At 58.9% G+C, this 364687-nt stretch carries 296 protein-coding genes, 1 tRNA gene, 4 pseudogenes and 3 riboswitches (1 of these 304 running past the window's edge); of the genes and pseudogenes, 147 read left to right on the forward strand and 154 right to left on the reverse strand.

Features of this window, described 5'->3' with window-relative positions:
- Positions 1-272, reverse strand: the beginning of a protein-coding gene (locus AACY07_RS08745; protein ID WP_133077435.1) for an enoyl-CoA hydratase-related protein. The gene continues 514 nt to the left of window position 1, outside the view; the window shows 272 of its 786 coding nt (coding positions 1-272); its start codon is at positions 270-272; its stop codon lies off the left edge, out of view.
- A 143-nt stretch (positions 273-415) separates the two neighbouring features.
- Between AACY07_RS08745 and AACY07_RS08750 the strand changes: the two genes are divergently transcribed.
- The 10 genes from AACY07_RS08750 (at position 416) to AACY07_RS08795 (ending at position 11854) form a co-directional block, all read left to right on the forward strand.
- Positions 416-1189 (forward strand): SDR family oxidoreductase, encoded by a 774-nt coding sequence (locus AACY07_RS08750; protein ID WP_133077436.1) that lies wholly within the window; start codon positions 416-418, stop codon positions 1187-1189.
- 53 nt (positions 1190-1242) lie between these two features.
- Positions 1243-2220, forward strand: coding sequence for an OB-fold domain-containing protein (locus AACY07_RS08755; protein ID WP_133077437.1), 978 nt, complete (start codon positions 1243-1245; stop codon positions 2218-2220).
- Positions 2221-2232: 12 nt separating this feature from the next.
- Positions 2233-3366 carry an acyl-CoA dehydrogenase family protein gene (locus tag AACY07_RS08760; RefSeq protein WP_339474430.1) on the forward strand — a complete coding sequence of 378 codons (1134 nt, stop codon included), beginning with the start codon at positions 2233-2235 and terminating at the stop codon, positions 3364-3366.
- Positions 3338-3757: a MaoC family dehydratase gene (locus tag AACY07_RS08765; protein WP_133077439.1), complete on the forward strand. Its 420-nt coding sequence runs from the start codon at positions 3338-3340 to the stop codon at positions 3755-3757. The genes AACY07_RS08760 and AACY07_RS08765 overlap by 29 nt, the downstream gene beginning before the upstream one ends.
- Positions 3758-3775: 18 nt before the next feature.
- Positions 3776-4954: a lipid-transfer protein gene (locus tag AACY07_RS08770; RefSeq protein WP_048351818.1), complete on the forward strand. Its 1179-nt coding sequence runs from the start codon at positions 3776-3778 to the stop codon at positions 4952-4954.
- A complete protein-coding gene (locus tag AACY07_RS08775) occupies positions 4955-6124 on the forward strand; it encodes an acyl-CoA dehydrogenase family protein (RefSeq protein ID WP_339474432.1) in 1170 nt (389 codons plus the stop codon). It begins immediately after the preceding gene.
- A gap of 185 nt (positions 6125-6309) precedes the next feature.
- Entirely contained in the window at positions 6310-7500 is a 1191-nt protein-coding gene (locus tag AACY07_RS08780) for an acyl-CoA dehydrogenase family protein (RefSeq protein WP_339474433.1), read from the forward strand.
- An 11-nt stretch (positions 7501-7511) separates the two neighbouring features.
- Positions 7512-8657 (forward strand): acyl-CoA dehydrogenase family protein, encoded by a 1146-nt coding sequence (locus AACY07_RS08785; protein WP_339474435.1) that lies wholly within the window; start codon positions 7512-7514, stop codon positions 8655-8657.
- 37 nt (positions 8658-8694) lie between these two features.
- Positions 8695-10383: a class I adenylate-forming enzyme family protein gene (locus AACY07_RS08790; protein WP_339474437.1), complete on the forward strand. Its 1689-nt coding sequence runs from the start codon at positions 8695-8697 to the stop codon at positions 10381-10383.
- 88 nt (positions 10384-10471) lie between these two features.
- Positions 10472-11854 carry a DUF1329 domain-containing protein gene (locus AACY07_RS08795; RefSeq protein ID WP_338647106.1) on the forward strand — a complete coding sequence of 461 codons (1383 nt, stop codon included), beginning with the start codon at positions 10472-10474 and terminating at the stop codon, positions 11852-11854.
- Positions 11855-11926: 72 nt separating this feature from the next.
- On the opposite strand, the gene AACY07_RS08800 is transcribed toward AACY07_RS08795, so the two are convergent.
- Positions 11927-12283: a VOC family protein gene (locus AACY07_RS08800; protein ID WP_339474438.1), complete on the reverse strand. Its 357-nt coding sequence runs from the start codon at positions 12281-12283 to the stop codon at positions 11927-11929.
- Between the two features lie 228 nt (positions 12284-12511).
- Between AACY07_RS08800 and AACY07_RS08805 the strand changes: the two genes are divergently transcribed.
- The 5 genes from AACY07_RS08805 to AACY07_RS08825 are packed head-to-tail and all read left to right on the forward strand — an operon-like array spanning position 12512 to position 18106.
- Positions 12512-14176, forward strand: coding sequence for an AMP-binding protein (locus AACY07_RS08805; RefSeq protein WP_339474440.1), 1665 nt, complete (start codon positions 12512-12514; stop codon positions 14174-14176).
- Positions 14177-14208: 32 nt separating this feature from the next.
- A complete protein-coding gene (locus AACY07_RS08810) occupies positions 14209-14976 on the forward strand; it encodes an SDR family NAD(P)-dependent oxidoreductase (protein ID WP_219261453.1) in 768 nt (255 codons plus the stop codon).
- A gap of 10 nt (positions 14977-14986) precedes the next feature.
- The gene (locus AACY07_RS08815) at positions 14987-16180 is read left to right on the forward strand and encodes an acetyl-CoA C-acyltransferase (protein ID WP_133077447.1); all 1194 of its coding nucleotides are present in this window, start codon (positions 14987-14989) and stop codon (positions 16178-16180) included.
- A gap of 8 nt (positions 16181-16188) precedes the next feature.
- Positions 16189-17316 carry an acyl-CoA dehydrogenase gene (locus AACY07_RS08820; protein WP_326397984.1) on the forward strand — a complete coding sequence of 376 codons (1128 nt, stop codon included), beginning with the start codon at positions 16189-16191 and terminating at the stop codon, positions 17314-17316.
- A gap of 16 nt (positions 17317-17332) precedes the next feature.
- Positions 17333-18106, forward strand: coding sequence for an enoyl-CoA hydratase (locus tag AACY07_RS08825; protein ID WP_133077449.1), 774 nt, complete (start codon positions 17333-17335; stop codon positions 18104-18106).
- A gap of 202 nt (positions 18107-18308) precedes the next feature.
- Here the strand turns inward: AACY07_RS08825 and AACY07_RS08830 are convergent, their stop codons facing one another.
- The 3 genes from AACY07_RS08830 to AACY07_RS08840 all read right to left on the reverse strand — a co-directional run bounded on the left by AACY07_RS08830 (position 18309) and on the right by AACY07_RS08840 (position 23668).
- Complete coding sequence (locus AACY07_RS08830; RefSeq protein WP_339474443.1) at positions 18309-19238, reverse strand: hypothetical protein; 930 nt, start codon at positions 19236-19238, stop codon at positions 18309-18311.
- 90 nt (positions 19239-19328) lie between these two features.
- Entirely contained in the window at positions 19329-20399 is a 1071-nt protein-coding gene (locus AACY07_RS08835) for a hypothetical protein (RefSeq protein WP_445261364.1), read from the reverse strand.
- Positions 20396-23668: a toxin VasX gene (locus AACY07_RS08840; RefSeq protein WP_339474444.1), complete on the reverse strand. Its 3273-nt coding sequence runs from the start codon at positions 23666-23668 to the stop codon at positions 20396-20398. Before AACY07_RS08840 ends, AACY07_RS08835 begins: the two co-directional genes overlap by 4 nt.
- A gap of 505 nt (positions 23669-24173) precedes the next feature.
- Between AACY07_RS08840 and AACY07_RS08845 the strand changes: the two are divergent.
- Positions 24174-24323: pseudogene (locus AACY07_RS08845) on the forward strand (enoyl-CoA hydratase-related protein); the annotation flags it as partial.
- 141 nt (positions 24324-24464) lie between these two features.
- Here AACY07_RS08845 and AACY07_RS08850 read toward each other — a convergent pair.
- The 7 genes from AACY07_RS08850 to AACY07_RS08880 all read right to left on the reverse strand — a co-directional run bounded on the left by AACY07_RS08850 (position 24465) and on the right by AACY07_RS08880 (position 31204).
- Entirely contained in the window at positions 24465-25616 is a 1152-nt protein-coding gene (locus tag AACY07_RS08850) for an acyl-CoA dehydrogenase family protein (RefSeq protein WP_133077454.1), read from the reverse strand.
- Positions 25617-25619: 3 nt separating this feature from the next.
- Positions 25620-26726, reverse strand: coding sequence for an enoyl-CoA hydratase/isomerase family protein (locus AACY07_RS08855; RefSeq protein ID WP_339474445.1), 1107 nt, complete (start codon positions 26724-26726; stop codon positions 25620-25622).
- A 148-nt stretch (positions 26727-26874) separates the two neighbouring features.
- The gene (locus AACY07_RS08860; protein WP_219263137.1) at positions 26875-27645 is read right to left on the reverse strand and encodes a 3-hydroxybutyrate dehydrogenase; all 771 of its coding nucleotides are present in this window, start codon (positions 27643-27645) and stop codon (positions 26875-26877) included.
- A 116-nt stretch (positions 27646-27761) separates the two neighbouring features.
- Positions 27762-28043, reverse strand: coding sequence for a peptidylprolyl isomerase (locus tag AACY07_RS08865; protein ID WP_016781241.1), 282 nt, complete (start codon positions 28041-28043; stop codon positions 27762-27764).
- Between the two features lie 128 nt (positions 28044-28171).
- A complete protein-coding gene (locus AACY07_RS08870) occupies positions 28172-29053 on the reverse strand; it encodes a triacylglycerol lipase (RefSeq protein WP_339474446.1) in 882 nt (293 codons plus the stop codon).
- Positions 29054-29163: 110 nt separating this feature from the next.
- Positions 29164-30252 carry a 3-deoxy-7-phosphoheptulonate synthase gene (locus AACY07_RS08875; protein ID WP_339474447.1) on the reverse strand — a complete coding sequence of 363 codons (1089 nt, stop codon included), beginning with the start codon at positions 30250-30252 and terminating at the stop codon, positions 29164-29166.
- Between the two features lie 709 nt (positions 30253-30961).
- Complete coding sequence (locus AACY07_RS08880) at positions 30962-31204, reverse strand: DNA-binding protein (RefSeq protein WP_133077459.1); 243 nt, start codon at positions 31202-31204, stop codon at positions 30962-30964.
- An 81-nt stretch (positions 31205-31285) separates the two neighbouring features.
- Here AACY07_RS08880 and AACY07_RS08885 point away from each other — a divergent pair, with 81 nt between their 5' ends.
- The 5 genes from AACY07_RS08885 (at position 31286) to AACY07_RS08905 (ending at position 34979) form a co-directional block, all read left to right on the forward strand.
- Entirely contained in the window at positions 31286-31666 is a 381-nt protein-coding gene (locus AACY07_RS08885) for a helix-turn-helix domain-containing protein (RefSeq protein WP_339474454.1), read from the forward strand.
- 116 nt (positions 31667-31782) lie between these two features.
- Positions 31783-32421 carry a response regulator transcription factor GacA gene (gene gacA, locus AACY07_RS08890; RefSeq protein WP_019826343.1) on the forward strand — a complete coding sequence of 213 codons (639 nt, stop codon included), beginning with the start codon at positions 31783-31785 and terminating at the stop codon, positions 32419-32421.
- 2 nt (positions 32422-32423) lie between these two features.
- On the forward strand, positions 32424-34247 hold the full coding sequence (uvrC, locus tag AACY07_RS08895) for an excinuclease ABC subunit UvrC (RefSeq protein ID WP_339474455.1): 1824 nt from the start codon (positions 32424-32426) through the stop codon (positions 34245-34247).
- A 32-nt stretch (positions 34248-34279) separates the two neighbouring features.
- Positions 34280-34837, forward strand: coding sequence for a CDP-diacylglycerol--glycerol-3-phosphate 3-phosphatidyltransferase (gene pgsA, locus AACY07_RS08900; protein ID WP_048361487.1), 558 nt, complete (start codon positions 34280-34282; stop codon positions 34835-34837).
- 66 nt (positions 34838-34903) lie between these two features.
- Positions 34904-34979 (forward strand) — tRNA-Gly (locus tag AACY07_RS08905).
- A 314-nt stretch (positions 34980-35293) separates the two neighbouring features.
- On the opposite strand, the gene AACY07_RS08910 is transcribed toward AACY07_RS08905, so the two are convergent.
- Entirely contained in the window at positions 35294-36709 is a 1416-nt protein-coding gene (locus AACY07_RS08910; protein WP_133076931.1) for a cytosine permease, read from the reverse strand.
- Between the two features lie 249 nt (positions 36710-36958).
- On the opposite strand from AACY07_RS08910, the gene AACY07_RS08915 reads away from it, so the two are divergent.
- Entirely contained in the window at positions 36959-37870 is a 912-nt protein-coding gene (locus AACY07_RS08915) for a LysR substrate-binding domain-containing protein (RefSeq protein ID WP_019826348.1), read from the forward strand.
- A gap of 56 nt (positions 37871-37926) precedes the next feature.
- Here AACY07_RS08915 and argE read toward each other — a convergent pair whose 3' ends face one another.
- Genes argE through AACY07_RS08935 form a run of 4 tightly spaced genes read right to left on the reverse strand, consistent with a single transcriptional unit; the run spans position 37927 to position 41523 of the window.
- Positions 37927-39072, reverse strand: a complete 1146-nt coding sequence (argE, locus tag AACY07_RS08920) for an acetylornithine deacetylase (protein WP_339474457.1) — start codon at positions 39070-39072, stop codon at positions 37927-37929.
- Positions 39069-39746 (reverse strand): DUF1028 domain-containing protein, encoded by a 678-nt coding sequence (locus tag AACY07_RS08925; RefSeq protein ID WP_019826351.1) that lies wholly within the window; start codon positions 39744-39746, stop codon positions 39069-39071. The genes argE and AACY07_RS08925 overlap by 4 nt, the downstream gene beginning before the upstream one ends.
- A gap of 11 nt (positions 39747-39757) precedes the next feature.
- Positions 39758-40168, reverse strand: coding sequence for a RidA family protein (locus AACY07_RS08930; protein WP_133076929.1), 411 nt, complete (start codon positions 40166-40168; stop codon positions 39758-39760).
- A gap of 23 nt (positions 40169-40191) precedes the next feature.
- Positions 40192-41523, reverse strand: coding sequence for a flavin-containing monooxygenase (locus AACY07_RS08935; protein ID WP_219263126.1), 1332 nt, complete (start codon positions 41521-41523; stop codon positions 40192-40194).
- Positions 41524-41882: 359 nt separating this feature from the next.
- Between AACY07_RS08935 and AACY07_RS08940 the strand changes: the two genes are divergently transcribed.
- The 4 genes from AACY07_RS08940 (at position 41883) to AACY07_RS08955 (ending at position 47161) form a co-directional block, all read left to right on the forward strand.
- A complete protein-coding gene (locus AACY07_RS08940) occupies positions 41883-42680 on the forward strand; it encodes a helix-turn-helix domain-containing protein (RefSeq protein WP_339474458.1) in 798 nt (265 codons plus the stop codon).
- 45 nt (positions 42681-42725) lie between these two features.
- Positions 42726-44108, forward strand: a complete 1383-nt coding sequence (locus AACY07_RS08945) for an aspartate aminotransferase family protein (protein WP_339474459.1) — start codon at positions 42726-42728, stop codon at positions 44106-44108.
- 152 nt (positions 44109-44260) lie between these two features.
- A complete protein-coding gene (locus AACY07_RS08950; RefSeq protein ID WP_339474460.1) occupies positions 44261-45640 on the forward strand; it encodes an APC family permease in 1380 nt (459 codons plus the stop codon).
- A 30-nt stretch (positions 45641-45670) separates the two neighbouring features.
- Complete coding sequence (locus AACY07_RS08955; protein WP_339474461.1) at positions 45671-47161, forward strand: aldehyde dehydrogenase; 1491 nt, start codon at positions 45671-45673, stop codon at positions 47159-47161.
- On the opposite strand, the gene AACY07_RS08960 is transcribed toward AACY07_RS08955, so the two are convergent.
- Positions 47158-48099 (reverse strand): LysR family transcriptional regulator, encoded by a 942-nt coding sequence (locus tag AACY07_RS08960; protein WP_219263118.1) that lies wholly within the window; start codon positions 48097-48099, stop codon positions 47158-47160. The genes AACY07_RS08955 and AACY07_RS08960 overlap by 4 nt on opposite strands.
- Positions 48100-48242: 143 nt before the next feature.
- Here AACY07_RS08960 and AACY07_RS08965 point away from each other — a divergent pair, with 143 nt between their 5' ends.
- The 10 genes from AACY07_RS08965 (at position 48243) to AACY07_RS09010 (ending at position 59025) form a co-directional block, all read left to right on the forward strand.
- Entirely contained in the window at positions 48243-49070 is an 828-nt protein-coding gene (locus tag AACY07_RS08965; protein ID WP_339474463.1) for an FAS1-like dehydratase domain-containing protein, read from the forward strand.
- 22 nt (positions 49071-49092) lie between these two features.
- Positions 49093-50256 carry an acyl-CoA dehydrogenase family protein gene (locus AACY07_RS08970; RefSeq protein ID WP_133076921.1) on the forward strand — a complete coding sequence of 388 codons (1164 nt, stop codon included), beginning with the start codon at positions 49093-49095 and terminating at the stop codon, positions 50254-50256.
- 44 nt (positions 50257-50300) lie between these two features.
- Positions 50301-50693, forward strand: a complete 393-nt coding sequence (locus tag AACY07_RS08975) for a VOC family protein (RefSeq protein ID WP_339474464.1) — start codon at positions 50301-50303, stop codon at positions 50691-50693.
- Complete coding sequence (locus AACY07_RS08980) at positions 50690-52072, forward strand: MmgE/PrpD family protein (RefSeq protein WP_339474465.1); 1383 nt, start codon at positions 50690-50692, stop codon at positions 52070-52072. Before AACY07_RS08975 ends, AACY07_RS08980 begins: the two co-directional genes overlap by 4 nt.
- Positions 52069-53274: a CaiB/BaiF CoA transferase family protein gene (locus AACY07_RS08985; RefSeq protein ID WP_339474466.1), complete on the forward strand. Its 1206-nt coding sequence runs from the start codon at positions 52069-52071 to the stop codon at positions 53272-53274. The genes AACY07_RS08980 and AACY07_RS08985 overlap by 4 nt, the downstream gene beginning before the upstream one ends.
- A gap of 50 nt (positions 53275-53324) precedes the next feature.
- Positions 53325-54152: an HpcH/HpaI aldolase/citrate lyase family protein gene (locus AACY07_RS08990; RefSeq protein WP_339474678.1), complete on the forward strand. Its 828-nt coding sequence runs from the start codon at positions 53325-53327 to the stop codon at positions 54150-54152.
- A 63-nt stretch (positions 54153-54215) separates the two neighbouring features.
- Positions 54216-55208, forward strand: coding sequence for a TRAP transporter substrate-binding protein (locus tag AACY07_RS08995; protein ID WP_133076916.1), 993 nt, complete (start codon positions 54216-54218; stop codon positions 55206-55208).
- 96 nt (positions 55209-55304) lie between these two features.
- Positions 55305-55943 carry a TRAP transporter small permease subunit gene (locus tag AACY07_RS09000; protein WP_133076915.1) on the forward strand — a complete coding sequence of 213 codons (639 nt, stop codon included), beginning with the start codon at positions 55305-55307 and terminating at the stop codon, positions 55941-55943.
- Positions 55940-57220 carry a C4-dicarboxylate TRAP transporter large permease protein DctM gene (gene dctM, locus AACY07_RS09005; RefSeq protein WP_219263110.1) on the forward strand — a complete coding sequence of 427 codons (1281 nt, stop codon included), beginning with the start codon at positions 55940-55942 and terminating at the stop codon, positions 57218-57220. Before AACY07_RS09000 ends, dctM begins: the two co-directional genes overlap by 4 nt.
- Positions 57221-57813: 593 nt before the next feature.
- Positions 57814-59025 carry a YeeE/YedE family protein gene (locus AACY07_RS09010; RefSeq protein WP_339474468.1) on the forward strand — a complete coding sequence of 404 codons (1212 nt, stop codon included), beginning with the start codon at positions 57814-57816 and terminating at the stop codon, positions 59023-59025.
- Between the two features lie 96 nt (positions 59026-59121).
- Here the strand turns inward: AACY07_RS09010 and AACY07_RS09015 are convergent, their stop codons facing one another.
- Together AACY07_RS09015 and AACY07_RS09020 are read right to left on the reverse strand one after the other, a co-directional pair.
- Positions 59122-60636 carry a nucleobase:cation symporter-2 family protein gene (locus tag AACY07_RS09015; RefSeq protein WP_339474470.1) on the reverse strand — a complete coding sequence of 505 codons (1515 nt, stop codon included), beginning with the start codon at positions 60634-60636 and terminating at the stop codon, positions 59122-59124.
- A gap of 126 nt (positions 60637-60762) precedes the next feature.
- A complete protein-coding gene (locus tag AACY07_RS09020) occupies positions 60763-62121 on the reverse strand; it encodes an 8-oxoguanine deaminase (RefSeq protein ID WP_339474472.1) in 1359 nt (452 codons plus the stop codon).
- A gap of 332 nt (positions 62122-62453) precedes the next feature.
- Here AACY07_RS09020 and AACY07_RS09025 point away from each other — a divergent pair, with 332 nt between their 5' ends.
- Both AACY07_RS09025 and AACY07_RS09030 read left to right on the forward strand, forming a co-directional pair.
- The gene (locus tag AACY07_RS09025; protein WP_133076910.1) at positions 62454-63317 is read left to right on the forward strand and encodes a diguanylate cyclase domain-containing protein; all 864 of its coding nucleotides are present in this window, start codon (positions 62454-62456) and stop codon (positions 63315-63317) included.
- A gap of 359 nt (positions 63318-63676) precedes the next feature.
- Entirely contained in the window at positions 63677-64969 is a 1293-nt protein-coding gene (locus AACY07_RS09030) for an MFS transporter (protein WP_339474474.1), read from the forward strand.
- A gap of 47 nt (positions 64970-65016) precedes the next feature.
- On the opposite strand, the gene AACY07_RS09035 is transcribed toward AACY07_RS09030, so the two are convergent.
- On the reverse strand, positions 65017-65556 hold the full coding sequence (locus tag AACY07_RS09035; RefSeq protein ID WP_133076908.1) for a DUF1523 family protein: 540 nt from the start codon (positions 65554-65556) through the stop codon (positions 65017-65019).
- 370 nt (positions 65557-65926) lie between these two features.
- Here AACY07_RS09035 and AACY07_RS09040 point away from each other — a divergent pair, with 370 nt between their 5' ends.
- Positions 65927-66952 carry a GlxA family transcriptional regulator gene (locus tag AACY07_RS09040; protein WP_219263101.1) on the forward strand — a complete coding sequence of 342 codons (1026 nt, stop codon included), beginning with the start codon at positions 65927-65929 and terminating at the stop codon, positions 66950-66952.
- 109 nt (positions 66953-67061) lie between these two features.
- Entirely contained in the window at positions 67062-67718 is a 657-nt protein-coding gene (locus tag AACY07_RS09045) for an MgtC/SapB family protein (protein ID WP_326426582.1), read from the forward strand.
- 16 nt (positions 67719-67734) lie between these two features.
- Here the strand turns inward: AACY07_RS09045 and AACY07_RS09050 are convergent, their stop codons facing one another.
- Complete coding sequence (locus AACY07_RS09050) at positions 67735-68985, reverse strand: MFS transporter (RefSeq protein ID WP_339474476.1); 1251 nt, start codon at positions 68983-68985, stop codon at positions 67735-67737.
- 122 nt (positions 68986-69107) lie between these two features.
- Between AACY07_RS09050 and AACY07_RS09055 the strand changes: the two genes are divergently transcribed.
- Positions 69108-69557 (forward strand): winged helix-turn-helix transcriptional regulator, encoded by a 450-nt coding sequence (locus AACY07_RS09055; protein WP_133076904.1) that lies wholly within the window; start codon positions 69108-69110, stop codon positions 69555-69557.
- 165 nt (positions 69558-69722) lie between these two features.
- Here AACY07_RS09055 and AACY07_RS09060 read toward each other — a convergent pair whose 3' ends face one another.
- Both AACY07_RS09060 and AACY07_RS09065 read right to left on the reverse strand, forming a co-directional pair.
- Positions 69723-70382, reverse strand: coding sequence for a CoA transferase subunit B (locus tag AACY07_RS09060; RefSeq protein ID WP_133076903.1), 660 nt, complete (start codon positions 70380-70382; stop codon positions 69723-69725).
- Between the two features lie 39 nt (positions 70383-70421).
- Positions 70422-71120 carry a CoA transferase subunit A gene (locus AACY07_RS09065; protein ID WP_133076902.1) on the reverse strand — a complete coding sequence of 233 codons (699 nt, stop codon included), beginning with the start codon at positions 71118-71120 and terminating at the stop codon, positions 70422-70424.
- Positions 71121-71253: 133 nt separating this feature from the next.
- Between AACY07_RS09065 and AACY07_RS09070 the strand changes: the two genes are divergently transcribed.
- Complete coding sequence (locus tag AACY07_RS09070) at positions 71254-72195, forward strand: LysR family transcriptional regulator (protein ID WP_339474479.1); 942 nt, start codon at positions 71254-71256, stop codon at positions 72193-72195.
- A 41-nt stretch (positions 72196-72236) separates the two neighbouring features.
- Here AACY07_RS09070 and AACY07_RS09075 read toward each other — a convergent pair whose 3' ends face one another.
- The 3 genes from AACY07_RS09075 to AACY07_RS09085 form a co-directional block, all read right to left on the reverse strand.
- The gene (locus AACY07_RS09075) at positions 72237-74366 is read right to left on the reverse strand and encodes an oxidoreductase (RefSeq protein ID WP_339474480.1); all 2130 of its coding nucleotides are present in this window, start codon (positions 74364-74366) and stop codon (positions 72237-72239) included.
- Positions 74367-74452: 86 nt separating this feature from the next.
- Entirely contained in the window at positions 74453-75280 is an 828-nt protein-coding gene (locus AACY07_RS09080; protein ID WP_339474481.1) for an alpha/beta fold hydrolase, read from the reverse strand.
- Between the two features lie 17 nt (positions 75281-75297).
- On the reverse strand, positions 75298-76629 hold the full coding sequence (locus AACY07_RS09085) for an MFS transporter (protein WP_133076898.1): 1332 nt from the start codon (positions 76627-76629) through the stop codon (positions 75298-75300).
- A gap of 1528 nt (positions 76630-78157) precedes the next feature.
- On the opposite strand from AACY07_RS09085, the gene AACY07_RS09090 reads away from it, so the two are divergent.
- From AACY07_RS09090 to AACY07_RS09155, 14 genes are all read left to right on the forward strand, one after another.
- Positions 78158-78892 carry an SDR family NAD(P)-dependent oxidoreductase gene (locus AACY07_RS09090; RefSeq protein WP_133076897.1) on the forward strand — a complete coding sequence of 245 codons (735 nt, stop codon included), beginning with the start codon at positions 78158-78160 and terminating at the stop codon, positions 78890-78892.
- 30 nt (positions 78893-78922) lie between these two features.
- Positions 78923-79696 (forward strand): SDR family NAD(P)-dependent oxidoreductase, encoded by a 774-nt coding sequence (locus tag AACY07_RS09095; protein ID WP_133076896.1) that lies wholly within the window; start codon positions 78923-78925, stop codon positions 79694-79696.
- 10 nt (positions 79697-79706) lie between these two features.
- Positions 79707-80336, forward strand: a complete 630-nt coding sequence (locus AACY07_RS09100; protein WP_019826411.1) for a nuclear transport factor 2 family protein — start codon at positions 79707-79709, stop codon at positions 80334-80336.
- 9 nt (positions 80337-80345) lie between these two features.
- Positions 80346-81419 carry an alkene reductase gene (locus tag AACY07_RS09105; RefSeq protein ID WP_133076895.1) on the forward strand — a complete coding sequence of 358 codons (1074 nt, stop codon included), beginning with the start codon at positions 80346-80348 and terminating at the stop codon, positions 81417-81419.
- Positions 81416-83275 (forward strand): long-chain-acyl-CoA synthetase, encoded by a 1860-nt coding sequence (locus AACY07_RS09110; RefSeq protein WP_339474483.1) that lies wholly within the window; start codon positions 81416-81418, stop codon positions 83273-83275. The genes AACY07_RS09105 and AACY07_RS09110 overlap by 4 nt, the downstream gene beginning before the upstream one ends.
- Positions 83268-84353 carry an MBL fold metallo-hydrolase gene (locus tag AACY07_RS09115; RefSeq protein ID WP_133076893.1) on the forward strand — a complete coding sequence of 362 codons (1086 nt, stop codon included), beginning with the start codon at positions 83268-83270 and terminating at the stop codon, positions 84351-84353. Before AACY07_RS09110 ends, AACY07_RS09115 begins: the two co-directional genes overlap by 8 nt.
- 64 nt (positions 84354-84417) lie before the next feature.
- The gene (locus tag AACY07_RS09120) at positions 84418-86085 is read left to right on the forward strand and encodes a DUF1302 domain-containing protein (protein ID WP_133076892.1); all 1668 of its coding nucleotides are present in this window, start codon (positions 84418-84420) and stop codon (positions 86083-86085) included.
- Positions 86086-86220: 135 nt separating this feature from the next.
- Positions 86221-87432, forward strand: coding sequence for a thiolase family protein (locus AACY07_RS09125; RefSeq protein ID WP_133076891.1), 1212 nt, complete (start codon positions 86221-86223; stop codon positions 87430-87432).
- Between the two features lie 5 nt (positions 87433-87437).
- The gene (locus AACY07_RS09130; RefSeq protein ID WP_339474485.1) at positions 87438-88376 is read left to right on the forward strand and encodes a bifunctional OB-fold nucleic acid binding domain-containing protein/MaoC family dehydratase; all 939 of its coding nucleotides are present in this window, start codon (positions 87438-87440) and stop codon (positions 88374-88376) included.
- Positions 88377-89340: 964 nt separating this feature from the next.
- Positions 89341-90234 (forward strand): VOC family protein, encoded by an 894-nt coding sequence (locus AACY07_RS09135; RefSeq protein ID WP_339474486.1) that lies wholly within the window; start codon positions 89341-89343, stop codon positions 90232-90234.
- Positions 90235-90244: 10 nt separating this feature from the next.
- Entirely contained in the window at positions 90245-91120 is an 876-nt protein-coding gene (locus AACY07_RS09140; protein ID WP_219263091.1) for a CoA transferase subunit A, read from the forward strand.
- Between the two features lie 11 nt (positions 91121-91131).
- On the forward strand, positions 91132-91929 hold the full coding sequence (locus tag AACY07_RS09145) for a CoA-transferase subunit beta (RefSeq protein ID WP_133076886.1): 798 nt from the start codon (positions 91132-91134) through the stop codon (positions 91927-91929).
- Positions 91930-91944: 15 nt separating this feature from the next.
- Positions 91945-92850 (forward strand): enoyl-CoA hydratase, encoded by a 906-nt coding sequence (locus tag AACY07_RS09150; RefSeq protein WP_219263090.1) that lies wholly within the window; start codon positions 91945-91947, stop codon positions 92848-92850.
- Complete coding sequence (locus tag AACY07_RS09155) at positions 92847-93941, forward strand: NAD(P)H-dependent flavin oxidoreductase (RefSeq protein ID WP_339474488.1); 1095 nt, start codon at positions 92847-92849, stop codon at positions 93939-93941. Before AACY07_RS09150 ends, AACY07_RS09155 begins: the two co-directional genes overlap by 4 nt.
- A gap of 102 nt (positions 93942-94043) precedes the next feature.
- On the opposite strand, the gene AACY07_RS09160 is transcribed toward AACY07_RS09155, so the two are convergent.
- From AACY07_RS09160 to AACY07_RS09175, 4 genes are all read right to left on the reverse strand, one after another.
- Entirely contained in the window at positions 94044-94811 is a 768-nt protein-coding gene (locus AACY07_RS09160; RefSeq protein ID WP_339474490.1) for an SDR family oxidoreductase, read from the reverse strand.
- Positions 94812-94834: 23 nt separating this feature from the next.
- Entirely contained in the window at positions 94835-95902 is a 1068-nt protein-coding gene (locus AACY07_RS09165; RefSeq protein WP_339474491.1) for a phosphotransferase family protein, read from the reverse strand.
- Positions 95903-96092: 190 nt separating this feature from the next.
- Positions 96093-96407 (reverse strand): SCP2 sterol-binding domain-containing protein, encoded by a 315-nt coding sequence (locus tag AACY07_RS09170; RefSeq protein ID WP_095000408.1) that lies wholly within the window; start codon positions 96405-96407, stop codon positions 96093-96095.
- A gap of 57 nt (positions 96408-96464) precedes the next feature.
- Positions 96465-97175 carry a histidine phosphatase family protein gene (locus AACY07_RS09175; protein ID WP_339474492.1) on the reverse strand — a complete coding sequence of 237 codons (711 nt, stop codon included), beginning with the start codon at positions 97173-97175 and terminating at the stop codon, positions 96465-96467.
- A 205-nt stretch (positions 97176-97380) separates the two neighbouring features.
- Between AACY07_RS09175 and sohB the strand changes: the two genes are divergently transcribed.
- Positions 97381-98400, forward strand: a complete 1020-nt coding sequence (sohB, locus tag AACY07_RS09180; protein WP_133076881.1) for a protease SohB — start codon at positions 97381-97383, stop codon at positions 98398-98400.
- Positions 98401-98593: 193 nt separating this feature from the next.
- Complete coding sequence (locus tag AACY07_RS09185; protein ID WP_339474494.1) at positions 98594-103675, forward strand: NEL-type E3 ubiquitin ligase domain-containing protein; 5082 nt, start codon at positions 98594-98596, stop codon at positions 103673-103675.
- 69 nt (positions 103676-103744) lie between these two features.
- Here AACY07_RS09185 and AACY07_RS09190 read toward each other — a convergent pair whose 3' ends face one another.
- From AACY07_RS09190 to AACY07_RS09200, 3 genes are all read right to left on the reverse strand, one after another.
- Positions 103745-104239 (reverse strand): DUF934 domain-containing protein, encoded by a 495-nt coding sequence (locus AACY07_RS09190; RefSeq protein ID WP_133076879.1) that lies wholly within the window; start codon positions 104237-104239, stop codon positions 103745-103747.
- Positions 104223-105881 (reverse strand): nitrite/sulfite reductase, encoded by a 1659-nt coding sequence (locus AACY07_RS09195; RefSeq protein WP_133076878.1) that lies wholly within the window; start codon positions 105879-105881, stop codon positions 104223-104225. The genes AACY07_RS09190 and AACY07_RS09195 overlap by 17 nt, the downstream gene beginning before the upstream one ends.
- A gap of 921 nt (positions 105882-106802) precedes the next feature.
- The gene (locus tag AACY07_RS09200; protein ID WP_133076877.1) at positions 106803-107021 is read right to left on the reverse strand and encodes a DUF2970 domain-containing protein; all 219 of its coding nucleotides are present in this window, start codon (positions 107019-107021) and stop codon (positions 106803-106805) included.
- A 158-nt stretch (positions 107022-107179) separates the two neighbouring features.
- Here AACY07_RS09200 and AACY07_RS09205 point away from each other — a divergent pair, with 158 nt between their 5' ends.
- On the forward strand, positions 107180-113599 hold the full coding sequence (locus tag AACY07_RS09205) for an NEL-type E3 ubiquitin ligase domain-containing protein (RefSeq protein ID WP_339474495.1): 6420 nt from the start codon (positions 107180-107182) through the stop codon (positions 113597-113599).
- Positions 113600-113637: 38 nt separating this feature from the next.
- Here the strand turns inward: AACY07_RS09205 and metH are convergent, their stop codons facing one another.
- A complete protein-coding gene (metH, locus tag AACY07_RS09210; RefSeq protein ID WP_339474496.1) occupies positions 113638-117348 on the reverse strand; it encodes a methionine synthase in 3711 nt (1236 codons plus the stop codon).
- Between the two features lie 154 nt (positions 117349-117502).
- Here metH and AACY07_RS09215 point away from each other — a divergent pair, with 154 nt between their 5' ends.
- Both AACY07_RS09215 and nfuA read left to right on the forward strand, forming a co-directional pair.
- On the forward strand, positions 117503-119800 hold the full coding sequence (locus tag AACY07_RS09215) for a fatty acid cis/trans isomerase (protein ID WP_339474497.1): 2298 nt from the start codon (positions 117503-117505) through the stop codon (positions 119798-119800).
- 111 nt (positions 119801-119911) lie between these two features.
- Entirely contained in the window at positions 119912-120496 is a 585-nt protein-coding gene (nfuA, locus tag AACY07_RS09220; RefSeq protein ID WP_019827280.1) for a Fe-S biogenesis protein NfuA, read from the forward strand.
- A gap of 167 nt (positions 120497-120663) precedes the next feature.
- On the opposite strand, the gene cobM is transcribed toward nfuA, so the two are convergent.
- From cobM to AACY07_RS09245, 5 genes are all read right to left on the reverse strand, one after another.
- Positions 120664-121410 (reverse strand): precorrin-4 C(11)-methyltransferase, encoded by a 747-nt coding sequence (gene cobM, locus AACY07_RS09225; RefSeq protein ID WP_133076873.1) that lies wholly within the window; start codon positions 121408-121410, stop codon positions 120664-120666.
- Positions 121411-121474: 64 nt separating this feature from the next.
- The gene (locus AACY07_RS09230) at positions 121475-121900 is read right to left on the reverse strand and encodes a cobalamin biosynthesis protein (RefSeq protein ID WP_339474499.1); all 426 of its coding nucleotides are present in this window, start codon (positions 121898-121900) and stop codon (positions 121475-121477) included.
- Positions 121897-122598, reverse strand: coding sequence for a CbtA family protein (locus AACY07_RS09235; RefSeq protein WP_133076871.1), 702 nt, complete (start codon positions 122596-122598; stop codon positions 121897-121899). Before AACY07_RS09235 ends, AACY07_RS09230 begins: the two co-directional genes overlap by 4 nt.
- Before the next feature lie 11 nt (positions 122599-122609).
- The gene (locus tag AACY07_RS09240) at positions 122610-122798 is read right to left on the reverse strand and encodes a CbtB domain-containing protein (protein ID WP_019827274.1); all 189 of its coding nucleotides are present in this window, start codon (positions 122796-122798) and stop codon (positions 122610-122612) included.
- A gap of 96 nt (positions 122799-122894) precedes the next feature.
- Positions 122895-123105, reverse strand: a riboswitch (cobalamin riboswitch).
- Positions 123106-123239: 134 nt separating this feature from the next.
- On the reverse strand, positions 123240-123602 hold the full coding sequence (locus AACY07_RS09245; protein WP_133076870.1) for a response regulator: 363 nt from the start codon (positions 123600-123602) through the stop codon (positions 123240-123242).
- A 175-nt stretch (positions 123603-123777) separates the two neighbouring features.
- Here AACY07_RS09245 and AACY07_RS09250 point away from each other — a divergent pair, with 175 nt between their 5' ends.
- The 5 genes from AACY07_RS09250 (at position 123778) to AACY07_RS09270 (ending at position 130306) form a co-directional block, all read left to right on the forward strand.
- A complete protein-coding gene (locus AACY07_RS09250; protein WP_339474500.1) occupies positions 123778-127254 on the forward strand; it encodes a response regulator in 3477 nt (1158 codons plus the stop codon).
- The gene (locus tag AACY07_RS09255; protein ID WP_133076868.1) at positions 127255-128070 is read left to right on the forward strand and encodes a CheR family methyltransferase; all 816 of its coding nucleotides are present in this window, start codon (positions 127255-127257) and stop codon (positions 128068-128070) included.
- A complete protein-coding gene (locus AACY07_RS09260; RefSeq protein WP_133076867.1) occupies positions 128067-128675 on the forward strand; it encodes a chemotaxis protein CheB in 609 nt (202 codons plus the stop codon). The genes AACY07_RS09255 and AACY07_RS09260 overlap by 4 nt, the downstream gene beginning before the upstream one ends.
- Complete coding sequence (locus AACY07_RS09265; RefSeq protein ID WP_133076866.1) at positions 128666-129862, forward strand: ATP-binding protein; 1197 nt, start codon at positions 128666-128668, stop codon at positions 129860-129862. Before AACY07_RS09260 ends, AACY07_RS09265 begins: the two co-directional genes overlap by 10 nt.
- A 66-nt stretch (positions 129863-129928) precedes the next feature.
- The gene (locus tag AACY07_RS09270) at positions 129929-130306 is read left to right on the forward strand and encodes a response regulator (protein ID WP_003445176.1); all 378 of its coding nucleotides are present in this window, start codon (positions 129929-129931) and stop codon (positions 130304-130306) included.
- Between the two features lie 110 nt (positions 130307-130416).
- Here the strand turns inward: AACY07_RS09270 and AACY07_RS09275 are convergent, their stop codons facing one another.
- From AACY07_RS09275 to AACY07_RS09295, 5 genes are all read right to left on the reverse strand, one after another.
- Positions 130417-131472, reverse strand: a complete 1056-nt coding sequence (locus tag AACY07_RS09275) for a tetratricopeptide repeat protein (protein ID WP_133076864.1) — start codon at positions 131470-131472, stop codon at positions 130417-130419.
- Positions 131473-131757: 285 nt separating this feature from the next.
- Positions 131758-133167: a TolC family protein gene (locus tag AACY07_RS09280; RefSeq protein WP_339474502.1), complete on the reverse strand. Its 1410-nt coding sequence runs from the start codon at positions 133165-133167 to the stop codon at positions 131758-131760.
- Positions 133164-136343: an efflux RND transporter permease subunit gene (locus AACY07_RS09285; RefSeq protein ID WP_133076862.1), complete on the reverse strand. Its 3180-nt coding sequence runs from the start codon at positions 136341-136343 to the stop codon at positions 133164-133166. Before AACY07_RS09285 ends, AACY07_RS09280 begins: the two co-directional genes overlap by 4 nt.
- A 15-nt stretch (positions 136344-136358) precedes the next feature.
- Positions 136359-137603, reverse strand: a complete 1245-nt coding sequence (gene mexE / locus AACY07_RS09290; RefSeq protein WP_339474504.1) for a multidrug efflux RND transporter periplasmic adaptor subunit MexE — start codon at positions 137601-137603, stop codon at positions 136359-136361.
- A 374-nt stretch (positions 137604-137977) separates the two neighbouring features.
- On the reverse strand, positions 137978-140167 hold the full coding sequence (locus AACY07_RS09295) for a TonB-dependent siderophore receptor (RefSeq protein WP_339474506.1): 2190 nt from the start codon (positions 140165-140167) through the stop codon (positions 137978-137980).
- A gap of 222 nt (positions 140168-140389) precedes the next feature.
- Here AACY07_RS09295 and AACY07_RS09300 point away from each other — a divergent pair, with 222 nt between their 5' ends.
- The 4 genes from AACY07_RS09300 to AACY07_RS09315 all read left to right on the forward strand — a co-directional run bounded on the left by AACY07_RS09300 (position 140390) and on the right by AACY07_RS09315 (position 145927).
- Positions 140390-141670 carry a hypothetical protein gene (locus tag AACY07_RS09300; protein ID WP_339474507.1) on the forward strand — a complete coding sequence of 427 codons (1281 nt, stop codon included), beginning with the start codon at positions 140390-140392 and terminating at the stop codon, positions 141668-141670.
- Between the two features lie 500 nt (positions 141671-142170).
- Positions 142171-144291, forward strand: a complete 2121-nt coding sequence (mtlD, locus tag AACY07_RS09305) for a bifunctional mannitol-1-phosphate dehydrogenase/phosphatase (RefSeq protein ID WP_339474508.1) — start codon at positions 142171-142173, stop codon at positions 144289-144291.
- 80 nt (positions 144292-144371) lie between these two features.
- Positions 144372-144791: a hypothetical protein gene (locus tag AACY07_RS09310; protein ID WP_133076858.1), complete on the forward strand. Its 420-nt coding sequence runs from the start codon at positions 144372-144374 to the stop codon at positions 144789-144791.
- 128 nt (positions 144792-144919) lie between these two features.
- The gene (locus AACY07_RS09315) at positions 144920-145927 is read left to right on the forward strand and encodes an Ldh family oxidoreductase (RefSeq protein WP_339474509.1); all 1008 of its coding nucleotides are present in this window, start codon (positions 144920-144922) and stop codon (positions 145925-145927) included.
- 227 nt (positions 145928-146154) lie between these two features.
- On the opposite strand, the gene AACY07_RS09320 is transcribed toward AACY07_RS09315, so the two are convergent.
- The 8 genes from AACY07_RS09320 to AACY07_RS09355 all read right to left on the reverse strand — a co-directional run bounded on the left by AACY07_RS09320 (position 146155) and on the right by AACY07_RS09355 (position 154102).
- Positions 146155-147072, reverse strand: coding sequence for a dihydrodipicolinate synthase family protein (locus tag AACY07_RS09320; protein ID WP_339474510.1), 918 nt, complete (start codon positions 147070-147072; stop codon positions 146155-146157).
- An 84-nt stretch (positions 147073-147156) separates the two neighbouring features.
- Positions 147157-148185 carry a trans-3-hydroxy-L-proline dehydratase gene (locus AACY07_RS09325; protein ID WP_133076856.1) on the reverse strand — a complete coding sequence of 343 codons (1029 nt, stop codon included), beginning with the start codon at positions 148183-148185 and terminating at the stop codon, positions 147157-147159.
- 66 nt (positions 148186-148251) lie between these two features.
- Positions 148252-148974, reverse strand: a complete 723-nt coding sequence (locus AACY07_RS09330) for an amino acid ABC transporter ATP-binding protein (protein ID WP_133076855.1) — start codon at positions 148972-148974, stop codon at positions 148252-148254.
- Positions 148967-149617: an amino acid ABC transporter permease gene (locus AACY07_RS09335; protein ID WP_133076854.1), complete on the reverse strand. Its 651-nt coding sequence runs from the start codon at positions 149615-149617 to the stop codon at positions 148967-148969. Before AACY07_RS09335 ends, AACY07_RS09330 begins: the two co-directional genes overlap by 8 nt.
- A gap of 10 nt (positions 149618-149627) precedes the next feature.
- On the reverse strand, positions 149628-150293 hold the full coding sequence (locus AACY07_RS09340; RefSeq protein WP_339474512.1) for an amino acid ABC transporter permease: 666 nt from the start codon (positions 150291-150293) through the stop codon (positions 149628-149630).
- The gene (gene lhpI / locus AACY07_RS09345; RefSeq protein ID WP_339474513.1) at positions 150286-152058 is read right to left on the reverse strand and encodes a cis-3-hydroxy-L-proline dehydratase; all 1773 of its coding nucleotides are present in this window, start codon (positions 152056-152058) and stop codon (positions 150286-150288) included. Before lhpI ends, AACY07_RS09340 begins: the two co-directional genes overlap by 8 nt.
- Before the next feature lie 10 nt (positions 152059-152068).
- Complete coding sequence (locus tag AACY07_RS09350) at positions 152069-152887, reverse strand: ABC transporter substrate-binding protein (RefSeq protein ID WP_133076851.1); 819 nt, start codon at positions 152885-152887, stop codon at positions 152069-152071.
- 282 nt (positions 152888-153169) lie between these two features.
- Positions 153170-154102 (reverse strand): AraC family transcriptional regulator, encoded by a 933-nt coding sequence (locus tag AACY07_RS09355; RefSeq protein ID WP_339474515.1) that lies wholly within the window; start codon positions 154100-154102, stop codon positions 153170-153172.
- 146 nt (positions 154103-154248) lie between these two features.
- Here AACY07_RS09355 and AACY07_RS09360 point away from each other — a divergent pair, with 146 nt between their 5' ends.
- Both AACY07_RS09360 and AACY07_RS09365 read left to right on the forward strand, forming a co-directional pair.
- Positions 154249-155574: an alpha-glucosidase/alpha-galactosidase gene (locus AACY07_RS09360; RefSeq protein WP_133076849.1), complete on the forward strand. Its 1326-nt coding sequence runs from the start codon at positions 154249-154251 to the stop codon at positions 155572-155574.
- Positions 155575-155750: 176 nt separating this feature from the next.
- Entirely contained in the window at positions 155751-157064 is a 1314-nt protein-coding gene (locus tag AACY07_RS09365) for an oligosaccharide MFS transporter (protein ID WP_326426645.1), read from the forward strand.
- A 344-nt stretch (positions 157065-157408) separates the two neighbouring features.
- Here AACY07_RS09365 and AACY07_RS09370 read toward each other — a convergent pair whose 3' ends face one another.
- The 6 genes from AACY07_RS09370 to AACY07_RS09395 all read right to left on the reverse strand — a co-directional run bounded on the left by AACY07_RS09370 (position 157409) and on the right by AACY07_RS09395 (position 162146).
- A complete protein-coding gene (locus AACY07_RS09370; protein ID WP_339474518.1) occupies positions 157409-157666 on the reverse strand; it encodes a bacteriocin immunity protein in 258 nt (85 codons plus the stop codon).
- Positions 157667-157674: 8 nt separating this feature from the next.
- Positions 157675-158064, reverse strand: a complete 390-nt coding sequence (locus AACY07_RS09375; RefSeq protein WP_339474520.1) for an HNH endonuclease signature motif containing protein — start codon at positions 158062-158064, stop codon at positions 157675-157677.
- 414 nt (positions 158065-158478) lie between these two features.
- On the reverse strand, positions 158479-159150 hold the full coding sequence (locus AACY07_RS09380; protein ID WP_326426652.1) for a GntR family transcriptional regulator: 672 nt from the start codon (positions 159148-159150) through the stop codon (positions 158479-158481).
- A gap of 95 nt (positions 159151-159245) precedes the next feature.
- The gene (locus AACY07_RS09385) at positions 159246-159947 is read right to left on the reverse strand and encodes a cyclase family protein (protein WP_339474522.1); all 702 of its coding nucleotides are present in this window, start codon (positions 159945-159947) and stop codon (positions 159246-159248) included.
- A gap of 106 nt (positions 159948-160053) precedes the next feature.
- A complete protein-coding gene (locus AACY07_RS09390) occupies positions 160054-161439 on the reverse strand; it encodes an ATP-binding protein (RefSeq protein ID WP_339474524.1) in 1386 nt (461 codons plus the stop codon).
- Positions 161436-162146: a response regulator gene (locus AACY07_RS09395; protein ID WP_133076845.1), complete on the reverse strand. Its 711-nt coding sequence runs from the start codon at positions 162144-162146 to the stop codon at positions 161436-161438. The genes AACY07_RS09390 and AACY07_RS09395 overlap by 4 nt, the downstream gene beginning before the upstream one ends.
- Positions 162147-162357: 211 nt before the next feature.
- Between AACY07_RS09395 and AACY07_RS09400 the strand changes: the two genes are divergently transcribed.
- The 10 genes and pseudogenes from AACY07_RS09400 (at position 162358) to AACY07_RS09445 (ending at position 174784) form a co-directional block, all read left to right on the forward strand.
- Positions 162358-164736, forward strand: a complete 2379-nt coding sequence (locus AACY07_RS09400; RefSeq protein WP_133076844.1) for a TonB-dependent receptor — start codon at positions 162358-162360, stop codon at positions 164734-164736.
- Between the two features lie 24 nt (positions 164737-164760).
- Entirely contained in the window at positions 164761-165441 is a 681-nt protein-coding gene (locus AACY07_RS09405) for a Fe2+-dependent dioxygenase (protein WP_133076843.1), read from the forward strand.
- A 71-nt stretch (positions 165442-165512) separates the two neighbouring features.
- A pseudogene (locus AACY07_RS09410) lies at positions 165513-166586 on the forward strand (ABC transporter substrate-binding protein).
- Positions 166583-167644 carry a FecCD family ABC transporter permease gene (locus AACY07_RS09415; protein WP_339474526.1) on the forward strand — a complete coding sequence of 354 codons (1062 nt, stop codon included), beginning with the start codon at positions 166583-166585 and terminating at the stop codon, positions 167642-167644. Before AACY07_RS09410 ends, AACY07_RS09415 begins: the two are co-directional and overlap by 4 nt.
- Positions 167641-168438, forward strand: a complete 798-nt coding sequence (locus AACY07_RS09420; RefSeq protein WP_339474528.1) for an ABC transporter ATP-binding protein — start codon at positions 167641-167643, stop codon at positions 168436-168438. The genes AACY07_RS09415 and AACY07_RS09420 overlap by 4 nt, the downstream gene beginning before the upstream one ends.
- A gap of 250 nt (positions 168439-168688) precedes the next feature.
- On the forward strand, positions 168689-169699 hold the full coding sequence (locus tag AACY07_RS09425; protein ID WP_219263031.1) for a zinc-binding alcohol dehydrogenase family protein: 1011 nt from the start codon (positions 168689-168691) through the stop codon (positions 169697-169699).
- A gap of 10 nt (positions 169700-169709) precedes the next feature.
- Positions 169710-170849: a mannitol dehydrogenase family protein gene (locus tag AACY07_RS09430; protein ID WP_339474530.1), complete on the forward strand. Its 1140-nt coding sequence runs from the start codon at positions 169710-169712 to the stop codon at positions 170847-170849.
- Positions 170850-170879: 30 nt separating this feature from the next.
- Positions 170880-172409 (forward strand): UxaA family hydrolase, encoded by a 1530-nt coding sequence (locus AACY07_RS09435; RefSeq protein ID WP_339474531.1) that lies wholly within the window; start codon positions 170880-170882, stop codon positions 172407-172409.
- Between the two features lies 1 nt (position 172410).
- Positions 172411-173370 (forward strand): sugar kinase, encoded by a 960-nt coding sequence (locus AACY07_RS09440; protein WP_339474533.1) that lies wholly within the window; start codon positions 172411-172413, stop codon positions 173368-173370.
- Positions 173371-173440: 70 nt separating this feature from the next.
- Positions 173441-174784 carry an MFS transporter gene (locus AACY07_RS09445; protein ID WP_133076836.1) on the forward strand — a complete coding sequence of 448 codons (1344 nt, stop codon included), beginning with the start codon at positions 173441-173443 and terminating at the stop codon, positions 174782-174784.
- Here the strand turns inward: AACY07_RS09445 and AACY07_RS09450 are convergent.
- A complete protein-coding gene (locus AACY07_RS09450; RefSeq protein WP_339474534.1) occupies positions 174771-175727 on the reverse strand; it encodes a LysR family transcriptional regulator in 957 nt (318 codons plus the stop codon). The genes AACY07_RS09445 and AACY07_RS09450 overlap by 14 nt on opposite strands.
- Before the next feature lie 152 nt (positions 175728-175879).
- Between AACY07_RS09450 and AACY07_RS09455 the strand changes: the two genes are divergently transcribed.
- From AACY07_RS09455 to AACY07_RS09465, 3 genes are all read left to right on the forward strand, one after another.
- Positions 175880-177199, forward strand: coding sequence for an L-fuconate dehydratase (locus AACY07_RS09455; RefSeq protein WP_133076834.1), 1320 nt, complete (start codon positions 175880-175882; stop codon positions 177197-177199).
- Positions 177200-177296: 97 nt separating this feature from the next.
- Positions 177297-177998 (forward strand): FadR/GntR family transcriptional regulator, encoded by a 702-nt coding sequence (locus tag AACY07_RS09460; protein WP_339474536.1) that lies wholly within the window; start codon positions 177297-177299, stop codon positions 177996-177998.
- A gap of 173 nt (positions 177999-178171) precedes the next feature.
- The gene (locus tag AACY07_RS09465) at positions 178172-180328 is read left to right on the forward strand and encodes a methyl-accepting chemotaxis protein (RefSeq protein WP_339474538.1); all 2157 of its coding nucleotides are present in this window, start codon (positions 178172-178174) and stop codon (positions 180326-180328) included.
- Positions 180329-181999: 1671 nt separating this feature from the next.
- Here the strand turns inward: AACY07_RS09465 and AACY07_RS09470 are convergent.
- From AACY07_RS09470 to AACY07_RS09530, 13 genes are all read right to left on the reverse strand, one after another.
- The gene (locus AACY07_RS09470; RefSeq protein ID WP_339474539.1) at positions 182000-182971 is read right to left on the reverse strand and encodes an ABC transporter ATP-binding protein; all 972 of its coding nucleotides are present in this window, start codon (positions 182969-182971) and stop codon (positions 182000-182002) included.
- Positions 182971-183960: an ABC transporter ATP-binding protein gene (locus AACY07_RS09475; protein WP_339474540.1), complete on the reverse strand. Its 990-nt coding sequence runs from the start codon at positions 183958-183960 to the stop codon at positions 182971-182973. The genes AACY07_RS09470 and AACY07_RS09475 overlap by 1 nt, the downstream gene beginning before the upstream one ends.
- Positions 183961-183962: 2 nt before the next feature.
- Positions 183963-184844, reverse strand: a complete 882-nt coding sequence (gene ddpC / locus AACY07_RS09480) for a D,D-dipeptide ABC transporter permease (RefSeq protein WP_339474541.1) — start codon at positions 184842-184844, stop codon at positions 183963-183965.
- A gap of 1 nt (position 184845) precedes the next feature.
- Entirely contained in the window at positions 184846-185862 is a 1017-nt protein-coding gene (locus tag AACY07_RS09485; RefSeq protein ID WP_133076828.1) for an ABC transporter permease, read from the reverse strand.
- A gap of 75 nt (positions 185863-185937) precedes the next feature.
- Complete coding sequence (locus AACY07_RS09490) at positions 185938-187518, reverse strand: ABC transporter substrate-binding protein (protein ID WP_339474542.1); 1581 nt, start codon at positions 187516-187518, stop codon at positions 185938-185940.
- A 150-nt stretch (positions 187519-187668) separates the two neighbouring features.
- The gene (gene ddpX, locus AACY07_RS09495) at positions 187669-188220 is read right to left on the reverse strand and encodes a D-alanyl-D-alanine dipeptidase (protein WP_339474543.1); all 552 of its coding nucleotides are present in this window, start codon (positions 188218-188220) and stop codon (positions 187669-187671) included.
- Positions 188221-188258: 38 nt separating this feature from the next.
- Positions 188259-189119 carry a MurR/RpiR family transcriptional regulator gene (locus tag AACY07_RS09500; RefSeq protein WP_133076825.1) on the reverse strand — a complete coding sequence of 287 codons (861 nt, stop codon included), beginning with the start codon at positions 189117-189119 and terminating at the stop codon, positions 188259-188261.
- Between the two features lie 162 nt (positions 189120-189281).
- The gene (locus tag AACY07_RS09505; RefSeq protein WP_133076824.1) at positions 189282-189779 is read right to left on the reverse strand and encodes a GNAT family N-acetyltransferase; all 498 of its coding nucleotides are present in this window, start codon (positions 189777-189779) and stop codon (positions 189282-189284) included.
- Positions 189780-189847: 68 nt separating this feature from the next.
- Positions 189848-190882, reverse strand: a complete 1035-nt coding sequence (locus AACY07_RS09510; RefSeq protein ID WP_339474545.1) for a fimbrial protein — start codon at positions 190880-190882, stop codon at positions 189848-189850.
- 40 nt (positions 190883-190922) lie between these two features.
- On the reverse strand, positions 190923-191750 hold the full coding sequence (locus AACY07_RS09515) for a fimbrial protein (protein ID WP_339474547.1): 828 nt from the start codon (positions 191748-191750) through the stop codon (positions 190923-190925).
- 227 nt (positions 191751-191977) lie between these two features.
- The gene (locus AACY07_RS09520) at positions 191978-194425 is read right to left on the reverse strand and encodes a fimbria/pilus outer membrane usher protein (RefSeq protein ID WP_339474549.1); all 2448 of its coding nucleotides are present in this window, start codon (positions 194423-194425) and stop codon (positions 191978-191980) included.
- A 215-nt stretch (positions 194426-194640) separates the two neighbouring features.
- Positions 194641-195396: a fimbrial biogenesis chaperone gene (locus AACY07_RS09525; RefSeq protein WP_339474551.1), complete on the reverse strand. Its 756-nt coding sequence runs from the start codon at positions 195394-195396 to the stop codon at positions 194641-194643.
- A gap of 66 nt (positions 195397-195462) precedes the next feature.
- Complete coding sequence (locus AACY07_RS09530) at positions 195463-196053, reverse strand: fimbrial protein (RefSeq protein ID WP_339474552.1); 591 nt, start codon at positions 196051-196053, stop codon at positions 195463-195465.
- 358 nt (positions 196054-196411) lie between these two features.
- Between AACY07_RS09530 and AACY07_RS09535 the strand changes: the two genes are divergently transcribed.
- From AACY07_RS09535 to AACY07_RS09550, 4 genes are all read left to right on the forward strand, one after another.
- A complete protein-coding gene (locus AACY07_RS09535; protein ID WP_339474554.1) occupies positions 196412-197068 on the forward strand; it encodes a response regulator transcription factor in 657 nt (218 codons plus the stop codon).
- A gap of 8 nt (positions 197069-197076) precedes the next feature.
- Positions 197077-198315, forward strand: a complete 1239-nt coding sequence (locus AACY07_RS09540; protein WP_339474555.1) for an EAL domain-containing response regulator — start codon at positions 197077-197079, stop codon at positions 198313-198315.
- A gap of 122 nt (positions 198316-198437) precedes the next feature.
- On the forward strand, positions 198438-199136 hold the full coding sequence (locus AACY07_RS09545; protein ID WP_339474556.1) for a response regulator transcription factor: 699 nt from the start codon (positions 198438-198440) through the stop codon (positions 199134-199136).
- A 173-nt stretch (positions 199137-199309) separates the two neighbouring features.
- On the forward strand, positions 199310-202831 hold the full coding sequence (locus tag AACY07_RS09550; protein ID WP_339474557.1) for a transporter substrate-binding domain-containing protein: 3522 nt from the start codon (positions 199310-199312) through the stop codon (positions 202829-202831).
- Here the strand turns inward: AACY07_RS09550 and AACY07_RS09555 are convergent, their stop codons facing one another.
- From AACY07_RS09555 to AACY07_RS09600, 10 genes are all read right to left on the reverse strand, one after another.
- Positions 202832-206041 (reverse strand): transporter substrate-binding domain-containing protein, encoded by a 3210-nt coding sequence (locus AACY07_RS09555; protein WP_339474558.1) that lies wholly within the window; start codon positions 206039-206041, stop codon positions 202832-202834.
- Positions 206042-206246: 205 nt separating this feature from the next.
- On the reverse strand, positions 206247-207443 hold the full coding sequence (locus AACY07_RS09560) for a hypothetical protein (RefSeq protein WP_339474559.1): 1197 nt from the start codon (positions 207441-207443) through the stop codon (positions 206247-206249).
- Between the two features lie 13 nt (positions 207444-207456).
- Positions 207457-208350, reverse strand: coding sequence for a nitrilase family protein (locus AACY07_RS09565; protein ID WP_339474560.1), 894 nt, complete (start codon positions 208348-208350; stop codon positions 207457-207459).
- 379 nt (positions 208351-208729) lie between these two features.
- The gene (locus tag AACY07_RS09570) at positions 208730-210940 is read right to left on the reverse strand and encodes a lipase family protein (protein WP_339474561.1); all 2211 of its coding nucleotides are present in this window, start codon (positions 210938-210940) and stop codon (positions 208730-208732) included.
- 12 nt (positions 210941-210952) lie between these two features.
- Complete coding sequence (locus AACY07_RS09575) at positions 210953-211702, reverse strand: hypothetical protein (RefSeq protein WP_339474563.1); 750 nt, start codon at positions 211700-211702, stop codon at positions 210953-210955.
- A gap of 5 nt (positions 211703-211707) precedes the next feature.
- Positions 211708-212034 carry a hypothetical protein gene (locus AACY07_RS09580; RefSeq protein WP_339474565.1) on the reverse strand — a complete coding sequence of 109 codons (327 nt, stop codon included), beginning with the start codon at positions 212032-212034 and terminating at the stop codon, positions 211708-211710.
- A 12-nt stretch (positions 212035-212046) separates the two neighbouring features.
- Complete coding sequence (locus tag AACY07_RS09585) at positions 212047-212823, reverse strand: hypothetical protein (protein ID WP_339474566.1); 777 nt, start codon at positions 212821-212823, stop codon at positions 212047-212049.
- Positions 212820-213665 carry a DUF4123 domain-containing protein gene (locus AACY07_RS09590; protein ID WP_339474568.1) on the reverse strand — a complete coding sequence of 282 codons (846 nt, stop codon included), beginning with the start codon at positions 213663-213665 and terminating at the stop codon, positions 212820-212822. The genes AACY07_RS09585 and AACY07_RS09590 overlap by 4 nt, the downstream gene beginning before the upstream one ends.
- Positions 213662-215737, reverse strand: coding sequence for a type VI secretion system Vgr family protein (locus AACY07_RS09595; RefSeq protein ID WP_339474569.1), 2076 nt, complete (start codon positions 215735-215737; stop codon positions 213662-213664). Before AACY07_RS09595 ends, AACY07_RS09590 begins: the two co-directional genes overlap by 4 nt.
- A 229-nt stretch (positions 215738-215966) precedes the next feature.
- The gene (locus tag AACY07_RS09600; RefSeq protein WP_133076813.1) at positions 215967-216995 is read right to left on the reverse strand and encodes a substrate-binding domain-containing protein; all 1029 of its coding nucleotides are present in this window, start codon (positions 216993-216995) and stop codon (positions 215967-215969) included.
- Between the two features lie 280 nt (positions 216996-217275).
- Here AACY07_RS09600 and AACY07_RS09605 point away from each other — a divergent pair, with 280 nt between their 5' ends.
- The 3 genes from AACY07_RS09605 (at position 217276) to AACY07_RS09615 (ending at position 221411) form a co-directional block, all read left to right on the forward strand.
- Entirely contained in the window at positions 217276-218607 is a 1332-nt protein-coding gene (locus AACY07_RS09605) for an MFS transporter (protein ID WP_339474571.1), read from the forward strand.
- 13 nt (positions 218608-218620) lie between these two features.
- Positions 218621-219976 carry an amidase gene (locus AACY07_RS09610; protein WP_339474573.1) on the forward strand — a complete coding sequence of 452 codons (1356 nt, stop codon included), beginning with the start codon at positions 218621-218623 and terminating at the stop codon, positions 219974-219976.
- A 220-nt stretch (positions 219977-220196) separates the two neighbouring features.
- Positions 220197-221411: an aldose 1-epimerase family protein gene (locus AACY07_RS09615; RefSeq protein WP_339474574.1), complete on the forward strand. Its 1215-nt coding sequence runs from the start codon at positions 220197-220199 to the stop codon at positions 221409-221411.
- An 81-nt stretch (positions 221412-221492) separates the two neighbouring features.
- On the opposite strand, the gene dctA is transcribed toward AACY07_RS09615, so the two are convergent.
- On the reverse strand, positions 221493-222800 hold the full coding sequence (dctA, locus tag AACY07_RS09620) for a C4-dicarboxylate transporter DctA (protein ID WP_133076809.1): 1308 nt from the start codon (positions 222798-222800) through the stop codon (positions 221493-221495).
- 103 nt (positions 222801-222903) lie between these two features.
- Positions 222904-224073 (reverse strand): enolase C-terminal domain-like protein, encoded by a 1170-nt coding sequence (locus tag AACY07_RS09625; protein ID WP_133076808.1) that lies wholly within the window; start codon positions 224071-224073, stop codon positions 222904-222906.
- A gap of 100 nt (positions 224074-224173) precedes the next feature.
- Between AACY07_RS09625 and AACY07_RS09630 the strand changes: the two genes are divergently transcribed.
- The 12 genes from AACY07_RS09630 (at position 224174) to AACY07_RS09685 (ending at position 237053) form a co-directional block, all read left to right on the forward strand.
- On the forward strand, positions 224174-225061 hold the full coding sequence (locus AACY07_RS09630) for a LysR family transcriptional regulator (protein ID WP_338647286.1): 888 nt from the start codon (positions 224174-224176) through the stop codon (positions 225059-225061).
- 155 nt (positions 225062-225216) lie between these two features.
- On the forward strand, positions 225217-226167 hold the full coding sequence (locus tag AACY07_RS09635; RefSeq protein ID WP_133076806.1) for a LysR family transcriptional regulator: 951 nt from the start codon (positions 225217-225219) through the stop codon (positions 226165-226167).
- A 374-nt stretch (positions 226168-226541) separates the two neighbouring features.
- Positions 226542-226967 carry a hypothetical protein gene (locus tag AACY07_RS09640; RefSeq protein ID WP_339474576.1) on the forward strand — a complete coding sequence of 142 codons (426 nt, stop codon included), beginning with the start codon at positions 226542-226544 and terminating at the stop codon, positions 226965-226967.
- A 716-nt stretch (positions 226968-227683) separates the two neighbouring features.
- Positions 227684-229144: an NAD(P)/FAD-dependent oxidoreductase gene (locus AACY07_RS09645; RefSeq protein ID WP_339474578.1), complete on the forward strand. Its 1461-nt coding sequence runs from the start codon at positions 227684-227686 to the stop codon at positions 229142-229144.
- The gene (locus AACY07_RS09650) at positions 229141-230115 is read left to right on the forward strand and encodes an ABC transporter permease (protein WP_338647292.1); all 975 of its coding nucleotides are present in this window, start codon (positions 229141-229143) and stop codon (positions 230113-230115) included. Before AACY07_RS09645 ends, AACY07_RS09650 begins: the two co-directional genes overlap by 4 nt.
- The gene (locus AACY07_RS09655) at positions 230112-231032 is read left to right on the forward strand and encodes an ABC transporter permease (RefSeq protein WP_339474579.1); all 921 of its coding nucleotides are present in this window, start codon (positions 230112-230114) and stop codon (positions 231030-231032) included. Before AACY07_RS09650 ends, AACY07_RS09655 begins: the two co-directional genes overlap by 4 nt.
- On the forward strand, positions 231029-232042 hold the full coding sequence (locus tag AACY07_RS09660) for an oligopeptide/dipeptide ABC transporter ATP-binding protein (protein WP_133076802.1): 1014 nt from the start codon (positions 231029-231031) through the stop codon (positions 232040-232042). The genes AACY07_RS09655 and AACY07_RS09660 overlap by 4 nt, the downstream gene beginning before the upstream one ends.
- A complete protein-coding gene (locus tag AACY07_RS09665; RefSeq protein WP_339474580.1) occupies positions 232032-233045 on the forward strand; it encodes an ABC transporter ATP-binding protein in 1014 nt (337 codons plus the stop codon). The genes AACY07_RS09660 and AACY07_RS09665 overlap by 11 nt, the downstream gene beginning before the upstream one ends.
- A 54-nt stretch (positions 233046-233099) precedes the next feature.
- A complete protein-coding gene (locus AACY07_RS09670) occupies positions 233100-234665 on the forward strand; it encodes an ABC transporter substrate-binding protein (protein ID WP_339474582.1) in 1566 nt (521 codons plus the stop codon).
- A 68-nt stretch (positions 234666-234733) separates the two neighbouring features.
- Positions 234734-235258 (forward strand): CMD domain-containing protein, encoded by a 525-nt coding sequence (locus tag AACY07_RS09675; RefSeq protein WP_339474583.1) that lies wholly within the window; start codon positions 234734-234736, stop codon positions 235256-235258.
- On the forward strand, positions 235255-235842 hold the full coding sequence (locus AACY07_RS09680; RefSeq protein WP_339474584.1) for a peroxidase-related enzyme: 588 nt from the start codon (positions 235255-235257) through the stop codon (positions 235840-235842). Before AACY07_RS09675 ends, AACY07_RS09680 begins: the two co-directional genes overlap by 4 nt.
- Before the next feature lie 329 nt (positions 235843-236171).
- Entirely contained in the window at positions 236172-237053 is an 882-nt protein-coding gene (locus AACY07_RS09685) for a LysR family transcriptional regulator (protein ID WP_339474586.1), read from the forward strand.
- 31 nt (positions 237054-237084) lie between these two features.
- Here the strand turns inward: AACY07_RS09685 and AACY07_RS09690 are convergent, their stop codons facing one another.
- Positions 237085-237705 (reverse strand): LysE family translocator, encoded by a 621-nt coding sequence (locus AACY07_RS09690; protein ID WP_219262334.1) that lies wholly within the window; start codon positions 237703-237705, stop codon positions 237085-237087.
- Between the two features lie 255 nt (positions 237706-237960).
- On the opposite strand from AACY07_RS09690, the gene AACY07_RS09695 reads away from it, so the two are divergent.
- Positions 237961-238140 (forward strand): CsbD family protein, encoded by a 180-nt coding sequence (locus AACY07_RS09695; RefSeq protein WP_133076795.1) that lies wholly within the window; start codon positions 237961-237963, stop codon positions 238138-238140.
- 172 nt (positions 238141-238312) lie between these two features.
- Here AACY07_RS09695 and AACY07_RS09700 read toward each other — a convergent pair whose 3' ends face one another.
- Positions 238313-239227 carry a LysR substrate-binding domain-containing protein gene (locus AACY07_RS09700; protein ID WP_133076794.1) on the reverse strand — a complete coding sequence of 305 codons (915 nt, stop codon included), beginning with the start codon at positions 239225-239227 and terminating at the stop codon, positions 238313-238315.
- A 277-nt stretch (positions 239228-239504) separates the two neighbouring features.
- Between AACY07_RS09700 and AACY07_RS09705 the strand changes: the two genes are divergently transcribed.
- From AACY07_RS09705 to AACY07_RS09730, 6 genes are all read left to right on the forward strand, one after another.
- Positions 239505-240527, forward strand: coding sequence for a zinc-dependent alcohol dehydrogenase family protein (locus AACY07_RS09705; protein ID WP_133076793.1), 1023 nt, complete (start codon positions 239505-239507; stop codon positions 240525-240527).
- A gap of 298 nt (positions 240528-240825) precedes the next feature.
- Positions 240826-242286 (forward strand): hypothetical protein, encoded by a 1461-nt coding sequence (locus tag AACY07_RS09710; protein ID WP_339474589.1) that lies wholly within the window; start codon positions 240826-240828, stop codon positions 242284-242286.
- Positions 242287-242437: 151 nt separating this feature from the next.
- Positions 242438-244087 (forward strand): VRR-NUC domain-containing protein, encoded by a 1650-nt coding sequence (locus AACY07_RS09715; RefSeq protein WP_339474590.1) that lies wholly within the window; start codon positions 242438-242440, stop codon positions 244085-244087.
- A complete protein-coding gene (locus AACY07_RS09720; protein ID WP_339474591.1) occupies positions 244084-246336 on the forward strand; it encodes an ATP-dependent DNA helicase in 2253 nt (750 codons plus the stop codon). The genes AACY07_RS09715 and AACY07_RS09720 overlap by 4 nt, the downstream gene beginning before the upstream one ends.
- 73 nt (positions 246337-246409) lie before the next feature.
- Positions 246410-246799: a RidA family protein gene (locus tag AACY07_RS09725; protein WP_133076790.1), complete on the forward strand. Its 390-nt coding sequence runs from the start codon at positions 246410-246412 to the stop codon at positions 246797-246799.
- A 17-nt stretch (positions 246800-246816) separates the two neighbouring features.
- Positions 246817-248034: an amino acid deaminase gene (locus AACY07_RS09730; RefSeq protein WP_339474593.1), complete on the forward strand. Its 1218-nt coding sequence runs from the start codon at positions 246817-246819 to the stop codon at positions 248032-248034.
- A gap of 689 nt (positions 248035-248723) precedes the next feature.
- On the opposite strand, the gene AACY07_RS09735 is transcribed toward AACY07_RS09730, so the two are convergent.
- Together AACY07_RS09735 and AACY07_RS09740 are read right to left on the reverse strand one after the other, a co-directional pair.
- Positions 248724-248999, reverse strand: coding sequence for a peptidylprolyl isomerase (locus AACY07_RS09735; RefSeq protein WP_003445327.1), 276 nt, complete (start codon positions 248997-248999; stop codon positions 248724-248726).
- Between the two features lie 72 nt (positions 249000-249071).
- Positions 249072-249923 (reverse strand): annotated as a pseudogene (locus AACY07_RS09740) (sensor histidine kinase); the annotation flags it as partial.
- A gap of 280 nt (positions 249924-250203) precedes the next feature.
- On the opposite strand from AACY07_RS09740, the gene AACY07_RS09745 reads away from it, so the two are divergent.
- The gene (locus AACY07_RS09745; protein WP_339474595.1) at positions 250204-251505 is read left to right on the forward strand and encodes an OprD family porin; all 1302 of its coding nucleotides are present in this window, start codon (positions 250204-250206) and stop codon (positions 251503-251505) included.
- Between the two features lie 69 nt (positions 251506-251574).
- Here the strand turns inward: AACY07_RS09745 and AACY07_RS09750 are convergent, their stop codons facing one another.
- The 8 genes from AACY07_RS09750 to AACY07_RS09785 form a co-directional block, all read right to left on the reverse strand.
- Complete coding sequence (locus AACY07_RS09750; RefSeq protein ID WP_326426706.1) at positions 251575-252513, reverse strand: carbohydrate kinase family protein; 939 nt, start codon at positions 252511-252513, stop codon at positions 251575-251577.
- 5 nt (positions 252514-252518) lie between these two features.
- Entirely contained in the window at positions 252519-254012 is a 1494-nt protein-coding gene (gene xylB / locus AACY07_RS09755; RefSeq protein ID WP_339474597.1) for a xylulokinase, read from the reverse strand.
- Between the two features lie 71 nt (positions 254013-254083).
- Positions 254084-255559: a mannitol dehydrogenase family protein gene (locus AACY07_RS09760; protein WP_339474599.1), complete on the reverse strand. Its 1476-nt coding sequence runs from the start codon at positions 255557-255559 to the stop codon at positions 254084-254086.
- Positions 255560-255587: 28 nt separating this feature from the next.
- Positions 255588-256691: an ABC transporter ATP-binding protein gene (locus AACY07_RS09765; RefSeq protein ID WP_326397934.1), complete on the reverse strand. Its 1104-nt coding sequence runs from the start codon at positions 256689-256691 to the stop codon at positions 255588-255590.
- Between the two features lie 22 nt (positions 256692-256713).
- A complete protein-coding gene (locus AACY07_RS09770) occupies positions 256714-257547 on the reverse strand; it encodes an ABC transporter permease subunit (RefSeq protein WP_133079578.1) in 834 nt (277 codons plus the stop codon).
- A gap of 7 nt (positions 257548-257554) precedes the next feature.
- A complete protein-coding gene (locus AACY07_RS09775) occupies positions 257555-258481 on the reverse strand; it encodes a carbohydrate ABC transporter permease (RefSeq protein ID WP_339474602.1) in 927 nt (308 codons plus the stop codon).
- A 142-nt stretch (positions 258482-258623) separates the two neighbouring features.
- Entirely contained in the window at positions 258624-259895 is a 1272-nt protein-coding gene (locus AACY07_RS09780) for an ABC transporter substrate-binding protein (protein ID WP_445261368.1), read from the reverse strand.
- Positions 259896-260074: 179 nt separating this feature from the next.
- Positions 260075-261010: a helix-turn-helix domain-containing protein gene (locus AACY07_RS09785; RefSeq protein ID WP_133079581.1), complete on the reverse strand. Its 936-nt coding sequence runs from the start codon at positions 261008-261010 to the stop codon at positions 260075-260077.
- A gap of 91 nt (positions 261011-261101) precedes the next feature.
- Between AACY07_RS09785 and cobF the strand changes: the two genes are divergently transcribed.
- Entirely contained in the window at positions 261102-261854 is a 753-nt protein-coding gene (gene cobF, locus AACY07_RS09790; protein ID WP_339474604.1) for a precorrin-6A synthase (deacetylating), read from the forward strand.
- Between the two features lie 127 nt (positions 261855-261981).
- Positions 261982-264315 carry a glycoside hydrolase gene (locus AACY07_RS09795; RefSeq protein ID WP_339474605.1) on the forward strand — a complete coding sequence of 778 codons (2334 nt, stop codon included), beginning with the start codon at positions 261982-261984 and terminating at the stop codon, positions 264313-264315.
- Here AACY07_RS09795 and AACY07_RS09800 read toward each other — a convergent pair whose 3' ends face one another.
- Positions 264316-265608 carry a glycosyltransferase gene (locus AACY07_RS09800; RefSeq protein WP_339474607.1) on the reverse strand — a complete coding sequence of 431 codons (1293 nt, stop codon included), beginning with the start codon at positions 265606-265608 and terminating at the stop codon, positions 264316-264318. It lies immediately after the preceding gene.
- Between the two features lie 191 nt (positions 265609-265799).
- Positions 265800-265980, forward strand: a riboswitch (cobalamin riboswitch).
- A gap of 94 nt (positions 265981-266074) precedes the next feature.
- On the opposite strand from AACY07_RS09800, the gene cobW reads away from it, so the two are divergent.
- The 4 genes from cobW to AACY07_RS09820 all read left to right on the forward strand — a co-directional run bounded on the left by cobW (position 266075) and on the right by AACY07_RS09820 (position 272628).
- On the forward strand, positions 266075-267145 hold the full coding sequence (cobW, locus tag AACY07_RS09805) for a cobalamin biosynthesis protein CobW (protein ID WP_019827174.1): 1071 nt from the start codon (positions 266075-266077) through the stop codon (positions 267143-267145).
- A 3-nt stretch (positions 267146-267148) separates the two neighbouring features.
- Positions 267149-270919 carry a cobaltochelatase subunit CobN gene (gene cobN / locus AACY07_RS09810; RefSeq protein ID WP_339474609.1) on the forward strand — a complete coding sequence of 1257 codons (3771 nt, stop codon included), beginning with the start codon at positions 267149-267151 and terminating at the stop codon, positions 270917-270919.
- Positions 270920-270967: 48 nt separating this feature from the next.
- Positions 270968-271975, forward strand: a complete 1008-nt coding sequence (locus tag AACY07_RS09815) for an ATP-binding protein (protein WP_339474611.1) — start codon at positions 270968-270970, stop codon at positions 271973-271975.
- A 98-nt stretch (positions 271976-272073) separates the two neighbouring features.
- Positions 272074-272628, forward strand: a complete 555-nt coding sequence (locus AACY07_RS09820) for a vWA domain-containing protein (protein WP_339474612.1) — start codon at positions 272074-272076, stop codon at positions 272626-272628.
- A 59-nt stretch (positions 272629-272687) separates the two neighbouring features.
- On the opposite strand, the gene AACY07_RS09825 is transcribed toward AACY07_RS09820, so the two are convergent.
- The gene (locus AACY07_RS09825) at positions 272688-272954 is read right to left on the reverse strand and encodes a hypothetical protein (RefSeq protein WP_095000290.1); all 267 of its coding nucleotides are present in this window, start codon (positions 272952-272954) and stop codon (positions 272688-272690) included.
- A 331-nt stretch (positions 272955-273285) separates the two neighbouring features.
- On the opposite strand from AACY07_RS09825, the gene AACY07_RS09830 reads away from it, so the two are divergent.
- On the forward strand, positions 273286-274611 hold the full coding sequence (locus AACY07_RS09830; RefSeq protein WP_133079588.1) for a sigma 54-interacting transcriptional regulator: 1326 nt from the start codon (positions 273286-273288) through the stop codon (positions 274609-274611).
- A gap of 49 nt (positions 274612-274660) precedes the next feature.
- On the opposite strand, the gene AACY07_RS09835 is transcribed toward AACY07_RS09830, so the two are convergent.
- The 24 genes from AACY07_RS09835 to AACY07_RS09950 all read right to left on the reverse strand — a co-directional run bounded on the left by AACY07_RS09835 (position 274661) and on the right by AACY07_RS09950 (position 298703).
- Complete coding sequence (locus AACY07_RS09835; protein WP_133079589.1) at positions 274661-275956, reverse strand: transporter; 1296 nt, start codon at positions 275954-275956, stop codon at positions 274661-274663.
- A gap of 46 nt (positions 275957-276002) precedes the next feature.
- Positions 276003-276743, reverse strand: coding sequence for a hypothetical protein (locus AACY07_RS09840; protein WP_339474613.1), 741 nt, complete (start codon positions 276741-276743; stop codon positions 276003-276005).
- A 45-nt stretch (positions 276744-276788) separates the two neighbouring features.
- On the reverse strand, positions 276789-277478 hold the full coding sequence (locus tag AACY07_RS09845; RefSeq protein ID WP_339474614.1) for a C39 family peptidase: 690 nt from the start codon (positions 277476-277478) through the stop codon (positions 276789-276791).
- Positions 277479-277541: 63 nt separating this feature from the next.
- Positions 277542-278330 (reverse strand): heme utilization protein, encoded by a 789-nt coding sequence (locus AACY07_RS09850; RefSeq protein WP_339474615.1) that lies wholly within the window; start codon positions 278328-278330, stop codon positions 277542-277544.
- 69 nt (positions 278331-278399) lie between these two features.
- Positions 278400-278975, reverse strand: coding sequence for an adhesin (locus tag AACY07_RS09855; protein ID WP_339474616.1), 576 nt, complete (start codon positions 278973-278975; stop codon positions 278400-278402).
- A gap of 1 nt (position 278976) precedes the next feature.
- Positions 278977-279417: a hypothetical protein gene (locus AACY07_RS09860; protein WP_219262240.1), complete on the reverse strand. Its 441-nt coding sequence runs from the start codon at positions 279415-279417 to the stop codon at positions 278977-278979.
- 73 nt (positions 279418-279490) lie between these two features.
- Entirely contained in the window at positions 279491-279634 is a 144-nt protein-coding gene (locus tag AACY07_RS09865) for a hypothetical protein (protein WP_339474618.1), read from the reverse strand.
- Positions 279635-279779: 145 nt separating this feature from the next.
- Complete coding sequence (locus AACY07_RS09870) at positions 279780-280334, reverse strand: AAA family ATPase (protein ID WP_133079595.1); 555 nt, start codon at positions 280332-280334, stop codon at positions 279780-279782.
- Positions 280331-280894 (reverse strand): nicotinamide riboside transporter PnuC, encoded by a 564-nt coding sequence (gene pnuC / locus AACY07_RS09875; protein ID WP_133079596.1) that lies wholly within the window; start codon positions 280892-280894, stop codon positions 280331-280333. Before pnuC ends, AACY07_RS09870 begins: the two co-directional genes overlap by 4 nt.
- A gap of 917 nt (positions 280895-281811) precedes the next feature.
- Entirely contained in the window at positions 281812-282117 is a 306-nt protein-coding gene (locus tag AACY07_RS09880) for a hypothetical protein (RefSeq protein WP_339474620.1), read from the reverse strand.
- Positions 282118-282705: 588 nt separating this feature from the next.
- Entirely contained in the window at positions 282706-283218 is a 513-nt protein-coding gene (locus tag AACY07_RS09885; protein WP_339474622.1) for an Hcp family type VI secretion system effector, read from the reverse strand.
- A 187-nt stretch (positions 283219-283405) separates the two neighbouring features.
- Positions 283406-285013: an ArnT family glycosyltransferase gene (locus AACY07_RS09890; RefSeq protein ID WP_339474623.1), complete on the reverse strand. Its 1608-nt coding sequence runs from the start codon at positions 285011-285013 to the stop codon at positions 283406-283408.
- Between the two features lie 75 nt (positions 285014-285088).
- Positions 285089-286453 (reverse strand): UDP-glucose dehydrogenase family protein, encoded by a 1365-nt coding sequence (locus AACY07_RS09895; protein WP_133079225.1) that lies wholly within the window; start codon positions 286451-286453, stop codon positions 285089-285091.
- Positions 286450-286848, reverse strand: a complete 399-nt coding sequence (gene arnF, locus AACY07_RS09900; protein ID WP_133079224.1) for a 4-amino-4-deoxy-L-arabinose-phosphoundecaprenol flippase subunit ArnF — start codon at positions 286846-286848, stop codon at positions 286450-286452. Before arnF ends, AACY07_RS09895 begins: the two co-directional genes overlap by 4 nt.
- Entirely contained in the window at positions 286845-287189 is a 345-nt protein-coding gene (gene arnE, locus AACY07_RS09905; protein ID WP_133079223.1) for a 4-amino-4-deoxy-L-arabinose-phosphoundecaprenol flippase subunit ArnE, read from the reverse strand. Before arnE ends, arnF begins: the two co-directional genes overlap by 4 nt.
- Positions 287186-288835 (reverse strand): lipid IV(A) 4-amino-4-deoxy-L-arabinosyltransferase, encoded by a 1650-nt coding sequence (arnT, locus tag AACY07_RS09910; protein ID WP_339474625.1) that lies wholly within the window; start codon positions 288833-288835, stop codon positions 287186-287188. Before arnT (AACY07_RS09910) ends, arnE begins: the two co-directional genes overlap by 4 nt.
- Complete coding sequence (arnD, locus tag AACY07_RS09915; protein ID WP_339474626.1) at positions 288832-289716, reverse strand: 4-deoxy-4-formamido-L-arabinose-phosphoundecaprenol deformylase; 885 nt, start codon at positions 289714-289716, stop codon at positions 288832-288834. Before arnD ends, arnT (AACY07_RS09910) begins: the two co-directional genes overlap by 4 nt.
- Entirely contained in the window at positions 289716-291707 is a 1992-nt protein-coding gene (gene arnA / locus AACY07_RS09920) for a bifunctional UDP-4-amino-4-deoxy-L-arabinose formyltransferase/UDP-glucuronic acid oxidase ArnA (protein ID WP_339474628.1), read from the reverse strand. The genes arnD and arnA overlap by 1 nt, the downstream gene beginning before the upstream one ends.
- A complete protein-coding gene (gene arnC / locus AACY07_RS09925; RefSeq protein ID WP_133079219.1) occupies positions 291704-292717 on the reverse strand; it encodes an undecaprenyl-phosphate 4-deoxy-4-formamido-L-arabinose transferase in 1014 nt (337 codons plus the stop codon). Before arnC ends, arnA begins: the two co-directional genes overlap by 4 nt.
- 476 nt (positions 292718-293193) lie before the next feature.
- Complete coding sequence (efeO, locus tag AACY07_RS09930; RefSeq protein ID WP_339474629.1) at positions 293194-294018, reverse strand: iron uptake system protein EfeO; 825 nt, start codon at positions 294016-294018, stop codon at positions 293194-293196.
- Positions 294019-294043: 25 nt separating this feature from the next.
- Positions 294044-295363, reverse strand: coding sequence for an iron uptake transporter deferrochelatase/peroxidase subunit (gene efeB / locus AACY07_RS09935; protein ID WP_339474630.1), 1320 nt, complete (start codon positions 295361-295363; stop codon positions 294044-294046).
- The gene (gene efeO / locus AACY07_RS09940; RefSeq protein WP_339474631.1) at positions 295360-296574 is read right to left on the reverse strand and encodes an iron uptake system protein EfeO; all 1215 of its coding nucleotides are present in this window, start codon (positions 296572-296574) and stop codon (positions 295360-295362) included. The genes efeB and efeO (AACY07_RS09940) overlap by 4 nt, the downstream gene beginning before the upstream one ends.
- Before the next feature lie 8 nt (positions 296575-296582).
- Positions 296583-297425 (reverse strand): iron uptake transporter permease EfeU, encoded by an 843-nt coding sequence (gene efeU, locus AACY07_RS09945; protein ID WP_339474632.1) that lies wholly within the window; start codon positions 297423-297425, stop codon positions 296583-296585.
- A gap of 267 nt (positions 297426-297692) precedes the next feature.
- On the reverse strand, positions 297693-298703 hold the full coding sequence (locus AACY07_RS09950; protein ID WP_339474633.1) for a DNA-binding protein: 1011 nt from the start codon (positions 298701-298703) through the stop codon (positions 297693-297695).
- Between the two features lie 178 nt (positions 298704-298881).
- Between AACY07_RS09950 and AACY07_RS09955 the strand changes: the two genes are divergently transcribed.
- The 3 genes from AACY07_RS09955 to ahpF all read left to right on the forward strand — a co-directional run bounded on the left by AACY07_RS09955 (position 298882) and on the right by ahpF (position 302265).
- Complete coding sequence (locus AACY07_RS09955) at positions 298882-299820, forward strand: site-specific integrase (protein WP_133079212.1); 939 nt, start codon at positions 298882-298884, stop codon at positions 299818-299820.
- A 192-nt stretch (positions 299821-300012) separates the two neighbouring features.
- Positions 300013-300576, forward strand: coding sequence for an alkyl hydroperoxide reductase subunit C (gene ahpC / locus AACY07_RS09960; RefSeq protein ID WP_016780891.1), 564 nt, complete (start codon positions 300013-300015; stop codon positions 300574-300576).
- A gap of 126 nt (positions 300577-300702) precedes the next feature.
- Entirely contained in the window at positions 300703-302265 is a 1563-nt protein-coding gene (gene ahpF, locus AACY07_RS09965; protein WP_338647370.1) for an alkyl hydroperoxide reductase subunit F, read from the forward strand.
- Positions 302266-302320: 55 nt separating this feature from the next.
- Here ahpF and gloA read toward each other — a convergent pair whose 3' ends face one another.
- The 4 genes from gloA to AACY07_RS09985 all read right to left on the reverse strand — a co-directional run bounded on the left by gloA (position 302321) and on the right by AACY07_RS09985 (position 306196).
- On the reverse strand, positions 302321-302842 hold the full coding sequence (gloA, locus tag AACY07_RS09970) for a lactoylglutathione lyase (protein WP_326397924.1): 522 nt from the start codon (positions 302840-302842) through the stop codon (positions 302321-302323).
- 135 nt (positions 302843-302977) lie between these two features.
- Complete coding sequence (locus tag AACY07_RS09975) at positions 302978-303544, reverse strand: isochorismatase family protein (protein ID WP_338647373.1); 567 nt, start codon at positions 303542-303544, stop codon at positions 302978-302980.
- 509 nt (positions 303545-304053) lie between these two features.
- Positions 304054-304413 (reverse strand): histone-like nucleoid-structuring protein, MvaT/MvaU family, encoded by a 360-nt coding sequence (locus tag AACY07_RS09980; RefSeq protein WP_339474635.1) that lies wholly within the window; start codon positions 304411-304413, stop codon positions 304054-304056.
- Between the two features lie 235 nt (positions 304414-304648).
- Entirely contained in the window at positions 304649-306196 is a 1548-nt protein-coding gene (locus AACY07_RS09985; protein WP_339474636.1) for an EAL domain-containing protein, read from the reverse strand.
- A gap of 336 nt (positions 306197-306532) precedes the next feature.
- Here AACY07_RS09985 and hppD point away from each other — a divergent pair, with 336 nt between their 5' ends.
- Positions 306533-307609 carry a 4-hydroxyphenylpyruvate dioxygenase gene (gene hppD / locus AACY07_RS09990; RefSeq protein ID WP_133079207.1) on the forward strand — a complete coding sequence of 359 codons (1077 nt, stop codon included), beginning with the start codon at positions 306533-306535 and terminating at the stop codon, positions 307607-307609.
- A gap of 95 nt (positions 307610-307704) precedes the next feature.
- On the opposite strand, the gene AACY07_RS09995 is transcribed toward hppD, so the two are convergent.
- The 3 genes from AACY07_RS09995 to AACY07_RS10005 are packed head-to-tail and all read right to left on the reverse strand — an operon-like array spanning position 307705 to position 312651.
- Positions 307705-308340, reverse strand: a complete 636-nt coding sequence (locus AACY07_RS09995; protein ID WP_338647381.1) for a DUF1345 domain-containing protein — start codon at positions 308338-308340, stop codon at positions 307705-307707.
- A gap of 52 nt (positions 308341-308392) precedes the next feature.
- Positions 308393-311494 (reverse strand): multidrug efflux RND transporter permease subunit, encoded by a 3102-nt coding sequence (locus AACY07_RS10000; RefSeq protein ID WP_133079205.1) that lies wholly within the window; start codon positions 311492-311494, stop codon positions 308393-308395.
- Positions 311495-311496: 2 nt separating this feature from the next.
- The gene (locus tag AACY07_RS10005) at positions 311497-312651 is read right to left on the reverse strand and encodes an efflux RND transporter periplasmic adaptor subunit (protein ID WP_339474638.1); all 1155 of its coding nucleotides are present in this window, start codon (positions 312649-312651) and stop codon (positions 311497-311499) included.
- A 169-nt stretch (positions 312652-312820) separates the two neighbouring features.
- Between AACY07_RS10005 and AACY07_RS10010 the strand changes: the two genes are divergently transcribed.
- Complete coding sequence (locus AACY07_RS10010) at positions 312821-313522, forward strand: response regulator (RefSeq protein WP_133079203.1); 702 nt, start codon at positions 312821-312823, stop codon at positions 313520-313522.
- Positions 313523-313526: 4 nt separating this feature from the next.
- Positions 313527-314822, forward strand: coding sequence for an ATP-binding protein (locus AACY07_RS10015; protein ID WP_339474639.1), 1296 nt, complete (start codon positions 313527-313529; stop codon positions 314820-314822).
- Between the two features lie 16 nt (positions 314823-314838).
- On the opposite strand, the gene rarD (AACY07_RS10020) is transcribed toward AACY07_RS10015, so the two are convergent.
- The 3 genes from rarD (AACY07_RS10020) to AACY07_RS10030 form a co-directional block, all read right to left on the reverse strand.
- Complete coding sequence (gene rarD, locus AACY07_RS10020; protein ID WP_338647388.1) at positions 314839-315720, reverse strand: EamA family transporter RarD; 882 nt, start codon at positions 315718-315720, stop codon at positions 314839-314841.
- Positions 315721-316041: 321 nt separating this feature from the next.
- Positions 316042-316926 carry an EamA family transporter RarD gene (gene rarD / locus AACY07_RS10025; RefSeq protein ID WP_133079200.1) on the reverse strand — a complete coding sequence of 295 codons (885 nt, stop codon included), beginning with the start codon at positions 316924-316926 and terminating at the stop codon, positions 316042-316044.
- Between the two features lie 277 nt (positions 316927-317203).
- Positions 317204-318520, reverse strand: a complete 1317-nt coding sequence (locus AACY07_RS10030; RefSeq protein ID WP_133079199.1) for an MFS transporter — start codon at positions 318518-318520, stop codon at positions 317204-317206.
- Between the two features lie 158 nt (positions 318521-318678).
- Between AACY07_RS10030 and AACY07_RS10035 the strand changes: the two genes are divergently transcribed.
- The 3 genes from AACY07_RS10035 to pssA all read left to right on the forward strand — a co-directional run bounded on the left by AACY07_RS10035 (position 318679) and on the right by pssA (position 322574).
- Positions 318679-319776, forward strand: a complete 1098-nt coding sequence (locus AACY07_RS10035; protein WP_133079198.1) for a sugar diacid recognition domain-containing protein — start codon at positions 318679-318681, stop codon at positions 319774-319776.
- A 150-nt stretch (positions 319777-319926) separates the two neighbouring features.
- Complete coding sequence (locus AACY07_RS10040; RefSeq protein WP_339474641.1) at positions 319927-321066, forward strand: glycerate kinase; 1140 nt, start codon at positions 319927-319929, stop codon at positions 321064-321066.
- Positions 321067-321230: 164 nt separating this feature from the next.
- Positions 321231-322574 (forward strand): CDP-diacylglycerol--serine O-phosphatidyltransferase, encoded by a 1344-nt coding sequence (gene pssA, locus AACY07_RS10045; RefSeq protein WP_133079196.1) that lies wholly within the window; start codon positions 321231-321233, stop codon positions 322572-322574.
- Positions 322575-322675: 101 nt separating this feature from the next.
- Here the strand turns inward: pssA and AACY07_RS10050 are convergent, their stop codons facing one another.
- Positions 322676-324193 (reverse strand): ArnT family glycosyltransferase, encoded by a 1518-nt coding sequence (locus tag AACY07_RS10050; RefSeq protein ID WP_339474643.1) that lies wholly within the window; start codon positions 324191-324193, stop codon positions 322676-322678.
- Entirely contained in the window at positions 324194-325882 is a 1689-nt protein-coding gene (gene arnT, locus AACY07_RS10055) for a lipid IV(A) 4-amino-4-deoxy-L-arabinosyltransferase (RefSeq protein ID WP_339474644.1), read from the reverse strand.
- A gap of 433 nt (positions 325883-326315) precedes the next feature.
- Here arnT (AACY07_RS10055) and AACY07_RS10060 point away from each other — a divergent pair, with 433 nt between their 5' ends.
- Entirely contained in the window at positions 326316-326921 is a 606-nt protein-coding gene (locus AACY07_RS10060) for an SCO family protein (protein ID WP_019827121.1), read from the forward strand.
- Between the two features lie 29 nt (positions 326922-326950).
- Positions 326951-327415, forward strand: a complete 465-nt coding sequence (locus AACY07_RS10065; protein ID WP_339474645.1) for a copper chaperone PCu(A)C — start codon at positions 326951-326953, stop codon at positions 327413-327415.
- Positions 327416-327683: 268 nt separating this feature from the next.
- Here the strand turns inward: AACY07_RS10065 and AACY07_RS10070 are convergent, their stop codons facing one another.
- From AACY07_RS10070 to AACY07_RS10105, 8 genes are all read right to left on the reverse strand, one after another.
- Entirely contained in the window at positions 327684-329027 is a 1344-nt protein-coding gene (locus AACY07_RS10070) for an OprD family porin (RefSeq protein WP_133079192.1), read from the reverse strand.
- On the reverse strand, positions 329024-329464 hold the full coding sequence (locus tag AACY07_RS10075) for a pseudoazurin (RefSeq protein ID WP_339474646.1): 441 nt from the start codon (positions 329462-329464) through the stop codon (positions 329024-329026). The genes AACY07_RS10070 and AACY07_RS10075 overlap by 4 nt, the downstream gene beginning before the upstream one ends.
- Before the next feature lie 22 nt (positions 329465-329486).
- Positions 329487-330263, reverse strand: a complete 777-nt coding sequence (locus AACY07_RS10080; RefSeq protein ID WP_445261366.1) for an ABC transporter ATP-binding protein — start codon at positions 330261-330263, stop codon at positions 329487-329489.
- On the reverse strand, positions 330260-331264 hold the full coding sequence (locus tag AACY07_RS10085) for a FecCD family ABC transporter permease (protein WP_445261369.1): 1005 nt from the start codon (positions 331262-331264) through the stop codon (positions 330260-330262). The genes AACY07_RS10080 and AACY07_RS10085 overlap by 4 nt, the downstream gene beginning before the upstream one ends.
- An 8-nt stretch (positions 331265-331272) precedes the next feature.
- Positions 331273-332286, reverse strand: a complete 1014-nt coding sequence (locus AACY07_RS10090; RefSeq protein WP_339474648.1) for an ABC transporter substrate-binding protein — start codon at positions 332284-332286, stop codon at positions 331273-331275.
- Between the two features lie 119 nt (positions 332287-332405).
- A riboswitch (cobalamin riboswitch) is annotated at positions 332406-332604 on the reverse strand.
- Between the two features lie 33 nt (positions 332605-332637).
- Entirely contained in the window at positions 332638-333801 is a 1164-nt protein-coding gene (locus AACY07_RS10095; RefSeq protein ID WP_339474649.1) for a DUF1624 domain-containing protein, read from the reverse strand.
- Positions 333802-333905: 104 nt separating this feature from the next.
- On the reverse strand, positions 333906-335204 hold the full coding sequence (locus AACY07_RS10100; protein WP_339474650.1) for an MFS transporter: 1299 nt from the start codon (positions 335202-335204) through the stop codon (positions 333906-333908).
- Between the two features lie 35 nt (positions 335205-335239).
- Positions 335240-336013 (reverse strand): SDR family NAD(P)-dependent oxidoreductase, encoded by a 774-nt coding sequence (locus AACY07_RS10105; protein WP_338647412.1) that lies wholly within the window; start codon positions 336011-336013, stop codon positions 335240-335242.
- 270 nt (positions 336014-336283) lie between these two features.
- Between AACY07_RS10105 and AACY07_RS10110 the strand changes: the two genes are divergently transcribed.
- Complete coding sequence (locus AACY07_RS10110) at positions 336284-336619, forward strand: RcnB family protein (RefSeq protein WP_338647414.1); 336 nt, start codon at positions 336284-336286, stop codon at positions 336617-336619.
- Between the two features lie 56 nt (positions 336620-336675).
- On the opposite strand, the gene AACY07_RS10115 is transcribed toward AACY07_RS10110, so the two are convergent.
- Positions 336676-337185, reverse strand: coding sequence for a PaaI family thioesterase (locus AACY07_RS10115; protein ID WP_339474652.1), 510 nt, complete (start codon positions 337183-337185; stop codon positions 336676-336678).
- 307 nt (positions 337186-337492) lie between these two features.
- On the opposite strand from AACY07_RS10115, the gene AACY07_RS10120 reads away from it, so the two are divergent.
- The 4 genes from AACY07_RS10120 (at position 337493) to AACY07_RS10135 (ending at position 341204) form a co-directional block, all read left to right on the forward strand.
- On the forward strand, positions 337493-337879 hold the full coding sequence (locus AACY07_RS10120) for a hypothetical protein (protein WP_339474653.1): 387 nt from the start codon (positions 337493-337495) through the stop codon (positions 337877-337879).
- 284 nt (positions 337880-338163) lie between these two features.
- Positions 338164-338589 carry a VOC family protein gene (locus AACY07_RS10125; protein ID WP_338647420.1) on the forward strand — a complete coding sequence of 142 codons (426 nt, stop codon included), beginning with the start codon at positions 338164-338166 and terminating at the stop codon, positions 338587-338589.
- Positions 338590-338698: 109 nt separating this feature from the next.
- Entirely contained in the window at positions 338699-339961 is a 1263-nt protein-coding gene (locus tag AACY07_RS10130) for a cation:dicarboxylate symporter family transporter (RefSeq protein WP_339474680.1), read from the forward strand.
- 373 nt (positions 339962-340334) lie between these two features.
- Positions 340335-341204, forward strand: coding sequence for an isocitrate lyase/PEP mutase family protein (locus tag AACY07_RS10135; RefSeq protein WP_133079179.1), 870 nt, complete (start codon positions 340335-340337; stop codon positions 341202-341204).
- Positions 341205-341249: 45 nt separating this feature from the next.
- On the opposite strand, the gene AACY07_RS10140 is transcribed toward AACY07_RS10135, so the two are convergent.
- The gene (locus AACY07_RS10140) at positions 341250-342125 is read right to left on the reverse strand and encodes a LysR family transcriptional regulator (RefSeq protein ID WP_326426774.1); all 876 of its coding nucleotides are present in this window, start codon (positions 342123-342125) and stop codon (positions 341250-341252) included.
- 201 nt (positions 342126-342326) lie between these two features.
- Between AACY07_RS10140 and AACY07_RS10145 the strand changes: the two genes are divergently transcribed.
- The gene (locus AACY07_RS10145) at positions 342327-342908 is read left to right on the forward strand and encodes a TetR/AcrR family transcriptional regulator (protein ID WP_339474654.1); all 582 of its coding nucleotides are present in this window, start codon (positions 342327-342329) and stop codon (positions 342906-342908) included.
- Positions 342909-342935: 27 nt separating this feature from the next.
- Here the strand turns inward: AACY07_RS10145 and AACY07_RS10150 are convergent, their stop codons facing one another.
- On the reverse strand, positions 342936-343568 hold the full coding sequence (locus AACY07_RS10150; protein WP_339474655.1) for a TetR/AcrR family transcriptional regulator: 633 nt from the start codon (positions 343566-343568) through the stop codon (positions 342936-342938).
- A gap of 354 nt (positions 343569-343922) precedes the next feature.
- Here AACY07_RS10150 and AACY07_RS10155 point away from each other — a divergent pair, with 354 nt between their 5' ends.
- The gene (locus AACY07_RS10155) at positions 343923-345026 is read left to right on the forward strand and encodes an alkene reductase (RefSeq protein ID WP_339474656.1); all 1104 of its coding nucleotides are present in this window, start codon (positions 343923-343925) and stop codon (positions 345024-345026) included.
- A gap of 39 nt (positions 345027-345065) precedes the next feature.
- Here AACY07_RS10155 and AACY07_RS10160 read toward each other — a convergent pair whose 3' ends face one another.
- From AACY07_RS10160 to AACY07_RS10180, 5 genes are all read right to left on the reverse strand, one after another.
- Positions 345066-345653, reverse strand: coding sequence for a flavin reductase family protein (locus tag AACY07_RS10160; protein WP_339474658.1), 588 nt, complete (start codon positions 345651-345653; stop codon positions 345066-345068).
- A 234-nt stretch (positions 345654-345887) separates the two neighbouring features.
- Complete coding sequence (locus tag AACY07_RS10165; RefSeq protein ID WP_339474660.1) at positions 345888-346271, reverse strand: nuclear transport factor 2 family protein; 384 nt, start codon at positions 346269-346271, stop codon at positions 345888-345890.
- A 319-nt stretch (positions 346272-346590) separates the two neighbouring features.
- The gene (locus AACY07_RS10170; RefSeq protein WP_339474661.1) at positions 346591-347589 is read right to left on the reverse strand and encodes a LacI family DNA-binding transcriptional regulator; all 999 of its coding nucleotides are present in this window, start codon (positions 347587-347589) and stop codon (positions 346591-346593) included.
- A 120-nt stretch (positions 347590-347709) separates the two neighbouring features.
- Complete coding sequence (locus AACY07_RS10175) at positions 347710-348903, reverse strand: carbohydrate porin (RefSeq protein WP_339474662.1); 1194 nt, start codon at positions 348901-348903, stop codon at positions 347710-347712.
- A 147-nt stretch (positions 348904-349050) separates the two neighbouring features.
- Positions 349051-350328, reverse strand: a complete 1278-nt coding sequence (locus AACY07_RS10180) for an MFS transporter (RefSeq protein ID WP_339474663.1) — start codon at positions 350326-350328, stop codon at positions 349051-349053.
- A gap of 205 nt (positions 350329-350533) precedes the next feature.
- On the opposite strand from AACY07_RS10180, the gene AACY07_RS10185 reads away from it, so the two are divergent.
- The gene (locus AACY07_RS10185; protein ID WP_339474664.1) at positions 350534-352009 is read left to right on the forward strand and encodes a glycoside hydrolase family 32 protein; all 1476 of its coding nucleotides are present in this window, start codon (positions 350534-350536) and stop codon (positions 352007-352009) included.
- Between the two features lie 42 nt (positions 352010-352051).
- Here the strand turns inward: AACY07_RS10185 and AACY07_RS10190 are convergent, their stop codons facing one another.
- Together AACY07_RS10190 and AACY07_RS10195 are read right to left on the reverse strand one after the other, a co-directional pair.
- The gene (locus AACY07_RS10190; protein ID WP_019827081.1) at positions 352052-352186 is read right to left on the reverse strand and encodes a DUF2256 domain-containing protein; all 135 of its coding nucleotides are present in this window, start codon (positions 352184-352186) and stop codon (positions 352052-352054) included.
- Positions 352183-353721 carry a cryptochrome/photolyase family protein gene (locus tag AACY07_RS10195; protein WP_339474666.1) on the reverse strand — a complete coding sequence of 513 codons (1539 nt, stop codon included), beginning with the start codon at positions 353719-353721 and terminating at the stop codon, positions 352183-352185. Before AACY07_RS10195 ends, AACY07_RS10190 begins: the two co-directional genes overlap by 4 nt.
- 261 nt (positions 353722-353982) lie before the next feature.
- On the opposite strand from AACY07_RS10195, the gene AACY07_RS10200 reads away from it, so the two are divergent.
- From AACY07_RS10200 to AACY07_RS10215, 4 genes are all read left to right on the forward strand, one after another.
- The gene (locus AACY07_RS10200; RefSeq protein WP_133079168.1) at positions 353983-354774 is read left to right on the forward strand and encodes a bestrophin-like domain; all 792 of its coding nucleotides are present in this window, start codon (positions 353983-353985) and stop codon (positions 354772-354774) included.
- A 114-nt stretch (positions 354775-354888) separates the two neighbouring features.
- On the forward strand, positions 354889-355767 hold the full coding sequence (locus AACY07_RS10205) for a LysR substrate-binding domain-containing protein (RefSeq protein WP_133079167.1): 879 nt from the start codon (positions 354889-354891) through the stop codon (positions 355765-355767).
- 386 nt (positions 355768-356153) lie between these two features.
- Positions 356154-357317: an MFS transporter gene (locus tag AACY07_RS10210; protein ID WP_339474669.1), complete on the forward strand. Its 1164-nt coding sequence runs from the start codon at positions 356154-356156 to the stop codon at positions 357315-357317.
- Positions 357310-358530 carry a cyanate transporter gene (locus AACY07_RS10215; protein WP_339474671.1) on the forward strand — a complete coding sequence of 407 codons (1221 nt, stop codon included), beginning with the start codon at positions 357310-357312 and terminating at the stop codon, positions 358528-358530. The genes AACY07_RS10210 and AACY07_RS10215 overlap by 8 nt, the downstream gene beginning before the upstream one ends.
- A 76-nt stretch (positions 358531-358606) precedes the next feature.
- Here AACY07_RS10215 and AACY07_RS10220 read toward each other — a convergent pair whose 3' ends face one another.
- Positions 358607-359497 (reverse strand): LysR family transcriptional regulator, encoded by an 891-nt coding sequence (locus tag AACY07_RS10220; protein WP_133079164.1) that lies wholly within the window; start codon positions 359495-359497, stop codon positions 358607-358609.
- Between the two features lie 166 nt (positions 359498-359663).
- Between AACY07_RS10220 and AACY07_RS10225 the strand changes: the two genes are divergently transcribed.
- From AACY07_RS10225 to AACY07_RS10245, 5 genes and pseudogenes are all read left to right on the forward strand, one after another.
- Entirely contained in the window at positions 359664-360746 is a 1083-nt protein-coding gene (locus tag AACY07_RS10225) for a 4-oxalomesaconate tautomerase (RefSeq protein ID WP_339474673.1), read from the forward strand.
- A gap of 130 nt (positions 360747-360876) precedes the next feature.
- Positions 360877-362181 carry a CitMHS family transporter gene (locus AACY07_RS10230; RefSeq protein ID WP_339474674.1) on the forward strand — a complete coding sequence of 435 codons (1305 nt, stop codon included), beginning with the start codon at positions 360877-360879 and terminating at the stop codon, positions 362179-362181.
- Between the two features lie 91 nt (positions 362182-362272).
- Positions 362273-363526 (forward strand): OprD family porin, encoded by a 1254-nt coding sequence (locus AACY07_RS10235; RefSeq protein WP_339474676.1) that lies wholly within the window; start codon positions 362273-362275, stop codon positions 363524-363526.
- Between the two features lie 144 nt (positions 363527-363670).
- Positions 363671-364492 carry an ABC transporter substrate-binding protein gene (locus AACY07_RS10240; protein WP_445261367.1) on the forward strand — a complete coding sequence of 274 codons (822 nt, stop codon included), beginning with the start codon at positions 363671-363673 and terminating at the stop codon, positions 364490-364492.
- Positions 364489-364687, forward strand: a pseudogene (locus AACY07_RS10245) (amino acid ABC transporter permease); the annotation flags it as partial. The gene AACY07_RS10240 and the pseudogene AACY07_RS10245, both read left to right, overlap by 4 nt.

Below are 364687 nucleotides of genomic sequence, written 5' to 3' on the forward strand. Positions count from 1 at the left end.
CAGACCCGCTCGGTATGGCGCTGGTAAATATCAATAGGGCCGACCCCGGCCATGCTGTTGATGTCGCCGCCAGCGGCAAACACTTTGTCACCGCCAGTCAGCAGGATGCAGCGCACGTCAGGGTTGTGCGCCAGTTCCGTGAAATAGCGTGACAACAACCCTTGCAACTCAAGGCTCAGGGCGTTGGTGGCCTGGGGGCGATTAAGGCGCAGCAAGGCCACGCCCGGGGTCGGGAATTCAAGCAATACCGGCGCGGCAGATGGGTCTGACATGGGGTTCCTCGTTAACAGGGGCTGTCACCACAGCGTGCGCTGGATTGTTGCGTTCACCCGGTTGCGCTTCATCGTCCGTTCAGACGACGAGCAGCCCCCGGATTGCCCCTAGAGTGGCTCCATCAGTAGAAAAGGAGCATGTCATGGGCCAACTCTCAGGGCTGGACTACAGCGGTAAAGTGGTGCTGGTCACCGGCGGTACAAAAGGCATCGGCGCCGGTATCGCCCGCAGCTTTCTGCAAGCCGGGGCACAGGTGATTGTGTGTGGCAGGACAACACCTGAAATGTTGCCCGGGGCAGGCTCGACGCAGGCGATTTTCATGGCGTGCGATGTGCGCGACCAGGAATCGCTCAAGGCATTGTTCGAGGGCATTCGCGCTGACTTCGGTCGTCTCGATGTGGTGATCAACAATGCCGGCGGCAGCCCGCCAGCAGAGGCTGGCAGCGCTTCGCCACGTTTCCACGAAGGCATTATTCGCCTCAATCTCATCGCCCCCTTGAATGTTGCGCAACAGGCCAACGCCTTGATGCAGCAACAGGCCGAAGGCGGCTGCATCGTGTTTATCGGCAGCATCAGCGCCTTGCGCGCATCCCCTGGCACCGCGGCCTATGGCGCGGCCAAGGCCGGGGTATTGGCGCTGGTGCAATCCCTTGCCGTGGAGTGGGCGCCCAAGGTGCGGGTGGTCGCGGTCAGTCCGGGGCTGGTACGCACCGAACAGGCGCATCTGCATTACGGCGACGAACAAGGCATCGCAGCCGTCAGTGCCGGTATTCCGGCCGGGCGCATGGCGTTACCGGAAGACATCGGCAACGCCTGCCTGTTTATCGCCTCGCCCATGGCCGGCTATGCCAGCGGCTGCAATCTGTTGTTGCACGGCGGCGGCGAACGGCCGGCATTTCTGAGCGCTGCGCATTGACGACCTTCAGCGGCGACCACCGGGTTGCTGCACTTGACACGCAGGAGACGAACTTGGCTGATTCTCAATTGCTAACCGACGTGCGCGCCCTGGTGGGGCGTGAGTATGGTCGCGTCTACGCCTGGGACGAAGTCAACGCCCCGATGATCCGCCAATGGTGCGAGATCATGGGCGTGGACAACCCGCTTTACACCGATCCGGCCTTTGCCGCCATCAGCGCTCAGGACGGGCTGGTGGCGCCGCCTGCGATGCTGCAGGTGTGGTGCATGGAAGGCTTTCACCTGAACAACTACGCACCGGGCTCGACCACCGAAAACCCCTATGAAGTGCTCAAGCTGATTGAGTCTTATGGCTATGCATCGGTGGTCGCGGTGAACTCCGAGCTGACCTTCGAACGCAATCTGCGTCCGGGGGAGAAACTCTACTACACCACCCGGCTGGACTCGGTAGGCGACGAGAAAACCACCGGCCTGGGCACAGGTTTTTTCGTCACCCTGGTGATGAACTACTTCGTTGAACACAAAAGTGGCGACGAAGCGGTGGGGCAGTTGCTGTTTCGCGTATTCAAGTTCCGTCCGGCCAACAACCACGCGGCCAAAGAAGCACCGGCCAAGGTCGAGGCAGCCCCGGCCGTCAAGCGTCCCAAGCCGGGCATGAGTGATGACACCCGTTTCTTCTGGGAAGGCTGTGATGCGGGCAAGTTGCTGATCCAGCGCTGCACCCAGTGCCAGACTCTGCGCCATCCTCCTGCTCCCGTGTGCATCGAATGCCACTCGTTCGATTGGGACAGCGTGCAGGCCAGCGGCCGTGCCAGCCTCTATTCGTTTGTGATCATGCATTACCCCGAAGTGGCGCCGTTCGACCATCCCAACCCGATCGGCCTGATCGAGCTGGAAGAGGGCGTGCGTCTGGTGGCCGGGCTTACAGGCGTCAAGCGCGAAGAGCTGAGTATTGGCCAGCCCTTGCAGCTTGAATTCCAGACCTTCGACGGCGAGCTGACCTTGCCCATGTTCCGGCCTGTGGTCGAGTAAGGGGAGGGCAGCATGGATTTCGAATTCACCGAAGACCAAGGTGCCATCGCAGAAATGGCCGGCAGTGTGTTTGCCGACTATTGCACCGATGACCGCTTGCGTCAGTTCGACACCCGCGAGCAGGCCTACATGGAGCCGCTGTGGCAGCTGTGTGTAGAGACCGGCCTGCAAGCCCTGGCCATCCCTGAAGCGCAGGGTGGCAGCGGACTGGGCATGACCGAGTTGATGCTCGTACTGCAGGCCCAGGGTCAGGCGTTGGGGCAAGTGCCGTTGTGGCGTCATCAACTGGCGGCCGCCACGCTGGCGCAATTTGCCGACCCTTCCTTGCAGTCGTGGGCGGTTGACGCTGCAGCGGGCAAGGCGCTGCTGACCCTGGACTTGAGTGGTTTGTACAACGCCCGGGGCATTGTGTTGCACGCTCAATCTGTGGACGGCGGATGGTGCTTGAGCGGTCATGTCGGTGCGCTGGCGCTGGCGGAGCAGTCGCAAGCGGCCCTGCTGCTGGTGACGGTCGAAGGGCAAGCCCGGCTGGCGTTGGTCGAACTGGCAAACAAAACCGTCAAGCCTGTACCCGGTCGCATGACTCACGGTGAGGCGGTTGCCGATTTACACATCGACGGGCTGCTGATCAGCACCGGGCAATTGCTCCCCGCAGCCGCACTCGGCTGGCTGGAGCCACGGGCCATCGCCTCGCTGGCTGCGCTGCAACTGGGGGTCAGCGCCGAACAGATCCGCCGCACCGTGGAGTACGTCACCGAGCGTCGTCAGTTTGAACGCAGCATCGGCAGCTTTCAGGCCGTGCAAATGAGCATGGCCAACGCCCATATCGCCCTCGAAGCCCTGCGCAGCTGCCTGTGGCAATTGTGCTACCGCCTGGATGCCGGTCTGCCTGCGCCGAGCGAAGCACTGGCCACCGCCTGGCAGGCCTGTGAAGCGGGGCATGTGATTGGGCACAACGCCCAGCACGTACACGGCGGTATCGGCGTCGACCTGACGTACCCGATGCATCGCTTTCTCTACTGGAGCCGCGCTTTGGGCTGTGCCCTGGGAGGATCGCCAGCCTGCCTGGAACGCCTCGGCGACTGGCTGAGCCATAACGACAAGCTGGGATGGAAATATGACCTTGCAGAACACCAAGCGCTTTGACGACGTGCGCCCCGGCGAAACCCTGCCGGAACTGGCGATCCCGATCACCGTGGGCCTGGTCACCGGCGGCGCTATCGCCACCCGCGACTACTTCCCCGGCCACCATGACCTGAACGCCGCTCAGGCCCTGGGCTCACCGCACATCTTCATGAACATCCTCACCACCAATGGGCTGGTGCAGCGGTATGTCGAAGGTTGGGCTGGCCCTGAGGCACGTTTTGCCTCGCTGAAAATCAAGCTCGGCGCGCCGAACTACCCCGGCGACAGCATGACGTTCAATGGCGCGGTTACCGGCCTGGACGCCGCCACCCGCACGGTGGAAATCACCCTCAGCGGCAAAAATTCCATGGGCAACCACGTGACCGGAACGGTCGCGCTGGTTCTGCCCTGATCGCGGGAGACAGCACACATGACGCAATCGACACTTTCCGGCAGCGCTGCCATCGTTGGCCTGGGCGCGACCGAATTTTCGAAAAACTCCGGGCGCACCGAATTGCGCCTGGCGCTTGAAGCCACGTTGGCTGCGTTGAAAGACGCGGGTATCGACCCGTCCGAGGTTGAGGGTTTCAGCTCGTACTCGGTGGACAAAGTCCCGGAATACGAGATCGCCCGCTTGCTGGGTTGCAAGGACGTCAAATTCTTCTCCCAGGTACCCCACGGTGGTGGTGCGGCCTGCGCGCCGATCATGCACGCGGCCATGGCCGTCGCCACAGGTGTGGCCAAAGTGGTGGTGGTCTACCGCGCCATGAACGAGCGCTCGTGGTATCGCTTCGGCAGCGGCAGCTACGGCTTTGCTTCCACGCCGATCTTCGAAAACGTCAACTACGGCTGGTACATGCCACACGGCCTGCACACCCCGGCTTCATGGGTCGGCATGTTTGCCCAGCGCTACATGCACACCTACGGCGCCACCTCTGAAGACTTCGGTCGCGTGGCGGTGGCGGTGCGTGATTTTGCTGCCACCAACCCGGCGGCGTTCTTTTACGGCAAGCCGATCACCCTGGAAGAACACCAGGCCTCGCGCTGGATCTGCGAGCCGTTGCATTTGCTCGATTGCTGCCAGGAATCCGATGGTGCGGTGGCGATGGTGATTACCTCGGCCGAGCGTGCCAAGGACCTGCGCCAGAAGCCGGTGATGATCAAGGCCGGCTCCCAGGGGATCACGTCGGGCCAGCAGATCATGACCTCCTTCTACCGCGACGACATTACCGGATTACCGGAAATGGGCGTGGTCGCCAAGGAGCTGTATCGCCAGTCGGGCCTGGGCCCGGAGGCGCTGCAAACCGCGGTCATCTACGACCACTTCACCCCGTTTGTACTGCCGCAGCTCGAAGAGTTCGGCCTGTGCGAGCGTGGCGAGGCCAAGGAATTCATCCGCGCCGGGCACCATGCCCGTGGCGGCAAGTTCCCGATCAATACCCACGGCGGGCAACTGGGTGAGGCCTATATCCACGGTATGAACGGCGTGGCAGAAGCGGTGCGCCAGGTGCGCGGCAGTGCGGTCAACCAGGTCGACAATGTGGAAAACGTGCTGGTGACTGCTGGCACGGGTGTTCCTACCAGCGGCCTGATTCTGGGAGCAGCCTGAATGTTCGTCGACCTCACGCCTGAACAACACGCCCTGCGCCTGAAGGTGCGGGACTACTTCCAAAACCTGATGACCCCGCAGTTGCGTGAGCAATTGCGCGGCAAAGAGGGCGGCGAACTGTACCGCGACACCATCCGCCAGATGGGGCGCGACGGCTGGCTGGCCGTGGGCTGGCCCAAGGAGCACGGCGGGCAGGGCTACGGCCCCACCGAGCAGTTCATCTTCTTTGAAGAAGCGAACATTGCCGGGGCTCCGCTGCCGTTTGTGACCATCAGCACTGTTGGGCCTGCGCTGATGGCTCACGGCACCGAATTGCAAAAGGCCAAATTCTTGCCGGGCATCGCTGCGGGCGAAATCATCTTTGCCATCGGCTACTCCGAACAGGATGCGGGCAGCGACCTGGCCGTGCTCAAAACCACGGCCCGCCTTGAAGGCGACAGTTTTGTGGTCAATGGCAACAAGCTCTGGACCTCGGGTGCCGAGTCGGCGGATTACATCTGGCTGGCGGCGCGTACCGATCCAGAACGACCACGGCACAAGGGCGTGTCGATCCTGATTCTCGACACCCAGGCGCAAGGCTTCTCGACCACGGTGATCCCGACCACGAGCAACCCGACTGCGGCCACCTACTACGACAACGTCCGGGTGCCCAAAGACATGCTGGTGGGCGAGCTGAACGGTGGCTGGAAGCTGATCACCGCCCAACTGAACCACGAGCGGCTGGGCCTGGGTGCCTGGTCGGACAAGGTTGTCGGGCTGTTTCGCCGGGTGCTGATGTGGGCCAGGGAAACAGATGAAAACGGCGTGCGTGCCACCGATAAAGCCTGGGTGCGCGCAGGTCTGGCGCAGTGTTACGCAAGGCTGGAAGCCATGCGTCTGATCAACCTGCGCATTGCCGCTGATCTTGAGCGTGAGCGCATGGACGTGGCGCTGGCCTCGACCACCAAGGTCTACGGCTCCGAATCGGCGATCGAGATTCTGCGCCTGTTGAGCAACATCGTGGGTGCCAATGGTCTGGTGCGCGGCGGTTCGGCGGCGTCGTTGTTGCAGGGCGACCTGGAGTACGAAGTACGTGCCAGCGTGACCCTGACGTTTGGTGGCGGCACCAATGAAATCCAGCGCGAGCTGATAGCCCAATTCGGCCTGGGCATGCCCCGTACCCAGCGTTAATAGAGGTCTTGTAGCAGCGGACGAGTAGAACGAGGCCGCGTCCGGCTGCGAAGCGGCCGCAAAACCATTCAACACGGTGTTTCAGATACATCGAGTGTGCAGGGTTGACGAGGACTTCGTCCCCGGACGCAGCCTCGCGCAGCTCTGCAGCTGCTACGGGGATCTTTATTTACAGGTGAAATAACATGAACACCATTGACCAGTTCAGAGAGCAAACCCGCAGCTGGCTTGAGGCCAACTGTCCACCCTCCCAGCGCAAGGCGATTCCTGAAGGCGAGTTGGTGTGGGGTGCAAGGGATGTCGAGTTCCCCAATGCCGATGCCCAGCTGTGGTTTGAGCGCATGCGCGACAAGGGCTGGTTCTGCCCGGACTGGCCTGCCGAATATGGCGGTGCAGGGCTGAGCGCGGAATATAACGCCGTGCTCGAAAGTGAGCTGCGCCGCCTGAAGTGCCGCCCGCCACAAATCAATCTGGGCATCTGGATGCTTGGCCCGGTGCTGCTGGAGTTCGGCAGCGAAGCGCAAAAGAAAGACCTGCTCACCCCGATGACTCGCGGTGAAGTGCGCTGGTGCCAGGGCTTCTCCGAGCCCAATGCCGGCTCTGACCTGGCGAGCCTGAAAACCGCCGCCCGGGATGCTGGCGATCATTTTGTAGTTGATGGCAGCAAAATCTGGACCTCGTACGGAGACAAGTCGGACTGGATGTATGCGTTGGTCCGCACCGATCCCGCCGCCAGCAAGCACGCGGGCATCAGCCTGATCGTGCTCGACATGAAAAGCCCCGGGGTGAGCGTTGCGCCGATTGATTTGATCAGCGGCAAATCTGCGTTCTGCCAGGTGTTCTTCGATGCGGTCAAAGTCCCGAAAAGCCAGCTGATTGGCCCGTTGCACGGCGGCTGGAACCTGGCCAAGCGCCTGTTGCAGCACGAACGCAAAGCCATGTCCAAATTCGGCGAGTTCAGCCTGCCGACGCACTTTCACTTGTTGTCGTTGGTCGGCCAGTACTTGCCCGAACCTGCGGGGCAAAGCGAATCGGCGCTGGTGGCGCGGGCTGTGGCCTGTGCCATGGACGAGCACAGCTACAACCTGACCGTACAGCGCATGGGTGAAGAAGCCCGCGCCGGGCAAGACGTCAGCGGGCTGATGTCGATCATGAAACTGGTCCACACCGAACAGGAACGGGACAAGTTCGAAGTGTTGCTGGATGTCATGGGTTATCACGCATTGGGCTGGGACAAGGAGGCGTTCAGCCCCCAGGAGCAGGCCATCACCCGTGGCTGGCTCAACAGCTTCGCCCTGACCATTTCTGGCGGTGCCTCAGAAATCCAGCTCAACGTGATTGCCAAGCGGGTCCTCGGCCTGCCTGACGTGAAGTAAGGAAACCCACCATGAACCTGCTTTATAACGATGATCAACGGATGTTGGCCGACAGCGCCCGCGAGTTCCTGGCGGCGCGCAGCCCGGTGTCCCGCCAGCGCGCCTTGCGCGATGAGCCCCAGCCCGACGGTTTTGACTCGCGACTGTGGCAAGACGCAGTGGCGTTGGGCTGGAGCGCTATACCGTTCCCCGAAAACCTCGGCGGGCTGGACTTCGGTTGCATGGGCCTGGGCCCTGTCTTTGAATCCATCGGTTGCACGCTCAGCGCCTCGCCGCTGCTCTCCAGCGTAGTGCTCAGCGGTTCCTTGCTGCACCTGCAGGGCAATGCCGAGCAACAGGATTGCTGGCTGTCGACGACCATCAGCGGTGAGCGGCGCTTGGCGCTGGCGCTGGACGAACACGCGCGTCACAACCCGCAAAAGGTCTCGTTGCAAGCCGTGCCCAATGGCGATGGCTACAGCCTGACCGGGGATAAATATTGTGTGATCGACGGGCTCGGTGCCGACGGTTATCTGGTGGCAGTACGCACGGGCACCCAGGGTATCAGCCTGTTTCTGATACCGGCCGACGCTGCGGGCCTCACTGTGGTTGCGTTACCGCTGATTGACTCGCGCAACCATGCACGGTTGCAGCTGGATCAGGTACAGGTCGGGCCGCAAGCCCTGCTCGGCGAGGCCGGATCTGCCATGCCTGCGTTGATTATTGCGCTGGATCGCGGTCGAGTGTGCCTGGCTGCCGAGATGCTCGGCATGTCTGAAAAACTCTTCGCGATGACCCTCGATTACCTCAAGACCCGCGTCCAGTTTGATGTGGCCATTGGCTCTTTCCAGACCCTGCAACACCGTGCAGCGCAGCTGTATGTCGACCTGGCACTGGCGCGCAGCGCGGTGATGGCCGGGCTGGCGGCGCTGGACGATACACGCCTGAGCGAGGTCGAGCGTCAGCGCCTGGCCAGTCTGGCGAAGTGGAAGGCCGGGCAGACGGCGATCAAGGTCGCGAATGAAGCGGTGCAGATGCACGGCGGCATTGGCGTCACCGATGAGCTGGATGTGGGCTTGTACCTCAAGCGTATCCGGGTGGCTCAGGCAACCCTGGGCGATGCCGATTTTCACTGCGAGCGCTATGGCGCCCTGGAACTGGCGCACGCGCACGCTTGAGCCTGTTGTGAACGGTTCGAGTCAGGAGAATAACAAGATGAAACTTGAGCAATGGCAGAGCGCCTGGCAGCAGTTGGTGGGGGTGGGCTCGCCTTTTGAAGTCGTCACGCCGCCAGAAGGCGGGCCGAAGTATTTTCGACACACAGCAGCCAGCGTCTGGGCCGCCATCGACAGTGGCCGGGTGCATGCTGACCGCGAGTTTCTGGTGTGGGAGCAGCAGCGCCTGACGTTCAGTCAGTTTTTCGATCAGGTGGATCGACTGGCCGGGCAGTTGGTGCAGCGCTTTGGTCTGCACAAAGGCGATCGCGTCGCGATTGCCATGCGTAATCAGCCCTCCTGGCTGGTCGCGTTTGCAGCCATCCAGCGATGCGGTGCGGTGTGTGTGCCGCTCAACAGCTGGGGGCTGCGTGACGAGCTGTTTCATGGCCTGCAGGACAGCGGTGCGTGTTTGTTGCTGTGCGACGAGCCTCGCTTGCAATTGCTTGCCGCTGACCTGCGTGATCAAGGGCTGGCAACCATTGTGGTTGGCCTGCGTGAAGCCGCGCCGCTGGAGGAACACTGCCAGCGTCTGGAAGACCTGCTGGCTGCACCCGCGTTGAGTACGCCCGTACAACCCGTCAGTGCCAGCGACCCGGCCATGATTCTCTACACCTCGGGCACGACCAGTCTGGCCAAGGGCGTGCTGTCGACCCACGGCGCAGTCTGCCAGGCGCTGGTGGCGCTGGAGTTCCAGGGTGCGTTTTGCGCGCTCAGTTCACCGCAGCGTATCAGTGTGGTGATCAACAGCGGTTATGCGCCCACCACCTTGATGGCAGTTCCGCTGTTCCATGTCAGTGGCTTGCATGCGCAGTTTTTGCTGGCCTTGCGCAGCGGTCGACGGCTGCTGCTGATGTACAAGTGGGACGTGGAAAAAGCCTTCGATCTGATCCGCGATGAGCACTGCACCCAGTTCAACGGCGCACCGGTGATGATGCAGCAACTGCTGACGTCGCCACGCTTTGGCAGCCCTGACACGGCCAGCCTGTTTGGTCTGGGGCTGGGGGGTGCGGCACCGTCCAGCAGCCTGCTGGAACACCTGACCCAGCGCAAACCCGAGGCAATCGGCGGCAGTGGTTATGGGCTGACCGAAAGCAACGGCATCTGCGCAGCCATTGGCGGTGATCAGTTTGTCTACAAACCGGCGTCGGCAGGCTGGCCCTTGCCAATTGTCGAGGTGCGCATCGGCGACAGTCCGGATCGACCACTGCCCGGCGGTGTCAGTGGATTGATCTGGGTGCGCTCGCCAACGCTGATGAGCGCGTACTGGAACCTGCCCGAGGCCAGCGCACAGACCCTGCGCGATGGCTGGCTCGACACCGGCGATATCGGGCTGCTGGATGATGAAGGTTTCCTCTACATCACGGATCGCGCGAAGGATTTGATCAATCGCGGCGGCGAGAAAATTTCCGCTGCCGAGGTCGAGTCCTGCGCCTGTGAGATGCCCGGTGTGATTGAAGCCGCAGCCTTTGCCGTCCCTGACGATGTGCTGGGCGAAGTGGTGTTTTTGGTGGTGCGTGGCGACCCGGCCTCAACCCCGGACCGGGATACGGTGCGGAGGTTTATCGCCCAGCGTCTGGCGAGCTTCAAGGTCCCTGCGCAGATCCATATCCAGCACACGCCGTTTGCCCGTAATGCGTCGGGCAAGATGCTTAAAAGCTTGCTCAAAGAGCTGTTGGTAACGGCCTGAATAGTCTTTGTGGACGATGTACTCGCCTGTGAATGGCGAAGAATGGACGCATACCCCTCAGCAAGCTTATTCGCGTAGGAGGCAATACATGAAAATAACAAGAACAGGCGTAATGCTCGCAGCCGCCATAGCCGTCAATGTGGCGGCCATCGGCACGGCATCCGCCCAGGTATCTCCCGCAGAAGCGGCCAAACTGGGTAAAGAGCTGACCTGTGTAGGTGCAGAACAGGCAGGTAACGCCGCGGGCACTATCCCGCCCTACACCGGCAAGTACCTGGGCGAAGTTCCGGGCTGGAACCATGTGAAGTTCTCGGGCGACCAACCGGTTGATCCCTATGCTGCAGAGAAGCCGATCCTGGTGATCACTGCGCAAAACATGGCGCAGTACGAAGACAAGCTGACCGAGGGCCAGAAAGCGCTGCTCAAGCGTTATCCGACCACTTACAAGATGAACATCTACACCGGTCATCGTGATTTCCGCTACCCGGACTACGTGTGCCGCCGCGTCATGAGCAACGCCTTGAATGCCAAGCTGGTGAACGATGGCATGGGCATCGAGGGGTTGGGCCAGGTGCCGTTCCCGATCCCTAAAAGCGGCATGGAAGTGCTGTGGAACCACCAGCTCCCGGCGCGCGCCTGGACCGAAGAGAAAACCAGTGACCTGGCGTCCGTACTGCCCAATGGCAGCATTGGGTGGGGCCGTGCCTATGCGCGAGGCCTGTCACAGGCCAACTCCCCGACGGTGGAGCCAAAAACTGAAGACAAGATTCAGGCAATGGGCAACAACACGACGCTCAAACCTGCCCGTGACAACGGCGTGATCAGCATTTCCCACGAACCCTACGACTTTCAGACCAACCCGCGTCAGGCCTGGAGCTACAGCCCGTCCACCCGTCGCGTTCGCTTGCTGCCTGGCTACGGCTATGACCAGCCGATGATTGGCACCAACGGCACCATGACCGTCGACGAAGACCGTTTGTTCAACGGTTCGCCAGAGCGCTTCGACTGGAAATTGATCGGCAAGCGTGAGGTTTACATCCCGGCCAACGCCTACAAGCCCAACGCAGGCACGGTGAAGTACGCAGACATGCTCACGCCCAACCATCCCAACCCTGACCTGATGCGTTATGAACTGCGTCGTGTGTGGGTGCTGGAAGGGGACCTGAAAGAAGGCTATCGCCACGTGTACGGCAAGCGTGTGCTGTTTATCGATGAGGACACCTGGAACTCGGTGATGGCAGACAACTACGATGCCCGTGGGCAGCTGTGGAAACACGCCATGATCAACTACTACTACCATCCGGACATGAGCGCCTGGCAGGCGGGTTCGCAGTTCTTCATGGACTTGAACTCGGGGCAGTACACCGGCTACGGCATGACCAACGAAGCCAAGAAAGGCCCGATCCTCAACGAAGGCAAGTTCACGCCTGACCAGTACACCGCGGATGCGGCACGGGCGATGGGACGGTAAACGCCAGGCTGCACGTTTTGAGCAACAAGCAAAAGCCCCGTCGGTGTTGCGCCGACGGGGCTTTTTTCGAGTTTATGTGGCTGCCGACCAGACCGCCAGTTCGTAGCCGTCCAGGTCGGTGAAGTGAAAACGGCTGCCCCCCGGGAACTTGAATTCGGGCCGGGTGATTTTGCCTCCGGCGTCAACGATTGCCTGTTGTGCACGGGGCAGGTCGTCGGCATACACAATGATCAGCGGGCCACCCGGGCGCACGTCCTCGCCAGTGGTGAAACCGCCGCTCAGGCGGCCATCGCTGAACTCGGTGTAGGTGGGGCCATAGTCAGTGAAAGTCCAGCCAAATACGGCGCCATAAAACCCTTTGCTGCGCGCGATGTCGTGGACGTTGAATTCGATGTTGTTGATGGTGTTGTGGTGGTTTTGTGTGGTCACGGGCATCTCCTTATGTGCGTGAAATATAGATAGCAGCAGGGATAAACGCCACCTGGCTGCCGGTTGCGATCCTTGGGACTGAGGCGCGTTCGGGCAAGATCGCGCATTGGCCAAAGCAGTCATTCAGCTTGAGCGGTTTGACCATTGTTGCAGAGCCTTCCCAGGGCGATTATCAACAGGATTGTTCACGGTTCCCATCCTAAAAATAAAGACCGAGGGATTCTGCTGATGCGCGACTATCTGACCACGATGACTGATTTCGACTACCAACGCACGGTAACGGGCGCCCTGGACGGCCACCTGGAGGCAGTCAATGCCTGTGTCGAGTGCTGTGACCGGCATGCCTTGCCGGGCCGCATTGCGTTGTTCTGGGAAGGGCGCGATGCCAGCAGCGCAACGTATACCTTCACCCAGTTACAGGATCAGGCTGCACGCTTTGCCAACTTTCTGTTGGCCCAGGGCGTAAAACGTGGTGACAAGGTGGCCGGTTTGCTGCCGCGCAATGTCGAATTGTTGATTGTGGCGTTTGCCACCTGGCGCATTGGTGCCATCTACCAACCACTGTTTACCGCATTCGGCCCCAAGGCCATCGAACACCGGCTCAACAGTTCCGGCGCCGCGCTGGTGGTCACTGATGGGGTGAACCGGGTCAAACTCAATGAAGTCAACGACTGCCCGGCGATTGTCACCGTGGCCGGCCCCAAAGGGCAGGGCCTGGTACGCGGCGACTTCAGCTTCTGGGCCGAACTGGACAACTACACGGCGGACTGTGAGCCGGTCATGCTCACCGGCGAAGACCCGTTTTTGCTGATGTTTACTTCGGGCACCACAGGCCCGGCCAAACCGCTGCTGGTGCCGCTCAAGGCGATTGTCGCGTTCCAGAGCTATACCCGTGATGCGGTGGGGCTGCGCCCTGAAGATTCGTTCTGGAACCTGGCTGATCCGGGCTGGGCTTACGGGATCTATTTCGGGATCACCGGGCCTTTGTCCATGGGCCACCCGATCACGTTGTACGATGGCCCGTTTACGGTTGAAAGCACCTGTCGGGTGATCAAGAAATACGGCATCACCAACCTTACTGGTTCACCTACCGCGTATCGCATGCTGATTGCTGCCGGGGCTGCCTTCTCCAGCAAGATCAAGGGCCAGCTGCGAGTCGTCAGCAGCGCCGGTGAACCCCTCAATCCCGAGGTGATTCGCTGGTTTGCCGATGAGTTGAACGTCACCATCCATGACCACTACGGCCAGACCGAAGTCGGCATGGTGCTGTGCAACCATCACGGGCTCGACCACCCGGTGCATATGGGCGCTGCCGGTTTCGCCTCTCCGGGTCACCGGATCGTGGTGCTCGATGACAACCATCAGGAATTGCCGGTGGGCCAGCCTGGGATTCTGGCCGTTGACCGCAGCCAGTCGCCCATGTGCTGGTTTGGCGGCTATCAAGGTTTCAACACCAAGGCTTTCGTTGGCAACTACTACCTCAGCGGCGACACCGTGGAGCTGAACCCCGATGGCAGCATCAGTTTCGTCGGGCGCAGCGATGACGTGATCACGACCTCCGGTTATCGCGTGGGGCCTTTTGATGTGGAAAGCGCCCTGATCGAGCACCCGGCAGTCGTCGAAGCCGCCGTGGTGGGCAAGCCCGACCCCGAGCGCACCGAGCTGGTCAAAGCGTTCGTGGTGTTGAACCCCCAGTATCTGGGTGATGCGCAACTGGCCGAAACCCTGCGTTTGCACGTCCGCCAGCGTCTGGCCGCCCACGCTTACCCCCGTGAAATCGAATTTGTCAGCGAGCTGCCGAAAACCCCGAGCGGCAAGCTGCAGCGCTTCATTTTGCGCAACCAGGAAATTGCCAAGGCCGAACTGGCGTCAAGCGCCAAAGCCACGGCCTGATTTTTCACCCCCATTTTTGGTCAGGAACAACCATGCAAATCGAAAACAAGGTTTTTATCGTCACCGGTGGTGCATCGGGACTGGGTGCCGCCACAGCCGACATGTTGGTCAAGGCCGGTGCCCGGGTGATGCTGGTGGACATGAACGCCGATGCCGTGGCCGCACAAGCGAACAAACTGGGCAGTTCGGCCCGCAGCGCCGTGGCTGACATCAGCCAGGCAGACGCCGCACAGGCAGCTGTTGCGGCCACGGTGGCAGCCTTTGGCGGGGTCAACGGGCTGGTCAACTGCGCGGGCATTGTGCGCGGCGAAAAAATCCTCGGCAAAAATGGCCCCCACGGGCTGGAGAATTTCAGCCAGGTCATCAACGTCAACCTGATTGGCAGTTTCAACATGCTGCGCCTGGCCGCAGCGGCCATTGCCGAGACCACCGCCGATGCCGATGGCGAGCGCGGGGTCATCATCAATACCGCTTCGGTGGCGGCGTTCGACGGCCAGATCGGCCAGGCGGCCTATGCGGCTTCCAAGGGCGCCATCGCCAGCCTGACCTTGCCTGCGGCCCGTGAACTGGCCCGCTTCGGGATTCGCGTCATGACCATCGCACCGGGCATTTTTGAAACCCCGATGATGGCTGGCATGACCCCTGAAGTGCGTGAATCTCTGGCCGCCGGTGTGCCGTTTCCACCGCGCCTGGGCAAGCCTGACGAGTACGCGTCGCTGGTGCGCCATATCATTGAAAACAGCATGCTCAACGGCGAGGTGATCCGTCTCGACGGTGCCTTGCGCATGGCCGCCAAATAAGAGGTGTGAAATGACAATTGCCAATGATCCGGTCGTGATTGTGAGTGTTGCACGCACGCCCATGGGTGGCTTTCAAGGTGACTTCAAGGGCCTGACCGCGCCGCAACTGGGTGCTGCGGCGATCCGCGCAGCGGTAGAGCGGGCCGGTGTGGCGCCCGATGGCGTAGAAGAGGTGCTGTTCGGATGCGTGCTGTCGGCAGGCCTGGGCCAGGCACCTGCCCGCCAGGCCGCCCTGGGTGCCGGACTGGACAAGGGCACACGCTGCACCACGCTGAACAAGATGTGCGGCTCGGGCATGGAAGCCACCATCCTGGCCCATGACCGCCTGCTGGCCGGGAGCGTCGATGTGGTGGTGGCAGGGGGCATGGAAAGCATGTCCAACGCGCCGTATTTGCTGGATCGCGCACGCAGTGGCTACCGCATGGGTCATGGCCGGGTGCTGGATCACATGTTCCTCGACGGCCTGGAAGACGCCTATGACCGTGGCCGCCTGATGGGTACTTTCGCGGAAGATTGCGCCCAGCTCCACGGCTTCAGTCGTGAGGCCCAGGATGCATTTGCCGTGGCGTCACTGACCCGTGCGCAGCAGGCGATCAAGGACGGCAGCTTCAGCGCCGAGATCGTTCCGGTGCAGGTCACCGTGGGCAAGGAGCAGCGCCTGATCAGTGATGATGAGCAGCCGCCCAAGGCCAATCTGGCAAAGATCCCCACGCTGAAACCGGCGTTCCGGGAGGGTGGGACAGTCACTGCGGCCAACTCCAGTTCGATTTCCGATGGTGCGGCGGCGCTGGTGTTGATGCGCCGTAGCGAGGCGCACAAACGCGGCCTGGAACCCCTGGCGGTGATCCACGGGCATGCGGCGTTCGCCGATGAGCCCGGTCTGTTCCCGACCGCCCCGGTGGGGGCGATCAAGCGGCTGATGAGCAAGACCGGCTGGGATCTGAACGAAGTTGATCTGTTCGAGATCAACGAAGCGTTTGCAGTGGTCAGCCTGGTCACGATGGCCGAACTGGATATCCCCCACGCCAAGGTCAATATCTACGGCGGCGCCTGTGCGCTGGGCCATCCGATCGGTGCTTCGGGAGCGCGCATTCTGGTGACCCTGCTTTCGGCACTGCGTCAGCAAAAGGCCAAACTCGGCGTTGCAGCGATCTGCATCGGCGGCGGTGAAGCCACGGCGATTGCCGTGGAATGTCTGTATTAAGGATTTCTATGCTGCCCACATCCGAACAATTACAAATTCGCGAAGCAGCCCAACAGTTTGCCCAGGAGCGCTTGAAGCCCTTTGCCGCTGAATGGGACAAGCAGCACCGCTTCCCCCGGGAGGCCATTGACGAGATGGCGCAGCTGGGTTTTTTCGGCATGCTGGTGCCTGAAGAGTGGGGCGGTTGCGATACCGGTTATCAGGCCTACGCGATGGCCCTCGAAGAAATCGCCGCGGGCGACGGGTCGTGTTCCACGATCATGAGCGTGCACAACTCAGTGGGTTGCGTGCCGATTCTCAAGTACGGCACCGAGTATCAAAAACAAACGTTTCTGGTCCCGTTGGCCAGTGGTGCGATGCTTGGGGCGTTTGCCCTGACCGAGCCCCAGGCGGGCTCCGACGCCAGTGACCTGAAAACCCGTGCCCGCCGGGAAGGCGATTTCTATGTGCTCAATGGCTGCAAGCAGTTCATCACGTCGGGGCAAAACGCCGGGGTAGTGATTGTGTTTGCGGTGACGGATCCGGCGGCGGGCAAGCGCGGTATTACCGCCTTTATTGTGCCCACGGACTCACCGGGTTACAGCGTGGCCCGAGTCGAAGACAAGCTGGGGCAGCACGCGTCAGACACCTGCCAGATCCTCTTTAACGACCTCAAGGTGCCGGTGGCCAATCGTCTGGGTGAAGAAGGGCAGGGCTACAAAATTGCCCTCGGCAACCTGGAAGGCGGGCGCATTGGCATCGCTTCGCAAGCAGTGGGCATGGCCCGCGCGGCCTTCGAAGCTGCACGGGACTATGCCCGTGAGCGCGTGACCTTTGGCCAGCCATTGGTTGAGCATCAGGCCGTGGCATTCCGCCTGGCCGACATGTCGACTGAAATCGCGGTTGCCCGGCAGATGGTTCGTTACGCCGCGGCCTTGCGTGACAGCGGTCAATCGGCGTTGGTCGAGGCCTCGCAAGCCAAGCTGTTTGCTTCGGAAATGGCCGAGCGTGTGTGCTCCAAGGCGTTGCAAACCCTGGGCGGTTATGGCTACTTGAGCGACTTTCCACTGGAACGGATCTACCGCGATGTGCGGGTGTGCCAGATCTATGAAGGCACCAGTGATATTCAGCGCATGGTCATTTCGCGCAATCTTTGAATCGAGGACATTAGTGATGAGCTACGAAACCATTCTGCTGGACATTCATGGGCATGTAGGCCTGATTACACTGAACCGGCCCCAGGCGCTCAATGCCCTGAATGCGCAGTTGGTCAGCGAAGTGAACCAGGCGCTGGACACGCTGGAAGCTGATAACGGGATTGGCTGCATCGTCATTACCGGTTCGAAAAAAGCCTTTGCCGCCGGTGCGGACATCAAGGAAATGGCCGACCTGAACTACCCGCAAATCTACCTCGATGACCTGTTTTCTGACAGTGATCGCGTGGCGACCCGACGCAAGCCGATCATTGCGGCGGTAGCGGGTTTTGCGTTGGGGGGCGGCTGTGAACTGGCGATGATGTGCGATTTCATTCTGGCCGGTGACAACGCCAAATTCGGCCAGCCGGAAATCAACCTGGGTGTGTTGCCGGGCATGGGTGGTACGCAGCGTCTGACCCGCGCAGTGGGCAAGGCCAAGGCGATGGAAATGTGCCTGAGCGGGCGCTTGATCGGGGCCGAAGAGGCTGAGCGTTCGGGGCTGGTTGCACGCGTGGTACCGGTCGATGAGTTGCTGGATGAAGCGTTGAAAGTCGCAGCGCTGATCGCCAGTAAATCCTTGCCGGTGCTGATGCTGACCAAGGAATGCGTGAATCGGGCATTCGAGATCAGCCTGTCTGAAGGTGTGCGTTTCGAGCGTCGGGTGTTCCACGCCATGTTCGCGACACATGACCAGAAAGAAGGGATGGCGGCGTTTGTCGAAAAGCGTGCTGCCGAGTTTGAAAACCGCTAACTGGAAAGATTAAACACCCGTCTGGTCATGCCTCTGCGCAGAGTGAGGCGACTAGAGGGTGTTTATTTGGCGTTGGTGTTGGTGTTGGTGTTTACCGGTTTTTGTAGCCGCTGACGAGCTCTGCGAGGCTGCGTTAGGGTGTGTGCGCCACTGCGATTCTGCCGCCGACAACCTATGGCACGTTGAGTTTGGCTTTGCTGGTTCATGCTGTTTCTTGCACCGCCAGCGCGGCGAGTTCGGCCTCGCGTTTGGCGATGGCGTGTTCAAGCTCGGGGGAGCGTTTGGCCCATTGTTCCGGCGGGAGGGGTTTTGACCATTCGATGATGTCGGGGTGGGTGAGATCGGGTGGTGGGTTCAGTTTCCAGCGTTCAAGCACATCAATCAGTAGTGTGTTGAAGATGAAAATCCCGCAAAAGCCTTCCCACAAGATTGTGACTGGCCAGCCTCTCAACTTCGCACCTTTTATGAGATCGTCCAGATAGGTCGTCCATATGCCTTTGGATCTATCGAAGCGTGCTGTTTGATCTTCAACAGCATCAGGCCCAATTTCCATATAACTGCGCATGCACTCCCACAGCGCCATCGCCGTGGTACCGCCGCCGCAGTTAAAGGCGAAATAAAAGTGTTTATTACCTTCCTTGGTCAAGGGGTCCGGGTTTTCGAAACCAACGATCAATAACCCCATCGTGTTTCTACCCGCCTGGCTTGTCGATGAGTGTTGAGTGGCGGCGGCGGTGACACTTTCCCACGGCACAATCCAATAGTCGCCGTCTTCCATCGGTACGCAGACTTCTCGGCGTTGACGATTGAATCGTACTGGAAGAGGGACTTCGCGGAAGAGGCCTTGGATGACAAAGCAAATAGGTATAACTGTAATACACGCTCCTAATATCAATGCGCCATAGTCATTGAAAATATAGGCCATAGAAAGAAACAGCATTACCAACGGCCAAATCGTCATCACTGCCGACCCAATGCTGTAGTTTCCAATATCAATAAACACATCGTTCTTGCGCCAAATGGTATTGAGCACATCTGAAGGTTTTCTGCCTGTTGGAATCGGCAATGGTGCCAAATAATCATCACGCGAAAAAATCCGTTTTTTGGTTGTTCCAGCCGGTGGCGTGCTCATAGCTTGTCCTTGGGTTGCAGGTAAATGGCGCCGGGATGGCCCTTGCCAAGGGCGTAGGTTGGCACTCGATCCAGTTCGGGTGTCGGGTCATTACGCAGGGCTATCACCCCGTCGTTGTTGGTGAGGGTAAAAGCAACACCCCGTTCGCCACCGACAAAGTTGTGAGCGCCCAGCATGGCAATCAAGGGTGTGCGATAGCGCAAACGAAGTGAAACAGTGGCCAGGAACGTGCTGGTTTGCTGTTTCTTGCACCGCCAGCGCGGCGAGTTCGGCTTCGCGTTTGGCAATGGCGTGTTCAAGCTCGGGGGAGCGTTTGGCCCATTGTTCTGGTGGGAGGGGTTTTGACCATTCGATGATATCGGGGTGACTCAATTGCGGTGGTGGATACAACTTCTTTCTTTGGAGATAGGTAGCCAAAGGGGCATTGAAAACTAATATTCCGACCAGGCCATCCCATAAAAAAGTTATAAGCCAGCCATATTTATCGGCTCTGCCTTTAAGGTAGTCGATGTAATAGCGCCAACTTCCTCCGGAGTTTAGTACGGCTGCTTCTGGTGCAGCATCAGGTCCAATTTCCATATAACTGCGCATGCACTCCCACAGCGCCATCGCCGTAGTGCCGCCACCGCAATTGAAGGCCAAATAAAAGTGTTTATTACCTTCCTTGGCCAAGGGGTCCGGGTTTTCGAAACCCACGATCAATAAACCCATCGTGTTTTTACCCGCCTGGCTTGTCGATGAGTGTTGAGTGGCGGCGGCAGTGACACTTTCCCATGGCACAATCCAATAGTCGCCGTGTTCCATCGGTACGCAGACTTCTCGGCGTTGACGATTGAAACGTACGGGAAGGGGGACTTCGCGTAGGAGGCCTTGGATTATAAAAATTGTAGGTATACCTATGATGATGAGTGCTGCAATCCATATCATTGCAGGGTTAGGGCTGATATACGCCATCAGTACAAACACAACGAACATTGGCCAGATCGTCATCACTACCGATCCAATGCTGTAATTCCCGATATCAATAAACACATCGTTCTTGCGCCAAATGGTGTTGAGCACATCTGAAGGTTTTCTGCCTGTTGGAATCGGCAATGGCGCCAAGTAGTCATCACGCGAAAAAAACCGTTTTTTGGTGGCTCCAGCCGGTGGCGTGCTCATGGCTTGTCCTTGGGTTGCAGGTAAATGGCGCCGGGATATCCCTTACTAAGGGAGTAGCTTGGCACTCGATCCAGTTCGGGTGTCGGGTCGTTACGCAGGGCTATCACCCCGTCGTTGTTGGTGAGGGTAAAAGCAACGCCCCGTTCGCCACCGACAAAGTTGTGAGCGCCCAGCATGGCAATCAAGGGGGTGCGATAGCGCAAGCGAAGCGAAACCGTGGCCGGGGACGTGCTTAATACGTTCGACAGGGTTTTAAACGGGCCGCTGAGGCGCAAGCCTTGGCCTTCCTGGAACGGTATCCACTGACAAACGCTGCTGGACAGCCAATGAGGTGCCATGTCACGCCATGGGCGAGGGGGTTTGTAGTTATTGTGAGGGCTGTTTTTAATCAGGTAACGGTAGGCTTGGGAGTCCACGGGATCGCCGATCATGTTCAGTTCAAGGTAGGCGGTACCCGGTTCTGCTCCCGGCAAGTCGATGGTCAGAGCATTGATGGAGCTGACGAAGGACAGCCCAGATGGACCATTGGAACCGCCTGTCTCGGAACTGCTTTGCATGCTGACGCGGGGGCTGTACAAGATGCCGTATAGCCAGTTCAGTTCTTCTTGCTGGTCTTTGGCGGGGATCGGGTCTAAGTTTCTTGCCCGTGCTTTGGACCAGCAGCAGAAATTGAGGAAGTTTTGCACCGGGGTTTGCTGAAAGAACCAACTGATCAGGTACAACACGCCCAGTGCGGCAATAATCCAGTTCAACGGCCCCATATACAGGGTGTAACGCATGATGGCGACTTCGACTTCTATTAAACCTGCCAGAGCTCTACTTGTTTGAAACACCCCTATAAGAGCCTGTGCCCCATAAGCGACTACTTGTCCTCCTACTACCGTTTGGCGCATCTCAAGCCATGGATCGATGTGTGTCTGCGCGCTCTCTATCTGTATTTTTAAAGAGCTAAATTCGTGCATTGCAGCGCCTAAGGAGAGCAGGCCAATCACCCCCCCAAACAGAGTAAGAGTCGGCCCTGCTGAACCATAGAAATGGAACCTATCCCTACCCAGCCCCTTCCTAACCTGACTATCAGCCACCGCCACCAACGCCGCCGAGGCATACAGCGAAGCCGACACCGTGTCGTTGACCCGCTGGTCATCCATCCCTTCCAGCGCTGCGGCCTGGCTCAGGTAGTTGTTCGCATTGAGCGTATTGAGCAGCAACGCCGCCAATGGCACCACGCCGCCGCTGTTGCTGATCAGCGGGGAGTTGGTCACGCGTTCCATGCGCCCGGCGCCGATGGCGTGTCCCGTGGCCTTGACCCAGTGGTTGAGGCCCTCGGCTTTTTCTCCCAGCAGGGTCCACATCTGCCTGCCCGCGTGGGTCACGGCCTGCAAGCGCGCATCGCTGCCCAGGCGTGCGGCGACGAAGATACCGACCCAGGCGCTGCTCAAGGTGGTGTCGCCCTTGAGGACCAGCAGCGCCGCCGCCAACCGGTTGACCAGTACGCTCCAGCGCCCCTGGGCGTCGCGGGCCATGGCGGCGATGTCGTTGGCAATCACGGCGCTCAGGGGGGCAAACAGCTGACGGGTTGCCTCGCGGTTTTCAGAACCCAAAGCCGCCAGTATTTCCCCCAGGCGACCGGTGCCGACAATGCCCGCATCGATCGAGGGCGTCCAGGCGTGGAACAGGTGTTTGAGTGCGCCTTCGTCGGGGGCGCGCACGTAGTCGGCATATTGCTCTGCACCCTTGGCCCGGGTGCATTCGGCGCTCAGGCAGCCGGTGGCCAGTTCGGTGAGCCACTGGCGGCTTTCAACGTCGTAGTAATCGACGAACCAGGTGCCGCTGTGTGAGCGTGTGAGGTATTGGCCTCGGTCGGCAAACAAGGCGTTGTGGCGCTGTTCGACGTGTTGGTAATGGGCGGGTGCGGTGGTGTCGAGCCAGGTGTTCATGGCCGGCAAGTCAATGTACTCGCTGACCTTGGCGCTGAAGTGGTCGTTGTCGAGGTTGGACTGTTTTTCGGCGCGGTATTGATGCACCAACGCCTGCACGTCGGTGTACAGGTCGGGCGGAATGAAGGCCCGTACGGGCTCTACGATACGTTCGATACGGGCATTACGGGCGGTCACTTCGGCTCTGCTAGGCAGGCCACCATACTGGCGGTCCCGGGTTTCGATCTTGAGTGCTTCGTCCAGTTGCTGCTGGGCGTCTAGCATGACCGTGCCCTGCTCGGGCGTGAGGCGGATGTCCCGATCCTTGTACCGGTAGCTCAGGGTGCTCGCCACCTCAGCACCCTCTTCGGTGATCAGGCTGCGAATAAAGCCACCGATGTTCAAGCGCAGGTTGTTGTCGCCCACCCACTGTTCGTGGCTCGATTCAACCCGTTCCTGCTCATGGTTGATGTCGCGCAGCACCCCCAGGTCGTCGTCCAGGCACACGAATACCGGGTACAGCGCCCTGGCCTCAGCCGTGGCGGCCTCCAGCCAGGTCTGGGTGCCCTGGCCGTCCCACGGTTGGGCACTCCACTCGCCGGGTGCCTGGTCAGGGGTGTCGGGGTATTGGGCGATGATTTTTTCGCGCTCCCGGGCGCGGTACATGGCATCGGTGTAAGCCTGGATGTTGGCCTTGGTGGGGTCTTTCATCACGGTTGCGCCCAACGCCTGGGTGTCATCGCCGCCGGCTTTTTGATCGGCCTTCATCGATTGGGCGTAGGTGTCGGGGATGAGTTCAGCCATCACCTCGGCGGCGTTTTCCAGGGGCGGACAGTGTTCGGCTTGCAGCTCGTTGGCCACGGTGCGCAAGGCCACATGGCGCATGTGCGCACTGCGTTTGGCGGGGTTCTCGCTGAGCAAGGCGCAGTGTTGCGGGTTGAGTGGGAACTCGCTGTAGAGCATCCAGGCGTCATGGATTTTGTTCAGCATCAGCCCTGTGAGGCTGCCTTTAAGCAAGAGGGTGGAGTCGTCCTCAAGCGCCTGCGCCTGAAGCCTGCCGTCGGTCGACACGGCATAGCGCTGGAGCGGGCCTTTTTCCTGCCAGATATACAAAAAACCGGTCCGCAGACGTCGGGCGGCCATGGGGTGGCTTTGGGTGGTCACGCCGGGGGAACAGCAGGGGTGAGTGGCCTGTTCCTGCGCCAGGGCGTAGCGCACGGGCACCACGAACACTTCGGGCTGGTGACCCGGGCATGGCGTCAGGGGGCTTTTGACATCGACGTGAGGCTGGGCCCTGGCGGCGCGTTCGGCCTGCGCGGCGTTATCGATCATGGCCAGTTTTTGAGCGCTCATGCACAGGGTTCCTTGTTGGTGATCTGGAGATATGTCAGTTCGGTGTTCAGGGTCGCAAACGAAGGCGGTTTGCGTGCATTGAAGTGAGTGCAGGTCAGGCAGGAATGGACGCAAGCACACATCGGACTGGGTACCACTGAAGTTACTGGAATAGATCTCGTGAATCGGTATACGGACTTCTAATCGTTGAAGTGCTCAATGACGAGTCAATATTCTTTGGATTCATATATTTATCAGGTAGATACGGGTATCAGGATTGCTTTTGAATCGACGGTTTTATTGAACTTGTCAATAAAGTGCGCAACAAGTTGCGCACTTTCCTGCAGGCTAATAAGAGGTAGAACATATTTTAAGGGCGCAATTCTAATGGGCTCTGGAGCAGGGAGTCCACAGTGAGCGGGAAACTTTTGTTTTGGTACTTAACTTTATGGGCTCTAGCAATAACGCCAAAAACATTCCCCCTATTTAAGTGCGCAAGAAGTTGCGCACTTAAATAGGGTGCAATGAATACGTGAGTCGGGCATTCGAGATCAGCCTGTCTGAAGGTGTGCGTTTCGAGCGTCGGGTGTTCCACGCCATGTTCGCGACACATGACCCGAAAGAAGGGATGGCGGCGTTTCTCGAAAAGCGTGCTGCCGAGTTTGAGAGCCGCTAAAAGTCACTGGCTGTGGATGTGGGAGCGGCTTGCTCGCGATTAAGGCAACCGGGTATGTCAGTCATGCCGGGGCGCTGCCATCGCGAGCAAGCCCGCTCCCACAGGCTCTCTGTTTTTTGGTGGGAGCCTGCCTGCAGGTGTCTAGATCAGATAATTCTTCAATTCCCGCGCAATAACCATTCGCTGAATTTCGCTCGATCCCTCATAGATCTGGGTGATGCGCGCATCTCGGTAGTAACGCTCCACCGGGTAGTCTTCAAGGTAGCCATAGCCGCCATGGATCTGGATGGCTTTGGAGCACACATACTCGGCCATTTCCGAAGCAAACAGTTTGGCCTGGGAGGCTTCTGACAGGCAGGGCTTGCCCGCGCTGCGCAGGCGCGCCGCATGCAGGATCAGCAGTCGCGCTGCATTGATCCGGGTTTGCATGTCAGCCAGCATGTTGGCGATGCTTTGGTGTTCGATGATCGCCTTGTCAAATTGCACCCGGTCACGGGAATAGCCCAGTGCCGCTTCGAAGGCGGCACGGGCGATGCCCAGTGCCTGGGCGCCAATACCGATGCGTCCGCCTTCGAGGTTGGACAGGGCGATGGCCAGCCCCTTGCCGCGTTCGCCGAGCATGTTGGCTTCAGGCACGGTGCAATTGTTCAGGGTAACGGCGCAGGTATCCGAGGCGCGAATGCCCATTTTGTGTTCGGTACGGTCGACGATGAAACCCGGGGTCGCGGTAGGCACCAAAAACGCCGAAATGCCTTTTTTGCCAAGGTTTGGATCGGTAACGGCAAACACGATGGCCAGCTTGGCGCGCTTGCCATTGCTGACAAACTGTTTGGCGCCGTTGATCACCCACTGGCCGTCGCGCAGTTCCGCTCGTGTGCGCAGGTTGTGGGCTTCAGAGCCCGCCTGTGGCTCGGTCAGGCAGAAGCAGGCGATGGTCTGGCCACTGGCAAGCTCCGCCAGCCAGGTTTGTTTTTGCGCCTCGCTGCCGTATTTGAGGATGGGCCCGCAGCCGACCGAGTTATGGATACTCATCAGCGCGCCGGTTGCGCCATCACCGGCCGATATTTCTTCCACGGCCAGGGCGTAGGCAACGTAGTCGACATAGGTGCCGCCCCATTCTTCCGGAACCACCATGCCCAACAGGCCCAGTTCGCCGAGCTTGGCCACCAGTGCATCGTCGATCCATCCGGCCTTTTCCCAGGCCTGGGCATGGGGGGCGATTTCACGGCGGGCAAAGTCGCGGGCCATGTCGCGGATCATCACTTGTTCTTCGCTCAGTTCGATATCTTGCATGGCTCAGGCTCCCGTTGCGTCGAATGAGGTGAAAAAGCTGGCGACATGCACAGGGTCCAGTGCGTCCAGGGCAGGCGGGTTCCAGCGCGGGCTTTTGTCCTTGTCGATGATCAGTGCGCGCACGCCCTCCATCAGGTCGCCGCGATCGAACCATTGACGGTCAAGGTGCAGTTCCAGGGCAAAACACTGTTCCAGAGTCAGTTCACGGCCACGGCGCAGCATTTCGAGGGTGACGGCCATTGCCAACGGGGAGCGGGTTTGCAGAAGGTCGGCGGTTTCATTGGCCCAGTCGCGGGTTTCCGGCGCCGTGACAGCGCGCAGATGAGCGACGATTCGCGGTATGTCGGCCTGGGCGAAAACGCTGTCTATCAGGGGACGAAGCCTGGCCAGCGGCGGTTCGGGCAACACGGTCACTGCGAACGTTCCGATCAGTGCTGTCAGATCATCAATGGGGGTGCCTCGCCATTCGAGGGTATCGAGGCTTCTATCCAGATCAGGCAATTTGCTGCTCTCCAGATAGCCGTCAGCCAGCCCGCAGTACAGTGCGTCACTGGCGCGGATTTGCACGCCGCTGACCCCCAGGTAAGTACCAAGCTGGCCCGGTGTGCGGGTCAGAAAGTAGCTGCCGCCAACGTCAGGGAAATAACCGATTGCCACTTCAGGCATCGCCAGCTTGCTGCGCTCGGTGACCAGGCGCAGATCCGCGCCCTGCACCAGTCCCATGCCGCCGCCGAGGACAAAACCGTCCATCAAGGCAATCACGGGTTTGGGGTAGTGGTGCAGGGTCAGGTCGAGGGCGTATTCCTCTTCGAAAAACACCGTGTGCAGGGTGTCGTTGTTTTGATAGCTGTCGTAGAGCGAGCGGATATCCCCGCCAGCGCAAAAGGCTTTTTCGCCGGCGCCACGCAGCACAATGGCTTTTACCTGAGGGTCTGCGGCCCAGGCATCGAGATGCTGTTGAATGCTGCGCACCATCTCCAGGTTGATGGCATTGAGACCGCTGGGGCGGTTGAGGGTCAGGTGACCAATGTGGTTGCGGACCTCGGCCAGAATCGTGTCGTCTATTGGAGCGATTTCCGGTGTCGGTGAGGAGGAAACCTGAGCAGTCATCACTAACTCCCTGCTTTATATTATTTTTAGTCGGTGTTCACGGGCGAACGATAACGGATGCTAACAGTGCAAATTTGCCCATTACAACCCTGATAAGTGCAGGGTAGGTGTGCATTTTTGCATGTCAGACAGGCAGCGATCCGCCTACTTATTGCGCCAGCCAACCGCCGTCCACATTCCAGGCGGCACCCCGCACCTGGCTGCCAGCCTCGCTGCATAAAAACAGCACCAGTTCGCCCAGTTGGGGCGGGGTCACGAACTCCAGGGAGGGTTGTTTCTCGGCCAGCAGATCGTGCTGCGCCTGATAGGGGTCAATGCCCTGGCTGATCCGCTGATCAATCTGTTTTTGCACCAGTGGCGTGAGCACCCAGCCCGGGCAGATGGCATTGCAGGTGATATTGCTGGTGGCGGTTTCAAGGCCAACGACTTTAGTCAGGCCGATCACGCCATGTTTGGCGGCCACATAGGCGGCTTTGCCGACCGACCCCACCAGGCCATGAACCGAGGCGATATTGACGATGCGCCCCCAGCCGCGCTTGCGCATGCCGGGCAAGGTCAGGCGAGTGCTGTGAAACACACTGGACAGGTTGATCGCGATGATTGAATCCCAGCGCTCTACCGGGAACTCCTCGACGCTGGCCACATGCTGGATGCCTGCGTTGTTGACCAGAATGTCGATACCCCCGAACTCGCGTTCGGCATAACTGATCATGTCGGCGATCTGCGCCGGGTCGCTGACATCTGCAGGATGGTGGCCCACTTTGACGCCCAGTTGCTGGATGTCTGCAATGACTTTGCTGGCATCGCCAAAGCCGTTGAGTATCAGGTCGGCTCCAGCCTTGGCCAGGCTCAGTGCGATGCCAAGGCCGATGCCGCTGGTGGAACCGGTAACCAGTGCAGTTTTACCCTTAAGGCTCATGATCAATTCCTCAGAACGACGGGTTCGTGAATGAGGAAACGTAGCACGTGGTTTGCAGTTGCGGATACGAAACGGCCCACCAATAGGTGGGCCGTTTTCACGCAGCGCGGGGAGGATTAGTCCTGGCGGCTGGTGACTTCCAGCAGGTGGTAGCCGAACTGGGTCTTGACCGGGCCTTGCACCACGTTGATTGGCGCGCTGAAGACGACGGTGTCGAATTCTTTAACCATCTGGCCTGGACCGAAAGAACCCAGGTCGCCGCCCTGACGGCTGGACGGGCAAGAAGAGTTGGCTTTCGCCACTTCGGCGAAATCAGCGCCGCCTTCGATTTGGGCTTTCAGTTCGTTGCACTTGTCTTCGGTGGCAACAAGGATGTGACGGGCAGTGGCTTTAGCCATGAGGGAGTACTCCTTTCAAGAAAGTGCCGAGCCTACCGGATTCAGTGGGGTTTTTCTCGGCAAAAGTTCTGTTTTGCGTTTTTGCTGACTGGCGGATCAATGCTTGGCGTACAGCGACTGGACTATTTTTATAACCCTTTGTTTTTCAAAAGCTTGGCGTGTTCGACATAAAGCGTGAGCGGGTTGACGGTTTTTTTGCTCATGGGGGCCAGATGATTAATGGTGTCGAGGTGATCAAGGGGGTAGTCCGAGCGGATCACATGGCCCAGATGGGAGCTGAATCGTCCGACCATTCCGTCATTTTCCTTGGTCTCACGGGTAAAAAAACTGCCGAACACACGGCAGGCGTTGTGCAAGGGGTCGAGCAGGTTCAACGATTCCGACAATCGTGAGCCTTTGATAATGCCGCTCCAGGAGTAATAGAACACACCGTTTACGTGCTCGACCCCCATGTCGTCCCAGGTTTCAGGCAGGCCTTGGGGGTATTTAAGGTTAAAGGCAGTAACGCCCTCGGTGGTCAGGGCGTTGAGCGCCTCAAGTGCATGTTGCGGCAGTTGCGAGTGGCCGGTTATCGCTGACAGGAATGTGGAGAACGCTGTGGTCAGGGCGCCGGCGATGGTTTCGGGCAGTGTGCCCGGCACCAAGGCCTGACGCATGCGGTCTGCTGCTTCCGAGCCATGATTCGGGCCGCTGACCGAGGTCACGGAGGCGACAAGATGTGGCGCGGTGGCAGCTGCATAGCGGGCGGTCAGGGCGCCCTGGCTGTGGCCGATCAGGTTGACCCGCTGTGCGCCGGTCTGGGTGCACACCCTGCGTATATGCTCAAGCAGTTGTTCGCCCCGTGTTTCGTTGTTGTTGGCGGCCGAAATGATCGGCACGAAAACCCTGGCGCCTGATTCAGCGAGGGCGTCCTTGATGCCTTTAAAGTAGTTGAAGGGGCCTATCCGGCCGAAACCAAACAGTCCGTGTACCAGCAGAATCGGGTAGTGGGTATTGGCTGAGTCATCCATGGGGTGTTTTCCTTGGTGTTGTTAACCGTAAAAAACACCTTAGTCGATATCGACTTCGCGCAGCCGTGGGCATATTCCCGGGCTGCGCAGAGGTTTGCCGAGCAGGCTTGTCAGGCGATGACCCTGGCGACGCGGCGCTGTGTTTGCAGCTGTTGGGCGGCGTTGCGCAGCAAGTGCTCGGTGGCATCCCAGCCCAGGCAGCCATCGGTCACGGAAACCCCGTAGCGCATGTTCGCACTCAGGGGCTGGCAGCCTTCGAACAGATGGCTTTCGAGCATCATGCCAATCAGGGAGTGATCACCTGCCAGGCGCTGTTCGAGCACATCATTGAACACATCCGGCTGGCGCAACGGGTCTTTGCCGCTGTTGGCGTGGCTGCAGTCGATCATCATGCGGGCCGGGATGGCGCTTTTTTCCAGTCCGGCGCGAGCCTTGGCCACACTGGCGCGGTCGTAGTTCGGGCCGCTGTGGCCACCGCGCAGTACCAGATGGGTGTCGGGGTTGCCGGGCGTCTCGACGATTGCCGGATGGCCCTGGCTATCGACCCCGAAATGACGGTGACTGTGCGCGGCAGAGCGCATGGCATCGCAGGCGATTGCCACACCGCCGTCAGTGCCGTTTTTGAAGCCTACCGGCAGATCAAGGCCACTGGCCATTTCGCGGTGAATTTGCGATTCGGTGGTGCGGGCGCCAATGGCCACCCAGCCCAGCAGGTCGTCGAAGTAGCCTGCAGCGATGGGCTGCAACAGTTCGGTGGCGACCGGAAGGCCCATGCGCAGGATTTCGAGCATCAGTTCCCGTGACAGGGTCAGGCCGTGAGCCATGTCATCGCTGCCATCCAGGTGCGGATCGTAGGCCAGGCCTTTCCAGCCCACAGTGGTGCGCGGTTTTTCGATGTAGGCACGCATGACCAGTAGCATGTCGTCGCTCACTTCATGGGCCAAGGCTACGAGATTGCTGGCGTATTCGAGTGCGGCGAGGGGGTCGTGGATGGAGCAGGGGCCGACAACCACCAGTAAACGGGAGTCTTCACCGTTGAGGATGGCGCGAATGGCCTGGCGCTGGCTGCTGATCTGCTCGCGAAGCTTGATGCTCAGGGGCAGTTGCTGTTTGAGTTGCGCTGCGCTGGGCAGGCGACGGGTCGAAATCTGGGTAGTTGCAGTGTGTACGGCTGGCAGAGCGGATACGGATGCGTTCATGGTGTGTGCTTCCTGGGCAGGCGGCGGGTTCTCCCGCGCGCTCAGCCCTACTGGGGTGTTCGACAATTGGCCAGACTGGCTATGAGTGCTTGCGTGCCACCAATGTGGGTCCGTTCGGAGGCGGCAGGCTGTCCCGAACGGCGGCTGATAAATCGCCATGCAGTGCAAAGGTCGAAGCGGTAATAAGTGGCGTAGTTCATGGGGTAAATCCTCAATTCAATAAAATGCCAGGGGCCAGAAAAACAAAACCCCCGGTCGGGAAGCCGACCGGGGGTGAGAATTCTCTGGTAGGCGACCCCTAAGTAGTGGGCGCCGTGTGGGTATCAGGCGCGCCAGTGGCTAAACCAATACCCAAAATAAAATCGTGCGGTGGAGTGCATGTTGTTCGCGCACACAGATTCAGCCAGACGCTCGTCGCGTGCGGTCTTACAAATGTCTGTGGGGGCGTGATGCAACATGGGTGGTCTCCGATTGATGGTTTGCAGCTTACTTGAGGCGAACAGGCGTATTCAATCAAAAAATACTATGTGGATTAACAATTCAGGCTATTGCCATCAGAGTCAGGGGCAGGCGAGATGTTTATTCGAGCCGGTCACGAACACGAGAGGGCCCTGTTTGCGGGCTTTTCGCCGCCGGTCGCCCAACATACTGTTGAGGTAAGGGCGTGCCTGAATACTAAATCGGGAGCTACGCCCGATTAGGCGCATACTCAAGCGAACTCATCACCTTCTGCCTCAACTGAATGTGTGGCTTGAGAGGCAATGATGCCGTCTTTCATGCCCAGAAGAACCGCTACCTTGTGGGCTTCACCACGCTTCCCCTTTTTGCGCCCGGCGAGCACTTGATAAGTGGTGGCCGGGTCGACGCCATGTTCCCGAGCGAACTCTTGAACGGATTTCCCCTGGTATTCCAGCCATGCCTTGGCTTGTGCGGCAGTACGAATTCCGGTCATAGTTCAAAACCGTTCAATTTTGTTTAATATTTATGGATTATACCATCCTTGCGGGTGTTTAAAATGGGATCCTACATCCAAATGAGTGGAATTGGTTTGCGCTTGCGCCAAGAGAGAGAGCGACTGGGTTTGTCGCAGAAAGCTTTTGGCGAAATTGGTGGTGTCGAGGCGAATGCCCAAGGCAAATATGAGAGTGGTGATCGCGCGCCCAAGGCGGACTACTTGTCGCGGGTCGCAGGGCGTGGGGTGGATGTGCTGTTTGTCTTGACCGGCAGCCCAACCCCGACATTAGTCGACAACCTCAGTCATATAGAAGAAAAAGTCCTGACCAGCTACCGGGTCTTGCAAAAGGAAGATCAGGACGCCATCCGCCGCTTGACCACAACCTTGGCCGAGCTGTCTGTCGCTCACCCGGCAAAGGAACTTCGTGATCCTGAAGATATTGAGGCCGTCAAGTGCTGAATATTTACAAGGATTTAACGCTTTGGCGTGGATAGTTGACGCAAGTCGGTAGGTTGGTGGATTAGTTTTTGCTAAGGTGTCCACAATCAACCAAGACCAATTTGCGAGGTATCGACTTGATTCGGGTTCTAGTGGTCGATGACCACGATCTTGTGCGTACAGGGATCACACGAATGCTGGCCGATATCGAAGGCTTGCAAGTGGTCGGTCAGGCCGAGTCCGGTGAGGAATCCCTTCTCAAGGCCCGCGAGCTGAAGCCTGATGTGGTTTTGATGGATGTCAAAATGCCCGGCATTGGTGGTCTGGAAGCTACCCGCAAGATGATGCGCAGCCACCCCGACATCAAGGTTGTCGCCGTGACGGTGTGCGAAGAAGACCCTTTTCCGACGCGTTTGCTGCAGGCAGGCGCCGCAGGCTACATGACCAAGGGCGCGGGTCTGGCCGAGATGGTCCAGGCAATCAGGCTGGTATTCGCCGGTCAGCGCTACATCAGCCCGCAAGTCGCACAGCAATTGGCACTCAAATCCTTTCAGCCTGCAAGTGACTCTCCGTTTGATGCCCTGTCCGAGCGCGAAATTCAGATCGCGCTGATGATTGTGGGCTGTCAGAAGGTCCAGGTCATTTCAGACAAACTTTGCCTGTCGCCCAAGACGGTCAATACCTACCGCTACCGCATTTACGAGAAGCTCTCGGTCAAAAGCGATGTTGAACTGGCCTTGCTGGCTGTTCGTCACGGCATGGTCGATGCTGGTTAACGATGACTGACGTGTTTGACGCAAGTGCGTTTCTTTCGACCTGCAGCGGTCGTCCTGGCGTGTATCGCATGTTTGACGGCGATGCACGGCTGCTTTACGTGGGTAAGGCCAAGAACCTGAAAAAGCGTCTGGCCAGCTACTTTCGCAAAACCGGCCTGGCGCCTAAAACAGCTGCCCTCGTGGCACGTATCGCGCAAATAGAAACCACCATTACCGCCAATGAAACCGAGGCGTTGCTGCTTGAGCAGACGCTTATCAAGGAATGGCGCCCGCCGTACAACATTCTGTTGCGCGACGATAAGTCCTATCCCTATGTGTTTCTGTCGGATGGTGAATTCCCGCGCCTGAGCATTCATCGCGGTGCCAAGAAGCTAAAAGGCAAGTACTTCGGGCCTTACCCCAGTGCGGGCGCTATTCGCGAGAGCCTGAGCATCTTGCAAAAGACCTTTCTGGTGCGTCAGTGCGATGACAGCTACTTCAAAAACAGAACGCGGCCTTGTTTGCAGTATCAGATCAAGCGCTGCAAAGCGCCTTGTGTCGGGTTGGTTGAGCCGCAGGAGTATGCCGAGGATGTTCGCCACTCGATCATGTTCCTGGAGGGGCGCAGCAGCGCGCTGACCGACGAGCTCAACAGTGCAATGGAGCAAGCCGCCAGCACCCTTGATTTTGAGCGTGCGGCTGAGGTGCGTGACCAGATTTCGCTCTTGCGCAGGGTTCAGGACCAGCAAAGCATGGAGGGTGGCACCGGCGATGTGGATGTGATTGCCGCTTTCGTAAACCCCGGCGGCGCCTGTGTGCATTTGATCAATGTGCGCGGCGGGCGGGTATTGGGCAGCAAGAACTTCTTTCCTCAGGTCGGTATCGAGGAGGAGGTGGCCGAAGTCATGGCGGCCTTTCTCGGTCAGTACTACATCAGCAGCCCTGACCGCGACTTGCCGAGCGAGCTGATTGTAAACGTAGAGCACGAGAGCTTCGGCGCAATCATCGACGCCATCGAAGAGCTGCGGGGCCGAGAGCTGGCCATCAGCTACAGGGTGCGTGGCACGCGGGCGCGATGGCAGCAACTGGCGGTCACCAATGCCGAGCAGGCGCTGGTTGCCCGCCTGACAAACCGTCTGCATGTTGCGGCACGCTTTGAGGCTCTGGCCAAAGTATTGAAACTCGACGAAATCCCACAGCGGCTGGAGTGCTATGACATCAGTCACTCCAGCGGTGAAGCGACCGTTGCATCCTGCGTGGTGTTCGGCCCCGAAGGTCCGATCAAGTCGGATTACCGGCGCTTCAACATTGAAGGCGTCACCCCGGGCGATGACTATGCTGCCATGCACCAGGCGCTGATGCGCCGTTTCAGCCGGCTTAAAGAGGGGGAGGGCAAGTTGCCCGACATCCTGCTGGTCGATGGTGGCAAGGGTCAGCTCTCAATGGCCCGTGATGTGCTCAATGAACTGGCCGTGCCAGACTTGATCCTGCTTGGCGTGGCCAAGGGGGCAACACGCAAGGCGGGCTTCGAAACCCTCTATCTGAACGATGCTGCCCATGAGTTCACGTTAAAGGGTGACTCGCCGGCCTTGCATTTGATCCAGCAAATCCGTGACGAGGCCCACCGTTTTGCCATTACCGGACATCGGGCGCGACGGGGTAAAACCCGTCGAACCTCAACCCTGGAAGGCATTGCAGGGGTAGGGCCGACTCGCCGCCGAGATTTATTGAAACATTTTGGTGGCTTACAGGAGCTATCTCGTGCCAGCATCGAGGAGATCGCCAAAGCACCCGGGATCAGTAAAAAGCTCGCTGAGTTGATTTATGCAAACCTGCACAGCGAGTAGAATGCCCCCTCACCTCGTAGCCAGTTGTGCCGATGAATATCCCTAATTTGATCACCGTACTACGCGTTCTACTCATTCCTTTCTTCATTCTGTTGTTTTACATGCCGTACAGCTGGAGTTATGTAGCCGCCAGCTCAGTCTTCGCGTTTGCGGCGGCGACGGATTGGCTCGACGGCTATTTGGCCCGTCGACTGGAGCAAAGCACGCCTTTTGGCGCCTTTCTGGATCCGGTAGCCGACAAGTTGATGGTTGCTGTGGCGTTGGTCCTGTTGGTGCAAGAGCACCACAACGTGTGGCTGACCCTGCCTGCGGCCGTAATTATTGGCCGTGAAATTGTCATTTCCGCGTTGCGCGAGTGGATGGCAGAGTTGGGAGCACGGGCTCAGGTTGCCGTATCGAACATGGGCAAATGGAAAACAGCGGCGCAAATGCTGGCCCTGATCATCTTGCTGGCCAATCCATCGGACTTCAGCTTCTGGGTGTTGGTGGGTTACGGGTTGCTGCTGGTGGCGGCCGGGTTGACCTTGTGGTCGATGCTTCAGTATTTGCGGGCCGCCTGGCCGCATCTGAAGACGACCTCGGTAAAGTAAATAAAACTTTTTGAATCAATGGGTTGACGCATTCTTTTATTGCTATAGAATGCCCAGCACCAAGACGCGGGAATAGCTCAGTTGGTAGAGCACGACCTTGCCAAGGTCGGGGTCGCGAGTTCGAGTCTCGTTTCCCGCTCCAAACATGGCTTTACGAATTCATTGCAGTTCGATAGAGCAGAACAAAGGACCTTCGGGTCCTTTTTTCGTTTCTGGCTTTTCATCAGGGAGCTTGTCCAGGCGCCCAACGATGATTTCTTTGCGGCATCTCTCTCAAGTCACCACCCAGGATGCTCCGGATTTTCAGGGGTTTGAAGGCGAGGGTGGCTGGGTATTGCCAAATGCGCAACGCCAGACCCGCAAGTCGTCTTGTGACGAGACTTTCAGTATCTGGCGCTGCCTGTGGGGCGGGAGTTGCAGAGTCTTCAGTTCAAGATAAACAGCCTGGGTGGCCGATCAGACACCGGCGACCAATGCGCCCTCGTTCATCCTGCGTTTGTAGGCACTGTCACGATTCGCCAGCCAGAAATACAACGGCGAAGTCACCACCAGCCCGACGATCCAGGACAAGTCCGCTCCGTTGATGTGTTCTGAAATCGGACCCACATACAGCGGCGTGTTCATGAACGGTATCTGCACCACAATACCGACCGCATACGCCAGCAATGCCTGGGGGTTGTAGCGCCCGTAAATCCCGCCATCCACACGAAAGATCGACGCAATGTCGTACTTGCCCTTATGGATCGCGTAGAAGTCGATCAGGTTGATCGCTGTCCACGGCACCAATACCACCAGCAACACCAGCACCATATCGACGAAGTGCCCTATAAAGTCCTTGGAGGCGAACACGGCTGCAGTTGCACACGTGGCCAGTACGATGATGGAGATCACCGCACGGCTTTTGGCTGTTGGAATCCAGCGATACGCAAAGGTCTGCACCAGGGTGATGATCGACAGTACCGCGCCGTACAGGTTGAGGGCGTTGTGGCTGATCACGCTGAGCAAAAAGAGCACCAGCATCAGGGGGCCGATGGAGCCCGTGGCGAGTTTGACCGCTTCCATGGTGTCCATCCCTACCGGGGTGGCGAGGACGGCAACGGCGCCAAAGATGAAGGACAGACTGGAGCCCAGGACCGAACCCAGGTAAGTGGTCCAGAATGTGGACGCAACGGGGACGTCAGCCGGCAGGTAGCGGGAGTAGTCAGACACGTAGGGGGCAAATGCGATCTGCCACAGGGCAGCCAGGGAAATGGTCGCCAGCACGCCTGCAATGTTGAACCCGCCGCGGGTCAGAAAGTCGGTGGTCTGTATGTGGGTGAAGATGTAGCCGAAACCGAGAACGATCCCGGCGCCCAGTACCCAGGTGCCAATGCGGTTGAGCACGTGGATAAAGCGGTAGCCGATGATGCCGATAATTCCGGAACCGATGGCGCCGATCACGATGCCGACCGGCACGGGCACCGAATCGACCACGCCGTGCAGGGATTTGCCCGCCAGCACGATGTTGGAAGCAAAGAAACCGATGTACATGACACCCGCGATCACCACCACCAGCAACGCGCCGAGGGAGCCGAACTGGGCACGGCTCTGGATCATTTGCGGGATGCCCATCTGCGGGCCCTGGGCCGAGTGCAGCGCCATCAGCACACCGCCGACCAGGTGACCGATGAGGATGGCGACGATGCCCCACATCAGATTAAGGTTGAACAGTTGCACACCCAGTGCTCCGGTGACGATCGGCAGCGGCGCGATGTTGCCGCCGAACCACAGGGTGAACAGGTCTCTTACCTTTCCATGGCGATCTTCGGGGGGCACGTATCCAATCGTGTGTTTCTCGATGAGCGGGGCGTTGGCTGTTGCAGTGGTGACCATGACGAACTCCAAGGCAGGTGAGTACGTGGACGTACTTCGCAGTGCGCCGACAGGGCGGCGCTTTGTTGTTGGAGTGATCATCTGTAATGGGGGCAGGGAGGTAAATTAGTAAGTTTGTTGCTATAGACATTAAAAAAAGTATCTCCCGGGCTTTTTTGCTCCGGTATGTTGCATGCTCCGTGAACGCTGAATAAAACAGCTTTTTCTTGCACTGGTTTGGGGCGAAATCCCACGTTTCCCGAGGTTCCGATGGCTGCCTACAACCTGCGCCAACTCAGATATTTTGTGACCACGGCCGACTGCGGCAGCGTCGCCGAAGCGTCGCGCAAGCTTTACATCGCACAACCGTCCGTCTCGACCGCGATCAAGCAACTGGAAGACAGTTTTGGTGTGCAGCTGTTTATCCGTCATCACGCCCAGGGCGTGTCACTCACACCCAGTGGCGCACGGTTTTACCGCAAGGCGCTGGAGTTGTTGCGAGTGGCCCATGAGTTCGAACAAAACGCCCTGGCCGACAATGACGTAGTGGCGGGGCAGATCGATATCGGCTGCTTTGAAACCGTCGCACCGCTGTACTTGCCGCGTTTGATCGCCGGCTTCAAGGCGCGTTGGCCCGGGGTGGAGATCCGCATTCGCGACGGTGAGCAGCAGGAGCTGGTACAGGCGCTCACCGCAGGCACTATTGATGTGGCGATGCTGTTTGAACACGACCTGGGAACCGCCATCGAGACTGCGCCACTGATGCCGCCGCAGCAGCCATACGCCCTGTTACCGGCCGATCACCGCTTTGCACAGCAAGCCAGAGTGTCCCTGGCGGATCTGGTCCTGGAGCCCATGATTCTGCTGGATGTGCTGCCCAGCCGGACCTACTTCGTGAGCATATTCGAGGAGCGCGGGTTGACGCCGAATATCGTGTTCAGTTCGCCGTCGATCGAGATGGTTCGGGGGATGGTGGGCAGGGGGTTCGGCTTTTCGATACTCGTCACCAAACCGTTCACCGAGTACACCTATGACGGCCAGAAGGTCGTGTGTGTGCCGCTGGCTGAAACGGTCACCGGTTCAGGCTTGTCGGCTGTGTGGCTGCGTCGCGCACCATTGACCAAACCGGTGCAGCTGTTTGTCGACTACTGCCGTGAAGAACTGGCGCAGTTACTGGGCTAGAACTGTGGGAGCCGGGCTTGCCCGGCTCCCACAGTTGATGGGTATCGTTTGGGGTATCAGGTGCGGATCGAGTGCAGCATCCGCAGCAACATGGCATCACATCCCGCCAACTGAGCCACACTCACAAACTCATCCGGCTTGTGCCCCTGGTCCATGCTGCCGGGCCCGCAGACCACCGTGGGAATGCCCACGGCATCGAACAGCCCCCCTTCGGTACCAAACGCGACGGTGCCGAATTCCCGCGAGCCGCTGAACGCTGCAATCAACTCAGCCGCCTGGCTGCGCTCATCAGTCACCAGGTCCGGGTACGCGGACAACTCGGTAAAGCGGATCGCACTCTGCGCGCTGACGGCCTGCATGCGTGGCAACACCTGTTGCTCGGCGTACGCCTTCAACTGCGACGCCACCTCACTCGGGTCCAGGGACGGCAATGCGCGAATCTCGAAATCAAACCGGCAATCGGCAGGCACGATGTTCAGCGCTTTGCCCCCGGTAATCACCCCGGTTTGCACGGTGCTGAACGGCGGATCAAAACGGGGATCCTGTGTCTCCTGTAGTTGGTGTCCTATACGCCCCAACTCGCCAATCAACGCGGCGGCATGCTCGATGGCATTCACGCCATAGGGCGCATAGGCCGAATGACACGCCTCGCCCTGCACATCACAGCGCATGGCGAGCTTGCCTTTATGGCCGAGTACCGGCTTGAGCTGCGTCGGTTCGCCGATAATGCACAGCATCGGCTTCACCGGCCGCTGCTCCAGTACCTTGAGCAACGAGCGCACGCCCAGGCAGCCGACTTCTTCGTCGTACGACAGGGCGATATGCACCGGCATGCGCAACGGCGCCTGAATCAGCGCCGGGACCAACGCCAGCACACAAGCGATGTAACCCTTCATATCCGCCGTGCCCCGGCCAAACAGCTTGCCGTCGCGCTCAGTCAGCTCAAACGGTGGCACTGTCCATGGCTGGCCATCCACCGGCACCACGTCGGTGTGTCCCGACAGCACAATACCCGCCAGTCCTTGCGGGCCAATACTGGCGAACAGGTTGGCCTTGCTGCGCTCTTCGTTGTAGACCAACTCACTGGCCACACCAAACCCGGCCAGGTAATCGCGCACAAAGTCGATCAGTTGCAGGTTGGACTCGCGGCTGGTGGTGTCAAACCCCACCAGCTTGTGCAGCAGATCGCGGCTGCTACTCATCGATCATCTCCGGCCACGCCGTAGCCGGGGGAGCGGTCGGGAGCGATGGCGCGGTCGATGTAGTCCTGCACTTGCGGGCGATAAGCGTCCCAGAGTTTCTGCAGTTCAGTGATCGGGCGCTCATCGGCCCAGTCCACCCGCAGGTTGATGATCGGCCAGGTCAGTTCGCCCACCACCACCAGCGCGGCGGAATGCACCGGGCCGGCCTCGCCGCCAGCGTCGATGGCGGCATGCATGGCAGCCAGCAGCCGGTCCGCCAGTTGGCCTTCGCCTTGCTCGAACGCCAGGACCATGGCCTCGATCACTGCGCGGTCGGCCAGCATGTTGCCCGCCGCCACGCATTGTTCGCCCGCGACCCCATTGTGGGTACCCAGGGTCTCGCTGCCGCTGAAATGCACGGTGCGGCCCAGGTGATCAATCGCCGTCAATTGCCGGTACTGGCTGTAGCCATTGCTCGTAAGCGCCTTGTCCAGCGCTGCGGCCGGGGCGAGGCCCCGTTCCAGCAAGTCCAGCACGTCCGGGCCCAGGGCCGGCAGGGTGATGTTCTGGGTTGAAACCGCGCCAACACCGGGGCGCAACCAGGGGCAGCGGGCACCCACGGCAATACTCGATGAGCTGATGGCGATGCCCAACTGGCCGGTGTCCGCGCAACGGCCAACGATTGAAAACGTCATGGGTAGCCTCCTTACTCCGGGATAACCGCGATCACATCGATTTCCATCAGCCACTGGGGCTGCCCGAGGGCCGACACCACCAGTCCGGTAGAGATCGGAAACACCCCCTTGAGCCATTTGCCGACTTCCTGGTAAACCGGCTCGCGGTAGCGCGGGTCGATCAGGTAGGTGGTGGTCTTGACGATATGGCTCAGGTCGCTGCCCGCTTCTTCGAGCAGTTGCTTGACGTTGCGCATGGCTTGCTCGGTCTGGGCCCTTGGGTCTCCCAGGCCAACGAGCCTGCCTTCGAAATCGGTGCCCACCTGGCCACGCACATACACGGTGTTGCCAGCGCGCACAGCCTGGCAAAGGTCGTTGTCCAGGGTTTGGTTAGGGTAGGTTTCCTTGGTGTTGAACATGCGGATGCGAGTGTGAGTAGGCATCAAATAAACTCCGAAAAAAGTGATCAGGCGCTGACAGTCGGTTGGCGAGCCACGGCAGGGGCTTGGCGGTAGTCGAGGTATTTGCGCTGGGTGGCGATGTGGTCGGCCACGTGCTTGGCGTCGTGCCAGACGCCCCAGATAAACGATGAACCTCGACGCGACTGCCACGGCAAGCCAAGGAAGTAGATCCCGGACTCGCTCGATACGCCGCGCTGGTGCTGGGGCTTGCCGGTGGCGTCGAACGCATCGACCTTCAACCAGCTGTAGTCCACGGCAAACCCGGTGGCCCAGATGATCGACGTGATACCCGCCGTGGCCAGGTCCAGTTCCAGGATCGGGTTCTTGATGCACGGCGCATCAGCAAACACGCGACGGGCTTGCGGTTCCGCAGGCAAGTCCAGGCCGTTGCGCTCTACATAGGCATCGGCCGCATCCAGCAGGGCCAGGTAGTTCTCATCACCGCGGGCCAGGTTTTCCAGCAGGTTGGGCTGGAAACGGGCGACGCTGCCATTGAACGATTGGGTCAGGCCAACCAGCGTCATGCCTTGCTGGGCCAGCTCGCGAAAATCAATGGTTTTGCCACCCTGGGCGCCGCTTACCGCAATGGTCACGTGCTCGCGGCCAGGCTTCATCGCCGCCTGATCCCACTCGCCCAGCACACCCAGCCACCAGCAGAAATCGCGGTTGCGATAGGCGCGGGGCGGTCGGTCGTGGGCACCGACGGACAGGTACACCTGGCGACCGGAGCGTTGCAATTCATCGGCGATCTGCACGCCGGAAGAACCCGCGCCCACCACCAGAACGGCGCCAGCCGGCAGCTGCGAAGGGTTGCGATAGTCGGCGGAGTGAATCTGATGCAACGCGGTGTCTTGAGGTGCAATCGCCGGAATCACCGGTTTCTGGAATGGCCCGGTCGCCGCCACCACGCGGTTGGCTTCGATCACGCCTTCGCTGGTATGCACGGTAAAGCCCGGGCGTCCGATATTGCGGGTTACAGACAGAACGTCCACGCCGGTACGGATCGGCGCATTGAACTTGCGTGCATAGGCTTCAAAGTAATCCGCCACCCGCTCTTTTGGCGCAAAGCCATCGTCGGCGACGTCATCGAATGCCATGCCCGGAAACCGGTCATGCCAGGCAGGTCCGTTGGCCACCAGCGAATCCCAGCGCCCGGTGCGCCAGCGTTCGGCAATACGACTGCGCTCCAGAACCAGGTGCGGCACGCCTTGCTTGCTCAGGTGCTCACTCATGGCCACGCCAGCCTGACCGGCTCCCACCACCAGGGTGTCTATTTTTGTTATCGCTACCGTCATGTCTCTGTCCTTGCGTAATGCAGTTGGATTCAGTTCGTGCATGACTTCAAGGCTAGGGGGAGGGCAGTTTTAAATAAAATATTATTAAGCTGGGAAGTGAGCATAAAAATTGAATGCAGAAGTTCTCGCCCTGATTACTCAATATTGCCCCTGTATCTACGCGCGAAACGGCATGCACACGGTGCTCAGGACCCTTCTGCCAGACGGGCCGACGCCTTGAAAGTGGCCAGGCCGGGGTGGCCAGGCTCCTCACCCTAACGGGTGATTTCGATGATTTTCAGGGTGTGGGAGTATCACTCCACTCCTTGGCGCCAGTGACGTGGTGTCGTACTCAACCGTACTTTCGGCGAGTCTTTGAAGTGGAAAACGACCGGCTTTCATCTGCGCAATGGTTCGAACAGATGGCCAGAGTGACCGAGAGCATCGGGCAGTCGGGCTTCACCGCTACGTTGTTCGAAGCCCTGGGATGTATCTGGCCCATTCAGGCGACAACGTTGTACCTGTACCCCCACGGGGGCATGCCCAGTGCGTTGTTCGAACTGGAAGGCCCCTGGTTGCCACAAGGCAATGTGCGCCAGTACCTGTCCGGGTTCTATTTGCTGGACCCGTTCTACGGGGCCTGCATCGAAGGCGTCAGTTCAGGGTGTTACAACCTTGAGGATGTTGCCCCCGATCACTTCGAACTCGGCGAATACTTCCAGTCGTTTTACCGTCACTCACATCTGGAAGATGAGTTGAACTACATCCTGCAGTCCAGTGCCGGGCTGAGCCTGTCGGTGTCACTGGCGTTTACGCAAAAACTGGACGCAACCACCACCCAGCAGTTCAAGCGGATAGCGCCCTGGGTGCTGGCGGTGCTGGGCAAGCATTTCGTCGGTCTGGATGCCCGGGGATCGCGCTTCGAAAACCTGCTGGAACAGCGAATCCATTCGGCCCTGAACAACTTCGGTTCGTCGCTGCTGACCGAGCGCGAATGCCGGATTGCCCAGCTGATCTTGCGCGGCCACTCCACACGTTCTCTGGCCGAACGCCTTGGGGTCACGGAAGACACCATCAAGTCCCACCGCAAGAACATCTACAGCAAGCTGGATATCGGTACGCAATCGGAACTGTTTTCCCTGTTTATCGATTCCCTGGCAGAAGCCCAGGGGGTGCTCAGCAAAGACCCCCTTGAAAGCTACATGAGCAAGAACCGCTGAGCGGCGCGCTTGCCCTTGTGTGACTCCCAACAAAAAGAGAAAACCATGAATTTACCATTCGAGTTGAAGCGCCAGACTGAGGATTACCAGCAGGCTGACGCGGCCCACCACATCCACGCCTTTGTGGATCAAAAAGCCCTGAATGCCGAAGGCCCGCGAGTGATGGTGCGGGGCAAGGGCCTGTATCTATGGGACAGCGAAGGCAAGCGCTACCTGGACGGTATGTCGGGGCTGTGGTGCACCCAGCTCGGCTATGGTCGCAAGGACTTGACCGCCGCTGCCGCCGCGCAGATGGACCAGCTGTCGTACTACAACATGTTCTTTCACACCACCCATCCGGCGGTGATCGAACTGTCCGAGTTGCTGTTCAGCCTGCTACCGGGTCACTACAGTCACGTGATCTACACCAACTCCGGCTCCGAAGCCAACGAAGTGCTGATCCGTACCGTGCGCCGCTACTGGCAAGTTGTCGGCAAGCCGCAGAAAAAAATCATGATCGGCCGCTGGAATGGCTACCACGGTTCCACCCTCGCGGCTTCTGCGCTGGGCGGCATGAAGTTCATGCACGAAATGGGGGGCATGATTCCCGACGTCGCCCATATCGATGAGCCGTATTGGTACGCCCAGGGCGGCGAGTTGACTCCGACTGAGTTCGGTCGTCGCTGTGCCCTGCAACTGGAAGAAAAGATCCTCGAACTGGGCGCCGAAAACGTAGCGGGCTTTATCGCGGAACCGTTCCAGGGCGCGGGCGGGATGATTTTCCCTCCAGAAAGCTACTGGCCCGAGATTCAACGCATCTGCCGCCAGTACGATGTACTGCTCTGCGCCGATGAGGTGATTGGTGGCTTTGGTCGCACCGGCGAGTGGTTTGCTCATGAGTACTTCGGTTTTGAACCAGATACCCTGTCGATCGCCAAGGGCCTGACCTCCGGTTACATACCGATGGGCGGCCTGGTGCTGAGCAAGCGTATTGCCGATGCGCTGGTGGAGCAGGGCGGGGTCTTCGCCCACGGCCTGACCTACTCCGGGCACCCGGTCGCGGCAGCGGTGGCGCTGGCCAACCTCAAGGCGCTGCGTGATGAAGGCATCGTACGCACGGTGAAGGAAGACACCGGGCCATACCTGCAACAGATCCTGCGCGAAGTGTTCGCCCATCACCCGATGATCGGCGAGATCCAGGGCACGGGCTTGCTCGCGGCCTTGCAGTTCGCCGAGGACAAGAGCACGCGCAAACGCTTCGACAATGAAAACGACCTGGCCTGGCAGTGCCGCACCTTTGGTTTTGAAGAGGGCGTCATCATTCGCTCGACATTGGGCCGCATGATCATGGCGCCCGCCCTGGTAGCAACCCGAGGCGAACTGGACGAGCTGGTCGAGAAGACCCGCATTGCAGTAGACCGCACCGCACGGATCGCGGGAAAACTGTGAAGTGATCGGCCCACCACCCCGCATCCGGGGTGGTGGGCGACATCGTTACATCGCCCTGCGTGCACATCACCACTTTCAACGAATGATTCACTAACGGTATCGATTTCATCGAATGCCGCGGCGCCCTGCATTCCAATTTCCAGGAGTCAGCAATGAATACAATAACAAACGTGGCCGATACTCCCTCCCATCATTCCTCCTCCAGCGCAACGTCGGCCCGCAGGTTTCGACAACCGCTGGGCCTTGTCGGACTGGTTCTTTTCGGCCTGGCCTACATGGTCCCGCTGGCGGTGTTTACCACCTACGGCCTGGTCACCCAGATGACCAAGGGGCACCTGCCGACCGCCTACCTGTTGACGCTCGCGGCCATGCTGCTGACCGCCTACAGCTATGGACGCATGGTTCAGGCGCACCCTTATTCAGGATCGGTCTACACCTATACGCGCAAGGCTTTCGGTGCCTATTTCGGCTTTATTGCCGGCTGGACGTTATTGCTGGACTACATCTTCCTGCCGTTGCTCAGCTATTTGCTGATCGGCATCTACATGTCCGAGTACTTTCCCGCAGTTCCGACCGCGGTGTGGGTGCTCGGCTCCATTGCCCTGGTGACGGTACTCAACCTGGTGGGTATCGAGTCCATCACCCGGGTCAACTGGATACTGATCGTTGCCCAACTGGTCTTCATCGTGGTGTTCGTGGCGTTGTCAGTGAACACCCTGAGCGGGCATTCCGAACCGCTTTCGCTGCTCGAACCCTTCCACCATGAAGGCTTCAGCGTGCCGTTGATCATGACGGGGGCAGCCGTGCTGTGCCTGTCATTTCTGGGCTTCGATGCGGTGTCGACCATGGCCGAAGAAACCCCTGACCCCAAACGTACGATCCCGCTCGCCATCATGGTGGTGTCGTTGGTCGGAGGGCTGCTGTTTCTGGTGGTTTCGTATTGTGCCCAAATGGTTTTTCCGGAATGGAACAGCTTCGCCGACCCGGATTCGGCGTCGGTGGACGTGATGCGTCGCGTCGGTGGCGAACTGCTGGTGACTGCGTTTACCGCGACCTATGTGGCGGGCTGTTTCGCCTCGGCAATGGTGTCCCAGGCCAGTGTCTCCCGCGTGCTGTTTGCAATGGGACGGGACGGAGCATTGCCCCGCGTACTCGGCAAGCTGGTCTCGAAAAAACGGGTGCCTGCCAACGCGATCATCCTGGTCAGTCTGTTCTCTCTGATTGCCCTGTTTATCACCCTGGATACCGTCGCCAACATGATCAGCTTTGGCGCGCTGTTCGCGTTCTCGGCGGTGAATCTGGCAGTGATCAAGCATTACCTGATTGATCAGAAGCTGCGCGGACGCCGCAACTACCTGATGTACGCCGTGCTCCCGGGGCTGGGGTTCCTCAGCACCCTCTGGTTGTGGACGAGCCTTTCGAGCATGTCGTTCCTCATTGGTCTGTGCTGGATGGGCCTGGGGCTCCTGTGTCTGCTGGGCGTCACCCGGGGATTCCGGGTGGGCATGCCGGATTTGAAAATCGCGGAATAACTACAAAAACATCCACTTGGGAGTACTGACATGTTCAACCTTGACTACTGGCAGCAGCGTGTTGCCCGCCAAACCTTCATTGACACCGCCCTGATCGACGGCCAGCCAGTGAGTTCGATGTCCGGGGCGACCTTCGACGCCATCAACCCGGCGACCAATCAATTGCTGGCCCGTGTCGCCGCGTGCGGCGAACAAGAAGTCAACCTGGCAGTGCGCTCAGCACGGCGCGCCTTCAACACAGGCCCTTGGCGGCGCATGGCCCCGGGGGAGCGCAAGAAAATCCTGATCAGGTTGTCCGGGCTGCTGATGGCCCACCGCGAAGAGCTGGCGCTGCTGGATTCGCTGAACATGGGCAAGCCGGTGATGGATGCCTACAACGTGGATGTGCCCGGCGCCGCACACGTTTTTGCCTGGTACGGCGAAGCCCTCGACAAGGTCTATGATCAGGTCGCACCTACGGCTCACAACGCACTGGCCACCATCACCCGGGAAGCGCTGGGGGTTGTTGCCGCGGTGGTGCCGTGGAACTTTCCGCTGGACATGGCCGCCTGGAAACTGGCCCCCGCATTGGCTGCCGGCAACAGCGTGGTGCTGAAACCAGCGGAGCAATCGCCATTTTCTGCGTTGCGCCTGGCCCAGCTCGCCTTGGAGGCCGGTATCCCGGAAGGTGTGCTGAACGTGGTGCCCGGCCTGGGCGAGAGCGCCGGCAAGGCCCTCGGCTTGCATCCCGACGTTGATTGCCTGGTGTTCACCGGTTCCACCCAGGTCGGCAAGTACTTCATGCAGTACGCCGCGCAGTCCAACCTCAAGCAGGTCTGGCTGGAGTGCGGTGGCAAGAGCCCGAACCTGGTGTTCGAAGACTGCCAGGATCTGGACCTGGCTGCGGAAAAAGCCGCCTTCGGCATTTTCTTCAATCAGGGTGAAGTGTGCTCGGCCAACTCCCGGCTCTACGTGCAGCGCTCCATCCACGACGAATTCGTCGAGCGCCTGATCAGCAAGTCTCGCGCCTGGTTGCCCGGTGATCCCCTGAACCCGGGAAGCGCTGCGGGCGCCATCGTCGACAGCGAGCAAACAGCCCGCATCATGAAAGCCATCGGCCAGGCCACTGCGGGTGGTGCCACGTTGTTGAGCGGTGGTGAACAGCTGACCATCAATGGCTCTTCAAACTTTATCCAGCCGACGATATTCGCCAACGTGAACAGCGCCATGAGCATTTCCCGTGAAGAGGTGTTTGGTCCCGTCCTGGCCGTCAGCGCCTTTGATACTGAAGAGGAGGCCGTGGCGCAAGCCAATGACAGCATTTACGGGCTGGCAGCGTCGGTGTGGAGCGATGACCTGAATCGTGCCCACCGTGTGGCCCGTGCCCTGAATGCCGGTACGGTGTCGGTCAATACCGTCGACGCTCTGGATGTGGCGGTTCCCTTTGGCGGAGGCAAGCAGTCCGGTTTCGGGCGCGATCTGTCGCTGCACTCGTTTGACAAGTACACGCAGCTGAAAACTACCTGGTTTCAGTTTCGTTAAGCAGGGGTGGGAGCGGGGTGATCGGACGGATTCAGAGGCTGGGCAGAACCCTCGTTTTGCGCCAGCAACCTATCTATCAAGCTGCGGATGACCTTTGGCAGAGCCTCAAGATCACGGACCAGAATGCTTCGCTCCCGCACGCGCCAGGGCTCGTCGAGCTCGATGACTGACAGGCCCATGGTCTGTTGATGTCGACGGGCCGAAGACTCCGGCAGGATGGCCAGGCCCACGCCCGCTTCGACCATCCGGCACATCGCTTCAAAGCTGTAGACCTTGATCCGCATGTTCAGCGTATTGCCGTGCAGGGCCACCTGTTCGCTCAAGAAACGCAGCAGGGTGGTGCCTTCGTGCAAACCGATGTGCGCATAGGCCAGGGTCTCCGCCAGCTTGATGGTTGTGCGCCCGGCCAGGGGATGGTCGAGGGGCGTGACCAGTACCAACTGGTCAGTACTGAAGTGTATGACCTGCAAACTGTCGGCCTCGACCGGGCCGGCAATGATGCCCATGTCCGTCGAGCCCTCCAGCACGCCCCGAACAATGTCGCGGCTCAACCGCTCCTGCAGGTCAACCGTCACCCCCGGACGTTCGGCGAGAAAGCCTGCAAGGATTTCGGGCAAGAACTCCGTGGCCGCCGTGGTGTTGGCAAAGATCCTGATATGCCCCGAGGATTCGGTGCCGTACTCGGTGAACTCGCTTTTCAGGTAGTCCACCTGCCGCATGATCACGCGGGCATGGTGCAGGAACAGTTCCCCCGCAGGTGTGAGTTCAACGCCCCGACTGTCACGGTAGAGCAGGCGGCTGGCGAGGTTTTCTTCCAGGCTTTTGATCCGGGCGCTGGCGGCTGCCGGGGAGATGAATGCCTTGCGCGCACCCTGGGTCATGCTGGGGGATTCGGCGATATGGATAAACAGGCGCAGGTCGACGAGATCAAAGTGCATGGCAGATTTTCCCAGGGCATGAATGCTGCTGTGTGGCTGCGGCGTTAAGCAAAACCGAACGCCCCCTTACCGAAACGCAGATTCACAGATCGCTGTGCTTTTGGCAATCATGGTCAAAATAACAAGCCACGGGGCAATCACCGATGAGCGATAACGCACTGTCTGCCTGGATAGGTCGCACTGAAGAGTGCCATGACTGTCTGAGCCTTAACCTGGTCACCCGCATCGCCGCGACCTTCGGCGAGCAGGCGCCACTGGCCGGTGAGCCGCTGCCGCCATTGTGGCAGTGGTGTTTTTTCCAGAGCGCAGTGGCGCCGGGCGAGCTGGGTGGCGATGGCCATCCGGCACGCGGGGGCTTCCTGCCACCCGCCGATAACCGCAACCGCATGTGGGCGGGCGGGCGTATCGAATTCCACATCCCGCTGAAGGTGGGCGCTCAGGCGACGCGCCTCTCCACCATCACCGATGTCCAGGAAAAACACGGCAAGACCGGCGCTCTGCTGTTTGTCACGGTGCAGCATGACTACCTTCAAGACGGCCAGCTGGCGATCCGTGAAGAACAGGACATCGTCTACCGCGAGCCGACGCCTCCCAAGCTGGCGAGCGGCGACCCGATGCCCGAAGGCGCCTGGCAGGAGTCCGTCACGCCAACCCCCACCTTGTTGTTCCGTTATTCGGCCGTGACCTTCAATGGGCACCGCATCCACTACGACTGGCCCTATGCGACCGAGGTCGAGGGCTACCCGGGGCTGGTGGTTCACGGCCCGCTGATGGCCACGCTCAGTGTGCGCGCGTTCTGCCGGGCCAATCCCGATGCACGGCTGCGCCGCTTCGCTTATCGCGGCCTGCGCCCATTGATTGCGCCTCATCCCTTTAACGTGAGCGGTCGCATTGCCGCGGCGGGCAGGGCTGAGTTGTGGGTGGGCAATGCTGAAGGTATTGCCCAAAAGAGCGAAGTGACCTTCGACTGAATAATGGCAATAAGGATCTGCAATGAATCCGTATCTGAACGAAGACTACAACGCTATTCGCGAGGGTGTGCGCGCCCTGTGTGCCGAGTTTCCCGCGCAGTACTGGCGCAGGATTGACGAAGAAAAGGGCTTTCCTGAGGCGTTTGTGGCCGCCATGACCGAGGCCGGCTGGCTGTCGGCGATGATCCCTGAACAGTACGGCGGCTCGGGCCTGGGGCTGGCCGAAGCGTCGATCATTCTGGAAGAAGTGAACCACTGCGGCGGTAACTCCGGCACTGTGCATGGCCAGATGTACAACATGTTCACTTTGCTGCGCCACGGCAGTGAAGCGCAAAAAAGCTATTACCTGCCCAAGCTGGCCAGCGGTGAGCTGCGCCTGCAATCCATGGCCGTGACCGAGCCCACCACCGGCACCGACACCACCAAGATCAAGACCACGGCCGTGCGCCAGGGCGACTCCTACGTGATCAACGGCCAGAAGGTGTGGATTTCGCGGGTACAGCATTCCGACCTGATGATCCTGCTGGCCCGCACCACGCCGCTGGCCGACGTGCAGAAAAAAGTCGACGGCATGTCGATCTTCCTGGTGGATTTGCGCGAAGCCATCGGCAACGGCCTGACCGTGCAGCCGATTGCCAACATGGTCAATCACGAAACCAACGAGCTGTTCTTCGACAACCTGCACATCCCCGCCAGCAGCCTGATCGGCGAAGAGGGCAAGGGCTTTCGCTACATTCTCGACGGACTCAATGCCGAGCGCACCCTGATCGCTGCCGAGTGCATTGGCGATGGCCGCTGGTTCAATGAAAAGTCTGCGCAGTACGCCCGCGAGCGCGAGGTATTCGGCCGTCCGATCGGGCAGAACCAGGGCGTGCAGTTCCCGATTGCCGAGGCCTACATCGAGCTTGAGGCCGCGGACCTGATGCGCTGGCGTGCGTGCGAGGAGTACGACAGCGGGCGCAGTGCCGGGGCTGCGGCCAACATGGCCAAGTACCTCGCGGCCAAGGCCAGCTGGGAAGCAGCCAACACCTGCCTGCAGACCCACGGCGGTTTTGGTTTTGCCAATGAATACGACGTCGAGCGCAAGTTTCGCGAGACCCGTCTGTATCAGGTGGCGCCCATCTCCACCAACCTGATCCTGTCCTACGTGGCCGAGCACCTGCTTGAGTTGCCGCGTTCTTTCTAAGCATTGACCCGAATTTACATCTGGAGCCTTAACGGAGATTAAGCATGCAGATCAGCCATCTCGACCATCTGGTACTGACGGTACGTGATATTCCCAGGAGTCTGGATTTCTACAGCCGTGTGCTGGGTATGCAGCCGGTAGTGTTTGGCCAGGGGCGCCATGCCCTGTCGTTTGGTCAGCAGAAAATCAACCTGCACCAGGCCGGTGCCGAGTTCGAACCCAAGGCTACGCATCCACTGCCGGGGTCGGCCGACGTGTGCTTCATCGTCAATGACCGACTGGACGTCGTCATCGAGCAGTTGCACGCCCAGGGCGTGAAGATATTGGAAGGCCCGGTCATGCGTACAGGTGCCCGGGGACCGATCCGCTCGATTTACCTGCTTGATCCGGACCTCAACCTGATCGAACTTTCGAATGCCATGGAGCACGCTGAATGAGTCAGCACACACAAGCGCTCACCGGGTTTTTGGCCGGCCTGCGCTACGAGCAGTTGCCCGAAGCCGTGATCAGCCGTACCGAAGACCTGTTTCTCGACTGGCTGGGCTCGGCCCTGGCCAGCCAGGGCTCGCACCCCATCCCGTTATTCGAGCGCTATGGCGCAATGATGGGCCCGGCCAGCGGACCGGCCACAATCCTGGTCAGTGGCAAGACCAGCTCCGCGTATTTCGCCGCGCTGATCAATGGCGCCAGCTCACACCTGGTGGAGCAGGACGACCTGCACAACAGCTCCGTGCTGCACCCGGCGACGGTGGTGTTTGCGGCGGTGCTGGCCGCTGCCCAGGATCTGGGTAAAACGGGCCGCGACCTGATCGTGGCCGCCGTGGCCGGTTATGAAGCCGGCATTCGTATTGGTGAATTCCTCGGTCGTTCGCACTACCGCATCTTCCACACCACGGCCACGGTCGGCACCCTGGCGGCTGCAGTGGGGGTGGGCAAGTTGATGGACTTCAATCAGGAGCAGTTCACCCACCTGCTCGGCACTGCGGGCACCCAGGCGGCGGGCCTGTGGGAGTTTCTGCGCGATGCAGCAGACTCCAAACAGCTGCATACCGCCAAGGCAGCGGCCGACGGCCTGTTGGCGGCCTACCTCACCGCTGACGGGCTCAGTGGCGCTAAAAATATTCTCGAAGGCGAGCAGGGCATGGCCGCAGGAATGTCCAGCGACGCCAATCCAGCATGCCTGTCCGACAGCCTGGGCAGCCGTTGGGCCCTGATTGAAACCTCGTTCAAATTTCACGCCTCGTGCCGCCACACGCACCCGGCGGCGGATGCCCTGCTGGAGGTGATGCAGCGCGAGAATCTGCGGGCTGAAGACATTGCCAGCGTGATCACCCGAGTCCATCAGGGCGCCATCGACGTGTTGGGGCGCGTGCAGGTGCCACAGACCGTTCACCAGGCCAAATTCTCAATGGGCACGGTGCTGGGCCTGATCGCCGTTTACGGCAAGGCCGGATTGCCCGAATTTCATCAACACGCGTTGACCGATCCACGCATCGGGGCGTTTCGCGACAAGGTAAGCATGGTGCTGGACGAGCACGTCGACGGCGCCTACCCGCAGCGCTGGCTGGGCCGTGTGGAGGTGACGACGGTGCAGGGCCGGACGGTGTCCGGCAGCATCGATGAGCCCAAGGGCGATCCGGGCAACACCCTGAGCCGCACCGAGCTGGAGGACAAGTTTCGCCGCCTGCTGGCCTTCTCGGGAGCGTGCAGTGACGAGCAGGCGACGGGGCTTGTGGAGCTGGTCTGGCACCTGCGCCATCTGGACAACCTGGACGTGCTGACCCGCACTGCCGCACCTGCAGGGACTGCATTATGAACGACACGGCATTCAAACCCCGCCCGCTGGACGGCATCACTGTTGTGAGTCTGGAACACGCCATCGCGGCGCCGTTTTGCACTCGTCAGCTGGCTGACCTGGGCGCGCGGGTGATCAAGATCGAACGCCCCGGCTCCGGTGACTTTGCCCGTGACTATGACGAGCGGGTCAATGGCCTGGCCTCGCATTTCGTGTGGACCAACCGCTCCAAGGAAAGCCTGACCCTGAACGTCAAGCAGCCGGACGCGGGAGAGGTTCTTGACAAGCTGCTGGCCACGGCCGATGTGCTGGTGCAGAACCTGGCGCCGGGTGCCGCGCAGCGTATGGGGTTGTCGTTCGAAGCCCTGCATGAGCGTTTTCCCAGGTTGATCGTCTGCGATATCTCCGGCTACGGCGAGGGCGGGCCCTACGAGCAAAAAAAGGCTTACGACTTGCTGATCCAGAGCGAAGGCGGCTTTTTGTCCGTCACCGGCGGGCCGGGGGAAAACGACATGGCCAAAGCCGGTTGCTCCATTGCCGATATCGCGGCGGGCATGTACGCCTACACCGGCGTGCTCTCGGCCCTGCTGTTGCGGGACAAGACCGGGGAGGGCAGCCGCATCGATGTGTCGATGCTGGAAAGCCTGGTGGAGTGGATGAATTATCCGATGTATTACGCCTACGACGGCGCGGCACCGCCTCCGCGGGCCGGGGCCGCCCACGCCACAATCTACCCCTACGGACCGTTCCCAGCGGGGGACGGCGGTACGGTGATGCTCGGCCTGCAGAACGAGCGTGAATGGCAACAGTTCTGCGACAAGGTGTTGCTGCAGCCGGGGTTGGCGGCCGACGTACGCTTTAATGCCAACGCGCGGCGCTCGGACAATCGTGCCGAGTTGCGGGCCATCATCGTTGACGAATTTGCCCGCCTGAGCGCCGATGAAGTCATCGCACGGCTCGACGGGGCGTCGATTGCCAATGCCCATGTCAACGACATGGCCGGGGTGTGGGCCCATCCGCAGCTTCAGGCCCGTGACCGCTGGCGCGAGGTGGACAGTCCGGTCGGCAAGTTGCCCGCACTGCTGCCACCGGGACGCAACGTCGCTTTTGAACCGCGAATGGATGCTGTGCCGCGCCTGGGCGAGCACACCGACAGCCTGCTTGGCGAACTGGGCTATGGCGCCACGGACATCCAGCGACTCCACCAACAAGGAGCAGTGTGAGGCCCTCGCCTCACACTGCGGTACGGAGCATTGCCATGAATAAAATTGCCATGAATAAAACAGTCATTCGATCAGCGCTGTTTGTACCCGCCACTCGCCCCGAGCGTATTGCCAAGGCGCTGGCAAGCGGCGCCGATGCGGTCATCGTCGACCTTGAGGACGCCGTGGCGGAACACCTGAAGGTGCAGGCGCGGGCCAATCTGGAGGCGTTTCTGGAGGCCAATCCCGACGCTCGGGTGCTGGTTCGCATCAATGCGCCGCAGCATGAACAACAGGCGGCTGATCTGGACCTGTGCCGCCGCCAGCCCGGTGTGGTGGCGGTATTGCTGCCCAAGGCAGAGAGCGCCGTGCAGGTCGAATTGGCGGCGGCATGCGCCAAGCCCGTCTGGCCGATCATCGAAAGCGCCAGGGGCTTGCTTGAAATAAAAGCCATCGCCCGGGCAGCGGGGGTTGAACGATTGACGTTCGGTGCCCTGGACCTTGGCCTGGACTTGGGCTTGAGCAGCACGAGCGCCGCAGCGCAGCGCATGCTCGACCAGGCCCGCTATGCCATTTTGCTGCACAGCCGACTGGTGCAACTGGCGCCGCCGCTGGACAGCGTTTTTCCGGATATCAAAAACATCGAGGGCATGGCCCGAATGGCTGCCGATGCCCGGGACATGGGATTTGGCGGCCTGCTGTGCATCCATCCCAGTCAGGTTGCTTTGATTCACGACACCTACATGCCGGGGGCTGAAGAGCTGGACCGGGCCCGGCGGATTCTGGCTGCGGTTGAGTCCGCAGGCGGGGTGTTCGTGATTGACGGGCAGATGGTCGATGCGCCGGTGATCGAGCATTCACGACGAATCGTGCGGCGGGCAGGGGCTGCGCCTGTCTGACACAAACCGCACGAAGGCAACACCAGGCACTACCAAACTTATAACAACAAGAGGTATGTACCCATGTTCAAGCACACCCTTATGGCTTTGGCCTGCGCACTTCCACTATTGACCGGTCATGCGGGCGCGGCCGATCCCATCAGTATCAAGTTCGCCCACGTCGTCGCCGAACACACCCCCAAGGGGCAGGGCGCGCTGCTGTTCAAGAAGCTGGCCGAGGAGCGCCTGCCAGGGCAGGTCAAGGTCGAGGTCTACCCGAACTCCTCGCTGTTCGGTGACGGCAAGGAAATGGAAGCGCTGTTGCTGGGGGACGTGCAACTGCTGGCGCCGTCGCTGGCCAAGTTCGAGCACTACTCCAAGCCGATCCAGATCTTCGACCTGCCATTTCTCTTCGATGATATCCATGCGGTTGACCGCTTCCAGCAAAGCCCGCAAGGCCAGGCCCTGCTCACATCCATGGAAGGCAAGGGCATTACCGGCCTCGGTTACTGGCACAACGGCATGAAGCAGTTGTCCGCCAACAAGGCCCTGCAGGAACCCAAGGATGCCCGGGGTTTGAAGTTCCGCGTACAGGCTTCCGCCGTGCTCGATGAACAGTTCAAGGCCCTGCGCGCCGCGCCGCGCAAGATGAGCTTTGCCGAGGTCTACCAGGGCTTGCAGACCGGGGTGGTCAATGGCACCGAGAACACCTGGTCGAACTACGAGAGCCAGAAAGTGTATGAGGTGCAGAAGTTCTTCACCGAGTCCAATCATGGCGCGATCGACTACATGGTGATCACCAACACCAAGTTCTGGAACAGCCTGCCACCGGATGTGCGCAGCACCCTGGATGAGGTCATGGCCGAGGTCACGGTGGAGGTGAACAAGCAGGCAGAGGTGCTGAACCAGGCCTCACGGCAGAAAATCGTCGATTTTGGCAACAGCGAAATCATCAGCCTGACCCCGCAACAACGGGAGCAGTGGCGTGAAGCCATGCGCCCGGTGTGGAAGAAGTTCGAAAGCGCCATCGGCCCGGATGTGATCGAAGCCGCCGAAAAAGCCAACCAAAGCAGCTAAGGCCTTGTATGTCGTTGGCGACCCCGGGTGGGGTCGCCCGCGCTTGCATCGGTTCCATGTGTCGCTTTGCGACCGCTTTTTCAAGGGAGATAACCCATGCACGCAGTTGTTCGTGTCTGGAACCACGCGGAAGAAATGCTGGTGGCGTTCCTGCTTGCAGGAATGACCCTGGTCACATTTTCCTATGTGGTGTTCAACAACCTCTACGGCATTTTCTACTCGCTGGGGGATTCACTTCCATTTGGCAACGAAGCCATGCTCAGCATCGGCGACGGTATTTTGTACATCGCCCAGGAGATGACCTGGAGCGTGGCGCTGACCAAGGCCATGTTCGGCTGGCTGATTTTTGTCGGCCTGGCCTGGGGCGTGCGGATTGGCGCGCACATCGGTGTCGACTTGCTGGTGCGCCAGTTCAATCCTGCCAACCAGCGCCGCGTGGCCTTGCTCGCCGTGGCCATCTGCCTGGGTTACTGCGCCTTGATGGCCTACTCCAGCGAGCAGTGGGTTGCCACGTTGTATCAAGTGGGGACCAGTGCCGAAGACCTGGACCGATTCGGCATTGCCCAATGGCAAATCGTAATGATCGTACCCATCGGTTTTGCCCTGATGTTCGTTCGTTTCCTGCAGATTTTCATCCGTATCGCCCAAGGCAAGCAGCAGGGACTGGGCTTGCACAGTGAGCTGGATGACGCCGTCAAGCTGGCGGAAAACGACAAGCAGGGGACCGACCAATGACCATTACCTTCCTTTTTGTCGCCCTGTTCGTGCTGATGTTCATTGGCATTCCGGTGGCGATTTCCCTGGGTTTGTCCGGGGCCATGACCATCCTGTTCTTCAGCAACGACTCGGTGCGTTCCCTGGCGATCAAACTGTTTGAAACCAGCGAGCACTACACACTGCTGGCCATTCCGTTCTTTCTGCTGTCTGGCGCATTCATGACCAGCGGTGGCGTAGCCCGTCGCCTGATCGACTTCGCCAACGCTTGCGTCGGTCACATCAAGGGTGGCCTGGCCATCGCAGCGATCCTTGCTTGCATGTTGTTTGCCGCACTGAGCGGTTCGTCGCCGGCCACGGTGGCTGCGGTGGGTTCGATCGTCATCGCGGGTATGGTGCGTTCCGGCTACAAGCAAGACTTTGCCGCCGGTATTGTGTGCAACGCGGGCACCCTGGGCATTCTGATTCCACCGTCGATTGTCATGGTGGTGTACGCCACCGCGACCGAGACATCGGTGGGCAAGCTGTTCATGGCAGGCGTTGTGCCGGGGCTGTTGCTGGGCCTTGTATTGATGATCACCATCTACATCATGGCCCGCGTGAAAGACATGCCATCGCTGCCACGGGCCTCGTTCAAGGAAATCATGGTCGCGGGCCGAAGGGCCGGTTGGGGCCTGATGCTGATCGTGATCATTCTGGGCGGTATCTACTCGGGCATGTTCACACCGACCGAAGCGGCTGCCGTGGCCGCCGTCTATGCCGCGTTCGTGGCCATCTTCATCTACAAGGACATGACCGTACGCCAATGCCCGAAAGTGATTATCGAAGCGGGCAAGCTGAGTGTGGTGCTGATGTTCATCATCGCCAACGCCATGCTGTTCGCCCACGTACTGACTACCGAGCAGATCCCGCAGTCGATCACGGCCTGGGTGGTGGAGCAGGGTTTTACGCCGATTGAGTTCCTGCTGGTGGTCAACGTCGTGCTGCTGGTTGCGGGCACCTTTATGGAGCCGTCTGCGATCATCCTGATCCTTGCGCCGATTCTGTTTCCGATTGCGATGCAACTGGGCATCGACCCGATCCACCTGGGCATCATCATGGTGGTGAACATGGAAATCGGGCTGATTACACCGCCGACCGGGCTTAACCTGTTTGTCACCTCGGCGGTGACGGGCATGCCGCTGACCCGCGTGGTGCGAGCGGTATCGCCGTGGCTGCTGGTGATGCTGGCGTTCCTGGTGCTGGTGACGTATGTGCCGTTTGTTTCCTTGGCGTTGCCGAACTGGCTGGGGATGTAGGTGTAGCCGCTTCGCGCTCAATCGACACGCGGGATGGGTGACGAATCTGTAGTCGCTGACGAGCCGTGCGAGGCTGCGATCGGCTGCGCAGCAGTCGTAAAGTCAGCTTCCACGGTTAATCAGGGATACCGCGCGTGCCGGTTTTGCGACCGCTTCGTCGCAGTGGCGCACCATCTCGATCGCAGCCTTCGTTCCTCGTCAGCGACTACGCGCGGGATGGGTGACGAACGCTGTAGCCGCTGACGAGCCGTGCGAGGCTGCGTCCGGCTGCGAAGCAGTCGCAGGCACACCGTGCGCACCGGTTTTGCGACCGCTTCGTCGCAGTGGCGCACCATCTCGATCGTAGCCTCGTTCTACTCGTCAACTGCTACGCAGTGGCATGAGTTGCGACATTCGTAGCAGCTGACGAGCCATGCGAGGCTGCGTCCGGTTTGGTGCGCCACTGCGACGCAGCAGTCGTAAAACATCATGACGCCTATCGCAGCCTTCGTTCCTCGTCAGCGACTACACCGGCTACACAGCAATTGCCCGCCGCGCAGGTTTATACTCGGCACCTTCGCAATTCATCACTTCCCTGGGTATCGAGATTTCTCATGAGCCGTTCTCTTTCCATGTCTCCTGCGCGCAAGCCGGTCGCGCCACTGGTGGCTTTTGTCCTTTTGTTGTTTGGCGCAGCGTTCCTGCAAAACAGTGTCGGCTCGCGCCAGGTTCTGTTGCTGGTCGTCGGGGCCGCTCTGGGTTTGACGCTCTATCACGCGGCCTTCGGATTTACTTCGGCATGGCGGGTGTTTATCAATGATCGGCGCGGCGCAGGTTTGCGTGCGCAAATGGTGATGCTCGCTGTGGCGGTGGTGCTGTTTTTCCCCGCGCTGGGAGCTGGCACTTTGTTTGGCCAGCCGGTGGTCGGTCTGGTGGCGCCTATCGGGATTTCGGTGGTGTTCGGCGCATTCATTTTCGGGATCGGCATGCAACTGGGCGGCGGGTGTGCGTCCGGGACCCTGTTCACCGTCGGTGGCGGCAATGCGCGAATGCTGGTCACGCTGTTGTTCTTTATCTGCGGCTCCCTGATTGCCACTCACCATGTTGACTGGTGGTTTGCGCTGCCCTCGTTTGCACCCGTTTCCATCGTCAAGAGCTTTGGCGTGGTTCCGGCTTTGCTCTTGAGTCTGGCCGTGTTCGCAGTCATTGCTGCGGTGACGGTGCGCCTGGAAAAGGGCCGTCATGGCACGCTGGAAGAGGGCGTTAGCAGCGAACATCAGGGGCTGCGCCGCTTCTTGCGGGGGCCGTGGCCGTTGGTGTGGGGGGCGATCGGCCTGGCGTTGCTCAATTACGCCACGCTGGCCCTGGCCGGGCGGCCCTGGGGCATTACGTCGGCCTTTGCACTGTGGGGCGCCAAGGCCGCGAGCGGGTTGGGCGTCGATGTCGGCAGCTGGGCGTTCTGGCAGATGCCGGGCAATGCCAAAGCCCTGGCCGCGCCTGTCTGGGAAGACGTCACCAGCGTCATGAACATGGGCATTGTCCTGGGTGCGCTCTTGGCAGCAGGTCTGGCCGGGCGTTTCGCACCCAGCCTGAAAATCCCGGCCCGCTCGCTGGTGGCGGCGGTGATCGGCGGCTTGTTGCTCGGTTATGGTTCGCGTCTGGCCTACGGCTGCAACATCGGTGCGTATTTCAGTGGCATCGCGTCGGGCAGCCTGCATGGCTGGGTGTGGCTCGTGGCAGCGTTTATCGGCAATAGCGTGGGCGTGCGCCTGCGGCCATTGTTCTTTGAAGGCGAGCGTCGGCAGGTGGCGCTGAGCGGCTGCTGAGAAGGCGGGCGGTACGGGCGTGCTGATCCTTTCTCAGCAACGCCCGTATTAAAGCGACAGGAAATCTTTATGCCGATTTCCTGGGTTCAAGGTTGATCAGTGTTCTTGCTCGAAGTGCTTTTTACGGGGTGACGAGGCGTGCTCATGGTGCTCGTCGGTCTCCACAATCGGCACTTCCTTGCCGTTGCAGTCGAACAGCTTGCCATCGCGGAACACGTCACCGTCGTTGAGCCGGCTGATATCCCGTGAGTGCAGGATGCGATCGCTGGCGGCGACGAATACCGACTGTTGGTCGGAGTTACCGGCCCGCAGGTGGTTGAACAGCAGGTTGAGCAGGATGGCCATGATCGCTGCCGAGCTGATGCCGGAGTGGAAAATGGTCTCGAACCACGTCGGGAAGTGGTGATAGAAGTTGGGCGCCGCAATCGGGATCATGCCGAAGCCGATCGATGTCGCCACGATGATCAGGTTCATGTTGTTGCGGTAATCCACCTGGGCCAGGGTGCGGATGCCGCTGGCCGCGACGGTGCCGAACAGTACCAGGCCAGCACCACCGAGGACGGCAGTGGGTACGGCCGCCACCAGTCTGCCCATGACCGGCAGCAGGCCCAGCGTCACCAGGATCAATCCCGCCGTCGCCACTACGTAGCGGCTTTTCACGCCGGTGACGGCTACCAGGCCAACGTTTTGCGCAAAGGCACTCTGGGTGAAGGAGCCAAACAGTGGCGCCAGGGCGCTGGAGATCATGTCCGCCCGCAGGCCGTTGCCGAGGCGTTTCGAGTCGACCTTGGTTTCGATGATCTCTCCGACGGCGAGGATGTCCGCGGAGGTTTCGACCATGGTCACGATGATCACGATCAGCATCGACAGGATGGCGGCAAGCCTGAACTCAGGCATGCCGTAGTGCAGGACTTCGGGCAGTGCGACCAGCGAGCCTTCCAGTACATTGGAGAAGTCGGTCATGCCAAAGGCCCATGCGACCAGGGTGCCGATGACGATCGCCAGCAGAATCGACAGGCGAGAAATACTGGCGCTCCCCAGCTTGCTCAGCAGCAGTACGGTCACCAGCGTGAATGCCGCCAGGCCGATGTTGGCCGTGCTGCCAAAGTCTGCGGCCTGACTGTTGCCACCCATGGCCCAGCGGGCCGTGACAGGCATTAGGGTCAGGCCGATGGTGACGATGACGATACCCGTCACCAGCGGCGGAAAGTACTTGATGATGCTCGAAAACAACGGCGTGATCAGCAAGCCCACCAACGACGCCACAATCACCGCCCCGAACACCACAGGCAGCCCGCCAGCCCCGTCGCTGCCGATAATGGCCACCATGGTTGCGACACCGGCGAAGGACACCCCCTGAACCAGCGGCAGGCGACAGCCGAAGAAGGGAATGCCAAGGGTTTGCAGCAATGTGGCCAGGCCTCCTGCGAACAGCGATGCCGCGATCAGCAGGCCAACATCGGCTGAAGAAAGGCCGACAGCCTGACCGATGATCAGGGGGACAGCGATGATGCCTCCGTACATGGTCAGCACATGCTGAAGTCCGTAGGCCAGGTTGGCGCCAATACCGAGGTTTTCGTCCTCTGGACGAGATGAAGCGGAAGAAGTCATGGTGAGTAGCTCGCTTTTGTTATTTTAGATGCGTCTAACAGCACGTTCTCAGTCGCATTCGACGAGTGTTGGGCTCAGTAGCGGCCCGTCGTTGCCCTCAGTGCAGAGCGCAACGCTTTGAGCGGATCATTCGCCGCTGACCAACTGACGGGCCAACTGGTTGTGGCGCTCCAGCACCCGGGGCAGGTCGACGGTGGTGAGGTGGCCGTCCTTTACCACCACACGACCATTGATCACGCTGGTGTCGACGTGGGTCGGGGTGCAGAACACCAGGGCAGCCAGTGGATCGTGCAGGGCGCCGGCATAGGCCAGGTGGCCAAGGTCGAAGGCCACGAAGTCCGCCACCATGCCGGGGGCCAGGGCACCAATGTCATTGCGGTTGAGTACTTTGGCACCTCCCAGTGTTGCGATCTCCAGCGCCTCGCGGGCGGACATCGCGTCAGGGCCAAAACCGACACGCTGCAACAGCAGCGCCTGGCGTACTTCGCCGATCATGCTGGCTCCATCGTTGGAGGCCGAACCGTCGACACCCAGGCCCACCGATACGCCGTGGTCGCGCATCGTGCGGATCGGCGCGATCCCCGAACCCAGTCGCATGTTCGAGCACGGGCAGTGGGCGACCCCGGTACCGGTGCGGGCGAACAGTTCGATGCCGTGCTGGTCCAGTTGCACACAGTGGGCGTGCCACACGTCGGGGCCGACCCAGCCCAGGTCTTCGACGTATTGGGCAGGAGTCATGCCGAACTTCTCGCGGCTGTAGGCGATGTCGTTGATGTTCTCCGCAAGGTGCGTGTGCAGCGACACACCGTACTGGCGCGCAAGAACGGCTGATTCGCGCATCAGGTCGCGGCTCACTGAAAAAGGTGAGCAGGGCGCCACGACCATGCGCAGCATCGAGCCATGACGGGCGTCGTGGTAGTCCTCGATCAGGCGCTGGGAATCCTTGAGGATGTCGCTTTCTTTTTCCACCACCGAGTCGGGCGGCAAACCACCCAGGCTTTGGCCCACACTCATGCTGCCGCGGGCAGCGTGAAAGCGCATGCCAATCTCTGCCGCTGCATGGATGCTGTCGTCGAGCTTGCAGCCGTTGGGGTAGATGTAGAGATGGTCACTGGATGTGGTGCAGCCGGACAAAATCAGTTCGGCCATCGCGGTTTGGGTCGAAATGGCGATCATTTCAGGCGTCAGTCGCGCCCAGATTGGATACAAGTTTGTCAGCCAGTTGAACAATTCGCCGTCCTGCGCCGCCGGTACTACACGGGTCAGGCTCTGGTACATGTGGTGGTGGGTATTGACCAGCCCCGGGATCACCACTTTGCCGGCCATGTCCAGAATCACGTCGGCGTGTTGGGGCAGGGTGTCGGTTGGACCGACCTGCCTGATCAGGTTGCCTTCTATGAACAGGCCACCGCGCCTGATCTCCCGACGTTCACCATCCATTGTCACCAAAAGATCTGCGTTTTTGACCAGTAAAGTTTTGGGCATGGGTTTTCCTCTTCCGTGATGGCTCAAGCAAGCATCGGTGTGCGTGTTGAATGACATGTCTGGATGACGCTCGATGGGTTCGAGCCGCTGTGGAGGTTGCATGGTTATTAACCGTCGCAGTACGCACCGGCGACTGCCGGGGTCGTAGGCGTGGATTTATGTAACCAGAATTTAAATGGATTGTATACAAGTAAAGTGGGCGCTGATTTACCCGGTAACAATGGGTGCCCGATCCACCCGTCCAGTTCTTGGGTCAGGAAAAGGGAATGTTTTGCCATTACATTGCCATCACTCTATGATCCAAATGCGCTATTTACCGGACGCACAACCCTATGCCCGTTGACCTGGACGCTCTCTACCCCAAGCTGATTCATTTGATGCTGGACACGGTTTTTGTGGTCGACAGGGACAACCGGATTGCATTTGTCAGTAATGCCTGCGAGGCGCTGCTCGGCTACTTTGCCGAGGAACTGACCGGAACCGTTATTACGGACTACATGCATCCTGAGGATCTGACGACCACTCGGGCCTCTATTGCCCGGGTCATGAACGGCCAGGCTCACGTTGATTTTCGCAACCGCTACATCCGCAAGGATGGAAGCATCGTGCATATCCTCTGGGCTGCCTTTTGGTCCGAGGATGTGGGCGCGCGCATCGGCGTTGCGCGGGACGTGACGGCCCTCAGGGACGCCGAAGATGAATTGCGCTTCCTTGCCCATCATGATCCGCTGACAAAGCTGACCAACCGCTCGCTGTTCAATGATCGGCTGGACCTGGCCCTGCGGGCGGCGAACCGTCGCAAAAGCACTCTGGCCCTGCTGTTCGTGGACATGAATGACTTCAAGGGCATCAATGACATTTACGGGCATGCCATGGGCGATCGTGTGTTGTGCATGGCGGCTCGACGGCTGGAGAGCTGCGTGCGCGAGACGGACACCGTGGCACGGATGGGCGGCGATGAGTTCACGGTCCTGTTGACGGATATTGGCTCGCAGGACGTCGTGCTCGATAAAGTCGCACAGATCAACGCGGTCATGGCCCAGCCGCTGGGCGCCGAGTTTGGCGGGATGTATATGCCGTCCTGCAGTATCGGCGTGGCCTTTTATCCGGCAGACGGGGTGGATGCCGATACGCTACTCAGCCATGCCGATGGCGAGATGTACCGGGTCAAGCGAAGCCGTTCTCTGGCCGGGTGAAGGTCCGTGCGGTGGCTTCGCCTGCACCTTTTCGTGGCCGGATACGGCGCCGTTGGCGTTTTGCTCCCCGGGGAGGGCGTTTTTTGGCGCTATGGGTTGAAAAATCAGATCGCCGTCTCTTCAACTTGCACGTCTCAGCGGCTAACATGCGCGCCCTGGTTTTGCATGCCCGGTCAGTGCCAAGGTTTGCGCCCAGCCTGCCTTGAACCTTTCCTGTAACTCGCCAGCCACGGCTGTGGCGTCGAACGAAGCTCAATCACACATACCTGTTTTCTCCTCCCGCCCCGGTCTTTGCCCGTGCCGGGCTGCACCTGCCTGTCGCGGGTTTTTCCATTGATCAATGAGGTCGTGAGTTAATTATGTCTGTGCAACTGCTGGCGATGGCGCTGGCACCTTTACTTGGGCTGTTTATCATCAGCATCGGCAACGGCATGCTTGCGTCACTGACGACATTGCGACTCGATACCCTGGGCGAGTCAGCCACCATGGTCGGCATCGTCTCTTCGGCTTATTTCATCGGCCTGACCCTGGGCTCGATTTTCAATGACCGGTTGATCGTGCGGATCGGCCATATCCGCGCCTACAGCTGCTTCGCCGCCCTGATCGCCACCATGATTCTGTTCCAGGGGATGAGCTCAGATCCCTGGACCTGGTTCGTGTTGCGGCTGATCACAGGCTGGGCCAGTGTCGGTGTGTTTCTTGTGGTGGAAAGCTGGTTGCTGATGGCGGCCGACCCCAAGATCCGCGGGCGCCTGCTGGCGCTGTACATGATTGCCCTCTACGGCGCAGGCCTGCTGGGGCAAGTCAACCTGGGTGCCATCGCGCAAACCGGTGACACCATCCCCTTCATGATTGCGGCCATCCTGGCCTCGCTGTCCCTGTTGCCCATTGTCATGATTCCCCGTGCAACGCCCATCGTTGAACGCGCCGAACCGCTGATGCCGCTGCAGTTACTGCGCACAACGCCGACCGGGGTCATCGGCTGCTTTGGTTCGGGCATTGCCATTGCGGCGGTGTATGCACTGCTGCCGCTGTACCTGCAACGCATCGGCATGGACGTGACTGAAGTCGGACACATGATGGCCAGTGTCATCCTCGGCGCCATGCTGTTGCAGTACCCGGTCGGGCGCTGGTCGGATCATCAGGACAGGCATCTGGTGCTGATCGTGCTGGGGGCTGCCTGCGCGGTGTTGTCGCTGATCATCCTGTTCCTGCCGCCTGGGTCGCCCTTGCTGGTCGTGGCGTTTTTCCTGCTGGGGGGCGGCATTTTCGCGATTTACCCGGTGGCAGTCAGTCACGCGGCGGATCGGGCATCGTCGGGGGCGATCGTGCGCATGATCCAGGGTTTGTTGCTGATCAACTCCCTGGGTTCTGCCGTCAGCCCGCTGGTGATTTCACCGTTGATGACCAAAGTGGGTGAAGGCGGGCTGTTCTGGGCGCTGGCTGCGCTCAATGTGTGCCTGGTGCTGCTGTTTGTGTGGCGGCGCGGCAAGCGTTCGGAGCCTGTCACGGCCGCACCGTTCACTGCAGCGGCACAGATGTCGGCGGTGGGCGTGGAGATGCGCGTCACTGAAGACCTGGCCCAGGCCGTGCTCGATCACGAGCGCGATGCCGACGGTGAAGACGAGCACAGGGCGCAGCGTCAGGCCTAGGGGGCGCGCACGATGGAAAGGAATGCGCCCCGGCAGGGGCGCATTGATCAGCTCACCGGCATTTGCGGGCGGCGTTTGACGCGGCGTTTTACAAACACGGCAATAAACAGCACCACCAGTGCCATTACGCTGAAGAACACCGTGTTGAACCAGGGGAAGGGTTCATCGCGGGTCTTGGTGGCTTCGATCGCGGTGATGTTCGGGAACACCGAGAAGATCTTGATGCGCCATCCGTAATATCGAATCAGTGCCAGCTGCTCGGCATCGCGGGAGTATCCCTGGGCCTTGGCCTGGATGTCAGCGGAGTCGAACTTGAAATACCAGGGGAAGGACCAGCCGGTATCCTCGTTGCGATAAACCATGACTTCCTTGGTCACCGGGTCTTCGGTGTTGATGAAGTACACATCGCGGGTCGGGCCGTCAGCCGGATTTTCAGCGTTGATGACGCCATTGTGATCGACCCGTTTGACTTCAACCCCGGTGACCATCACCACATCGTGTTGAGGCAGAAAGTAAAACAGCCCCAGCGCTACAGCGCCGACTGCAAGCAGGATCGCGCCCAGAATGATGCCCTTGAGCCACTTCATGCAAAAACCCCGTACATATTGATAATTCCTGATTGCTGTTGATTGAACCACTGGCGGAGCTTATCGCAGCCTACGTAAAGGACTACAAGTTCCGAGTGAGTTGCCTACATGATTTGTAGCAGTTTAGTTGTTCCTCTACACCATAAGCCGCTGTTGGCGCGTGGGGGCACAAAACCTGTAGTCGCTGCCGCAGGCTGCGATAAGGTCCGAAGGACCTTCGGCTTTTGCACAGCGCGAGCCCTTCGGGCCCGATCGCAGCCTGCGGCAGCGACTACAGGTTTTGTGCACAAGTACGGCAGCTGTGCCCCATGGCAGGAGGAGCTTTTTAGCCTGCCGGGGGGTAGCATTGGGCCTTATCACTGCATAAGAAATGGATCGAACCTTGATCGAGCGACGTCAATTCAGCACTGGCATGAAGGGCAAGAACCTTCGCTATCTCAACGACAGCCCCGCCGAGGCTGGCCCGGTGGTCCGCACGGGTTTTGTGCTGCTTGAGCATTTTTCACTGCCCGCGTTTACCCAGGCGCTGGACACCCTCATCACCGCCAACCTGCTGCGAGCCGGTTTGTTTACATCGCGCACCTATGGCTTGAGCGACGGTGAGGTCATCAGCGATCTGGGCCTGGTGATCCGCCCCGATGCGCGCATTGATCCGGGGATGATCGATGAACTGGACCTGCTGGTCATTTGCGGTGGCTACAGAACCGAACTCCACATCAGCGACGAACTGGTCAGCCTGCTCAGGGCCGCTTCCAGCGCGGGCATTACTCTTGGCGGGTTATGGAACGGTGCCTGGTTTCTGGCCAGTGCCGGGCTGCTGGACGGTTACCGTTGCGCTATCCACCCTGAACACCGGCCCGCACTGGCCGAAGTGGCCAAGGCAGCCCAGGTCACCAGCGAGCCGTACGTCATTGACCGTGACCGCCTGACGGCCTCCAGCCCTGCGGGGGCGTTCCAGATGGCGCTGGGCTGGATCAAGGGCTTGCATGACAAGGCGCTGGTGGAGGGGATCGAGGATATCCTGGCGTTCGAAGAGTCCCGCTATCGGCGGATCAAGCCTGCGCAGAACATCTGCGTGAGCGCCCCACTGCGTGAAGTGGTCATGCTGATGGACGCCAACCTTGAGGAACCTCTGGAGCTGGAACAACTGGCGGTCTATGTCGGTCGTTCCCGTCGCCAGCTGGAGCGCCTGTTCAAGGAGCAGTTGGGCACCACGCCGCAGCGCTATTACCTCGAGCTGCGCATCACCGAAGCCCGTCGCCTGCTGCAACACACCGAGTTGTCACAGGTGGATGTGCTGGTGGCCTGCGGGTTCGTGTCGCCCAGCCATTTCAGCAAGTGTTACAGCGCCTATTTCGGCTACCGGCCATCCAGGGAAGTGCGCCTGGTCAAATAGCGTTGATGCATGGCGGCGCTGCACACGGCTGAACCTTGGCTATGCTGTTGGCTTGACTGCGCAGGCAGAAGCTCTGGCTTGAGGGACTTGAATGATTTCGGAATGGGAAATGATCGCGCGTCTGCTGTTGGCCTCGGTGTTGGGCAGCATGATTGGTTTGCAACGGGAGCATCAGTTTTGGACCGCAGGTTTGCGCACCCATATGCTGGTGGCGACCGGGGCGTGTCTATTTATGATCGTATCGGCCTTTGGTTTTCAACAGGCGCTGACCCAGCAGGGCACGCAACTCGATCCTTCGCGGATCGCCGCGCAGATCGTCACCGGCATCGGCTTTCTCGGTGCCGGCTCGATCATGATGCGCGGTGAAGTGATCAAGGGGCTAACAACAGCCGCAAGCCTGTGGGCGGTCGCGGCCATCGGTATGACCATCGGAGGCGGGCTGTATTTGCTGGGGGTGGCCGCGACCCTTCTGATTCTGCTTATCCTGATTACCATCGGGCCGATTGAGCACCGGTATCGCGATTACATAAAGGTGCATGTCATCAAGCTGGTAGCGCCGATCGGGGTGTTGAATCGCCAGAGCCTCGAGGACTTTCTCGGTGCCGATGCTGGCCGTCTCAAGCAGGTGGTGGTCGAGCAGGGGCCTGACATGGGCACCGAAAGCATCACGGTCGAGTTCAGGAAAACCAGTCGGGTGGAAACCGCAGAGCTGTTGAAAAAGATTCTGACGATCCCGGATGTCCGTGAGGAGCCACCTCCCCACTGACAGCCGTTCGGCGTAGTTATCCGGTGTGCCGGGTGACTGTTCTCGTGTGCTGAACAGTGCCCGGCATCTGGCTCAGTGTGACGGCCCAGAAAACGAGGGCCGTCAGGCTGACGCCGGCGCCGAGCAGGCACACGCCGGTCCAGCCCCATGCCGCGTAAAGGGCCGTGGACGCCAGTGCGCCAAACCCGCTGCCTATGGCATAAAACAGCATGTAGCAGCCCACGACACGACTGTGTGCATCGGGGCGTGTGTTGAAAATCATGCTCTGGTTGGTGACATGAATGGCCTGGGCGCCGAGGTCGAGGATCACGACGCCGACAACCAGCCAAACCATCGAGTAAGTCGTAAGCCAGAGTGCAATCCAGGCCAGTATCAGCAATCCCAGGGATATGCCGGTTGTCCATTGCCCCAGCCCTTTATCCGCCCAGACCCCGGCGCGGGTGGCCGCCAGTGCACCCACTACGCCCACCAGGCCAAATGTGCCGATGGTTGTGTGCGAAAACCCGTAGGGCGCGTGGGTCAGGAGAAACACCAGCGCACTCCAGAAAATCCCCAGCACCGCAAAAATGAACAAGGCGAGCATCCCGCGGATTTGCAGCACGGGATCTTCCCTGAGCAATGTAAACATCGAGAGCACCAGCCGCGCATATCCAGTGGGTGTGGCTGACGGTCGCTGTGACGGCAAGACTTTGTAGAGGATCAAGCCGAGCGCCATCATCACCAGTGCTGAACCCAGATAAACCCAGCGCCACCCGGCCAGGTCCGCAATCAGCCCGGCTGCCAGCCGTGACAGCAACAGGCCAATCACAACCCCGCCCTGGACCGTGCCCACCACCCGACCGCGTTCTTGCGGCAAGGACGCGGTGGCGGCGAAGGCGATCAGGCCCTGGGTCATGGCGGTTCCCAGCAGGCCTATCCCGAGCATGGCCAGCAGCATGATCAAGGGGGAGTGGGTCATGGCCACGCAAAAAAGCCCGGCGATCAGTGCGCCGATCTGGGCCAGCATCAAGGTCCGGCGATTTACCTGGTCGCCCAGGGGCACGATCAGCAGCAAGGCCAGCACACTGCCGACCTGAGTGGCGGTAATCACACCGCCGACCGCGCCAGGGCTGATGGCAAAATCTTCTGCCACCTGGTCAAGCAACGGCTGGGCGTAATAAACGTTCGCCACACTCAGCCCGCTGGCGCAGGCAAACACCCCGACCAGCCCTCGCGGTGTGCGCAGCGGGACCGATGCAGTAACGGGATAGAGTTGATTGTTGGGCACGGGTAAACCTCTCGGCAATCCAGTCTCGAAATAAGACTGGTTTCATTCTAGGTCAGCCAGTCTTAAAATGAAACTTGATGCGGGAAGTCACCCGGATTTCCAGGGCAAACAAAGGAGCGAGCATGGCAAGGCAGCATATGGATCCAGCCCCAACGTGTCCGGTGGCACGGACTGTGGACTTGATCGGCGATCGCTGGTCGTTATTGATCGTGCGCGACGCGTTCGATGGGGTCAGGCGATTTGGAGACTTCCAGAATGGTCTGGGGGTGGCGCGCAGCGTGCTGACCCAGCGTCTAAAGGGGCTGGTCGAGGCCGGTATTCTGCAGGTGCAGCCAGCCTCTGACGGGACCTCGTATCAGGAGTACGTCTTGACGGCGAAGGGTGAGGGGTTGTTCCCGGTGGTCGTGGCTTTGCGCCAATGGGCAGAGCAGCATGCGTTCGAGCCGCACGAGGCCCGCTCGCAACTCGTGGATACAGCCACAGGGCAGCCGTTGGGGTTGATGCAGCCCATCAGCGCCCAGGGACAGGTGATTGCCCCTGAGCAGACCCGGGTCATCAAAAAAACGCTGTGACTGGCAATGCTGTTCACTCAGGTTTTTTTTGGCTCTGTGGGAGCGGGCTTGCTCGCGATGGTCGTTAACGATGACGCGTCTTTACTGAGTTAATGCGGTGCTCTTAAGACCCTCGCGAGCAATCCCGCTCCCACACTTGAGCAGCGTTGCTCTTGAGTGAACGGTTCAGACGAATTGCATTTCCGGGACGTGGTCCGGGACGATCAGCTTGCCTGCGGTTTTGCGAACGATTTCGTCGACGCTGACGCCGGGTGCGCGTTCCTTGAGGATGAATGCACCGTTGTCTATTTCCAGATAGGCAAGGTCGGTCAAGACACGCTTGATGCAACCCGCGCCGGTCAAAGGCAGGCTGCAACGGGACAACAGCTTGGACTCTCCGTCCTTGGAGGCGTGGGTCATGGTGACGATGATGTTTTCCGCGCCGGCCACCAGGTCCATCGCGCCGCCCATGCCCTTGACCAGCTTGCCGGGGATCATCCAGGAGGCGATGTTGCCGTGTACGTCGACTTCAAAGGCACCGAGTACGGTGAGGTCGATATGGCCGCCGCGAATCATCGCGAACGACTCTGCCGAGGAGAAAATCGACGCCCCGGTGCGCGCGGTGACGGTTTGCTTGCCGGCGTTGATCATGTCGGCGTCCGCTTCACCGACGCGGGGGAATGCACCCATGCCCAGCAGGCCGTTTTCCGATTGCAGCATGACTTCCATGCCTTCGGGAATGTAGTTGGCGACCAGGGTCGGGATGCCGATGCCCAGGTTTACATAGAAGCCGTCCTGCATTTCGCGGGCGACGCGCTGAGCCATTTGTTCGCGGGAAAGAGCCATGGTTGTTCTCCGTGCTCGGGTTCAGGAGTTGGGCAGGGATCAGGAACGCTCGGTGAGCTGTTCGATGCGTTTTTCGAAGGTGCCGCAAATGATCCGGTCGACGTAGATGCCCGGGGTATGGATCTGGGTCGGGTCCAGCTCGCCGGGCTCGACGATTTCTTCGACTTCAACCACGGTAATCCTGCCGGCAGTGGCGGCCAGCGGATTGAAGTTCTGCGCGGTGTGGCGGTAGATCACATTGCCGAAGTGGTCGGCTTTCCAGCCTTTGACAATGGCGAAATCGCCCGTGATGGACTCTTCCATCAGGTAGGCGCGGCCCTTGAACTCGCGGGTTTCCTTGCCGTCGGCAACCGGAGTGCCGACGCCGGTTGCGGTAAAAAATGCCGGAATGCCGGCACCGCCAGCGCGCATTTTTTCGGCCAGGGTGCCTTGGGGCGTCAGTTCGACTTCGATTTCACCGCTCAGCAGCTGCTTCTCGAACAGGGCGTTTTCACCCACGTACGAGGCGATCACTTTGCTGATCTGGCGGTCTTCGAGCAGCACGCCCAGACCGAAACCGTCAACGCCACAGTTGTTCGAAACCACGGTCAGGTCGCGGATGCCCTGACGCTTGATCTCGTTGATCAGGTTTTCGGGGATGCCACACAGGCCAAAGCCGCCAGAGATAACGGTCATGCCGTCCTTGAGTCCGGCCAGAGCCTCCTCGTAGGAGCCCACACGCTTGTCGAAACCTGCCATACGCACCTCTCTTGTTTTTAGTGGGCTGTTGTTAGCCGTATGAAGCGAGTGTTACCGGATGTAATTGATTTGTTAAGTTGATTTTTAAGGTGGATTGATAGATAAAACAAATTAATACGCGTGAGGCAAAACCATGACCGTGAAACAGATCCGCGCCTTTCTTGCCGTGGCCCAGAGCCTGAGTTTTGCCGTGGCCTGTGAACGCCTGCATTTATCGCAGTCGGCCTTGAGCCTGACCATCAAGGCGCTGGAGGAGGGGCTGGGTGGTCGCCTGTTCAGCCGCACCACGCGCCATGTGGCACTGACACCCGAAGGCGAGTCGTTGTTGCCGTTGGCCCGACGCCTGATCGCTGACTGGGACAACGCCGAGGATGAACTGCGCCAGCGCTTCACCCTGCAACGTGGCCGTGTGACCCTGGCGGCGATCCCGTCGTTCTCGGGCAATCAGTTACCGTCGATCCTCAAGGGTTTTCGCGTGCGCTACCCCAAGGTCAACGTCACGGTGAACGACGTCATCAACGAGCAAGTGCTGGAGATGGTGCGCGATCGCCTGGTGGAACTGGGTGTGGCTTTCGAACCGGCACCCGGTTCGTCGCTGACGTTTACCCCGTTGTACCTCGACCGTTTTGTCGCGGTGGTGCCCCGTGATTCCGGGTTGGCCGGGCATTCGCTGATTGACTGGAAGACCCTGCTGCAAGAGCCCTTTATTACCCTGCAACGGCCATCTGCCGTGCGGGTGATGCTGGAGGAGCACCTGCAGGCGCGACAGATGAAATTACCGGTGGCATTCGAGAGTCATCAACTGGCCACGGTCGGGCGGATGGTCGCCAGCGGGCTGGGCGTCAGCGTGGTACCGGCGCTGTGCGCCGAGCAGATGCGTGAACTTGGCGCGTGCTGCATCACCTTGCATGAGCCCGTGGTGGAGCGTGCCATAGGCGTGTTGACCAAACCCGGCCATGAGTTGTCAGCGCCAGCCCAGGCCATGTTTGACTGCTTGCTTGAGAGCGGCGGGGCCTTTCAGGTAGGTCGAGGTGATGCCATCGCGAGCAAGCCCGCTCCCACAGTGAGGGTATGAGGGAGCTGGCTTGACTGCGATGCCGACGGTGCGGCCTGTCCCTAGGCCTCGCGCCCGGCCTTGTGTCCGGCACTGATGGCACCCTCGATGTAGCCAATGCTCCGGCAATCGCCAATGCTGGTGGCGCTCAAGCCCGCACGGGTCAATTCGTCAAGCAAGCCGGTGTTGGGCTGCGCGCCGATCGCCAGTACCACCGAATCGGCCTCGCTGCGGGCACTGCTGCCATCCGCCAGTTGATAAAGCACGGCATGGCCTTCAATGGCCGTTACGCAGGCTCCGGTAATCATCTCGCCGCCATGCACGCGAATTTCATGCAGCACCCGCCAGCGACGCACGATGGCCAGTTCGCGGCCCAGATGGGTGCCGCTTTCCAGCACGGTGACCTGACGCCCCCGAGCGATCAGGAACTCCGCCAGTTCCAGGCCCACCAGCCCGCCACCGATGATGGTCACGCGCTTGCCCAGCGGCATCCACACCCGTGACAGTTTTTCCATGGCTTCACGGCTGTCGGTCACCCCGGTCAGGCTGCCGGCTTTCATCAGCGCACGCTGGGTAAAGGACAGTTTGCGCCGGGCAATCTCGTCAGCCCGGTCGCCGGTCATCAGGCGGCGCAATTCGTCGCCACTCCAAACGTGGTCCTGATCGGCTCCGGGGATCGCCGGTGCCGCGCGTTCGGCGCCAACGGCCACCAGCACTTGATCCGCGCCCAGGTCGCGGAGCAGGGCAGGGCTGGCCTGGGTGTTCAGGCGCACATCGATGGATGATTGCTGTACCTGAACCTTGAGGTTGTCCAGCAAACGGGCGTTCTCGGCATAGGCCAGGCCCGCAAAAAACAGCGTACCGCCCAAGCGGTCGCTGCGTTCGAGCAGGGTCACGCGATGTCCGCGCAGGGCAGCGATGCGGGCGGCTTCCATCCCGGCAGGCCCGGCACCGACCACCACCAGATGCTTTGGCGTTGAGGCGGGACTGATGACGTATTCGAACTCATGGCCGGTCATGGGGTTGACCGCACACTTTACCCGCTCGTTGATGAAAATCTGGCTGACACACACGTAGCAGTAAATGCACGGGCGGATGCTGGTTTCCTGATCGTTGAGCAGTTTGTTCGGCAGTTCCGGATCGGCCAGCAGTTTGCGGGCCATGGCAATGAAGTCGCAGTCGCCCCGTTTCAGGGCAGCTTCACCGGCCTCAGGTTCGATCCGCCCTACGGCAATCACCGGCACTTGCACGCAGCGTTTGAGTGCGCCCGTCCACTCCATGAATCCGTTGGGCTTTTGTACCAGGGGCGCTTCGGTAAACACCACGCCGCTGGTGATGCGGGCACTGGCTGACACACTGACCGCATCGACTCCGGCGGCCTCGGCCATGCGCGCCACAGCCTTGGCGTCGTCCAGCGTGATGCCGCCGGGAGTGTGCAGCTCTTCTGCGTCCAGCCGCAGCCATACAGCAAACTCATTGCCCACTTTGGCACGTACTGCCGCGATGATTTCCAGCAGCAGCCGGGCACGGTTTTCCAGGGAGCCGCCGTACTGGTCTTCGCGCTGGTTGTAATAACCGGAAAGGAAACCGGCAATGATATAGCCGTGGGCCGCGTGCAGCTCCACACCGTCGAAACCGGCGCGTTTGGCCCGGTCGGCGGCCAAGGCAAACCAGTCGATCATGTGTGCGATATCAGCGCTGTCCATCACCCTGATCGGTGAGCCTTCGGCGCGCCGCTTCATGGAACTGACAAAGTTGGCCAGTTCTTCAGGTGTGAGTGCGGCCATCATGTCGCTTTGCAGCACAGGCGGCACCGAAGGCACCCACAGTTGCCGACCTTCAGCCATGTCGCGCACCGAGGTCTTGCCCGCGTGCTGAAGTTGCATGGCGATTTTTGCGCCGTGCTGGTGGACGCGCTCGGCGAGGCGGCTTAAACCGGGGATGAAGTCATCGCTGGACACGCCGACCTGGAACGGCTCGGCGGTCCCGGCCGGGAACGCCACCGAGCACACGCCCATGATCAGCAGTCCGGCGCCGCCTCGGGCGCGGGCTTCGTAATAGGCTTGAATCCGTTCGCCGCAATGACCATCGGCTTCGGCGAAGTTGGAGCCCATGGGCGCCATGATGATGCGGTTGCGCAGCTCAAGAGAGCCAATGCGACCGGGTGCCAGCAACTGAGGGTATTTTGTCATTATTCGTTCAGCCCGAGCGGGTGTTTGAAGAAGGGACGGCCGCCCGCAGGCAGCCGTCAGTCATGGGGTGTACACGATGATGGTGTTCAGCCGCGTAAAAATTCCAGGCAAGCCTTGTTGAAGAGTTCGCGATGTTCCACCTGCACCCAGTGGCCGCACTGGTTGAGCATGATAAAGCGCGCATTGGGCGCGTGTTTCAGCACTTTGAGCGCGCCACTGGCAGGGTTGAAGTTGTCATCGGTGCCCCAGAAACCCAGGATCGGTGCTTGCAGCTCTTCAAGGCGCTCGGTCATGTTCGGCACCATCATGGTGGTGAACAGATTGCGCGGCTGGTGCACGGCCACGGCCACACGTTCGGCCAAGAGGCTGTCTTCCAGCTGCGAGCTGTCGAACAGTTGCAGGCTCATGATCCGGCGCATTTGCTCGATGCCCAGAGGGCCTGCGTTGTACAGTTCGACCATGCGTTGAATGCCGACCATCTTGAAGTAGGTTTCGCGGTCTTCGACACCGCCGGGAGCCATCAGGACAAGTTTCTCGACGCGCTCGGGTTCTGCCAGCGCCAGGCCCAGGGCAATGGCCCCGCCCAGGGAGTTGCCGAGCAGGGTCGCCCGCTTGACCCCCACCGCCTTGAGAAACCCCGACAGGGCGCTGACGAAGAACTCCAGGTTGTACTGGGCGTCCTCAGGCTTGTCGGAGCGGCCGAACCCCGGCAAATCCAGCACCAGATTGCGAAAACCTGCGGCGACAAACTGCGGGTAGTTGCCTTTGAAATTGCTGTAGCCGCTGGCGCCCGGTCCGCTGCCATGCAGCCACACCACTACCGGGCCGCTGCCTTCATCGAGAAAGTGCAGGCGCAGGCCGCTGTCCAGTGTCACAAAGTGGCCGATGGGCAGGGGAAGGTCTTGTTCTGTCATCACTCAATCTCCAAAAGTCAGGCTGTGGCCGCGTCAGCCAGCGATGCTGGGGTCGGGGTCTTGTTCATCAGGTGGTTGCGATAGCGCGGCAAGGCCAGGGCCAGAAAACACGAAGCCAGCACCAGCAACGAGACACAGGAGGCCAGGGCATAGCGCAGGCCTTCGTTGCCCAGGCGATGGGCGAAGCCGTCACTGAGCATGCCGATCAGCAGCGGGCCGACGCCCACCCCGAGCAGGGTCATGGACATCACGAAAATCGCGGTGGCCTGGGCCAGTCGGGTAGCCGGGAACAGATGGGAAATGGCCCCCAGGCAGGGTGTCGCCCACCATGTGCCGAAAAAGCTGAACACGCTGTAGAAAATAAAGGCGGTCGGTACAGGCGTGCTGCCCACATAAAATGCGGTACCAACCGGCCACAGGAAGTAAGCCAGCGCGAACGGTATGCTGATCAGCGTGCCCAGCAGCGGCACCCCGATCTGCCAGCCTTTGTCCCGACGGGCCAGGCGGTCACACAAAATACCGCAGGTGAGGGTGCCAAAGGTGGCCCCGGCACCGCCCGCCACCCCGGCCAGCAGCCCGGCGTCCTGCAGGCTCAGACCGTGGGAGCGGATCAGAAAGCTGGGGCTCCAGGTGCCTATGGCATAACCGGCAATGGCCGCAGAGCCGCCGGTGAGCACAATCCAGAGGAAGGACGGGGTCTGGAACAGCTCGCGCACCGTGACGGCCCAATTGGCCTGCGCCACCTGACTGGGGTTGACCAGCATCGCGGGTTTTGGCGCCCGTACGGTGAGCAGCAACAGCAGCCCGAGAAAAATCCCCGGTGCGCCGATTACCACAAATGCAAAACGCCAGCCGTAATGCTGCGCGATCCAGCCCCCCAGCCCCAGCCCGAAAATGGCCCCCAGGCTTGAGCCCAGCATCAGTACCGACAAGGCGGTGGAGCGGCGTTCGGGCGGATACAGGTCCGAGACCATTGCCATTGATGGAGCGGTGCCACCGGCTTCACCGATCGCCACCCCGATCCGGGCCACCACTAGCATCGCAAAACTGGCTGCGAAGCCGCAGAAAATGGTCATGACGCTCCAGGCGATACAGCTGAAGGCGATGACTTTCTTGCGTCCGATACGGTCAGAGAGCCGCCCCAGAGGAAAGCCGAAGAGGGTGTAAAAGACCGCAAAGGTCACACCTGAAAGCAGGCCGATACCGGTGTCTGAAATACCGAATTCTGCTTTTACCGGTTCGATCAAAATGGCCATCAGCAGCCGGTCGATGTAGTTGAAGACATAGATGGCAGCCAAAACGCCTAATGCGTAATGAGTTCGCCAGGTGGGGCGCAAGGGTATGGACACGACGGGCTCTCCCGGTTTTTTGTTCTAGTGAATCCGTTATTCCATAAAGTGCCTGGCGGGTACATCGTCCATTCAGACCAGCCGGTCATCTTGTAGTCGCTGACGAGCGCCGCGAGGCTGCGTCCGGCTACGTAGCCGTCGTAAATCCGAATGTTGCGGTGAACCAGGAAAAGGCATGGGGTGGTTGATCTTGTTTTTGCACTGGTTTTTGATCTGCATGCCCTTCGGGAGGCCGAGAGGAGGTTCTGCGTAGTGGGTCGACCGGCATGGATGCCGGGAGAGCCGTGTTGGGCCAGGGATGGCCCGTCACGGCGTGCCCACGGAGCGGGACCGGAACGAGGGACACCTGAGCGAAGCGAGGGCCGTACGCTGGGGCAAGGCCTTTTTGGTTCCTTTTGTGGCTGTTTGACAAAAGGGACTCGCCGTAAGGGCGAAACCATCATTTCAGTTAGCCGCAAATGCCGGATATGTACCCCGTGTGCCAGTTGTTTTGCGATGCACCCGCACCTATGCCGAGTACATATCCATTCGATGTGTCACGACTTTCTACGGGTTCCGCCCTTACGGCGGGTCACTTTTTCCAAACGCCGAAAAAGTAACCAAAAAGGCTTGCCCTACCATACGGCCGCCTCGCCAAGGCTCCGCGGTGCCCTCACTCCGGCACTGTCATGGGGGCACGCCGCGACGGGCCATCCATGGCCCATCGCGGCTGGCGCGGCGTCCTGCCGCGCCACCCCCATAACAGCACCTGCGTTCGGCCTTCTGTGATGGGCATTCGCGTCGTCTGAACATGGGTGTGACTCCAGCAAAAGCAAAAATGCATTGCAGACGCCACAGAGCCTTGCGCAAAACGCTATAGCGCCAACATATAAGTCGCTGACGAGCGCCGCGAGGCTGCGTAGCCGTCGTAAATCCGGATGTTGAGGTGAATCAGGAAAAGCTTTGGGGCCAGGTTTTACGGTCGCTACGTCGCAGTGGCGCACCAAACCGGACGTAGCCTCGTTCTACTCGTCAACTGCTACACAGCATTCGTAGCAACTGACGAGCCGTGCGAGGCTGCGTCCGGCGGCGAAGCCGTCGTAAATCCGGATGTTGCGGTGCGTCAGGAAAAGCCGGGGGGCCAGGTTTTGCAGTCGCTACGTCGTAGTGGCGCACAAAACAGATCGCAGCCTCGTTCTACTCGTCAGCGACTACAAGGCGGGTAGGCGGGTAGGCGGTGAAATGTGTAGCCGCTGACGAGCCGTGCGAGGCTGCGTCCGGCGGCGAAGCCGTCGTAAATCCGGATGTTGCGGTGCGTCAGGAAAAGCCGTGGGGCCAAGTTTTGCGGTCGCTACGTCGCAGTGGCGCACCAAACCGATCGCAGCCTCGTTCTACTCGTCAGCGACTACAAGGCGGGTAATGCGCCAGCACGGTCTGAGTGCTGCTTAGTCCCATCGGACGATGTTCAGCTTTTTTCTCCAGTCAATGATTGCTCCCATACACCGCCCCGGCTTCAGGGCGGCCGGAATCGGGCAGGCGGGAGAACTCTATGAAATTGCTGAATAAAGTGGCGTTTGTAACGGGCGCTGGTCAAGGCATGGGACGGGCAATCGTTCGTCATTTTGCCGAGCAGGGCGCAAAGGTTGTCGCAGCTGACATCAATCTGGAAGCCGCGCGCCAAAGCATTGAAGGGCTGGGCGAAAACGCGCTTGCCGTCAGTTGCAACGTGGCCGATAGCGATTCGGTTGCCACCGCAATGGCCGCCGTTCACGCGCATTTCGGCAGCCTCGACGTGCTGGTCAATAACGCGGGCATCGGTTCGATTGACGCTTTCGCGCAAACACCGGACGAGAACTGGCAGCGTGTCATCGGCGTCAACCTTACCGGTACGTTTTTCTGCAGCCGTGAAGCGGTAAAACTGATGCTGCAGGCCGCCACCCCCGGCGTGGTGATCAATATCTCCAGCACCTCGGCCCTGACCGGTGAAGGTCCCAGCCATTACTGCGCGGCCAAGGCCGGTGTGATGGGGCTGACCCGCAGCATGGCCCGGGAACTGGCAGGCAATGGCATTCGCGTCAACACCATCGTTCCCGGTCCCACCAACACCCCGATGATGGCCGATATCCCGGAAGACTGGATGCAAAGCATGCTCAAGGCCATCCCTCTGGGCCGCATGGGTGAAACCGATGAAATCGCTCGCGTTGCGGCCTTCCTGGCCAGTGATGACGCGGCATTCATTACCGGCCAGAACCTCGCGGTCAACGGCGGCATGGCGTTTATCTAAACGCCGGGCGCAGCAATGGGAGAGCAGATCATGGGTACTCGTTTACACGACAAGATTGCATTTATCACCGGCGCCGGTTCCGGCATTGGTGCTGCTACCGCACTGCGGTTTGCCGAAGAGGGCGCCCTGGTGGTGCTCTGCGGGCGTCGCATCGAGCCGCTGCAAGCGGTCGCCGCACAGATCCGTGACAGCGGCGGTCGCGCCGAGTGCGCGGTGGCCGATGTCAGCAATGAAGCAGCCTATGTCGCAGCCATCAGTGAGGCGGCGCAGCGCCACGGTCGACTGGATATTCTGGTCAACAACGCGATGGCCTACAGCTGGGGCGCGATTGACAGCACTTCGACGGCTGACTGGCATTCCAACTTTGCAACCACCGTGGATGGCACCTTCTGGGGGACGCGCACGGCACTGGGTCTGATGCGCGCTCAGGGCAGCGGCTCGATCATCAATCTGGCCTCGATCTGCGGTCAGTTCGGTACGCCCTGGATGGCGGGCTATTCCGCCGCCAAGGCCGCCGTGATCAATTTCAGTCGCGCCGCCGCCAGTGAGGGCGCGAGCCACAACATTCGCTGCAACGTGGTCAGCCCGGGCGTGGTCGAGACACCCGCCACGGCCGGCATGCTCACCGACGACAAGACCCGCACCAATACCGAAAAACTGATCCCGCTCAAGCGCGTCGGCCAACCCGTAGAAGTGGCCAACGCCATTCTGTTTTTGGCCAGCGATGAAGCCTCGTATGTCACCGGCGCCTGTTTGCCGGTCGATGGCGGGCGCAGCAGCGAGCTGTACACGGTATTGGAATAAGGACCCTTTTATGGAACAGAACGCCTTGCTTGCCCGTCTTGATCGGCTGGAGTCGATTGAGGAAATTCGCCAGTTGGCCGGCAAATACTCGTTGTCGCTGGACATGCGCGACCTCGATGCCCACGTCAATCTATTTGCCGAAGACATCCGTGTCGGTCGCGAAAAAACCGGGCGTGCGCACCTCAAAGCCTGGGTCGATGACACCCTGCGTGACCAGTTTCATGGCACCTCCCATCACCTTGGTCAGCACCTCATCGAGTTCACCGACCCTGATCACGCCGTGGGCGTGGTGTATTCCAAGAACGAACACGAGACCGGCCCCGAGTGGGTCACCATGCAAATGCTGTATTGGGATGACTACGAGCGGATGCAGGGGCGCTGGTATTTCCGCCGTCGCCTGCCGTGCTACTGGTACGCCAGTGACCTCAACAAACCGCCGATCGGCACGCAAAAAATGCGTTGGCCGGGGCGCGAACCCTATGCCGGTACTTTCCACGACCTGTTCCCGTCCTGGACCGAGTTCTGGGCCCATCGTCCTGACAAGGACCAACTGCCCCAGGTAGCGACAGCAGCCCCGGTCGAACACTTTCTTGCCACCCTGCGCCGAGGGGCTGGCGCACCGAAAATTCGCGTGCGCTGAGGACTGACCATGAGCATTTTGTTTGAACCTGTGCGCCTCGGTGAGCTTGAACTGGCCAACCGTATCGTCATGGCACCGATGACCCGCAGCCGTGCTGACCAGCATGGCGTACCCACTGCCGAGATGGTCGAGTACTACCGCCAGCGTGCGTCTGCCGGGTTGATCGTCGCCGAAGGCACTGCGCCTTCAGCCAGCGGCCTGGGCTATTGCCGTACACCGGCGATTTATAACGCCGGGCAGATCGCTGCCTGGAAGGCCGTGACCGACGCGGTACATGCCGAAGGCGGTCTGATCGTGCTGCAACTGATGCACGTAGGCCGCGCTTCCAGCGCTCACAACAAACCGGCCGGGGCCGCGACGGTTGCGCCGTCGGCCTTGCGCGCACGCACCCAGTTGTTTACCGACACCGCCGGGATGGTCGATACCGACGAGCCCCAGGCCATGTCGCTGCAGGATATCGCCCTGGTAATCGAGGAATACCGCCAGGCTGCTTTGAATGCCCGCCAAGCCGGATTTGACGGGGTCGAGTTGCACTGCACCAGCGGTTATCTGCCGATGCAGTTCATGGCGTCGGGCAGCAACCTGCGTGAAGACGAGTACGGTGGCAGCGTCGAGAACCGTGTGCGCTTCCCGGCACAGGTGCTGGCGGCAATGGCTTCGGCCATTGGTGCCGGGCGTGTGGCGCTGCGCTTGTGCCCGGGCAATCCGTTCAATGACATCGATGACGCAGACCCGTTGGCCACCGCCGTGGCGCTGTGCAAGGCCGCCGAGCCTATGGGCCTGGCGTACGTGCATATCATGCGTTCGCCCCTGACTGAGCTGGATGCCTTTGCCCTGGCCCAGCGTCATTGCAGCAACGGCCTGATCCTCAATGACGGTTTTGACGGTGAGTCGGCCGAGGCTGCACTGCAGGCCGGGCAGGGGGATGCAGTGTCGTTTGCCCGTCACTTTATTGCCAATCCGGATCTGGTGGAGCGTCTGCGCAAGGGGCTGCCGCTGGCCCGTTTCGATCGCAAGACCTTGTACTCCCCAGGCCCTGAAGGCTACAGCGATTACCCGCGGGTCGAGGCGGTGGCGCCATGAACGACATGTCACGCATCAGCGCGCTCACAGCGTCCAGGCAACGGCCCGTGCCCCGGGAGCACACCCAGGCGCTACTGGATGTGCGTTCTGCGGCCAGTGCCCGGATCAAACCGGCAGACTTGTACACCCTGGCTGACCGCCTTGAGGCCCAGGCGCTGGCTATCCCTGAACAGGTGTTTTTGATCGACGGCGAGCAGCGCTTCAGTTACGCCACCGTGAATGCACAAGCCGATCGCATGGCGCACGTGTTTTATGCCAAGGGCCTGCGCCCCGGTGACGTGTGCGCCATTGCCATGGAGAACCGCCCGCAGTTTTTCTTCAGTTGGTTCGGGCTGGTCAAACTCGGTGTCGTGGTGGCGTTTATCAATACCCAGGTCAACGGCAAGCCGCTGGTGCACGCCTTGCAATCCACCGCTGCCAAGGCTGTCGTGGTCGGTGAAGAGTGCGTGGCCAACCTGCTGGGCACTGAAGGTTTGCCTGACGTGCCGCTGTGGTTGGTCGCAGACCCGTCAAATCCGTTTGACGGTGATTTGGGCTGTGTCGACCGCCAGTTTGGCGAGCAGATTGCCGCGGCTCCAGGCACTGCGTTTACGCGTGAAGTGCGTGCTGCGATCACGGCTGAAACCACCACGCTGCTGATTTTTACCTCAGGCACCACGGGGCTGCCCAAGGCCGCGCGTTACAGCCACATGCGCTGGATGTCCTCGGGTGACGTGATGGAAGTCACCCTGGGCGCCACCTGTGACGATGTGTTTTATTGCTGCCTGCCGCTGTACCACGGCGCGGCGGCCACTTCGGTGACGTCTACGGCGCTGTGCGCAGGTGCGAGCATCGTGGTGCGGCGCAAGTTCAGCGTGCGCGAGTTCTGGCCTGATGTACGCCGCAACGGGATCACCGTGTTCCAGTACATCGGCGAGATCTGCCGTTACCTGCTCAACCAGCCTGTGGTGGCCGGTGAACGTGAGCACAGTTTGCGTTACATGCTCGGTGCAGGCCTCACGCCTGAGTCGTGGCAGCGCTGGCTGGAGCGTTTCGGTCCCCTCCAGGTCTTCGAAGGCTGGGGCGCCACCGAGGCCAACGCCAACCTGATCAACGTCGACAACTACGTGGGCTCTTGCGGGCGCGTGCCGGACTGGAGCCGCACCAACTTGCGCCTGGTGCGCTACGACGTCGAAAGCGACAGCCATCCGCGGGACGAAAACGGTTTTTATCAGCTGTGCCAACCCGGAGAAATAGGTGAGGCAATGGGCTTTATCGTTGACCACCCGCAGATTGGCGGCGGGCGTTTCGAGGGGTATACCAGCGCAGCTGCCAGCGAGAGCAAGATCCGCCGCAATGTGTTTCAAACCGGGGACGCCTACTGGAGTTCGGGGGATCTGTTGCGCTATGACGACGACGGCTATTTCTATTTCGTCGACCGTATTGGCGACACGTTTCGCTGGAAAAGCGAAAACGTTTCGACCCTGGAAGTGGCGGACACGCTCAGTGACATGCCAGGTCTTGAGCTGATCAACGTGTACGGCGTGCAGGTACCCGAACACGAAGGTCGCGCCGGGATGGCAGCCATTTTGATGCAGCCCGGGCATGCCTTCGATCCTCAGGCTTTCTTCGAACTGACCCAAGCACGTTTGCCACGCTATGCGGCGCCGATGTTTGTGCGGGTTTCGGCGGCAGCAGACCTGACCAGTACCTTCAAGTTGCGCAAGGTCGATCTGCAGCGCCAGGGCTACGGACCGGGCTTGTTTGACGATCCGCTGTTTGTGCGTGATGACAGTGCCGGTACCTATCAGCCGTACTCGCTGCAAGCACTGGCTCGCGCGGGTTTGCTGCCTTTTGCAGGCAGCAGCCATGAGTGAATTCGACGCCCGGGGCCATGAATGGCGTGATGGTCTGCGTTACCCCTGGCCCCTGGCTCCAGCCAGCGGTCAGGTGCAGGAAGTTGCCGAGGGCGTGCTCTGGCTGCGCATGCCGCTGCCTTTCGGGCTCGATCACATCAACCTGTACTTGCTGCGCCACGGTGACGGCTGGGTGGCGGTTGATACTGGCCTCAACAGCGATCAGTGCCGCGCCGTCTGGGAACAGGTGTTCGTTGACGTGCTTGAGGGCTTGCCACTCAAGGCGGTGATCTGCACCCATTTTCACAGTGATCACACCGGCGTGGTTGGCTGGTTGGCCGAGCGTTTTCGCTGCCCGGTCTTGATGACTCAAGGTGAGTTCCAGGCGCTGCATCACGGCCCGCCCAAGGCCGCCGAGCCGGACTGGGCGTTTCTCGATTTCTATCAAAAGGCCGGGTTCAGTGCAGAGCGCACCACCTCGTTGCTGCCGCTGATCCAGGGCGAACACTTTCGTCCACAGCTGGTCGCGGGGTTTACCCGTTTGAGCCAGGGCAGCCAGCTCACCATCGGCGGGCGCCGCTGGGAAGTGGTGATGGGCAACGGGCACTCACCGGAGCATGCGTGCCTGTACGCCGCGGACGATGGTTTGCTGATTTCGGGCGACCAGGTGTTGCCCCGTATCACTTCGACCATTGCGGTGTATGTCCCCGAACCTGAAGCCAATCCATTGCGTGACTGGCTGGACTCGATCGAACGGCTGCGTGTGATCCCCGACAGCGTGCTGGTGCTGCCGGCCCATGAGCGGCCGTTTTTCAATCTGCATCTGCGACTGGATCAGTTGCGTGATCACCATCTCAGACATTTGCAGCAGTTGCTTGAGGCCTGCGCCCAACCGCGTACGGCGCTGGAGATGATGGCGGTGTTGTTTAAAAAGCTGTCAGGTCGTTTTGACGAGCTGATGGCGCTTGGAGAGACGTTGGCTCACGCCAATTACCTTATGGCCGAGGGGGCGCTCGTTCGTGAGGAGCAAGGAGGGCTGCATCGTTATCGACAGGCCCGGACAGGAGTCGTGAAGTTCGACCCGCTTGAGTTGCTTTGAGCACAACGCAATGACGCTTGAACCCATCGAGGCGGCCAACGAGTCGTCAACCAGGAGAGGCAGAGTGATCAATAAAAACAACAATAAATGTCAAGGGCTGCGCCCGCACCGCTATCAGGTCAGTGGCCTGGCCGTCGCCGTGGCACTGGTGTCCAGCCCCTTGTGGGCTGGGGAAACCATTGAGTTCGATGACGGCACCACGATTGACTGGACGGTGACCACCAGCTACGGCATCGGCATGCGCCTGGCTAATCCCAGCGACAGGCTGATGGGGAGTAACGTCGATGACCCGAACCGCAACTTCGAGCAGCACAGCCTCACCACCAACCGTGTGGGCGCGCTGGGCGAGATGATTCTGCGCAAGGACAACTACGGTGCGGTCGTGCGGGCCAGTACCTTTTATGACGATGTGTACCACCGTAAAAACGACAACGACTCACCGGCCACCGTCAACAAGTTCGGCAGCAATGACGAGTTCACCAGCGACACCCGTTACTACAGCGGCGGTCGCACTAAATTACTCGACGCCTACGTGTTCGGCGGCTGGCGTTTTGAGAACGACACCATGCTCGACGTCAAGGCCGGTCGGCACATTGAGTCGTGGGGCGAGAGCCTTTACTACCCGGGCGTGAACGGCGTGCAAAACCCGTCCGATGCGGTCAAGGCGGCGCAGCCGGGGGTTGAGGTCAAAGAGGTGTTGCTGCCGGTGGGGCAGTTCTCGGCGTCCTACCGGATCAACCCGCAATTTACCCTGGGCGGCTATGTGCAGTACGAGTGGAAGGGGACTGAATTGCCGCCGGTGGGCAGCTTCCTGTCGACCTCCGATGTGATTGGCCCGGGCCGCGAATTTTTGTTCATGGGTAACAACAAGGTGCTTTATCAGGGGACTGATGAGCCCCGTAACAGCGGTCAGTGGGGCGCACAGGTCCGTTACCGCCCGGTCACTGACCTTGAACTGTCACTGTTCCATGTGGTTTACCACGACAAAAACCCGGCCACCGCGCTGATTGGCTGGGACCCGACTCCAGTAGGTCCTGGTGCTCTGGCCTACAGGGCCAGCGGCTACCGGGTCAAATACTTTGAAGACATCAAGCTGACCGGTATCAGTGCCACCACCAAGCTGGGCGACGTGCAGCTGGGGGCGGAGTGGTCGTATCGGGACGGTGCGCCGGTGATGGTCAATACCGGGCTGGGGCCGGTGCCTGCCAAGGGCAAGGGGCAGCAATTCCAGTTGTCGGCGATGCGAATTCTGGGTGACCGTCCCTGGGCCAGCCAAACCACGTTGACCGGTGAAATCGTCACCGTGCGTGCTGACCACGCCGATGCGACCTCGGCCGCGCCGAACCTAGAAGGTGTGGGGCTGTTGCCGTCCCTGGTGCCGTCTGTTCAGCCGTCCAATGATTACACCTACAAGGCCGGTACTGCGTGGCGTACCCGCTCATCGAGCGCATACACCGTGGGCGCCTCGTTCAGTTATCCGGGGGTGTTCCAGGGCTGGGACCTTGAGGTTCCGTTTACCTACTCGGATGTATTCAGCGGTGCTGCACCGATGTCGGGGACTATTTCCGGGGTGGCCGGGGATCGTCGCCTGAGCGCGGGCACGACCTTCAAGTACCTGAGCAACCTGGAAGTGTCGCTCAAGTACATCGGCTACCTGGGCTCGCCCGACCCGATGTACCGCCCGCTGGCAGACCGTGACTACGCCACGTTCTCGATGAAATACACCTTCTAAAACACGCCCCTGTAGTCGCTGCCGCAGGCTGCGAAGGGTTGCCTTGCAACCCGTTTCCTTGAAGGCCCTTAGGTCCTCATCGCAGCCTTCGGCAGCGACTACAAAGTTGGATGAACTGACTAAAGAGAGATAACCATGGGTCTTAAAGGTCACGCGGCCATTGTGGGCAGCGCACAGTACAAACCTGAGAAATACGCCACGGCGCCGCGCATGTTCCACCTGGAGCAGGTTGCCGATCTGGCGGCCCAGGCGCTACGCGATGCCGGATTGCAGGCATCGGACCTCGACGGGCTGGTGATCAATGGCCCGCAATTTCATGAAGCTTCGGTATTTGTCCCGGCCATGGCCGCTGAATACCTGGGCTTGCGCCTCAACTTTGCCGAAGTTGTCGACCTTGGCGGCTGTACTTCGGTCGGCATGGTCTGGCGGGCAGCAGCAGCCATCGAACTGGGTCTGTGCCAGGCGGTGCTGTGTGTATTGCCTGCACGCATGGCGCCAATGGGCCCGGATGAAGACGCCAGCTGGATGGCCCGGGCCATGCGCTTTGGTGGCCACAGCACCGCGTTTGGTGCTCCCGAAGCCGAGTTCGATCTGCCTTACGGTCACATGGGCCAGAACACCGGTTACGCGATGATCGCTCAACGGTATGCCGCGCAATATGGCTATGACCCTCGGGCGATGGCCAAAATCGCGGTGGATCAGCGCACCAATGCGCAGTTCAACCCCCAGGCCATGTTTTACGGTCAGCCGCTGACCATCGAGCAAGTGCTGGCCAGCAAAAAGGTCGCCGACCCGTTGCACGTGCTGGAAATCGTCATGCCCGTGGCGGGTGGTGCGGCAATGATCATCGCTTCCAGGGAAGTGGCTGCCCGTGCCCGTAAACGGCCGTCCTGGATCACCGGCTTTGGCGAGCACCTGGCGTTCAAGTCCCCGTCCTATGCCCAGGACATGCTGCACACCCCGATCGGGCCGGCCTCGCGCCGGGCTTTCGACATGGCGGGGCTCAAGCCTGCGGATGTGGATGCGGCGCAAATTTACGATTGCTACACCATCACCGCCTTGCTGACCCTGGAAGACGCCGGTTTTTGCGCCAAGGGTGAAGGCATGAGTTTTGTGCGTGAGCACGACTTGACCTGGCGCGGTGATTTCCCGATGAACACCCACGGTGGTCAGCTCAGCTTTGGCCAGGCCGGTTCGGCGGGCGGCATGAGCCAGGTGATCGAGGCCGTGACGCAAATTGCGGGCGAGGCGGGTGAACGCCAGCTCGAACGATGCGACACGGTGTATGTCTCAGGCACCGGTGGGGTGATGAGTGAGCAGGGCGCATTGATACTTCAGGGAGCATGAACCCAATGTCGAACAACAAACCAATGCCGGTTCCGACCGAGATTTCTGCACCGTTCTGGGAAGGCCTTAAAGCTGAGCGCCTGTTGATTCAGCAATGCAACGAATGCAGTGACTGGGTGTTTTATCCGCGTCGGCATTGCCCGGCGTGTTTTGCCCACTCGCTGGCCTGGCGTGAAGTCAGTGGTGGGGCGACGCTGTACAGCTTCACCGTGACGCGTATCGCAACCTTGCCGGATTTTGCTGATGAGATGCCGCAAATGCTGGCGGTGGTCGAACTGGATCAGGGTGTGCGAATCAACACCAATCTGGTGGGGCTGGACGAATCCGAAGTGAAGATCGGCATGCGTCTGCAACCGGTGTATGCCGAGATAGACGGCAAGGGTAATCGGCTACTGCGCTTCACGGGTGTCGATAAGGATGCTGATGCCCTCAAGGCGTTGCGAGCGGTTGAGCAACCGGCGCAAGAGCCGGTCGCCACCGTGCGCCAGATTGCGCTGGATGACGAGGCGGCGCTGCAGGGGCTGGTTAGCGAGACGTTCAGCCCGTGGAGCAATCAGGTGGTGGTCGATCAGGCCTTGATTGACACGTTTGCCCAGTTGTCCGGGGATGACTACTGGATCCACACCGACCCTGAGCGTGCGCGCAAGCAAAGCCCGTTTGGCGGCACCATTGCCCACGGTGCGCTGGTGCAGATCCTGCAGTCGCGGATGAAACTGAATCTGGGATACGAGATCACCGGTTTCAGCAACATGATCAACTATGGATCTGACCGACTGCGTTTTCCGGCGCCGGTTCCGGCAGGCTCGACCATTCATGCCCGGGCGCGGGTCAAGCGGGTGGAGCGGGTCAAGAGCGGCACGCAACTGACCCTTGAGCTCAATACCCATGTCCTGGGCAGCGAGCGGCCGTCGGTGATCAATGAGCTGGTGATTTTGTACATGTAATGATTGCTGGCACCTGTAGCCGCTGAGGAGCGACGCGAGGCTGCGACCGACTGCGAAGCGGTCGCAGCCTTCGTTCCTCGTCAGCGGCCTGTATCTTGGCGCTAAAACGTTTTGTGCAAGGTCCTGTGGCGTCTGCGATGCATTTTGCTTTTGCTGGAGCCACACGTATGTCCAGACCACGCGAATGCCCATCACAGAAGGCCGAACGCAGGTGCTGTTATGGGGGTGGCGCGGCAGGACGCCGCGCCAGCCGCGATGGGCCATGGATGGCCCGTCGCGGCGTGCCTCCATGACAGTGCCGGAGTGAGGGAACCACCGAGCCGGGGCGAGGCGGCCGTATGGTAGGGCAAGCCTTTTTGGTTACTTTTTCGGCGTTTGGAAAAAGTGACCCGCCGTAAGGGCGGAACCCGTAGAGAACCGTGACACATCGAATGGATATGTACTCGGCATCGCTGCGGGCTCATCGCAAAACAACTGGCACACGGGGTACATATCCGGCATTCGCGGTTAACTGAAATATTGGTTTCGCTCTTACAGCGAGGCACTTTTGTCAAACAGCCACAAAAGTACCCAAAAAGGCCTTGCCCCAGCGTACGGCCCTCGCTTCGCTCAGGTGTCCCTCGTTCCGGTCCCGCTCCGTGGGCACGCCGTGACGGGCCATCCATGGCCCAACACGGCTCTCCCGGCATCCATGCCGGTCGACCCACTACGCAGAACCTCCTCTCGGCCTCCCGAGGGGCGGGTAGATCAAAAACCACTGCAAAAACAAGATCAACTTCCCGACGAGGCGGCCTACAGGCCGACCTTTTTAGCGAAGCTCATTTCTTTAAACAGGCCGGCTGGCAACAGAGTATCTACAGCATTTCGGTGGTGACACGCTTTAGTCTCAACGGACGATGAGCCCCGCCCCCTTCCTTCCCATACTGCCCTCAGCCAATAAATACAGGCATTGAGGAGCAGGCACATGATCGACATTCGTGGTTTGAGCTACTTCGTTGCAGAGTCTGCAGATCCCGTCCAATGGCAGCGATACGCCGAGGACGTGCTCGGGATGATGGTCAGCGAAGCCCCCGGCGGCGGCATGTACGTGAAAATGGATGAGCGTCCGTTTCGCATGCTGATCGTGCCTGGCGGCGAGTCGCGCTATCTGGCCTCCGGTTGGGAACTGGCCAGCGAAAAAGCATTCAATGCGGCCATCCAGGTGCTGGATCAGGCCGACGTGAGCTGGCGCCACGGTACGGTCGAGCAGTGTGATCAGCGTGGGGTGCAAGCGCTGCTGCACGTGACCGACCCTTCGGGCAATCGCCACGAATTGAGCTGGGGCCATCGCTCCGATTGCCAACCCTTTGTCTCGCCTCAAGGCGTGCCGGGTTTTATCACCGGCGACATGGGCCTGGGGCACACGGTGCTGCCCGCGCCGAATTTCGACGCCACCCTGGCGTTTGCCAAGGATGTGCTGGGCTTTGAGTTGTCGGATATTTTCAATTTTCGCCCCGACCCTTCGGCACCGCCGATTCGCATTCACTTTCTGCATTGCAAAAACAGCCGCCACCACAGCCTGGCCCTGGCCGAATACCCGGTGCCATCAGGCTGCGTGCATGTGATGGTCGAGGTCGAGTCCATGACCGAAGTGGGCCGCGCCCACGACCGGCATCTGGCCCACGACGTGCCGCTGTCGGCCACCCTTGGCCAGCATCTGAACGACCGCATGACGTCGTTTTACATGAAGACCCCTTCAGGTTTTGACCTGGAATACGGCTATGGCGGCTTGCTGGTGGATTGGCAGGAACACAGCGCTTTTGAATTCACCCGGGTCAGTCTGTGGGGCCATGACTTTTCCGTCGGCCAGCAGCAGTAAGGAGCACTAGATGAACAAGCAAATGACAGCGGCAGACGTGGTCGGCCAATTGCGTGACGGCATGACCATCGGCTTTGGCGGCTGGGGGCCACGACGCAAACCCATGGCAATTGTGCGCGAGATCCTGCGCTCGGACGTCAAGGACCTGACCGTGGTGGCCTATGGCGGCCCGGAAGTCGGCATGCTCTGCGCTGCCGGTAAGGTCAAGAAGCTGGTTTTCGGCTTTGCCACCCTCGATGCGATCCCCCTCGAAGCCTATTTTCGCAAGGCCCGCGAGGCCGGTGAGCTGGAGCTGATGGAGCTGGACGAGGGCATGCTGCAATGGGGCCTGCGCGCCGCCGGCATGCGCTTGCCGTTTTTGCCGACCCGATGCGGTCTGGCCACCGATGTCAGCCGCCTGAACCCCGAGATCAAACAGGTGCAGTCGCCGTATGACGATGGTGAGGTGCTGCTGGCGATGCCGGCGCTGAATCTGGACATCGCCTTCTTGCATGTCAACGTTGCCGACCGCCTGGGCAATACCCTGGTCACCGGTCCCGATCCGTATTTCGACCATCTGTTTGCCCGCGCCGCCAAGCAGTGCTTTGTGTCGTGCGAGCGGATTGAGCAGCGCTTGAGCCTGGATGCTGCCCAGGCCCGCTTCAATACCTTCGAACGCTATCTGGTCAGCGGTGTGGTGCATGCACCCTTTGGTGCGCACCCGACGTCGTGCCCGTCCGATTACGGCTGGGACATGAGCCATTTGAAACGCTACAGCGCCAGTGCCGCCGAGGAAGGTGGCTGGGAAGGCTATGTAGCCGAGTTTGTGACCCCGGGCGAAAGTGCCTATCAGGCCAGCAATGGCGGTGTCGATCGATTGAGCGCTTTGCCGCTGCCCGTGTTTTAAGGAGCTTGGACATGACTGCTACTAACGAATTTACCCTGGCTGAATTGTTGATCGTGGCTGCCTGTGAAGCCTGGCGTGGCAACGGTGAAGTGATTGCTTCGGGCCTGGGCGTGATTCCGCGCCTGGGGGCGAGCCTGGCCAAACTGACCCACAGCCCTGAACTGTTGATGACCGACAGCGAGGCATTCCTGGTGGAAGAGCCTATCCCGCTGGGGCCGCGTGGTGATTATGTACCGCGCTACTCGGGCTACCTGTCGTTTGAGCGGGTGTTCGAATGCGTATGGGGCGGACGCCGCCACGCCATGATCGGCCCGACCCAGATCGATCGCTGGGGCCAGACAAACCTGTCGTGCATTGGCGACTATCAGAAGCCCAAGGTGGCGATGCTGGGGGTGCGCGGCTTGCCGGGCAACAGCATCAACCATATCAACTCGTTTTTTGTTCCGGCCCATAACACCCGGGCATTTGTGTCGGGTGAAGTGGACATGGTCTCGGGTGTCGGCTTCAAGCCTGAACGCTGGGAAGAGGGCATGCGCCGCGACCTGATGGACATTCGCCTGATCGTGACCGATCTGTGCGTGATGGACTTCGGCGGGCCGGATCGCGCCGTACAGGTGCGCTCCCTGCACCCGGGTGTGAGCTTTGAAGAAGTGCAGGAAAAAACCGGTTTCCCGCTGCTCAAGGCCGCCGATATCAAGCAAACCGTGGCGCCTACGACAGAGCAACTGGCCCTGATCCGCCGCCTGGACCCCCATGACTATCGCGCAGCCGCGCTCAAGGGCAATCCGCCCGGCATTCGTCAGGCCTGAAGGCAAGGAACTCACATGAGCCGCGACAGCGAATTTGTACAGCGGGCTGATACCGCTGTGTATGAAACCGAAGAGCCGGTGCTGTATGGAGTGGCCGATGGTATTGCCACGCTGACCATGAACCGGCCCACCGTGAACAATGCGCAAAACTCGCAGATGACCTATGCCCTGGACGATGCCTTTCGCCGCGCCGTGAATGACGACGCAGTGAAGGTCATCGTGCTGCGCGGCAATGGCAAGCACTTCTCGGCGGGGCATGACATCGGCACCCCCGGGCGCGATATCAACAAACAGTTCGACCGCGCCAGCCTGTGGTGGGATCACACCAACAAGCCGGGTGGCGAGTACCTGTATGCCCGGGAGCAGGAGGTGTACCTGGGCATGTGTCGGCGCTGGCGCGAATTGCCCAAGCCGACCATCGCCATGGTGCAGGGTGCGTGCATTGCCGGTGGTTTGATGCTGGCGTGGGTCTGCGATTTGATCGTGGCCAGTGACGATGCCTTCTTTCAGGATCCGGTGGTGCGCATGGGCATTCCGGGGGTGGAGTATTTTGCCCATCCCTACGAACTCAATCCGCGTATAGCCAAGGAATTTCTGTTCACCGGGGATCGCATGAGCGCCGAGCGCGCCTATCAGATGGGCATGGTCAATCGCCTCTTTGCCCGCGAAGCACTGGAGGCGGGCACCTATGCGCTGGCAGCGGCGATTGCCAGGCAGCCGCGCATGGGACTGGCGCTGACCAAGCAGGCGATCAATCACGTTGAAGACTTGCAAGGCAAGCGCACGGCGATGGATGCGGTGTTTGCCTGGCATCACTTTGCCCATAGTCATAATGAGTTGCTGTCGGGTGACAAGCTTGGGGGCTACGACGCCAAGGCCATGATCGAAGCGAACAAGACGGCTGCGGGAGAGGGTCGATGAGCGAGTACCTGAAAACGGCGTTGACCGATGGGTTGGGCTGTCGCTACCCCATCGTGCAAACCGCGATGGGCTGGGTGGCAGACGCCAATCTGGTGATCGCCAGTACCCGGGCCGGAGCCTTCGGGTTTTTGGCGGGTGCGACCCTTGCTGCGGATCAGCTGGAGGCTGAAATCAAGCGGGTGATTGAGGCCACGGGGGGCAGTAACTTCGGTCTCAATTTCCATATGTTCCAGGAAAACGCCGCGCAGTGCGTGGACCTGGCCATTGAGTACCGTTTGCGCGCCGTCAGTTATGGACGTGGTCCGGACCGCCAGACCATCGACCGTTTCAAAAAGGCCGGGGTGCTGTGTATCCCGACCGTGGGCGCGCTCAAGCACGCGATCAAAGCCGTTGAACTGGGCGCGGACATGATCACCGTGCAGGGCGGCGAAGGCGGCGGGCATACCGGAGGCGTGCCGAGCACCATTTTGCTGCCGCAAGTGCTGGATGCGGTGCGGGTACCGGTGATTGCGGCGGGTGGCTACTCCACCGGGCGCGGACTGGCAGGCGCCCTGGCCAGCGGTGCGGCCGGGATTGCAATGGGCACGCGCTTCCTGATGACCCAGGAATCGCCCACGCCCCTTGCCACCCTGGAGCGCTATGTAAAAGTCGCCGATCCCCAACGTATCCGCGTCACCACCGCAGTGGACGGCATGCGCCACCGGATGATCGAGAACGCGTTCATCAATCGTCTGGAAAAGGCCAGCGCCTTTGGCCGTCTTCGAATTGCCCTGGGCAGTGCCTGGCACTGGAAGCAACAGACCGGCATGAGCCTGGGGCATATGCTTGGCGTGTTCGTCCAGTCGGTGAAGGAAGACCCCGGTGCCCTGTCGCAAACCGTGATGGCGGCCAACCAGCCGGTACTGCTGCAGCGTTCGATGGTGGATGGCGTACCGGATGAAGGGATTCTGCCGTGCGGGCAAGTGGCGGCGGCGATTGGCGATCTGAAAAGCTGCCAGGACCTGATCGAGGAGATGGTGCAAGAGGCAGAGCGCTGCCTGATGGCGGTAAACATGCGTCATCAGGGATTGGGCGACCGGTATCAGCGTTGAGTGACACAACCTGTGGGAGCTGGCTTGCCTGCGATGCGGGCGCTGCGTTCTGGCAGGCAAGCTGGGTGGATGCCATCGCGAGCAAGCCCGCTTCCACAGGGGTCAGGACAAAAACCCGCCATCCACATTCAGCGAAACCCCGGTGGTGTAGCTCGAGGCATCGCTGGCCAGGTACAGCACTGCACCGGCCATTTCACTGGGGGCGGCAACGCGTTTGAGCGGGATATGTTGCAGGACTGACTTGAGGATGGCGTCATTGCTGACCAGTGCCGAAGCAAATTTGGTGTCGGTCAGGCCCGGCAGCAGTGCGTTGCAGCGGATGCCGTAGGCGGCACATTCCTTGGCAAACACTTTGGTCATGTTGATCACCGCGGCCTTGGTCATCGAGTACACCCCCTGGAACTCACCCGGGGTGATGCCGTTGATCGAGGCCACGTTGATGATGCTGCCACCGCCGTGCTCGCGCATCAGCTTGCCGGCCTCAACCGACATGAAGAAATAACCCCGAATGTTCACGTCGACGGTTTTCTGGAAGGCCACCGGGTCGGTGTCCAGTACGTGGCAGAACTGCGGGTTGGTGGCGGCGTTGTTGACCAGGATATCGATGCGCCCAAAATCTTCGCGGATGCGCGCAAAGGTGCGGGTGATGTGTTCCATTTCGCCGATATGGCAGGCAATGGCTGTTGCCTTGCCGCCATCGGCGATGATTCCGTCGGCTACAGGCTGGCAGCCTTCGAGTTTGCGGCTGGAGACAATGACGTGGGCACCTTGCTGGGCCAGCAGCCGGGCAATGGCCTCGCCGATACCGCGGCTGGCACCGGAAACAAAAGCGATTTTTCCATCAAGGTCGAACAGTTGAGTCCTGGACATGCTGATTCCTTGTGATCTCGGGCTTAGAGGCTGGAGCGGCCAATGACGTTGAGGCTCATGTGCTCAAGCAGGGCGTTCATCTGTACGAACTGCGCGAAACGTTTGTCCCGGGTCTGGCCGTGGAAGTAGCGGTAGTAGATCTGCTGGACGATACCCGCCAGACGGAACAGGCCGTAGGTGTAGTAGAAATCGTAGTTGTCGATCTCGATTCCCGAGCGCTCAGCGTAGTAATCAACGAACTCGCGGCGGGTCAACATACCGGGGGCGTTGCTCGGCTGGCGCCGCATTCGTTGGATCGGGGCCGGGTCGTCGGCTTCAATCCAGTAGGCGAGGGTGTTGCCCAGGTCCATCAGCGGATCACCCAGGGTGGTCAGTTCCCAGTCCAGCACGCCGATGATCTGCATCGGGTCGGCGGGATCGAGGATCACGTTATCGAAGCGGTAGTCGTTGTGGATGATGCCTGGGGTCGGGTGATCGGCTGGCATGTTGGTCTGCAACCAGTCCTTGACCGCCTCCCAGCGCGGCGCATCGGGGGTCAGGGCTTTTTCGTAGCGCTCGCTCCAGCCGCTGATCTGACGTTGCACGTAGCCCTGGGGCTTACCCAGATCACCCAGGCCACAGGCGTTGTAATCAACGCGATGCAATTCGACCAGCGTGTCGATAAAACGCTTGCACAGTGTTCGGGTGGCGTCGGCATCCAATGCCAGTTCCTGGGGCAGATCAGAGCGCAGGATGATGCCCTTGACCCGCTCCATGACATAGAACTCGGAGCCGATCAGGTTTTCGTCGGTGCAATGGGCATAGGCCTTGGGGCAGTAGGGGAAGGCGTCCTTGAGCTGATTAAGGATGCGAAACTCGCGGCCCATGTCGTGGGCAGACTTGGCTTTGTGCCCAAAGGGCGGGCGGCGCAGCACCAGCTCTTTGCCCGGGTAGTCAATCAGGTAGGTCAGGTTGGAAGCACCGCCGGGGAACTGGCTGATCGTGGGTGTCCCCTCAAGGTCCGGGATCTGGCCCTTGAGGTAAGGATCAATGCGGTTGGCGTCGAGTTCTTCGCCAGGGCGGATGCGGGTGGACGAGTCGGTAAGCGCCATGTTTATCTCTTCTGCTTATATTTGTGGCCTGACAACATTCGTTAATTTAATGGGCAACCAGGGCAGGCGCAGCCTTAATAGGCAGGGGTGTTAATGGGGGATCAGCTCCCTTGATAACCATTGCCTGAGTGAAGCACAGGACAAAAAAAACCGAAGCGCGTGGGCTTCGGTTCTGGGTGTTGCCGGTGGCTTAGGCCGGGAACAGTTCGCTCAGCTTCATGGCCAGCATCATGTCGCCTTCAGCGCGCAGCTTGCCGCCCATGAAAGCTTGCATGCCGTCGGTTTCGCCGCTGACGATGCCTTCCAGGGTTTCGCCGTCCATGACCAGAGTGACCTGGGCGTCCGGGTTTTCGCCTTCCTTCAGTTCACAGGTGCTGTCTTTGACGATCAGCGAGAAGTGTTTGTCTTCATCAATGCGAAAACCAAATACCAGGTCCAGGCCTGCAGCAGCGGCTGGGTTGAATTTGGCTTTCATTGCTTGAACGGCATCAGCTACAGAAGTCATGGTTCGATCCTTATATAGGGTGGTTTACAGCGGCCCGAGGGCCGCGGTTGCCGACGCTCATCGATAGGTGATGAGTGACGGCGTCTTCAACAGTTGCAAATGCACATGACTGTTGAAGGAAGCCAGGGTTGCCTCGTTGCCATGGAACTTGAGCTGGCTGAGCGAGGTATTGACAATTTGCCAGCCGAGCTTGAAGGCATCGGTGGGCGCAATGCGGGTCAGGCTGTGGATCAGGGCGGTAATGGTGCCGGCAGACGTGAACACGACAATGTTCTGCTGGCTTTTGGCAAGTTCAAGAATGCGGTTGAGCCCCGCTTGAACCCGCTCGACAAACCCCATCCAGGTTTCCAGACCGGGGGTGTCCCAGCTACCGCTGAGCCAGCGGTCGATGATCCGTTCAAAGATGCGCTGGAACTCGGCCGGGTTGCACGCGGCATCGCTCATGATCGCCAGCGCCTCAGGCTCCTCTGGCAGCAAGCCGGGAAGCAGGGCTTCGAGTATGGCGAATGCATCGAATTCGTTGAATGAGGCGTCGGTTTCAAGGGCAGGGATGGGCAGCCCGGCGGCGTTGATCTGTGCCAGGGCATGGCGCGCGGTGTCTTGCTGGCGTGACAGGTCGCCTGACAGGCAACGGTCAAAGCGCAGGCCCAGGTCGGCCAGATGCCGACCGGCAATTTGTGCCTGCAGCACGCCCAGGGGTGACAGCACGTCGTAGTCGTCTGCACCGAAGGAGGCCTGGCCATGTCGTATCAAATAGATGCTGCCCACGTCCGCGTCATTCCGGTCCGCTGAAAGTCAGGCGAGGTTAGGAGGATGGCAAGTGGCTGTCAATGAAAAAACATACGCTTGTTTGAATTCCTCCTGAGACTGAATGCGAGGCGTTTCACGGCTGGCAGGCCCCGGTTGGCGCCGGTATGCTGGTTGCCATTGCGCAGCCCTGACCCGAGGGCTGCAGACGTTTTAAGGAGAGGCTGTGGAATTTCTTGCCGAGTACGCCAGTTTTCTGGCCAAGACCGTGACCCTGGTGGTTGCCATAGTGGTGGTCCTCGTGACCCTTGCGGCATTGCGTGGCAAGGGGCGCCGGGCCACCGGGCAATTACAGGTCATCAAGCTCAATGACTTTTACAAAGGCCTGCGTGAGCGTCTTGAACAGTCGTTGTTGTCCAAGAGCCAGCTCAAGGCACTGCACAAGCAGACCGGTAAAGCGGACAAAAAGCAGAAAAAACAGCCTGATGACAAACCTCGGGTCTTTGTTCTGGACTTTGTCGGTGACATCAAGGCTTCTGCCACTGAAAGCCTGCGTCACGAAATCACTGCGCTGCTGACCCTCGCAAAGCCGACTGATGAAGTGGTCGTGCGCCTGGAAAGCGGTGGCGGCATGGTGCACAGCTATGGCCTGGCATCGTCGCAACTGGCGCGTATTCGCCAGGCAGGCATCCCGCTGACTGTCTGCATCGATAAAGTCGCCGCCAGTGGCGGTTATATGATGGCGTGCATCGGGCAGAAAATTATCAGCGCACCGTTTGCGATTCTCGGCTCCATTGGCGTCGTTGCGCAGTTACCCAACGTCAATCGCCTGCTGAAAAAGCACGACATCGACTACGAAGTGCTAACCGCAGGCGAGTACAAGCGCACGCTGACGGTGTTTGGTGAAAACACCGAAAAAGGCCGCGAGAAGTTCCAGCAGGACCTGGACATTACCCATCAGTTGTTCAAGAACTTTGTGGCCAAGTATCGTCCGCAACTGGCAATCGATGAAGTGGCCACCGGTGAAGTCTGGTTGGGTGTTGCCGCGGTCGACATGCAACTGGTCGATGAGCTCAAGACCAGCGACGAGTACCTGTCCGAGCGGGCCAGGGATGCCCAGCTTTATCACTTGCACTATGCCCAGCGTAAAAGCTTGCAGGAGCGAGTGGGGCTGGCGGCCAGCACGTCGGCTGAAAAGGTGGTTGATTCACTCTGGGCACGTCTGACTCAACAGCGTTTCTGGTAATAACCCCCGGCACTGTTGCAGTTGCAGCAGTGCCGTTTGTTTGGAACTTGTTCTGGTTTTTAAGTGTGGTAATTATTAATTGTTTTAAACCTGTTTTTAACTGAGTTGCTAGCAGTGTGATCAAGTAATTAACGGACTTTATTAATGTGCGCTCTATAAGCTGGCGGTATCACACCTATGCCGAGCTTGAGCCATGACACACACTAGTGCATCACAGACAGAACACTCCGTTATTGAACGCGCCAGCCAACTGGCCAATTCGCGGGCCGACAATCAACATGGTGCTTATATAGCTGCCTTGTTGGCGCCCTGGTTTATTCAGGCAGACCCCGGCTTGCGTGAGGCATTGCGCAACAGCTTTATCCAGGGCCAGGAGACCCAGCGCGCGGTAGGCGCTGTCCTGGCCGGGTTGCAACCCATCGAACAGTTTGCTGAACCGTTGCTCAAGGCCGTGCTGGCGGGTCGCGGCTGGGGCCAGGTGAACCCCAGAGCCTACGGGATCAAGCATGTTCGTCTGTTGAGTAACCTGACGCTGTTCTTTGCCCGTCAGCAAGTCAAGCTGGTGGACACACTGATCAGGTTAACCTTGCCCGATATCCTGCACCCCGAGTCACTGGAGCTTGATCTGGTAGCCAGCACCACTGACCACAGTTTGTTGCAAGCGGCGTTGCAGAATTTTGAAGTTTCAGAAACCCGCAGTGACGGCTTTGATTCGGGTAGTTGTATTTATGAAGTTGTTGGCCGAAGGCAGGTTGAACACGCGACCCTGAAGCCGCAACACTTTGCACTTATATGCCGCGACTTGAACCTGGGTATGCAGTACCAGAGGCATTTGGCTGATGTGTTTGAACCGGTCGATGGCAACTTGGCGCCGGAGAATGTCAATTCCAGAGCGTCTAAATTAAATCGGTTGTTCAGCCGGAACATACGCTGCGAAGTCTTGTCGGCCCTGCACATGGCGCATATGAAGAGGGAGGTCATGACGGTGCATTACGCTTTTGTGCTCAATCTGTTGTCGGCCCCCGGGAATCGATTGGCGGGCATGCTGCCTGGCCATAGCACGTTGCAGATCATGGGCTTTGAAGTGCCGGGGGTGATGGTCTTTTGGCCAGAGCAACAGCCCGTGCAGCAAGTACAGGCGTGCGTACTTTATCTGCCGAACAGTCCTGATCGGGCTTTTCACGCATTTGAATCTTTTGAAATGCTCAAGGCGACATTGCGCGAGTGGTTGAAGGGCCAGGTGTTTGCTCGTTACTTCTTTGAACTGGTGCCGCTGCGTCACCGCGCCGAGTTCATGCGGCGTACGGACATGAAGCATGTGACCTGGGATTCGCTGTTGCTGCGCCGCCCGCCCATTATCAATGAGCCGGCCCTGATGTCCGAGAGCGTGCATCTGCCCCAGACAGAAGACCCCTGTGTCGTGGCCTGGCGTTTGCAGCTGGCGAAAATCAAGGACGATGCCAGATTGCTGGTCGTGCCCACTGAAGACGAAGATTCTAAGACCCGCCTGGAACGCCAGGCGACCTTTTTGAATACCGGGCTCAGCCTGCTGACATTGGCGCTGGGTTTTGTGCCTGTTCTGGGTGAGATTTTGCTGGTAACCAGTGTGATTCAGCTGGGTGTCGATGTGTATGAAGGGATCAAGGCCTGGCAACGCAATGACCGCGTCGCGGCCCTGGAGCACTTGTTCGATATCGCACAAAACGTTGCCCTGGCGGCCGGTTCTGCCGGGGCTGCATCCGCATTGCGTCCATTGCCCGTGGTGGATGCGCTGGTGCCTGTGCGCACGGTCACAGGCCAGTTGCGTTTGTGGCGCCCGGACCTTGAACCCTATGTATTCAAGGACGTCTCGTTGACCGGAGTCGTCCCCGATGCGCAAGGGCTGCACAGCGTGGGCGGCAGGCAATTTATCCAGCTTGAAGGTCGTGTGTTCCGGGTGATGCCGGTTGCCGGCGCGCGGCAGGGCTTTATCCAGCATCCCAAGGACGCCGGGGCCTATACGCCCCGGCTCGAACATAACGGTTGCGGGGCATGGGTGCATGAACTGGAGACCCCCATGCAATGGTCGCGTGCGCAGTTGTTCAGCCGCCTCGGTCCTGAGGTGAAAGGGGTGTCACAGGCAACGGCCGAGCTGATTTTGAAGGTGACCAATACCGGTGAGGGGCTGCTGCGCAAGCTGTACATGGATCACCTGCCGCCACCGGCCCTGTTGGCGGACAGTATCAAGCGCGTACGGTTAAGTGAAATGATCGAGAGTTTTATCGAGCAGATGAAACAGGGCATCAATCGCTCCGTAGACAATGCGTCGTTGCAACTGCAATTGCTGACCCGATTGCCGGGCTGGCCTGCGGATCGAGTGCTGCGCCTGGTCGACAGGGAGGGGGTGGTGCTGGAGGAATATGGCTTTGACCGGGTGGAAACCCATCCGCGACTGCAAATTGCTGAAAGCCAGGTCAGGAACGGCGATCTGTTGAAAGTGACCCTGGAATGCCTGTCATCCCGTCAAGTCGACAGATTGCTGGGGCAGCCTGTCAGAGGGCTTGAGGCGCAGGTTCAAGCCCTTTCGCGCATGTTGGGTGAGCTTGCCCAAGTGAGCAAAGCCGAGCTGCTCTCGCGGCTGTACAGCGGTGGCGAGGTTGTGCCAAGGCTGGCACACAGGCTTAGAAGGCAGTTTCCCGGCTTGCCGGTGCCCGTGCTGGAGGAGTTAATCAGCCACTTGTCCCCTGAAGAACTTGATGCCCTCGGCAGTGGCGAACGTCTGCAGTTGCATGTTCTGGAGGAGGCGCGCCATTACGCCCAGGTTGTGCGCTTGAATCGCTCGATAGAGGGTCTCTACTTTGAAGCCTTGCGCAACGCCGACAGCAACTCGCTGGCCTTGTTGGCCCTGGCGGATTTTCCGGGCTGGCCCGCGTATTTGCGCCTTGTGATTCGTGACAAGCGTACCGGTGAAGTGCTGCACTCCGTGGGCAATGCCACAGCCACGAAAACCCGGGAGTTTCTGAAGGGTGATGGCGAGTACGAGATTTCTGGAACTGTTCAGAGAAGGGCTTATCGCAGTGCCGATCTGTTGAACTGTGTGGCTTATACGCTGACGCCTGCGGAGCGCAGCGTACTGGGCCTTCCCGTGGTCGATGCCGGGGCAGTGCTTGGTCGCAAGATTGCCGACGCGGCGGCACGCAATCGGGCGCGCAGTGCCCAGTTGATGGGTATGCAACCCATTAAACCCTGGTTCAGATCTCCGTTGCGCCTGGCTGATGGCCGTGTGGGATACACCCTGGGCGGGCGCTCGGGACGCTTGCTGGAAGAGCAAAGCCCCAGGCAGCTCAAGGACCTGGCCAGAGAGCTGTTCCCGACCATGAGCGAGGCACAGGTGGGGCAGTTTTTGTACCGATTGAGGCTTAGTCCGCAATTGGCTGCCCAGGCCCTGACCCAGCTCAAGGCGCAGTTGCAGACACTGCGCAACGATCTTGACCATTGGGTGGGCAGCACGGTGTGGAGCCAGCCGACGGTGGGGCCGCGGGTGCAGGTATCGGCCCAGGTCAAGCGCGGGATCAGCCAGACCCTGATTCGCACCTGGCGCAGGCTGGGCGAGAGTGTGCATCTGGAAGGGCACAGCGGGTATGTCCTGGATCTCAATGCATGGCCGGTTGATTGCCTGCCGGATCTGTCGGCGGATTTCAGCCATGTCAGCTCATTGCGCTTGCACAACTCGCCAAACGGTCAATTCCCCGACAGGTTTCTGGAGCAGTTCCCTCATCTGCGAATAGTGTCCCTGGTCAACAGCCAGCTTGCCGAACTGCCTGCGGCGCTTTCCAGCATGCCTGAACTGCTCGAACTGAATCTGCGTGGCAATCAGATTGTGTTAAACGAGAGTGCAGCTACCCTGCTGTCGGGGCTGACCAGGCTCAAATCCCTTGATCTGGTGGGCAACCCTCTGGGCAGGCGCATCTCTGTTCAGCGCATGGTGGATCTTGAACAACTCAAGTTGCGCTATACCGGCCTGCAAACCTGGCCTGAGGGTGTGCTGTCACTCAGGCGCCTGCAAACCCTTGATCTGCGTGACAACAGCATTAGTCGCATACCACCAGAGGTGCTGACTGCCGGCAGGGCTGCGGTTAATCGAGTCACGTTCTTGCATGACAACCCGTTGAGTGCGGACTCTTTGCGCCGCCTGGAAAATTACCGGCGCGAGCACGGCATCACCTTTGGCATCAGGCCACGTCGTCAACATGTCGAACCCGTACGCGGGATTTTTCATTGGGCGCCAGAGCCCACGGCCGAACAACTTGGCGTCTGGAGTGATCTGAGAGGCATGGGTCGCTCGACTGATTTTTTCCGCGTCCTGGAGGACCTCAGCGCGTCATCCCAGTATTTGCGCGGGCGTGAAAATTTAACGACGCGCGTATGGAGCATGCTTGACGGGATGCACGGCAACAGTGAGTTGCGAGAACAGTTATTTGACGTATCGGCCAATCCGAATACCTGTGCCGATGGCATTCCGATGATCTTTGCGGACCTGGAACTTCGACACCAGATCATGACGGCTCAAGGCGCAGCCAATGCCGAAGAAAAACTCCTGCGACTGAGTTATGGGCTGTTTCGCATCGAGTTGCTGGACACCCATGTGCAAGGGGTCATTGAATCGCGAATTGCCCAGGTCCATACCGATCAGCGAAATTACGTCCAGCAGTTGCAGCGCCTGGTTGATGCTGCGGGTACGGTTGAGCTGGATCAGCCCTTGGCGGACATGACCCCGCAGGAGCAGCAAGGTATTGCTTATCGGCTGGCAACGCCGCAAGCCATGCAGTTGGCGCAGAGGCTCAGCCCTGTTGACTTGCAGCTTCGGCTCGAACGGATCGAACCGTTGGAAGTACAGATGTTTTATCAGGTCAGGTTAGCCGAGGAACTTGGTTTGCCCGCACGGCCCAGGAGCATGATCTTTGAACGGTTGGCCAACGTCACCCCGGAGGAACTGGAGGCTGCAAAATACTATGTGTTGAGTGAGGACACCCAGGCCAAGCGGATTGCCTTCATTGAAAAACAGGCGTTCTGGGAAGCGTTTCTGGAGAAGAAGTACCCTGCGGTGTTTCAGTCAGCGGATTCTCCGTTGCATGAGCGCATGCAGTCGCTATATGTCGGGCGCGAGAGCATGTCCAGTCAGGACTATGTTGAGCAAACAGGGGAGGTAGGGGAAAGTCGTCGCCAAGCGAGAGAGGTCATCATCAGCCGATTGACCCGGGAAGAAATAGCAGAACATCCGTTTATGCAGGTTTAGCCTGGCGCGGCGCCTGAATAAACCTTGAAGATGGGCTGGCCTTGGGTGAACCCAAGGCCAGCCACACACTTAACGACGGCGGAACAGCGGCATCGGCTCGTCGCTCGACGACTGGTAGGTCACCGAAAAATCCTTCAAGCCTTCCAGTGCTTCGTACGGGTCTTTATCGGCGCGAATGGCGAACGCGTCAAAACCGCAGCGATGCAGATAGAACAACTGGTCGCGCAGCACATCGCCAATGGCGCGCAATTCGCCTTTGTAACCATAACGGTCACGCAGCAAGCGGGCATTGGAGTAGCTGCGACCATCGGTGAAGGCCGGGAAGTTCAGGGCAATGACCTGAAAATGCGCTACGTCTTCGCCCAGTTCCTCGGCTTCTTCATCGCTGTCCAGCCACACACCCAGGCCGCCATCACGGGCCTTGAGTGCATGGCCGTGCTCGCGCCACATCACCAACGGGACGATGAGATCGTCGCAGTTGGAGATTTCGTCAAAGGTGGTTTCCTTGGGCAGCAAGTGCCAGGTTTCGTCGATGACCTGATTGTTCTTAATGATTCGCTGCATAGACGCGCTCCTTGAAAGGGTCAATGCCGATACGTTGATAGGTGTCGATGAAGCGCTCGTCTTCGGTACGTTTTTCAACGTAGACGTCGATCAGCTTTTCAATCACATCCGGCATGGCGTCTTGTGCGAACGAAGGACCGAGGATTTTGCCCAGACTTGCGTCACGGCTGGCGCTGCCACCCAGGGACACCTGATAGAACTCGGCGCCTTTCTTGTCGACACCCAGAATCCCGATGTGACCGACGTGGTGGTGACCACAGGCGTTCATGCAACCGGAGATGTTCAGGTCCAGCTCGCCGATGTCGAACAGGTAGTCCAGGTCTTCGAAACGACGCTGGATCGATTCGGCGATCGGGATCGACTTGGCGTTGGCCAGGGAGCAGAAATCGCCGCCCGGGCAGCAGATCATGTCGGTCAGCAAGCCAATGTTCGGCGTGGCAAAGCCATTTTCGCGCAACTCGCCCCACATGGTGAACAACTGGTTCTCTTCCACATCGGCAAGAATGATGTTCTGTTCGTGGGAGGTGCGCAACTGGCCAAAGCTGAAGCGGTCGGCCATGTCGGCAATTGCGTCCCACTGTTTGTCGGTCACATCGCCCGGCGCGACGCCGGTAGGCTTCAACGACAGGGTGACAGCGACATAACCCGGCTTTTTATGGGCCAGGGTATTGCGGGTACGCCAACGGGCGAAGCCCGGGTGCTGCTTGTCGAGTTCGGCCAGTTCAGCGCCGAAGTCAGGCAGGGCTTTGTAGTCCGGGTCCACGAAGTGCTTGGCGATACGCTGCACTTCAGCTTCGGTCAGGGTATTCGAGCCACCGCGCAGGTGAACCATTTCGGCTTCAACGCGCTCTGCAAACACTTCAGGCGTCAGGGCCTTGACCAGAATCTTGATCCGCGCCTTGTACTTGTTGTCACGACGGCCATAGCGGTTGTAAACCCGCAGGATGGCTTCGAGGTAGCTCAGCAGGTCTTGCCACGGCAAGAACTCGTTGATGAACGCGCCGATGACCGGCGTACGGCCCAGGCCGCCACCCACGAGTACGCGAAAGCCCAGATCGCCGGCTTCGTTGAATACGGGCTCAAGACCAATGTCATGGACTTCGATTGCAGCACGGTCGGATGTCGAGCCGTTGATTGCAATTTTGAATTTGCGTGGCAGGTAGGCGAATTCCGGGTGGAAGGTCGTCCACTGACGCACGATTTCGCACCAAGGGCGCGAATCGATCAGTTCATCGGCAGCGACACCGGCGAACTGGTCGGTGGTGACGTTGCGCAGGCAGTTGCCGCTGGTCTGAATGGCGTGCATCTGCACGGTTGCCAGCTCTTCCAGAATGTCCGGAATATCTTCCAGCGCGGGCCAGTTGAACTGCACGTTCTGGCGGGTACTGATGTGGGCATAGCCCTTGTCATAGTCGCGAGCGATTTTGGCCATCATTCGCGCCTGGCGCGAAGTCAGTTGACCATACGGCACCGCAACTCGCAGCATCGGGGCAAAACGTTGAACATAAAGGCCATTTTGCAGGCGCAGGGGGCGGAACTCTTCTTCGCTCAGCTCACCTGCCAGATAGCGTCGGGTCTGATCCCGGAACTGCTTTACGCGGTCCTCGATGATCCGCTGATCGTACTCGTCATATACGTACATATAGGTCCTGTTCTCAGGCTGCTAACAGCTTATCTGCGCGCACGGCCGCGCACTCCCCACGGAGCGGGGCACGATACCAGTTTGTAGTTATGCGCAAAAGTGATGTTTAAGCATATGCAAAGAACCAAAACGACTATAAGAGGTTGATTCTCAATCCCTTACTTGTGGTCGGGGCATTGCTGGACTTAACTGAGCAGAAGTCTTCAAGCAATCACCCATAAAACCGAAAAGAGGCGATGCGATGAGTACTCCCGTGAAAGCGCGCAAAAACGACAGCAAGGTTGATGCGTGGGCTATTTTTTTCCTGATCATTCTGGTGGTTGCCACGGCGGTGTTTTGGGTGAGTCATCAGTAGCCGCCCTGTAGTCGCTGACGAGCCGTGCGAGGCTGCGATCGGCGTGATGCGGCACCCCGACGTAGTCGTCGTAAATCAGCTTCCACGGTTAGCCAGGCAAACCGCGTGTACCGGTTTTGCGACCGCTTCGCGATCGATCGCAGCCTCGTTCCACTCGTCAGCGACTACACGCGGGATGGGTGGCGAAATCTGTAGTCGCTGACGAGCCGTGCGAGGCTGCGATCGGCGTGATGCGGCACCCCGACGTAGCCGTCGTAAATCAGCTTCCACGGTTAGCCAGGCAAACCGCGTGTACCGGTTTTGCGACCGCTTCGCGATTGATCGCAGCCTCGTTCCACTCGTCAGCGACTACACGCGGGATGGGTGATGAGATCTGTAGTCGCTGACGAGCCGTGCGAGGCTGCGTCCGGCGTGATGCGGCACCCCGACGCAGCCGTCGGAAATCAGCTTCCACGGTTAGCCAGGCAAACCGCGTGTACCGGTTTTGCGACCGCTTCGCGATCGATCGCAGCCTCGTTCTACTCGTCAGCGACTACACGCGGGATGGGTGATGAAGTCCGGGTTCGTTATACCCCCGCCAGATGCAGCACCAGCTTGACGATCCCGAACAGGATCAAGGCAAACACCGCGGTAAATAACAGGCCCAACAGCAAAAAATGGGCGGGTTTGCCGTGGGTGAAATCCCGGGTCCGGTTTTTTCCGCTCTGTACACCAAACGCAGCGGCCATCACGCTGTGCAGCATTTGCCAGAAGGTCGGTGGCTTGTTGTCCGCAGGATCGTCCATTTGCCTCTCCTCTGTTGTTCGCACCCGCTCGATACAGCGTAGCCAAGACCTGGCTCTGGGAGCGGGTATTTCCCGGTGCGCTAACGGACTACCACCCGCCGATTTGGAACTTTCGTAGTAGTGAGGCTCATTCAAACGAGTCTCTGGAAGTTCCCACTATGGACAATCTATACATACGCAATGGGCTGGGGCCGCACGCGGCTTTTATCAAACGCCAGCTGCCGGGCTGGATCAAACACAGCCATGTGGCCGATATCAAGCGTCTTGAACCGGGTTTGTGGAAGGGCCTGGTGTCTGCGGTCGAGCCACCGCCGTGGTTCACGAATGCACCGTCCTGGTTGCGCCAGGCGCTGATGGTCAGTCAGGCCCGCAGCCAACGGGCCTATGTCGAATTGGCCAAAACCCTCAAGGACCTGCAAGGCATCACCCAGTTTGCCGAGCCCAGGCTCAAGGAGGCGCTGCACAGTCACAGTGCCTCCAGCCAGGGCATGGATATCAACAGGAACCGGCTGTTTTATCTGCGACGCAATCAGCCGGTGCAACATCAAAGCCTGTTGCAAGCCGCGTTGATGAACTTTGAAGGCAATGAGGCGTTTTCCCTGGTGGTCAAAGGGCAGGTCAGTGCACTGGCCCCGGCAGGGGCTTTGCCCCTGGGCATGACGAATGCGGCGCAACCCCCGGACATCTATGCCACGGTCGCCGACGGGTTACTGCACGGTACCGGGCCTGTGGTCAGCCTGTTCGAGGAGACGCTGGACAATCTCAAGCCCGTGCCTGGCTTCAGCTACCGGGAAAAACTGGACATGTCCCCCCAGGTGTTCTCGCAGATCTGCCGGGCCCTGGATCTGGGGCAGCAGTATCAGGCGCATCTGGGCGCGGTGTTTGAGGCCCCTGGTCGGGCACCTTTGGTGCGGCGCCAGATGATCCACGCACAAAAAGAGCTGCTGGCTGTGCGCTTGCATACCGCTTTGATGCAAAAGCAGGTGTCAGCAACGGCCTATGACATGTTGCGCGGCGTGCTCGAAGACGACCCGCAGCCCAGGCTAAATGGCAAGCCGGTGGTCTTCAGTCAATTGCAGTTGTATGGATTGACCGTGGCCGAGGTGTTGCTGATCGGTCCCTGGCGCTCAACTCTACCGGTGACCGAGTGGCAGGACAGCGGCTTTGGGTTCCAGGTGCCGGTGATGAAAAAACCCGATATGGAACCCCTGGTGGTCTATATCCCCGGTGATCCGGTGGCGCCACTCAAGCAATACCCGTCCCTGGAAGCCTTCCAGTATGAGCTGGGCCTGAACCTGCGCACACCGCAGTATCAGCGGTTGTTTGCCAACCTGATGCCCCAGGGCGAGGCCCAGGCATTTCTCTCGCGGCTCAACCACCAGCTGTACAAGCGCGCGCCTGACCCCAAGGGGATTGAGCCTGCGGTCTATGTGGATGAAGTCGACCTCAAGCTTGGCCAGGTCTACCTGGATACGCCCCCCGGCCAGTTGTTCAACGGGCTGTACAGCCTGTACCTGGAACGGTTGAAAGCCAATGCGCGCAAGCTCGCGGTGCCAACCGCCGATGCCGACAGCAAGCTGCTGCAAGAGCGTCTGGATTACTGGCTGGGCCTGGGGATGGATGCAGTGAATGTGGCCGCGTTTTTTATCCCCGGCGCAGGCGAGGTGATGATGGCGGTCATGGCGTTGCAAATGGGCGCGCAGGTCTATCACGGCGTCGAAGCCTGGACGGCTGGCGATGTTGACGGTGCCTGGGCGAGCCTGCAGGCGGTGGCCATCAACGTGGCGCTGGCCGCGACCATGAGCGGCGGCGGTTATGCGTTCGGCAAGGTGGCAGACGGTAGTCTGGCGAAGTGGGTCGACCATCTCACGCAAATCGTCCTGCCCGGCGGTGAGGCCAGGCTGTGGAATCCGGACCTTGTGCCTTATCGATGTGATCCGTTGTTTCAGCCACACGTCAGGCCCAATGCGTTGGGCCAGTATCGGGTCGATGGCAAGACCTATGTGCAGATCGACCAGTGCTTCTATGAGCAGGTGTTCGACCCGGCGCTCAATGCCTGGCGGGTCAAGCACCCGACGGACGCTGCGGCCTATCAACCCCTGCTCGAACACAATCAGGCGGGTGCCTGGCGGCACAGTTACGAGCAGCCTCTGCAATGGTCGCGCGGGACATTGTTGCGTCGACTGGGACATTGCACGGACAGATTCGATGACCCGACCCTGGCCCGGATCGGCGATGTGTGCGCGATTACTGATGATGAACTGCGCAAGATCCACGTCGATGGCCTGCCTGTCCCGGCCATGTTGATGGACACCCTGGAGCAGTTTGCCGGCGGGGCCGAAATGGGCGGCCTGGGCAAACAGCCCAACCCGGATGTCGACTGGCTGCGCCGTCGCTATCCCATGCTTTCCGAGCGGGTGGCCCGGGAGCTGCTGGAACAGACCGGGTATCGCGAGTTGGCCCATATGGGCGAGCCCCGTCAGGTGCCACCGGCAATGGACGATCTGGCGCGCACCCTGGCTCAGCAGAGCCGTCTTAACCGGGCCTTGGCGGGCCTGTACTTACCGGCTCAGGCGACACGGGACACGGCCCGGCTGGCCCTGTATTGCCGGGAGCATTTGTCGGCCATACCCCTGGCGACTCAGGGCGCCGAGCTGCAACGAGCACTGAGGGACTATGGGACCGCGCACCGCGATGAAATGGCCCGCTGTCTGAATCTCCACGTCCCGAGGTCCAGGCCCCGACTGCAAAGAATCAACAGCCGGATCGGCTACCCCCTGTCGGGCAGGGCTCAAGCGGGGGAGGTGTCAGCGTCGCTGATTGCCCGCATGCGCGAGGTTTATCCGAACATGACCGATGAGGAGGTGATCAGCTATGTCAGTAACCGCCTGCGAGAAGGTCAGTCAGATCAGCAGGTATATCACTTTCTCATGACCCGGCAGCGCGAGCTGGACGGGTTGCGCCAGACACTGCAGCAATGGAAGGTTGCTGCCAGAGAGCCGCTCCATCAGGCCATGCGCCAGCACGTCAGCGACCGCCTGGTCGCGTGTTGGCGCGAGGGGCTGTACCGCAACGGTGAGCCTTCGTCTTACCTCAATCTGGAATTCGACCTGGACTGGATCACTGGCCTGCCGGCACTGCAAGCCGATTTCTCCCATGTCAGGACGCTGAAGCTGGATGCCGACTTGCTGATGAGTGAGCCCGGCATGGGCTTTGTGCGGCGTTTTCCCGGCGTGCAGCGCCTTGAGGTGAATGTTGAGCATGCAGAATTGTTGGCAGTGCCCCAAGGCTTGGCGCAACTGTCCTGGATCACGGATCTTTCCCTTGAGGCCCGATGGCAGGGTTTCTCCCGGGCCTTTATCGAACAACTGCGCGCTGTCACCCAGATCGAGCGCCTGTCCCTGGTGGGGGCGCTGGATACCCTGGACGTCAGTGGCTGGCCCGGGTTGAGGGCATTGCGGGTACACGGGAACCTCGGACACTGGCCCGGCGGCCTGCTCGACCTTGAGCATCTCGAAACCCTTGATCTGTCAGGCACCACCCTCAAGACCTTGCCTGAGCCTTTATTTTCCGGGCATTTGCGGCTCTGGCGGGGTATGCACCTGAACTGGTCGGGCATTGACCCGGCGACGGTGATGAGGGCCTACGAGTACGTGCGTGACAACCCGGCGCATCCGATGGATGCGCAGCAGTGGATAGCGGATTACTGCCGGGGATGTATCAAGCGTTTTGTACCCCAGGATGTGCATTTTCGCGACACGGTGCTGACTCAATACGCAGGCCGGTACCAGGCGTTGCCTGACCTGCTGGTGCGAGTGAATGCGCTGCATGCAGAGCAGGAGGCACTCACTGGGGCGATAGACCGGTGGATAGACAAGCAGCCACCCACTGCCGACATGTTTTTTCGCAGGCAAGTGGCCGACAGGCTTCAGCAGTGCTGGAGCCAGGGTGTTGCTGCCCGTCTGGAGGTACAAGAAGCCAGCCCGGGCCCCTCGTGGCGGCAGGCTTCAAGAAGCGGTTCTCTGGATCTGTCGGGAGGCGGGGTGCATGACTTGCCAGCACTGCCCGCGAACGGTTTTGGTCATGTGCATAGTCTGGACATGAGTAACCTGAGAGTTCCCCACGATGAGCTGGACCGCTTTCTGGGCGTGTTCACCCACGTCAAGACCTTGACCCTGAGCCGCAGCAATCTGACCTCATTGCCCGCGGCCCTCGGTGAACTGAGGCAGATCACTGACCTCAACCTGGCGTTTAACGAATTGACGCTCAGCCCCACGATGCAGGGCCTTCTGAATCGTTTGACCGAGTTGCAGAAACTGAACTTGCAGGGCAATCGCGTCATAGCCCTGGACGTCAGCACCCTGACCCGGCTCGAGTCACTTGACCTCAGTGACTCGGGGATCAGGTTGTGGCCCACGGGGGCGTTGCAGTTACCGCTGTTGCGCCAAATGAACCTGAACCGCAGCGCCATCAGCGAAGTCCCTCGAGCGGCATTGCAGGGGCATGACCAATTGATGCTCGGCACACACCTGCGCGGATGCCGGTTAACCCCTGCCAGCTGTGCCGATTTGCTGGCCTATGCACGCCGTACCGGGCGCGAGAGCGCCGGGGATATCAGCCCCTTTTTGCTGGCATCAGGCAAAACCGGTGGCACGCCCGAGTTTTTTCCCGAGGACGTATCCGACAACCCGGATCTGTTGCTCGTGGCCGCTCCGGCGCTCGACCCTGATCAGCCGCTGACCGATCCTGGTGCCTTGCTGCTCAGGATCCATCCTGACATGGGGCTCGCGGACGCCATCGCGTGCATCGAGCAATGGCGGACCCAAGGGCTGGGTGCGCTGGACATCGAGGCTCGGCTGGCACAGTGGAATCATCAGTACGATGGGCTGATCCAGCGTCTCAATACCTGGATTGATGTCCCTGGTCGTCGAGAGGGAGGGCGCTGGGTGAGTGCGATCGACCGCAGGCGGGCGGCTGACAGGGTGCTGCATGCGTGGCGTCATGTGCGGGGTGCTTCTGCCACGGATGACCTGGGCAATATCCATAGCCTGGATTTCTCGGATCTGTGCCTGGGGGATATCGCACCGTTGAATGCCTCGCTGGATCATGTCACCACCCTTGACCTCAGTGGCGTAAGGCTTGGTGCACACGGCAGTTCCGGATTTATCAGTGAGTTCCCGGCCTTGAATACCTTGCGGCTTAACAACAACAGGCTGACCCGCTTGCCCGAAGCACTGGGCTCACTGGACAACCTGACCCGCCTTGAGGCTTCCTACAACCTGCTTGAAAGCGGAGAGCACCTGCAGCGCCAATTGCAATCGCTGGCCCATTTGCAGTGGCTGGACCTGAGTTATAACGGCCTCGACAGTTTTGACCTTACCGGCCTGACCCAACTGCAAACCCTCAATTTGCGCGGCAATAACCTGGAGCGCTGGCCTGTGTGTGCGCTCACCAGCCCAGCCCTTGGCGCCCTGGACCTGAGCAATAACCACATTGACTACATCCCCTCGGAGCTGTTCGAAGGCAATAACGACGGGCTGATGGCCCACACCAACCTGTCCGATAACCTGCTGTCCAGCGTCAGTTACAGCACGCTGAGGGACTACATGGAGTTTTCGGGCAACAGCCTTGGTTTTACCCGTGAGGACATTGAGCTGGCGCTGGAGGACACGGACACAGCGGCCAGCTCCTCCGATGTGTCGGATGAGGATCTGGTGCACCCGGGCTCGGAGCCAGAGAATCTGCAAAAGGAACGCTGGTTTGACACTGTGCCCGAGCTTTCGCCAAAGCATGCCATCTGGGATGGCCTGCGTGCCCGGGAGGGCAGCGAAGGGTTGTTTCATTTGCTCGCGCAGTTGAAGTACACCCGCGACTTTATTCAGGACAAGGCTGATCTGACGCGACGGGTCTGGGATGTTTTACAGGCGGCCGATTCCGATCCGGCCCTGTGCCGCGACGTGTTTGTCATCGCCCATTCACCCATGACCTGCGGGGATGGACGCATTCTGCTGTTCAGCGATCTGGAAGTGAAAGTCCATGAGTTCAATGCGCTGCATGCCGTGCTGCCCGGCGAAGAAGGCACGGTGCTGCTGCGCCTGGCCACCAGCCTGTTCCGCTTGGGGCAAGTGGAAGAAATAGCCGCTGCGGCCATCAGCCTGCATCCTGATATTGATCCTGCGGAAATTCGCCTGGCCTATCGCATCAGCCTGGCCGGTCGCCTGGACCTGCCCAGCCAGCCCAGGGACATGCTGTACAGGAACGCGGCGCAGGTGACTGCAGACGATATCGAAACGGCGTTCACCAAGGTGCTTGCCGCCCAGGACAGTCCGGCCTATATGGACCAACTGATCGCCCAGGATTACTGGGTCAACTACCTGAAGCGCACCTACGAAGCGGACTTCTCGGCGCTGGAGCAGCGCTTTGAACTGGAGGCCGAAGCCCTGCAGGATCTTCACCCGGAATTGGGCGAAGCCTACAGTCGCGAAATCGAAGCCATGGGGCAGAAGAAGGCGAGCGAGCGACGGGCGTTACTGATGCGCCTGTCGCAGCGTGAACGCGGCGAGAGTGTGCCGATGTGACAGACAGCCCCGGCGGGAGCTGTCTGTCGCCGGGTGACTCAGTTGTCATAGCCCAGGTTGGGTGCCAGCCAGCGTTCGGTCACACTCAGGTCCTGGCCCTTGCGCGCCGTATAGCTGTCGATCTGGTCCTTGTCGACCTTGCCCACTGCAAAGTATTGCGCTTGCGGGTGAGCGAAGTACCAGCCACTGACCGCTGCCGCCGGGAACATGGCGTAGTGTTCGGTGAGGAACACCCCGCTTTTGCCTGCGCGCATTTCTTCGGCTTCGGGGTCGAGCAGCTGGAACAAGGTGCCTTTTTCGGTGTGATCCGGGCACGCCGGGTAGCCGGGGGCAGGGCGGATACCGCTGTATTGCTCCTTGATCAGCTCTTCATTGCCCAGTTTTTCATCCTTGGCGTAGCCCCAGTAGTTTGTCCGCACCTGCTGGTGCAGCCACTCGGCGCAGGCTTCGGCCAGACGGTCGGCCAGGGCCTTGACCATGATCGAGTTGTAATCGTCGCCCGCGTCCTGGTAAGCCTTGGCCACCTCTTCGGCGCCGATCCCGGCGGTGGTGATAAAGCCGCCCACGTAGTCGGTCACGCCGCTGTCTTTGGGTGCGACGAAGTCGGCCAGGGAGAAGTTCGGCTTGCCGTCGGTCTTGATGATCTGCTGGCGCAGGTGATGGAGTTTGGCCAATGGCTGGCCATCGTCGCCGTACAGCTCCAGGTCGTCATCGTTGACCTGGTTGGCCGGCCAGAAACCGAACACCGCACGGGCGCTGATCAGCTTTTCGTCGATCAGCTTGGCAAGCATTTCCTGGGCGTCGGCGTACAGTGCCGTTGCCGCTTCGCCGACCACTTCGTCGGTCAGAATGCGCGGGAACTTGCCTGCCAGGTCCCAGGAGATGAAGAACGGCGTCCAGTCGATGTACTCGGCCAAGACCTTGAGATCGATGTTGTCCAGCACCTTGGCACCGGTAAAGGTCGGTTTGACCGGCTGGTAGCCAGCCCAGTCGAACTGCGGTTTCTTGGCGATGGCGGCGGGGTAGCTCAAGCGCTCGGTGCGGGCGCTGCGGTTGGCGGTGCGCTCGCGCACTTCAACGTACTCTTCGCGGGTCTTCTGGACAAAGGCCGGTTTCAGCTCTTTGGACAGCAACTGCGTGGCCACGCCCACGGCGCGGGAGGCGTCAGTGACATAGATCACCGCATCGTTCTGATACTTGGGTTCGATCTTGACCGCGGTGTGTGCCTTGGACGTCGTGGCGCCGCCGATCATCAGGGGCAGATGGAAGTTCTGGCGCTGCATTTCACGGGCAACATGCACCATCTCGTCCAGTGACGGCGTGATCAGTCCGGAAAGACCGATGATGTCGCACTTCTGCTCCTTGGCCACCTGAAGGATTTTCTCCGCGGGCACCATCACGCCAAGGTCAACGATGTCGTAGCCGTTGCAACCCAGCACCACGCCGACGATGTTCTTGCCGATATCGTGTACGTCACCTTTCACAGTCGCCATCAGGATCTTGCCCTTGGCTTCCGGCTTGTCGCCTTTTTCCAGCTCGATAAACGGGATCAAATGCGCCACGGCCTGTTTCATCACGCGGGCAGATTTAACCACCTGGGGCAGGAACATCTTGCCCGCGCCAAACAGGTCGCCGACGATGTTCATGCCCGACATCAACGGCCCTTCGATCACTTCGATCGGGCGCTTGAAGGACTGGCGCGACTCTTCAGTGTCTTCAACGATATGGGTCGTGATGCCCTTGACCAGAGCGTGCTCCAGACGCTTGTTCACGTCCCAGCTGCGCCACTCTTCAGTTTCGGCTTCCTTGACGCTGCCATCGCCCTTGTACTTGTCGGCAATGGCCAGCAGGTTGTCGGTGGCATCGGGGGTGCGGTTGAGCACCACGTCTTCTACCGCGTCGCGCAGTTCGGTCGGGATCTGGTCGTAGATCTCCAGTTGGCCGGCGTTGACGATACCCATGGTCAGGCCATTGCGGATCGCGTACAGCAAAAATACCGAGTGGATCGCTTCACGTACCGGGTTGTTGCCACGGAACGAGAACGACACGTTGGACACGCCGCCCGACGTCAGTGCATAGGGCAGCTCGTCGCGGATATAGGCGCACGCGTTGATGAAGTCCACAGCGTAGTTGTTGTGTTCTTCAATGCCGGTAGCCACGGCGAAGATGTTCGGGTCGAAGATGATGTCTTCCGGCGGGAAGCCCACCTCATTGACCAGAATGTCGTAGGAGCGTTTGCAGATTTCCTTTTTACGGGCTTCGGTGTCGGCCTGGCCCGCTTCGTCGAAGGCCATCACCACCACGGCGGCGCCATAGCGCTTGCACAGTTTGGCGTGATGTTTGAACTGCTCGACGCCTTCTTTCATGCTGATCGAGTTGACGATGCCCTTGCCCTGGATGCACTTGAGGCCCGCCTCAATCACTTCCCACTTGGAAGAATCGATCATGATCGGTACGCGAGAGATATCCGGCTCGCCAGCGATCAGGTTGAGGAAGGTCACCATGGCCTTCTTCGAATCCAGCATGCCCTCGTCCATGTTGATGTCGATGATCTGCGCACCGGCCTCAACCTGTTGCAGCGCCACTTCCAGGGCTTCGGTGTAGTTGTCTTCGCGGATCAGGCGGGCGAAGCGGGCGGAACCTGTGATGTTGGTACGTTCACCGACGTTGACGAACAACGAGCTGCGGTCGATGGTGAACGGCTCCAGCCCGGAGAGGCGGCAGGCCTTGGGAATGTCCGGAATCTGGCGCGGGGCGTAACCGGCCACGGCATTGGCGATGGCCTGGATATGGCCCGGCGTGGTGCCGCAGCAACCGCCGACAATGTTCAGGAAGCCGCTTTGAGCGAACTCTTCAATGACCTTGGCTGTTTCGCTCGGCAGTTCGTCGTACTCGCCGAACTCGTTGGGCAGGCCCGCGTTCGGGTGAGCCGAGACGTAGGTGCTGGCCTTGTTCGACAGCTCTTCGAGATAAGGACGCAACTCGCTGGCGCCCAGGGCGCAGTTCAAACCGACCGAGATCGGTTTGGCATGGCTCACGGAGTTCCAGAACGCTTCGGTGGTCTGGCCTGACAGGGTACGGCCAGAGGCGTCGGTGATGGTGCCGGAAATCATGATCGGCAACTCGACTCCCAGCTCTTCGAACACGCCCTGTACGGCGAAAATCGCGGCTTTGGCATTGAGCGTGTCGAAAATGGTCTCGATCAGGATCAGGTCGCAGCCGCCTTCGATCAGGCCTCTGGTGGCCTCGGTGTAGTTCTCCACCAGTTCATCGAAGGTGACGTTGCGATAACCCGGGTTGTTGACATCCGGCGACAGCGAGCAGGTACGGCTGGTAGGGCCGAGCACGCCTGCAACAAAGCGTGGTTTGTCCGGGGTCTCCAGGGTCTTGGCGTCGGCCACCTTGCGCGCAAGGCGTGCGCCTTCTACGTTTAGTTCGTAGGCCAGCGCCTGCATGCCGTAGTCGGCCTGTGAAACCTGGGTGGCGTTGAACGTGTTGGTTTCGAGAATGTCGGCACCAGCGTCCAGATACGCCTTTTCAATGGCTCCGATCACATCGGGGCGGCTGAGGATCAAAAGGTCGTTGTTGCCTTTGACGTCGCTCGGCCAGTCGGCGAAGCGTGTGCCACGATAGTCGTGTTCCTCTAGGCGGTAGCTTTGGATCATAGTGCCCATGCCGCCATCGAGAATCAGAATGCGCTCTTTGAGGGCTTGCTGAAGTGCTTGGAGACGAGCGCTGCGGTCAGACATAGGACTACCTGTTAGAGCCATGCAAAAGATGGGAAATCATAACAAACCTGCGTGGGATTTGAGCGCCTGCTGATTTACATGAATTTCATTCATGTTGTGGCAGGGCGGCGACAGGTAGAATCGCGACATATTTTTGATATCAGGACACTGGCACATGTTTTTTCGCCTACTCGCCAGCGCCGTGACGCTGGTGGCGTGCAGTACAGCGTTGGCACAGGCCCCGTTGGTTAGTCCGGTCATTTCCTACACCAGGGATATTCAGCCGATCCTCACCGAAAAGTGCGTTGCCTGCCACGCGTGCAACGACGCAGCCTGCCAGTTGAACCTGGGCAGCGCGGAGGGTGCGACCCGCGGTGCCAGCAAGGTGCCGGTCTATAAAGGAGATCGTGTCGATGCCGTTGCCCCGACGCGGATTTTCTTCGATGCCGATGGCCCGCAGGAGTGGAGGCTTAAAGGGTTCTACCCGGTAGTCGATGCCCAGGGCGCGCAGGCGTCCTTGATGGCGCGCATGCTGGAGCTGGGCCACAGCACCCCGTTGACCCCAAATGCCAAATTGCCCGAGGAAATCGTCCTGGGCATCAACCGCGAAAACGTCTGTCCGGCGCCGGGGGAGTTCGACGCTTACGCCCAACGCCATCCAAAAGAAGGCATGCCGCTGGCCGTGACCGGATTGACCAACCAGCAATACCACACCGTACAAACCTGGCTGGCCCAGGGCGCGAAGGTTGACCAGCACGCAATCAAGCCGACTGCGGTCGAAGCGGCACAGATCAGCGAATGGGAAGAATTGCTCAACCGCCCGGGTTCAACCGAAGCCCTGGTGGCGCGCTGGTTGTACGAGCATTTGTTTCTGGCCCATACCTACTTCGACAACGGCGTGCCGGGGCACTTCTTCCAGTGGGTGCGTTCGCGCACCCCAAGCGGTCAGCCGGTTGACCTGATTGCTACCCGCCGCCCGAACGACGACCCCGGCACCACGTTTTACTATCGGTTGATACCCGTTCAGGGTGTGATCGTGCACAAAACCCATATCACCTATCCGATGGGCGAGCACAAGCTGGCGCGGGTCAAAGAGCTGTTCTACAGCGGTGACTGGCATGCTACCAGCTTGCCGGGCTACGGGCCTCGAGGTCGGGCCAACCCGTTCGAAGTCTTTGAAGCGATTCCGGCGGTGGCGCGTTACCAGTTCATGCTCGACAACGCCGAGTATTTCGTACGCACCTTTATTCGTGGGCCGGTGTGCCGTGGGCAGATTGCGACTGACGTGATTCGCGACAACTTCTGGACCGTGTTCCAGGAGCCTGCCCATGACCGCTATGTCACCGACGCCGCCTATCGTGGCGAAGCGACGCCGTTGCTGGCAATGCCCGGCCAGATCGACGACGTTGGCAGTGTTATTTCGTTGTGGCACCGCTATCGCAACAAGCGCAATGACTATGAGAAGTTGCGCCAGCAAGCCTATGCCGACATGCCGCCACCGAGCTGGTCGACCCTGTGGGCAGGCAACGACAACGCCTTGTTGACCGTTTTCCGTCACTTCGACAGCGCCAGTGTCAGCAAGGGCCTGGTCGGCGAAATCCCGCAAACACTGTGGCTGTTCGACTACCCGTTGCTGGAGCGCACCTACTACCAGTTGGCGGTCAACTTCGATGTGTTCGGCAACGTTTCCCATCAGGCCCAGACACGCTTGTACTTTGACTTGATCCGCAACGGCGCCGAGGTCAACTTCCTGCGCTTGATGCCGGCCGACGCCCGTTCGGGCATCTTGAGCAGCTGGTATCAGAACAGCGGCAAGCTGAAGATGTGGATGGACTACCAGAAGATCGACACCGGCACGCCGAGCGGCATGAAGCTCGATCCGGCCGACCCCAAGCGTGACTTTGCGCTCAAGCTGATTGAACGCGCCGGCACCCTGAATGCACGGCCAGACCCGATCAACCGTTGCGTCGGTGCTTACTGTTCACGCCCCGGCATCCCGCAAGAGTTCAAATACGCCGAGCAGGCACTGAGCCGTCTGACCTCGCGCCCTGCGGCGGGGCTGTCGGTCATCAGTCAATTGCCAGAAGCCAGCATGCTGCGGATCGAGGGAAGTGACGGCAAGCGCGAGATGTACAGCATGCTGCGCAATCGCGCGCACACCAACGTGGCCTTCATGCTGGGCGAGGAATACCGGCTGGAGCCTGGGCTGGACACCCTGGCCATCTACCCCGGGGTGCTCAGCAGCTACCCGAACTTCATGTTCAATATCCCGACGGGGCAGGTTGAGGCCTTTGTTGAAGCGATGGAGCAATGCAAGGATCAAGAGACCTTTGACACCATTGTCGAGCGCTGGGGGATTCGCCGTAGCCATCCGCAGTTCTGGGAGTACTTTCACGATATTGGCCAGTACATCAGCGAAACCGACCCGGTAGAGGCCGGTGTGCTGGATATGAACCGCTACGAAAACCTGTAATCAGCCACTAGAATTTGATACATGGGGTGTGGCTTTCCTGACAAAAACACTAGGACTTTGTCAGGCGCGCCGATTGGCGTAAACTGCGTCCCATGTCTGCGAGGAGATTCCATGAGCGCCATAACGATTACCGACGCTGCCCACGATTACCTGGCTGATCTGCTGTCAAAGCAGAACACCCCGGGTATCGGCATCCGCGTCTTTATCACCCAACCCGGTACCCAGTACGCCGAAACCTGCATTGCTTACTGCAAGCCGGCTGAAGTCAAATCTGAAGATACCGCCATCGGCCTTAAAAGCTTCACGGCCTGGATCGATTCGTTCAGCGAACCCTTCCTTGACGATGCCGTGGTGGACTACGCCACCGATCGCATGGGTGGTCAACTGACCATCAAGGCGCCAAACGCCAAAGTGCCGATGGTCAATGCCGACAGCCCGATCAACGAGCGCATCAACTACTACCTGCAAACCGAGATCAATCCCGGTTTGGCCAGCCACGGCGGTCAGGTCAGCCTGATTGAAGTGGTTGAAGACGGTATCGCGGTGCTCAAGTTCGGTGGCGGTTGCCAGGGCTGCGGCCAGGCGGACGTGACGTTGCGTGAAGGCATCGAGCGCACCCTGCTTGAGCGTGTGCCGGAGCTCAAGGGCGTACGTGACGTGACCGACCACTCGCAGAAAGAAAACGCCTACTACTAACAGGGCGTTCGCTGCGAAGCTGAAGAAAAAACGGTGCCCCGTGAGCACCGTTTTTTTATGGCTGCGCGATTCGGATTGTGCGGGCGCAGCAGAACCTAATGGGATCTACCTGACAGACCACGCCGTCCGTATCGCGAGCAAGCCCGCTCCCACAGGGGCGAGAGCGTTCAAGGCCGATACAGATGCGCATGCCCCGCACGGTACAGCGACGAGTCCCCAAAACTGTCACTGGCCAGCACCCGGCCCACCAGGATCAGCGCCGTACGCCTGAATCCCTTGGCCTGGACCTTGATCGCGATGTCTGCAAGCGTCCCTTGCACCCAGTCCTGGTCAGGCCAGCTGGCGCGATGAATCACGGCAATCGGGCAATCACTGCCGTAGTGCGGGATCAGTTCGGCAACGATGTTTTCAAGGTTCTTGACCCCCAGATGAATGGCCATGGTCGCCTTGTGCTGCGCCAGGCTGGCCAGTTCTTCTCCGGCTGGCATAACGGTTTTTTCGGCGTAACGGGTCAGAATCACGGTTTGCGAAATATCGGGCAACGTCAGTTCGGCCCCCAGGATGGCCGCACAGGCCGCGGTGGCAGTCACTCCCGGAATGATCTCAAAGGCAATGCCCAGCTCACGCAAGCAGCGGATCTGTTCGCCAATGGCCCCGTACAAGCTGGGGTCGCCGGAATGTACGCGGGCCACGTCCTGGCCTTTGGCGTCGGCGGCCTTGATCAGGGTGATGATCTGCTCAAGGTGCAGTTGCGCACTGTTGATCACCTGCTCAGCCTGATGGCCTTGCAGCACGGCCTCGGGGACCAGCGAACCCGCGTAAATGATCACCGGGCAACTGCGAATCAGGCGCTGGCCCTTGACGGTAATCAGCTCAGGATCGCCGGGTCCGGCGCCGATGAAATAAACAGTCATGGCAGTCTCTTGAAGGGGTTGAGATAGAGCTGTTCTTGAACAACGCTCATAGTGAGGCGGGGGATTATCGCGGGTTTTGCTCGAAACAGGCCAACGCAAAGGTGGCGCCGGGTGATTTTTGTCGCGTAATCAGCAAGGTAGCGGGTGCGCCGGCGAACCGCTCGGCCAGGGCCAGCGCAGCACTTTCGGCAATCCCGAAACACCCGGTTTTCTCGAACACAAGGTTCGACCGGTGACTCAGTTGAGGGGCGTACGGGGCAAGCTGTTGCGCACTGAAGACCTCAAGCTCCAGTTCCAGTCGAGCTGCCAGTTGCAGCAGTCCGGGTTCATGGCGCTTGAGATCGAGACTGGCCAGGGCCCGGACCGCATTCAGCGGGATCCCGGCCCGGGCCAGAGAGCGTTCGATCAGACTCAACAGCTCTGCAGCGGTGCAACCCTGGCGACAGCCCAGGCCAATCACCAGGATTGGCACTGTGCCGGTTGCCGTCATGCCGAGTACTGACCTTCAGACTTGCGGCGGAACAGCCAGGCGCTGATCACGCCCAGGGCCAGCCAAAAGGCGAAGTTGGTCAGTTGCGAAGCAATCTTGAACTGCGACTCCAGCTCGGCCGGGGCCAGGCTTGAATGCACCAGTGGCTGGGGTGCGCCAAAAATATGCGGAACCACCAGAATCGCCACGCCCAGCACTTTCAGCGCCCAGTGCTTGCCAAATACCATCAGTGCGATGGCCACTGCGGTCGAAGCTGCGGTGCTGACCCACCAGATTTGACGCTGCAGCAAGTCTGCCGCTGCAGTGCCCGGCAACTCGGGTGGCAGGCCCAGGGTCGGCGCCAGGCAGAACACCGCATAACCGGCAAGGCCCCAGAGCAGGCCCTGGGAAGTGCGCGTCGGGGCACGCAAGGTGTAAAGGCCGGCCAGCATCAAGGCAAAACCCACAGCAACCACCAGATTGCCGCCCGTGGTAGACAGCACGCGCTGCCAGCCATCTTCCGGCTCCCAGGCCTCGGCGTCGTGCTCATGGGCTGGCATGGCCATGTCGGCATGCTCGTGTACTTCAGTGGCAGCAGGTTTTTCGTAGGTTTCGGCCTGCAAAATCAGCGGCGACACCCACAGGCTTTGCAGCAGGGTCAGCAGCAGGGCGGCCAGCAAGCCGGTGAAGCCTGCGGTTTGGGCGATACGCTTAATCATGGCAGGCAGTCTCAATGGCACGGGAAGGCGGAGCTGTGACGGGTGTCATGGGCCGCATTGTGAACCGCATCGATATGGGAGAACCCGGCGAAGTAAACAAGAAAAGCCCCCAGTACCGCAGCACCGACAGCCGCCACAATGCGTTGGCTTTGGGTGGCAGTGGTCGCGGCGGAATGGGTACGGCTGGTGCTGATAGACATGGCGCTTGCCTCAGGTCGGACGACGGGCAGCAAAGCGCAAGAAAACCCCGCGAACGAAGCCCGCAGGGTTTAACAGCGCCCGCCCACCGCGGGTTTGTTATTCAAAATAACCAGGCCGGTCTCCGGGCTTGCGAGGGGCTCAAGGGTTGAGCCTGCAAACATCTCCTTCCCATGCACTCGGCACAGTGGATTTGATGTTTCTCTCGCTTACCGTTGCGGGGGCAGCGCCGGACTTGCCAGGACTAACGCCTGACGCACCGGTTTCCCGTTTCACCCTGTGAAGGGCACCTGATACAAGATGTGTAGGAAACCACAGCCCAGGAGAGTCGTCAATTTAAAGGGGGGGGTGTAGTCGCTGCCGCAGGCTGCGATAAGGTCCGCAGGACCTTCAAAAAGCGGGGCCGCTACGCAGCCCTCGCAGCCTGCGGCAGCGACTACACGTCAGGCGGTCAGCAGGCTTTTGACTTTGTCGCGCAACTGATCAATGGAGAAAGGTTTGCCAATCACCGCCATGCCTTCTGCGACCTCAAGGGTTTCGGCATAGCCGCTGGCAAACAGGATGGGCATTTTCTCGCGCAATTGGCGGGCCTTGGCTGCCAGCTCCCGGCCGTCCATGCCCGGCAACCCGACGTCGGTCATCAGCAGGTCAATGGGCTGGGCCGCATTCTCCAGCAGTTCCATGGCCTGCTCGCTGCCGTCTGCTTCAAGCACGCTGAAGTCCAGTTCTTGGAGCACGTCTACGATCAGCATCCGAACAATGGCGTCGTCTTCGACCACCAGGATGGTGGAGGGTGTAGCGGACATAATCATGATCTCGATAAAAAATGTAAGCGTGGGTCTCGCTGCAGCAAGGATAGCCTTGCCCAGCATTTGAATGTGCCTCTTTGTACGAAAATGTTCATTGCTGGGTAAGAAAATAGAACTATTGCTCGGTAATCCGGCAAACTCCAGTTTTTTAAGACTGCCCACAGGCCTGAAAATGAACTCACCTGTATCAATTGATGAGCGAAGCTTTCGCAAGCTTCTGAGTCGCAACGTTGGCTTGCCCCTGGCTGTCGGCGTGCTCAGTGCCGCGTTATTCGTGATCATGGTCAGCTATTTGTTATCAGTGATCAGGTGGGTGGAGCACAGCGACCGGGTTATCAGTAATACCAACGACGCCGTGCGGCTGACGGTGGATCTTGAAAGCGGCATGCGCGGGTTCCTGATTACGGGCGATGAGCATTTTCTGGACCCCTATGCCGTCGCCAAGCCGCAAATTGCGCTCCAGTTGAAGGAGTTGCAGGAGCTGGTCAGCGACAACCCGCAGCAGGTCGACCGGCTGAAACGCCTTGAGGCGCTGCAAAATGAGTGGAATGTCTACGCCCAGTCGATGGTCGATCTGCGCCGTCAGGACGGTGATTACCGTGCGGCCATACAGGCGGGACGTGGCAAGCGCCTGGCGGACGAAATTCGCAAGGAATATCAAGACTTCATTCAGATGGAGCAGCAGCTGCGAGTGGCTCGCAGCGAAGAGGTCAGTCGTACAACGATCATCAGTATTGGCCTGTACCTGATTTTCGTACTGGGTTTGAGCGGCTTTTTGGCCTATATCGGTCGTCGCGATTTGCTTGAACTTTCAAAGAGTTACAACAATGCCTTCGAGTCGCAGATCAAGACTGCCCAGCGTCTGGAACAACAGGCCTGGCTGCGCAACGGCCAGACCGAGCTGGCTGAACAGGTGCTGGGGCGCCTGACGCTCAACATGTTGGGCCACAACATCCTGCAGTTCTGTGCCCAGTACCTGGGATCCGTGGTGGCGGCCGTCTATGTGCGTGAAGATCACGGCGATCTCAAGCGTGTGGCCAGTTATGGGTTTTCCCGCGAGCAAGAGGCGCAGGGCCAACTGATTCGCAACGGCGAAGGGATTATCGGGCAGGCAGTCAAGCAGGATAAGTTGATTCGACTGGACAACGTACCCGCCGACTATTTCTCCAAGGTCAGCTCCGGGCTGGGCGAAGGCAGCCCGCGCAGTGTGCTGGTGGTGCCCACCAGTGATGATGATCGCGTCAACGGGGTCATTGAGCTGGGCTTCCTCAGGCCCCTGAGCGAGCGGGACGTAGAGCTGTTCGAATTGATCGCCGACAACATCGGCATGTCGATTGAAGCGGCGCGCTATCGCCAGCGCCTGCAAGAGGTGCTGGCCGAAACCCAGCAGCTCAATGAGCAACTGCAGGTGCAGCAGGAGGAACTCAAGACCGCCAACGAGGAACTCGAAGAGCAGTCGCGCATTCTCAAAGAGTCCCAGACCAGCCTCGAAACCCAGCAGGCCGAGCTGGAGCAGACCAACGAAGAGTTGGCCGGCCAGCGGGATGCAATGGACCGCAAGAACACCGAACTCAACCAGGCCCAGGTGCAACTTGAAGAGCGGGCTGAAGAGCTGCAACGCTCCAGCAAGTACAAGTCCGAATTCCTGGCCAACATGTCCCACGAGCTGCGCACGCCGCTGAACAGCTCCTTGATTCTGGCCAAGTTGCTGTCCGAAAACCCGCAGCAGAACCTCAGCGCAGAACAGGTCAAGTTTGCCGAGTCGATTTACTCGGCGGGCAATGACCTGCTTAACCTGATCAACGACATCCTGGACATTTCCAAGGTGGAAGCCGGCAAGCTCGAAGTGCGCCCCGAGCACACCAGCGTGGCACGGGTGGTCGAAGGGTTGCGCAACATGTTCCAGCCGCTGGCGGGCGACAAGTCCCTGGGCTTTGAGGTCCAGTTGCAGCCCGGCACGCCGCCCATGATCTACACCGACAGCCAGCGTCTGGAGCAGATCCTCAAGAATTTGCTGTCCAACGCGGTCAAGTTCACGGAGCAAGGCCAGGTCAGCCTGACGGTATCCTGCCAGCCGGGCGAAGGGATTGCCTTTACTGTGAGCGATTCCGGGATCGGTATTTCCGAGGAGCAACAAGACTCCATCTTCGAGGCCTTCCGTCAGGCCGACGGCACCACCAACCGCCGCTATGGCGGCACAGGGCTGGGCCTGTCGATCTCCCGTGATCTGGCGACATTGCTGGGCGGTTCGATCGATGTCAGCAGCGAGCCGGGCAAGGGCAGTATCTTTACCCTGATCCTGCCGCAGCAGTATGTGGAGCACGGCGAAGAACCCGTGCAACTGCCTGTCGGCCCCGCGCCACGGGTTGCAGTGCGGGTACCTGAGCCCCGGCCGCTGCTTGCCGTTGAGTCTGCGGCGGTGATTGAGCGCTTCATGGATGACCGCGAGCAGGCGCCATTTACCACGCGCTGTATTTTGGTGATTGAAGATGAGCCCAACTTTGCGCAGATCCTCTTCGATCTTGCACATGAATTGGGCTATCGCTGCCTGGTTGCCCATGGTGCGGACGAAGGTTTCAGCCTGGCGGTGCAGTTCATTCCCGATGCAATCCTGCTGGACATCCGCTTGCCGGACCATCCGGGGCTCACGGTGTTGCAGCGCCTGAAGGCTATGGCGTCGACGCGGCATATACCGGTTCACGTGATTTCCGCCGAGGACCGGGTTGAAGCCGCGATGCACATGGGGGCGGTGGGGTACGCCTTGAAGCCGACGACCCGTGAAGAGCTGAGAAATGTGTTCGCCCGCCTGGAGGCCAAGCTGACGCAGAAGGTCAAGCGGGTGCTGCTGGTCGAGGATGATGACTTGCAGCGCGACAGCATTGCCCGCCTGATCGGCGACGATGACATCGAGATCACCGCGGTCGGCTATGCCCAGGAGGCGCTCGACCTGCTGCGCACCACTGTTTACGACTGCATGATCATCGACCTCAAGTTGCCCGACATGCTGGGCAACGACCTGCTCAAGCGCATGTCGACCGAAGATATCTGCTCGTTCCCGCCGGTGATCGTCTACACCGGGCGCAATCTGACCCGGGATGAAGAAGCCGAGCTGCGCAAGTATTCGCGCTCCATCATCATCAAGGGCGCCCGCTCACCCGAGCGGTTGCTCGATGAAGTGACATTATTTCTGCACAAAGTCGAATCTCAGTTGTCCCATGATCGGCAAACGATGCTCAAGACCGCTCGCAGCCGCGACAAGGTGTTCGAGGGGCGCAAGATTTTGCTGGTGGATGACGATGTACGAAACATCTTTGCCCTGACCAGTGCGCTGGAGCAGAAGGGCGCCATTGTGGTCATCGGTCGCAATGGACGCGAAGCCATCGAGCGCCTGGACGAAGTGGAAGATATCGACCTGGTGTTGATGGACGTGATGATGCCCGAGATGGATGGCTACGAAGCGACCGTAGAAATCCGCAAAAACCCGCGCTGGCGCAAGCTGCCGATCATTGCGGTGACGGCCAAGGCAATGAAGGACGATCAGGAGCGCTGCCTGCAGGCAGGTTCCAATGACTACCTGGCCAAACCGATTGATCTGGATCGACTGTTTTCGTTGATCCGGGTCTGGCTACCGAAAATGGAACGACTCTAAGTGCAACGAAACACTGACATCGAGTTAAGGCTGCTGATCGAAGCGATCTATCTCAAATACAGTTATGACTTTCGCGATTACTCCGGCGCCTCGATCAAGCGCCGGGTCAATCATGCATTGCGTCAGTTTGACTGCAGCACCATTTCGGCCCTTCAGGAGCGCATCCTCCATGACCCGACGGCCTTTATGCAGTTGCTGCAGTTCCTGACCATTCCAGTGAGCGAGATGTTTCGCGACCCGGAGCATTTTCTGGCCATTCGCCAGGAGGTGGTGCCGATCCTCAAGACCTACCCGTCGCTCAAGATCTGGATTGCGGGGTGCAGCACCGGCGAGGAGGTGTATTCAATGGCCATCCTGTTGCGTGAAGAAGGCCTGCTGGATCGCACCATCATCTATGCGACCGATATCAATCCGCGCTCTCTAGAAAAGGCCAAGCAGGGGATTTTCTCCCTGGACAATATCCGGACCTATACCCACAACTATCAAAAGGCCGGTGGTCAGCGTTCGTTTGCCGATTACTACACCGCCGCCTATGACTACGCGATTTTTGACAAGACGCTGCGCGAGAACGTGACCTTCGCCGATCACAGCCTGGCGACGGATAGCGTGTTCTCAGAAACCAATTTAATTTCATGCCGTAACGTATTGATTTATTTCAATAAAAATCTTCAAAACAGAGCCTTTGGTCTGTTCGAGGAATCGTTGTGTCATCGCGGATTTCTGATGCTTGGGAGCAAGGAGACGCTGGATTTCTCGGACTACAGCAAACAGTTTTCCCCCGTGCTCAAGCAAGAACGGATCTACCGCAAGCTATGAAAAACCATGACCGTTACCTGACCGATCCCAGACCTGTCGAGGCGGTGGTGATCGGTGCGTCTGCGGGCGGGGTTGAAGCGTTGCTGACTATTTTTTCCGAGCTCAAGCCTGGCTTTCGGCTGCCGATTATCGTGGTGCTGCACTTGCCCGAAGAGCGACGCAGCCAGTTGGCCGAGGTGTTTGCCCGGCGCTTGCCATTGGCGGTCAGGGAGGTTCAGGACAAACAGCCGATTGTGCCGGGCACCCTGTACTTTGCAGGCCCCGGGTATCACGTTTCGATTGAGCAGGATCACAGTTTTTCCTTGAGCCAGGAGGAGCCGGTGCATTACTCGCGACCTGCCATTGACTACCTGTTCGAATCCGCGGCCGATGTGTATCAACAGCGTCTGGCTGCCATTTTACTGACGGGCGCCAATCGGGATGGTGCCCAGGGGCTGAGCGTGGTCCAGCAGTCGGGCGGTCTGACCATTGTGCAGGATCCTGACGAGGCACAGGTTGCGACCATGCCCCGTGCGGCACTGGACCTTTTTCAACCGGACTGCATTCTTCCATTGCGCGGCATTGGCCGTCTGCTTGTCGAGCTGGAACATAGCCAATGCTACTAAACGAAATTCAAGCCAAGCTGCTGATCGTCGATGACCTGCCGGAAAACCTGCTGGCGCTCGAAGCACTGATCAAGCGCGAAGATCGCATCGTGTACAAGGCCTTGTCTGCGGATGAGGCGCTGTCGTTGCTGTTGCAGCATGAGTTTGCGATGGCCATTCTTGACGTGCAAATGCCCGGCATGAACGGTTTTGAACTGGCCGAGCTGATGCGCGGCACGGCCAAGACCAAAAACATCCCCATCGTGTTTGTCAGTGCCGCAGGGCGCGAGATGAACTATGCCTTCAAGGGCTATGAAAGCGGTGCGGTGGACTTTCTGCACAAACCGCTGGATATCCACGCGGTCAAAAGCAAGGTCAATGTCTTCGTCGAGCTTTATCGCCAGAGCAAGGCCATGAAGCAGCAGGTCGAGGCCCTGGAGCAGAGCCGTCGCGAGCAGGAGACTTTGCTTGCGCAGTTGCAACTGACCCAGGTCGAGCTTGAGCGCGCGGTGCGCATGCGTGACGACTTTATGTCGATCGTCTCCCATGAAGTGCGCACGCCGCTCAACGGGTTGATCCTGGAAACCCAGTTGCGCAAGATGCACCTGGCCCGCGACAACGCGGCGGCGTTCACCCTGGAAAAGATGCACGCCATGGTTGATCGTGATGAGCGTCAGATCCAGAGCCTGATCCGCCTGATCGAAGACATGCTCGACGTGTCGCGTATCCGCACCGGCAAGCTGTCGATCAGGCCTGCCGAGTTTGATTTGGCCCGTACAGTCGGGCAATTGCTGGAGAATTTCACGGCCCAGATCAGCGCTGCGCAATCGAGTGTCAGCTTCACTGCACAAAAACCCGTAGTGGGGCAGTGGGACGAGTTCAGAATTGAGCAAGTGATTTCCAATCTGCTGACCAATGCCTTGCGTTACGGTGCTAAAAAGCCCATTGATGTGTCTGTTTACATAGACGGCGATCAAGCTGTGGTGGATGTGCGCGATCAGGGCATCGGCATCAGCCAGGAAAACCAGCAGCGGGTCTTCCAGCAATTTGAGCGGGTTTCAGCCAGCCAGGTGGCTGCCGGGCTTGGTTTGGGGTTGTTTATCTCGGAACAGATCGTCGCGGCACACAGCGGCACCATCAGCGTGCAGAGCGAACTGGGTGAGGGCGCCTTGTTCAGGGTTTGCCTGCCGCTTGCACAAAAGACTTAAACTCGGCGCAACCTATGACCGCGCTCGGGGTCATACTGGCAGCGACGGCATGAATTAAGGTTTCCCATGAGTGAAGATGCGCAAGATGTTGTTTTGATTGTCGAAGATGATCCCTCGATCCTGATGGTCCTCAGCGCCTACCTGTCCGGCGAAGGCTACCGGGTATTGCAGGCCGAAAACGGCGAACAGGCGTTCGAGATTCTGGCGAGCAAGCCGCATCTGGACCTTATGGTGACCGACTTCCGCCTGCCGGGCGGAATTTCCGGGGTGCAGATTGCCGAGCCTGCGTTGAAGCTGCGGCCTGACCTGAAAGTTATTTTTATCAGCGGCTACCCTGCCGAGATCCGTGATACGGGCAGCCCGATCACCCTGACGGCGCCGATCCTGGCCAAGCCGTTCGACCTCGATACCCTGCAAGAGCAGATCCAGAAACTATTGGCCTGAATGCCCAAATCTTGTGGGAGCGGGCTTGCTCGCGATGCAGGCGACTCGGTCATTCAGCCAGACCGACGTGATGCCATCGCGAGCAAGCCCGCTCCCACAGGGGATATGAATCACAAACCCTGCTGCAACGACGGGTCATCAGGGTTCATCTGCTCAAGCTGCGCCAGCAGCACCTGCACATTCTGCAATTGCCCGGCTTCTTTCCAGTAGCCGATCAGCAATACGCGCGCCTTGCGATTGGCCGGTTGGCGTTGCAGCAGCTCTTCGAGCTGGCGTTGCGCGGCTTCAAGCTGGTCCAGGTCATGGAGGGCGGTCGCCAGCTTGTACCGGTAATCACTGTTGTCCGGTTCCAGCTCAACGGCCTTGGCCAGGCCCAGCAGGGCGTATTCCGTCTGGCCATGGTTAAGCAGCCAGATCCCCAGGGCATGTTGCAGGTACGCGGAATCGGGATGGGCTTCAAGCTGCCTGGCCAGCATCTGTCGCGCCTGCTCGGCCTTGCCGCGTTTTTCCAGAAGCTCGACCTGCGCGACGACTGCCTTGAGGTTGTCCGGGTCCAGGCGGGTGACTTGCTCCAGTGCGGCCTGGGCTTCGTCCAGTTGACCTTCGTGCAAATACAGACGGGCGAGTTGACCCTGTGCCTGCGGGTCGTCGGGCCTGGTTTTGAGGTCGCGCTCGAATTCGTCGATCACTTGCTGCAACGGGCCGAAGTACAGCCCCTGTTCGTCCGGCGAAAGGCCGAGCAGGGCATTGGCGGCGGCAAAGCGCACGCTCTGTTCGGTGTCATCCAGCAGCGGGCCCAGCAGCAACGTGCGCTGGGCGTTGGGCACCAGGCCGACAATGCTCTGGATCGCGGCTATGCGTACCAGGGGCGAAGGGTTATGCAAATCAGCGTCTGCCAGTTTCAGTGCCAGCGGGCTTGGGTAATTGGGCAGCTCGGCATGCAGGCTGGCGCGCCGGGTATCCGACAAGTCCTTGCGGGCCAGTTGCTGATAGAGCACGCGGGCGGCGCCGGGCTTGCCGTTTTGGGCCATGTCCAGGGCGATGGAGAATCGTTGACTGACGGATTGCGTGGGAACGGCTGGATCAGGGCGCATCGAATACCAAAGACCGGCAGCGATGAGCGCTGACAGAAAGCTGATTGCGAGGTAGCGGCGAGGCTGGGTCATCCAATATCCAGAAGCATGCGTGCGTATGGGGTGCAAGAGTGGGTGAGTCGGGGGCTGGAGTCAAACGCAGACCCTGTAGCAGCTGCCGAAGGCTGCGTTCGGCGGCGTAGCCGTCGCAAAATCAGACACTTCGGTGTGTCAGTCAGCCCCGGTTGCCAGGGTTTACGACGACTGCGTCGCCGAACGCAGCCTTCGGCAGCTGCTACGGGTAAAAAAAAGCCCCGCGACCGAATGAGCGCGGGGCTAAAAATTGGTTGGTTGCGGCCAACCAAAGGAGCTCTTGAATCAGTGTGCGCTGGCGACGGTCTCGGCTTGCCAGCCACCACCCAGTGCTTTGTAAATCGCTACTACGCCGCGATACAGCTCAACCTCGGCCTGGGCCTGGCTGTCTTCTGCGGCCAGGCGCTCCCGTTGGGCGTCGAGCAGCACCAGAAAGTCCACCGTGCCTTCGCGATAGCGAATAGCAGCCAGATCCGCTGCGATCCGGCTGGATTCGCTTTGACGAATCAACGAGACCAGACGTTGCTGGCGCTTGCCGTAATCGCTGAATGCGTTTTCGGACTCTTCCAGCGCCAACAGCACCTGCTGCTCGTAACTGGCCAGTGCGCCATCAGCCTCTGCACCGGCACCGCGCAGACGCGCACGCACGCTGCCCAGGTCAAACGCCGGCCAGGTAATGCGCGGGCCCAGCGCCCAGGCATTGGCTGCAGCCGAGCCTATTTGCGAGCCGCGTCCGGCGGTAAAACCGAGAAAACCACTCAGGCTGACCCGAGGGAACAAATCGGCCTTGGCCACCCCGATCCGGGCAGTGGCGGCTGCCAGCTTGCGCTCGGCACTCAGGATGTCGGGCCGGCGCTGCAGCAAATCGCCGGGGTTGCCGATGTTCAGTGCCTTGGCAATGGCCGGCAACTGCGCCGGGCTCAAGTCAACGCTGAGCTGCTCAGGGCGCTGGCCCAGCAGAGTGGCGATGCGATTGCGCTCACGCACCTGCTCGGCCTGCAGTTGCGGCACGCTGGCCTCAACCGCGGCCAGGCGGGCGTCGGCACGCATGACGTCCAGTTGATCGCCAACACCTGCGTCACGCAGGCTTTCGGTAATCGCCTTGGAGTCCTGCTGGTTCTTCAAGTTGGCCAGGGCAATCCGCTCACGCAGTTGGGCGCCGCGCAATTCACCGTAGGCATCCACCAGTTCGGCAATCATGGTCACTTGCAGCTGGTAGAGATCCGCTGCAGCCACTTGCTCGTCGGCGTCGCTGGCCTCCAATTCACGCTGGATACGACCAAACAGGTCGACTTCCCAGGCCATGTCCAGGCCCAGGTCATAGCGTTCACTGTTGACCCGCTTTTCGGTCTGGCCCGGAATCTGGCCCTTGCCGACATCGCTGCTGGCACGGCTGGTGATGGTCGGCATGATGTCATTGCTGACGTCATCACGAATCGCCCGGGCTGCCCGCAGGCGGGCAAAGGCCACGCGCAACTCGCGGTTGCCGGCCAGTGACTGAGTCACCAGCTGGTTGAGGGTCGGGTCGTCGAACTGCTGCCACCAGATCCCTTCAAAATGCGCCCGGTCAAAGCCCTTCAGGTTATCGGCACTGATATGGGCAGGCTCTGTGGCCGGGGTCTTGTAGTCCGGGCCTACGGCGCAAGCGCTCAAGGCCAGCACCAACAGACTCGGCAGAAGAACTTTCACGCTCATTGTTGCGACTCCAGCTTGAGGTGCTTGGCCGCTTTGCGCGCTTCACTGCGCTCCACATAACGGCGGATCAAGACATAGAACACAGGCGTCAGCAGCAGGCCGAAGAAGGTCACCCCGAGCATCCCGGAGAACACCGCAACACCCATGGCGTGGCGCATTTCTGCACCTGCACCGCTGGACAGCACCAGAGGCACCACGCCCATGATGAAAGCGAAAGAGGTCATCAGGATCGGCCGCAGACGCAGGCGGCAGGCTTCAAGTACCGCATCCAGCGGGCTCATGCCTTCTTCCTGTTTGTCCTTGGCAAACTCCACAATCAAGATCGCGTTCTTGCACGCCAACCCCACCAGGACGATCAATCCGATCTGGGTGAAGATGTTGTTGTCACCCCCCGACAGAATCACACCGGTAATGGCTGACAGCAGGGTCATGGGCACAATCAGGATCACCGCCAGTGGCAGGCTCCAGCTTTCGTATTGGGCGGCCAGTACCAGGAACGCCAGCAGAACACAGAGCGGGAACACGAACAGCGCGGTATTGCCCGAGAGGATTTGCTGATACGTCAGCTCCGTCCACTCGAAGGTCATGCCGTTGGGCAGCTCTTCCTTCAGCAGTTTTTCCATCGCCGCTTCTGCCTGGCCCGAGCTGTAGCCCGGTGCCGCGCCGCCGTTGATTTCTGCGGTGACAAAGCCGTTGTAGTGCATCACGCGATCGGGCCCGGCGGTGTCGCTGACCTTGATGAAGGTCGCCAGCGGGATCATCTCGCCCTTGTTGTTACGCACTTTCAGCTGGCCGATCTGCTCGGGCTCCAGGCGGAACTGCTGCTCGGCTTGCACGTTGACCTGATAAGTACGACCGAAGCGGTTGAAATCGTTGGCATACAGCGAACCCAGATAGATTTGCAGGGTGTCGAAGATGTCGCTGATGGCCACGCCGTGGGTCTTGGCTTTTTCACGGTCGATGGCAGCATCGACTTGCGGTACGTTGACCTGATAGCTGGTGAACAACCCGGCCAGTTCCGGCACGCTGCGGCTCTTGGTGATCACGTTCTGCACTTCTTTGTACAGCTCGTCATAGCCCAGACCTGCGCGGTCCTCGACTTGCAGGCGGAAACCGCCAATGGTGCCCAGCCCCTGTACCGGAGGCGGCGGGAAGATGGCGATGTAGGCTTCCTGGATGTCGGCAAACTCTGCGTTCAACGTGGCGGCAATGGCAGCGGCAGACTGGCTCGGGTCTTTGCGTTGATCAAAGTCCTTGAGCGCAACAAACACGATGCCGCTGTTCGGGCTGTTGGTGAAGCCGTTGATCGACAGGCCAGGGAAGGCGATCGAGTTGGCAACGCCAGGCTGCTTGAGGGCCAGCTCCGACATGCGCTTGATCACTTCTTCACTGCGATCCAGGCTTGCAGCGTCCGGCAATTGCGCGAAGGCCACCAGGTATTGCTTGTCTTGCGGCGGTACAAAGCCGGTTGGCGTGTGGGCAAAACCTGCCCAGGTCAGCGCCATCAGGCCTGCATACACCAGCATGGCAATACCGCTGCCACGAATGATCCGGCGCACCGTGCCCACATAGCCGTTACTGGCCTTGACGAAGAAGCGGTTGAACGGACCAAACAGCCAGCTGCCGAACAGGCGATCCAGCACGCGGGTAAAGCGGTCTTTGGGCGCGTGATGACCTTTGAGCAATACCGCGGCCAGTGCCGGGGACAGGGTCAGCGAGTTAAAGGCCGAGATGACTGTGGAAATGGCAATGGTCAGGGCGAACTGCTTATAGAACTGGCCGGTCAGGCCCGAGATAAATGCAGCCGGAATAAACACCGCGCACAGCACCAGGGCAGTGGCGATGATCGGGCCGGTCACTTCGCGCATGGCCCGCTTGGTAGCGTCCACGGGGTTGAGCCCCAGCTCGATATTTCGCTCGACGTTTTCCACCACCACAATCGCATCGTCCACCACGATCCCGATGGCCAGTACCAGACCGAACAGCGACAACGCGTTGAGCGAAAAGCCAAACATGTGCATCACTGCGAACGTACCGATCAGCGATACAGGCACAGCGACCAGCGGGATAATCGAAGCGCGCCAGGTTTGCAGAAACAGGATAACAACCAGTACAACCAGGATCAGTGCTTCAAACAGGGTATGGACCACCGCCTCAATCGAACCACGAACGAAGATCGTCGGGTCGTAGACAATGTCGAAGTCCATGCCTTCGGGGAAGCCCTTCTTCAGCTCGGCCATCTTGGCGCGAACGTCATTGGAGATCTGGATCGCATTGGAGCCGGGACGCTGGAAGATCGGGATCGCCACCGCCGGCTGGTTGTTCAGCAGCGAGCGCAGCGCGTACTGGCTGGAGCCCAGTTCGATCCTGGCAATGTCTTTGAGGCGAGTGATCTGGCCATCATCGCCTGCGCGGATGATGATGTTTTCGAACTCTTCTTCAGTGACCAGACGGCCCTGGGTGTTGACCGACAGCTGGAAGCTGGACGCATTGGGGGCAGGCGGAGCACCCAGGGCACCGGCGGCGACCTGACGGTTCTGTTCGCGGATGGCCGTCACCACATCGGTGGCGGTCAGGTTGCGCGACGCGGTTTTGTTGGGATCAAGCCATACCCGCAGCGAGTAGTCACCCATGCCGAACATCTGCACATCGCCGATACCGTTGAGCCGCGCCAGTTCATCCTTGATGTTGAGGATGGCGTAGTTGGACAGGTACAGCATGTCGTAACGCTGGTCCGGTGAGGTCAAGTGCACAACCATGGTCAGGTCGGGCGATGCCTTGTCCACCGTAATACCGATGCGCGTCACTTCCTCGGGCAGCTTGGGCTGGGTGCGGGTCACCCGGTTTTGCACCTGCACCTGGGCGTTGTCCAGGTCAGTGCCCAGGGCAAAGGTGATGGTCAGGGTGATCTTGCCGTCAGCGGTGGACTGCGAAGACATGTACAACATGTTTTCAACACCGGTGATGGCCTGCTCCAGTGGCGCCGCGACGGTTTCGCCGATCACTTTGGGGTTGGCGCCGGGGAAGTTGGCGCGCACGACAACGGTAGGCGGGACCACTTCCGGGTATTCACTGATCGGCAGCTGGAACAGCGAAATGCCGCCCGCAATCAAAATCAGCAAGGAAAGCACAGCGGCGAAAATCGGCCGCTGAATGAAGAACTGGGAAAAATTCATCGGAGTTATCGTCCCTTAACCGCGAGGAGTCGCGACACTGGCCAACTTCGGCGCGCCAGGGGCGGGCTTGATTTGAGGCAGGTTGCTGGCTTCCAGGGCTTGTCGTTGTTGTGCCAGAGCGGCGAGGGTCTGCTCGTTGGCCATCGGGATCACTTCAGGGGCTACCGGCGAACCGGGGCGCACTTTCTGCAAGCCCTTGACGATGATCGTGTCGTCCTTGCTCAGGCCGCTGCGAACAATGCGCAGGCCTTCGATTTTCGGACCCAGATCCACGGCGCGGTAGACCGACTTGTTGTCGGCTCCCATCACCAGCACGAACTTTTTGCCCAGGTCGGTACCGACTGCTTCTTCATTGATCAGCACGGCGGAGTAGGTGCCGCTGCCCACCAGCTTGAGGCGTGCATACAGCCCTGGCGTGAAGTTGCCCTCGGCGTTGTCGAACACCGCGCGACCACGGATGGTGCCCGTCTGCGGGTTGACCTGGTTGTCGACGAAGTTCATCTGGCCCAGGTGCGGGTTGCCGTCTTCGTTGGACAGACCGAGGTAGACCGGGGTGCTCTGGCCGCGTTGACCCTGACGGGCAAGCTGGTTGTATTTGAGGAACACGCGCTCGTCGGCATCGAAGTAGGCGTACACCTTGTCGGTAGACACCACGCTGGTCAGTGGCGTGACATCAGCGGTGACGATGTTGCCTGCGGTGATGTCGGCACGGCTGACGCGGCCACTGATTGGCGAGGTTACGCGGGTAAAGCTCAGGTTGAGCTTTGCCAGGTCCAGTTGCGCCTGGATGGCAGCGACACCGGCACGTGCAGCCTGGGCTGCGGTGCTGCGTGAGTCGGCCAGTTCAGCGGAGATCGCATTGCTCTGGCGCAGGCGCTCACCGCGCTGGGCTTCGTTTTCGGTGCGGGTGGCGTTGGCGCGGGCTTGTTGCACTTCGGCTTCAAGGCGGCGGACTTCAGCCTGGAAGGGGCGAGGGTCGATCTGGAACAGCAGGTCGCCCTTTTTCACCAGGGCGCCCTCGTTAAAGGCGACCTGATCAATCTGGCCCGACACGCGTGGACGTATTTCGACTGTTTCCGGAGCTTCAAGGCGACCGGTGAACTCGTCCCATTCATTGACCGGCTGTTCAAGCACCTTGGCCACACTGACTTTTGCAGCGGGAGCAGGAGCAGTCGCGTCCGGGGTTTTGCCGCATGCACTCATCACCACGATGGCCAAAGCCGCGAGTGGGAAGCGCAAATGTTTAAGTGACTGTTCCATGAGGGGGAGTCCGCCAATCTATTGAGATGGGCGGATAATGCTGGCGCGCGTGCCGGGGAACGAATCGAACCCAGCGAAGATCAATATCATCCGGAATGATACAAAGCGTAACCAAGCCCTCTAGCCTGCGCTTTTTGTTAGGGGGCTATCAATTAAATTTTGCTTAATGTTGTTGCCAGGAGTTGCGGCTACGAATCTGTAGTCGCTGACGAGCCGTGCGAGGCTGCGTCCGGCTGCGAAGCAGTCGTGGTTGATCAGTCAAACCGCGTGTACCGGTTTTGCGACCTCTTAACGCTCGAACGTAGCCTCGCACGGCTCGTCAACGCCTACAAAAAGCCGGGCAGGGGCTAAGCCCGGGACTAACGAAGCCAACCCTAGAAATTGATCGAAGCACTCAGTCTTGCCGTCAACGGCGCCCCCTGGAACACATAGTTGTCGCCCATGTATTCCCCCACATCCCGCCAGTAGCGCTTGTCGAACAGGTTATCGACCGTCAGGCGAAAGACGGTGTCGTAACCGTCGATACGGGTGCTGTAGCGGCTGCCGATATTGAAAATGGCGTAACCATCAGCCTGGGTCTGACCCAATTGGCTGGCGTATTTCTTGCCGCTGTATTGAACGCCGCCGAGCAATGCCAGGCCATCGATCCAGGGCAGGGCGTAATCACCATGAAGGCTGGCGCGCAGGGTAGGGACGTTGATGGTTTGATGGCCCTCATAGTCCGGTGTCCCGCTGCCCGTGACCCTTGACCGGATCGCCGCCACACTCGCACCCACCTGCAGACGTTCGCTGGCCCAACCGTTAGCTGCCAGCTCCAGCCCGGTGTTCTTTTGTTGCCCCTGTTGCACGAAGATGAATGAGCCGTCGCTCTGGGGCTCGGAGTACTGGTATGCCTGGCGGATCTGAAACAGCGTGGCGCTCAGGCTGATGCGCTGCCAGTCATACTTGATCCCGGCTTCGATCTGCCGCGATACGGTGGGGGGCAGGATTTCAGGGTAGTTAGTCGCAAACCACGGCGCCGCGCCGCCCAGGGACAGGCCCTTGCTGTAGCGCGTATACAGCGTCATGTTTTGCACCGGTTTGTAGATCAGCGCGGCCTGGGGCAGGAACTCATAGCGCTGGGTGTGCCGGGTGGTGTCGCCATTGCTGTCGAAAGTCCTTTCGTCCAGACGCACTTCGCGCCCGCCGATCATGGTCTGCCACTGCTCGTTAAAGCTGATCAGGTCATTGAAAAACACTCCGTACTGGCGACTGTCCAGGCGGCGATAGCTGTCTTTGACGGGACCCTGGTAGCGCGCAAATTGCTCCGGTTCGCTATCAATATTGCCGGTGCCGATCATTTCGTTGATCAACTCGCGCTGATCGACCACGCGTCGAAAGGCACTGGTGCCCACTGTCAGCTCGTGGCCGATGCTGGCGGTATCAAACTTGCCGCTAAGTGCCGCCTGAACTTCATCGTTGCGCCGGGTATCGTCAGGACTTCGGAAGTCGTAGATGTCGTAATTGCCTTCAGGGCTGAAGTAATTGGGTACTGGCGCGCTGGAGCAACTGGCGGAGCCATAGCAGCCCCAGGCAAACGAACTGTAATCGTCAATCACCACCTTGCTGCGCGATGCACTGAGGCTACCCTTCCAGCTGTCACTGAAGCGGTACTCAAAGTTGCCGTTGATATTGAGCGAGTCAATGGTCACCGGCTTGGAGCCGCTCTGGTGTGCCAGCAGTTTTTTCGGGGAGGCGTGGTGTGGCAGCTCGGTGCCGCCGAGCAATTGATAGCCCGGAACCGAACGCTGCTCCTTGTTTTGATACTCCACGTCCAGTTGCAGCAGCGCATCGGGGCTGATGTTCCAGTCGAATGCCACGGATGCAAAATCACGCTGGCCATTGGCGTGTTCGACCCAGGAGTGAATATCTTCGTGGGCGACGTTGGCGCGCAGGCCGAACTGCTGTTCGCTGCCGAACCAGCCACCCACATCGGCGGCCAGATAACCGCTGCCGCGGTCGTCGGTCGAGACAGTGACCGAACGCACATCGGCTGCGCGCTTGGTCACGTAATTGACCACACCGCCGGGCTCCGAAACCCCGCTTTGCAAGCCCGAAAGCCCTTTGAGCAACTCCACCTGCTGCTTGTTTTCCAGCCCGACATTTTGCTCGCCGGTGATGGTGCGGCCATTGATCTTGTAGCTGCTGGCCGAATTGAGCGAGAAACCGCGCACCACGAAATTCTCGTAATAGCCGACCGGGGCATAACTCTCGCCCACGGAGGCATCATTTTTCAGCACATCACTGAGCAGGCGGGCTTGTTGATCTTCAATCAACGCATCGGTAAACACCGAGATCGCTGCGGGGGTATCGAGCAATGGCGCCGCCTCAAAACCACCCACCCAGGCGTTGTCTGCCCGGTAAGCCCCGTTATCCTCGGCGGTGACGGCAGTGGCAGGCAGTTCGGTTCGGGCTGCGTGTGCCGCAGGCATGGCGCTGCCCAGCAGCACGCCTAGGCTGAGCAAACCGAACCGCAACCGCGGATCGGCCCCAGTCTGGTTGAACGTGCGGTAAAGCCTTTTCATGCACAACTCCTGAACGATGGACAGGCGTGTCAGCGATGCCTGTTTAACAAACGCGCCATCATACAGATCCGCTGAGAAACGCACCGTTGTGATGCATTTGCCAGGCCCGAAGCGTGCAGTCGGATCTTTTTTGTTGACATGATTTGTGGTAAAATAAAATAGACATATAGTATATCTGCGAGTTGAATAACCGCCCCCTCGGCAAATTTTACGTCTTCTACCATGAAAACATGTAATAAAGCGCAGTCACCCGCTGGTGCATTGGCAAGTTTTTTATTGTGTGGGTTTCTGCTCTTTCTAACAGTGTTTTTTGCCCCCCAAGCTCAAGCATTAACGGCTGAGATCACTGCTGTTTTCAACCCCGATCCGGGCAACCCTCAGGTCAACCAGTTCAAAAACACCACGCCTAATTCCGGTATTTGCGCCATCTACCCCGGTACATGCAATCCAAGGGGTTTTTTCAGCATCGGTTTAACTGGGCTCGATGCAATTTCACAGAGACCGATTCTGGCTAACCACGCCAATGTCAGAGACGGTGCGATGTTCAAGGTCCCGGCCGAACCGAGGCCCGTTCAAGTGACCAGTTCCCGTGGGCAGGTGGCGCAGGTGCAGTTTTCCATTTCGGCCCTGGCTGGAACCAACTGGACCCGTGACGTCAGGCTGATGACTGGCATACCGACATCCAGTGCAACTACCGCTCAGAGCCATCTTTGGGGCGGGTTCCAGTGGGGTTGGAGTTCGCCAGCGGCTTGCCCGCGGGGGGCTGCGATGGGGCCTTCTTACACGGCCGGCAATTTCTTTTGGTTTACGCCGCAGCCCGTGCCCTGTGGCGTTTCTCCGGCGTATGAGATCGACAATCTGCGAATGTCCAATATCAGCGTATCGTACCTGATGACCGCACCTGATCCCCTGAGAATGGAAACGGGTACTTATCGTGGCTCGATCACCTATTCTGTGGGGCCGGGCGGGGACTTCGATTTCGGCGACAATCTGCTCCCCACCGACACCAGTGTCACCCTCAATTTCACCCTGGATGTTCAACACACCCTCAGGTTTCAGTTTCCGGCCAACAGCAGTCGTATTGAGCTGATACCTGGCGGCGGCTGGCAGCAATGGTTGAACCAGGGGCGTCGGCCGCAAAGGCTCTGGGCTGATCAGGGTTTCAACATCTCGTCGTCTACCCCGTTCAGCATGGCGCTGCAATGCGAATACCTGGTGGGCACCCTGTGCGGGATACGAAACCCAACGGGTCATACGGTGGTAGTCGAAACTCGATTGACACTGCCAAATGGCTTGCGCGACGCCTCGGATCAACCGGTGAACCGCCAACTGCTAAGCACTACGCCTGCCGTCTATTCCCCCAGCTACTACGTGGATAACGGTCAAGCGAAACTGCACTTTGAAGTGCCCCAGGATCAGATGCAAAGCATGCTCAATGATCATTCGGGCAGCACGTACAGAGGCACCATCACGGTTATTTCAGACAGCGAAATCAACTTTTAGTGAGGCAATCGTGGAGCAGGCGCAGAGGGGCTCGCAATGGCATCAGCCACCCTTGCGAGCTGACGCCAACCTTGATTTAGACGCGCTACATGGGTTATAGCTAAAAAGGTATCCAATCGCATTACAGGAAATTTCAACGCCCTTATGGATGGAATCACACGTATCAATCGCCGGTTCGGCTCACACTTCGCATCCCTGATTGCGAGTTGTGGGCCTCACGTCAAATGCTGCAGTCATGCAGTCACAGGGTTTGTTTCCCGCCTTCTTGCACACACCGCATTACCTCTGCTCAGGCCCTGCTTTGCGGGCAGCTGCGCCAACTGGCGCCATTGTTACGTCCCCCCACCTGATTATTGCTGACCACTCGCCGTTCCGGTGCGCTCACGCCCCGCTTTCAATGGTGCGTCCTGCTGCCCGGCATTTGTATTTGAAACCACTTTTTGATCCGAAGCGTTTCAGCGAGCTAACCCAAAAGCCTCGCCTTACAAGGAGCTGTGCTCATGATTTATTTTCAGGGTAAACGAATTTTCAGTGCCATCTTCGATATGGACGGCACCATGTTTGACACCGAGCGCTTGCGCTTTAAAACCCTCAAACAGGCAGCCCTCGAGATTCACGGCACGCCGCTCAGTGAAGAAACACTGATGGGGTCACTGGGCTTGAGCGCCAAAAAAGCCGAGGCGCTGGCCAAGGCCAATCACGGCGAAGACTTCCCGTATGCGCAAGTCCGCCAGCGTGCCGATGAGCTTGAACTGGCCCATGTGCGCAATCAGGGCGTGCCGATCAAGGACGGCCTGCTGGAAGTGCTGGAGCGTTTGCGCAAGTACGGTCTGACCATGGCTGTGGCCACGTCGAGTCGCCGGGCCATCGCCGAGGAATACCTGATCAATGCCAACGTGCTCAAGTATTTCGACGTCACGGTGTGTGGCGATGAAGTCAGCCAGGGCAAACCCCACCCCGAGATATTCCTCAAGGCGGCCAGTGCCCTGAATTGCCTGCCACAGCATTGCCTGATGCTGGAGGATTCGGAAAACGGCCTGCTGTCGGCGATCCGCGCCGACGGGCAGCCGATCCTGATCGAAGACATCAAGCCTCCGGCACCCGAGGTCAAGGCCGGAGCACTCATGGCGTACCAGACCATGCACGGTTTTCTGGGTGACCTGAATGAGTGCATGCCCGACCTGGGCACCCCGGCGCTGACCGAGAGCTTCCCGCCGACACTCAACCAGTTCAGTGCCGGGATTCATGGTTTTGGCGCGATGGGAGGTGGCTACCTGACGCAAATTTTCTCCCACTGGGATGGCTACACGCGCCCCTGCGAGATCATCGCCGCCACCCGCTCGCGGATGCTGCGCGAGACCATCCAGGCGTTTGGCCGCTTCAGCGTGCGCTACACCGCCACGTCCTTCGACCAGACCATCGACAACCTCAGCATGATCGACATGGATGACGCCGAAGCGGTGATCCGGATGTACGACGTGGCGGAAATTGTCGGGTTGAGCCTTCCGGAAACGGCAATCCGCAAGCAGGCGGGGGTGATTGCCAAGGGCCTGATCCGTCGCTACGAACGACGGGGCCGGGAGTTGACGATCCTGATCGTGCTGAACAAGGTCGGCGGAGCGGACTTTGTGCGCCGGCATGTGCAGGCGCAACTGGAACTGCTGGTTTCCCCCCAACTGTGCCAACAGATTCTGGACAACACCCATTTCGTCGAGACAGTGGTCAGTCGCATCGTCTCCAAATTGTCCAACGAAGCCCTGGTGCGCCAGTTGCGGATCAAGTCGAAGATATTCCAGAACAGCTTGAGTGACGAGGTCGATACCCCGAAGGCCGAAACCCGCACACCTGTGCCCGAATATGAGCGCCTGATCAGTCGCTTTCGACCTTTTGCCCAGTCCAGTAACGCCCTGAGCCAGTTGCACCTGATCCTGTTCAACAGCGAGCCGGACATGCCCCTGTATGCGCAGCGGTGCAGCAACCTGCTTGAGCGATTGCGCCAGGTGAAGACGGTGGACGACATCACCCAGACCCAGGTGATCAAGAACCTGCTGTGGAATGGTCCCCACGCGATCATTGCCTGGTACGCCAGCCTGCTCGGGTATTCGTGGTTGGGGCAGGGCATGGGCGATCCCCGTGTGAGTGCGTTGGCCCGGCGCTTGATCAGCGAGGCTGTCGGCCCGGCCCTGGTGGCCGAAAACCCCCATATGGCGGACGCCGTGGCTGGCTTTTCGGCTACCTTTCTGGAGCGTTGCAACACCTCCTTCAAGGATCCCTGTGCCCGTGTAGGGCGTGACCCGCTGCGTAAACTGCAACGCAACGAGCGGATTTTTCGCAGTATCGATCTGGCCAAAAAACACGGGATCGACAGCAGCGCCCTGGAGTACGGTACAGCGCTGGCGCTGCACTATGCCCTGGGCGCAATCGACAGCAAGGACCAGGAGTGCCAGCAGATGCGCCGGCTATATCAGGACAGCGCCAGCATCGAGGCGGTGCTGACCTGGACCGGCAACTACCACGGCCAACCCTATTCGGGGCTGGATCCGGTCACTGATGCTGCATTGATCGAGGCCATTGCCGGGCACTTTCACCAGATTGGGCAAGAGCTGCGGCTCAGTGCTTAGGGTGTAAGTCCAGGGGAGATTGGCGAGGGCGTTTGTATGCAGCAGTATGTCGGGATACTGATTCACAAGCGGATAGTCTTATGCCTGACGATGCTGAAAATACCGTGCACTACATCAATACCGACCTGCTACTGGCTGCGCCGATTGATTTGGGTTTGTTGGCCGCGGCGTTGATTGGGCAGTCTGAGGCCGATGGGTGCGTCAGTTGTTTGCATATCGGGCGTGACGAGTCCGGGTATCAGGCGCACTTTGAAGCCTTTGGCCCTGACGGGAGTTACTTCACCCCGCAGGAGAGCATCCAGGCCTTGCTGAATGCGATTGAACACCTCCCGCAATCGATGGAGCCCGCGTGGCAAGCCTGTTCAAAAAGGACCCTGGATATTGGTTACGAAAGCGGTGATGTACCACGTAGCGTAAGCCACCCGATTTCGATCGACATGCTGGCGCGTATGCAGATATTGGGGATTGATCTCTGTATCACGGTGTATGCCAGTAGTTGAGGAGGAACGAAGGCTGCGCCCGGCAGCAACCCTGAGCTGTGCTGAATTCGTCATGCAACCGGCTTGAACCGATCAAGCCGTGGAGCCTGTCATGGTCCAGTCTGTAAGGTCTGTTCAAGGAGCTGATCATGATCCGACTGACCCTGGCCCAGGCTTACGAGCTGGCCGAATCGATCTTGTTGCATAACGGTTTCAATCCGGCCCATGCCCGCGCGGTGAGTGAAACGGTGCTGGCCGGGGAGCGTGATGGTTGCGCGTCCCACGGCTTGTACCGGGTGCTGGGCTGTGTCAATTCGCTGCGCGCGGGCAAGGTCTCGGCCGACGCCGTGCCCCAGGTGATCGATCAGGCGCCTTCGATTGTGCGGGTGGATGCGGGGGGCGGTTTTTCCCAGCTGGCCTTCCAGGCGGGGTTGCCGTTACTGCAGGACAAAACCCGGGCTAACGGTATTGCGGCGTTGGCGATCAATCGGTGTGTGCATTTTTCGGCTCTGTGGGTAGAGATCGAACAATTGACGGCGGCCGGTCTGGTGGCCTTGGCCTGCAACCCGAGCCATGCCTGGGTTGCGCCAGCCGGCGGCAGCCAGCCGGTCTTTGGCACCAACCCGATTGCGTTTGGCTGGCCACGGGCGGGGCGTGATCCTTTTGTCTTTGACTTTGCCACCAGTGCGATTGCCCGTGGCGACATCGAGTTGCATCGCCGGGCAGGCAAGTCGATACCTGAAGGCTGGGGGGTTGATGCTGAGGGGCGACCGAGCACCGACGCCAATGTCGTGCTGGATACGGGTGCGATGCTGACGTTCGGCGGGCACAAGGGCTCGGCGCTGGCCGCGATGGTGGAATTGATTGCCGGGCCCTTGATCGGAGATTTGACCAGTGCCGAATCCTTGGCTTACGACGCGGGCAGCAAGTCGTCGCCTTACCACGGCGAGTTGATTATCGCGTTCGATCCGCAGCGCTTTCTGGGGGCTGCAACCGAGCAGCATCTGGCACGGGCAGAAGTGTTGTTTGAGAGTATCGAAGGGCAGGGCGCCCGTTTGCCGTCGCAACGCCGTTACGATGCGCGGGCGCTAAGCCAGGTGGAAGGGGTGCAGATCCCGCAGGCGTTGTACAACGATCTGCGGGCATTGTTGAATTAAGGACATTGTGCGGGCGGTGAAACCCTCTCGATCGCAGCGACTACAGCACGGAGTTGGTGACGAATCTGTAGTCGCTGACGAGCCGTGCGAGGCTGCGATCGGCGGCCAAGCCGTCGTAAAATCGATTCCCACGGTTAGTCAGGCATACCCCGTGCGCCGGTTTACGACCGCTACACCGCCGATCGCAGCCTCGTTCTACTCGACAGCGACTACGAACGCCTCACCGGCTACAAACCGACATCCGGCAACTGCGGACGGTTGGCCAGGGCCTTGGCCATGATCCGCTCGACAAACTCACGGTCTTCCCGGGGCAAGGCCAGGCGCGGTGGGCGGGTCAGGGCGCTGCCGCGACCGGCAATGGCCTCACACAACTTGATGCACTGCACCAGGTCGGCGCGGGCGTCCAGGTGCAAAATCGGCATCAACCACTCATAGATCGGCATGGCCTCGGCAAAGCGCCCGGCCTTGGCCAGGCGGAAGATGGTTTCGCCTTCTTTGGGGAATACGTTGGACATGCCCGATACCCAACCCTCGGCACCCACGGCGATGCTTTCGAGCACCACGTCGTCCAGACCTGCAAACAGCACAAAACGGTCGCCGACTTCATTGCGAATGTCGATAAAGCGCCGGGTGTCACCCGAGGAGTCCTTGAAGCACAGCACGTTGTCGCAATCGGCCAGGGAAATCAGGATTTCTGGCGTGACGTCATTTTTGTAGATCGGCGGGTTGTTGTAGACCATCAGCGGTACGTCGGCGTTTTTGGCCACGTAACGATAATGTTCGGCCGTTTCAAAAGGCTTTGAGCCGTAGACCAGCGCGGGCATCAACATCACCCCGTCAACCCCGACCTTGCGCACGGCATTGGCCACCTTGGCGGCTTGCACGCTGGTGAACTCGGCCACGCCACAGATCACCGGTACACGACCGCGAGAGGCATCCACCGCGACTTCGGTCACGGCGATTTTTTCTTCAGCGGTCAACGAGGTGTTTTCCCCCACCGATCCGCACACCACCAGGCCCGAGACGCCGTCGCGAATAACGTTGGAAATCACCTGGTGGGTCTTGTCCAGGTTGATGGTGAAGTCATCGTTGAATTGAGTGGTCACCGCAGGGAAGACGCCACTCCAGTTGATGCGCTTGCTCATTGTTTGTTGCCTCCGGTTACATTGATGGTATTTCGTATACGATTAAATTCAAAAAAAGGCCTTCGTATCAGCGCTGTGGGGGGGTTAGGCACCCGGCCAGGTATCCGACAGGCGATAGCCCTGTGGCCACGGGTCGCTTGGGTCCAGCAGTAACTGATGGGTGCCGGTGATCCAGGCCCGGCCAGAGATGCACGGGTAGATCGCGGTGCGTCCGGCGACTTCGGTCATGGAGTCGATGCGGCAATGGAACTCGGACCCGATGATCGAGCGCCCGATAAAGCGATCACCCACCTTGAGCACGCCCTTGGCCTGCAATACCGCCATGCGCGCCGAGCAGCCGGTGCCGCAGGGCGAACGATCGATCTTGCCCGGACGAATCACCACCGCGTTGGCACCACTGGCAATCCCGTTCTGGTACTCCACGGGGGCTGCAATCTGGCAAAAGGAGATATGCGACCAGTCGGGGTTCAGCGGGTGGACGAAGCCCAATTGCTCGTTGGCCGCACGGGTGATTTTCAAGCCGATTTCAACGATGTCTTTCGCTTCGTCCGGGCTGATCGAAAACCCCAGTTCCCGGGCATCGGCGAGCACGAAACTGTCGCCGCCATAGGCGGTGTCGACCTTGAGCGAGCCAAGGCCTTCAACTTCGATCCAGGCATCCAGACGGTCCGCGAATGACGGCACGTTCTTGATCTCGACCCGTTGCACCTTGCCGTCCCGGCAATCGGCCACGGCTTCGATCAGTCCGCCCGGGGCTTCGAGCACCAGTCGGGTTTGCGGTTCGGTCATCGGCAAAATGCCGCTGTCGAGCAACACCGTGGAGACGCATATCGAGTTGGAGCCCGACATCGGCGGCGTGTCGGCCGGCTCCATGATGATCCAGGCCATTTGTGCCCGTGGATCCTTGGCCGGAACCAGCAGGTTGACGTGGCGGAACACGCCGCCACGGGGTTCGTTGAGGACGAAGTTGCGCAGGGTTTCGTCCTGGGCAATCCACCGCGACTGTTCCCACACTGTGGCACCCGGCGGCGGGGCCACGCCACCTACAATCACGTCGCCAACCTCTCCCTCGGCGTGACAACTGACCACATGAACGATTTTCGATGACCGCATGGCTTGCTCCTGTTGTGTTGAGGTGGGCCTTGTCGCGAGCATGCCCGCGCCCACAGTGACTGGGGGTTATTTGACCGACTTGAGGAAGGCCGCCGTTTCCGCGTGCACCGGGTTGCCGATGACTTGATCGGGGGAGCCGATTTCGTGCACCAGGCCGTTGCGAAAGAACGCCACACGGTCGGATACATCCCGCGCAAAACGGATTTCGTGGGTCACCAGGACCATGGTCATGCCGTCTTCGGCGAGCATGCGCATGGTGTCCAGCACTTCGCCGACCAGTTGCGGGTCGAGGGCCGAGGTGGCTTCGTCAAACAGCATGTAGTCCGGCGACATGGCCAGGGCACGGGCAATGGCCATGCGCTGTTGCTGACCGCCGGACAGCTTGCCGGGGAAGGCCTTGAGCTTGTCGCCAAGGCCCACATGGGTCAGTTGCTGCACCGCCAGGGCCTCGGCTTCGGCCTTGCTTTTGCCGAGCACCTTGCGCGGTGCAAGCATCACGTTTTCGAGCACGGTGAGGTGCGGGAAGGCGTTCCATTGCTGGAACACGATGCCGATTTTCTGCCGCAGGTGGTTGAGGTTAGTGGCGCGGTCATGGACTTCGATGCCGTCGACGCGAATGTGGCCCTTCTGGATCGGTTCCAGACCGTTGATGCACATCAGCAGGGTCGACTTGCCGGAGCCGGAGCCGCCGATAATTGAAACCACTTCGCCCTTGTTCACGGTCAGGCTAACGCCCTTGACCACTTCAAGGTCGCCGAAGGATTTGTGTACGTTGACGATCTCAATCATTTTCTTGCCACCTTTTTTCCAGGCGAGCGCCAAGGCGGGCAACCACCAGGCTCATGACGTAATAGATAAGGCCTGCGATGCACAGCACCAGCATCGGTTCCTGAATGCGGGTGACGACGATTTGCGAGGCACGCAACAGTTCAACAATGCCGATCCACATCACCAGGGCGGTGTCTTTCATCACACTGAGCACCAGGTTGAGCCAGCCGGGGAATGCCACTCGCATGGCGATGGGCAGCACGATATAGCGCAGGTCCTGCAAGTAGCTCAGGCCCAGGGAGCGACTGGCCCGGCGTGTGGTAAATGGCACGGCGAGCACGCCACTGCGCACGATCTCGGTGAAGTACGCGGCAGCGTAGACCCCAAGCACGATGCAGCCGACGGTGAAGGCGCTGATGTTCAGGCCGACAATGCTCTTGAGCGAGTTGAACAGCACAAACTGGATCAGCAACGGTACGCTGCGAAACACGTCCAGCACCCAGGCCAGCGGCAGACTGGCCCGCGGCAGCAAAGCGCGCATCAGGCCGAACAGCAGTCCTGCAACAGTACCCAGCAAAATCGCCCAGGTGGTCAGTTGCAGGGTGACCCAGGCCCCGTCCAGCAAAAACAAAAAGTCGTTCCAGGTAAAACTGGTTGAAAACATGGGTCAGTCCTCAGTAACGAAACAGTCGCCAGGCCAACAGCCGGGCTACTGCAACGATTGCTTTGGCAATCAGGTAATACAGCACCGCGGCCATGGCGAAGTATTCGAAGGTGCGGAACGTTTTGACGTTGTAGTCCTGGGTCACGCCGGTGAGGTCATTGTTCAGGCCCACGATCACGCCCAGGGACGTCATCAGTACGGCCCAGACCATCTGGTTGGTCAGCGGGTAGAACACAATGCGCAGCAGCTGCGGGACGACGATCATGCGGTAGGTCTGGAATGCACTCATGCCCAGCGAGCGAGCAGCACGGACCTGGGTTTCGGGCACGGCTTTGAGGCCGCCACGGAAGTTTTCGGCCAGGTAGCCGGCGTTGTTGAACGTGATCCCGGCCAGCAGGGCGATCCATGAGCTGACATGCAGGCCCATGGAGCCCAGGCCGAAGTACAAAATATAGATTTGAAACAGCGACGGGGTGTTGCGGGCAATGGATACCCAGGTATTGCCGATGCCGCGCAACCACGGGTTCCTGGTTTCGCGCATCACGGTCAGCGCCAGGGCGATCACTACGCCGAAGATCATCGACAGTGCAGCGGTCTCAAAAGTGACCAGGGCACCTGCGAGCATGTCCGGCAAAGCGCGCATTGCCGATCGCCATTGGAAGGTGTAGTCAAACATGGGCGTAGTTCTCCAGTGAGGCAGCGGTTTGCAGCCACAGCGGCAAGCGACCGCTGGCCGTGGCGCTGCACGCCGCATCCACACACTCGGCGAGGCTGGCGAAGTGAACCTTGCGCCCCACAAGGCCGGGTGCGTAGTGGGCGTATTTGCCCGAGTTGGTCATCAGGTTCCTGGCGGACGGCGGGATCACCGGCTCACCCAGCATGCACCAGCAGGTATCAGTGACCAGCGTGACGCCGAAGGCTTCGAGTACGGCGATATGCCCGGCTTCGCGTGCCTGCTCCAGTACGGCACGGCCACAGGTGATCGCCAGTACCACATCAGGGTGGCGATGCCGGCCCTGGCACAGGCGCGCCAAATGAGCGAACTCGGTCAGGGAAAAGTGCGGGTTGCCCAGGGAGACCACATCCACCCTGGAATCACGGGCACTGTTGAGTTCCTGCCAGCTGAGCAGCAGGTCCTGCACATTGATCTTGATCACCGCCAGGTCTTGATCCAGGACCTGTGCCGGATTCAACGCTTCAGGTGTTACCCCGGCAATATGGAACAAAGGCGCCGCGCTGGTGGTGGCAAAAGCCGCACCGAATGCCTTGAGATCGTCCCGGTCCGGGTGATGGTGTTCCAGCCCCGACACCAGCGGGATACGGCTCCCGGCCAGGGCACCAATGTGGTAGCCGAGCAGGGGATAAAAAGCGTCGTCGAGGTCAGCCAGTTGCGGCACCTGAACGTGTAAACGGGCTTTGCGCTGACTCTCCAGATGGCAGCCAATCAACGGCGCACGGCCGGTGAGGGCAATGCAGATATCCAGATAATCAGGGTATTTGAGTGTGCGTGCGCCGAGCACGCTGTTGGCGTACACCACTGCGTTGGACTCGGCCCAGACGATCTGCTCACCTGCCTTGGGCGCGCTGTCCAGCAGATAAGGCGCGCAGGTGAAACTCAGCTGCGCACCCATGGCCATGTAGGCATCGCCCAGAGCACTGGCCGGTACGCCGAGCACAGGGTCGATGCCCAGTTCACGCCAGCGACGCTGGTCTACGGAAATCGAATTGAGGGTGGTGGGCACCCGGACCCGGGCGCCCCATTCAACCAGTTGTTGGGCAAAGCGCAGGCTCGCAGGCCCGGTATAGATGCAGCCGTCGATATGCGCCTGGGTGATGTCGATCAGTTGTGCGGCCCCTTGCAATTGCGCCATGCGCAAAACGATTTGCATCGCGACCTGGGCGGCCTTGCCGTAGCTGCCATCGAGCAGTGCCCGATCGTGCTCGGTCAGCTCGATTCCGGTGCCTGGGTCTGCAGTGGGGGTATCGCTGATCGATGCTGGTGCGGTGTCGTCAGGCGCTGTATCAAACAGGCTCAGGTGTGTGCCGTCGACACTGGCGAACGCCTTACGCTGCAAGCCGGCAAAGGCTTCGCTGCCGATGCAGAGCACCGGCAGAGAGCGTTCGAACAGGGTCTGGGCGACCAGCACGCCAAGGGTCAGAATCTCATCGGCCTCAGCCAGCACCAGGGCTGCGGGGGCATGACCATTGCTGATCAGTTCCATCAGCACGCTGCTACCGGTGCAGGAGCCGCGCCCGCTGGGGATCGCCAGCACCCGGCCCGCCAGGCATTCGCCACTGAGCGGGTGGTGACGGTCGATCACCTCACCGCTGAACGGGTCGACGCCGCCCCAGAAACTCAGGCCGACATCGGCGTAGAGCAGTGGACCGACCGCTGCGCCATCAACCAGGCTGCGACCGCAGAGAGAAGTAATCCCGGACATGCTGGATACCTCAGTAGTAAACGTGAGGTACGGTCAGATCAGCCGGTGGAATCTCGGTGCCGACCCACTTGACCCACAGATCCTTGTAGCGACCGGTGCGTACTTGCTGGTTGACGAACAGGTTCAGGTAATTGAGCAGGCCGTACTCGCTGCGCTTGGCGCCCAGGGACACGTAATCAACCACGTAAGGTGCGTTGCCGGCGACTTTCAGGTTTTTGTACTTGCCAGACTTAATGGTCGCAGCGGCCACGGTGTTAGTGACGACGGTGGCTTCGATATGGCCCTGGGCAACGGCCAGCAGGGTGTCGTTTTGCGACTGATAGGCACGGAACGATCCGCTGCCCCAGCTCTTCACGTCTTTTTCCAGGGCGATGGCTTCATAGGTGCCGCTGGTATTGCCCACGGCCTTGCCCTTGAGATCGTCGAAGTTGTTGATGCCGGTATCGTCGCGGGTCAGCACCACCATCTGGAAGGCGAAGTAAGGGATGCTCAGGCCAACGGTTTTTGCACGTTCCAGGGTGTCCGAGGTAGAGGCCACGATCACGTCGGCACGGCCGGAGACCAGCGCCGGGATACGGTCAGGGAAGGGGGTTTCAACGATTTCGGCATCGACTCCGAGCACTTTCGCCAGATCGTTGCAGTAGTCCACATCGAAGCCTACCGGCTTGTTGGATGCATCACGCGAGCCCATCGGTGGGAAGTCCAGGGTGACGGCGCAGCGAAGTTTGCCCGATCCAATGATGTCGTCGAGCTTGTCGGCCTGGGCCGTGGCGATAAAGGAACTACTTAGAACAGCGCTGAGGGCTACGGCAAGTACGGGGTTTTTCATGGAAGCCTCGGAGTCGTTGAAGTGCTGTTGAAAATCAGATTGAGGATTTCGTATACGATATTTAATTAGCAAATCGTGTGCCGATTTTCCTGCTGGCCCGTAAATAGTGCGCAGGCGGTGATTTCGGGTTAGCGAGGCGCAGATGGCTTGAGCCGTTGGGGTGCTGTGGGGTGGGGCGGTGTTACAGAAGGGAGCATGGCTGCAGGCAATGCCCCGAAAGGAAACATTTGTAGGGGGCAAGGCGGCCAGGGTTTGCGACGACTGCGCAGCCGATCGCAGCCCTCAGGGTGTGCCCAGGTTATTGACGTAAAAGCCGCTCAAGCGAAACTCGCTGGGGGACAGGGAGAACGCACGGCGGAACAGTTTGGAAAAATAATTGGGGTCGCCGATCCCCACTGACAATGACACTGCCTTGATCGACAGGTCGGTCATTTCAAGAAGGTGCGCCGCGCGTTTCATGCGTTCGTGCAATACATACTCTGCCGGGGACATGCCGGTCGTACGGGTGAACACCCGGGAGAAATGGGCGCGGCTCAAGCCAGCAAGGCGGGCGAGACTGGCTACGTCCAGTTCGTCCGTGGCGGTGGGGTGGGCGTGTTTGTCCGGCCCCGTTTTCAGGCAGGCATGCACATGATTCTGGATAGTCGCGACCACACCCGAGCCACGGGTAGGCAGGGTGCAGTCCTGAACGCTCAAATCATCATGGAGCAGCATCAGGGCGTCATAGGCCAGGGCAGATGCCCGGCCTGCGGTGAGTTCCGGGGTGTGGACCAAGGTATCAATGGTGGTGGCCAGGGCTTCAATGGTCTGGTTGCTCAGCTGTAGCACCGGCCCGCGCTCTGCCAGCAGTGCCCGTTGCAGGCGCAACGCCTCCTTGCCGTACATGGCAATCCAGAAGAACTCCCAACTGTTGCCTTCCTCCAGCCAGTAGCAATGGTCGTGGGGCACCAGCAGCAACATGGTGTCCCCGGCATGGAGGCGGTGGTGGCGGCCTTCGAAGCGCAAATTGCCTTCGCCCGCGAGGGTGTGCTGCAAGATTACGAACGGGGTGTCCCCACGCCTGCGCCCGTCCCAGCAATAGGAGGTGTCCTGGGCCCGGTCGTAACCGGCGTTGGTGGGCATGGTGTGCAGTTGATGCCTGCCGCGGGGCAGTGAAATGACCGTGGTTGACGGCCCTCTTGCCATCATCTCGCTGAGCACAGAATTACCCGTCATCGCATAAAACTCGTCTATTCAGGGGGTGGGTCGCCTCCTACCATAGGAATCAAGCGGTTCCCAGGCAGCCTCTACAGGCATGGACTGCGGTGATGCTCTGATATTTTTTTACCTGTGTCCACTGCGAATAGAACAAGGATAAGCAGATGACTTTCAAGACCACGAAGATTGCCCTGATAGGTGCCGGCTCCACGGTATTCATGAAAAACGTGCTGGGCGATCTGTTGCACGTCGAGCTGTTGCGCAATGCGCATTTTGCGTTGATGGATATCGATCTGCATCGCCTGGAAACCTCGAAGATGGTGGCGGGCAAGATCGCCGAGACCCTGGGTGTATCCCCCGTGTTCGAGGTGACGACCGATCGCCGTCGAGCACTGGAAGGGGCCGATTATGTGGTCACTATGATTCAGGTTGCAGGCTACAAACCGGGTACCGTGACCGATTTCGAGATCCCCAGGCGCTTCGGCCTGCGCCAGACCATCGGCGACACCCTGGGCATCGGCGGCATCATGCGTGGCTTGCGTACCGCCCCGGTACTGGTGGACATCGCCAAGGACATGGGCGAACTCTGCCCGGGTGCCCTGATGCTGCAATACGTCAACCCGATGGCCATTAACTGCATGGCGCTCAATCGCTTCGTTCCCCAGGTGCGTACGGTGGGGCTGTGCCATTCCGTGCAGGGCACGGCAAAGGAGCTGTCCCTGGACATCGGCGTACCGATCGAAGAAATTCGCTATCGCTGCGCCGGCATCAATCACATGTCCTTCTACACCTCGTTCGAGCGCCTGTTGGCCGATGGCAGCGTCGAAGATCTTTACCCGCGTATCCGCGCCGTACTTGATGAAGGAAAGGTCCCGGACTGGAACCGGGTGCGTTATGAGGTGTTCAAGCACTTCGGCCATTTTGCGACCGAGTCTTCCGAGCATCTGGCCGAGTACGTGCCGTGGTTTATCAAGCGCCATCGCCCGGACCTGATCGAGCAGTTCAATATTCCGCTTGATGAATACCTGCGCCGCTGCGAGGAGCAGATCAGCGAGTGGGGCGTGCAAGAGCAGGCGCTGATCAACGGTGAAGGGCTCAAGGTGTGCCGCAGCCACGAATACGCTTCAAAAATCATCGAGGCCGAACTCACGGGTATTCCGACCGTGATCAACGGCAACGTGATGAACGCCGGATTGATCAGCAATCTGCCTGATAATGCCTGCGTAGAGGTACCCTGTGTGGTTGACCACAACGGTATTCAACCTACCCGGGTGGGTCATCTGCCGGTAGGCCTTGCCGCGTTGATGCAAACCAATATCAATGTTCAGCTCCTGACCGTGGAAGCCCTGGCCAGCGGTCGTCGTGAGCATGTCAAACAAGCCGTGATGCTTGATCCCCACGCGGCGGCAGAACTGAGCCTCGACGAAATCGCGACCATGGTTGACGACTTGATCGAGGCTCACGAAGGCTGGTTGCCGCACTTGGGTTAAGCGCAGGAAACCTGCTGTCTTAGCCTGAAATTCTACCCGAAGTACCCGTCAAACGGCCTTGACGGGCGGCCAGTTCCTGCGCGATCAACGGATCCGCCGGGGCTGGCGCTCACGCTCGCGCAAGTGAGCACTCACGGCACGTTTGTCCATAAAAACAATGAGTCCAGGGTGGACCTATGAACGTGACGCTAGGTACTGCAATTGGCGGGGTTCTGCCGTTTTTCAAATACGGCATGATCTTCTTTTTCTACTACTTCATCACGGGCGGTACGGCGCCTTTTCTTGCGGTGTGGCTGGGAGATGTCGGCACGCTGGATGCTGGCGCCATCGGCTTGATGTTCGGCTCCCAGGCGGTCTTTGCAATGCTGTTCCAGCCGCTCTTTGGCGTGCTGAGTGATCGTCTGGATCATCGCAAACACCTATTGTGTGTGGTCATCGGCCTGCTGATTTTGCTGGCACCCTTCATGAACTGGGTATTTGCGCCGCTGCTGCGCACCCACCTGATGCTGGCGGCACTGGTGGGCGGCGTTTACCTGGGGATTACCTTTGCCGCTGGCGGCGGGGCGTTGGAGGTGTACATCGAAAAAGCCTGCCGGGCCAACCGCATCCCCTATGGTCGGGTGCGAATGTTCGGTGCCATTGGTTTCGGTTTCTCGGCGGCAATTTCCGGGATGCTGATCAGCACCAGTCCCGAATCCATTTTCTGGCTGGGCTCGCTCTGTGCGGTGCTGATGGCCGTGCTCGTCTACCGGATCAAGCCGTGCCTGGGTGTTGTGCCAACAGGGGATGGCGCCGAGAAAACGCCACCGGTTTCCTATGCCGCCATCGGGAGCCTGTTGCTGGATCGGCGTTTCTGGTTTCTGGTGCTCTACGTGGTCGGTGTCGCATGCCTGTACGACATTTTCGACCAGCAGTTTGTGAACTACTTCCGTGGTTTCTTCGAATCGCCGCAGCAGGGCATGCAAGTGTTCGGGTTTGTCACCACGCTGACGGAGTGCATGGTTGCATTGGGCATGTTCCTGATCCCGGGCGTGCTGAACCGTATCGGTGGCAAAAATGCCCTGATCATTGCGGGGCTGGTGATGTGGCTGCGCATTACCGGTTCGGGGCTCGCAACCACGCCGTATGAAATGGTGGCGTTGAAGATGCTCCATGCCCTGGAAGTGCCACTGGTGTTTATCGGCATGTTCAAGTACATCGAGGATGTCTTCGGTACACGCTTGTCGGCAACGATTTACATGGTGGGCTTTGTGTTTGCCAAGGGGGTAGGGGCGACGTTCATTTCACCGCTGGCAGGGCACATGTACGAAGTCTTCGGCTTCCGGCACACCTATATCGTGCTGGGCAGCTCGGCCTTGTTGTTCACCATTATTTCAATGTTCAGCCTCGACAGTGGCAAACACAGGAAGCCTGTCCGGCTGGACTTGCGCAAGTCGCGCTCGGCGGTGGTCAAGCCTCAGGTCATGAGGCAGCCGGTGGTTGCAAAGTAAGGCTCAAGTCCTGCAGCCGGGTGCGCAGTCTGTTCTAGTGCTGTTCACTTGAAAGCAACGCTGCTCAAGTGTGGGAGCGGGCTTGCTCGCGATGGTCGTTAACGATGACTCGTATTGACTGAATCAATCCGGCGTTCTGAAGACCATCGCGAGCAAGCCCGCTCCCACAGAGGCTGAAAACGTTTAAGTGAACAACATTGGGGGGCTGCGGCCGGGGTCCAGATGATTTCTATGCCACCGCCAAAAATCCTCCACCAAATGGGAGCAGATGTAATTGGCGCTTTTTTACCTCGGAAAAAATTTCCCGCACGCGAGAACTCAGAGTTCTGGTGTGCGGGGAGAATTCATTCTTTGAAGCCGGGTAGACCATTGGCTGCTCGCCATTCCTTAACTGTCCGGGTAATCCCTTCGGCAGAATCATCAGCTCCTTCTTCTGGGTAGTAAATCAGGTCAGTACCGTCAGGATGCCCTGTGAGCTGTCTGAACTTGTCAAGAAACTCCCCCAATTTTTCATCGGATGCACCATTATCGTTCGCTTCAAATAGCTCATCCAAAAACTCGATGAACTGCGCTTCGGTATAATCAGAAATTGTCTTGTTCATGGGGGCACTTACCTGTGATTCTCAATATGGTTTTTTGGAGTATTGACTCGTAAGTTGTCCACGTCATAAACAGGCCCTCCGTCCGTGATGCGCTCGACATGGTGCAGCTCGAAAGTATTTCTCTTTCCGACGGTATCCCGTTCCCGAGCATTTGGTGCGTAACCTTCACGCATACGATTGCGGTTACGCTTTACAAACTGCGCACTCAATTCTGGATCATTCGCAACTTCCTCCCAAAATGCCGCCCGGAATTTGTCGAAGCTAGAGAACTTGCGACCTCGGAGTCTATCGGCAATGCATGTTGGAATCGGTGCGCCTGGTCCGCTGTCCGCCCCAGCAAGCCAGATTCCTGATACGTCCTGCCCGCTGCCTGTCACCACACCAGGAACATCGCGCACACTTAATGACAGGTATATTGGCGCGATTTGCGGCTGACTCGGAAACCAGATAATCGCATCCTGATAATCCGGTGGGTACGCGGGGTTAATCAGGATCTGGTCGCAATGCTGTTCACTTGAGAGCAGCGCTGCTCAAGTGTGGGAGCGGGCTTGCTCGCGATGGTCGTTAACGATGACGCGTATTGACTGAATCAATCCGGCGTTCTGAAGACCATCGCGAGCAAGCCCGCTCCCACAGAGGCTGAAATCGTTTAAGTGAACAACATTGGGGGGGCTGCGGCCGGGGTCCAGTTGCTCGCCACGTGGCTCAGCCTTGATCACCGGATAAAACCCGTACAGGTCGACTGAGCCGTCGGGCAGGTGGTTAACCGTTACCCGTGCCCGTCCGAGTAGAAAATAGCGTTGATTACGGGATCAGTGGCTTTGCGGCAAATGCTCGAACAGGGTTTTGCACACCCCGGCGATATGTTCATCCAGCAGCCCGACGGCCCGCTCCACATCACCGGCGCGGCAAGCATCGAGTATCTCCCGGTGTTCGTGATCTGCGCGGTGCTTGCCTGCCGACAAACTCATCTGGATACGCAGGTAGCGTTCGAGTTTGTCGTTGACCGAGCGGATCAGGCTGATCATGAAGGGCCGCTGCGCCGGCTCGTAGAGGCAGGCGTGAAGTTCCCAGTTGAGTTCGGCCCAGCGACCCACGTCATCCTCGCCGACAAACTCCTTACAGATGCGTTCGGCGCGAGCGAAGGTGTCCGCGGTCATGTTGGGGATGGCCAGGCGCAGCAATTTGTCTTCGAGCAGCATGCGCACTTCAAACATCTGGGCCAGCTCGGCCTCGGAAATCCGCGTGACCATGGCCCCGCGATTACGCTGGAACATCACCAGGCCTTCAGCCTCCAGACGCTTGAGGGCTTCGCGTACAGGAATTTTGCTGACATTGAACTGGCGGGCGATTTCGTCCTGGCGAATCGGCTCATCCTCGGCAAAGTGCCCGGCGACGATGGCATCGCGCAGATGCAGGGTGATGATTTCCGAGGTGGACGGTGAGTTGCCCAGGTCGGGAGCATTGAATTTTGGGTGGGCCACGGTCGTCATCGTTCACTGGTAAAAAAGATATGGTATACGAAAGTCGAAAGGTATTCCTTGTGCCGATGGTCGGTTGGGCTTCTTTGATTAAGGTCTCAGCGGACAAACGCCAGCACGCTGGCTGGCGACCCGGAGCCCGCCTGCAGGCGAAGCACGCCGATAACCAGCGTAATGCCGGTTGGCGGTAACTGGTCAAGATTGTTCAGGCACTCCAGAATTATGCCGTTGCGCGCCAGTACTAGCCGGTTGCAGGCAAAGGATGTTTCCTGGCCGGGATCTACACCGTGGGTGTCGATCCCTATCCCGGCGATGGCGCGTTGCTCAAGCAAAAAACGGCTGGCATCGGCACCGACGCCAGGAAAGTGCAGGCCTTGCTCATCGGCATTGAAAAATCGCCCGGGTTGCGACCAGCGCGATTGCCAGCCGGTATGAAACAGCACCACCGAGCCGGCTTCGATGAGGCCGTTGTCGACTTCCCACTGCTCAATGTCCTGAATACTGATGACATGGTCCGGGTTGTCACGGGCCGGGGCCTGAACATCAATGACCACGGCCGGGCGCACAAGGGCCTCGGGTCGATAGCCGTCGATGCCCATTGCCTGGGGAAAAAAACTGCTCGGGGCGTTCATGTGGGTTGCGCTGTGCTCGCCCATGCTGAAGCTGCGCAGGTAATAACCGTGTTCCTGCAGTGAGGCCTGGGGAGTAAAGGTGGTGGGTGGATCATCGGGCCAGACGGGGATATGGGTAGTAATCAGGTGGCTGAGGTCGACAATTCGATCGAACTGGATGTTTGGCATGGCTGATTTGCTCCTGGGTGAGGTCATGCATGGTGCCAAAGATTATTTGATCAAACAAAGCGCAATTCAGATCTGATAGGGACTCCGTTTTTTGTGTCGAAAGGCATTACCCGTCGTGTTCAAACCTGAGCACGGCATCCAGCCCGCCGTCGGGTCGATTGTGCAGTTCCAGTGTTCCACCGTGGGCCGCCGCGACGGTCTGGGCGATGCTCAGTCCCAGGCCATAGCCACCAGTGCTGCTGTTTCGCGATGACTCCAGGCGATAGAACGGCTCCAGAACCTGGGTCAGCTGTTCGGGCGCAATCCCCGGGCCGCTGTCCCTGACCGTGATGGTCAGGCTGGCGGGCTGCTCGTCGACGATCACGTGCACGTCGCGGGCATACCGCACGGTATTTTCCAGCAGGTTCTGGACGCAGCGTTTCAGGCTGCGGGCATAACCCGAGAACGGTCGGGTAGCCCGGCCGGTGAGGGTGATGTGTTCACCCACATCCTGCAGGTCGGCCTGAAGGCTTTGCAACAATGCGTTGATATCGATGCTCTGGCGGGGCTCGTTGATTTCACCGCTGCTGACGAAGTCCAGGGTGGTGGACACCAGCCCCTCCATATCGGTCAGGTCTTTGCGAAAACGCTCCTTGAGCGGCTCGTTGTCGAGCATCTCGGTGCGCAGTCGCAGGCGCGTGATGGGCGAGCGCAAGTCGTGGGACACCGCCGCCAGAAAACGCGTGCGCTCGGCCAGGCTGGCCAGCAGGCGTTGTTGCATCAGGTTGAACGCCTGGGCGGCACGTTGCACTTCCACCGGCCCCTTGATGGGCAGCGGCTGGCGCCGGATGTCCTGGCCCAGCGCCTGGGCAGCCTGTGCCAGTTGATTGAGCGGGCGAACGGCCAGGCGCACCGCCAGCAAGACAATGATGGCCACTACGATGATCCGCACCAGATAAATGCGCAGAAAGTAATCGATCATCACATCCGCCGGCGCCAGGCTGGTCCAGCCCTGATCCTCGCGGGCTTGTACATGCAGCCATCGGCCATCGGCCAGGCGCAGCTCAAGGGTAAATTGACCGGCGGCGGGGCTTGAACCGAACAGCGTATCGATCCCGGCCTTGTGCCCCTGATTGTCGAGCAGGGTCAGGTTGAGCAGGTTCAAGGGTGTTTGCGTTGCCGTCTTTTCATCGATCAGGCTGCGCAGCAACGACTCGGTTGCCCGATCCTGGGCCGTGAGCGGCGCACGTTCGGCACTGGGGGCATTACGCAGTTCAAGGTTGAAGGCGGGGGTGCTCAAGCTTTGCAGCAAAAGCCCGGTGCGCCGGGGGTCGGTCGTTGCCACGCGGACAATATCGGCCAGGCGACTGGCGATCAGGCGCGTGGGGATTTCCAGTACCTGGCTGTGGCGCACGTCATACCAGATGCTGCTGGTCAGCACTTGGGCTGCCAGCATGCCGCTGACCAGAATCACCACCAGCCGCCCATAGAGGGTGCGGGGCAACAGGGTCATGACTCGCTCGTCACGCAGGCCGAGGTGAGCATATAGCCCTCATTGCGCACGGTCTTGATCAGGCCGGGCGCCAATTGCTGGCGCAAACGGCTGACGCAGACATCAATGGATCGGTCGAAGGGCGTGCTGTCCTTGTCGAACACATGGTTGAGCAAAAAGTCCCGGCTCAACGGACGATTGGGGTGCTGCAACAGCAAGCGCAGCACGCGGTAGTCGGAGTTGCCCAGGCTGATCACCAGGCCGTCGGCGGACAGCACTTGCCGGGCGCGGGTGTCGAGCCGCCACTCATCAAAGCGCACATAAGTGGCCTCATCGACCCGGGCACGCTGCGGAAAGCTCTGCGCCCGGCGCAACACCACTTTGATGCGCACCAGCAACTCCCGGGGGTCGAAGGGCTTGGGCAGATAGTCATCCGCACCGATCTCCAGGCCCACGATACGGTCTATCAGGCTGGCGCGTGCGGTCAGCATGATCACCGGGATATTGGAGCTGCCGCGCAGCGTGCGGCACAGGCTCAGGCCGTCTTCGCCGGGCAGCATCAGATCGAGCACGATCAGGTCGATAACGCTCAATTCCAGGCGGCGGCGCATTTCCTTGCCATCGCAGGCGGTGGACGCCTGATAACCCGCGTCGCGCAGATAGTCGGCCAGCAACTGGCGGATGTCGGGGTCGTCATCGACGATTAACACATGATCTTGCTTGGACATGGGCAGTACAGACGCCTTGAGTCAGATGAACATTGAGCCGGGGAGGGCCGCACAAATAGCCGATTCCACGGCGCGCAGCCGGGCTAAATGTAATGGAATGTTGTGGGTGCTGTTTTCATGCACTGGCAATACAAATTCAGGCGATCCGCTGCAATGACGCTCTTTAGAATGGCGAATCTAAATGCGAGTCATTGTAATTAAGGAAGGCCCGATGCCATCGTCACCCGATGCGGCAGTAGTTCGCAATACCCCTTGTGCATTGAACGGTACGCTTGCCCCCGTGTTCAGCCTGCTGGCCCTCGGCGTATTGAGCCCGGCGAGCCAGGCGGCGCAGTCCTCGACAGAGGTGCTGACCCTGCCCGCATCGAACGTGGAGGGCACTTATGACTCGCCGTTCAAGGTCGATGAAGTGTCATCGCGCAAGGTCATGACGCCGCTGCTGGATGCCCCGCAGAGCATCACCATCGTGCCCCAGCAGGTGCTCAAGGAGCAGAACGCCCAGAGCTTGCAGGACATCTTGCGCAACGTGCCGGGCATCACCTTCATGTCCGGGGAGGGCAATCTTGGCTGGGGTGATCTGTTTTCCATCCGCGGGTTTTCTTCCGAGCAGAGCCTGACCGTCGATGGTGTGCGCGATGCGGGCATGTCCAGCCGCAACGACACCTTCAACCTGCAACAGGCCGAGGTGTTCAAGGGCACCGGCGCCATCGAGTCGGGTATTTCGGCAGTGGGCGGCAGCGTCAATCTGGTGAGCAAGGAAGCCCATCTGGGGGATGCCAATCGGGTGTCTGCCGGTGTCGGGACCGATGGCTATCGACGCCTGACCGCTGATATCAACCATGAGTTGAATGACACCAGCGCGGTGCGCATCAACCTGATGAAGCACCAAAGCCAGGTGGCTGAACGCGATGAGGTCGACTACGACCGCTGGGGCATTGCCACCTCGCTGGCCCTGGGGCTGTCGACGCCGACCCGGGGCTTTGTCGATTTTTTCTACCAGAAGGATGACAACACCCCGGACGGCGGCTTGCCGATCTTGCGCGGCACAGATGGCAAGCGCATGCCCGGGGTCAAACGCAGCAACTGGTACGGCGACTCCAGCCTGTACACCCAGCAAACCGAGACCACTTCGTTGACCGGGCGCCTGGAACACGACTTCGACAATGGGACGTTGCTGACCAACCAGGTGCGCTGGCAGCGCACCGACAACTTTTCGGTGCTGTCCCCGGCGCGTTTTACCGCCGCAGGCGCCGACGGCGCGAAAACCTGTACCGCCAACCGTTGCGCAACCCTGGGTTATGTCGGCGTGGGTCCGGTGTCGACGGTCAACGGGGTCAATGTCTACACCGACTACACCAACACCGGCAGCACCGCCAACGGGATACTGCGGGGCAGTGATTTCGGCTTGTCCAAACGCTACACCATCCTCGATAACCAGACCGACCTGAGCTTTGAATTCGACACCGGCGCCATCAGCCACAAGGCCGTGGCCGGGCTCGATGTCTACCATGAAACCTACGGTGGCCTTGAGCGCAACGCCAAGGTGCCGGCGCCGAACATGACGTTCGACATGGCTGACCCACAGCATGACTTTGCGGCGGTCTACACCACCAAGGGCGTCGGCGAGCCGCGTTCGAGCATCGACAACGCCGGGCTGTTTTTTGGCGATACCCTGACCCTGAATCAGTGGTGGCAGGTCATGGGGTCCCTGCGCTATGACCACTGGAGTGCCGAAACGACCCAGCGTGGCCAGGACGATGTCAAGGACACCTCGGGTGCCTGGAGCGGTCGCGCCGGGGTGGTGTTCAAACCACAACCCAACGGCACCATTTACGCGTCGTACAGTGAGTCGACCCAGCCTTCGGCGCTGGGTGCCTCGACCAACAACCAGATCTACGGTGCTGCCAGTACCCGTCGCTATACCCCGGCCAAGTCCAGGACTTACGAACTTGGCACCAAGTGGGACCTGCTGGACAAAGGCATGAGCGTGACCGCTGCGGTGTTCCGCACCGAGCTGGTCAACTCCTGGGAATACGCCGAGGGTGAAGCATCGCCGGTGCGTGCCTTGCCTGCCAAACGGGTCGATGGCGTCGAGCTGGGCCTGCAAGGCACCTTGACCGATCGCTGGACGGCCTACAGCGGTTTCTCGGCCCTCAAAAGCGAACAGACCAAGGGCGTCAACAAAGGCGCAGAGGCCAAGAACGTGCCCGACCTGACGGCCAACCTGTGGACCACCTACGCCTTTACCGATGACCTGAGCTTGAGCTATGGCGCCAACTACGTGGGTCGTCGTCGCTACACCGACAACAAATACGTGGGTGGCCTGAATAACAACAGCAGCTATGCCGACGGTCCTTCAGGGGTGCTTGCGATCTACACCCAGGACAAGGAAAAGGCCCCCGGCTACTGGGTGCACTACCTGGCAGCGCAGTACAGGTTCAATCGCCAGACCACGGTCAACCTCAATGTCGACAACCTGTTCAACACCTTCTACTTCAGCCGCGTCGGCGCCTCGCTGGATGGCTTCCAGCTGTATGGCGTGCCGGGAGCCGGACGCACGCTGACGGCGAGTATCGATTATGACTTCTGATTCCGGGTTGTTGCGGAGCGAGAGATGCTGATCGAAATCGCCGACCTGTTCAGCCCGCAGGAAGTGACCGAGATGCGCCGCGTGCTGCTCGATCAGCCGTGGGTCGATGGCAAGCAGACCGCCGGAGTGCGCTCGGCGCGGGGCAAGTTCAACCGCCAACTGGCCGAAGACAACGAGGTCGGCCTGTTGCTGGGCCAGCGCATTCTGCAGCGGCTGTCCGATAACGCGTTGTTCATGTCTGGCGCGTTGCCCAAGCGCATCTACCCGCCCTTGTTCAACCGCTACAGCGCAGGCGAGTCGTTCGGTTTTCATATCGACAACGCCATTCGCGGCATCAAGGGCGTTCGTGAGCGGGTGCGCACGGACGTGTCCGCGACCCTGTTTCTGGCCGATCCCCACAGCTATGACGGCGGCGAACTGGTGATCCGCGACACCTTTGGCGAGCGCAGCGTCAAGTTGCCCGCCGGGCATCTGGTGCTGTACCCGGGCAGCAGCGTGCACAAGGTCAACCCGGTGACCCGGGGCGAGCGTGTCGCGAGTTTTTTCTGGATCGAAAGCCTGGTGCGCGAAGACAGCCAGCGCAGCCTGTTGCTGGACATGGACGTGGCCATTCAACGCTTGACCGCCCAACAGGCGGATGACGAATCACTGCTGCAACTGAGCGGCGTGTATCACAACCTCTTGCGGCGCTGGAGCGACGTTTGAGCCTTTTATTCAGCAGGAGATTTGCCGTGTCGAGAGTGTTTTTGCGTCAGGCCTTTGTACGCCTTGGGGCCATGCTGGTGCTGGTGGCGTTGGGGACTTCGTGCGCCAGTGCCAAAGAGGTCACTGATGCCTTGGGGCGGGTGGTCAAGGTGCCGGACCAGGTGCAGCGGGTGGTGCTGGGGGAAGGGCGGCTGATTTCGGCCTTCGCGCTGCTCGACCGCGATCAGCCGTTCAAACGTATCGTTGGCTGGCAGAACGACCTGCGCAAGCTTGACCCCAACACCTACGCGGCTTACGTGGCGAAGTTCCCCGAGGTCAAGGACATCCCGTTGATCGGCCAGGCCTCCGAGCAGAGTGTCAGTGCCGAGCAGATTCTGGCGCTCAAGCCGGATCTGGCGGTGTTCAGTATTTCCGGGCATGGCCCCACCGATCACAGCCCGGTGGCCGATGTGCTGGAAAAAGCCGGGATTGCGGTGTTGTTCGTCGATTTCCGGGTCAACCCGATGCAAGGCACCGAGGACAGCATGACAGCACTGGGCCAGGCGTTGGGGCGCGAAGCCCGGGCCAGTGCCTTTCTTGATTTCTACCGCCAGCACATCGAGCGCATCACCCAGACCCTGGGCGCGATCGATGACAGCCAGCGCCCAAAGGTGTTTCTGGAACTGCTGGGCGGGGTCTGGGCCAATCCCGGGCATACCACCGGCAAGGGCGGCATGGGCGAGCTGATCCGCCTGGTGGGCGGGCGCAATATTGCCGAGGGCGTGGTGCCCGGGGCGCTGGGAGACATCAGTGTTGAATACGCGCTCAAGGCCGATCCCGATGTGTACATCCTCTCGGGCAATCAAAAGCCCGGTGTGATGCTGGGCGCGGGCATCGATGAACAGACGGCCCGGGCGTCGCTCAAGCACGTGCTCAAGCGTCCGGAGTTTGTCGAGCTGCGGGCGGTGCGCTAGGGTAATGTCCATGGCCTGTGGCACGACTTTTACAATTCGCCGTACAACATTCTCGCCATTGAGGCGATGGCCAGGTGGATTCACCCCGAAAGGTTTGCCGACCTTGATCCACAGCTGACGCTGGCTGAAATCAACCGACAGTTCCTCGACACGCCGCTGGCGGGCCAGTACTGGATCAGTGAGCAGAAATGACTTCAATCGCCAACCCGGCAGTGATTGCTGCCAGCCAGGGTTATCGGCGTCTGCTGGCGCGACGGTGTTGCCTGTTGCTGGTGATGGGCTGCGCGCTGGTGGGCGCCGTGCTGCTGGACCTGTCCACCGGCTCGTCAGGCATGGGGCTTGGGGACTTGATCCAGGGGCTGCTGCACCCGCAAACCCTGGACGTGACCGACCGCGTGATCATCTGGAATGTGCGCCTGCCCTATGCGCTGATGGCCGTTATGGTCGGCGCAGCCCTGTCCCTGGCCGGTGCGGAAATGCAGGCGATCCTCAATAACCCGCTGGCCAGCCCGTTCACCCTGGGCGTGTCGTCGGCCGCTGCGTTGGGGGCTTCGCTGGTGATCGTGTTTCCGGTGAGCAGCGCCTTGTTGAGTCGCGACTCCCTGGTGGCCCTGTCGGCTTTTGTGTTTGCCTGCGGCTCGATGTTCCTGCTGCACGGCATGTCGCGGCTGCGCGGGGCAGGGGTCGAGACCTTGGTGCTGTTCGGTATTGCGCTGGTGTTCAGTTGCAACGCACTGGTTGCCCTGTTGCAGTTGCTGGCCACTGAAGACGTCCTGCAGCAACTGGTGTTCTGGAGCCTGGGCAGCGTGGCCCGGGCCAATTGGGACAAGCTGGGGATTCTGGCCATGGTGGTGGCGCTGACTGCGCCGTTTTCCCTGCACGCGGCTTCACGCATGACGTTGCTGCGCATGGGCGAGGAGCGGGCGCAGAGCTTTGGCGTGGATGTGCGGCGGCTGCGTTTTTTCTCGTTGCTGCGCATCAGCCTGTTGGCCGCTACGGCGGTGGCGTTTGTCGGCACCATTGGTTTTATCGGCCTGGTGGGGCCGCATATTGCGCGGATCCTGATCGGTGAGGACCAGCGCTTTCTGTTCCCGGCCAGTGCGCTGGTGGGCGCGTTGTTGCTGTCGCTGTCCTCGGTGGTCAGCAAAATCATCATGCCGGGCGTCATCGTGCCGGTGGGCATCGTCACCGCGCTGGTGGGGGTGCCGATTTTTGTGGCGCTGGTCTACAAGCGGGGCAGGCAGTTATGAGTGAGCAGGGGTTGTTGATCCGTCACGGGCACGTGAAGTACGGGCGCCGGGTGGTGATTGGCGATGTCTCGTTGCCAGAGCTGCGTCCCGGCACGCTGACCGCCCTGATCGGGCCCAACGGTGCCGGCAAATCGACCTTGTTGCGGGGGCTGGCGGGGCTTGAGCCCATGACCGGTGCCGTCAGTCTGCAAGGTCGGCCACTGGGGCCGATGTCCGTGGCCCAGCGCGCCCGTCTCATCACCTACATGCCCCAGCACTTGCCCCCGGGACTGGGGTTGAGTGTGACCGAAAGCGTCATGGCGGCGTTGCGGGTGGGGGCAGGCGGCGGCGATTACCTGCTGCAAGCCTATGAGGCCTTGCAGCGCATCGGCATCCAGCACTTGGCCGATAACCTGCTCAACGCATTGTCCGGTGGCCAGCGGCAACTGGTCAGCCTGGCACAACTGATCGCCCGCAGGCCCCGTGTGATGCTGCTGGATGAGCCCACCAGTGCGCTGGACCTGAACTATCAACTGCGGGTAATGGAATGCGTGCGGGCGATGGTGCGTCAGCACGGGCTGATTGCCGTGATTGTCATGCACGACATCAGCCTGGCGGCCCGTTACGCAGACCGGATTGCCGTATTGCGCGAGGGCGCGCTGATCGGTTTCGGTCCCCCGGAGCAGGTGCTGACCCCGCAACTTTTCGCCGAGGTTTATGGGGTTAATGCGCGCGTTGAACGCTGTTCGCAGCAGACGATCCAGATTCTGGTGGATGGTGCGCTGGAGGTGATTCAGGTCGGACATCAGGGGTAGGGGCTGAATTCAACGCACATCAATCTGGTAAGGCCAATTCAATTATTTTGAAAACTGGTCTTGCCAATTTTTTTGGCTGCGTGTAATTTTCGAGGCGTGATCATCCAAGCGGCAATCAAGCCTGCACACAATAAGAGGAGATCCAGATGCCCTGTCTTTTCCCCTCCGTTGTTGCAGCCCTCCCTGTTTGTCACCCCTCTATCACCTCGCCTGTACCCGTAGCCCCCGGGCTAACGACGGAGAATAAAAAATGCTGACTGTGATCTGTAACGAGCCGCGCTCGCTCACCGCCATCGAAAGTCCGATTCCCGAGCGCAAGCCCGGCGAAACCCTGATCAGGGTCAAGCGCGTGGGCGTGTGTGGCACTGACCTGCACATTTACACCGGCAACCAGCCGTTCCTTGAGTACCCTCGGGTCATGGGCCACGAGTTTTCCGGCATCGTCGAAACCAGTGAAGAGGGCAGCGGTCTGGTCGCTGGGGACGTGGTCTACGTGATGCCCTATATCTCGTGTGGCACGTGCATCGCCTGCCGTCAGGGCAAGACCAACTGCTGCACCCGGATTCAGGTGCTCGGCGTGCATTGCGACGGCGCCTTTACCCAATACCTGAGCGTGGCCCATCAATTCATTCACAAGGCCGAGGGCGTGTCGCTGGACCAGGCGGCAATGATCGAGTTCCTGTCCATCGGCGCCCATGCGGTGCGCCGCTCGAACATCCAGGCCGGGCAGCGCACGCTGATCGTCGGAACCGGACCGATCGGCATGGCGGCGGCGATCTTTGCAGGGCTGCGCGGGGCCATCGTCACCGTGCTCGATACCCGTGACGACCGCCTGGATTTTTGCCGCAAGCACCTCAATGTTCACGCCGCAGTGAAAATTGGCGAGGGTGACAAAGAGGCGCTCGCCGACCTCACCGAAGGCGATTTCTATGACGTGGTGTTCGACGCCACCGGCAACGCCCGGGCCATGGAACGCGGCTTTGAATTTATCGCCCACGGCGGCACCTACGTGATGATTTCCGTGGTGCGTGACTCGATCACCTTCTCCGATCCCGAGTTCCACAAGCGCGAAGCCACCCTGATGGGCAGCCGCAATGCCACTGTCGAAGACTTCCGCTACGTCGAGCAATGCCTGCGCGATGGCCTGATCCCGGACCAGGCGCTCAACACCCACCGTATCCCGCTCAGCGAAGTCGTGAACCAATTCACCACGCTGCTGGATCCGCAGCAAGGCGTGGTCAAAGCCATTATCGAGTGCTGAGGGGGTGGTGATGAGCGATAGCCAATTTCCGCCGATCCTGCAGTTCGGAACCAGCCGGTTTCTTCAGGCTCACGTTGACTTGTTCGTGTCCCAAGCCCTGGAGCGTGGCGCAGCCCTGGGCCGCATCGCCGTGGTACAGAGCACCGACAGCCCGGCCAGCACTGCGCGCACCGCAGCACTGGCCAGCGGTACACCGTACCGGGTGCTGATCCAGGGCATCGAAAACGGTCAGGTGGTGGAGCAGAACCTGTGGGCCTCGGCCATCAGCCGCGCGGTGCATGCCACCGAGCAATGGCCGGTGCTGCGCAAGGGCTTTGTGGAGCAGGTCAAAGTCGTGGTGTCCAATACCGGGGACCGGGGTTATCAACTGGATTCGCGGGATACGCCAGCGTTGCTCGACGTGGATGCCCCGGCACCGGTCAGCTTCCCGGCCAAGCTGTTGGTGTTGTTGCATGACCGCTGGGTAAACAACCCCCAGTCCACCTTGTCGCTGTTCCCCTGTGAACTGGTCGCGCGTAACGGCGACGTGCTGCGCGACCTGCTGGTAACGCTGGCCCGTAGTTGGGCGCTGGGCGATGCATTCGAGGCCTACCTGATCCACACCTGCCGCTGGGCGAACTCCCTGGTCGACCGCATTGTTTCCCTGGCCCTTGAGCCGGTGGGCGCGGTGGCTGAGCCCTATGCCCTGTGGGCGATCGAGCGCCAGGAGGGGCTGACCCTGCCGTGCAGCCATGAGGCCATTGTCCTGACCGATGACCTGGACGATTTCGAGCGCCTCAAGCTGTTTACCCTGAACCTGGGCCACAGCTATCTGGCCGAGCGCTGGTTGAGCGATGGCCGACCGGCCACCGAGACGGTCTACCAGGCCATGCAAAGCCCTGCCTTGCGTGCCGACCTGGAAGCCCTGTGGGCCAGCGAAGTGTTGCCGGTGTTCGCTGCCCTCGGCCAGTTCGACGCGGCGCAGCGTTACGTCGACAGCGTGCGTGAACGCTTTGGCAACCCGTTCCTGCAACACCGTCTCGCTGATATTGCGGTTAACCATAAAGACAAGAAAACACGCCGTTTGCTGCCCCTGGTCGAGCTGGCTGAACAGCTTGCTCCCGGTCTTGAGCAGCCGATGTTGCGGGCCGTCCTGCTCAGCCAGCACTGAGTGGCGCGCCATAACCGTTGAGGATCCACCATGAACCTTGCAAGCTCATCCTTACTGGTACTGACGGGGGGAGATGACGTCGCGGTCGCACGCGGCGATATCGCCCAAGGTCAGGTACTGCATGCCGACGGCCTGGCCATCATCGCCCGGGCCGACATTCCCTCGGGCCACAAGATCGCCCTGCGCGGTGTGGTTTGCGGGCAGCCGATTCGCAAATACGGTCAAATCATCGGGCAGGCCACCGTGGACGTAAAGCCCGGTGACTACGTACATGTACACAACCTTGAAATGCCCTCGGGCAGTTCCACCCACACCCTGGCCAACGTCTATCAGCCCACTGTTTTCAACGACTACGACGTCAGTTTTGACGGCTATGTCCGGGCCGATGGCCGTGTGGGTACGCGCAATTACATCGGGGTCATTTCCAGCGTCAATTGTTCGGCCACCGTGTGCAAACAGATTGCTGCGGCGTTCGATGCCGCCCACCTGCGCGATTACCCCAATGTCGACGGCGTGGTTGCAATCACCCACGGCAGCGGCTGTGGCATGGGGGCCAAGGGCGACGGGATCGAGATCCTCAAGCGCACCCTTCGCGGCTATGCAGACCATGTGAATTTTGCCGGTGTACTGGTGATCGGCCTGGGGTGTGAAGTCAACCAATTGGCCCCGCTGATGGAGCAACTGGCCGATCGGCCGGCAGCGCTCAAGGCCAGCCTGGTGATCCAGGAGGCGGGCGGCACCCGCGAAACGGTGCAGCGGGGGATCGAGCTGGTACAGGCAATGCTGGCGCCCGTAAACAGCCAGCAGCGCAGCCGTGTATCGGCCCGCCACCTCACCGTGGGCCTGCAGTGCGGCGGTTCGGACGGGTATTCGGGGATCACCGCCAACCCGGCCCTGGGGGCGGCGGTGGACCTGGTGGTGCGCCACGGGGGGACGGCGATTTTGTCGGAAACCCCCGAGATTTATGGTGCCGAGCACTTGCTGACCGCCCGTGCCGCTACACCGCAGATCGCAGAAAAATTGATGAGCCGGATTCATTGGTGGGAAGACTACGTGCGTCATCACGACGGAGACATGAACAACAACCCGTCACCGGGCAACAAGGCCGGTGGCATCACCACCATCCTTGAAAAGTCCCTGGGCGCAGTGGCCAAGGCGGGCGCCACCGGCCTGATGGGGGTTTACGAGTATGGCGAGACGATCGAACAGACAGGCCTGGTGTTCATGGACACCCCTGGCTACGACCCGGTGTCCGCCACCGGCCAGGTGGCGGGCGGGGCGAACCTGATCTGCTTCACAACCGGGCGCGGTTCGACCTACGGCTGCAAACCGACGCCGTCCCTGAAAATCGCCACCAATACCCGACTGTTCGAGCGCATGGCGCTGGACATGGATTTCAATGCCGGTGCGATCGTCGAGGGTGCAGAGTCAGTGGCCGAAGCCGGTGAGCGGCTCTTCCAGTTGATGCTCGCAACCGCGTCGGGTCGCTCCACCTGCAGCGAAGAGAACGGCATGGGCGACAACGAATTCCTGCCTTGGCAAATCGGTGCGGTGATGTGACATGAGCGACTCAACAGAAACGATCGACATTGTGACCTGCGGCGAGGCGATGGGCCTGTTCAGCGCCATGACCGACGGCAGCCTGCATGAAGCCGAACAGTATGTGCGTGCCGCCGCAGGCGCCGAGCTGAATGTGGCCACCGGCCTGGCACGCCTTGGCTTTCGGGTCGGCTATATCAGCCGCCTGGGGGATGACACCCTCGGCCACTGGCTGCGCGAGGTCATGGCGCGTGACGGTATTGACCACCGGCACACCGTGCAGGACAGCGAACACGCCACGGGCCTGATGTTCAAGTCGCGCCGTTCGGACGGTGGCGACCCGGACATCGAGTACTACCGCAAAGGTTCGGCGGCCAGTCACTTGAGCCTGGCCGATTACCCGGCCGGGTACTGCCGAGGCGCCAGGCATCTGCATATCACGGGCATCAGCCCGGCACTGGGTGACAGCGTGTGCGAGCTGATTGTGCACATGGCCCGTGACATGCGTGCCGCAGGCTGCAGCGTGTCATTCGACCCCAACCTGCGGCCACGGCTCTGGGCGTCCCAAGCCCACATGGTGGCTTGCCTGAATGATCTGGCCGGGCTGGCCGACTGGGTGTTCCCCGGTCTTGCCGAAGGCCGTTTGCTCAGTGGCCTCGAACAGCCCGCCGACATTGCCCGGTACTTCCTGGACAGAGGCTGCTCCCTGGTGGTCATCAAGCTCGGTGCCGAGGGCGCCTATTACGCCAGTGCCACTGAAAGCGGCTACAGCCCCGGCTACCCGGTGAGCAACGTCGTGGACACCGTGGGCGCGGGGGACGGTTTTGCCGTGGGTGTCATCAGCGCCTTGCTCGAAGGCTCAAGCGTTGCCCGGGCCGTGGCCAGGGGCAACCTGATCGGCGCCCGGGTGCTGGGTTTCCCGGGGGACAGCGATGGATTACCGACGCACGCAGAACTGGCGAGGTTTGCCGAACACACGTGATACGCAGAGTGAAGATGCCTGAGTGCATCCTGGATAACACCTACTCCAACAATAAGAAGAGGTACGTTCCATGAGTTATCAAGCGTTGTATGACTCGCCCGCGCTGGCGAGCGGCGTCAAGAAAGCAGCGATCCGGCTATTGCCGTTTCTCGCCCTGATGTACGCCCTGGCGTTTATCGACCGCGCCAACGTCGGTTTTGCCAAGATCGCCTATCAAGCCGACACCGGTATCGGTGACGCCGCATTTGCCTTGGGCGCGGGGATTTTCTTTATCGGTTATGCGCTGTTTGAAGTGCCCAGCAACCTGATCCTGCAGCGAGTGGGCGCACGGGTGTGGATGGCGCGGATCATGGTCACCTGGGGGCTGGTCTCGGCGTCGATGATGTTCGCCACCAGCGAGACATCCTTCTACGTCATCCGCTTTTTGCTGGGGGTGTCCGAGGCGGGCTTCATGCCCGGGATCATCCTGTACCTGACGTACTGGTTTCCGGCCAAGCAACGCTCCCGCGCCATTGGCCTGTTCTACTTTGGCGTACCGGTGGCGATGCTGATCGGCAGCCCGTTGTCGGGGTTCATCCTCGATACCAGCAACCCCTTTGGCCTGACCAACTGGCAGTGGATGTTTGTGGTCGAAGGCCTGGCGGCCTCGGTGGTCGGGGTGATTGCGTTCTTCTATCTGGCGAGCCGTCCAAGCGAAGCCAAATGGCTGACCGCTGAAGAAAAACACGCCATGAACACCGTCATTGAAGGCGAAGAAAAGGCCAAGGGCTACGCCAGCCACGGCTCGATCTTTGGTGTACTCAAAGACAAGCGTGTACTGATGTTTATCGCCATCTACTTTTGCGTACAGATCGGTAATGCGCCGCTGGCGTTCTACTTGCCGGCCAAACTGGCCTCGACCCTGGGTGGTCAGGTCAACACCTCGGTCGGCCTGCTGCTGATGATCCCCTGGCTCTGCACCATCGTCGCCATGCGTATCGCCACGGTATATGCCGACAAACACAACAACCATCGCCTGGTCGCATCCTCCATGCTTGCCGTTGGCACGCTGGCCTTTGCATCGCTGTCGGTGATCAACACGCCAGTGCTGACCCTGTTGGCGTTCTGTATCGCCATACCGGGGCTGGTGGCCAGCCAGCCCGTGTTCTGGAGCCTGCCGACCCGTCATCTGGGCGGCACCAGCGCAGCCACCGGGATCGCCTTCATCATCTCGATCGGTAACCTGGGCGGCTTTGTCTCGCCGCAGATCAAGGCCTACGCCGATGCGGTGACCGGCAACAGCAGCACCGGCTTCCAGGTCGTGGCAGCGCTGTGCTTTGTCAGTGTGTTGTTGCTGCTGATGCTCAAACGCACACCGTCGACGGCGACCACTGCTTACGTGCCGCCTGCCGACCTGACGTCTAGTCGCCCGTAACCCCGCCTGTACCCTCAAGGCCGGCCTGCACCCGCAGTTCGGCCTTGACCATTTCCATCGCCGCCGTGGGCACCCGTCCTTTGCGGCTGATCAGCCCGAAGGGCATCAAGCGCGCCGCCACCGTGATCGGCAGCGGTGCCAGCACCCCCAGTTCGCTGTAGTACTCCACCAGTGACAGCGGCATCAAGGCGAGCATGTCGGTTTGCTGGAGCAGTGAGACCGTGAGCATGGTCGAGGCGGTTTCAAGTGGGCTGGCAGGAGCCTGCACCTGGGATTGGCGAAAAATCTGCTGATAGATTTCCCGCAGCGGCGCGGGTTGCGATTGCACGATCCAGGGGTAGCAGGCCAGGGTTTCCAGGGTGACGTCGCTGTTGTGCTGCTGCGGATGGCCGGTGCGCGCGACGATCTGAATCACCTCTTCATCGAACGCTTCGAAGTTCAGGTCTTCGGTTGGCCAGCCATCGGTGATTCGGGCGATGACCAGGTCCAGCTGATCAAGACTCAAGGCCTGGAGCAGCACGTCACTGGTGTCGATGACCACGGTGATGTTCAGCTTGGGATGGCGTTGGGTCAATTGCGCCAGGGTGCGTGGCAGCAGGCCGCCCACCAGTGACCCCATTGAACCGATGCGCAAGGTCCCCAGATTGCCCGATTGCAGGGCCGTCATTTCTTCGTGCAGGCCGCTCATGTCAGCGAATACCAGCTGCGCATAACGAATGGCCGCTTCCCCCAGCGTGTTCGCGACCAGGCCCTTGTGGGTGCGGATAAACAACGCTTCGCCCACCAGGCTCTCAAGCTCGTGCAGCGCCTTGGTCACTGCAGGCTGGGTCAGCGCCATGATGTTCGCGGTCTTGCGCAGCGAGCCTTCTTCAGACAGGACAAACAGCAGTTGCAGGTGGCGCATGCGCAGGCGACTGCGGAACTGTTCAAGCGGCTTGATCATGGGGCGATTACCTGGAGTGATCGGTGTAGTCGAAACATTCAATTTCGCAGAGGGGTCGTGCAGGACAGACTGCGGGTGCGGCACGAAAATAACATGAATAAGCCTGCATCCACCGCAGACGGCGGGGCAAGCTTCAACTTCAGGATAACCCCATGTCTACCCTTATTACCCAGGTCGCTGTCCGCGATATTCGCTTTCCTACTTCCAGAAGCATGGACGGCTCGGATGCGATGAATTCGACGTCGGACTACTCAGCCACCTATGTCACCTTGCACACCGATTCGGGCGACGGCCTGGAAGGGCACGGCCTGACATTCACCATCGGGCGCGGTAACGATTTGTGCGTTGCCGCGGTCAAGGAACTGGCCAAGCTGTTTGTCACCGGTCGTACCCTGGAAAGCATCACCGGCAACTTCGGGGCCTACTGGCATGAAATCGTTGCCGGTGACTGCCAGCTGCGCTGGGTCGGCCCGGAAAAAGGGGTGGTGCACCTGGCCACCGCGGCCATCATCAACGCGCTGTGGGACCTGTGGGCCAAGAAGGAGGGCAAGCCGGTCTGGAAGCTGCTTGCCGACATGAGCCCTGAAGAGCTGGTGCGCTGCGTCGACTTCACCTTTATCACCGATGCCCTGACGCCACAGGAAGCCATAGCGATGTTGCGTCGCGCGGCACCGGGCAAGGCCGAGCGCGAGCAACAGATGCTTCGCGAAGGCTACCCCGGCTATACCACTGCCGCCGGCTGGCTGGGTTATTCCGAAGAAAAAATGCGCCGCCTGGCCCGTGAGGCGGTGGACGCAGGCTGGACCCATCTCAAGCAGAAGGTGGGTGCCGATATCGAGCAAGACATGCGCCGCGCCCAGATCCTGCGTGAGGAACTGGGCTGGGATCGCAAACTGATGATGGACGCCAACCAGACCTGGGACGTGGACGAGGCGGTCAGCAACATGCGGCGTCTGGCCGAGTTCGATCCCTGGTGGATTGAAGAACCCACCAGCCCGGACGACGTGCTCGGTCACGCGGCGATTCGCCAGCGCATCCACCCGATCGGCGTGGCCACCGGTGAGCATGCGCACAACCGGGTCATGTTCAAGCAGTTCTTCCAGGCCGGTGCCCTGGACTTCTGCCAGCTCGACCCCGCGCGTCTGGGTGGCCTGAACGAAGTGCTGGCAGTGGTGTTGATGGCCGCCAAGTTCGGTGTGCCCGTGTGTCCCCATGGCGGGGGGGTCGGCTTGTGCCAGTACTCGCAAAACATTGTGCTGTTCGATTACATCGCGGTCTCGGCTTCGCTGGAGAAACGCGTGCTGGAATACGTGGATCACCTGCACGAAAACTTCCTCGAACCGATCGTGATACGCCGCGGACGCTACATGCCGCCCCAACAGCCGGGATACAGCGTGACGATGAAACAATCGTCCCTGGAGCACTTTGAGTACCCCAATGGCCCGGAGTGGCAAGACCAGCATCAGGGCTGATCTGCCAGATGAAGTGTCCAGGGCTGCCACCGAGGTTTCTCCAGTCCACCTCGGCCTCTGTGGTAGCCTTTGGCATCATTTCTCGGACTCAGACTCGATGGTCTCCTCCTTTCCTGCTCCAGAGCGCAAGCTCTACCAGAAAATCGCCGACAGGCTTCGTGAATACATCGTTCAGGGCGACTTCAAGGTCGGCTCGCGCTTGCCTCCTGAACGCGACTTGACGCAGTTGCTGGGGGTATCACGGCCTTCGTTGAGGGAGGCGCTGATTGCCCTGGAAATAGAAGGCAGTATCGAAATCAAGATGGGTTCCGGGGTCTATGTTGCCGCGCGCGTGTCCGAGGGCGGCGCACGCACGGTGACCCTGGGTGAGAGCCCCACCGAACTGATGCAGGCGCGGGCACTGATCGAAGGCGAGGCCGTGGTGCTGGCCTGCATGCACGGGAAGAAAAGCGATTATCGCTACCTCAAGGACTGCATCGACGCCATGCGTGAGAGCATCAAGGCCAATCGGCCGCCTCTGGATGACGACCGCAAGTTTCACCATCGCCTGGCGAAAATGACCGGCAACTCCGCGCTGGTGCGGATCATTACGTCGTTGTTCGACGAACGCCACAGCCCGATTTCATCGCACCTTAGCGAACACTCCGAAAACCCCGGGACCTGGGATGCCGCCGTGATCGAGCACGAATCGATCCTGCACGCCCTGGAGTGCAAGGACGTGATCGCTGCGCAGACAGCCATCCGCCAACATTTGCTGCGCTCAGAAGCCCGTTGGCTGGGGGCGCTGGAGGCGGAGTGATATCTGGCCCCCGCGAGGGGGCGCCATAATGGAGCGTATTGCCCCGGGTGCACCGGCGTGAGGCATGAGCTGTCGCGTTCCACCCTTGCAAGGCATGGCCGTGAGGGCGGCTTCGTGTTGGCCTGGTAGTTGCTATCAATTTGACATCATTTATGTCATTGAGAGTGTATTGAATGCCGCTATCCAGCAGTTCCATGACGCTGTCCTCTCGAGAGAAGCACTGGCTACCCTGGTTCGGCAAAACCGGAAAAATCATGATGGGCTGGTCGTGCTGGCTTAATCGCGCGGCTTACCCTGTGATTGAACAGACATTCGAAGCCATCGCTGAGACCCGTGTGCAGTTGCTGCAAAACTGGACTCGCGAGCAATGGGAGCACCTGGCTGAACTGGCAGAAAGCCTGGCCGGTGACTTCGCCCAACTCGATAGCACTTCGCTGACGGACAAGCTCGCTCAGGCAGAAGACTTCTCCGAATTATTTGTGCTGGATACCCATGCCAATGTCCTGGCCTCGACCTGGAGTCGGCGCGCGAGCACAAGTCTTGAGCATGCACGTGCATTGGCAGAAGGCTTGAAGGCGCCGTTTCTGCAGGGGCCTTACTGCGACCCGCTGACCTTGCAGATCGGCCCGTCTTCTTCCCGCTTTCACGATGAAGTGACGTTGATGTTCTATCAGCCGATCAAGGTTGGCGCCACCGTGCTGGGGTGCCTGTGCGGTCGCGTACCCAACGATGTGCTGGGTGATCTGATCCAGCGCGAGGCCGGGCACATCTTTGCCGAGTCCGGTGACAACTACCTGTTCATGGCCCAGTCCCGTTTTGACCCGGCCATTGCGCCAGGGACCGCCTTGTCCCGATCGCGCTTCGAGGACGGTACATTCACCCATGGAGAAAACCTCAAAAGCGGGGTGCAAACGCCCTGGAGAACCGTCCAGATACAGCGCCATACCGAGCTGGAACTGCGCTTCACCGACCCTGCCACGCAGCAACTGCACGCAGGCGTTCGCGAGACCATCCGTACGGGTTCCAACCTGTTCGTGACCTATCCCGGTTATTCGGACTACCGGCACATTCCGGTGGTGGGCAAAGGCGTCACGTTTCAGTTGCCGGGTTCACCGGATCGCTGGGGCATGATGTGCGAGGCCGACCTGGAGGAAGTCTATCGTCGGCGCTCCCTCAGTTATGGCCTGATGAAGCCGTACCTTGCGACCATGGCAGGTCTGTTTGCCTGCAACTACGTGGTCCGGCATTACAGTGGCCTGGGCCAGGACATGATTGATGCCGCCGAAATTCTGAGCATGGTGTGTGCGGCAGTGCTGTTCAGCCGGTGGGGGCCAAAAAGACTGGCTGCCAGGTTGAACGTGATGACGGGCGTGATCATGACCATCGCCGAGGGTGAGGGCAACCTGCGCCAGCGACTGGACACCACGAAAATGGCCAATGACGAAACCGGGGACATGGGGCGCTGGATCAACAGCTTCATCGACCATCTGGACTCGGTGGTCGGTCAGGTGGTGAAAGCCAGCAGCACGGTCGGCAGCACCAACCGGATGATGCTGGGGCGTAGCCAGCAAGCCAGTGTGACGTCTGCCGAGGTCGGCGAAGCGGTTCATCGCATGATGATTATCGTCGAAGACCAATTGGGCGAGATCCAGCAAGCCTCGGCCAGTGCCGAGCACATGAAGCAGGCAATGGATGAAGTTGTCGCCCGTGCCCGCGAACAGTTTCTTGCCGTACAGGAAGGCACGCAGTCCATCAGGGATGTGGTTGAGCGTTCATCTTCGAGCGTGCAGTTGCTTGACAGCAAGATGACTCAGATTGGCAACATCACCGGTCTGATCAGCGCCATCACCCACCAGACCAATCTGCTGGCGCTCAATGCTGCCATTGAAGCTGCGCGAGCGGGGGAGCATGGGCGGGGATTTGCGGTGGTTGCCGATGAAGTGCGAAGCCTGGCCTCACGCACATCGCGCGCGGCAGAAGACATCAGGCACATGGTCGAAGGTTTGCAGAGCGAAACGCAAAGAGCGGTCAGCTTCATGGAGGAGGGCGTCAAGGACGTCGATAACAGCTTGCGCCTGGCTGAAGATGCGTCCTCGGAAAACGTACACCTGCACCAGGCGGTTGAAAGCATGTTTGCGATCATCCAGCAACTCAACATGCGCAGTCTCGATTATGGCAGGACGATCAAGCAGGTCGACCATAGCTCCACGCAAATGCGCCAGACTGTTGTGATGCTGCAAAACAGTGCTGAAACCGTGCGGCTCAATGCCAATAAACTGCAAAAACTGGTGGGGCAGTTTGAAGTGAGTCGAGTGCTGGTGAAGGCTTGATAATTGGGGGGGGGCGGACGGTCAGTCAGGCACACCGTGTGTACCGGTTTTGCGACCGCTGCGCGCTCGATCGTAGCCTCGTTCTACTCGTCAACTGCTACGCAGTGTTAAGAGCTGCGAAATTCGTAGCAGCTGACGAGCTGTGCGAGGCTGCGTCCGGCTGCGCAGCAGACGTAAAGTCGGCTTGCACGGTTAATCAAGCACACCGCATGTACCGGTTTTGCGACCGCTGCGCGCTCGATCGCAGCCTCGTTCTACTCGTCAGCGGCTACACGCGGTACACCCGGGATGGGTGCCGAAATCTGTAGTCGCTGACGAGCCGTGCGAGGCTGCGTCCGGCTGTGAAGCAGTCGTAAAATCGGCTTTCACGGTCAATCTGGCACACCGCGTGTACCGGTTTTGCGACCGCTGCGCGCTCGATCGCAGCCTCGTTCTACTCGTCAGCGACTACACGCGGGTGGGTGGCGAATCTGTAGTCGCTGACGAGCCGTGCGAGGCTGCGTCCGGCTGCGAAGCAGTCGTAAAGTCGGCTTCCCCGGTTAATCAGGCATACCGCGTGTATCGGTTTTACGACCGCTTCGCGCTCGAACGTAGCCTCGTTCTACTCGTCAACTGCTACGCAGTGTTAAGAGTTGCGAAATTCGTAGCAGCTGACGAGCCGTGCGAGGCTGCGTCCGGCTGTGAAGCAGTCGTAAAATCGGCTTTCATGGTCAATCTGGTACACCGCATGTACCGGTTTTGCGACCGCTTCGCGCTCGATCGCAGCCTCGTTCTACTCGTCAGCGGCTACGCAGTGGTAAGAGTTGCGAAATTCGTAGCAGCTGACGAGCCGTGCGAGGCTGCGTCCGGCTGCGAAGCAGTCGTAAAGTCGGCTTTCACGGTCAATCTGGCACACCGCATGTACTGGTCTTGCGACCGCTGCGCGCTCGATCGCAGCCTCGTTCTACTCGTCAGCGACTACACGCGGTACACCCGGGATGGGTGCCGAAATCTGTAGTCGCTGACGAGCCGTGCGAGGCTGCGTCCGGCTGCGCAGCAGACGTAAAGTCGGCTTTCACGGTTAATCAGGCATACCGCGTATACCGGTTTTGCGACCGCTGCGCGCTCGATCGCAGCCTCGTTCTACTCGTCAACTGCTACGCAGTGGTAAGAGTTGCGAAATTCGTAGCAGCTGACGAGCCGTGCGAGGCTACGTCCGGCTGTGAAGCAGTCGTAAAATCGGCTTTCACGGTCAATCTGGCACACCGCGTGTACTGGTTTTTCGACCGCTTCGCGCTCGAACGTAGCCTCGTTCTACTCGTCAACTGCTACGCAGTGTTAAGAGCTGCGAAATTCGTAGCAGCTGACGAGCCGTGCGAGGCTGCGTCCGGCTGCGAAGCAGTCGTAAAGTCGGCTTTCACGGTCAATCTGGCACACCGCGTGTACCGGTTTTGCGACCGCTGCGCGCTCGATCGCAGCCTCGTTCTACTCGTCAGTGGCTACACGCGGTACACCCGGGATGGGTCCCGAAACCTGTAGTCGCTGACGAGCCGTGCGAGGCTGCGTCCGGCTGCGAAGCAGTCGTAAAGTCGGCTTTCACGGTCAATCTGGCACACCGCATGTACCGGTCTCGCGACCGCTGCCCACACGAACTCAGCCTCGTTCCTTCGCCAGCGGCTACAAGGAGTGCAGTCAGTCCTGCACGTGGCACCTGACTTGCTGGTGTTGACTTCCGCGCATCACTTGAGGCTGCTTGCAGCCCTCTCTGTTCAAACCACAGCGCTCAAGGAAAAAACAACCCTCGGGCAGGTTCCTGTTGCCCGGCAACTCGGTAGGTGCCGCCACTTGCTCGGCAAGCAACGGTACACCCAGTCGCGGCACGGCTTCGAACAGCAGGCGTGTGTAAGGGTGACGCGGCTGCTCCAGAACCTGGGCGGCACTGCCCAGTTCGACGATCTGCCCCAGGTACATGACCGCCACCCGATCAGCCATATGGCGTACGACCGAAACGTTGTGGGATATCAGGATGTAGGTCAGGTTGCGCGCCTGCTGCAATTCGGCCAGCAAGTTGAGGATCTGGGCCTGCACCGAGATGTCCAGGGCAGAGGTCGGTTCGTCGAGGACGATGATGTCCGGGTCTGATGACAAGGCCCTGGCGATCGCAATACGCTGGCGCTGGCCACCGGAAAACTGGTGCGCAAAACGGTCCAGGTATTCCGGGCGGATGCCCACCTGGGCAGCCACTTTGGCGGCAATGCTGCGCATCTGCTCGCGTGAGCGCATGCCTCGGGCATAAAGTGGTTCGGTGATGATGCGCCAGATGGGCAGGCGAGGGTTCAGGGACGATTGAGGGTCCTGGAACACGATCTGGACGTTGCTGCTGCCCTCGCCATTTTGCCCGTTGGCCCAGCTCAGTTCACCGCTGCTGGGCTTGAGCAGGCCCATGAGCAATTGGGCCAGGGTGCTTTTGCCGCACCCCGACTCGCCAACGATGCCCAGGGTTTCCCCGGCCCGGACTTGAAGGTCGATGCCGTTGAGTGCGTGGGCGTAGCCCCGGGGACGGCCCAGCCAGTCATTGCTGACGGGGAAGCGCACGCGAACGTCGGTCAGCTTGAGAATCTCGGGTCCCGTGTCGATTGCAGGGTAAATCAGCGCACTGTTCATCACGAAAGCTCCTCTTGCGCCAGCCAGCACGCGCTCTTGCGTTGCTCATCCCGGTTGATGGCGGTCAGCACCGGGCGTTTTGCGCACACCGGCATGGCCTGTGTGCAGCGCTCGGCGAAGGTGCAACCGGTGGGCAGTTGTGAAAGGTTGGGGACTTGTCCGGGAATGGTCATGAGTGGCTGTCCAGGCTCGACCATCTCGGGCAGGCCACTGAGCAAACCCTGGGTGTAAGGGTGACGGGGATTGCTCATGACCTCGGCGGTCAGGCCCTGTTCTACCACCGCCCCGGTGTACATCACGTAGACCCGGTCGCAGAACTGCGACACCAGCGCCATGTCGTGGGTGATCAACAGGATGGCCGTGCCTTTTTGCCGGGCCTTTTCGCGCAGCAACAACAGCACCTGGCGTTGCACCGTCACGTCGAGGGCGGTGGTGGGCTCATCGGCGATCAGCAGTTGCGGCTCGCACGAGAACGCCAGCGCAATCATCACCCGCTGGCGCATGCCACCGGACAGTTCGAACGGGTAGCTTTCCAGCACTTGCTCGGGGCTGGCGATGTGCATGTCGCGCAGCAGGGCGACCGCCTTGGCGTGGGCAGCACTGACGCTGATTTTCTGGTGGTGAATGATGACGTCGAGCATTTGCCGGCCAATTCGACGGGTCGGATTCAGGGCGGTCATCGGCTCCTGGAAGATCATGGCCGCATCGCGACCACGAATTTTCAGCAAGTCTTTTTCAGGTGCGCTGAGCATGTCGCGGTTGAGCATGCTCAGGCTGCCGGAGGTGATGCGATAGCTGCGTTCGGGAAGCAGCCGCATGCTCAGCATCGCGGTCACGGACTTGCCCGATCCGGACTCGCCGACCACGCCGACTATTTCGCCGGGATTGACGTGCAGGGACACACCGTTCAGCGCCTTGACGCTGCTCTTGTAGGCAGGGAATTCAAGGCTCAAGTTGTCGATGGCCAGCACAGGATTGCACGTAGTCATGGTCATTTCCCCTGTTGGCGTGGGTCGAGCAGATCGCGCACGCCATCGCCCAGCAAGTTGAAACCGGTGGCGGTGATCAATATCGCCAGCCCCGGAAAGGTGGAGTACCACCAGTTATCCAGGATGTAGTTGCGTCCCGTGGCGACCATCGCGCCCCATTCGGCCGTAGGCTGCTGTGCGCCCAGGCCAATGAAACCCAGGGCTGAAGCCATCAGGATGGCGCTGCCGATGTCCAGGCTCAGTTGCACCAGCAAGGGCGGCATGGCGTTGCGGGCGACGTGCCAGTGCACCATGTGCCAGCGCCTGGCGCCGAACGTCTCGGCGGCCTTCACGTAGCCCATCTGGCGGATGCCCAGCGCCTGGCCGCGTGCCAGGCGGACATAGGAGGGAATCCGCACCAGGGTGATTGCCAGCATGGCATTGAACAGGCTGGCACCCAGTGCGGCGGCCAGGGCCATGATCAGCACCAGTGACGGCACCGAGAGCATGATGTCCATCAAGCGCATGGTCAGGGCGTCAAAGCGCCCGCCGATCACTCCGGAAAAACAACCCAGCAGGCCGCCGATGAAACACGATGAAAAGGCCACGAACAGGCCAACGCCCACTGACTGCTGGCTGCCGTAGAGCACTCGGCTTAACAGGTCCCGGCCCACTTCATCGGTGCCGAACCAGTGCTCGGCGGACGGTGGTGCCAGACGCTCGGCCAGGTTCAGGGCGTTGGGGTCGTGGCTGGCCAGCCAGGGGGCGAAGATCATGGACGCCACGACCATCAGGGTGATCACCAGACCCGCCATGGTCAGCGGGCTGCGGCGGACCTGATAGGCCAGGTAGGTCAGTTTTTCACGCCATTGCGGGCCGTGTGTTGCGCTAAGGGGGACCGACATTTCAATTCACCTCGCCAATGCGTGGATCGATCACGCGGTACAGCAGATCGATGGCCATGTTCAGCAGTACATAGATAAACGACACCAGGATGGCGAAGCCCATCACTGCCGGGAAATCCAGGGACTGGATCGACTTGACGACATAGGCACCCATGCCCGGCCAGGCAAATACGGTTTCGGTCAGGACTGCGCCGTAGAGCAGGTCGCCCAGGGTCAGGCCCAGAACGGTTACTGACGGAATCAGCGCATTGGGCAGGGCGTGGCGCAGGATCACGGTCCAGCGCGACAGGCCATAGGCCCGGGCAGTACGGATATAGTCCTCGCCCAGTTGATCGAGCATGGCGGAGCGGATCTGCCGCGAGATGACGCCTAGGGTCACGAAGCCGAGGGTGGCCGCGGGCAGGATCAAGTGCTTGAGTGCATCGAAAAACAGGGTGAAATTACCGGCCAGCAGGGAGTCGATCAGGTAGAAACCGGTGATGGTCGTCGGTGGCGTGAGCCCTTCGGACAGGCGACCACCGCCGGGCAGCCAGCCAAGGTGGCCATAAAACAGCACGATGGCGCCCAGGCCGAGCCAGAACGCCGGAGTAGAAATGCCGGTGACGGCCAGTGTGCGTGCGATCTGATCGATGGCGCGGTTGTGGTAGACCGCCGACAGCACGCCCAGAGGCACGCCGACCAGGATGGCGAAGAACAACGCCACCAGGGCCAGTTCCAGGGTCGCCGGGAAGAACGCCTGTAGATCTTCCAGTACCGGGCGGTTGGTACGGATCGATGTGCCGAGATCACCCTGGACCAGGTCCAGCACGTAGCGGCCGTATTGTTGGTACAGGGGCAAGTCCAGCCCCAGTTGATGGCGGATACCGGCGACCAGCGCATCGCTGGCACGGTCACCGGCGATCAACCGGGCGGGGTCGCCGGGAATCAGGTGGGAGATGGTAAAGGTAATCAGCGAGACACCGAACACGACCAGTAACAGGCCAAGCAGGCGCTTGCGCAACAACGTCAGGAAGGCCATAGGGCACCTCAGTCACTCTAACGACAGAAATCCAACGCCATGCGCGCCATTGCTGGCGCGCACGCAGCAGCAGGTTTACTTGCTCATGCTGCCCAGGTTGAACACCTGTTCGAGCATCGGGTTGAACACGTAGCCCTTGACCGAATCACGCATCGGCAGGGTGTAGCTCTTCTGATAGAGGTAAACGTAGGCGCTGTCGTTGAGCACCACTTTCTGCGCCTGCTGGTACAGCTCGGTGCGTTTGGCGGTGTCGCTGGTGGTGGCGGCTTCGCGGATCAGGGTATCGACCTGCGGGTTGCTGTAGAACGAACGGTTGCCCTGCAGGCCCTGCATCTTGGAGTCGAACCAGAAGTTCATGAACATGTACGGGTCGGCGAAGTCCGGGCTCCAGGTGCCGACGGCGATGTCGTAGTCGGCCTGGCCAACGCGCTCACGCAGGGTGGCGTTGGCGGTTTTCTCCAGCTTGAGGTTGATGCCCAGTGGGGCGAGGGCGGCTTGCAGGGTCAGGCCGATCGGCTCCCAGTTGGCGTCCTTGTCGGAGTACATGTAGCTCAGGTTGGTGATTTTCTTTGGCACCTTGGCCAGGCTGGCCATGGCCGCAGGCATGTCCTGCTTCATGTTGGGCAGCGAGCTGTCGTAGGCCCACATACCGTCCGGGATCGGTCCGTTCAGCAGTTCGGCCTTGCCCTTCAGGATGCCTTTGACGATGCCGTTGTAGTCCACGGCTTCGGTGATTGCACGGCGCGCATCGACGTTGGTCAGGGGGCCTTGCTTGTTGTTCAGGTACAGGTAGGTCACCCGCAACGACGGGAACTCCTTGACCACGACCCCCGGTTTGCTGGCCAGAGAGCCCAGTTGGTCTTCAGGCATGTCTTCGATGATGTCCAGATCACCGCGCTCCAGTTGCAGGCGGCGTACCGAAGGCTCGGCGATGATCTTGAGCACGACGGTCTTGAGCGCAGGTTTGGCACCGGCGTAATGGGGGTTCGGTTCCATGGTCAGCGACTGGCCTTTCTGCCAGTTGCTCAGGCGGTAAGGGCCAGAACCTGCGGTGTGGCTGGACAGCCAGGCATTGGCCTCTGCGCCTTTGTTGGCCACCAGCGGATTGACGATCGAGGCACCGTTGTGGGCCAGTGTGAACAGGAAGGGCGCGAACGGTGTCTTGAGGGTGAAACGCACGGTCTGCGGGTCGATCGCCTCCACCACCATGTCTTCCGGGAATGCACCGGACGGCCCTTGCTTGAGGGTCATCAGACGGTCGAAGGAAAACTTGACGGCCGCAGCGTCTACGCCCGTGCCGTCATCGAACTTGTTGCCGGGCTTGAGTTTGAATTCCCAGACCAGATTGTCCGGGGAAACAGTCCAGCTCTCGGCCAGGTCTCCCTGGACTTCGGTGCTGCTCTTGTCGCCGTCGGTCTTGTAGCCCACCAGCCGCTGGTAAGACGGGTAGGTGATGGTCCAGTCGTTGTTGTCAAACGTCACGGCCGGGTCGAGGGTCTGCGGGTCGGCGGGTTTGCCGATGACTAGCGTGTCCTGTGCGGTGGCTGCTGTCGCCGCTTGCCAGGCGCCAAGGCTCAAGGCTGCGCAGAGCAAGCCAGGCAACAGTTTCAGGGTACGGGAAGCGGTGGAGCGGTTCACGGTCTTGATGAGGGTCATGCCGGTTTCCTTCAACATTCGATGTCTGGAAGTAGGTTTATTTTTGGAATCTATAACCGGGCAGTAGCAGATGAAGCATGTTTGAAACGTTTTTGTTGTTGTCGTAAAGCGGTGTCACTGGCATCGAAACTCTATGGTTTCGTGGCCGGATTACTCGTGGAGCAAGGGGTAATCGTCTGCGTTGGGCAGCTCGAAATGCCACCACTCCGTAGGGATCGCCTGGAAGCCCGCGCCCAGCATGATGCCCAGTAACAGCAGGCGATTGCGCTGCACATTGACCGGCAGGTCGGGGTAGAACTGGTGGGACTTGTCTTCCATCGCGTCGAACGCGGTGCCCATGTCCAGCGGCTGGCCGTTGTCGTCCACAAGGGTCAGGTCCACGGCAACACCGCGACTGTGGTGAGAGCCCAGATGCGGATCGCGCACGTAGTCGCCGTTGGGCAATGCCTCCCATAGCAAAAATTGGGCATAGGGCGGGCGATAGGCGTCATAGATGAGCAGGCTGTAGCTCGCCAGATTCGCCAGCTGGCTGGCCTTGCGCAAACAGACGGCTGCATCGCGGTGCAACTGGCAACGGGCCGTCGGGTAGATGATTTTGCCGGCCAGGTTGTCGGCAGTGGCGTAGATCATTTCGATCTGCACCTGGTACTGCTCGACATCGATTTCAACGAGCGGGCTTGGGTTGGCAACGCATTGGTTCACACAAACACTCCATTTGTGATTTGTTTGAGGCGATCGGCTCAGCCTTCGAACTGGCCGAAGGCTTTTTGCAACTGACGATTTTTTGCCAGGCGTACATCCAGATGCTCGCCGTATTTTTCTGCCACGGCCGACACCATCAGGTTCAGCAGGCATGCCAGGGGAGCCGGGGAATCCCAGAACTGCCCGACGTCGGTCTTGATCTGCAGCAGGTCCAGCGGGTAATCCCGGGCCCAGGGGCATTGCAGGTCGGTGATCAGGGCCAGGGGCAAATCGTTGTCGCTGGCCGCGTCGCAGAAGGTCTGGGTCACGCTGGAGTACGCCCGGAAGTCGGCAATGATCGCGTACGGATTGGCGAAACCGGAGTTCAGGGTTTCGGCGTAGATGCCCGACAGGCCGTCAACGTAGTAGACCTTGGGGCGGATGTACTCAAGGTGACTGTGAAAAGCAGTCAGGATGCCGCGGGTGGACTGGATGCCGAGGATAAACACCGCATCGGCTTCGTGAATGCGTTGCACGATCCGGGCAAAGGTTTCGCTGCGGGCCAGTTCATAGACCTGCTGGATGGCCTCGATTTCGCGATGCAGGGAACGGTCCAGCGCATCATCGCAGCTGTTTTCGGCGCGGAAGGCGCCGATACGGTCGGTGATCAACCACGAGGTAGGGGCTTCACCGCGCAGGCTCTGCTTGACCTCATCCAGGTTCTGATAACCCAGGGAACGCAGGAAACGGCCCACGGAAATACCCGTGGTAGAGGTTTGCTGCGCAATGCTGTCAGCGGACTCGAAGGGCAACTGTTGCGGATTGCCCAACAAGTAACTGGCAATACGCTTGCCGGTGGGTGTCAGGTTGGAGAACTCTTGTTCCAGCAACTGAAGAAAGCTGTTTTTTTCCAAGGACATAAGAGCGCGCCGACACTGTGGTTGTTATTGGTATGTCATTTGTTTGCTTTGTGTTAGCAACATAACATTTGTTTTCACGGCAACACAACGCCTTTTCTGAAGCGTGTGCAGTGAAGTGTTTTTTGCGGGTATCACGAGCGCCTTGGGCGCTCGCACAGACACTCAGACAGCCATGACCATCTCATGCCAGGCCATGCCGCCATGTTCGGAGGGGGATGGCTGAACGTACTGATAACCCAGCCGGGTGTAGAGCCCGACGTGCTGTTCTTTGCACATCAGGTGGATGGTTTTTTTCCCGAGGCTGCGCATCTGCTCGACAAACTCGTGCATCAGCAGCGTTGAAAAGCCCTTGCCCTGGTGTTCAGGGGACACCACCACGGACATGATCACCACATTGGGCGCCGCTGGGTCGTGCCCGATCAGTTCCTTGAAGGCCTCATCCGACATGACCACGTCGTGGGCACAGCCGCTATTGATGAAACCCACCACCTGGCTGGCCTGCTCAAGGATCAGAAACCCCTGGGGATACTGGGCGATCCGTGTACGAATCTTTTCCAGAGTGGCGGCTTCATCGCCTTCATAGGCTGAAATTTCGATCTGATAGCAGCGCTCCGCGTCCTGTGGGGTCGCGTGTCTGAATAGGGGGGGTGGTAGAACCATGGGCTGCTCTCTGTGGTGGGGATTATTCAGCCCTTTGTTGTTCATGCTGAAGGCCTGTTCGCCCGTGATTATAAATAACTCATGGTAAAGGTCATGGACGTATTGGCCGTGCCAAACCCCAATTCTTGATCATCGAGGCGTATATAGGCGGCGCTCAGAGGGATTTTGAAGTCGCCGCCTCGCTCATCATAAGCGTCGAAGACATGCACCTTGTCCAGAGCCAGCGGCGCTCCATCGCCATCCATTATGCGTAGCCCGACGCCTTTTGCGCCGGAGGCGCCGTCCAGAGAAACCAGGCCATTTTCCCCGTCTATAACCGGTGTGTTGGCTTGCAGCGAATAGGTCACCCTGTTGATACCGTCGGGGCATTCATTGAGGGCAATATCGAAGTTTACGGGCTGGGTATGGCCTCGACTGCCCGTGACCTCACTGGCCACGTAATCGCCCATGTTCACCGACACATCGGGGGTTTTGCAGGACGACGCGGAGATGATCAGGCTACCGGTCATGGTCACGTTGTGACTGATTAATGTTCCATACTTGATCACCCCGACTGTGAACGGGCCAATAACTGTGCCGTGCTTGATGGTGCCGATTTTTACAAATCTGTAAATGAACCTGATCCCGTAAACAGGTGCTACGTTTGTATTGCCGATGGTTCTTTCGCCAAACACATTGATGGTGTATTTGGGCTCGGCATAGGTGCCGAACATCTGCAGTGCAAGGCCGCTGTCTTTTATCGGGAATATAGAACCGCTCGCCGGCGCCGGCCCTAGCGCAGGATTTAGAACCAGGCCAATGGGCGTAATGCCGGAACAGGTAACTGTGTTGGTTTCGCGCGCCAGATAAGAACTTCCATAAACAGTACGGTCGTTTTCAAGGTCGGCTGGCATGCTGATAACGCCCGGCCCTTTCAGCAGAACTTCAGACGGCGTGAGGGGATGTTTTCCGTTATTGAAACGACAGTCAGCGAATGAGTCTGTGTGCGTGAAGAGCAATAGCAGGGCCAGTAACGGCACGTGTTCTACATGAATTTTTTGTGTTGTGCCTGGCAAGATGTTTGTTGTTGTGTTTGCGTGAATATTTGATTGTCTGCGTTGCACAGTAGTCCCCGGGTTGTTAGATAAAATAGCAGGATGCGAGTTATAAATAATTGATCGTAAACGTCATGGATGTATTGGCCGTGCCAAACCCCAATTCATGATCATCAAGGCGTATATAGGCGGCGCGCAGCGGGATTTTGAAGTCGCCGCCTCGCTCATCATAAGCGTCGAAGACATGCACCTTGTCCAGAGCCAGTGGCACTCCATCGCCATCCATTATGCGTAGCCCGACGCCTTTTGCGCCGGAGGCGCCGTCCAGGGAAACCAGGCCACTTTCTCTGTCGATAACGGGGGTGTTGGCTTGCAGCGAGTAGGTCACCCTATTGATGCCTTGGGGGCATTCATTGAGGGCAATATTGAAGTTTACGGGGTGGGTATGGCCGCGACTGTTCGTGACTTCACTGGCCACGTAATCGCCCATATTCACCGACACATCGGGGGTTTTGCAGGACGACGCGGAGATGATCAGGCTGCCGGTCATGGTCACGTTGTGAGTGACCAATGTTCCATAATTGATCGTCCCGACCGTGAAAGGGCCGATAGACGTGCCGTGCTTGATGGTGCCGATTTTTACAAATCTGTAAATGAATCTTGTCCCGTAAGCGCCCCATGAGTTTGTCCTGTACACGGTTCTGTCGCCAAACACATTGATTGTGTATTGGGGTTCTGTATAGGAGTCGAATATCTGCAGTGCAAGACCGCTATCTTTAATCGGGAATAAAGACCCGCTCGAAGGCGCCGGCCCTAACAAAGGATTTGGAAAAAGCCCGATGGGCGTAGCAGTGCCGTAACACGTAAGATCGTTGGTTTCGCGTGCTATATAAGAACCTTCATACACTGTACCAGTGTTTTCAAGGTCGGCTGGCATGCTGATAACGCCCGGTCCTTTTAGCAGAACTTCAGCCGGAGTGGTAGGATGTCTTCCGTAATTAAAATAACATTCAGCGAACGAGTCTGTGTGTCTGAAAAGTAAAAGCAGGGCCAGTAACGGCAAGTGCTTTATGCGCTTTATTGTTGTGTTGTACATAAGAGTGCCTTTTTTAGTTCGGCTACTTTGCCTAGGGGGCTTATATGCCGAGAGCAGTGACTTGATAATCAACGCCCCTCGGTGTCGGGCAAGCAAATAAGCGTATAGCGTTCGTAGTTGACCTTTTCTGGATTTGGCGCCAGTGCGTAAGTGGCCAGGCATTGCTTGCCTTGCCATTTGATGGTCAGCGTGGCGCTGTCGTCCTCGACCATGGCGAGTGCTTTGCCCGTAGGGTCGGAAATCGCCAGTTGCACGCCCTTGGCGTCTTCCAGCGAGGCACCGAACGGGATCGGCCGGTTATTGGCATCGGCCAGTTCAAACTGAATCCGCCGACCCTTGCGGCCTTCGAAGCGTGCCACGACCACCGCGCCACGGCGCGGCACCAGTTGCTGGGTGGCGTTATCCAGTTCAACGTCCCCACCCAGGTTGCGGGTATCCAGGCTCAGCCAGTTCACGCGATACGGCTGGGCGTTGGGAATGACGGCGTAACCGTTGTTGCCGGTAGTGACCCCTGAGTGAGTGCTGATCTCGACGCCGGATATGCCCGCCACTTCGACCAGGGCGAAGGTTTCACCGACGGTTTGGCCAAGGTTGACCCCGCCGCCATGGGCGACCACCGAGCCGGAGATGTTCAGGTTCTGGGAGTCAAAGCCTTGGCCCTTGCTGTAGCCGACGCCGATATCGGCTATCGATGTCCGGGTGTTCACACTGAGCGAGCCGGATTGGCCACCCTGAGTGCTGTCGCCGGCCTGGATGGAGTAAAACGAATCACTGCTGTCCGAGAGATAACCACTGATCCCCAATTGTGAGCTGTTGCCGTTGCGCTCACGGGTGGTTGACACAAAGGCCCGGGGCGACCGGGGGCGAGAGCCCAGGGGGAAAGAGAGTGAGAGGTTGACCTGGGTATCGGTGTGCGACAAACCGCGCTCATCGATATCCAGACTCTTGCTGGCGCTCACGTTGTAGTTGAGTTCGCCCCAGTTGTTGCTGTAACCCGCCGAGAAAGTGCGTGAGCCACCACGGTTCCAGTAGCGCTGGTCGGTGCCGTTGATATAAAGCGAACCATATTGCCGTGTACCCCCGAGTGTCTGGTTGACCGTCAGGTCGGTGCGGGTTTTTGAGCTGCCACTGCGCGATCTGACGCCCTCACTGATGTCTTCAACGTGATCGCTGAAGCTGCGATAGCCCTCTGTGGAGTAGCGATAGGCGGCCAGGGTGAAGCTGGTGTCGGTTCCGGTGAAGGTCTTTGCATAAAGCGCTCGCACGCTGTTGCCCTTGGTGGTTTTGCCTTTGGCGCGACTGGATGACTGGGTGAGGTCAAACGAAACCGCGCCAAGCACGGTGTTTTTCGCGGCTCCAACCGAAAACGTCTGAAAGTTTTCGCTGGCTTGCAGGCCCGCAATCCCCGTCAGGTTACTGTTCAAACCATAGGCGGCGGTGCTGCTGACAAAGGAGGGCGATGCGACGCCCACGGCGTTGCTCGCGTACTGGCCAGCAGACACACTGTATTTGAACTGCCCTTCGCGAACCATCGTGGGCAGGGCGGAAAAAGCCTGTTTGCTCACTTTGCGACGGCCGTCGGCTTCGATAATCACGACCTCGAGATCGCCGTTGGACCCCGTGGGGTAGATATCGCTGATCTCGAACGGACCGGGCGCTACGGTGGTGGTGTACAGGATGTAGTTGTCCTGGCGAATCTCGACCACCGCGTTGGAATCGGCGACACCGCGAATGATCGGCGCATAACCCCGTTCGCTGTCGGCGCGCATCCCGTCATCCGAGGCCAGTTTTACCCCGCGATAGCGCACGCTGTTGAACAGTTCAGTATCGGAGAGGATCTCGCCGGCGCTGAACTGCCCTTTGAGTGCGGTGACGTCACGTTGCACATAGCTGCGATTGCTTTCAAACGTATTTGCATGGCCGGTGCTGGTGCTGAAGTTCGACTCGTTGCGCAGCCGCCACGGCCCCAGGTTGAGGCCATTGCGCATACTCAGGTTGGTGGAAACCTGTGTGCTGTATGGGTTGGTGTTGCGGTTGCTGCTGAACTGATAGTTGATAAACCCGGCTGGAACGCCTTCGTCCCATAGCTCGGGATCCACAAAGCCGCGCATGCCCCGCGCCATTGCCAATTGCGGCACGCTGAAATACAGGCGCAGGCGGCTGGAGTCGAATCGCCATGTCGCCTGGTCAATCATGGATGAGAGGTCATGACAGGTGTTCGGCAACTCGGGATCGAGCAACTTCTGGTCGTGCAGCTTTTGCACATCAACGCCCAATTGCTGAATCAGATCAACCGTCATGCATGGCTCGACCTTGCCGTTGAGCGCGTTGGGCGCGAACTCGATATCTCTGCGCCCCACGAGCACTTCGTTGCTGTAGAGGTCGACCCGGTAGTTGCCTGGTAATACGCGGTTTGTGCTGAGCAGGGTGTGTAGATCCACCGATGTTGCGCCTTGAAGAAATGCGCTGTTGAAATGCTCTTCGGGCTGATGTGCCTGCTCTTCGCCCCAGGCCATGCTCGACAGTGTGATAGTTAGGAACAGGCACCGAGGTAGATCGGTGAGTGCCAGTGTCTCGGTGGTGAATATTCGGGCGCGTTTTTCTGCGCAACTATCATGCGTATGATTATTGGAGAAAAACATATGGATAGCCTATGTCGTCAGTCAGACTGACGCAGTCATGAAGTGTGCAAATAATAAAGCTCGGGTAAATGACCGTGTGGGCAGGTTGTTTATTGTTGTTCTTTGACTTCTGCTGGCGTTGCCGAACTCATCTCTTGAAAATTCAGGGTGACTTCAAACTTTTGCAATGCACCATAATCATTGATACTTGCAAAGCTCAAGGGTGACGACACAGACTGGAGAGGGACTTTTAAGGTGAATGTTCTGTGCTCACCGGGTGCGATCATGGTTGCGCTGATAACGCGTTCTGCTTTATCCGTCTTGCCCACCTCAAGGTCGGCCAATGACACATGGTAATTGCCCGGGTTATTGACGGTTAATAGCGTTTGCCCACCTTCTTTTTGCAATTTCCATTTTAGTTGCGCAGGCGCCTGGGCAGCTTCACCTGGCAAGTCAGGGGGTCGAAAAAAAACTTTGACCCGTTGGCGCACTGCTAATTGCAGTATGTTGGCCTCGGAAAGACTGGTTTGCGGGATCTCCTGAACGTTTAGCCACACGACAGATTCTTTGTCGGATGGCATGCCGCTGCCTTCGTAAAGAATGCGCAGCAATTGCTGTTGATTGGCAACCACTCGGGCGAGGGGAGGGGTAATGGCAAAGGGCAGCGATGTGTTATCCCCCTGATCGCTGTCAATCCATGACTGCACCAATACAGTCTGGCTTCCGTTGCGTACCGTGATATTGGCTTCTTTGCGTGAGCCGTCAAATATAACCCGGGTAGCACTCAGGGATATGCTTGCACACACGTGAGGGGTGACAAACAGACTTATCAAACTTAGAAAAACAGGGATTGAACGTCGCATCATATGATTCACCAAAACATGCTGAAACCCAGGGAGAAGAGGCCCGAGGGCCTCCCCCTTCAGTCAGGGCTATTCGTACTGAAGTACAAATGGAAGTGTCGCGTTGCCTGTACCTGCAACGGCTGCTGACGCTTCACCCGTGGTGACGTAGGCTGCAGCGAATGACAAGGTGCCATCACCACCTGCGGCTTCACCACCACTCAGGCCGGTTGCAACCATGGCCTCGGTATCGGAGGTCAGGTCGATGACAGCGCCATCACTGTCAAGAAGCGCAATACCCACCCCTTTGGCCGCATCTGTACCTTGCAGTTTCAACACTTTTTTACCGGTAACCAGACCAGAACCACCGTTCAGGCCTGGTTTGAAAACCATTGATACTTTGGTCCCGGCATTGCAGTTGATCTTCAAGTTGAAGTCATTTGCACTGATACGCCCGGCATTCGGCGCTGTATCCGTGCCCATGTCCTTGATTGACACGTTGCCCATATCAACCGAAATAACTTTGTCTTTACCGGTGCTGCCATCAACGGAGCAGGCATCATTGTTGATGATGCCCATGAAGTTGATCTGGCCACTGCCACCTTTAACAGGCGCAGCGAAAGCAGAGCCGGAAGCGGCGATAACCGACAGACTGAGCAGGGCTAGATAAAACTTTTTCATGTAAGTGTCCTGTGTTGTAAGTGTGTTTCAGCGAACTGCGGGAGCCATATTAGGGGGCTGTTGTGCCAGGGTCTTTGAGATTTGTCTCAAAGCGATTATTGCCGTTACTTGCAATGGCACGAATGGCCCAGCCCTTTGGGGTGCACTGTTTTTTATGGGTTTGAGACAAGTCTTGGTTTTTTTAACCGACAGACTCGTTATCTTGAGCCGCGCCCTGTTTTCAAACATCCGAAACGCATAAGGGCGGACGTATTGAGTGCCGTCTTGAAGGCAATAAACATCATCTTTTGAAGTTCTTCTGTTAGCCATTCTGGTCTTTGTGAAAGGCAGGTTGGCCGATGGGAGATGGAGATTTCCAATGTTAAATCCGCTCAGGATCGGCGTGCTGGATGCCCATGAAATAGCCCGTTATGGTTTGTATTTACACCTGCTCGAACAGCCCGACATCGCCGTTGTGGGCTCCTACGCAAGTTACGCCAACGCGATACAGGATGTTCGAGAGAAAGAACTCGACCTGCTGCTTATTGGGCACTTGCCGTCGGGTAGCAACAGGTTGACGCTGATCAAGGCTCTGAATACCGAGCAGCCTGAGCTGAGAGTCCTGGTTTTGCTTGATCAGCCTGATTGGGCTACAGCGGTCATGCTCGTGGCATCCGGCGCTCACGGTATTGTTTGCAAGACACAACCTCTTTGTGACTATGTCAAAGCGATACACAGCCTGGTTCAAGGAGAACTTTATTTTTGCCCAAGGCTGATTGTTCAAGCGTCGCTCGTTAACCCGTTCGGTACGCACCCGGGTCATGCCGTTGCCGTTCGTGCTCGCTTGGCAATGTTGACGCCACGGGAGCGAGATATCCTTCATTTGTGCGCTGGCGGGGCGACCGTTACCCAAATAGCAGCGGATTTCACCCGAAGCGTCAAAACGATCAGCGCACAGAAACGTGCAGCCTATCGAAAGCTGGGACTGAAAAATGATCTTGATTTGTACCGGTGTTTTCCCCAGCGCCTGGCTTGAGCGTGTGCATGCCAAGCGGGAACGATGCCTTGAACTCATTGCGTTTGCTGATGCTCGAGCATCACGATGTCCAGCGTACCGCTTCGGTCAATACCTTGTGCGGGATGGGGTGCGTTGATGTCTTGCAAGCGGCTGACGGTCAGGCCGCCCTCGCATTGCTGCATCAGCAGGGTGGCGTTGATATTGCGTTATGCGATGTGCAAACCCTGGCAATGGATGGATTGACGTTTTTGAGCCAGGCCCGTGAAGCGGGCCTGGTCAAAGCGGTCATTATCTGCAGTGCACTCCCCGAGGAGCTGGTGCAGACCGTCGCGCAAATCGTCAGGCTTCAAGGCCTGGAGTGGCTGGGTAATGCAGGCCGGCCGGCACTGGCTGAGGTGCTTGGCCCCTTGTTACAAGCTTACTGCATGCCCAGCCGGCTCCGTGTTGCTCATGCCTGTGGTCCAGGGTGCCAGCCGGGTGAGCAGCAGCTACGCGCCGGTATTGACCGGCAAGAGTTCTGCGCCTGGTTCCAGCCCACGTTCCATCTGAGCAGCGGCTTGGTCCAGGGCGCCGAAGTGCTGCTCAGATGGCAGCGGGCGCCAGGTGAGCTGTTGTCGCCCGGGTCATTTTTACCCGCTGTCGAACAGTTCGGATTGCTCGATCCGGTCTTTTTCAGCGTGTTTGAGCAGGGGCTGCGCTTGCAGAAGTTTATGCAGTCGGGTGGTAACGGGTTCAAACTTGCATTCAATCTGGATGCATCACAGTTGGCATGCCCGCACTTCGTAGACCGGGTAGAGCGCGTGCTGCGCACCCACGGGGCATCGCCCGCAGGCGTAACGTTTGAACTGACGGAAACCGGTCTGTTGCAAGCCCCCGGGATGTGCCTGACCAACATGCTGCGGCTGCGCATGCTGGTGTGCGACTTGTCGATTGATGACTTCGGTGTCGGCTATTCGTCGCTGGAGCGTCTGTGCCAGCTACCGTTCAATGAAGTCAAACTGGATGCCGGTTTTATTCGGGACTTCAAGCTCCCGCGCCCCGTCGCGGTGATCAGGGGTGTCCTGGAGCTGGCGCGAGCGTTGAACATGCAGGTGGTGGCCGAGGGGATTGAAACCGTTGAGCAGCTACGCTGCCTTCAAAGGCTGGGCTGTCAGCTTGGGCAAGGGTACTTGTATGCCCGGCCGATGAGCGAGACACACATGATGAACTGGGCCTTTACAGGCGATCCAGCGATATGGCCAACGGCAAAACTTCCCGCAGGGTGACGTGTCTGGCTGTTCCAGTCAGAGTGGTTTTGAGACAACGACCTATATCCATCGTCTGGTAGATCATTCAGAATTTTCTCATTGATTTGATGATTTGCAACTGCTTATGACGGAGACAAACAATGCAATGGTCTGTTGTCACACCTTTACGTGTTGCCGTGCTTGATGACCATTCTCTTATTCGACTGGCCTTGAACTCGAGGCTGAGTCGAGAGGCGGATATTGCGGTGGTTGGCGTGTTCAGCACCAGCGCCGAGTTGATTTCATCCTTGCGCGAGCTGACGATCGACTTGTTGGTGCTGGACTATCAATTGCACGAGGGCGAGCTGGATGGCTTGAACCTGATCAGGATGCTGCGCAAGCAACATCCGCAGCTGCTTATTCTCATTTCGTCTTCGTCTGAAAAACCCGCCATTGTCAATCTCGCTATCGGCGCAGGGGCCAACGGGTTTCTGGGCAAGTCTCAACCGGTTGATGATCTGGTTGTGGCCATTCGTACCGTGGCTTCGGGGCAGCTCTATCTCTCTTCGATGATGGCCTTTGAGCTCGATAAAAAGCCGGTCTCCGGTCAGGAGCGTACGAGCGCAAATGGCGATGATCCTCCTGGCGATACCCTGTTAGTCAGCAACGTTGCGCTTTCTCCCAAAGAACGCGAGGTATTGCGTTGCTGCCTGGAGGGCCTGCAGGTTTCGCAGATTGCGCTCAAGTTCATGCGCAGCAGGAAAACCATCAGCGGGCAAAAACAGTCGGCTTACAGAAAACTGGGCATACGCACTGATGTAGAGTTGTTCAGGTTGCAGCACAACCTTGATCAGTCGTGATCGCACCCTGGTTGATATTCAGAGGCGTTGTCATGGGGTTTGTTGCAGCACCGGCCTGTGCAGTTCGACGTATAGTGGCAATCGTCGTGTGGCTTCTTCTTCCATTTGATCTGTTGCATGCAACAACCGTCGATAGTCCATTACGGCTATTGGTGCGCCCTCAGTGCACAAGCATGCAAGTCGCACTTTCGAATGACGACTGGCAGTGGCTCAGGAACAAGCGTTCCCTGGTCCTGGGTGTCGCCCAACCGGATTTTCCGCCCTTTGAAATGACGGCCAGTTCTCCGTATTTCGAAGGCATCACTGCTGACGTAGCGTGCTTTCTGGAGCAGACCCTTCACGTCAACCTCAAGCTTAAGCGCTTTGCTGATCGCGGCCATGCGCTGGCTGCACTGGAGCAAGGCGAGATAGATATGCTGGGCAGCGCCAACGGTTTTGAGGTCAGCGCCGCACATGCACTTCTCAGCAACCCTTATGTGCAGGATCAGCCCGGGTTATTTGTCCGTAACGACAATCAGCAACCGCTGCCAACCAACCTGGCGGGCAAGCGCATAGCCATAGCCGAGGGCTATTTGCCGCTCGACTCATTGGCAAGGCAGTACCCCGATGCCCTGTTTATTCCCTACGGCTCCCGCGACCTGGCCTTGGCTGCTCTGGCGTTTGGCGATCTTGACGGTTACCTGGGAGACGGATTGTCGAGTCACTATCTGATCAACTTGAGCTATTTCAACTATGTGCAACTCGAACGTTTTATCGATATGCCAAGTGCTGGCTTCGGGTTTGCCCTGCGGCGTGGCAATGATCGTCTGAAAGCTGTCCTGGACAGGGCGATCAACGCCATCGACAAAAAAAACCTGCACCAGATCGTCAAGCGCTGGTCCGGTGGCGGAGCCATGCTGTCGACCCAAACAATAGAGCTTTCTACCCATGAGCAACGCTGGATTGAGCAGCATCCGGTTGTGCGATATGTGGTGAATGATGACTTGGCACCGTATGCCTTCTTTGATGCGCAGGGCCGGTTCAGTGGCATGAGTTCAGAGCTGCTGGAGTTGATCCACAGGCGAACCGGGCTGCGATTCGAGGCGGTTCGCACCGACAGTTTTGCCAACCTGCTCAGCTCTCTGACAGATGGCACTGCGGATTTGACCATGGCCGCGCACACCTCTGAGCGTGAGAGCAGCCTTCGGTTCAGCAGGGCATTTATTTTCAGTTCGTTCGTGATTGTCACACCTGACGTGGAGCAGGCGCCTTCGAGCCTCGATGCGCTGCGTGGAAAGCGCCTGGCGGTGCCGATCATGGCCGCCGAGCGCGCAGTACTGAGCGCGTACACGGATATCGAAATCATCGATTCAGCCACCATCCTCGAGTCTCTGGCCATGGTTGCGGATGGTCGGGCAGATGCGACGTTTGCCACGCTGCATGGAGCCCGTTACTACATTCAGCATCTGTACCCAGGCAAGTTGCGCATCAGCAATATTCTGCAGGGCGAGTACGGGGCATTGGCGTTTGCAGCCCAGCGGGGCGAGACCGAACTGATCTCCATTATCGACAAGGCGCTGCTGAGTATCGCGCCGGATGAAATCAACAGTGTGCTCAATCGCTGGCGGCCGGTTGCCGTGTTTGAGGTCATGAAATGGAGGGATTACCAAACCCTGATTTACCAGATGGCTGGCGTCGCCTTCCTGTTCATTCTTTGCTCCCTGGTCTGGAATATTTACATCCGGCGCCAGATTCGCGAGCGCAAGCGGGCGCAATTGGCCCTCGGTGATCAGTTGACGTTCATGGAGGCGCTGATCAACGGCACCCCGCATCCGATCTATGTCCGTGACCGTCACGGCGCAATGGTGGCCTGCAATGCCCATTATCTGAAAACATTTTCTGTCACCCGTGAGGATGTGATCGGCAAAACGGCACTTCAAAGTGCCAAGCACAACCGTGATGAGGCCATGCAGTTCCATGCCGGTTATATGCGGGTCATCGAGCAGGGTGAGCCATACGAGGTCGATCGCACACTGCATGTGGGTGACTCGACACTGATTATTTACCATTGGATTCAGCCATTTCATGACACCCGCGGGCATGTCCAGGGGGTTATTTGCGGCTGGATCGATATCAGTGAGCGTCGTGAGCTTATTGAGCAATTGCGTGCGGCCAAGCAGCAGGCGGACAACTCAAACAGGGCCAAGACCACCTTCCTGACGACCATGAGCCATGAGATTCGTACCCCCATGAGCGCTGTGATCGGCATGCTCGAACTCGCACTGAAGCGGGCCGATCAGGGTGATTTTGATCGCGGGGCGATCGAGGTGGCCTACACCTCTGCCAAGGGCATGCTTGAACTGATCGGCGATATTCTGGATGTGGTACGCATTGAGTCAGGGCATGTCAGCCTTTCGCCCAGAAGGGCCAATCTGCGGGAGCTGGTCGAGTCGGTAGCGCGGGTGTTTGAAGGCCTGGCCAGACAGAAAAACCTGATCCTGAAACTTGAAATCGACGCCAGCGTCGGCGGTGATGTGCTGGTCGATCCCATGCGCTTTCAGCAAGTGCTGTCCAACCTGTTGGGAAATGCGATCAAGTTCACGGACACTGGAGAAGTGCGCGTATCGATTCGTGCCGAGCACAGTGTTGATGAGCGCCTGCAGGTGTGCCTGACGGTTGAAGACACCGGTATTGGCATTGCCGCGCACGATCTGCAGCGATTATTCCAGCCTTTCTCTCAAGCGGATCACGGCGTACCCAGCAGAGGTGGAACGGGGCTTGGGCTGGCGATCTCGCGCTCATTGTGCGAGTTGATGGGGGGGAGACTTGAAATCAGCAGTGTCATCGGGCAGGGCACAACACTTGAAGTATCGTTGTCATTTCACAAACTGGAGGCTGTGACTGCCGTGGTGACGCCGCGAGAGCAAGTCCTCGGGGTATCGCGCGCGATGAAAGTGTTGGTGGTAGATGACCAGTCGCCGAATCGTTTGCTTCTGGTCCAGCAGTTGACGTTTCTGGGGCAATCGGCAAGCGCTGCCGAGGACGGTGTGGTTGCGCTGCAGCTTTGGCGGGCCGGGCATTTCGATATGGTTATCACTGACTGCAACATGCCGTTGATGAGTGGCTACGATTTGGCTCAACAGATCCGTCAGGATGAGGTTCAGCGGGGAATGGGGGCTTGTTGGGTGGTGGGTTTGACCGCCAACGCCCAGCCAGAGGAGAAGGCCAGATGCCTGAGGGCAGGAATGAATGACTGCTTGTTCAAACCCCTGAACTTGAAAGCCTTGTCGATGCTTTTATCGGGCTGGCAGGCCCCATTGGCCGACGGTTTTGCTTCAGAGAATCAAGCTGGAGTGTGTGCCGATCAGGCATCCATCACGGCGAGTCTGCATACGTTGACGGGCGGTGTTCACGAGGCCACCACCGTGTTGATTCATGAGGCGCTGAACAGTTTCGAGAGAGACAGTGCAGAGCTTGGCGAAATGCTGGCAAGGGATGAAATGGCGTCGTTTTCAGGCCTGGCCCATCGTATTAAGGGGGCAGCGCTGCTCGTGGCCGACTCGGTAGTTGTCAGATACTGCGACATGCTGGAGCAGGCCTGCAGCGTTTCGCAGGTTGTGCCAGAGCATGTGCTTCAGTGCGCCAGATTGCTTGAACAGGCGCTGGCAAAACTGCGCAGTAACCTGCTTGAAGTTGCCCGGGGAAGGCGTTCTTGATCAGTCCGTTTGCAGCGACACATTGATATCGTTGAGCGCCTGGATCAGATCGTTTACGGCCTGACGTATGAGATCAGGCCTGTCATGGCTGGCAGTCAGCTCCTCAAGTGTGACGCACAGCATCAGCAAGCTCTGGGAGTTGAGCACATAGGCAGTGCCTTTGAGCTTGTGGGCAATGCGCGCCAGTGCATCGAAGTCGTTCAGGCCAAGGGACGTGTCCAGCGCCAGCAGCTCTTCATTGTTGCTGGCGATAACGTGTTCAGCTATTTCAAGCTGAACCTCTTTTGCACGGTCGGGTTGCGTCGGAGTCTGCTCGTTTTCTCCGCGGTTGAGAGTGGGAATCAACCGGTTCAACCCGCCTAGGCTGACGGGTTTGGTGAGTGCTTCGTCCATGCCGCACGCCAGGCACTGTTCGAGCGCTTCGCGTTGCGCATCGGCGCTGATGCCGATGATCATGCAAGGCTCAATGCCCAGGCTGGACTCAAGCTCCCGGATGGCACGGGTCATTTCATAGCCGTTGGTGTGCGGCATGTTGCAGTCGGTCAACACGATGTCGATGGCGTGTTTTTGCCACAGCGCAATGCCTTCCTGCCCGTTGCTGGCAGTGATCCCATGGTGGCCCAGATAGCTGATTTGCTGTTCAAGCAGGTACTGGCTCGGCAGGTGGTCTTCCACTATCAATATGTTCAGTGGCAGGTCTATGGCTGCGGGTGTCTGTTTCTGGATCGCGCTGATCTGAGTGCTTTCAGCGCTCACACGCTCGAAGCGGGCGTTGAAAATCATTGAGGTGCCCACCCCCGGCTCGCTCTCGACCCGCAGACTGGCCCCCATCAACTGACTGAGCACCTGGCTGATCGACAAACCGAGACTGGCACCGGTGTTGAGGTTGTTCACGGCGCTGTCGAGCTCAAAGAAAGGGGTAAACACCTTGTCGATTTGGGATGCAGCGATGCCTTTGCCGGTGTCAGTGACACTCAGTTGCAATTGCACGGTGTGTTCGTCAACGCATTGGCCTTGGCAACTGATCACGATGCCGCCTTTGTCAGTGAATTTGATGGCGTTGCTCAACAGGTTGGAGAGTATCTGTTTGAACTTCAGCTCATCGATCCATAACCGCTCTTCAGCGCTTTGATCCAGCTCCAGGCGGATACTGAGGTGTTTCTGGCGCGCCAGACCTGCGAATACATTGGCCACTGATTCGATCAATTGCTTGAGCGAGGTGATTTGTGGGCGCAAGGTCAGATTGCCTGACTCGATTGTGGAGATGTCGAGGATCTCGCCAATCAGCCCCAGCAGGTTGTGGGCCGACTCATAAGCGATATGCACTGACTGAGTGTTGAGCGAGGGATCGGCCTTGCGGGTCAATACCAGCTCCAGCATGCCGATAATGGCGTTCAGAGGAGTGCGTATTTCATGGCTCATGGTCGCCAGAAATACGGTCTTGCTGCGGTTGGCCTTTTCGGCAGCCTCTTTGGTGGTCTTCAGTTCGTCCAGGATGAGTTGGCGCTGATGCAAGTCGAGCTGTTTGCGTATGATTCGCCGGCGTTGAGCGATGATCAGCAGTCCCGCCACCAGGAGCAGTGTGCACAGTACGCCCAGGGTCTTCCATGTGGTCGAAGCCAGCCCCTCCCAATGCTTGTCGTCAGTCGCGGCGTTGGCCTGCCAGCGCCCGGTGATCTGCAGGGTCTGTTCGGGGCTTATCTCAGCCAGCGCCTTGTCGAGGATCGACATCAACAACGGATCTTGCGACGGCGCTGCAAACAGTATTTGCGCATCATGATAGTTAACCAGGCCGTTGACCTTGAGGGTTTTCTCATACTTGTAGGACAGGTAGTAGCGCGCCATGTTGGCCGGTACCAGTGAGAAATCTGCCTTGCCATCGCGCACCTGGTTAAGTGCATCGGCCGTTGTGGCCGTTTCTATCACGCGCAGGTTGGGGTAGTTGCGCAGCCACTCGGGTGACAGTTGGCGCTCTGCGACTGCCAGTACGGCGACCGTCTGCGTGCTCAGTGAGGTTAATTGACGGTCTTCTCGCCGAGTGATGATCAGGTAGGGCGCTGTCACGAAAGGCCGGCTGAACAGATAAGCATCTGCTTTAGCACTGTCCTGGAACAAGACACCAAGGTCGGCCTTCCCTTGGCTCAGCAGGTCCTGGGCATCGCTCAGTGAACTGACACGATTGATCTCAAAGCGCATGCCGGTTTTACGCCTTACGATGTCCAGAAGCTCTGAGGCAATACCGTTGAATCGACCCTGGTTGTCAAAAAAACTGTAAGGGGCCACATCCTCACTGACGACGAGTCTCACAACGCCTGCCTTGTCGAGCCAGGCTTGCTCGGGCTCACTGAGGCGTTGATGAAAGCTGCTCAAGTCGCATGCCTCGGTGTCACCCCAGGTGTGCATGGCGCTTGCCAGATTGCATCGCGAGAGACCGCCCAGCGCTTGATCGAGCAGGGATCCGAGCAGTGTGCTGGATGCGCTGTAGGCAAAGCCCACTGGTATTTCTGGCAGCCGGGCGCTCTGATTGACGACCAGTTGGTTGCTGAATAATTGGGCTGACAAGTAACGGGTGGAGAAGGTATCGCCCAGATAGGCTTGGGATTGTCCTTTCAGGACCGCTGACATTGCGTCGCGCCGTGATCGGTAGCGGGTAATGGCTGCCTGACCGCCAGCCTGCCTGTACAGCGCCACAAGCTGTGCATCGACGCTGGAAATCTGCATTGCATTGGCCTGCATATCGTAGTCGCGCAGGTCTCCGGCCTCGGTAAACAAAGCCAGCTCGGTGAAGGCATAGGGTGGGCTCAATTGCACTTGATAGTGCCTGGCATCAGCGTCTGTCGCGACAGCCACCAGGTCGATCTGACCTTTGCCCAAGGCCTCGTAGAGCGCTTGGGTTGTAGCAAAGCGGCGCAGGGTCAAGGTCATCGACAACTCACGCTCCAAGGCCGACAAGTAGTCAGCGGCAATACCTTCCAGCTCATTGCGGGTCGTGATGATTCGGTACGGCGGGTAATTATCCTCTTGTACACCGACAATCAGGGTGCGTTTTTCTTGCGCCCACGCTTTTGTGGGCCCATCGAGTTGAAACTTCAGTCCGTTCAGGGGTTGTCGTGCATGTAACTGAAGAGTGCTGTCATTGGCCAACGAACTGCATGAAAACAGCAGTAGCCAGTACATCCCGAAAATGTGAAGCAGTGGCGGTAATTTCAAGTGGTCACTCTCGGGCAAGATTGTGGTGCCATGCCAGTTTTGCGCTGCAGATTGGAGATGCGTGGGCTGACAGTTTTGGTCGTTGCGCAAAAAATACACAAAATACAGTTAGTGATAACAGGATACCGCACAGATGCAGCGGTCGAATTCTGTTTGAGGGGGGACCTCTGCACTGGGGCTGATAATGTCTGTGTGAATCAGTCATTTAAGCAGCAACCAGTGCGCCAATCACCGGCACGATCAGCAAGGTGCTGATTGCCATCGACAAGACATTGCCGATATAGGGGTGCATGTACCCGGGCACCCGCCGGGCGATGGCGCACGCCAGGGGCGGAGCGATCAAGGCGCCGAGCACTGCGCTGGCAATCATCACCATCGGGCTGGCGCCGTAGGTGAGCACCGCCGCAGGCACAACGGAAACCAGCGGCACGTACGTGGGATACCAGCCACGTGTTCGCCATTCGCCACGCCACACAATGACGCCCACCAACGAGGTCAGCGCCTGCGCTGCAACCATCTGCAGCAGCACGCCGGAACCATAGGCGGGACTGAGCGGGTTCAAGATGAAGGCCAGTAAAACCCCCGCTAACATGCCCAGGCTGGCCCACTCGTTGCCATAAAACGGCGCCTCTGAAAAATCAGCCAGCACACGGCGTGCTATCCAGATCACTCCGTAGTCCGGCGTTTTGACGGGCGGTGCAGGCGCAGTTGGCGGTTTTTGCTCGTGACGGGGTGTCACCAGCGCTGGCAGCGCCCGGCACAGGCCAAAAGCAATCACGCTCCCCAGTGCCATGCCCAGCACATTGCCGATGACCACGGGCAAGCCCAAGGGCAGGCACACGTAGTTGACGATCAACAGGCACGATGGGGTGACGAGCAGGGCGCCGAGGATTGCTCCGTTGAGGGTGACTTTCCAGCCGCCGCCAAACAGCAGCACCATCGCTGCCGGCAAAGACACAAAGGCGGCGAAGGTGGGCTGCCAGGTGTCAGCCGTCAGAGTCCAGCCCCACAGCGCATTGCTGAGCAACAACCCCAGCAATGAACTGCTCACCAGCCACGGCCACAAGCCGGTGCCATAGCTGATGCTGAACCCTTGCCAGGTTTGGGCGTAGCGACTGGCCCAGTACCCCAGGGCGCCACCCAGCAACAAGCCCAGCGAGGCCAGCTCGTGTTTGTAAAACGCGACTTCGCTGATATCGCCCAACACCCAGCGCAGCCAGGCCAGGGGGGAGGGCATACTCGCCATCATGTCGCTGTAGGCGGGCCAATACACCGTGCCAGCGCTGGAGTACGTCACGGCCACCCAGGCCGTTACTGCGCCAAACACCAGCACGGTGCCGACCAGCAGGATCAGAAAACGGGCAGCGGGACCGCGGGTTTCTCTGTCGGAAAAGATCTGCATGATGTTCACCCGCTCAACGCGGCAAGCGCGGGTGATGGCAATAGCCGAGCAGCTCGTCATACACATCGGTACGACGGTCGCGCAGCAGGTCGTTCAGGTTGTTCCAGATCGGTGCGCTGCGGGCGGTCGAGAGGTCGATGTCAGCGTAGAGAATGGTCTGCTCGTCGGCCGATGCAATTTTGCCGATGGGCCAGCCATTGGTTCCGGCAATCAGCGAACAGCCCAGGTAGCGCGCATCCTGTTCCTTGCCAATGCGGTCGGCCGCGGCAATAAACACGTTATTGACGTGGGCAGCGGTCATCGTCAGGTACGAAGCCATGCACTTGCCCGTCTCGTCGAACAGCGGCGGTGGGGTCCAGACCCAGTTATTCAGGCTGCAGATAATATCGGCGCCTTGCTGGCTCAGCAGACGGGGTACTTCGGGAAACCAGATATCCCAGCAAATCAGCAGGCCGATGCGTCCGATGGAGGTTTCAAACACCGGAAAGCCAAGGTTGCCGGGGGTGAACCAGAGCTTTTCCTTGTTCCACAAATGCGCTTTGCGGTACTTGCCGACAAAGCCGTCCGGGCCGAGCAGCACCGCCGTATCGAACAGCTGCATGGCGTCCTGCTCGGCAAGACCGGCCACCAGATAGACCTGGTGTTTTTGCGCAAAATTGATCCACGCCTTGACACTGGGACCGTCTGGAATGGTTTCGGCATGGTCGAAGGCATCCTGGCGATTGGCAAACAGATAGCCGGTGTTGGCCAGCTCCGGGAGCACAATCAGATCCGCTCCGTTCATGGCCGCCTCCCGGGCCAGGTCCAGACTGTTTTGCAGATTGCTCTGGATGTTGTGAATGCCTACTTGCGGATCGAATTGCACCACCGCAACGCGCACCGCACTGACTGCGACAGATTCGCTCATGACTGACACCTCTTCTTGTTTTTATTGGCCCGCCTCGCATGGCGGGTAATTAGTAAGAAGAGTTGTCAGCAAGAGCGTCTGTCGCTGGATTCTGTTTCTCGTGTAGTCCGTCGATTAGGTGATTGAGTGGTTTTTACTTATGGCCTACAGGGATAGAGGTATTCGGGGACTGAGCTTGAGTGCTTCATGGGGGAATCTGGTGAATTAATCGGTCGACCACGAGACGGGGCTCACCGCAAGACTCTAATCGTGAGCGGACAAAAACACACTGGTGGGGACGGTCACGAGGTAAGTGTTCAAGGTGAAGATTCAACGACTGGCCCTGTCTAGACGTGACTGACTTGCGCGTAATCCACGCACAAGCCAGCAGACACGCCCGCTAAAGCATAGAGTCGATATCAAATGGTTTGGGCGCACCGCTGCGGGAGGCGAACATCAAATAGCCGTCATCTTGCTGGGGAATCATTGCAATCTGCACCTGCAGGTTGTTCTCCCTCTGGTCTTTCCAGCGAAGCAGAGCGGCTTGCAGGTCGGGAGATTGCGCGGCACTGCCGTAGACATCTGCAGGCTTGAGCCGACGAAATCGGAGTGCCTTGAGCCGTTGCAGCGAATCAGCAAGCTTGCCTGACTCACCGGACAATTCACTCACCGTTTGCAGGTACTCGGGATCGTGTTTGTGATAGCCCAGCGTGTCCACTACTTGCTTGCGCTTATCTTGTACCTTGAGGCGCATCGTACTTAATGCCGCCTCCACCAAATTGTATTCACGGTCGGTGACTACCGTCCCGTTTGCTTCCTGAGTTTGTTGCCAGCGGCGCAAGGTTGCCCAGGAGAACGGGATATAAGAGCCCGGTATGCTGTGATCACCTAAATTCATGGCCTGATCGATCAAACCACCACGAAATGGCAGATCACCGTCTTTGGCGAGCGCCCGGGTGCAGGCCGCTTCTTCTACGGAGGCACAACCCGGATTCCAGAGAATCGACGACTTCTGCGTGGCGTTAAAATCCACCGGCATGAAGTGGTGTAACTCGCCATGGTGCTCATAAGGCGCACCCCCCACACGAACAAGACCTGACACAAAGATCAAAAGGCCTAAAATCGGGTTAGTCACAAACAGCCCCACAAGCCCAGGAATCCAGATGGACCGTCGTGCGTTCATCCAGGGTGCGGGGACACCGGGAATCATGTCGTTGTTGTTGACCATGCGGTGATGTTTCAGTGGCTTGGCCGCCGCAACGAAAGTGGCATCACCCACGCGGGGCGATCCATAGGTGTAAAGGAGAATGTTGTAATCGTTATCAGTGGAGTTGCGCAGAGCTTCAGCTAGCAGCAATGCAATTGCGCCACCCAGGCTATGGCCACTGATAATGATTTTTTGTCCGACGTGAAATCGATCTAAATAAACCTGAATAAACTCTTTCAAGGCTTGATAGGCATCGTAAAAGCCGTTATGGACTTTCCCTTTACCCTCGCTGAAGGGAACTTGTGCCGCATCTGCATCACGCCACCAATCTGATAATTCCAGTGTTCCACGGATAGCGATCAGTATCACCTCATCATGATGCGTGATAAAGGCCTGCGTGCTCTTACCACTAAACCAATATTCATTCGTGTCATCAAAAAAGTGTAGCGTGGAAGGGTGCTCTTGCTTTTTACCCCTGCTGGGTTTGTTTTGCTCATACAACGTTGGGTCGAACGGCAAAATCTCAAAGCGCTTCGAGTACGGAACATCTTCATACAGTGGGAAGTAGCGGTGAACTGACGACTGTGAACGGTCTACCCTCCAACTTTCCCGGTAGCTTGAAAGAGCATCACCAAAAAAATGACCCACGCTGGGGTCCAGTGGAAAACTCACCCCGTCTACAGGGTTTTGGGCAGGGTGCTGGCCGAAGTCGGAATAGCTTAAATTCGCCATGATCGCAAGCTGATACAGGTTCAGCGCGCAGAAATCTTCATCGGTAGAAAGCATGGGTCTTAGCGCACGCAGTGGACGCACCTGTAGCAGTGTGTGCCGGTTCGGCAGGAGCCCAACGCCCGTACTGGATAATGGCTGCGGACCATACCGAAGCTCATCAAGCGCCCTGACCAGGATGTCATCCGGCGGGTATTTGCGGTCAACCGGGGGAGGTAAATGCGCGCTGTGCTTAACCAGGTCCCGCACCTCAACCTGGATGAATTGATCGCCCGCTTTTTGCGCGGGATTGTGGTCGACAGGGAAACCGTCTTTGTGAAAAAAACGGGTTTTTTCGGCGCGGACTTGAAGTTCGGTAATTGGGAGGGGATATGATAAACGCCTCATCAAATAACGATACAAGTCTTCGCCGCCGTCATAGTTAGTGTCAACGCGGAGTACAGCGGGCCCGCGATAGCAGTCTTCAATCTTGGCAACACCTTGGGCATCCAGCACCCCCATATACTGCTGTTCCGCACTGTCTTGAAGGGTGTAGGCAAGACCTGCATAGGGTTTGCCATCACCGAACTCATCCACCAACTGGAAACTAAACCAGTGACCTTTTAATGGGCAGGCAAACATTTTTCCGCTGAAAGCTGGCTTGTCCACATCTGCCATGGGTTTATATGAACTCATCCTTTGATGTCCTTATTCGGTGCAGTTGGGATAGACGGTGCAATCCCGTCCATCAGGCATTTTGAAAGGTTTGAAGTCCGTAGTGTTTCCGCGGCAAAATCCGTACAAATCATCAAGTCCTTTCCCCATACAACGCTTCCAACCAGTTGGAAACTTAACCCAATTATCACCAACTGCTGGCAGCTCTTCTTTCGCCTCCGTGAGCACCAATTTCACAGTCTTGCCCGCTAATTGGTCGCGCTGTAACGCTCCGCCCGCCAGGCTTTTTTGCACGACGCCATTCGTGTCGAGTGCCCGGCACTGCAATATTTTCCTGATATACCGCTTCGAACCCACCGTGCGGAAAAACCATTGGCACTGGCCATGAAAGACCAAAGGTTCTGAAGTGGACAAAGAGGGAGCGCCTTCTAATAGTTCATCGGTGATCGCTAAAGCGGCAGAGTCAAGCCCCATGTCGAGATCACGTTTGCCCCACTGCCCTCTGATAGCTAACTCAACATCTTGTAATACCATTGAACACCCATGGGCGGTGTCCGTCAGCGGCACCTTAAACTCAAGCAGGTGATCCGTTTTGGGCTGCTCGCTTTTGAAAAACTTCCGCCCTGGACCTCGGCGCTCTTCTCCTGAAGGGGCCATACACCTCTCTCCAAGTGCTGGTTCGTAATAAGCCGTTCCGTTGACAGTAAAATTTTCCGGCAACTCAGCCTGGACGGTGAAAGTTTCTGTCTGCGCCATTGAACAGCCCGAAACGACAAAGGCCATTGCATTCACCAATAAGACCCGCAGTAACCGAGGAGTAATGTGTTGTATGTCCATAATGCTGAATACGCTCCTGACCAGAATTTCACTTTATTTAAAAGCCGCTCGAAGTGAACCTGCGGTGCTTTTCCAGCATGAGGCAACCAACTTCTTAAGCGCGGCGGTTGGGCTTTATTAAGTGTGTTGATGATCAATAAATGCAATTGCTCAGGCATGGGCCAGCCCCGTTGCCGAGCCTGGGGGAGTTGTTCTATAAGCCAAGTGCTTTGGTCTTTAAATATTTCACTCCTAAAATACGGCTTATCTACATCTTCCATTGATTTATACGAACTCATCCTTTGAAGTCCTTATTCGGTGCAGTTGGGATAGACGGTGCAGTCCCGCCCATCAGGCATTTTGAAAGATTTGATGAACTTGTATGGCTTGACACATGGCTCTTCGTTATTGGTTCCCCATAAACCAGTACAGGCCTTCCAGCCCTTGGGCGTTTCGAGCCACCACCCGTTGTAATAAGGCTCCTCTTTATCCGCGACACTAAGCACCAACTTCACAGTCTTGCCCGCTAACTGATCGCGCTGCAGCGCTTCGCCCGCCAAGCTTTTTTGCACGACGCCATTCGCGTCGAGCGCCCGACACTGCAGGATTTTCACGATGTAACGGTATGGACCCATCGTGCGGAAAAACCATTGGCACTGACCCTGAAAGACCAGCGGTCCGGATGTGGGGAAAGGGCGAAGGTTTTCTGTTGGCTCATCACGAATGGAAATACCGGCCCTTTGCAGACTCATGTCCAGCTCACGAGTGCCCCACTGACCTCTGATATGCAGCACCACGTTTGTCAAAACCATTGAACAACCCCTGGTTGTATCCGTCAGCGGCAGCTTGAACTCAACCGGGCGCGCGCCTATGGATTGCCCGCTTTGGATACGGTTTTTACTGGAACATGAATCGCCGGAGGTCGATGCGTAATACGCCACTGGACTAATGGTGAAGTTTTCAGGCATCTCGGCTTGAAAGGTAAAACTCTCGGTCTGTGCCATTGAACAGCCCGAAACGACAAAGGCCATTGCATTCACAAACAAGACCCGCAGGAACCTGGGAGACATATCTCGTTCGTTCATCATGCTGATTGCTCTCCTGACCAGAACTTCACTTCATTCAAAAGGCGCTCGAAGTGAACCTGCGGGTCTTCGTCGCCATGTGGCAGCCAGCTCCTCAACAAGGGTGGCTTGAGTGTATTGATGATCAAAAAGTGCAGTTGCTCAGGGGTGGACCAGCCCCATTGCCGAGCCTGGGAGAGTTGTTCTGCGAGCCAGGTACTTGGGTCCTGGCGCTGGCTGAGTCGTATCAGCTCGTCGCTGTGTTCTGCCCACAGATACCGGTAGATATTGGAATGAAGCATCGCCATCGTCTGGCTCGCGGGCACTGGGACGTTCAGCCACGCCGGGTCAGCAGGTACCGGATGCACTCCGGGAGCAGGATTGTTAATGACTGCCCACTGTGAACCCTGCCAAAAACACACGCTGATCGCAGGCCCCAGGTACTCAGGGCGGGCCTTTTCAGGGATATGCCCCAAGGCACGGGTGAGGGCTCGATTATCGTGAAAACGGTACAGCGCCTGATGGGGTCGAGTGCCGGTAATCACGCGTTCGCGCCAGTGCCGGGTCAGCGCAGGCAGGTCATCTCTGCCAATACTGGCCAGCCAGCCCCAATTACGTTCAGGCACCTCAAGCAGCGCTTTGATGTGTTCGTTATCGGGACTGTTGATGAGGAAGATGACGGGCCCTGCATCAGCGAGGTCTGCGAGCGGAGTCTCGCTGTACACCCTGCAGTATTGCTCCGGGCCGTGGTTTTTCAGCAGGGCCTGGCGGGCAGCACGCTCGCCTTCAGAGTCCAGAATCAAGCACAGCGAGTGGCCGAGCGTTAGCTGTTCTGCCATCCATTGCCGCACAGAGGCAATCTTCATGAGTTCACTCCATTCGGTAGGCAAAGCCCGTCTTTGCACGCCACGCAAATCGGGCAGGCGTCCATGTTTCTAACTTTCGTTCCCGCCATTAGGGCGGTGAGTGTCGGAGCGAACATGGGCTGTGCCGAGCGCGCCTGGGCGGCTTGCAGCGGTGGAACACCCGCCACGGGCGCACCCCCCTGAACAATGTCCACGCTGCTGAAAATGCCGCCTGCAGTGATAAGGATGTGTTGACCACCGGCCTGAAGCGTCAGGCTCATGCCGGCATTGATCACCACATGGGCGGCAGTGACATGGGCGTGTGCCCCGGCCTGAATCACCAGCGTGCCGTCGGCCGTCGTGCTGCTGTTGCCGGTGATGCTGATCAGTTCGTTGCCACCGATCACCGTGTTACGCAGGCCTTGGGTGGTGTGCAGTTCGTCACCCTTGATCAGGCTGGAGCTGTTGTTGTCCACCTGCTCAAAGCGGTCGTTGCTGATCAGGCTGTGGCTGTCCCGGGTGATGTGCTCGCGCCGATCGTTACCGATGCGGGTGTCGCTGTCGTTGAGGATCACCTGTTCGATGTCGCGCTGCGCCCGCAGGTGAATCAACTCCTGCCCGGCCCGGTCTTCAATCGACAGTTCGTTGTAGCCGCCATTGGCGGGTGAGCTGTGGCTACGCAGTACCGTTTTGGTCTTGTGCGCGGGCAAGGGGTAGGGCACCGGTGTGACCTTGTTGGGGACGCAACCGGTAATCAGCGGATGGTCGGGATTCCCCTCCAGATACGTCACGACGACTTCCATGCCGATGCGCGGGATAGTCACCGCACCGAAACCTTCCCCCGCCCAACTGGATGACACCCGCAGCCAGCAACTGCTCTTGTCGCTGCCCAGCTCGGCGCGGTCCCAATGGAACTCGACTTTGACCCGGCCGTATTCATCGCAAAAAATCTCTTCCCCTACAGGCCCCGTAACGCGGGCTGTCTGGCTGACCAATACGGATTTGCGCGTGACCAACGGAGGGCGGTAGAACACGTCCCAGGGGATCGCACTGAAGGTGTTGCGGTAACCCTGGGTGAAGCCGTCTTCGGGGTTAACGTCGTGGGTGATCGCTTCCTCCAGCGCCTGAGGTTGCTTGCCTGTGTGCGTCACGCTGAGCAACAGCCACAAGTCGTTGCAGGCTTTACGGGGGTGTTCGGTCAGGTCGAAGAAGTGACCGCTGCGCAGAGTCGGCTGGTCGCTTTTGCCTTCGGCTAACTGGTAGTCGGTGCGGTGCCGCTCCAGGGCTTGCCGTGCACGCTGCTTGCCGAGCTTTTCATTCTCGTGCGGTATCGGGTAACGGTAGTCTTCGAGCGCCGGGTTGAACTCGGCTGTGAAGTGGCTTTGCAGCAACAGGCTTGGGCGTTTTAGATCATAGCCCCGGCGTGTGCTGGTGCTGGTTCGGGTGCTGTAACGCATCGAGAACTGGCTGACGACCGGGTGATCCGCCACCAGACCGGAGCCTTGCAGGTAGGGCGTACCCCCCAGCTTTGGGAAATAGGTCTGATCGTCGGTGAATACCAGAAGGTGGCCATCCTGACTGTGCTGGTGGTGCCATGAAATGCCATCTTCACTGCATAACCGCTGGATGAACTCGAAGTCGTTTTCCCCGTATTGGGTGCAGTACTCGCGTTCCGGGCTGGTGTTGACATGGAAGGTGTACGCATCGGCTTGGATGCCATGGCCTTTAAGGACCTGGGCCACGATCTGCGGCACCGTCAGGTGCTGGAAAATCCGTTGGTTGTGGCTGAACTGCACGTAGTGCAGGGCAGGCACGAGGGTTAATTGATAACGGGTCAGGCGTCGACCGGACTCGCCTACGAAGACCTCTTCGATATGCCCATGAATGCCCTCACCATTGAGGCCAAACTGAAGAAAAGCGGGCTGACAGAGCAGGCTCTCCAGATCGAAGTCGGGGTACTCGCTGACCAGTTCGATGTGGATCGCATACAAGCAGCTGATGGCTTCAGTGCCATCAAAGGCCAGGACCTTGAAGTCGTTGCGAACAGAGGGGATCAGTAGCGTGAAATGCGCAGTATTCGCCGGCGCGAACATATGCTTGTCCTTAAGCGGGGGATAAAGGGGCGTTGCGATACCTGAGCCTGAGCAGGCTCAAAAGTGCCGTGCAAGCTAGCAGGGCACCAAACGGATTGATGTAAGACGCTTCCTAAAGAAGGAGAGAATTTTCAGGTGTTCGAAATTGCTTCTTCAGATAAGGGCAGAAGAAGTAAGGATTGAATGGGACAGAGCAGGCGTTGGGGTCAACGCGACCTGAGCGTGTGGTTCAAACAACCCGCGCAGAACTCGCCCGCACCTGAAGCTGCGGGGTCAGGGTGATGGACTCGGCAGCCTCGCCCCGGATGCGCTTGAGCAGCAGTTCAACGGCATGTTGCCCCATCTCTGACAAAGGCAGGCGCACGCTGGTCAACGGCACCATCAGTTCGCTGGCCAAGGGGATGTCGTTGAAACCGACCACGGCAATGTCTTTGCCGGGCATCAAGCCCTTGTCGCGCGCAGCACCCATCAAGCCGATGGCAAGGAAGTCGTTGACCGCGAAAAACGCCTTCGGTTGTGGGGTGAGCCCCAGCAGGTACTCGCCCTGTTTATGCCCGGTGAGGCTGTCGAACGGGCCATTGAGGGTCCACTCCGGGCGCAATGTGATGCCTTGCTCGCGGTAATAACGGGTAAAACCGCGAGTACGGTCCGCCCCGGTGGAGGCATGTCGTTCGCCTGCGAGAATCGCCACATCCCGACAGCCCAATTGAAACAGGTGCTCGGCCGCCAGCCAGCCGCCCAACTCATCGTCGCTGCAAGCCGCCAGTTGCCCGGCGATCTGGCGGCTGACCAGTACGTAGGGAATGTGCTTGCGTGCCAGCAGGTCGAGCAGGGGCTGAGTGTCTCCCACATGGGAGTCGCCCACGATCAGCCCGGCCACCGAGCGGCGCAAGGCGTGTTCGGCACGGGCCATCTGACGCGGTTGCTGGTCGTCGGTGTTGGACACGAACGTGAGGTAGCCGGCCTGCTCGGCCGCACTGTCAATGCTGTCGTAGATGGTCGCCATCACCAGGTCGGTGAGGCGCGGCATGAGCACGCAGATTTCCTGACTTTTACGCAATTTCAGGTTAGATGCCTGCGTGTTCGGTCGATAATCCAGCTCTTTTGCCAATGCACGAATTCGCGCCACCACCTCGGCCGACGCCGCTCGCTCGACCCCGGCGGGATCGCCATTGAGCACCCGTGACACCGTGGAAACATGCACTCCCAGTGCAGTAGCCATGGACTTCAGGGTGGCGGGGCGAGATTGATTTGGCATGTTCTGGGGATTTCCGGCAGTCCGTTGTTTAGCGCGCGAATTCTACCCGAATAGGGCGCACCTTCCCGGAAATAAATCTTTACCCAAACGTTTGACTAAAACTTTTCTGCGCTCTACATTTCGCCAACCCAAACGTTTGGGTAAAACAATAAAAATACGCCGACACCGGCTAATGCCAGTCAGTCAGGGGAGAGGTGGAGCTCCACCCAACACTGACCGGCATCAGTGGACACCGGCCGACTTTTTGACTTCTGCCATCACTTGAAGAGTCAGATCCCCTATGAACAGCCCCGTTATCCCGTCTTTTCGCTACCAGATTTTCTTCCTGATCATGCTCATGGCACTGCTCAATTACATTGACCGCGGCGCCATTGCCTATGCGTCGGCGAGCATTCTTCCCGAGTACGGTTTCGACAAGGCCGATTGGGGCAATGTCCTGGGCTACTTCGGTTACGGTTACATCCTCGGCGCGCTGGTCGGCGGCATCCTGGCCGACCGCTATGGGGCCAAACGCATCTGGTTGATAGCGGGGGCTACCTGGTCGATTTTCGAAATTGCCACCGCCTTTGCCGGCGACTTCGGGCTGGCGTTTCTGGGCGGTTCGGCCATGGCTGGCTTTGCCACGATCCGCGTGATGTTCGGCTTTGCCGAAGGCCCGGCCTACTCGGTCATCAACAAGAGCGTGGCCAACTGGGCCACACCCAAGGAGCGGGGCTTCGTGGTTTCGGTCGGCCTGCTCAGTACACCTCTGGGCGCACTGTTGACCGCTCCGGTAGCGGTCGGCCTGCAAACCCTGACCGGGGACTGGCGCAGCATGTTCGTGGTGCTGGGGGTGGTCAGCCTTGCGCTGCTGATTTTCTTCATGACACGGTTCACCAACACCCCTGATGAAAACCCGCGTGTGTCCAAGGCTGAACTCGATTTCCTGCGCAAGGAGCGCGCCGAGGCCGTCAATGCCTCGACACCGACCACCAGTGTCGCGCCGGTTTGGCACTTCTTCAAAAACAAGGATCTGTTGCTCAATGCGATCGGGTATTTCTCGTTTGTGTACGTGACCTTCCTGTTGCTGACCTGGACCCCCAAATACCTGCAGGACGAGTTTCACTACAACCTCTCGTCGCTGTGGTACATGGGCATGATTCCGTGGACCGGCGCCTGCTTCACCGTGCTGCTGGGTGGCAAGATCTCCGACTTGCTGCTGCGCCGCACCGGCAATCTGAAAGTGGCTCGCAGCTGGCTGGCCGCGACCTGCCTGCTGTTGACCACGCTGTGTTTCATTCTGGTATCCCAGGCCCAGACCGTATGGGGCGTGATTGCCCTGATGACCCTGGCCAACGCCCTCAACGCGCTGCCCAACTCGGTCTACTGGGCGGTTGTTATCGACACTGCCCCCTCCAACCGGGTCGGTGCCTACAGCGGCATGACCCACTTCATCGCCAACACCGCTTCGTTCATCGCTCCGATGCTCACCGGTTACCTGACGGTTCGATACGGCTACTCGTCGATGTTCGTGGCGGCTGCGGTGGCGACGGCACTGGGCATGAGCGCAATGCTGATGGTGCGTCCGGGCGGTCGGCAGTCGGTCACGCCCCCTATCCCTGCAGTTGTTTGATGGAGTTGAGTGTATGAACCTGGCGAAGCCTACCCACGCTGGATATTTCCTTGGCCAATCGGTCATCGCGCTGGCCGAGCGCCTTCGCGCGGGGAGCCTGACGAGTGTCGAACTGACCCAGGCAGCCCTGGACAGCATCGAGCGCCTGAATCCGGTCCTGAATGCTTTCGTTCAGGTCGACGCACCCGTCGCACTGGCCCAGGCCCGCAAGGCCGATGAGCTGTTTGCCCAAGGCCGGGACCTGGGGCCGCTGCAAGGCATACCGATAGCGGTCAAAGACAATATCGATACGTTTGATTACGTGACGACTTATGGTTCGGCACATTTCGAGGGCTGCACACCGGGGCGGGATGCTCTGTGCGTGCAGCGCTTGCGTGAGGCGGGTGCCGTGATTGTCGGCAAGACCCTGACTCACGAATTTGCCTACGGCCCGACCGGCGACCGTTCATTGCAAGGTGCGGCACGTAACCCCTGGGATGCCCGTTGCATCACGGGAGGCTCCAGCGCTGGCAGCGCGGCGGCGGTGGCCAGCGGCATGGTGCCGCTGGCGTTGGGCACCGACACCGGAGGGTCGATCCGGATTCCGGCGGCGTTGTGTGGAGCGGTCGGCTTCAAGCCATCCTTTGCCAGTGTGCCGCTGGATGGGGTTTTCCCGCTGTCGTCGAGCCTCGACCATGTGGGCCCGATTGCCAGCAGTGTCGAGGATGCGCGGCTGCTGTTTGAAGTCATCGCCGGTCGCCCGCTCGCCAAGGCGCCCGACGTGCATTCGCTGCGGGTGGGCTGGATCACGTCGGGCTGCTTCGGCCCGGTGGATGCCGAAGTGGACCGGCAGGTCTATCAGGTGGCGCAGCAACTGTTTGGCAACGGGTTGCAGGACACTGACGAACTGGCACCCCTGGCGGCCGAGATGAAAGACACCCTGTTGACCCTGCAACGTGCCGAAGCCTTTGACGTGCATGCCGAGCGCATGCACGAGGCCCCGCAACTGTTCGATCAGGAAGTACGCGAGCGACTGGAGTTGTCCCGGGAGGTCAGGGGCTGGCAATACATCCGCGCCCAGGCCAGTCAGGCTCAGTACAAGGCGGCATTGGCGCGTTTGTTTGAACGTTATGACTTTCTGGTTTCGCCCAGCGTGCCGATCACCGCGACTGAGGTTGATGCCCGTGAAGTTCGGGTAGGGGAGCAGGATATTGATGTGCGTGCCGCGGTACTCAGCCACACCAGTGCCTGGAACCTGACAGGGTTGCCAGCGATCAGCCTGCCTGCGGGGCAGGTGAGGGGGATGCCGGTGGGGCTGCAGGTGATTGGCGCGGCGGGTGACGATGATCGATTGTTGCAAGTGATGGCCAGGTTGTATGTGCCGGGCTGAGCAAGGCGCCCCATTTTGACGTTGCAATGAGTCTGACGAGCGCCCCGTGCGCTCGGAAAGACCTTCAGATATCACTGGCCCATTCATGTCTCGCAAGCTGCGCTTGCATCGCTCATCACCTCATCCTGGCTACACCGCCGCTGAAAATGGAGCTAGACTCGCTGCAAGCTGAAACGATTCATCAATTCGGCGAATTATAATTCCAAGAAAGGATCCGCCCATGAAACTGCTTCCCGTGACCTGCGCCATTGCAGCCCTGTCCTTTGGAACTCACACGTTTGCCTGGGATTTTGTGCTGCTCGACAGCGACAAGCCTGCCAGCAATCAGCGTATTACCAGCGAGCAGCTCGGCCTCAAGGTCGACAAACCTTTTTCAATCACCCTGCGCACCTTGCACGGCGGTCGTCAGGAAGGCGTGAGTCTGATCGATATCGATAACGGCACGATGAAATTGACGGTGGTGCCGACGCGGGGCATGAACGTGCTCAGTGCCCAGGTCGGCAGTGCGCGGATGGGGTGGGATTCGCCGGTCAAGGACGTGGTCAATCCCGCGTTCATAGAGCTTAACGGTCGCGGTGGCCTGGGTTGGCTTGAAGGTTTCAACGAACTGGTCGCCCGCTGTGGCTACGAATGGGTAGGCCATCCGGGCATGGACAATGGCGAGTTGCTGACCTTACACGGTCGTGCGGCGAACATCCCTGCCAGCAAGGTGACTGTGCATATCGACGAAACCCCGCCCTATGCCATTCATGTGCGCGGTGAGTTGAAAGAGCAGGCGTTCAAAAAAGTGGACTTCAGCGTGCAAACGGAGCTGGTCACTGAACCGGGTGCGGCGCGCTTTGTGCTCAATGACACGTTGACCAACAACGGTGATTACCCCAAAGAATACCAGGCGCTGTACCACAGCAACTTCAGCACGCCGTTTCTGGAGGAGGGCGCCCGTTTTGCGGCACCGGTCAAACAGGTGTCTCCTTTCAATGACAAGGCCAAAGCTGACCTGGGCGACTGGCAGACGTATCGCGCACCGACTCCTGACTACGATGAAACCGTGTACAACGTGGTGCCTTACGGTGATGCCAAGGGCAACACCTTGACGGTGCTGCACAACAAGGACGCCAGCCTCGGCGTCTCGGTTGGCTTCAATGTCCAGCAGTTGCCGGTGTTCTCGCTATGGAAAAACACTGATACGAAGGGCCAGGGCTATGTCACCGGGCTTGAGCCAGGTACCAGTTTTTCCTACAACCGCCGTTACCAGAGGCCGCTGAACCTGGTCCCGACCATTGGCCCCAAAGAACAGCGCCAGTTCAGCATCAGTTACTCGTTGCTGGCTGACAAACCGGCGGTGGACAAGGCGTTGCAGCAGGTCAAATCGATCCAGGACGGACGAGGGACCGAAGTGCGGCAGACGCCGTTGGTAGATTTGAGTAAAGAGTGATCGCCCGTTGATTGAATGAACGCTGTAACGCACTCCGGTCATAGCCGTTTTTGACGCGCCGCGACCGGAGTGCAGTGCGGGCTATTTTTGCGCAAGCAAGGCTTTCCGTTGTGCCTTTTCGTGTTGCATTGCGGCGATTTCGCGCTCGCAGGCCTCGACATCGAACGAGTTGTCCCACTTTGCAATGGCGATGGTGCCGATGCCGTTGCCGATCAGGTTGGTCACGGCCCGCGCCTCGTTCAGGAAGCGATCAATGCCCAGGAGTAAGACAAGCCCGACCAGAGGAATGGAGTGGATGGTGGTGAGCGTTGCAGCCAGCGTCACAAACCCTGCGCCCGCCACGCCAGCCGAGCCCTTGGACGTGAGCAGGAAGACACCGAGCAGAATCATCTGGTCCACGAACGTCAAGGGTGTATTGGTCGCCTGGGCGATAAAAATGGCGGCCATTGTGAGATAGATGCAGGTGCCGTCCGCATTGAAGGTGTACCCCGTTGGCAACACCATGCCCACGACTGATTTTTTGCAGCCAAGCTTTTCAAGCTTCACCATCATCCGCGGCAGTACCGCTTCGGTTGAGCAGGTGCCAAGGGTGATCAGAATTTCATCTTTGAAATATCGAAGAAAGTGCATGAGGGGCATCCCCGACCATCTGGCAACCGTCCCCAGCACCACTACGATGAAAATCAAGGTTGTGATGTAAAGCGCGATCAGCAATTGACCGAGCGACAGCAAGGTGCCAATCCCGTACTTGCCAATGGTGAAGGCCATGCCAGCCCCCGCACCAATCGGCGCCAGGCGCATGACCATGGCAACGATCTTGAACAGGCCTTGCAGGAACAGATCAATGGTGTTGATGAGCGGCTTGCTGGTCTCGCCCATTTGCACCAGGGCAACACCCATCAATACCGAAAGCAGGATGACCTGAAGCATCACGCCATTGGAAAATGCGCCGATGAATGTGTGCGGGATGATGTTGAGAAAGAATTCAATAGTGCCACCTTGTTCACTGGCGGCCTGGCTGTATTTACTGATTGCGCTTGCATCCAGGGCGTTGACGTTGATGTTCATGCCGACGCCAGGCTTCACGATGTTGACCACAATCAGGCCGACAACCAGGGCGATGGTTGACAGAATCTCGAAGTAGATCAGCGCTTTCACACCGATGCGTCCGACCTCTTTAATACTGCCCATCTTTGCGATACCGACCACAACCGTACCGAAGATGATGGGCGCCAACAGCATTTTGATCAGCTTGATAAAACCATCGGCAAAAGGTTGGAGCTTGGCGCCAATATCAGGCATGAAATAACCGATGGCTGCACCGATCACGATACCGATCAGTACTTGGACATACAGCTGGCTGTACCAGCGGGACTTGGATATTTCCACGAAAGCACCTCATTTTATTGTTGTGATGGGCATGTGGCCGGGCGTCAGTGGGGGACGGCCCGAGGCTGCGGCCTCGGTAAAAGAGACCGCAGTTTGAAGGTGATCAGCCTTCGCCCAGCTCACGCATGACTGCGTACAAGGCGGACTTGGCTTCGAAGCCAACCCCCGGAATATCCGGCAGGCCGACGTAGCCATTTTCGACACGGATGCCGTCAGCGAACCCGCCGAAAGGCTGGAAAACGTCCGGGTAGGATTCGTTGCCGCCAAGGTGCAGGCCTGCTGCGATGTTCAGGGACATCTGGTGACCGCCATGGGGAACGACGCGGCGGGAAGACCAGCCCATTTCTTCCATCACCTTCAGGGTGCGCATGTATTCAACTAGCCCGTAAGACAAGGCACAGTCGAATTGGAGGAAGTCGCGATCAGGGCGCATACCGCCGTGGCGCAGGAGGTTCCGGGCGTCCTGGTGAGAGAACAGGTTTTCACCGGTTGCCATGGGCAATTCATAGTGATTGGCCAGTTCCGCCTGGAGTGCGTAATCCAGAGGATCGCCGATCTCTTCGTACCAGAACAGGTTGTACTTCTTGATGGCTTCAGCGTAAGCGATACCGGTCTGAAGATCGAAACGACCGTTGGCATCGACCGCCAGTCGACGACCGTCGCCAACCACCTCAAGGACCGCTTCGATGCGACGGATATCTTCGTCCAGCGGCACTGCACCGATTTTCATTTTGACGACGTCGTAGCCACGATCCAGGTAGCTCTGCATTTCTGCCTTGAGCTTGGTCTGGTCTTTACCGGGGTAGTAGTAGCCACCTGCGGCATAGACCCAGACCTTGTCGTCTGCCACGCCGTTACGGTAGCGGTCAGCCAGCAGGCGGTAGAGCGGTTTGCCTTCAATCTTGGCCACGGCATCCCAGACCGCCATGTCGAGGGTGCCAACGGCGACCGAGCGCTCGCCGTGGCCGCCGGGCTTCTCGTTGGTCATCAGGGCTTTCCAGATGGCGAACGGGTCCAGGTTGTTGTTGTCATGGTCGACGAAGGTGTCCGGATCAGCTTCCAGGATGCGTGCCAGGAAGCGATCGCGCATCAGAGCGCCCTGACCATAGCGACCATTGGAGTTGAAACCGTAGCCGATGACGGGTTTGCCGTCGCGAATCACATCCGTGATGACTGCGACGACCGAGCAGGTCATTTTGGAAAAGTCGATATAGGCGTTGGCAATCGGGGAGGCAATGGAAACGGTTTTTTCGCGGATGTCTACGATACGCATGACGGGTTCCTCTTGTTGTTTGTGGGCCCACGTTAGGCTTTGCGATGACACCCGCCCAATGCTATTAATGCCGGACCCTATGCACAGGAGGCATGGCCCCTTGGAACTCGTCTGGCTCGAAGATCTTTCAGCGCTTGCGGAGTACGGCAGCTTTGTTCGTGCCGCTGAAGCGCGCCATGTCACTCAACCGGCCTTCAGCCGCAGGGTTCGCTCAATGGAGACCTGGATGGGGGTAGAGTTGTTTGTGCGCACCCCCCAGGGCGCAACGCTGACCGAGGCAGGAAGGCAAATCTTGCCGAGCGCTCAGGAAGCGGCCAGAAATTTGTACCGGATGCGTAACGAAGCTCAAGAGGTCGCAGGAATGGCCGCCAGGTCGCTGCAATTTGCGGCCACCCACTCCCTGTCATTTACATTCTTTCCCAGGTGGCTTCGAAGCTCAGAAAACGGTGCCCCCATTGAGGCTGTGCAGCTGCATTCCGATAGCATGGCTGTCTGTGAACAGATGCTGATACATGGCCAGGTTCAGTTCTTGCTCTGCCATCGCCATCCTGACGTTCCGCCTTTGCTGGCACCTGATCAGTTCATCAGCAAGAAAGTGGGGGAGGACGTTCTTGTTCCGCTTGCGAGTGCATTCGCCAACTTCGGTACTTCCCCGGCAGCATTGCCCTACCTGGCGTACACCCACGAGTCTGGACTGGGGCGTATCGTCGCCCACAGGCTGCGAGGCAAGGAAGATTATCTTCACCTCAAACCCCTGTTCAGCAGCCACCTGGCCGCGGTACTCATGTCCATGACCATGGAAAGCAAAGGCGTGGCGTGGTTGCCCAAGAGCCTCACCGAGCAAGAAATTCTGGATGGGCGCCTGGTCAGGGCTCTGGATGAAAGCTGGGACATCCCTCTGGACATTCATCTGACCCGGCCCAAAGCAACCCTGAGCAAGTCGGCCGAAGCATTCTGGGACAGGGCGGGCGTTCCCTGCTGGTCGTAACGGATGACTGCAAGCAGGGAGTCGTCATCCACAGAGCAGGCACAGTGGACTGCTGACGCGATTAATGGGTGAACTGTGTGTAGACTTTCTCGCTTCTGGGCAGGGAGTCTTGTGTTCCGGCTCCTGCCAGTCTCTGTGTTGATTAAGGCGTGTTTATGGATCTGCGTCAGCTCGAAGCGTTTGCTGCTGTGATGTCGGCGGGCAGTGTCACTGCCGCAGGAAAGATGCTCGGCCGCTCCCAACCCTCGGTGACCAGGGCCATTCAAGAACTGGAGCAGGAGCTGGGGTTTGCGCTGTTCGAGCGCAGCGGGCCAAAGGTCACGCCCACCCACAAAGCGTTCATGATGTACGCCGAAGTCGAAAGCGCCCTGCTAGGGGTTCGCAACATCCGGCTGCGCGCGGAACACATCGTTCGGGATGAAAATCATCAAATCAAACTGGTCGCGATTTCCGCGCTGGCTGCAGGCTTGTTGCCGGCGGCCCTGGCACGTCTGCCTGAGAACCTGCGTCCGCAGCAGATCCAGTTGCAGAGCATGTCACCGGAGAATGTGGTGCAGGCGGTGCTGTCCAAAACCATGGACCTGGGCGCTGTCAGCCTGCCGCTGGAACATCGCGGCCTGGACATTCACTGGATCGGCGAGGCGCCGTGCGTCGCCGTGCTGCCAGCCACCAGCGCACTGGCTTCGTACGCAGAACTGCCGATGGAATTGCTGGCACAGCAGACGCTGATCACCATGGCCAATCCGTATCGTTTTCGTCGGCGGGTGGACAAGGCATTCCATGATGCAGGCGGGCCGATGCCCCATATGCTCGACACCAATACCTCACTGGTGGCCATGCAGATGGCCAGAGTCGGGTTGGGCATTGCGCTGGTCGATCCCTTTACCGCCATGGGGGTGCCACTGGAAGGCGTGGTAGTGCGCCCGATTGCCTGCAACGTCCCGTTCTTTTTCGGTTTGATTTCAGCCTTGGCCAGCCCGTTGTCCGACGTGACGCGAGTGCTGATCGATGAGATCGCCACATCGGCAAAAGTGTTGCTGCCGCACATGGTCATGCACGAAGCCAGTGTCCATGACGCGCTGTTGCAAAGTATCTATGCCGAGTGACGGGATGCGCCACGCAGGGGGCGTTCAGAACGCAAGCGGTCCGCGGAAAGGGGTTTCGAAAACAGTGCTTGAAACACCCTTCATGATCCCCTGGCGTTTCAATGAAGTGGGTGGCGAATGTAGTCGCTGACGAGCCGTGCGAGGCTGCGTCCGGCTGCGAAGCAGTCGTAAAGTCCATTTCCTCGGTTTATCAGGTACACCGCGTGTACCGGTCTTGCGACCGCTTCGCGCTCGAACGTAGCCTCGTTCTACTCGTCAACTGCTACGCAGTGGCATGAGTTGCGAAATTCGTAGCAGCTGACGAGCCGTGCGAGGCTGCGTCCGGCTGCGCAGCAGTCGTAAGGTCGGCTTCCACGATTAATCAGGCACACCGCATGTACCGGTCTTGCGACCGCTTCGCGCTCGATCGCAGCCTCGTTCTACTCGTCAGCGACTACACGCGGGTGGGTGGCGAATCTGTAGTCGCTGACGAGTCGTGCGAGGCTGCGTCCGGCTGCGAAGCAGTCGTAAAGTCGGCTTCCTCGGTTAATCTGGCGTACCGCGTGTACCGGTTTTGCGACCGCTTCGCGCTCGATCGCAGCCTCGTTCTACTCGTCAGCGACTACACGCGGGTGGGTGGCGAATCTGTAGTCGCTGACGAGTCGTGCGAGGCTGCGTCCGGCTGCGAAGCAGTCGTAAAGTCGGCTTCCTCGGTTAATCTGGCGTACCGCGTGTACCGGTTTTGCGACCGCTTCGCGCTCGATCGCAGCCTCGTACTACTCGTCAGCGACTACAACACGGAGATGGTGGCGAATCTGTAGTCGCTGACGAGCCGTGCGAGGCTGCGTCCGGCTGCGAAGCAGTCGTAAAGTCAGCTTGCACGGTTAATCAGGCAAACCGCGTGTTCCGGTCTTGCGACCGCTTCGCGCTCGAACGTAGCCTCGTTCTACTCGTCAGCTACTACACGCGGGTGGGTGGCGAATCTGTAGTCGCTGACGAGCCGTGCGAGGCTGCGTCCGGCTGCGAAGCAGTCGTAAAGTCAGCTTGCACGGTTAATCAGGCAAACCGCGTGTTCCGGTCTTGCGACCGCTTCGCGCTCGATCGCAGCCTCGTTCTACTCGTCATCGACTACAACAAGGAGTTGGTGGCGAGTCTGTAGCTTCATAGAGGGTCTGGATAAAGTCGAGTTCCTTGAAGACAAGCGTACGCACCTGACGCAGTTGCCCATCGTTCTCCAGGACGCTGAAGATAAAAGTCTTCCAAGAGACAAACCATGCTAATCGGCTGTGCGCGTGGCTCGACGAAGGATCAGTGCCTAGTGTCTACGCAGATGGGAAAGCACATTCCGATTCTTTTTAATTCCAAATAAGAATATCAATATGTTTTTTTGCGCGTTGCGAGAATAAACAGTCCCTTTTAGTATTCACTTTAAGCATTCAACGGCATCAAGAATTCAAATTGGTCTGCTGTTGAGGATTTCAAGTGTTTGGATCAAGGGTCGAGTGATGTGCTCTCGATCGTCATCGAGTAGCGATCAATGTCCGAAGAAAATTCACTGTCAGGCCTTGCGGCCCTCGAAGCACGCTTGCGCCAGGATCTGGCCTGGCTCGATCTTCCCGCCAGTCAGTGGGTCAAACCACGCCTCAACGAAGGTGCCCCGGTGCTCGATGTGGCGATCATCGGCGGCGGTATGGCGGGCCTGGCCCTTGCTGCCGAGTTAAGGCATCTCGGTGTTGATGCAGTGATTTTCGATCAGTCAGTGGCAGGTTTTGAAGGGCCGTGGGCAACCACCGCCCGTATGCAGACCTTGCGCTCTCCCAAGCACCTGACCGGACCCGCGCTCGGCTTGCCCGCGCTGACCTTCCGTGCCTGGTTCGAAGCGCAATTCGGTGCAGAGGGCTGGGCCGGGCTGGACAAAATTCCGCGACTGCAGTGGGCCGACTACCTGCGCTGGTATCGCAAAGTGCTTGCGCTGGATGTGCGCAACGAACACCGGGTCACCCGGGTTGCGCCAAGGGCAGATGCACTGGTTGAGCTGGCCATCGAAACCCCTGTACAAACCGTGCATCTGTTGGCGCGGCATGTCGTGCTGGCCACCGGACGTGACGGCTTGGGCGGCCCTTGGGTGCCTGAACTCGCCCACCAGCTACCGGATCATCTGTGGGCGCATTCAGCGGATGGTTTGCAGGACGACTGGTTCGAAGGCAAGCGTGTGGCAGTCATCGGGGGCGGGGCCTCTGCGATGGACAGTGCAGCAACCGCGCTGGAAGCGGGCGCCACAGGGGTTGACCTGCTGATCCGGCGTGCCGAACTGCCGCGTATCAACAAAGGCAAGGGCGCCAGTCATCCGGGAATGGTTCATGGCTATTGGCGTCTGCCGGATGCCTGGAAATGGCGTATTCGCAACTACCTCAATACTCAGCAAGTACCTCCGCCCCGCGCCAGTACGCTCAGGGTTTCCGGCTCGGGAAGGGCGCGGTTCCTGCTGAACAGTCCCGTCGTCTCGGTGGAGAAAAATCCTCGGGGCGGCCTGTGGTTGAACACGCCTGATGCCCGGATCGAAGCCGATTTTGTGGTATTCGCCACCGGTTTTCGCACCGACTTTGAACAGCGCCCGGAATTTGCGCCGTTCTCTTCGCACATTCGCACCTGGCGGGACCGCTTCGAGGCCCCGGCCAGTGAGCGGGATGCCGAATTGTCCGAGCTGCCGGATTTGGGCAGCCGTTTCGAATTCCAGGAAAAAATACCCGGCAGTTGCCCGGGGCTGAACCATATCCATTGCTTCAGCTATCCCGCAGCCCTCAACTACGGCGCAGTTTCCGGGGATATCCCGGCCATCAGTGAAGGCTCAAAACGTTTGGCCCAGGCCTTGGTCGGCCAACTGTTCAACGAAGACATCTCACTGCATTTCGACACCATGCAACGGTTTGCCGACCCCGAACTGTTTGGCGATGAGTGGGTGGCCAGCCAGCCCACCGCTGAAGAGTTGCGGCGATGATCGGCTGGGCGCTGCGACGAGTGACTCAGTCGTTGCTGGTGATTCTGTTGATGACCCTCGTGGTGTTTATCGGCCTGAATGCCATTGGCAATCCCATGGACATCCTGGTGGGGGAAGACCTCAATCAGGCCGAACGGGTGCAAGCCATCGCACACCTGGGGCTGGACAAGCCGCTGTGGGAGCAATACCTGATCTTTCTCAAGGGCGCAGTCCACGGCAACCTCGGGCAGAGTTTTGTCTATCACGAAGACGCCATGCGCCTGATTTTGCAACGGCTGCCAGCCACCCTCGAACTGGCCTTCAGTGCGTTGTTCCTGGCGGTTGTGATTGGCGTGCCCCTGGGGATTTTTGCCGGTACCTATCCGGATCATCCGTTGTCGCGGTTGATGATGGCCTGCAGCATCATCGGTTTTTCGCTCCCGGCTTTCTGGGTGGCGTTGATGATGATCATGCTGTTCTCAATCAAGCTGGGATGGCTGCCCGCCAGCGGCCGTGGCGAAACCCGCGAGTGGCTGGGGGTGCAGTGGTCGTGGCTGACCCTGGACGGCCTGCAGCACCTGATTCTGCCCGCACTGAACCTGGCGTTGTTCAAGATCTCCCTGGTGTTGCGCCTGACCCGTGCGGGCGTTCGGGAAGTGCTGCCACAAGAGTTCGTCAAGTTTGCCCGGGCGAAGGGCCTTTCGCCGATGCGGGTGATGTTCATGCACGTCATGCGCAACACCATGATTCCCCTGGTGACGGTGCTGGCCATGGAATTGGGATCGACCATTGCCTTCGCGGTGGTCACCGAAAGCATCTTCTCCTGGCCCGGCGCAGGGAAACTGATTCTGGACAGCATCAACGCCCTGGATCGTCCGGTGGTGGTGGCCTATCTGATGGTGGTCGTGGTGATCTTTGTCGTGCTCAACCTGATTGTCGACGGTTTGTATTACCTGCTTGACCCCCGCGTGCGGATCGAGGCCTCCCGATGAGTGCCGTTGAAAAAGCGTTACCGACCCGCATGCCATTGCAGGCCCAGTCGCCCTGGCGTCGAGTGGCCGTCGAGTACATGAATTCGCCAACGGCAGTCGCGGGGCTTGTGGTGTTGGTGGCGATTGTCCTGGTGGCGATTCTAGCCCCGTGGATCGTGGTGCAAAATCCCTACGACCTGATGCAGCTCAACGTGCTGGATGCGCGCCTGGCACCGGGAAGCACCAACATGGACAGTGGCTACACCTATTGGCTTGGCACCGATGGTCAAGGTCGCGACCTGGTCTCGGCAATCATGTATGGCCTGCGCATCAGTTTGTGGGTCGGTATCGGGTCGGCGTTGATCGCGGCGTTTATCGGCACGCTGCTGGGCCTGGTGTCGGCGTATGTCGGGGGCTGGGTAGACGTGTTGCTGATGCGCCTGGTGGACCTGTTGCTGTCGTTCCCGGTGATTCTCATGGCGCTGATGATCCTTGCGTGGCTGGGCAAGGGGGTCGGCAATGTGATGCTCACGTTGATCCTGCTGGAGTGGGCCTATTACGCCCGCACTGCACGCGGCCAGGCGTTGACCGAAAGTCGGCGCGAATACGTCGACGCCGCGCGGGGCCAGGGTATTGGTCCGTGGCGCATCGTCACCGGGCATATCCTGCCCAATTGCCTGCCGCCGCTGATTGTCATCGGCGCATTGCAGATCGCCCGGGCGATCACCCTGGAAGCGACGTTATCGTTTCTGGGCCTGGGTGTGCCTGTCACGGAGCCTTCCCTGGGCTTGCTGATCGCCAACGGCTTCCAGTACATGCTCAGCAACGAATACTGGATCAGCCTGTTTCCGGGGTTGGCGCTGTTGATCACCATCGTCGCCATCAATCTGGTCGGCGACCGGTTGCGTGATGTCCTGAACCCGAGGTTGCAGCGATGAGCCTGCCTGAAATGTCGTTGTCGTCGCTGGCATTGGAGCAGCCAACCCTGGATGTGCGTGGTCTCTGCACCTCGTTTTATACCCGGGCCGGGGTGCTTCCAGCGGTGCGCGACTTGTCGTTGCACGTGCAGCCAGGTCGAATTCTGGGGCTGGTGGGTGAGTCGGGATCCGGCAAATCAGTGACCGGTTTTTCCATTCTCGGGCTGGTGGATGAGCCTGGCCGCATCAGTGGCGGCCAGGTGTTGTTCAAGGGGCGCGACCTCACACAACTCTCGGTGTCCGAACTGCGCGCGTTGCAAGGCAACCGGATCGCGATGATTTTCCAGGACCCGATGATGACCCTCAATCCGGTGCTGCGGGTCGACACGCAAATGATCGAAGCGGTGCGTGCCCATCGCCCACTGAGCAAGCGCGACGCCCGGGAGCACGCCAGCCGCACGCTGGCGCTGATGGGCATCGCCAGTCCTGAAGAACGCCTGCGGGCGTATCCCCACCAGTTGTCCGGTGGCATGCGCCAGCGGGTGGCGATCGCCATCGCGCTGCTGCATTCGCCTGACCTGATCATCGCGGATGAGCCGACCACGGCGCTGGACGTGACCATCCAGGCGCAGATCCTCAGTGAAATGCAAAAGCTGGTGCGCGAGCAGGGCACGTCGCTGATCTGGATCACCCATGACCTGTCGGTGGTGGCCGGGCTGGCCGATGACGTGGCCGTGATGTACGCCGGTCGTATCGTCGAACAGGGACCGGTCGCCGACGTGCTTGATCGTCCACAACACCCTTACACCCAAGGATTGATCGACAGTCTGCCCAGCCGTAACAAGCGTGGCCAGCGGCTGCGGCAGATTCCCGGCATGGCGCCGGACCTGTTCTCGATGCCGCCTGGATGTGCCTTCGCCGAGCGCTGTACGCGGGCGTCCGCGGCCTGTGCACAGGAACCGGAACCTCGCGAGATCGTACCGGGCCAGACCGTTCGTTGTTTTCACCCTGGAGCTGGCCATGCGCAGTGATCACGTCCCCCTGATAGAACTCAAGCAGGTCAGCAAGACATTTGGTACGCCCGTGGCCGAGCATTCAGTTCAACACCTGTTGCAACGTTTGCACCTGACTCGCCCCAGACCCGTCACCCATGCAGTCGATCGCGTTGACCTGCGCATCAACCGCTCGGAAGTGGTGGGCCTGGTGGGTGAATCCGGCTGTGGCAAATCAACCCTGGGGCGCATGGTGGCGGGGTTGCTGCCGGTGTCATCAGGTACCGCATTGGTGGACGGGAAATCCCTGGACAACCTGACGGCCGATGAGCGCCAGGCCGTTCGCATGAAGGTGCAGATGATCTTTCAGGACCCGTCATCGAGCCTCAATCCGCGTCTGCGGGTGGACCGGATCGTCGGCGAGGGCGCGTTGCTGCACGGCTTGACCGACAAGCAGGGTTTCGACGATTACGTCAGTGCGCAACTGCAACGGGCCGGGCTCAGCCCGCAACTGCGCCAGCGCTATCCCCATCAGTTCAGTGGCGGCCAGCGCCAGCGTATCGGCATTGCCCGAGCACTGGCGGTACAGCCGCAACTGCTGGTGTGCGACGAGTCAGTGGCGGCGTTGGATGTGTCGATCCAGGCACAGATTCTCAATCTGTTCATGGACCTGCGCGACGAGCTGGGCCTGACCTATCTGTTCATCAGCCACGACCTGGGCGTCGTTGAGCACCTGTGCGACCGCGTCGTAGTGATGTACCTGGGGCGAGTGGTCGAGAGCGCTTCGGTGGATGATCTGTTTGCCCGTGCCAACCATCCCTACACCCAGGCCCTGTTGGCGCAGATTCCCCGTTTTGATGTCCGCAGTACCCGTTATGACGCGATCAAAGGGGAAATCCCCAGCCCGCTGAACCCGCCCGCCGGGTGTCATTTCCATCCTCGCTGCCCGCACGCCACCGCGCGCTGCCTCAGCGAAGCTCCAGCACTCAGGGAGGTTTCGCCGAACCACCTGAGCGCGTGTCACCTCAACGACCACTTTTGAACGAGCGCCAAGACGCTCGTCATGCTCATTGCCATTGCGTGCAAGGAAATACCCATGAAGCCACTTGTTCGTTCATTGTTAGCCTCGGCGCTTATCCTGGCGGCCGGTACTGCTGGCGCCCAGTCCCTGCGTATCGGTTACGCCGACCCTGTGTCGTCCCTCGATCCGCAATTGAATAATTACGCCGGTGACCGGTCGGTGGCGCTGCATGCCTTCGAGTCGCTGGTCAGTCGCCGCGACGACAAAACCCTGCCGGGTTTGGCCAAGAGCTGGAAAGTCATTGATGACACCACCTGGGAATTCGTCTTGCGCGACGATGTGAAATGGCAGGACGGTACACCTCTGACCGCCGATGATTTCGTGTTCTCGTTCGAGCGCGCCCGCAGTGTTCCAGGCAGCGTGGCGTCGTATGCCGGGGCGACACGCACGGTGGCATCGGTCTCGGCAAAAGACGCTCACACGTTGATCATCACGACCCGCACGCCGAACGCGAATCTGCTGCCGGACGTGGACTCGATCTATATCGTCAGCCGTCACGCTGGTGCCACTGCAAGCAGCGCCGATTACAACTCGGGCAAGGCGATGGTGGGCGTTGGGCCTTACCGCTTCGTCTCCTACGTGCCGGGTGACCGGACGATTTTCGAGCGCAACGACGCGTACTGGGGCGCCAGACCGACCTGGGACAAGGTCGATTACCGCTTCATCGCCAACGCCGCCAACCGCACGGCAGCATTGCTGGCTGGTGACGTGGATGTGATTGACAAGGTTTCGCCGACGGATGTCGAGCGCCTGCGCAAAACACCGAGCGTCAGTGTCTATGCCTATCCGGGCTTGCGTGCGCTGATCATCCAGCCCAGCTTTCGCGAAGGCCCCAACCCGTTCATTCGTGACAACGCAGGCCAGCCGCTGGCTGAAAACCCGTTGCGTGATGTGCGGGTGCGCAAGGCGCTGTCACTGGCTATCAACCGCCAGGCCATCAATGACCGGATCATGCAGGGCACCGTCACCGAGGCCAACCAATGGATGCCCGCCAACACCTTCGGCTACAACCCGGACGTGAAGAACATTCCATACGATCCCGCACAGGCCAAGGAACTGTTGGCGCAGGCAGGCTTCCCTCAAGGCTTTCAATTAACCGTCCATGTTCCGGGTGATCGCTATCCGCAGGCACCGGAAACGATGCAGGCGGTGGCACAGTTCTGGTCGCGGATCGGGGTCAAGGTCCAGCTCGAAGTATTGCCGTGGGCCGTGTATGCCGGTAAAGCCAACAAGAATGAACTGGCGATCAGTGTGATTGCCTGGGGTAATGGCACGGGCGAAGCGGCGTATGCACTGACCAACATCCTGACCGCGGTAGACAGCAACAAAGGACAGGGCGCCTCCAACTGGGGTCACTACAGCAATGCGCGGGTGGACAAGGCGCTGCTGGATTCGACCGCCGAGTTTGATGAAGGAAAGCGCCGCAAGATCCTTCAGGACTCGGTCCAGGTGGTCAGTGACGACGTCGGCATCATCCCGCTGTTCCACTACCAGAACATCTGGGCGGCCCGCAAAGGCTTGAAAGTCGAGCCGCTGGTCAGCGACCGCACGGCGGCGACCATGGTGACCGAACAACCTTGAACCGTTTTGCGCCAGAGCCTCAAGGGCTCTGTGCGCAACGCTCGCCCCATAGCCTTGAAGGACGTGTCATGACCTCAACCGTTGAACCCGCTGCAGATTTGCTCGACAGCCTGCTGCACATCCAGCCCGGAACTCATCTGCACGCCGTACGCCATGCCCGGAGCAAGGTCGCCTCGGCGACACAGGGCAGCCACGATGTGTTTTTTGATCCGGCACTTGAAAACAACCTGTCATTGACCGAGCGCCTGTGGGTGGCTTACTACGCCGCGCGCCTGACACCCCACGGGACGTTGACCGCACACTACCTTGAGCAGTTGCACGTGCTGGGCGCGGATAACACCGTGCAGGCGGCCATCGATTCGGGGGCTATTGAAGCACTCGGCGATGCGCGCCTGCGGGGGATTTTGCGCTTCACCCAAACCTTGATCGAGTCTCCGGTTCACGGTGATCAGGCGGCCTTGCAAGCGCTTCAACAGGAAGGCCTGGGCACTGCCGAAATCGTCGTGCTGGCGCAACTGATTGCCTTCATGTCCTATCAGGTACGTCTGGCCGCCGGGCTCGACGCGTTACTGTCAGCGGGAGCCGCCACATGAGCGACCTTATTCGCAGCCACGGATTCACCAACGAAACACTGGGCTGGAAAGCCTGGCTACCCACTGTCGACTTGAGCAGCGCCACGGACGAGCAAGTGGCCGTGTTGCAAGAGAGCCATCCCCAGGCCCTGACATCGGACTACTACCTGACACTGGCCCATCACCCCGAGGTCCTTCGCCAGCGTTCCCAGGCATTCAACGCCATCATGTATGCACCGGGCGGTTTGTCCCGTGCCGAACGTGAACTGGCGAGCACCGTCGTGTCGCGGGTCAATCGATGCGTGTACTGCGCCTCGGTGCATGCCCAGCGGTTCGAGCAACTGGCCAAGCGCAACGACGTGATCAGCGAGGTGTTTGCCGACCCTGCAACGGCGGGTACGACAGACAGGGAAAAGGCGATTGTGCAATTCGCCATTGACCTGACCCTGGAGCCATCGTCGCTCAGCGCCCGTCACATCCAAACGCTTCGCGACCAAGGGCTGGACGACGCACAGGTGTTGGACCTGATCCACGCGATCTCGATTTTCGCCTGGGCCAATCGACTGATGTTGAACCTGGGTGAGCCGGTGTTTAGCGCGCCTTAATGTTTAAGCATTGCCACAAACCCATGGGCTGACTCTTCAAGGGCAGTCTGGCAAAGCCATAAAAAATCCCGCTTAATGACAGCAATGTTGTTCACATAAGCGATTTATGCCTCTGTGGGAGCGGGCTTGCTCGCGATGGTCGTTAACGATGACGCGTATTGACTGAGTCAATGCGGCGCTCTGAAAACCATCGCGCGCAAGCCCGCTCCCACACTTGAGCAGCGTTGCGCTTAATGACAGGCGGGTTTACAAAAAATTAACGTGACCTCACATTCTTCCGCACAGAAACATGTGGGGATCGATTTTCCATTGTTGAGTACTTCGTCAGCGTGAACTGGGATGATCTGAAAGTCTTTATCTTCGTCGCCAAGTCGAACAACGTGACCGAGGCAGCACACTCGCTCAATGTTTCGGCATCGACGGTGTCGCGCAAGATCGCCGCACTTGAAGATTCGCTCAGTACCGTGTTGTTCTTGAAAAAGACCAACGGCTACTTCCTGACGCAAGCTGGCAGGGCACTGCTTCCACTGGCGCTAGAGACGCAGGAGCGTTTCAAGCTCATTGAGCGACAGATGTCGCAGCCTGGCAATCGGATGGCTGGGCAGGTGCGTATCGATTGCCCGGAGCTGATGGGCACGCACCTGATCATTCCCGGGCTGGCGGATTTTCGGGATCAATACCCCGGTATCAGCTTCGACTTCGTCAACACGGCGGTGTCTTCAAAACTCACGCAAAGCCACAGCGACATCATTGTCCGATTGCGCAGACCTGAAAACGGCAACTTCACCATGCGCCGGGTCGGGACCCTGATGCAGGGTCTTTTTTGTTCTGAAGGTTATGCCGCTGCCAACAGGCTGCCCGAAACGCCTGAAGACTTGAAACACCATCACTTGATTGGCTGGACTGAGGACATGGCCTATATGCCGCTCGCGCAATGGCTCAAGGAGCTGAGCCGCGACCAGACGCTCTGGATGCGCGCACCCAACCTCACTGCCCAGCTCAAGGCTGTGGAAGCGGGTCTTGGCATTGCCGTGCTGCCGACCTATGTTGCACGCCAGTCAGGCCTGCGCCAGGTCCTGGCCGATCGCCCCCTGCACAGCTCCGAAATCTGGCTTCTGCGCAATCAGGCTACGCAAGGCATAGGCCGCGTCGATCAAGTGGTGGATTATCTGATTGAGCTATTGCACAGCAAAACGGCCGTCATGCAGTAGCAACCTCTGGCCGCGGGGGCATGGAGACGGCTTAAAACGACACCGTGCGCAGGAAAATCCAGAACGCTACCGCGATCAGCATCAGCCCAAACACCACGTTCTGGAACACCAGCAGCCTGGGCCGCGCCTGGATCAGTTTCTGCACGGTCGACCCCATCGATACCCAGATGACGTGCGAGCAGAAATTCAGCGAAATCAGGGCCGCGCTCAAGATCAACACGACGCTGCTGCTTGTCTCACCAGAAGGCGTGAAGGTGGAAAACATCACCAGCAACATCACGATTCCTTGCACATTGCCCAACTGCACGACGATGCCATCTCGAAACTGCAAGTGTATGGGGTTGTCGCCGGGTGCCTTCAGCGGGCGACCCAGCAGCCGCACCCCAAGCCACAGAATATAAAGGCTGCCCAGCACCTGCAGTACCCAGACCAGCCTCGGGTTGTTCATCAGCGTGTGGTAAAGGCCTAGCCCGACCAGCATCGCCAGCAGGAAGTACGTGATGTCCAGGCCTGCGATAAACCGGACTGAACGCCGTACACCGCTCTGTGCACCGGAGGTTGCAACCATCAAGTTGCCAGGACCTGCACTCAGGGTCAGCGGGGCCATGGTCGACAGCCAAAGCAGCCAGTTGATGCTTAAAATTTCTTGCACGCTCTAATCCTCGATCACGGCATGGACTTAACTCCCTCAAGTCTAATTTGCGCTCACTTGGAACGTTATCGCCAAGCGTGCAAAACGGTCTTCCATAAATGGGGCAAGCCCCTGAATTCTGGATGTGGCGAGCTGGTTTGAAACCATTGCCGAGAACGTGACGGGCGGTCTTCATAAAAGTGGAACTCCCACCCACGACCGCCAGTCAATTTTTATGTCCAGACAGGACACCTATTTCTAACCGGGAGAAACTCCATGAGTGGCACTTCAGACAAAATCAAAGGCCTGGCCAACGAAGCAATCGGTAATGTGAAGCAAGGTGTGGGCAAGGCTACAGGAAGTGAGAAACTGCAGGTCGAAGGGAAGATCCAGGAAAAGAAAGGTGAAGCCCAGCAAGTGGTTGGCAAGGTCAAAGACGCCGTAGACAAGAAGTAGCTTTAGGCAACGTTCATTTTTGGGGGCACGCCGTTTTTTAAGTGGCAGACGTGCCCCCAAATATGCCCCCGGAGTGGGGGAATCCAGCAGAATTCGACGGATGGCAGCGGATCAAAAAGAGCCTTTGAAACCCTCTGAAGCAGGCATTCCAGAGCGGTTCCAGAGGGATCTGTCAAAGACTGTCCGGATCCCCAAAAAACATCTGTATCCGTGACCGCAACCAGCGCTCGCCAGGGTCGTTGTCCTGGGCGCCGCGCCAGGCCATGTGAAGTTCAAAGCTTTGCACGTCCAGTGGCGGGTCTTCGGCCCGCACGCCGCCTGCTGCCGTCAGGGCTTCGGCGGTGTAGTCGGGGACGGTGGCGATGATGTCGGTGCCCGCCAGCAGGGTGCTCAGGCCATTGAACTGGGGCACGGCCAGGACCACGTGGCGCTTGCGGCCCATTTTTTCCAGTTCGGTATCGATAAATCCGCTCAAGTCTCCGGCGAATGACACCAGGGCATGGGGTCGCTCACAGAAGTCGTCCAGGCTCAGTGCACCGGGCATGGTGTCGGCCCGAAGCAGTTTGGGGCGGCTGCGTCGCAATACCTTGCGCTTGGCGTTGGCCGGCAGGTCGCTGGTGTAGCTGACACCCACTGATATTTCGCCAGAGGCCAGCAGGGGCGGCATCAGGATGTAGTTGACGCGCCGTACCACCAAGACGATGCCCGGTGCTTCTGCGCGCAAACGCTTGAGCAACAGGGGCAGCAGGGCAAACTCGACATCGTCCGACAAGCCGATGCGAAACACCGAGGTGCTGGTTGCCGGGTTGAACTCTGAAGCTCTGCTCACCGCCGTGGAAATCGAGTCCAGGGCCGGGGACAGCAAGGCGAAGATCTCGATCGCCCGGGCGGTGGGCTCCATGCTGCGACCGGTACGCACGAACAGCGGGTCATCGAACAAGTTGCGCAGGCGTGAAAGGGCCGCGCTGATGGCCGGCTGGCCCAGAAAAAGTTTCTCGGCTGCGCGGGTCACACTGCGTTCATGCATCAAGGTTTCAAAGACGATCAGCAAATTCAGATCGACGCGACGCAAGTCGTTACGGTTCATGAGGCAGGCTTCGCAGGGGTTCAACAGGTAGTGAGGTAACGGATCTTACTGGCAAAATTGTTTTTTCGTCACTCCGTAGATTTTGTTCCTGGCGGATGGACGGGTGTTTTCTTGGGGATTTACGGCGGTTTTGCTGGGCTTGCAGGGCTTGTATCCATTTTGAATCTGTCTGCGGATCAATGTCAGGCATGTCGACTATTAATGCTGTCTGTTAGTCTTGCGCACAAAGCCCGGATAAAGTCCCGTGGTATTAGCGATTAATTAGGCGAGGTTTGTAATGTCGCGCACGATCCGTTTTCACAAGTTTGGCCCGGCCGAGGTGCTCAAGTGCGAAGAGCACGACGTCGCCGCGCCTGCGCCTGGCGAAGTGCAGGTCCGTGTCCAGGCGATTGGCATCAGTTGGTATGACGTGCTGTGGCGGCAAAACCTGGCCCCTAGCCACGCCCGCTTGCCTGCGGGTATCGGTCATGAAATGGCGGGCATTGTCACCGCCGTCGGCGACGGTGTGGATGACCTGGCGATCGGTGACAAGGTTGCCAGCTTCCCGGGCCAGAGTGCCAACGACTATCCAACGTATGGCGAGCTGATTCTGATGCCGCGCTCAACGCTGACCCGTTACCCGGACGTGTTGTCTGCGGTTGAAGCCAGCGTGCATTACACACCGTTGTTGATTGCCTACTTTGCCTATGTGGACCTGGCGCAGGTCAAACCGGGGCAAACCGTGTTGATTACCGATGCCAGCCACTGTGCGGGGCCATCGTTTGTGCAGTTGGGCAAAGCCCTTGGCCTGAAGGTCATTGCCGCGACCAAGGATGCCGCAGAACGCGAGTGCCTGCTGAGCCTGGGTGCCGACAAGGTGATTGTCACCGAAGAGCAGGACCTGCTGATGCAGGTCAACAAGATCACGGACAACAAAGGCGTGGACGTGGTGCTCGATGGCCTTGGCGGCCCGCAAATGTCCGTGCTGGGCGACGTTCTGGCGCCCCGTGGCAGCCTGGTGCTGTACGGCCTGCAAGGCGGCAATCAAACGGGGTTCCCGGGGTGCGCGTGCTTTCAGAAGAACATCAAGTTTTTTGTGCATTGCATCGGCAACTTCACCGGCAAGCCGGAACTGGGCATTGCCCAGGACGAGGAGGCCATGAAGCGCGCCCTGCGGGACATCAACCAGTTGACCGCTGACGGGGTCCTGACTCCGCTGGAGATCAAGGTGTTCCCTTTTGAACACTTTGTTGAAGCCCATCGCTACATGGACGATTGCCCGTGCCGCGGACGAGTCGCGCTGCAGCTGACGACTGCCTGATGCCGCGCGGGTAGCCGCGTATAAAAACGCCCCTGGACATCACGTCCCGGGGCGTTTTTTTTCGCCCGTAGAAACCTTTCTGGGCTTGTCACCCGCAATGGTGTGAGCGAGATAACGCCCTCAAATCTATCCATAAGCATTGTAAATATTACGTTGTGTATTCGTTTGAACTTGTTTCTGTAGGGCCATTCCTGTGCGTACGTACGCCCGGTCTGTGATGGACTGAAGAGTTGAGGTAAGTGTGGGCGCGTCAAATTGAGCTGCCGATAATGTGTGTCTCGATCTGGAGGAATTACCCATGGATAACTTTCATGAGCAAGCCATGAGCTCTGTCTATCAACAAGTGCTGCACCGACTCCTGGGTTTTTTCAGCCGCTCCGAGCGCATCGCGTTGCAACTGTTGATTCAACGTTTGTTAGTGGCGGCAGGGGGCGTGGAGCGCATTGGGCGTTACCGGGTAATGGTTGTTCATGAGGGGGGCAAGGAGTGCGCCTACACACTGGCTTTTTTGCGCGCCGCGCAGCTCAGTATTGCGGGGCGCTCGCCAGACACGTTCATGTTGCGTATTGCGGTACTGCGCCAGCCGCGGATGACGGTCAATGTGATGGCGCGCATTCAGGCCCAATGCAGCGAGTTGTTTATGTATGACGACAGCCGCGTGGAGTTGCTGTTGGTGGATGAACAGGGCGCTACCAGGCTGCATAAGCAGGCTGCGTTTGAGAGCCAGCCCTCGGACATGAATCGAACACAGGTATTGATGTCGGGCCACCTGACCCAGGGCGATACCCGGGCGACATTTTTTTATGCCGACCTGTTGGGCCGGGCCAGGCTGTATCGGCGAGCCTGCGATTGGGGGGGCAGGGTGGATGCGTTGATCGACCGGCGCCCGCCCACCCACCTTGGGCAATACGTGACGTGGATTCAGCAGGTTGCACAGCTGCAGGGGCATGCCCCCTTTGACCAGCACCGTCAGGGTTTCGACAGCGCGGTCAAACTGTGCTGCAAGCTGGATGACGACTACAGGCAGTTATTGCGCCTGCCAGCGGCGCCCTGCAATGACCCCTGCGCTGGCGAAGTTCCCGGTGACATAAATGTGATCAATGTCTTTGATTGCCTGTGTCAGGAAATGGACGTTTTACACTCCCCGGTGCTGATGTTTGTGGAGGGGCCCTGGCGTGTAAAAAACCTGGATATCGAGGAGCCTCAAGCGGCTGTGGTTTTGGTGGCTGCCCATGTGCACGGCTTGCGGGGGGCTTACCGCCAGGGTGTGGATTACAGTGTTGGAGCAGATGCTTACTTGCGCCGCGCGTCGATAGAAAACAGGTGCAATGACCGATTCAAGGGCCAATTGATAAAGCAGTTGGAGGCGGTGTTCGATACGCCGGAAAAACTGGATCAGTTGCATGGTGCAGCCACTCAGTACCTGAGCGAACTGCACGGTGTCAGCGAAGAGCAGTTGGGGTGCCTGATGTGTTCGCCCTTTGTGAATCAGGCCCGCGGCCTTGAACACTTCCTGCACAATTACTACCCGGAAAAAAAGCATCTCATCCACGAATTTCGTCAGGTATTGAGGGACAAGAACACGCTGTCACAGGTTGATGTCACCTGGCTTGAATCCATAAGCGGGCTTCCCCTTGCGTCTTTGCAGGCGCTGTATCACATGCAAGAAATCGACTTCAGGGACTGCGATTCCCTGATTTCCCTCTTGTGGGCCCATGACCCCGGCAATAAACCCGGGCATACAGTCTCTGCGGATTAAGAGGCCGTTTCACTCCAGGTTCAACGGCTCGCCAGCCTCTCTGACGAGCCCCGTCTTGCACACCACTCATCCAATAGGATTTGCCAGAGTACTGGGCAAACTGATATCTGTACGCATATCCAGTACCTAAAGCCAGTGGTCCGTTGCGCCCGTGATTTCCAATCCCCTCGAAGATCCGTTTTATTACCTGAAGAACTTCCAGCATGTGCTCGACTGGATCGCCGCCCGTTATGACGATCTGTTAAGTGTCGAGGAGCAGCGCTTTATCGCAGGTTTTGCCCTGCTGCCCGGCCCCTCCCAAGCGTTGTGGGTACGCATGGTGATGCGCAAGGGGGCTCACTTCAGGGCCAGCAAGCTCAACTATCCGGAAATCGGCGAAGTTTCACTGGCAGCAGTGCCCCTGGTGGCTGAGGGATGGCTGGACGATCAGGCCCCTCTGGCCCTGGTCGAGGTGTTTGACGTGTTGCAAAAGCCGGAAATCCTGGCGCGCTTCAGTGCACATATTGCCCGGCCCAAGGCCAGGAAATCAGAGTGGCTGGATGAGTTGTCTGCCGATTTCACCCAGCAACAGAGCCTGGCCCACTGGCATCCGGCCCTGGCCGACCCCCTTTACACCCTGAACCACAGGGCGCTGTGCGATCGTTTGCGGCTCATGTTTTTCGGCAATCTCAGCCAGGGCTGGCCAGATCTGGTATTGGCTGACCTGGGGCTGTTCACCTACGAAAAAGTCGATTTCAGCCATGAGTCACGGGCGCTGCGTTGCCGCGCCGATATTGAAGGCTATCTACACCTGTATGCCTGTCGCGAACGATTTGAAGTCAGTGGTGATGTGGACGAGGTGCTGCAACCGGTACTCGACTATCGAGTGGATAACCGCTGGCTGCAGCGACGGCGCGGGCGTTTGCTGTTTCAGATCGGTCAGCATCTGGAGCGCACGGAAGACTTGAACCGGGCGCTGCAGGTTTACCAGCAAAGCCAGCACCCCGAAGCGCGACAGCGCGGCATTCGCGTGCTTGAGCGTCAGGGGCACTACGAGCAGGCGCTGAGCCTGGCAGACGTCGCACTGCAGGCCCCCCTGACCGACGCGGAACACCAGCACCTGCTGCGCATTATCCCGCGCTTGCGGCGCAAACTCGGGTTGGCGGCGCTTGCGGTTGTCAGGCCCAAAGCCCCCGACCGGCTTGATCTGACCCTGCCACGGAACGACACCACGTGCGTTGAACTCAGTGTTGTTGCGCATCTGCAGACCCCTGAGGCTCCCGTGCATTACGTGGAAAACACCTTGATCAACGGGCTGTTCGGTTTGCTGTGCTGGCCGGCGATTTTTGCGCCCCTGCCGGGCGCGTTTTTTCACCCGTATCAGAGTGGCCCGGCGGATTTGCTGGAAGATGACTTCTACCAGCAAAGGGCTGACCTGTTTGAGGATTGCCTCGCGCAACTGGATGACGGGCGTTACCTGGCCACCATCCGTGCCGCCTATGCGACCAAGTTCGGGATACAGACGTCCTTTATCGCCTGGAATTACCTGAGCCAGGACCTGCTCGAAGACGCCTTGCGGTGCTTGCCCCCCGCGCATTTGAAGCTGTGGTTTCGGCGTCTGTTGCTGGATATCAAAGCCAACCGCACCGGCATGCCTGACTTGATCCAGTTTTTTGTGGCGCAAAATACCTACCGCATGATCGAGGTCAAAGGCCCCGGTGATCGCCTGCAGGATAACCAGCTGCGCTGGCTGGCCTTTTGCGAGGAGCACGGGATGCCGGTGACCGTGTGCTACGTGCAATGGCAGGAGCCCCAGGGGTGAGCTATCGCGTTGCAGTGCGTGCCCTGTGCGAGTTCACGGCCAAGGTCGGCGATCTGGACTTGCGCTTCACGCCCTCACCCACGGCGCAGCAGGGGATTGCCGGTCACCGAACGGTGGCCTCGCGGCGCAGTGCGTTGTATCAGCCGGAGTTGAGCCTTGAGGGGCAGTTCGGGGCGTTGACCGTACGTGGCCGGGCTGACGGCTATGACCCCGTGGCCAATGTGCTGGAAGAGGTGAAAACCCATCGCGGCGATTTTGCCGCCATAGCGGCCAATCACCGCCAGCTGCACTGGGCACAAGCCCGCGTCTACGGCTGGTTGTTGTGCCAAAGCCTGCAATTGCCGCAGGTCAATCTGGCACTGGTGTATTTCGACATTGTCAGCGAAAAGGAAACACGTCTTCAGGAGTGTTGGTCGGCAGCCGAGTTGCAGCAATTTTTCGAGCAGCAGTGCGGGTTGTTCCTGGCCTGGGCCGAGCAGGAAATGGCCCATCGAGAGGCCCGGGACAAGGGTGCCCGCAACCTGGCCTTTCCCCATGAGCAGTTTCGCACCGGGCAACGGGCACTGGCCGAGGCGGTGTACAAGACCGCCAGTACCGGGCGCTGCCTGATGGCCCAGGCGCCGACCGGGATTGGCAAAACCATAGGCACCCTGTTTCCGCTGCTCAAGGCCATGCCTGGCCAGCAACTAGACAAACTGTTGTTTCTGACCGCCAAGACCCCGGGGCGCAAGCTGGCCCTCGATGCGGCGCAAGTGCTCTATCCCAAGGGGCAGAATGTACCGTTGCGGGTACTGGAACTGGTCGCACGGGACAAGGCCTGCGAATACCCCGAGAACGCCTGCAATGGCGATTCCTGCCCTCTGGCCAGGGGGTTTTATGATCGCTTGCCCGCTGCGCGCCTGGAGGCGGTCGCCCAGTCCTCCCTCGACCAGCAGACCTTGCGCAGCGTCGCGCTGGCCCATGAGGTATGCCCTTACTACTTGAGCCAGGAAATGGCCCGCTGGGCTGATGTGGTCGTTGCGGACTACAACTATTACTTCGATTTCAGTGCATTGCTGTATGGCCTGGCCCAGGCCAATCAGTGGCGGGTCGCGACGCTGGTAGACGAAGCCCACAATCTGGTGGAACGCGCGCGGCAGATGTACAGCGCAAGTCTGGACCAGCAGACCTTGAACAGCGTTCGTCACTCGGCCCCGGCCGCCCTCGATAAACCCTTCAAGCGCCTGAACCGGGAATGGAATGCGCTGCACAAGGAACAGGCGGGGGCCTATCAGGTGTACCCCAAGCTTCCGGAAAAATGGCTGGCCGCCTTGTCGGCCTGTATCACCGCCATCGGCGACTACCTGAACGATCACCCGCAAGGGTTGAGCGGCAACCTCCAGGGCTTTTACTTTGAAGCCCTGCAGTTCAATCGGGTGGCCGAACTGTTCGACGGGCACTTTCTGTTCGATGTCAGCCTGCGTGCAGACGGCAAGCGGCGTGTGTCGCAGCTCAACCTGCGCAACATCGTGCCCGCAGGTTTTATCGGACCGCGCCTGGCGAGTGCACAGAGCAATGTGCTGTTTTCGGCGACCCTGAGCCCGCAGGCCTATTACGCCAACCTTCTGGGATTGGCGGCTGACACGGTGTGGATGGATGTCGAATCGCCGTTCCAGGCAGAGCAACTGAACGTGCATGTTGTCAGCCAGATATCGACCCGGTTTGTTCATCGCCAGGCTTCGCTGGAACCGATTGTGGAGCTGATCGCCCGTCAGTTCGAGCAGCGCCCGGGCAACTACCTGGCGTTTTTCAGCAGCTTCGACTATCTGCAGCAGGTCGCCCAATTGCTTGCAGAGCGCTATCCCCACGTTATCCAGTGGTCCCAGGGGCGGCGCATGGATGAAGCGGCGCGCCAGGGGTTCCTCGATCAGTTCACCCTGTCGGGTCAGGGGGTGGGTTTTGCCGTGCTGGGTGGAGCCTTTGGCGAGGGTATCGATTTGCCCGGCGCCCGGTTGATCGGTGCTTTTGTCGCGACCTTGGGGCTGGCACAGTTCAATCCCGTCAATGAACAGATCAAGCAGCGGATGGCGGCGCTGTTTGGCGCCGGTTATGACTACACCTACCTGTACCCCGGCGTGCAGAAAGTGGTGCAGGCTGCCGGGCGGGTAATCCGTACCCAGAGCGATCAGGGCACGCTGTTTCTGATTGATGACCGTTTTGCCGAGCCCAAGGTGCAGCAACTTTTGCCACGCTGGTGGCAATTGGGTTGATGGCCTGACGTTATGGCAAACTGCCGGGGTTGTGGCGCATGAAGCGCCTTACTTGACCCCGGAGTTCCCCCTTATGAGCATCAAACGTTTCGGTACCGGCGCTGTAGGCGCAGGCGGCCAGCCTTTGCCTTTCGCCCGCGCTGTAGAGGCTGATGGCTGGCTGCACGTGTCCGGCCAGGTTGCCATGGAAAACGGTGAAATCATTAACGGCGGGATTGTCGAGCAGACCCACAAAACCATGCAAAACCTGGTCGCCATCCTCGAAGAGGCCGGTTATGGCCTCGAAGATGTGGTCCGCGCGGGCGTATGGCTGCAGGACCCGCGGGACTTCTGGAGTTTCAACAAGGTGTTCGCGTCGTACTTCAAAAGCGAACATGCACCGGCACGTGCCTGTGTGCAGGCCATGATGATGGTCGATTGCAAGGTCGAGATCGATTGCATCGCCTATAAAGCCAAGCGCTGAAACTTGAGGAGTTGAGTGTGTCGAATACGTCGAACAATCAGCCGATTCTCAAAGGCGCAGCCCGCCCCGGCGATCACCTGGTTCATGACGTGAGCCTGCCCGCACTGGTGATTCACCGTGACGCGCTGGAGCACAACATTCGCTGGATGCAGGACTTTGTCACCCGCAGCGGCGCGGTGTTGGCACCCCACGGCAAAACCAGCATGGCCCCGGCGCTGTTTCGTCGCCAGCTGGACCAGGGCGCCTGGGGGTTGACCCTGGCCACTGCGGTACAAACCTGTACGGCTTATGCCGGGGGTGTACGTCGAGTACTGATGGCCAACCAGTTGGTGGGCCGGGCCAATATGGCGTTGATTGCCGACTTGCAGACCGACCCGGCATTCGAATTTCACTGCATGGTCGACCATCCGGACAACGTGGCAGCCCTGGGCGCTTACTTTGCCGAACGTGGGCAGCGCTTGAACGTGATGATTGAATACGGCGTGGCAGGCGGGCGTTGTGGTTGCCGCACCGAACAGCAAGTCATGGAACTGGCGGCGGCGATCAAGCTACAGCCATCGTTGGCCCTGACCGGCATCGAAGGCTATGAAGGGGTCATTCATGGAGAACAGGCCGTCAGCGGGATTCGCGAATTTGCGGCTTCACTGGTGCGTCTGGCCCTGCGACTGCAGGCCGACGGTGCATTTGCCCTGGAACAACCGATCATTACCGCCTCGGGCTCGGCCTGGTATGACCTGATTGCTGAAGGCTTCGAGGCCGAGGCGGCTGGCGGGCGTTTTCTCAGTGTGCTGCGCCCGGGCAGTTACGTGGTTCACGACCACGGCATCTACAAGGACGCTCAGTGCTGCGTACTGGATCGACGTCAGGACTTGCACGAAGGCTTGCGCCCGGCGCTGGAAGTCTGGGCTCACGTGCAATCGCTGCCCGAGCCGGGGTTTGCGGTGATTGCACTGGGCAAGCGCGACGTGGCGTTTGATGCGGGCTTGCCGCTGCCGTTAAAGCGATATCGCGAAGGTGTGATACCGGCGGTGGGCGATGATGTCAGCGGGTGCAAGGTCACGGCGGTGATGGACCAGCATGCCTTCATGACCGTTGCCGAGGGGTCGCAGTTGCGCGTTGGAGACATCATCAGCTTTGGCACCTCCCATCCTTGCCTGACTTTTGACAAGTGGCGCACGGGTTGTGTGGTCGATGAGCAGTTCAATGTGCTTGAGCGCTTTGCCATAGAGTTTTAACCCGTGGGAGCGGGCTTGCTCGCGATGGCATCGCACCGGCCTTGCCGCCAGACCGCGTCGCCAGCATCGCAGGCAAGCCAGCTCCCACAGGTTCTGTGGTGTCCATGACTACAAGATCACTGTGGGAGCGGGCTTGCTCGCGATGGCATCGCCCCGGTCTTGCTGTCAGACCGCGTCACCAGTATCGCAGGCAAGCCTGCTCCCACAGGATCTGTGGTGTCCATGACTACAAGATCAATGTGGGAGCGGGCTTGCTCGCGATGGCATCACACCGGCCTTGCCGCCAGACCGCGTCGCCAGCATCGCAGGCAAGCCAGCTCCCACAGGTTCTGTGGTGTCCATGACTACAGGATCACTGTGGGAGCGGGCTTGCTCGCGATGGCATCGCCCTGGTCTTGCTGTCAGACCGAGTCACCAGCATCGCAGGCAAGCCAGCTCCCACAGGATCTGTGGTGTCCATGATTACAAGGTCAATGTGGGAGCGGGCTTGCTCGCGATGGCATCGCCCGGGTCTTGGCGTCAGACCGCGTCACCAGCATCGCAGGCAAGTCAGCTCCCACAGGATCTGTGGTGTCCATGACTACAAGATCAAGGTGGGGGAGCGGGCTTGCTCGCGATGGCATCGCCCCGGTCTTGCCGTCAGACCACGTCGCCAGCATCGCAGGCAAGTCAGCTCCCACACGATAAATTCAGTCGCGGTAGAACACTTGCACAAGGTGGTAGCCGAACTTGCTTTTGATCGGGCCGTGTACCACCCGCAGTGGCTTCTTGAAGATGATCTGGTCGATAACGCCCACCATCTGCCCAGGCCGCACTTCCCCCAGATCGCCGCCACGTTTGCCCGACGGACAGGTCGAGAATTTTTTCGCCAGCACATCGAAGGCTTCGCCCTTGGCGATGCGTTGCTTGAGCGATTCGGCTTCTTCGGCGGTCTTCACCAGGATATGGCGGGCTTGAGCTTTCATGGGATCTTTACCTTGGAACTGTAGGGCATAGTGCGCGGGCGCGGATTATGCCTGAGTTTTCGCTTCGGGGCTGTGGTAGCGCGGCAGGTACAGGCACACCCGGGTGCCGCAACCGCTCTGGCTGCTGATGCTGACATGCCCGCCAGACTGCTGGGCAAACCCGTAAATCATCGACAACCCCAGCCCCGTGCCCTGGCCCACGGGCTTGGTGGTGAAAAAGGGGTCAAAGGCTTTGGCAAGGGTTTGCGGGGTCATGCCCGTACCGTCGTCACTCACCTCAAGCATCACGTAATCCCCTGAGCTGACCGCTTCCAGGGTGCTGAGATCACTGGCGTCAAGATAGTGGTTGGCTGTTTTGATCACCAGGGTGCCACCTTCAGGCATCGCATCCCGGGCGTTGATCATCAGATTGAGCAGGGCGCTTTCAAGCTGGCCGGTGTCGGTGTTGATCGGCCATATGTTCGGCCCCAGCTCCAGGATCAGATCGATGTGCGCGCCCGTGGCGTTACTGAACAGCGCCTGCAACGAACTCACCAGCTGATTGGGGTCCAGGGGCTTGCGGTCCAGTGACTGACGGCGCGAAAACGTCAGCAGGCGATTGGTCAGTGCGGCTGCCCGTTGTGCGGAAGACACGGCGGCATCGGCAAAACGCTCTACTTCGTCGATACGGCCAGCCGCGATATAGCGCTTCATTAAATCCAGGCTGGCAATAATCCCGGTCAGCATATTGTTGAAGTCGTGGGCGATACCGCCGGTCAACTGGCCCACGGCTTCCATTTTTTGCCCATGGCGCAGGGCCTCCTCGGCGCGAGCGCGTTCCTGTATCTCGCGCTGCAACTGCAGGTTGGCCTCGGCCAGCGCCCGGGTACGTTCGGCCACGCGTTCCTCAAGGGTCTCGTTAAGCTCCAGCAATGCCTGTTCGGTGGCACTGGCCTGCAAGCGTTGGTAGCGCCTTGAACTCTTGGTTGCCATGGTAAGTCCTGGAGTAAATCACTCAATAAGTCTATTGGATGCCGGATAGCGGCTCAATGCTATCGACGTTGCTGCAAGCCGCGTCCCTGACACTGCGACTAAGGTCCAATGAGGCTCAGGCTAAGCCTTTCGTACAATTGCGCCCCTTTTTTTCGATTGAATGTGCCCACGTGATAGTCCGTGTGCCTTCGATCGCTTTCATCCTGCCTTGATTGGCTGCTGGAGCTTGTAGATGGTTGTTCCTTTAACAGTGTTGGCGCAGTGCCGGGTATCACGCTTGGGTGCGCTGGCAGTGTGTGCCGGTTTTGCCGCACAGTCACAAGCCGGCGGTTTCATCGAAGACAGCAGCGCCAAACTGGAAGCGCGCACGGTGTATTTCAATCGTGACTTTCGCGATGGCAGCAGCTCAAATCCCCAGGGCGCTTCCAAGCGTGATGAAACGGCTCAAGGTTTTATCCTCAACCTGCAATCGGGTTATACCGAAGGCACCGTCGGTTTTGGCCTCGATGCGCTGGGCATGCTGGGTCTGAAACTGGACTCCAGCCCTGCCGACAGCAACAGCGGCCTGCTACCTTCGACCGGCAATGATCCGCGTCGTTCCAAGGATCAATACGCCAAGTTCGGGCTGACGGCCAAGATGCGCGTGTCACAGACCGTACTCAAGTATGGTGCGCTGCTGCCTGACCTGCCGCTGCTCAAGTACAACGATGGCCGACTGCTGCCCACCCAGTTCAACGGTGCCATGCTGGTCTCCCAGGAAATCAGGGACCTCAAGTTCACGGCCTCGCGCCTTGATCGCTATACCGCCCGTGATTCCACCGATTCCCAGGACCTGCGCCTGAACTGCAAGAACAAGCGTTATGCCTGCAATGTCACCGCCGATCACTTCACTCTGTTCGGGTTGGACTACAAGGTTAACGATCGCCTGACCGCGCAATATCACTACGCGGAGCTGCAAGACATCTACCGCCAGCAATTTGTCGGTGTGCTCGCCAGCCAGCCGGTGGGTCCGGGCGTGCTCTCAGCCGATGTGCGCTTGCTCAAGAGTGATGACGCGGGTTCTGCCAAGGCCTCGACCATCGACAACCGCGCCCTGGGCGTCATGCTCGGTTACTCGGTGGGCGGGCATAAGGTCAGCGCGGGCTGGCAGCGCATGAACGGTGACACGTCGATGCCGTATCTGGATGGCAGCAACCCGTACCTGGTCAACTACTTGCAGGTCAACGATTTTGCCAATGCCCAGGAGCGCTCCTGGCAGTTGCGTTATGACTATGACTTCAAGGCCATCGGCATTGACGGTTTGTCGTTCCTGACGCGCTATGTGAATGGCGACCACATCAAAGTGGTTGGCAGCACCGAAGAAGGCAAGGAGTGGGAGCGTGATAGCGAGCTGAAGTACATCGTGCAGAGCGGCACGTTCAAGGACGTCAGCCTGCGCTTGCGAAATGCGACCTACCGGACCAGCTACGCCCAGTTCGCCCGTGACGTGGATGAAACCCGCCTGATCGTCAGCTATAACCTGTCGATCTGGTGACGCGCGGGTGTTACGGATCTTTGTAAGAGCGGGCAGGCCCCGCTCCCACAGGTAGTGCGGATCTATGAATCAGACCAGCTGCGCGCGATAGGGTAAGTCCGGGCCGGTTTTGCTGCAGGTGAGGGCGGCGGCGCGGCTGGCGAAGTCGAGCAGGGTGTCGAGTTGGGTGGCACTCAACTGCTGCAGACCCTCGATGGAGTCCAGCCCATGCTCGGTCAACCAGGCGATCACTGCCGCCTGAAAGGTATCGCCCGCGCCTACGGTGTCCGCAACGTCTACGCGGGTGGCCGCCGCCGTGCGCAGGCCATGCTCGCGGCTCCAGACACTGGCGCCCTGGCTGCCACGGGTCAAAAACACCAGTTGGCAGCGATGGCTCAACCATGACCGGGCTATCTCTTGCGGGTCTTGCCCCGGGTACAGCAGCTCCAGGTCTTCATCACTGACTTTGATCACATCGGCATAGGGGATCAGTTCATTGATGCGCTGACGCCATACTTCAATATCCGGTTCAGGGTTGAGGCGCACATTCGGGTCGAGGCTGATCAGCCGCCGCCCGCTTTCGCGCTTGACCAGTGCCAGCAAGGTATCGGCAACCGGTTGCACCACCAATGAAAAAGACCCGACATGCAGCCCGCGTACTTCAGGGCCCAACTGGGGCAAATGACGGGTGTGCAACTGCCGGTCGGCGCAGCCTTCGCCGCGAAAGCTGTAGGCAGGGGAGCCGTTGGCATCCAGCGCGACCATGGCCAGGGTGGTAGGGGCGTCCATCCTGATCAGGAACTGGTCACTGACGCCTTCGTCCAGCAGGACTTGCTTCAGGCGCTGGCCCAGATAGTCCGTCGACAATCCGGCAAACAGTGCGGTGTCGATGCCCAGGCGACGCAGGCCCACGGCCACGTTGAACGGCGACCCCCCGGCAATGGCCTTGAACTCGACTTTGTTCGCTTGTGCGCAGCTTTGCGCTTGCGCGAAAAAATCAAACAGTGCTTCTCCGCATATCACATACATAACGTTTACTCGGTTAAGGCCGCGACCTGTTGTCGGTAGCGTAGATAGAAGTGTTCATAGGCTTGCACATTCGTTGCAACGGGGCGGGTTTCGCCCGCCTGGTCGAGGCGCACGCAACGCTGACACAGCTGTGCCAGCGTTTGACGACCAGCACCCACACACCAGGCGGCCTGAATTGCCGCGCCTAGGGCGCCAGCTTCGCTTTGTTCGGTGCAGACCACCGGGGTGTTCATGATGTCGGCGACGATCTGGCGCCACAACGGGCTTTTCGAACCGCCGCCCACCAGTCGTATGGTGCGGCTTTGCATCCCGTTCTTGCGCAGCAGGTCCAGGCCGTAGCGCAGGCCATAGGTGGTGCCTTCGATGGCGGCTCTGCACAGATTGGCCTGGGTCATGTTGGCCAGGGTAAGGCCCTGGAAACTGCCGCTGGCATCGGGCAGGGCGGGCACCCGTTCACCATTGAGAAAGGGCAGCAGGCTGACCCCTTCAGTGCCAATCGGTGCCTGGCTGGCCAGTTGATTGAAGGCCTCCAGGGGCAGCCCGAACAATGTCCGTACGGCGCCTGTGACATTGGTCAGGTTGAGGGTGCAGATCAAGGGGAGCCAGCCGCCGCTTGACGAGCAGAAGCTGGCCACCGACGAGTCGGGGCTGATCTGGGGCTGCGGATCAAAGGCATACACCGTGCCTGATGAACCCAGGCTCATGGTGATAATCCCCGGTTCAATATTGCCCGTGCCAATGGCGCCGAGCATGTTGTCGCCACCACCGCTGGACACCACGGCATCGGGGTTGAGCCCCAGCAGCCTGGCAATCTGTGGACGCAGGCAACCGACCGGCTGGTGAGACTCGATCAATTCAGGCAGCGCCTGTTCAAGACGGCGATCCGGGTCGATATGGCGCAGGATATCGAGGTCCCACTGGCGGCTGCGCACATTGAAATAACCGGTGCCCGAGGCATCGCCGTATTCGCTGCAACAGCGGCCGGTGAGCCAGTAATTGAGGTAGTCATGGGGCAACAGGATATGGGCAATCTGCGCAAATACCCGGGGATGATGGATTTTGGTCCATAGCAGTTTTGAAACGGTGTAGCCCGGTGCAATAACCAGCCCCAACTGCTGCATTGAACCGGCTTCGCCCCCCAGCCACTCCAGTAACTGGCGGTTTTCGGGAGCCGACTCGGTGTCGCACCAGAGCTTGGCCGGACGTAAAACATGCCCGTTCTTGTCCAGCAGCACCAGCCCGTGCTGCTGGCCGCTGACGCCAATGCCCTGAATCTGCTGGCCGCTGACACCGGCCTGGCTCAGTGCTTGTTGCGTGGCACACGTCAGTGCCTGCAACCACTGCTCGGTGTCTTGCTCTCGGCGTCCGTGCTCACCCTGGATCAACGTATGGGGCGCAGTGCCCAACCCCAGTACCTGGCCGCTGTGGCTGTCGAGGATCAGCGCTTTGGTGCCCTGTGTGCCGCAGTCGATGCCCAGGAATAAGGTGCGAGTGTTCATGCAGAACCTGTTTTGGGTCATGTCAAAAAACCACCCCCCGCCTCGGGGAAAGGGGGTGGGGTGAGGGCTGTTCAAAGGTGCAGCAGTTTCTCCAGCGTCCCGCTCACGCCCGCTTCACGCAAGTTGTTCAGACACCACTCAAAGGCAGCCACAAACTCGGCCGACTGGGCGATGGCAGTGCCAAAAATCTCTTCCACTCCCAACAGCCGCTGCACGATCAGCGCATCCTCCGCGACCAAAGCCTGGCAAAACACGCCTCGTGGGTCGGGAATGTCATAGGTTTGCCCGTTCTCGTCCACACCCTTGAGGTACAGCGCCCAGGCAGCCACCACCAGCGCCGCACGCTTAAGCTGCGCGCCATCGCTGATCAGGCGATTGATGGTTGGAATGGTGAATTTGGGGAACTTCGACGAACCGTCAGAACACACGCGCTCCAACTGGTCGGCAATGGCCTGGTTGGAAAAACGCTGGACCAGGGTGTCTTTGTAAACCGCAAGGTCGATGCCTGGCACCGGTGCCAGCTGCGGCGTGACGTCCAGGTCCATGTAGGCCCGCATGTAGGCTACGAACAAGGGGTCATTCATGGTCTCGTGGACAAAGCGATAGCCCTTGAGAAAGCCCAGGTAGGTCAGCGCCAGGTGACTGCCATTGAGCAGTTTGATTTTCATCTCTTCATAGGGCGTGACGTCATCCGTGAGTTGTACACCCACGGTTTCCCATGCCGGACGGCCATCGGTGAACTTGTCTTCCAGCACCCACTGGATAAATGGTTCGCACACCACTGGCCAGGCATCTTCGATCCCCAACTGGTCCTGCAGTTGCAGGCGATGGGCATCGCTGGTCATGGGGGTAATGCGGTCCACCATTGCATTGGGAAAGCTGACATGGGCGGCAATCCAGTCATGCAAATTCATATCGCTCAGCGCGGCGAAGGCCAGCAGCGCCTTGCGTGCCACCGCGCCGTTGTGGGGCAGGTTATCGCAGGACATGACAGTAAACGCCCGGGTGCCGTTGGCCCTGCGTTGGGCGAGGGCGGCACAGAGCACGCCAAATACCGTTGTCGGCGCCTCGGGGTGGGCCAGGTCGTGCTGGATGGGCGCCAGCGCAGCCATGAACTCGCCGCTGCTGTCGTCAATGCAATAACCGCCTTCAGTGATGGTCAGTGAAACGATACGAATCGCCGGGCTGGCGAGTTTGTCGATCAGCGCCTGAATGCCATCTTCAGCCAGCAGCATGTCACTGATGGAGCCAATGATCCGGCTCTGGTTATCGTCGCCATCCCCCAGTTCGAAGAGGGTATAGAGGTAGTCCTGACTGGCCAGATCGTCGCGCACCTTGCGGTCCTCGGCGCGCAGGCCAATGCCGCAGATGCTCCAGTCAAGATCACGGCCCTGGCTCATCAGGGCATCGGTGTAATACGCCTGATGGGCGCGATGAAAGCCGCCCACCCCGATATGTGCAATGCCATGTTGGGTATGGCTTGCAAGATAGGCGGGCTTGGCCACTTTGTCGGTGAGGTTATCGAGATTCAGGCGATTAAGTTTCATGGTGCTATCTCAAAAAAGGTCGTCAGCGTCAGGCCGCAGCGCGCAATGGGCGGGTGAGGGCCAGCCCGTCAGCATCGAACAGATGGCAATGCTCACTGTCCAGGTGCAGGTTCAATTGCTCGCCGTACTGGCTGGCCATATCGCCCCGGATACGCATGGTCAGTGGTTCGCCGCAGGCGGTTATTACGTGGCAGTAGGTGTCGCTCCCCAAGCGTTCGCCAACATCGGCCGTGACGCTGAGGGCGCATTCGCCGGGTTTGGCGAGGTTCAGGTGCTCGGGGCGGATGCCCAGAGTGACGGGGCTGCCCAGGCTCAGCGAGGCGCCGCTCAGGGGCAATTGAATACGGGTGCCGGCGTCCAGTTCGACTTCACAGCCCTGGCTATCGAGGCGAGTGATTCTGCCTTTCAAAAAGCCCATTTTCGGTGTGCCCAGGAACCCGGCGACAAACAGGTTGGCCGGCTGGTGATACAGATCCAGTGGCGAGCCGACCTGTTCGATTTTACCGGCATTGAGCACCACCACTTTGTCGGCCAGGGTCATGGCTTCGACCTGATCGTGGGTCACGTAAATCATCGTGGCTTGCAATTCCTGGTGCAAACGCGCCAGTTCCAGGCGCATCTGTACCCGCAGGGCGGCATCGAGGTTGGACAGTGGTTCGTCGAACAGGAATATTTTCGGGTTACGCACAATCGCTCGTCCTATGGCCACGCGCTGACGCTGGCCGCCGGACAAGTGTTTGGGTTTGCGCTCCAGCAACGGCGCAAGCTCAAGGATCCGTGCCGCTTCGCTGACTTTTTTCTCGACTTCAGCCTTGGGTACGCCCGCCAGATCGAGGGCGAAGGACATGTTTTTGCGCACACTCATGTGCGGATACAGGGCGTAGGTCTGGAACACCATCGCCAGATCGCGCTTGGCCGGGCTGACCTGGGTGATATCGCGACCGTCCAGCTCGATAGTGCCGTCTGTCACTTCCTCGAGCCCGGCAATCAGGCGCAGCAACGTTGATTTACCGCACCCCGATGGCCCGACGAATACCACGAATTCGCGGTCGTGCACTTCAAGGTCGATGCCCTTGATGATGGAGAAGCCTTCGAAACCCTTTTGCAGATTCTTGATTTTCAGGTTGGCCATGATGGGCCTCCAGTCATTGTTGTTATTTAACCGCGCCAAAAGACAAGCCGCGTACCAGTTGCTTCTGGCTGATCCAGCCGAAAATCAGAATGGGTGCGCAGGCCAGCGTCGACACCGCTGACAACTTGGCCCAAAACAGGCCTTCGGGGCTTGAGTAGGACGCGATTAGCGCGGTCAGTGGCGCCGCACTGGACGAAGTCAGGTTCAGCGACCAGAAGGCCTCGTTCCAGCACAGGATCAACGACAACAGCAGGGTTGAGGCCAGACCGCCCTTGCTGATGGGCAGCAGCACACGAACCACCTCTTGCCACAGGGTGGCACCGTCAAGGCGGGCGGCTTCGAGGATGTCCTTGGGGATGTCCTTGAAGTAGGTGTAAATCATCCACACCACAATCGGCAGGTTGATCAGGGTGTAGATGATGATCAGCGCCGTGCGGGTATCGAGCAGGCCGAAGGTCTTGGCCAACAGGTAGATCGGCATCAATACGCCCACGGGTGGCAGCATTTTGGTGGAGAGCATCCACAGCAGCGTGCCTTTGGTGCGTCTGGTTTCGTAGAACGCCATTGAATAGGCCGCCGGAATCGCGATCAGCATGCACAGGGCGGTGGCGGTGAACGAGATGACGACCGAGTTCCAGGCAAAGTGGAAGTAACCGCTGCGATCCTCGATGTGCAGGTAGTTTTCCAGGGTCGGGGTAAAGATGAACTGTGGCGGCGTGGCAAATGCATCCAGCTCGGTTTTAAAGCTGGTCAGCACCATCCAGAAGATCGGAAAGAAGATCAGGATGGCGATGGCCCAGGCCAGGGTGCCGAGCAGCAGGCTTTGCAGGCGGCGGGATTGTTGAAGAGTCATCACTGGGCCCTCACGGCTTGTCAGTCAGGTTTTTGCCGAGCATGCGCACCAGAATGATGGCCGCGATATTGGCGATGACAACGGCGATCAAGCCACCGGCCGAGGCCATGCCCACATCGAATTGCACCAGCGCCTGGTTGTAGATCAGGTACGCCAGGTTGGTCGACGCATAGCCCGGACCACCGTTGGTGGTGGTAAAGATCTCGGCGAAGACCGACAGCAGAAAGATGGTTTCAATCATCACCACCACGGCAATGGGGCGCGCCAGATGGGGCAGGGTCAGGTGCCAGAAAATTGCAATCGGCCCGGCGCCATCCAGGCGTGCGGCTTCTTTTTGTTCCTGATCCAGAGACTGCATGGCGGTCATGAGAATCAGGATTGCGAAGGGCAGCCACTGCCACGACACAATGATGATGATCGACAGCAACGGGTAGTGCGCCAGCCAGTCGACGGGTTGCGCGCCGAACAGCTTCCACACGGCGGCCAGCACGCCGGACACCGGATGGAAAATCAGGTTTTTCCAGATCAGCGCACCCACCGTGGGCATGATGAAGAACGGTGAGATCAGCAGCACCCGAACGATGCCGCGACCCATGAATTCGCTGGCTTCAAGCAGGGCGCTGATCAATACGCCGAGCACCACGCTGATCAGCAGCACGCTGCCTACCAGCAACAGGGTATTGGACGCTCCGGGCAAGAAGCCGGAATCGGTGAGGAAATAAGTGAAGTTCTCCAGCCCCACAAACTGGTTTTCGCCGGGGTAGAGCAGGTTGTAGCGGATCAGAGAAAAATACAGGGTCATGCCCAGTGGCACGATCATCCACAGCAGCAAAAGCGCCACTGAAGGCGTGACCAGAAACCAGCCGGGGCTGAGCAGGCGTGATTTTCGCGCTGGCTGTGACATTTCCAGCGATGAGACAGCACTCGAAGTTGTCATGTTAAGTCCCTGATGAAACGAGTAATTCTGTAGTCGATGCCTAAGGCTGCGACAAGGTCCGCAGGCTCTTCAATAAGCCGGGTACGCTGGGCGCCCCATCGGCGCCTTCGGCAGTGACTACAGGTAAGCGGGCGTTTTTTGTTTACTTGGGATAACCCGCCCGTTTCATTTCACGCTCGGTGGTTTGCTGGGCGGCTGCCAGCGCTTGATCCACTGTGGTCTGGCCAATCAGGGCGGCACTGAACAGCTTGCCAACCTGGGTGCCCACCGCCTGGAACTCGGGGATGGTCACCAGTTGAATGCCCACATAGGGCACGGGCTTGAGCGTAGGGTCGTTGGGGTTGGCGACTTTCAGGGAGTCGAGGGTGACTTTGGCAAATGGTGCAGCCTTGAGGTAGGCATCGCTGTACGTCGACGCACGGGTGCCCGGCGGTACATTGGCGATGCCGTCTTTCTCGGCAACCAGCGCGCCATATTCCCTCGAGGTGGCCCAGGTGCTGAAGGTTTTGGCGGCGTCCTTGGCTTTGGAACTGGTGGGGATCGCCAGCGCCCAGGAGTAGAGCCAGGCACTGCCTTTGTCGGTGACCGCCTGGGGGGCGAAGGTGAAGCCGACGTGATCGGCCACTTTGCTCTGGCTGCTGTCGGTGACAAACGAACCGGCGACACTGGCATCGACCCAGATTGCACATTTGCCGCTGTTGAACAGCGCCAGGTTTTCGTTGAAGCCGTTGCTGGTAGCGCCCGGTGGGCCTGAAGCCTTCATGGTATTGACGTAAAAGTCGAGGGCGTTCTTCCACTCTGGGCCGGTGAACTCAGGTTGCCACTGTTCGTTGAACCAGCGCGCTCCGTAGGCGTTGGCGATGGTGCTGATCAATGCCATGTTTTCGCCCCAGCCCGCTTTACCGCGCAAGCAAATCCCGTACTGCTCCTGGTCCGGTTTGTTCAGGGTTTTGGCGAACCCGGCGATCTGCTCCCAGGTAGGGTGCTCGGGCATGGTCAAGCCCGCGTCCTTGAACAAATCGGTGCGGTAATAGGTCATCGAGCTTTCGGCATAGAACGGCAGGGCGTAGAGGGTGCCCTTGACTGACAAACCGTTACGTACCGAGGGGAATACATCATCGATGGCGTAGGTGGCTGGCAGGTCGGTCATGGGTTCAAGCCAGCCTTTGGCTCCCCATAGTGCGGCTTCGTACATGCCGATGGTCAGCACGTCGAACTGGCCACCCTGGGTGGCAATGTCCGTGGTCAAGCGTTGGCGCAAGACGTTCTCCTCCAGCACCACCCATTTGAGCTTGATGTCGGGGTGCTCGCTCTCGAAGGTTTTCGCCAGCTTTTGCATGCGGATCATGTCGCTGTTGTTGACCGTGGCGATGGTCAGGGTTTGCGCGCCCAGGCTGTAGCCGCTGAGGGTCATGCACGTAGCGACACATAACGCTTTGACAGGAATATTCATTGAGCACTCCACTTCATCGGCCTCACGGCGCCAGAAGGACGGTTATTGTTTTTATAGCGGCTCGCATGGAGCAAGCGCCTGGGCGGATTACAGCCCTCAATCACCGTCGTGACAAATCACTGGCAACACTCAAACCGATACTATTTTGCACTGCGCAGGCGTTCGCTCAGTCCCGGCTGGTTTTGCTCGGTCAAACGCTGCACTGCCAGACGCCGGTAGTGTGATGGAGTCATGCCTTTTAGCTGCTGGAACCGGCGGTTGAAGTTGGAAATGTTGTTGAAGCCAGATTCAAAACACACGTCGGTGACGGGCTTTTCGCCATCGGCGAGCAATTCACAGGACTTGCTGATACGCAGGCGATTGACGAACTCGATAAAGCAGCGCCCGGTGGCCTGCTTGAATACCCGGGAAAAGTAGGTGGGCTTCATGCCCATGTACTCGGCGACTTCTTCGAGGGACAGTTCACGGGCGTAGTGGCTGAAGATGTAGTCCACGGCCCGGTTGGTACGGTCGATGGTCTGCTCGTCGGCCGGTTGCCCGGTGGTTACCCCGGATAACAGCTGATAGTCATCACACTCAGCCAGCAGTTCCAGCAGGATCAGAAAGTGCCCCAGACGGGTCACGCCCGTAGCGCTGGCTATGCTCTGCATCAGGTCCATGGCTTTGCGGATTGTGGATGTGCAGCGAAACTCGATGCCGTAGTGGGCGCGTTCCAGCATCGGGGTCAGGGTTTTAAGCTCGGTAAAGATCGATGCGGCGTTTTCGAGCAGCTCATCGGTGAAGTTCACCAGCATGTCGCGGGTGGCCACCACTTCTCCTGCGGCCACCTGGCTGATCCAGTTATGGGGCAGGTTGGGGCCGGTGAGGAACAATGTCTCAGGGTGAAAGTTGCCAATGTAGTCGCCGACAAACACCTTGCCGCTGCTGGCCACAATCAGGTGCAGTTCGTATTCCTTGTGAAAATGCCAGCGTACCAGGGGGCTGGGAAAACCATGCTGGCGATAAATAATCGACAGGCCATTGTGGTCGTCCATCAATTCATACGACGGGTCTGTAGCTCTGGCGAGTCGAGTCATGGGCGGGCTGCTCAATGTACGTGTTGAGCGGATGATGACGTCTTCTCATACTTCCTGCCAGCAACAGACCCTGGACCAAGGATCAAACGCAATGAAGACACTGTTATTGATAGGCATGGGCGCCGGTGATCCGGAGCACATCACCGTGCAGGCAATCAATGGGTTAAACCGGGTCGACGTGTTCTTTGTTCTGGACAAGGGCCAGGCCACTGACGATCTGGTGCGCCTGCGTCTGGAAATATGCGAGCGCTACATTCGCGAGCCGCGTTACCGGGTGGTTCAGGTCAGCGACCCGAAACGCGACAGTGCAACGACTTCTTACACCCAGGGCGTTGAGCATTGGCACGAGCAACGGGCGTTGCTGTTTGCGCGGCTGATTGACAACGAACTGGCCGACGGCGAATGCGGGGCGTTTTTGCTCTGGGGCGAGCCAGGTCTGTATGACAGCACCTTGCGCATCCTGGATCGGGTACGGGCCAACGGTTGCACCGATTTTGACTACCAGGTGATTCCCGGCATCAGCAGCGTGCAAGCGCTGGCAGCCCGCCATCGCATTCCCCTGAATGATATCGGCCAGCCAATTCGGATCACGACGGGCAGGCGGTTGACGGCTCAAGACCTGGACAACGTGGTGGTCATGCTGGATGCCCACTGCGCCTTCGAGGCGTTTGTCGATGAAAACGTCGATATCTACTGGGGGGCTTATATAGGTACGGCGGACGAGATCCTGCTTGCCGGAAAGCTGAGCGAGGTGTGCGAGCAGATCAAGGGAGCCCGTAGCGCGGCCAGGGCGCGCATGGGCTGGGTGATGGACACGTATTTATTGCGCAGGCGGGCTGATTGAGCGTTTAGGGTGTTGATAGTAGATATATCCAATTCCTAAACGTTTTTAGGAAAAGTCCTACGTATGTGTTCTGACGCAAGTCGTTAGTGTTCGGTGCTTGCCTCCCGCCCAACGCCAGGACTTTTCCATGAAGAAAAAACTACGCGCCTTATTGTTTAATCGACAACTGCCAGGGCTTTCACTGTTGATGTTTCTGGCGTTGCTGATGTCCGGCGCGGCCACAGCCACTGTCCGCTATCCCTATTCAAATGGCACTTTTGCGGTCGACCCGGCGACCCTCGAAATCACTTTGCTGCGTGCTGGCAAGCCTGGGCGGGTACTAAGCGGTCCCGGTTTCAGCCCGGACAGCCTGGTCAGTGAGCAGACTGCAGAAGGCTGGAACGTCACCGACGGGGAGCAGCGGTTCAGCATCCGCATCAATGTGGTCAAGGACGCGTTGCGCGTTTCGATCCAGGCGCGCCAGCCAGTCAGCTTGCGTTGGCCACGCCTGCAAAGCGATATCCAGGCGTATGCCATTCCTTTTGGCGAGGGCAGTTACATTCCAGCCAATGACCCGAAATGGCTCGAATGGCTGGTCAAGCGATACACCGGCGACCCGCTGGTCGGTGCGTTGAGCATGCCGTTCTTCAGTCAATTGCATCAGGACCTGTCAGTCACCTGGAGGGTCGAAACCCCGTTCGATACCCAGTTTGACGTCAAGCAGGTCAATCAGGTCCCGGTACCGCAGCTGGTGCATACCTTCAACCGGCTGGCTCCTGATGCGCCGTTTGTGGTGAGCATCGCGGCGGGCCCGGCTGACCCGCTGTACGGTGCCGGATTGTACCGCCAATGGCTCAAGGATAACGGCCAGTTCCGCGCATTGACCGATAAAATCAGGGAGGTGCCGCAAACGGCCCGGTTGGGCGGCGCTCCGCATATTTATGTGTGGGACGCCGGGCCGTTGAAGGTAACGGACATCCTGAACTGGTCGAGTTTTGTCACGGCCTTCAACAAAGCACGGGGCACACCGGGGCATTTGGCGGCCAGGCTGTGGGCGGGGTTCGATCAACCCACTCGTGCAATGTTTGATTTGGCCTTGTCGAGCACCTTGTCACGGACCTCCGAGATTTCAGCGTACAACCAGTTGACGCTGGTGCGGGCACTCAACCAGGGGCTTCGTCAGATCGTTACGGTGCCCCCGCAGGAACCTTTGGCTGGCGGGCATGATCCGGCCGCCGAAGTGCAGTGGGGCAAGCTGGTCAAAACCCAGTTGGCCAACGCCTTTGGAGACTATTTGGCCCCGCCCGAGCGCTGGGGCGGCGGATTATCGGTGGATACGGTCAACGCCCTCGAAAAGGCTGGCCTGAAACACGCATGGCTGGGCGCCAAAGATTGGCTGGATGCCTTCTGGCACCCGCAGGCCGTGGCCAAGGCCAAGGCGGCTGGATATCTGGTCGCGGTGTATGACAACTATGCTGATGCCCATCCACTTTCAGAACCGCAAACCTGGGCGGCCGCACAAATGGGTGACGAACTGGCCAATGCCGGCCAGCGCGACGTCAACGGCAAGGTCCATGAGGGCTTCAACGGCATAGGTGTGTTTGCCAATGCCGTAGCGGCGCAAGACTATGCCCGCCAACGCATGGCTGCCGTAACCGCTGCCGCAGGCCTCAACAGCTATTTTCTTGATGTGGATGCCGCAGGCACGGCACCGGCGGACTACACCCAAGGCCGAGAAACCAGTGAGCGCGAGAATGCGCGGATGCTCAGTCAACGCCTGGATTACCCTTCGAGAACACTGGGGCTGGTGACCGGCAGCGAAGGCGGAGTGTCCACGTTTGCTCCCAATATTGCCTACAGTCACGGCATTGCCACGCAACCCTTCGACTGGACTGATCCGGACATGAGCCGCAATGAGGCGTCGCCATTCTTTGTGGGCCAATACTGGCCACCGGAAACGCCAACGCTTTTTTTCAAGACCGTGCCGCTCAAGCCGCAGCTGGCACTATTGGTGCGTTCTTACCGCTATCGCTTGCCGCTGTACCAGCGGGTCTTGCACGACAGTCTGGTGAGTACCCATCACTGGGCGTATCCCTCGTTGAAGTTTTCCAACGAGCAACAGAACACCGCGCTCCTGCAACTGCTGTACATGACCCCGCCGATGTATCACCTCAACGCGGCAGTGCTTAAGCGCGACATGCCCTTTATCGGCGCCTACAACGCGGTGTTTGCTCCCCTGCACCAGCGCCTCTTTACCCAGGCATTGGTGGGCTTCGAGGTGCTGGCCGATGATCGCAGCCTGCAGCGCACCGTGTTCGAAGATGGCACCCGGATCACAGTGAACTTCAATCCCGATAAACCCCTGACCGAGGGCGCCATGACGTTCCCGCCTTTATCGGCAACCGTACAGATCCCGGGCATGGCGGCTTATGTCATCGATATGGCCGATCTCTTCAAAACAACGCGGTCACTTGAGCATTGATCAGAGCGGGCGATTCTTGGCCTCGATCCACTGCGACATGTATTGGGTACTTTTGTGCTGGTGATGACGCAGCATGGCACCGGTGAAGTTGTTGCGCCGGTGCTGCTCAAGTTCTGCGCGGCACGCCTGGATGCGCTCGACCAGTGCCGGGCCGTGGACGCCTTGCAGGTAGCGCGCTTCAAGCAGCGCCTGGCCATTGCGCTGGGCCTGATGCCAGGCTTCGGGATTTTGGTACAGCTCGACCGCTGCCGCCGCAATCCCGCGGGCACTGCGCTCGATGGCACCGGCCCACGGCAGGTCGCCGTGCATGCCTTCGGCGCCCACCGGGGTAGTCACGTTGGGGGTGCCGCAGAGCATGGCATCGGCAATCTTGCCTTTGATGCCTGCGCCAAAACGCAGGGGAGCCATGCAAATACGCGCATTGCTCATCACTTCAAGGGCATCTTCAGCCCAGTTGAGGACATGAAAACCCTGTGCCGGGTTGTGCAGTGCAGTGGCCTTGGGCGGCGTGTAGGCGCCGTAGACATGCAGTTGTGCAGTGGGCAGTTGCTGACGGATCAAGGGCCAGATATGGGTCTTCATCCATAGCACGGCATCCCAGTTCGGGGCGTGGCGAAAATTGCCGATGCTCAGAAAATGCTGACGCTGTTCATAGGGCACGAACGCCTCAGGCACACTGTCGACCATCAGCGGGCACCAATGCAGCAGGGCCTTGGGCACGTGGAACTGCTCGACCAGCAGATCGATCTCGTATTCTGAAATCATCAGGTTCAGGTCACTGCGATAAATCGCTGCGATCTCCCGTTGTGCCAGGTCGGCGTTGGCCATCTGTTCAAAGGTTTCGCGTTGGGCCGGGGCGAACAGGCTGCTGAAATCGTCCTGCTCGGTGTCGTGCTTGAGACGTGCCTTGAGTTGCTGCTGACGGGCGTCGCGCAGGCTTTGCAGGTCGGAGGTTTCCAGTACGCGCAAGGCTTGCGGGCAATGCTTCTCGACGCGCCAGCCGAATTGCTCTTCCATCATGAAACGGTCAAACAGCACGATATCCGGTGCCAGTTCGGTGATGAAGGCATCGAAGCTGCTGTTATTGAGCTCGATGGTGACTTCATCAATACCCAGGGCAGCGAGGTCGGCCTTGTGTTCACCAATCCCGGCCGGGCTGCTGAAGGTGATCTGCCAGCCTTGCTGCAGAAAACTCTCGATGATTTGCATCATGTGCCCGCCTGCCGCCGAAGAGCGCGGTTCGGGCCACACGTAACCAATGATCAGGACGCGGGTCGGGCAGGTGGCAGGCATGGGCAGATCCTTGAAGCAGGGCGGCTGAAAAAAGGCGGCAATTAGAACACAAGTGCGGCGTAAATCCTCTGTGGGCACTGGCTTGCCCGGGATACAGGCAAGCCAGTGTGCCTGGTCACAAAAAGCCTGGCCGCATCAATGCAGTCGCCTCCCCGGACGCACCTGTGCATTGACCTGTTACAAAGCACTGCGTAGCCTTGCGTGTTCGAGGTTCTTCGCAGCGCGAAGCTAAGAAGGGAACGCGGTATGCCGCGGCTGCCCCCGCAACTGTAAACGGTCATTGATCTTGCAAAGCCACTGCCCAGCAGGCGGGAAGGCGCAAGGTAGGTATCAGCCGTAAGCCAGGAGACCTGCCTCGTGACAGATTCTTACTTCAACCGGGCGGGGTGATCCGGTGGCGAAGACTGACCGCGCACTGCCTGCGGTCGTCGTCCCGTATGCCCGCCGCTTTGCTATAGGGCATCCGATGAAAACACTGGCCAAAACCCCCGTCACCATCGTTACCGGCTTTCTCGGCTCGGGCAAAACCACGTTGTTGCGCCATATGCTCGACAACGCACAGGGCCGTCGCATTGCCGTGATCGTCAATGAATTCGGCGAGTTGGGCATCGACGGCGAAATTCTCAAGCAGTGCACCATCGGCTGCACTGAAGAAGAAGCCAACGGTCGCGTCTACGAATTGGCCAACGGCTGCCTGTGCTGCACCGTGCAGGAAGAGTTCTTCCCGGTCATGCGTGAGCTGGTGGCTCGTCGTGGCGATATCGACCATATCCTGATCGAAACCTCCGGCCTGGCCCTGCCAAAACCGTTGGTGCAAGCCTTCCAGTGGCCAGAAATCCGCAGCGCCTGCACCGTGGATGCGGTGATTACCGTGGTCGACAGCCCGGCCGTGGCCGCTGGCACCTTTGCCGCGTTCCCGGACCAGGTTGATGCCCAGCGCAAGCTTGATCCGAACCTGGACCATGAGTCGCCGCTGCACGAGCTGTTCGCTGACCAACTGGCCAGTGCCGACCTGGTGATCCTCAACAAGGCCGACCTGATCAGCCCTGAAGACCTGGCAAAAGTGCGCGCCGAAGTGGCTGAAGAGCTGCCCCCAGCGGTTAAGATCATCGAAGCCAGCAGCGGCCGCTTGCCGTTGGACGTATTGCTGGGTCTGGGCGCAGGCTCTGAAGATCATATCGATGGCCGCCACAGCCACCATGACCATCACCACGACGGCGATGATGACCACGACGATCACGACCACGACGCTTTCGACTCGATTTCCATCGAGCTGCCGGAGGGCGAGGAGCGTGTACTGATGGAAGCGCTGACCCAGTTGGTGGTCAAGCACGGCATTCTGCGGGTCAAGGGCTTTGCGGCGATCCCGGGCAAGCCGATGCGTCTGCTGATTCAGGGCGTGGGTACGCGCTTTGACAAGCACTTCGACCGCGCCTGGGGCCGTGACGAAGCGCGCACCACCAAGCTGGTGCTGATCGGTCAGGACCTCGATGCTGCACTGCTCGAATCCACCCTGCGTACAGCGTTGAGCGTATAAACCATGCATTTGCTCAGGACCCAGCCCGGTGGCTTTGTATCGGATGACAATATTGCCGACTTGGGGCAGACCCCCGCCGAGCTGGTGATCCTGTGCAGTGGTGATTCAAGCCTGGCACTGCTTGCCGAAGCGGCACAGCAGTTGCCTGAAGATTATCCAAGCCTGCGTCTGGCCAATCCGATGCAGGTGCAAAACCATGGCTCGGTCGACTTGTATGTCGATCAGGTGCTGCAACACGCCAAGGTGATTTTGCTGTCGTTGCACGGCGGCATCGGCTATTGGCGCTACGGCATCGAGCGCCTGGTGCAGTTGGCTGAACGTGGTGTCACCCTGATTCTGGTACCCGGCGACGACCGCCCCGACCCGGAACTCAGCGCGCTGAGCACCGTCCCGGCCGAGCAGGGCGAGCGTCTGTGGCACTTTTTGCGCCAGGGCGGGCGGCATAACGCCCAACAGCTCTATCGTTGCCTGGCCAGTCAATGGCTGGGCCGCGATTATGAATGGGATGAGCCGCAAACCCTGCCGCGCACCGCGATTTATCATCCGGTGCACGCCAATGCCCAACTCAAGGACTGGCAGGCCCAATGGCTCGTCGGGCAACCGGTTGCGGCGCTGTTGTTTTATCGTTCGCACTTGCAGGCCGCCAATACCGCGTTTGTCGATGTGTTTTGCCAGCGCCTTCAGGCCGCCGGGCTCAACCCTTTGCCGATTGCCGTGGCCAGCCTCAAGGAACCGGGCTGCCTGACCGTGGTTCAGGACCTGCTGGACGACGTTGAGGCCGGGGTGATCCTCAACACCACGGGCTTTGCCCAGTCGAGTCCGGAAACCCCGCATTTGCGCCCGTTTCGCCGCAATATCCCGGTGATCCAGGCCATTTGTGCCCAGGACAACGAGCCCGGCTGGCAAGCCAGCGAGCAAGGCCTGGGGCCTCGGGACCTGGCGATGCATATCGCGTTGCCCGAACTGGATGGGCGAATCATCAGCCGTGCGATCAGCTTCAAGGATCTGGCATGGCGCAGCGAACGCAGCCAGTCGGATGTGGTGTGTTATCGCGCCCATCCCGAACGTATGGATTTTGTCGCAGAACTGGCGCGGCGATGGGTTGAGCTGAGCCGTGTGGCGAACCCGCAAAAACGGATTGCGCTGATTCTGGCCAACTATCCGACCCGCGATGGCCGGATCGGCAACGGTGTGGGGCTGGATACCCCGGCGGCCGCGCTGAATATTCTGCGTGCCTTGCAGGCCCAGGGGTATCCCGTGGACTGCGAGCTGCCCGAGACCGGCACTGCGCTGATCCAGGCTCTGCTGGGGGGCGTCAGCAATGATCTGGACAGCCTGGATCTGCGTCCCTGCCTGCAAAGCCTGGCGCTGGATGAGTACATGGGGATGTTCAATGGCTTGCCCGAGGTTAATCGCCAGGCGGTGATTGCACGTTGGGGTGAGCCGCAAAACGATCCGATGTTTCGCAGTGGGCGGCTGATGATTGCCGGTCTGCGCTTTGGCCTGACCTTTGTCGGGATCCAGCCGGCGCGGGGGTATCAGGTCGATGCCAGTGCGGTGTATCACGATCCGGATCTGGTTCCGCCACACGCCTACCTGGCGTTCTACTTCTGGCTGCGCAACACCTATGGTGCCCACGCCGTGGTGCATGTGGGCAAGCACGGCAATCTGGAATGGCTGCCGGGCAAGGGCGTCGGACTGTCCGAAAACTGCTGGCCGGACGCAATTCTGGGGCCGATGCCCAACGTCTATCCCTTTATCGTCAATGACCCGGGCGAAGGCGCCCAGGCCAAGCGGCGCACCCAGGCGGTGATCATCGACCATCTGATGCCGCCGCTGACCCGTGCTGAAACCTACGGGCCGCTGCGTGATCTGGAGTTGCTGGCCGACGAATATTACGAAGCGCAGTTGCTCGACCCCCGACGCGCCCGTGAGTTGCAACGGGACATTCTCGCCCTGGTGCGTGAAACCCGTATCGACCGTGAGCTGCAACTGGACGAGAAGCTGGACAGCGATGCCGACGCTGCGATCTGGCTGCCACGGCTGGACACCTATCTGTGCGACCTCAAGGAGTCGCAAATCCGTGATGGCTTGCATATTTTTGGTGAGTCGCCTGCCGGACGCTTGCGGATCGACACCTTGCTGGCGTTGTTGCGTATCCCTCGCGGCGATGGTCGTGGCGCGCAATCGAGCATTCTGCGGGCGCTGGCCAAAGCCTTTGAGCTGGGCTTCGACCCGCTGGACTGCGCGTTGGCCGAGCCCTGGACGGCGCGCCAACCCGCGGTGCTGCAGGCCGTCACTGCTGAGCGCTGGCGCACGGCGGGGGACACCCGCGAGCGTCTGGAGTTATATGCGGCGCAACTGATTGAACAGGCTTTGGAGGGCACGCTGCAATTGCCCGACACCGCGCAATGGGCCGAGGTCAGGGGGATTTTCGACGCGCTGCTTGATGTCGTCGCGCCGCGTCTGGATGCCTGCGGGCCGGCCGAGATGCAGGGCCTGCTCGATGCCCTTGGAGGGCGTTTTGTGCCGGCGGGGCCCAGTGGCGCACCGAGTCGCGGACGCCTGGATGTGCTGCCCACCGGTCGCAACTTCTTTTCAGTGGATGTGCGCAACCTGCCGACTACGACGGCCTGGCGTATCGGCTTTCAGTCGGCCAACCTGATTCTTGAGCGTCACTTGCAGGATCACGGCGACCACCTGCGCCAACTGGGCTTGTCGGTGTGGGGCACGGCGACCATGCGAACAGGCGGTGATGATATCGCCCAGGCCATGGCACTGATGGGCGTGCGCCCGGTATGGGCCACAGGCAGCCAGCGGGTGGATGACTTTGAAATCCTGCCGGTCAGCCTGCTGGACCGTCCACGGGTGGACGTGACCCTGCGGGTTTCGGGCTTCTTCCGGGATGCGTTTGCCAATCTGATTCGCCTGTTCGATGCCGCCGTGCAGGCCGTGGCGGCACTGGATGAGCCGGATGATCTGAACCCGCTGGCAGCCAAGGTGCGCAGTGAGCGTGAGCAGCTGGAGCGCGATGGACTCTCACCCGAACTGGCAGCGCGCCAGGCGGGCTGGCGGGTGTTTGGCGCCAAGCCCGGCGCCTATGGTGCCGGGGTGCAGAACGCAATTGACGGTCGTTTGTGGCAAAGCCGTGATGACCTGGCCCAGGTGTACCTCAACTGGGGCGGTTATGCCTATGGCGTGGCCGATGAAGGCACGGCGGCCCGCGGCCAGTTTGCCCAGCGTCTGGGGCAGATGCAGGCCGTGGTACAAAACCAGGACAATCGCGAACACGACCTGCTGGATTCCAATGATTACTACCAGTTCCAGGGCGGCATGCTGGCCGCTGTGGAGACGTTGCGCGGGGAGGCTGCAGCCAGCTATCACGGCGATCACAGCCAGCCGGACTTGCCGAAGATTCGCACCCTGAAGGAAGAGCTGAACCGGGTGATCCGCTCGCGGGCAGCCAATCCGAAATGGATCGACGGGGTCAAGCGCCACGGTTATAAAGGCGCGTTCGAAATGGCCGCGACCCTGGACAACCTGTTCGCGTTCGATGCCACCACGCATTTGATCGACGACCATCAATACGCCTTGCTGGCGGATGCCTACCTGCTGGACCCTGATACCCGCGAGTTTGTTCGCGAGCACAACCCGCACGCTTTGCGTGACATGACCGAGCGCTTGCTGGAGGCTCAGCAGCGCGGCCTTTGGAGTGAGCCCGGGGAATATCAGGCGGCGCTGGAAAATCTGCTGCTGGATATAGAAGAAGAGTGAAGGGCTTTTTGAAGTCGATCAACATTCTACGATTTGGAACCCGAAAACATGACTGACACCCCGCATTTCCCGTTATCGGCGGTGGTCGGCGCGGACTCGTTGAAGCTTGCGCTGTGCCTCACGGCCATCGACCCCAGGATTGGCGGCGTGCTGATCGAAGGTCCCCGTGGCATGGCCAAATCTACCCTGGCCCGTGGGCTGGCTGATCTGCTCGCCAGCGGCCAGTTCGTGACCCTGCCACTGGGTGCCACTGAAGAGCGTCTGGTCGGCACCCTCGATCTGGACGCCGCACTCGGGCAAGGCAAGGCGCAGTTTTCACCGGGTGTGTTGGCCAAGGCCGATGGCGGTGTGCTGTATGTCGACGAAGTGAATTTGCTCGCAGACCATTTGGTGGATGTGCTGCTGGATGTGGCTGCAAGCGGTACCAATGTGGTCGAGCGCGATGGCATCTCCCATCGGCATGCTGCGCGTTTTGTCCTGATCGGCACCATGAACCCGGAAGAGGGGGAGTTGCGTCCTCAACTGCTCGACCGCTTTGGGCTGAACGTGGTCATGAGCGGTCTGCCGCAACCGGCCGAACGGGCACACATTATCCGTCGGCGCCTGGCCTTTGACGCGGACCCCCAGGGGTTTTGCGCTCAGTGGGCAGAGGCGCAGACGGCCCTGCGCCAGCGTTGCGAGCATGCACGGGGATTGCTGGCCAGCATCGCCCTGGACGATCAATCGCTCGCGGTGATTGCCGAGCGCTGTTTTGCAGCGGCGGTCGACGGTATGCGTGCCGATCTGGTGTGGCTGCGTGCTGCACGGGCCCATGCCGCCTGGCGTGGCGCCACGGCAATCAGCCTTGAAGACATCGATGCGGTGGCCGAATTTGCCTTGCGTCATCGGCGGCGCGAGCAGACGGGCCAGGCACCGACACCGGAGCAGCCGCATTCACAGCCTCAATCCAGCACGCCTTCATCCGGTTCCGGCCAGGGCCAGTGGGGCGAGTTGCCAGCACAGGCCCAGGCGATGGGTGCGCGCCGTGACGTGCCGAGCTGGCCAAAAAAGCCTTAGGCATTCGTCCCCGATCCGATGTGGGGGCGGATGCCAGACCCCAGGCGGGTCATCTCGCAACGGGCAAACTGGGCGCAAGCCTCAGTGCCGGCAGCGGGATGGTCGATTGGGTGCAAACCTTGCTCCGTGGCCGTCCACGTCTGCGCGCAGATCTGCGCCATAAAACCCGCAAAAGCGCCGCCCAGGAACTGTGGCTGGTGGTGGTGGATGCATCTGCTTCAACCCGGCGGCATCAGGCCCTGAGTGATGCCAAGGGGCTGCTCGCCCAGTTGTTCGAGGATGCGTATCGCCAGCGTGCCCGGGTGGCCGTGATGACAGCCAGCGGCAATTCGCCTGTGTGGCAGGTCACGGGGGTAAAGGCTTCGGCGGCGCTCAATGAGTGGTTGGCCCAGCTGGGCGCCGGTGGTGGTACACCGTTGCTGCAGGCCCTGCAGGAAGTCGCGAAGTGGCTTGATCGGCGGCGCAAGCAGTTGCCGCAGGAGCAGCAGCGATTTTTGCTAGTGACCGATGGCCGTTTGAAAGAGTGGTCGGCGTTGCCCGAAATCAGCTGCCCGGGGCTGTTGATCGATATCGAGCGGGGCCCGATTCGTCTCGGTCGCGCGCCTCAATTGGCGGCGGAGTTGAAGGCAGACTACCTGCACATTGATGGCTAGAGGCCAACTACCCCTGCGGGAGCAAGTCTGCTCCCGCAAGGAGGGGCAATCTGGCAGCCTTATGCAGGCATTACCCAGGGTTGCAGGGTGTAGCCTTCGCTGCTGATCTCGGCGCGGGCTTGAGCCAGCAGGCTTTCGAGTTGGGCGGCGTCTGCGCAGGCACTGCGCGGGATCTGTTTGCGGCCGATACGGGTGTTGGTGCGGTCAATGACCGTCAGGCTCAACTCACCGTGACCGTCTTGTGCAGCCCAGGCGACGCATTGAAACGGTTCAAAGGCGTGGCCGGCAATCAAAAGTGCTTCGTTGAAACGGAGCGGGGCGTTCATAGGGTTTTCTCTCAAGTATGCCCATCAAATGATTAACCGTCGGCTGGGCTTACCGTTCGGTTGCTTACTTGTACTGATGACCTCAGACCGGCATCAGGTCACACACTTTTCCTACTTTTTTAAAAGTTTTTTTACCCGACTGATCCAAATCAATTTTTTGCGCTCGCAAACACCCTTTTGATTATCCAATTGAGTGCACACCGCTCAATTGGCTATTAGGGATATAAAGAAAAGATCCTGAAAGCTCCCACAGCCTTGCTAACGTTACGCTTGGATGGAACAAAGGACTGTTTTTATTGATTTTTTAATTTTTTGGCGCCAAGGAACAGTCATGCTCACGATGTCATCTCCCCGACGTCTGCTGGTCGTTGATCCCTGTGAAGATTGCCATGAAATACTCCCTGGTTTGCGAACCATAGGCTGGTCGGTGGACAGTTGCACGCTGGCAGGTGTTATTGACCGTTCGTGTGATGTTGGCCTGTTCCGGCTTCAGCCGTCCCACCTCGAGCGTCCTGAAGCGGTTAAAGACATGATCAGTCGCAGCGGCACCGAGTGGATTGCGGTGCTGACCCCTGACGTCCTTAAACTGAAGAACGTGGGGGACTTTGTCTGTGAGTGGTTTTTTGACTTTCACACCTTGCCCTTCGATGTCTCGCGGGTTCAGGTCACGCTTGGCCGGGCCTTTGGCATGGCCTGCTTGCGGGGTCAGGCCTCACCGCTCACTTTGCCCCAGGAGGATGAGCTGCTCGGAGACAGCCGATCCATGCGCGATCTGCGCAAAATTTTGAGCAAGTTTGCCCCCACCCAGTCTCCCATCTTGATTCGGGGTGAAAGCGGCACCGGTAAAGAGCTGGTCGCGCGCACCCTGCATAGGCAATCCCAGCGCAATGGCAAACCTTTTGTCGCGATCAACTGCGGATCCATTCCCGATCATTTGATCCAGTCGGAACTCTTCGGTCATGAGAAAGGCGCGTTCACGGGCGCTCATCAGCGCAAGATCGGACGGATAGAGGCGGCCAATGGCGGCACGCTTTTTCTGGATGAAATCGGCGATCTGCCGATGGAGCTGCAGGCCAATCTGTTGCGTTTCTTGCAGGAAAAACACATTGAGAGGGTCGGTGGCAGTCAGCCGATCCCGGTTGACGTGCGCGTCCTTGCGGCCACTCACGTCGATCTGGAGGCCGCCATTGTGAGGGGGCGCTTTCGGGAAGACTTGTACTACCGGTTGAATGTATTGCAGGTGATCACGGCGCCACTGCGTGAACGTCATGGCGATCTGGCCATGTTGGCAAGTCACTTTGCCCGTTACTACAGCCTGGAGACGGGCCGTCGGCCGCGCAGTTTCAGTGATGATGCATTGATTGCCATGGGCAATCACGGCTGGCCCGGCAATGTGCGCGAGCTTGCCAACCGTGTGCGCCGTGGATTGGTACTGGCTGAAGGTCGCCAGATCGAGGCCCATGACCTGGGGCTGGACTCAAGCCCGCTGTTTGTCGGTGAAATGAGCACACTTGAAGAGTACAAGGACCGCGCGGAACGCCAGGCCCTGTGCGAGGTGTTACACCGCCATAGCGATAACCTGAGTGTGGCAGCGAGGGTGTTGGGGGTGTCGCGACCTACGTTTTACCGGTTGTTGCACAAGCACAATATCCGCTGAAAAACAGAAGGCCCGCCGCGTTTGAACGCGGCGGGCCTTTTTGTGCGGCTTAGAAGTAGTACGGGAATTTCAGGCTGAAGGTGAAGTCCGGTGCATCATCCGTCAGGCCAATCGACAGGTTTGGCACGATGGTCAGGTTGTTGGTGGCGGCAACCGTCATGCCGACGTTGAAGTAGCCCGCGTTGGCATCACTGGTGGTGACTGTTTGCCAGTCCCCGCCATCCTGCTTGAGCTTGCTCTTTTTCTGAATCAGGTCAGACACCGAGAACGACATACTCATCTTCTCGTTGAGGGCGAACGCCACACCCGCGCCAATCTGGAAGCTGTCACCCAGTTTGACCTTGCCAGGCTGCTTCAGATTTTGCGTTGAGCTGATGTCGTCAAAGGACTCTTCAAGGTTGTGGGTGTAGGAGAGGGTACCGAACAGTACGGCCGGGTCGAAGGTCTTGACCAGGGAGATAGCCGGGCTGATGGACCACACACCATTACCGGTCGGCAGGTCTTCAGGGGTGAATACGTTGGTGTTGTCAGGCGACTGAACCAGCTTGATCCCGAACGGATCCTTGCCGGTAGGGGCCTTGACCCGCACGCTGAACACCGCATCCGGGGTGTTTACCGACTCATCGAGGAACTTGTAGGCGACACCGAAGTTGACGTCACCAATGGTCGGGTCACGCGTGACGGTTTGCTCGGAAGTCGCCTGGGCATCACCGCCGTTGGCACCACCGGACTGGTAAGTCGATTCACGGTAGACCACTGGTACGTTGACGTCGAACTGCCAGCGGTTATCGAGGTTGTAGCGGCCGGTCAGATCCAGCGTCCAGTTGTCGGCCTTGATCCGGTCCAGGTTCAGGTTGCCCAGAAAGATCGAGTCCAGGGCCAGGAAACCGTTGAGGATCAGTTGGCGGGTGTCATAACGGGAATAGGTAACGCCTGTTTCGAAACTGAACTTGCCACCGCCGAAGAAGCCGCTGGCTTCGTCGTACAGGTTGACCACACTCTGGGCCGGTGCGGAGTCATCCTTCAAGGCGGTCCCGTAGGAACTGCCGCCTGCAGCAACGGCTGCACCTGTGGTACTGGCGCCTGCAACTGTCTGATTGCCTTTCATGTCGGCTGGAGATTTGGCCAGGCGACGGGGAGCAGGTGTTGCGGGCTGGTCTTCCACTTGACGAACACGCTGCTCAAGCACAGCCAGGGCTTTTTGCTGCTGATCGTAACGTTGGCGTAGCTCCAGTAATTCTTGTTTTAGTAGCTCTACGTCCGAACCAGGTGCTGCATACAGCAGTGCTGATGGGAAAATAGTGCTCATGCATACAACTGCGCGAAAGGTAAACGATCGGTGCATGAAATAAGCCGTCCAGATAAGCCAAGTCGTAGGACCTGAGCGTAGTTCAATATCCCATATTGCGTAGTCCTTTTAGCTGGCTAAGATTGCAATCGAGTGCACCGGGACTGGGCATGTTATTGCGCAACACCACATTCAGTTGGGTCATGTTATTAACCATGTTGCCGCCCCCCAACAGTGTTGTGCTCTGCAATACGCCCCCTTGGGCTATTTGTTGCAGTGAATTGCCTTGATTGTTGTTAGCCTGGATCGCTAGTTGGATGCCTCCGTTTACAGCAGACACCGTCAAGTTGCCTGCGCCGCCTGTTTGGGTAATCGGGTTGTTGGCGGTCAGCAACACGCCTTGCTGGTTAACCGCAGGTGCCTGATTGGCCTCGGTCACATTGATATCGACATTGTTGTAAGCGCTGTTGTAATCCCCCGCAGCCCGCACGCTCTGGGTCACGCCCTGGCCCGTGGTCAAGCCCACGCCTCCGGTCACCGAGCCGGTACCGGGTGAACCGGTTGGGCCACTACCGGCAGAACTGTAAGTGGAGACATAGAACTTGGGCTCAATGGTGTTTTGCACATACATGGAGGTGCTGGCACCCACTACGCCGCCATTACTGCTGGTCCAAGTACTGTTCATTACGATGCCGAAACTGATGATTCGTCCGGGCATGACATAACGTCCACGCAACTCGGACATTTCATTGTCTTTCAATTCGACCGGTTTAAAGGTCGATGCGGCCTGGGCGGGCAGACTGGCAGCCAGGCAGGCGGCAATCAGCCAGATTGGAGTTTTCATGTGCTGCTCCAGGAGCGCGCAGCTCCGTAGTCATGCTTGGCGCACCTAAAAAAAGTCGCTTTGAATAAAACCAAAGTCCATGAGCTCTGCATCTTTTACCGGACTGAACCCGTCCAGCTGGTTTTTAGCTGTCAGCGGAGCAGGGGGCGACAGTAGGGCGTTGGTTTTGTCGTAACCGGGGCCGATGATGGCAAACACGATGCCATTCCAGCCTTTGATAAAATCGTCATGGGAATAACGTTTGTGGCCAAGTACAGGGTCGCCGATGTAAACCCAGTCTTTCTGGGTGCGTTGCAGGACGACAAAATGCTTGTAGCCACGGATCTCCAGCAGTACCACCACGGGGATGTTCACACTCTCCAGGCTTTGCGCAGGAATTCTGTAACCCCGGGCGCGCATGCCGATACTTTCAACGTAGCGCTTCATGTCGAGCATTGAAAAACCCTGAACGCGCACCAGGTCCTGATCTGCGTTCTTCAGCATCCCTTTGATGATCTGGTCTTCGTCGACGTCCAGCCAGTAGGCCTGGCGCAATACGGTGGCCAGTGCTGCCGCGCCGCAACTGAAGTCGGTCTTTTGTTCGACGATGTCCTTGAAGCGCCGCTCACGAATGCTCTGTACCTGTTTGAAAACCAGATTGCCGCCAGGCATGGCGGCGACGGACATTTGTGCGGCCTGGGTCATCCCGGAGATCCCGGTCAAGCCAAGCATGAGGGCGAGGGCGACAATACGCATGATTGATACGCCTTGTATGAAGAGAAAGGGTCTCGTAAACGAGACCCTCCTTTACCGTCGCTATTACATGCAGACTTTGCAACCTGCAGCGATGGACAGCGAGTTGCTTTGTTGGTTGCCTACACCAGCCGCGATGTTGGCACCACCATTACCCGACATGCCATTGAACGAATGGTCCATGGTGGCGTTGTTGATGACCGGGGTTTTGTTGTGGCTCCAGCTTGGGCCCCAGGTGTTCACATTGCTCAGGTAAGACGCGCCAGCCTCGTTGATAACCGACAGGTTATTGGAGGTTTGGTTGGCAGTTGCGCCTGCGGAAGCGATGCGGCCGTTGGATACGGCGATGGCCAGGTTGTTTTTCTGTTGGTTGAAGTCGCCCGCAGCCACGTTTATACCCACGTTGCCTGAACTGCCATTGCCCGAGCTTTTGAGCATGGCGTTGTTTTGGGTGCCGTAGTTATGATCGTTGTTGTGACTGTTGGTCTGGGTTGCACTGGTCAGGGACGCAGCAGTACCAAAGACAAACGTTTCGTCAGCGGTTGCGATCGCAACGGCGTTGTCTTGTTGGTTGCCCGAGCCAGCGGCGGCGTTGACGCCCATGTTGCCTTCAGCACCTTTGACCGAGTCTTTGACGGTTGCGGTGTTTTTGATCGCTTTGTTGGTCACTTTGTTGTTGTGACTGTTTTGCACGTCAATCACAACAGCCGCTGCAGCAGCATAAGGGTCCAGTGTGTAGGACGGTGGATTCGATGGAGGTGGTGGTGGGCCATCGTTGTGACCGGCTTGTGCAGCTACTGACAGGAGTGCGGCCATAGCGAAAGCCAGAGGTTTCAGAGCGATTGAAGGTTTCATGGTGATTCTCCGTGCTTCATTAGTGTGTTAAGTGTTGGCACTTTCTAATTGCACTGCGTTGTTATCGGGTCAGTCAGCAACCCGTATATTCAGGGTGTTAGCCATGCGGTTCCCCACCCCTGCACTCTGGTTCAACTGCACCACCCCTCGGCTGCCGGTGAAGGCCTGATCGCTGGTAACGACCTGGCGACTGCCGTTGGCGGGGGATGCGGTTCCCGAGTTTGGTACCAGCGCCACGTTCTGTTGTGACAGGGCGCTGTCGTCCATACCTTGCGGTTGGGCACTGATGCCGACTCGCACGATATTGGCCATCTGGTTGTTGGCTCCGGCGGACTGGTTGATACCGATCACACCGCTGCCATTACTGAAAGAGTTGCCGCCAATGACTGCCTTGGCATTAAGCGAAGGGTCGGCCGGGGTATTGATTTTCTGGGTAACGGACGTTGAGGCTTTGGCCTCGGTACCGATGGCAATGGCGCGGATGTTGACTTGTTGCTGCTGGTCGCCCGCCGCCTGGTTGATGGTGACGTTGCCGTGGTAATTGGCACCCGAGTTGTTGATCTCGGCGTTGTTGTCAGAGGCCGCCAGCACACTTGAACTGGCAAGCAGGGCGGCAATCACCACAGGCAGGCTGTAGGCAGTCATGTTATTTCCCCTGGCTCAGTACAGAGAGCGGACGCATGCCCTGGCTAATGCTGTTGCCGATGGTGTCGGAAATGGTGCCGCCGCTCCCACCGCCATGGCCGTTGGTCATGCCTGGCAGCCCGTTGCTGGTATTGAGCCCTGGCAGACTGTTGCCATTGGGCATCATGGTGTGCCTGATCGAGGTACCGGTGCTGACACCGGCAAAATCGCCATCATTGAGTTCGCGGGTACCGCCCATTACTTGTGCCAGAGGGCTGGCATTGGCGGTAACAGGGTCGGGATCGGGATGCATGGCGGGGGTGCCCACCGGCTGGGGTTGGACAGTACGTACAAGCACTATCTCGCCACTACCTGCGGCCTGTACTGCGCTGCACACGCCCATCAAGGCGCTCAGGCTGCAAGCCATCAGCAGGTAACGGTTACCACGATATAAGTGCCCCATGACTGTGCTCCCTTTTCGACGCTGGCCCTAGCCAGCGTGATAAGGAAAGAGCATGAGCTGTGCCGCTTTTGAATTAACGTTGTAAAACAATAGCTGGCAGCATGATGGCAATTTCGGTTAAGCCGAAGTGTAACGAGCGTGAGATAACAAAGAGCCGGTCAGCGCCTTTATCTGTTGGGCAGGCGCTATTTTTAGAGGCCGACAGGGCCTGTTTCATGAGCGTTACACTATTCGTGTTTATGCCGCAGGTCGGTGTTTTAGCGGTGTTGCGGGGGGTTGCATGTAACAGCAGTGGACATATTAAAAGTGCTGAATCCATTAAGTTGTTGGTTAATGAATTGCACTTTTTATTGGGCTATAACTTACTGACTAATACTTATTGAATAAGTTTCCTGAGCGCTCATTAATTTATTGACCGCCTCGCAGGCGTGTTGTTGTCGAGCCTGCCAATCGCCCGTGATGACTTGCAAGGGTTGGTGGTGGTCTGTCAGCCATTGATGGCTGGCCCTGAAAAACGCCTGGCGTTCAACCAGTGAGGGTTGGCAACGTTGGCCGTCAGCGGTCCATTCCACATCGTCAGGGGACAACAGCAGATGCAGATCGTATTCGCGCTTTAGCAGCTCGGTTTCCAGCCAGTCCGGACAGTCGCCGAACAGCGTCTGGCTCCACAGGATGTTACTCAGCAAATGAGTATCCAGAATCAGCAGTTCGGGCCGTTTGGCACGTGCCTGGTCTTCCCATTCGAGCTGGCCGCGAGCGATCTGTGGAATATCCGCCAGGCAGGTGTCGCGAGGGTTTTGCTCGATAAAGTAGCGAACATATTCGCCCACCAGAATGCCGCCAAAACGCTCTTGGAGCAGCGCTGCCAGCCAACTTTTACCACTCGATTCCGGCCCTGCCAGTACGACCACCTTCATGTGCGTAGCGCCGGGTCGCGGCGCCAGTCACGCCAGCCTTGAATGGCAATGACGGTAAACAGCGCGTAAAGGCCGGCCGTGAGGTACAGATCCTGCCAGGCGAAAAAGCCGATATAGAGCACGTCGATCACACACCACAGCGCCCAGCATTGAAGGCGTTTTTGCGCCATCCACACTTGTGCGACCAGGCTGAAAGCGGTCAACGTGGCGTCAGGCCAAGGGAAGCTGGAGTCAGTCCAATGGGCCATTGCAGCACCCAAAGCAGCACTGCCTATGACGCCCATAGCGAGGCCGAAGAGCACGTGCAAGGCACTGAGTCGAGAAACCACGCGGCCTTCATGTTGCGAGCCTGCGCGGGTCCACTGCCACCAGCCATAGACTTGCAGCACGGCAAAGAACACCTGCAGGAGCATGCCTGAATACAGTTTGATCTCGAAAAAAATCCAGCTGTACAGCAGCACCATCACCAGGCCGATGGGCCAGCACCAGGGGTTTTGTTTGACTGTTAACCAGACGGCGATGACGCCGAGTGCGGCGGCAAACAGTTCAAGCCCTGACATTGGGATTCCTTGGAAGAAAGTGAAGGGCGGGAATTGTACCTATTTGTGGGGGTTGTAGCTGCTAATAGGTGGGAGCGGGCTTGCTCGCGATGGCATCACTGAGTTCAACCTGACAGACCGCAGCGTTTGCATCGCAGGCAAGCCAGCTCCCACAGGTATTGCGCCGCCCCTGTGGGAGCTAGCAAAACGGCCTGTCGCGATCAACGCAAATGCAGCAGCACGTAATCATTCTTGTCGAAGCGCCTGCTTAGTGCCGGAGCAGGCAATGCTGACAACTGCTTAGGTGACTGGGTGAAAAGCGGTAGCAACTCGAACGCTGTTTCGTTCCACTCATCAGCGTTTACTGTCGTGAAAACCAGCGTTTTCGTTCCCATTCAACCGGAAATGTAGAGATATGGACAAATATCATAACAAGGGATATCCAGCCCATTACGGCATTATCGACATGCCCCATAAATGGTAACGTGCTGTCTCGCACATAAAAATTGTGAATGGCCGCACACAGTACGTTGTAGCTCCCAACCCCCCAGAACTTGAAAGCGGAATAACGACGACCTGACCACGCGTAGTTCGCCCAAAAGGAAGGCCAGTATAAAAGCACCGTTATAAGTATAAAGACGGGATAAAAAATGAAGTTACTCATCAAGGCTGTCGCACGCTCCATACACAGTGCTCGCAATTATAACGACGGCAAATCTATCGAAGAAAAACCCTCTCCGCGTGGCGGCCTTATACCCTCTTACATAGTCCCTTTTTACATACCTGAACAAACATAGAAGCATCTCCTTCTTGTCGGCCTGGCAGGCTATTGTGTAGAAGATCGATAGTCCGTAGGAGGCATCTGAGAGGTGCGTAAGATGTGTCTAGTAAAGGTTTGCGCACCAATTCGAACGCAGATTCGTTCCACTCCTCAGCGTTTACTGTCGTGAAAACCACCACTTAACATTCCGTTTAACAGGAAATGAAAATAAATGTAGCAAAATGCAGGCAAAGGCAATCCAGCCAATAACCGGGTGCTCTGAAATTATATCCGGGCGACTCCCAAGATATAGAAAGTCATTATGCTCTATAATGTTAATGTAAGGTACAGCAAAGAAGCCGTTTAATATTAGGCGGAAATAGAGTTTTGCGGGGGTTAAGTTTCTTCCCGAGAGTTGTATCTTTAAGAAGTAGGCTAAGAAAACCCCGCACGCTGCCAATGCAGAAAAAATCAGCACAATCATTTTTCAGCCTCTTTGTATATTTGCTGTCCTGTTGGGAAGTCGGTATATATTTCGAAGCCTATAGCGCCAGCGCCCATGTCTTTGTAGGGTCTTACACAGTCAGCTCTGAGATATCTAGGTGCTCGATTCACATCGACTGTACACGCTAAAGGCCTAGTGTTAAGTATCCGCACCAGCGCTGTTCAGTGCCAGGTGGATAGCTGAGACTTAATAGTTAGCTATAGTGAAATCTTCTATCCCGCATCACTGACCAAGATGCTGGGCCTGACTTAAACGCGCCATCAAGGTTACTTTTGTGAAAACCAGCGTTTCCGGTCCCAATTAGCGGGAAGAGTAAACGCATAGACAAAAATCATAACAAGGGATATCCAGCCCATTACGGTATTATCTACGCGCCCCAGAAATAGGAGCGTGCCGTCTTGCACAAAAAAACATGTATAGATCCACAGAATATGTTGTAGATAGCAACTGCCCAAAACTTGCAGGGGGAAAAGTTACGGCCTGAAAATGCGAAGTATGCCCAGTAGGAGGGCAAGTACATAAGTGCCGTTATTAGCACGAATACGGGATAAAAAATGAAGTTACTCATTAAGGCGTGTTACACGCGCCATACACAGTGCTTGCAGTTATAACGGCCGTAAATCTATCGAAGAAGAATCCTCTTCGCGTAGCAACCTTATCTCGGTAACGGATGGCTATATGCTCTTGTGGTTCGGCGTCGTGGTGCAAAATAACGTGGGGCATCTCAAGTGTCAGGTCAGCAATAACGCCACCATTGATCGAAACTGAATAAAACTTTTCTTGCAGGCCAAAAGAAGAAACACGATAAAAGTTGATTGTGCACTTTATCTCTTCTCGGGTTGAGAGTGCTTGAGCGAGTAGCGGCGAGGATTTATCAACGTTTTTGGTAATGAGGATTGGTCGATGCGTTGGCTTATTAATATTGCCGATGTTGACCATGTTGTGAGTGTAAGACAGCACCATGATTTCATCGATATGCCCGGACTGACACTTGTTGCCTATTGAGTCTTGGCTTGAGCAGCCAGCTGAAATCAAGCCTTGAGCCTTACCTGTAATCGTCATATATCCATTGTTAGCCATAGATGCATCTCCTTCTTGTCGGCCTGGCAGTCTATTGTGTAGAAGACCGATAGGCCGTAGGAGGCATCTGAGAGGTGCGTAAGATGTGTCTAGTAAAGATTTGCGCGCTGGTCGAGATCCCAAACAGGCTCGTACTCAGCGCGACGAGATTTTGCGATTTGTCCCCAGAGCCGTCACACAATAACGATCAACGCAAATGCAGCAGCACGTAATCATTCTTGTCGAAGCGCCCGCTCAGTGCCGGTGCAATGCTGCCCGGCTCGCTGCCCTGCAAGGCCTCATAGTCCTTTCTGTCCATCACGATCCAGGCCGGTGCGCGCAGTGCTGTCAGCTCAGCAGGTGACTGGGTGAAAAGCGGTAGCAGATCCCGGTCCACGTTGACCATGAATTTGATCGCCTTGGCGTCTTTGCCCATGCCGTGCAGCACCACGGGCGCCGGGGCCTGATCGATCAGTTGCAGGGCTTTGAGGGTAAAGGTGCGCGTGTCATACAGAGTGCGCTCTGCCGGTTCAAAGACGGTGATATAGCTGCTCCACAGCGCCAGCACGGCACACGCCGCCAACCCTTGAGTACGCCACCGGGCTTTGAACAACTGGCCCAGGGCCAGAACCTGGAGAACCGCCAGGATGACGAAGGTAGCGGTCAAGGGCGGCAACTGCTCGCCAAAACGCTTGCCTGCAACGATCAGGCCGATGATCAGCAAGCCCGGCAGGATCAAGAACAGTCCTTGAATAAAGCAACGTAAAACGCCAAACACCCGACCGCTCATGACTTGAAACGGATAAGCCGCAATGATCGCGGCCATTGGCAACATGGGCAGGAGGTAGCGGGCTTTTTTCGCTTGAGGAATCGACAGGCCGATCATGACCACCAACGCGGCCGCCACACAGTATTTGACCAGTTGCAGCGACGGTCCCGACTGTTTGCGCCCGGCAATCAGGATTGCCACCAGCACCACCACGGCCAGCGGGTAAGCCAGGGCGTAGTTGCCCACGGAGCTTGTGAAGTAATACAGCACGCTGCTTGCGCCTTCGGTGCCGTCCATGCGCCCGGTGACTTGCATGCGGATCACTTCGTGGACAAACGCCTCGCCACCACTGAGCCAGGCCAGCATCAGCAATGTGCCAATGCACGCGATCAACAACGCCAGCGCTTGTAGCCCAACGCTGATCAGGCGTCGCCATTGGCCGCCAAGCAGGTAGTAACTGCACAGGATACCGGTGGGAATCACCAGGCCGATCGGGCCGCGAATGGCAAAGCCCAGCACCAGTAGAGCCAGTAGCCAGACATGTCGTCGTGGCGCCCCGAAGTTGTCGTGGGCGTAAGCCAGATAGAACGCGCTGAAACTGACGGCTGCCAGCATCTGGTCCAGGGAAACGGCCCGGGTTTCGGTCACGAAGGTCATGCTCAGCAACAACAGGGCCACGCTGACCAACGCCCAGAGTGTGGATCGCGGTGCAACCAGGCGATACATCAACGTCACCAGGGTTGCGCTGGCGATGGCCGTGGGCAGCCACGCCGTCAGGCTGGTCACTTTGCCAAAGGGCAGCGACAGCAACCAGGTGAACACGGTCGAGGTTGCGCTGTAGTCGGCGTAGGGCTGGCCATAGGTCGTCGGGAAAAAGCCGGGACCGTTGCGCAGCATTTCGTTGGCAAACATGACAAAGCGCGAATCAAAACCGATCGCCGCCTCTTGATGGTTGCCCAGAATAAACAGCACTAATGCGAGCGCGCCCAGTATCAGGGATTGCCTGCGTAGGGTGAGCAGGGCTGTGGGGGTGAAATCGGCAGGCATGTTGAGTCTCCTTGACTCCTCGGAGCACGCAAAAAAAACGCCGCCATTGTTACCAATGGCGGCGTGATCACATCATCAAATGGCTGTTGAACCGTGGGAAACCGGCAGGTTGCACGATTCACCCCGTCCCATCGGGAAGTACTGCAAGCCGGTCTTGGCCAGACGCTCGCCGTCGTACAGGTTGCGCCCGTCAAAAATCACCGGGGTGTTCAGGCGCTGCTTGATCAGCTCAAAATCCGGAGCCTTGAATTGTTGCCACTCGGTACACACGATCAGCGCGTCGGCGCCGCTGAGGGTGGATTCCGGCGTACCCATCAGGCTCAGGCGTTCTTCATTGGCGTAAAGACGCTGGGTTTCCTGCATGGCTTCGGGGTCGAAGGCCCGTACATTGGCTCCGGCTGCCCACAAGGCTTCCATCAATACCCGGCTCGGCGCGTCGCGCATGTCGTCGGTATTGGGTTTGAACGCAAGACCCCACAGGGCAAAGGTCTTGCCTTTGAGATCGCCCTTGAAGAACGCATTGATGCGATCGAACAGCTTGTGCTTCTGGCGTTCGTTGATGGCTTCAACCGCTTGCAACAGATCGCTTGAGCAATTGACCTGCTGGGCACTGTGGATCAGCGCGCGCATGTCTTTGGGGAAGCACGAACCGCCGTAGCCGCAGCCCGGATAGATAAAGTGGTAGCCGATACGGGTATCGGCACCGATGCCCAGACGTACGGCTTCGATGTCGGCGCCCAGGTGCTCGGCCAGTTCTGCAATCTGGTTGATGAAGCTGATCTTGGTCGCAAGCATGCAGTTGGCGGCGTACTTGGTCAGTTCGGCGCTGCGCAGGTCCATGAAAATGATGCGGTCATGGTTACGGTTGAACGGTGCGTAGAGGTCACGCATGACCTCGCGGACTTCTTCGCGGGCGCAGCCAATGATGATGCGATCCGGGCGACGGCAATCGGTGACGGCCGAGCCTTCCTTGAGAAACTCCGGGTTGGACACCACGTCAAATTGCAGTGTGCGCCCGGTCAGGCTCAGGGCCTTGTTGATATGGGCGGTCAGTGCGTCACCGGTGCCGACGGGTACGGTGGATTTTTCGACCAGGATCAGCGGTTCTTCACGGTGGCGGGCAACCGCATCACCGACTGAAAACACCTGGCCCAGGTCAGCCGAACCGTCTTCGCTCGGGGGCGTGCCCACGGCGATAAACAGTACCTGACCGTGCTCCACGGCGAGTTTTTCATCGCTGGTAAAGCGCAGGCGTTTGCTTTCAATATTTTCACGCACCAGGCTCGAAAGCCCGGGTTCGAAAATGCTGACGTGACCTTGCTGCAGCAGCTCGACCTTTTTCTGGTCAATGTCCATGCAGATCACGTCGTGGCCGACTTCAGCCAGGACCGTCGCCTGCACCAGGCCTACATAGCCACTACCAAATACACTGATTTTCATGCGCAGTTCCTGGTACGTCGAGAGTTGATCGTAAGCACCCCAAGGATGACCAGTGTCACACCCAGGGTTTTTGACAAAGTGAAGTGTTCATCGAAAATCGGCAGGCTTGCAGCGAGCAGGTACACCAAGGCGTAACTGACGCTCAACAGCGAATACGCTCGGCCCAGCGGCAAGTCGCGCAGGGCCAGCAGCCAGCAGAGCATCGACAGCGCATACGCCATGATCGCGGCAAACACCACCGCCAACGCCGGGAGCGATACATCGCCCTGGCTGATTGCATCCACCCATTGAGCCGGCTGCGGCAAGCGGGTCATGCTCCAGCGCATGCCCAATTGGGCAGTGCTGACCAGCAATACACTCCCCGAGGCAAAGGCAAATCCACGGCGCAGGTTCATGCTTGTTGTCCCAGCAAAATGACGCCGGCAATCACCAGCCCCACCCCCAGCCAATGACGCCGGTCGATGGATTCTTTAAACAGGTAGCGGGCCACCAGAGTGATCAGCACAAAGTTCAGGCTGAGCATCGGGTAAGCAATCCCGACCTCAAGCCGTTGCAACACCAGCAACCACACCAGCAGACCCAGGCCAAGGCACAGCAAGGCCAGCCACAGCCAGGGGGAACGCAGTTTTTGCGCCACCCCGGATTCAATCCCGCGCCAGCCTTCGACCGCATACTTCTGGGCGATCTGGCCGGCGCAGGTCAACAGGCACGCCAGTAGCAGCAGTGCCAGGGTCATGGAGCGATCTGCGGGAAAATCAGAATGACCATGTTGCCTTCGTCATAGCGCTTGGCATCTTTGGGCAAGTGATCCATTTCATCGCTTTCATCGCTGTCCTTGACTCGCATGACTACGCCCACCGGGCCTTGGCGACGGGCGTCAGCCATCCATTGGCCAATATCGGCCAGGCCGATGCTCTTGCCTTTGGCATCGTCATAGGTCAGGCCGTATTTGACTTCGCCCTGGGTGTTGTAGAGCGTCACGTCCGGGCGCCGAAGGCGCCACGACAAGGCAGATGCCGCACCCAGGTCGTTGCTGAGCAAGGACTTGGCCTGGGACAACTCGTCCATGTGTTCAAGGACGAACTGGTCGGGCATTTTGTTGTGAATCACGCTGGTCGGCATGGCCGCAGGCAGCGCGAGAACCAGAACACCCATTGCCACGGCAGGGGCGGCCCACATTTTCAACGGTTTGGACAACGTGAGCAGGCCGGTAACGATCCAGGTCAGCAGCACGAGCACCAACAACGCCATGTGCTGCGGTTCATTGTCATAAAACGGCTTTTTGATCTGGAAATAGATCAGGGCCAGCAATGCCACGCCGCCCACCACCAGATTGAGCAGGCCGTTCAAGCGGATGGCTCCGGTTTTGGCCTGCTCGACACGGGCAATCAGCGCGTGGCCCAGCAGCAGGGCCAGCGGCAACATGCACGGCATGATGTAAGTCGGCAGCTTGCCTTTGCTCAGGCTGAACAGGGCCAGCGGCAACAGCAGCCACATCAGCAGGAACACCACGCTGGCATGACGCTTGTTCTGCCAGGCATCCTTGAAGGTTGCAGGCAGCAGGGCTACCCAGGGCAGGCTGGCGACCACCATCAGCGGCAGATAGAACCACCATGGGCGACCGTGCTGGGCATCTTCACCGGCAAAGCGGCGAATGTGCTCGTGCCAGAAGAAAAAATTCCAGTAATCGGGCTCCTGGGCGTGAACCGCAAGAATCCACGGCAGTGAAACCAAGGCTGCGACCAGCATGGCCACCAGGCCATATTTGACCAGTTCCAGAAAACGCTTTTGCCAGACCATGTAGGGCAGGGCGATCAGCACCGGCAGCAGCAGGGCCAAAAAGCCTTTGGTCATGAAGCCCATGCCACAGGCAAAGCCCAGCACGGCCCAGCTGATCAGACGATCACGGGTAGTGCTGCTGTCGACGGCAAACCACAAGGCCACCAGGCTCAGGTTGACCCAAAGCGTGAACTGCGGATCGAGGTTTGAATAACCCGCCTGGCCTGCGATCAAGCCAAACGTCATGTACACCAGGGCGCAGGCGAAGCTCTTGCGCGGGTCGTTCCACAGGCGGCGAGCCACGGCATAGGCCAGGAACACGCTCAGGCCGGTGGCGATGGCCGAGGCAATGCGCACGCCAAACAGGTTCTCGCCAAAAATGGCCTGGCCGATAGCGATCATCCAGTAGCCGGCAATCGGCTTCTCGAAGTAGCGCAAATCCATGAAGTGGGGAGTGATCCAGTTACCGTCGATCAGAATTTGCTGGCCGATTTGCGCGTAGCGCGTTTCATCGGGAATCCACAGGCCGTGGGTGCCCAGTGGCAACAGGTAAAACGCAATAAAGGCCAGTACCAGCAGGGGTATCGTCCAGCGCTGGGTCATGGCTTCTGTACTCCCAGCCAGCCTTCACGGCCTTCAAGCACGCCGCGGCTGAGTTGCCCGGCAGGCAGACTGTCAATGTCGTTCGGAAGCAAGTCCCGCAGGGGCTGGAAATGAATATCGCGGGCACGGGCCTGCGCCAGCAATTGACGGAAGTCGTTTGCCATAAGAATCCCTTCTACTTCAGCATGGATGGTGTATGCATTCAGCTTTTGCGGGCTGAAGCGATCAAGAATGTATGAGTTGAAGTCGGCGGCACTCAGGTGCGGCCCGACTACTTCATCGAACGTCGGTAAATCCACAGGGATTTGCGGCGCGCCCAGTCTGCCGTCAGCCAATCGTGGCCGAAACAGACTGTGCCCGCGGCAATCACTGTTGTAGCGAAAACCAAAGGTTTCCTTGGCCTGGACTACGCGTTCATCGGCACGCCACCCTGCGGCTGCCGAACACTCGACGGCCTGTCCGGTGATGTCGCTCAGGGTCTCGACACCACGGCGGATCTGCTCGATCAGTTGTGCCTCGCTCCAGCGCGCGGTGTTGGCTTGCCAGCCGTGGTGATCCCAGGCGTGCAGGCCGACCTCATGGCCAGCGGCCAGGGTCTGGCGCATCAAGTGCCCCAGATCCTTGCCGATAGGTTTGCCTGGCCAGGCGGTGCCGGCCAGCAAAATATCCCAGCCATACAGGCTGGCAGCCTTGGAGCGCATCATTTTCCAGAAAAACTGGGGCTTGATCAGCCGCCATAAATGGCGGCCCATGTTGTCCGGCCCCACGCTGAAAAAAAACGTGGCCTTGATCTGGGCTTCATCGAGCAGTTCGAGTAACTGTGGAACCCCCTCACGGGTTCCACGGTACGTGTCGACATCGATACGCAGTCCAGCTTGCATCAGCGTTTTTCCGCGATTTCTACCATGGCTTCACGCAGGAAGAAGTCCAGGGTCTTGCCAATGGTTTCACTCAGCTCGGTGGTCGGCGTCCAGTCGATAAGACGACGGGCGTTTTCAACACTTGGCTTGCGATGGCTGACGTCCTGATAGCCAGTGCCGTAGAAAGACTGGCTTTCAACGTCGCGGAAACCTGCAAACGGAGGGAAGTTGGCACGCAATGGGTGGGCTTCGAACTGACGCAACAACTCTTCGCCCAGCTGACGAATGCTGGCTTCGTTGTCCGGGTTGCCGATGTTGATGATCTGGCCGTCGCACTTGCCACCCTTGTTGTCGATGATGCGGGCCAGGGCCTCGATACCGTCGGCAACGTCAGTGAAGCAGCGTTTTTGTTCGCCACCGTCAACCAGGCGGATCGGGGTACCTTCCACCAGGTGCAGGATCAGCTGGGTGATGGCGCGCGAGCTGCCAACACGTGCCGAGTCCAGACGGTCAAGGCGCGGGCCCATCCAGTTGAATGGACGGAACAGGGTGAACTTCAGGCCTTTGGTGCCGTAGGCCCAGATCACGCGGTCCAGCAACTGCTTGGAAACCGAGTAGATCCAGCGCTGCTTGTTGATCGGGCCAACAATCAGGTTGGAGGTGTCTTCGTCGAAGTTCTTGTCCTGGCACATGCCATACACTTCGGACGTGGACGGGAAGATCACGCGCTTGTTGTACTTGACGCAGTAGCGCACCAGCTTGAGGTTTTCCTCGAAGTCCAGTTCGAATACGCGCAACGGGTTGCGGGTGTATTCGATTGGCGTGGCGATGGCCACCAGCGGCAGGACCACGTCGCACTTCTTGATGTGGTATTCGATCCACTCGGTGTGGATGCTGATGTCGCCTTCCACGAAGTGGAAGTTAGGGTGGCTGCGCAGGCGGTCGATGGCGTCGGAGCCAATGTCCAGGCCATACACTTCATAACGATCGTCTTGCAGCAGACGCTCGGACAGGTGGTTACCGATAAAACCGTTTACGCCCAGGATCAGGACGCGGGTACGGCGTGCCGGGCGACCGGACTCAGCACCACGCAGGCGCGAACCTTCGACCAGGCCCAGTTCACGGGCCAGTTGCGGGCCGCTCAGGTACAGGCCGTTGTCGTTGCGCTGACCGGCAGTGATGACCAGCGAGTCCTGGCCGCAGGCAATGCGCAGCGGTTCGCAGCTGATGACCTGGCCAGGTGCATGGCCCTGGTTGCCGGCTACCACTTCGGCGCCCCAGACAATCAGTTTGTGCTCGCCCACGGCGCAGAAGGCGCCCGGGTAAGGCTGGGTAACGGCACGCACCAGGTTGAACAGCTCTTCAGCCGGGCGAGTCCATTGCAGCAGGCCGTCAGCCGGGGTGCGGCGACCAAAATAAGTGGCTTTGGATTCGTCTTGCGGGGTTTCGGTGAGCTTGCCCTGTGGCAGTAGCGGCAAGGCTTCGGCCAGCAGTTTGGCGGCGGTTTCACGCAGCTTGGCGTGCAGGCTCAGTGCGGTATCCGAACGCTCGATGCTGATGCGTTGCTGGGCCAGGATATCGCCCGCATCAGCACGCTTGACCATGCGGTGCAGGGTGACGCCGGTTTCGGTTTCGCCGTTGACCAGCACCCAGTTGGCCGGTGCGCGACCACGGTAGCGCGGCAGCAACGAGCCATGCAGGTTGAAAGCACCTTTGCTGACGCTGGCCAGCAGCTCTTCGCCCAGCAGGTGACGATAGTAGAAGGAGAAGATGTAATCGGCGTTCAGCTTGCGGATGCGCTCGATCCACAGTGGGTGGTTGGCGTCTTCCGGCGCGTGAACCGGGATGCCTTTACGGGCACACAGTTGGGCAACCGAGCCGTAAAAGTTATTTTCCTTGGGGTCGTCAGCATGGGTAAACACAGCAGCAATTTCGTAACCTGCATTGAGCAAGGCTTCAATGCCTGTGCAGCCAATATCGTGATAGGCGAAAACAACGGCTTTCAAACTCATGATTGGACCTGTGTCGAAGTAGAAGAAGTCGGGTTGCAAGTTGAAACGGAAGAAGTTGCCGGCTCGGCGCGAACGATTTTTTCAATGAAAAACCGTGGTCGAGCCCTAACATCGCTGTACATGCGGCCCAGGTATTCACCCAATAGGCCCATGCCGATAAATTGTCCGCCGGTGAATACAAACAGCACCGCGAACAGCACGAAAGTACCGTGGCCAGCCCAGGATGCACCGAAGATCAGACGCAGCATGACCAGGGCGATGGCGAACAGGACGCCCAGTACCGCCATGCTGAAGCCGATAATGCTCAGCAGGCGCAAAGGTGTTGTGGTCATGCAGGTGATCAGGTCGAACATCAGGTTGATCAGGCGCATCGGGCTGTACTTGGAGTCGCCGTGTTCGCGCTCGGCGTGCTCGACCAGCACTTCGGTGGTATGGCGGGCGAAGCTGTTGGCCAGAATGGGAATAAAGGTGCTGCGTTCGCAGCAAGCCAGCATCGCGTCGACGATGGAGCGGCGATAGGCGCGCAGCATGCAGCCGTAATCGCTCATGGCAACCCCGGTGGAGCGTTGCACGGCGAGGTTGATCACACGTGAAGGCCAGCGGCGCCAGGCGGAGTCCTGACGGTTGTTGCGCACAGTGCCGACCACGTCGTAACCCAGTGCTGCCTGCGCGACCAGGCGGGGGATTTCTTCCGGCGGGTTTTGCAGGTCGGCGTCGAGGGTGATCACCACATCGCCTTTGGAATGTTCAAAGCCGGCCATGATGGCGGCATGTTGCCCGTAGTTGCGGTTGAGGATCACGGCAACGACTGGGCTGCCTTCACGCTCGGCAGCGTCTTGCAGGATTTGCGCCGAATTGTCCCGACTCCCGTCATCGACCAGGACGATTTCATAGGCCTGTGTCAACTGCGCGCAGGCTGCTTCAGTACGGCGCAACAGCTCGGGCAGGCTTTCTTCTTCGTTGTAGACCGGGATGACGATCGACACACACTGGATTGGGTAGGGTTTCAAAATATTCGTTCCAGTCAGTTTCAATGGCACAAGACGACATGTCTAAGTCGGCCTCACTCAGGCGCACTTCAAAAACCGGCGCCCACTACGAGTAAAGCTCAATACTGGCAAAGGTAAAGTTGTTGAACTACGTTATCTACATGATTTCGCTTACAAACTATCGGATCTTTTCTGTTCTAGGAAGTGCATACGTTAAACGCACAATTGTGAAAAACCTATGAAAGTTAGATCAACAGGGCATGTTTTGAATCACTAGACAGGTGCTATTCAGGAATGGCGTTACACGCTTGAAGCCTCCATTTTTAGCGTGTAGTTACGTTTTTTGCGTGCAGTGGTTTATATCAGCAACTGTACGAAATTGAACAGCGCCCACTTGCAGTAACGACTCTGCCCCTCGTTTAAACCCATAAACGTCTGAGCGCCAACCTGCGGGCGTGTGACGTGCGTCACACCGGTTGGCGCTCAATAATGGCCTTTTAGTTCAGGCCCAGTTTGCCCCGCAGGGTCGACAAGTCTTCGGCCAGTGTATTGACAGGCCCCACCAGCGCTTTGCGATCGTTGTCCTTGACCTTGTCGTAGGTTTCGAAACCACCGTCGGCGGTTTTGTACTTGGCCAGAATGGCGTTTACCGTAGCGAAGTTTTTATCGACTTTGGCGGCAAACGCTTTGTCGTTCTGCGCGATGTGTGCACGGAACAAGTCGACTATCTTTTTCGCGCCGTCCACGTTGCCCTGGAAGTCATACAGGTCGGTGTGGCTGTAGCGATCTTCCTCGCCGGAAATCTTGGTGGCGGCCACTTCTTCCATCAGGGCCGCTGCGCCGCCAACGACCTTCTCCGGCGGGAAGGTCAACCCCGCCACACGGCTTTGCAGGTCTTTTACGTCCTTGTTAAGGCCATCAGCCAATTGGTCGAGGCCCTGGGTGCTGTTTTCGGAGAACAGGCTGTACTCGATGCGATGGAAGCCCGTGAAATCAGGCGCTTTAACGCCTTTTTCGTGATCGTCTACCCGGGAATCGATCGAGGCGTCGAGGTCGCTGAATAACTCGGCAATCGGTTCAATGGACTCGTAATACACGCGAGTCGGTGCATAGAGTTTTTTGGCCGTGGCCAGGTCCCCCTTTTTGACCGCATCCGTGAATGCTTGCGTGTTGCTGGCCAGTTCATCCAGTTGCTCGGTGACGTAGATTTTGTAGTCCGAAACAGGTTGCACCAAATCCAGCGGCGCGGTTGCGGCCAGTGCCGAGAGCGGGGTATGGAGCAACCCCAGGGCCAGGAGCAGTGCGAGCGGCGTCTTCTTCATGGGACTTTTTCCGATGGGTTGAGGTTCAGGTGCGGGCAAGCGGTGTAGCGGCTTCGAGCAGCGAGCGGCCAATGAAATCCTGATCGTCGCGCACGCCCGGCAGGGTAAAGAAATAGCCGCCGCCAACAGGCTTGAGGTATTCCTCCAGGGGCTCACCGTTCAGGCGGGTTTGCACGGCGATAAAGCCCTGCTCCAGGTCGCGCTGGTAGCAGATAAAGAGCAGGCCCATGTCGAGCTGGCCGTTCTTGTTGACGCCATTGGAATAGTTGAATGGCCGGCGCAGGATCAGGCTGTTGCGCGTTTGCGCGGTGCGCGGGTTGGCCAGGCGGATATGGGCGTCCATCCGGGTGACTTTGCCGTGCGGGTCCTGGCTGTAATCAGGGGCGTCGCTTTCGCGGGTGCCGTCCAGAGGGGCGCCACTGGCCTTGCTGCGACCGAAGATGCTTTCCTGTTCTTGCAGTGGGGTTCGGTCCCAGCGCTCGACGAAGTTGCGGATGATACGCACCGCCTGATAGCTGCCGTTGACCGCCCACCGGGGTTCGTCGCTGCCGGGCTGGACCCAGACAATCCGGTTCATGGTCGTGTTGTCGTTGGAGTCGGGGTTGGCCGAACCGTCGCGAAAGCCCAGGAAGTTGCGCGCACTTTGAGCCGGTACGCCGGGCTTGGCGGGCGCTTGGGGTGGAACGGTGCCTTCTTGCTTCCAGCGCACCAGAAGCAGGTCGGGGAGGTTTTTCACGATGTCACGCAGGGCGTGAATATTGGTGTCGGCTGTGTTGGCGCAAAACTGCAGGCTCAAGTCGCCGTGGCACTGCCCGGGCTCCAATGCATCGTTGGGGAACCCTTGCATGCGGCTCAAGCGTTTGGGCTTGACCTGGCTCAGGCCGAAACGCTCATCAAACAGGGACTCGCCAACCGATACGGTGACGGTCAAGTTGTCCGGAGTCACAACGGGGCCAAGAATGCCGGAGTCCACAGGTGGCAGCTTGGGGTCGACCTGGGGCACGGCGCCGCCCTTCATCAGGAAGGCAATGCGCTCATTCAGGGTGCGGAACAGGCGCTCAAGATCTTGCCGGTCAGTGGCCAGCACATCGAAGGCGACCAGCATGCCAGCAGCCGGGCGGGGAGTGACGATGCCATTTTGATGCTGGCCATGGAACCCGTGATGATCCAGGGTTCTGTCGCTGCTGGGGGCCTGAGTGACCTGTGCATCAGCCGCGTGGCCCGCAGCCAGGGCCGGACAGCTGAGGGCGCCACCGGCCAGTGCGGCACCGGCGACCCCCATGCCCATCAGGATGCGGCGGCGCTGCTGGTTAAAAGAGTTCGAAGTGTGTTCTGAATCGCTCATGTGCGTCTCGTCTGCAATGAGAGGCCGCTAAGGCCGAGGGCGGGATCGATTCCATCGAGTGCGTCGGCCAGAACCTTGGCCTTGTTGCTGATCTGTTGGCGTTGTTCGGCACTGACTGTGTCGTAGCTGCGGTAGCCCCGGGGTGTGCTGAGGCCACTGAGCTGTGCTTCAAGCGAAGCGCTGGCAATGTCGATGCTGTGCTGCAAATCGGCATCTTTTTTACTCAGTAGCGGACGCAGCAGGTCAACCACCTTGCGTGCAGCTTCAAGGTTGGCGGCAAAACCGTTGAGGTCGATGTGGCTGTAGCGTTCTTCCTCGCCGCTGTTGGCGCGGGTGTCCGCCAGAGTGTGGAGGGTGCGCGCAGCAATGCTGACCAACTGTTCGGGCGGCAGCGATTGGGCCAATAGCTGTTGCTTGAGCTGCACGGAATCGGCTTGCAGTTGTTGGGCTATCGGCGTGAGGCCCTGGGTGCTGCGCTGATCGAACAGGCCGTATTCCAGGCGATGGAAACCGGTGAAACCCGGGTCTTGCTCGCGTTTTTCGAAATAGTCGGCGCGGGCATTGATGGCGTTATCCAGTTCTGCCAGCCGCTGGGCTGCCGGGGCCAGGCGCTGATAAGCCTCGCGGGCAGGTATGTACAAGGCTTGCGCCTGTTCGAGATCACCGGCCGCAATGGCCAGGGACAGCGCGTCGACGGCCTTGATCAGCGCGCTGCCCTGGCGGCTCAGGTAAACCCGGAACTCCGACAGGGGCCCAATAAAGGCCACCATTGAAGGTTGCGCATTGGCGCTGGCCTCGGACGCGGCAGTGGGCGTCACGTGCAGTGAGCCGCGGGGATTGCTGAGCAGGCCGCAGGTAATGGCGTAATCCCCCGGAGCCAGGGTCGCGTTAATCACCTGGCTGAGGCCGGGGGCAATATTCTCACGCTCCTCGACGACCAGTACGCCGTCGAGGATCTCCCATTCAACCGCCCGCTCTGAGGCGTTGACAATACGAAAGCTATTGAAGCCTGCCGGTACGGTCAGCGCATTGGGTTCGCAACTGTGGGGGTGAATGGTGACCGTGACTTCGTTGTTGTGAACGCTGCGCTTGGCCGCAGCCAGTTGCGAGGCGTAGTAGAACAATCCGCCGGCCGCGATCATCACGATCACCGAGCCGGCCACCGCCCAGCGCAGTGCGCGAGGGGGTGTACCGCTTGCAGGGGTAGGCATGCTTGACCTTATGGGTGTGTTGCGCAGGAGGTGTGTGCAGCGTTTGCAGGTGCAGGCGGGCGAAAGAACATCGCTAACGTCACTGCCAGATAAATCACATAGGCGCCCAATACGCTGACGGTTGGCGCATCCTGATAGCCGAACATACCCGCCAGTACCGAGCCAAGGGGGCCATCCATCGGCAGGCGAGTGCTGACATCGAACACGACGCCCTGCAAGTGATTCCATAGCCCGGCTTCATGCAGTGCTTGCACCGAGTTGGCCAGGATGCCCGCGGCAACTACCAGGATAAACAGGCCGGTCCAGCGGAAGAACAGGCCCAGGTTCAGACGCATGCTGCCGCTGTAAATGGCAAAACCGATGCCGATGGCCAGGACCAGGCCAAGCAGGGCACCCAGCGGTGCGGCAGGGCCTTCGCTTTGCTGGAATACGGCGAGCAGAAAAAACACGGTTTCAAGCCCTTCGCGGGCGACGGCAAAGAACACCATGGCGATCAGTGCGGTGACTTGATGCTTAGAGCCGGCCAGCGCCTGATCAAGTGACGTGTGCAGGGAGTGCTTGATGGAACGCGCCACTTTGCGCATCCAGAACACCATCGAACTGAGAATGCCGACCGCAATCAGGCCCACGATGCCTTCGAACAATTCCTGTTGCTTCTGCGGGAATTCGGCACTCATGAGCTCCAGGCCACCGCCCACCAGCAGCGACAGAGCCGCTGCCAGGAAGACGCCGATCCACACGGCGGGCATCCACTGCCCGCGGCCTGTTTGCTTGAGGTAACTGGCAATGATGCCGACGATAAGTGCGGCCTCAATCCCTTCGCGCAGCATGATCAGAAATGGAACCAGCATGGGAAAAGCCCGCGTCACTAATTAGTTAGGGAGCTAATTTGTAACATGCTGATACGTATTGCCAAACAAGAATCGATTGCATTTGCTGAACATTCGCTGAACGGAAAGCTGCATCGGGGGCAATGGCCTCAATGCATTGCTTCAGACCAATCCGGTCGCCTGTATCGCGAGCAAGCCCGCTCCCACAAGGAGCGCAAAGCTGTGGGAGCGGGGTTGCTCGCGATGGTATCGATACGGTGAATCAGTAGAGCCGGCTCTTCAGCAGCATCATGGCTTTTTCGCCTCGTCGACTTTTGGTTCTGATTGCTCGCTATGCGCTTTCATGGTTTCAAGTGCCGTCTCGGCAGTCATTGCTCTGAGTGTCAGAGCGGCTGTGACTTCTTGTGACTGGCTATGCGCCTGCTTCAAGCCTTCGCTTTCCTGGGTAGCCACCCGCAAGCGTTCCTGGAGCAGGGTGCATTCGTTTTGCAGCTGGCTCAGTTGACCCGTCAATTGCCCGTTGAGGTTGCTCAGCTTGTGCTGCTGGTCATTGGCCTGGTTCAGTTCTTTGTTCAGGGCGCGGCTCTCGCTCAATACGCGCTCGTTGTCACGATGCAGCTGGGTGATTTCATCCTGACGTACCAGCGCGCTCTGTTGGGCCTGGCGCAGTTCCATTTGTACCTGCTGCAATTGCCCCTCATGGCGACGCTGATCCTGCTCCCGTTGTTCCTTGACGGCACTGCGGTAGTGCTCAAGGGCGTCGCGGGCGTGCAGGTGCTTTTCTTCCAGTGAGCGGATTTGTTCGTCACGGTCCGTAAGGCGCAGCTCAAAGTCACTGCACGCCTGATTCAGGGCGGCGTTGCGGGTTTGTTCGGTTTGCAGCATGGAGCGGGTAGCTTCGAGGTTGGCGCTTTCCTGGCTCAGTGCCGTGCCTTGTATCTCAAGGCGTTGCTCAAGCTGTGCCTGGGCGTCTTGCGCCTCGCTCAGTTGCTCGCGCAACTCGATTTTCAGCTGTTCGTAATGGGCCTGGGCGCGGTCAATCGGCTCTTGCGCCTGCTCCTGCAGGCGCTGGGCGAGGCGGGCTACCAGCTCGGTCAGTTCGTCACCGATCTGTTCCTGAGGTGCTCCGCGACGTGAGTCGACCTCGTCCAGCTCTTTTAGATAGCGATGGATCGTGGTTTTCGATCCGGTATTACCCATCTCGATACGTACAGCATCAATGCTCGGGTGTTCGCCGCGGGCCAGGATCGCCGTGCGTGCAATTTGGACTACCGCTTTGTTTACGCCGCCACGGGCCATGGCTTTCTCCTACGATTTTGTACTGTGGTATGTATCATGTAATTACATACTATATTAACGATTAAATTTTGTCTTTATTTATGATTTAAGACACGGGATATACTGGTATTATCCCGTGCTAGAGCCTTTAAACAGCGTTTTGGGCTCGTTTTCAGTACGCCAATCAAGAGAACTGCCCATGAGCGAGCTGGATCGCTACTTAAACGCCGCGACCCGCGACAACACCCGCCGTAGCTATCGGGCTGCCATCGAGCATTTCGAAGTGACCTGGGGCGGTTTCCTTCCCGCCACCAGCGACAGCGTGGCGCGCTATCTGGTGGCCCACGCCGGACAGCTGTCTATCAACACCTTGAAACTGCGTCTGTCGGCGATTGCGCAATGGCACAACAGTCAGGGGTTTGCCGATCCGACCAAGGCCCCGGTCGTGCGCAAGGTGTTCAAGGGCATCCGTGCATTGCATCCGGCACAGGAGAAGCAGGCCGAACCGCTGCAGTTGCAGCATCTGGAGCAGGTGGTCGACTGGCTCGAAGGCGAAGCGCAGGCAGCGCAAGCCAGCGCGGATCAGCCAGGGCTGTTGCGGGCCAGGCGTGATGCCGCCCTGATTCTGCTGGGGTTCTGGCGCGGGTTTCGCAGCGATGAGCTATGCCGTTTGCAGGTCGAGCACGTACAGGCGGTCCCGGGCGCTGGCATTACGCTGTATCTGCCCCGCAGCAAGAGTGACCGCGACAACCTGGGTAAAACGTTCCAGACCCCGGCACTACAGCGACTGTGTCCTGTGCGGGCCTATATCGAGTGGCTCAATACGGCAGCGCTGGTGCGTGGCCCGGTGTTCCGCGGGATCGACCGCTGGGGCAACCTGGGCGAGGAGGGGCTGCACGCCAACAGCGTGATCCCGCTTCTGCGCCAGGCGCTGGAGCGAGCCGGCATTGCTGCCGAGCAATACACCAGTCACTCGTTGCGTCGCGGTTTTGCAACATGGGCCCATCAAAGTGGTTGGGATTTGAAGTCGCTGATGAATTACGTCGGCTGGAAGGACGTCAAGTCAGCCATGCGCTATGTTGAAGCGAGCCCGTTTACCGGGATGAGCCTCACCGCTGAAAAGCCTGTTGGCAACTGATTGAGGTCAACTTGAAAGCCGGCCCGATGGCCCATAGTTGAATAGGGACTTGGGGTATTAGCTTTCTTCTATCTATAGCGTCACTTGATAGCTAAAACCAATCGGCAGCATCAGCTTTGCCAATGAGCCAGATGCGAAATGTGTTGTTAGGATTCACCTCATCAACTTTTCAACCCTGACGGAGAGTCAACGATGCCTATCATCAACAGCCAAGTAAAACCGTTCAAAGCAACTGCCTACAAAAACGGCAGCTTCGTGGAAGTGTCGGACGCTGACCTGAAAGGCAAGTGGTCTGTCGTGTTCTTCTACCCAGCCGACTTCACCTTCGTTTGCCCAACCGAACTGGAAGACCTGGCTGACAACTACGAAGAGTTCAAGAAACTCGGCGTGGAAATCTACAGCGTGTCGACTGACACCCACTTTGCCCATGCTGCCTGGCACAACACTTCGCCAGCCATCGGCAAAATCCAGTACACCATGATCGGCGATCCTACGCTGACCATCTCCCGCAACTTCGACGTGCTGATCGAAGAAGCTGGTCTGGCTGACCGCGGTACTTTCGTGATCAACCCGGAAGGTCAGATCAAGATCGTTGAGCTGAACGACGGCGGTGTTGGTCGTGATGCCTCCGAGCTGCTGCGCAAAATCAAGGCTGCTCAGTACGTCGCAGCTCACCCAGGCGAAGTGTGCCCGGCCAAATGGAAAGAAGGTGAGTCCACCTTGGCTCCATCCCTTGACCTGGTCGGCAAGATCTAAGTCTGTGAAGCACCCAAGGGCGGTGAACCGCACCTAAGTAGTCAGCAGCATCGCCCTCAAAACGCCCGGGCGACATTCGCTCGGGCGTTTTTTTTACAGAATCAATATTCAAAGGAGATCGCCCGTATGTTGGACGCCAATCTAAAAGCACAGTTGAAGTCATACCTGGAGCGGGTCACACAGCCGATCGAGATTGTCGCTTCTCTCGACGACGGTGCGAAATCCCGTGAAATGCACGACCTGTTAAAAGAAATTGCCAGTCTTTCCAGCATGATCACCCTGCTGGACAACGGTAACGATGCGCGCAAGCCTTCGTTCTCGCTGAACCGCCCCGGCGGCGATATCAGCCTGCGTTTTGCAGGTATCCCGATGGGCCACGAATTTACTTCGCTGGTGCTGGCCTTGCTGCAAGTAGGCGGCCACCCATCGAAAGCCAGTAGCGACGTGATTGAACAGATTCGCTCCCTTAAAGGCGAGTTCAACTTCGAAACCTATTTCTCGCTGTCTTGCCAGAACTGCCCTGATGTTGTTCAGGCTCTGAACTTGATGGCAGTGCTCAACCCGAATATTCGCCACGTGGCGATCGACGGTGCCTTGTTCCAGGACGAAGTCACTGAACGTCAGGTGATGGCGGTGCCAAGCGTTTACCTGAACGGGGTGAACTTCGGTCAGGGTCGCATGGGCCTGGAAGAGATTCTCGGCAAACTGGACACCAGTGCCGTTGAGCGTCAGGCCGAAAAAATCAGCGCCAAAGAAGCCTTTGACGTGCTGGTGATTGGCGGCGGTCCGGCCGGTGCTGCTGCAGCGATCTATGCTGCGCGTAAAGGCATACGTACCGGTGTTGCGGCCGAGCGCTTTGGTGGTCAGGTGCTGGACACCATGGCCATCGAGAACTTTATCTCGGTTCAGGAAACTGAAGGACCAAAGCTTGCCACTGCACTTGAGGAACACGTCAAGCAATACGACGTCGACATCATGAACCTGCAGCGTGCAGACAAATTGATCGCCGGCAAGGCGGGCGAGTTGCACGAAGTGAAATTTGCCAGCGGTGCATCGCTAAAAGCCAAGACCGTGATTCTGGCCACCGGTGCCCGCTGGCGTGAAATGAACGTGCCGGGTGAGCAGCAATACCGCAGTCGAGGTGTTGCTTACTGCCCGCACTGTGATGGTCCGTTGTTCAAGGGCAAGCGTGTTGCAGTCATCGGCGGCGGTAACTCGGGCGTTGAAGCCGCCATCGACCTGGCAGGCATCGTTGCTCATGTGACCCTGCTTGAGTTCGATACCGCATTGCGCGCCGATGCGGTATTGCAGCGCAAGTTGCACAGCCTGCCCAACGTAAAGGTCATCACCAATGCCCAGACCACCGAGGTAACAGGTGACGGGCAGAAAGTGAACGGTCTGCTTTACAAGGATCGTCAGTCGGGTGAAGTGCATGCCGTGGAACTTGAAGGCATCTTTGTGCAAATTGGTTTGTTGCCTAACACCGATTGGCTCAAAGGTACTGTAGAGCTTTCGCCCCGTGGTGAGATCGTGGTCGATGCTCGTGGTGAAACGTCGATCCCCGGTATTTTCGCAGCCGGTGACGTGACCACCGTACCGTACAAGCAGATCGTGATCGCGGTGGGCGAGGGCGCCAAGGCTTCCCTGAGTGCGTTCGATCACTTGATCCGCTCTTCTGCGCCGCAATAAGCGGCCTGAAACAAAAAACCCATGAGCGATCATGGGTTTTTTTTGAGCCCGATATTTACATCGGTTGTGGCTGGATGATCTCGACCCAGTAACCGTCCGGGTCTTTAACGAATGCCAGGGACTTCATGCGGCCATCGTTCAGACGTTTCTGAAAGTCCACGCCCAAGGCTTCAAATCGCTCACAGGCGGCACGGATATCCGGCACCGAAATACAGATATGGCCGAAACCGCGCGGATCGGTATTGCCATTGTGGTAGACGACGCTGTCGTCGGTTTCCGAGCCGTGGTTGTGGGTCAGTTCCAGGATGCCGGGAATGGACTTCATCCACAGCGTACGCGCAGCGTCGTCTGCGGGGATCTGTGCCTTGTCGACCAGCGCCAGAAAATACAGGCTGAATTCAGCTTCAGGAAAGTCACGCTTTTCAACCAGTGAGAAACCCAGTACGCGGGTATAAAAATCGAGGGACTTCTCGATGTTTTTGACGCGCAGCATGGTGTGGTTGAACACGAAGTTATGGGTAGCGCTATCTGGTTGGCCAGTGACGCCAGGGATGTTGTTCAGGTCTTGCAGGCTCATGAACCCTCCGAAAATGATGCATAGGTGATCGGTCGCTACGATGAGCGTGATGAGGGAATGATACGGAAAGTGAAGTCTTGCGCCAAACCTGTTTTAGGGGGGGCGGGGCTGTCGCGTTTCAACCTCTGCATAGCTTCATAGGGTGAACTGTGCGATCACTTCATGCGATGACATGACATCGGCATATTCATCACCGAGTATGGCCAAGGTTAATTCATGAACGGTTGTGGCGTCCCACGACTGCCCATGCGCCCCAATGACGGGCACGGCTGTCGTCGCGTCTGACGGAAGAATGATGCTGTAACCGAGCGCTTTTCCCGCACGGACTGTGGCATCCATGCTGTTGTGAATCACAACACCCGTCAGCACCAAACGCTTTACCTGCATCCTTTTAAGGATGGCGTCCAGTTCAGTGGCAATGAAGGCGCAGTTTTGCTGTTTGGTGATGACGGTTTCTCCCTGTATCGGGGCAACGTCTTTCTTTATTTCATTCCAGGGGCCGTGGACGTAATAGCTGGATGTAGGTGTCTGCTCATCGTGCTTCACGTGAAGAACCGGCCAACCATTTGAGCGCCAATGATTAAGAAGGCGTTGGATTACCGGCAAATAGTCAGGATTACTTTTGCCATCCCAGTTCGGGCGATCAATGGCATCTTGAACGTCAAGGATAATCAGGGGGACAGGGCCGGATTGTTCCTTCATGTAATCTCATCTCCTTTTGGTGACAGTAGGTCGAGTGTGCTGAGCCCAGCCGCTACCAGCAGATAACCATCATGCAGCTTTCGCAGACATGGACAAATCGCGGGCAAAAAGAAGCCCGCCGAAGCGGGCATGGGGCGCTAGTCCTTTAGCAGCCTCTATCCTGTGACCCGCCATGTGAAAAATTTGTGAAGCATCTTCCCCTCCCGTCCTTTTCGGTCCTGCGGGTCGCAAAATACGACTTTTCCTACACCGCAATTGGCTGGGGTTGTTTTTTACTCGGGGCGTTCGGTAAAACACATGCGTGTACTTGAGCGGATCGCTGGCAGGAGCCCGCCAAGAAGCGACGTTGAAGTTTTAATGATGGACTAAAAATAACGTAACTCTGCGCCGCACGATAATGTGAGCCCTTCATCATAAAGTTGAGCCCTTTATAATGAAGGGGGGCTCAGAACGATTAACTCAGGTACAAAAAAGCCCTGCCGGGGCAGGGCGTGATTTGCAGGGGGGCTTTATGCACGAAGCCAAGTATCTACCGTTGCTGCACCATACTCTTCTTTCCAGGCTTTCAAGCCGCGATGGTTGCCGCCTTTGGTTTCGATAAGTTCGCCGGTATGGGGGTTTTGGTAAACCTTGAGCACTCGGGCCTTGCGCTGTTTAGGGGCTGATACGCCCTTTGAAGCAGAAGGGTTTGGGTCAAGGATGGCGATGATGTCCCGCAGGTTTTTGCCATAGGTTTTCATCAAGCCTTGAAGCTTTTCTTCGAACTCGATTTCCTTTTTAAGTCCGGCATCATTTTTCAAGGCTTCCAATTGGGCCAGCTGTTCTTGTAGCGCTTTTTCAGCAGCGCGAAACTCAGCAAGTCTAGACAAAGTCATTACTCCATTCGTAGGTTCGGTGCGATGAAACCGAAGCGAATTAATGATGTTTGGAATGCACAAGATTTGCAGGACGAACCCCCGAGATTTTGATCCCGGGGAACGCATCCACTGATGCAGACAATTAAAAGTTCGTATTCGGACAAAAAAAATTGTAGTTGCTAATTCCTACGCTGCCAAGTGCTATAAGCGTGCTGTTTGAAAAAGTTTCAAACAGCACGCTTATTTATTAAGTGGGGGTTAAGCGTGCCTGTAAAGCCTCGATGAACTCGGCAGGCGGCATGGGGCGCGCAAACAGGTAGCCTTGTAAAAAATCAACGCCTTGAGCGGCCAGGTACTCGCTTTGTTCTTCTGTTTCAATGCCTTCTGCGACAATCCCCAAGTCCAGCTTCGCACTCAACTCAATGATGCTGTCAAGGATATGTCTGGACAGGGCATCTACCCCAATCAAGGCGACAAAGCTCTGGTCAATCTTCAAGTAATCAACGTTGAACTCGCGCAAGTAACTCAGGCTTGAATGGCCGGTGCCAAAGTCATCAATGGCAATCATGACCCCCAGGGTGTGCAATTCACTGAACAGTTGATGGGCAGTGGGGGTGGGGACGATTAACTCGCGCTCGGTGAGCTCCAGGACAAGGTTGATGTGCCCCGGCGGGAAAGCGTCCAGAAAGCGTCGACAGTCTTCAACCAGCTCAAGGTTCTGGCAATGGTGGGCTGAAATGTTGAAGGCTATATGGAAACCGGGCTCCATGTGACTGGAGTGGGGGGCAAGCAGCTGTGATGTTTGCTCCATCAGCGAGCGCGTCATCGGCACAATCAAGCCCGAGTGTTCTGCAAAAGGGATAAACAGGTCCGGACGAACCAGCCCCTCTTTAGGGTGTTGCCAGCGCATCAATACTTCGGCCCCGGCCCATTGTTTGGTATCACCCCGTACGACGGGTTGGAAGTAAGGTATGAACTCGGCCGCCTCCAGGCCACGGCGCATTTCACTGGAGGGTGAAGACGAGCGTTTTTGAAGCCTGTTAACCGTCAAGGCTGAAACAATGCCCAGAAAGATCAATAAACCCAAAAGCCCCGGGTATTCAACAATCACATGTCTCCAGACTTCACCCTCGTTGAAACCTGCGATAACACGGTAGGGGTACTCGGGTGAAGGCACTGCAGTTTGTGCCACAGGCAAATGGGGAGGCGGCGTATTGCGTACCTGGCCATAGCGGTCGATCCAGGCATCGCCCACGACAATCAGTAAATAGGTTTTGTGATTGACCAGGCCCAGTACGTTGACCAGATGAAAGCCATACAAGCTGATCAACACCCCGCGCTTGTCCTTGTTCTGGCGGTAAACCAGAACCGGGTCATTGGGCGTTACCATGGTGCCCGGCATCAGCCACAGCACACCGTTTGCATATTTCTCAGGGCTCACTGCTTCTTTGTATTTGCCAAATAAAGACGTGCAGTAGATCTGGTTGTCCCACACCAGATTCACGGAGCGTACATAAGGACGTCTCGTGACTTGCTCGCGCAGGGCCAGTTCAACCTGGGCGCAATCGCGGCCCGCCTGCGGCAGGACAATGTCGGCGGCCAACTTGGCATTTTCCAGCATCAAGTCAAATTGTCGTACGGCTTCCTGGGCGGTTTGAGTGGCCTCAAGTTTCAGTGAGCGGTTGGCCTGCCAAACTATAATCAAGACACCCAGCACGACAGGTAACAGTCCGCTGAGCACAATCAACGCGTAACGGTCAGTCCATTTACGGCTCATTTTTGAGGTGAGTGGCATTCAAAATCCTGCTAACACAGAGGTGGGGCTTGGGTGCACGCTACAGAACAGTAAGAAAAGCGTAGCAGTGCATGCGGGCAATTTTACAATGGGTAGGACAAATAAGATTACGCCATGTAGAATCGGCTTACGCATACAAGAATAACGACTTCTGAAAGCAGAAGCCCTACCGCGTAAGAGATGGATCGAAATGAAGCGATTCGGGTTCCAGTTGATCTACGGTGATTTCCTTGCGCGCAGTGTGCGCGGGATCTCCTGCGCGCCGCCAGCCAGCCTCAGCATTCTTGGCATATAACCCCTGTTAATTCTAAAAATGACCATGATGAGGCGCCTAAAATGGCTGATCTATACGAAAACCCAATGGGCCTGATGGGCTTTGAGTTCATCGAATTCGCGTCCCCTGTACCCAATACCCTTGAACCTGTGTTTGAAATCATGGGTTTCACCAAGGTGGCGACCCACCGTTCCAAAGATGTGCACCTGTATCGCCAGGGCGATATCAACCTGATCCTCAACAACGAGCCCAACAGTGTTGCGTCCTACTTCGCGGCCGAGCACGGTCCGTCGGTATGCGGGATGGCCTTTCGGGTGCGCAATGCACAGCAAGCCTATACCCGTGCACTTGAATTGGGGGCTCAGCCGGTACATATCCCTACCGGCCCGATGGAACTGAACCTGCCTGCAATCAAAGGCATTGGTGGCGCTCCGTTGTACCTGATCGACCGCTATGGCGAAGGCAACTCGATTTACGACATCGACTTTGTGTTCATCGAAGGCGTAGACCGTCATCCGGTCGGCGCTGGCCTGAAGATCATCGATCACCTGACCCATAACGTGTACCGCGGCCGCATGGCTTATTGGGCCAACTTCTACGAGAAGCTGTTCAACTTCCGCGAAATCCGTTATTTCGACATCAAGGGCGAATACACCGGCCTGACCTCCAAGGCCATGACCGCGCCAGATGGCATGATTCGCATCCCGTTGAACGAAGAGTCGTCCAAAGGTGCGGGTCAGATCGAAGAGTTTCTGATGCAGTTCAACGGTGAGGGCATTCAGCACGTTGCCTTCCTCAGTGATGACCTGATCAAGACCTGGGACGCACTGAAGAAAATTGGCATGCGCTTCATGACCGCACCGCCAGAGACCTACTACGAAATGCTTGAAGGCCGCCTGCCGAACCACGGTGAACCGGTTGAAGAGCTTCAATCGCGGGGCATCTTGCTGGACGGTTCTTCGGAGTCGGGTGACAAGCGCCTGCTGCTGCAGATCTTCTCTGAAACCCTGATGGGCCCGGTGTTCTTCGAGTTCATCCAGCGCAAGGGCGATGACGGCTTTGGCGAAGGCAACTTCAAGGCACTGTTTGAGTCCATCGAACGCGACCAGGTGCGTCGTGGTGTGCTGACTGCAGACTGATACGCCTCATGCCCGCTCCCACATGACGCGTTCCTGTGGGAGCCGGGCTTGCCCGCGATAGCATCGCCAGCAAGCCTGCTGCTGCCATTCCCTCCCTAGAACAACCCCGCCGCAATATTGATCGTAAACCCAAGCACTGCCGTGTTGAACAAAAAGCCCAGTAATGAGTGAGCCAATACCGCTTTGCGCATTTCGCGGGTGGCGATGCTCACGTCGGCTGTCTGCACCGCAACGTTGAGGGTGAACGAGAAATACAGAAAATCCCAGTAGTCCGGGTCCAGCAATCCCTCCGGGAAGCGCAGTGCCGGCTCCGGCCCTTCGTTGTTATAGAACAGTCGCGCGTAATGCAGGCTGAAAATGACTCCGATCATCAACCACGAACCCACCACCGTCAGCCCGGTAAAACCGTAATGAATCAGGCGATCGGTGTCACTGGTAATGGTGCCCGACAACTCTAGGGTGACGGCCGCCAGGCTGGCGATTGCAGCAATGCACACGGTAAAGAGCACCATGCTGGCATTTTCATCTTCGACTTCAGCCGTGCTTTTGACGTCACAGGCCCTGGAGTGGATCACCAGCCATAACGTAAAGGCCAGATACAGCCATACAGCGCTGTTCCAGCCCAGCAGGAATTTGGTGGTCACGGTAGCGGCAGGAGCAAAAATGCCAACGGCCAGCCCGACCAGAGTGGCGGCGGTCAAGCGGGGGTGGGTGCGTGCAAGGTGCGACATAAACAATCCCTGTTACTGAGTTTACAAGCACCTTAGCACGCACTGCCGGGGGTTAACCCTGGCGAGGTTTGCTTCTTGCCAGCTTCATCACCACCACGAAGAACACCGGTACAAACACCACGGCCAGAGTTGCGACGATCATGCCGCCGATCACCCCTGTACCGATGGCCTGCTGACTCGCGGAACTGGCGCCGGTGGCGAGTGCCAATGGCACCACCCCAAGGATAAACGCCAGTGACGTCATCACAATCGGGCGCAGCCGCAAGCGGGCTGCTTGCACGGTAGCGTCCACCAGGTCATGCCCCTCGTCGTACAGGGTCTTGGCAAATTCGATGATCAAAATGGCGTTCTTTGCCGACAGCCCGATAATGGTGATCAGGCCCACTTTGAAGAACACGTCGTTGGGCATTCCGCGCAACGTGACCGCCAGCACCGCACCCAGCACGCCCAATGGCACGACCAGCAGAACAGCGGTCGGGATCGACCAGCTTTCGTACAGTGCAGCCAGGCACAGGAAAACGATCAGCAGCGACAAGGCCAGCAGGATCGGTGCTTGAGCCCCGGACACCTGTTCTTGCAACGATAACCCTGTCCATTCCAGGCCCAGGCCTGCCGGGAGCTGGCTGACCAGGCGCTCAATTTCAGCCATCGCCTCGCCGGTGCTGTGCCCGGGGGCCGATTCGCCGGAAATGCTGATCGCCGGGTAACCGTTATAACGCGTCAGCTGGGACGGGCCCTGTATCCAGCGGGCTTCGACAAAGGCCGAAAGCGGCACCATCTTGCCCTGGTCGTTACGCACATTCATTTTCAGCAGGTCTTCGACCTGGCTGCGCTGATCACCTTCAGCCTGAACCACTACCCGTTGCATGCGGCCCTGATTCGGGAAGTCGTTGACATAGGCCGAGCCCACCGCCGTGGACAACACGGCGCCGATGTCGGCAAAGGAAATGCCCAGCGCATTGGCGCGTTTACGATCGACCTCAAGCTGCACCTGCGGGCTTTCTGCCAGTGCTTCTTCACGCACATTGGCCAGCACAGGGCTTTTGGCTGCCAGTTCCAGCAACTCGCTGCGGGCTTGCATCAGCCTGTCATAGCCAACACCGCCACGGTCTTGCAAGCGGAACTCAAAACCGCTGGAGGTCCCCAGGCCACTGACCGGAGGTGGAAGGATGGCAAAGGCCACCGCGTCCTTGAGTTCGCTGAAAGCGCCGTTCGCCCGGTCAGCGATTGCGGATGCAGAGTCCTGGGCGCCACGTACCGACCAGTCCTTGAGGGTGGTAAAGGCCAGCGCTGCGTTCTGGCCGCTACCCGAGAAGCTGAAACCCAGGATCATCGTGGTGTTACCCACCCCGGGCTCGCTGGCGTTGTGTGCCTCGATCTGCTCGGCCACCTTGATCGTGCGGCTCTGGCTGGCGCCTGGCGGCAGTTGAATGTCGGTGATGGTGTAGCCCTGGTCCTCGACAGGCAAGAAGGAGGAGGGCAGGCGTGCAAAGCACACCACCAGAATCACCAGCAAGGCACCGTAGACCAGCAGGTAGCGTGTGCTGCGCTTGATCAGGTGCACCACCCAGTGTTCGTAACCTTGTGACAGGCGCTCGAACTTCCTGTTGAACCAGCCAAAGAAACCGCCCTTGGCGTGATGCTCTCCCTTGGCGATCGGCTTGAGCAAGGTTGCGCACAGGGCCGGGGTCAGGGACAGGGCCAAAAATGCCGAGAACAGAATCGAAGTCGCCATCGACAGCGAGAACTGCTGGTAAATCACCCCGACGGATCCAGGCATGAATGCCATTGGAATAAACACGGCCACCAGCACCAGGGTGATGCCCACAATCGCGCCGCTGATCTGGGTCATCGCCTTGCGGGTCGCTTCTCGCGGCGAAAGCCCTTCGCTGACCATGATCCGCTCGACGTTCTCGACCACCACAATGGCATCGTCCACCAGAATCCCGATGGCCAGCACCATGCCGAACATGGTCAGCACGTTGATTGAAAAGCCCAGCGCCAGCATCGTGGCGAACGTTCCCATCAGTGCCACCGGCACCACCAGGGTCGGGATCAGCGTATAGCGAATGTTCTGCAGGAACAGGTACATCACGGCAAATACCAGCACCATAGCCTCAACCAGGGTGTAGATAACCTTGGTGATCGAGACTTTGACAAACGGTGTGGTGTCATACGGGATGGTGTATTCCACTCCGGCCGGGAAGTAGCGGCTCAGATCGTCCATCTTGGCGCGAATCAGGTTGCCCGTATTCAGGGCGTTGGCCTCCGGTGCCAGTTTCACGCTGAAAGCGCTGGCTGACTTGCCGTTCAGCCGGGTGCCGTACTGGTACTCCTGGCTGCCGATTTCGACCCGGGCCACATCGCTGATGCGTACCGTGGAGCCGTCCGGGTTGGCACGCAGCACAATATCGCCAAACTCTTGCGGGGTTGATAGCTGGCCCTTGACCAGTACCGTTGCGGTGATTTCCTGGGTGGAACGCCCCGGCAGATCGCCGATGCTGCCCGCGGAAACCTGTGCGTTTTGACTGGCAATCGCCTGGTTGACGTCGGCCGGGGTCAGGTTGAAGCCGATCAGTTTTTGCGGATCGATCCAGATGCGCATGGCACGTTCGGCACCATACAACTGGGCCTTGCCGACGCCGTCGATGCGCTTGACTTCGTTCATCACGTTGCGCGCAAGGTAATCGCTGAGGGCAACCTCATCCAGCGCGCTGGTGCTGTCGGCGGTCAGTGTCACCAGCATCAGGAAGCCCGAGGAGATTTTCTCGACCTGCAGGCCTTGCTGGATAACCGCCTGGGGCAGGCGCGATTCCACCGCTTTAAGACGGTTCTGTACATCGACCTGCGCCATCTCCGGATCGGTGCCGGGTTTGAATGTGGCGGTGATGCTGGCACTGCCCAGGCTGCTCTGGGATTCGAAATACAGCAAGCCATCGGTGCCGTTGAGCTCCTGCTCAATCAGGCTGACGACGCTTTCGTCCAGGGTTTGGGCCGAGGCGCCGGGGTAAATGGCGTAAACCTCGACTTGGGGCGGCGCCACGTCGGGATATTTGGCTACTGGCAACTGCGGGATGGCCAAAGCCCCCGCCAGCAGAATGAACAACGCAACGACCCAGGCAAAGACCGGGCGGTCGATAAAAAACTGCGGCATGCTCACCGATCCGTGGAGTGTGCGAGAGGGAGTGTGGGGTCATCGATTTGTACCTGCTCACCCGGGCGTGCGTGCTGCAGGCCTTCAGTGACGATACGGTCACCGGCCTTCAGGCCGGAGGTCACGGCCCAGCGATCATTTTGCGCACTGCCCAGTTGAACCGCCTGCAGGTGCACGCGGTTTTCGGCATCGACCAGCAGCACCTGGGCGATCCCTGCGCTGTCACGCATGATTGCCCGCTGCGGCACGCTGATGCCTTCCTTTTTGAACGCCTGCTCCAGTCGAACCCGCACAAAACTGCCTGGCAAGAGATCGTAGTAAGGGTTCGGGAACTCGCTGCGCAGAATGATTTGTCCGGTGCTCGGGTCAACCGTCACATCGGTGAACAGCAGTTTGCCCGGCAACGGATAAAGGCTGCCGTTGTCCCGAATCAATGTGGCCTTTGCTTGTTGCTTGCCGACTTGCTGCAGCTCCCCGGCGCGGAATGCTTCGCGCAGGTTGTCCAGATCGCGGGTGGACTGCGTCAGGTCGACATGAATCGGATTGAGTTGCTGGATACGCGCCAGCGGCGTGACTTCACCCTGGCCGACCAGAGCGCCTTCCGTGACCAGTGCACGGCCAATGCGCCCCGAGATGGGTGCTGTAACGGTGGCATAACCCAGGTTCAGCCTGGCGCGCTGAAGCGCAGCCTGATTGGCGGCCACATCGGCATTGGCCTGCTGTGCTGCAGCGCGCGCATTGTCATGGTCCTGACGGCTGATCGCGTTGATTGCTATCAGCTCGCCATAGCGCTGGTCCTGCAGTTTTGCCTGCAAGGCAACAGCCTGGGACTTGCTCAAGGCGGCCTGCGCACTGTCCAGGTCAGCCTTGAAGGGCGCCGGATCAATCAGAAACAGGACATCACCCTGTTTCACCTCGCTGCCTTCGGTGAACACGCGCTTGAGCACGACACCGGCAACCCGGGCACTGACTTGCGCCACGCGGGGAGCAACCACCCGGCCGCTCAGCTCGTTGCTGACGGACAAGGGGGCGGTGGCGATGACTTCGGTGCGTACCTTGGTCAAGGGAGGTTTGGTCTCAGCGACCGGGCTTTTATCGCAGGCGCTGAGGGTCAGGGCCAGCGCCGTAAGGAATAGCGGGGCGAAGAGCTTTTTCAACGATCGTGCCTTCTTAAATAAGCGGGATGTTTCTGTAGGCATGCTAAGCGCAGCACGCAAGAGGCGTTGTGAAGCAATGTAGGGGGTATGTGAAAAAGTGTGAAGGTTCTGCTCCTATCCTTGTAAGGTTGTATATCCTTCGGGTTTTCCCCGGTTGTAAGCATTGATTATGCCCACTATTTTGCTGGTCGAAGACGACGCCGCGCTGTCGGAGCTGATTGCCAGCTACCTGGAGCGCAATGGCTATCAGGTCAGCGTGATTGCCCGCGGCGATCAAGTGTGTGACAGAGCAAGAAGCAACCCTCCGGATCTGGTCATTCTTGACCTGATGTTACCTGGGCTCGATGGTCTGCAAGTCTGCCGCTTGCTGCGAACCGAGTCTGCCAGTCTGCCGATCCTGATGTTGACAGCCCGCGACGATAGTCATGATCAGGTGCTGGGGCTAGAGATGGGTGCAGATGATTATGTGACAAAACCTTGCGAGCCCCGTGTATTACTGGCCCGTGTGCGCACGCTTTTGCGTCGCAGCAGCCTGACCGAGCCTCAAATGGCCAGTGACCGCATCACCATTGGCAATCTGTGCATCGACTTGTCAGAGCGCACCGTCAATTGGCGCGGACAGATCATCGAGTTGTCCAGTGGCGAGTACAACCTGCTAGTGGTGCTGGCCCGGCATGCCGGTGAAGTGCTGAGCCGTGATCAGATCCTGCAGCGTCTGCGGGGCATCGAGTTCAACGGCACGGACCGTTCGGTGGATGTGGCGATCTCCAAGTTGCGGCGCAAGTTCGATGACTGCGCCGGTGAAGCGCGCAAGATCAAGACCGTGTGGGGCAAGGGCTACCTGTTCAGCCGCTCGGAATGGGAATGCTGAACCCATGTTGAAGATTCTGATACGCCTGTACCTCGTGACCATCGTGACGTTCGCCCTGGCCAGTTACCTGGTGCCCGGGGTGATCGTATCGCTGTTTCATGATCGCTTCATGAACTACAACGTCGATATGTCGCGGGGCATGCAGACCCTGCTGGTCAAACAGTTCCATCATCTGCCCCCGGAGCAATGGCCAGCCCTTGCCCGCGAACTTGATGCACAGTTTGAACCGATGAAGGTCAATCTGCTGCCCATTACGGATGCCAAGTTCAGCGCCCAGGAGCAACGCCAATTGCAGCAAGGCAAGGGCGTGTTGCGCATCGGCGATTGGGGCTGGCGCACGCTGGTGGTTTCTCCGCTGGACGAACAACTGGCGATTGAATGGGTGATGCCTCCGGACCCCTTCGACATGAGTGTGTTGTATTGGAGTATCAACGTCCTGATTGGCGCGGCATTGCTGGGCGGCCTGCTGTTGTGGCTGCGCCCGCACTGGCGTGATCTGGAGCGCCTAAAACTCACGGCGGAGCGTATCGGTCAGGGGCAACTGAGCGAGCGTACGCAGATATCCCAACGCTCGAACATTCATGGCCTGGCCACGGTATTCGATGCAATGGCCCAGGATGTCGAGCACCTGCTCAATCAGCAGCGCGACTTGTTGAACGCGGTGTCCCATGAATTGCGCACGCCCTTGACCCGCCTGGACTTTGGCCTGGCGCTGGTGCTGTGTGACGACTTGCCGGATGGCAGTCGCGAGCGCTTGCAAGTGTTGGTGGGGCATATCCGCGAGCTGGATGAGCTGGTACTGGAACTGCTGTCTTTCAGCCGCCTGCAAAACCCGGCATTGGTTCCAGAGAGAGTGGAGGTGTCGCTCGATGAGTTTATCGACAGCATCCTTGGCAGCTTCGATGAAGAGCTGGAGGCCCCCGATATTGTGCTGGACGTGCTGTTGCAAGGCGCCCAGGAACGCTTCGCCCTTGATCCGCGCCTGACTGCGCGGGCCCTGCAAAATCTGCTGCGCAATGCCATGCGTTACTGCGACAGGCGAATTCAGGTGGGCGTGAATGTCACCTCCCAGGGCTGTGAACTGTGGGTAGATGACGATGGCATCGGAATTCCCGAGCAAGAACGGGAAAGGATCTTTGAGCCGTTCTATCGCCTGGATCGCAGCCGGGACCGGGCTACCGGCGGCTTCGGCCTGGGGCTGGCGATCAGTCGGCGTGCCCTGCAAGCCCAGGGCGGCACGCTGAGCGTGGAGCAATCGCCTATGGGCGGTGCTCGCTTCAAGCTCTGGTTACCGGCTTGAAGCGAGGTGTTACGGCTTAGATGGAGCGGCGCTGGCGGCTCACGTGCTTCAAGCCTTCAATAATCAAGACGACCACCGCGAGCCAGATCGGGCCGTAGGTCAGCCATTGACCCTCTTCCAGGCTGTCGCCCAGCAACAGGGCCACGGCGACCAGCAGCACAGGCTCGACGTAACTGAGCAGGCCAAACAGGCTGAACGGCAGCAGGCGGCTGGCCAGAATGTACGAGAACCCTGCGGCCGCACTGATGATGCCCATGAGCGGTACCAGCAGATAAAGCGCCTGGCGCTGTTCGCCAAGGTCGACATGGGGGCCGGCCAGCACAAACCAGAGGGCTGCCGGGACCATCAACAGCATGTCCAGCCACAGGCCGCCCAGATTGTCGATGCCGATCTTTTTGCGCAATACGAAGTACATCGGGTAACCGATGGCCACGACCAGTGTTGTCCAGGAAAACCCGCCCGTGCGATACAACTCATTGGCCACGCCGATCACGGCCAGGGCCGTGGCTATTTTCTGCAGGTGGGACAGGTGCTCACCGTAGACGATGCGCCCGGTGAGGATCATCGTCAGTGGCAGCAGGAAGTAGCCCAGCGACACATCCAGACCATGCCCGTTGAGCGGCCCCCACATGAACATCCACAGCTGCAGGCCAACCAGGAAGCTGGTCAGCAGTACACAAGGAATCAGTAGAGGTTTGTCGCGTAAACGATTGAAAATTATAGGAACCCATTTCCAATCGCCGGAGAGGCATATAAACAGGGTCATGAAGGGAAGCGAGATCAGTATTCGCCAGCCGAAGATTTCCTGGCCATCAAGGGGCCAAAGAACGGAAGTGAAGTAGTACAAGACGCCGAACAGGCAGGAAGCCAAAATCGATAGAACAATACCTTTAGACACAACAACCTCAATGGATCTACAACGTTACTCGTTTGAGTGGGCACGTAGCTTGAGGCTGTTGGTTGTCGGTGGCAAATGTCTTTTAAACCAATTACTTGGGAGTCATTCTTGTTGAGGCGGTTCAACTTGTAAAACGCCAAGCAAATACTGGGCCAAAGTCGTTTTAAACGAGCGTTCGTGTTGTTGAAAAAAACTGATTAACGGTAGCTTGCTATCAAGTGCTGTGGGGGCGGGCTTGCTCGCGAAAGCATCGCCCCGGTGGTTTTGGCAGGCCGAGTCGCCTGAGCAGAGAGCCAGCCCACCCCCTCGCATTCAACCCGTTTACATGGATCGGCGTTGACGCACCAGGTGCTTGAACCCTTCGAACATCAACACCCCCACGGCCAGCCAGATCGGCAGATAAGTCATCCACTGGCCCGCGGTAATGCTTTCGCCCAGCAGCAATGCAACCAGCACCAGCAACACGGGTTCGACATAGCTGAGCAAACCGAAGAGGCTGAACGCCAGCATCCGGCTGGCCAGGATGTAACTGATCAGCGCCAGGGCACTGATGCCCCCCAGGATTGGAATCAGCGCGTACAGGGCAGGGCGATGGCTGGCCACCTCAAACCCTTGCTCACCACTTTGTACAAACCACCACGCCACAGGTATCAGCAGCAGCATGTCAGCCCACAGGCCGCCGAGGTTGTCGGTGCCTGCACGCTTGCGCAGCACGAAGTACAAGGGGTAACCAATGGCCACCACCAGAGTGGTCCAGGAGAACCCGCCCACGCGGTACACCTCGTTGGCGACCCCGAGGGTTGCCAGTGCCGCGGCGATTTTCTGCAGATGGGACAGTTGCTCGCCATACACCAGGCGACCGGTCAGAAGCATGGTCAGCGGCAGCAGGAAATAACCCAGCGATACGTCAAGGCTGTGGCCATTGAGCGGCGCCCAGAGAAACAGCCAGAGCTGAACGCCCACCAGTGCACTGGACGCGACGAGCACGGCGAAGAACTTCGGTTGCTGACGCAGCCGCGAGAAAATCACCGGCACCAGCCGCCAGTCACCAGAAAAGCACATGAACAGCGTCATGCAGGGCAGGGTCAGGAGCATCCGCCAGCCGAAGATTTCAGCTCCGCTCAAGGGCCAGAGCAGGGATGTGAAGTAATACATGACACCGAACAGGCTCGATGCCAGAACAGACAGAACAATACCTTTGGACACAACAGCCTCGTTGAAACACGCATTTTGATTATTAGAAGTGCGTAGCTTGAGGCTCTGTGAGCTGTAGGGCAAATCCTTGATTATGAATGTCTGTGGGAGCAGGCACTGGGGTCAGTCAGGCAAACCGCAGGGATGCAGCTCCTACAGGTTTGGTGATGCCCATGATGGCAAGGTCAATGTGGGAGCGGGCTTGCTCGCGAAGCAGGCAACCCGGTTTCAGAGTCAAACCGCAGCGCTACCATCGCGGGCAAGCCCGGCTCCCACAGGCTGTGCCTGATTATGGGGTTTTAATGCCCCGGGTCATGCGCAGTGCCAGCAGGCTGCCGCCCACAATCACCGCGGCCAGGAAGTACAGGGCCGCGTCCGTGGAGCCGGTGGCGTCTTTTACGAAGCCCACCAGGTACGGGCTAAGGAAACCGGCCATTTGCCCCATCGAGTTGATCAGTGCCAGGCCACCAGCGGCTGCACCCGCGCTGAGCATCGCAGTAGGTACTGGCCAGAACATCGGCAAGCCGGTCAGTGCGCCCATGGTCGCAATGGTCAGGCCCAGAATCGCAATGGCCGGGTGCGCGGCAAAATTCACCGCGATCACCAGACCCACCGCGCCCATCAGCATCGGTACCACCAGATGCCAGCGGCGCTCCTTGTGCAAGTCCGCCGAGCGGCCCACCAGCAGCATGAACACTGCCGCCAGCAGATAAGGAATCGCGCTGATCCAGCCGATCACCAGGGTATCGCTGAAGCCCAGGCTCTTGATGATCGACGGCAACCAGAAGTTGATGGCGTACACGCCGCTCTGGATGCAGAAGTAAATCAGGCCGAAAGCCCAGATGGCCGGGTTTTTGAACACTGCCGACAGCGAATCGGTGGCCGATGAAGCGGGTTTGCTGGCGGCATCCAGGCGATGGTCCGCTTCCAGTACCGCTCGCTCATGGGCACCCAGCCATTTGGCGTTGGCAAAGCTGTCACTGAGCAAGAAAATGGCCAGTGCGCCCAGCACGACGGTGGGAATGCCTTGCAGCAGAAACATCCACTGCCATCCGGCAAGGCCGCCCTGGCCTGCAGCGAAGTGGCTGAGAATCCAGCCGGAGAATGGCCCGCCAATCAGACCCGATACAGGGATGGCGCACATGAACAGGGCCATGATCCGGCCCCGGCGAAAGCTGGGGAACCACTGCGAGAGGTACAGCACCACGCCCGGAAAGAAGCCCGCTTCAGCGGCACCGGTCAGCAGGCGCAGGGTGTAGAACCCGGTAGGTGTGGTGACAAACATCAGGCAGGTCGACAGGGTCCCCCAACTGATCATCATCACGGCGATCCAGCGCCGGGGGCCGAATCTGGTCAAGGCCAGGTTGCTGGGTACGCCGCACAGCACGTAGCCAATGAAGAAAATACCGGCACCCAGGCCGTACACGGTTTCGCTGAACTTGAGTGCATCGAGCATCTGCAGTTTGGCAAAGCCAACGTTTACCCGGTCCAGGTAATTGAACAGATAGCAGATAAAAATGAAGGGGATCAAACGCAGGGTGATGCGCTTGTAGATGGCGTTTTTATCGTCATCGCTGATCGGCGATGCGGGGGCGCTCTGTGACATCTTATGTCTCTCTTTATTATGTTTTTTCACGATCCAGGGGTAACGTTGACCGCAGCTTGAGTCTCGGTCACCACAACGCCGCTGTCTTTGTGCTGTCGCACAGCATTTTGCCGAGTCGCCTGTGCCCGTGAACAAATGTATCCAAGGATTGTCACCCTATGTTTGAACTGGACCATGATTTGGCGCAGGACATCGTGGATCGCGCGATGGCCATCTTGCCGTACAACGTAAACGTGATGGACAGCCAGGGCCTGATCCTGGGCAGTGGCGAGCCTGAGCGTATCAACACCCGGCACGAAGGGGCGCAATTGGTGCTGGCCAATGGACGGGTGGTGGAAATCGATGCCCAGGCCGCCAAATGCCTGAAAGGCGTGCAGCCGGGTATCAACTTGCCATTGTTGCTCGATCAACGACTGATCGGTGTGCTGGGCCTGACGGGCGAGCCCGAGTTGCTGCGTACCTACGCCGAGCTGGTACGCATGACCGCCGAGATGCTGGTGGGCCAGCGTTACCAGCAGGCGGAACAACAATGGCGGCGCCAACGCTGTGACGATCTGGTGGCTTTGCTGCTCAGTGAAGGGGGCGACTCGCCGCGACTGATCGACGAGGCCCAGCAATTGGGCCTCAAGCCCCAGCTGGCACGGATTCCGTATTTGTTTGAACTGGGCAAGGGGCAGAGTGCAGAGGCCTTGAGTGTATGGCTGCAGTCACGCTACCCGGACAGCTGGTGCGTCAGCCCGGCCACGGGCTCGCTGCTGTGGTGCCGGCCGGCGACGACTGCGCTGGATGACATGCGGCTGCTGGAGAAGCTCGACGGCCAGGGCTGGAAGGTGTTGCGGATTGCCGCAGGCGGGCAGGCTGATGCACTCAAGGGGTTGCGCCGCTGTTATCGACGGGTGGGTGATCTGCTGGCATATGGTCGCGATGTACTGCCGCAGACCCGCCTGCTGACGCTCAATCGCTACCGGTTGCCGGTGATGCTGTGGCGTCATCGCAATGACGATGCGCTGGAAGAATTGCTCGGGCCATTGCACAAAGTGGTGGCCAAAGACGCCAACGGCCAACTGATTGCCACGTTGCGCAGCTGGTGTGATCACGATGGCCAGAGTCAGGCCTGTGCCGACGCGCTGGGGATTCATCGCAACAGCCTGCGCTATCGCATGGAGCGTATCGCCGAACTGAGTGGCGTCGACCCGCTGAGCCTCAATGGCATGCTGGCCCTGTACCTGGGAGTCCAGCTGCTGGCACAGACGTGATTGTGGGAGCGGGCTTGCTCGCGAGAGCGCCTGCAACACGGTTCCTTGTCCAAATGAACAACAAACCCCTTGAATGCTTGTGCGCCCGACTGGCGTGTTTTGGGCCGGTTGCTGGCAGCATGGAGGGTATAAGAACTGGAGATACGCCCCATGAAAATCGTGATTGCCCCCGACTCGTTCAAAGACAGCCTGAGCGCCGAAAAAGTCGCCGACGCGATTGCAGCCGGTCTGGCTGACGTATTGCCCCACGCGCATTTGGTCAAGTGCCCGATGGCCGATGGCGGCGAAGGCACAGTCGAAGCGATTGTCGCCGCAGGCAATGGCCAGTTGCGCAGCAATCATGTGCAAGGCCCGCTGGGCGCACCGGTCGAGGCCCATTGGGGCTGGCTGCCTGACAGCCACACGGCAATCATCGAGATGGCCGAAGCCAGCGGTTTGCAACTGCTGAAACCGGAACAGCGCAATGCCTGCATCACCAGCACCTTCGGCACCGGCGAACTGATCAAGGCCGCGCTGGATGCCGGCGCACGGCGGGTCATCCTGGCCATCGGCGGCAGTGCTACCAATGATGCCGGAGCCGGTGCATTGCAGGCGCTGGGCCTGGGCTTGTTCGACGCCCAGGGCAACAGTCTGCCGCGCGGCGGCCTGGCGCTGGCCCATGTGGCGCGTATCGAGCTGGCAGGCCTGGACCCGCGTCTGGCCGAGGTACGCTTTGAAATTGCCGCTGACGTCAACAACCCGCTGTGTGGCGAGCACGGTGCTTCGGCAATCTTTGGCCCGCAAAAGGGTGCATCTGCCGAACACGTGCAGTTGCTGGATCAGGCGCTGGGGCATTTTGCCGATCACTGTGCAAAGGTTTTGCCCAAGGATGTGCGTCAAGAACCAGGCTCGGGTGCAGCCGGGGGGCTGGGGTTTGCTGCCAAGGCGTTCCTCGGCGCGCAGTTTCGTGCAGGGGTTGAAGTGGTTGCCGAGCTGGTGGGGCTGGCCGAGGCTGTAAAGGGGGCAGACCTGGTGATTACCGGTGAAGGCCGTTTCGATGCCCAGACCCTGCGCGGCAAAACCCCCTTTGGCGTGGCGAGCATCGCCCGCGCTGAAGGTGTTCCGGTGGTGGTATTGGCAGGTACGTTGGGCGAGGGGTATCAGGCGCTGTACGAGCACGGCATCAACGCGGCATTTGCAATTGCCAGCGGCCCGATGACCCTGCAGGACGCCTGCACCCGGGCGGCGTCATTGCTCACTGACCGGGCGCGGGATATTGCGCGGTTGTTGAGTCTTGCCAAATTTTCATGACACATAAAGCGTGATGGAGTGACGGTGCGTCGATTCGGATAACTCGCTCTGCCTGTAAAACCAGGGCGATCTCATCGCGAGCAAGCCCGCTCCCACATTGAGGTTTCATTGCAAACTTTGGTGTAAGCTTTGCGGCTCTTCGCATTCGACCCTTAGCGAGCCCTATGCCGTCGCTCTTCAAACGCTCTTTGCTGCCTAAACTGCGCAGCTTTCCGTTATCTGCCGATGCTTTCAGTATCCTGCCAAGCGCAGCGGATTTTCGTCGCTGTCTGTTGGAGCAGATTGCAGGCGCACGCCACCGCATCACGCTGGTGGCCTTGTACCTGCAACAGGATGAGGCCGGGCAGGAAATCATGGACGCCTTGCATGCCGCCAAAGCGGCGCGTCCCGAACTCGAAATCGCCGTTGTCGTCGACTGGCTGCGTGCCCAGCGCGGGCTGATCGGTGCAGGCAAGCAGCCCGGCAATGCGGCCTGGTATCAGGCGCAAACCGCATCCCACGCCACCCATGTGCCGATTTATGGTGTGCCGGTCCAGACCCGCGAGCTGTTCGGCGTGCTGCACCTCAAGGGCTTCATCGTTGACGACTGTGTGATCTACAGCGGCGCCAGTCTGAATAACGTGTACCTGCACAAACTCGACAAGTACCGCTTTGACCGTTACCACGTGCTGCACAACAAGCCGTTGGCCGACACCATGCAGCGCTTTGTCCAGCAGGACCTGATCGAGACCAGGGCGGTTCATCGCCTGGACCTGCCAACACTGCCGACAACCCGCAGTTTGCGCAGCGCCATCGGTGATTTGCGCAGCCATCTGAAAAAAGCCAGCTACGACACCAGCGCCGGTACTGTCGGCCACTTTGGTCTCTCGGTCAGCCCGTTGCTGGGCGTGGGCAAGAACAACCCGCTGAGCCGGGTGATTTGTGAACTGATTGCCTGCAGTCAGCAGCAACTGACCATTTGTACGCCGTATTTCAACCTGCCGCTGCCTGTGACCCGTGAAATCAATCGGGCCCTGGAGCGTGGGGTGCGGATTGATATCGTGGTGGGCGACAAAACGGCCAACGACTTCTACATCCCGCCCAGCGAACCTTTCCGGGTTATCGCGGCGTTGCCGTATCTGTATGAGTTGAGCCTGCGCCGGTTTGCCAAGAGTCATCAGCGCATGATCGACAACGGTCTGTTGAATCTGCACTTGTGGCGCGAAGGTGACAACACCTACCACCTGAAGGGCATGTGGGTCGATGATCGCTATACCTTGTTGACCGGCAACAACCTCAATCCGCGTGCGTTCCGCCTGGACCTGGAAAACGGTTTGCTGATTGATGATCCGCGTCGCGAATTGCTGGAGCCTCGCCGCAAGGAGCTGGACGCCATCTTTGCCCATACTCAGCGCATCGATAGCTTCAAGAGCCTGGAAACACTGGCGGATTACCCGCCAGCGGTGGCCAAGTTCTTGCGTCGCGTCAGCCGGGTACGGATCGAGCGCTTGCTTTACCGGATTCTCTAAATACCCGTGGGAGCGGGCTTGCTCGCGATTGCATCGACGCTGAGTACCAGATACCCCGCGTCGTTTCTATCGCGAGCAAGGCCGCTCCCACAGGGTAGGGATCACGGGATATACACCACGCTGCCCCCCTCGCGGCGATGCAACAGGCGATCACCGTTATCCGGCTGACTGGTAATGACCTGGTGGTCCACGCTCAGGTAGCCCAGGGGTAGGGGATCGCCACTGCGAAACTGGGCGAAGATCAGCGTGCGTTTCGGGTCGAAGTGCTGGCCGCTGGTTTTATCCAGCCAGGCCATCAGGGCGGCACTGTCGCCGTTGCGGGGGAAGTCCTGGCTCTGGTCGATATAGAAGAACGGCTCGCCTTCATTCTGGACATACATCGGCAGTTTGTTGTCGACATCGATCATCACCATGCGCCATTGATCCCAGGGCGCCTGCTCGCTGGCCCGCGCTTTCACATCCTGGCCGAACTGGATAACCCCGCCACCGCTGTTGGACCAGGGGTATATCACCCCCAGTACCAACAGCACGGCCGCAGCGCTGACGCCAAAGCCGATCTTCCAGCCACGCCCGCTGCTTTTGCGTTGCGCCATGCGCCGTGTCACCCACCAGGCGGCCAATAGCTGCGCAAAGGGCACCAGCGGCAGCACGTAATAACTGCGCCGACTGCCGCTGGCGGTGAAGAATACAAACAGCAAACCCAGCCCCCACACCAGCCAGCGCGTATTGGGCTCGATGTGACGCCACTGACGCACGGCCACCCACAACCCGATCATCCAGAACGGCGCCCAGGGCAGGGTGTAAGCCGGCAGGTAAATCAGGTAGGTGTAAATAGGCCCCATGTGGTCGAAGGGGTTGAAGAAGCGCACCACGTTTTCACGCAGTACCAGCCCCAGTCCGCTTTCACCATAAGTTGGCGCGCCATACAGATGGGACAGGACAAAAGGCAGCATGTACACCGCCCCTGCAACGATCAGGGCCAGTAACAGGCGCAGGTTCAGATGACGCTTCCAGCGTTGCTCCCCCAGTAGATGAGGCAGCAGAACCAGCCCCGGCAGGATAAAGCCGATCAGTCCCTTGAGCAGGGAGGTCAGGGACAGCAGAAGAAAGAACACGCAATAACGGCTGAAGCGGGTGTCCTGCGGGTCGCGCCAGTACCACCAGACTGCGGCCAGAAGACCGAATACGGTGAGAATGTCCGCTGTCGCCACCCGTGCCCAAAACACAAAGTAGAAGGTGGTGGCCAGCATCCATCCAGCAATCAATCCGGTGCCTTTGCGAAACAGTTGCTCGCCGATCAGGTACACCAGCCATACGCTGAACCAGGCTGCGATAACCGAAGACAGGCGTAGCGACCAATGCCCCAGGCCGCCCGTCAGCCCGGCGGTTGCCGTGATCAGCCAGTACGAGGGCAAGGGCTTGTCGTAGTAGGGTGATCCCTTGAGGTACGGGTCCAGATAATCGCCGCTTTGCAGCATCTGCAGTGCAATGTTGGCCCAACGGGTTTCCGGCCCCCACAGCTCCCTCGAGCCCAGGCCGAGCAACAGCAGCAGGGCAGACACGGTCAGTAGCACCAGCAACGCTTTCTGGTTGCTGTCCAGGCGCTTGAATACCGTCATTTAAGGCTGAACCCCGGGGAAGATAAATATCGACAGATCGCCGCGCTCGTAGCGTTTGCCGCCCACCGGCAGCAGCTCGACTTCGTGGGTTTCCAGTGCCGAATGAACTCGCATGACGACCCCGACAGAACCGCGCCTCTGGGCGTCCTTCATCCAGTGAGCGATGTTATCCATGTCAACCTGACGCGCAGCTGAATCGGCATACCCCAGGCCGTACTTGAGTTCGCCCACGGTGTTGTAAAGGCTCACGTCAGGTCGCCCAAGGCGCCATGAAAGCGCCGACGCAGCGCCCAGGTCGTTGCTTAACAACGTGCTGGTCTGACTCAGTTCCTGCACATGTTCGGCGATAAACTGGTCGGGCATTTTACTGTTGACGATTTGTCCCGGCATGGCTGCGGGCAACAAGGCCACCAGCAAGCCCATGCCCAGCGCGGGTGCGGCCCACAGCTGCAAGGGGCGCAGGGCTTGCAAGGCATTGCTCAGCAGCCAGCCGAGCAACACGATGTAGCCCAGGGACAGGCTGAATATCTCGGTGTTGTCATAGACCGGGTGGCTGATTTGCAGATAAATCAGCCCCGCCAACCCGGCTACGGCCAGCAGCGTATTCAACACACCATTGATACGTAGAGTCCGGCTACGCGCCTGGGCCAGCCAGGTCACCAGTGCATGGCCCATCAACAGCGCCAATGGCAGCAGGCACGGCATGATGTAAGTCGGCAATTTGCCCTTGCTCAAGCTGAAGATGGCCAGCGGCAGCAGCATCCACAGCAACAGAAAACCAATCGCTGGCTGGCGCTTTTGCTTCCATGCATCGAGCAGGGCTGCGGGCACCAGAGCGGCCCACGGCAAACTGGCGGCCAGCAGGATGGGCAGATAGAACCACCAGGGTTGAGTGTGTTGCGCATCGGCTGCGCTAAAGCGACGGATGTGTTCGTTCCAGAAAAAGAATTGCCAGAAGTCCGGCTCCTGATGATGTATCGCCAGCGCCCACGGAACACAGATAGCCACTGCGACCAGGATCGCCAGCGGACCGTAAATCAGCACTTCCTTTATGCGCCGCTGCCACAGGGCATACGGCACCGCGATCAGTACGGGTAATAACCAGGCCAGAAAGCCTTTGGTCATGAAGCCCATGCCACAGGCAACGCCAAGCACTGCCCATGAGCAAAGGCGCCCGCGACGAGTCTTGCTGTCAAAGGCAAACCACACAGCGACCAGGCTCAGATTGACCCAGAAGGTGAACTGCGGGTCCAGGTTGGCATATCCGGCTTGCCCTGCGACCAGCCCAAAGCTCATGTAAAGCAGGGCACTGGCGAAACGCTTGCGAGGGTCATCCCAAAGGCTGCCAGCGATTAGCCACGCCAGCCAGACACTCAGCCCGGTACTGAGCGCAGAGGCGATGCGCACGCCAAACAGGTTGTCACCAAACACGGCCTGGCCGATGGCAATCATCCAGTAGCCAGCGATGGGCTTTTCGAAATAGCGCAAACCCATGAAGTGCGGCGCGATCCAGTTGCCACTGTGGAGCATTTCCTGACTGATCTGGGCATAGCGGGTTTCGTCGGGTATCCACAGCCCGTGGCTCATCAGTGGCAACAGATAAAACACCACAAAAGCCAGTATCAGACTGGGCAAGGCCAAGCGTTCCAGACCCTGGATCCGGAAGGTGTGAGGGACAACGGCAACCATGCTTTCCACCTGTAAGCCCGTTATAGACGTAAGTTATGGCCGGCACGTTAAACAGGAGCAGGTGGGCGAGAGGTGAAGTGGATGTGAAAAAAACGCATGTCGCCACTTGGCATGCAGGCCCTAGTTGCCGGACAGACGTGACGACGACTGCCCGTAATTGACCTAAAGCTGTCCTGAGTCGATTTGTCGCAGGCCTTGCTGCATCGCCCGGTTTTACTGGCTGCGGGAGGCGGAGCGCACCATAGAGGGGCGTCTGTACCGTGCGACAGGTCAGTGAGAGTGTTAAATTCTGCGCCCATGCAACACGTCTATCCCACAGCAATCGTACGCACTGAGCCTGGTCAGACCTGGCATCGGGCAGCGTACACACCTGCCTCGTCGCACGCAGGGTTGAGGCCTTTATCGTTTAAAGGGCCGCTTAAAGGAACCTTACATGAATGAATTACTGACTCGCCGCCGCGTAGTCACCGGTCTTGGCTTGCTCAGCCTGGGCTTGATCGCAGGTTGCGACAGTGGCAGCGGTTTGTCATACAAGTACGGAAAAGACCTGAGCAATGAAATCCTGGGGCGCAAGTTCAAGCTCAGGGATGCTGAGGGTACCGAGATGATGCTCGGCAGTTTTCGCGGGATGATGCCGATGATTTTCTTCGGCTTTACCCAGTGCCCGGCGGTATGCCCGACTGCGTTGGCCCGTGCGGCACAGGCCAAGAAGATGATGGGGCCTGACGGTGATCGGCTGCAGGTGGTCTTTATTACCCTCGATCCGGAACGGGACAAGCCGGCCATGCTGGATGCCTATGTGAAAGCCTTCGATCCGAGCTTTATTGCATTGTCCGGCACCCTGGAAGAAACGGCGGCCACGGCTAAAGAATTCAAGGTGTTCTACGAAAAAATCCCTACGGGTGATTCGTACACCATGTCCCATACGGCTACCAGTTTCGTCTTCGATTCCCGTGGTGTGTTGCGCCTTGGCTTGTCGCCGTCACTCTCGGCCAAGCAATGCACTGAAGACTTGCTGACCGTGATGTCCGTCTGTTAATCAACGCCTCCTTTGAAAGAGTCAACCCTATGAAGCCTGTGAACTACCTGTTGCTGTCGCTGCTGGGCCTGAGCCTGCAGGTTAACGCGCAAACTGTTGTTGATGATGCCTGGGTCCGGGCCACCGTTGCGGGGCAACCTTCGACCGGCGCTTTTATGCACATCACGGCCAGTAGCGACAGCAAGCTGGTTGAAGTCCAGTCACCCGTTGCCAAGACCGTGCAAATTCACGAGTCGAAGATGGAAAACGACGTGATGAGCATGCAGCCTTTTGCATCGGTGGCATTGCCAGCGGGCAAGAGCGTTGCCATCGTGCCTGAGGGTTATCACGTGATGCTGATCGACCTGGTCGGTCAGATTAAAGTCGGTGACCAGGTACCGTTGACCCTGATTGTCGAAGACAGCAAAGGGGTCAAAGAGTCGATTGAGGTTAAGGCCCAGGCTCGGGCATTGAACAGCATGCCGATGCATCACGATCATGGTTCGATGCACTAAACCAGGCAGAGTCCTTGTAGTCGCTGCCGAAGGAACGAGGCTGCGTCCGGCGTGATGCGGCCCCCCGACGAAGCCGTCGTAAAGTCGGGTTGTACGGTTTATCAGGCATCCCGCGCGTACTGGCTTTGCGACCGCTTCGCGATCGAACGTAGCCTCGTTCTACTCGTCAACTGCTACGACGCGTTGTTGACGGCGAAACCTTTAGCCGCTGCCGAAGAAGCGAGGCAGCGGCTAAAGGGGCGACGGGTTTAAATGTGCATCAAACCGATCAGAAACGCCCCGTCAGCGGGTACTCAACCGCAAGACGTATCTGATCGGTGTCCAGTTCAGCCTGTGCCTTGTTGCCGCGATGAACGTTGTGTCGCAATGACATGATTGTGCCCTTGGCCGTTCCGCTCTGAATCACGTAACGCGCTTCCAGATCCCGCTCCCAGTGTTTCCCGCCTTTGCCATAGCCCAGATACGCATACCCGCCCCGAGGGTCGACATGGCTGCCGTCGATCTGGCTGCCACGCACGTAAGCGGCGCTGAATACCAGTCCGGGCATGCCCCAAGGGGTCATTGCCAGGTCGTAACGTGCTTGCCACGACTGTTCATTGGGCGCGTTGAAGTCAGACAATTGCACCGCATTGGTAAGGAAAATGGCGCCCCGCGTCACGTAATCGAACGGCGTATCACCATGAACTTTCTGATATCCCAGGCTGAAACTGTGGGGGCCTTGGGCATAGGTGCTGAGCAAACTCCAGGTGGTGTTGTCGATGTTGCCTGATAGCGCCTTACCTTCATCGGTGGTGCGGTACAGGTTCAGGTTCAGCGACAGGGAACGGTTTTCATCAATGGCGTGGCTGAAGACGGCCCCCAGGTAATGCTGGTTCCAGGTGTCCTCATAGCGGGAGCTGTAGAGACTGGCGCTAAGGTTTTTGCTTGGGGTGTAGACAACCCCTGCGAGGTCGAAGGCATTGCCTTTGGGCCCGTTCGAATAGTTCACCACAAAGCCCTGATCGTGGCTGCTGGCGTTGCGGTCAGTGCTTTCGGTGAAATGCCCGCCGACCATTTTCAGGTCATTGATCTCGTTGCTGGTGAGGAACACCCCCGTGGCGGTTTCCGGTAGCAGGCGACTGTCGGATGAGCTGAAAACCGGCGTCTTGACCCGCTGTTCACCATAGGAGAGCACGGTATTGGACATGCGCAGTTTTATCGCTGCGCCGCCTCGGCCGTAGTTGTCCTTGGGGTAGCCGTCGTTATCCAGCCCGAGCAGGCGGGCCTTGCCTGCGCGTCCGCCGCCGCTGTCCAGCTTGAGCCCCATGTAGGCGTGGGCATCCACTCCAACGCCGATCAGGCCTTGGGTGAAGCCTGACTGCAGGGTGCCCATCAAGCCGTATGCCCACTCTTCGGCATAGCCATTGCGCTCCGAGCGCGGTTTATAGGCATTGCGTGCGCCGCTGTTGCTGGCGCCATGGCGATATTCGCGGCTGTCGTAGACCGTACGGTTGAGCACGCTCCAGGTGCTGTCTTCGATAAAACCGTTGGCCTGTTCCTGTGCCGACTCGGCAAACGCCAACGGGCTGGCGAGAGCGATCAGGATCGCGGAGCGCGATCGCACGGCACTCATTTTGCCACCTGCTGTTTTTGCAGGGAGGCGTTCAGGCGGTCGAGTGCACGTTTGGGTAGCGTAGCGGGCAGTTGCGGGGGCTGAGCTGACGGTTCGCCCACCTGGATCAGCATCACCATGCCCATGGCCAGGTGCGGGATGCACTGAATGCCATAGAGCCCCGGTACGGTGAAGGTCTGCTCGATTTCCTGATTGAGCTTGCCTTTGAACGGTTGTGCCCCTTCAGGCAGCAGACCGGGCAGGGTGGCGGCATTGTGGCTGCTTTGTGTTGGGATGAACTTGACCGTGTCACCGGGGGCGATCTGCAAGTAATCCGGTTCATAGACCATGCCGGCCGTGGCGCTGCGGGTAAGCATTTTCACTTCGTGGGTCTGGGCCAGTACCGATGTACAGAACAGGGCAGTGGTCAACAGCAGGGTAATGGAAGAAATACGCATGAGTTGCTCTCCATAAAAAGGTTTAAAAAGGGCGCATTCGTAAAATCTGCGCACCGTCAAAAGGGTCAGTCAAATAGTGCGCCTGGACCCCGAAGGTGGCCTCAAGGCGTTGTGGGGTCAGGACTTCAAGGGGGCTGCCCAGCGCCATCAAACGGCCTCGCTCAAGAATCGCCAGGCGATCACAGCTCAGCGCCTGGTTGAGATCGTGCAATGCGATCAGGGTCGTCAAGGGCAAGGCCTTGACCATTTTCAAAATGGCCAGCTGGTGCTGGATATCAAGGTGATTGGTGGGCTCGTCCAGCAACAGGATCTGCGGGCGCTGGGCCAGGGCCCTGGCGATGTGTACACGCTGGCGCTCACCCCCTGAGAGGCTGCGCCAGGTTCGGCTGCGCAGGTGTGTTGCATCCACATCGATCAAGGCCTGCTCGACGATGGCCGTGTCGTTGCCAGACCACGGGCACAATGCTGACAGCCAGGGGGTGCGGCCAAGGGCGACAGCATCGAACACACCAATCCCGTCATGGGTATCGGCATGCTGTTCAACCACCGCCAGTTGTTGCGCAATGGTGCGTTGGCTCATTTTTCTGAGCGGCTGTCCGTGGATAAAGGCTTCGCCACGGCTGGGCACACGCAGATTGGCCAGCAGCTTGAGCAGCGTGGATTTTCCCGAGCCATTAGGCCCGATGATGCCCAGGGTCTCGCCAGGGAGCGCATTCAGGTTGATGCCTTGCAGCAGTTGAGCAGCACCGACGCAGTAACTCAGGTCGCTGCAACTCAACACTGGAATTGCCTCATTCATCGGGCATTTCTCCTGCTGATCAAAATCAGCGCAAAAACCGGCGCACCGATCAGCGCGGTAACGACGCCTACAGGGATCACCTGGCCCTTGATCAGGGTGCGGGAAAGAATGTCGGCGGCGATCAGAAACAATGCGCCGCCCAGTGCGCTCAAGGGGACCAGGCGCCCATGGCCGGTGCCTGACAGCAAGCGCACGGCATGGGGGATGACCAGCCCGACAAAACCGATGGAGCCGACAATGGAGACCATCACAGCAGTCACCAGGGCTGCACAGCTGATCAGCAACAGTTGCACCCGGCGCACAGGAATTCCCAGTGACGCCGCAGAGTCCGCACCAAACGTGAACGCATCCAGTGCCCGTCTGTGCCACATGCACACCGCCAACCCGAGCACTGCCACTGGCACTGCCAGCCATACCGAGGACCAGCGCACGCCACTGAGGTTGCCCAACAGCCAGAACATGATCCCGCGGGCCTGTTCAGAGCTGGCCGATTTGGTGATCAAGAACGCGGTGATCGCGTTGAACAACTGCGAGCCGGCTATCCCCGCCAGAATGATCTGGGCACTGGTACTGGCTGGTCCGCTGACGCGAGCCAGCACAATGACCAGGGCAAAAGCGGTGATGGCTCCGGCAAAGGCTCCTGCAGACAGGGAGATGGCTCCCGCACCCAGGCCCAGTACCGCCACCAGTACGGCGCCGGTCGAAGCACCGGCAGAAATGCCAAGCAAGTAGGGGTCGGCCAAGGGGTTGCGCAGTAAAGACTGCAACACCACCCCGCACGTCGCCAGCCCGGCACCACAGGCTGCAGCCACCAAGGCACGGGTCAGGCGATAGTTCCAGACAATGCCTTCGTCGATCGGATCAAGCACATACCCGGCAGCCCACAGCTTGTTGGCCAGCACCTGGAGCACCACGCCCGGGGCGATCGGCGTTTCGCCGATGGCAACCCCGCCAAGCACTGCCAACAGCAAGGCCACGAAGGCCAGCAGTGTGAGCATCAGCCTTGCACTCATTTGGGCAGGTCGTAGGCATTGATGGCTGTCGCGAGTGTTTCGAGCCCGTCGAACATGCGCAGGCTGGCCTGCATGGCATGGGCATCAAGGATGATGATGCGGTTGTTTTTGACGGCATCCATGTTGCGGGTCACAGGGTCGGTGCGCAGGAATTCGAGTTTTTTCTCAACGTCATCGGCCGGGAAACGACGTCGATCCATGCGTGCGATGATCAGGAACGTCGGGTTGGCCTTGGCCAGGGTTTCCCAGCCGACGGTTGGCCATTCTTCATCGGATTCCACAACATTACGTATGCCCAGGGTATTGAGCATAAAGTCGGGGATGCCCTTGCGACCTGCAACGTAGGGGTCGATGTCCAGGTCGGCACTGGAGAACCAGAACAGCGCGCTGGTGTGGCTCAGGTCCTTGCCCTTGAGCGAGTCGGTGGATTTTTCAAGGCCGGCCTTGAGTTCGGCGTTGAGCTGTTCGCCGCGCTGCTGCACATCGAACACTTCAGCCAGCTGGGTGATGCTCCTGTAGACGCTGTCAATGCTGAATGCCTGCAGGCGAGTGCCGTCTGCACCTACAAGATTGTCCTTGCCCTCACAGTCCGAAGGCATCAGGTAAGTGGGTATTTTCAGCTCATGAAACTGTTCGCGAGTCCCCACCACGCCCTGCGGGCCCACCATCCATTCCAGTTGCACCGCCACCAGTTCCGGGCGTTTTCCAATCACCGACTCAAAGCTTGGGTCGTTGTCGGCAAGCCGCTCGACCTTGTCGTTCTGCGCCTTGTACCGGGCGGGTACATCGTTGAACCACAGCGAGGTGCCCGCCAGTTTGTCGCCCAGGCCCAATGCATAGAACATCTCGGTACCGGCCTGGCCGATGGTCACGGCACGCAGGGGTGCGTGCTGAAAGGTCAGCGAGCTGCCGCAGTTTTCGATTGTCAGGGGGTATTGGGTAGGGGCCGCATGGGCCAGTGCTGGCAAGGCAAGGGTGGCAAGAAGGGTAACAGCGCGGTGCAACAGCATGATGCAATCTCCATTTGATCGTACACAAAACGCAGGTGTACAGCCGGGAACACATCACCGAGCACTGTTGGCGCAACAGCACGAGAGCAAGGATGCCTTCCCCGGACACCCCGCCGGTTAGTTTTTTGACTTTGCCGGCAGGTCTCCTGACTGATGGGTCATCGCCTGGCTCCAGCCTTCCCGGGAGGTATCCCAGTGGCAAACACGGAGCAGGCTCGTCATCTACAGTTGCGGGGGCAGTTCCGTTTGGTGCGACAGAGGCACTTCGGATTCCCTTTTAACCCCCCCGTGGGGGGGACCGGCGGCGGGATGATAGTCGATCTTGTTTGCAAGAGGGAGTAGGTGTCAGATTCAGAAATACTTGAGCCAGGCAATATCTCTGCGACGGGCTTTCAAGGCAGCAAACCAGCGCACCGGCCAATACAGCGATGTGGCCAGCAGTACTGCCGTCAGCCATACCGCAGCGATACTGTCAAAACCGAAGTAGCTGCCCTGGTTCTGGCCAAACAGGGCGACACTCGCCACATACAGCACTTTGAGCACGTACAGGTGCAACAGGTAGAAGAACATCGGTGCAGCGCCGAAAACGGCCAGGGTGGCGATCCACTTGCGTTGCCCGGCCCGCTCAAACCCCAGTAGCAGCAACAGGCCAGCCCCCAGGGTCAAGGCGAGAAACAGCAGCGAAGGCGGGTATTTGGTGATGTTGAAAAAGCTCATCAGGCTCTGTGTGAAGCCGTCATGACTCACCCACGGCGCTTCCCCATAGCCATTCAGTAAACGCAGTACGACAAAACCCAGCAGCGCCACCGTACCTGCAAGCAACAGATAGCGCTGACGTACGTCAGCCGGTGCAGAGCGGGCAAACCAAGGACCCATGCAGTAACCCAGCGCGATCACACCGATCCAGGGCAGCACAGGGTAAGACGTGCGCAGGCGCAAGTTGTCCGAGAACTCGATCCAGCCACGATCATGCAAAATCGCCCAAGGGATATGCATCATCGAATCCACGGGGAAATGCAGGGTATCGAGCAGGTTATGCCCGGCGACAATGACCAGGCCCAGTACCAGCAGCAGTGGACGAGGCAGCCAGACCAGCGCCGCAAGGGCAATCATGCTCACGCCAATGGCCCAGATAACCTGCATATAGATGACCGAGGGCGGGAGCTGGAAGGTCCAGGCGAAATTGACCAGAGTGAACTCCAGCACCACCAGAAACAGCCCGCGCTTGAACAGAAACGCCGAGACATCGCGCTTGCCCTGATACTTCTCGCCGTACAAAAACGCCGACAGACCGGTCAGCAAGACAAATACCGGGGCACACAGGTGGGCAAGGGTCCGGCTAAAAAACAGGGCAGGGTCGGTGATGTCGACGTTCATGGGATCGGACACCTGGCGGTGCAGAAAGAACGTCTCTCGCACATGGTCCAGCAGCATCAGGAGGATAACCAGGCCACGCAGGGCGTCGATGGACAGCAGGCGCTTGTTGGGAGGTGGAGCGAGGGTTGCGGTAGTCATTGAGGGATCACAGGCAAGGAGTGCATACAAGATATTGATACCTTATAACATTTCCGTTTGCGCTGTCATCCCCATGAGAAAGATTCGCAAGAATTGGGCGTTTGTTAACGCCGAATTTTTACCCATGCCATCAACAGCGCCGAGGACAAAACGCCTGCGGTCATAAAGATATAAGCCGCTCCGGGATTTCCGGTGAGGCCGATCAGGTAGCCAACGATCCACGAGCCGACAAAGGCACCCAATGCTCCACACGCATTGATCAGGCCGATGGCGCCGCCGAACACGTTTGCCGGAATGACCTCCGGAATCAGCGCGAAAAAGGGCCCGTAGGGTGCGTACAGCGCGGCACCGGCAATTGTCAGCAGTGCAAACGACACCCAAAAGTGCGAAGAACCGATCAGGTACGAACAGAAGAAGGCCAGTGCACCTAGTGCCAGCAGTGGCCAGATGAAACGTTTTCGTTGCTGGGTTTTGTCTGAGGCCCAGGACACCGCCAGCATCGCGGCAACGGCAGCGACATAGGGCACTGCGCTCAGCCAGCCGACGGTGACGATATCCGCCGCCGCGGCCTGTTTGATGATGCTTGGCAGCCACATGATGAAACCGTATACGCCAATGCTCCACAGCGCGTGAACACAGCACAGCTGGATCACCACAGGGCTGGTGAACGCCTGCCGGTAATTACGGACTTGCTTCATGCCTTTCTGTTCGTCCGCGAGGGTCGCGGCCAGTTGGGTTTTTTCCTGGGCAGTGAGCCAGTCGACCTGCTCGGGCTTGTCCCGCGCCATGCGCCACCAGACAAATGCCCACAGCACTGCAGGCGCGCCTTCAATCACAAACATTTCGCGCCAGCCCCAGGCCTGAATCAAATACCCGGATACCACCGACATCCACAACACCGTGACCGGGTTGCCCAGTACCAGAAAAGTATTGGCCCTTGAACGCTCCTTGCGGGTAAACCAGTTGCTGATGAAAATCAGCATCGCCGGCATGACTGCCGCCTCAACAATCCCCAGGGAAACGCGAATAAACATCAGCATGGGGATATTGGTCACCAGGCCCGTGGCCATGGCGCAAAAGCCCCACAAAATCAGGCTCCAGAACACCAGTTTGCGCACACTGTATTTCTGCGCGTAGATGGCGCCCGGCACCTGGAAGAAAAAGTACCCCAGGAAAAACAGGGCACCTATCAGCGAGGACATGCCCTTGGTGATACCCAGGTCCTGCTCGATCCCCGCCGCACTGGCAAAGCCATAGTTGGCCCGGTCCAGATACGCGAGGCTGTAGGTAATGAAAATCAGCGGGATAAGATACAGCCAGCGTTTGGACGCAAAACCTTTGGTCGTTACCCGGGCACTGGCTCTATCGGTCAAGGGCAGTGCAGGTTCTTTAAGAATGCTCATGGGTGTTCCTTGTTATTGTTTTTTGCGGGTGCGGGTCAAACAACGCTGGTCAAGCCTCCATCCACAAACAGCGTCTGACCGTTGATGAAATCCGACGCCGGGGAGGCGAGAAACACGGCCGCTCCGCACAGCTCTTCAACCCGCCCCCAGCGGCCCGCCGGGGTGCGTTTGCACAGCCACTCGGAAAACTCCTGGTTGTCGACCAGGGCGCGATTCATCTCGGTGGCGAAATAGCCCGGTGCCAGGCCATTGGCCTGAATGCCATGACGTGCCCATTCTGCGCACATGCCTTTGGTGAGCATCTTTACTGCGCCTTTTGAGGCCGCGTACGGCGCGATGGTCGGGCGCGCGAGTTCGCTTTGCACCGAGCAGATATTGATGATCTTGCCGCGCCCGCGAGCAATCATGTGCCGGGCAACCGCCTGGGACACATGGAACACACCGTCCAGATTGACCCGCATCAGGTCGTTCCAGTCGCTTTCGGCAAAGTCCTCCAGCGGGGCACGGCGCTGAATACCGGCGTTGTTGACGAGAATGTCGATGGCGCCGGTGTCGGTCTCGAAAGCATTGATCGCGGCAAACAATTGCTCGCGGTTGGTGACGTCAAACGCTGCGAATTCTGCCTTCAGGCCCTCATCGCGCAGTTGGCTGGAAATTGCGCGGGCTTTTTCGATATTACGATCGTTGATCACCACAATTGCCCCGGCAGCGCCAAGGCCACGTGCCAGCTCCAGGCCGATTCCTTTGCCTGATCCTGTGATCAAGGCACGACGACCCTCAAGCTGGAAGCTGCTGATATTGAATGACATGCTGTTCTCCACAAACGGCCGCTTATTGTTGTTACCGGCCCTGTGGTTACTTCACCTCACGCCAGAGGAGGAGTCCAATCGTCATTGATGATTTCGTAATCAATTATTTTGATCAGCGTTGAGACTGCTCAATCCACCTACGGGCATCCACCGACTGGCATCCATCAACGTTGCCGTCGATCAGTGAGCAGGAACGTAATCACTGCGCGGCGTGTCCATGAAGTCTGTATTGCCATACCGGCGATGGCTGGTAACAACGATGAGGTGAATATGCGCAGCTTGATTTCTGCATCACTATTGGCTGGTTTTTTGTGTGCACTGCCTTACGCAGTCCAGGCTGACGATGACAAACCTGCGGACTGCAAGCCCGGACAGATACTCGCCGAGTCCATGGACCTGAGCAGTTGCTATGGCAACGGCGACAAGGCTCCGGACCAATACACACGGGAAGAAGTCGCGATCAAGGACTGGAAAGCCAAAGGGCTTCCACAGCCTGATGAGCATGAGCAGTGGGTACAGATAAGCGGGCACTATGTGTTGGTCAACCGCGTGAATGCGGTCATCAAGGAGATCCGCACCAAGAACGCCAAGGTGCTCGGCAAGTAACGCCCACAGCGTGCAACCGGGTTCAAAGCCGCCTCAGGCAGAGGCGGCATCACGTGTCATCCTTCACCCGCTTCGCGTCCGTGGGCGGCAGTAGCCAGTAGCCCGGTATCGACGCGCACAAAAATGGAATCTCCGACCGCCGTCAGCACATCGCCTGCATAGACTTCACACAGAATCCGCGTCTTGCGCCCCACATCACCTTCAACTCTGGCCCGCAGGGTCAGTGGCACGCCCATGGGGGTGGGTTTGATGAACTTGATTCCCAGGTTACCCGTCACGCAGTTGATGCGCGGCTTGCTGGCCACATCGCGGTTCTCCTGGCGGTAGTGATAAGCCATTGCCGTCCAGTTGGAGTGACAATCAACCAGCATTGCGATCATGCCGCCGTACACCAGCTCGGGCCAGCCGCAATACTTGGGGTCAGGCAAGTGTTCGGCGATGACATGCACGCCGTCCTCGTGCCAGTAGCTCTTGATATGCAAACCCTGGGAATTACTGCTGCCGCAGCCGTAGCACACGCCATCTGGCGCGGCAGTATCCTGCAAGGAGGGAGTTAGCTGACTCATACCGTGATCATCCTGAAGGGTGTGCCCTTTACGTTAACGTAAAGATAGCCATTTTTCCTCGCGTTTCATGCAAGCGATGTTCGTTTTAATGAAATGTAGATCGCCAACTGTTGAACGGGTGAGCTCCACTCCTTGGCCACAACACGGCTTGCATCAGGGCGCTTTCGGGACGGCTGGACAGAGGCCTGTTGACGCCGGGAGCGGCAGGGCTGTTCCAGCACTCAGAGGGTCTAGGCCTTGGTTGCGGCCCTGGGTTAGGATCATCGAAAGCAACAATGGACTCCCTCGACGACAGGATGCGATCTGGATGCAAACCCCCTTTTCTCAAATCAGCGAGCGCTTGCACAATCGACGGTTTTGCGTAGCCGGCAATACCCACGGGCTTTCGGGTGCAGGCACGGTATTTCATTACCTGGTCGATGAGCATGGCATTTCAGGCACTTATCAGGGCGGTCGGATCCGTACCGGCAATCAAGTCGGGCGCGTGACAGGTCCCGACAGCATTGAGCTGCTTTTCCAGTGCCTGACCACCGAGGGTGAACTTGTTTCTGGCTGGTCCCGCGGCTCGGTAGGTGTTGATTCGTCAGGGCGTACGACTCTGGATTTTGTATGGGGCTGGCTGTCGGGCGCCACTGGCGGTGGCGAGTCAAGTTACGTAGAGCTTGGCGGGCATCTTGGGCTGCTGCCTGTATAAGTTGCCTACCCCCCCCAAAAAAAAACGAGCTCATGCACACCGCCGCAATGGCAGGTCACGGTGCCGGGTTGCCTTTGCGCGCGCGTAGCAGAGGCCTGGATGAACGAAAGACATTGATCATTAAGAGTGCCTAAAGCATCAAAATTATTTGTGCTTGTGAAAAATTTATATTGATTTTTTTAAGGGTGATACGGCTTTAGCATAAATCCACCTTGAAAAAGCCGTTGAGCAGCTCGCGTGCTGTTCGACTTCATAAGCCAATAAAAACTGCAGCCGGAGTCTTGATGAGTCTTTCTCCTTTCCACCTCGCAATCCCTGTTTATGACTTGGCCGCTACACGCACCTTTTACGGTGAAGTGTTCGGGCTCTCCGAGGGGCGATCCAGCACCCAATGGGTTGACTTTGACTTCTACGGTCACCAGTTGGTGATCCATGAGCACCCCAAGACCGCCTCTCAGGAAAGCGTGCACAGCAACCCGGTAGACGGCCACAACGTACCGGTGCCGCACTTCGGCATCATTCTTGAGTGGGCACAGTGGGAAGCCCTGGCCGAGCGACTGAAATCCTTCGGTACCGAGTTTGTGATTGAACCCTACATCCGATTCAAGGGGCAGGTCGGTGAGCAAGCCACCATGTTCCTGTTTGATCCGTGTGGTAATGCCCTCGAGTTCAAAGCGTTCAAGGACATGAGTCAGCTCTTCGCAAAATAATAAAAAACCTGGCGCAACACCGTTGCGCCAGGAAATCTCAAGTGAGCATGAAGCTCATGAATCTAGCTACTGCCTGATGCAGTCCTTTCATACAAATAAAAGGCTAGACATGAAACGTATCCCATTAGTTTGGCAAATTATTGCTGGGCTGTTGCTCGGCGTGCTCGTGGGTTGGTACTTCAATACCCACCCACAGAATCAAGTATGGGTAAGTACCGAGATCCTTAAACCCCTTGGAGACATCTTCATCAAGATGATGAAGATGGTGGTTGTCCCCATTGTTTTTTGTTGCATGATCCTCGGCATCGCAGGCGGAGGTGATAACAAATCCTTTGGCCGTATGGGTGCAAAGTCCCTGATTTACTTCTTTGCGATCACCAGCCTGGCCATTGTCATGGGGCTGGTCTTTGCCAATGTGTTCGAGCCCGGTAAAGGCACCGAGATAGCAGGCATTGCGCACAGCGGCACTTCTACGGTCACGATGGAGCCTTCAAAAGGCGCGCTGATCATTCTGCAAAACATCGTGCCCGATAACGTCATCGTTGCAATGTCGGAAGCGAAGTTGCTGTCAGTGCTGTTTTTTGCCGTACTGCTCGGGATGGCGTTGAACGCATTACCCAAAACCAGGAGTGCGCCGGTCATTGCGGTTATTCAGGGTTTGTCTGATGCAATGTTCAAGGTCGTCTCGTTTGTCATGGCGTATGCGCCGATTGGCGTGTTCGGAATGATCGGGGCGACAGTCGCGACCTTTGGCTTTGCTTCACTGTTGCCATTGCTCAAGTTGATTGGTGTCGTGTACCTCGCACTGATTACCTTTGCCCTGGTGTTCCTGGGAGGTATTTGTTATCTGATCGGCGAAAACGTGTTCAAGCTGATCAAGTACTTCAGGGATGAGCTGATCCTGGCTTTTTCCAGTGCTGCCTCGGCAGCCGTGATGCCACAGTTGATCAGCAAGCTCGAAGCCTATGGCGTTCCACGGCGAATTGTCAGCTTCGTGGTACCGGTCGGTTACGCCTTCAATTTGGATGGCGCGTCCATTTTCCTGGGCGTGGCGACGATCTTTATCGCTCAGCTTTATGGCATTGAACTGTCGCTGACCCAGCAAATTCTGTTGGTGGTGACGATGGTCTTGACGTCAAAGGGCGCAGCAGGAGTACCTGGGTTCGCGATCATTATTCTCTCGGCCACCCTGGCATCGGCCGGACTGCCATTGGAAGGGGTCGCATTGATCGCCGGTATTTTCAGGATCATCGACAGCGGAACTACGACCTTGAATGTTCTAGGGAATGCCATTGCTCCCCTGGTGATCGCCAAGTGGGAGAGGGCTCCACTCGTACGTCAGGCTAGCGCGAGCGTTGGGCAAAGCACCTGATCTGAGATGTATAAGAGCCTTCCACGTTGAGAGCGTCGAAGGCTCTTTTTATGTCGATTGAGCACAGGGCTGGGAGCTGAGCTGTATGCGCGCAGAGGCGAACGTATAAAGTTGACGGACAAGGGTTGTGAGCCGACGAAAAATAATCAGCTTTAAATAATGGATCGACCGCGTAAAATCAGTCCCCTGTACGAGGGCAGGAGCCCGCCTGACAGGAAAACGCAAACGACGCCCAGCGCGTCATTTGATTCCTGCAGGTCACTCAGGAGGACAGGCCGTACGGGTGGGCCAAACTGCTCAATTCGCAATCGATTGCGTGTATTACTTCCACCCAGTCTTACCCGTGTAGATAACATTCGTCCGAGGTGCCAACGTGTCCAGACTTTCCCATCAGCAACTGCGGGTCGAATTTCGCAAGTTACTCGCTTCTACATCCTGCTTTCACACCGCCTCCGTGTTCGATCCCATGTCTGCCAGAATTGCCGCCGACCTGGGTTTTGAAGCCGGTATCCTGGGCGGTTCGGTTGCTTCGCTGCAAGTATTGGCAGCCCCAGATTTTGCCCTGATCACATTGAGTGAATTTACCGAGCAGGCGACCCGGATCGGGCGTGTGGCACAGTTGCCGATCATTGCCGATGCCGATCATGGTTACGGCAACGCACTCAACGTGATGCGTACCGTGGCGGAGCTGGAGCGTTCCGGCGTGGCTGCATTGACCATCGAAGATACCCTCCTGCCTGCGCAGTTCGGCCGCAAATCGACCGATCTGATCTCGATTGAAGAGGGCAGTGGCAAGATCAAGGCTGCCATTGAGTCTCGCGTAGACCCTGAACTGGTGATCATTGCCCGAACCAACGCCGGGACGTTATCCGTCGAGCATGTGAAATCCCGTATCAAGGCTTACACCGAGGCCGGTGCAGATGGTATTTGCCTGGTTGGCGTGAAGGATTTTGCTCACCTTGAGCAGATTGCCGAAGGCGTCGAGCTTCCGCTGATGCTGGTGACCTACGGAAACCCCGAACTGTCCGACAGCCAGCGTTTGGCTGCGCTGGGCGTGCGGATCGTGGTAGCCGGGCATGCGGCTTATTTTGCTTCGATCAAAGCCACTTACGACTGTTTGCGCGAACAGCGCAATGTCACCTGCAGCACCTCTGATCTGAGTGCTACAGAGTTGACCCACACCTACACGCGACCAGAGCGTTATCAGGTGTGGGCCAAAGAGTTCATGAACGTAGACGAGTAGTTAAATAAAGTGATCATGTTCAGCGACTGATTACCGTGGCAGGCATCATGTTTTTTTCAGAACCTGCTCGGTAATCAGCTGGACAAGTGACTTCACAGGCTCGGTGAGGCTGCGGCGCGCGCGATGCACGAGCCCGATATCACGATGAAATGTCCGTTGCTTCAGGTCTATGGCCCGAACCTCTGCCGGCCATCCTTGATGGGTTGCCGTTTCTGGAACCAGCGCAACGCCCACCCCATTGGCAACCAGCTTGATGATCGCATCCAGCTCATCGAGTTCGCATACTTCTCGCAAAACCACATGGGTTTGGCGCAAGAATCGGTCAACCTGCCGACCGCCGAAAGACGATCGGTCGTAGCGTATGAATGGCTGGGTCGAGACCAGTTCAGACCAGTCATCCCCGGGCATGTCGGCCGGCACGATGAGCCGATAGGGTTCGCGCGCCAGCGTTGTCCATCGCAAGTCACTTTGAAGTGAGAAAGGCGGGCGGATGATCACGGCCATGTCGATCTCGCCAGCATCCACCTGATTGACCAGCTCCATTGAAAGGCCCGGAATAACTCGAGTCCTGCACTCCAGGAATTGTTGGTGAAACTGCGCCAGTGCTTCCGGTAAAAAAGAGCGTTGCACAGAGGCAATGGCTCCAATCGTCACCAGAATGCTTGCAGGCAGCCCAACAGTCGTTGTGCCCAGATTCTTGAACTGGCGCACCAGCTCCTGTCCCTGCAACAGTACTTGATGCCCCATCCGGTTGAGTTGGGCCGAGCGGCCTTGTCGGTCAAACAGCTCGACGCCGAGTTCCGCCTCAAGACGTTGCATTTGCGCACTGACAGCTGCCTGGGTCAGCCCTATCTTGCTGCCCGCAGCCGCAAAGGTGCCTTCTCTCGCCACGGCGATGAGGGTTTTCAATTCTTTAATCATGATCAAATAATAGTTATGTTTATGCGGTAAATATATTCATTTCTGTTGTTGATTGTCGCCGGTGACGGTGAAGCCAACTCACCGGTTTCAGGGCGGATACGTCGTCTATGAGCACATTGCCCATCGCTGGCTGGAGGGGCGTGTGCGCACCGTTTAAAAGCATGCGACCCGCGATGCTTTTTTGATAGCATGCGCCGCACTATGAAGAAACCAGTCCAAGACATGCGCCAGCACATCATTGATGTCGCCCGATCGCTTATGACCCACAAGGGTTACACGGCGGTTGGCCTGACCGAGTTGCTTGGCGCCGCCGGCGTGCCTAAAGGCTCGTTTTATCACTACTTCCGCTCCAAGGATGAATTTGGCCAGGCACTGCTCGAAGAGTACTTTGAAGAGTACCTCTCGCGGGTTGATGTGCAGATGGCCAACGAGGGCAGCGGGGCAGAGCGACTGCTGAATTACCTGCGGTATTGGGCCAAGACACAGGCTTTTGATCACGCCGACCAAAAATGCCTGGTGGTCAAGCTGGGGGCAGAAGTGTGTGATCTCTCCGAAAACATGCGTGCCGTCCTTGAAAAAGGCACTGCGCGGATCATCGAGCGGATGACTCGCTGCGTTGAGCAAGGCAAATCCGATGGTTCCATCACCGCGCCCACTGAAGCCTCTGTACTGGCAGAAGCGCTTTATCAGATGTGGCTGGGTGCCTCTTTGCTGGTCAAGGTCAACAGAACCCACGCACCGTTTGATGTGGCGTTTGAAATGAGCCGTCGGCTGTTGGCCTGAAAAGCAGTCAGCGCAAAGCCAGCCTCATCATTGGGCAAGGGAAGGGCCGAGCATCGCCACGGCGGTGGCGCCGATGCCCTCAAGGTCTTCGCGACTGGCCCCATCATGGGCCTGCAACGACATGCCCTCGAGCAATGTATTCAACGCACTGGCGAGAATGCGGGTATTGGTCTGCGGCTTGAGCTGACCGTCCTCAACCCCGCGATCCAGTCGTTGCTGCAGGTAGTCCCGACCTTCCTGGCGCAGAGCTTTGAGTGCCGCCGAAACCTCTGCGGCATCCTCTGAAACGTTGACCGCCGCCAGAACCACCATGCAGCCACACGGAGCCAGGGGTTCTGTCAGGATGGTGGCTGATGCCTGGAAAAAGTCGCTGATGCCACGCACCAGGTCCGGCTCACTGCCCATTTTTTCCCAGGTGGCATCCCAGAAGGTCGCTTCGTAGTAGTCGACGGCTTCCAGAAACAACTTGGCCTTATTCCCAAACGCCGCGTACAGGCTGGGTGGGTTGATACCCATCGCGGTACACAGCTCTGCCACCGATGCAGGTTCATACCCGCGCCTCCAGAACACCGTCAGGGCCCGAAGCAGCGCCTGGTCGCGGTCGAACGTGCGAGGGCGCCCCTTGGTGCGCGGAGCGGAGGATGGGATGGCGTTGGTCATGGGGCGGACTACCTTAATGCCTGTCGCCAGAAAATCGCGTCTGGAGACGATGTTTAGGGGCCGATGATACACAAAATGACCCAAGCCCGTTGTGCGGTGCCAGCTGGCGGCAGTTTGAGTCAGGCCAGATGCGACAGACCATTGATCGAGAGATCATCCTGATCTTGGATAATTCCTAGACGACCGGTCTATTCATGCCTTAGGATACCTGCACCATTCACCCGGCTCGAACGCTGTATCGAGCTGGGACGCGCTGATGGATCTATTCCAGGCAGCGCTTAAAGATCCCTGACCAGGGCAAAGCGACTTTTTTATTACCTAAATAGACGACTGGTCTATTAATTCAGGTTGACCATGACAGATAACAGTAACCGTACCGACTTGTTCACCCCCGTCACCATGGGTGACATTGAACTGGCTAATCGCATCGTAATGGCCCCTGTCACCCGCAGTCGCTATGGCGAAGACGGCATCCCCAACGAGATGCACGCGGAGTACTACGCGCAGCGTGCCACAGCCGGTTTGATCGTTGCCGAAGCCACCAATATCTCTCCTCAAGGCCGCGGTTATGCCGCTACGCCCGGCATCTGGAGCGACGAACAGGTTACAGGCTGGAAGAAAGTTACCGATGCCGTGCACGCTGCCGGTGGCAAGATCGTCAGCCAGCTCTGGCATGTGGGTCGTTTCTCCAGCGTAGAGTTGCAGCCAGACGGCGTTGCGCCGGTCGCACCTTCTGCGATCCAGGCTGAAGGTCAAACCTATACCGCGAATGGTTTTGTTCCGGTGTCGATGCCTCGAGCGCTCGAAACCGATGAAATTCCGGGGATCATCGAACAGTACAAACGCGCTGCCGAAAATGCCAAGCGCGCCGGTTTTGATGGGGTGGAAGTTCACTCTGCCAATAGCTACCTTCTGGATCAATTTCTGCGCGATTCGACCAACCACCGAACCGACCACTACGGCGGCTCGATCGAAAACCGTGCACGCCTGACCCTGGAAGTGACAGACGCGATCGTCAAGATCTGGGGCAATGACCGCGTCGGTATCCGCTTGTCTCCGGTTACACCCGACGCCGGTAACACCCCCCCGGACAGCAATGTGATGGCATTGCACGGCTACCTGATCCAGCAGTTGAACGCCTTCAATCTCGCCTACCTGCATTTTGTTGAAGGGGCGACTGCAACTTCCCGTGAAGTGCCGGAAGGCGTGGACATGGACGCCCTGAGCGCACAGTTCAATGGCTTCTTTATCGGTAACAACAACTACGACCTGGAGATGGCAATCGAGCGGCGCGCCCAAGGCAAGATCGATGCAGTAGCATTTGGCCGGCTGTTCATTTCCAACCCTGATCTGGTTGAGCGCTTGCGTCGTGACAGCGAACTGACCATTGCACCCCGCGAGTCCTATTACGGTGGTGGCGCCAAGGGCTATACCGACTGGTCTGTTGGCAGCTACTGATCACGGCTGTACCAGCGGTGATCAACAATGCTGGCGACGTCACGTGACGTCCTTGGCCTCCACACTCAATGCTTCGCCGATGGCATAGAAATGGCCTCCCGCGATGTAGTGCAGGCTGCGAAGGTCCGGATGGGCGGTTTCAAAGTGCCAGTGCCCATCGCTGAAGACTCGGGTGTCTGCCCAGGCACCCACCACCTCGCCGATAAACAAGTCATAACTCGCCTGGTTGTGAGGCTCGTGTATCAACGTGCACGCAAGCCACGCCGAACAGCCCGCAACGAAGGGCAGGTCATGGCCGGGCATGCTGAATAACTGGACATCGCTCTTCGCCAGTTTGTCCGGCGTATCGGACAGGCTCATGCTGCCAACATCACTGGTCAGTTTGAGCTGGGCCACGGTTGGAACCTGGATCACGAAAACGCCACTGCCCTCTACCAACTCACGAGTCCGGGTCATCTTGTCCAGCACTACAGTCACTTTTGGCGGTGAAAAATCCAGCGCGCAGGCCCACGCGGCGGCCATGACATCCTTTACCCCGTCGTGCTGAGCAGATACCAGTACGGTAGGGCCGTGATTGATCAGCCTGTAGGCCTTTTCAAGGGGTACAGCGGCAATGTGGTCGTCCATCGTTACTCCAGAAAAAAAGGCCTCGAATCCATGAATGGACCGGGGCCGTTCAGGTTTAAACCGAAGCCGTTCTGCTCAGGTGAAGCTGAAGGCTTTCATGGCCGCCTACGATGAGCGACCCGATGGCAGGGGTCAATTCGGTCTTCGAACCGGGCGCTACATTTCACCTTTGCCACTTTTACGCCCGCTGGTTTTTACCCGCGTCTACGCGCCTCGGGAATGCGTCTGCACGGGTCAGGGGGCCACGTGGGTGTGGTAAATCTTGCTGACTACGGTCCACTGGCCTTCAACTTTCAGCAGGTTGAAAAAGTCGGTGAAACAGAAGCCGGAGATGTCGTTGGTATCGATGCGTGCACTGGCAGCCGTGCCGACGATATCGATGTTGACGATTGCGCACTGGGCTTCTGGGGAAGGGCGGAATGCGTTGTCGATGATGTCGAACAACCCTTGAATCGGGCCGCCGGTGAGTTTGCTCTCGGCGTCTACGCCAAAGATCGTGGCCTGCTCGCTGAAGGCAGGTTTCATGATGCTGCTGTTGGCGTGTTTGCCACCTTCGTTGTACTGGTTCAGTACAGCGACGATTGCGTTGTATTCCTGCACGTAAGTCGGATTGCTCATGGTGGGGTCCTGTTTGTGGGTTCGTTCAACCATTAATGTAGTGGTCACTACTTAAGTGTGTTGATTCTATAGCGAGCACTACAGTTTGTGTCAATGATTTCGTGGGCGGTCGTCGGGTGTGATGTCAATGGCAAGGCTTCGCCTCAAACGGGTTACCGTTCAGGCAATCCATCAGCGAGCAGGCGAAGCACCGCAGAGCACGGGAAGGTGCCAAGGGCGGGCATAAAGGGCGGGGGCACGAGCAGCTTCGTGCCAAGGGCAATGCACGTGGGGTTGCAGTGGTCGTGTTTAAACGCCGGTGGTAAACCGGCACGCAGCGTTACAAGGACATGCGTTCGACAAGGGGGCAGGGCACCTTGTGAGTGAAGGGCTCATCCTTGTTTTCGATCAGGTGCAAGGCGGCACGACGGCCCATCTCGTAATAGGGCAGTTGCACGGTGCTCAGGGGCGGGTAAAACAACTCCGCGACTCCGATCATGTTGTCGAAGCCAAGCACTGCAACGTCCGCCGGAATTCTCAAACCCTGGCCAAGCAGGAACTGATAGGCAACCAGGGCGATACGGTCGTTACCACACACCAGCAGGTCGAAGGTCGGCTTTGCCGGTGACTCGCCCAATTGTCCCTTGAGCGCTTCAATGGTTTCCAGGTACTCGTCATCCGCAGACAAATCATATTGCAGCACACTGTCCAACGGGATGCCTGCCTCTGTGAATGCACGTGACAAGCCCTGCTGGCGCAACTTCCAGGCAATGCTGTGGCGGGGCAGGTTAATGCACAGCGGGCGCCGATAACCCCGTTGAAGTGCCTGGCTCACCGCCTGGTACTGACCCTCTTCGTCATCGGAGACATAACACGCCACACCCGGGCTGGAGCTTATGCAATTGCTCAGTACCAGCGGGTAGCTGCGCAGCGCCTCAGGTATCTCCAGCTCGCGCAGTTCCATGGAACTGAAGACGATTCCGTCTGGACGATGTGACAGCATCAGATCGATGGATCGCGAATCCGGTGGGCTTTCGAACACGTTGATGATCAGGACGTTCCAGCCGTTTTCCCGTGCAGTGTGCTCAAGCGACAGCAGCATGTTCACGGCGAAAGGGGTCGTCGCGGTGTCCAGGGCGAAAACCCCGATCAGTTTGCTGCTGAAATGCCCGCCGCGAATATTGCGTGCGGAGAGATTGGGGACATAGCCCAGGGTCTCGATGGCTTGGCGGACAGTCGCCAGGGTTTCGGCATTGAGTTTTTCGGGAGTGTTGATCGCTCGAGACACGGTCATCAGGGAAACCCCCGCCAACCGTGCAACATCTTTAACCGAGGCCATTTACGAATGCCATTGAGTTTTCTCCATGCATGAAAGTCATGTCCGGCAAGAGCATGACATCATGGCAATGGTGACGTAAATGACCGAGTCTTTATCCCGCGTCGGCTCGACCGTTTCAGGTCAGAAAAAATAATACTTGAAGCGCACCCGGGCACCATAACGATCGCTATCGTCATTTGCCCGACTTCCATCGTTATCGGGAAGGTTGAGCATTGACCAATAGGCACCCAGATCAATATTGAAGTTGTCCATGTCCATGACATTGGCGATGCGATAGGACGTGTGGATCGTGTGAATGTCATACCGGCCAGGAACAGTTGCCACACCGTCTTTGGCAACCAGATCATTCATGTTGAATGCTTGAATATCATTTTTGGCAAAGATGTAGCCGAGTTCAAAGTTGCGCCACAATATATTGCTCCCGGCACTGAAGTCTTTTTCATCCTTGGCGTTCATGTAGGCCGTGCTGATATTAAAGACAATGCCGTTGGTGGGATCTTCCTTTAATGAGTTCCAGGTAAAGGTCGCACCATATCCGGTGCGTTGTGACTGGTCTTGAATATCTCCCGAGGCATCGCGAAAACCATACGCATTGCTGACGATGTTGGTTTCCATCGCCAGCGCGATGGAGGCTTTGTCGAAACGTAACGCGGCGACGGGCCGGACGTAGGCTGCATTTTTTTCATTTTCCAGCACATTGCCGTGATAGCCATTGTCGGCAAACAGGGTGGTGCCGTCCTTTACCAGGGTATTGAGTTCGAGGTACAGCGGCCCTGCCTCCTTGCTCAGCAGTACCGCGCCGCCACCGCTGCTGCGCCCGCGTCCTTCTTTCATCATATAGATGTAACCGAAGCCATCGCTGTACAGGTCGTTGGAGGTATTGCCCGAATACTGGATGAACGTGTCCTGGTTAAGCGGGAACATGTCGTAGGCTTCAAAACGGCCAACTTTGATTTTCCAGTTTTTCTCCTGACCGAAAAAGAACGCCGCATCATCAGCACTCAAGTTCCCGGACACATTAACCAGTGGCTGAACGCTAAAGCCGGCGAACTGATCATTTTTGCCTTTGCGGTAGCCATCGAGTCCTAAAAGAATTCGCCCGTTGATATCCCATTTTTCCGAATCACCGACACGCCAGTCTTTATTGTCATCGGTTTTGAACGACGTCAACTGACCCGCACTACTGGCGGCATCAAGGTTGAACTCTACATCGCCGTAAACTTTCAAATCGCCGTGTTCCGTAGTCCAGGTCATATCCGCCATGCCCGACGAAGAAAACATGCCCAGTAAACAAACAACTAAACTCTTTTTCATGGCCGTGCCCAATCAAGTTATGGACGCACTTTCCCTTGCCCAAAGAATGGGAGGCATGCGATTTTTTGTTTTAGTGTGCTGCGCGAGCAAGCCCAGCGACGTTCAATGCTCAACGTTCTGCTTTTTTAGTGCGCAAAGGCACCGCCGCTACACGACTGCTGTCGTGGCCGGTGGTGAAGGCGCGTGATCCGGGACGGTGGAGGAGAGGGTTCGAGAAGACTCCGAGCGCAAGGTCAAGCACGAGATCAGGAGGCAAGCGCCCACGACTCCCGCCATCAGTACGTACACGCTGGAAAATCCAATATGGTCATAGCCATACCCGGCGACGGGGGCCAGGAACATGGCGGTCAACGACTGGGCAGCCTGGAAGCCCACGAGATAGATGGTCGAAGACAAGCGCGAATCGAAATTACCGGCAATGTACTTGAATGCGGAGACGAGCAAGATCGGCACTTCGAGGGCATGCAACATCTTGCAACTGGCTATCACCCACACATCCACGGCCACTCCGGACCCCAAAATGCGCACGAACATGATGGTGCCTGTGAGGATCAAGCCATTCTTGGCTCCGATCCGCGATACCAGCCAGGGTGCGAACAGCATGCACAGCGCTTCAACGAAGACCTGCGAGGAGTTCAGATAGCCGTAGGCGCGTATCCCGTCTTCCGGGTTCGGATAAAAGGAGGAGAAGTACACGGGGAACTGCTGGTCATAGACCGCGTAAATCCCGCAAACCCCGGTCATGAACAGGCCGAATGCCCAGAAGCGGGGCAGGGTCATGAGCACCCAGAAATCCTTCATCCGCAACGGGTTGGCAAACGCCTTGGCCGCCCGGGATGTTGAGTCGCAATACTTGCCCAGGTCCATGCGAAACAGGATCAGCAGAAAGATGATGCCGGACGCCGTGCTCATGTAGAACATGATGTTGGGGTTGATGCTGAACATGACCCCCACCACACCGGTGGCAGAAGCCCAGCCCAGCGATCCCCACAGCCTGGCCTTGCCGAATTCGAAGCCCATGTGGCGCGATAACCGCTCCGTGTAGGACTCCATCAGTCCAGCCCCTGCGAGCATGGCAAAGCCCAGAAACGCCGCACCCACCACGACGCCCAGTACCAGGTTCGTGGCCAACAGCCAGGAGTAGACATAGATACAAAAAGGCGCAGTGCAGCAGAGCAGGACACCAATCCAGACCAGCAGTTTTTTCGACATGCCCAGCCGATCCTGGAGCACGCCATAGAAAGGCAGGATAAGCATGGCCGCAATGGTGTTGGCCGCAAAGACCATGCCCGTTTCGGCGCCATTCAGACCTATGGCTTTGTGAATCCAGATAGAGAACAGCGAGAAGCTGGATGAGAATGCGAAGAAGAAAAAATAAAGCAAACCACTGACTTGCATGTACTCGATTTTTCTAGAAGCGCGCATTGAGGCACCCTCTTGTTTTTATTTTTGATAACGTTAACATCGAAGATATTACGCGCTTGGCGGTTGCTCGCTGTCAAGCGCAATTCCAGGGGAGGGCCTCAGGGATTGATTCTGATGGCGCGAGGTTTACGCCAACCCGGATGCGCCAGCGACAGGGACGGACCAGAGAGCTGGCCACTCAATACCCATTCAAACAAGGATAATCATGCACGCTGTCTTGCTGGAAAAAGCGCATCACGCCATCAAAGAAAAACTGCCTGAACGCGGCAACGATCATCGCCTCGGTTTTCATCTGTCGCCCCCTGTGGGGTGGATGAATGACCCGAACGGGCTGGTGTATTTTCGGGGTGAATACCATGTGTTCTACCAGCATCACCCGTACTCACCACAGTGGGGGCCCATGCACTGGGGACACGCCAAAAGCCGTGACCTGGTGCATTGGGAACATTTGCCCATTGCACTGGCGCCCAGTGAATCCTATGACCGGGACGGGTGTTTTTCAGGCTCGGCAGTGGTGGTCGACGATAGGCTTTACCTGATCTACACCGGGCATGTCTGGCTGGGTGCGCCACGGGATGACAATCAGATCGAGCAGGTGCAATGCCTTGCCAGCAGCACCGATGGCATCACCTTCACCAAGCACGGGGTGATCATCGACACACCACCGGCTCCTGAGATCAAGCATTTCCGGGACCCCAAGGTCTGGAAGCGCGGGGAAGAATGGTGGATGGCCCTGGGCGCCCGCAAAGGGGATGACCCGCAGCTGTTAATCTATCGTTCTGCGGACCTGTACCACTGGGAATACCTGAGCTGTGCCCTGCAAGGCGTGCGCGAGTCAGACGGCTACATGTGGGAATGCCCGGACCTGTTCGAACTCGATGGCAGCGACGTGTTCCTCTATTCGCCCCAAGGCCTCAAGCCCAGTGGCTACGACAACTGGAATACATTCCAGAACAGCTACCGAGTGGGCCAACTGGACGACAGCGGCCACTTCAACACGAGCGCAGCCCTGCACGAGCTCGATCACGGCCATGACTTTTATGCTGCCCAAACCCTGCTGACACCGGACGGGCGACGCCTGCTTTGGGCGTGGATGGACATGTGGGACTGCCCGATGCCTAGCCAGGCGCAACACTGGTGCGGCGCGCTGTCCTTGCCCCGTGAGCTGAGTCGTGAAAGCGATCGCCTGCGCATGCGTCCCGCCCGTGAGCTGACTGCATTACGCAAGTCTCGACACGGGCTGCAGATTCCGGTGGTGGAGTCTGCCAGTCGCCCCCTCGATGTGCGTGGTGCACTGCTTGAAATTGAACTCGAGCTGGATCTGGCTGGCAGCACCGCCGAACACTTTGGTCTCGCGCTTCGCTGCAGCGAAGATCAACACGAGCGGACGCTGTTGTACTTCGATGCCATGGCCCGTCGCCTGGTTCTCGACCGGCAACATTCGGGCGCGGGCGTGAGCGGTGTTCGCAGTGTTCCGATAAGCCCGGAACAGACCCGCATAGCACTGCGGATTTTTCTCGATCGCTCATCGATCGAGGTGTTCGTCGACGACGGTGCCTACACCATGACCAGCCGGATTTATCCACGGCTCGACAGCCTCGGGATAAGCGCTTTTGCCGTCAACGGGACAGGGGTGTTTGGCGATCTCGAGGCCTGGGAGCTGACCGACCTTAAAATCTGACCTCATCCGGGATGAGCCCATTGGCACTGCCCGCCAATGGGCTCACAGGTGCTTGCTACGTCGGCAACGCTCTGAGCAGTAACGCACCTCATCCCAACAGCGAGCCCACTTCTTTCGCCATGTGAAGGGCAGGCCACAGGTCACGCAGGTTTTGACGGGCAACTCGCTCTTTTTCAAAGTGACTCGCCTTTATCCAGTGTGGCGAGCAACAACTGGCCTCGCTGCCACAGCGCCTGCTGTTTGGATTCAGGCATCCGGTCAAGGTTTTTATAAATCATGCCCATGCGCTGATTGCCCCGCAAAAGCTCACCGTGACGCATCAGGAAGTGCCAATAGAGCGCGTTGAAAGGGCAGGCGTCATCGGTGGTGCTTTCGCTCACTTTGTAAGCGCAGCCTCGGCAATAGTCGGACATGCGCTTGATGTACTGGCCGCTGGCACAGTAAGGCTTGGACCCCAGATAGCCGCCATCGGCGTGCATGACCATGCCCAGCGTGTTGGGCAACTCCACCCAGTCGAAGGCATCCATGTAGATGGCCAGGTACCACTCGCATATTTGACTTGGCAGGATGCCGGCGAGGAGGGCGAAATTGCCGGTCACCATCAGCCGCTGAATATGGTGGGCGTAGGCATGTTCGAGGCTTTGGCCGATGGCTTGGCTCATGCAGTTCATTTTCGTGTCGCCGGTCCAGTAGAACTCTGGAAGCGACCGGGTGTTGCCGAATACATTGCCATCGGCATAGTCGGGCATCTTCAGCCAGTAAACCCCACGCACGTATTCCCGCCAGCCGATGAGTTGGCGAATAAAGCCTTCGGCGGCATTGAGTGCAATGCTGCCCGACCAGTACGCGGACTCCACATCGCTGCACAGCTGACGAACATCCAGCAAGCCAATATTGAGCGCAGCACTGATGCGGGCATGAAACAGAAACGGCTCGTCGCTGGCCATGGCGTCTTGATAGTCGCCGAAGGCTGCCAGGCCCCAGTCCAGAAAGTAGCTCCACAAGGCCTGAGCCTGGGCGTGAGTGACCGGATAGTCGAACGTATCGAGGGTGCCATAGTGGGTGGTGAAGTTTTTTGCCACCAGCTCCAGTACATCCCGGGTAATGGCATCGGGTGAGAAGCGGGCAGGCGAGGGCGGCTTGATGCCTTTGGGCAGCGCCTTGCGGTTTTCTGCATCAAAGTTCCAGGCGCCCCCGACCGGGCTGCCATCGCCGTTGAGTAACAACCCGCTCTTGCGCCGCATCTCCCGATAGAAATACTCCATGCGCAGCTGCTTTTTGGCATTCGCCCAGGCGGAAAACTCAGGGCGCGAGCAGAGAAAGCGAGCATCGCCATGCCACTGGATCCCCGCGCCACACGCCTTGAGTGAATGCTCCAGACGCCAGTCGCCGCACTCCGTCATATGGATTTCATCAGGCTGCAGGAGTGCTTCCCAGCGCCGTAATTCACCTGGCACCGATCCGCTGTTGTCCGGGTCATCGAGCTTGACGTACTGCACCCGAATTCCACGCTGTTGCAGCGCCTCGGCGAAGTGGCGCATGGCACTGAACACCAGAGCGATTTTTTGCGGATGATGGGGCACATGGCTGGCTTCCTCCATCACCTCGACCAGCAGCACGGTGTCGTTTTCGGTATCCAGGCCCTGCAATGAACGAAGGTCAAAAGACAATTGGTCGCCCAAGACGAGGCACAGTCGGCGGGTAGCATTCATCGAGCAGATTTCCGTTGAGTAGACACATGTAAAGGCTTGGGGACTTCGGGGCGAAAGGAAGTCAGGCTGCCTTGTACAGTAGTAAATTATTGTACAAGTATTTCGTGTCTGGCGGGCAGGAAAACGCCTGCGATCTTTTCCGGTCAGCGCCCATTCCCGGGGCTTGCGTGCTGGGTCTCAACACACGGTTTTTTTCAAATGTATGTGTGTTGCGGCCGTGTTATAACGCGTGCATCCGTATAAAAAACCTAAGAAAAAACTATGCCCTCGATCTTGTATTCCGTTGATGTCAATTCCTGGTACCTGTTGGTCTCCATGCTGCTGGGTTTATGCGTGGCGGCTTTCGCGGGGAAGATGACCTGGGGTCAAAAAGTCAGGCGTGACGCTGCGTTTGATGATGAATTGAAGGTCGTACTGGGTGGGACGCTGTCCATGTTTGGTTTGCTCATGGGCTTCATTCTTTCGTTTGCAATCAGTGGTCTGAACACCCGGATGACGGCTGAAGAAAATGAAGCCATTGCCATTGGCAACGCCTTCCAGCGTACAACGTTGCTGAGCGAGTCCCAGCAAGAGCAAGCCGAAAAAATGCTGATGGACTACCTGGCTATCCGCATTTCATTCTTTGCCACGGAGGATGACGACCAGCGCGCAGCCATCCGCTTGGACTCCATTAAAATGCAATCGCACATGTGGGCTTTGATCAGCAAGATTGCCAAGGAAAAACCCAGTTCGGTGATTGTCACGGCCCTTAACGCCACGAATGAGTTGTATGTGTCGCAACAAAAGACGATGGCCAGCTGGCGGCCTCAAATACCCGGTGTGGCGTGGGCACTATTGATCCTGTTTGCCGTCTGTTCCAACTTTTTGATTGGCTACAACGTCAAGGGCAGCCGGGGTGGAAACACCCTGGTCTGTGTGATGCCGATATTTACAGCTTTGGCGTTATTCATGATTGCGGAAATTGACGTTCCCGGCAAAGGCATCATTCAGGTGGTTCCAGATAACTTGAGGGCTCTTATAGTGACTCTGGAACACGGTGGGCTGACTTTATAACCAGCTAAAGCTGCTTGCTTTAGAGGCACTTGATAATAAGTGCTCAAGCGTGGCGACCCCTTGCCTGTCTTGTGTCTGGCATGGAGGTGCCTACGGAATCCGGGGTAATGCACCATGAATAACGATCACAAACCCGCCAGGCCGATCTTTGACCTGGACATGCTCAGAACGATGGTGATGGTCGCCGATTGCGGCAGTTTCACCACCGCTGCAACCAGACTGCACTCCACTCAATCCACCGTCAGCCAGAAGGTGCGCCGACTGGAGGAACTTGTGGGGCACCAGTTGCTTGATCGAAGCAGTCGGGAAATACGTCCCACTGATGCCGGCATCATCCTGTTGGGGTATGCGCGCCATCTTCTGGCCGTGAGCAATCAGTTGGGCGAGGCGCTTTCGAGCGGAATGAGCGTCACCATACGGCTCGGTGTTCCTGATGATTTCGCCGCAAGCAAAACCATGCCCGTGCTGGCCGCCTTCAATCGCAAGCACCCCAAGGTGAAGCTGGAAATCATCAGTGGATTGAGTTCAGACCTGCTTCGCAGCTATGACCGCGGCGAGCTGGACCTGATCCTGATAAAACAGCGACGCCACAGCCGTGAGGCCAACGCTTGCCGATCAGAAACCATGGAGTGGATTGATAGCGCGACGCGTCCGTGTTTCGACCAGGACCCTATACCCCTGGTGACATTTCCGTCACGGGGACTCTATCGGGATGACATGATCAGCGCGCTCGAAGCCCTTGGCCGTACGTGGCGCATCTGTTTCACGGGCACCAGTCTTGCCAGTATCCAGGAGGCAGTGGCCAATGGGTTTGGTGTTAGCCTGCTTCCAACCCGGGCAGTCACTCCTGATCACAAGGTGCTGGGCGTCGAAGACGGGTTGAGCCCGATTACCGCATTCGAGATAGCCGTATTCCATCGCCCGAGCATCGACCCGGTGATCAAAGAACTGGCTGATGTGCTCATCCAGATAGTGGATGAAGAGGTGCATTGATCAAGCGTGCCGGGTGAGCGAGGCATCTGGCGCCAGGGCGATGTCTCTCAGTACGCCTATGCCACTCTTTAATGTACGCAGATGACCTGCTGTCGGCAGTAGCGATCGAAGCCACTTTATTAAAAATCCAAATACTTGGGATTCCTTTTATTAACTTTCAATAGGACGTAGTGCCGGTCTAGGATCCGTTGCAAGGACGTGGATGAATCAAGGCCCGCCGGGCCATCCCGTCCTACCTGGGTTATCCAAAACTACAACAACGAGTGCTGCGTATAGACGGGTGGCAGCTGCAGGCTGCGGGTGCTCTCGATGCCTGTTCTGGACAGAGCGCCAAGGCACTGTCGAGGCACACACCCCCTAGTTCGCTCAGCGCATCAGGGTCCCATATGAATAGCAATCCCAAGATACTGCGTGCCTCCCTCATCTTCATTGCGTGTACGGCGTTTATCGTGTGTGGTGTTCAACCCATTTTCATGGGGTTGCTGACAGATCAGTTGAATCTGTCGCTGGATCAACAGGGCTGGGTGGTTTCAATAGAAATGGTCGGGATGACATTGGGCACCATTATTTGTCCACCGCTGATGAAGCGCTTCAGTGCAAGAAACCTGTGCCTCTACACAGGCATGCTTTGCGTGGCGCTCAGTGTCGCCACGGCATGGGCATCAACGAATAATCTGTTGCTGGTGGTGCGACTGCTTGCCGGGACCTGCGCGGGATTGATCTACGCGTATGCCGTATCAACCCTGGGTCGCCTTCCCAATCAGGACCGCTCATTCGGGTTGATGCTGCTTTTGCAAACGCCTGAATATTCGTTTTTCTCCGCAGCACTGCCCATTCTCGCTGTACAAAGCGGAATCGTGACCGCGCTGTGCTCTTTCGGCCTGTGGTACGTCCTGATCTGTGTTGCCAGCCTTGCGCTGCCGCGCAAGGTGGCTGACACCAGCGAGACGCTACAAAGAGTCGCGGCCCAGGATGGTTCGTCACGGGAAGGGCGCAGTGCGCTGATCGGAATGCTGTTCATGCAAATCGCCATTTACTGCGTGTGGGGCTTTATCGATCAACTGGCCCGGGATCAGGGTATTTCCAGTGTCGATATTGGCTGGGCATTTGGCCTTTCGGCTATCGCCGGTTTGCCGGGCGCAGCGCTTCCAAGCCTGCTGGGTGGGCGTGTCAATCGCCGCTTCATGATTGGCCTGGGCTTGCTGTCCGTGTTTGTGTCGATTGCCATGCTCACCTCGTACACGCGCACACCCACTCAACTGTTCGCCGCTCTTTTCTTGCTGCAATTCGGCTGGGTACTCGCGCTGTGTTACTACATGGCATTGATTACCACCAACGATCCCACCGGCAAACTGACGCCTCTGGTCAGTATTACGCTGATGGGGGCTGCAGCCGTGACGCCGGCAGCCATTGCGCTGCTGGTGCAGGGCTCCAACCACCAACTGATCTTTGTGCTCGGCACAGGTGCACTGCTGGTGGCCTTCGCGGTGACTTGCCTGGGCGGGCATGCAAAGGGCATCTGGCGTGAAAGAAGTGCGTGCCATGACTGATCGCGCTTCGGCTTTCATCGCAGCCTGCGCGCCGCGTGCAGGCAAGGTGTCACTGACCGCACTGGTGCTGCTGGTGCTGCTTGGCTTGAATTTGCGGCCCTTCTTGACTTCGGTTGGGCCCGTGCTCGATTTGGTGCGTGGCGACATTGGTCTCGATTTTCGCGCCGCCGCAATGCTGACCACCTTGCCCTTCGTGTTGATGGGGCTGATGGCCTTTATTGGTATAGGTCTGGCCCGGCGCTTTGGGGAAAGGCAGGCGCTGACCGGCGCATTATTGCTGCTGATGCTCGGGTGTGCGTCACGGGCGGTGGTCAAGGACGGCGCGCAGTTGATCGCCTGCGCGGGTATCGCCGGCACCGGCGTGGCGGTGATCCAGGCTTTGGTGCCGGGGATCGCCAAGCGCTGGTTTCCTCAACAGATAGCGATGGCGATGGGGCTTTACTCGGCGGCACTGGTCGGCGGCGGGGCGCTGGGCTCGCTGGCAAGCACGTGGCTCACTGCCTATGGCGGCTGGAGGTTGGGCCTTTCCGTGTGGGCGTTGCCGGCACTTGTCGTGCTCCTGCTCTGGCTGCTTTGCGCGCCGCGCACACCACCGCTGGTTGCGAGCGGACCTGCTCCGGTGTTGAGCAGCTTCTTCAGGAACCGGCGGGCGTGGCAGCTGGCTGCCTACTTTGGACTCACCAACAGCGGCTATTCGAGTCTGGTGGCATGGTTGCCGTCCTTCTACCAGCAGCAGAACATGGGCCTGCAGGCTTCGGGCAACCTGCTCGCCTGGTTGGCGATATTCCAGGCGACGGCGGCATTCGCCATGCCGATGCTGGCACGGCGCAGTGCTGACCGACGCGGGCCCTTATTGCTCACGATAGCGCTGCAGACCGTGGGTTTCGCCGGTTTCGCCCTGGCTCCCAACGCCGCGCCGTGGGTGTGGGTTGCACTGGCCGGGTTTGGCCTCGGCGGGTTTTTCTCGCTCAGCCTTATTGTCGCGCTCGACCATTTGCCCGGCGCCCAAGCGGCTGGCACCTTGGCAGCCTTCGTCCAGGGAGTTGGTTTCTTGCTCGCATCAAGCGCTCCCTGGTTGATCGGCTGGCTGCTTGACTGCGGTGGCAGCTTCATTACGGGGTGGTGGTTACACATTGGGGTTCTCGCCGTGATGGCGGTGCTGACGCTCAACTTCTCTCCAGCGAGCTACCGCCCCAGCATGGGAGAGAGGTGAGCCAGGTTCAACCAGGCATGCCGCGCGTCCGGGTTTTGCGGGCGCTATGTGGTCGAACGCCGCCTCGTTCCAGTCGTCATTGCTCCCACTGCTCCAGCAATATGGCGACGAATTTTTCCGCTGCCGGCGACAGTGACGCGCCTCGCCGGTAAACCAGCCCCAACGATCGGTTCACAACCGGATCTACCAGCGGGACGCTCACCAGCGTTGGGTGATCCACTGCCGGCATGGCCAGGCTGGGCATGGCCGACACTCCCAGACCCGCTTCCACCAGGCCAAGCGACGTCGACAGGTGCTGCACCTCATAGAACCACTGCGGACGCCAGCTCAAGCCCGACAGGGCGTGGTCAAGCAGCATCCGGTTGCCGCTCAGGCGACCGACCCCGATAAGACGGTAATTGCTGAGTTCTGCCCAGGACACCGAGCTGCGCTCTGCCAGCTCATGATCGCGTCGGCAAGCCAGGACAAAAGGCTCGTTGACCAACGGCACGAACTCAATGTCCGGGTGCTGGCCGCTCATCATATTGATGCCAAAGTCGGCTTCACCGCGCAGAACAGCTTCCAGCCCTTCGTTCGCACTCAGATCCAGAAGCCGGATGCGGATTTGTGGATAGCGCTCGTTATAAAGGCGTATTACCGACGGGAGAAAGTAAAAGGCCGCTGTCGGGATGCAGGCCAGCGTGACACGACCGCTCTGGCGTTCTGCCAGCTCCCGGATGTTGAGAATCGAATCGTCGAAGTCATCCAGCAGGCGTCGAGCCTTGGGCAGAAAGTCCCGCCCAACGCTTGTAAGGCTGACTCGTCGAGTCGTGCGGTCAAGAAGCGCTGTTCCTAATCCGTCTTCGAGCTTTTTCATCCTGCGGCTTAACGCCGGCTGGGAAAGATGCAACGCATCCGCAGCCTCGTGAAAGCTGCCAAGTTCTGCGATTTTCACGAAAGATCGTATGTCATTCAGCTCATAATTCATCATTTTGATCCAGGCCGAAGAGAAGGGTGCGTTCAAATCATCCTAAATTTATCATTCGTCAAACGCAATAATCCGGCTGATATTTGCATTGGAAACAATTTTAGAAGCCTGCGACTCTTGCTTCCAAGACATCAATCACCCGGATTGATCAACAAGAGTCCGTCCCATGCAAAGAATTCCCTGTGTGCTAATGCGCGGTGGTACCTCCAAGGGCCCGGTATTTCTCGCCTGGGATCTACCGGCTGCAATCGAAGAACGTGACGAGTTGCTGCTCAACCTGATGGGCTCTGGCCACGAACTTGAGATTGACGGTATCGGTGGCGGCAGCCCGCAAACCAGCAAAGTGGCGATCGTAAGCCCGTCGCTTCACGCTGACGCTGACGTCGATTATCTGTTCGTTCAGGTCATGGTCTCCCAGCGTCGGGTCGATACCGCGCCCAATTGCGGCAATATGCTGTGCGCCGTCGGCCCGTTTGCCATCGAGCAGGGGCTGGTGAAAGCGTCCGCCGATGTGACGCGGGTGCGTATTCGCAACCTGAACACCGGGACATTTGTAAACGCCGAGGTACAGACCCCCGGCGGCAAGGTCAGTTATGAAGGCGACACTGCCATCGACGGCGTACCGGGCACCGCCGCGCCTGTGCAACTGACGTTCCTGGACGCTGCTGGCAGCAAGACCGGCAAACTGTTCCCCACCGGGCACACACAGGATGTGATCGACGGTTTTGCGGTGACCTGCATCGACATGGCGATGCCGATGATGATCGTCGAGGCCAGCCAGTTGGGTAAGCAGGGCGATGAAAGTCCCGCTGAACTGGATGCCGACGTTGAGTTTCTGCGCCGACTGGAATCCCTGCGCCTGAAAGCCGGTTTTGCAATGGGCCTGGGCGATGTCAGTGACAAAGTGATTCCCAAGCCGGTGCTCGTGTCACCGGCCAGGTCTGGCGGTACGATTCAGGTGCGCTACTTCATGCCTCACACCTGTCATCGTGCACTGGCAATCACCGGAGCCATTGGCCTGGCGACCGCCTGTGTCACGGAGGGCAGCGTGGTCTCGCAACTGCTGGACAACGTTGATGAACCCCGCTTGAAACATGTACGAATTGAACATCCAAGCGGCGGGATAGACGTTGTATTGTCTTACACCGGCGCTCGGGAAGAGACCATACGCGCCTCGGTCGTGCGCACATCGCGCAGGCTGTTCTCCGGTTTTGTTTACGCTACAGCTTCCCAACGACTCGCCGGATAATTTCCCCCAGGTCATTGCCGCTTTTGCATCAGCACACCGCCAGACATCGTTGGTTCATGTCGTCCGGCGGGAATGGGGTCGTGCGCCTTTGCGCCGGCCGCACTCATTATAAAAACAAGAGAATTGACCTATGCTCGCATTTCTTGGTTTGGCCATGGTGGTCGTCTTCACCTTCCTGATCATGACCAAACGGCTGTCACCCATTGTGGCGCTTGTTGTCGTGCCGATCGTATTTGCCGTCATTGGCGGTTTTGGCGGCACCACCGGCAAAATGATGCTCGATGGCCTGAAAATGGTGGCGCCTTCAGCTGCGCTCCTGTTGTTTGCCATCCTGTTCTTCGGCTTGATGATTGATGCAGGCTTGTTCGACCCGCTGATCCGCAAAATCCTCAAGCGCGTCAATGGCGACCCGATGAAAATCGCGGTCGGCACTGCACTGCTGTCATTGCTGGTCGCACTCGACGGCGACGGTACAACCACCTACATGATCACCTGCGCTGCGATGTTGCCGTTGTACAAGCGCATTGGCATGAACCCGATGGTTCTGGCAACCATCGCCATGTTGTCCTTGAGCATCATGAGCGGCATGTCTCCTTGGGGCGGACCTGCTACCAGGGCCATCGCGGCCCTGGGCCTGGACGCCGGCGAATACTTCGTGCCGATGCTGCCGACGATGATTGGAGGCGCCATGTGGGTAGTCTTCACGGCCTTCTTGCTGGGTCGTGGCGAGCGCAAGCGCATTGGCAATATCCAATTGCAAAGCGGCGGGGGTAATTGCTACATCAAGGCCATCCTTGAAGACACACCCTACAAGCGCCCCAGGCTGGCCTACATCAACCTGCTGCTGGTGATCGCGGTGATGGTTGCGCTGGTGATGGGGATCATGCACTCGGCGATCCTGTTTCTGATCGGTTTTGTCCTGGCATTGATGATCAACTACCCGCAACTGGATATTCAGAAAGAACGCATCCTGGCCCACTCCGGCAATGCGATGACCGTGGTGTTGCTGGTGTTTGCCGCTGGCATCTTTGCCGGGATCTTCTCGGGCACCAAGATGGTCGATGCTCTGGCTCAAACCCTGGTGGACTGGATTCCGCCGTCCTGGGGGCATCTGTTCCCGCTGGTGGTGGCGATCACCAGCATGCCGCTGACGTTCGTCCTTTCCAACGATGCTTATTACTTCGGGGTGGTGCCGATCCTGGCCAATGCGGCGGCGGCCTATGGCATAGACCCCCTTGAAATCGCCCGGGCGTCGGTCCTCGGCCAGCCCGTGCACCTCATGAGCCCGCTTGTGGCTTCGACGTTGCTGCTGGTGGGCATGGTTGACCGTGATATCGGCGACTTCCAGAAAGCCACCGTCAAATGGGCGGTGCTCACCTCCCTTGTGATTACGGCACTGGCCTTGCTGACCGGGGCGATAAGCCTCTTCTCCTGATCCACCCAGACATCCTGCTTTTTATCGACGCGCCTCGACGGTGAGGCGTGCGCAGTCCTGCACCCCAAATAACAACAATGAGAAGTTTGCCATGACCTGTTTACATACCCGTTGGACGTTGCTTTCTGTTCTAGGACTGCTACCCCTGGCGAGCGCCAGCGCAGACGGATTTGTCGATGACAGCAAGCTCAAGCTGCAATTGCGCAACGTGTACTTCAACGAAAACTTTCGCGACGAGCATGGCTTGAGTGCGAAATCAGCAAGAACGGCGAAGAGCGAACGAACCGAGTGGGCCCAGGGATTTCTGCTCGATTACCAATCGGGATTTACCCCCGGAACCCTGGGCTTCGGTATTGATGCGCTGGGCCTGCTGGGGGTCAAGCTCGACTCGGGTCGCGGTCGCAGCGGCACAGGACTGCTGCCTGTGCATGACGACGGTCGGGCCGCCGACGAGTTTTCAAGCGCCGGGATAACGGCCAAGGCCAGGCTCGCCAGGACCACCCTGAAGTACGGAACCTTGCTCCCCAAAACACCGGTGCTGATCTACAACGATGCGCGTCTTTTGCCCCAGACCTACGAGGGCGGCCAGATTATCAGCAGTGATATCGAGAACCTGACCCTGACAGGGGGGTATCTGGAACGTTTCAAGTTGCGGGACTCCACTGACAGCATTGCACTGGTGCCCGACGGTTACGGAGGCGATAAATCGGGGGATTTCAGCTACGCCGGTGCCGAATACAAAGCAGGCAAAACCATCCGCCTCAGCTATTTCTACGGGGAGCTTGAGAACTTCTACAGGCAAAATTTTGCCGGAATCCAGCACGATCTGCCCATCGGCGCAGGGGTACTCACCAGTGACCTGCGTTACTTCAACAGTGTCGATACGGGTTCAGCCCATGGGGGCAAGATCGATAACGATATGCTCAGCGGCCAACTGACCTACGCAATCGCGGGCCATTCCTTTGGCGGCGGCTACCAGACACTCAGTGGCGATGCCGGGCTGCCCTACATCAGCGGCGCAACCGTGTACTCCTTCAGTAACGCGGGTATCGGCAAATTCATTGAGGAAGACGAGAAGACCTGGATGCTGAACTATGGCTACAACTTCGCCGCCGTGGGTGTACCAGGGCTGACATTCGCCACCCGCTACCTGAGCGGTAACGACGGCAAGTCCAGCAGTACCGTCAAGGAATGGGAGCGTGATGCCGAACTGGCCTATGTGGTGCAGCAAGGTTCACTCAAGGGGTTGGGGGTCAAGCTGCGCAACTACGTCTATCGTTCGGATTTCTCGCGAGGACGTGACAGTAACCGGGTCTACCTGACTTACGATATCGCGCTCTGGTAGTGCCTGTTATATGTCAGTTATGTCGCTATCAATCGTGGGATATAACCCAAAGTGAGGTTGTTATTCCATCAAACCAGTTCAAATGAGATTTATAGTACGTTCTAATCTATTCATATAACTTTGAAATGATTGGAGTTTTTGTCCTTGAAAACATCGGCGCTCTTACCTTTCGGCCTCGCTTTGCTCGCGACCTGTGCAACGGCTTTTGCGGGCCCCACCCTGGATCGCGTAACCCAAAAAGGGGAGATGACGGGCGTGCTGATGGAGAGCTATCCGCCATTCTCCTTTCTCAACGATCAGAACCAGCTGGACGGCTTTGACGTTGACGTCGCCAAGGCCGTGGCGCAGCGCCTGGGGGTCAAGCTCAAGCTGGAAACACCGTCCTGGGATGTGATCGCCGCAGGCCGCTGGAGCGGGCGTTACGACATCTGCGTGTGCTCGATGACCCCGAGCAAGGCCCGGGCTGAAGTGTTCGACTTTCCGGTCGAGTATTACCAGTCGCCAGCAGTGATCGTGGTGAACGCCAAGGACAACCCCATCGTTGAAGGCAAGGACTTGTCCGGGAAAAAAGTGGGCGTGATCAGTGCGTCCACCTATGAAGCCTATCTGAACAAGGACCTGGTGATTGAAGGCGCCGAAGACAAGCCGTTGAGCTACCCGTTCGAGAATGTCCAGATTGCCCCGTACGACAATGAAACCGTGGCGTTCCAGGACCTGGCCTTGGGCAGCGGGGTGCGTCTGGATGCGATGGTCACCAATCTGATCACGGCCCGTGAGCGGATTGCCCAGGATCCGCGCTTCAAGATCGCAGGCCCCGCGCTCTACGCAGAACCTAACGTGGTGGCGATTGAAAAGGGCGATCCGCAGTGGAGTGCCAAGGTGACTGAAGCCATTGCCGGGCTGAAGGCGGATGGAACCCTGAGCAAGATTTCACAGAAGTGGATCGGTTCCGATATCAGCCAATGACAGCCCACAATCCACACCCCGCCAAGACACATTCACTCGCCAAGACCGAACCCCGTGGCTTGAGCCAGCTGTTTGGCTTTCGCACCCGGCTCTATCTGACGTGGGCGGTGCTGTTCGCGTTGTGCGTCATGTTCTTCATGAGCTTCGACCTGAAGCTGTCGATCATCCTGGATAAGTTGCCGAACCTGATGGGCC

Source organism: Pseudomonas sp. RL_5y_Pfl2_69, assembly GCF_963970465.1.
Lineage (GTDB): Bacteria > Pseudomonadota > Gammaproteobacteria > Pseudomonadales > Pseudomonadaceae > Aquipseudomonas.

What these genes read in the sequence shown, in the direction of transcription:
- AACY07_RS08750 (WP_133077436.1), top strand. Translation starts at nt 416, where the DNA reads ATGGGCCAACTCTCAGGGCTGGACTACAGCGGTAAAGTGGTGCTGGTC.
- AACY07_RS08760 (WP_339474430.1), top strand. Translation starts at nt 2,233, where the DNA reads ATGGATTTCGAATTCACCGAAGACCAAGGTGCCATCGCAGAAATGGCC.
- AACY07_RS08765 (WP_133077439.1), top strand. Translation starts at nt 3,338, where the DNA reads ATGACCTTGCAGAACACCAAGCGCTTTGACGACGTGCGCCCCGGCGAA.
- AACY07_RS08770 (WP_048351818.1), top strand. Translation starts at nt 3,776, where the DNA reads ATGACGCAATCGACACTTTCCGGCAGCGCTGCCATCGTTGGCCTGGGC.
- AACY07_RS08775 (WP_339474432.1), top strand. Translation starts at nt 4,955, where the DNA reads ATGTTCGTCGACCTCACGCCTGAACAACACGCCCTGCGCCTGAAGGTG.
- AACY07_RS08780 (WP_339474433.1), top strand. Translation starts at nt 6,310, where the DNA reads ATGAACACCATTGACCAGTTCAGAGAGCAAACCCGCAGCTGGCTTGAG.
- AACY07_RS08785 (WP_339474435.1), top strand. Translation starts at nt 7,512, where the DNA reads ATGAACCTGCTTTATAACGATGATCAACGGATGTTGGCCGACAGCGCC.
- AACY07_RS08790 (WP_339474437.1), top strand. Translation starts at nt 8,695, where the DNA reads ATGAAACTTGAGCAATGGCAGAGCGCCTGGCAGCAGTTGGTGGGGGTG.
- AACY07_RS08795 (WP_338647106.1), top strand. Translation starts at nt 10,472, where the DNA reads ATGAAAATAACAAGAACAGGCGTAATGCTCGCAGCCGCCATAGCCGTC.
- AACY07_RS08805 (WP_339474440.1), top strand. Translation starts at nt 12,512, where the DNA reads ATGCGCGACTATCTGACCACGATGACTGATTTCGACTACCAACGCACG.
- AACY07_RS08810 (WP_219261453.1), top strand. Translation starts at nt 14,209, where the DNA reads ATGCAAATCGAAAACAAGGTTTTTATCGTCACCGGTGGTGCATCGGGA.
- AACY07_RS08815 (WP_133077447.1), top strand. Translation starts at nt 14,987, where the DNA reads ATGACAATTGCCAATGATCCGGTCGTGATTGTGAGTGTTGCACGCACG.
- AACY07_RS08820 (WP_326397984.1), top strand. Translation starts at nt 16,189, where the DNA reads ATGCTGCCCACATCCGAACAATTACAAATTCGCGAAGCAGCCCAACAG.
- AACY07_RS08825 (WP_133077449.1), top strand. Translation starts at nt 17,333, where the DNA reads ATGAGCTACGAAACCATTCTGCTGGACATTCATGGGCATGTAGGCCTG.
- AACY07_RS08830 (WP_339474443.1), bottom strand. Translation starts at nt 19,238, where the DNA reads ATGAGCACGCCACCGGCTGGAACAACCAAAAAACGGATTTTTTCGCGT.
- AACY07_RS08835 (WP_445261364.1), bottom strand. Translation starts at nt 20,399, where the DNA reads ATGAGCACGCCACCGGCTGGAGCCACCAAAAAACGGTTTTTTTCGCGT.
- AACY07_RS08840 (WP_339474444.1), bottom strand. Translation starts at nt 23,668, where the DNA reads ATGAGCGCTCAAAAACTGGCCATGATCGATAACGCCGCGCAGGCCGAA.
- AACY07_RS08850 (WP_133077454.1), bottom strand. Translation starts at nt 25,616, where the DNA reads ATGCAAGATATCGAACTGAGCGAAGAACAAGTGATGATCCGCGACATG.
- AACY07_RS08855 (WP_339474445.1), bottom strand. Translation starts at nt 26,726, where the DNA reads ATGACTGCTCAGGTTTCCTCCTCACCGACACCGGAAATCGCTCCAATA.
- AACY07_RS08860 (WP_219263137.1), bottom strand. Translation starts at nt 27,645, where the DNA reads ATGAGCCTTAAGGGTAAAACTGCACTGGTTACCGGTTCCACCAGCGGC.
- AACY07_RS08865 (WP_016781241.1), bottom strand. Translation starts at nt 28,043, where the DNA reads ATGGCTAAAGCCACTGCCCGTCACATCCTTGTTGCCACCGAAGACAAG.
- AACY07_RS08870 (WP_339474446.1), bottom strand. Translation starts at nt 29,053, where the DNA reads ATGGATGACTCAGCCAATACCCACTACCCGATTCTGCTGGTACACGGA.
- AACY07_RS08875 (WP_339474447.1), bottom strand. Translation starts at nt 30,252, where the DNA reads ATGAACGCATCCGTATCCGCTCTGCCAGCCGTACACACTGCAACTACC.
- AACY07_RS08880 (WP_133077459.1), bottom strand. Translation starts at nt 31,204, where the DNA reads ATGACCGGAATTCGTACTGCCGCACAAGCCAAGGCATGGCTGGAATAC.
- AACY07_RS08885 (WP_339474454.1), top strand. Translation starts at nt 31,286, where the DNA reads ATGAGTGGAATTGGTTTGCGCTTGCGCCAAGAGAGAGAGCGACTGGGT.
- uvrC (WP_339474455.1), top strand. Translation starts at nt 32,424, where the DNA reads ATGACTGACGTGTTTGACGCAAGTGCGTTTCTTTCGACCTGCAGCGGT.
- pgsA (WP_048361487.1), top strand. Translation starts at nt 34,280, where the DNA reads ATGAATATCCCTAATTTGATCACCGTACTACGCGTTCTACTCATTCCT.
- AACY07_RS08910 (WP_133076931.1), bottom strand. Translation starts at nt 36,709, where the DNA reads ATGGTCACCACTGCAACAGCCAACGCCCCGCTCATCGAGAAACACACG.
- AACY07_RS08915 (WP_019826348.1), top strand. Translation starts at nt 36,959, where the DNA reads ATGGCTGCCTACAACCTGCGCCAACTCAGATATTTTGTGACCACGGCC.
- argE (WP_339474457.1), bottom strand. Translation starts at nt 39,072, where the DNA reads ATGAGTAGCAGCCGCGATCTGCTGCACAAGCTGGTGGGGTTTGACACC.
- AACY07_RS08925 (WP_019826351.1), bottom strand. Translation starts at nt 39,746, where the DNA reads ATGACGTTTTCAATCGTTGGCCGTTGCGCGGACACCGGCCAGTTGGGC.
- AACY07_RS08930 (WP_133076929.1), bottom strand. Translation starts at nt 40,168, where the DNA reads ATGCCTACTCACACTCGCATCCGCATGTTCAACACCAAGGAAACCTAC.
- AACY07_RS08935 (WP_219263126.1), bottom strand. Translation starts at nt 41,523, where the DNA reads ATGCACGAACTGAATCCAACTGCATTACGCAAGGACAGAGACATGACG.
- AACY07_RS08940 (WP_339474458.1), top strand. Translation starts at nt 41,883, where the DNA reads ATGGCCAGAGTGACCGAGAGCATCGGGCAGTCGGGCTTCACCGCTACG.
- AACY07_RS08945 (WP_339474459.1), top strand. Translation starts at nt 42,726, where the DNA reads ATGAATTTACCATTCGAGTTGAAGCGCCAGACTGAGGATTACCAGCAG.
- AACY07_RS08950 (WP_339474460.1), top strand. Translation starts at nt 44,261, where the DNA reads ATGAATACAATAACAAACGTGGCCGATACTCCCTCCCATCATTCCTCC.
- AACY07_RS08955 (WP_339474461.1), top strand. Translation starts at nt 45,671, where the DNA reads ATGTTCAACCTTGACTACTGGCAGCAGCGTGTTGCCCGCCAAACCTTC.
- AACY07_RS08960 (WP_219263118.1), bottom strand. Translation starts at nt 48,099, where the DNA reads ATGCACTTTGATCTCGTCGACCTGCGCCTGTTTATCCATATCGCCGAA.
- AACY07_RS08965 (WP_339474463.1), top strand. Translation starts at nt 48,243, where the DNA reads ATGAGCGATAACGCACTGTCTGCCTGGATAGGTCGCACTGAAGAGTGC.
- AACY07_RS08970 (WP_133076921.1), top strand. Translation starts at nt 49,093, where the DNA reads ATGAATCCGTATCTGAACGAAGACTACAACGCTATTCGCGAGGGTGTG.
- AACY07_RS08975 (WP_339474464.1), top strand. Translation starts at nt 50,301, where the DNA reads ATGCAGATCAGCCATCTCGACCATCTGGTACTGACGGTACGTGATATT.
- AACY07_RS08980 (WP_339474465.1), top strand. Translation starts at nt 50,690, where the DNA reads ATGAGTCAGCACACACAAGCGCTCACCGGGTTTTTGGCCGGCCTGCGC.
- AACY07_RS08985 (WP_339474466.1), top strand. Translation starts at nt 52,069, where the DNA reads ATGAACGACACGGCATTCAAACCCCGCCCGCTGGACGGCATCACTGTT.
- AACY07_RS08990 (WP_339474678.1), top strand. Translation starts at nt 53,325, where the DNA reads ATGAATAAAACAGTCATTCGATCAGCGCTGTTTGTACCCGCCACTCGC.
- AACY07_RS08995 (WP_133076916.1), top strand. Translation starts at nt 54,216, where the DNA reads ATGTTCAAGCACACCCTTATGGCTTTGGCCTGCGCACTTCCACTATTG.
- AACY07_RS09000 (WP_133076915.1), top strand. Translation starts at nt 55,305, where the DNA reads ATGCACGCAGTTGTTCGTGTCTGGAACCACGCGGAAGAAATGCTGGTG.
- dctM (WP_219263110.1), top strand. Translation starts at nt 55,940, where the DNA reads ATGACCATTACCTTCCTTTTTGTCGCCCTGTTCGTGCTGATGTTCATT.
- AACY07_RS09010 (WP_339474468.1), top strand. Translation starts at nt 57,814, where the DNA reads ATGAGCCGTTCTCTTTCCATGTCTCCTGCGCGCAAGCCGGTCGCGCCA.
- AACY07_RS09015 (WP_339474470.1), bottom strand. Translation starts at nt 60,636, where the DNA reads ATGACTTCTTCCGCTTCATCTCGTCCAGAGGACGAAAACCTCGGTATT.
- AACY07_RS09020 (WP_339474472.1), bottom strand. Translation starts at nt 62,121, where the DNA reads ATGCCCAAAACTTTACTGGTCAAAAACGCAGATCTTTTGGTGACAATG.
- AACY07_RS09025 (WP_133076910.1), top strand. Translation starts at nt 62,454, where the DNA reads ATGCCCGTTGACCTGGACGCTCTCTACCCCAAGCTGATTCATTTGATG.
- AACY07_RS09030 (WP_339474474.1), top strand. Translation starts at nt 63,677, where the DNA reads ATGTCTGTGCAACTGCTGGCGATGGCGCTGGCACCTTTACTTGGGCTG.
- AACY07_RS09035 (WP_133076908.1), bottom strand. Translation starts at nt 65,556, where the DNA reads ATGAAGTGGCTCAAGGGCATCATTCTGGGCGCGATCCTGCTTGCAGTC.
- AACY07_RS09040 (WP_219263101.1), top strand. Translation starts at nt 65,927, where the DNA reads ATGGATCGAACCTTGATCGAGCGACGTCAATTCAGCACTGGCATGAAG.
- AACY07_RS09045 (WP_326426582.1), top strand. Translation starts at nt 67,062, where the DNA reads ATGATCGCGCGTCTGCTGTTGGCCTCGGTGTTGGGCAGCATGATTGGT.
- AACY07_RS09055 (WP_133076904.1), top strand. Translation starts at nt 69,108, where the DNA reads ATGGCAAGGCAGCATATGGATCCAGCCCCAACGTGTCCGGTGGCACGG.
- AACY07_RS09060 (WP_133076903.1), bottom strand. Translation starts at nt 70,382, where the DNA reads ATGGCTCTTTCCCGCGAACAAATGGCTCAGCGCGTCGCCCGCGAAATG.
- AACY07_RS09065 (WP_133076902.1), bottom strand. Translation starts at nt 71,120, where the DNA reads ATGGCAGGTTTCGACAAGCGTGTGGGCTCCTACGAGGAGGCTCTGGCC.
- AACY07_RS09070 (WP_339474479.1), top strand. Translation starts at nt 71,254, where the DNA reads ATGACCGTGAAACAGATCCGCGCCTTTCTTGCCGTGGCCCAGAGCCTG.
- AACY07_RS09075 (WP_339474480.1), bottom strand. Translation starts at nt 74,366, where the DNA reads ATGACAAAATACCCTCAGTTGCTGGCACCCGGTCGCATTGGCTCTCTT.
- AACY07_RS09080 (WP_339474481.1), bottom strand. Translation starts at nt 75,280, where the DNA reads ATGACAGAACAAGACCTTCCCCTGCCCATCGGCCACTTTGTGACACTG.
- AACY07_RS09090 (WP_133076897.1), top strand. Translation starts at nt 78,158, where the DNA reads ATGAAATTGCTGAATAAAGTGGCGTTTGTAACGGGCGCTGGTCAAGGC.
- AACY07_RS09095 (WP_133076896.1), top strand. Translation starts at nt 78,923, where the DNA reads ATGGGTACTCGTTTACACGACAAGATTGCATTTATCACCGGCGCCGGT.
- AACY07_RS09100 (WP_019826411.1), top strand. Translation starts at nt 79,707, where the DNA reads ATGGAACAGAACGCCTTGCTTGCCCGTCTTGATCGGCTGGAGTCGATT.
- AACY07_RS09105 (WP_133076895.1), top strand. Translation starts at nt 80,346, where the DNA reads ATGAGCATTTTGTTTGAACCTGTGCGCCTCGGTGAGCTTGAACTGGCC.
- AACY07_RS09110 (WP_339474483.1), top strand. Translation starts at nt 81,416, where the DNA reads ATGAACGACATGTCACGCATCAGCGCGCTCACAGCGTCCAGGCAACGG.
- AACY07_RS09115 (WP_133076893.1), top strand. Translation starts at nt 83,268, where the DNA reads ATGAGTGAATTCGACGCCCGGGGCCATGAATGGCGTGATGGTCTGCGT.
- AACY07_RS09125 (WP_133076891.1), top strand. Translation starts at nt 86,221, where the DNA reads ATGGGTCTTAAAGGTCACGCGGCCATTGTGGGCAGCGCACAGTACAAA.
- AACY07_RS09130 (WP_339474485.1), top strand. Translation starts at nt 87,438, where the DNA reads ATGTCGAACAACAAACCAATGCCGGTTCCGACCGAGATTTCTGCACCG.
- AACY07_RS09135 (WP_339474486.1), top strand. Translation starts at nt 89,341, where the DNA reads ATGATCGACATTCGTGGTTTGAGCTACTTCGTTGCAGAGTCTGCAGAT.
- AACY07_RS09140 (WP_219263091.1), top strand. Translation starts at nt 90,245, where the DNA reads ATGAACAAGCAAATGACAGCGGCAGACGTGGTCGGCCAATTGCGTGAC.
- AACY07_RS09145 (WP_133076886.1), top strand. Translation starts at nt 91,132, where the DNA reads ATGACTGCTACTAACGAATTTACCCTGGCTGAATTGTTGATCGTGGCT.
- AACY07_RS09150 (WP_219263090.1), top strand. Translation starts at nt 91,945, where the DNA reads ATGAGCCGCGACAGCGAATTTGTACAGCGGGCTGATACCGCTGTGTAT.
- AACY07_RS09155 (WP_339474488.1), top strand. Translation starts at nt 92,847, where the DNA reads ATGAGCGAGTACCTGAAAACGGCGTTGACCGATGGGTTGGGCTGTCGC.
- AACY07_RS09160 (WP_339474490.1), bottom strand. Translation starts at nt 94,811, where the DNA reads ATGTCCAGGACTCAACTGTTCGACCTTGATGGAAAAATCGCTTTTGTT.
- AACY07_RS09165 (WP_339474491.1), bottom strand. Translation starts at nt 95,902, where the DNA reads ATGGCGCTTACCGACTCGTCCACCCGCATCCGCCCTGGCGAAGAACTC.
- AACY07_RS09170 (WP_095000408.1), bottom strand. Translation starts at nt 96,407, where the DNA reads ATGACTTCTGTAGCTGATGCCGTTCAAGCAATGAAAGCCAAATTCAAC.
- AACY07_RS09185 (WP_339474494.1), top strand. Translation starts at nt 98,594, where the DNA reads ATGACACACACTAGTGCATCACAGACAGAACACTCCGTTATTGAACGC.
- AACY07_RS09190 (WP_133076879.1), bottom strand. Translation starts at nt 104,239, where the DNA reads ATGCAGCGAATCATTAAGAACAATCAGGTCATCGACGAAACCTGGCAC.
- AACY07_RS09195 (WP_133076878.1), bottom strand. Translation starts at nt 105,881, where the DNA reads ATGTACGTATATGACGAGTACGATCAGCGGATCATCGAGGACCGCGTA.
- AACY07_RS09200 (WP_133076877.1), bottom strand. Translation starts at nt 107,021, where the DNA reads ATGGACGATCCTGCGGACAACAAGCCACCGACCTTCTGGCAAATGCTG.
- AACY07_RS09205 (WP_339474495.1), top strand. Translation starts at nt 107,180, where the DNA reads ATGGACAATCTATACATACGCAATGGGCTGGGGCCGCACGCGGCTTTT.
- metH (WP_339474496.1), bottom strand. Translation starts at nt 117,348, where the DNA reads ATGTCTGACCGCAGCGCTCGTCTCCAAGCACTTCAGCAAGCCCTCAAA.
- AACY07_RS09215 (WP_339474497.1), top strand. Translation starts at nt 117,503, where the DNA reads ATGTTTTTTCGCCTACTCGCCAGCGCCGTGACGCTGGTGGCGTGCAGT.
- nfuA (WP_019827280.1), top strand. Translation starts at nt 119,912, where the DNA reads ATGAGCGCCATAACGATTACCGACGCTGCCCACGATTACCTGGCTGAT.
- cobM (WP_133076873.1), bottom strand. Translation starts at nt 121,410, where the DNA reads ATGACTGTTTATTTCATCGGCGCCGGACCCGGCGATCCTGAGCTGATT.
- AACY07_RS09230 (WP_339474499.1), bottom strand. Translation starts at nt 121,900, where the DNA reads ATGACGGCAACCGGCACAGTGCCAATCCTGGTGATTGGCCTGGGCTGT.
- AACY07_RS09235 (WP_133076871.1), bottom strand. Translation starts at nt 122,598, where the DNA reads ATGATTAAGCGTATCGCCCAAACCGCAGGCTTCACCGGCTTGCTGGCC.
- AACY07_RS09240 (WP_019827274.1), bottom strand. Translation starts at nt 122,798, where the DNA reads ATGTCTATCAGCACCAGCCGTACCCATTCCGCCGCGACCACTGCCACC.
- AACY07_RS09245 (WP_133076870.1), bottom strand. Translation starts at nt 123,602, where the DNA reads ATGTCCGCTACACCCTCCACCATCCTGGTGGTCGAAGACGACGCCATT.
- AACY07_RS09250 (WP_339474500.1), top strand. Translation starts at nt 123,778, where the DNA reads ATGAACTCACCTGTATCAATTGATGAGCGAAGCTTTCGCAAGCTTCTG.
- AACY07_RS09260 (WP_133076867.1), top strand. Translation starts at nt 128,067, where the DNA reads ATGAAAAACCATGACCGTTACCTGACCGATCCCAGACCTGTCGAGGCG.
- AACY07_RS09265 (WP_133076866.1), top strand. Translation starts at nt 128,666, where the DNA reads ATGCTACTAAACGAAATTCAAGCCAAGCTGCTGATCGTCGATGACCTG.
- AACY07_RS09270 (WP_003445176.1), top strand. Translation starts at nt 129,929, where the DNA reads ATGAGTGAAGATGCGCAAGATGTTGTTTTGATTGTCGAAGATGATCCC.
- AACY07_RS09275 (WP_133076864.1), bottom strand. Translation starts at nt 131,472, where the DNA reads ATGACCCAGCCTCGCCGCTACCTCGCAATCAGCTTTCTGTCAGCGCTC.
- AACY07_RS09280 (WP_339474502.1), bottom strand. Translation starts at nt 133,167, where the DNA reads ATGAGCGTGAAAGTTCTTCTGCCGAGTCTGTTGGTGCTGGCCTTGAGC.
- AACY07_RS09285 (WP_133076862.1), bottom strand. Translation starts at nt 136,343, where the DNA reads ATGAATTTTTCCCAGTTCTTCATTCAGCGGCCGATTTTCGCCGCTGTG.
- mexE (WP_339474504.1), bottom strand. Translation starts at nt 137,603, where the DNA reads ATGGAACAGTCACTTAAACATTTGCGCTTCCCACTCGCGGCTTTGGCC.
- AACY07_RS09295 (WP_339474506.1), bottom strand. Translation starts at nt 140,167, where the DNA reads ATGAAAAGGCTTTACCGCACGTTCAACCAGACTGGGGCCGATCCGCGG.
- AACY07_RS09300 (WP_339474507.1), top strand. Translation starts at nt 140,390, where the DNA reads ATGAAAACATGTAATAAAGCGCAGTCACCCGCTGGTGCATTGGCAAGT.
- mtlD (WP_339474508.1), top strand. Translation starts at nt 142,171, where the DNA reads ATGATTTATTTTCAGGGTAAACGAATTTTCAGTGCCATCTTCGATATG.
- AACY07_RS09310 (WP_133076858.1), top strand. Translation starts at nt 144,372, where the DNA reads ATGCCTGACGATGCTGAAAATACCGTGCACTACATCAATACCGACCTG.
- AACY07_RS09315 (WP_339474509.1), top strand. Translation starts at nt 144,920, where the DNA reads ATGATCCGACTGACCCTGGCCCAGGCTTACGAGCTGGCCGAATCGATC.
- AACY07_RS09320 (WP_339474510.1), bottom strand. Translation starts at nt 147,072, where the DNA reads ATGAGCAAGCGCATCAACTGGAGTGGCGTCTTCCCTGCGGTGACCACT.
- AACY07_RS09325 (WP_133076856.1), bottom strand. Translation starts at nt 148,185, where the DNA reads ATGCGGTCATCGAAAATCGTTCATGTGGTCAGTTGTCACGCCGAGGGA.
- AACY07_RS09330 (WP_133076855.1), bottom strand. Translation starts at nt 148,974, where the DNA reads ATGATTGAGATCGTCAACGTACACAAATCCTTCGGCGACCTTGAAGTG.
- AACY07_RS09335 (WP_133076854.1), bottom strand. Translation starts at nt 149,617, where the DNA reads ATGTTTTCAACCAGTTTTACCTGGAACGACTTTTTGTTTTTGCTGGAC.
- AACY07_RS09340 (WP_339474512.1), bottom strand. Translation starts at nt 150,293, where the DNA reads ATGTTTGACTACACCTTCCAATGGCGATCGGCAATGCGCGCTTTGCCG.
- lhpI (WP_339474513.1), bottom strand. Translation starts at nt 152,058, where the DNA reads ATGTCCGGGATTACTTCTCTCTGCGGTCGCAGCCTGGTTGATGGCGCA.
- AACY07_RS09350 (WP_133076851.1), bottom strand. Translation starts at nt 152,887, where the DNA reads ATGAAAAACCCCGTACTTGCCGTAGCCCTCAGCGCTGTTCTAAGTAGT.
- AACY07_RS09355 (WP_339474515.1), bottom strand. Translation starts at nt 154,102, where the DNA reads ATGACGGGTAATTCTGTGCTCAGCGAGATGATGGCAAGAGGGCCGTCA.
- AACY07_RS09360 (WP_133076849.1), top strand. Translation starts at nt 154,249, where the DNA reads ATGACTTTCAAGACCACGAAGATTGCCCTGATAGGTGCCGGCTCCACG.
- AACY07_RS09365 (WP_326426645.1), top strand. Translation starts at nt 155,751, where the DNA reads ATGAACGTGACGCTAGGTACTGCAATTGGCGGGGTTCTGCCGTTTTTC.
- AACY07_RS09370 (WP_339474518.1), bottom strand. Translation starts at nt 157,666, where the DNA reads ATGAACAAGACAATTTCTGATTATACCGAAGCGCAGTTCATCGAGTTT.
- AACY07_RS09385 (WP_339474522.1), bottom strand. Translation starts at nt 159,947, where the DNA reads ATGCCAAACATCCAGTTCGATCGAATTGTCGACCTCAGCCACCTGATT.
- AACY07_RS09390 (WP_339474524.1), bottom strand. Translation starts at nt 161,439, where the DNA reads ATGACCCTGTTGCCCCGCACCCTCTATGGGCGGCTGGTGGTGATTCTG.
- AACY07_RS09395 (WP_133076845.1), bottom strand. Translation starts at nt 162,146, where the DNA reads ATGTCCAAGCAAGATCATGTGTTAATCGTCGATGACGACCCCGACATC.
- AACY07_RS09400 (WP_133076844.1), top strand. Translation starts at nt 162,358, where the DNA reads ATGCCATCGTCACCCGATGCGGCAGTAGTTCGCAATACCCCTTGTGCA.
- AACY07_RS09405 (WP_133076843.1), top strand. Translation starts at nt 164,761, where the DNA reads ATGCTGATCGAAATCGCCGACCTGTTCAGCCCGCAGGAAGTGACCGAG.
- AACY07_RS09415 (WP_339474526.1), top strand. Translation starts at nt 166,583, where the DNA reads ATGACTTCAATCGCCAACCCGGCAGTGATTGCTGCCAGCCAGGGTTAT.
- AACY07_RS09420 (WP_339474528.1), top strand. Translation starts at nt 167,641, where the DNA reads ATGAGTGAGCAGGGGTTGTTGATCCGTCACGGGCACGTGAAGTACGGG.
- AACY07_RS09425 (WP_219263031.1), top strand. Translation starts at nt 168,689, where the DNA reads ATGCTGACTGTGATCTGTAACGAGCCGCGCTCGCTCACCGCCATCGAA.
- AACY07_RS09430 (WP_339474530.1), top strand. Translation starts at nt 169,710, where the DNA reads ATGAGCGATAGCCAATTTCCGCCGATCCTGCAGTTCGGAACCAGCCGG.
- AACY07_RS09435 (WP_339474531.1), top strand. Translation starts at nt 170,880, where the DNA reads ATGAACCTTGCAAGCTCATCCTTACTGGTACTGACGGGGGGAGATGAC.
- AACY07_RS09440 (WP_339474533.1), top strand. Translation starts at nt 172,411, where the DNA reads ATGAGCGACTCAACAGAAACGATCGACATTGTGACCTGCGGCGAGGCG.
- AACY07_RS09445 (WP_133076836.1), top strand. Translation starts at nt 173,441, where the DNA reads ATGAGTTATCAAGCGTTGTATGACTCGCCCGCGCTGGCGAGCGGCGTC.
- AACY07_RS09450 (WP_339474534.1), bottom strand. Translation starts at nt 175,727, where the DNA reads ATGATCAAGCCGCTTGAACAGTTCCGCAGTCGCCTGCGCATGCGCCAC.
- AACY07_RS09455 (WP_133076834.1), top strand. Translation starts at nt 175,880, where the DNA reads ATGTCTACCCTTATTACCCAGGTCGCTGTCCGCGATATTCGCTTTCCT.
- AACY07_RS09460 (WP_339474536.1), top strand. Translation starts at nt 177,297, where the DNA reads ATGGTCTCCTCCTTTCCTGCTCCAGAGCGCAAGCTCTACCAGAAAATC.
- AACY07_RS09465 (WP_339474538.1), top strand. Translation starts at nt 178,172, where the DNA reads ATGCCGCTATCCAGCAGTTCCATGACGCTGTCCTCTCGAGAGAAGCAC.
- AACY07_RS09470 (WP_339474539.1), bottom strand. Translation starts at nt 182,971, where the DNA reads ATGAACAGTGCGCTGATTTACCCTGCAATCGACACGGGACCCGAGATT.
- AACY07_RS09475 (WP_339474540.1), bottom strand. Translation starts at nt 183,960, where the DNA reads ATGACTACGTGCAATCCTGTGCTGGCCATCGACAACTTGAGCCTTGAA.
- ddpC (WP_339474541.1), bottom strand. Translation starts at nt 184,844, where the DNA reads ATGTCGGTCCCCCTTAGCGCAACACACGGCCCGCAATGGCGTGAAAAA.
- AACY07_RS09485 (WP_133076828.1), bottom strand. Translation starts at nt 185,862, where the DNA reads ATGGCCTTCCTGACGTTGTTGCGCAAGCGCCTGCTTGGCCTGTTACTG.
- AACY07_RS09490 (WP_339474542.1), bottom strand. Translation starts at nt 187,518, where the DNA reads ATGACCCTCATCAAGACCGTGAACCGCTCCACCGCTTCCCGTACCCTG.
- AACY07_RS09500 (WP_133076825.1), bottom strand. Translation starts at nt 189,119, where the DNA reads ATGTCCTTGGAAAAAAACAGCTTTCTTCAGTTGCTGGAACAAGAGTTC.
- AACY07_RS09505 (WP_133076824.1), bottom strand. Translation starts at nt 189,779, where the DNA reads ATGGTTCTACCACCCCCCCTATTCAGACACGCGACCCCACAGGACGCG.
- AACY07_RS09515 (WP_339474547.1), bottom strand. Translation starts at nt 191,750, where the DNA reads ATGCCAGCCGACCTTGAAAACACTGGTACAGTGTATGAAGGTTCTTAT.
- AACY07_RS09520 (WP_339474549.1), bottom strand. Translation starts at nt 194,425, where the DNA reads ATGGCCTGGGGCGAAGAGCAGGCACATCAGCCCGAAGAGCATTTCAAC.
- AACY07_RS09525 (WP_339474551.1), bottom strand. Translation starts at nt 195,396, where the DNA reads ATGATGCGACGTTCAATCCCTGTTTTTCTAAGTTTGATAAGTCTGTTT.
- AACY07_RS09530 (WP_339474552.1), bottom strand. Translation starts at nt 196,053, where the DNA reads ATGAAAAAGTTTTATCTAGCCCTGCTCAGTCTGTCGGTTATCGCCGCT.
- AACY07_RS09535 (WP_339474554.1), top strand. Translation starts at nt 196,412, where the DNA reads ATGTTAAATCCGCTCAGGATCGGCGTGCTGGATGCCCATGAAATAGCC.
- AACY07_RS09540 (WP_339474555.1), top strand. Translation starts at nt 197,077, where the DNA reads ATGCCAAGCGGGAACGATGCCTTGAACTCATTGCGTTTGCTGATGCTC.
- AACY07_RS09545 (WP_339474556.1), top strand. Translation starts at nt 198,438, where the DNA reads ATGCAATGGTCTGTTGTCACACCTTTACGTGTTGCCGTGCTTGATGAC.
- AACY07_RS09550 (WP_339474557.1), top strand. Translation starts at nt 199,310, where the DNA reads ATGCAAGTCGCACTTTCGAATGACGACTGGCAGTGGCTCAGGAACAAG.
- AACY07_RS09560 (WP_339474559.1), bottom strand. Translation starts at nt 207,443, where the DNA reads ATGCAGATCTTTTCCGACAGAGAAACCCGCGGTCCCGCTGCCCGTTTT.
- AACY07_RS09565 (WP_339474560.1), bottom strand. Translation starts at nt 208,350, where the DNA reads ATGAGCGAATCTGTCGCAGTCAGTGCGGTGCGCGTTGCGGTGGTGCAA.
- AACY07_RS09570 (WP_339474561.1), bottom strand. Translation starts at nt 210,940, where the DNA reads ATGAGTTCATATAAACCCATGGCAGATGTGGACAAGCCAGCTTTCAGC.
- AACY07_RS09575 (WP_339474563.1), bottom strand. Translation starts at nt 211,702, where the DNA reads ATGGCCTTTGTCGTTTCGGGCTGTTCAATGGCGCAGACAGAAACTTTC.
- AACY07_RS09580 (WP_339474565.1), bottom strand. Translation starts at nt 212,034, where the DNA reads ATGAGTTCGTATAAATCAATGGAAGATGTAGATAAGCCGTATTTTAGG.
- AACY07_RS09585 (WP_339474566.1), bottom strand. Translation starts at nt 212,823, where the DNA reads ATGATGAACGAACGAGATATGTCTCCCAGGTTCCTGCGGGTCTTGTTT.
- AACY07_RS09590 (WP_339474568.1), bottom strand. Translation starts at nt 213,665, where the DNA reads ATGAAGATTGCCTCTGTGCGGCAATGGATGGCAGAACAGCTAACGCTC.
- AACY07_RS09595 (WP_339474569.1), bottom strand. Translation starts at nt 215,737, where the DNA reads ATGTTCGCGCCGGCGAATACTGCGCATTTCACGCTACTGATCCCCTCT.
- AACY07_RS09600 (WP_133076813.1), bottom strand. Translation starts at nt 216,995, where the DNA reads ATGCCAAATCAATCTCGCCCCGCCACCCTGAAGTCCATGGCTACTGCA.
- AACY07_RS09605 (WP_339474571.1), top strand. Translation starts at nt 217,276, where the DNA reads ATGAACAGCCCCGTTATCCCGTCTTTTCGCTACCAGATTTTCTTCCTG.
- AACY07_RS09610 (WP_339474573.1), top strand. Translation starts at nt 218,621, where the DNA reads ATGAACCTGGCGAAGCCTACCCACGCTGGATATTTCCTTGGCCAATCG.
- AACY07_RS09615 (WP_339474574.1), top strand. Translation starts at nt 220,197, where the DNA reads ATGAAACTGCTTCCCGTGACCTGCGCCATTGCAGCCCTGTCCTTTGGA.
- AACY07_RS09625 (WP_133076808.1), bottom strand. Translation starts at nt 224,073, where the DNA reads ATGCGTATCGTAGACATCCGCGAAAAAACCGTTTCCATTGCCTCCCCG.
- AACY07_RS09635 (WP_133076806.1), top strand. Translation starts at nt 225,217, where the DNA reads ATGGATCTGCGTCAGCTCGAAGCGTTTGCTGCTGTGATGTCGGCGGGC.
- AACY07_RS09640 (WP_339474576.1), top strand. Translation starts at nt 226,542, where the DNA reads ATGTACCGGTCTTGCGACCGCTTCGCGCTCGATCGCAGCCTCGTTCTA.
- AACY07_RS09645 (WP_339474578.1), top strand. Translation starts at nt 227,684, where the DNA reads ATGTCCGAAGAAAATTCACTGTCAGGCCTTGCGGCCCTCGAAGCACGC.
- AACY07_RS09650 (WP_338647292.1), top strand. Translation starts at nt 229,141, where the DNA reads ATGATCGGCTGGGCGCTGCGACGAGTGACTCAGTCGTTGCTGGTGATT.
- AACY07_RS09655 (WP_339474579.1), top strand. Translation starts at nt 230,112, where the DNA reads ATGAGTGCCGTTGAAAAAGCGTTACCGACCCGCATGCCATTGCAGGCC.
- AACY07_RS09660 (WP_133076802.1), top strand. Translation starts at nt 231,029, where the DNA reads ATGAGCCTGCCTGAAATGTCGTTGTCGTCGCTGGCATTGGAGCAGCCA.
- AACY07_RS09665 (WP_339474580.1), top strand. Translation starts at nt 232,032, where the DNA reads ATGCGCAGTGATCACGTCCCCCTGATAGAACTCAAGCAGGTCAGCAAG.
- AACY07_RS09670 (WP_339474582.1), top strand. Translation starts at nt 233,100, where the DNA reads ATGAAGCCACTTGTTCGTTCATTGTTAGCCTCGGCGCTTATCCTGGCG.
- AACY07_RS09675 (WP_339474583.1), top strand. Translation starts at nt 234,734, where the DNA reads ATGACCTCAACCGTTGAACCCGCTGCAGATTTGCTCGACAGCCTGCTG.
- AACY07_RS09680 (WP_339474584.1), top strand. Translation starts at nt 235,255, where the DNA reads ATGAGCGACCTTATTCGCAGCCACGGATTCACCAACGAAACACTGGGC.
- AACY07_RS09695 (WP_133076795.1), top strand. Translation starts at nt 237,961, where the DNA reads ATGAGTGGCACTTCAGACAAAATCAAAGGCCTGGCCAACGAAGCAATC.
- AACY07_RS09700 (WP_133076794.1), bottom strand. Translation starts at nt 239,227, where the DNA reads ATGAACCGTAACGACTTGCGTCGCGTCGATCTGAATTTGCTGATCGTC.
- AACY07_RS09705 (WP_133076793.1), top strand. Translation starts at nt 239,505, where the DNA reads ATGTCGCGCACGATCCGTTTTCACAAGTTTGGCCCGGCCGAGGTGCTC.
- AACY07_RS09710 (WP_339474589.1), top strand. Translation starts at nt 240,826, where the DNA reads ATGGATAACTTTCATGAGCAAGCCATGAGCTCTGTCTATCAACAAGTG.
- AACY07_RS09725 (WP_133076790.1), top strand. Translation starts at nt 246,410, where the DNA reads ATGAGCATCAAACGTTTCGGTACCGGCGCTGTAGGCGCAGGCGGCCAG.
- AACY07_RS09735 (WP_003445327.1), bottom strand. Translation starts at nt 248,999, where the DNA reads ATGAAAGCTCAAGCCCGCCATATCCTGGTGAAGACCGCCGAAGAAGCC.
- AACY07_RS09745 (WP_339474595.1), top strand. Translation starts at nt 250,204, where the DNA reads ATGGTTGTTCCTTTAACAGTGTTGGCGCAGTGCCGGGTATCACGCTTG.
- AACY07_RS09750 (WP_326426706.1), bottom strand. Translation starts at nt 252,513, where the DNA reads ATGTATGTGATATGCGGAGAAGCACTGTTTGATTTTTTCGCGCAAGCG.
- xylB (WP_339474597.1), bottom strand. Translation starts at nt 254,012, where the DNA reads ATGAACACTCGCACCTTATTCCTGGGCATCGACTGCGGCACACAGGGC.
- AACY07_RS09760 (WP_339474599.1), bottom strand. Translation starts at nt 255,559, where the DNA reads ATGAAACTTAATCGCCTGAATCTCGATAACCTCACCGACAAAGTGGCC.
- AACY07_RS09765 (WP_326397934.1), bottom strand. Translation starts at nt 256,691, where the DNA reads ATGGCCAACCTGAAAATCAAGAATCTGCAAAAGGGTTTCGAAGGCTTC.
- AACY07_RS09775 (WP_339474602.1), bottom strand. Translation starts at nt 258,481, where the DNA reads ATGACAACTTCGAGTGCTGTCTCATCGCTGGAAATGTCACAGCCAGCG.
- AACY07_RS09780 (WP_445261368.1), bottom strand. Translation starts at nt 259,895, where the DNA reads ATGACCCTCAGCGGCTACAGCCTGGGCGCGCAAACCCTGACCATCGCC.
- AACY07_RS09785 (WP_133079581.1), bottom strand. Translation starts at nt 261,010, where the DNA reads ATGACTCGACTCGCCAGAGCTACAGACCCGTCGTATGAATTGATGGAC.
- cobF (WP_339474604.1), top strand. Translation starts at nt 261,102, where the DNA reads ATGAAGACACTGTTATTGATAGGCATGGGCGCCGGTGATCCGGAGCAC.
- AACY07_RS09795 (WP_339474605.1), top strand. Translation starts at nt 261,982, where the DNA reads ATGAAGAAAAAACTACGCGCCTTATTGTTTAATCGACAACTGCCAGGG.
- AACY07_RS09800 (WP_339474607.1), bottom strand. Translation starts at nt 265,608, where the DNA reads ATGCCTGCCACCTGCCCGACCCGCGTCCTGATCATTGGTTACGTGTGG.
- cobW (WP_019827174.1), top strand. Translation starts at nt 266,075, where the DNA reads ATGAAAACACTGGCCAAAACCCCCGTCACCATCGTTACCGGCTTTCTC.
- cobN (WP_339474609.1), top strand. Translation starts at nt 267,149, where the DNA reads ATGCATTTGCTCAGGACCCAGCCCGGTGGCTTTGTATCGGATGACAAT.
- AACY07_RS09815 (WP_339474611.1), top strand. Translation starts at nt 270,968, where the DNA reads ATGACTGACACCCCGCATTTCCCGTTATCGGCGGTGGTCGGCGCGGAC.
- AACY07_RS09820 (WP_339474612.1), top strand. Translation starts at nt 272,074, where the DNA reads ATGGTCGATTGGGTGCAAACCTTGCTCCGTGGCCGTCCACGTCTGCGC.
- AACY07_RS09825 (WP_095000290.1), bottom strand. Translation starts at nt 272,954, where the DNA reads ATGAACGCCCCGCTCCGTTTCAACGAAGCACTTTTGATTGCCGGCCAC.
- AACY07_RS09830 (WP_133079588.1), top strand. Translation starts at nt 273,286, where the DNA reads ATGCTCACGATGTCATCTCCCCGACGTCTGCTGGTCGTTGATCCCTGT.
- AACY07_RS09835 (WP_133079589.1), bottom strand. Translation starts at nt 275,956, where the DNA reads ATGCACCGATCGTTTACCTTTCGCGCAGTTGTATGCATGAGCACTATT.
- AACY07_RS09840 (WP_339474613.1), bottom strand. Translation starts at nt 276,743, where the DNA reads ATGAAAACTCCAATCTGGCTGATTGCCGCCTGCCTGGCTGCCAGTCTG.
- AACY07_RS09845 (WP_339474614.1), bottom strand. Translation starts at nt 277,478, where the DNA reads ATGCGTATTGTCGCCCTCGCCCTCATGCTTGGCTTGACCGGGATCTCC.
- AACY07_RS09850 (WP_339474615.1), bottom strand. Translation starts at nt 278,330, where the DNA reads ATGAAACCTTCAATCGCTCTGAAACCTCTGGCTTTCGCTATGGCCGCA.
- AACY07_RS09855 (WP_339474616.1), bottom strand. Translation starts at nt 278,975, where the DNA reads ATGACTGCCTACAGCCTGCCTGTGGTGATTGCCGCCCTGCTTGCCAGT.
- AACY07_RS09860 (WP_219262240.1), bottom strand. Translation starts at nt 279,417, where the DNA reads ATGGGGCACTTATATCGTGGTAACCGTTACCTGCTGATGGCTTGCAGC.
- AACY07_RS09865 (WP_339474618.1), bottom strand. Translation starts at nt 279,634, where the DNA reads ATGAAACAGGCCCTGTCGGCCTCTAAAAATAGCGCCTGCCCAACAGAT.
- AACY07_RS09870 (WP_133079595.1), bottom strand. Translation starts at nt 280,334, where the DNA reads ATGAAGGTGGTCGTACTGGCAGGGCCGGAATCGAGTGGTAAAAGTTGG.
- pnuC (WP_133079596.1), bottom strand. Translation starts at nt 280,894, where the DNA reads ATGTCAGGGCTTGAACTGTTTGCCGCCGCACTCGGCGTCATCGCCGTC.
- AACY07_RS09880 (WP_339474620.1), bottom strand. Translation starts at nt 282,117, where the DNA reads ATGATTGTGCTGATTTTTTCTGCATTGGCAGCGTGCGGGGTTTTCTTA.
- AACY07_RS09885 (WP_339474622.1), bottom strand. Translation starts at nt 283,218, where the DNA reads ATGGCTAACAATGGATATATGACGATTACAGGTAAGGCTCAAGGCTTG.
- AACY07_RS09890 (WP_339474623.1), bottom strand. Translation starts at nt 285,013, where the DNA reads ATGCCTGCCGATTTCACCCCCACAGCCCTGCTCACCCTACGCAGGCAA.
- AACY07_RS09895 (WP_133079225.1), bottom strand. Translation starts at nt 286,453, where the DNA reads ATGAAAATCAGTGTATTTGGTAGTGGCTATGTAGGCCTGGTGCAGGCG.
- arnF (WP_133079224.1), bottom strand. Translation starts at nt 286,848, where the DNA reads ATGAACCTGCGCCGTGGATTTGCCTTTGCCTCGGGGAGTGTATTGCTG.
- arnE (WP_133079223.1), bottom strand. Translation starts at nt 287,189, where the DNA reads ATGACCCTGGCACTGCTGCTACTGGCGTGCCTGTTGACCTGCGCCGGC.
- arnT (WP_339474625.1), bottom strand. Translation starts at nt 288,835, where the DNA reads ATGACCCAGCGCTGGACGATACCCCTGCTGGTACTGGCCTTTATTGCG.
- arnD (WP_339474626.1), bottom strand. Translation starts at nt 289,716, where the DNA reads ATGCAAGCTGGACTGCGTATCGATGTCGACACGTACCGTGGAACCCGT.
- arnA (WP_339474628.1), bottom strand. Translation starts at nt 291,707, where the DNA reads ATGAGTTTGAAAGCCGTTGTTTTCGCCTATCACGATATTGGCTGCACA.
- efeO (WP_339474629.1), bottom strand. Translation starts at nt 294,018, where the DNA reads ATGAAGAAGACGCCGCTCGCACTGCTCCTGGCCCTGGGGTTGCTCCAT.
- efeB (WP_339474630.1), bottom strand. Translation starts at nt 295,363, where the DNA reads ATGAGCGATTCAGAACACACTTCGAACTCTTTTAACCAGCAGCGCCGC.
- efeO (WP_339474631.1), bottom strand. Translation starts at nt 296,574, where the DNA reads ATGCCTACCCCTGCAAGCGGTACACCCCCTCGCGCACTGCGCTGGGCG.
- efeU (WP_339474632.1), bottom strand. Translation starts at nt 297,425, where the DNA reads ATGCTGGTTCCATTTCTGATCATGCTGCGCGAAGGGATTGAGGCCGCA.
- AACY07_RS09950 (WP_339474633.1), bottom strand. Translation starts at nt 298,703, where the DNA reads ATGGCCCGTGGCGGCGTAAACAAAGCGGTAGTCCAAATTGCACGCACG.
- AACY07_RS09955 (WP_133079212.1), top strand. Translation starts at nt 298,882, where the DNA reads ATGAGCGAGCTGGATCGCTACTTAAACGCCGCGACCCGCGACAACACC.
- ahpC (WP_016780891.1), top strand. Translation starts at nt 300,013, where the DNA reads ATGCCTATCATCAACAGCCAAGTAAAACCGTTCAAAGCAACTGCCTAC.
- ahpF (WP_338647370.1), top strand. Translation starts at nt 300,703, where the DNA reads ATGTTGGACGCCAATCTAAAAGCACAGTTGAAGTCATACCTGGAGCGG.
- gloA (WP_326397924.1), bottom strand. Translation starts at nt 302,842, where the DNA reads ATGAGCCTGCAAGACCTGAACAACATCCCTGGCGTCACTGGCCAACCA.
- AACY07_RS09975 (WP_338647373.1), bottom strand. Translation starts at nt 303,544, where the DNA reads ATGAAGGAACAATCCGGCCCTGTCCCCCTGATTATCCTTGACGTTCAA.
- AACY07_RS09985 (WP_339474636.1), bottom strand. Translation starts at nt 306,196, where the DNA reads ATGCCACTCACCTCAAAAATGAGCCGTAAATGGACTGACCGTTACGCG.
- hppD (WP_133079207.1), top strand. Translation starts at nt 306,533, where the DNA reads ATGGCTGATCTATACGAAAACCCAATGGGCCTGATGGGCTTTGAGTTC.
- AACY07_RS09995 (WP_338647381.1), bottom strand. Translation starts at nt 308,340, where the DNA reads ATGTCGCACCTTGCACGCACCCACCCCCGCTTGACCGCCGCCACTCTG.
- AACY07_RS10000 (WP_133079205.1), bottom strand. Translation starts at nt 311,494, where the DNA reads ATGCCGCAGTTTTTTATCGACCGCCCGGTCTTTGCCTGGGTCGTTGCG.
- AACY07_RS10010 (WP_133079203.1), top strand. Translation starts at nt 312,821, where the DNA reads ATGCCCACTATTTTGCTGGTCGAAGACGACGCCGCGCTGTCGGAGCTG.
- AACY07_RS10015 (WP_339474639.1), top strand. Translation starts at nt 313,527, where the DNA reads ATGTTGAAGATTCTGATACGCCTGTACCTCGTGACCATCGTGACGTTC.
- AACY07_RS10030 (WP_133079199.1), bottom strand. Translation starts at nt 318,520, where the DNA reads ATGTCACAGAGCGCCCCCGCATCGCCGATCAGCGATGACGATAAAAAC.
- AACY07_RS10035 (WP_133079198.1), top strand. Translation starts at nt 318,679, where the DNA reads ATGTTTGAACTGGACCATGATTTGGCGCAGGACATCGTGGATCGCGCG.
- AACY07_RS10040 (WP_339474641.1), top strand. Translation starts at nt 319,927, where the DNA reads ATGAAAATCGTGATTGCCCCCGACTCGTTCAAAGACAGCCTGAGCGCC.
- pssA (WP_133079196.1), top strand. Translation starts at nt 321,231, where the DNA reads ATGCCGTCGCTCTTCAAACGCTCTTTGCTGCCTAAACTGCGCAGCTTT.
- AACY07_RS10050 (WP_339474643.1), bottom strand. Translation starts at nt 324,193, where the DNA reads ATGACGGTATTCAAGCGCCTGGACAGCAACCAGAAAGCGTTGCTGGTG.
- arnT (WP_339474644.1), bottom strand. Translation starts at nt 325,882, where the DNA reads ATGGTTGCCGTTGTCCCTCACACCTTCCGGATCCAGGGTCTGGAACGC.
- AACY07_RS10060 (WP_019827121.1), top strand. Translation starts at nt 326,316, where the DNA reads ATGAATGAATTACTGACTCGCCGCCGCGTAGTCACCGGTCTTGGCTTG.
- AACY07_RS10065 (WP_339474645.1), top strand. Translation starts at nt 326,951, where the DNA reads ATGAAGCCTGTGAACTACCTGTTGCTGTCGCTGCTGGGCCTGAGCCTG.
- AACY07_RS10070 (WP_133079192.1), bottom strand. Translation starts at nt 329,027, where the DNA reads ATGAGTGCCGTGCGATCGCGCTCCGCGATCCTGATCGCTCTCGCCAGC.
- AACY07_RS10075 (WP_339474646.1), bottom strand. Translation starts at nt 329,464, where the DNA reads ATGCGTATTTCTTCCATTACCCTGCTGTTGACCACTGCCCTGTTCTGT.
- AACY07_RS10080 (WP_445261366.1), bottom strand. Translation starts at nt 330,263, where the DNA reads ATGAATGAGGCAATTCCAGTGTTGAGTTGCAGCGACCTGAGTTACTGC.
- AACY07_RS10090 (WP_339474648.1), bottom strand. Translation starts at nt 332,286, where the DNA reads ATGCTGTTGCACCGCGCTGTTACCCTTCTTGCCACCCTTGCCTTGCCA.
- AACY07_RS10095 (WP_339474649.1), bottom strand. Translation starts at nt 333,801, where the DNA reads ATGACTACCGCAACCCTCGCTCCACCTCCCAACAAGCGCCTGCTGTCC.
- AACY07_RS10100 (WP_339474650.1), bottom strand. Translation starts at nt 335,204, where the DNA reads ATGAGCATTCTTAAAGAACCTGCACTGCCCTTGACCGATAGAGCCAGT.
- AACY07_RS10105 (WP_338647412.1), bottom strand. Translation starts at nt 336,013, where the DNA reads ATGTCATTCAATATCAGCAGCTTCCAGCTTGAGGGTCGTCGTGCCTTG.
- AACY07_RS10110 (WP_338647414.1), top strand. Translation starts at nt 336,284, where the DNA reads ATGCGCAGCTTGATTTCTGCATCACTATTGGCTGGTTTTTTGTGTGCA.
- AACY07_RS10115 (WP_339474652.1), bottom strand. Translation starts at nt 337,185, where the DNA reads ATGAGTCAGCTAACTCCCTCCTTGCAGGATACTGCCGCGCCAGATGGC.
- AACY07_RS10120 (WP_339474653.1), top strand. Translation starts at nt 337,493, where the DNA reads ATGCAAACCCCCTTTTCTCAAATCAGCGAGCGCTTGCACAATCGACGG.
- AACY07_RS10125 (WP_338647420.1), top strand. Translation starts at nt 338,164, where the DNA reads ATGAGTCTTTCTCCTTTCCACCTCGCAATCCCTGTTTATGACTTGGCC.
- AACY07_RS10130 (WP_339474680.1), top strand. Translation starts at nt 338,699, where the DNA reads ATGAAACGTATCCCATTAGTTTGGCAAATTATTGCTGGGCTGTTGCTC.
- AACY07_RS10140 (WP_326426774.1), bottom strand. Translation starts at nt 342,125, where the DNA reads ATGATTAAAGAATTGAAAACCCTCATCGCCGTGGCGAGAGAAGGCACC.
- AACY07_RS10145 (WP_339474654.1), top strand. Translation starts at nt 342,327, where the DNA reads ATGAAGAAACCAGTCCAAGACATGCGCCAGCACATCATTGATGTCGCC.
- AACY07_RS10150 (WP_339474655.1), bottom strand. Translation starts at nt 343,568, where the DNA reads ATGACCAACGCCATCCCATCCTCCGCTCCGCGCACCAAGGGGCGCCCT.
- AACY07_RS10155 (WP_339474656.1), top strand. Translation starts at nt 343,923, where the DNA reads ATGACAGATAACAGTAACCGTACCGACTTGTTCACCCCCGTCACCATG.
- AACY07_RS10160 (WP_339474658.1), bottom strand. Translation starts at nt 345,653, where the DNA reads ATGGACGACCACATTGCCGCTGTACCCCTTGAAAAGGCCTACAGGCTG.
- AACY07_RS10165 (WP_339474660.1), bottom strand. Translation starts at nt 346,271, where the DNA reads ATGAGCAATCCGACTTACGTGCAGGAATACAACGCAATCGTCGCTGTA.
- AACY07_RS10170 (WP_339474661.1), bottom strand. Translation starts at nt 347,589, where the DNA reads ATGGCCTCGGTTAAAGATGTTGCACGGTTGGCGGGGGTTTCCCTGATG.
- AACY07_RS10175 (WP_339474662.1), bottom strand. Translation starts at nt 348,903, where the DNA reads ATGAAAAAGAGTTTAGTTGTTTGTTTACTGGGCATGTTTTCTTCGTCG.
- AACY07_RS10180 (WP_339474663.1), bottom strand. Translation starts at nt 350,328, where the DNA reads ATGCGCGCTTCTAGAAAAATCGAGTACATGCAAGTCAGTGGTTTGCTT.
- AACY07_RS10185 (WP_339474664.1), top strand. Translation starts at nt 350,534, where the DNA reads ATGCACGCTGTCTTGCTGGAAAAAGCGCATCACGCCATCAAAGAAAAA.
- AACY07_RS10195 (WP_339474666.1), bottom strand. Translation starts at nt 353,721, where the DNA reads ATGAATGCTACCCGCCGACTGTGCCTCGTCTTGGGCGACCAATTGTCT.
- AACY07_RS10200 (WP_133079168.1), top strand. Translation starts at nt 353,983, where the DNA reads ATGCCCTCGATCTTGTATTCCGTTGATGTCAATTCCTGGTACCTGTTG.
- AACY07_RS10205 (WP_133079167.1), top strand. Translation starts at nt 354,889, where the DNA reads ATGAATAACGATCACAAACCCGCCAGGCCGATCTTTGACCTGGACATG.
- AACY07_RS10210 (WP_339474669.1), top strand. Translation starts at nt 356,154, where the DNA reads ATGAATAGCAATCCCAAGATACTGCGTGCCTCCCTCATCTTCATTGCG.
- AACY07_RS10215 (WP_339474671.1), top strand. Translation starts at nt 357,310, where the DNA reads ATGACTGATCGCGCTTCGGCTTTCATCGCAGCCTGCGCGCCGCGTGCA.
- AACY07_RS10220 (WP_133079164.1), bottom strand. Translation starts at nt 359,497, where the DNA reads ATGAATTATGAGCTGAATGACATACGATCTTTCGTGAAAATCGCAGAA.
- AACY07_RS10225 (WP_339474673.1), top strand. Translation starts at nt 359,664, where the DNA reads ATGCAAAGAATTCCCTGTGTGCTAATGCGCGGTGGTACCTCCAAGGGC.
- AACY07_RS10230 (WP_339474674.1), top strand. Translation starts at nt 360,877, where the DNA reads ATGCTCGCATTTCTTGGTTTGGCCATGGTGGTCGTCTTCACCTTCCTG.
- AACY07_RS10235 (WP_339474676.1), top strand. Translation starts at nt 362,273, where the DNA reads ATGACCTGTTTACATACCCGTTGGACGTTGCTTTCTGTTCTAGGACTG.